Origin of the sequence: Tenggerimyces flavus, from assembly GCF_016907715.1 — a bacterium.
Classification (GTDB): domain Bacteria; phylum Actinomycetota; class Actinomycetes; order Propionibacteriales; family Actinopolymorphaceae; genus Tenggerimyces; species Tenggerimyces flavus.
Genome location: NZ_JAFBCM010000001.1, coordinates 5907868 through 6365696, shown reverse-complemented (window position 1 = coordinate 6365696; position 457829 = coordinate 5907868). Strand labels below are relative to the sequence as shown.

The 457829-nt window shown below is 69.2% G+C and carries 412 protein-coding genes, 3 tRNA genes, 8 pseudogenes and 1 riboswitch (2 of these 424 only partly in view); of the genes and pseudogenes, 234 read left to right on the top strand and 189 right to left on the bottom strand.

Going from position 1 to position 457829, the window contains the following annotated elements:
* The 3 genes from kdpB to kdpF form a co-directional block, all read right to left on the bottom strand.
* Positions 1–195 carry the start of a potassium-transporting ATPase subunit KdpB gene (gene kdpB / locus JOD67_RS29905; protein ID WP_275577562.1) on the bottom strand. 1824 nt of this gene lie to the left of the window's left edge, so the window shows 195 of its 2019 coding nt (coding positions 1–195); it begins with the start codon at positions 193–195; the stop codon falls past the left edge of the window.
* A gap of 65 nt (positions 196–260) precedes the next feature.
* Positions 261–1922 carry a potassium-transporting ATPase subunit KdpA gene (kdpA, locus tag JOD67_RS29900; RefSeq protein ID WP_205121042.1) on the bottom strand — a complete coding sequence of 554 codons (1662 nt, stop codon included), beginning with the start codon at positions 1920–1922 and terminating at the stop codon, positions 261–263.
* A complete protein-coding gene (gene kdpF / locus JOD67_RS40540; protein ID WP_205121041.1) occupies positions 1922–2011 on the bottom strand; it encodes a K(+)-transporting ATPase subunit F in 90 nt (29 codons plus the stop codon). Before kdpF ends, kdpA begins: the two co-directional genes overlap by 1 nt.
* Positions 2012–2226: 215 nt before the next feature.
* Between kdpF and JOD67_RS29890 the strand changes: the two genes are divergently transcribed.
* Positions 2227–3024 carry an SDR family NAD(P)-dependent oxidoreductase gene (locus JOD67_RS29890; protein ID WP_205121040.1) on the top strand — a complete coding sequence of 266 codons (798 nt, stop codon included), beginning with the start codon at positions 2227–2229 and terminating at the stop codon, positions 3022–3024.
* Between the two features lies 1 nt (position 3025).
* On the opposite strand, the gene JOD67_RS29885 is transcribed toward JOD67_RS29890, so the two are convergent.
* Complete coding sequence (locus JOD67_RS29885; RefSeq protein WP_205121039.1) at positions 3026–3736, bottom strand: hypothetical protein; 711 nt, start codon at positions 3734–3736, stop codon at positions 3026–3028.
* Positions 3737–3860: 124 nt separating this feature from the next.
* Here JOD67_RS29885 and JOD67_RS29880 point away from each other — a divergent pair, with 124 nt between their 5' ends.
* Positions 3861–4766, top strand: a complete 906-nt coding sequence (locus JOD67_RS29880; protein WP_205121038.1) for a GNAT family N-acetyltransferase — start codon at positions 3861–3863, stop codon at positions 4764–4766.
* An 85-nt stretch (positions 4767–4851) separates the two neighbouring features.
* Positions 4852–5571, top strand: a complete 720-nt coding sequence (locus JOD67_RS29875; RefSeq protein ID WP_205121037.1) for a class I SAM-dependent methyltransferase — start codon at positions 4852–4854, stop codon at positions 5569–5571.
* Here the strand turns inward: JOD67_RS29875 and JOD67_RS29870 are convergent.
* Together JOD67_RS29870 and JOD67_RS29865 are read right to left on the bottom strand one after the other, a co-directional pair.
* Positions 5561–6115, bottom strand: a complete 555-nt coding sequence (locus tag JOD67_RS29870) for a class I SAM-dependent methyltransferase (protein ID WP_205121036.1) — start codon at positions 6113–6115, stop codon at positions 5561–5563. The genes JOD67_RS29875 and JOD67_RS29870 overlap by 11 nt on opposite strands.
* Positions 6112–6678: a GNAT family N-acetyltransferase gene (locus JOD67_RS29865; protein WP_239554102.1), complete on the bottom strand. Its 567-nt coding sequence runs from the start codon at positions 6676–6678 to the stop codon at positions 6112–6114. The genes JOD67_RS29870 and JOD67_RS29865 overlap by 4 nt, the downstream gene beginning before the upstream one ends.
* Before the next feature lie 18 nt (positions 6679–6696).
* Here JOD67_RS29865 and thiE point away from each other — a divergent pair, with 18 nt between their 5' ends.
* The 6 genes from thiE (at position 6697) to JOD67_RS29835 (ending at position 12343) form a co-directional block, all read left to right on the top strand.
* Entirely contained in the window at positions 6697–7350 is a 654-nt protein-coding gene (thiE, locus tag JOD67_RS29860; protein ID WP_205121034.1) for a thiamine phosphate synthase, read from the top strand.
* A 1-nt stretch (position 7351) separates the two neighbouring features.
* Positions 7352–7458, top strand: a riboswitch (TPP riboswitch).
* Complete coding sequence (thiO, locus tag JOD67_RS29855) at positions 7454–8503, top strand: glycine oxidase ThiO (protein ID WP_205121033.1); 1050 nt, start codon at positions 7454–7456, stop codon at positions 8501–8503. It overlaps the preceding riboswitch by 5 nt.
* Complete coding sequence (gene thiS, locus JOD67_RS29850; RefSeq protein WP_205121032.1) at positions 8494–8694, top strand: sulfur carrier protein ThiS; 201 nt, start codon at positions 8494–8496, stop codon at positions 8692–8694. The genes thiO and thiS overlap by 10 nt, the downstream gene beginning before the upstream one ends.
* 2 nt (positions 8695–8696) lie before the next feature.
* On the top strand, positions 8697–9458 hold the full coding sequence (locus tag JOD67_RS29845; protein WP_205121031.1) for a thiazole synthase: 762 nt from the start codon (positions 8697–8699) through the stop codon (positions 9456–9458).
* Between the two features lie 134 nt (positions 9459–9592).
* Entirely contained in the window at positions 9593–11548 is a 1956-nt protein-coding gene (locus JOD67_RS29840) for a TIGR03960 family B12-binding radical SAM protein (protein ID WP_205121030.1), read from the top strand.
* Between the two features lie 336 nt (positions 11549–11884).
* The gene (locus JOD67_RS29835) at positions 11885–12343 is read left to right on the top strand and encodes a GNAT family N-acetyltransferase (protein WP_205121029.1); all 459 of its coding nucleotides are present in this window, start codon (positions 11885–11887) and stop codon (positions 12341–12343) included.
* Here the strand turns inward: JOD67_RS29835 and JOD67_RS29830 are convergent.
* Complete coding sequence (locus JOD67_RS29830; protein WP_205121028.1) at positions 12340–13365, bottom strand: putative hexosyltransferase; 1026 nt, start codon at positions 13363–13365, stop codon at positions 12340–12342. The two genes, JOD67_RS29835 and JOD67_RS29830, sit on opposite strands and share 4 nt — an antisense overlap.
* Positions 13366–13430: 65 nt before the next feature.
* Positions 13431–14324, bottom strand: coding sequence for an alpha/beta hydrolase (locus tag JOD67_RS29825; protein ID WP_205121027.1), 894 nt, complete (start codon positions 14322–14324; stop codon positions 13431–13433).
* 13 nt (positions 14325–14337) lie between these two features.
* On the opposite strand from JOD67_RS29825, the gene JOD67_RS29820 reads away from it, so the two are divergent.
* The 7 genes from JOD67_RS29820 (at position 14338) to JOD67_RS29790 (ending at position 21885) form a co-directional block, all read left to right on the top strand.
* Positions 14338–15189 (top strand): TIGR03936 family radical SAM-associated protein, encoded by an 852-nt coding sequence (locus tag JOD67_RS29820; protein ID WP_205121026.1) that lies wholly within the window; start codon positions 14338–14340, stop codon positions 15187–15189.
* Between the two features lie 119 nt (positions 15190–15308).
* A complete protein-coding gene (locus tag JOD67_RS29815) occupies positions 15309–17939 on the top strand; it encodes an Rne/Rng family ribonuclease (RefSeq protein WP_205121025.1) in 2631 nt (876 codons plus the stop codon).
* A gap of 255 nt (positions 17940–18194) precedes the next feature.
* Positions 18195–18506: a 50S ribosomal protein L21 gene (gene rplU / locus JOD67_RS29810; RefSeq protein ID WP_205121024.1), complete on the top strand. Its 312-nt coding sequence runs from the start codon at positions 18195–18197 to the stop codon at positions 18504–18506.
* Positions 18507–18520: 14 nt separating this feature from the next.
* Complete coding sequence (gene rpmA, locus JOD67_RS29805; protein WP_205121023.1) at positions 18521–18787, top strand: 50S ribosomal protein L27; 267 nt, start codon at positions 18521–18523, stop codon at positions 18785–18787.
* Positions 18788–18955: 168 nt separating this feature from the next.
* Positions 18956–20386, top strand: a complete 1431-nt coding sequence (obgE, locus tag JOD67_RS29800) for a GTPase ObgE (protein ID WP_205121022.1) — start codon at positions 18956–18958, stop codon at positions 20384–20386.
* A complete protein-coding gene (proB, locus tag JOD67_RS29795; RefSeq protein WP_307782602.1) occupies positions 20387–21532 on the top strand; it encodes a glutamate 5-kinase in 1146 nt (381 codons plus the stop codon).
* Positions 21529–21885 (top strand): DUF8830 family protein, encoded by a 357-nt coding sequence (locus JOD67_RS29790; RefSeq protein WP_307782601.1) that lies wholly within the window; start codon positions 21529–21531, stop codon positions 21883–21885. The genes proB and JOD67_RS29790 overlap by 4 nt, the downstream gene beginning before the upstream one ends.
* Positions 21886–22036: 151 nt before the next feature.
* Here the strand turns inward: JOD67_RS29790 and JOD67_RS29785 are convergent, their stop codons facing one another.
* Entirely contained in the window at positions 22037–24130 is a 2094-nt protein-coding gene (locus tag JOD67_RS29785; protein WP_205121021.1) for an MMPL family transporter, read from the bottom strand.
* Between the two features lie 94 nt (positions 24131–24224).
* Between JOD67_RS29785 and JOD67_RS29780 the strand changes: the two genes are divergently transcribed.
* Positions 24225–24845 (top strand): TetR/AcrR family transcriptional regulator, encoded by a 621-nt coding sequence (locus tag JOD67_RS29780; protein ID WP_205121020.1) that lies wholly within the window; start codon positions 24225–24227, stop codon positions 24843–24845.
* Positions 24846–24857: 12 nt separating this feature from the next.
* Here the strand turns inward: JOD67_RS29780 and JOD67_RS29775 are convergent, their stop codons facing one another.
* From JOD67_RS29775 to JOD67_RS29760, 4 genes are all read right to left on the bottom strand, one after another.
* On the bottom strand, positions 24858–27179 hold the full coding sequence (locus JOD67_RS29775; protein WP_205121019.1) for a hypothetical protein: 2322 nt from the start codon (positions 27177–27179) through the stop codon (positions 24858–24860).
* A 37-nt stretch (positions 27180–27216) separates the two neighbouring features.
* Positions 27217–29592, bottom strand: coding sequence for a VIT domain-containing protein (locus JOD67_RS29770; RefSeq protein ID WP_205121018.1), 2376 nt, complete (start codon positions 29590–29592; stop codon positions 27217–27219).
* Entirely contained in the window at positions 29589–30164 is a 576-nt protein-coding gene (locus JOD67_RS29765) for a MerR family transcriptional regulator (RefSeq protein WP_205121017.1), read from the bottom strand. Before JOD67_RS29765 ends, JOD67_RS29770 begins: the two co-directional genes overlap by 4 nt.
* A gap of 65 nt (positions 30165–30229) precedes the next feature.
* Entirely contained in the window at positions 30230–31129 is a 900-nt protein-coding gene (locus JOD67_RS29760) for an AraC family transcriptional regulator (protein ID WP_205121016.1), read from the bottom strand.
* Positions 31130–31272: 143 nt separating this feature from the next.
* Here JOD67_RS29760 and JOD67_RS29755 point away from each other — a divergent pair, with 143 nt between their 5' ends.
* Both JOD67_RS29755 and JOD67_RS29750 read left to right on the top strand, forming a co-directional pair.
* The gene (locus JOD67_RS29755; RefSeq protein ID WP_205121015.1) at positions 31273–32355 is read left to right on the top strand and encodes an aldo/keto reductase; all 1083 of its coding nucleotides are present in this window, start codon (positions 31273–31275) and stop codon (positions 32353–32355) included.
* Between the two features lie 54 nt (positions 32356–32409).
* Positions 32410–33054 carry an O-methyltransferase gene (locus tag JOD67_RS29750; RefSeq protein WP_205121014.1) on the top strand — a complete coding sequence of 215 codons (645 nt, stop codon included), beginning with the start codon at positions 32410–32412 and terminating at the stop codon, positions 33052–33054.
* Positions 33055–33251: 197 nt separating this feature from the next.
* Here the strand turns inward: JOD67_RS29750 and JOD67_RS29745 are convergent, their stop codons facing one another.
* Positions 33252–33695: a helix-turn-helix domain-containing protein gene (locus JOD67_RS29745; protein WP_205121013.1), complete on the bottom strand. Its 444-nt coding sequence runs from the start codon at positions 33693–33695 to the stop codon at positions 33252–33254.
* Positions 33696–33801: 106 nt separating this feature from the next.
* Between JOD67_RS29745 and JOD67_RS29740 the strand changes: the two genes are divergently transcribed.
* Complete coding sequence (locus JOD67_RS29740; RefSeq protein ID WP_205121012.1) at positions 33802–34155, top strand: SH3 domain-containing protein; 354 nt, start codon at positions 33802–33804, stop codon at positions 34153–34155.
* Between the two features lie 242 nt (positions 34156–34397).
* Positions 34398–35786 (top strand): helix-turn-helix domain-containing protein, encoded by a 1389-nt coding sequence (locus tag JOD67_RS29735; RefSeq protein ID WP_205121011.1) that lies wholly within the window; start codon positions 34398–34400, stop codon positions 35784–35786.
* Between the two features lie 54 nt (positions 35787–35840).
* On the opposite strand, the gene JOD67_RS29730 is transcribed toward JOD67_RS29735, so the two are convergent.
* Complete coding sequence (locus JOD67_RS29730; protein ID WP_205121010.1) at positions 35841–36254, bottom strand: VOC family protein; 414 nt, start codon at positions 36252–36254, stop codon at positions 35841–35843.
* Positions 36255–36371: 117 nt separating this feature from the next.
* On the opposite strand from JOD67_RS29730, the gene JOD67_RS29725 reads away from it, so the two are divergent.
* A complete protein-coding gene (locus JOD67_RS29725; protein ID WP_307782600.1) occupies positions 36372–36809 on the top strand; it encodes a Fur family transcriptional regulator in 438 nt (145 codons plus the stop codon).
* Between the two features lie 19 nt (positions 36810–36828).
* Complete coding sequence (gene katG, locus JOD67_RS29720) at positions 36829–39045, top strand: catalase/peroxidase HPI (RefSeq protein WP_205121008.1); 2217 nt, start codon at positions 36829–36831, stop codon at positions 39043–39045.
* Positions 39046–39092: 47 nt separating this feature from the next.
* On the opposite strand, the gene JOD67_RS29715 is transcribed toward katG, so the two are convergent.
* Genes JOD67_RS29715 through JOD67_RS29705 form a run of 3 tightly spaced genes read right to left on the bottom strand, consistent with a single transcriptional unit; the run spans position 39093 to position 42435 of the window.
* Positions 39093–39989, bottom strand: coding sequence for a TolB family protein (locus JOD67_RS29715; RefSeq protein WP_205121007.1), 897 nt, complete (start codon positions 39987–39989; stop codon positions 39093–39095).
* The gene (locus JOD67_RS42150) at positions 39986–41491 is read right to left on the bottom strand and encodes a GMC oxidoreductase (RefSeq protein ID WP_205121006.1); all 1506 of its coding nucleotides are present in this window, start codon (positions 41489–41491) and stop codon (positions 39986–39988) included. Before JOD67_RS42150 ends, JOD67_RS29715 begins: the two co-directional genes overlap by 4 nt.
* Positions 41488–42435 carry a sugar phosphate isomerase/epimerase family protein gene (locus tag JOD67_RS29705; protein WP_205121005.1) on the bottom strand — a complete coding sequence of 316 codons (948 nt, stop codon included), beginning with the start codon at positions 42433–42435 and terminating at the stop codon, positions 41488–41490. The genes JOD67_RS42150 and JOD67_RS29705 overlap by 4 nt, the downstream gene beginning before the upstream one ends.
* An 85-nt stretch (positions 42436–42520) precedes the next feature.
* Here JOD67_RS29705 and JOD67_RS29700 point away from each other — a divergent pair, with 85 nt between their 5' ends.
* On the top strand, positions 42521–43111 hold the full coding sequence (locus tag JOD67_RS29700) for a TetR/AcrR family transcriptional regulator (protein ID WP_205121004.1): 591 nt from the start codon (positions 42521–42523) through the stop codon (positions 43109–43111).
* A gap of 15 nt (positions 43112–43126) precedes the next feature.
* On the opposite strand, the gene JOD67_RS29695 is transcribed toward JOD67_RS29700, so the two are convergent.
* Positions 43127–44029: a siderophore-interacting protein gene (locus tag JOD67_RS29695; RefSeq protein WP_205121003.1), complete on the bottom strand. Its 903-nt coding sequence runs from the start codon at positions 44027–44029 to the stop codon at positions 43127–43129.
* Positions 44030–44052: 23 nt separating this feature from the next.
* Positions 44053–45030, bottom strand: a complete 978-nt coding sequence (locus JOD67_RS29690) for an ABC transporter substrate-binding protein (RefSeq protein WP_205121002.1) — start codon at positions 45028–45030, stop codon at positions 44053–44055.
* A gap of 238 nt (positions 45031–45268) precedes the next feature.
* Here JOD67_RS29690 and JOD67_RS42490 point away from each other — a divergent pair.
* The 3 genes and pseudogenes from JOD67_RS42490 to JOD67_RS29680 form a co-directional block, all read left to right on the top strand.
* Positions 45269–45430, top strand: a pseudogene (locus tag JOD67_RS42490) (type IV toxin-antitoxin system AbiEi family antitoxin domain-containing protein); the annotation flags it as partial.
* Between the two features lie 78 nt (positions 45431–45508).
* On the top strand, positions 45509–45865 hold the full coding sequence (locus JOD67_RS29685) for a type IV toxin-antitoxin system AbiEi family antitoxin (protein WP_205121001.1): 357 nt from the start codon (positions 45509–45511) through the stop codon (positions 45863–45865).
* Complete coding sequence (locus JOD67_RS29680; protein ID WP_205121000.1) at positions 45862–46719, top strand: nucleotidyl transferase AbiEii/AbiGii toxin family protein; 858 nt, start codon at positions 45862–45864, stop codon at positions 46717–46719. The genes JOD67_RS29685 and JOD67_RS29680 overlap by 4 nt, the downstream gene beginning before the upstream one ends.
* Before the next feature lies 1 nt (position 46720).
* Here JOD67_RS29680 and JOD67_RS29675 read toward each other — a convergent pair whose 3' ends face one another.
* Positions 46721–47269 (bottom strand): P-loop nucleotide/nucleoside kinase family protein, encoded by a 549-nt coding sequence (locus JOD67_RS29675; protein ID WP_205120999.1) that lies wholly within the window; start codon positions 47267–47269, stop codon positions 46721–46723.
* Between the two features lie 6 nt (positions 47270–47275).
* The gene (locus tag JOD67_RS29670; protein WP_205120998.1) at positions 47276–48223 is read right to left on the bottom strand and encodes a serine hydrolase domain-containing protein; all 948 of its coding nucleotides are present in this window, start codon (positions 48221–48223) and stop codon (positions 47276–47278) included.
* Between the two features lie 114 nt (positions 48224–48337).
* On the opposite strand from JOD67_RS29670, the gene JOD67_RS29665 reads away from it, so the two are divergent.
* The 3 genes from JOD67_RS29665 (at position 48338) to JOD67_RS29655 (ending at position 51090) form a co-directional block, all read left to right on the top strand.
* On the top strand, positions 48338–48652 hold the full coding sequence (locus JOD67_RS29665; RefSeq protein WP_205120997.1) for a hypothetical protein: 315 nt from the start codon (positions 48338–48340) through the stop codon (positions 48650–48652).
* Positions 48649–49812 (top strand): hypothetical protein, encoded by a 1164-nt coding sequence (locus tag JOD67_RS29660; RefSeq protein WP_205120996.1) that lies wholly within the window; start codon positions 48649–48651, stop codon positions 49810–49812. The genes JOD67_RS29665 and JOD67_RS29660 overlap by 4 nt, the downstream gene beginning before the upstream one ends.
* Before the next feature lie 372 nt (positions 49813–50184).
* Positions 50185–51090 carry an aminoglycoside phosphotransferase family protein gene (locus tag JOD67_RS29655; protein WP_205120995.1) on the top strand — a complete coding sequence of 302 codons (906 nt, stop codon included), beginning with the start codon at positions 50185–50187 and terminating at the stop codon, positions 51088–51090.
* A 738-nt stretch (positions 51091–51828) separates the two neighbouring features.
* Here JOD67_RS29655 and JOD67_RS29650 read toward each other — a convergent pair.
* The 7 genes from JOD67_RS29650 to JOD67_RS29620 form a co-directional block, all read right to left on the bottom strand.
* Positions 51829–51901: transfer RNA gene (locus JOD67_RS29650), tRNA-Ala, on the bottom strand.
* Positions 51902–51970: 69 nt separating this feature from the next.
* A complete protein-coding gene (locus JOD67_RS29645) occupies positions 51971–52612 on the bottom strand; it encodes a histidine phosphatase family protein (protein WP_205120994.1) in 642 nt (213 codons plus the stop codon).
* A complete protein-coding gene (gene rsfS / locus JOD67_RS29640; RefSeq protein WP_205120993.1) occupies positions 52609–53004 on the bottom strand; it encodes a ribosome silencing factor in 396 nt (131 codons plus the stop codon). Before rsfS ends, JOD67_RS29645 begins: the two co-directional genes overlap by 4 nt.
* Positions 53005–53085: 81 nt before the next feature.
* Positions 53086–53682, bottom strand: a complete 597-nt coding sequence (gene nadD / locus JOD67_RS29635; RefSeq protein WP_205120992.1) for a nicotinate-nucleotide adenylyltransferase — start codon at positions 53680–53682, stop codon at positions 53086–53088.
* Positions 53683–53695: 13 nt separating this feature from the next.
* Positions 53696–53851 carry a hypothetical protein gene (locus JOD67_RS29630; RefSeq protein WP_205120991.1) on the bottom strand — a complete coding sequence of 52 codons (156 nt, stop codon included), beginning with the start codon at positions 53849–53851 and terminating at the stop codon, positions 53696–53698.
* 36 nt (positions 53852–53887) lie between these two features.
* Entirely contained in the window at positions 53888–55162 is a 1275-nt protein-coding gene (locus JOD67_RS29625) for a glutamate-5-semialdehyde dehydrogenase (RefSeq protein WP_205120990.1), read from the bottom strand.
* A gap of 30 nt (positions 55163–55192) precedes the next feature.
* Positions 55193–55573, bottom strand: coding sequence for a VOC family protein (locus tag JOD67_RS29620; RefSeq protein WP_205120989.1), 381 nt, complete (start codon positions 55571–55573; stop codon positions 55193–55195).
* 177 nt (positions 55574–55750) lie between these two features.
* Here JOD67_RS29620 and JOD67_RS29615 point away from each other — a divergent pair, with 177 nt between their 5' ends.
* From JOD67_RS29615 to JOD67_RS29600, 4 genes are read left to right on the top strand one after another with little or no spacing between them, the layout of a single operon-like run.
* Entirely contained in the window at positions 55751–56542 is a 792-nt protein-coding gene (locus tag JOD67_RS29615) for a hypothetical protein (protein WP_205120988.1), read from the top strand.
* A 15-nt stretch (positions 56543–56557) separates the two neighbouring features.
* On the top strand, positions 56558–56944 hold the full coding sequence (locus JOD67_RS29610; protein ID WP_205120987.1) for a VOC family protein: 387 nt from the start codon (positions 56558–56560) through the stop codon (positions 56942–56944).
* 57 nt (positions 56945–57001) lie between these two features.
* On the top strand, positions 57002–58822 hold the full coding sequence (locus JOD67_RS29605; protein WP_205120986.1) for an ABC transporter ATP-binding protein: 1821 nt from the start codon (positions 57002–57004) through the stop codon (positions 58820–58822).
* Complete coding sequence (locus JOD67_RS29600) at positions 58815–60599, top strand: ABC transporter ATP-binding protein (RefSeq protein ID WP_205120985.1); 1785 nt, start codon at positions 58815–58817, stop codon at positions 60597–60599. The genes JOD67_RS29605 and JOD67_RS29600 overlap by 8 nt, the downstream gene beginning before the upstream one ends.
* Here the strand turns inward: JOD67_RS29600 and JOD67_RS29595 are convergent.
* Both JOD67_RS29595 and ilvD read right to left on the bottom strand, forming a co-directional pair.
* Positions 60590–61036, bottom strand: coding sequence for a MaoC family dehydratase (locus JOD67_RS29595; protein WP_205120984.1), 447 nt, complete (start codon positions 61034–61036; stop codon positions 60590–60592). The genes JOD67_RS29600 and JOD67_RS29595 overlap by 10 nt on opposite strands.
* A 267-nt stretch (positions 61037–61303) precedes the next feature.
* The gene (gene ilvD, locus JOD67_RS29590) at positions 61304–63133 is read right to left on the bottom strand and encodes a dihydroxy-acid dehydratase (protein WP_205120983.1); all 1830 of its coding nucleotides are present in this window, start codon (positions 63131–63133) and stop codon (positions 61304–61306) included.
* 77 nt (positions 63134–63210) lie between these two features.
* Here ilvD and JOD67_RS29585 point away from each other — a divergent pair, with 77 nt between their 5' ends.
* The 5 genes from JOD67_RS29585 to JOD67_RS29565 all read left to right on the top strand — a co-directional run bounded on the left by JOD67_RS29585 (position 63211) and on the right by JOD67_RS29565 (position 66738).
* Positions 63211–64032 carry a helix-turn-helix transcriptional regulator gene (locus tag JOD67_RS29585; protein WP_205120982.1) on the top strand — a complete coding sequence of 274 codons (822 nt, stop codon included), beginning with the start codon at positions 63211–63213 and terminating at the stop codon, positions 64030–64032.
* 61 nt (positions 64033–64093) lie between these two features.
* A complete protein-coding gene (locus JOD67_RS29580) occupies positions 64094–65086 on the top strand; it encodes a Gfo/Idh/MocA family protein (protein WP_205120981.1) in 993 nt (330 codons plus the stop codon).
* A complete protein-coding gene (locus JOD67_RS29575) occupies positions 65083–65838 on the top strand; it encodes a sugar phosphate isomerase/epimerase family protein (protein ID WP_205120980.1) in 756 nt (251 codons plus the stop codon). Before JOD67_RS29580 ends, JOD67_RS29575 begins: the two co-directional genes overlap by 4 nt.
* A gap of 61 nt (positions 65839–65899) precedes the next feature.
* Positions 65900–66265 carry an ArsR/SmtB family transcription factor gene (locus JOD67_RS29570; protein WP_205120979.1) on the top strand — a complete coding sequence of 122 codons (366 nt, stop codon included), beginning with the start codon at positions 65900–65902 and terminating at the stop codon, positions 66263–66265.
* Positions 66262–66738 carry an SRPBCC family protein gene (locus JOD67_RS29565; RefSeq protein WP_205120978.1) on the top strand — a complete coding sequence of 159 codons (477 nt, stop codon included), beginning with the start codon at positions 66262–66264 and terminating at the stop codon, positions 66736–66738. The genes JOD67_RS29570 and JOD67_RS29565 overlap by 4 nt, the downstream gene beginning before the upstream one ends.
* Here JOD67_RS29565 and pdxR read toward each other — a convergent pair.
* The gene (gene pdxR, locus JOD67_RS29560; RefSeq protein ID WP_205120977.1) at positions 66735–68147 is read right to left on the bottom strand and encodes a MocR-like pyridoxine biosynthesis transcription factor PdxR; all 1413 of its coding nucleotides are present in this window, start codon (positions 68145–68147) and stop codon (positions 66735–66737) included. The genes JOD67_RS29565 and pdxR overlap by 4 nt on opposite strands.
* Before the next feature lie 74 nt (positions 68148–68221).
* Here pdxR and JOD67_RS29555 point away from each other — a divergent pair, with 74 nt between their 5' ends.
* Together JOD67_RS29555 and JOD67_RS29550 are read left to right on the top strand one after the other, a co-directional pair.
* Complete coding sequence (locus JOD67_RS29555; RefSeq protein ID WP_239554098.1) at positions 68222–69583, top strand: FAD-binding oxidoreductase; 1362 nt, start codon at positions 68222–68224, stop codon at positions 69581–69583.
* Positions 69584–69586: 3 nt separating this feature from the next.
* Positions 69587–70126: a dihydrofolate reductase family protein gene (locus tag JOD67_RS29550; protein ID WP_205120976.1), complete on the top strand. Its 540-nt coding sequence runs from the start codon at positions 69587–69589 to the stop codon at positions 70124–70126.
* Positions 70127–70193: 67 nt separating this feature from the next.
* On the opposite strand, the gene JOD67_RS29545 is transcribed toward JOD67_RS29550, so the two are convergent.
* The 4 genes from JOD67_RS29545 to JOD67_RS29530 form a co-directional block, all read right to left on the bottom strand.
* Positions 70194–73655 carry an alginate lyase family protein gene (locus tag JOD67_RS29545; RefSeq protein WP_205120975.1) on the bottom strand — a complete coding sequence of 1154 codons (3462 nt, stop codon included), beginning with the start codon at positions 73653–73655 and terminating at the stop codon, positions 70194–70196.
* Positions 73656–73831: 176 nt separating this feature from the next.
* A complete protein-coding gene (locus JOD67_RS29540; RefSeq protein WP_205120974.1) occupies positions 73832–75607 on the bottom strand; it encodes a glycoside hydrolase family 9 protein in 1776 nt (591 codons plus the stop codon).
* A gap of 94 nt (positions 75608–75701) precedes the next feature.
* Complete coding sequence (locus JOD67_RS29535; RefSeq protein ID WP_205120973.1) at positions 75702–76064, bottom strand: SRPBCC family protein; 363 nt, start codon at positions 76062–76064, stop codon at positions 75702–75704.
* Between the two features lie 10 nt (positions 76065–76074).
* Complete coding sequence (locus JOD67_RS29530) at positions 76075–76689, bottom strand: class I SAM-dependent methyltransferase (RefSeq protein ID WP_205120972.1); 615 nt, start codon at positions 76687–76689, stop codon at positions 76075–76077.
* Positions 76690–76835: 146 nt separating this feature from the next.
* Here JOD67_RS29530 and JOD67_RS29525 point away from each other — a divergent pair, with 146 nt between their 5' ends.
* The 3 genes from JOD67_RS29525 to JOD67_RS29515 all read left to right on the top strand — a co-directional run bounded on the left by JOD67_RS29525 (position 76836) and on the right by JOD67_RS29515 (position 80629).
* Positions 76836–77909 carry an ABC transporter substrate-binding protein gene (locus JOD67_RS29525; RefSeq protein WP_205120971.1) on the top strand — a complete coding sequence of 358 codons (1074 nt, stop codon included), beginning with the start codon at positions 76836–76838 and terminating at the stop codon, positions 77907–77909.
* A gap of 201 nt (positions 77910–78110) precedes the next feature.
* Positions 78111–78467 carry a hypothetical protein gene (locus tag JOD67_RS29520; RefSeq protein WP_205120970.1) on the top strand — a complete coding sequence of 119 codons (357 nt, stop codon included), beginning with the start codon at positions 78111–78113 and terminating at the stop codon, positions 78465–78467.
* Positions 78464–80629, top strand: coding sequence for a carbon starvation CstA family protein (locus JOD67_RS29515; protein ID WP_205120969.1), 2166 nt, complete (start codon positions 78464–78466; stop codon positions 80627–80629). Before JOD67_RS29520 ends, JOD67_RS29515 begins: the two co-directional genes overlap by 4 nt.
* Before the next feature lie 26 nt (positions 80630–80655).
* Here the strand turns inward: JOD67_RS29515 and JOD67_RS29510 are convergent, their stop codons facing one another.
* The 3 genes from JOD67_RS29510 to JOD67_RS29500 are packed head-to-tail and all read right to left on the bottom strand — an operon-like array spanning position 80656 to position 83170.
* Positions 80656–82221: a multicopper oxidase family protein gene (locus tag JOD67_RS29510; protein ID WP_205120968.1), complete on the bottom strand. Its 1566-nt coding sequence runs from the start codon at positions 82219–82221 to the stop codon at positions 80656–80658.
* Complete coding sequence (locus JOD67_RS29505) at positions 82218–82688, bottom strand: hypothetical protein (protein ID WP_205120967.1); 471 nt, start codon at positions 82686–82688, stop codon at positions 82218–82220. The genes JOD67_RS29510 and JOD67_RS29505 overlap by 4 nt, the downstream gene beginning before the upstream one ends.
* Complete coding sequence (locus JOD67_RS29500; protein ID WP_205120966.1) at positions 82685–83170, bottom strand: hypothetical protein; 486 nt, start codon at positions 83168–83170, stop codon at positions 82685–82687. The genes JOD67_RS29505 and JOD67_RS29500 overlap by 4 nt, the downstream gene beginning before the upstream one ends.
* Before the next feature lie 168 nt (positions 83171–83338).
* Here JOD67_RS29500 and JOD67_RS42145 point away from each other — a divergent pair, with 168 nt between their 5' ends.
* Both JOD67_RS42145 and JOD67_RS29490 read left to right on the top strand, forming a co-directional pair.
* Positions 83339–85381, top strand: coding sequence for a sensor histidine kinase (locus JOD67_RS42145; protein ID WP_205120965.1), 2043 nt, complete (start codon positions 83339–83341; stop codon positions 85379–85381).
* Positions 85378–86055: a response regulator transcription factor gene (locus JOD67_RS29490; protein ID WP_205120964.1), complete on the top strand. Its 678-nt coding sequence runs from the start codon at positions 85378–85380 to the stop codon at positions 86053–86055. Before JOD67_RS42145 ends, JOD67_RS29490 begins: the two co-directional genes overlap by 4 nt.
* Here the strand turns inward: JOD67_RS29490 and JOD67_RS29485 are convergent.
* Both JOD67_RS29485 and JOD67_RS29480 read right to left on the bottom strand, forming a co-directional pair.
* Complete coding sequence (locus tag JOD67_RS29485; RefSeq protein ID WP_205120963.1) at positions 86012–86842, bottom strand: cytochrome c biogenesis CcdA family protein; 831 nt, start codon at positions 86840–86842, stop codon at positions 86012–86014. The genes JOD67_RS29490 and JOD67_RS29485 overlap by 44 nt on opposite strands.
* A 160-nt stretch (positions 86843–87002) precedes the next feature.
* Entirely contained in the window at positions 87003–87602 is a 600-nt protein-coding gene (locus tag JOD67_RS29480) for a TlpA family protein disulfide reductase (RefSeq protein WP_205120962.1), read from the bottom strand.
* A 170-nt stretch (positions 87603–87772) separates the two neighbouring features.
* Between JOD67_RS29480 and JOD67_RS29475 the strand changes: the two genes are divergently transcribed.
* On the top strand, positions 87773–89782 hold the full coding sequence (locus JOD67_RS29475; RefSeq protein ID WP_205120961.1) for a GH39 family glycosyl hydrolase: 2010 nt from the start codon (positions 87773–87775) through the stop codon (positions 89780–89782).
* Between the two features lie 311 nt (positions 89783–90093).
* On the opposite strand, the gene JOD67_RS29470 is transcribed toward JOD67_RS29475, so the two are convergent.
* The gene (locus JOD67_RS29470; RefSeq protein WP_205120960.1) at positions 90094–90774 is read right to left on the bottom strand and encodes a CTP synthase C-terminal region-related (seleno)protein; all 681 of its coding nucleotides are present in this window, start codon (positions 90772–90774) and stop codon (positions 90094–90096) included.
* A 410-nt stretch (positions 90775–91184) separates the two neighbouring features.
* Between JOD67_RS29470 and JOD67_RS29465 the strand changes: the two genes are divergently transcribed.
* From JOD67_RS29465 to JOD67_RS29440, 6 genes are all read left to right on the top strand, one after another.
* A complete protein-coding gene (locus JOD67_RS29465; RefSeq protein WP_205120959.1) occupies positions 91185–91517 on the top strand; it encodes a hypothetical protein in 333 nt (110 codons plus the stop codon).
* A gap of 201 nt (positions 91518–91718) precedes the next feature.
* The gene (gene leuS / locus JOD67_RS29460; RefSeq protein ID WP_205120958.1) at positions 91719–94208 is read left to right on the top strand and encodes a leucine--tRNA ligase; all 2490 of its coding nucleotides are present in this window, start codon (positions 91719–91721) and stop codon (positions 94206–94208) included.
* A 181-nt stretch (positions 94209–94389) separates the two neighbouring features.
* A complete protein-coding gene (locus tag JOD67_RS29455) occupies positions 94390–96540 on the top strand; it encodes a class I tRNA ligase family protein (RefSeq protein ID WP_205120957.1) in 2151 nt (716 codons plus the stop codon).
* Between the two features lie 366 nt (positions 96541–96906).
* Entirely contained in the window at positions 96907–97635 is a 729-nt protein-coding gene (locus JOD67_RS29450) for an IclR family transcriptional regulator (protein ID WP_205120956.1), read from the top strand.
* A gap of 13 nt (positions 97636–97648) precedes the next feature.
* On the top strand, positions 97649–98929 hold the full coding sequence (locus tag JOD67_RS29445; RefSeq protein ID WP_504970680.1) for a GAF domain-containing protein: 1281 nt from the start codon (positions 97649–97651) through the stop codon (positions 98927–98929).
* Between the two features lie 66 nt (positions 98930–98995).
* Positions 98996–100465 (top strand): aldehyde dehydrogenase family protein, encoded by a 1470-nt coding sequence (locus tag JOD67_RS29440; RefSeq protein ID WP_307782599.1) that lies wholly within the window; start codon positions 98996–98998, stop codon positions 100463–100465.
* Here the strand turns inward: JOD67_RS29440 and lysS are convergent.
* Both lysS and JOD67_RS29430 read right to left on the bottom strand, forming a co-directional pair.
* The gene (gene lysS / locus JOD67_RS29435) at positions 100450–102036 is read right to left on the bottom strand and encodes a lysine--tRNA ligase (RefSeq protein WP_205120954.1); all 1587 of its coding nucleotides are present in this window, start codon (positions 102034–102036) and stop codon (positions 100450–100452) included. The two genes, JOD67_RS29440 and lysS, sit on opposite strands and share 16 nt — an antisense overlap.
* Positions 102037–102137: 101 nt before the next feature.
* Positions 102138–102662 (bottom strand): pyridoxamine 5'-phosphate oxidase family protein, encoded by a 525-nt coding sequence (locus JOD67_RS29430; protein WP_205120953.1) that lies wholly within the window; start codon positions 102660–102662, stop codon positions 102138–102140.
* 133 nt (positions 102663–102795) lie between these two features.
* Between JOD67_RS29430 and JOD67_RS29425 the strand changes: the two genes are divergently transcribed.
* Both JOD67_RS29425 and JOD67_RS29420 read left to right on the top strand, forming a co-directional pair.
* Positions 102796–104403 carry a calcium-binding protein gene (locus JOD67_RS29425; protein WP_205120952.1) on the top strand — a complete coding sequence of 536 codons (1608 nt, stop codon included), beginning with the start codon at positions 102796–102798 and terminating at the stop codon, positions 104401–104403.
* A 199-nt stretch (positions 104404–104602) separates the two neighbouring features.
* On the top strand, positions 104603–105454 hold the full coding sequence (locus JOD67_RS29420) for a DegV family protein (RefSeq protein ID WP_205120951.1): 852 nt from the start codon (positions 104603–104605) through the stop codon (positions 105452–105454).
* Positions 105455–105467: 13 nt separating this feature from the next.
* Here JOD67_RS29420 and holA read toward each other — a convergent pair whose 3' ends face one another.
* The 5 genes from holA to JOD67_RS29395 form a co-directional block, all read right to left on the bottom strand.
* Positions 105468–106463, bottom strand: coding sequence for a DNA polymerase III subunit delta (gene holA / locus JOD67_RS29415; protein ID WP_205120950.1), 996 nt, complete (start codon positions 106461–106463; stop codon positions 105468–105470).
* A gap of 37 nt (positions 106464–106500) precedes the next feature.
* Entirely contained in the window at positions 106501–108873 is a 2373-nt protein-coding gene (locus JOD67_RS29410; protein ID WP_205120949.1) for a ComEC/Rec2 family competence protein, read from the bottom strand.
* Complete coding sequence (locus JOD67_RS29405; protein ID WP_307782598.1) at positions 108870–109580, bottom strand: ComEA family DNA-binding protein; 711 nt, start codon at positions 109578–109580, stop codon at positions 108870–108872. Before JOD67_RS29405 ends, JOD67_RS29410 begins: the two co-directional genes overlap by 4 nt.
* Positions 109581–111301: 1721 nt before the next feature.
* A complete protein-coding gene (gene rpsT, locus JOD67_RS29400) occupies positions 111302–111565 on the bottom strand; it encodes a 30S ribosomal protein S20 (RefSeq protein ID WP_205120948.1) in 264 nt (87 codons plus the stop codon).
* Positions 111566–111675: 110 nt separating this feature from the next.
* Positions 111676–113136, bottom strand: coding sequence for an aminotransferase-like domain-containing protein (locus JOD67_RS29395; RefSeq protein WP_205120947.1), 1461 nt, complete (start codon positions 113134–113136; stop codon positions 111676–111678).
* 88 nt (positions 113137–113224) lie between these two features.
* Between JOD67_RS29395 and JOD67_RS29390 the strand changes: the two genes are divergently transcribed.
* From JOD67_RS29390 to JOD67_RS29370, 5 genes are read left to right on the top strand one after another with little or no spacing between them, the layout of a single operon-like run.
* Positions 113225–114517 carry an ABC transporter substrate-binding protein gene (locus tag JOD67_RS29390; RefSeq protein ID WP_205120946.1) on the top strand — a complete coding sequence of 431 codons (1293 nt, stop codon included), beginning with the start codon at positions 113225–113227 and terminating at the stop codon, positions 114515–114517.
* On the top strand, positions 114514–115452 hold the full coding sequence (locus JOD67_RS29385; RefSeq protein ID WP_205120945.1) for a carbohydrate ABC transporter permease: 939 nt from the start codon (positions 114514–114516) through the stop codon (positions 115450–115452). The genes JOD67_RS29390 and JOD67_RS29385 overlap by 4 nt, the downstream gene beginning before the upstream one ends.
* Positions 115449–116273, top strand: a complete 825-nt coding sequence (locus tag JOD67_RS29380) for a carbohydrate ABC transporter permease (RefSeq protein ID WP_205120944.1) — start codon at positions 115449–115451, stop codon at positions 116271–116273. The genes JOD67_RS29385 and JOD67_RS29380 overlap by 4 nt, the downstream gene beginning before the upstream one ends.
* A 9-nt stretch (positions 116274–116282) precedes the next feature.
* The gene (locus tag JOD67_RS29375) at positions 116283–117380 is read left to right on the top strand and encodes a Gfo/Idh/MocA family protein (protein ID WP_205120943.1); all 1098 of its coding nucleotides are present in this window, start codon (positions 116283–116285) and stop codon (positions 117378–117380) included.
* Positions 117380–117745 carry a cupin domain-containing protein gene (locus JOD67_RS29370; RefSeq protein ID WP_205120942.1) on the top strand — a complete coding sequence of 122 codons (366 nt, stop codon included), beginning with the start codon at positions 117380–117382 and terminating at the stop codon, positions 117743–117745. Before JOD67_RS29375 ends, JOD67_RS29370 begins: the two co-directional genes overlap by 1 nt.
* Positions 117746–118022: 277 nt before the next feature.
* Here JOD67_RS29370 and JOD67_RS29365 read toward each other — a convergent pair whose 3' ends face one another.
* From JOD67_RS29365 to JOD67_RS29320, 10 genes are all read right to left on the bottom strand, one after another.
* Positions 118023–118802 carry a helix-turn-helix domain-containing protein gene (locus JOD67_RS29365; protein WP_205120941.1) on the bottom strand — a complete coding sequence of 260 codons (780 nt, stop codon included), beginning with the start codon at positions 118800–118802 and terminating at the stop codon, positions 118023–118025.
* Between the two features lie 28 nt (positions 118803–118830).
* The gene (locus JOD67_RS29360) at positions 118831–119592 is read right to left on the bottom strand and encodes an ABC transporter permease (protein ID WP_205120940.1); all 762 of its coding nucleotides are present in this window, start codon (positions 119590–119592) and stop codon (positions 118831–118833) included.
* 4 nt (positions 119593–119596) lie between these two features.
* Positions 119597–120364, bottom strand: coding sequence for an ABC transporter ATP-binding protein (locus JOD67_RS29355; protein ID WP_205120939.1), 768 nt, complete (start codon positions 120362–120364; stop codon positions 119597–119599).
* Between the two features lie 39 nt (positions 120365–120403).
* Positions 120404–121864, bottom strand: coding sequence for a hypothetical protein (locus JOD67_RS29350; protein WP_205120938.1), 1461 nt, complete (start codon positions 121862–121864; stop codon positions 120404–120406).
* A gap of 392 nt (positions 121865–122256) precedes the next feature.
* Positions 122257–122982: an ABC transporter permease subunit gene (locus JOD67_RS29345; RefSeq protein ID WP_205120937.1), complete on the bottom strand. Its 726-nt coding sequence runs from the start codon at positions 122980–122982 to the stop codon at positions 122257–122259.
* Between the two features lie 13 nt (positions 122983–122995).
* A complete protein-coding gene (locus tag JOD67_RS29340) occupies positions 122996–123922 on the bottom strand; it encodes an ABC transporter ATP-binding protein (protein ID WP_205120936.1) in 927 nt (308 codons plus the stop codon).
* Positions 123919–124827, bottom strand: a complete 909-nt coding sequence (locus JOD67_RS29335) for an ABC transporter permease (RefSeq protein WP_205120935.1) — start codon at positions 124825–124827, stop codon at positions 123919–123921. The genes JOD67_RS29340 and JOD67_RS29335 overlap by 4 nt, the downstream gene beginning before the upstream one ends.
* Positions 124817–125752, bottom strand: a complete 936-nt coding sequence (locus tag JOD67_RS29330) for an ABC transporter ATP-binding protein (RefSeq protein ID WP_307782597.1) — start codon at positions 125750–125752, stop codon at positions 124817–124819. The genes JOD67_RS29335 and JOD67_RS29330 overlap by 11 nt, the downstream gene beginning before the upstream one ends.
* A gap of 198 nt (positions 125753–125950) precedes the next feature.
* A complete protein-coding gene (locus JOD67_RS29325; protein ID WP_205120933.1) occupies positions 125951–126532 on the bottom strand; it encodes a hypothetical protein in 582 nt (193 codons plus the stop codon).
* On the bottom strand, positions 126525–127484 hold the full coding sequence (locus JOD67_RS29320) for a phosphotransferase family protein (RefSeq protein WP_205120932.1): 960 nt from the start codon (positions 127482–127484) through the stop codon (positions 126525–126527). Before JOD67_RS29320 ends, JOD67_RS29325 begins: the two co-directional genes overlap by 8 nt.
* A 108-nt stretch (positions 127485–127592) precedes the next feature.
* Here JOD67_RS29320 and JOD67_RS29315 point away from each other — a divergent pair, with 108 nt between their 5' ends.
* Positions 127593–128189 (top strand): class I SAM-dependent methyltransferase, encoded by a 597-nt coding sequence (locus tag JOD67_RS29315; RefSeq protein ID WP_205120931.1) that lies wholly within the window; start codon positions 127593–127595, stop codon positions 128187–128189.
* 3 nt (positions 128190–128192) lie between these two features.
* Here the strand turns inward: JOD67_RS29315 and JOD67_RS29310 are convergent, their stop codons facing one another.
* Positions 128193–129140 carry an aminoglycoside phosphotransferase family protein gene (locus JOD67_RS29310; RefSeq protein ID WP_205120930.1) on the bottom strand — a complete coding sequence of 316 codons (948 nt, stop codon included), beginning with the start codon at positions 129138–129140 and terminating at the stop codon, positions 128193–128195.
* A 161-nt stretch (positions 129141–129301) separates the two neighbouring features.
* Between JOD67_RS29310 and JOD67_RS29305 the strand changes: the two genes are divergently transcribed.
* The 6 genes from JOD67_RS29305 (at position 129302) to JOD67_RS29280 (ending at position 137157) form a co-directional block, all read left to right on the top strand.
* Positions 129302–129877 (top strand): hypothetical protein, encoded by a 576-nt coding sequence (locus JOD67_RS29305; RefSeq protein ID WP_205120929.1) that lies wholly within the window; start codon positions 129302–129304, stop codon positions 129875–129877.
* A gap of 95 nt (positions 129878–129972) precedes the next feature.
* Positions 129973–131736, top strand: a complete 1764-nt coding sequence (locus JOD67_RS29300; RefSeq protein ID WP_205120928.1) for a DUF4091 domain-containing protein — start codon at positions 129973–129975, stop codon at positions 131734–131736.
* Between the two features lie 144 nt (positions 131737–131880).
* Positions 131881–133740 carry a translation elongation factor 4 gene (lepA, locus tag JOD67_RS29295; protein WP_205120927.1) on the top strand — a complete coding sequence of 620 codons (1860 nt, stop codon included), beginning with the start codon at positions 131881–131883 and terminating at the stop codon, positions 133738–133740.
* A 59-nt stretch (positions 133741–133799) separates the two neighbouring features.
* Positions 133800–135374: a circularly permuted type 2 ATP-grasp protein gene (locus JOD67_RS29290; RefSeq protein ID WP_205120926.1), complete on the top strand. Its 1575-nt coding sequence runs from the start codon at positions 133800–133802 to the stop codon at positions 135372–135374.
* Positions 135368–136318: an alpha-E domain-containing protein gene (locus tag JOD67_RS29285; RefSeq protein ID WP_205120925.1), complete on the top strand. Its 951-nt coding sequence runs from the start codon at positions 135368–135370 to the stop codon at positions 136316–136318. The genes JOD67_RS29290 and JOD67_RS29285 overlap by 7 nt, the downstream gene beginning before the upstream one ends.
* Positions 136315–137157 carry a transglutaminase family protein gene (locus tag JOD67_RS29280; protein ID WP_205120924.1) on the top strand — a complete coding sequence of 281 codons (843 nt, stop codon included), beginning with the start codon at positions 136315–136317 and terminating at the stop codon, positions 137155–137157. The genes JOD67_RS29285 and JOD67_RS29280 overlap by 4 nt, the downstream gene beginning before the upstream one ends.
* On the opposite strand, the gene JOD67_RS29275 is transcribed toward JOD67_RS29280, so the two are convergent.
* Positions 137097–137750 (bottom strand): TetR/AcrR family transcriptional regulator, encoded by a 654-nt coding sequence (locus JOD67_RS29275; protein WP_205120923.1) that lies wholly within the window; start codon positions 137748–137750, stop codon positions 137097–137099. The two genes, JOD67_RS29280 and JOD67_RS29275, sit on opposite strands and share 61 nt — an antisense overlap.
* A gap of 166 nt (positions 137751–137916) precedes the next feature.
* Here JOD67_RS29275 and JOD67_RS29270 point away from each other — a divergent pair, with 166 nt between their 5' ends.
* Together JOD67_RS29270 and hemW are read left to right on the top strand one after the other, a co-directional pair.
* Positions 137917–139767 (top strand): AMP-dependent synthetase/ligase, encoded by a 1851-nt coding sequence (locus tag JOD67_RS29270; RefSeq protein WP_205120922.1) that lies wholly within the window; start codon positions 137917–137919, stop codon positions 139765–139767.
* A 10-nt stretch (positions 139768–139777) separates the two neighbouring features.
* Positions 139778–141013 (top strand): radical SAM family heme chaperone HemW, encoded by a 1236-nt coding sequence (hemW, locus tag JOD67_RS29265; protein WP_205120921.1) that lies wholly within the window; start codon positions 139778–139780, stop codon positions 141011–141013.
* Positions 141014–141017: 4 nt separating this feature from the next.
* On the opposite strand, the gene JOD67_RS29260 is transcribed toward hemW, so the two are convergent.
* The gene (locus JOD67_RS29260) at positions 141018–141458 is read right to left on the bottom strand and encodes a DUF4870 domain-containing protein (RefSeq protein ID WP_205120920.1); all 441 of its coding nucleotides are present in this window, start codon (positions 141456–141458) and stop codon (positions 141018–141020) included.
* Positions 141459–141607: 149 nt separating this feature from the next.
* Here JOD67_RS29260 and JOD67_RS29255 point away from each other — a divergent pair, with 149 nt between their 5' ends.
* On the top strand, positions 141608–142660 hold the full coding sequence (locus JOD67_RS29255; RefSeq protein WP_205120919.1) for an aldo/keto reductase: 1053 nt from the start codon (positions 141608–141610) through the stop codon (positions 142658–142660).
* Between the two features lie 3 nt (positions 142661–142663).
* On the opposite strand, the gene JOD67_RS41415 is transcribed toward JOD67_RS29255, so the two are convergent.
* From JOD67_RS41415 to JOD67_RS29240, 3 genes are read right to left on the bottom strand one after another with little or no spacing between them, the layout of a single operon-like run.
* Positions 142664–143218 carry a DUF4870 domain-containing protein gene (locus JOD67_RS41415; RefSeq protein WP_275577184.1) on the bottom strand — a complete coding sequence of 185 codons (555 nt, stop codon included), beginning with the start codon at positions 143216–143218 and terminating at the stop codon, positions 142664–142666.
* Between the two features lie 37 nt (positions 143219–143255).
* Positions 143256–144095 carry a DUF3097 domain-containing protein gene (locus JOD67_RS29245; RefSeq protein WP_205120918.1) on the bottom strand — a complete coding sequence of 280 codons (840 nt, stop codon included), beginning with the start codon at positions 144093–144095 and terminating at the stop codon, positions 143256–143258.
* A 19-nt stretch (positions 144096–144114) separates the two neighbouring features.
* Positions 144115–144885, bottom strand: a complete 771-nt coding sequence (locus JOD67_RS29240; RefSeq protein WP_205120917.1) for an MBL fold metallo-hydrolase — start codon at positions 144883–144885, stop codon at positions 144115–144117.
* 277 nt (positions 144886–145162) lie between these two features.
* On the opposite strand from JOD67_RS29240, the gene hrcA reads away from it, so the two are divergent.
* The 8 genes and pseudogenes from hrcA to JOD67_RS29210 all read left to right on the top strand — a co-directional run bounded on the left by hrcA (position 145163) and on the right by JOD67_RS29210 (position 151779).
* Positions 145163–146179 (top strand): heat-inducible transcriptional repressor HrcA, encoded by a 1017-nt coding sequence (gene hrcA, locus JOD67_RS29235; protein WP_205120916.1) that lies wholly within the window; start codon positions 145163–145165, stop codon positions 146177–146179.
* Between the two features lie 26 nt (positions 146180–146205).
* Positions 146206–147339, top strand: coding sequence for a molecular chaperone DnaJ (gene dnaJ, locus JOD67_RS29230; RefSeq protein ID WP_205120915.1), 1134 nt, complete (start codon positions 146206–146208; stop codon positions 147337–147339).
* A gap of 61 nt (positions 147340–147400) precedes the next feature.
* The gene (locus JOD67_RS29225) at positions 147401–147754 is read left to right on the top strand and encodes a histidine triad nucleotide-binding protein (protein ID WP_205120914.1); all 354 of its coding nucleotides are present in this window, start codon (positions 147401–147403) and stop codon (positions 147752–147754) included.
* 96 nt (positions 147755–147850) lie between these two features.
* Positions 147851–148534: pseudogene (locus JOD67_RS40525) on the top strand (PhoH family protein); the annotation flags it as partial.
* Positions 148523–149335 (top strand): annotated as a pseudogene (locus tag JOD67_RS42140) (LAGLIDADG family homing endonuclease); the annotation flags it as partial. The pseudogenes JOD67_RS40525 and JOD67_RS42140, both read left to right, overlap by 12 nt.
* Positions 149336–149611: 276 nt before the next feature.
* Positions 149612–149956 (top strand): annotated as a pseudogene (locus JOD67_RS40515) (PhoH family protein); the annotation flags it as partial.
* Positions 149957–149998: 42 nt separating this feature from the next.
* Entirely contained in the window at positions 149999–150466 is a 468-nt protein-coding gene (gene ybeY, locus JOD67_RS29215) for an rRNA maturation RNase YbeY (protein ID WP_205120913.1), read from the top strand.
* Positions 150463–151779: a hemolysin family protein gene (locus JOD67_RS29210; RefSeq protein ID WP_205120912.1), complete on the top strand. Its 1317-nt coding sequence runs from the start codon at positions 150463–150465 to the stop codon at positions 151777–151779. Before ybeY ends, JOD67_RS29210 begins: the two co-directional genes overlap by 4 nt.
* A gap of 91 nt (positions 151780–151870) precedes the next feature.
* On the opposite strand, the gene JOD67_RS29205 is transcribed toward JOD67_RS29210, so the two are convergent.
* Both JOD67_RS29205 and JOD67_RS29200 read right to left on the bottom strand, forming a co-directional pair.
* Complete coding sequence (locus JOD67_RS29205; RefSeq protein ID WP_205120911.1) at positions 151871–152245, bottom strand: VOC family protein; 375 nt, start codon at positions 152243–152245, stop codon at positions 151871–151873.
* 16 nt (positions 152246–152261) lie between these two features.
* On the bottom strand, positions 152262–153032 hold the full coding sequence (locus tag JOD67_RS29200) for an SDR family NAD(P)-dependent oxidoreductase (protein WP_205120910.1): 771 nt from the start codon (positions 153030–153032) through the stop codon (positions 152262–152264).
* A 71-nt stretch (positions 153033–153103) separates the two neighbouring features.
* Here JOD67_RS29200 and JOD67_RS29195 point away from each other — a divergent pair, with 71 nt between their 5' ends.
* From JOD67_RS29195 to JOD67_RS29175, 5 genes are all read left to right on the top strand, one after another.
* Entirely contained in the window at positions 153104–153844 is a 741-nt protein-coding gene (locus JOD67_RS29195; protein ID WP_205120909.1) for a class I SAM-dependent methyltransferase, read from the top strand.
* A gap of 476 nt (positions 153845–154320) precedes the next feature.
* Complete coding sequence (locus tag JOD67_RS29190) at positions 154321–154671, top strand: cytidine deaminase-like protein (protein WP_205120908.1); 351 nt, start codon at positions 154321–154323, stop codon at positions 154669–154671.
* 37 nt (positions 154672–154708) lie between these two features.
* Complete coding sequence (locus tag JOD67_RS29185; protein WP_205120907.1) at positions 154709–156214, top strand: hypothetical protein; 1506 nt, start codon at positions 154709–154711, stop codon at positions 156212–156214.
* Positions 156207–157136 carry a GTPase Era gene (gene era / locus JOD67_RS29180; protein ID WP_205120906.1) on the top strand — a complete coding sequence of 310 codons (930 nt, stop codon included), beginning with the start codon at positions 156207–156209 and terminating at the stop codon, positions 157134–157136. Before JOD67_RS29185 ends, era begins: the two co-directional genes overlap by 8 nt.
* 5 nt (positions 157137–157141) lie before the next feature.
* Positions 157142–158065, top strand: coding sequence for a phosphotransferase family protein (locus JOD67_RS29175; protein WP_205120905.1), 924 nt, complete (start codon positions 157142–157144; stop codon positions 158063–158065).
* Here JOD67_RS29175 and JOD67_RS29170 read toward each other — a convergent pair.
* The 4 genes from JOD67_RS29170 to JOD67_RS29155 all read right to left on the bottom strand — a co-directional run bounded on the left by JOD67_RS29170 (position 158062) and on the right by JOD67_RS29155 (position 161395).
* Positions 158062–158907, bottom strand: coding sequence for a septum formation family protein (locus JOD67_RS29170; protein ID WP_205120904.1), 846 nt, complete (start codon positions 158905–158907; stop codon positions 158062–158064). The two genes, JOD67_RS29175 and JOD67_RS29170, sit on opposite strands and share 4 nt — an antisense overlap.
* Positions 158908–158978: 71 nt before the next feature.
* Positions 158979–159965: a GNAT family N-acetyltransferase gene (locus JOD67_RS29165; RefSeq protein ID WP_205120903.1), complete on the bottom strand. Its 987-nt coding sequence runs from the start codon at positions 159963–159965 to the stop codon at positions 158979–158981.
* Between the two features lie 42 nt (positions 159966–160007).
* Complete coding sequence (locus JOD67_RS29160; protein WP_205120902.1) at positions 160008–160277, bottom strand: protealysin inhibitor emfourin; 270 nt, start codon at positions 160275–160277, stop codon at positions 160008–160010.
* A gap of 320 nt (positions 160278–160597) precedes the next feature.
* Positions 160598–161395, bottom strand: a complete 798-nt coding sequence (locus tag JOD67_RS29155) for an alpha/beta fold hydrolase (protein ID WP_307782596.1) — start codon at positions 161393–161395, stop codon at positions 160598–160600.
* Between the two features lie 169 nt (positions 161396–161564).
* Here JOD67_RS29155 and JOD67_RS29150 point away from each other — a divergent pair, with 169 nt between their 5' ends.
* From JOD67_RS29150 to leuA, 3 genes are all read left to right on the top strand, one after another.
* Positions 161565–162917 carry a hypothetical protein gene (locus JOD67_RS29150; protein ID WP_205120900.1) on the top strand — a complete coding sequence of 451 codons (1353 nt, stop codon included), beginning with the start codon at positions 161565–161567 and terminating at the stop codon, positions 162915–162917.
* Entirely contained in the window at positions 162914–163762 is an 849-nt protein-coding gene (locus JOD67_RS29145; protein ID WP_205120899.1) for an FKBP-type peptidyl-prolyl cis-trans isomerase, read from the top strand. The genes JOD67_RS29150 and JOD67_RS29145 overlap by 4 nt, the downstream gene beginning before the upstream one ends.
* A 168-nt stretch (positions 163763–163930) precedes the next feature.
* The gene (gene leuA / locus JOD67_RS29140) at positions 163931–165643 is read left to right on the top strand and encodes a 2-isopropylmalate synthase (protein WP_239554093.1); all 1713 of its coding nucleotides are present in this window, start codon (positions 163931–163933) and stop codon (positions 165641–165643) included.
* Positions 165644–165802: 159 nt separating this feature from the next.
* Here leuA and JOD67_RS42135 read toward each other — a convergent pair.
* The 5 genes and pseudogenes from JOD67_RS42135 to JOD67_RS29120 all read right to left on the bottom strand — a co-directional run.
* Positions 165803–167020: pseudogene (locus JOD67_RS42135) on the bottom strand (ABC transporter substrate-binding protein); the annotation flags it as partial.
* A 27-nt stretch (positions 167021–167047) separates the two neighbouring features.
* Positions 167048–167905, bottom strand: coding sequence for an ABC transporter substrate-binding protein (locus JOD67_RS42130; RefSeq protein WP_307782595.1), 858 nt, complete (start codon positions 167903–167905; stop codon positions 167048–167050).
* A 64-nt stretch (positions 167906–167969) separates the two neighbouring features.
* Positions 167970–170075: an ABC transporter substrate-binding protein gene (locus JOD67_RS29130; RefSeq protein ID WP_205120898.1), complete on the bottom strand. Its 2106-nt coding sequence runs from the start codon at positions 170073–170075 to the stop codon at positions 167970–167972.
* A 22-nt stretch (positions 170076–170097) separates the two neighbouring features.
* Positions 170098–171189 carry a Gfo/Idh/MocA family protein gene (locus JOD67_RS29125; RefSeq protein ID WP_205120897.1) on the bottom strand — a complete coding sequence of 364 codons (1092 nt, stop codon included), beginning with the start codon at positions 171187–171189 and terminating at the stop codon, positions 170098–170100.
* 597 nt (positions 171190–171786) lie between these two features.
* Positions 171787–172593 (bottom strand): GNAT family N-acetyltransferase, encoded by an 807-nt coding sequence (locus JOD67_RS29120; RefSeq protein WP_205120896.1) that lies wholly within the window; start codon positions 172591–172593, stop codon positions 171787–171789.
* A gap of 64 nt (positions 172594–172657) precedes the next feature.
* On the opposite strand from JOD67_RS29120, the gene JOD67_RS29115 reads away from it, so the two are divergent.
* Positions 172658–174448, top strand: a complete 1791-nt coding sequence (locus tag JOD67_RS29115) for an HSP90 family protein (RefSeq protein WP_307782594.1) — start codon at positions 172658–172660, stop codon at positions 174446–174448.
* Positions 174445–177186 (top strand): hypothetical protein, encoded by a 2742-nt coding sequence (locus tag JOD67_RS29110; RefSeq protein WP_205120895.1) that lies wholly within the window; start codon positions 174445–174447, stop codon positions 177184–177186. Before JOD67_RS29115 ends, JOD67_RS29110 begins: the two co-directional genes overlap by 4 nt.
* A gap of 303 nt (positions 177187–177489) precedes the next feature.
* On the opposite strand, the gene JOD67_RS29105 is transcribed toward JOD67_RS29110, so the two are convergent.
* Positions 177490–177822 carry a Fe-S cluster assembly protein HesB gene (locus JOD67_RS29105; protein ID WP_205120894.1) on the bottom strand — a complete coding sequence of 111 codons (333 nt, stop codon included), beginning with the start codon at positions 177820–177822 and terminating at the stop codon, positions 177490–177492.
* An 88-nt stretch (positions 177823–177910) separates the two neighbouring features.
* On the opposite strand from JOD67_RS29105, the gene JOD67_RS29100 reads away from it, so the two are divergent.
* From JOD67_RS29100 to JOD67_RS29085, 4 genes are read left to right on the top strand one after another with little or no spacing between them, the layout of a single operon-like run.
* Positions 177911–178651 carry a CPBP family intramembrane glutamic endopeptidase gene (locus JOD67_RS29100; RefSeq protein ID WP_205120893.1) on the top strand — a complete coding sequence of 247 codons (741 nt, stop codon included), beginning with the start codon at positions 177911–177913 and terminating at the stop codon, positions 178649–178651.
* 16 nt (positions 178652–178667) lie between these two features.
* Positions 178668–179405 carry a DNA repair protein RecO gene (recO, locus tag JOD67_RS29095; RefSeq protein ID WP_205120892.1) on the top strand — a complete coding sequence of 246 codons (738 nt, stop codon included), beginning with the start codon at positions 178668–178670 and terminating at the stop codon, positions 179403–179405.
* A complete protein-coding gene (locus JOD67_RS29090) occupies positions 179402–180199 on the top strand; it encodes an isoprenyl transferase (RefSeq protein ID WP_307782593.1) in 798 nt (265 codons plus the stop codon). Before recO ends, JOD67_RS29090 begins: the two co-directional genes overlap by 4 nt.
* Before the next feature lie 2 nt (positions 180200–180201).
* Positions 180202–180645: an NUDIX hydrolase gene (locus JOD67_RS29085; protein WP_205120890.1), complete on the top strand. Its 444-nt coding sequence runs from the start codon at positions 180202–180204 to the stop codon at positions 180643–180645.
* Here JOD67_RS29085 and JOD67_RS29080 read toward each other — a convergent pair.
* The 5 genes from JOD67_RS29080 to JOD67_RS29060 form a co-directional block, all read right to left on the bottom strand.
* A complete protein-coding gene (locus tag JOD67_RS29080) occupies positions 180642–181067 on the bottom strand; it encodes a Fur family transcriptional regulator (RefSeq protein ID WP_205120889.1) in 426 nt (141 codons plus the stop codon). The two genes, JOD67_RS29085 and JOD67_RS29080, sit on opposite strands and share 4 nt — an antisense overlap.
* Before the next feature lie 30 nt (positions 181068–181097).
* On the bottom strand, positions 181098–182054 hold the full coding sequence (locus JOD67_RS29075) for a metal ABC transporter permease (RefSeq protein WP_307782592.1): 957 nt from the start codon (positions 182052–182054) through the stop codon (positions 181098–181100).
* A 3-nt stretch (positions 182055–182057) separates the two neighbouring features.
* Positions 182058–182840, bottom strand: coding sequence for a metal ABC transporter ATP-binding protein (locus JOD67_RS29070; protein ID WP_307782591.1), 783 nt, complete (start codon positions 182838–182840; stop codon positions 182058–182060).
* Positions 182837–183778 carry a metal ABC transporter substrate-binding protein gene (locus tag JOD67_RS29065; RefSeq protein WP_239554091.1) on the bottom strand — a complete coding sequence of 314 codons (942 nt, stop codon included), beginning with the start codon at positions 183776–183778 and terminating at the stop codon, positions 182837–182839. The genes JOD67_RS29070 and JOD67_RS29065 overlap by 4 nt, the downstream gene beginning before the upstream one ends.
* Before the next feature lie 276 nt (positions 183779–184054).
* Entirely contained in the window at positions 184055–184444 is a 390-nt protein-coding gene (locus tag JOD67_RS29060) for a DUF6703 family protein (protein ID WP_205120888.1), read from the bottom strand.
* 481 nt (positions 184445–184925) lie between these two features.
* On the opposite strand from JOD67_RS29060, the gene JOD67_RS29055 reads away from it, so the two are divergent.
* The 4 genes from JOD67_RS29055 to JOD67_RS29040 all read left to right on the top strand — a co-directional run bounded on the left by JOD67_RS29055 (position 184926) and on the right by JOD67_RS29040 (position 190016).
* Entirely contained in the window at positions 184926–186308 is a 1383-nt protein-coding gene (locus JOD67_RS29055; RefSeq protein ID WP_205120887.1) for a glycine--tRNA ligase, read from the top strand.
* An 8-nt stretch (positions 186309–186316) separates the two neighbouring features.
* The gene (locus tag JOD67_RS29050; protein WP_205120886.1) at positions 186317–187054 is read left to right on the top strand and encodes a hypothetical protein; all 738 of its coding nucleotides are present in this window, start codon (positions 186317–186319) and stop codon (positions 187052–187054) included.
* Between the two features lie 83 nt (positions 187055–187137).
* On the top strand, positions 187138–188205 hold the full coding sequence (gene dusB / locus JOD67_RS29045) for a tRNA dihydrouridine synthase DusB (RefSeq protein WP_205123215.1): 1068 nt from the start codon (positions 187138–187140) through the stop codon (positions 188203–188205).
* 128 nt (positions 188206–188333) lie between these two features.
* Positions 188334–190016 carry a DUF4091 domain-containing protein gene (locus JOD67_RS29040; protein WP_205120885.1) on the top strand — a complete coding sequence of 561 codons (1683 nt, stop codon included), beginning with the start codon at positions 188334–188336 and terminating at the stop codon, positions 190014–190016.
* 99 nt (positions 190017–190115) lie between these two features.
* Here the strand turns inward: JOD67_RS29040 and JOD67_RS29035 are convergent, their stop codons facing one another.
* Positions 190116–191114, bottom strand: coding sequence for an NAD-dependent epimerase/dehydratase family protein (locus tag JOD67_RS29035; protein WP_205120884.1), 999 nt, complete (start codon positions 191112–191114; stop codon positions 190116–190118).
* A 94-nt stretch (positions 191115–191208) separates the two neighbouring features.
* Between JOD67_RS29035 and JOD67_RS29030 the strand changes: the two genes are divergently transcribed.
* The 9 genes from JOD67_RS29030 to JOD67_RS28990 all read left to right on the top strand — a co-directional run bounded on the left by JOD67_RS29030 (position 191209) and on the right by JOD67_RS28990 (position 205336).
* Positions 191209–191742, top strand: coding sequence for a TetR/AcrR family transcriptional regulator (locus JOD67_RS29030; RefSeq protein ID WP_205120883.1), 534 nt, complete (start codon positions 191209–191211; stop codon positions 191740–191742).
* Positions 191743–191870: 128 nt separating this feature from the next.
* Complete coding sequence (locus JOD67_RS29025; RefSeq protein WP_239554090.1) at positions 191871–193559, top strand: alkaline phosphatase D family protein; 1689 nt, start codon at positions 191871–191873, stop codon at positions 193557–193559.
* 74 nt (positions 193560–193633) lie between these two features.
* Positions 193634–194044 carry a hypothetical protein gene (locus JOD67_RS29020; RefSeq protein ID WP_205120882.1) on the top strand — a complete coding sequence of 137 codons (411 nt, stop codon included), beginning with the start codon at positions 193634–193636 and terminating at the stop codon, positions 194042–194044.
* Positions 194045–194110: 66 nt separating this feature from the next.
* Positions 194111–194950: an oxygenase MpaB family protein gene (locus tag JOD67_RS29015; RefSeq protein ID WP_205120881.1), complete on the top strand. Its 840-nt coding sequence runs from the start codon at positions 194111–194113 to the stop codon at positions 194948–194950.
* Between the two features lie 29 nt (positions 194951–194979).
* Entirely contained in the window at positions 194980–197673 is a 2694-nt protein-coding gene (gene ppdK / locus JOD67_RS29010) for a pyruvate, phosphate dikinase (protein ID WP_205120880.1), read from the top strand.
* A gap of 33 nt (positions 197674–197706) precedes the next feature.
* On the top strand, positions 197707–200571 hold the full coding sequence (locus tag JOD67_RS29005) for a choice-of-anchor P family protein (RefSeq protein WP_205120879.1): 2865 nt from the start codon (positions 197707–197709) through the stop codon (positions 200569–200571).
* Positions 200572–200681: 110 nt separating this feature from the next.
* Complete coding sequence (locus JOD67_RS29000; protein WP_205120878.1) at positions 200682–202940, top strand: esterase-like activity of phytase family protein; 2259 nt, start codon at positions 200682–200684, stop codon at positions 202938–202940.
* 75 nt (positions 202941–203015) lie between these two features.
* Entirely contained in the window at positions 203016–204743 is a 1728-nt protein-coding gene (locus tag JOD67_RS28995; protein WP_205120877.1) for a hypothetical protein, read from the top strand.
* An 11-nt stretch (positions 204744–204754) separates the two neighbouring features.
* Positions 204755–205336 (top strand): hypothetical protein, encoded by a 582-nt coding sequence (locus tag JOD67_RS28990; protein WP_205120876.1) that lies wholly within the window; start codon positions 204755–204757, stop codon positions 205334–205336.
* Positions 205337–205339: 3 nt separating this feature from the next.
* On the opposite strand, the gene JOD67_RS28985 is transcribed toward JOD67_RS28990, so the two are convergent.
* The 4 genes from JOD67_RS28985 to JOD67_RS28970 all read right to left on the bottom strand — a co-directional run bounded on the left by JOD67_RS28985 (position 205340) and on the right by JOD67_RS28970 (position 208189).
* Positions 205340–205879 (bottom strand): MOSC domain-containing protein, encoded by a 540-nt coding sequence (locus JOD67_RS28985; protein WP_205120875.1) that lies wholly within the window; start codon positions 205877–205879, stop codon positions 205340–205342.
* Positions 205880–205912: 33 nt separating this feature from the next.
* Complete coding sequence (locus JOD67_RS28980) at positions 205913–206092, bottom strand: YegP family protein (protein ID WP_205120874.1); 180 nt, start codon at positions 206090–206092, stop codon at positions 205913–205915.
* Positions 206093–206186: 94 nt separating this feature from the next.
* A complete protein-coding gene (locus JOD67_RS28975; RefSeq protein ID WP_205120873.1) occupies positions 206187–207146 on the bottom strand; it encodes a GNAT family N-acetyltransferase in 960 nt (319 codons plus the stop codon).
* A gap of 53 nt (positions 207147–207199) precedes the next feature.
* Positions 207200–208189, bottom strand: coding sequence for an aldo/keto reductase (locus JOD67_RS28970; RefSeq protein WP_205120872.1), 990 nt, complete (start codon positions 208187–208189; stop codon positions 207200–207202).
* Between the two features lie 55 nt (positions 208190–208244).
* Between JOD67_RS28970 and JOD67_RS28965 the strand changes: the two genes are divergently transcribed.
* A complete protein-coding gene (locus JOD67_RS28965; RefSeq protein ID WP_205120871.1) occupies positions 208245–208850 on the top strand; it encodes a helix-turn-helix transcriptional regulator in 606 nt (201 codons plus the stop codon).
* Positions 208847–210010, top strand: coding sequence for an aminotransferase class I/II-fold pyridoxal phosphate-dependent enzyme (locus tag JOD67_RS28960; RefSeq protein ID WP_205120870.1), 1164 nt, complete (start codon positions 208847–208849; stop codon positions 210008–210010). Before JOD67_RS28965 ends, JOD67_RS28960 begins: the two co-directional genes overlap by 4 nt.
* A 96-nt stretch (positions 210011–210106) precedes the next feature.
* On the opposite strand, the gene JOD67_RS28955 is transcribed toward JOD67_RS28960, so the two are convergent.
* Together JOD67_RS28955 and JOD67_RS28950 are read right to left on the bottom strand one after the other, a co-directional pair.
* Positions 210107–210967, bottom strand: a complete 861-nt coding sequence (locus JOD67_RS28955) for a phytanoyl-CoA dioxygenase family protein (RefSeq protein ID WP_205120869.1) — start codon at positions 210965–210967, stop codon at positions 210107–210109.
* Positions 210968–211111: 144 nt separating this feature from the next.
* A complete protein-coding gene (locus JOD67_RS28950) occupies positions 211112–211687 on the bottom strand; it encodes a superoxide dismutase family protein (RefSeq protein ID WP_205120868.1) in 576 nt (191 codons plus the stop codon).
* A 200-nt stretch (positions 211688–211887) separates the two neighbouring features.
* On the opposite strand from JOD67_RS28950, the gene JOD67_RS28945 reads away from it, so the two are divergent.
* Both JOD67_RS28945 and JOD67_RS28940 read left to right on the top strand, forming a co-directional pair.
* Positions 211888–212430 carry a SigE family RNA polymerase sigma factor gene (locus JOD67_RS28945; protein ID WP_205120867.1) on the top strand — a complete coding sequence of 181 codons (543 nt, stop codon included), beginning with the start codon at positions 211888–211890 and terminating at the stop codon, positions 212428–212430.
* Positions 212423–213238: a hypothetical protein gene (locus tag JOD67_RS28940; RefSeq protein ID WP_205120866.1), complete on the top strand. Its 816-nt coding sequence runs from the start codon at positions 212423–212425 to the stop codon at positions 213236–213238. Before JOD67_RS28945 ends, JOD67_RS28940 begins: the two co-directional genes overlap by 8 nt.
* Before the next feature lie 12 nt (positions 213239–213250).
* Here JOD67_RS28940 and efeB read toward each other — a convergent pair whose 3' ends face one another.
* The 3 genes from efeB to efeU are packed head-to-tail and all read right to left on the bottom strand — an operon-like array spanning position 213251 to position 216488.
* On the bottom strand, positions 213251–214504 hold the full coding sequence (gene efeB / locus JOD67_RS28935; RefSeq protein ID WP_205120865.1) for an iron uptake transporter deferrochelatase/peroxidase subunit: 1254 nt from the start codon (positions 214502–214504) through the stop codon (positions 213251–213253).
* A complete protein-coding gene (efeO, locus tag JOD67_RS28930) occupies positions 214501–215643 on the bottom strand; it encodes an iron uptake system protein EfeO (RefSeq protein WP_205120864.1) in 1143 nt (380 codons plus the stop codon). Before efeO ends, efeB begins: the two co-directional genes overlap by 4 nt.
* Positions 215640–216488 (bottom strand): iron uptake transporter permease EfeU, encoded by an 849-nt coding sequence (efeU, locus tag JOD67_RS28925; protein WP_205120863.1) that lies wholly within the window; start codon positions 216486–216488, stop codon positions 215640–215642. Before efeU ends, efeO begins: the two co-directional genes overlap by 4 nt.
* A 1260-nt stretch (positions 216489–217748) precedes the next feature.
* Between efeU and JOD67_RS28920 the strand changes: the two genes are divergently transcribed.
* The gene (locus tag JOD67_RS28920) at positions 217749–219008 is read left to right on the top strand and encodes a deoxyguanosinetriphosphate triphosphohydrolase (protein WP_205120862.1); all 1260 of its coding nucleotides are present in this window, start codon (positions 217749–217751) and stop codon (positions 219006–219008) included.
* On the opposite strand, the gene JOD67_RS28915 is transcribed toward JOD67_RS28920, so the two are convergent.
* The 5 genes from JOD67_RS28915 to JOD67_RS40510 all read right to left on the bottom strand — a co-directional run bounded on the left by JOD67_RS28915 (position 219005) and on the right by JOD67_RS40510 (position 224059).
* On the bottom strand, positions 219005–219733 hold the full coding sequence (locus JOD67_RS28915) for a hypothetical protein (RefSeq protein WP_205120861.1): 729 nt from the start codon (positions 219731–219733) through the stop codon (positions 219005–219007). The genes JOD67_RS28920 and JOD67_RS28915 overlap by 4 nt on opposite strands.
* A 3-nt stretch (positions 219734–219736) precedes the next feature.
* Positions 219737–220636, bottom strand: a complete 900-nt coding sequence (locus JOD67_RS28910) for an ABC transporter ATP-binding protein (protein ID WP_205120860.1) — start codon at positions 220634–220636, stop codon at positions 219737–219739.
* 72 nt (positions 220637–220708) lie between these two features.
* On the bottom strand, positions 220709–221605 hold the full coding sequence (locus JOD67_RS28905; RefSeq protein ID WP_205120859.1) for a dienelactone hydrolase family protein: 897 nt from the start codon (positions 221603–221605) through the stop codon (positions 220709–220711).
* An 88-nt stretch (positions 221606–221693) separates the two neighbouring features.
* Positions 221694–222356 (bottom strand): response regulator, encoded by a 663-nt coding sequence (locus JOD67_RS28900; RefSeq protein ID WP_307782589.1) that lies wholly within the window; start codon positions 222354–222356, stop codon positions 221694–221696.
* Positions 222357–222370: 14 nt separating this feature from the next.
* The gene (locus tag JOD67_RS40510) at positions 222371–224059 is read right to left on the bottom strand and encodes a histidine kinase (RefSeq protein WP_205120857.1); all 1689 of its coding nucleotides are present in this window, start codon (positions 224057–224059) and stop codon (positions 222371–222373) included.
* Between the two features lie 164 nt (positions 224060–224223).
* On the opposite strand from JOD67_RS40510, the gene JOD67_RS28890 reads away from it, so the two are divergent.
* The 3 genes from JOD67_RS28890 to JOD67_RS28880 all read left to right on the top strand — a co-directional run bounded on the left by JOD67_RS28890 (position 224224) and on the right by JOD67_RS28880 (position 228095).
* Positions 224224–225759: an alpha/beta hydrolase gene (locus JOD67_RS28890; RefSeq protein WP_205120856.1), complete on the top strand. Its 1536-nt coding sequence runs from the start codon at positions 224224–224226 to the stop codon at positions 225757–225759.
* Positions 225760–225830: 71 nt separating this feature from the next.
* Positions 225831–227750, top strand: coding sequence for a DNA primase (gene dnaG / locus JOD67_RS28885; RefSeq protein ID WP_205120855.1), 1920 nt, complete (start codon positions 225831–225833; stop codon positions 227748–227750).
* 21 nt (positions 227751–227771) lie between these two features.
* Positions 227772–228095 (top strand): VOC family protein, encoded by a 324-nt coding sequence (locus JOD67_RS28880; protein WP_205120854.1) that lies wholly within the window; start codon positions 227772–227774, stop codon positions 228093–228095.
* A gap of 205 nt (positions 228096–228300) precedes the next feature.
* On the opposite strand, the gene JOD67_RS28875 is transcribed toward JOD67_RS28880, so the two are convergent.
* The 3 genes from JOD67_RS28875 to JOD67_RS28865 are packed head-to-tail and all read right to left on the bottom strand — an operon-like array spanning position 228301 to position 231672.
* Complete coding sequence (locus JOD67_RS28875) at positions 228301–230112, bottom strand: AAA family ATPase (protein ID WP_205120853.1); 1812 nt, start codon at positions 230110–230112, stop codon at positions 228301–228303.
* Positions 230109–230966, bottom strand: coding sequence for a hypothetical protein (locus tag JOD67_RS28870; RefSeq protein WP_205120852.1), 858 nt, complete (start codon positions 230964–230966; stop codon positions 230109–230111). Before JOD67_RS28870 ends, JOD67_RS28875 begins: the two co-directional genes overlap by 4 nt.
* 4 nt (positions 230967–230970) lie before the next feature.
* Positions 230971–231672, bottom strand: a complete 702-nt coding sequence (locus tag JOD67_RS28865; RefSeq protein WP_205120851.1) for an RNA polymerase sigma factor — start codon at positions 231670–231672, stop codon at positions 230971–230973.
* Between the two features lie 241 nt (positions 231673–231913).
* Here JOD67_RS28865 and JOD67_RS28860 point away from each other — a divergent pair, with 241 nt between their 5' ends.
* Genes JOD67_RS28860 through xylB form a run of 4 tightly spaced genes read left to right on the top strand, consistent with a single transcriptional unit; the run spans position 231914 to position 235395 of the window.
* Positions 231914–232165, top strand: coding sequence for a hypothetical protein (locus JOD67_RS28860; RefSeq protein ID WP_205120850.1), 252 nt, complete (start codon positions 231914–231916; stop codon positions 232163–232165).
* On the top strand, positions 232162–232485 hold the full coding sequence (locus tag JOD67_RS28855; protein ID WP_205120849.1) for a hypothetical protein: 324 nt from the start codon (positions 232162–232164) through the stop codon (positions 232483–232485). Before JOD67_RS28860 ends, JOD67_RS28855 begins: the two co-directional genes overlap by 4 nt.
* Positions 232482–233999 carry a HesA/MoeB/ThiF family protein gene (locus JOD67_RS28850; RefSeq protein ID WP_205120848.1) on the top strand — a complete coding sequence of 506 codons (1518 nt, stop codon included), beginning with the start codon at positions 232482–232484 and terminating at the stop codon, positions 233997–233999. Before JOD67_RS28855 ends, JOD67_RS28850 begins: the two co-directional genes overlap by 4 nt.
* A gap of 10 nt (positions 234000–234009) precedes the next feature.
* Positions 234010–235395, top strand: coding sequence for a xylulokinase (xylB, locus tag JOD67_RS28845; protein WP_205120847.1), 1386 nt, complete (start codon positions 234010–234012; stop codon positions 235393–235395).
* A 4-nt stretch (positions 235396–235399) separates the two neighbouring features.
* Here xylB and JOD67_RS28840 read toward each other — a convergent pair whose 3' ends face one another.
* Together JOD67_RS28840 and JOD67_RS28835 are read right to left on the bottom strand one after the other, a co-directional pair.
* Positions 235400–235780: a VOC family protein gene (locus JOD67_RS28840; protein ID WP_205120846.1), complete on the bottom strand. Its 381-nt coding sequence runs from the start codon at positions 235778–235780 to the stop codon at positions 235400–235402.
* Positions 235781–235834: 54 nt separating this feature from the next.
* Entirely contained in the window at positions 235835–236989 is a 1155-nt protein-coding gene (locus tag JOD67_RS28835) for an alginate lyase family protein (protein WP_205120845.1), read from the bottom strand.
* 321 nt (positions 236990–237310) lie between these two features.
* On the opposite strand from JOD67_RS28835, the gene JOD67_RS28830 reads away from it, so the two are divergent.
* From JOD67_RS28830 to JOD67_RS28810, 5 genes are all read left to right on the top strand, one after another.
* Entirely contained in the window at positions 237311–237799 is a 489-nt protein-coding gene (locus JOD67_RS28830; protein ID WP_205120844.1) for a DUF1203 domain-containing protein, read from the top strand.
* A 202-nt stretch (positions 237800–238001) separates the two neighbouring features.
* Positions 238002–239180, top strand: coding sequence for a xylose isomerase (gene xylA / locus JOD67_RS28825; RefSeq protein WP_205120843.1), 1179 nt, complete (start codon positions 238002–238004; stop codon positions 239178–239180).
* 15 nt (positions 239181–239195) lie between these two features.
* On the top strand, positions 239196–240374 hold the full coding sequence (locus JOD67_RS28820) for a Gfo/Idh/MocA family protein (RefSeq protein ID WP_205120842.1): 1179 nt from the start codon (positions 239196–239198) through the stop codon (positions 240372–240374).
* A 14-nt stretch (positions 240375–240388) separates the two neighbouring features.
* Entirely contained in the window at positions 240389–241399 is a 1011-nt protein-coding gene (locus JOD67_RS28815; protein ID WP_205120841.1) for a sugar phosphate isomerase/epimerase family protein, read from the top strand.
* A 371-nt stretch (positions 241400–241770) separates the two neighbouring features.
* On the top strand, positions 241771–242913 hold the full coding sequence (locus JOD67_RS28810) for a sigma-70 family RNA polymerase sigma factor (RefSeq protein WP_307782588.1): 1143 nt from the start codon (positions 241771–241773) through the stop codon (positions 242911–242913).
* Here JOD67_RS28810 and JOD67_RS28805 read toward each other — a convergent pair.
* A complete protein-coding gene (locus JOD67_RS28805) occupies positions 242880–243068 on the bottom strand; it encodes a hypothetical protein (protein WP_205120840.1) in 189 nt (62 codons plus the stop codon). The two genes, JOD67_RS28810 and JOD67_RS28805, sit on opposite strands and share 34 nt — an antisense overlap.
* Before the next feature lie 48 nt (positions 243069–243116).
* Between JOD67_RS28805 and JOD67_RS28800 the strand changes: the two genes are divergently transcribed.
* On the top strand, positions 243117–243716 hold the full coding sequence (locus tag JOD67_RS28800; protein ID WP_205120839.1) for an NADPH-dependent F420 reductase: 600 nt from the start codon (positions 243117–243119) through the stop codon (positions 243714–243716).
* Here the strand turns inward: JOD67_RS28800 and JOD67_RS28795 are convergent.
* Positions 243691–244983, bottom strand: coding sequence for a multidrug effflux MFS transporter (locus JOD67_RS28795; RefSeq protein WP_205120838.1), 1293 nt, complete (start codon positions 244981–244983; stop codon positions 243691–243693). The genes JOD67_RS28800 and JOD67_RS28795 overlap by 26 nt on opposite strands.
* On the opposite strand from JOD67_RS28795, the gene JOD67_RS28790 reads away from it, so the two are divergent.
* A complete protein-coding gene (locus JOD67_RS28790; RefSeq protein ID WP_205120837.1) occupies positions 244972–245769 on the top strand; it encodes a 5-formyltetrahydrofolate cyclo-ligase in 798 nt (265 codons plus the stop codon). The genes JOD67_RS28795 and JOD67_RS28790 overlap by 12 nt on opposite strands.
* 75 nt (positions 245770–245844) lie before the next feature.
* On the opposite strand, the gene JOD67_RS28785 is transcribed toward JOD67_RS28790, so the two are convergent.
* From JOD67_RS28785 to JOD67_RS28760, 6 genes are all read right to left on the bottom strand, one after another.
* A tRNA-Ile gene (locus tag JOD67_RS28785) sits at positions 245845–245918 on the bottom strand.
* 76 nt (positions 245919–245994) lie between these two features.
* A tRNA-Asn gene (locus tag JOD67_RS28780) sits at positions 245995–246067 on the bottom strand.
* A 73-nt stretch (positions 246068–246140) separates the two neighbouring features.
* Complete coding sequence (locus JOD67_RS28775) at positions 246141–247706, bottom strand: M1 family aminopeptidase (RefSeq protein ID WP_205120836.1); 1566 nt, start codon at positions 247704–247706, stop codon at positions 246141–246143.
* Positions 247703–248218 (bottom strand): hypothetical protein, encoded by a 516-nt coding sequence (locus tag JOD67_RS28770; RefSeq protein WP_205120835.1) that lies wholly within the window; start codon positions 248216–248218, stop codon positions 247703–247705. The genes JOD67_RS28775 and JOD67_RS28770 overlap by 4 nt, the downstream gene beginning before the upstream one ends.
* A gap of 136 nt (positions 248219–248354) precedes the next feature.
* Positions 248355–248738, bottom strand: coding sequence for a hypothetical protein (locus JOD67_RS28765; RefSeq protein ID WP_205120834.1), 384 nt, complete (start codon positions 248736–248738; stop codon positions 248355–248357).
* An 83-nt stretch (positions 248739–248821) separates the two neighbouring features.
* Positions 248822–249445: a TetR family transcriptional regulator gene (locus JOD67_RS28760; protein WP_205120833.1), complete on the bottom strand. Its 624-nt coding sequence runs from the start codon at positions 249443–249445 to the stop codon at positions 248822–248824.
* Between the two features lie 52 nt (positions 249446–249497).
* Here JOD67_RS28760 and JOD67_RS28755 point away from each other — a divergent pair, with 52 nt between their 5' ends.
* Both JOD67_RS28755 and JOD67_RS28750 read left to right on the top strand, forming a co-directional pair.
* A complete protein-coding gene (locus JOD67_RS28755) occupies positions 249498–250364 on the top strand; it encodes an ABC transporter ATP-binding protein (protein ID WP_205120832.1) in 867 nt (288 codons plus the stop codon).
* Positions 250361–251782, top strand: coding sequence for an Rv2686c family ABC transporter permease subunit (locus JOD67_RS28750; protein WP_205120831.1), 1422 nt, complete (start codon positions 250361–250363; stop codon positions 251780–251782). Before JOD67_RS28755 ends, JOD67_RS28750 begins: the two co-directional genes overlap by 4 nt.
* Before the next feature lie 4 nt (positions 251783–251786).
* On the opposite strand, the gene JOD67_RS28745 is transcribed toward JOD67_RS28750, so the two are convergent.
* The 5 genes from JOD67_RS28745 to JOD67_RS28725 form a co-directional block, all read right to left on the bottom strand.
* Positions 251787–252527: an Rv2686c family ABC transporter permease subunit gene (locus JOD67_RS28745; RefSeq protein WP_205120830.1), complete on the bottom strand. Its 741-nt coding sequence runs from the start codon at positions 252525–252527 to the stop codon at positions 251787–251789.
* Positions 252524–253291 (bottom strand): fluoroquinolone export ABC transporter permease subunit, encoded by a 768-nt coding sequence (locus JOD67_RS28740; RefSeq protein ID WP_205120829.1) that lies wholly within the window; start codon positions 253289–253291, stop codon positions 252524–252526. Before JOD67_RS28740 ends, JOD67_RS28745 begins: the two co-directional genes overlap by 4 nt.
* Positions 253288–254157, bottom strand: coding sequence for an ABC transporter ATP-binding protein (locus JOD67_RS28735; RefSeq protein WP_205120828.1), 870 nt, complete (start codon positions 254155–254157; stop codon positions 253288–253290). The genes JOD67_RS28740 and JOD67_RS28735 overlap by 4 nt, the downstream gene beginning before the upstream one ends.
* A complete protein-coding gene (locus JOD67_RS28730; protein WP_205120827.1) occupies positions 254154–254675 on the bottom strand; it encodes a GbsR/MarR family transcriptional regulator in 522 nt (173 codons plus the stop codon). Before JOD67_RS28730 ends, JOD67_RS28735 begins: the two co-directional genes overlap by 4 nt.
* A gap of 85 nt (positions 254676–254760) precedes the next feature.
* Complete coding sequence (locus JOD67_RS28725) at positions 254761–255996, bottom strand: cation:proton antiporter (protein WP_205120826.1); 1236 nt, start codon at positions 255994–255996, stop codon at positions 254761–254763.
* Between the two features lie 235 nt (positions 255997–256231).
* Here JOD67_RS28725 and JOD67_RS28720 point away from each other — a divergent pair, with 235 nt between their 5' ends.
* Positions 256232–257524: an ArsB/NhaD family transporter gene (locus tag JOD67_RS28720; protein WP_205120825.1), complete on the top strand. Its 1293-nt coding sequence runs from the start codon at positions 256232–256234 to the stop codon at positions 257522–257524.
* Between the two features lie 53 nt (positions 257525–257577).
* On the opposite strand, the gene JOD67_RS28715 is transcribed toward JOD67_RS28720, so the two are convergent.
* Entirely contained in the window at positions 257578–259617 is a 2040-nt protein-coding gene (locus JOD67_RS28715; protein ID WP_239554088.1) for a DEAD/DEAH box helicase, read from the bottom strand.
* A 520-nt stretch (positions 259618–260137) separates the two neighbouring features.
* Between JOD67_RS28715 and JOD67_RS28710 the strand changes: the two genes are divergently transcribed.
* Genes JOD67_RS28710 through JOD67_RS28695 form a run of 4 tightly spaced genes read left to right on the top strand, consistent with a single transcriptional unit; the run spans position 260138 to position 267834 of the window.
* Complete coding sequence (locus tag JOD67_RS28710; RefSeq protein ID WP_307782587.1) at positions 260138–260896, top strand: ATP-binding cassette domain-containing protein; 759 nt, start codon at positions 260138–260140, stop codon at positions 260894–260896.
* A gap of 7 nt (positions 260897–260903) precedes the next feature.
* The gene (locus JOD67_RS28705) at positions 260904–263966 is read left to right on the top strand and encodes a hypothetical protein (protein ID WP_205120822.1); all 3063 of its coding nucleotides are present in this window, start codon (positions 260904–260906) and stop codon (positions 263964–263966) included.
* Positions 263963–267004 (top strand): hypothetical protein, encoded by a 3042-nt coding sequence (locus JOD67_RS28700; protein WP_205120821.1) that lies wholly within the window; start codon positions 263963–263965, stop codon positions 267002–267004. Before JOD67_RS28705 ends, JOD67_RS28700 begins: the two co-directional genes overlap by 4 nt.
* The gene (locus tag JOD67_RS28695) at positions 267004–267834 is read left to right on the top strand and encodes an ABC transporter ATP-binding protein (RefSeq protein WP_239554087.1); all 831 of its coding nucleotides are present in this window, start codon (positions 267004–267006) and stop codon (positions 267832–267834) included. The genes JOD67_RS28700 and JOD67_RS28695 overlap by 1 nt, the downstream gene beginning before the upstream one ends.
* A 376-nt stretch (positions 267835–268210) precedes the next feature.
* Here JOD67_RS28695 and JOD67_RS28690 read toward each other — a convergent pair whose 3' ends face one another.
* Complete coding sequence (locus tag JOD67_RS28690) at positions 268211–269464, bottom strand: HNH endonuclease signature motif containing protein (RefSeq protein WP_205120820.1); 1254 nt, start codon at positions 269462–269464, stop codon at positions 268211–268213.
* Between the two features lie 473 nt (positions 269465–269937).
* Between JOD67_RS28690 and JOD67_RS40505 the strand changes: the two genes are divergently transcribed.
* The 6 genes from JOD67_RS40505 (at position 269938) to JOD67_RS28660 (ending at position 274147) form a co-directional block, all read left to right on the top strand.
* Positions 269938–270846, top strand: a complete 909-nt coding sequence (locus JOD67_RS40505; RefSeq protein ID WP_205120819.1) for an RHS repeat-associated core domain-containing protein — start codon at positions 269938–269940, stop codon at positions 270844–270846.
* Complete coding sequence (locus tag JOD67_RS42485) at positions 270843–271196, top strand: YwqJ-related putative deaminase (RefSeq protein WP_205120818.1); 354 nt, start codon at positions 270843–270845, stop codon at positions 271194–271196. The genes JOD67_RS40505 and JOD67_RS42485 overlap by 4 nt, the downstream gene beginning before the upstream one ends.
* A gap of 47 nt (positions 271197–271243) precedes the next feature.
* On the top strand, positions 271244–271609 hold the full coding sequence (locus JOD67_RS28675) for a toxin-antitoxin system YwqK family antitoxin (protein WP_205120817.1): 366 nt from the start codon (positions 271244–271246) through the stop codon (positions 271607–271609).
* 352 nt (positions 271610–271961) lie between these two features.
* Positions 271962–273137, top strand: a complete 1176-nt coding sequence (locus tag JOD67_RS42480) for a pyocin-S2/colicin E7-DNase domain-containing protein (protein ID WP_205120816.1) — start codon at positions 271962–271964, stop codon at positions 273135–273137.
* Positions 273134–273358, top strand: coding sequence for a bacteriocin immunity protein (locus JOD67_RS28665; protein ID WP_205120815.1), 225 nt, complete (start codon positions 273134–273136; stop codon positions 273356–273358). The genes JOD67_RS42480 and JOD67_RS28665 overlap by 4 nt, the downstream gene beginning before the upstream one ends.
* Before the next feature lie 267 nt (positions 273359–273625).
* Positions 273626–274147 (top strand): hypothetical protein, encoded by a 522-nt coding sequence (locus tag JOD67_RS28660; RefSeq protein ID WP_205120814.1) that lies wholly within the window; start codon positions 273626–273628, stop codon positions 274145–274147.
* Positions 274148–274150: 3 nt separating this feature from the next.
* On the opposite strand, the gene JOD67_RS28655 is transcribed toward JOD67_RS28660, so the two are convergent.
* The 5 genes from JOD67_RS28655 to JOD67_RS28635 all read right to left on the bottom strand — a co-directional run bounded on the left by JOD67_RS28655 (position 274151) and on the right by JOD67_RS28635 (position 276633).
* Entirely contained in the window at positions 274151–274723 is a 573-nt protein-coding gene (locus JOD67_RS28655; protein ID WP_307782586.1) for a DUF4291 domain-containing protein, read from the bottom strand.
* Positions 274724–274955: 232 nt separating this feature from the next.
* Positions 274956–275429 carry a pyridoxamine 5'-phosphate oxidase family protein gene (locus tag JOD67_RS28650; protein WP_205120812.1) on the bottom strand — a complete coding sequence of 158 codons (474 nt, stop codon included), beginning with the start codon at positions 275427–275429 and terminating at the stop codon, positions 274956–274958.
* A 13-nt stretch (positions 275430–275442) separates the two neighbouring features.
* Complete coding sequence (locus tag JOD67_RS28645) at positions 275443–275988, bottom strand: dihydrofolate reductase family protein (RefSeq protein ID WP_205120811.1); 546 nt, start codon at positions 275986–275988, stop codon at positions 275443–275445.
* A gap of 34 nt (positions 275989–276022) precedes the next feature.
* A complete protein-coding gene (locus JOD67_RS28640) occupies positions 276023–276286 on the bottom strand; it encodes a dihydrofolate reductase family protein (RefSeq protein WP_205120810.1) in 264 nt (87 codons plus the stop codon).
* Positions 276283–276633, bottom strand: coding sequence for a dihydrofolate reductase family protein (locus JOD67_RS28635; RefSeq protein ID WP_205120809.1), 351 nt, complete (start codon positions 276631–276633; stop codon positions 276283–276285). The genes JOD67_RS28640 and JOD67_RS28635 overlap by 4 nt, the downstream gene beginning before the upstream one ends.
* 170 nt (positions 276634–276803) lie before the next feature.
* Here JOD67_RS28635 and JOD67_RS28630 point away from each other — a divergent pair, with 170 nt between their 5' ends.
* The 4 genes from JOD67_RS28630 to JOD67_RS28615 all read left to right on the top strand — a co-directional run bounded on the left by JOD67_RS28630 (position 276804) and on the right by JOD67_RS28615 (position 283045).
* The gene (locus tag JOD67_RS28630) at positions 276804–277613 is read left to right on the top strand and encodes a methyltransferase domain-containing protein (protein WP_205120808.1); all 810 of its coding nucleotides are present in this window, start codon (positions 276804–276806) and stop codon (positions 277611–277613) included.
* Positions 277614–277636: 23 nt separating this feature from the next.
* On the top strand, positions 277637–278212 hold the full coding sequence (locus tag JOD67_RS28625) for a GNAT family N-acetyltransferase (RefSeq protein ID WP_205120807.1): 576 nt from the start codon (positions 277637–277639) through the stop codon (positions 278210–278212).
* Positions 278213–278382: 170 nt separating this feature from the next.
* Entirely contained in the window at positions 278383–282096 is a 3714-nt protein-coding gene (locus JOD67_RS28620; protein ID WP_205120806.1) for a S8 family peptidase, read from the top strand.
* A gap of 64 nt (positions 282097–282160) precedes the next feature.
* Positions 282161–283045 carry a LysR substrate-binding domain-containing protein gene (locus tag JOD67_RS28615; protein ID WP_205120805.1) on the top strand — a complete coding sequence of 295 codons (885 nt, stop codon included), beginning with the start codon at positions 282161–282163 and terminating at the stop codon, positions 283043–283045.
* Here JOD67_RS28615 and JOD67_RS28610 read toward each other — a convergent pair.
* Positions 283042–284046, bottom strand: a complete 1005-nt coding sequence (locus tag JOD67_RS28610) for an aldo/keto reductase (RefSeq protein ID WP_205120804.1) — start codon at positions 284044–284046, stop codon at positions 283042–283044. The two genes, JOD67_RS28615 and JOD67_RS28610, sit on opposite strands and share 4 nt — an antisense overlap.
* Before the next feature lie 163 nt (positions 284047–284209).
* On the opposite strand from JOD67_RS28610, the gene JOD67_RS28605 reads away from it, so the two are divergent.
* From JOD67_RS28605 to JOD67_RS28590, 4 genes are all read left to right on the top strand, one after another.
* Complete coding sequence (locus tag JOD67_RS28605; protein WP_205120803.1) at positions 284210–285163, top strand: cyclase family protein; 954 nt, start codon at positions 284210–284212, stop codon at positions 285161–285163.
* Positions 285164–285881: 718 nt separating this feature from the next.
* On the top strand, positions 285882–286643 hold the full coding sequence (locus JOD67_RS28600; protein WP_205120802.1) for a DUF8692 domain-containing protein: 762 nt from the start codon (positions 285882–285884) through the stop codon (positions 286641–286643).
* Positions 286644–286754: 111 nt separating this feature from the next.
* Positions 286755–287081: a hypothetical protein gene (locus JOD67_RS28595; protein WP_205120801.1), complete on the top strand. Its 327-nt coding sequence runs from the start codon at positions 286755–286757 to the stop codon at positions 287079–287081.
* A 4-nt stretch (positions 287082–287085) separates the two neighbouring features.
* A complete protein-coding gene (locus JOD67_RS28590; RefSeq protein WP_205120800.1) occupies positions 287086–287955 on the top strand; it encodes a hypothetical protein in 870 nt (289 codons plus the stop codon).
* On the opposite strand, the gene JOD67_RS28585 is transcribed toward JOD67_RS28590, so the two are convergent.
* On the bottom strand, positions 287936–290650 hold the full coding sequence (locus tag JOD67_RS28585; RefSeq protein ID WP_205120799.1) for an AfsR/SARP family transcriptional regulator: 2715 nt from the start codon (positions 290648–290650) through the stop codon (positions 287936–287938). The genes JOD67_RS28590 and JOD67_RS28585 overlap by 20 nt on opposite strands.
* 126 nt (positions 290651–290776) lie before the next feature.
* Between JOD67_RS28585 and JOD67_RS28580 the strand changes: the two genes are divergently transcribed.
* From JOD67_RS28580 to JOD67_RS28565, 4 genes are all read left to right on the top strand, one after another.
* On the top strand, positions 290777–291355 hold the full coding sequence (locus JOD67_RS28580) for a hypothetical protein (RefSeq protein ID WP_205120798.1): 579 nt from the start codon (positions 290777–290779) through the stop codon (positions 291353–291355).
* Between the two features lie 50 nt (positions 291356–291405).
* The gene (locus JOD67_RS28575) at positions 291406–292314 is read left to right on the top strand and encodes an arginase family protein (protein WP_205120797.1); all 909 of its coding nucleotides are present in this window, start codon (positions 291406–291408) and stop codon (positions 292312–292314) included.
* A gap of 235 nt (positions 292315–292549) precedes the next feature.
* Positions 292550–292918 carry a hypothetical protein gene (locus tag JOD67_RS28570; RefSeq protein ID WP_205120796.1) on the top strand — a complete coding sequence of 123 codons (369 nt, stop codon included), beginning with the start codon at positions 292550–292552 and terminating at the stop codon, positions 292916–292918.
* Positions 292919–292935: 17 nt separating this feature from the next.
* A complete protein-coding gene (locus JOD67_RS28565; RefSeq protein WP_205120795.1) occupies positions 292936–293604 on the top strand; it encodes a tetratricopeptide repeat protein in 669 nt (222 codons plus the stop codon).
* Positions 293605–293669: 65 nt separating this feature from the next.
* Here JOD67_RS28565 and JOD67_RS40500 read toward each other — a convergent pair whose 3' ends face one another.
* Together JOD67_RS40500 and JOD67_RS40495 are read right to left on the bottom strand one after the other, a co-directional pair.
* On the bottom strand, positions 293670–294260 hold the full coding sequence (locus JOD67_RS40500) for a hypothetical protein (RefSeq protein ID WP_239554086.1): 591 nt from the start codon (positions 294258–294260) through the stop codon (positions 293670–293672).
* A 256-nt stretch (positions 294261–294516) separates the two neighbouring features.
* Positions 294517–294783: pseudogene (locus JOD67_RS40495) on the bottom strand (epoxide hydrolase N-terminal domain-containing protein); the annotation flags it as partial.
* Positions 294784–294972: 189 nt separating this feature from the next.
* Between JOD67_RS40495 and JOD67_RS28555 the strand changes: the two are divergent.
* On the top strand, positions 294973–295365 hold the full coding sequence (locus JOD67_RS28555; RefSeq protein WP_307782585.1) for a DoxX family protein: 393 nt from the start codon (positions 294973–294975) through the stop codon (positions 295363–295365).
* On the opposite strand, the gene JOD67_RS28550 is transcribed toward JOD67_RS28555, so the two are convergent.
* From JOD67_RS28550 to JOD67_RS28535, 4 genes are all read right to left on the bottom strand, one after another.
* Positions 295355–295945, bottom strand: a complete 591-nt coding sequence (locus JOD67_RS28550) for an isochorismatase family protein (RefSeq protein ID WP_205120794.1) — start codon at positions 295943–295945, stop codon at positions 295355–295357. The genes JOD67_RS28555 and JOD67_RS28550 overlap by 11 nt on opposite strands.
* A gap of 15 nt (positions 295946–295960) precedes the next feature.
* A complete protein-coding gene (locus tag JOD67_RS28545; RefSeq protein ID WP_205120793.1) occupies positions 295961–297349 on the bottom strand; it encodes an alkaline phosphatase PhoX in 1389 nt (462 codons plus the stop codon).
* A gap of 206 nt (positions 297350–297555) precedes the next feature.
* Positions 297556–298269, bottom strand: a complete 714-nt coding sequence (locus JOD67_RS28540; RefSeq protein ID WP_239554085.1) for an NAD(P)-dependent oxidoreductase — start codon at positions 298267–298269, stop codon at positions 297556–297558.
* Positions 298270–298280: 11 nt separating this feature from the next.
* Entirely contained in the window at positions 298281–298898 is a 618-nt protein-coding gene (locus JOD67_RS28535; protein ID WP_205120792.1) for a DUF4386 domain-containing protein, read from the bottom strand.
* 187 nt (positions 298899–299085) lie between these two features.
* Between JOD67_RS28535 and JOD67_RS28530 the strand changes: the two genes are divergently transcribed.
* From JOD67_RS28530 to JOD67_RS28520, 3 genes are read left to right on the top strand one after another with little or no spacing between them, the layout of a single operon-like run.
* Positions 299086–299754 (top strand): response regulator, encoded by a 669-nt coding sequence (locus JOD67_RS28530; protein WP_307782584.1) that lies wholly within the window; start codon positions 299086–299088, stop codon positions 299752–299754.
* A gap of 35 nt (positions 299755–299789) precedes the next feature.
* Positions 299790–301103: a sensor histidine kinase gene (locus tag JOD67_RS28525; protein WP_205120790.1), complete on the top strand. Its 1314-nt coding sequence runs from the start codon at positions 299790–299792 to the stop codon at positions 301101–301103.
* The gene (locus JOD67_RS28520) at positions 301100–303076 is read left to right on the top strand and encodes a sensor histidine kinase (RefSeq protein WP_205120789.1); all 1977 of its coding nucleotides are present in this window, start codon (positions 301100–301102) and stop codon (positions 303074–303076) included. The genes JOD67_RS28525 and JOD67_RS28520 overlap by 4 nt, the downstream gene beginning before the upstream one ends.
* On the opposite strand, the gene JOD67_RS28515 is transcribed toward JOD67_RS28520, so the two are convergent.
* On the bottom strand, positions 303073–304611 hold the full coding sequence (locus tag JOD67_RS28515; RefSeq protein WP_205120788.1) for an MFS transporter: 1539 nt from the start codon (positions 304609–304611) through the stop codon (positions 303073–303075). The genes JOD67_RS28520 and JOD67_RS28515 overlap by 4 nt on opposite strands.
* A 165-nt stretch (positions 304612–304776) precedes the next feature.
* Here JOD67_RS28515 and JOD67_RS28510 point away from each other — a divergent pair, with 165 nt between their 5' ends.
* From JOD67_RS28510 to JOD67_RS28495, 4 genes are all read left to right on the top strand, one after another.
* Positions 304777–307122: a helix-turn-helix transcriptional regulator gene (locus tag JOD67_RS28510; RefSeq protein WP_205120787.1), complete on the top strand. Its 2346-nt coding sequence runs from the start codon at positions 304777–304779 to the stop codon at positions 307120–307122.
* Positions 307123–307221: 99 nt separating this feature from the next.
* Positions 307222–307893: a hypothetical protein gene (locus tag JOD67_RS28505; protein WP_205120786.1), complete on the top strand. Its 672-nt coding sequence runs from the start codon at positions 307222–307224 to the stop codon at positions 307891–307893.
* A 172-nt stretch (positions 307894–308065) separates the two neighbouring features.
* Positions 308066–308527: a DUF2306 domain-containing protein gene (locus JOD67_RS28500; RefSeq protein WP_205120785.1), complete on the top strand. Its 462-nt coding sequence runs from the start codon at positions 308066–308068 to the stop codon at positions 308525–308527.
* Positions 308524–308745, top strand: coding sequence for a DUF8691 family protein (locus tag JOD67_RS28495; RefSeq protein WP_205120784.1), 222 nt, complete (start codon positions 308524–308526; stop codon positions 308743–308745). Before JOD67_RS28500 ends, JOD67_RS28495 begins: the two co-directional genes overlap by 4 nt.
* A 16-nt stretch (positions 308746–308761) precedes the next feature.
* Here JOD67_RS28495 and JOD67_RS28490 read toward each other — a convergent pair whose 3' ends face one another.
* The gene (locus JOD67_RS28490; RefSeq protein WP_205120783.1) at positions 308762–309706 is read right to left on the bottom strand and encodes a hypothetical protein; all 945 of its coding nucleotides are present in this window, start codon (positions 309704–309706) and stop codon (positions 308762–308764) included.
* A 57-nt stretch (positions 309707–309763) separates the two neighbouring features.
* A complete protein-coding gene (locus JOD67_RS28485; RefSeq protein WP_205120782.1) occupies positions 309764–311221 on the bottom strand; it encodes a helix-turn-helix domain-containing protein in 1458 nt (485 codons plus the stop codon).
* 115 nt (positions 311222–311336) lie between these two features.
* Here JOD67_RS28485 and adh point away from each other — a divergent pair, with 115 nt between their 5' ends.
* Both adh and JOD67_RS28475 read left to right on the top strand, forming a co-directional pair.
* Entirely contained in the window at positions 311337–312860 is a 1524-nt protein-coding gene (gene adh, locus JOD67_RS28480) for an aldehyde dehydrogenase (protein ID WP_205120781.1), read from the top strand.
* Positions 312861–312880: 20 nt separating this feature from the next.
* Positions 312881–313258: a DUF779 domain-containing protein gene (locus JOD67_RS28475; protein WP_205120780.1), complete on the top strand. Its 378-nt coding sequence runs from the start codon at positions 312881–312883 to the stop codon at positions 313256–313258.
* On the opposite strand, the gene JOD67_RS28470 is transcribed toward JOD67_RS28475, so the two are convergent.
* From JOD67_RS28470 to JOD67_RS28460, 3 genes are all read right to left on the bottom strand, one after another.
* A complete protein-coding gene (locus tag JOD67_RS28470) occupies positions 313255–313917 on the bottom strand; it encodes a pyridoxine/pyridoxamine 5'-phosphate oxidase (RefSeq protein WP_205120779.1) in 663 nt (220 codons plus the stop codon). The genes JOD67_RS28475 and JOD67_RS28470 overlap by 4 nt on opposite strands.
* 1000 nt (positions 313918–314917) lie before the next feature.
* The gene (locus JOD67_RS28465) at positions 314918–317362 is read right to left on the bottom strand and encodes a DUF8508 domain-containing protein (protein WP_205120778.1); all 2445 of its coding nucleotides are present in this window, start codon (positions 317360–317362) and stop codon (positions 314918–314920) included.
* A 384-nt stretch (positions 317363–317746) separates the two neighbouring features.
* Complete coding sequence (locus JOD67_RS28460; protein ID WP_205120777.1) at positions 317747–318001, bottom strand: hypothetical protein; 255 nt, start codon at positions 317999–318001, stop codon at positions 317747–317749.
* 210 nt (positions 318002–318211) lie between these two features.
* Here JOD67_RS28460 and JOD67_RS28455 point away from each other — a divergent pair, with 210 nt between their 5' ends.
* The 3 genes from JOD67_RS28455 (at position 318212) to JOD67_RS28445 (ending at position 320716) form a co-directional block, all read left to right on the top strand.
* A complete protein-coding gene (locus JOD67_RS28455) occupies positions 318212–318940 on the top strand; it encodes a GAF and ANTAR domain-containing protein (RefSeq protein WP_205120776.1) in 729 nt (242 codons plus the stop codon).
* A gap of 47 nt (positions 318941–318987) precedes the next feature.
* Positions 318988–319713, top strand: a complete 726-nt coding sequence (locus tag JOD67_RS28450; RefSeq protein ID WP_205120775.1) for a GAF and ANTAR domain-containing protein — start codon at positions 318988–318990, stop codon at positions 319711–319713.
* A gap of 598 nt (positions 319714–320311) precedes the next feature.
* Entirely contained in the window at positions 320312–320716 is a 405-nt protein-coding gene (locus JOD67_RS28445) for an ankyrin repeat domain-containing protein (protein ID WP_205120774.1), read from the top strand.
* Between the two features lie 141 nt (positions 320717–320857).
* Here the strand turns inward: JOD67_RS28445 and JOD67_RS28440 are convergent, their stop codons facing one another.
* The 4 genes from JOD67_RS28440 to JOD67_RS28425 all read right to left on the bottom strand — a co-directional run bounded on the left by JOD67_RS28440 (position 320858) and on the right by JOD67_RS28425 (position 325004).
* A complete protein-coding gene (locus tag JOD67_RS28440) occupies positions 320858–321544 on the bottom strand; it encodes a VOC family protein (RefSeq protein WP_205120773.1) in 687 nt (228 codons plus the stop codon).
* 16 nt (positions 321545–321560) lie between these two features.
* Positions 321561–322475, bottom strand: coding sequence for a nucleoside hydrolase (locus tag JOD67_RS28435; protein WP_205120772.1), 915 nt, complete (start codon positions 322473–322475; stop codon positions 321561–321563).
* A 385-nt stretch (positions 322476–322860) separates the two neighbouring features.
* Complete coding sequence (locus JOD67_RS28430; protein ID WP_205120771.1) at positions 322861–323916, bottom strand: D-glucuronyl C5-epimerase family protein; 1056 nt, start codon at positions 323914–323916, stop codon at positions 322861–322863.
* Positions 323917–324002: 86 nt separating this feature from the next.
* Positions 324003–325004, bottom strand: coding sequence for a glycoside hydrolase family 113 protein (locus JOD67_RS28425; RefSeq protein ID WP_205120770.1), 1002 nt, complete (start codon positions 325002–325004; stop codon positions 324003–324005).
* Positions 325005–325076: 72 nt separating this feature from the next.
* Between JOD67_RS28425 and JOD67_RS28420 the strand changes: the two genes are divergently transcribed.
* Positions 325077–325655: a TetR/AcrR family transcriptional regulator gene (locus JOD67_RS28420; RefSeq protein WP_307782582.1), complete on the top strand. Its 579-nt coding sequence runs from the start codon at positions 325077–325079 to the stop codon at positions 325653–325655.
* Here JOD67_RS28420 and JOD67_RS28415 read toward each other — a convergent pair.
* Positions 325648–329268 (bottom strand): alpha-glucuronidase family glycosyl hydrolase, encoded by a 3621-nt coding sequence (locus JOD67_RS28415; protein WP_205120768.1) that lies wholly within the window; start codon positions 329266–329268, stop codon positions 325648–325650. The genes JOD67_RS28420 and JOD67_RS28415 overlap by 8 nt on opposite strands.
* A gap of 264 nt (positions 329269–329532) precedes the next feature.
* Between JOD67_RS28415 and JOD67_RS28410 the strand changes: the two genes are divergently transcribed.
* From JOD67_RS28410 to JOD67_RS28380, 7 genes are all read left to right on the top strand, one after another.
* On the top strand, positions 329533–330528 hold the full coding sequence (locus JOD67_RS28410) for an ABC transporter substrate-binding protein (RefSeq protein ID WP_205120767.1): 996 nt from the start codon (positions 329533–329535) through the stop codon (positions 330526–330528).
* A 142-nt stretch (positions 330529–330670) separates the two neighbouring features.
* Positions 330671–332605, top strand: a complete 1935-nt coding sequence (locus JOD67_RS28405) for a GTP-binding protein (protein WP_307782581.1) — start codon at positions 330671–330673, stop codon at positions 332603–332605.
* 181 nt (positions 332606–332786) lie between these two features.
* Positions 332787–333281 (top strand): MarR family winged helix-turn-helix transcriptional regulator, encoded by a 495-nt coding sequence (locus JOD67_RS28400; RefSeq protein WP_205120766.1) that lies wholly within the window; start codon positions 332787–332789, stop codon positions 333279–333281.
* Positions 333272–334516: an MFS transporter gene (locus tag JOD67_RS28395; protein WP_239554082.1), complete on the top strand. Its 1245-nt coding sequence runs from the start codon at positions 333272–333274 to the stop codon at positions 334514–334516. Before JOD67_RS28400 ends, JOD67_RS28395 begins: the two co-directional genes overlap by 10 nt.
* Before the next feature lie 172 nt (positions 334517–334688).
* Positions 334689–335414, top strand: a complete 726-nt coding sequence (locus tag JOD67_RS42125; RefSeq protein ID WP_205120765.1) for a CPBP family intramembrane glutamic endopeptidase — start codon at positions 334689–334691, stop codon at positions 335412–335414.
* Positions 335415–335484: 70 nt separating this feature from the next.
* Positions 335485–335841, top strand: a complete 357-nt coding sequence (locus JOD67_RS28385) for a YciI family protein (protein WP_205120764.1) — start codon at positions 335485–335487, stop codon at positions 335839–335841.
* Positions 335838–337037: an RNA polymerase sigma factor gene (locus tag JOD67_RS28380; RefSeq protein ID WP_205120763.1), complete on the top strand. Its 1200-nt coding sequence runs from the start codon at positions 335838–335840 to the stop codon at positions 337035–337037. Before JOD67_RS28385 ends, JOD67_RS28380 begins: the two co-directional genes overlap by 4 nt.
* Here the strand turns inward: JOD67_RS28380 and JOD67_RS28375 are convergent.
* Both JOD67_RS28375 and JOD67_RS28370 read right to left on the bottom strand, forming a co-directional pair.
* The gene (locus JOD67_RS28375) at positions 337027–337242 is read right to left on the bottom strand and encodes a type II toxin-antitoxin system Phd/YefM family antitoxin (RefSeq protein ID WP_205120762.1); all 216 of its coding nucleotides are present in this window, start codon (positions 337240–337242) and stop codon (positions 337027–337029) included. The two genes, JOD67_RS28380 and JOD67_RS28375, sit on opposite strands and share 11 nt — an antisense overlap.
* Before the next feature lie 22 nt (positions 337243–337264).
* Positions 337265–337636, bottom strand: coding sequence for a hypothetical protein (locus JOD67_RS28370; RefSeq protein ID WP_205120761.1), 372 nt, complete (start codon positions 337634–337636; stop codon positions 337265–337267).
* Between the two features lie 102 nt (positions 337637–337738).
* Between JOD67_RS28370 and JOD67_RS28365 the strand changes: the two genes are divergently transcribed.
* From JOD67_RS28365 to JOD67_RS28350, 4 genes are all read left to right on the top strand, one after another.
* On the top strand, positions 337739–338245 hold the full coding sequence (locus JOD67_RS28365) for an EXLDI protein (RefSeq protein ID WP_205120760.1): 507 nt from the start codon (positions 337739–337741) through the stop codon (positions 338243–338245).
* 81 nt (positions 338246–338326) lie between these two features.
* Positions 338327–339280 (top strand): ATP-binding cassette domain-containing protein, encoded by a 954-nt coding sequence (locus JOD67_RS28360; RefSeq protein WP_205120759.1) that lies wholly within the window; start codon positions 338327–338329, stop codon positions 339278–339280.
* Positions 339277–340065, top strand: coding sequence for an ABC transporter permease (locus JOD67_RS28355; RefSeq protein WP_205120758.1), 789 nt, complete (start codon positions 339277–339279; stop codon positions 340063–340065). Before JOD67_RS28360 ends, JOD67_RS28355 begins: the two co-directional genes overlap by 4 nt.
* A gap of 143 nt (positions 340066–340208) precedes the next feature.
* A complete protein-coding gene (locus tag JOD67_RS28350) occupies positions 340209–340688 on the top strand; it encodes a hypothetical protein (protein WP_205120757.1) in 480 nt (159 codons plus the stop codon).
* Position 340689: 1 nt separating this feature from the next.
* On the opposite strand, the gene JOD67_RS28345 is transcribed toward JOD67_RS28350, so the two are convergent.
* The 3 genes from JOD67_RS28345 to JOD67_RS28335 are packed head-to-tail and all read right to left on the bottom strand — an operon-like array spanning position 340690 to position 344316.
* Entirely contained in the window at positions 340690–341709 is a 1020-nt protein-coding gene (locus tag JOD67_RS28345; RefSeq protein WP_205120756.1) for a LacI family DNA-binding transcriptional regulator, read from the bottom strand.
* A complete protein-coding gene (locus JOD67_RS28340) occupies positions 341706–342572 on the bottom strand; it encodes an ROK family protein (protein WP_307782580.1) in 867 nt (288 codons plus the stop codon). The genes JOD67_RS28345 and JOD67_RS28340 overlap by 4 nt, the downstream gene beginning before the upstream one ends.
* Before the next feature lie 19 nt (positions 342573–342591).
* Entirely contained in the window at positions 342592–344316 is a 1725-nt protein-coding gene (locus tag JOD67_RS28335; RefSeq protein WP_205120755.1) for a class I mannose-6-phosphate isomerase, read from the bottom strand.
* A gap of 360 nt (positions 344317–344676) precedes the next feature.
* Between JOD67_RS28335 and JOD67_RS28330 the strand changes: the two genes are divergently transcribed.
* The 9 genes from JOD67_RS28330 to JOD67_RS28290 all read left to right on the top strand — a co-directional run bounded on the left by JOD67_RS28330 (position 344677) and on the right by JOD67_RS28290 (position 357019).
* Positions 344677–346413 (top strand): ABC transporter substrate-binding protein, encoded by a 1737-nt coding sequence (locus JOD67_RS28330; protein WP_205120754.1) that lies wholly within the window; start codon positions 344677–344679, stop codon positions 346411–346413.
* A 12-nt stretch (positions 346414–346425) separates the two neighbouring features.
* The gene (locus JOD67_RS28325) at positions 346426–347436 is read left to right on the top strand and encodes an ABC transporter permease (RefSeq protein WP_205120753.1); all 1011 of its coding nucleotides are present in this window, start codon (positions 346426–346428) and stop codon (positions 347434–347436) included.
* 3 nt (positions 347437–347439) lie between these two features.
* Entirely contained in the window at positions 347440–348333 is an 894-nt protein-coding gene (locus JOD67_RS28320) for an ABC transporter permease (protein ID WP_239554081.1), read from the top strand.
* The gene (locus JOD67_RS28315; RefSeq protein ID WP_205120752.1) at positions 348330–349271 is read left to right on the top strand and encodes an ABC transporter ATP-binding protein; all 942 of its coding nucleotides are present in this window, start codon (positions 348330–348332) and stop codon (positions 349269–349271) included. The genes JOD67_RS28320 and JOD67_RS28315 overlap by 4 nt, the downstream gene beginning before the upstream one ends.
* 422 nt (positions 349272–349693) lie before the next feature.
* A complete protein-coding gene (locus JOD67_RS28310; protein ID WP_205120751.1) occupies positions 349694–350533 on the top strand; it encodes an ABC transporter ATP-binding protein in 840 nt (279 codons plus the stop codon).
* A gap of 4 nt (positions 350534–350537) precedes the next feature.
* Positions 350538–351689 (top strand): glycoside hydrolase family 76 protein, encoded by a 1152-nt coding sequence (locus tag JOD67_RS28305; RefSeq protein WP_205120750.1) that lies wholly within the window; start codon positions 350538–350540, stop codon positions 351687–351689.
* A 31-nt stretch (positions 351690–351720) separates the two neighbouring features.
* Positions 351721–354819, top strand: a complete 3099-nt coding sequence (locus JOD67_RS28300) for a glycoside hydrolase family 38 N-terminal domain-containing protein (protein WP_205120749.1) — start codon at positions 351721–351723, stop codon at positions 354817–354819.
* A 72-nt stretch (positions 354820–354891) separates the two neighbouring features.
* Positions 354892–355869, top strand: a complete 978-nt coding sequence (locus JOD67_RS28295; protein WP_205120748.1) for a glycoside hydrolase family 113 protein — start codon at positions 354892–354894, stop codon at positions 355867–355869.
* Positions 355870–355882: 13 nt separating this feature from the next.
* Entirely contained in the window at positions 355883–357019 is a 1137-nt protein-coding gene (locus JOD67_RS28290; protein WP_205120747.1) for an NAD(P)/FAD-dependent oxidoreductase, read from the top strand.
* Here the strand turns inward: JOD67_RS28290 and JOD67_RS28285 are convergent.
* Entirely contained in the window at positions 356920–357864 is a 945-nt protein-coding gene (locus JOD67_RS28285) for a phytanoyl-CoA dioxygenase family protein (RefSeq protein ID WP_205120746.1), read from the bottom strand. The genes JOD67_RS28290 and JOD67_RS28285 overlap by 100 nt on opposite strands.
* Before the next feature lie 82 nt (positions 357865–357946).
* Here JOD67_RS28285 and JOD67_RS28280 point away from each other — a divergent pair, with 82 nt between their 5' ends.
* Genes JOD67_RS28280 through JOD67_RS28270 form a run of 3 tightly spaced genes read left to right on the top strand, consistent with a single transcriptional unit; the run spans position 357947 to position 360013 of the window.
* On the top strand, positions 357947–358732 hold the full coding sequence (locus JOD67_RS28280) for a helix-turn-helix domain-containing protein (protein WP_205120745.1): 786 nt from the start codon (positions 357947–357949) through the stop codon (positions 358730–358732).
* Between the two features lie 13 nt (positions 358733–358745).
* On the top strand, positions 358746–359654 hold the full coding sequence (locus JOD67_RS28275) for an MBL fold metallo-hydrolase (RefSeq protein ID WP_205120744.1): 909 nt from the start codon (positions 358746–358748) through the stop codon (positions 359652–359654).
* Between the two features lie 35 nt (positions 359655–359689).
* The gene (locus JOD67_RS28270) at positions 359690–360013 is read left to right on the top strand and encodes an L-rhamnose mutarotase (RefSeq protein WP_205120743.1); all 324 of its coding nucleotides are present in this window, start codon (positions 359690–359692) and stop codon (positions 360011–360013) included.
* Here the strand turns inward: JOD67_RS28270 and JOD67_RS28265 are convergent.
* Positions 360010–362643 carry a hypothetical protein gene (locus JOD67_RS28265; protein ID WP_205120742.1) on the bottom strand — a complete coding sequence of 878 codons (2634 nt, stop codon included), beginning with the start codon at positions 362641–362643 and terminating at the stop codon, positions 360010–360012. The two genes, JOD67_RS28270 and JOD67_RS28265, sit on opposite strands and share 4 nt — an antisense overlap.
* Before the next feature lie 1109 nt (positions 362644–363752).
* Here JOD67_RS28265 and JOD67_RS28260 point away from each other — a divergent pair.
* Entirely contained in the window at positions 363753–365006 is a 1254-nt protein-coding gene (locus JOD67_RS28260; RefSeq protein WP_205120741.1) for an HNH endonuclease signature motif containing protein, read from the top strand.
* Here the strand turns inward: JOD67_RS28260 and JOD67_RS28255 are convergent.
* Positions 365003–365419: a nitroreductase family deazaflavin-dependent oxidoreductase gene (locus JOD67_RS28255; RefSeq protein WP_205120740.1), complete on the bottom strand. Its 417-nt coding sequence runs from the start codon at positions 365417–365419 to the stop codon at positions 365003–365005. The two genes, JOD67_RS28260 and JOD67_RS28255, sit on opposite strands and share 4 nt — an antisense overlap.
* A gap of 66 nt (positions 365420–365485) precedes the next feature.
* Between JOD67_RS28255 and JOD67_RS28250 the strand changes: the two genes are divergently transcribed.
* Genes JOD67_RS28250 through JOD67_RS28240 form a run of 3 tightly spaced genes read left to right on the top strand, consistent with a single transcriptional unit; the run spans position 365486 to position 367866 of the window.
* Positions 365486–366148, top strand: coding sequence for a TetR/AcrR family transcriptional regulator (locus JOD67_RS28250; protein ID WP_205120739.1), 663 nt, complete (start codon positions 365486–365488; stop codon positions 366146–366148).
* Positions 366149–366157: 9 nt separating this feature from the next.
* Positions 366158–367399, top strand: a complete 1242-nt coding sequence (ligD, locus tag JOD67_RS28245) for a non-homologous end-joining DNA ligase (protein ID WP_205120738.1) — start codon at positions 366158–366160, stop codon at positions 367397–367399.
* Positions 367396–367866 (top strand): YdeI/OmpD-associated family protein, encoded by a 471-nt coding sequence (locus tag JOD67_RS28240; RefSeq protein WP_307782579.1) that lies wholly within the window; start codon positions 367396–367398, stop codon positions 367864–367866. The genes ligD and JOD67_RS28240 overlap by 4 nt, the downstream gene beginning before the upstream one ends.
* On the opposite strand, the gene JOD67_RS28235 is transcribed toward JOD67_RS28240, so the two are convergent.
* From JOD67_RS28235 to JOD67_RS28215, 5 genes are all read right to left on the bottom strand, one after another.
* Positions 367832–368743: a DMT family transporter gene (locus JOD67_RS28235; protein ID WP_307782578.1), complete on the bottom strand. Its 912-nt coding sequence runs from the start codon at positions 368741–368743 to the stop codon at positions 367832–367834. The two genes, JOD67_RS28240 and JOD67_RS28235, sit on opposite strands and share 35 nt — an antisense overlap.
* Before the next feature lie 78 nt (positions 368744–368821).
* Positions 368822–371572: an NEW3 domain-containing protein gene (locus tag JOD67_RS28230; RefSeq protein ID WP_205120737.1), complete on the bottom strand. Its 2751-nt coding sequence runs from the start codon at positions 371570–371572 to the stop codon at positions 368822–368824.
* Positions 371573–371683: 111 nt separating this feature from the next.
* Complete coding sequence (locus tag JOD67_RS28225) at positions 371684–372934, bottom strand: Type 1 glutamine amidotransferase-like domain-containing protein (RefSeq protein ID WP_205120736.1); 1251 nt, start codon at positions 372932–372934, stop codon at positions 371684–371686.
* A gap of 61 nt (positions 372935–372995) precedes the next feature.
* Positions 372996–373493, bottom strand: a complete 498-nt coding sequence (locus JOD67_RS28220; RefSeq protein ID WP_205120735.1) for a hypothetical protein — start codon at positions 373491–373493, stop codon at positions 372996–372998.
* Positions 373494–373511: 18 nt separating this feature from the next.
* On the bottom strand, positions 373512–377294 hold the full coding sequence (locus tag JOD67_RS28215) for a S8 family peptidase (protein ID WP_205120734.1): 3783 nt from the start codon (positions 377292–377294) through the stop codon (positions 373512–373514).
* 241 nt (positions 377295–377535) lie between these two features.
* On the opposite strand from JOD67_RS28215, the gene JOD67_RS28210 reads away from it, so the two are divergent.
* The 4 genes from JOD67_RS28210 to hrpA are packed head-to-tail and all read left to right on the top strand — an operon-like array spanning position 377536 to position 384933.
* Entirely contained in the window at positions 377536–377982 is a 447-nt protein-coding gene (locus tag JOD67_RS28210) for a (2Fe-2S)-binding protein (protein ID WP_205120733.1), read from the top strand.
* Positions 377970–380240 (top strand): xanthine dehydrogenase family protein molybdopterin-binding subunit, encoded by a 2271-nt coding sequence (locus JOD67_RS28205; protein ID WP_205120732.1) that lies wholly within the window; start codon positions 377970–377972, stop codon positions 380238–380240. Before JOD67_RS28210 ends, JOD67_RS28205 begins: the two co-directional genes overlap by 13 nt.
* Positions 380218–381072, top strand: a complete 855-nt coding sequence (locus JOD67_RS28200; protein WP_205120731.1) for an FAD binding domain-containing protein — start codon at positions 380218–380220, stop codon at positions 381070–381072. The genes JOD67_RS28205 and JOD67_RS28200 overlap by 23 nt, the downstream gene beginning before the upstream one ends.
* 45 nt (positions 381073–381117) lie before the next feature.
* Entirely contained in the window at positions 381118–384933 is a 3816-nt protein-coding gene (hrpA, locus tag JOD67_RS28195; RefSeq protein WP_205120730.1) for an ATP-dependent RNA helicase HrpA, read from the top strand.
* A 437-nt stretch (positions 384934–385370) separates the two neighbouring features.
* On the opposite strand, the gene JOD67_RS28190 is transcribed toward hrpA, so the two are convergent.
* Complete coding sequence (locus JOD67_RS28190) at positions 385371–385565, bottom strand: Rv3202a family protein (RefSeq protein WP_205120729.1); 195 nt, start codon at positions 385563–385565, stop codon at positions 385371–385373.
* A gap of 458 nt (positions 385566–386023) precedes the next feature.
* On the opposite strand from JOD67_RS28190, the gene JOD67_RS28185 reads away from it, so the two are divergent.
* The 3 genes from JOD67_RS28185 (at position 386024) to JOD67_RS28175 (ending at position 388170) form a co-directional block, all read left to right on the top strand.
* Entirely contained in the window at positions 386024–386458 is a 435-nt protein-coding gene (locus JOD67_RS28185) for a MarR family winged helix-turn-helix transcriptional regulator (protein ID WP_205120728.1), read from the top strand.
* Positions 386459–386521: 63 nt separating this feature from the next.
* The gene (locus tag JOD67_RS28180; protein ID WP_205120727.1) at positions 386522–386980 is read left to right on the top strand and encodes a MarR family winged helix-turn-helix transcriptional regulator; all 459 of its coding nucleotides are present in this window, start codon (positions 386522–386524) and stop codon (positions 386978–386980) included.
* 98 nt (positions 386981–387078) lie between these two features.
* A complete protein-coding gene (locus tag JOD67_RS28175) occupies positions 387079–388170 on the top strand; it encodes a glycoside hydrolase family 172 protein (RefSeq protein WP_205120726.1) in 1092 nt (363 codons plus the stop codon).
* Positions 388171–388227: 57 nt separating this feature from the next.
* On the opposite strand, the gene JOD67_RS28170 is transcribed toward JOD67_RS28175, so the two are convergent.
* Complete coding sequence (locus JOD67_RS28170; RefSeq protein WP_205120725.1) at positions 388228–388563, bottom strand: ArsR/SmtB family transcription factor; 336 nt, start codon at positions 388561–388563, stop codon at positions 388228–388230.
* Positions 388564–388608: 45 nt separating this feature from the next.
* On the opposite strand from JOD67_RS28170, the gene JOD67_RS28165 reads away from it, so the two are divergent.
* Complete coding sequence (locus JOD67_RS28165; protein WP_205120724.1) at positions 388609–389901, top strand: FAD-dependent oxidoreductase; 1293 nt, start codon at positions 388609–388611, stop codon at positions 389899–389901.
* 4 nt (positions 389902–389905) lie between these two features.
* Here JOD67_RS28165 and JOD67_RS28160 read toward each other — a convergent pair whose 3' ends face one another.
* Positions 389906–390952, bottom strand: coding sequence for a Gfo/Idh/MocA family protein (locus JOD67_RS28160; protein WP_205120723.1), 1047 nt, complete (start codon positions 390950–390952; stop codon positions 389906–389908).
* A gap of 147 nt (positions 390953–391099) precedes the next feature.
* Between JOD67_RS28160 and JOD67_RS28155 the strand changes: the two genes are divergently transcribed.
* From JOD67_RS28155 to JOD67_RS28140, 4 genes are read left to right on the top strand one after another with little or no spacing between them, the layout of a single operon-like run.
* On the top strand, positions 391100–392128 hold the full coding sequence (locus JOD67_RS28155) for an autoinducer 2 ABC transporter substrate-binding protein (protein WP_205120722.1): 1029 nt from the start codon (positions 391100–391102) through the stop codon (positions 392126–392128).
* The gene (locus JOD67_RS28150) at positions 392128–393618 is read left to right on the top strand and encodes a sugar ABC transporter ATP-binding protein (RefSeq protein ID WP_205120721.1); all 1491 of its coding nucleotides are present in this window, start codon (positions 392128–392130) and stop codon (positions 393616–393618) included. Before JOD67_RS28155 ends, JOD67_RS28150 begins: the two co-directional genes overlap by 1 nt.
* Entirely contained in the window at positions 393615–394580 is a 966-nt protein-coding gene (locus JOD67_RS28145) for an ABC transporter permease (RefSeq protein ID WP_205120720.1), read from the top strand. Before JOD67_RS28150 ends, JOD67_RS28145 begins: the two co-directional genes overlap by 4 nt.
* Positions 394577–395611, top strand: a complete 1035-nt coding sequence (locus JOD67_RS28140) for an ABC transporter permease (protein ID WP_205120719.1) — start codon at positions 394577–394579, stop codon at positions 395609–395611. Before JOD67_RS28145 ends, JOD67_RS28140 begins: the two co-directional genes overlap by 4 nt.
* On the opposite strand, the gene ilvY is transcribed toward JOD67_RS28140, so the two are convergent.
* On the bottom strand, positions 395604–396461 hold the full coding sequence (ilvY, locus tag JOD67_RS28135; RefSeq protein WP_205120718.1) for an HTH-type transcriptional activator IlvY: 858 nt from the start codon (positions 396459–396461) through the stop codon (positions 395604–395606). The genes JOD67_RS28140 and ilvY overlap by 8 nt on opposite strands.
* Before the next feature lie 72 nt (positions 396462–396533).
* Here ilvY and JOD67_RS28130 point away from each other — a divergent pair, with 72 nt between their 5' ends.
* The 4 genes from JOD67_RS28130 (at position 396534) to JOD67_RS28115 (ending at position 400795) form a co-directional block, all read left to right on the top strand.
* Positions 396534–397988 carry a ketol-acid reductoisomerase gene (locus JOD67_RS28130; protein ID WP_205120717.1) on the top strand — a complete coding sequence of 485 codons (1455 nt, stop codon included), beginning with the start codon at positions 396534–396536 and terminating at the stop codon, positions 397986–397988.
* A gap of 238 nt (positions 397989–398226) precedes the next feature.
* A complete protein-coding gene (locus tag JOD67_RS28125; protein WP_307782577.1) occupies positions 398227–399759 on the top strand; it encodes a S8 family peptidase in 1533 nt (510 codons plus the stop codon).
* Positions 399760–399880: 121 nt separating this feature from the next.
* On the top strand, positions 399881–400246 hold the full coding sequence (locus JOD67_RS41410) for a LuxR C-terminal-related transcriptional regulator (protein ID WP_307782576.1): 366 nt from the start codon (positions 399881–399883) through the stop codon (positions 400244–400246).
* 93 nt (positions 400247–400339) lie between these two features.
* Positions 400340–400795 carry a hypothetical protein gene (locus JOD67_RS28115; protein WP_205120716.1) on the top strand — a complete coding sequence of 152 codons (456 nt, stop codon included), beginning with the start codon at positions 400340–400342 and terminating at the stop codon, positions 400793–400795.
* A gap of 86 nt (positions 400796–400881) precedes the next feature.
* Here the strand turns inward: JOD67_RS28115 and JOD67_RS28110 are convergent, their stop codons facing one another.
* The gene (locus tag JOD67_RS28110; protein WP_239554079.1) at positions 400882–401559 is read right to left on the bottom strand and encodes a winged helix-turn-helix transcriptional regulator; all 678 of its coding nucleotides are present in this window, start codon (positions 401557–401559) and stop codon (positions 400882–400884) included.
* A 23-nt stretch (positions 401560–401582) separates the two neighbouring features.
* On the opposite strand from JOD67_RS28110, the gene JOD67_RS28105 reads away from it, so the two are divergent.
* Complete coding sequence (locus JOD67_RS28105) at positions 401583–401993, top strand: DUF1761 domain-containing protein (RefSeq protein WP_205120715.1); 411 nt, start codon at positions 401583–401585, stop codon at positions 401991–401993.
* Here JOD67_RS28105 and JOD67_RS28100 read toward each other — a convergent pair.
* Both JOD67_RS28100 and JOD67_RS28095 read right to left on the bottom strand, forming a co-directional pair.
* Positions 401990–402712, bottom strand: coding sequence for a helix-turn-helix transcriptional regulator (locus JOD67_RS28100; protein WP_205120714.1), 723 nt, complete (start codon positions 402710–402712; stop codon positions 401990–401992). The two genes, JOD67_RS28105 and JOD67_RS28100, sit on opposite strands and share 4 nt — an antisense overlap.
* 10 nt (positions 402713–402722) lie before the next feature.
* Positions 402723–403424, bottom strand: coding sequence for an HAD family hydrolase (locus JOD67_RS28095; protein WP_205120713.1), 702 nt, complete (start codon positions 403422–403424; stop codon positions 402723–402725).
* 59 nt (positions 403425–403483) lie between these two features.
* On the opposite strand from JOD67_RS28095, the gene JOD67_RS28090 reads away from it, so the two are divergent.
* A complete protein-coding gene (locus tag JOD67_RS28090; protein WP_205120712.1) occupies positions 403484–404764 on the top strand; it encodes a hypothetical protein in 1281 nt (426 codons plus the stop codon).
* Here the strand turns inward: JOD67_RS28090 and crcB are convergent.
* From crcB to JOD67_RS28075, 3 genes are read right to left on the bottom strand one after another with little or no spacing between them, the layout of a single operon-like run.
* Positions 404732–405082, bottom strand: coding sequence for a fluoride efflux transporter CrcB (crcB, locus tag JOD67_RS28085; RefSeq protein ID WP_307782575.1), 351 nt, complete (start codon positions 405080–405082; stop codon positions 404732–404734). The genes JOD67_RS28090 and crcB overlap by 33 nt on opposite strands.
* Positions 405079–405456 carry a fluoride efflux transporter FluC gene (locus JOD67_RS28080; protein WP_205120711.1) on the bottom strand — a complete coding sequence of 126 codons (378 nt, stop codon included), beginning with the start codon at positions 405454–405456 and terminating at the stop codon, positions 405079–405081. The genes crcB and JOD67_RS28080 overlap by 4 nt, the downstream gene beginning before the upstream one ends.
* A gap of 10 nt (positions 405457–405466) precedes the next feature.
* Entirely contained in the window at positions 405467–406864 is a 1398-nt protein-coding gene (locus JOD67_RS28075; RefSeq protein ID WP_205120710.1) for a hypothetical protein, read from the bottom strand.
* Between the two features lie 120 nt (positions 406865–406984).
* Between JOD67_RS28075 and JOD67_RS28070 the strand changes: the two genes are divergently transcribed.
* Genes JOD67_RS28070 through JOD67_RS28055 form a run of 4 tightly spaced genes read left to right on the top strand, consistent with a single transcriptional unit; the run spans position 406985 to position 410370 of the window.
* Positions 406985–407959 carry a Bug family tripartite tricarboxylate transporter substrate binding protein gene (locus JOD67_RS28070; protein WP_205120709.1) on the top strand — a complete coding sequence of 325 codons (975 nt, stop codon included), beginning with the start codon at positions 406985–406987 and terminating at the stop codon, positions 407957–407959.
* Positions 407956–408480 (top strand): tripartite tricarboxylate transporter TctB family protein, encoded by a 525-nt coding sequence (locus JOD67_RS28065; RefSeq protein WP_205120708.1) that lies wholly within the window; start codon positions 407956–407958, stop codon positions 408478–408480. Before JOD67_RS28070 ends, JOD67_RS28065 begins: the two co-directional genes overlap by 4 nt.
* On the top strand, positions 408473–409981 hold the full coding sequence (locus tag JOD67_RS28060) for a tripartite tricarboxylate transporter permease (RefSeq protein WP_205120707.1): 1509 nt from the start codon (positions 408473–408475) through the stop codon (positions 409979–409981). The genes JOD67_RS28065 and JOD67_RS28060 overlap by 8 nt, the downstream gene beginning before the upstream one ends.
* Positions 409978–410370, top strand: coding sequence for a universal stress protein (locus JOD67_RS28055; RefSeq protein WP_205120706.1), 393 nt, complete (start codon positions 409978–409980; stop codon positions 410368–410370). The genes JOD67_RS28060 and JOD67_RS28055 overlap by 4 nt, the downstream gene beginning before the upstream one ends.
* Here JOD67_RS28055 and JOD67_RS28050 read toward each other — a convergent pair.
* Both JOD67_RS28050 and JOD67_RS28045 read right to left on the bottom strand, forming a co-directional pair.
* A complete protein-coding gene (locus JOD67_RS28050) occupies positions 410367–411752 on the bottom strand; it encodes an MFS transporter (protein ID WP_205120705.1) in 1386 nt (461 codons plus the stop codon). The two genes, JOD67_RS28055 and JOD67_RS28050, sit on opposite strands and share 4 nt — an antisense overlap.
* A 110-nt stretch (positions 411753–411862) precedes the next feature.
* On the bottom strand, positions 411863–412378 hold the full coding sequence (locus tag JOD67_RS28045) for a hypothetical protein (protein WP_205120704.1): 516 nt from the start codon (positions 412376–412378) through the stop codon (positions 411863–411865).
* Between the two features lie 206 nt (positions 412379–412584).
* Between JOD67_RS28045 and JOD67_RS28040 the strand changes: the two genes are divergently transcribed.
* Positions 412585–414021 (top strand): lytic transglycosylase domain-containing protein, encoded by a 1437-nt coding sequence (locus tag JOD67_RS28040; RefSeq protein ID WP_205120703.1) that lies wholly within the window; start codon positions 412585–412587, stop codon positions 414019–414021.
* Positions 414022–414119: 98 nt separating this feature from the next.
* A complete protein-coding gene (locus JOD67_RS42120) occupies positions 414120–416921 on the top strand; it encodes an AfsR/SARP family transcriptional regulator (RefSeq protein ID WP_205120702.1) in 2802 nt (933 codons plus the stop codon).
* On the opposite strand, the gene JOD67_RS28030 is transcribed toward JOD67_RS42120, so the two are convergent.
* Positions 416908–418131: a hypothetical protein gene (locus JOD67_RS28030; RefSeq protein ID WP_205120701.1), complete on the bottom strand. Its 1224-nt coding sequence runs from the start codon at positions 418129–418131 to the stop codon at positions 416908–416910. The genes JOD67_RS42120 and JOD67_RS28030 overlap by 14 nt on opposite strands.
* Before the next feature lie 227 nt (positions 418132–418358).
* Between JOD67_RS28030 and JOD67_RS28025 the strand changes: the two genes are divergently transcribed.
* The 4 genes and pseudogenes from JOD67_RS28025 (at position 418359) to JOD67_RS28010 (ending at position 421601) form a co-directional block, all read left to right on the top strand.
* Positions 418359–419381 carry an AAA family ATPase gene (locus JOD67_RS28025; protein WP_205120700.1) on the top strand — a complete coding sequence of 341 codons (1023 nt, stop codon included), beginning with the start codon at positions 418359–418361 and terminating at the stop codon, positions 419379–419381.
* A gap of 38 nt (positions 419382–419419) precedes the next feature.
* Positions 419420–419617 (top strand): annotated as a pseudogene (locus JOD67_RS41395) (hypothetical protein); the annotation flags it as partial.
* Between the two features lie 74 nt (positions 419618–419691).
* Positions 419692–420651: a DUF58 domain-containing protein gene (locus JOD67_RS28015; RefSeq protein WP_205123199.1), complete on the top strand. Its 960-nt coding sequence runs from the start codon at positions 419692–419694 to the stop codon at positions 420649–420651.
* Positions 420648–421601, top strand: a complete 954-nt coding sequence (locus JOD67_RS28010; protein ID WP_205120699.1) for a VWA domain-containing protein — start codon at positions 420648–420650, stop codon at positions 421599–421601. The genes JOD67_RS28015 and JOD67_RS28010 overlap by 4 nt, the downstream gene beginning before the upstream one ends.
* Here the strand turns inward: JOD67_RS28010 and JOD67_RS28005 are convergent.
* The gene (locus JOD67_RS28005) at positions 421598–422695 is read right to left on the bottom strand and encodes a type IV toxin-antitoxin system AbiEi family antitoxin domain-containing protein (protein ID WP_205120698.1); all 1098 of its coding nucleotides are present in this window, start codon (positions 422693–422695) and stop codon (positions 421598–421600) included. The two genes, JOD67_RS28010 and JOD67_RS28005, sit on opposite strands and share 4 nt — an antisense overlap.
* 276 nt (positions 422696–422971) lie before the next feature.
* Here JOD67_RS28005 and JOD67_RS28000 point away from each other — a divergent pair, with 276 nt between their 5' ends.
* A complete protein-coding gene (locus tag JOD67_RS28000; RefSeq protein ID WP_205120697.1) occupies positions 422972–423466 on the top strand; it encodes a DUF3145 domain-containing protein in 495 nt (164 codons plus the stop codon).
* Between the two features lie 352 nt (positions 423467–423818).
* On the opposite strand, the gene JOD67_RS27995 is transcribed toward JOD67_RS28000, so the two are convergent.
* From JOD67_RS27995 to JOD67_RS27965, 7 genes are all read right to left on the bottom strand, one after another.
* Complete coding sequence (locus JOD67_RS27995; RefSeq protein ID WP_205120696.1) at positions 423819–424769, bottom strand: hypothetical protein; 951 nt, start codon at positions 424767–424769, stop codon at positions 423819–423821.
* Between the two features lie 20 nt (positions 424770–424789).
* A complete protein-coding gene (locus tag JOD67_RS27990; protein ID WP_307782574.1) occupies positions 424790–425314 on the bottom strand; it encodes a gamma carbonic anhydrase family protein in 525 nt (174 codons plus the stop codon).
* Positions 425299–426075, bottom strand: a complete 777-nt coding sequence (locus JOD67_RS27985) for an enoyl-CoA hydratase (RefSeq protein WP_205120695.1) — start codon at positions 426073–426075, stop codon at positions 425299–425301. The genes JOD67_RS27990 and JOD67_RS27985 overlap by 16 nt, the downstream gene beginning before the upstream one ends.
* Positions 426062–427288 carry a CaiB/BaiF CoA transferase family protein gene (locus tag JOD67_RS27980; RefSeq protein WP_205120694.1) on the bottom strand — a complete coding sequence of 409 codons (1227 nt, stop codon included), beginning with the start codon at positions 427286–427288 and terminating at the stop codon, positions 426062–426064. Before JOD67_RS27980 ends, JOD67_RS27985 begins: the two co-directional genes overlap by 14 nt.
* A gap of 293 nt (positions 427289–427581) precedes the next feature.
* Entirely contained in the window at positions 427582–428160 is a 579-nt protein-coding gene (locus JOD67_RS27975; protein ID WP_205120693.1) for a dihydrofolate reductase family protein, read from the bottom strand.
* 15 nt (positions 428161–428175) lie between these two features.
* A complete protein-coding gene (locus tag JOD67_RS27970; protein ID WP_205120692.1) occupies positions 428176–429462 on the bottom strand; it encodes an FAD-binding oxidoreductase in 1287 nt (428 codons plus the stop codon).
* Positions 429463–429475: 13 nt separating this feature from the next.
* Positions 429476–431056: an MFS transporter gene (locus tag JOD67_RS27965; protein ID WP_205120691.1), complete on the bottom strand. Its 1581-nt coding sequence runs from the start codon at positions 431054–431056 to the stop codon at positions 429476–429478.
* Positions 431057–431441: 385 nt separating this feature from the next.
* Here JOD67_RS27965 and JOD67_RS41390 point away from each other — a divergent pair, with 385 nt between their 5' ends.
* Entirely contained in the window at positions 431442–432611 is a 1170-nt protein-coding gene (locus tag JOD67_RS41390) for an alpha/beta hydrolase fold domain-containing protein (RefSeq protein WP_205120690.1), read from the top strand.
* Here JOD67_RS41390 and JOD67_RS27955 read toward each other — a convergent pair whose 3' ends face one another.
* A complete protein-coding gene (locus JOD67_RS27955; RefSeq protein ID WP_205120689.1) occupies positions 432612–433190 on the bottom strand; it encodes a dihydrofolate reductase family protein in 579 nt (192 codons plus the stop codon). It abuts the gene before it with no gap.
* A gap of 220 nt (positions 433191–433410) precedes the next feature.
* On the opposite strand from JOD67_RS27955, the gene JOD67_RS27950 reads away from it, so the two are divergent.
* Complete coding sequence (locus JOD67_RS27950; RefSeq protein WP_205120688.1) at positions 433411–434082, top strand: TetR/AcrR family transcriptional regulator; 672 nt, start codon at positions 433411–433413, stop codon at positions 434080–434082.
* On the opposite strand, the gene JOD67_RS42115 is transcribed toward JOD67_RS27950, so the two are convergent.
* A complete protein-coding gene (locus JOD67_RS42115) occupies positions 434057–434509 on the bottom strand; it encodes an Lrp/AsnC family transcriptional regulator (protein ID WP_205120687.1) in 453 nt (150 codons plus the stop codon). The two genes, JOD67_RS27950 and JOD67_RS42115, sit on opposite strands and share 26 nt — an antisense overlap.
* 83 nt (positions 434510–434592) lie before the next feature.
* Here JOD67_RS42115 and JOD67_RS27940 point away from each other — a divergent pair, with 83 nt between their 5' ends.
* Complete coding sequence (locus JOD67_RS27940) at positions 434593–435723, top strand: M20/M25/M40 family metallo-hydrolase (RefSeq protein WP_205120686.1); 1131 nt, start codon at positions 434593–434595, stop codon at positions 435721–435723.
* On the opposite strand, the gene JOD67_RS27935 is transcribed toward JOD67_RS27940, so the two are convergent.
* The 5 genes from JOD67_RS27935 to JOD67_RS27915 all read right to left on the bottom strand — a co-directional run bounded on the left by JOD67_RS27935 (position 435716) and on the right by JOD67_RS27915 (position 441357).
* Positions 435716–436534, bottom strand: coding sequence for a CPBP family intramembrane glutamic endopeptidase (locus tag JOD67_RS27935; protein WP_205120685.1), 819 nt, complete (start codon positions 436532–436534; stop codon positions 435716–435718). The genes JOD67_RS27940 and JOD67_RS27935 overlap by 8 nt on opposite strands.
* A 70-nt stretch (positions 436535–436604) precedes the next feature.
* Positions 436605–437921, bottom strand: a complete 1317-nt coding sequence (gene glcF / locus JOD67_RS27930) for a glycolate oxidase subunit GlcF (RefSeq protein WP_205120684.1) — start codon at positions 437919–437921, stop codon at positions 436605–436607.
* Positions 437922–437929: 8 nt separating this feature from the next.
* Positions 437930–439096, bottom strand: a complete 1167-nt coding sequence (locus tag JOD67_RS27925) for an FAD-binding oxidoreductase (RefSeq protein WP_205120683.1) — start codon at positions 439094–439096, stop codon at positions 437930–437932.
* A 45-nt stretch (positions 439097–439141) separates the two neighbouring features.
* Positions 439142–440596, bottom strand: a complete 1455-nt coding sequence (locus JOD67_RS27920) for an FAD-linked oxidase C-terminal domain-containing protein (protein ID WP_205120682.1) — start codon at positions 440594–440596, stop codon at positions 439142–439144.
* Positions 440593–441357 carry an IclR family transcriptional regulator gene (locus JOD67_RS27915; RefSeq protein ID WP_205120681.1) on the bottom strand — a complete coding sequence of 255 codons (765 nt, stop codon included), beginning with the start codon at positions 441355–441357 and terminating at the stop codon, positions 440593–440595. Before JOD67_RS27915 ends, JOD67_RS27920 begins: the two co-directional genes overlap by 4 nt.
* A 146-nt stretch (positions 441358–441503) precedes the next feature.
* On the opposite strand from JOD67_RS27915, the gene JOD67_RS27910 reads away from it, so the two are divergent.
* From JOD67_RS27910 to JOD67_RS27895, 4 genes are all read left to right on the top strand, one after another.
* Entirely contained in the window at positions 441504–442886 is a 1383-nt protein-coding gene (locus JOD67_RS27910) for an NAD-dependent malic enzyme (RefSeq protein WP_205120680.1), read from the top strand.
* A gap of 12 nt (positions 442887–442898) precedes the next feature.
* Entirely contained in the window at positions 442899–444491 is a 1593-nt protein-coding gene (gene aceB, locus JOD67_RS27905; protein WP_205120679.1) for a malate synthase A, read from the top strand.
* A gap of 70 nt (positions 444492–444561) precedes the next feature.
* Positions 444562–444873: a hypothetical protein gene (locus JOD67_RS27900; protein WP_205120678.1), complete on the top strand. Its 312-nt coding sequence runs from the start codon at positions 444562–444564 to the stop codon at positions 444871–444873.
* Between the two features lie 20 nt (positions 444874–444893).
* Positions 444894–445187 carry a type II toxin-antitoxin system PemK/MazF family toxin gene (locus JOD67_RS27895; protein WP_205120677.1) on the top strand — a complete coding sequence of 98 codons (294 nt, stop codon included), beginning with the start codon at positions 444894–444896 and terminating at the stop codon, positions 445185–445187.
* 10 nt (positions 445188–445197) lie between these two features.
* Here JOD67_RS27895 and JOD67_RS27890 read toward each other — a convergent pair whose 3' ends face one another.
* Complete coding sequence (locus JOD67_RS27890; RefSeq protein WP_205120676.1) at positions 445198–445575, bottom strand: nuclear transport factor 2 family protein; 378 nt, start codon at positions 445573–445575, stop codon at positions 445198–445200.
* Positions 445576–445645: 70 nt separating this feature from the next.
* On the opposite strand from JOD67_RS27890, the gene JOD67_RS27885 reads away from it, so the two are divergent.
* From JOD67_RS27885 to alc, 4 genes are all read left to right on the top strand, one after another.
* On the top strand, positions 445646–446686 hold the full coding sequence (locus tag JOD67_RS27885) for a helix-turn-helix transcriptional regulator (protein ID WP_205120675.1): 1041 nt from the start codon (positions 445646–445648) through the stop codon (positions 446684–446686).
* 190 nt (positions 446687–446876) lie between these two features.
* Entirely contained in the window at positions 446877–448097 is a 1221-nt protein-coding gene (locus JOD67_RS27880) for a DUF6986 family protein (RefSeq protein ID WP_205120674.1), read from the top strand.
* On the top strand, positions 448094–449425 hold the full coding sequence (allB, locus tag JOD67_RS27875; protein ID WP_205120673.1) for an allantoinase AllB: 1332 nt from the start codon (positions 448094–448096) through the stop codon (positions 449423–449425). The genes JOD67_RS27880 and allB overlap by 4 nt, the downstream gene beginning before the upstream one ends.
* Positions 449426–449429: 4 nt before the next feature.
* Positions 449430–450587, top strand: a complete 1158-nt coding sequence (alc, locus tag JOD67_RS27870; protein WP_205120672.1) for an allantoicase — start codon at positions 449430–449432, stop codon at positions 450585–450587.
* On the opposite strand, the gene JOD67_RS27865 is transcribed toward alc, so the two are convergent.
* Genes JOD67_RS27865 through JOD67_RS27855 form a run of 3 tightly spaced genes read right to left on the bottom strand, consistent with a single transcriptional unit; the run spans position 450584 to position 453732 of the window.
* A complete protein-coding gene (locus JOD67_RS27865) occupies positions 450584–451768 on the bottom strand; it encodes an epoxide hydrolase family protein (protein WP_205120671.1) in 1185 nt (394 codons plus the stop codon). The two genes, alc and JOD67_RS27865, sit on opposite strands and share 4 nt — an antisense overlap.
* On the bottom strand, positions 451765–453213 hold the full coding sequence (locus tag JOD67_RS27860; protein WP_205120670.1) for a hypothetical protein: 1449 nt from the start codon (positions 453211–453213) through the stop codon (positions 451765–451767). Before JOD67_RS27860 ends, JOD67_RS27865 begins: the two co-directional genes overlap by 4 nt.
* Before the next feature lie 6 nt (positions 453214–453219).
* A complete protein-coding gene (locus tag JOD67_RS27855) occupies positions 453220–453732 on the bottom strand; it encodes a mycothiol transferase (RefSeq protein WP_205120669.1) in 513 nt (170 codons plus the stop codon).
* 234 nt (positions 453733–453966) lie between these two features.
* On the opposite strand from JOD67_RS27855, the pseudogene JOD67_RS27850 reads away from it, so the two are divergent.
* Positions 453967–454251: pseudogene (locus tag JOD67_RS27850) on the top strand (PAS domain S-box protein); the annotation flags it as partial.
* A 25-nt stretch (positions 454252–454276) separates the two neighbouring features.
* Positions 454277–455083, top strand: a complete 807-nt coding sequence (locus tag JOD67_RS27845; protein WP_205120667.1) for an ion transporter — start codon at positions 454277–454279, stop codon at positions 455081–455083.
* On the opposite strand, the gene JOD67_RS27840 is transcribed toward JOD67_RS27845, so the two are convergent.
* The 3 genes from JOD67_RS27840 to JOD67_RS27830 form a co-directional block, all read right to left on the bottom strand.
* The gene (locus tag JOD67_RS27840) at positions 455069–455485 is read right to left on the bottom strand and encodes a MarR family winged helix-turn-helix transcriptional regulator (RefSeq protein ID WP_205120666.1); all 417 of its coding nucleotides are present in this window, start codon (positions 455483–455485) and stop codon (positions 455069–455071) included. The two genes, JOD67_RS27845 and JOD67_RS27840, sit on opposite strands and share 15 nt — an antisense overlap.
* A complete protein-coding gene (locus JOD67_RS27835) occupies positions 455482–455925 on the bottom strand; it encodes a MarR family winged helix-turn-helix transcriptional regulator (protein WP_205120665.1) in 444 nt (147 codons plus the stop codon). Before JOD67_RS27835 ends, JOD67_RS27840 begins: the two co-directional genes overlap by 4 nt.
* A gap of 97 nt (positions 455926–456022) precedes the next feature.
* Positions 456023–456289 (bottom strand): hypothetical protein, encoded by a 267-nt coding sequence (locus tag JOD67_RS27830; protein ID WP_205120664.1) that lies wholly within the window; start codon positions 456287–456289, stop codon positions 456023–456025.
* Positions 456290–456494: 205 nt separating this feature from the next.
* On the opposite strand from JOD67_RS27830, the gene JOD67_RS27825 reads away from it, so the two are divergent.
* Both JOD67_RS27825 and JOD67_RS27820 read left to right on the top strand, forming a co-directional pair.
* Positions 456495–457046 (top strand): DUF6879 family protein, encoded by a 552-nt coding sequence (locus JOD67_RS27825; protein ID WP_205120663.1) that lies wholly within the window; start codon positions 456495–456497, stop codon positions 457044–457046.
* A gap of 20 nt (positions 457047–457066) precedes the next feature.
* Positions 457067–457829: the 5' portion of a helix-turn-helix domain-containing protein gene (locus JOD67_RS27820; protein ID WP_205120662.1), read on the top strand. The gene runs 110 nt beyond the window's last position; only the first 763 of its 873 coding nucleotides appear in the window; the start codon lies at positions 457067–457069; its stop codon lies beyond the right edge, outside the window.

The window sequence follows — 457829 nt, the reverse complement described above, 5'->3', positions numbered from 1 at the left end:
GGCGAACAGCACGGTCAGCCAGAGCCACGCAACGATCAGCCAGCCGAAGAAGGACGAGTCGGTGATCGTGAAGACCGTGGTCAGGACGGCGCCGATCTCGACGACGAACATGACCGGGTTCTTGATCATCTTGCGCGGGTCGAGCTTGCGGAACGCGTCCGGCAGCGATTTCACCAGCTGGGCTGGGTCGAACAGGCCCCCAGCGACGCGGTGGGGAGCGGCCGACTGCTCGGCCGGCTTCTCCAGGGTAGGGGTGGTGGTCACGAGAGTCCCTCCGCGAGCGGACCGAGAGCAAGAGCTGGGAAGAACGTCAACCCAGCGACGATGAGAGTGACGCCGGTGAGCATGCCGACGAACAGCGGTGACTGCGTACGCAGCGTTCCGGCGTTCTCGGGCACCGAGCCCTGGTTGGCGAACGAGCCGGCGAGGGCGAGCGCGAGCACGATCGGGATGAACCGGCCGAACAGCATGGCCAGGCCCAATGCCGTGTTGTAGAAGGGCGTTCCGGACGAGAGGCCGGCGAACGCAGAGCCGTTGTTGTTGCTCGCCGAGGCGAACGCGTACAGCACCTCGGACAGTCCGTGCGGGCCCGGGTTGAGGATCGACGATCGTCCGACGTCGAGCGACATCGCCACCGCGGTGCCGATGAGCACCACCGCCGGGGTGGCCAGGATGTACAGCGAGACCAGCTTCATCTCGCGGGCGCCGACCTTCTTGCCGAGGTACTCGGGCGTCCGGCCGACCATCAGGCCGGCGACGAACACCGACAGCACGGCGAGGATCAGCATGCCGTACAGACCGGTTCCAACCCCGCCGGGCGCGACCTCGCCGAGCAGCATCGACAGGATCGTGACGCCGCCGCCGAGCGCTGTGTACGAGGAGTGCGCGGAGTCGATCGCACCGGTCGAGGTCAATGTGGTCGAGACTGCGAACAGCGGTGAGGACGAGACGCCGAAGCGGGTTTCCTTGCCCTCCATCGCGGCGCCGGCCGCCTGCAGCGCGGAGCCCGGGTGGGCGTACTCGGCGGCGTACGCGGCGATCACGAAGCCGACCCAGATCAGGCCCATCGCGGCGACGATCGCGTAGCCCTGGCGCAGGTTGCCGACCATCCGGCCGAACGTCGCGGGCATGGAGAACGGGATCAGCAGCAGCAGGAAGATCTCGAACAGGTTGGTGAAACCGTTCGGGTTCTCGAACGGGTGCGCCGAGTTCGCGTTAAACGGGCCACCGCCGTTCGTGCCCAGCTCCTTGATGGCTTCCTGGGTGGCGATCATGCCGCCGGGCAGGCTCTGGTCGCCGCCGGTGAGCGTCTGCAGCTCGGTCGGCGCCATGAGGTTCTGGATCACGCCGCTGGCGAGCAGGATGAGCGCGGCGACGATCGACAGCGGCAGCAGGATGCGCAGCGAGCCGCGGACCAGGTCGACCCAGAAGTTGCCGAGCTCGTTGGTCCGCCGCCGTACGAAGCCGCGCACGAGCGCGACGGCGACGGCCATGCCGACCGCGCCGGAGACGAAGTTCTGGACGGTGAGGCCGGCCATCTGGACCAGGTGGCCCATCGTCGACTCACCGGAGTACCACTGCCAGTTGGTGTTGGTGACGAACGACACCGCGGTGTTCCACGCGCCGTCCGGTGGCACGGCGGACATCCCCATGCTCAGTGGCAGGAACGCCTGCAGCCGCATGAACGCGAAGAGGAACAGCACCCCGACGAACGAGAACGCGATCACGCTCGCCGCGTACCCGATCCAGCGCTGCTCGGCGTCGGGGTTGACGCCCAGGACGCGGTAGAGCCCGCGTTCGACCCTGCTGTGCTTGGTGCTGGAGTAGACGCCTGCCATGTAGTCGCCGAGCGGGCGGTGCACGACCGCGAGCAGGGCGATCAGGAACGCGACCTGGAGAACGGTCGCCAGACCATTGCTCACTAGAACTTCTCCGGTCTGATGAGGGCGATGACGAGGTAGATGACGAGCAGTACGGCGATGACGAGGCCGACGACGTTCTCGACGTTCACAGCTTCGCCGCCCCTCGCGCCACGAGGGCGACGATCGCGAACGCGACGATCGTCAGTACGACGTAAATGACGTCGCCCATGGAGGTACTCCGATCTTCGAGTTGGTCCGCCTAGTAGTGAAGGCCCGCGGTCTGGTGCCGTGACACAGCGTTAGCGACCCCCTAGCGCGCCTTGACGAGCTCTTGACGCGTTCTTGACGCCGCTACGCTCCCGGGATGGCCAGGGTCGATTACAGGAAGCAGACGGTGCTCGTCACCGGAGCGAGCTCGGGGATCGGGCTCGAGTTCAGCCGGCGGCTTGCGGCGCTTGGTTCTTCTCTGGTGCTGGTCGCGCGGCGGGAGTCTCGGCTGTTGGAGTTGGCCGAGGAGTTGCGTGCCGCGTACGGCGCGACTGTGCACGTCGTGCCGGCCGACCTCGCCGTTCCGGGGACCGGCGGTCGCCTGGCCGCGGAAGTGACTCGTCTCGGTGTGACGGTGACGAGCGTCGTGAACAACGCCGGGTTCGCCACCACCGGTCCGTTCCACGACGAGGAGCTGGAACGGCTGCACCAGGAGATCGCCGTGGACATCACCGCGGTCGTCGACCTGTGCCGTGCGTACATCGGTCCGCTCCGCGCCAGGGGAGACGGGTTCCTCGTCAACGTGGCGAGTGTCGCCGCGTATCAGTCGACGCCGCACCTGGCGGTGTACGGCGCGGCGAAGGCGTTCGTGCTGAGCTTCACCGAGGCGCTGTGGGTGGAGTCGGGCGGTACTGGCCTGCGGGTGATGGCGCTGTGTCCCGGCGCGACCCGTACCGAGTTCTTCGACGTCGCCGGCGGCGAAGGCGCGCGTGGCGTGCGCCTTTACACGGCCGACCAGGTCGTCACGACGGCGCTGCGTGCGCTGGACCGCGAGCGGACTCCGCCCAGCGTCGTCGTCGGGCGCGTCAACCGGCTGCTGGTCTTCCTCTCCCGCCACTTCGCGTCCCGCTCGCTGGTCGCCCGGGTGGCGGGCCGGATGGTCGCGAGCGACTGAGCTACTCGACCTTGGCGAGCGCCTTGGCCAGCAGTGGTTCGAGGCGTACCTCGTCGGCCTGCTTGTCGAAACCGGCCGCGCTCAGGGCGGTCATGGCGCTGCCCTCGGCGACCATGACCACGTTCCCACCGAACGGCAGCTCGGACAGCTCGCCCTGGAGCCGGCCGGTCGTCCGGAACGCGAGTGTCGCGTCGCCCTGCTTCGGGAACGACAGCAGCGTCGTCTCGTACTCGGTCGTGAACCCGTCGGCGGAGAGCCCGGTGAAATGGCGGCAGGCGGGCAGCGCGTTCCGCAGCCGGTCGACGAACGCGCCGAGGTCGTCCTTGCTGGACATGACGGTGTGGGTGAGTCGCGGTCCGTCCTCGCCGAGCTGGAACTCCGCGGTGGCGGTCGTGACGTTCGGGATGCCGTTCTGCGGCCGCATCACCGCGCGGCAGGACGCCGGCGCGATCTTCGACTCCGACTCGCTCCCGGGCGGGACCTTGCGCCAGCCCGACGGGAGGTCGGCCAGCGTGAGGAGGGCGAAGCGGAGCCGCTTGGCGTCGAGCGGGCTCGGCGAGGGGCTGGGCGCGGTGATGGTTGGTGACGCGCTGGCCGTCGGCGCCGGCGAGCCGGTGGTCGGGCTCGGTGCCGGTGGTGGCTGTCCGCCGCAGCCGGCCAGGGCCAAGACGCAGATCGCGAGTATGGATGCCCTCTTCGTCCCCGTATGCACGTGCGCATTCTGGCAGGGCTCTCGCGCAATTCGGGGGCGCGCGGGGCCCGGGCTCGGGCATGATGTCGATCGGGATGTCGGTCCAGGGCACGCGACCGTACGAAGGAACACGAGGAGCTGTGCCATGCCTGCTGACGTGACGATCCGACCCGTGGACGGCGAGGCCGACTTCCGCGCCTGGCGCGAGGTCCGAGTCGCGGTCACGCCGAACGAACGGGTCGCCCCGCTCGAGGAGATCATCCGCGGGGTCAAGCCGGACGACCGGCATCTGTTGGCGATCGTCGGCGATGCCGTGGTCGGCTCGGGCCACGCGGGACGCGCCTCGCGGAAGGGACACTCCTGGGTCATGCCGCGCGTCGTTCCGTCCTTCCAGCGCCGCGGGATCGGGACCGCCTTGCTGCACGAACTGGTGGCGCACGTGCAGGCGCTCGGCTTCGACGAGGTCGACACGATGGCCGACGACCCGGGCTCGGTGGCGTTCGGGACGCGGTTCGGGTTCTACGAGTACGACCGGCAGGTCGAGCAGATCCGCTCGATCGGGACCGAGCCGTGGCCGACCGCGCCGGCGGGTGTGGAGATCGTGACGCTGGCCGAACGGCCGGACCTGACGCGCGAGTTGTACGACAACGTCGGCACGCAGGCGTTCGAGGACATGGCGATCGACTCGCCCCTGGTGGTGTCGTACGAGGACTGGGAAGGCGACTGGATCACCGACCCGGAGGCGACGTTCGCCGCGCTCGCCGACGGCGAGGCGATCGGGATGGCCGGCTTCAACCTCGACCCCGACGAGCCCACCCGCGCCGAGCACGCGCTCACGGTGGTGCGCCGCGACTGGCGCGGACGAGGCGTCGCCGCGGCGTTGAAGCGCTGCACGCTCGCGTGGGCGGCGGAGAACGGTCTGGTCGAGGTCTACACCTGGACCCAGCGGGGGAACGCCGACATGCGAGCGCTGAACGAGCGTCTCGGCTTCACGTACCGCACCGAGAGCATCTCCCTGCGCTCGCCGATCCCCCTGAAGCTCCCCGCGTGACCCGCCGCCCGTTGAATGAAGGGCACCTTCATTCAATAGGTTCGAATGAAGGTGCCCTTCATTCAAACCGTTGGGGGTGGTGGAGGTGAACCGGTCGGCGGAGACGTACGCGGACTTCTTCCTGCCCCGCTTGAGTCCTGAGGCCCGCGTGCTCGACGTCGGCTGCGGCGACGGCGAGATCACGCTCGGCCTGGCCGCGTACGCGGGCTCGGTGGTCGGCGTCGACCTCGCCGACGACTTCGCGGAGCCGACGGAGAACGTGACCTTCCAGGACGGCAGCGTGTACGACCTGCCGTTCGCCGACGGCGAGTTCGACGCGGCGTTCGCGCACTCGATGCTCGAGGCCCTGGAACGGCCGGTCGACGGACTGGCCGAGCTGCGACGGGTACTTCGTCCCGGGGGAGTGGTCGGGGTGGCGTCGGTGGAGTACAGCGGCCTCATCCTCGCCGGACCGCACGCCGAGCTGCTGCGCCGGTTCTACGCGATCCGCGAGCGGCTGTGGCAGCTCGGCGGTGACGATCCGTACCGCGGCCGCGAGCTGCGCGGCCTGCTGCACGAAGCCGGCTTCGTCGACGTCGAGGCGACGACGAAGTCGATCCCGTACGGCACCACGGCGGCCGTCCGCGAGTTCGGCCGCGACCGCGCCGCCCAGGTGCCCGGCGGCTACACCGACGCCGCGCTCGAACACGACCTGGCGACGAAGGAAGAGCTCGCCGAGATGGAGCGGGCCTGGCTGGAGTGGGGCGAGTCGCCCGCCGCCTACCTCGCGTTCGCCTGGTGCCGCGCGGTCGGGGTCAAGCCCTAGCCTCGAACATGAAGTGGTCTTCGTCGACCGTGACCTTCGGGTCGGCGAAGCCGGCGCGCCGCAGGCGGTCGGCGAGGCCGGTGGGGTCGACCGGGTTGTAGATGTCGTCGTGGTGGAACTCCCGCAGGTCGTCGCTCGCCCTGCTGTCCGACCCGGCGAACACGCCGCCGGGCCGGAGCACGCGGTGGGTCTCGGCGAAGATCTGGTCCTGCAGCTCCTCCGTCGTCACGTGGTGCAGCATCGTGAAGCACACCGCCGCGCTGAACCGCTCGTTCTCGAACGGCAGCGAAGCCGCGTTGCCGCGCACCACGGTCACGTCCGGGTAGAGCCCGGCGAGCCGGTCCGCGAGCTGCTCGTCGATCTCGATCGCGGTCAGCTTCGGCGTGAGCTGGCGGAGCTCGGCCGTCGTCGGGCCGTAACCGGGCCCGATCTCCAGGACGTCCTCGCCGAGCTCGAGCGCCCCGACGACTCCGGGGATCACGTGCACCCGGATGGCCTCGGCCCACTCCTCGGACGAACAGAACGCGGCGTGTTCGGAGTTCATGCCTCCACGTTAGCCGCGTCGAGCTCGCGCCAGCGGTCGGCGGTGAGGCGGTAGAGGACGTGCCGCTTGAACGGGTGGCCGTCCGGTACGCGCGGGTGGTCGAAGTCGTCGGCGGGGTCGTGGGTCATGCCGAGCTTTTGCATGACGTTCTGGGACCGGACGTTCGGCACGCAGGTCATCGACACGATGTCGGTCAGGCCGGCCTCCTCGAAGCCGTACCGGACGGCTGCCTGCGCACCCTCCGTCGCGTAGCCCTTGCCCCATCCCGCGCGGGCCAGGCGGTAGCCGATCTCGAACGCGGGCGTGAAGTGGGCGTCGAACGTCTGGTAGAAGAATCCGATGAAGCCGAGGAACGTCCCGGACTCGATCTCCTCGGCCGCCCAGAGCCCGAAGCCCCGTTGAGCCCAGCCCTCCTCAATGCGGTCGACGAAACCGTCGCTCTCCTCGTGGGTCATCGTCGAGACGAAGAACTCCATTACAGCGGGGTCGGCGTTCATGGCAGCGAAAGGCTCCCGATCCTCTTGACGCCAGGGGCGGAGGATCAGGCGTTCGGTCTTCAGCATCCACATAGGGTGCCGTACGTGCCCGGACTCGACGCAACTGAAATCCGCCAGCGCCTCAACGACGCCCACCTCTATCTCTGCACCGACGCGCGCCACGATCGCGGCGATCTCGCCGAGTTCGTCGACGCCGCGCTCGCCGGCGGCGTCGACATCATTCAGCTGCGGGACAAGGGGATCGAGGCCAAGCCGGAGCTCGCGGCGCTCGAGATCCTGGCCGAGGCCTGCCACCGGCACGGCGCGCTGCTCGCGGTGAACGACCGCGCGGACATCGCCCGGATCGCCGGTGCCGACGTGCTCCATCTCGGCCAGGACGACCTGCCCGTCACGTTCGCCCGCGCGGTTGCCGGCGAGGACATCGCGATCGGCCGTTCGACGCACGACACCGACCAGGCGAGCGCCGCTGCGGTCGAGGACGGCGTCGACTACTTCTGCACCGGGCCGTGCTGGCCCACGCCGACGAAGCTCGGCCGGCCCGCGCCCGGGCTGGAGCTCGTACGGGCGACCGCTTCGGCTAAGCCCGAGCGGCCATGGTTCGCGATCGGCGGCATCGACGAGCGGCGCCTGCCCGAGGTCCTCGCGGCCGGCGCGACGCGCATCGTCGTCGTCCGCGCGATCACCGAGGCCGAGGACCCCCGCGCGGCCGCGGCCGCTCTCAAGGCTGCGGTAGCGTAGAAGGCGTCCGCACGGGAGCCCGGCGCCAGGGCTGAGAGGGAGCGGGACGCTCCGACCGTGGAACCTGATCCGGGTAATGCCGGCGCAGGGAGCGTGAGGTCTCGTGGTGCACCTCGTCGTCATCGGTGGCGGCGTGATCGGCCTGTCCGTCGCCTGGCGGGCGGCCCAGCGCGGGCACGGCGTCTCGTTGTACGACCCGCATACCGCCCGCGGCGCCTCCTGGGTCGCCGGCGGCATGCTCGCCCCGGTCACCGAGGCGTGGCACGGTGAGGAATCCCTGCTCGACCTTGGTTCCGCCTCGCTCGAACGCTGGCCGTCGTTCGCCGCCGACCTCGGCGATGCCGGTCTGAGTACGGCGGGAACGATCGTCGCCGCCCTCGACCAGGCCGACCGCGCCGAGCTCGACCGGCTCGCCGCGTACGTCGCCGAACGAGGCCGCGACGTCGACGCGCTCACCGGCCGCGCCCTTCGTCAGCTCGAACCCGCGCTCGGGCCGGCCGTGCGCGCTGGCCTGCACGTTCCCGGCGACCTGTCCGTCGACAACCGCCAGCTGCTGAGCGCGCTCCGGGACGCATCTGCGCAGGCTGGGGTTCGGTTCGCGGCGACCGTCCCCGAAGCCGACGTCACGGTGATCGCCGCCGGAGCGTGGAGCGGCAGCCTGCACCCCCTGCTCGAGAAGCTCGTCCGACCGGTCAAGGGCGAGATCCTCCGGCTCGAGGCTCGTTCGGGCGCGCTCCCGCCGCCGACCCGCACGATCCGCGGCCACGTCGAAGGCCGCCACGTCTACCTCGTCCCGCGCGCGAACGGGCTCGTGGTCGGCGCGACGCAGTACGAGTCCGGCTTCGACCTCCACCCGAAGGCCGGCGGCGTCCGCGACCTGCTCAACGACGCCGAGCAACTGCTGCCCGGCATCACCGAGTACGCGCTCACCGAGGTGACCGCCGGACTCAGGCCGGGGAGTCCCGACAACCTCCCGCTGGTCGGTTGGCTCGAGCCGGGCGTGATCGTCGCGACCGGCCACTACCGCAATGGGCTCCTGCTCGCCCCGATCACTGCCGACACCGTCGTCGCGCTACTCGAAGACGAGCCGATCCCGCCCGAGGCGAAGGCTGCCGACCCGATCCGTTTCACGGAAGGATCCCCATGGAAATAAGGGTGAACGGCTCCTCGCGCCACTTCGCCGGCGACCTGACCGTCGCCGCGTTGCTCGAACTGGTCGACGCCCCGAAGACCGGTGTCGCCGTGGCGATCGACAGCAGCGTGGTGCGGCGTGCGGAGTGGCCGACGACGTACGTCCGCGACGGCGCGGTCGTCGAGATCCTCACCGCCGTTCAGGGAGGTTGAGCATGGACGACCCGTTCCTGTTCGCCGGCCAGGAGTTCTCCAGCCGGCTGATCATGGGCACTGGGGGAGTGGCGAATCTCGCGATCCTCGAGTGCGCGCTGGTCGCGTCCGGCGCCGAGATCACCACGGTCGCGCTGCGGCGTACCGACACCTCCGGCGGTCCCGGTCTGCTCGACCTGCTGAAGCGCCTCGACATCGCGCCGCTGCCGAACACCTCCGGCTGCCGTACGGCAGCCGACGCCGTCCTCACCGCGCAACTGGCGCGCGAGGCACTCGGCACCGACTGGGTCAAGCTCGAGGTCGTGTACGACGACCGGATGCTGCTGCCCGATCCGGTCGAGCTGCTCGACGCCGCCGAGCGGCTGGTCGACGACGGGTTCCAGGTGCTCCCGTTCAGCAACGACGACCCCGTGCTGGCGCGCCGCCTGGAGGACGTCGGATGCGCGGCGGTCATGCCGCTCGGCTCGCCGATCGGGACCGGGCTCGGCATCCGCAACCCGCACAATCTGGAGCTGATCGTCGCTGGCGCGAACGTTCCCGTCGTTCTCGACGCGGGCATCGGCACCGCCTCCGACGCCGCGCTGGCGATGGAGCTGGGCTGCGCCGCGGTGATGCTCGCCACGCCCGTGACCAGGGCGAACGACCCCGAACGGATGGCCGCCGCCATGCGCTTCGCCGTCGACGCCGGCCGGCTCGCCAGGCTCGCCGGCCGCATCCCGCAACGCCACTGGGCCGCTCAAGCTTCCAGTCCCCAGCTACCCTAGCTTTGTCTGGTCGCGGTCCGGATCGCTCAGTTTCGCCAAAGCCGGTCCGCAACCTGACGGTGGACGGTCCGGCTTCTTCGACGATCCGGCCGCTCCGTGTAGCTGCCCCTTCCCCCGACGAGAGCTTCGAGGCCGTGAACTCGATCTTCCCCCAGCTGGAGCCGCTGCTTCCGCTCGTGCAGAAGCCGATCCAGTACGTCGGCGGCGAGCTCAACCAAACCCTGAAGGACTGGGACTCCGTCCAGGTCCGCTGGGCCCTCATGTACCCCGACGCGTACGAGGTCGGCCTCCCCAACCAGGGCGTGCAGATCCTGTACGAGGTGCTGAACGAGCGCGACTGGATCCTCGCCGAGCGCACCTACTCGGTCTGGCCGGACCTCGAGAAGCTGATGCGGGAGAACGACATCCCGCAGTTCACCGTCGACGCGCACCGTCCGGTCGGCGCGTTCGACGTACTCGGCGTCTCGTTCTCGACCGAGCTCGGCTACACCAACCTGCTCACCGCGCTCGACCTCGCGGGCATCCCGCTCGAGGCGCGCGACCGCGGCGACGAGCACCCGATCGTGCTCGCCGGCGGGCACTCAGCGTTCAACCCGGAGCCGATCGCCGACTTCCTCGACGCCGCCGTGCTCGGCGACGGCGAGGAGATCGTGCTGAAGATCTCCGACATCGTGCGCGAGTGGAAGGAAGAGGGCTCGCCCGGCGGGCGCGACGAGCTGCTGTTCCGGCTCGCGGCGACGGGCGGGGTGTACGTACCGAAGTTCTTCGACGTGGACTACCTGCCGGACGGGCGGATCCGCCGCGTCGTGCCGAACCGTTCGGGGGTGCCGTTCCGCGTCATCAAGCACACGCTGATGAACCTCGACGAGTGGCCGTACCCGAAGAAACCCCTTGTCCCGTTGGCCGAAACCGTGCACGAGCGGTTCTCCGTCGAGATCTTCCGCGGCTGCACGCGCGGCTGCCGGTTCTGCCAGGCGGGCATGATCACGCGGCCCGTACGCGAGCGCAGCATCTCCACCATCGGCGACATGGTGAAGAACGGCATCGAGTCGTCCGGCTTCGAAGAGGTCGGCCTGCTGTCGCTGTCGAGCGCCGACCACTCCGAGATCGGTGACGTCGCGAAGGGCCTCGCGGACCAGTACGAGGGCACGAACGTCTCGCTGTCGTTGCCCTCCACGCGCGTCGACGCGTTCAACATCACGCTGGCGAACGAGCTGTCCCGCAACGGTCGCCGGTCGGGTCTGACGTTCGCGCCCGAAGGCGGCAGCGACCGGCTGCGCCGCGTGATCAACAAGATGGTGTCCGAGGAAGACCTCATCAAGACCGTCGCGACGGCGTACTCGAACGGGTGGCGGCAGGTGAAGCTGTACTTCATGTGCGGCCTCCCGACCGAGACCGACGAGGACGTGCTCGCGATCGCAGAGCTCGCGAAGAAGGTCATCGCGACCGGGCGTGAGGTGTCGGGGCGGCGCGACATCCGTTGCACGGTGTCGATCGGTGGCTTCGTACCCAAGCCGCACACGCCGTTCCAGTGGGCTGGGCAGGCCGCGTGGGAGACGGTGGACGCGCGGCTGGACAAGCTCAAGTCGGCGATCCGGACGAGTCGCGAGTTCGGCAAGGCGATCGGCATCCGCTACCACGACGGGCAGCCGTCGGTGGTCGAAGGACTGCTGTCCCGCGGCGACCGTCGCGTGAGCCGCGTGATCCGCGCGGTGTGGGAGGACGGCGGCCGCTTCGACGGGTGGAGCGAGCACTTCTCGTACGAGCGTTGGGTTTCCGCCTGCGCTGAGGCGTTGGCTTCGGAGCCGGTGGACCTGGACTGGTACACGACGCGGGAACGCGACGAGGCCGAGGTGCTGCCCTGGGACCACCTCGACGCGGGACTGGACCGCGAGTGGCTGTGGGAGGACTGGCAGGACGCGATCGACCCTTCCGGTGCGGTGGAGGTCGAGGACTGCCGCTGGACCCCGTGCTTCGACTGCGGCGTGTGCCCGCAGATGGACACCGAGATCCAGATCGGCCCGACCGGCAAGAAGCTGCTCCCGATCGCCGGCGTCACCCAAGGCCGCGAGGCCCTGCTCGCCAAGTAGCCCCAGCGCCGCCGCCGGCGGTTTGGATGAAGGGCACCTTCATCCAAACCGCCGGCTGAGGCGCTGGTGGTGTGTCGCGATGACCTGTGGTGCTGGTCTGGCTGGGTCGGGGGCACCCTGGTCCGAACCTATGGGACCAGGGGGCCCCTCACCCCAACCGTTCGCCGCCGCCTGAGCTTGGGTCGGGGGCACCCCTGTCCGGACCTATGGGACCTGGGTGCCCCCGACCCAAGCCGGCCAGGCACGTTCGCGGTCTCCACCGGGGCGTTTGGATGAAGGTGCCCTTCATCCAAAACCGGTGGGCGGTGGGTGCGGTGGTCTGCCAGAGTCGGGCGCGTGACCGTGGTGAAGGTACGTCGGGCGAGCGCGGAGGACGTACCAGCGCTCGCAACGCTGCGCAGGGCCTGGACCGAGGAGCAGAACGGCGAGGTCGTCGACCCGAACTTCGAAGCCCGCTTCGCCGAATGGTTCGCCACCGAGTCCGGGCGGCGGGTCGCCTGGATCGCCTCGGTCGACGACCGCCCGATCGGCATGCTCAACCTCGCCGTGTTCACGCGGATGCCCCGGCCGGGCGTCGAGCCGAACCGGTGGGGCTACATCGCGAACGTCTTCGTCCTCGAGGCGCACCGCGACAGCGGCGTCGGCCGGCTGCTGGTCGAGGAGGCGGTCACGTTCGCCCGCGACGAGGACCTGGTCCGCCTCGTCCTCAGCCCGTCGCCCCGTTCGGTCCCGTTCTACGAGCGCGCCGGCTTCGCGACCACCGACAGGCTGATGATGTGGACGCCAAAGGCCTAGGGCGGCGCCTGCCCGACCACGAGCGAGTAGCCGCCGTACGCGGCCGAGGCCAACGTCAGCAGGCCGAGCACCAGCGCGGGCACCCAAGGCCGGGCTCGCGCGAGCCGGTCGGCGAACGGGAGCAGCAGCGGGAACGCGGGGACGAGCAGCCGTGGCCGTGAGTTGAAGTATCCCGTTCCCAGCAACGCCAACGCCACCGTGCTTGAGCTGAAGACGGCCAGCGAAGGCAGCGGATAACGCGCGATCGACCACACCAGCAGAGCGATTACGAGCAGGTACGACACGGCGACGGCCACGCCCAGCCAGGGCGGCAGCGCGAGCATCCACTGGACCGCGGCCTGCCCGAGATCCATCGACTTGTTCCACTGCTCGAGCACGTGGAAATACCCGAGCGGCTCACCGGTCCGTATGCCGACCCACGCCACCCAGCCGAGGTACCCCAGTGCCGCGAGAGCCGCCCCGACCAACGGCCGCCACAGGAAGCGGCGCTCGCGCACGAGCTCCAGCAGCGCCGCGACGCCCACCGCCGCGACCAACGCTGGAGCGGACGGCCGGGTCAGCCCGGCCAACGAAGCCAGCAGACCCGCCACCAACCAGCGCTGAGTCAGCGTCGCGTACAGACACCACGCGGCCATCGCGGTGAACAGCGACTCCGTGTAGGCCATCGTCTGCACGTGCGCGATCGGCAACGCCGCCCACAGCAGCACCAGCATCGTCCCGACGCGCCGTCCACCGACGTGCGCGCCGACCGCGAAGACACCCCACGCCGCGACCAGGCACGCGAGCCACGACAGCACCAGCCCCGCGGCAGGCAGGTCCAGCGGCGTCCAGGCCGCGACAAAGCGCATCAGGTACGGGTACAGCGGCGAGAACATGTAGTCCGGATGCACGACGCCCGGCGCGTGCAGCACGAAGCCGTACCCGTTCTCCGCGATGCGCTGGTACCAGACCGCGTCCCACCGATCCGCGATCAGCCGGTACGCCGACTCGTCCGCCACCCGAGCCCAAAGAGCCAACGCCACAAGGCAAAACCCGCGGATCGCGACATAACCCAGTAGCGCGGGCGCCGCCCGGCGAAGAGACGAGATCACCTGACGAGCAGCGCCTGACCGAGGAACCCGCCGACCCGTTCGGCATACGCCTCAGGCGAAGCCTTCAGCGCGTCGTTGTGGCCGGCGTTCGGCACGTCCCACAGCTCCGCCCGCGCGGCACCGCGCGCGGCGGCGAGCAGCTTGCGGCTGATCTTCGGGGCGGCGACCTCGTCGAGGTCGCCGTGCACGAGCAGCACGTGCGGCGCGTTCCGCAGCCGGCCCATCGCGCGGATCGGCCGCTGCCTGCGTTCCATCCGCGGATAGAGGACCTGGGACAGCTTCATCACCAGGTACTGCGGGAGGTACGGCCGCCAGTAACTCGGCAGCGAGTACCAGGGCGCCTCGGCGACGACCGCGGAGTACGGGTGCTCCGGCAGCGCGAGCGTGCAGAGCAGGTGCCCGGCGCCGAACGACGTACCCACGCCGATCACCGGCCGCTCCGGTGCCCGCGCCTTCGCGTACTGGCCGACGGCGATCAGGTCGGTGGGGAAGTCGATCGCGACCGGTGGGCTCTCACCCCAGCCGTTGAAGTCGAACACGATCACGTCGTACCCGAGCTTGCGGAACAGCTCGGCGTGCCCGCGCCGCAGCCAGAACCCCTTCGCGGCGACGGTCGCGGGATGGGCGAGGACGACCGTGCCGAGCGGCGGCTTGCGGACGACCGCGCCGAGGTCGCGATGGTCGGCGGCGCCGAGCAGCCCGACGAGGTGGGTCCGCCCGCGCGGGATGGTGATCGGCGTCCAGCGCGTCCGGTCGACGTCGTCCGGCCAGCGCCACGGACGCATGAACGGGCCGAAGTACAGCTTCCGGAACGCCTTGCCGATCAAGATCTCCCCGCCCTCCTGGCCCGGACGTCGAGGGTAGCTGCCGACGTGCCGTCGCCGTCGCATATCGTCGCAGGTGATGAGCCCTTCCCGTCCGCCCGAGCGCAACACGCCGCCGGTCGTCCAACGCCTTCGGCTGCGGTACGCCAAGCGTGGGCGCCTGCGGTTCAGCAGCCACCGCGACTTCCAGCGGGCGCTCGAACGCGCGATTCGGCGGGCCGGCGTTCCGATCGGCTTCTCGGCCGGGTTCAGCCCGCACCCGAAGATCTCCTACGCCGGAGCGGCCCCCACGGGCGGCGCGAGCGAGGCGGAGTACGTCGAGCTGGGCGTCACCGTTCCCTGCGACGTCGAGGCCGTCCGTACGGCCCTGGACGCCGCGCTACCGGACGGGCTGGACGTGCTCGAGGTGGTCGTCGCCAGCGGTTCCAGCCTGGCCGAACGGCTCGAGGCCTCGCACTGGCAGATCGCGCTGCCAGGCGTGGAACAGGCGGCCGTGGACGCCGCGACCAGCGCGTTCTTGGAGCGCGACCTGATCGAGGTCGAGCGCATGACCAAGAACGGACGCCGCGTGTTCGACGTGCGCGGAGCGGTGCTCCGGTTGGGTGCTCCAGAGCGCGGCGCACCCGAGATGGTGGAAACGTGTGCGATACTGTCCGTGGTCGTCCGGCACAGTACTCCCGCCGTTCGACCCGACGATGTCCTCGCCGGACTCCGCCTGGTGTCTGGCCTCGAGTTGCCGGCCCCGCCTCGTGCGACCAGGCTGGCGCAGGGGCCCTGGGACGAGGAATCCGGCACCGTGAGCGACCCGCTTGGGCCCGACCGCGACGCCTCTGCCGAGGCAGCTTCCGCGGCGGAGTCGACGGTCACCGCCTCCGGTGCCGCTGGCCAGGGCGCCGTCGCGGCACCGCCCGCCGGCTCAGTTCTTTCCTGAGTCGAACGAACGGATGCCGGACCACGACGACTTCGTCGCCCCGGTCGCCGGCCGGGTCGACGCCAGAGATGGATTCCCGTGTGGCGAGAAAGCCCGGGGATCGACAGGAGAGCGACTGAATGCTCGAAACCGAGCAGGGCGCGAACAGCGCCGATAACAGCACCACCGAACAGACCGCTGCCGGTACGCCGGCCAGCGAGGCGGCGCCGAAGCGGCGCCGTACCACCACCCGGAAGAAGGCCGCCGCGGCGCCGGAGGCAGCTGAGGCTGCCACCGAGACGCCTGCAGAGCAGCCCGCGCCGGCAAAGAAGACCACCCGCAAGCGGACGACCAAGAAGGCCGCGGCCGTCGAGGCCGACGTGCCGCTCGTCGAGTTGCCCGCCGCCGAGGCTCCGGCCGAGGCGCTCGCGGAGAAGCCGGCCCGCCGGACCCGTACGCGCAAGGTCGCGGCGAAGATGGAGGCCGCGGCCGAGCCCACCACCGAGCCGTCCGCCGAGCCCGAAATCGTCCTGGAGACGCCGGCCAAGCCGGCGCGCAAGTCGACGCCGGCCGTGACGTTCCAGCAGCCGAGCCTGCTGTTCCAGCCGCCGGAGCTGCCGGAGGAGGCCGCCGCCGAGAAGGCGCCCGAGAAGACGCCTGCGAAGACACCTGCGAAGGCTCCCGCGAAGGCGACGTCGAGGGCCGCGAAGAAGACCGCGAAGGTGGCCGAGCCGGCCCCGGAGCCGGTGGCCGAGGTCGCCGAAGTGGTCGAGGACACCGAGACCGACGAGGGCACCAGCCGTCGTCGCCGTCGCCGGGGCGGACGCCGACGCGGTGGCCGTACGGGCGAGGACGACGCCGAGGGCACCGAGACCACCGAGGAGCCGGCTGCCGAGGCTCCCGCCGAAGCTGACGCCGAAGGCGACAGCGACGAGGGCGAGGACGGCGAGGGCACCGGCTCGCGCCGTCGCCGGCGTCGGCGCCGCCGCAAGGGCGAGGCCGTCGAGGGGTCCCCGGACGACCCCGAGCACACCGTCGTCAAGGTGCGCGAGCCGCGGACGAACGAGAGCGGCGTCACCTCGGTCGAGGGCTCGACCCGCCTGGAGGCCAAGAAGCAGCGCCGCCGCGAGGGCCGCGAGGCCGGTCGCCGGCGCCCGCCGATCCTCACCGAGTCGGAGTTCCTGGCCCGGCGCGAGTCGGTCGACCGCACGATGGTCATCCGCCAGCACCACGACCGCACCCAGATCGCGGTGCTCGAGGACGACGTTCTCGTCGAGCACTACGTGGCCAAGGAGACCCAGACGTCGCTGATCGGCAACGTCTACCTCGGCCGCGTGCAGAACGTGCTGCCGAGCATGGAGGCCGCGTTCATCGACATCGGCCGCGGCCGCAACGCCGTGCTGTACGCCGGTGAGGTCGACTGGGACGGCCTCGGCCACTCCGGTCAGCCGAAGCGGATCGAGATGGCGCTCAAGTCCGGCCAGCAGGTGCTCGTCCAGGTGACGAAGGACCCGGTCGGCCACAAGGGCGCGCGGCTCACCAGCCAGATCTCGCTGCCCGGCCGCTACCTGGTCTACGTCCCGCACGGCTCGATGAACGGGATCAGCCGCAAGCTGCCCGACACCGAGCGGAACAGGCTCAAGACGCTGCTGAAGGACATCGTTCCCGACGAGGCCGGCGTCGTCGTCCGGACTGCTGCCGAGGGGGCGAGCGAGGACGAGCTGTCCCGCGACGTCGCCCGTCTCACCGCGCAGTGGGAGTCGATCGAGAAGAAGTCGAGCAACGGCGCCGGCAACGCGCCGGAGCTGCTGTACGCCGAGCCGGACCTGCTGATCAAGGTCGTCCGCGACCTGTTCACCGAGGACTTCGCCAAGCTCGTCGTCGCCGGTGACGACGCCTGGGACATGGTCGAGGGGTACGTGAGCCACGTCGCGCCGCACCTCGCCGAGCGGTTGGAGCGCTGGACGTCGCCCGACGACGCATTCAGCTCGCACCGGATCGACGAGCAGATCGTGAAGGCACTGGACCGCAAGGTCTGGCTGCCGTCCGGTGGCTCGTTGGTCATCGACCGGACCGAGGCGATGACCGTGGTCGACGTCAACACCGGGAAGTTCACCGGTGCGGGCGGCAACCTCGAAGAGACCGTCACGAAGAACAACCTCGAGGCGGCCGAGGAGATCGTCCGGCAGCTCCGGCTGCGCGACATCGGCGGCATCATCGTCATCGACTTCATCGACATGGTGCTCGAGTCCAACCGCGACCTGGTGCTCCGCCGCCTGGTCGAGTGCCTGGGCCGGGACCGCACCAAGCACCAGGTGGCGGAGGTCACCTCGCTGGGGCTGGTGCAGATGACGCGCAAGCGCATCGGCACCGGGCTGGTGGAGGCGTTCTCCGAGCCGTGTGACGTCTGCAACGGGCGCGGGATCAAGGTGCACCTCGACGTCGCGGCGTCGTCCTCTGGATCGTCGTCGTCTTCCTCCTCCGACGAGGAGGGCGGCGGTGGCCGCCGGTCGCGGCGTCGCCGTCGCGGTGGCGGCGGGAACGTTCAGCCGGGTGCCGAGTCGACCGACGCCGAGGCTGCCGAGGCAGAGGAGACCGCCGAGGCGGTCGAGGTGACCGAGGAACCGGACGTCACGGAGCCGACTGAGCTGCCGACGCCGCGCGAGGAGGACGAGGCGGGATCGGTCGCCGACGCGGTCGAGCCCGACGTCGAGCCGGTGCCGACCCGTTCGCGTCGACGTTCACGCAAGCGCGTGGCCGCCGCCAAGTAGCTTGGTCGCGCTGGCGCGCTCCGGGCCGGGTGCTTGAAACGTGGCCCCTTCCCTCTGGCCGAAGGGGCACGTGGTCACTCGGGTGCGGGGACGTACGGCCAGAGCGAAAGGACCACGGCACCCGGCGGGTAGCCAGTTGGTCTGACGCACAGGGCGTCATGTACCATCGAACGTCGGCGTAGAAGTGCGCTGACTACTTCTGCTCGCCCGACTGGGCGGAGCGATTCTGACCGTACGAAGAGAGTGGGACCTGCGGTGTACGCGATCGTGCGCAGCGGCGGACGACAGCACAAGGTCGCCGTCGGCGACGTGCTCGAGGTCAACAAGCTGACCGACGAGGTCGGCTCGACCGTCCAGCTGCCGGCCGTGCTTGTCGTGGACGGCGGTTCGGTCACGGCCGACGCCGACGCGCTCGGCAAGGTCTCGGTGACCGCGGAGGTCCTCGGTGCCGCCAAGGGGCCGAAGATCACCATCATGAAGTTCAAGAACAAGACCGGATACCGTCGCCGCCAGGGCCACAGGCAGAGCCTGACTCAGCTCAAGGTGACCGGCATCGAGACCAAGTAGGGGCTGAGTCCGAGATGGCACACAAGAAGGGCGCCTCGTCCTCGCGGAACGGGCGCGACTCCACCTCGAAGCGGCTGGGCGTCAAGCGCTACGGCGGCCAGCTCGTCGGCGCCGGCGAGATCATCGTTCGCCAGCGCGGCACCCACTTCCACCCCGGCGTGAACGTCGGGCGTGGTGGCGACGACACGCTGTTCGCGCTGGCTCCTGGTCACGTCGAGTTCGGCAGCCGGCGCGGTCGTCGCGTCGTCAGCATCGTTCCGGCGGAAGTGCCGGCCAGCTGACCTAGCACCACAGCAGCAAGACTTTCGTGAGAAGGGCGGGCCGCGAACGCGGCCCGCCCTTCTTTGATGTTTTCTCACGTGCGGAAAGCCAAGATCCTCTAGGTTTGCGGTGGCGACGTACGTGCATGCAGGCGGGGGCCTCAGGGGAGTGGGAAAGGAGGGTGTGCCGTGGCGGTCCCGAGTTTCGTCGACCGCGTCACGCTCAACGTCGCCGGCGGTGACGGTGGGCATGGGTGTACCTCGGTACACCGGGAGAAGTTCAAACCGTTCGGCGGCCCTGACGGTGGTGACGGCGGCCGTGGCGGCAGCGTCATCCTCCAGGTCGACCCCGGACTCACCACGCTCGTCGACTTCTACCACGCCCCTCATCGCAGTGGCGCTAACGGCCGGCCGGGCGAGGGCAACAACAAGTCCGGCGCCGATGGCGCCGACATCGTTCTGCGCGTTCCGGACGGCACGGTCGTGTCGACTTCCGACGGCGACGAGCTGATCGACCTGGTCGGCGAGGGAACGTCGTACGTCATCGCCGCTGGTGGCGCCGGCGGGCTCGGCAACGCCTCGCTCGCCTCCACCCGGCGCCGCGCTCCTGGCTTCGCGCTGCTCGGTGAGCCCGGTGACCGCCGGACGATCGTGCTCGAGCTGAAGCTCGTCGCCGACGTCGGGCTGGTCGGGTTCCCGAGCGCCGGCAAGTCGAGCCTGATCGCGGCGCTGTCGCGGGCTCGGCCGAAGATCGCGGACTACCCGTTCACCACGCTGGTGCCGAACCTCGGTGTCGTGACCGCCGGCGGGGCGTCGTTCACCGTCGCCGACGTGCCCGGCCTGATCGAGGGCGCGAGCGAGGGCCGCGGCCTCGGCCACGAGTTCCTCCGGCACATCGAACGCTGCAGCGCGCTCTGCCACGTGATCGACTGCGGCACGCTCGAGCCGGGACGGGATCCGCTGTCCGACCTGGACGTGATCGAAGCCGAGCTGGAGAAGCACGGCGGCCTCGCCGAACGGCCTCGGATCGTGGCGCTGAACAAGGTGGACCTGCCCGATGCTCGTGACCTCGCCGCTCTGGTCCGCCCGGAGCTGGAGGCCCGCGGGCTGGAGGTCTTCGAGATCTCGGCGGCGACGCACGAGGGGCTGACCGAGCTGTCGTACGCGATGTCGCGGCTCGTCCGTTCGCGTCGCGCCGCCACGCCGGAGCCCGAGGCGACCCGGATCGTGCTGCGTCCGCGCGCCGTCGACGAGCAGGACTTCACCGTCGTCCACGAGACGGACGGCTGGCGCGTGCGGGGCACGCGTCCGCAGCGGTGGGTGCGGCAGACGGACTTCACCAACGACGAGGCGGTCGGCTACCTCGCCGACCGGCTGAACCGGCTCGGGGTCGAGGACCGGCTGCGCGAGCTCGGCGCCGAGCCCGGCGACACCGTACTGATCGGCGACGACGACAACGCGGTCGTCTTCGACTTCGACCCGTCGGTGCCGACGGGTGCGGAGCACCTGAAGGGCGTGCGGGGTTCGGACCCCCGCCTCGACCAGAAGACGAGCCGGACGGTCGCTCGTCGGGACGCGCCGCACCGGCTCAAGCGACCACGCGAGGACGGGAAGGCGTAGGTGGGCAAGCTGCGTGCGGACGTGACGCGGGCGCAGCGCGTTGTCGTCAAGGTCGGTTCCTCGTCGCTGACGACCGGGCGCGGCGCCATCGACCCGGCCCGGATCGACGCGCTGGTCGACGCGCTGGCGTCTCGGCGTGCTGCCGGGACCGAGATCGTGCTGGTGTCGTCCGGGGCGATCGCGACCGGGATCGCACCGCTGGGGTTGAAGGCTCGGCCGCGCGACCTGGCCACGCAGCAGGCGGCGGCTTCGGTTGGACAGGGGTTGCTCGTCGCCCGGTACACCGAGGCGTTCGGCCGGCACGGGTTCCGCGTCGCGCAGGTGCTGCTGACGGCCGACGATGTCACGCGGCGGTCGCACTATCAGAACGCGTTCCGTACGTTCGCGCGGTTGCTCGAGCTCGGCGTCGTGCCGATCGTGAACGAGAACGACTCCGTGGCCACGCACGAGATCCGGTTCGGCGACAACGACCGGTTGGCGGCCCTGGTGGCGCACCTCGTCCACGCCGACCTGCTGGTGTTGTTGTCGGACGTGGAGGGCCTGTACGACGGCGATCCGCGGCGCGCTGGCACCTCGTTGATCACCGACGTGCGCGGGCCGGAGGACCTGGCGCGGGTCGTCGTTGGTAAGGCGAAGGGCAACGGCGTCGGGACCGGCGGGATGGTGACGAAGGTCGAGGCAGCCGACATCGCCACTGCTGCGGGGATTCCGGTGGTGCTGGCTGCGGCTGCGGCTGTCGGCGACGCGTTGGCCGGTTCGGTGGTGGGGACGCATTTCCATGTGACGGGGCGTCGGCGTTCGACCCGGTTGCTGTGGCTGCAGCACGCGACGACGCCGCAGGGCCGGCTGCTGCTGGACGAGGGCGCTGTGGTGGCCGTACGCGACCGGCGCGCCTCGTTGTTGCCTGCGGGGATCACCGCGGTCGAGGGCTCGTTCGGTCACGGCGACCCGGTGGACCTCGTCGATCCTTCGGGTCATGCGGTGGCGCGCGGTCTGGTGAACTTCGACGCCGACGAACTTCCTGCCCTGCTTGGCCGTTCGACGCGCGAGCTGGCGCGCGAGCTGGGCCCGGCGTACGAACGCGAGGTCGTGCATCGTGACGATCTCGTTCTGCTGCACGAACGTCGCAACGGAGGCGCCCGGTGACCGATGGCGAGTCGCGGATGTGGCACGTCACCGTGACGGTTGCCGGTGACGCGCACGACCCGTCCGAGGTGCGGAGCGGGCTGGAGCGTCTGGTCGAGGAACGCCCGTTCCTGTTGACGGTTCGGTATCGCGAGGACCGCGCGGAGGTGCGGTACTGGGAGCAGGCCGAGGAGATCCTCGACGCCGCCTCCTTGGCGCTGCGCCTGTGGAACGAGCACCGCGGCTCAGCCGGCCTGCCGCGCTGGGAGGTCATCGGCCTCGAGGTGCTGGACCGCGACACGTTCTACATGCGCGTCGACGAAGGCACCGCCCCCAGGCCGATCGCCGACGCAGGCGCTGTCCGCCCGTACTAGCCTCGATCCTTCGTCCGGCGGTCGGTTGTCCGGTCCGGCCCCACCCTGCCCGGCCCTGGGGCCATTGATCATGTTTACATGATCATTTGCCCCTTTACGTGGGGTGGACGCCAGGTAGAGCGGCCACTGGCCGGGTAAGGCGACACCCCGCTCAGGTGGTCGCGGTCTCTTCGCGGAGTCCGAAGCGGGCGTGCAGGCGGCGTAGCGGCTTGGGCGCCCACCAGTTCGCCTTGCCGGCCAGGCGCATGAAGGCGGGGACGAGGATGGCGCGGATCAGGGTCGCGTCGACGATGATCGCCACCGCGAGGCCCACTCCCAGCATCTTCAGGAAGACAACGCCGGAGGTCGCGTAGATCGCGAACGACAGCGCGAGGATGGCGGCGGCCCCGGTGATCAACGGCCCACTGCGTTCCATCGCGTGCGCGACCGCTGAGGTGTTGTCGCCCGTCCGGTCGTACTCCTCCTTGATCCGCGACAGCATGAACACCTCGTAGTCCATCGACAGCCCGTACGCGATGCAGAACATCAGCAGCGGGATGCTCGTCTCCAGCGTCCCCGTCGGCGTGAAGCCCAGCAGCCCTGCCAGGTTGCCGTTCTGGAATCCCCACACCAGCACGCCGAACATCGCGGACAGGCTGAGCAGGTTCATCACCGTCGCCTTGATCGGCAGCAGTACGCTCCCGGTCATCAGGAAGAGAATCACGAACGTACACGCGAAGATCGTCGCCAACACCCACGGCAGCCGGTCCAGCAACGCCTGCCGGTAGTCCGCGAGCTCGGCGGGATAGCCGCCCACGAGCACGCCGAACGGAGCGTCCACCGCGCGGACGTCGGCGACCAGACCGAGCGGGTCCGTGCGAAGCCGTTCCGACGTCGGGATGATCGACACCCAAGCGGAATCGCCTTGCTGGCCGGCGATCTCCGCCCGCGCGACCCCCTCGACGCGCCCCAGTTCAGCGGCATAGCGGTCGACGGCGGCCCCGCCGGCCACCGGAATCACCGCCTGGAGCGCGTCGTCGGGCTCGGACGGGAAGCCGGCGTTGATCCGTTCCTCGACCGTACGGACCTGCGCACCCGGCGGCAGCGTGCGCTCATCGGGCAGCCCGAACGTCAGACCGAGGAACGGCGCACCCAGCAACGCGAGCAGGACCGCCGCGGTCCCGCCGTACACCAGCGGCCGGCGCATCACCGCGAGCGCGCCGCGATGCCAGAACCCACGCGACGGACGCGGCGCTCGGTCGCCCAGCTTGCGCGTCGCGGCGAGCAGCGCGGGCAGCACGACGACCGCGCCGAGCATGCTGAACCCCACCACGAGAATCCCCGCGTACGCGAACGCACGGAGGAACGGGAACGGGATCAGCAACAGCCCGAGCAGCGAGACCGCGACCGTGAGCCCGCTGAACAGCACGGTCCGACCGGCCGTCGCCACCGTCCGCGCGATCGCGTCGGCGCGACTGTCGCCGAGCTGGCGTTGCTCGCGGAACCGGCTCAGCACGATCAGGCAGTAGTCGATGCCGAGCCCGAGCCCCATCGCGAGCGTGATGTTCAGCGCGAACGTCGAGATCTCGGTGACACTCGTCAGCAACCGCAGCGCGGCCATCGTCGTCACCATCGCGAACAGCCCGACGCCCACGGTCGCCAGTGCGGGACCGATTCCACGGAACATCCACACCAGCAGGAGCAGAACGAGCGGGAAGATGATCATCTCGGCGCGCACGAAGTCCTGCGCGGACTGCGCGCTGATCTGGCGCGAGACCTCCTCGCGTCCGGTGACCTCGACGGTGACCGTCCCGTCGTCCCGGGTGAAGTCAGGTGCGAGCTCGGCCAGCATGCCTCGTGCGGTCGTCGCGTCGCCCGGAACGTACCCGACGATCAACGCCTGCTTGCCGTCCTCGCTGCGCAGCAGGGGATCGGGCTCGCCCGTCCAGTACGACGTCGCCTCGTCCACCTCGGGCCGGTCGACGAGCTCGCGGGTCAGTGCCGCGCCCGCCGCGGCGACAGCCGGGCTGTCAACCGTGCCTTGCTTCGCGGTGACGACCACCATGACGTTCGCACTGGCGGTGCCGAACCGTTCCTGCAGAACTGCCGCCGCCCGCATCGACTCCGAGCCGGGAGACTGCCATCGCGACAGCACCAGCGCGTCGAGCGTCCCGGTCGCGAGCACGCCGGCGAGCAGGAAGACGGCGAGGGCGCCGGCGAGCACCCAGCGCCGGCGACGGACGAGAAGGCGGCTGAGACGGTCCATGGAGGCGCTCCGCTACGATAGACGGGAAATGCGAGCGTCTGCTCGTGTTTGAAAATACGAGCGATTGCTCGTATTTGTCAATCGGGAGTCCGCCATGTCCGCTGCCGAGCAGCCGCCGCGCCGCCGCCAGGCGCGCGGCGAGCGCAGGATCGAACAGCTGCTGCGCGCGGCCGCCGAGGTGTTCGCCGAGGTCGGCTACGAGGCGGCGACGACGAACGCGATCGCCGCCCGCGCGGGAACGTCGCCGGGCACGCTGTACCAGTTCTTCCCGAACAAGCTCGCGATGGCCGAGGCGCTCGCGGGGCAGTACGTCGAGCGGCTCAAGGCCTCGCACGCCATCGCGATGTCCCCGGACCTGATCAAGCTGCCGCTGCGGGAGCTGCTGGACAAGGTCGTGGACACGATCATCGCGGCGAACGTGAACAACCCGGGCTTCAAGTCGCTGTTCGCCGACTCCGCGCTGCCCCACCAGCTGACCAGCCCGGGCCGCGACCTGCACGCGGCCGTGGCGGGTCGGATCGAGGAGCTGTTCGCGCTCCGGGTGCCGGACCAGCCGGTCGAGGAACGCGCCCGGGCCGCGCAGGTCACGGTCGCTCTGTTCCAGGGCATGGTGCCGCTGGTCGTCGCCGCGTCCGAGCCGGAACGGCCGGTGGTGATCGGGGAGCTGAAGAAGGTGCTGTACGGCTACCTCTCGCCGATCCTCGGCGAGAGGTAGCCCGCACGTTCGCTAGCGGAGTTTGGCCGCGCGGAGGACGGTCTGCTGGAGGGTGTTGCCGTCGGTGTCCTTCGCCTTGAAGCGTAGGGACAGGAAGCCCTTGCCTGGCTTGGTGATTCGTGCCTGCCACCCCGACCTCGGGTTGCGGCGGACGGTTGCTGCCCGCCAGGTCTTGCCGTCGTCGACCGAGTAGGTCACGGCGAGGGAACGTACCGGTGCCGGGCGGCCGGCCAGGTCCTGTCGGTGCACGGCGATCGGCACGAACAGCACGCGGCCGCCGTGGGCAGTGTTGGTCTCGTCGACGGGTGCGATCGCATGAATCGTCAACAGCGGAAGGCGAACGGCTTCCTCGGCGGCTGCCGAGGAGAACGTCCAGACCGCTGAGATGTCGGTCGTGGTCTGCCACCACGCCGCCCGCCGGGACAGGGTCGAGCGCAGCTCGTACCGACCGCGCTCGGGTGGGACGGTGAACACCGCGATCGTGTTGTCGTCGACCCGCCCGACCAGCTCGCCGTCCCGGTACAGCTCCTGGCTGCCCTTGGTCGACGCGTTGTCGTTGTCCATCGGGTACCAGAGCTCACCGGGGTTCTGCTGCGCGTCGGTCAGCATGAGGTGGTTGCTCCAGATCGTGTCCTGCTCGCGTACGACCTTGTAGTACTCGTCGTCGCTGCCGGGCGGGAACGCTGGCCCGAGGATGCCCTTGTGCCAGTCGAGCTTGTCATCGCGGCCAGCTTTGTACGCGCGCTTGACCTGCCAGGACTGCTCGCCGCCGATGTTCCAGTTGGTGCTGTTCAGCTGCCACTCGCCCGGCGTCACGTACTCGTCCCGCACGGTCGGCCGCGGCACGGGCATCGCGCCGCCGGCGCCCATGCCGAAGCCGTAGAAGTACGCGGCCGCGCCGGTCAGCCCGATCCCGGGAGCCCCGTGCGACGCGTAGGTCACGCGCAGGTGGGCGAGGTCGCGGCGGCGGAGCACCTGCTCCTGATCGGCAGGGATGGCGTTCCGGCCGGGGAACGACAGGTCGTACCGGTACGAGCTGCCGGCCAGCCCGCGCAAAGTCACCTTGACGGTCGCGCCCAGCCCGAGCTTCGCGAGCCGACCGGCTGCCGAGCCGATCGCGTAGCCCGCCGGCAACGGCAGGGGGCCGGGCTCCTCGGAGAACGGGACGTCCGCTCCGACATGCAGGACCGCTCGGGCGCCCGCCTCGTGCAGCAGCCGCAACCGCGGGACGAACTCGGCCAGGTCGTCCGGCGGCAGGTCCAGCAGTGCGAGCCGGCCCGCGAGCTCGAGCCCGGCGAGCTCCTTCGGGGTGGCGGATCCGACGTGGACGGCGACCAGGCGTTCGGTGCCGAGGACGCGCGGGGTCAGGACGTCGTACCAGTCCGCCTTCAGCTCGAACCGCTCCGGCGCGGTCACCGCGACCTTCAGCTCGGGCTCCTGCAGCATCTGCCGGTGGATGAAGACGAAGTCCGGATGGCCAGTGCCAGCGGGGGATCCGACGTAGACGTCGTCGTACCGGTCCAGCGGGAACAGCAGGTCGACCAACTGCGGGTTGCCGTCCGGATCGATGATCGGCAACGCGGCGCTGACGAAGCCGAGCACGGTGATCGCGTCCCGGTCCGGAACGGTCACCGCGACGCGATGACCGACGCGGGCGTCCAGCAGCACCTCGGTGTCCGCACTGACCTCGAACCCTGGTTGGGCGATCAGGCTCCGGCTCGGGAAGTCCTGTCCGCGCTCGTCGGTGAGGATGGCGCCGATGACGAGGTACCGGCCGGCGGGCAGCGTCGCCTGCTCGCCATGCGCGGGGGAGGCGACGATCTCGCCGGTGGTGGCGTCCATGAAGTACGCGCGATTCCAGCCCTCCAACGCCATGGTGTCGGCGCCGTTTCGGTCGACCAGCTTCGCGGTGACCTCGAACGCGTCCGCCGCGGCCTTCTGCCGTCGAGCGGCCGGCACCCGACGCGGGTCGGCCTTGCGTGCGTCGTCGTAGCCGGCGCGGACCAGACCGGTGACGTTGAACAGCCGCTCGTCGAGCTCGCCGCTGCGGATCTTTGCCAGCAGGTGAGCGGGAACGACGTACCGATCGCCACCCATCGCGTACCGCAGGATCGGCGTCCTCGCCAACGGCTGCGCGAGCTCGACGTCGACGATCTGCCCTTCCCGCAGCCGCACGAGGTCTCCGGTGACGAGTCGCACCGACCGCGGTGAGGCAGATCCGGCGTCCGCCCCGCCCACGTGGGGAGCGGCGGACGCCGGCCCGATCCGTACTGCCGCACCGATGCCGGCCAGGGCTGACGACGCGAGGATCGTCCGTCGAGTCAGAGAGGTCATGTCTGTACGACGCCGCGACCTCCCCGCCGCGTCACGGCTACCCGCGCCGCCAGAACGACTTCCGCTTCGGCGTCACCGGCGGCATCGTGTCGGCATCCCCGGTGAAGGCCTGCAGGACGTCGACCGCTCGGAGCCGGAGCCGTTGGAGCTCGGCCGCGTCCGCGGGCAGCGTCGCGAGATCCGTGGCCAGCTCGCGAAGCGGCTGCAGCTCGTGCGGAGCCAAGCCCAGCTGGTCGACGTCCTCCAGCCACGCCTGGAGCTCCTCGAGCAACGGCCGGACCTCGTCACCCTTGGCCTCGCGCAGCCGGGCGAGCAGCTCGGCAGCCTCCGCGCGGCCACCACCAGGGCTCGACATCGAGACGTCTTCGTCGGCCGCCATCCAGTCCATGGACGCCGGTCCGCTCTCGAGCCTCGCCGCCCCGGCGACGCCGCGGTGCCGGTCACCCGACGGGGCGGCCGAGCGGGCGAACCCACCTGAGAACGCCATCGCCGCGGGCGCCGGCATCGTGGGCGGCTCCCAGCTCTGCGGCAGCTCGACCGGCTGGGTCACCTGCCGCGGCGTGGAGCCGTCGGTGACGACGCGCTGGTCGACCGCGACGTACGCGGTGAAGCGGCACAGCACCCCGAACGCCAACGAGGTCGCGACGATCTGGTGTTCGAGCGCCTCGGTGTCGCCGCGTCGGGCGGTGACGTACCGGTCCTCCAAATCGCGGATCCGCGCCCTGCCCCAGACCGCGCCGAGCGCCGGGCTGGCGTCCACCGCGCCTGGCAGGGTGCGGGTCCACGCCGTGCCGCCCGCCTGCTGCCCGACGATGCGCAACGCGCCATCCGGCTTGCCCTGGTAGCGGCCGGTCAGCACCAGCGGCGCGCCCGCGTACAGACCGGGCAACGTCGTCGGCGCGAGCGAGTCCGGCACGACGTCGAGCCCGTCGCCCTCGACCCGCAGGTCGGTGACGAGCGGCGTCCCGATCCGGCGGTGGATCGCCTCCATCGCCTGGTCGAGCCGGTCCTCGGACTCCACCAGCTCGTAGTGCCCGCCGCCGAGCGACGCGAGCCGACGCAGGAACGCCTCGTTGACCGCGACGTCGATGCCGACCGTGTGGACGCGGACGCCGTGCAGCTTCGGGGCCAGCTCGCGCAGGATCTGGTCCTCGTTGCCGACCTGACCGTCGGTGATGAGCACGAGCGCGCGCTCGCGCTCGGTGCCCTCGGTCGCGAGCAGGTTGGCCGCCTCGACCAGCGGACGCAGCATCTCGGTGCCGCCACGCGCCTCGAGCTTGGCCAGGTGCTCGACCGCTCGGAACCTATGCCGGTCGGTGCCGTCCACCAGTCCCGACGGCAGGTGTGCCGGCGGTTCGACGGTGTTGTCGAACGCGAGCACGGTGAACCGGTCGGCGCTGCCGAGGGTGTCGACGATCCGCGCGGTGGCGCGCCGGGCGGCGACCATCTTCCAGCCGCCCATGCTGCCGGAGCGGTCGAGGACGAACACCACGTCCCGCGGTCGGGGCGTGGCGTTCTCACTCGGTGGCAGCACGGTGAGCGCGAAGCTGCCCGCCCCGAAGTCGGCCGGGATGTCGGTGCGCTCGTCCGGCGCCAGCACCAGCGAGCTGGTGACCGCGTCGGGGGAGCCGAGCGCGAGCCGGAGCACGAAGTCCCGGTCGACGCGCTCGCCGGGATGCACGCGTACCCGCAGCCGGCCGCCGTCCAGGTCGTCGACCGCAACCGTGTGCAGGCTGGACTCGACACCGGCGAGCGGAAGCCCGGCAGGGTCGAGCTCGGCCTCGATCGACAGCGCGACGGGGTTGGGGAAACCGGGCAATAGCACCGGCGGGGTGATCCGGGAGGCGTCCGGCACGGCGTCGGTGTCGGACTCCACGCCCGAGCCCACCGAATCGCCGGGCAGCGGAGCTCCCGGGATGTAGCGGGGCGCGACGACGAGCGGGAAGCGGAACGTCGCTTGGCCGTCCTCGTACGCGAGCCGTCCGGCCAGCGTGAGCCGGATCGAGACCCGCTCGCCGGGCAGGATGTTGCCGACCCGCATGGTGAAGACGCCGGGCCGCTCCTCCTCGGCGATCGAGGCACGCTTGCCCTCGGAGATGGCCTGGTCGTACTGCTGGCGGGCCTCCTCGCGCTCGCGCAGCACGCCGTCGATCTCGCGGTCGGCGGCGGTCATCCGCAGCGAGGTGAGGGCGGCCCGGTCGGGGAGCGGAAAGATGTACGTCGCCTCGAGCGGCTCGGCGTACGGATTGTGGAAGCGCTGGGTCAGCACGGTGTGGCTGGCGAGCCCGGTCGTGCTGACGCGCACGTCGAGTGCCTCGAGCGGCAGATTGCCCTTGTCGGTGCGCAAGGAGCCGAAGCCGTCGTCCTCGGTCGGAGTCGGCGGCGTTTCCAGCCTGGTCACAGAGATGGTCATGCCTGCTCCTTCGATCGGTCGGTCCTGATGACTTCGAGGCGCTTCAGCAACGAAAGCAGGGGAGCGGCCGCGTCGAGCAAGGCCGCTTCCTCGTGCGGGCTGAGGTGCCAGTTGGCGTTGTCGATGAGCAGTCGTACGTCGTCGCGAAGCCAGATGACGTCGACCACCGTGCGTCGGGACGGCTCCGGCTCCGGCGCGGGAGTTGGCGGCTGGGTCCAGAAGCGCCGTGCGGACGCGGCCGGACGTGGCTCTCGCTCGAGCCCGGCGAGCGCGGCGAGCGCGTCGTCGTCCAGTCCAGCCAGCCTGGCCTGGACCTCGTTGAGTGGCAGCCCCTGCTGCTGCAGCCGCTTGATCGCGATCAGCTGGAGCAGGTGGCGTTCGCTGTACATCGCCGTACGGCCGCGGTGCTCGGGACGGTCCACCAGCCCGGTCGTCTGGTACCAGCGGATCGTCCGGGCGTCCGGAACGTCGCGCACGCGACCACTCGGGATGGCGCCGTTCTCGGCAGCGAGCGCGGCATCCACCCGTTCGGTCAGCTCCGGCAGCGTCCAGAGCGCGGCAACGTCGGTCATGCCGGCAATCCTTACACTGCAAGCTGACACTGTCAATGTTGCAGTGATCGAGTTGTGGACAAGTGTCAGGGCAGGTGGAGGACCGCCGCCTGGGAGTCGCGGAGGCGGGCGGCGTCCTGGCCGGGTGGGGCGCCGAACAGGCGGCGATACTCGCGGTTGAACTGGGTCGGGCTGTCGTAGCCGACGAGATGCCCGACGCCGGCGACGTCGCCGGGACGGGCGGTGAGCAGTGACCGGGCCTCCTGGAGCCGGATGCGTTTCTGGAACTGCAGCGGGCTCATCGCGGTGATCGCGCGGAAGTGCCGGTGGAACGCGGACGGGCTCATGCCGACGAGCCGCGCGAGGTCGGCGATCCGCATCGGCTCGGCGTAGTTGTCGCGGATCCAGCGGATCGCGCGGCTGACGTACGCCAGGCCGCTGTCGGCGAGGCCGATCTGGCGGATCACCTCGCCGTGCGGGCCGGTGAGCATCCGCCAGAGGATCTCGCGTTCGACCAAAGGGGCGAGGACGGGCACGTCCGCGGGATGGTCGAGCAGCCGCAGCAGTCGTACGACGGCGTCGAGCAGTTCGCCGCTCGCCTTGCCGGTCGCGAGCGCGGGTGCGCTGCTCCCGCCACGCGACCACCTGGCCGGGGTCTCCAGCAGCAGGGGAGCGATGGCGGCCGGACGCAGCACCAGCCCCATCCCCAACGCCGGCCTCGAGGGGCTGGGGTCGAGGAAGTGGCCGGTCAGCGGCAGGGTCGCGGCGACCAGGAGGAACTGCCCGGCCAGGTACTCGAAGACCTGGTCGCCGAGCAGCAGGCGCTTGCCGCCCTGTGCCATGACGACCAGCAGTGGTTCGGCGATGGACGCGTCCGGCTCCGCGCTCTCCACCTTCGACAGCAGCAGTCCGTCGATCGGCGTGCTCAGATCCGGTCGCGCGTGAGCGGCTATGAGGGCGCGTAGCTCGTCCAGGTCAGGGGCCACGCGTTCAGCGAAGCATCGATCAAGCCCGATCGGGGCAAAGTCGAGAGGATTGGGCAAGAGTCGGCGCGGATCGATCTACCACCGGTCAGTGTGAGGAGGTTGCATGGAGGCAAGAAACTTTCCTTACATACAAGGAGCATTCCATGTCGCTCGACCACTACGTCACGCTCGGCCGATCCGGTCTGAGGGTCAGCCCGTTCGCGCTCGGCGCGATGACGTTCGGAGAAGACCCCGGCGGCGCCGGAACGACCGTCGAGGAGTCGGAGAAGATCCTCGCGACGTACCTCGACCGCGGCGGCAACTTCATCGACACCGCGAACCTCTACACGAACGGCCACTCCGAGAAGATCCTCGGCGACTTCTTCGCCGCCCAGCCCGGACGACGCCAGCACGTCGTTCTGGCGTCCAAGTTCTCGTTCAACCTGTTCCCCGGCGACCCGAACGGGGGCGGCGCCGGCCGCGGCTCGATCGTCGCCCAGCTCGACGAGACGCTGCGCCGGCTGCGGACCGACTACCTCGACCTGTACTGGCTGCACAACTGGGACCGCCACACGCCGATGGAGGAGACGATGCGGACGCTGGACGACCTGGTCCGCGCCGGCAAGATCCGCTATCTCGGGTTCTCCAACACCCCGGCCTGGTACACCGCACAGGCGCAGACGACCGCACTGCTGCGCGGCTGGACGCCGTTGATCGCCCTGCAGGTCCAGTACTCCGTGCTGACCCGCACCGTCGAAGGCGAGCTCGCGCCCTTCGCGCGGGACCAGGGCCTGGCGCTGGTGCCGTGGAGCCCGCTGCGGAACGGGTTCCTGTCCGGCAAGTACCGGCGCGGCACCGAGGTCACCGACTCCGCGCGGGTGGCGTACGTCGGCGGTCCCACCGAGGAGGAGTACGACGTGATCGAGCTCGTCGGCGCGATCGCCGACGAGCTGGGCACCAGCTCCGCCGCGGTGTCGCTCGCCTGGCTCCGCTCCCGCCCGGGGACCGTCGTCCCGATCCTCGGCGCGCGGCGGGTGGAGCACCTCGAGGACAACCTCGCCGGCCTCGACGTGACCCTCACGCCCTCGCAGGTGGAGGCTTTGGACGCGATCTCGGCGCCGACGCTGAACTATCCGGCGTTCCTGCACGGCGACCAGCGCGCGATGCTGCAGTTCGCCGGCACGACCGTCGACGGCGAGCCGTCCACCGTCTATCCACCACTGCTGCAGAGCGACGTTCGCTACTGAGGTCGCGCCGATATCGTGACGCGAGACCGAGTCGATCACAGCGCAGGGAGTCCGATGTCCGTTCAAGTCGACGTCGCCGAGTACGTGAGCACGCACTGCACCCCGCCCGACGAGCTGCTGCAGGAGCTGGTCGTTCGCACCCGCGAGGCGACCGGGGGAGCGGCCGGGATGCAGATCAGTCCTGAGCAGGGCGTGTTGATGGGCATGCTGGTGCGGCTGACCGGGGCGAAGCGGGCGGTCGAAGTCGGCGTGTTCACCGGCTACTCCTCGCTCAGCGTCGCCCGTGCCCTGCCTTCGGACGGCACGCTGCTCGCGTGCGACGTGAGCGAGGAGTGGACGTCGATCGCGCGCGAGTTCTGGGATCGCGCGGGCGTCTCGGACAAGATCGAGCTGCGGATCGGCCCGGCGGTCGACACGCTGCGCGCGTTGCCAGCCGAGCCGACGTTCGACTTCGCGTTCATCGACGCCGACAAGGAGAGCTACCCGGCGTACTACGAGGAGATCCTCGCCCGCCTGGTCCCGGGCGGCCTCATCCTCCTCGACAACGCCTTCCGCGGCGGCACCGTCCTCGATCCCACCAACGACGATCCAGGCACCGTGGCCATCCGTGGGCTGAACGACGCGATCCGCGAGGACTCCCGCGTCGACACCGTCCTCCTCCCTCTCCGCGACGGCATCGTGCTCGCTCGCAAGCGCTAGCCTCCATCTTTCGTCCAGCGGTTGGTTCGCCCGGTCCGCCCGGCCTGGGGGCCAATGATCATGTTGACATGATCATTGGCCCCTTTACGTGGGGTGGACGCCAGGTAGAGGGGTCGCTGACCGGTAAGGCGACCACGACGCTTTACGTACGGAGTGCCTTCCCGCTCAGATCACTCGAGACGTCGCCATCCCAAGGCTTAGTCCGCCAGCAGTTTCCGCAGCTCACGGGCGAGGTGCTGAGCCAGCCGCGATGCAGCGGCGTCCGGGTCGGCGCCGACCAGCACGGTGGCGAGCTCTACTGCCACGGCCATCGTGCTGGTCGCACCGGACGTCGGGGGAGTGCACACGCGGAACCAGGCCTCGCTCCACAGCCGCTGCTCGTGCGCGGTCGCACCCAGCGCGATGACGATGCGGTCGAGGACCTCCGCCGGCGGGAGGTGCTTGCCGCTCAGGTACGCGTGCACCGTCGACCGCGGTACGTCGACGCGCTCAGCGAGGTCGGTGAGGCTGACCCGTACGTTCAACGTCCCCGCCGCCGCGCGTCCCCGCAGCAGGTTGAGCTCGCGCGCCAGGTCGGCACGCGTCGCGATCCTGCTCGGATCCGGCCCAGCGGTGCGGTAACGCCCTCTCGGAACCCCCACGTCGATCCCCCGTCCAGCAACGTCCAGCTATGTCCAGGACCGACCCTCCACACAGGCGGAACGCAGTGAGATCTCCCTGCACCCATTCCGTTCCTGAGGAGGATCCATGCGAACCGTCCTTGCTCGTCGCATCCTCGGCGGCGCACTCGCCGCCGCCGCCACCGCGACCGTCCTGCTGAGCGCACCGCTGCCCGCGAACGCTGCCACCACCGCGCAGGCCGCGCCTTCGTCCGTCGTCGTGCTGGCCACGTGCCGGTACGTCGTCAACGACACCGGAGTGCGCGCCCGCTACGGCCCCGGCACCACGTACGGGATCTACCGCACGCTCACGATCGGCGAGGTCGTGACCGGACCCTGCGAGCTGATCTGGAACGGTCCAGAGGGCCGCTACTGGGCCAAGCTCTACACCCGCGCCGGCTTCTTCGTGTACGCGGCGGCGGAGTTCCTCTCGCCGCAGTAGAAGTCCGAACAGCGAAAGGCCCTGCGTCCGCACGAGCGCAGGGCCTTTCACACATCCCCCCTGGCCTGTCACTCGACGACCTTCGCTGCCCGGCGCTCGGTCGGGCGAGGCGGCGTGCGGGCCGATCACTCGTGTGCAACTCCTCTTGTCATCGCCCCGCACCGGTGGTACCCACGTTGGGTCACTGTGGGGGTGGTGGGGAGATGTACCAACTTTCGGCGCCGTTGGCGCCGCGTCAGCGCGTGGGGTGGTTGCTCCGGACCTACCGGGGTCCGCGCACGCTCGGCGAGCTCGCGCGGGCCTTCGCCAAGCGCTCGCCGGCTTGGGCAGTGAGCCCGGCGACGATTTCCCGCTGGGAGACCGGCGCGGTCGCGGTCTCGTACCAGGTCGTGCGCCGGTACGAGCGGCTGTTCGGACTCGCCTCGCACGAACTCGTCGCCGTGCTCGACACCATGCACCGCTACTGGTCGCCGAGCCTGACCAGCGCCCCGACGCTGAGTCGCCGGCCGCAGCCGTTCGACGACCTGCTCGACCAGGCATGCTCGCCCGTCAGCCTGAGCGCGAAGGACTGGGACGAGCTCACCCTCGGCCTGGCGATGGCACCGAACGTGCACCTGCCGCGGCGGGTGTGGACCGAGCTCACCGAGCGGCTGCTGGTCGACCTGACCGTGGCGAACGGCATCGACTGGCACCGGCTGTACGAGTCGTACTGCCGCCTGCTGGCCCATCCTCGCGGTCGGCTCGCCGCCGTCGATAGCTGCGTGACGGCAGCCCGGGACCGCGGTCACCAGACGCACATCGAGATCGTCAGCATCCTCGACGCGAACGGCGATCCCGCCGCGAGCGCGGCCGTCGTGGAACAGCTGGAGGATCCGACGACCGACGCAGCGCAGCAGGGCGCGCTGCTCGCCTGCGTGCGCAAGCTCCGCCTCGGGCACTTCAGTCCCGCTCAGCGCCACCGGATCGCCGACGTGGTCAGGAGTCTTCCGCAGCGCGGCGACACCGGTCGGATCGTCGACGCGATTCTCACCTCGACTGAGGCGTCTGGCCGCGCTCCCGTCGCGGTCGAGGCGCGGCCTTCCCGCACCGATCCGCAGACCCGCGCCCGCGCTGTCGGACGCGTTGCCGCGGGTGCGAACGACCCGGCGTTGGAGCTGCTGGTCGGCGAGATGCTGTTCGCCCTCGGCCCCGGGACACGGCTCAGCGCGGCCAGCCTGATCGCCGCGTCGCCGTACCGAACGGGTGTCGCCCGCGCTCTCACCGCGGAGCTCACCCGAAGCCGCGTCGTGCTCGACCGTTCGGGCTGGCCCGACGTCGTGCTCGCCGCGCTGCGGCTGGTCGGTGGCGCTGCCGAACGCGGGATCCTCGAACGCCTCGCCGCGACCCCCGGCGTCGCCACCGAGGTCGCCCGCACGGCGGCGTACTCGCTGGGGCATCTGCCGGGGACGACGGACCGGCAGTACTGGGAGCAGGTACTGCGGCTGGACACCTCGCCCGACGTTCTCGAAGGCCTCGTCTACAGCGCCGGTCTCACCAAGCTTCGGCCCGTTCTCGAAGCGATCCAGAACGCGCCCGACCTCCCGGCCAGGCCGCGCCGGGCCGCCGCCTGGTGGCTGAACCGCGCCGCCTGACAACGACGAGGGGGCGCCACCGCGCGGTGGCGCCCCAGAGTGGATGGAGAACGCTCAGCCCTTCAGCTGGGCGAAGCGGACCATGTTGCCCGCGGGGTCGCGGAAGGCGCAGTCGCGCACGCCGTACGGCTGGTCGATCGGCTCCTGGATGACCTCGGCGCCGGACGAGCGGACCTGCTCGAACGTGGCGTCGCAATCCGGCGTGGCCAGCACGACGGCGCGCAGGAGTCCCTTCGCCAGCAGGTCGTTCAGCGCTTCGAGGTCCTCCGGCGCCACGTTCGGGTCGGCGTTGACGGTCTCAAGGACGATGTTGACGTCCGGCTGCGTCTTCGGCCCCATCGTCAACCAGCGCGCACCCCCGTACGCCACGTCGTTGCGGAGCTCGAGACCCAGTGCGTCCCGATAGAAGGCGAGCGCCTGGTCGCCGTCGTCGATGGTGATGAAGCAGTAGTGAAGTGTGAGTTCCATGTCCACGAACGTAGATCCGTGGCGGCCCCACCTGCTTCTCGATTCCTGACCGGTTGAATGCGCGACACGGCGCTCGCAATCTTGACTGATTCCAGAAAAGAGGACAAGGTAGGGCCCGTGACCACGGCAGGTACGGCGGAGTTCGAGCAGCTGCTCCGGCAAGCCTCGTTGCGCGTCACGCGACCGCGCGTGGCGGTGCTGCATGCCGTCCACGAGCTCTCGCACGCCGACACGGACTCGATCATCGACGCCGTACGGCAGCAGCTTCCCAAGGTTTCGCACCAGGCCGTGTACGACTCGCTGCACCGACTCACCGCGGCCGGGCTCGTTCGCTGCATCCAGCCCTCCGGCTCCGTGGCGAGGTACGAGTCGCGCGTCGGCGACAACCACCACCACGTCGTCTGCCGCTCCTGCGGAGCCATCGCGGACGTCGACTGCGCCATCGGCGACGCGCCCTGCTTGACCGCTTCCGACGACAGCGGCTTCGCGATCGACGAGGCCGAGGTCATCTACTGGGGCCTGTGTCCCACCTGCTCGAAAGCCAACGCAACCTGAAACCCCTTCGGAAGGACCCATGCCTGAGATTCCCGTTGCCGGAGATGCCAACACCGAACCCACCGCCACCGAGGGCGGCTGCCCCGTCGCACACGGACGCGCCGCGCATCCCACCCAGGGCGGCGGCAACCGCGGCTGGTGGCCGGAGCGCCTCAACCTGAAGATCCTCGCCAAGAACCCCGCGGTCGCCAATCCGCTCGGCGAGGAGTTCGACTACGCCGAGGCATTCAAGAGCGTCGACCTCGCCGCGGTGAAGCAGGACATCGCCGAGGTGCTGACCACCTCGCAGGACTGGTGGCCCGCGGACTTCGGACACTACGGCCCGTTCATGATCCGGATGGCGTGGCACAGCGCGGGGACGTACCGGGTCAGCGACGGCCGCGGAGGTGCCGGCGCGGGCATGCAGCGGTTCGCGCCGCTCAACAGCTGGCCGGACAACGGCAACCTGGACAAGGCCCGCAGGCTGCTGTGGCCGGTGAAGAAGAAGTACGGCCAGAAGATCTCGTGGGCCGACCTGATGATCCTCACTGGCAACGTCGCGCTGGAGTCGATGGGTTTCCAGACGTTCGGATTCGCCGGCGGCCGCGCGGACGTCTGGGAGCCCGAGGAGGACGTGTACTGGGGTCCCGAGCAGACCTGGCTCGGCGACGAGCGCTACACCGGCGACCGCGACCTGGAGAGCCCGCTCGGCGCGGTCCAGATGGGCCTCATCTACGTCAACCCCGAAGGCCCGAACGGCAACCCCGACCCGATCGCCGCGGCGCGCGACATCCGCGAGACGTTCGGCCGGATGGCGATGAACGACGAGGAGACCGTCGCGCTGATCGCCGGCGGCCACACGTTCGGCAAGACCCACGGCGCCGGCCCGGCGGAACACGTCGGTGTCGAGCCCGAGGCCGCGCCGATCGAGCAGCAGGGCTTCGGCTGGAAGAACAGCTTCGGTACGGGCAAGGGCAAGGACGCGATCACCAGCGGCCTCGAGGTGACCTGGACGACCACGCCGATCCAGTGGGGCAACGGCTTCTTCGAGCTCCTCTTCGGCTACGAGTGGGAGCTCACGCAGAGCCCGGCCGGCGCGAACCAGTGGGTCGCGAAGGACTCCGCGGAGATCATCCCCGACGCGTTCGACGGTGCGGCGAAGCGCAAGCCGACGATGCTCACGACGGACCTGTCGCTGCGCTTCGACCCGATCTACGAGCCGATCTCGCGGCGCTTCAAGGACAACCCGGCGGAGTTCGCGGACGCGTTCGCCCGTGCGTGGTTCAAGCTGACGCACCGCGACATGGGTCCGATCGTGCGCTACCTCGGGCCCGAGGTGCCGACCGAGACGCTGATCTGGCAGGACCCGATCCCGGCAGCGACGCACGAGCCGATCGGCGCCGAGGACATTGCTGCGCTCAGGCGGCAGATCCTCGAGTCGGGACTGTCGGTATCGCAGCTGGTCTCGACCGCGTGGGCTTCCGCGTCGTCGTTCCGCGGCAGCGACAAGCGGGGTGGCGCGAACGGTGCGCGCATCCGGCTTGAGCCGCAGAACACCTGGGAGGTCAACAACCCCGACGAGCTGGCGACCATTCTGCGAACCCTGCAAGGGATCCAGGAGTCGTTCAACGCCGGTGGCAAGCAGGTCTCGCTCGCCGACCTGATCGTGCTCGGCGGTGCCGCCGCGGTCGAGCAGGCCGCGAAGGCTGGCGGCGTCGACGTCACGGTGCCGTTCACGCCGGGCCGTACGGACGCGTCGCAGGAGCAGACCGACGTCGAGTCGTTCGCCGCGATGGAGCCCAGGGCGGACGGCTTCCGCAACTGGGTCGGCAAGGGCAACCGGCTGCCGGCTGAGTATCTGCTTGTGGACAAGGCGAATCTGCTCACGCTGAGCGCTCCGGAGCTGACCGTTCTCGTCGGCGGTCTGCGCGTTCTCGGCGCGAACCACAAGGGGTCGTCGTACGGCGTCCTCACCTCGACGCCGGGCACGCTGACGAACGACTTCTTCGTCAACCTGCTCGACCTGGGCACGACGTGGACGCCGACCTCGTCGGAGGACTCCGAGACGTTCGAGGCGCGCGACGCCGCGGGCGCGGTCACCTGGACGGGTACGCGGGCCGACCTGGTCTTCGGCTCGAACTCCGAGCTGCGCGCGCTCGCCGAGGTGTACGCGAGCGACGACGCGAAGGGGAAGTTCGTGCACGACTTCGTCGCCGCGTGGGACAAGGTGATGAACCTGGACCGGTTCGACAGCTGACCCAAGGTCGTAGAGGGGGCGTCACCTCGTCGAGGTGGCGCCCTTTCTCACTGTCCGATCGGATAGGAGACGTAGGCGAACCGGGTCGAGTCGGGACTCCAGCTGTTGACGTTGATCGTGCCCTGTCCGCCGAACGCCGGGACGCGGGCCAGGGGAGTGGACCAGTCTGCGGTCTCGACGAGCACCAGCTCCACCTCGCGGTCGGCGGGATGGCTCACCGTTCCCTCCGCGTACTGGAGGTACACCGCCAGGCTCCCGTTCGGCGCGAGGTGGGGGAACCAGTCGACGGTGGTCGCCGAGATCAGCCGTTCGACCTTGTCCGCAACGGGGTTCTCGTTCGGCACCCGCGCCAGCTGGGCGTGGCCGGGCTGAGATGCCCAGTTCTCGGTGTTGAAGTAGATCCACGCCCCGTCAGGCGACCACTCGGGACCGTCGACGTGCCCCGGGCCCGTCTCGACCACCGTGACCGCACCGCCGGCGGACGGCACCAGGGCGAGTCTCCCGGGATGGTTGAAGTCGACCATCCGTACGAAGCCGAGCGTCGCTCCGTCGGGCGAGACTCCGTGCAGGAAGTGCCAGACGCCGTCCTCGCTCGTGACGCGGCGAACGCTGCCGCCCTCGAGCGCTCCGTGGTAGATCTGGCCGTCCGACGCGGACATGAAGATCGCGTCACCGCGGGGATCGAGGACGTGGTCGTTGTTGATCCCCGGCAGCCCCGCGTACTCGACCCGACGAGGCTTGTTCGGAGACTCCAGTGCGAACGCCCACAGGTCGCCTTCGCCGTTCAGGTAGAGCGTCTGGCCGTCCGCGCTCCAGTTCGGAGCCTCGTACAGCAGGTGGTCGAACTCGGCGACCACCGTGGCAGAACGGGTCGCCACGTCGAACAGGTGCAGTTGGCAGGTCTGGTTCTCTCGAAGCTCTCGATGCCGCCGCGTCGTGGTCATGAACCGATTCTCTCCAGCCCGCGGGCGAGCTCGGTGGCGGCCCGCCAGGCGAGCGCGACCGTGGTCAGGGTGGGGTTCGCCGCGGTGGCGGTGGGGATGACGCCGTTGCCGCCGACGTACAGGTGGTCGACGCCCCAGACGCGCAGGTACGGGTCGCACACCGAGGCGCCGTCGTCGGTCTCGCCCATGCGTACGGCGCCCTGGTAGTGCAGCGACGAGCCGCCGGCCGCGAGCGCGGGCTCCTCGTGGAGCGTCCCGATGCGGGCGGCGCTGCGGAGCGAGTTCTGGCGCAGTTCCTCGATCGTCGCGAGGTCCCGCTCCGTACGTCCGTACCTGATCGCCATCTTCGGCATCCCGTAGAAGTCGGTCTCGGTGTCGCTGAACTCGACCGCGTCGCTGTACTGGAGGTCCTTCGCGGCGTACCAGGCCAGGATGCCGAGCCGCGACCTCGTGACGTCGTCGCCGAACGGCAGCTTGTACGCGGAGTTGGCCAGCGGCGTGACGCCGCCCTGCATCGGGCGGGCGTCGGAGAACGGGATGAGAACGGAGCCGAGGCTCTGCTCGTCCGCGGGGTAGGCGGCTGGGTCGAACTCGTCGCTGAGCTGGACGAACGAGGCCATCTGGAAGTGCTCGTTCAGGTAGTGGCCGAGCGCCTTCGGCCTGATGCCGGACGCGAACAGCACCTGCGGAGTGCGCAGGCCATCAGCACACACGACGACGCGAGTGGCGCGGACCTCGTACGTCTCGCCGGTGCGGCGGTCCTGCAGCTCGGCGCCGACCGCCGCGCCGTTCTCGACGAGGACGCGCCTGGCGAGCGTCTCGCTCCGCAGCTCGAAGCCGGGAACGGTGCGCTCCAGCTCGCCGAGGATCACGCCCGTGCCGGAGAAGAGGACCCGATCGCCCTCCCAGTGCGTGGCGGTCGGCAGGTAGCCGACCGGCGTGAGTCCGGGGCCGTCGAACTCGTCCGCCATCGCCTTGCGCATCGCGCCGAGCAGGCCGGTGGCGTCCTGGAGCTTGGTGACCTTGAGCAGCTGCTCGGCGTGGGTGAGCGCGGCGTCGAGGTCGTCGGCGGAGATGAACGGGATGCGTTCGGACTGGTGCGGCCTCGGCGTCGAGGTCGCCCAGTGGATGCCCATGCCGCCCACGCCGCTGACCATGCTCGCGGCGGGCAGCCCGACCTCGCCTGCTTGGAGTTTTGGCCGTGGGTCGACGAAGAACAGACCGGGCAGGATCGTCTGGCGGAACTCCAGGCTGGGGTCGATGCCGGGCGCGATGTCGGCGAGCGCTGCCGCTCGTTCGATGCCCGCGTCGGGGCCTTGGGTGAGGAGCTGCGCTTCGGTGCGAGCGGCGTCGGTCATGTTCATGGTGTGGTAGCCGCGCTCGCCGGGAACGCGCGGGCCGACCTCGACCATGAGGATGCTTGCGGTCGGAAGTGCGTCGCCGATGGTCCTGGCGTACGTCGAGCCGGCGGGGCCGGAGCCGATGATGAGGACGTCGATCACTTCTCTACTTCCCTCCCCTCGAGGGCGGCCCGCGCGACGTCGAGGACGCGTGCGCTCTTGGCCCACGGGTCGCCGCCGCTGCCCTCGTACTCGACCGTCAGCGCGCCTTGGTAGCCGTGCTTGGCGAGGATGTCGAGCGAGCGTACGAGGTCGACGGGACCGACTGAGCCGTCGTCGCCGACGTGGTGGGTCTTGAGGCTGACGAGCTCGGCCTTGTCGGCGAGGGCCTCGATGCCTTCGTACAGCGTGGTGAGGTCGATGCCGGCGAACACCTCTCCGGGATCCTTCTGCTCGGTCTCGCCGCCGAAGAACATCGCCATCATCGGGCCCATCAGCACGTCGAAGTTGCCGAGGTCGAGCAGCAGGCCGAGGCTGTCCTTCCCGACGGCGTCGAGCAGGGCGCGCATCCAGGCCGGATTGCTGCTCGGGCCGCCGTGGTTCTCGACGAGCAGCCTGGCGCCGCGGTCGTTCGCGAACGTGCCGAGCTCCTGGAGCGCTGCGACGAGGTGTGCGGGCGGCTGGTCGCCGTGGTGTGCGCTGAACGGGGAGCCGGGGTTGACCCGTACGAACTGCGAGCCCATCGCGACGAACCGCTCGATCCAGCGCTCGATCAATCTGAGGTCGTTCGCGCGCTTGTCGTTGTCCGCCTCGAGCAGGTCGCCGACGTCGATGGCGATGTTGAGCAGCTTGACGTTGGTGCTGGTGAGGGCCTGCTCGAACGCGTCGATCTCGGGGTCGTCGAGGCCGTCGAACTGGAACGCGACGGTCTCGATCGCGTCGACGCCGAACGTGTCCCTGGCGCGGGCGGGGAACTCCGAGATGCGCGACAGCTTCGGGTAGGGGAGCTCGAAGTGCACGTCCTTGCCCTGGGGATCGACGAAGTCGAAGACGATCGGGCCGAGGTGCTCACGGACGCTGTACGACGACACGGCCAGGGTGTTCATGCGGTCTTCTTCCTGAGGAAAGTGGGAGTGACACCCATTAAGTAGTGGGACCCGAACGGCTGTCAAGACCGGTTATGCTGCGGGCGTGGGACTGCGTGAGCGCAAGACGGCCCGGACACGTCGGCAGATCGTCGACGTGGCGCTCGACCTGTTCGTGGAGCAGGGGTACGACGAGACGACCATGGAGCAGATCGCGGAGCGGGCCGAGGTCGGGAGCACGACGCTGTACCGGTACTTCCCGAGCAAGGATCTGCTGATCCTGGACCGGTTCACCCAGTCGATGGACCTGGGGGCGCGGCTGCGTTCGCGCCCCTCGACGGAGTCGTTGTCGGTGGCGTTGGGGGCGGTGATCCACGCGTCGATCGAGGGGTTCGCCGACGAGGACGGCCGCGTGACAGCCCTGCGCCGCATCGTCGACAACGCTCCCGTACCGCGGGCCCGCCTGTGGGACCTGGTGGCGCAGGCTCAGTCCGATCTGGAGAGCGCGATCGCGGCGCGGCTGGACCGCCCGCCGGGCGACCTGCAGGTGGTCCTGACCGCGACCCTCACGTTCGCGGTGTTCCAGATCGCGGCCGAGAAGTGGTGGGCCGGCGACCACCGCGCCTCGCGCGCCGCGGTCGTCGACGAGGTGTTGCGCGCCCTCGCCGCGTCCGACCTGGTGCTCCCGTCGCCGTGATCCCGTCCCCGTGAGCTAGAGGCCGAGGGACTCCAGGCGGGCGACGTACTCGTCCTCCTGCTCCTCCTCGGGGGCGTCGGTGTCCCAGACCGCCCAGAGCCACGCGCGGGTCTTCTCGTCCAGGCCGTCGAACTTCTCGGTCCACGCCTCGGCTTTGTCGGTCCAGTACCCGATGGTCTTGTACGCGGTGGCGGGCAGGCCGCGCTCGTGGCGAAGGTACTTGCGGACGCTGCGCAGCACGCCGGTCTCGCCGGCGACCCAGATGTAGCCGGGGCCTTCGGGCAGCTCGATCGAGCGCAGGATCTCGTCCAGTTGGCTCCGGCCGTGTCCGTTCCCGCCGTACACCCAGACCAGCTCGATGTCGCCGTGGGTGGCGAGCGGCTGCTGGTGCTCCGCCGACGGCACCTCGACGATCACGCGGGTGCGAACGTGGTTCGGGCACTGGTCGAGGATCCGGCCGACGGCGGGCAGCCCGGTCGAGTCCGTGAGCAGCAGCTGCCAGGCGAGATCGGCCGGCGGGTCGTACAGGCCGGTCGGTGTGTTGACCGCGACGACGTCGCCCTTCTTGGCCCGCTGCGCCCAGGTCGCCGCGACGCCGCCGTCGTGGACGACGAAGTCGATGACGACCTCGCCTGTGGCCGGGCGGTGCTCGCGGACGGTGTACGTACGCATCGGCGACCGCTCGACGCCGTCGGGGTACGTCCAGCGGCCCTTGTCGCTGATCACCGGCAGGTTGGGCGCCTGCTGCCCGTCGGCGGGGAAGAAGATGCGCAGGTACTCGTCGCCGACGCCGGTGGACAGGAAGTCCGCGAGGTCCTCGCCGCCGAACACGATCCTCACCATGCCGGGGGTGAGCTGCTGCGTCGCGGCCACCTCCGCGGTGTAGAACCGCATGGGCAGGTCGCTGGTGATGGCCATTGTGGTGCCTCTTCTTGGGTGTCCTAGTCGAGCAGGGCTTTCTCGACGACGTCGAGGAACGCTTCGTGGCCGCTGGGCGAGCCGTAGAGCATCTCCATGTCGAACGGCACGTACGCGCCGTTCTTGACGAACCGCAGGTTCTTCCAGATCTTGTTGCTGGCAACGTCTTTCAGGGCTTCGGCTTCGCTCTGCAGCTCGCCGGTCTTCGTCGGGAACGCCGACCGGAACGCGACGTCGATGCCGTTCAACTTCTCCAGCTCTTCGAGGCTGAACTCGGTGCCCTCGCCCTTGGGACCCTTGGTGAGCGGGGAGATCCGCAGGCCGAGGTCGTTGAACACCAGACAAGGAACGCCGTAGCAGTTGGCGACGATCTTGCCGTTCATGCCGTACGTGACGGGCGCGACGACGGGATCGATCTTGGTGGCCTCGAGCCTCGCGCGTACGGCGTCGACCTTCTTCTGGTAGTTGTCCATCCACTTTTGGTAAGCGTCTCGGCGGCCCAGGGCGGTGGCGATCTGCTCGAACTTCTCCCGCCAGTCGGAGCCGTCGAAGGCGTCGATGGAGTAGGTGGGCGCGATCTCGGGGAGTCGTTTGACGACTTCCTTCTCGTAGCCGAGCCCATTCAGAATGAAGTCCGGCTTGGCGGCGAGGATGGCCTCGTAGTTGAACTCGGGGTAGTTGTGGAAGGTCTTGATGCCGTCGAGCTGTTCTTGGGGGAAGAACTTGGGGAAGTCGGTGTAGCCGTCGCCGCGGATCGGCTGCGAGTCGGCGAGGGGGATGCCGAGCGTGATCAGGATGTCGATGTCGGTGGTGTACATCCCCAACGCGTGTTGCGGATTCGTCGGGATGGTGACGTTGCCGAAGTCGGACTTGACCTCGCGTGTCTTGGGCTCATCTTGCTGCGCCGCGGTCGTCTCGGCTCCTCGGCCACAGCCAGCGAGCGCGAGCCCGGCCGCGACGATGGCAGCGACGAGTAGACGTGGCTGAACGAACTTCGGCATGCGCTCGATCCTCGGCACGTTGGTCGGACCACAACAGCACCCCGTCGGCGCAACACCGAGCCAAACCGGGCGTCTCTAGTTAGGTACACCTTACCTTAGTAGCCGCTCCGCGCGCTGCCGCCATCGCCGCATTCGGCCTCGACGATCGACGACCCCAGGTCGTGCTGATACTCAATCAGAACTTGACGTCCATCGGCGAGGTCGAGCTGAAACTAAAGATTTACTGTAGGATGAGCCGATGCCAGTCGATCGACGCGATCTCCGTCGGAGGCTCTTCGAGCTCGCCGCCGGGCAAGGCGGCTACTTCACCGCCGCTCAGGCCAAGTCGCTTGGCTACTCCCACCAGGCGCAGGCCCATCACGTTCGGGCAGGCAACTGGTGGCGCGTCGATCGTGGCCTGTTCCGCCTCGTCGAATGGGCTCCGGGCACACACGACGAACTCGCTCGCTGGACTCTGTGGTCACGAGGACGAGGGGTCGTGTCGCACGAGTCGGCCATGAGCGTGCATGGCATTGGCGAGTTCGAATCACGGCATGTCCAGCTGACGGTTCCGCCAGGATTCACCATGCGCAACGACGCCGTAGCGCTTCACTTCGCCGAGCTTCCCGCCGATGACGTCTCCGAACGTTCGGGATACCGGGTGACCACTCCAGTGCGAACGCTCATCGACATCGCCGTGAACGCACCCGATGAGGACCAGCTCGCCCGTGCCATCGACGACGCGCGGAGCGCCGGCCTGGTCACCCATCGACGCCTCCGATCCCGCGCCGAGATCCTTGACCCGCGAGCTGCGCTGTACATCGAACGCGCGATCCGACAAGCGGAGACACCATGACCTACCAATCGGCGCAGGCACTACGCACCGCATTGGAGCACCGGCTGCTGGCACGATCCAACGAGACCGGAAGCAGCCTGGACCGGCTACGTCGACGGGTGATGTTCGAGCGCGTCATTGCCCGCATCCAAGCGGTGGAACCAGGACGGTGGGTACTCAAGGGTGGCATGGCGCTCGAGGTTCGCCTGCATGACGACGCCCGGCTGACCAAGGACATCGACCTGGGGCTTCGCGATGACGTCAGTAGCGCGCTCGACCTCCATGAGCGACTCATCGAGATCCTCACTCTTGAGCTCGACCAGGACTACTTCATCTTCACAATCGACCCGCCGGAACGGCTACGCGAGGACAGCGGCGGATTCCCCACCTGGCGCGCCAAAGTCAGCGCGCAGCTGGCAGACAAGCCCTTTGGTCGCGTCCAACTCGATGTGTCACCCAGGGCTCATGAACTGCAGGTCACCGACAGGCTTGCCCTACCCAACTCGTTGGCCTTCGCCGGCGTCCCTGCCGTTGAGGTCGAAGCGGTCGACCTTCACCGGCATGCGGCAGAGAAGTTCCACGGCATGCTCCGCGACTTCGGGGATCGGGAGACCTCCCGAGTCCGCGACCTCGTCGACCTCACCATCCTGCTCGAACACGGTCTGCTCGTACCCGAGCGAACGGCCGCCGCGGTTCGAGCCGTATGGCGCGAACGCAACAACGCCGAACCACCGGACGACCTCCCGCCGCTGCCCGAGTCGTGGCCGGACCGCTACCAGCGACTTGCCGCCAGCCACGCTCTCGACATCCCGCCCTACACCGCGGCGGTCGCTCAGGTAACCCAGCTCTGGCTCCACCTGTTTCCTCGCGTCTGACCTAACTGGAGTTCGCACCACGGTGGATGAAGGTCGCGATGTCATCAAGACCTGGGTCGTACCCGTGGGTGGTGTCGACGAGAAGTCTCGGCCCGTCGAGCGAGATGGCGGCGAAGCTGTCGTTGGCTTGCCTGCCTGGTCGAGGTCCGGTGTGTGCCGCCTTGCGGACGACGTTTCCTTCATACCGGCGGGCGTTTCTCGCGCGGGCGGTCTCGGCGTCCGCCGTGCATTGGATGACGCGGATGTCAGCCAGCTCGGTCAAGGGCTCCAGGCCGGGCCGCCAGAGGTCATCTTGGAAGGCTGCCTCCGCGACCACGGTCGTGCCCGAGCGGAGGAGGAGTGAGAGGGCTTCGAAGAAGAGGGGTAACGCCTTCTGGGTCAGCGGATCGCCGGGACCTGGTTCGAAGCCGGGGTTGGCGTGGACCATGCCTTCCTTGATCTCGTCTCTGCAGATGGCCGGGCAGCCGATCATCCGAGCGACTTCGTGCGCGAGCGTGGTCTTGCCGTACCCGCCGGCTGGACCGCTGATGACGATGAGGGTCGGCACCATCGTGGGTCACGCCCCGTACTCGTAGCCGAAGAGGTCGTCGATGACCTCGCCGCCTCGCTCGTCGTTGACCAGCACCGCGAGCGCCCGGCGCTCGGCAGGAATGAGCTGCAGGCCCGAGCGAAACCCCGACCCGGGCGTCGCGCCGTGGTGGAGCATCGTCTCGCCGTAGATGACCCAGCCGAGACCGTACTGGACCACCGAGGTGGCCGGCGAGAGCGGCGTACGCATGGACGCGACGAGCTCGGCGTCGGCAAGGAGGAACTCGGCGAACCGGATCAGGTCCTCGACCGTGGACCACAAACCCGCGGCCGGACGCCGAGCCCGCGAAAGCTCCGGATGCGGAACGTCCACGCCATCGCTGTGGCCGTGGACAGCACCTGCCGGCACCGTGAAACCAGTCGAGATCATGCCGGCGGGCCGAAGGACCATGCGTTCGATCACCGACTCGAAGGTGCCGCCACCGAGCCGGGCCAGGACCGCTCCGGCGAGGTAGTAGTTCCCGTTGTAGTAGTTCCACGCCGTCCCGGGCGGATGCACCTGCCGCTTGGTCACGACCTCGCGGGCGGCGAGGTCGAGCGCATGGTCACCATCGCCCATCGCCGCGAGTACTGGACGCGTCAGCGACTCCTCCAACAGTCCTGACGTGTGGCTGAGCAAGTCCCGCAAGGTCAGGTTTCGCGCGATGTTCCAGCAGCCATCGAACTCGGGGAAGAAGTCAGCGACCGGCCGTACGTCTACTCCCGGTTCCGCACGACACAAGAGGGCTGCCGCCGCGGCGACGACGGGCTTCGTCAACGAGGCGACCTGCATCGGCATCGCCGAGGTGATCATCCGTGCGTCGCCCGCAACCCCCGCAGCAGCGGCACGTCGGCGACCATCGAACGACTCGCCCATCGCCAGCCCCGCGATCCCCGTACGAGCGACGATGTCGGACGGATCCTCACGATCACGCACGCCAGGAACGGTACCGCCACCTTGCGCCCCCGCGTTGGCTACTCTGACGCCTCATGGCAAGAGGTGTTCCGAAACCTGTGGTGCGGTTTGACCGGTCGGTGGCGGATCGTGGCGATGAGCGGGTGGGACCGTGACGACATCGACCTGGTCGCGCCGGGCTTCATCGGGTTCGCCGAGGACGGGACCGGTGAGTTCGGCTTCATCGCCGTTCGCGGTTGGATGGACTGCCGCCCGGTGGAGCGGGATGGTCGTGTCGGAGTCGAGTTCACCTGGGAGGGTGTCGACGAGGGTGGCCAGGTGAGCGGTCGCGGCTGGGCAGTCGTCGTCGACGCTGGGACGATCGAGGGTCATGTGTTCTTGCACCTGGGAGAGGACTCCAGTTTCCGGGCAGAACCCTATGGCGACGGGGATGAGTTGGACGGACAGTGAGCGAGTACCAGTACTACGAATTTCTGGCGATTGACCGACCGCTGGACGATACGGCGCAGACCGAGGTTCGGTCGCTGTCCACCCGGGCGAGAATCACTCCCACCAGTTTCGTGAACGAGTACCACTGGGGCGATTTCAGGGGTGATCCGAGCCGGTTGATGGAGCGCTATTACGACGCGCACTTGTATGTGGCCAGTTGGGGCTCGCGCCGGGTGATGTTCCGTGTGCCGGGCAACCTGCTCGATCCCGATGTCGTCGGGGAGTACTGCGCCGGCGACCTGGCGAGCGCTTGGGTAGCGGACGAGTTCATCGTGCTCGACTTCACCAGCGATGACGACGCGGGTGAGTTTGACCTCGATGACGACGCCGAGACGTTGCTCTCGGCGATTGTCGGCGTTCGGGCCGAACTCGCCTCCGGTGATCTCCGGCCGCTCTACGTCGCCTGGTTGGCCGCCCACAGCTTCTGGGAGCACGAGCAGGACGTCTACGACCGCGATGCCGACGATCTCGAACCACCGGTACCGCCAGGTCTGGGCACGCTCACCGCAACGCAGCAGGCGTTGGCTGCCTTCCTTCGCGTCGACAACGACCTGCTCGCGGTCGCGGCCCAGACGTCTCCACCGCTCGACGAGATCGCCGACGATCTCAGCGACCTCGCCGCTTGGGTGACCCGCCTGCCAGTCGCCGAGAAGAACCGACTCCTCGGACGAGTCATTCAGGGCGAAGCCGCGCGGGTGCGCATGGAAATGTTGCGCCGTTACCGCGAGCACACTGTCCCGACCATCGCCGTCCCAACCCGCCGGACTGTGGCCGACCTGCTCGACGACGCCGCACGCCGACGAACTGACCTGGACCGTCGCGTGGCAGCCCTACACGCGGAGGAGGAAGCACACCGGGAGCAGGCGCGCGCCTTGGCCCGCGAACGACGACTCGAGGAACTGGCCGACGATGAAGACGCCGCATGGTCACGGGTCGACACAATGATCGCCACACGGAAGCCGGCCGAGTACGACAGTGCCGTCTCTTTGCTCACCGATCTCCAGGCACTCGCCGTGCGGGACGACCACTGGAACACCTTCACCTTGCGCATCACCGCACTGCGGCAGACGCATGCGCGCAAACCCAGCCTCATAGAGCGCCTCAACCGAGCCGGTATCTGAACACCAGATCTACGGTGGGTTCCCATGGAAGACGATTTCCAGTCAGCGACGGTCGCGGGGCTCGCGGAGGAACTCGCGGAGTTCCCCTGACTCCCTCCGCGCCATCTACCGGCACTCCGGTTGATCATGGTCGCTCGCGTTCGGTATCGAGTAGAGAACGTCATCGGTGGTCAGTCGGAGTTGTCGACAGCCGCCCGGCTGCAGCATCTCCTGCTGATATCGCGAGGCCCTGATCCGCAGGCGACAGGCGCAGGTCGCATTCCGGCTCGTGGCGTGATGCCCGCGTCATCTCGCCTGGACGGTGGCAGACACTCCTTCCCCTAAGCTCGCCTACAGGGAAGGACGAGCTAGGCAGACCAAGGGGGCTGATGCGTGACGACTGCGCTTCGCATTCCGGATCGGTTGGCGCGCACCGTCGTCTCGGAGTTCGGCGATGTCGGACGTGACTGGCTGGCGCGACTGCCGACTCTGGTCGCTGACGCGGCGTGTGTGTGGCAGCTGCAGGTGGGCGCCCCGTTCGAGCCGGGCGGCAACGTCGGGTGGGTTGCTCCCGTACGCCGAGCGGACGGCAGCGACGCGGTGTTGAAGGTGGAGTGTCCGGGTCATCGCAATCCGTGGGCGGCAAAGGGCTTGCAGCACTGGGCTGGTCGCGGAGCGGCGCGGCTCTTCGACTCCGACGAGGCGAGTCAGGCCTTGCTGCTCGAGCGGTGCGTTCCCGGCACGAACGGTGATGACCTCGACGTCGCGACCGGGAACGAAGTCGTTGCGTCAGCACTCGCCGAGTTGCACGCGGTCGAACCTCCCGCAGAGGACGAGTTCGAGCCACTCGCGATGGTGGTGGAGGGCCTCCGCGAGACGATGTGGGACTGGTTCGATCGGTTCGAGCGGCCGGTGGATCGAGGCGTCGTCGCGCAGGCGGACGAGCTGTTCACCTCCCTGATCGCATCCTCGACGGACACGGTGTTGCTCCACGGCGATCTTGGGCCGGGGAACGCGGTGCTCTCCGAGCGTGGATGGTTGGCGATCGATCCGTTCCCGGTGCTGGGTGATCGCGCGTTCGACGTGAAGCAAGTTCTGTCGTTGCGTGACCTCAGTGACGCGCGGGAGCATGTCGCGTTCTTTGCCGATCGTCTGGACCTCGATGCGCGACGCGTCGCGGGCTGGACGTTCGCGTGCTGTGTGCAGGTCGCGCTGCGACACAGGTCGGTCGGAGACGCGGTGCGATTCCGCACGTTCCTCGACCGTACGGAACAGCTCTCATCGCAACGCCTGGTGTAGCCCGCTCACGCTGACCACCAAGCGCGGGTCCGGGGCTCGGCCCCGGGGGAATGACAAAGGGACCAGCGGGAAGCGGCGAATGCCGCGACCACACTGGTCCCAGGAACCAGGGTCCGGGAGATCCGACGTGCTCGGCGATGTCCATGCCGGCCACGGGCCTGCTCACGGTGACCACCAATTGCGGGTCCGGGGCTCGGCCCCGGGGGAATGACAAAGGGACCAGCGGGAAGCGGCGAATGCCGCGACCAGACTGGTCCCAGGAACCAGGGTCCGGGAGATCCGACGTGCTCGGCGATGTCCATGCCGGCCACGGGCCTGCTCACGGTGACCACCAATTGCGGGTCCGGGGCTCGGCCCCGGGGGAATGACAAAGGGACCAGGGGGAAGCGGCGAATGCCGCGACCAGACTGGTCCCAGGAACCAGGGTCCGGGAGATCCGACGTGCTCGGCGATGTCCATGCCGGCCACGGGCCTGCTCACGGTGACCACCAATTGCGGGTCCGGGCTCGGCCCCGGGGGAATGACAAAGGGACCAGGGGGAAGCGGCGAATGCCGCGACCAGACTGGTCCCAGGAACCAGGGTCCGGGAGATCCGACGTGCTCGGCGATGTCCATGCCGGCCACGGGCCTGCTCACAGTGACCACCAATTGCGGGTCCGGGCTCGGCCCCGGGGGAATGACAAAGGGACCAGCGGGAAGCGGCGAATGCCGCGACCAGACTGGTCCCAGGAACCTTTGTGGAGCTGAGGGGATTCGAACCCCTGACCCCCTCCATGCCATGGAGGTGCGCTACCAGCTGCGCTACAGCCCCGTGCCGGAACGGCTCAGCGAGTGTATCGGGTGACTGCCCGGCAAACGAAACCGGTATCCCTCGACACGCTCAGCGGTCGTCGGAGAGTACGGGTTTGGGCAAGGTGCCCGCGTTCCACTCCACGATCCGCCAGCCGCGGCGGCCTTGTTCGACCACGGACCAGGAGCAGTTCGACAGGCCTCCCAGCATGCTCCAGTGCTCCGGCGGCAGGCCGACCAACGCCGCGATGCCGACCCGTCCCGCCAGGCCGTGCGTCGCCACCACCACGGTCGAGCCGTCAGGCCCCAGGTCCGTGGCGCGCTGCAACGCCTTGGCCGCGCGATCTGCCACCTCGGCCACCGTCTCGCCGTCTCCGCCGCCGCGGCGGACGTCCTCGCCGGACGCGATCAGAGCGGCTTCGCGCGGCCATGAGGCGGCGAACTCGGCTTGGGTCAGGCCCGACCACGAGCCCACGTCGATCTCGCGCAGGTCCGGGTCGTACGTCACCGACAACCCTGTCAGCAACGCGAGCTCGGCAGCGGTCGCGGCGGCCCGGCGCAGGTCGGAGGCGACCAGGGCGGCGGGCTCCAGTGCGGCCAGACGGGCAGCCGCGGACTGGGCCTGGGACACGCCCACCGAGTCCAGCTCGATGTCCGTCTGCCCCTGGAACTTGCCGTCCAGGTTCCAGCTGGTCCGGCCATGCCGCCAAACGACCAGTCGTCGAGCGGTCACGCGTCCGTTCCCGTACGGCTCCGCTCCAGGTTCACCGTTTCTGGCAACGGAATCTCCGGGCAGTCGCGCCACAGCCGCTCGAGCGCGTAGAACTCCCGCTCGTCGGCGTGCTGCACGTGAACGACGATGTCGATGTAGTCGAGGAGCACCCAGCGGTTCTCCCGTTCGCCCTCGCGGCGTACGGGTTTCGCACCCGCCGCCCGAAGACGGTCGACGACTTCGTCGACGATCGCTCCAACCTGCCGATCGTTGGCGGCGGAGCAGAGAACGAACGCGTCGGTGATCGCGAGCCGTTCCGACACGTCGAACGCGACGATGTCGTGCGCCAGCTTGTCCGACGCGGCATGCGCGGCGGCGAGGGCCAGCTCGATGGCTCGATTCGTTGCGGGCACGGGGTCCTTTCTCACAGTCCCGGACGTCGTCCTACCGGCCGGGCCAGCGTCTGATGTCGAGGCCAAAGCACTTCTAGGGTCTCACGCCGAGCGGTACATGTGCCTCTTGTTGATGTACTGCACGATTCCGTCCGGTACGAGATACCAGATCGGCTGGTCCTTCACGACCCGTTCGCGGCACTCCGTGGACGAGATCGACAACGCCGGAATCTCGACGATCGTCACCACGTCGGGCGGGACCTTCGACACGTCCAGCGCATGCCCCGGCCGCGTACAGCCAACGAAATGCGCCATTTCGAAGAGTTCGTCCACCTCGCGCCAGGTGAGGATCTGGGTCAGCGCGTCGGCGCCGGTGATGAAGAAGAACTCCGCGTCCGCCCCATGCAGGTCCCGCAGGTCACGCAGCGTGTCGACGGTGTACGTGAGCCCCGGCCGGTCGATGTCCACCCGGCTGACCGAGAACCGCGGGTTCGACGCCGTCGCGATCACTGTCATCAGGTACCGGTCCTCGGCCGGCGACACCGACCGGTCGCCCTTCTGCCAGGGCTGACCGGTCGGGACGAAGATCACCTCGTCCAGGTCGAACTGCGACTGCACCTCGCTCGCGGCCACCAGGTGGCCGTGATGGATCGGGTCGAACGTCCCGCCCATCACGCCGAGTCGCGGCCTGCTGCTCATCGTGGACCCCCGGTCAGGAGTGCGGACGCCCCTTGCCGAGCGCCAGAACGACGATCAGCAGGACGAGCAGGATCACGAACGTGCCGACACCGATCCAGATCGGCGCGATCGGGAGCTCGGTGTGGGTCTCCTCGGCGGCGGCGAGGAGGGCGAGGTGCGTCTGCTGCATGATGCCGAGCCTATCCGCCCCCACCGACGCCTGGCGTCAGGGGCGGACGTGTCCCTCGCCGATCACGATGTACTTCGTCGAGGTCAGCTCGGGCAGACCCATCGGGCCGCGGGCGTGCAGCTTCTGGGTGGAGATGCCGATCTCCGCGCCGAACCCGAACTCGCCGCCGTCGGTGAACCGCGTCGACGCGTTCACGACCACCGACGCCGAGTCCACCGCCGCCACGAACCGCCGGGCCGCCGCCTGCGAGCGGGTGAGGATCGCGTCGGTGTGCCCCGAGCCGTGCTTGCGGATGTGCCGTACGGCGTCGTCGAGGCTGTCGACGACCGCCGCGGCTATATCAAGAGAGAGATACTCCGTGTCCCAGTCGTCGTCGGTCGCGCGCACCACATCCTTGCTGTACGAACGGATCCGCTCGTCGCCGTGCACGGTCACGCCCGCGTCCTTCAACGCGGTGAGCGCCTTCGGCACGAACTCGTTCGCCACCGCCTGGTGCACGAGGAACGTCTCCGCCGCGTTGCAGACGCTGGGCCGCTGCGCCTTCGCGTTCAACAAGATCGCGATCGCCTGGTCCAGGTCGGCCGAGGAGTCCACGTAGACGTGGCAGTTGCCGACGCCGGTCTCGATCACCGGAACGGTCGACTCCTCGACCACGCTCTTGATCAGGCTCGCCCCGCCCCGCGGGATCAACACGTCCACCAGCCCGCGGGCGCGCATCAGGTGCTTCACGGCCTCGTGTCCGTCGCCCGGAACGAGCTGGACGGCGTCCGGTGGCAGCCCGGTGTCGGACAGCGCGCGGCGGAGCGTCTCGACGATCGCCGCGTTCGACTCCCGGGCGGACGACGAGCCGCGGAGCAGGACGGCGTTGCCGCTCTTCACGCACAGCCCGGCGGCGTCGGCGGTGACGTTCGGGCGGGCCTCGTAGATGATTCCGACGACGCCGAACGGGACGCGCACCTGGCGCAGCTCGAGCCCGTTCGGCAGCGTGTAGCCGCGCACGACCTCGCCCACCGGGTCGACCAGGCCGGCGACCTGGCGCAGCCCGTCGGCCATGGCGCCGATGCGCTTGTCGTCCAGCTTGAGCCGGTCGATGATCGCCTCGGACGTGTGCATCGCGCGAGCCCGGTCGATGTCGTTCGCATTCGCCGCCATGATCAACGCGCTGTCGACCTCGAGCGCCGCCGCCATCGCGTTCAGCGCGGCGTCCTTGGCCGCTCGCGAACGGGTCGCGAGGTCCACCGCGGCCTCTCTGGCCCGGCGGGCAGCGGTGAGTACGGCCTCTTGCTCGTGCGGTCTCTGCGCGTCGGTCATCTACAGATAGTAGGTGGCCGCGTACCGAGGTCAGGCCACGGACTCGTCGGACTGGTAGGCGCCGAAGACGTTGCCCTCGGTGTCAGTGAAGTACGCGACGTAGCCCACGCCGGGGATCGTCATGCGCTCCAGCACCTGTTGTCCGCCGGCGTCGGCGACGGCCTTCTCGGTGGCGCCGATGTCCTCGACGTCGATCGAGCAGCTGAAGCAGTTCAGCGGCTGGCCGGGCTCGGGTGCCGGACCCTGGCGCTGCATGATCGCCCCGTCGATCCCGGGCGTGTCGGTACCGGTCACGAGCAGCCGGTAGTCGTCTCGCCAGTGCTGGGTCGTCCAGCCGAACACCTGGGTGTAGAAGCGCTCGGCGCGGTCGAGGTCGTCGGCGTGGACCTCGAAGTGCACCACTCTGTTCATCGGGCCTCCTTCGGCGCAGGGTGCCGGCATCGTCGCATCAGGCACCGACAGGCCACGGCCGGTTCGCGGGAGAGGACAGGCGTCCGTTGTGGACAGGCGGGTACGCGTCTCGTCGTACGCAAGGTGCCGCTCCACGGCGGACGCTGCCGACACGTCTGGCAGACGACGATGGTCAGCATGAACACGATGACGGTGCAGGCCAGGGCGGCGGCCTCGGAGCTGTGGGACGTCTGGCGGTACGCGAGCCACGTGGAGCGGACCGCGTACGTGATCGCCGCTGTCCTCCTGACCAGCGGACTCGCGCACGCCGGCATCCTGCTCGCGACCGGCGCGTCGTGGGAAGGACCGGTGTCGCTGCGGAAGGCGGCGACGTTCGGGCTGTCGTTCGGCCTCACGCTGCTGACGGTCACCTGGGCGGGCTCGTACGTCCGGATGGCGCCGGCCCTGCGGACTGGACTGCTGAGCGTGTTCAGCGCCGCATGCGTGCTCGAGACGTTCCTGGTCAGCATGCAGGCGTGGCGGGGCGTCCCGTCGCACTTCAACTTCGAGACGCCGTTCGACACAACCGTCGCGATGACGCTCGCCGGCGGTGGCGCGGTGCTGATCGTGACGATCCTCGCCTTCACCGCCGCGGCGCTGCGTGCCCAGGCGGCGCTCTCGCCTGGCATGCGTTTCGCGCTGCGGTACGGGTTCGTCACGCTCCTCGGCGCCCTCGTCGTCGGCGCGCTGATGATCGCCGACGGCGTGACGCAGGTGCGGTCCGGCGACCCGGAGGGCGCGTACCTCACCGCCGGCGGGCTGAAGCCGCTGCACGCGGTGACCATGCACGCCGTCCTCGTGCTGCCCGGCATCGCGTGGTTGCTCCGCTTCACCGGCTGGACGGAGTCGCGGCGCCTCCGTATCGTCCAGATCGCCGCGGCCGCGTACACCGTGGCCATCGCGATCGTGGCCGGGTCGGTCATCGGGTGACGGGAGAACGAGCTCGTGAGTCCACCGAAGCTGCGACTCGGGGCGCTGACGATCACGGCCGAACGGCCGCTCGAGCTGGCGAGGTTCTACTCCAAGCTGCTCGACTGGCCGTACGTCCGTGAGGAGCCGCCGGACTACGCGCTGGTGTGCCCGCCTGACGGCGTGCACGAGCCGGCGCTGAACTTCGAGCTCGACCGGCACTTCCGGCGTCCGGTCTGGCCGAGCGAGAACGGGGAGCAGTTCGCCTCGCAGCACCTCGACATCGGCGCCGAGGACCTGGACGTCGCCGTCGCCTGGGCTGTGGAGTGTGGCGCGGTCGAGGCCGAGTTCCAGCCGAGTCCGGCGTACCACCGCGTGATGATCGACCCCGACGGCCATCCGTTCTGTCTCTGCTTGTCCTGACAAGCCGGGGGAAAACCATTCGAGGGTGTCGGCCCCCCGGCGTACGGTCAGGTCGCGATGTTCACTCTCCTTCGGTACATGTTCCGGATCGCGCCCGCGAGTGCCGCGGCGTCGCTGGGGCTCGCGGTCACGTCGTCGGTGGTCAGCGTCCTGCTGACGTACCTGGTCGGCCAGGTCGTCGGCGCGGTGCCCGGCGTGATCGCGAACGAGCCCGGGGCGTTGACGATGGGCGCGTTCAGCGTGTTGCTGACCGCGCTGTTCGTGGCGTTCCTGGTCGAGAGCGTGATGCCGTCGCTCGACCAGATGATCGGGCTCAACCTCGACAACCACGTCCACCGCGCGCTCGCCATCGGCATCACCGAGCCGGTGCTGGTCCCGCGCCGCATCGCGCACCTGGAAGATCCCGAGATCAAGGACATCCAGGAACGCGCGAAGGGCAAGGCCGGCTTCCAGGTGGGCCGAGGGATCCGCAACGTACGTTGGCTTCTCTCCAGCCGTCTCACGCTGCTCGGGTCGGCCGCGCTCGTCGGCCAGATGTTCTCCTGGCCGATCGCGATCGGGCTCGTCGTCGTCACGCTGATCATGGAGTACTACCGCGCGATGACCTGCGAGCGCGAGATCGACTCGTGGTGGGGCAACACCGAGGGCCAGCGGCAGGCCGAGTACGCGTTCAACCTCGGCATGAAGGACGCGCCGAAGGAGATCCGCGTCTTCGGGCTCGGCCAGTACCTGCTCGATCGCTACGTCGCGAAGTGGACCGAGGCGTTCCGGCCGGTGTGGCAGGCGCGGCGGCGCGGGGTGGTCGCGGCGATCGGGATCGGCGTGTTCCACCTCGCCGCGCAGGCCGGCGCGATCCTGTGGCTCGGCCGCTCGGCGCTGGCCGGTGAGCTGCCGCTGACCCAGGTCGCGACAGCGGTCCCGGCGATCCTCGCGGTCGGCATGTCGTACAACGGCTGGGCCGTGATGATGATCCGGCGCGGGTTGTCGGCATACCAGTCGATGGAGCTGCTGCCGAAGATCATCGCCGAGCGCTATCCCGAGCCGGCTCCCGACGCCAGGGCGAGGCAGAACGAACTGCCCCGCAAGGCGATTCGCTTCGAGAACGTCAGCTTCCGCTACCCGGGCGCGGACCACGACGTGCTCAGCAACCTCGACCTGGAGATCCGTGCCGGCGAGGCGCTCGCCCTGGTGGGCGTGAACGGCGCGGGCAAGTCGACCCTGGTCAAGCTGCTCGGCGGGGCGTATCTCCCGACCAGCGGGCGGATCACGATCGACGGCGTCGACCTCGCCACGCTCGATCTGGAGGCGTGGCAGCGCCGGGTGGCCGCGATCGTGCAGGACTTCCTGCGCTTTCCGCTGCCGGCGACCGACAACGTCGTCCTCGGCGCGGTCGAGCACGCGGAGGACCTTCCGGACGCGTTCGACGAGGCCGTGCGGGAGGCGGGCATCGGCGAGGTCGTCGAGGCCCTTCCGGCCAAGTGGGACACGATTCTCGACAAGACGTACGAGGGCGGCGTCGACCTGTCCGGCGGTGAGTGGCAGCGGCTCGCGCTCGCTCGCGCGCTGTTCGCCGTTCATGCCGGTGCGAGTGTGCTCGTCCTCGACGAACCGGCCGCGGCGCTCGACGTACGAGCCGAGGCGCGGCTGGTCGAGCGCTACCTCGACCTGACCTCCGGCGTGACCTCGTTGATCATCTCGCACCGGTTCTCGGTGGTCCGCGACGCGCACCGGATCTGCGTCCTCGACGACGGCCGGATCGTGGAGTCGGGCACGCACGACGAGCTGTTGGCGCAGAACGGGCGGTACGCGACGATGTTCCGGCTGCAGGCCGAGCGATACGTGACCGGTGACGAGGAACTGGAGCCGGTCGATGGGTAGGGCGTGGCGGATCCTGCGGCTCTGGCTCGGCACCGCGTTCCGGGCCGCGCCGTTGCTGATGGGTGTGTCGTGCCTGCTCGTCGCCGTGCAGTCGGTGACGTCGCCGATGCAGACGTACGGCGTCAAGCTGCTCGTCGACGGCCTCACCGGGACCGTGAAGACGCCGATCACGTGGGGGATCGGCGTGATCGTGCTCGGCTTCGCGGTGTCGTTCGTCTCGATGGTGCTGGCCGATCCGTTGCGCGACACCGCGCAGGAACGGGTGGCGCGGCAGGTGCACGCCGATCTGCTCAAGGTGACCGCCGGAATTCCCGGGATCATGCACCACGAACGGGCCGACGTCTCCGACCGGCTCGAGCTGATCCGCGAGAACTCCTGGCGGCTCGGCATCGGCGCGGAGGTCCTGCTGTACGCGGTGGGGTCGGTGGCCAACACCGCAACGGTGCTGGCGCTGCTGACGTCGATCCATCCGGTGTTGCTGGTGCTGCCGATCCTCGGCGCCGCGCGGATCTGGTCGGCGTACATGAGCGGCCGGGCCGACCAGACCGCGTGGGAAAAGACCATGCACCAGGAGCGGCTGACGGATCGGTTGGCCGAGATCGCGAAGGATCCGCGGAATGCCTTGGAGCTCAGGGTTTTCGGCATCACGCGGAACCTGGTCGCGCGGATGATCAAGCTGCAGGACGACCGGTATCGGGTCCTGTTTCGCGCGACGCGGTGGGGTGTGCTGGTCGACGGCGGGGTGCGGCTCGGGTTCGGTGCGGCGTACATCGCGGCGGTGATCTGGGTGGTGTGGCGGGCGCGTCAGGGCCAGGCGAGTGCTGGCGATGTCGTTCTGCTGTTGCTGATCGCGCCGCAGATCGACCAGATGACCGGTGGGATCGCGCAGAACGTCTACTGGGTGGGCGAGGTCGTGCGTTCGTTCGCTCGGTACGAGTGGTTGCGGGAGTACGCGTCCGAGCACGCTTGGGCGGAGGTTTCGTCGTCCGCGCCCGTACGCCTCTCGTCGGGGATCGAGCTGCGGGATGTGTCGTTCGCCTATCCGGGCTCGGACGGATCCGTGCTGTCCGATGTCAACCTGACCTTGCCAGCCGGGTCGACGGTGGCGCTGGTGGGGGAGAACGGGGCGGGCAAGACGACGTTGGTGAAGGTGCTCGCGCGCCTCTACGACCCGTCGGCCGGCGCGGTGCTCGTGGACGGTGTCGACCTGCGCACGATGCCGGCGGAGGAGTGGCGGCTGCGGATGTCGGCGGGCTTCCAGGACTTCGTGAAGTTCGAGTTCACGGCACGGGAGACTGTCGCGATCGGCGATCTGTCGCGGCTGTCCGACGAAGCGGCTCTGGCGTCGGCGCTCCGCCGGGGCGACGCGGAGTCGGTGGTGTCGCGGTTGCCGCGGGGCCTGGACACCCAGCTGGGCAAGCGATTCAGCGACGGCGTCGAGCTGTCGGGCGGCCAGTGGCAGCGCCTGGCTCTGGCCCGGGCGTTCATGCGCGAACGTCCGTTGCTGATGCTGTTGGACGAACCGACGGCGGCGCTCGACCCGGAGGCGGAGCACGCCCTCTTCGAACAGTTCGCCGCCTCCTCCCGCGACGCCGCCCGCTCCACCGGCGGCGTCACCGTGCTGGTGTCGCACCGCTTCTCGACCGTCCGGATGGCCGACCTGATCGTCGTGCTGGACAAGGGCCGGGTGATCGAGGTCGGCAGCCACTCTGAACTGGTCGCGATGGGCGGCCACTACGCCGAGCTCTTCGAGCTCCAGGCCCGCGCTTATCGATAGAGGACGACGGCCTCGGCGACGCAGGCGGGGCGGTCGGTGTCGCGTACGGCGATGGAGACGGCGAACGTCGCCTCCACTCCCGCGGGCTTCTGCTTCGCGTCGGCCAGCGTGATCGATGCCTGGACCTGGCTGCCGACGGGGACTGGCGCGGGGAAGCGGACCTTGTTGAGGCCGTAGTTCACGACCGCCTCGATCTGCTCGATCACCACGAGCTCGGCGAGGAACTTCGGGATCAGCGCCAGCGTCAGGAAGCCGTGCACCACGGTGCGGCCGAACGGTCCCGACGCCGCGCGGGCGGGATCGGTGTGGATCCACTGGTGGTCGTGCGTCGCGTCGGCGAACAACTCCACCTCGGCCTGCGTGATCGGATGCCACGCGGTCTCGCCGAACGAGGAGCCGACGTACGAGAGCAGGTCAGTGGGCACACGGATGCTCATACGCAGAGTCTCCCGCGAGCGCTCGCTCAACGCCCGTGATCATGAAGCCGAACTGGTCGTATACGACGGGTTCCCCTTCATGATCACGTACATGATCACGGGCAGGTGGCGGAGGTTGGGGTGAGGGGCGCCCCGGTCCCATAGGTTCGGACGGGGGTGCCCCCGACCCAACCAGATCCGCCGCACCAGCGCCCCTCGACACCAGCCCCCGTCGCCACGTTTGAATGAAGGGCACCTTCAGTCAATAGGTTCGAATGAAGGTGCCCTTCATTCGAAACCCGGGACCTCGCGGACGGCGCCGCGGTCGGCGGAGGTGGCGAGGGTGGCGTAGGCGCGGAGGGCGGTGGACACGGGGCGGGAGCGGTTCGCTGGGCGGTACGTGCTGGTCCGCGCGGCCAGGACCTCGGCCGGCACGTCCAGCTCCAGCCGGCGGCCGGGGATGTCGATGACGATGCGGTCGCCGTTCTTCACCAGGGCGATCAACCCGCCGGCGGCGGCCTCGGGCGAGACGTGGCCGATGGACAGGCCGGACGAGCCTCCCGAGAAGCGCCCATCGGTCACCAGCGCGCACGACGACGCCAGGCCGCGGCCCTTGAGGAACGCCGTCGGGTACAGCATCTCCTGCATCCCCGGCCCACCCCGCGGACCCTCGTACCGCACGACCACCACGTCGCCGGCACGGACGCGACCGCCGAGGATCGCGGCGGAAGCGTCCTCCTGCGACTCGACCACCACGGCCGGGCCGGCGAACGTCAGCAACGAAGCGTCCACGCCCGCCGTCTTCACCACCGCTCCGTCCGGCGCGAGGTTCCCGAACAACACGGCCAGCCCGCCGTCCGGCGAGTACGCATGCGCCACCGAACGGATGCACCCCGAAGCAGAGTCCAGATCCAGCGACGACCACCGTTCCGACTGCGAGAACGCCGAAGCCGACCGCACACACCCCGGCGCCGCGTGGAAGAGCGACACCGCCGAAGCTGACGGCGACCCACCCCGCACGTCCCACTCCTTCAACCATGCCGACAGAGACGGAGCGTGCACCGCGTGCACCGACTCGTGCAACAACCCCGCCCGAGCCAGTTCCCCAAGCAGGGCAGGGATTCCACCCGCCCGGTGCACGTCCTCCATCAGGTACGCACCGTTCGGCGCCACCTTGCACAAGCACGGCACAGATCGCGATAACGCGTCGATGCGAGCGAGCGTGTAAGGCAGCTCCGCCTCGTGCGCCGCCGCCAACAGGTGCAGGATCGTGTTCGTCGACCCGCCCATCGCGAGGTCCAGTGCCATCGCGTTGTCGAACGCCTCCCGGCTCGCGATCGCACGAGGCAGCACCGACGGGTCGTCCTCGGCGTAGTACCGCAAGGCCAGCGAGACGACCGTGCGCCCCGCCGCCTCGTACAAGGAACGCCGAGAAGTGTGCGTCGCCAACAGAGAACCGTTCCCCGGCAACGCCAGCCCCAACGCCTCCACCAGGCAGTTCATCGAGTTCGCCGTGAACATCCCCGAGCACGATCCGCAGGTCGGACAAGCCGCCTCCTCGATCGACGCCAGGTCCTCGTCCGACACGGACGGCGAGGCCGACGAGGACATCGCCGAGATCAGGTTGAGCCGCGTACGTACCGACCCGTCGACCAGTACGGCTCGCCCGCCCTCCATCGGCCCACCCGACACGAACACCGTCGGGACGTTCAGCCGCAGCGCCGCCATCAGCATCCCCGGCGTGATCTTGTCGCAGTTCGAGATGCACACCAGCGCGTCCGCGCAGTGCGCGTTGACCATGTACTCCACCGAGTCCGCGATCAGCTCCCGCGACGGCAGCGAGTACAGCATCCCGCCGTGCCCCATCGCGATCCCGTCGTCGACCGCGATCGTGTTGAACTCGCGCGGGATCCCACCGGCGGCCGACACCGCGGCCGAGACGATCCGCCCGACCGGGGCCAGGTGCGTGTGACCGGGAACGAACTCGGTGAAGCTGTTCGCCACCGCGACGATCGGCTTGCCGAAGTCCTCGCGGGCGACGCCGGCGGCGCGCAGCAGCGCACGGGCGCCGGCCATGTTGCGGCCGTGCGTGACGGTATGAGAACGCAGCTCGGGCATAGTCAAAGCCTCACCGCACGAAGCGCAGCTGCGAAGACGGCGCCACTTCTAGTAGTGGCACTACTAGCATCGACACCATGACCAGGCAGGAGCTCGGCGACTTCTTCCGCGCGCGGCGGACCCGGCTCGACCGCGCCGACCTCGGCCTGCCGCAGCTCAGCCGCCGGTCCACACAGGGGCTCAGACGCGAGGAGGTCGCCTACCTCTCCGGCGTCAGCGTCACCTGGTACACCTGGCTCGAGCAGGGCCGTGACATCAACCCGTCCCGCCAGGTCCTCGACGCGCTCGCCAGGACGCTCCGGCTGACGAGCACCGAGCATGCGTACGTCCTCTCGCTCGCCGGCTTCTCCGCACCCCAGCCCGCCCAAGCTCCACCGCACGAGGCCACGGCACCGCCGCACGTCCAGCGCCTGCTCGACGCCCTCGCCGGCGAACCCGCGTACGCGCTCGCGCCCGACTGGCAGGTCGTCGGCTGGAACGCCGCGTACGCCGCCCTCTATCCGAACGTCGCCCAGGTGTCGAACGAGGACCGCAACCTGCTCTGGCTCGTGTTCACCGACCCGTACGTCCGCGACCTGCTGCCCGACTGGGACGTCACCAGCCACCGGTTCCTCGCCGAGTTCCGCGCCGAAGCCGGACCGCGACTGGGGGAGTTCGGCTACCTCGTCGACCGGCTGAACAAAGCGAGCGAGGCGTTCGCCGAAGGCTGGGAACGCCACGACATCGAGGGATTCACCTCCCGCGAACGTCTCTTCCACCACCCCGACGTCGGCGACCTGCGCCTGGAGCACCACCGGTTGGTGCCGTCGGACCATCCCGAGCTCAGGCTGGTGATCTACACACCCGTCAGCGGGACCCCGACCGCGGAGCGGTTGGCTCGGCTGCTGACGCGACGATAGTGAGCCAATGTGCGCGGATTGGCCCTTGGTCTCCCGAACGCGCCGGGGAATGCTGGCAGGCATGACCGTGCACAAGCTCGCGATGGTCGGCTGCGGCGGCGTCACCGCGATGCACTACGACGGCTACACCGCCCATCCCGAACGGATCCAGCTCGTCGCCGCCTGCGACCCCGTGGCCGAGCGACGCGACTGGGCGCAACAGACGTACGGCGTCGCGAGCGTCCACGAGACGCTCGACGCGATGATCGACGCCGTCGACTGGGACGTCGCGGTCGTCTGCACGCCGACGAGCATCCGCCGCGAAATGGTCGAGCAGCTGGCCGCGGCCGGCAAGCACCTGATGGTCGAGAAACCGCTTGCGGACACGTACGCCGAGGCCAAGACCCTGGTCGACATCTGCGCCAAGGCGAACGTCAAACTCGCTGTCAACCAGAACTTCCGCGAGCACTACGGCTTCCACCTCGCTCGCGACCTCGTCGCCGAGGGACGGCTCGGCAAGGTCCTCGGGATCGTCCACGAGGACCTGATGTTCCGCCAGGACAAGGGGTGGCGGAGGGAGGCCGAACGGCACGCGCTCTCGGTGATGGGCGTGCACTGGCTCGACGGCTTCCGCTTCCTGCTCGGCCGCGAGGCCAGCTGGGTCTGGTGTCGTACGGCATCGTCGCCCGCGATCGACGCGACGGGTGAGACCGAGGCGTTCACCCACCTGCTGTTCGACGACATCCCCGTCACCTACACCGAGAGCTTCTCCAGCCGGATCAGGCGTACGGACACCGTCGTCCTCGGCGCGCTGGCGACGCTGCGGCTCGGTAGCGAAGGCGTCCAGCTGACCGACGACGCCGGCACGACGAGCCATCAGAACCCCTATGCGGGCAAGGGGAAACCCGAGTCCACCTACCGCTGTCTCGACCAGCTTCTGCAAGCGCTCGACGACGGCAAGGAACCAGCGAACAGCGGCGAGGACAACCTCCGCACGATCGCGCTCCTCGACGCCGCGTACGCCTCCGCGAAGGCCGGCGAACCCGTCACGCTCACCGAAGGACTGCCCCGATGAAGCTCGCGTTCTCCAAGCCCACGAACGGTCTCGACGAGCAGCGCCTAATGTTCGACCGGTTCCGCCAAGCCGGGTACGAAGGCCTGCAGCTCAAGGGCGGCCAGTACGCGGCCCACCTCGACGACCCGAGCGCGTTCCAGAACGAGTGGGGCGACGACCAAGCCCTCACGACCGCCCTGATCACCGGCGGCACGCTCGACCAGAGCGGCCTCGCGCAGCTCCGCGACACGATCGCGTTCGCCCAAGCCGTGAAGGCCGAACGGCTCGTCTTCTGCCACGGTCTCAGCCGGATCGGGCTCGCCGACGAGGACATCGCCGGCTTCGCGAAGACGCTCTCACAGGTCGGCCGCGAGGCCGCCGACCAGGGAGTCGCGCTCTCCCTGCACCATCACTTCGACCAGCCGGTCATGCATCGGCACGACTTCGACGTGTTCTTCGACGCCGCCGACCACGACGCCGTGCACCTCACCGTCGACACCGCGCACCTGGTGAAGTCCGGCATCACCGACGTCGCCGGCCTGGTCAGGGACTTCGCGAACGTGATCGACAACCTCCACCTCAAGGACTTCGCCGACGGCCAGTGGCGCCTCCTCGGCGAAGGCACGATCGACTTCCCGGCGCTCTTCGAAGCGCTCCAGGACACCGGGTACGACGGCTGGCTCTGCGTCGACGAGGAGACCAGCACCGAGCTCACCGAGGCGATGGACCGCTCGCGAGCAGCCCTGAGCAGCCTTCTTCAACCAAGAGGTTGACAACGCCCTGACGTCGGCCTAGATTCGTACTCAACCAAAGGGTTGAGGACGAGGAGAGGTCATGACGGAGGACAGGCTGTCGAAGGTGTTCGCGGCACTCGCGGACCCGACGAGGCGCGACATCGTCGCACGGCTGTCCCTCAGGGATGCCACGGTGGGCGAGCTCGCCGAGCCGTACGACGTGTCCGTTCAGGCGGTCTCCAAGCACCTCAAGGTCCTCACCGATGCGGGTCTCGTCAGCCAGACGAGGGACGCGCAACGAAGACCCTGCCATCTCGAGGCGGAGGTGTTCGACCTGATGACCAAGTGGATCGAGCGGTATCGCGTGCAGGCCGAAGAGCGGTTCCGCCGCCTGGACGCCCTGCTCGCGGCCCAGGACGCCCAAGAGACCGAAGACCAGGACAGACACAGAGGAGCAGCATCATGAACGCCACCACCAAGAACGAGGCGACGATCGAGGCCGACCCCAAGGTCCCCACCGTCAAGATCGTCCGCGAGTTCGACGCCACCCCCGACCGCGTGTTCAACGCGTGGGTCGACCCCGAGCTGATCGTTCAGTGGCTCGGCCCGAACGGCACCGAGATGAACCTCGACCGGTGGGACGCCAAGACCGGCGGCGGCTGGAAGTACCACGAGGGTGGCGGGGAGAGTTTCTACGGCTCGTTCCACGAGATCCGCCAGAACGAGCGCATCGTGCAGACGTTCACCTGGGCGGGCTACCCGGACGGCGTCGCGCTCGAGACGATCACGTTCGAGCCGCTCGACGGTGGGCGGTGCCGGGTCACGACGCTGAGCGTCGTCGACACGTTCGAAGGCCGCGACATGATCGTCTCCAGCGGCATGGAGGTCGGCGTGATCGAGGGCTACCAGCGCCTCGACGCCCTCCTCGCCCAGTCCTAGTCAGCCAGCGCGGCGATGACCGAGCCGAGGATCTTCACTCCCTCGGTCATCGCCGCCTCGGTCTGCCCGCCGTACCCGAAGATCAGCCCGCCGCGGCCCTTCGACGACAGCCGGTACGTGCCGATCCCGTCGATCTTGACGTCCTGCGCCCGCGCCTCGGTGACCACCGCGGTCTCGTCGACCGTGTCGGGCAGCCACGCGATCAGGTGCAGGCCGGCGGCAACGCCCGCGGGCTCGAGCATCGGGCAGTACGTCGACAGCGCTTCCAACAGCACGTCGCGCCGACGCCGGTACGCCGGCCGCATCCGCCGCAGGTGCCGGTCGAACTCGCCCCTCGCGAGGAAGTCGGCGAACACCAGCTGCTCGGTCGTCGGCGTTCCCCGGTCCGCCGTCACCTTGGCCTCGGCGACGAGGTCGACGAGGTTCTGCGGCAGCACCATCCAGCCGAGCCGAAGCCCGGGGGCGAGCGTCTTGCTCGCGGTCCCCATGTACATGACGAGCTCCGGTGCGAGGCCGTGCATCGAGCCGATCGGCGCCCGGTCGTACCGGAACTCCGCGTCGTAGTCGTCCTCGATCACCAGCGCGCCGCGATCGGCGGCCCACCCGAGGACGGCGGCTCGCGACTCAGGCGGAAGCACGCCGCCGGTCGGCCACTGGTGCGACGGCGTGAGCACGACCGCGTTGGCTGCGGTCCGGGCGAGAACGTCGACGCGGATGCCGTCCTCGTCGACGGGGACGCCCACCACCTCCAGGCCCAGCGCGCGGGCCGCGGGCACCGCGTCGTCGTCGGACGTCGGGTCCTCGACCGCGATCCGCTTCGCGCCCATCCACTTCAGCACCTGGAACAGCAACGCGATGCCCTGCGTGTAACCGTTGCAGACCACGATGTTGTCCGGGTGCGCGTTCGTACCGCGGACCCGGTTGAGGTGCTCGGCGAGCGCCACCCGCAGCTGGGGCACGCCGCGGCCGGGGAGGTAGCCGAGCAGCTCGCTCGGCGTCTCGTTGAACACCCGCCGGACCGACCGCACCCAGGCCGCCCGCGGGAAGCGCGACACGTCCGGGCGGCAGCTGGAGAAGTCGATGCTCGCCTCGTTCGTCGGCTCCGCGCGGGGCGTCGCGGGCTCCGGCTGGGGACCGACCGCCACGCGCGTGTAGCCGCCCGACCGGCTGGTGAGGTAGCCCTCGGCGACGAGGATCTGGTACGCCTCGACCACCACGCCGCGGGAGACGTCGAGCGTCGCCGCGAGCTGGCGCGTCGGCGGTAGCGCCATGCCAAGGCGGAGCCGGCGGGCCTGGATGCCGGCGCGGATCGCGGCGGCGATCTGCCGGTGCAGGGGATCGTTGACGTCCCGCCGGAGCTCGATGAGCAGGTCTCCGGTCGGGCGGGAATTGGTCCTCGAATCGGCCATCGGATTGGACCTTATCCTGCGGACCGATTCTCTGGGAGGCTCATGCCGCCGAGAAGTCATGGGAGGGGTTTGCGTTGACCGCTGGAGTGAGCGACATCCAGGGACGTTTCGAGGGCGGGCTGCTGCTGCCCGGCGACGACGGCTACGAGGCCTCCCGGACGGTCTGGAACGCGATGGTGGACCGGCGGCCGCGGATGATCGCGCGCTGCACGAGCGTCGCCGACGTGGTGGCGGCCGTACGGACGGCCCGCGAGCTCGGGCTCGAGATCGGCGTACGGTGCGGCGGGCACAGCGTGCTTGGCCTGTCCGTGCCCGAGGACGGCTTCATGATCGACCTGACGCCGTACGGAGCGGTGCGCGTCGACCCGAAGACCAAGCGCGCGTGGGTGCAGGGCGGAGCGCTGCTCGGTGCTCTCGACGCGGCGTCGCAGCCTTACGGTCTCGCGACGACCGCCGGCAACGTGTCGCACACCGGCGTCGGCGGGCTCACGCTCGGCGGCGGGATGGGCTGGCTCGCGCGCCAGTACGGACTGTCCTGCGACAACGTCGTGTCGTACGAGGTCGTGACGGCCGCCGGCGACGTCGTACGCGCGAGCGCGGAGGAGAATCCCGAGCTGTACTGGGGACTTCGCGGTGGTGGCGGCAACTTCGGCATCGTCACCGAGTTCGAGTTCCAGCTGCACGAGACCGGGACGCAGAGCCTGCTCGTCGACCTCAGCTTCTCCTACGAGCAGGGCCTCGACGTGCTGCGCGGCTGGCGGGACCTGAACGCCGAGGCGCCGCGGCAGGCCACGTTCACCGCCGGCGTCTACAACACCGAGGACGGCGGTGCCCGGCTGGCGGTCGGGTACGTCTGGGTCGGCGATCCGGACGAGGGCCGCAAGCTGCTGCCTGGCCTGCAGGCGTTGGGCAAACCCGACTCCGAAGACGTCGTCGAACGCACCTACCTCGAGCTGCAGACGATGGACGACTCGCCGCAGGGACACGCGTCCCGGCGGTACTGGAAGGGCCACTACCTGCAGCGGTTCGACGACGAGACCATCCAGGCTTTCCTGTTGCGTGGCACGGACTCGGGCACGGGCGAGCTGCTGCCGAACGTAAGTCTGCAGGCGTACGGCGGCGCGATCGCCGAGGTGCCGGACGACGCGGCGGCGTTCTCCCAGCGGGCCACGCTGTTCGAGTTCGTGTCGTCGTCGCGCTGGACCGATCCCGCCGAGGACGCCGACCGGATGGCCGTCGCCCGCCGCACCGGCGCCGGGCTCGCCCCGTTCGCCAGCGGCGTGTACGTCAACGTGCTGTCCGACGAGGGTGTCGAGGGCGTACGCCGCGCGTACACGCCGGACAAGCTCGCGCGCCTCATCGCGCTGAAGGACACCTACGACCCGGACAACGTGTTCCACCTGAACCAGAACATCAAGCCCAGCAAGGAGAATTAATACATGCGCGTAGTGAACTCCACGTTCATCAGTCTCGATGGCGTGATCAACAAGATGGAGGCGTGGCACTTCGACTACATCTCCGACGAGACGTCCGAGATCACGCTCGACCAGCTCAAGGCGGCCGACGCGATGCTGATGGGGCGAACGACGTACGAGATCTACGCCGGCGCTTGGCCGAACCGGGACGGCGACTACCCGGAGCTGATCAACGCGGTTCCCAAGTACGTCGCCTCGACCACGTTGAAGGATCCCGAGTGGAACAACACCACCGTGATCGACGGCGACGTCGTGGAGTTCGTGCGCAAGCTCCGGGAGGCGCCGGGCGGCGACATCCTCATGCACGGCTTCGGCCCGGTCGCCGGTGAGCTGATGAAGAACGGTCTGCTCGACGTCCTTCACCTGTGGGTGCATCCCAAGCTCGCGGGGGTGGGGGAGTCGGGCGACCTGCTGCTCCGGCAAGGTGTCAACAACGCATTGACGCTGACGGGCAACCGCGCTTTGTCCAACGGCATCGTGATGTTGAGCTACGAAGCCGCGTGATCATGTACGTGATCGTGAAGGCTTAGCCGCGCTCTACGCCAGTTTCCCTTCATGATCACGTACATGATCACCGGAGGGTCTGCAGGCGTGCGTTGTCGAAGCGGGCTTGGGCACGACTGGTGGTGAAGCCGAAGCCACCACGGCTGAGCAGGGTGTCGCGGGCCGTCAGCTCCGGTGTCCCGTTGACCGAGAAGGTGAGCAGGCCGCGGTAGGAACGTGCGGTGAAGGCATAGGTGGTGCCGGTGGTCAGCGCGTACGCCTTCTCGGCCAGCACCGTCGGCGCCGCCTGTGCCGGTTGCCCGCTGACCACTCGTTCGATGCGCAGCCGTCGTTCGGTTCCGGTGTTGTGGACCACGAAACGGTAGCTGTCGTTCGTGCCCAAGGTGGTGGCGGTCAGGCCGACCCAGCCCGGCTGGTCGTCCCACGCGGTCACCTTGACGTTCGCTGTCGCGGTCACGTCGGTCAGATCGTTGGCACGCGAGCTGCTGAGCTGAGAGGCGTCCTCGTCCAGGCTGTCGGCGAACAGCTCGGAGTTGTTGATCAGGAAGTAGCCACGATCGACCTTCCAGGTGTCGCCATCGACGATCTCGGTGACCTTGAGATCGTCGAAGTAGGTGTCGGTCTTGTGGGTGCCGACACCGGCCGCGCCACCGAGGATCTGCCGGTCCTGGGCGCTCACCCGTTCGACGCCGTTGACGAAGAGCTTCAAGGTGTCGCCGCTCGCCACGGCCTTCATGGTGTACGTGGTGCCCAGGCTCATCGTGAACGGCGTCGACGCCAGGACCGTGGTGGTGCCGATGAACCTCTTGACGATGCGCAGCTCCGGCGCGCCACCGTTGCTGGTGTACTGGAACTCGTAGTGGTGCTGATCGTCTTGGTACCTGGCGAAAAGGCTTGCCCCATAGAACGTTCCGACCTTGGCGACGGGCGTCACCTTGGCTTCGACGAGCGAGTCGGTCCAGTCCGAGCTGGTGGTGAGGGCGCGGGCATTCTCCTGGGAGTAGGCGGACTGCCGGTACGCGTTGTCGCCGGCGTGGGGCGCCACCGCCCAGGTTCCGCTCTCGGGGCGCAGGCCGGTCGACCCGTTGGCATCGTCGAACGACCAGGTCTGGCTGTCCAGGCCACCGATGCCGAAGTCGTCGTTGATGACCGTCGTACCGGACGTGGGGATGGCAGGGGCCGCGATCGTGACGTAGTCACCGGATCTGGTGAACGTCGCCGCCGAGCCGTTGAGGCTGACCGTCGTCGCCGCGGGGGCGTAGAGAGTCACCGGTCCCGCCAGGGCGTCGCCGGCCGAGACCGCGAGCGTGCTGCCCTGGTAGGTCACCGCGAGGTCGCCCACCGGGACGGCCGACCTGATCAGGTCGATGGCGCCTTCGGTGAGCACGGACCCGCGGCCGAGCGAGGTGCTGACCAGGTTCCCAGCTCCGCTCTTCTCGACATAGGCGACCTCCCCGTTGAACGTGAAGCCACCGAAGGAGCGGGTGGTCGGGTTGGCTTCATGCGACAGGTAGAAGGTTCCGGTATTGCCGCCGTTCCCAGCATCCTTGGCGATCTGCAGGGCGGTGGCCGTCGTGGTGCCGACTCCGGTGGGGATCCGGCTGACGGTGACGTTGCGGTTGGCGCCGGCGGGCTCGGGGAAGAGGACCGTGTCGAACGAGGTCGTTCCAGCCACCGACTTGGTGTAGGCGAGGTACTGCGCGTCGTTCACGACATTCGGCTGGGGTGAGTAGTAGCCGTTGCGCACCGCGGCCGTGACGGTCGCCGGGTCGGCCGGCACGACCTTCAGATTGGCCTCTCCGCCGAAGCTGGTGCTGGCGCGCTTCGTCGTTCCGTTGACCGAGACCGTGGTCGGCGGGAAGTGCCAGAGCTGTTCGTAGGTGTTGGTGATGGTGCTTCCGGACATGAGGTCGGAGACGATCCAGAAGCCGGGCTTGACGAAGAAGATCTTGCGATCGTGACTGATCGGCGCGTAGTCGCGGTGGCGGCCGTGGAAGAAGTCGAAGCCATCGTTGGATCGCCAGCTCACCTGCTGGCGCCCGATGTTGGACTGCGGCGCGTTGTTGACTTCCACGGTGTTGTGCGCCTCTGTTTGCAGTCGCAACCACGGTCCCGGTCCGGTGGAGAGGTAGTCGTACACGCCGGGGTCGGCGACGAGTCGCTTGCCGTACGCGTACAGGCTGAGGCTCAGATCGTCCGGATGGTTGTGCGAGCCGGCGTAGGGCGTGTCGGAGTTCTCGACCATCAAGTAGTTGTCGTTGGCGGACCACCCGGTACGCATGACGGCGAAGCTGTTGGGATGCAGGACCGATCGCCTCGTGGGCGCCGTACCCTGCGCCCGTTTGCTACCCAGGTAGAGGAAGTCGGGCCGATCGAAGTACCCGGCGAAGTCCTTCAGGAGCTGCTCGCCACCGTAGTTGACCGAGGCGCTGTCTCCGAGCTGTGGTCCTTCCAGGTTGGGCAGGAGCAGGTCGGTCAGTACCTCGCCCGCGCGTTCCAGCCCCTCGGAGATCCCGGTCAGTACGGGGCGCCCGTTGAGCACGCCGAGATTCTTGATCTCGTTGGCGAGCGAGAGGGCGTAGAGGTGATAGCCCTCGGTCGGCTCGACGTTCATGCCGTCGCCCTTGAAGTTGTTCGCGAAATACTTGGCGGTCGCACCCTCGGACCGGGACCGCCAGTTGGCCGCGTCGGTGAACTCGGGCAGGTACACGCCGGCCTTGTAGAGGGAGCGGGCGATACTCATGTACCAGTTGTTCCCGCTGGTTCCCTCGATGGTGTAGTAGAGACGATTGCTCATCTGCCACAGGTGTTTGAGGACGGCGATGTTGGCGTCGGCGTCGAGTGAGGGATCGTTCTTGAACGCGTCGTACGCCGAGACCCAGGCAGCCAGCCGCTTGGCCATGTCGAGCCGATTGCTGCCGGCATGGGACGGTTCGGGACCGAGCCCGTCGTTGGTGTTGCCCTTGTCGGCGATCCATTCCATCGCGAAGGACCAGAACGCGTTGGCGTACTGCGTGCGCTTCGGATCGCCCGGCGAAAGGGCGTTGTAGGACGGGACGAGAATGTGGACCATCATGAAGTCCACGACGTAATAGTGAGCCGGCCCGAACTCGGTGGGCTTCGACGGATTCCAGTGGTAGTCCCAGTCGATGTCGCCGTTGAAGCTCTGCGTTTGGCCGAGGTCCGCGAACTCGAAGACGTAGTCGACCAGCTCGTCGGCCGTGGAGCTCATCGGACTCGTGAGGGGAGTGGTGCCCATCCCCGGCACGACCGGCGTGGTGCGGTTTCGGGAGTAGGCGAGAAGCGCGGTCTTCGCCGCTGGATAGTCGGCCTGCTGGACATGGGTGCGGACGGTCGCCAGACCGGGCTGGCTGAGATCGAGCTTGGCGAAGAAGGCCGCATCGGTCATGGTGCTCGGATCGGTATACGCCGGGGTGACTGACGGAGACGTGAACGCGGCGGTCGCCACGAGGAAGACGGCCAGCAGGGCGACGACGACAGCCCGCCTCAGCGAGGATCTACCGGTCATGACCGAAAGCTAGATGCCGCTTCACTGTGCGTCAAGACTCCGCGACCGATGCCGGTCGGAGGGATCCAGCCGAGGCGGCCTTGTCGGACGAGTCTCGGTCTAGAGCCCGAGACTCGTCCAACAACTCGCGGAGTGGCCGGCGGCACGCGGAGGGCTGGCGCGAGACCGCGTACCGGTCAGCGGCGGGCGGAGGGTGAGTCGGCGAAGAGTGCCATCCAGGCGAGCGGCGCGTTCCAGTTGATCGTGACCTCGTTCGTCGAGTACGAGTCGATGTGGTCGACGTAGCACTTCGCCGGCTTGCAGCCCTGCAGGAGTTCCTGCGCCTTCGGGTCCTCCAGCCGCGAGTTCGGGCCGCCCGCGAGGGCGCCGGCGGGCGGGTTCGGGTACGCGGCGTTGGCCTGGTTCGCCCAGAACCGGTGGTGCATGTTGTGGCTCGCCTGTTCCCCGTACCCGCTCACGTACGACTGGTTCAGCGCGTTCCGACCGAACAGGTAGTCCATCGACTCCAACGCCGCGTCGCGGTATTTCTGCTTGCCCGTAAGGTCGAACGCGGACGCGATGATGAACGCGCTGTTAGGGGTCGCCGACGCCGAGCCCCACGCGTAGTGCCCGTCGCGAGGCAGGTACGGGTTCGCGTACCCCTGGCTCTTCATATCGGCGACCAGCGCGTCCGCTCCGGCGACGACGCGGTCGCGTACGGCCCGCCACTCCGATCGCGAGAGCTGGTTGTGGAAACGCGCCAACGTCAGGTCGCCGAGCGCCGCGACCGAGCCCCAGTAGAAGCCCTCGCTGAGATCGGCCGGCTCGAGGTACGCCTTGTACGAGGCGCGCCCGGTCGTGGTGAACAGCTCGGCCGCCGCCCAGGAGAACTCGTCGGTGACGTCGCCGTCGCCGTACCCGCCTCCGCCGGTGCCGAGGTCCTGCGCGTACATCGCCGGATGCGCGACCGCGGCGGCCCAGGCCCGTTCGGCGGCGGTGCGGCACTTCGCCGCGAACGTGCCGTCGAGCTTCTTCCAGAGCCGGGCGCAACGAGCGGCGACCGCGGCGAGGTTCAGTGTCGCCGCCGTCGACGGCAGCTGCAGGTAGCGCGGCCGCGGGTCGAGGTCGGGCCGCATCGGGATGCCCGTCCACGCGTCGTCGTGCATCTTGTGGTGCGCCATCCCCGCCAGTGCCTGGCCCGCCGGTACCTGCATACGCAGCAGGAACTCGACCTCCCAGCGCGCCTCGTCGAGAACGTCGGAAATCCCGTTGCCCGCTTCGGGAATCCGCAACGTGCCGTCGGCGATCTCGGCCCGGCCGCCACCGGAGACGGTGACCGCGCGCTCGTACGCGTCGAGCACCTGCCACGCCGAGATGCCGCCGTTGACGACGTACTTGCCGTGGTCGCCGGCGTCGTACCAACCACCGCGGACGTCGAGGCTGTAGTCGCACGAACCCGGGTAGCAGGGCACGTTCGTGTCGCCCTGGTTGGGCGCGACGCCGAGGTGTCCGGCGGGCCGCGCGTACTGGGCGCCGACGTACGCCGCGTCGATCTCGATGCCGCTGCGGTTGTGGTAGAAGTACGCGAACGCGTCCTCGCGCAGCTGCTCGTACGGCCGCTTCGCGATGTCGAACGGGAAGCTCGCGACACCTCCGACCACCAGTCGGTAGCGCTCGCCCACGCGGGTCGCGCGCGAGAAGTCGACGAGGTGGACGTGGTCGCCGGAGAACTCGTCGAGCCCGTACACCTTGGTCTTCCCGTGCGCCACGACCTTGCCGGCCGAGGTCGTCAGCTGCCAGGAGAGCGGCGTGGTCGAGTCGGTGACCACGGTCGCGTGCTTCGGGCCGTTCCACTGGTACGCGTGCTGGTTGACGCGGACGGCGACATCGGCGGCGGCACTCGGCCCGCCGGTGAGGGTGAGGCTCGCGACAACGGCGAGCACGACGCTGAGAACGCGGGAGATCGACGCCATGGCGGTACGCCCTTCGAGGCGACGGCTGGGAGCGCTCCCAATATCTCCCCGTCAAGCGGCGGCGTCCAGCGGTTGTCCGGATCCGGCGTTGCGTCTACTGCCCGAACGAATACCGCAGGTCCGCGTTGATCAGGTGGTTGAGCCGGTAGCGCAGCCGGCCCAGCACTGCGTCCGACGGCGCTTCCTCGTCGGGCGTCAGCAACGTCCAGCGCAGGTCGGTGCCGGTGCCGGCCGGGGCGAGCTCGAACTCGATCCGGTCGTGTGGGCGGTCTGGCCAGAGCGACGACCAGACGACGCGGTGTGGTTCCTCCGCCACGAGGATCGTGGGCTCGAGCTCGCCGTCGGCGAGGTCCAGCCAGGGGCGGCCGCCCTCGCGTCGGGGCTCGGTCAGCGCCTCGAAGACCACACCCGGTGGCGCGGGCTGCGGGCGCCTGCGGCTGCCGAGCTCGAGTGCCATTCGTCCATCTTCACCCACGTACGCGCCGGACCAGAAGCGCATTGTCGGTCCGATGAACGTGCTCGCCGTGCGGGTTGCGCTGGGTCCGTTCCTGCTCGCCGCTCAGCAGCGTCTCCCACTCGTCGTCCCGGAGGTCCAGGCTCGCGTGCACCTCTTCCGGCGTCGGCAACACCTGCTTGTTCTCGGGCTCCCACGGCGGCGGCCCGGCGTGCCCGACGATGAGCAGCAGTCCGCTGGGCGCGACCGCGGCGGCTGCCGTACGCAGGATCTGCTCGCGCGGGAAGAACTCCTGCGGCGAGTGCAGGAACTGGACGGACACCAGGTCGAACTCGCCGTCCGGGAACGAGACAGTCAGGTCGTGGTGCTGCCAGTCCACGACGACCCCCGCGTCGACCGCGTGCTTGGCGGCACGTTCCAGCGCGACCGTGGAGATGTCGGTCGCGATGACCTGCCATCCCTGTCGCGCCAGCCAGATCGCGTCCGCGCCCTCACCGCAGCCGAGGTCGAGCGCCCGACCGGGCTCGAGCGAGGTCGCCTCGCGGACCAGGATCTCGTTCGGGTTGCCGCTCCACAGCTGGTGCTGCTCGGCGTAGCGGCCGTTCCAGTACTGCTCGTCGTCGGTCATGCTTCGCACTGTCCGCGAGGTACACCAATTCCGGCAAGCAAAGTTGCCGGAACAGCAACTCACTCGCCGCCGACGCCCCGTGATCATGTACGTGATCATGAAGGCAGACTGGCGCATACGACCACTACGCCTTCATGATCACGGACATGATCACGCCACCAGCGCCAAGCGGAGCGGTGAAGATCGGGGCGATCGTTCCGCTCACCGAGCCGGGCTGGGTCGAGGCGGGCCGGCACCTGCTCGCCGGACTCGAGCTGGGCGTACGCGAGGTCAACGACAACGGCGGGATCGACGGGCGACCGCTCGAGCTGGTCGTCCGGGACACCGCGGCCGACCCGCGGAAGGCCGAGGCGGCCGTCGGGGAGCTCCACAGCCTGGGCGTCAGCGCCCTGGCGGGGGAGTATCACAGCGTCGTCGCCCGCGCCGCCGCGGCGAAGGCGGACGCGCTCGGCCTGCCGTACCTCTGCTCGTCGGCGGTCCTCGACGCGCTCACCGACGAGCCCACCGACTGGGTCGCACGCATCGCCCCGGCGCAGTCCCGCGGCTGGCGGATCTACGCCGACTTCCTGCTCAGCAAGGGCCATACCCGAATCGCCGTCGCCTCCCAGCCGAGTATCTACTGGACGGCCGGGACTCGCATCCTGCGCGACCACCTCGCCCAGAGCGGCGGCACCGTCATCGAGCTCGACGTCAACATGCTCGGCCCCGAAGGGGTGTGCGACGAGGTCGTCGCACAGCGCACGACGGCCCTCCTCCTGCTGGTCGGCATCCCGGAACCGGCGGTGTCGATCGTCAAGGCGGTACGCCGGGACGAACGCCTCGCCGAGCTCCGGCTGGGCGCCCCGGCCGGCCAACCGGAGCTCGCCAGCTGGGCGGCGCTGCTGGGCGACGACGGGTCGGCGATCCCGTTCCTCCGTTATCTCCCCGAGCAGCTCGGCCGCCTCGGCGAACGCGTCAAGACGGAGCTCCAGGAAAGACTGACCGAAGCGCCCTCGTTCGTCGCCTTCGAGGGCTACGACACGATCGCTGTCCTCGCCGACCTCCTGGGCTCGGGCGCCGGCGCGAGCTGGTCGCGGGTCGCGGTCGAAGGCACCCGCGGGCAGATCCGGTTCACCCGTACGCCGGGCATCGGCGTCTGGCAGTGGGCCTGGCCGCCCATCCAGGTCGTCGACCGCGACCCGGCCGACCTCGGCCGATTCCGGATCCTGCACGCCGGCTGACCGAGCCGCTCGTCGCGCCCGGGCATGCCGTTCGGCGGTCCGGGGCTTGACGACATGACGCCGCCTCCCCAACGTGGCACTGACACGTGGGTAACATCCCGTCGGCATACGGGCCAAAACGGGTAGTGGATCAGGGCCGTCTAACGAGGGAGGCACACTCGTGGTCTGCTCGGAACGCATCAACAGGGGCGGTACGTCGCCGTGATCACGCTGACCGCGGGGGCGCGGGAGGCGCTCCGGCCGGACGAAGTGGTGCTGATCGACTGGCATGTCACCGGCCTTTGCTGTGCGGACGCGGGAGAGTTCTCGGTGCGTCCGCTCCGTACGTCACGGCTGCCACGCACGATGCGACCGGTTCCGGCCGCACCCGAGGGCTCCGTGTACGTCCATCCCACCGCGTGGTCGCACCTCGCCCAGCACGACGTCGAGGTCGACTGCCGCATGTTCGGTCCGTGGCGCCGGTTCGTCACCGACCTGCCGCCGGACGCGGGGCTTCGCGCCTGCATGGGACGCCTACAGACCGATTCCACGAGTTCATCCCACGGAGGAGCGTCATGAATCGACCGCGCCCGAGTACTCGCTCGATCGTCATCTGGTCGGGCGTCGCGGTGATCGGTGCGGTGGCCTGGGGCGTCCTCGCGCTCTCGCGCGGGGAGGACGTCAACGCCGCCTGGTTGGTGATAGCGGCACTCGGCTCGTACGCGATCGCCTACCGCTTCTACGCGAAGGTCATCGTCAAGCACGTCCTGCGGGTGGACGACAAACGCGCGACGCCGGCCGAACGGCTGAACAACGGCATCGACTACCACCCGACCGATCGGCGGGTGCTGTTCGGCCACCACTTCGCCGCGATCGCCGGTGCCGGACCACTCGTCGGCCCCGTTCTCGCCGCGCAGATGGGCTATCTGCCGGGCACGATCTGGATCATCTTCGGCGTCATCTTCGCCGGCGCGGTGCAGGACATGGTGATCCTGTTCTTCTCGATGCGCCGCGACGGCAAGAGCCTTGGCCAGATGGCGCGTCAGGAGATCGGCCCGATCGGTGGCGTCGCCGCTCTCGTCGCCGTGATGGTCATCATGATCATCCTGCTCGCCGTGCTCGGCATCGTCGTGGTGAACGCGCTCGCGCAGTCGCCGTGGGGCACGTTCTCGCTCGCGATGACGATCCCGATCGCGTTGTTCATGGGCGCGTACATGAGGTGGTGGCGCCCCGGCAAGGTGATCGAGACGACCATCATCGGTGTCGCCCTGCTGATGCTCGCGATCGTCTCCGGCGGCTGGGTGGCGAACTCCGGGCTCGCGGACATGTTCACGTTGAGCCCGCAGGCGTTGACGATCAGCCTGATCATCTACGGCTTCGTCGCCGCGGTCCTGCCGGTGTGGCTGCTGCTCGCGCCGCGGGACTACCTGTCCACGTTCATGAAGATCGGCGCGATCATCCTGCTCGCGGCGGGTGTGATCTTCACACTGCCGTCGATGAAGTTGCCCGCGTTCACCGAGTTCGCGTTCAACGGTCAGGGCCCGGTGTTCGCCGGTTCGCTGTTCCCGTTCGTGTTCATCACGATCGCGTGCGGCGCGTTGTCCGGCTTCCACTCGCTGATCTCGTCCGGCACGACTCCGAAGATGATCCAGAAGGAGTCGCAGGTCCGCATGGTCGGGTACGGCGGCATGCTGATGGAGTCGTTCGTCGCGATCATGGCGCTTGCCGCGGCCTGCATTCTCGAGCCGGGCTTGTACTTCGCGATGAACTCACCTGCTGGACTGCTCGGTCCGACCGTCCAGACGGCGTCTGAGTTCGTGACCGGGTTGGGCTTCTCGATCACACCGGACGCCCTGACCGCGGCCGCCGCGGCGGTGGAGGAACAGACGCTGGTCGCCCGTACGGGTGGCGCCCCGACGCTCGCGGTCGGCATGTCGGAGATCTTCTCCGGTCTCTTAGGCGGAACGGCGTTGAAGGCGTTCTGGTACCACTTCGCGATCATGTTCGAGGCACTGTTCATCCTCACCACGGTGGACGCCGGCACACGGGTCGGCCGGTTCATGCTGCAGGACACGTTGGGCAACATCTGGAAGCCGCTGGCGCGCGTGAGCTGGTGGCCCGGACTGGCCGCGACGAGCGCCGTGGTGGTCGGTGGGTGGGGCTACTTCCTGTGGGTCGGCGTGAACGACCCGCTCGGCGGCATCAACCAGCTGTTCCCACTGTTCGGCATCGCCAACCAGCTGTTGGCAGCCGTCGCGCTGACGGTCGCGACGACGCTGATCATCAAGAGCGGGCGGGTGAAATGGGCGTGGGTCACACTCGTCCCGTTGGCCTGGGACGCCGCGGTGACGTTGACCGCGAGCTGGCAGAAGGTGTTCTCCTCCGACCCGAAGCTGGGCTTCCTCGCCCAGCGTGAGCGGTACGCGGACGCCCTGGCGCAGAACCAGGTACTCGCCCCGGCGAAGACCATCGAGGACATGCAGCAGGTGGTGCTCAACTCGACCGTGAACGCCACGCTGTCCGCGCTGTTCGCCGTACTGATCATCATCGTGATCGCCGACGCGATCCGGGTCTGGATCCAGGCGATCAACCGAGACGGGCCGCTGCCCAGCAGCGAGGTACCGTTCGTGGAGTCGAAGCTGGTCGCCCCGTCCGGCCTGATCCCCACCCGTGCGGAACGCCGCCAGCTCGCGGGCGTCGGCGGTGGAGACCAGGACGGAACGCCGGATCCCAAGAAGTAGTGGGTGGCGCGGCCTTCCAGCTCAGCTCAGCTGGTCTGGAAGGTCGCCATCATCGCCATGTCCTCGTGCTCGAGGTTGTGGCAGTGCATCAGGTACGGGCCGAGGTAGTCGGTGAAGCGCACCAACACCTCGACGTACTCGCTCGGTCGTACGTCCACGGTGTCCTTCCAGCCGACGTCGTAGGGACCGGGGTCGTGCCCGCCGCGGGCGAGGACCTGGAACGGGTCGAGGTGGACGTGCACGGGGTGGTGCAGGTCGGACCCGAACCGCCAGATCTCGATGTCGCCGAGCTTCGGAGCGGCGTCGATCCGCTGGGGGTCGTACGTCGCGCTGTTGATCGTCCAGCCGTTGTGGTCGCCGCTGTGCGCGACGAGTTCGCCACGGTTGAAGAACCAGTCCCGCGTGCGCACCGCCTTCGCCGGGTCGAGCCGCTCGATCCGGCTCAGCTGCGCCGGCACGTTCGAGTCATCGGCCGCCTTGCGGGCAACGACGAACCGCATCACCCGTGAGGTCGACGGGCTCTCGCCGAGCTGGTTCGCCAACGTCACCGTGGTGCCGACGGGCAGCTGGGAGAAGTCGACGACCACGTCGAAGCGTTCGCCGGACGCGATGTCAAGCCGCTCTTGCGTCACCGGCCGTTCCAGCAGTCCGCCGTCGGAGCCGATCTGCGTGAACGGGACACTGTCGCCGGACGAGGACTCCAGCGCTAGCCGGAAGCGGCGCGCGTTCGAGGCGTTCAGCAGCCGGAACCGGTACCGCGCCGCGTCCACCTCGAGCACCGGCCACGGAGCGCCGTTCACGAGCACGACGTCACCCAGCACGCCTTCCATGTACGCAGGAAGCACGCCGCGTTCCAGCTTCAGCGTCGAGTCGACACTCGGGTACAGGAACGTTCCGTCCTCGTCGAACGACCGGTCCACGATCATCAACGGGACATCGCGTTCGCCCTCGGGCAACGGCAGGGCCGCCTCGTCGTCGTCGCGGACGAGCTGGAAGCCGGCCAGGCCGCGATAGACCTGCGGCGCGGTGAAGTCCATCCGGTGGTCGTGGTACCACAGCGTCGCCGCCCGCTGCTTGCTCGGATAGTCGTACTCGCGTTCGCCGGTCGTCACCTTGCCGACCATGCCGTGCGAGAACGTCTGGGCGTTGGTCACTCCCTCGGGGAGCAACAGGTCGATCGCGTGCCCGTCGTGCTCGGCCGGCGTGTGCCCGCCGTGCAGATGCACGGCGGTCGGAACCGGCAGCTCGTTGCGGTGCCGTACGACGATCCGGCGACCGGACCGCGACTCGATCGTCGGACCGGGGAACGTGCCGTCGTACCCGAAGATCTTCGTCTTCAGCCCCGGCAGGATCTCCACGCTGGCTTCGCGTTGCACCAGCTCGTAGTAGTCCGTGGTCGCGTCCGTCCGGACCGGGCGCTTCACCGCGGGGATCGGCAGGGGGACCGTGAACGGGCTGGGCAGTCTCGCCGTGCTTCGCAGCACCTCCCCGGTCTGACCGACCAGCCCGTCCGGACGCCAGGCGGCCACACCGAGCATGGCCGCTCCAGCACCCCCGACCACACCGAGGAAACCTCGTCTCGACAGCTTCATGAGCGACGCTTCTTTCGTGCCTTCGGAACCCGCGCGACCTTGGCCCGGGCGCCGAACGTCCAATAAGTGAAGAACAACTGGGCCATCAGCAGGAGAATCCCGAACGGGACATGGAAGGCGACCAGTCGCTCGTACCCGAGTCCCTTCTGCGTCTCCTCGAGCAGCGCGAGTCCCAGGCTGAACCAGATCGGCCACAGCTTGCCGCCACCGCCAGCCGCGTACACGATCGCGACGATGAGCTGGGCGGCAACCATGAGCGTGACGATCTGCGCGTTCAGCTCGTGCAGCCCGAGCGCGTCGAAGTCGCCGTTGAGGTAGATCCCGGCGAGGACGGGCTGCAGGAAGAACACCAGCAGGTGCAGTACGGCGACGATCCGCAGCGCTACGAGGCTCTTGCGTGGCGTTCGTACGCGGCGCGGCGCTTCGGGCTCGGCCGCCGGCTCTTCGGTCAACAGTTTGTCGGTCATGACACTGCCGCTTTCTCGTCCATGGTCGCGGGTCGGAAGAAGCGTCGGGCGGAGCCGAGCAGGATGGCCGCGGCGATCGCGAAGAAGATCGGGCCGGAGACCATGGGCGGTGGCGGCGCCGTACCCGGAGCGAGGTCGACGACGAACCCCATCGCCGCCACACTCGCGCTCCACAGCGGGAGCAGCCACAGCGTCCACCAGGCCCAGCGCTGGCCATCGCGGTAGGCCGTGACGATGATCGCCAGCAGCAGCAGGGCGAGCGTGAGGATGCTGATCCCGCCCCAGCGAACGGTGACGTCGGCAACCTCGTACGCGTCCGCGCTCTCGGCTCGCAGCTGGACCAGCGTCTTGCCGGTGAGGCCGTACGAGATCGCCGGATCCGCCTCGAGTCCGCGAGGGACGTCCCACGCGCCGAACATCACCAGGACCCCCGCCAGGACCGCGAGCACGATCCACCCCCGGCGCTCCAGGAACCCGAGCATCGCCTTTCCTCCCCCTTGCGGCCCGCCTTCCGGGCTCGTACCACCAGACTCCCCGCCGGGAGGGTCCGGCAGAAGCTGGCTGCCCGCACGGCCCAATGGAGGCTGGCCTCCATAGCAACGGGGGCCAACTCCCTTCGCCGGGTGCCCGAAGGGGCCGACAATGGGGTGGTGACGGGACCGAACAGGCAGCAGCAGATCGCGATGTGGACGTTCGCGGTCGTGGCGGGGCTGTCGTTCGTCGTCGGCGCGTACATCGCGATCGCGCTGGAGACCGTCGACGGGCACGACCCCGGCATGAGCCTGGTCTGGCTGCTCGCCGGCCCGTTCCCGTTCTACGTCATCGGACTGGCCGCGTACTGGCGGGCGCCGACCTATCCGATCTCGGGGCTGCTGCTCGGTCTGGGCGGGATGTTCGGACTGCAGACGGTGATCGAGTACGGCGTGAAGGCGGCAGCGGTGGTAGATGCCCCCGCTGGCCTTCTGGTGGCCGGTGTCTGGGCCTGCGGGGTGACGGGGATGATCGCCATGATCTTCCTCGTCCGCGTCCTGGCGTTGTTGCCCGACGGTCGATACCGCTATGGGTATGAGCGCGTGATCCTGACCGCCGCGTGGGTGGTCCCGCTCGTCGCGGTGCTGATTCTCTTCGCGGGGCCGACCGCGTACGTCGACCATGCTCCGTACTTCGAGGCGTTCCCGCGGGTGCCGACCTCGCTGCCGACGATCGAGTGGCTCGCCATCCCGGTCACGGTCGCCTACCAGTACTACTGGGCGATCGTGTTCGTGGGGATCGGGCTGTTCGTGGCACGCGCGATCCGGATGGAGCCCAAGGAACGCCGGATGTTGCGAGCCGTCTTCGTCGTGCTGATCCTGATCGCGATCGAGCTCGTCGCTCTGGTGCTCGGCTATCTGTGGTTCGCGCAGCCGGCACCGGCGACGCAGCTGTTGACCGGCTTCTTCGGCATGCTCCCGTTCGTCGCGATCCTCGCCGCGGTCGTCGTGGCGGGCGTCCAGTCGCGGAACCTGCCGGTCGGTGTGGTCATCCGGCGCTCGCTCGTGTTCGGGCTCGTCTGGATCCTGATCGCCGGCGCGTACGTCGCCGCGGCGTCGGTGCTCGGTCTGGCCGCGACCGCGCGGCTGCCGATCGGGATCGCCGTGGTCGCGACCGTGGCGGCCACCGTGCTGCTCGAGCCGATCCGGCGATGGGTGAACCGGCTGGCGGAGCGGCGGGTTTTCGGGAGGCGGCTGAGCGGGTACGAACTGCTGGTCCGCCTCGGCGGCACGCTCGAGCACGCGTTCCAGCCGCGGGAGCTGGCCGACGAGCTCGCCGGTGGGCTGCGCGACGGGCTCGGGCTGTCGTGGGCGCAAGTCTCCGTTGACGGATACGTCGGATCGGCCGGCACGGTGTCGGGCGACGCCGAGGTCGAGCGTCCGCTGCGGCACGGAGATCTTTCTCTGGGGGAGATCCGCTGCGGACCGAAGCTGGGTGGAGCGTTCGTTTCACACGACCTGGAGCTGGTCGAGACGTTGGCGCGTCAAGCGGCGCTTGCGTTGCACAACGCCCGGCAGGCGGCCGAGCTGGAGGCGTCGCGGACCCGGATCGTGCAGGCTCAGGACGCCGAGCGCCGCCGGATCGAACGGGACCTGCACGACGGCGTGCAGCAGGAAGTGGTCGCGCTGGTGGCGAAGCTCGGGATGGCACGTTCGGCACTGAACCGCGACGCTGCGCGGGCCGGCGACCTGCTGGACGAGGTGCGCGGCGAGGCGTTGCGGATCGTCGAGGACCTGCGCGAGCTCGCGCACGGCATCCACCCGTCGGTGTTGAGCGACGAGGGGCTGGTGGCGGCGGTGGAGTCGACCGCGCGGCGCATGCCCATCCCGGTGGCGGTGTCCGCGGCCAGCATCCGTGCGGCGCGGTTCCCCGACGAGGTGGAGGAGTCGGCGTACTACTTCGTGTCCGAGTCGCTGACGAACGTGCTCAAGCACGCGCGCGCCTCGCGGGTGGCGATCGACCTGACCGCGTCGAACGGGTCGCTGGTCGTCGAGGTGCGGGACAACGGGTCGGGACTCCCGGCTGAGGTGCGCGCGGGAGCGGGCCTGACGGCGATGCGGGACCGGATCGAGGCGGTGGGCGGTACGGTGCAGGTCGGCAACGACAACGGTGGCGGCGCGGCGATTCGAGCTGTTTTGCCTTCTGGGGCGGGAGATTCATGAAGGTCGTGATCGCCGAGGACCACTACCTCGTACGCGAGGGGACGCGGCGGATCCTGGAGGACTCCGGCGAGGTGTCGGTGATCGCGGCGGTGGGTACGGCCGTCGAGCTGCTCGACGCGGTGTCGCGGCTGAGTCCGGACGCGGTGATCACCGACATCCGGATGCCGCCGGGGCACCACACCGAGGGCATCGCGGCGGCGCACGAGATCCAGACGCGCTTTCCCTCGGTGGGCGTGGTCGTGCTGTCGCAGCACGCGAACGAGCAGTACGCGTTCGCGTTGTTCTCGCACGGGACCGCTGGATTGGCGTACCTGTTGAAGGAACGCGTGGGAGACGTCGACGAGCTGCTGCGTGCGCTGCGGGAGGTCGTGGCGGGGCGGTCGGTGATCGACCCGCGGATCGTCGAGGTGCTGGTGCGGAGCCACACCCGCGCGTCGGAGTCGCCGCTGGCCTCGTTGACCGCGCGCGAGCTGGACGTGCTGGGGGAGATGGCGCAGGGGAAGAACAACCGGGCGATCGCCGAGGCGTTGTCGTTGTCGGAGTCGACGGTGGAGAAGCACGTGAACGCCGTGTTCGCGAAGTTGGCGTTGGGGACGGAGGACTCGTTGCACCGCCGAGTGGCGGCGGTGCTCACGTTCCTTCGGCACGCTCCTTCTGGCGGCGCCTCCTTGTAAGGACGGCGGCTGCGGCGACGACTGCCACGAGCGCGACGGCGATCGTCGGGGCTCCGATGCGTTCGAGGGCGTTGGCCAACGTACGTTGGAGATCGTCGACCGTGTCGATGATCGGATCGCGGGTGGCGCCGCGGAGCTCGTACCGGCCGTAGTACGCGACGTACGCGCCGACCGCGACCATGAGGGCGCCGGCGAGCCTCGGGATCAGCCGTCCCGCGTTCCGGAGCTTGCTGACGATGCCTTGCCGGGCGAGCGCGACCGACACCGCCGCGACGCCGACGGTGATGCCCATCCCGGCCGCGTAGGCGAGGTAGAGCGCGACGCCTTCGAGGGGGTCGTTGGCGCGGAAGCTGCCGACCACGATCGCGAGGAACGGGCCGATCGTGCAGCCGATCGAGGCGACGGCGTACGAGGCGCCGAACGCGACCATCGAGGCAGGGGATCTCGTGATCGGGCCCTTGCCGGTGGGGAGCTTGATCGTGGGGAGCGCGCGGCCGGCGAGGAGCCAGCCGCCGCAGCCGGCGAGGGCGAAGCCGAGCACGATCGTGAACCAGGGCAGGTGTTGCTGGATGCTTCCGGCGAGCGGGGCGACGACGAGGCCGAAGATGCCGAAGACCGCGGCGAACCCCACCGTCATCGCGGCGGTGAGCTTGATCGCGTTCCGTACCTCGTGGCCCTTGCCGTCGTCCCTGTCGTCGAGAACGAGGAAGCCGAGGTACGCGGGCAGGAGCGCGAAGCCGCACGGGTTGACGGCCGCCAGCATGCCGGCGGCGAGAGCGACGAGCATCTCACCTCGATCTTTCGTCCGGGGGGTTGGTTCGACCGGTCCGGCCCGGGGCCAATGATCATGTTTACATGATCATTGGCCGCTTTACGCCGGGTAGACGCCAGGTAGAGGGGTCACTGGCCACGTGAGGCGACCATGTGCCGCCCAACCCATCACGAGGCTAGGACTTCGCGAGCTCGGCGACGCGGTCCTCGAGCTCGTCGTGGTCGAGGCGACCGCGGAACACCTCGTTGCCGTTCTTGTCGAGAAGGACCCAGCTGGCTTGGGAGGTGACGTCGAACCGCTTCCAGATCTCACCCTTCTCGTCGGCCAGATGCGTGACCGCACCCACTTCGCCGTCGTCGACGAACTCGCGCATCGCGTCCTCCTCGCCGAGCCCGCCGACGCCGAGGAGGTTGACCGCCTTGCTGTGCTTGGACGCGAGCTCCTTGACCGTCGGCGCTTCGTCGCGGCAGATGTGACACCAGGGCGCCCAGAACCACAGCGCGGTGGGCTTCCCCGCCAGCTTCGCGCCGTCGTACGCCTCGCCGTCGAGCGTGGTGCCGGTGAACTTCAACGCGGCCGGAACGGTGACGACGACCTTCATCTTCTCGGCCGGCGTGGGACTCGCGGCGTTCGTCGGCACCTTGGGCGTCGTGGTGGCTGCGCGCGTCGTGGTCGCGGCCTCGGACGGTGCTGCCTGCGGAGTCCCCGTCGCCGCGCCGCAGCCAGCGACTCCCAGCAGCGCGGCGACCGCCGCTGCCCCCATGCCACGCCTCATGTTCGCGATCCCTTTCGTCTGGATGGCCACACCCTAGGGGAGCGGGGCGTGCGACGACCCTTACGAACCCATGACAGGGCAGGTCAGGATCGTCCGAGTGATGGTCGGGATTGGACTAGTCGTTCATCGTTGAAGAAGTCAGGCTGTGAGCGCCGAAGGGGAGGCTCGCCATGCCGAACAGGTCGTGGATTCTCGTTCCTGTCTTGCTGATTGCCGGCACTCTGACCAGTACGTCGACGCCGGCCGTGGCCGCGGCGGAGGTCACCCGGCCGACGATTGCCGCGGACTTCAGTACCAGTGCCGGCACGTTCGACCATGCCAAGTACCTGAACGCGAACGAGGGTGGCTACCTCACCCACAACGCGCTGAACTGGTTGCCGGAGTCGTATCCGAAGTTCAAGCAGGCCGGGCTGCGGATGGTCGCGATCACCCATCTGCTCAACGAGAACTTCTACAACATCGTCCAAGGCACACCACCCAATCTGACGTACGACTTCAGCAAGCTCGACCGCGTGGTCCTCCCGCTCGTCGAGCAGGGCATGACCCCGTACATGGGCGTCGCGTTCACCCCCGAGGCACTCGGCGGCGCGGACAAGGCGACGGGGTACGACAACGCGATCCCGAACGACAACGCGCTGTGGGGACAGGTCGTGCAGGCGCTCGTCCAGCACTACAAGGATCTCGGCCACACCGGCTGGTACTGGGAGGTCTGGAACGAGCCCGACCTCGGCGGCTTCTGGGCCGGCACCCAGCCGCAGTACAACGCGATGTACGAGGCCACCGCCACGGGCGTGAAGAACGCCGACCCGACCGCGAAGGTCGGCGGTCCGACAACCACCCAGGGCGGCTGGTGGTTCTTCGACGGCTTCACCGCGTTCCTCAAGGACAAGCCGTCGGTCCCGCTCGACTTCGCGGCCGTGCACAGCTACGGCCCGGACCTGACATTCGCGCTCGTCGACGACGTCAAGACCCGCCTCGACGCCGCCGGCAGGACGAACGTCCCGATCTTCGTCTCCGAGTGGAACATCACCGCCCAGATGACCAGCGGCCCCGGCGCGCCCTCCGACACCAACCAGGGCGCCTCGTACGCGGTCCGCCGCATCGGCGACGCGATGGCGCGGCCGGCGTTGTCGAAGATCTTCTGGTTCTCGCCGAAGGAAGGGCTCCAACCGTCCTCGTTGTTCAACGGCGACCTCGGTCTGCTCACCGTCGACGGTCACAAGAAGGCGGCGTACAACGCGTTCGAGCTCACCAACCGGTTGCAGTCGACGTTGCTCCAGACGAGCGTCACCGGCCCGGGCACCCAGGACGGCGCGGTCGGGGCGATCGTCACCAAGGATCCCGCCAGCGGCAAGGTCGTCCTGCTGGCCTGGAACGACCAGGCCGCCGGCACCAAGCTCGACCTCAGCGTGAGCCATTTGCCCTACACCAGAAGGCAGAACGTCAAGGTCACGCAGTACCTCATCGACGCCACCCATGGCAACTACTACAAGGACTACGCCGAAGGACTCCGCGGCTACAGCGTCGGGCCGACCGAGAACGCCGACCCGGTCGACACCCGGATCGTCAAGGGCGCCAGCACGTTCGCCCGCAAGCTCACCGTCGAGCCGTACAGCGTCGTCGCGTTCGTCCTCGAGCGGACGAACGCGAGCCAGGTCGCTCAGCAGCCGAAGGCGAAGGTGACGCGCAACCTCGCCCAGGGCCGGCAGGTCGCCGCCAGCTCGGCCGTCCCATGGGGCTGGTCCCAGGCCGCGCTCGTCGACGGGCTGACGCACACGTTCACCAAGGTCGACAGCGGCGCGGTGAGCCACGGCTGGTCGAGCAACGGCCACGCCACCGCCGACGCGACCGAGTGGGCGTACGTCGACCTCCTGCAGCCGGCGAGGATCGACCGGGTCAAGCTGTTCCCGCGCGACGACAAGGAGTGCGAGGGGTACGGGTTCCCGATCGACTTCAGCCTCCAGGGGAGCAAGGACGCGATCTCCTGGAAGACGCTCGCGACGCGGACGAACTTCAACGACGGCAAGCCTCTCGCCGTGCCGGTGAGCGGCCAGACGTTCGACGTGTCGGGCAGCTACCGGTACGTCCGGGTGCACGCGACCAAGCTGCAGACCGCCTGCGCGGGCGACCCCACGCGGTACTTCCAGCTCGCCGAGCTCCAGGTGGAGAGCGACCGTTAGCCTCGGGATTTCAGGTGCTGGTGGGCGACTTCGACGTATGAATGACGGAGGTGCCTGTCCTGCTCGGGAGACTTGGGGTGGCGACGTCTCGGGTGAGCTGAGCGGGAAGGCACTCGGTGAGTGATGCGTGTCGTGGTCGCCTTACCCGGCCAGTAGCCGCTCTACCTGGCGTCCACCCCACGTAAAGCGGCGAATGATCATGTAAACATGATCATTGTCCCCGGGGCCGGGGGGCCAAGCGAACCCACCGCCGGCCCGGCGCGCCGACCGCGCCGACCGCGCCGACCGCGCCGACCGCGCCGACCGCAGGGTCAGCGCGCGGCGGTGAGGAAGGCGCCGACCAGGGGGTGTGGCCGCTCCGGCGTGCTCGACGCCTGCGGGACGAACAGCGTGCCCACGAAGAACCGCAACGCGGGGAGCTCGACGATCCGCACCTCTCCGTCCTTGTCGACGCCGCTCACGACCAGGCCGGCGGCGCGCAGCGGCTCGAGGAAGGAAGGGTTGAGCCCGAAGTCGCAGTAGTAGCGCTCCGTGGCGGTGCTCGTCTCGTACGCGGCACCAGCCCTGGTGTCCGCGTGCACCTCGACGTCGAGCCGCTGCCCCTGCAGCGAGCACGCGAGGGCGGTGACGAACAGCGTCGAGGCGTCCGGGTCGTACTCCGCGTGGCCCGCATCCTCGACCCCGAGCACGTTGCGCGCGAACTCGACGACGAGGTGCTGGAAGCCGCCGCAGGTCCCGAGCAACGGGACATCGTGCTCGCGGGCGTGCCGGATCGCGTCGAGCGCGCGGGTCATGCTCGCGTACGGGCTGCCCGGCGCCACCAGCAGACCGTCCATGCCGGCGAGCTCGGCATCGGTGAACGTGTCGGTGGGCAGCCAGGTGACGGTCGTGTCGAGGCCGAGCGCACGTCCGGTGTGCTCGAGGCCCTCGGTCGTCGCGACGTGGGTGGGGTTCGCTGCTCGGAAGTCGCCGACTACACCGATCTGGGGCATGACTCCAGCTTTCCAGAGCGCCGGACATGAAGCACCCCAGAAGGCATCCGGATCGACCACCTGTCGCATGCACGTCGATGCCAGTCCGTCCGCGCACGTCAGGGGGGTAGGCGAACGCGGGGCACAAGCATCGTGGAGCGGAGTGCCACGGGTCAGGGGCGTGGTTCCCGGCAAGCTCCCTGTGGTCGGGGTTCGGATGCCAACTGGGGTGGTGAACATCTTCACCGAATCGCCGGAGACGTTGGGCACTTTCTCCCTGTCGCATTCCTGCAATGGCGACATCACGACACCTCCTGCTCCGTACCGTGGTCGGGCTGTCACCAAGTGCTCGTCCGCAGGTCTGGAAAGCGCTCCGCCGGCACGGTTACGGTGTGCCCATCACGAGGGTTGCAACGTTGAAAGGGGCGGCAATGTCTGGATCTCCGCGCAAATGGGCTGCTTTGGCGGCGGCCACCGCACTGGCGGCTTCGGCGCTGATCGCGCTGACCACGGGGGCAGCGAACGCGAGCATCGGGTGCCTGGCCGAGCCGGCTGGCAACGACCCGGTGGCCGCGCACGCCACCGCCGACGGGGCCTCCGCGGTCGTCGGCAGCGTCACGCTCTCCAAGCCGGGCCGCGGCTGCACCGGTACGCCCGGCGCGGCCTACACCGAGTGCGGCGGCGGCACCGTCTGGTACCGCACGAGCGTGTCGGGAACGACCGGGTACGTCCCGGCGCGCTGCGTCTCGCTGACGTACTGGTAGGCGGCTGGTCGCGTACACACCGTGACCAGGGCGAAGCCACTCGTGCGCTAGTCTGTGAGCGTGCGAGTGGCTCTGCTCCTTCTTACCTGGCCGCGCTGACCGCAGCTTCACGTCAGCGTGGCGACCCCTCCTGAGTGAGGGGTTTCTTCATTGTTGGAGTATCTACTTGCCTTCCCGCCCGCGTACGGAGTGCAGACGAGCATGAGCGACACCGAACAGGCGTACGACTTCGCCGCCATCCAGAGCAAGTGGCTGCCCGTGTGGCAGCGGATGGACCCCTTCCGGGCCGAGTCGGAGGCGACCGACGACGGGGCCGCCGAGGACACCCGGCCGCGCCGGTACCAGCTCGACATGTTCCCGTACCCCTCCGGCGACCTGCACATGGGTCACGCCGAGGCCTACGCGTTCGGCGACCTGGTGTCGCGCTACCACTTCCAGAAGGGTGAGAACGTCCTGCACCCGATCGGGTGGGACTCGTTCGGCCTGCCCGCGGAGAATGCCGCGATCCGCCGCAACGCGCACCCGGCCGAGTGGACGTACGCGAACATCGACACCCAGGCCGACTCGTTCAAGCGGTACGGCGTCTCGTTCGACTGGTCGCGGCGGCTGCACACCAGCGACCCCGGCTACTACAAGTGGACGCAGTGGTTGTTCCTGCGCTTCTACGAGCGCGGCCTGGCGTACCGGAAGGCATCGTTCGTCAACTGGTGCCCTAAGGACCAGACCGTGCTGGCGAACGAGCAGGTCGTCGCCGGCAAGTGCGAGCGCTGCGGCAGCGACGTCACCAAGCGCGAGCTGACCCAGTGGTACTTCAAGATCACCGACTACGCGCAGCGGCTGCTGGACGACATGGGGCCGCTGGAGGGTCAGTGGCCCGAGCGCGTGCTGACCATGCAGCGCAACTGGATCGGGCGGTCCGAGGGCGCGTACGTCGACTTCGCGATCGAGGGTCGTACGGAGCCGGTGACCGTGTTCACGACGCGGCCGGACACGCTGTTCGGTGCGACGTTCTTCGTGGTCGCGCCGGAGGCGAAGCTCGCTTCGGAGATCGTGTCTGCTGAGCAACGCGCGGCGTTCGAGACGTACCTCGAGGAGGTCAAGCGGTCGACCGAGATCGAGCGGCTGTCGACCGAACGCGACAAGACCGGCGTCTTCCTCGGCGTGTACGCGATCAACCCGGTCAACGGCGAGCGGATCCCGGTGTACGCGGCGGACTACGTGCTCGCGGACTACGGGACCGGCGCGATCATGGCAGTGCCGGCGCAGGATCAGCGCGACTACGACTTCGCCAAGCAGTTCGGGCTGTCGATCGTCCGTACGGTCCAGCCACCCGCCGACTTCGACGGCGAGGCGTTCACCGGCGACGGTCCGGCGATCAACTCCGCGAACGCCGAGGTGTCGCTGGACGGGCTGGCGGTCGACGAGGCCAAGGCGCGGATCACCACGTGGCTGTCGTCGAAGGAGCTGGGCAAGGGCGCGGTGACGTTCCGGCTGCGCGACTGGCTGCTGTCGCGGCAGCGGTACTGGGGCTGCCCGATCCCGATCATCCACTGCGACGCGTGCGGTGAGGTGGCCGTCCCGGACGAGCAGCTGCCGGTCGAACTGCCCGACCTGCGCGGTGCGGACCTGCAGCCGAAGGGCGTGTCCCCGTTGGCTTCGGCGACGGACTGGGTGACGGTCGCGTGCCCGAAGTGCGGGGGAGAGGCGCGGCGCGACACCGACACGATGGACACGTTCGTCGACTCGTCGTGGTACTTCCTGCGCTACTGCTCGCCGAACTACGATGACGGTCCGTTCGACCCCGACGCCGTGCGCCGCTGGATGCCGATCGACCAGTACGTCGGCGGTGTCGAGCACGCGATCCTGCACCTGCTGTACGCGCGGTTCTTCACCAAGGTGCTGCACGACATGGGCGCGGTCGACTTCATCGAGCCGTTCACGTCGCTGCTGAACCAGGGGCAGGTCGTCAACCAGGGCAAGGCGATGAGCAAGTCGCTGGGCAATGGAGTGGACCTGGGGGAGCAGCTCGCGTCGTACGGTGTGGACGCGATCCGGCTGACGATGGTGTTCGCGGGGCCGCCCGAGGACGACATCGACTGGGCCGATGTGTCGCCGGCGGGGTCGTTGAAGTTCCTGCAGCGGGCTTGGCGGTTGGCGAACGACGTCTCTTCCGCTGTGGGGGTTTCGCCCGCGGAGGGGGACGCGGCGCTGCGGAAGGTGACGCACCGGACCGTGCAGCAGTTCACGGAACTGTTGGAGTCGTACAAGTTCAACGTCGGCATCGCTCGGCTGATGGAGCTGGTGAACGCGATCCGCAAGGCCGTCGACTCTGGTGTGGGCGGTGGCGATCCTTCTGTGCGTGAAGCGGTCGAGAAGCTCTCGGTGATGCTGTCGGTGGTGGCGCCGTACACCGCGGAGGACATGTGGGAGCGGCTCGGCCACGAGCCGACGGTGTCGCTGGCGGGGTGGCCTTCGTTCGACCCTTCTTTGGCGGCCGCCGAGTCGGTGACCTGCGTGGTGCAGGTGGCGGGCAAGGTGCGGGACAAGTTCGACGTGTCGCCGGACATCTCCGAGGACGCGCTGCGCGAGCTCGCGCTGGCCTCGGAGAAGGTGCTGGCGTCGCTGGACGGCCGCGAGATCCGCAAGGTGATCGTGCGCGCCCCGAAGCTCGTCAACATCGTCCCCGGCTGACCCGCCGCCGAGCGGTGGCACGGAAGTCGCGTGGACGAGCCCCTCGAAGCATGAGTATTCTTCGACCCATGCGGTACGGCCTCCTCCTTAGCCAGCCGCGCTGACCCTCAGCGGGTGCCTCGAGCACCGCGTCGGCGCGGCTATCCGTCACGCCGACAGACATCGCTGAGGAGCCCCGATCATGGAGACCCCCCATCGCTATACCGGCGCGCTGGCCGGCGACATCGAGGCGCGCTGGCAGCAGTACTGGGACGAGCGCCACACGTTCTATGCCGAACGAGACGACAGCAAGCCCAAGTTCTACCTGCTGGACCAGTTCCCCGGCCCCTCCGGCGCGCTGCACGTCGGCCATCCGGTGGGGTACGTCGCGACCGACGTCTTCGGGCGATACCGCAGGATGCTGGGCGAGAATGTCCTGCACGCGTTGGGATTCGACGCGTTCGGCCTGCCCGCCGAGCAGTACGCCGTCCAGACCGGCCAGCACCCGCGCGTCACGACCGAACGCAACATGGACACGATCCGCAGGCAGCTGCACCGCCTGGGCATGGCGCACGACCCCAGACGCGGCGTCGCCACCACGGACACGAGCTACTACCGCTGGACCCAGTGGATCTTCCTGCAGCTGTTCAACTCCTGGTACGACGACGAGCAACAAAGAGCACGTCCGATCCCAGAGCTGCAAGCCGCGTTCGCCATGGACCAAAGGAGAACGCCGACCGGACGCGGTTGGTGCGAGCTGACCCAGGCCGAGCAACGCAAGGCCGTCGACGCGCACCGGCTGGCGTATCTGTCGGAGGAGATCGTCAACTGGTGCCCCGGTCTGGGCACCGTTCTGGCCAACGAGGAAGTCACCGAGGAGGGCCGCAGCGAACGCGGCAACTTCCCGGTCTTCCAACGCACCATGCGCCAGTGGGTGCTGCGCATCACCGCGTACAAGGACCGCCTGCTGAAGGACCTGGACGAGCTGGACTGGCCCGACGCGCTGAAATCCCAACAGCGGCAGTGGATTCCGAACATGCACGACTGGCTGTTCAGCCGCCAGCGCTACTGGGGTGAGCCGTTCCCCATCGTGTACGACGAGTACGGTCCGATCGCGCTGCCCGAGCACCTGCTGCCGCTGGAGCTGCCCGACACCGACGACTTCACGCCCACCACGTACGACCCCGACGACGCCGACTCCGAGCCGCGGGCGCCGCTGTCGCGACTGACCGACTGGACCACGGTCACGCTCGACCTGGGCAACGGCCAACGCGAGTACCGCCGCGAGACCAACACGATGCCGCAGTGGGCGGGGTCGTGCTGGTACGAGCTGCGCTACCTGGACCCGGACAACGACGAGGTCTTCGTCGACCCGGCGCTGGAGAAGTACTGGATGGGCGGCGACCCCGGCGGCGTCGACCTGTACGTCGGCGGCGGTGAGCACGCCGTCCTGCACCTGCTGTACGCGAGGTTCTGGCAAAAGGTCCTGTACGACCTGGGCCACGTGTCGAGCCGCGAGCCGTTCCGCCGGTTCACTGTCGTCGGCTACATCCAGGCCTACAGCTACACCGACGAGCGCGGCGTCAACGTTCCGGCAGACGAAGTGGTCGAACGCGACGGAACCTACTGGTACGCGGACAAACCGGTGACCCGTTCCCTGGGCAAGATGGGCAAGAGCCTGCGCAACATGGTGCTGCCGGACGACATCGCCGACGAGTACGGCGCGGACACGTTCCGCGTGTACGTGATGTCGACCGGGCCGATCGGTACGGCCCGCCCCTGGGACTCACGGGCGATCGGCGGGGCGCAGCGCTTCCTGCAACGCGTCTGGCGGCTGGTCGTCGATGAGCAGACCGGCGGGATCACAGTCACCGACGACAAGCCAGACGACGCGACGAATCGTCAACTCCACAAGACGATCGACGCCGTACGCAGCGACCTGGACGAGCTGGGAGTCAACACCGCGATCGCCCGGCTGATGGAGCTGACGACGCATCTGACCGGGCTGGAACGCAAGCCACGCGAGGCCGTCGAAGCGCTTGTCCTGATGCTGGCGCCGTTCGCCCCGCACCTGGCCGAGGAGCTCTGGAGCCGGCTGGGACATGCGGAATCCGTTGCGTACCAGCCTTATCCGCAAGCGGATCCGGGTTTCTTGACCGTCGACACCGTGATCTGCGTGGTGCAAATCGATGGCAAGGTGCGGGATCGGGTGAACGTCCCGCCGGACATCGACGCCGCCGCTTTGGAAGCGCTTGCACGAACGTCGGAACGCGTCGTGTCCGCCATCGGCGACCGCGTCGTACGCCGTGCCGTCGTCAAACCGCCGACGCTGGTTAACCTCGTGGTTGGATAGACCTCCGTTTCGACAGTCGAAATGTCATTTGGGCCGACACTTTGTCTATGCCTTGACCGGGATGCGTCATCCCGTCGAGAATGCCTGACGCTCGTAGAAGGCCCGTTTCAGTGAGTGAAATGGACCGGTCGGTTCGAACAATGCCAGTCTGCGGGGGGCTGGCATCTGATCGAGCGGCCTCCGACCGGCGAGCGCTTGGTTCCACGCAGCCTTGCTGTGTCGTTGTTGCGCTGCCCGAGGGGGTGCAGTGACCTTCGGCAGAGCGTTCGCGTGGTGCCGTTCGCCGGTCGGGCGGGCAACCTTCAGCTCCCGGGGGAACGGACAAGCAACGTGGACGTGTCGAGTCCGACGTACACCATTCGAGCGGTGGATCGTGTCGTCGACATCTTGGACGCGCTGCAGCAGTCGCCGCGCGGACTGAGCCTCGGGGCGATCGCGTCCGCGGCCGGGCTGCCGAAGAGCTCGGCGTTCCGCTACCTGTCCACGTTGGAGGCGCGCGGGTACGTCGCGCGCGATGCCGCCGGCGACACGTACCGGCTCGGACGCGCGCTCGGCCAACTCCGGCCGCGCGAGCTCGCGCGGCTCTCGGTCGTCGCCCGCCCGCATCTGGAAGGGCTCGCCGAACGTTTCCAGGAGACCGTGAATCTCGGCGTCCTCGACGTCAACCGGATCTCCTATCTCGAGGTGGCCGAAAGCCCCCGCGCGGTCCGGTTCGTCGCGCGCCCCGGTGCCCGTGACCGGATTCACTCGTCCGCTCTCGGCAAGGCGGTCGCGTCACGGTTGCGCGAAGAGGAGGTACGCCGCATCCTGCGAGTCGAGGGAATGCCGGCGTGCACTACCGCGACGATCACCGACGTCGAGCTCTACCTGGAGGAGCTCGGCGACGTACGGGCTCGCGGGTACTCTCTCGACCGAGGAGAGAACGAGGACGGAGGCGAATGCGTCGGGGTGGTCCTGCCGGGCAGCTCGACGCCGGCCGCGATCAGTCTGGCCGCGCCCGCCGGCCGGCTCGACCCGATGACGATCAAGGACGCGGTCACCGCGCTCCGCGGCGCCGCGCACGCGATCGTCACGGAGGCCGCGATCGACGCTTGACAAGGGAGCGGCGATGACGGGTTCGTCGGCGGCACTGCCAAATGGGGTCGACCCTGCGCGAGCCTCCCGGTTCACGTCGCTGGCACATGAGGCTTTTCTCACCACCGGACGACCGGACCATCACGTTCGCCCACTGGTGTTGGAATCCTGGCGTCGTTCGTCGTCGGCGGGAGTCGACCCGGACCGCCCGGTGGCACCCGTGCAACTCCTCGACGACGAGCTCGAGGCGTACCGCGACCAGCATCCGCTCGCCGGTGCGATGCCGGTGCTGCGCAACCTTCTCGTGTCCGACGCCGCCGACAACGGCTTCGTCGTCGCGGTCTTCGACACGTTGGGCCGCGCGCTCTGGGTCGAGGGCAACCGCCGGTTGCGCAGCCGGGCCGCGGAGATGCACTTCGTCGAAGGCGCCAACTGGAGCGAGGAGTTCGCGGGTACGAACGCGCCGGGCCTGGTGCTCGCCACGAAGCAGTCGGCACAGGTCTTCGCCTCGGAGCACTTCAGCCGTTCGGTCCAGCCGTGGAGCTGTACGGCGGCACCCATCGTCGACCCGGAGAGCGAGGAGCTGCTCGGCGTCCTCGACGTGTCCGGCGGTGGTGACATCGCGACGCCTCGGGTGTTGACGTTGGTACGGACGGCCGCCGCGGCAGCCGAGTCCGAGCTGCGGCTGCAACAGATCGACGGCATCCGCCGCAAGCGACGGCTGGAGGTGCTGCCGGGTGGACGGCTGGACGTTCTCGGTGCCGCCCAGGCCCGGCTCAACTGGGCTGGACGGCAGCTGCGGCTGTCCGTACGGCACGCGGAGCTGCTGCTGTTGCTGGCGCTGCATCCGGAGGGCATGACAGCCGACCAGCTCGCGGTCGGCCTGCACGAGCGCGACCGTCCGCCGGTGACGATCCGCGCCGAGATCACCCGGCTGCGCCGGATCGTGACGGAGCCCGCGATCCTCTCGCGGCCGTACCGTCTGGCGGAACCGTTGGACACCGACGTCGCCGAGCTCCGCCGGCTGCTCGCGCGGGGTGCTCATCGGCAGGCGCTCGCGCTCTACACCGGTTCGGTGCTGCCGCGATCGGACGCTCCGGCCATCGTGGCATTACGGCATGAAATAAGGCGCCGGCTCCGCAATGCCCTGCTCACACACGCGACCGTGGACGTGTTGCTGAGCTACGCGCAGAGTCCGGACGGGCTGAACGACACGGTGGTGTGGCAGGCCTGCCTCGACCGGTTGCGGTACGGGTCGCCGCGGCGGACGCAGGTGCGTACCCACCTGGACCGCCTGCGGGAGTCCTCACGCTGAGTGGCAGTCGTCGCTTACCGCAACCGTGCAACGTGTGTGCAACGTTGTGACTCCTAATGTCGACCTGTGTCACGTGTTGCCGGACGCGTGGCTTGGATCCCCGGGAAGGTCGCGCCGATGGCCGTCTATGCCGCACCTGGACAGCCAGCCAGTCCGATCTCACTGCCGTCTCGGTACGGGAACTGGATCGCCGGCGAGAGCCGGCTGCCGGTTCTCGGACGGTATACGGAGAACACGTCGCCGGTCACCGGTGAGGTCTACACCGAGGTGGCACGGTCGACCGTCGACGACGTCGAGCTCGCGCTCGACGCGGCGGAGGAAGCCTCTGTCGGCTGGGGTGCGACGACGCCGACCGATCGCGCGATCGTGCTGAACAAGATCGCGGACCGGATCGAGGAGCAGACCACCCGGCTCGCGGTGACGGACGTGTGGGACAGCGGGAAGCCGATCCGCGAGGTGCTGTCCGCCGATCTGCCGATGGCAGTGGACCACTTTCGTCAACTGGCCGGGGCGATTACTGCTCAGGAAGGTGGGATCACGCAGCAGGACGGCGACATGGTGGCGTGCCACCGGTACGAGCCGCTCGGCGTCATCGCGCAGTCGGTCCCGTGGACGTTCTCCTTGCTGTGTGCGGCATGGAACCTCGCGCCGGCGTTGGCCGCTGGCAACACCGTGGTGCTTCGGCCGGCCGAACAGACGCCCGTGTCCATCATGGAGCTGATGCTGCTCATCGCGGACCTCGTGCCACCCGGTGTGGTGAACGTCGTGAACGGGCTGTCCGCCGAGGTCGCGACGCCATTGGTGTCGAGTCATCGAGTGCGCAAGGCCGTCTTGACAGACAACACCGCGGCGACGTGTTCGAGCATCTACTTCGCGGATGTCCTGGAGGCCGAGGACGAGTTCTCCGATCGCGTACTCGACGCGTTCGCGACGTTCGCGTTGAACCAGGGCGAGGCGTGTGGTTCGCCCTCGCGTGCGCTCGTGGAGCTGCCGATGTACCACGAGTTCGTGGAGGCCGCTTCGATTCGTACGAAGGCGATCCGGCAGGGGAACCCGTTGGACACCGAGACGATGCTCGGTGCGCAGACGAGCGAAGAGCAGCTGTCGAAGGTCCTCGAGCACGTGCGGTTGGCCAAGGAGTCCGGGTTGCGCGTCCTCACCGGCGGGGTGCGGGCGGACCTCGGCGGCGAGCTGGCGGACGGGTACTATATGCAGCCGACGATCGTCGAGGCGACGGACTCGTTGTGGGAGGCGATCGCCGGACCGGTGGTGTCGGTGGCGAGCTTCGAGGACTACTCGTCGGTGATTCGGATGGCCAACGCGGCACCGGAGTCCTGCGCCGCCGCGCTGTGGTCACGCGACCTGTCGTTGACGTACTACGCAAGCCGCGACCTGCGCGCCACGCGGCTGTTCGCCAACTGCTCGCCCGCGTACTCCGCGGTGGCGGCGTACGGCCGGATGGACCAGCCGGCCCTGACGGACTACCAACGCCGCAAGAACCTCGTGTTGAGCTACGGCCTTCACCCTGTGTGGTAGCTCAGCAGTCCTCGGATGCGGTCCGGGCCGAGCGCCAGGAGGAGGGTGGGGAGCCGCGGTCCGGTGTCGCGGCCGACCAGCAAGGTGTAGACGAGTGCGAAGAACGCGCGCTGATCCTGCTTGAGCTCGGCTGTCGGCGGGGCGTCGATCGGCAGTCCTCGGACCAGCTTGGGAACGCCGTACACCAGAGTGGTGAGACCGACCAGACTCCAGTCGTCCTCGAGCCGGTCGAGTAGCGTGGCGAGTGCCCGGGATTCCCTTTCTGACAAGGCGGAAAGTCGTTCGCTGTCCGGCTCTGTGCGTACGTGGGTCCGAGCCTCTTCCGGCAGATGCTCGGCGACCCAGGCGCGGGCTCTGCTCAAGCGGGGCTCGAGATCCGCCAGCGCGAGCTCCTTGCTGTCGGCGTCGACGTCGCGGAGGATCCGCAGCAGTTGGGCGTCGTCGCCCGCGGTGAGGTCGAGCACGGAGGTGAGCAGGCGCCAGGGAATCCGCTTGGCTGGTTGGGGAAGCTCGGTCGTGGTCGTACGAGTCGCGCGTTCGTACGCCGTCGGGTCGTCGAGGCGGTCCCACTCGTCGTACAGGCGCGTGATCTCGCTGCCGAAGTCGATCGTGATCGACTGGTTCGGCCGGCGGCGCTCGTACAGCCAGCGCAGGATCGGCGCCTCGATGACGCGCAGGCCGTCGGCGGGCGTCGGGACGGCGCCGGCGGAGCTGGACAGCTTCGACGCGCCGCGGATCCCGACGAACGCGTACCCGAGGTAGACGGGCGGCTCGGCGCCGAACACCTTGCGGCACAGCTCCGATCCGACCGTCATCGTCGAGCCGGGGGAGGAGTGGTCGGCGCCTGCGGCCTCGAACGTCACGGGTACCGCCGCCCAGCGCATCGGCCAGTCCACCTTGAAGAAAAGCTTGCCGCTGTTGGTGGTCTCGAGGACGAAGCCGCCGGTGTGCCCGCACTCGCAGGTGTACGCCAGCGCGGTGGTCGCGTCGTCGTAGTGGGTGATGCTGGTCGTGTCGCGGCCGCAGGTCTGGCAGTAGACGCGGTACGGCCAGTACTCCTCGTCCGTGCGTTCCTTGCCCTTCGTGCGATAGCGGGCGAGCACGTCGCGGATCGTGTCGCGTTCGCGCATCGCGCGGACGACGGGGCCGGTGTAGGCGCCGGCGGCGTACCGTTCAGTCTGGAAGATCTCGCGAATGTCCATGCCCAGTTGACGAATCGCGTCACGTACCGGGGTGGCGAACCGTTCGGCCCAGCTCGCGTACTCGCCCCACGGGTCGGGTACGCCGGTCAGCGGCCGGCCGAGGTGCTCGGCGAACTCCGGTGGGACGCCGGCCGGGATCTTGCGGAGGCGGTCGTAGTCGTCCCAGAACAACAGGTGTTCGCAGGGGACGCCACGGCGCTTGATCTCCTCGGCGACGAAGTGCTGCGTGGTGAGCTCGCGCAGGTTGCCGAGGTGAACCGGCCCGGACGGGCTGATCCCGGAGGCACAGACGATCGGGTCGGCCTGGCGTTCCTGTGCGGCGGCGATGACGTCGTCGGCCGTACGCACGATCCAGTCGTGGGACTGCATTTGAGGAGACCTTCTTTGGTGTGTGGGCAGGCTGGCGCGACGGCTAGGCCTGTTTCTGCTCCCGCACGGTGACTCCCTGGTCTCGGACTCTGCCCGGGATCCTACCCGGTCGCGGCCTGCGCCGTGATCCCGGCGGGGTCGTGCGCGTACCCGACCATCCAGGACGGCTGGACGCGCAGGTAGGCGATCGGGTCCTCCTGCCAGCTGTCGGGATCGCTGCCGTAGTGCTGGACGAGGTGGTCGTGGAGCGCGTCGAAGTCGGGGTGGTCGCGTTCGAGGAACTCGACCGTGCCGTGGCAGAACACGCCGAGGTCGTCGCCGACGATGTGGGCGACGCTGACCGCCGGGCGCCTGCGCAGATGGCCGACCTTGGCGGCCTTCTCGGAGGTGCTGAAGTGCCAGCGGGCATGCAGGAAGTGCCCGTCGAGGCCGCTGATCCGGGGCTCGCCCTTCGCGGTGACGGTGGCGACGGAGAGCGTGCGCATGCCGGTGAGAACGGTGACGAGCTGCTCGGCGGTCATCGACCGTTCCGGCTTGACGATGTTGCGCAGGTGCTGGGTCGAACGCGGCAGCGAGGCGTCGAGGAGTGTCTGGAGCTGGGCGACCTCGGCGGGTGTCTCGAACATGGCGCCCACTCTGCACTGGACCACCGACATCTAGGCAGTCGCCCCTGCCGATATGGGCACCCGTTTCCGATGTCTACCGAGTCTGCCCTCAGCCACCCTTCTGGGCGAGATGAGTAGAAAGTAGAGGACGGATATGAAGCTGAAGTGGGGCCTGGTTGCGCCTCTCGTACCGATCACCCTGTGCGCGGCCGCGTTGGTCGCGACCCCGGCGTACGCGGCGAGCGGTGTGACGGTCGCGGGGTCGATCCTGCAGATCAATGCTCAAGCGGGCAAGGCGAACAAGATCTCTGTGCAGTTGTCGGGGACGGTCTACACCGTGACGGACAACGGCGACATGGTCACGCCTGGCACGGGGTGTGTGGCCGTGACCGTACGGCAGGTGCGGTGCAACGCGCCGAACGTGAGCACGGTGACCGCCAACCTGGGCGACGGCAACGACGTGCTGGACGTCCGTACCGTCAAGCGGGCCACGGTGAACGCGGGTGCCGGCGTCGACCAGGTGTTGGGCAGCCCCGGCGCCGACATCGTCGACGGCGGCGCGGACGGCGACACGCTGGTCGGCTACGCCGGCCAGGACCGCCTGACCGGCGGCACCGGCAACGACACGCTCGAAGGTGGCACCGGGAACGACACGTTCGACGGTGGACTGGGCGCGGACAAGTTCGTCGGCGGCACGGGGACGGACCTCGTCACGTATGGCGCGCGTACGGCCCGCGTCGTCGCCTCCCTCGACGGCGTCGCGAACGACGGCCAGTCCGGCGAGAAGGACCTCATCGGCACCGACGTCGAACGGCTCATTGGTGGGAGCGCCTCGGACCAGCTGACAGGGAGCGCTCTGGCGAACCAGCTGGACGGCGGCACCGGTGACGACGACCTGTACGGGCTCGGCGGGGTCGACGTCCTGAACGGCGGCCAGGGGAGCGACATCCTCAGCGGCGGCTCGGACAACGACCGGCTCGACGGTGGTCCTGGCGCCGACAAGCTGGGTGGTGGTTTGGGGCGTGACCAGGCGCGCTACAACACCGCGAACGCCGCCGTCCGGGTCGACTTCGACAACCTGGCCGACGACGGCGTCGCCAACGAGGGCGACAATGTCTTCAACGATGTCGAGGACATCCTCGGCTCGCTGTACGGCGACCACGTCATTGGCAGCGCGGTGAACAACACGCTGGACGGCTACGGCGGCAACGACGTACTGAGCGGTGGCGACGGCGCCGACACGATCTGGGGCGGTCCGGGGCGCGACAACCTGCGTGGCGGCAGCGGGAACGACTTCATCGACGGTGAGGCCGACAACGACAAGATCTTCGGCGACTACGGCGCCGACTCGATCTACGGCGGTAGCGGGGACGACACCTTGCGCGGCGGTCAGGACTGCAACGTGTGCGGTGACGACGGCCTGTCCGACAGCATCTCGGGCGGGGTTGGCATCGACGTCGTCGAGTACTACGACCACACGGTAGGCGTGAAGGTGAGCCTCGACAGTGTCGCGAACGACGGCGCCGCGGGGGAGAAGGACAACGCGAGGGCCGACCTCGAGCACATCGCCGGGACGTTGGGCGCCGCGGACATCCTCGTCGGCAACGACCAGGCCAACATCCTGCTGGGGTTCGCCGGCAACGACACGCTCATCGGTCTCGGCGGGGACGACATCCTCGACTGTGGCGAGGGTCTGCTCGACCAGGCCGGTGGCGGCGACGGGTTCGACACGTTCAAGGCGTGCGAGACCGCTCAGCAGTAGGTCCCCGCCGTTCGTAGCGACCCCGGCCTCCAGCCCTACCCTGGGGCCAATGATCATGTTTACATGATCATTGGCCCCTTTACGTGGGGTGGACGCCAGGTAGAGCGGCCACTGGCCGGGTAAGGCGGCACCACGCCCAGCTTTCCCGGGCCGCTGTCGCCCACCAACACCTGAAATCCCGAGGCTAAGGTGTGGCGGTATGGCCGGGGTCGCGATCGTGACGGACTCGACGGCGTACCTGTCGGCGGACGACGTTGCGGCTCTGGGCGTCGCTGTGGTGCCGCTGCAGGTGGTCGTCGACGGGTCGACGTACGTCGAGGGTGATCCTGCGCTGCCCTCGTTGGTGGCTTCCGCTGTGCGTGCCGGGCTGACGGTGACGACGTCGCGGCCCGCTCCGCCGGTGTTTCTCTCTGCTTATGCGGCCGCCGCTGCTGCCGGCGCGTCGGCTGTGGTGTCCGTGCACGTGTCGGGGCAGCTGTCGGGGACGCGAGACGCCGCCCGGCTGGCTGCGCTGGAATCGCCGGTGCCGGTGACGGTGGTGGACTCGGGGCAGGTGGGGATGGGGCTCGGCTTCGCCGTGCTGGCCGCTGCCCGGTTGGCGGCTGGTGGGGCATCGTCGGAGGAGGTCGCGGCGGTGGCGCGGTCCCGTTCGGCGTCAGCGGCCACGTTGTTCTATGTGGACTCGCTGGACTCGTTGCGTCGCGGTGGCCGGATCGGCTCGGCCCAGGCCCTGGTGGGGTCGGCGCTGGCTGTCAAGCCGCTGTTGCATGTTGTCGACGGCCGGGTGGCGATGCTGGCCAAGGTCCGTACGTCCGGCCGCGCCCTCGCTGAGCTCGAGCAGCGGGCCGTCGACCTGGCTGGCCTGCGCGAGGTCGAGCTCGCCATCCACCACCTGGAGTCACCCGACCGAGCCGCGGCCTTGGCAACGAACCTGCGCGCCCGAGTCCCCATGATCGCCCGCCTCATCGTGACGGAGATCGGCGGCGTCATCGGCGCCCACGCCGGACCGGGATTGCTGGGGATCGTGGTCGCCCCGACGGGCGTTTCCTAGCTCCGAGTCCTGGTCAGCCGCGGGTGCGCGCGGCTGTGATGGCGAGGATCATCCGCTCCAGGGCGTACTCGGGGTCGTCGGCGGCGCCCTTGATGTCGGCGTCGGCTTGGGCGACGGCCTGGACCGCGGCGGCGAGGCCGTCGGGGGTCCAGCCGCGGAGCTGGCCGCGAAGTGACTTGAGCTTCCACGGCGCTACGCCCACCTCGCGGGCGAGGTCGGCGTCCCGCAGGCCGCGCGGCGCCCCGGCGAACTTGATCAGCCCGCGCAGCGCGCCGGCGAGCGCCGACGTCACCAGCACGGGCACGACGCCGGAGCGCAGTGCCCACCGCAGCTGCTCCAACGCCTCCGCGGTGTGACCGACGACCGCGGCGTCGGCGACCTTGAAGCTGGTCACCTCGGCACGGCCGGCGAAGTACTTGCGCACGATCTCCTGCGTGATCGGCTCGCCGCCGGTGTCCGACAGCAGCTGACTGGCCGCGCCGGCGAGCGCGCGCAGGTCGCTGCCGACCGAGTCGACGAGCAGCGCCGCCGACTCCTCGTCGATCTTGCCGCCGGCCGAGCGGACCTCGCGCACGACGAACTTCGGCAGCTCCCAGGTCTTCGGCGCCTCGGTCGTGACCAACCGGACGCCGGCCTTCTTGAGCTTGTCGACCGTGCCCTTGCCCTTCTGCCCGCCCTTGTGCACGAGCACGAGCGCGACGTCCGGCTGTGGCGCCTTGGCGTACCCGATCAGCGCGTCGGCGCTCTCCGGCGGCACGGTGTCGAGGTTGCGGACGACGACCGCCCTGCTCGCCGCGAACAGCGAAGGGCTGGTCAGCTCCGCGAGCGCACCGGGCACGAGCGTCGCCGCGTCCAGCTCGGTCAGGTCCGCGTCGGCGTCGGCCGCACGCACGGCGGCGACCGCGGCGGCGATCGCGCGCTCGGAGAGCAGCTCGTCGGCGCCGACGACAAGCGTGACCGCGCCGAGTGCCTCGCGGTCGGGACGTACGGACGAAGTCGCGGTAGCCATCGCGGCCCAGCATGCCACGCCGTACCGACAGCGCCGTTCACTTGTGCCTCGCTTGCAACGTGGCGCCCGCGTCGGTGAGGACCACGACCGACTCGCCGTGCTGGTCGGTCCGCGCGACGGTCATGCCGGCGGACTCGAGCAGGCCGAGTGTCGAGACCGCCGGGTGGCCGTAGTCGTTGTCCTCGCCGGCGCTGACGAGCGCGAACCGCGCGCCGACCGCGCGGATGAACGCGGGGTCCTGGAACTTACTTCCATGATGCGGAACTTTCAGAACGTCCGCGCGGAGGTCGGCGCCGGAACGGAGTAACGCGCGCTGGGCGCCGGGCTCGATGTCGCCGGTGAGCAGGATCCGGAGCCCGCCGATCTCGGCTCGCGCGACGACGCTGGCGTCGTTCTCGACGGATCCTTCGCCTTCTTCGGGGAGGTGGTCGGAGGCGACGTGGCCGTTCGGCGCGAGAACGGTCCAGCTCACGTCGCCGACCTGCCGCTGCTCGCCCACCTGGACCCGATTGACCGGGATGCGTGCGGCGGCGGCGAGCGTTCGTACGGCCGCCGCCTCGTCGGCCGGCGAGTCCAGCGGGCCGACGCCGATCTCGGCGACCTTCCTGCCGCTCAGGACGCCGGGCAGGCCGTCGACGTGGTCGGCGTGGAAGTGGCTGAGCAGGACGTACGGGACGTTCTTGATCCCGAGCTCGTCGAGGCAACGGTCCATCGCCCGCGGGTCGGGTCCGGCGTCGACGACGACCGCCGTACCCGGGCCGGCGCGGAGGACGAGGCCGTCGCCCTGGCCGATCTGGCAGGCGGCGACGATCCAGTTCGGCGGTGGCCAGCCGCCGAGCCCGATCAGCCTGGCGGGTTGGACCAGCCAGAGCAGCATCGCGGCGGCGAGGGCGAGGCTGATGCCGCGGCGCTTGAGAACGGGTGGGGCGAGCGCGGCGGCCGCGACGCAGACGACGACCAGCAGCGCGATGCCGGCCGGTGAGGTCGCCCAGCCGAGCGAGGCGCCCGGGAGGTCTGCCGATCTGGTCGCGACCTCGACGATCCACCGCGCCGCGAACCCGGCCAGCCTCGCCGGAACGCTCGCGAGGGCGACGCTGATCGGCGCGACCATCGTGGCGACGAGGCCGAGGACCGTGGCGGGCGCGACGGCTGGTCCGGCGAGCAGGTTGGCGACGATCGCGACCAGGCTGACCGACTCCGAGAGCAGGGCGACGATCGGCGTACACAGCAACTGCGCGGCCATCGGGATCGCGAGCGCGGCGGCGAGCCAGCGGGGCATCCAGCGCGCGAGGGCGTCGGTGCAGGGTGGGCCGAGGAGCAGGATGCCGGCGGTGGCGAGAACGGAGAGCGCGAACCCGTACTCCCGCCCAAGCCACGGGTCGATCAGCAGCAGCGCCGTGACGGCCGCGGCGAGCGCGGGAACGCCGCGTTGCCTCGATCCGGTCGCCAGGCCGGCGAGCCCGACCAGTCCCATCGCGGCGGCGCGGAGGACGCTCGGCTCGGGGCGGGCGAGGATCACGAACCCGGCCACGCAGAGCGCGCCGAGAACAGGAAGCGCCCACGACCGCAGGCCGCACCACCTGGCCAGGCCGAGGGCGAACGCCAGCATGATCGTGAGGTTGGCGCCACTGACCGCCGACAGGTGCGTGAGGCCGGCGGTGTCGAGGTCTTCGACGACCTCCGGTGGGAGCAGCGAGACGTCGCCGACGACGAGTGCCGGAACGAGGCCGCGTTCGGCGGGCGGGAGGCCGTCGACCGCCGCTCGCAGTCCGGCGCGGAGCTGGCTGGCTCCTCGGTCGAGGGGGCCAGGCTCGGCGAGGTGGTGGGGTGGCGATCGCGCGGAGAGGACTGCCGCGACGCGGTCGCCCGGATCGGTGGGGGCGAGCCGTCCGGTGAGGCGTACGCGCTCGCCGACCGCGACCTGCTTCCAGGCGAGATTTCCGGTGACGACGACGGTGGTGTGGACCTCGGCGGTGGTGCCGCGCGACTTCACGCGTTCGACGATCGCCTTGAGGACGACGTATGCGGGGCGCTGCGAGCCTGGGCGGCTCCGTACGACCGGGTCGCTGCGGACCTGGAGCTCGGCGGTCACGACCGCGCTGGCGGCGGCGAGCTCGGGCACCGGGCCGGAGTGGGCCGAGGCGACCTGGACGGCAGTGACGGTGGCGGTGGCTGCGGACCCGAGCAGCAGGAGCGCGATGGCCGGCGCGAGGCGGGGCTTGTGGCGCGGGATCCTGAGGAGGGCGACGATCGCGGCTCCGACGAGCAGCGCCGCGACGCCGATCCCGACCGCGAGCGGCGGAAGGCTGGGGACGGCGAGCGTGCAGCCCCAGGCGGCGAGCGCGAGCGGCACCAGGCGGAAGTCGGTGCGCGCCGGCGCTGGCTGCTCGAGTGGCTCGAGGGTGCTCATGAGACCTGCACCAGCTCGCGGAGCTCGGCGAACTTCCGTGAACCGATGCCGGTGACCTGTTGGAGGTCCTCGACCGACTCGAAGCGGCCGTGCTCGTCGCGGTAGTCGAGGATGCGTTGCGCGAGAACGGGACCGACGCCGGGAAGCGCGTCGAGCTGCTCGAGCGTCGCGGTGTTGAGGTCGACGAGGGCTTGTCCTGTCGGGGAAGGCCTGGCCGACGGGCCACCTGGTGGTGGAGGGAGGCCGACCAGGACCTGTTCGCCGTCGGTCAACGGGCGGGCGAGGTTGAGGCCGCTCAGGTCGGCGCCGGGCAGCGCCCCGCCCGCCGCGTCGACGGCATCGATGACGCGGGCGCCGGTGGGGAGTTGGACGACGCCGGGCTCGCGTACCTTGCCGGCGACGTGCACGAGCAGCTTGCCGGGTGACGGGCTGGGACTCCCGCGGGTCGCCGGCGGGGTGCCGGTCGCGACCACGGTGGCGTGGGCGATCGGGTTGGGGGTGAGCTCGGTCGGCTGCTGGTTGACGAACAGCAGGACGGCGCCGATCACGGCGACCAGCAGCAGGATGCCGACGACGAGGACATGCTTGGCGCGCAGGCGAGGTACGGCGAGCGGATCCGGCGCCTCAGTCGACGGGTGTGGGCCTGCACCGACTCGTTCGGCGACCCGGCTCACGACATCGCCGGCAGCGTCGCGCAGCAGTCCCACGTTGGCCTCCTCTCCCTGTGTGCGTTGACGATCGGGCACCCAACCACCAACCGCCGGCTGGCCGCGCGGCGGCGGTGGCGTCGTAGGCGACGGCGTGCTTCCCGCCACGTGCCGCCCCACGACCGGGCGGTGCAGATCGCGCAACCGACTCACCGCACGGGCAGCAAGCTCTGGGCTCACCCGCGGACGAAGGCGATGGCGACCGAACACGAGATGGACGTTAGGCAGGCCGAGGGGCCAAGGAGTCGGTCAGCGAGCGAGCTGTGGAGAACTCGGCGAATCGCCAACCTGTGGAGGAAAAGCGGCCACTCGCGCTCGGCCGAGAGGCGCCGCCCGCCACCGGGTTTGTATGAAGGGCACCTTCATTCGAACCTATTGAATGAAGGTGCCCTTCATTCAAAACGGCGGGACGGAAGCCCGGCTTCATCTGAGCCACAAGAAGCCCGGGGCCAACAAGCGACCGCAACACGGCAGCAGACCGGAACCGCAAGCAGGCCTCCCCCGGGCACCCGTTCCCGGGGGAGGGGGCGGCGCGTGAAAGACAGGTGGCCGGGCCGGGGCGAGTCAAGGGCCGCAAAGCGGTCGCGAAGCGACGCCTCTCTCCGTCTGCGCGAAGCGCCCCCAGTGAGGCGCCCTTGACGCGCCCCGGCCCGGCCACCACACTCGACCGCCGCAACAGCCCACGGCGAGCACCATTCAAGGACAGCTCGAGAAAGATCAATCGAGCCCACCCGCCAAGAACAGCAGCAATCCGATGAGCCATCGAGCCATCGACGACGGCCAACTGATGGGTGAGAAGCAGCTGGTCCGATAGGGGATGACCGACGGAAGGTCGAGGGCCGACCGATGGGGCGTCGGCCGACCGGTGGCGGGGGATGACCGACGGAAGGTCGAGGGGCCGACCGATGGGGCGTCGGCCGACCGGTGGCGGGGGATGGCCGACCGGGCGGTGCCGGGACAACTGAGCGGCGGTCGAGGAGATGCCCGGCCGGAGGGTGAGGGTCGAGGGTAAAGGCGGGCCAAAGGGGACGGCGGCCGAGCGGCGATGGGGGATGGCCGACCGGGCGGTGCGGGGATAACCAAGCGGGGCGGTGCGGGGAGATGCCCGAGCGGTGGTGAGCGTCGAGGGAATGGCCGCCAAAGAGGCGGTGACCTCGAACGCGCCGCGCAGCGGTGGTGAGGGTCGGGGGATGGCCGGCCAAAGAGGACGTGGCGACCTCGAACGCGCCGCGCATCGTTCTGCCCGCGTCCCGTTGGATGAAGGGCACCTTCATCCAACAAGCCGGCGCGTCCCAGGGGACCGTGAAACGTGCCTAGTCGGTCTGGGTCGGGGGCACCCTAGTCCCGTAGGTTCGGACCAGGGTGCCCCCGACCCAACCAGCCCCCGCCACGCATTGGATGGAGGTGACCTTCATCCAACCCCTCGAGGCAGAGCCCCCACACGACCTCAACCCGGCCCTGTGATCATGAACGTGATCATGAAGGCAAACCCGGCGTATACGACCAGTTCGGCTTCATGATCACGTTCATGATCACGGGATTGGACAGCACCAAGCGGATCGGCCGACCGCTTGGATGAAGGTGCCCTTCATCCAAAGCGGTCAGGCTCGGCGGCTCGGCCTGGCCACGGCGAGGGCTCCCACCGACAAGTCGGCAAACGCCAAAAGGCGCCGCGTCCCTCGAGGGGGACTCGGCGCCTGGGAACGGCGCGAAAGCCTCGCCTACTTGGCGGCGGCTGCGGCGCGCTTGGCGACCGCGGACTTCTTGTTCGCTGCCTGGTTCTTGTGGATCACGCCCTTGGAGACGGCCACATCCAGCTTCTTCGCGGCCGTGCGCGCGAGCTCCTGCGCGTTCTCCGCACCGCTCTCGGCGGCGTCGCGGAAGTTGCGCAGCGCGGTCCGCAGCGAGGACTTGACCGCCTTGTTGCGCTGGCGGGCCTTCTCGTTCTGCTTGATCCGCTTGATCTGGGACTTGATGTTCGCCACGGAGCTTTAGCCTCGATTGAACGTCGTTGGATTCGGAGAGCGCACCAGACGACACAACCACCCGGACGCGCGAACGCACAGCCTACCAGCCGGGCGACAGACCACCCAAGTCAGGTCGTGAGCGACACCACCGGCACCGAGCTGCGCGCGTCTCCAAGGTACGCCGCCCAGGCCCGCGCCAGCCGGTGCACCCCGGCCCGCAGCACCGCCGGCGGCACCGCGTACGGCAGACGGGTGTGCTCGGTCAGCCCGCCGCTCGCCGAGAACACCGCCCCAGGCAGGATCGCGACCCCGAACCGCAGCGCGACCTGCGCGAACTGCGTCGTGTCCGCCCCAGGCAGCCGTACCCACAGCGACGCACCACCCCGCGGCGGAACCCAGGTCCACGACGGCAGGGACTCCGCCAGCAGAGCGGTCAGGTCCGCCAAACCCTCGACCAGCTCGGACCGCCGCGAGGAACGCGCCAACGACACCTGGTCGAGCAGATGCAGCCCGATCTGCTGCGACACCAGCGACGTCCCGAGATCGGTGATCCCCTTCATCTGCGCCAGCCGCGAGATCGTCCGGGAAGCGCCTCGGATCCAGCCCAGCCGCAGCCCACCCCAGAACAGCTTGCTCAGCGAGCCGATCGTCAGGATGCGTTCGGAGTCGCCGTACGTCGCCAGCGGCCGCGACCGCGCCGGCTCGAACGCGGTGCCCGCGAGCGCGGTGTCGTCGACGACCACGACGTGCTCGTCCTCGGCCAGCTTCACCAGCCGTCGCGCCCGGTCGGGCGCGAGCACGGTGCCGGCCGGGTTCTGCAGCGTCGACTGCGCATAGACGAGCCGCGGCGCGCTCAGCCGAGCCAGCGCGGCGACGTCCATCCCGTGCGCGTCCGACGCGACCGAACGGACCCGGCAACCGGCCAGCGCGAACGCCTCCAGCGCGCCGCGGTACGTCGGCTCCTCCACGACCACGCTGTCCCCGGCCTGCAGGCAGCCCTGCGTGACCAACTCCACCGCCTGCTGCGCGCCGCTCGTCACGAGGATCTGCTCGGCGGTCGTCGGCAGGCCGTCCTCGGTGTACCAGCGCGCCAGCCGTTCGCGCAGCGCCGGCAGCCCGCGGGGGTGGTAGCCGTGGTGCTGCTGGCCGAGCTGGAGGTACTCCTCGCGCCCGATCGCGGCGGCGGTGTCCGCCACCACCGGCAGGCAGGGGAGCGCCGCGGTCGCGAAGTCGATGGTCGCGAGTGGCCCGTTCAGGAACTGCGCCGCCGCGTGGTCGCCGGCCAGTACGTGCGACGACACCGTCTCGCGCTCGACCTCCTGCACGGCGGCGCGCACCCGAGTGCCGCTGCCCTGCCGCCGCTCGAGCCGTCCCTCCTGGCTGAGCGACTGGTACGCGGTCACCACGGTCGTCCTGCTCACCGACAGTGCGCTGGCCAGTGCCCGTTCCGCCGGCAGCGTGGCGCCGATCGGCAGCTCGCCGAGCTCGATCAGCTCGCGCAAGCCCTGGCTCAGCTGCGCGTGCAGCGGGCCGGAACGAGCCCCGGACTCCACGAGCATCCGGGCCAGCTGGTCAGCGGAGAAACGCATCAGGATCCAATTTCTCGTCATTGGCTATGGCTGCGACGTCGTCGCGCTGCCAATCTAGCGCCAATCCGCGACCGACGAGAGGCAGATCATGCGTCGAAGGCAGCTGCTTGCCGCCGCTGGGCTGGCGCTGCTGCCGGGCTGCGCGACCGTCGCGGCGCCGGGAGGCGGGAGCAGCGGGAGCGGGCCGGAGGACAGCTCGAAGCGGTTGCGCATCCTCGCCGGCAGATATCCGTACACCGATGCCGTGTTGGGCGAGTTCCGGCAGCGCAACCCCGGGTTGACAGCGGCCTACACCGAGGGCGGCGTCTCGTTCGAGGAGGGCAGCGCTCAGACGTTGCTGCGTTCAGGTCGCAGTCCGGACGTCATTCTCGTCAACTCCGGTCCAGGTCGAGTGGGCCTGCTGGCGAGGAACGGGCTCATCGCTCCGCTGGACGACGTCCTGGCGCGCACGGGCTTCGCCGAGCGCTACCAGGACGCCGTCATCGAGCAGACCAGGTCCGGGCCGGAGGGGAAGATCTACGAGGTCGTCGAGGGGCTCGACGTCTTCCAGGTCTACTACAACAAGGACCTGTTCGCGAAGCACGGCGCCACAGTCCCGACGACCTGGCAAGGCTTCCTTGACACCTGTGCGGCGCTCAAGAAGGGTGACGTGTCACCCATCGTCGCCGGGGTGCGGGACAACTTCGCCGGCGGCTGGCTGCTCGGCTCGCTCGTACAGGCGGCCGCGGGTCGCGAGCTGATGACCGAGGTGATCTACGGCGACGGCGCGTTCGACGATCCGTCCATCGTGCAAGGCGGTCAGTTGCTGAAGGACCTGCTCGACGCCGGTTACCTCGACGGGCGGCAGGCCGCGGCGCTCGACGGCGAGCAGGCGAACGCCGCGTTCCTCAAGGGAAGTGCGGCGATGATCGTCGTTCCGCAGAGCCAGGTCGCGGATGCCGCGTACGACGGCGAGAAGGTCGACCACCTCGGCGCGTTCCCGATGCCGCCGACCGAAGCGGGCATGCCCGCTCTTCCCACCGCGGGCCTGGCGGTGAGCTGGGTCGTCAACAACGCGACGAAGGCCCGCTCGGCCGTCGCCGCGTGGCTCGACTGGATCTCGTCGGAGGACTACCTGAGGCTCGCTGCCAAGAACGGGTTGACACTGGTCCCGTCGCTCAAGCTGCCGGCAGGCATCACGATGCATCCGATCGTCGCCGACGGCTTCGCCAAGTCCCGCGCCGGCACCGGCTACAACCCGAGCGTCTACCTGCCCGACACCGCGAAGGACGCCTGGTACCAAGCAGTGCAAGGGATCATCACCGGCAGCCTGACGCCGCAGCAGGCCATGGCCGACGTCCAACGTGAGCTGGTCACCGCGAGGAACGGAGCCCGCCGATGACCGCACAAGCGACCCTTGCGGCGCCGCTGACTCGCACGAGGAGTCCGAGGAAACCTCCACGCGGGCGGACGTTGTTGTGGGCGACGATGCTCGCGCCCTCGTTCGTCCTGCTCGCCGTCTTCGTTCTCCTCCCATTGCTGCGCGGCGTCCAGCTGAGCGTCTACACCTGGGACGGCGTCGCGCCGGTCATGCACCGCGCCTGGCTCGACAACTACGCGAAGCTCTGGACCGACCCGATCTTCTACCAGGCACTGGGCAGAACAGTGATCTGGTGGGTCATGCACGTCGTCCTCGCCGCCGGCGGCGGGTTGCTGATGGCCGCATTGATCAACGAGGTCAAGTGGAACCGGTTCCGCACCGCGATCCGTGGCATCGCGTTCCTCCCGCAGGTGCTCTCGCTCGCGGTCGTCGGAGTGATCTGGAGCCAGCTCTACCACCCGACCGTCGGCCTGTTGAACGAGTTCCTCACCGGCATCGGCCTCGACGCCCTCACCCGACCCTGGCTAGGCACGCCGGAGCTCGCCCTCCCCGCGGCCGGCATCGCGAGCGCGTGGCACGCGTACGGCTTCTACCTGGTGATCTTCCTCGCCAGCATGCAGGCCGTCGATCCCGCGCTGTACGAGGTCGCGCGGATCGACGGCGCGAACGCGTGGCAACGGTTCTGGAACGTCACCTGGCCCGCGCTGCACAACACGATCAGCCTCGTCGGCGTGCTCGCGTTCATCAGCGCGCTGAAGGGCTTCGGCACCGTTTGGGCAATGACAGAAGGCGGTCCGGCGCGGGCGAGTGAGCTGGCGGCGGTGTACGTGTGGCGGAAGGCGTTCCAGACCGGCGACATCGGCGTCGCGAGCGCGGCGGGAATGTCGATCGCGGTGATCGCGCTGGCGATCACGTTCGCGTTCAACCGTTGGCGCGACCGGAAGGCGGACAGGTGAGACCTCGCATCGGCAACACGCTGCTGCTCGTCGTTCCGCTGACAGTCCTTACGGCGTTGACGTTCGTGCCGTTCGTCTGGGTCGTGTTGAGCGCGTTCAAGAGCGAGACGGAGATCTTCGGCGACGCGCTCGGGCTGCCCGCGCAGTGGCGGTGGCAGAACTTCGCGACGGTGTGGAACGAAGGCGACTTCGGCAGCTACTTCTTCAACAGCGCGCTGATCGCGGTCGCGGCGACGGTGCTGACCGTGGCGGTGACCTGCCCGGCGGGGTACGCGTTCGGCAAGCTGTCGAACGCCCGCAACAGCTGGGTGTTCTACGTCTACGTGCTCGTGCTGACGCTGCCGTTCGAGGCGATCGTGGTGCCGATCTTCTACCAGATGCGGGCGATGAACCTCGTCGACAGCCGCGTCGGGCTGGTCCTCGTACTCGTCGCGGGCGGCGTTCCGCTCGGCGCGTTCCTCATGCGCAACTTCTTCCGCGACCTGCCGCACGAGCTCGTCGAGGCCGCGACGATCGACGGCGCCTCGGACTGGAAGGTGTTCCTCCGAGTGATGCTGCCGCTGGCCAAGCCGGCGGTGCTCGCGGTCGCGGTCTTCAGCTTCCTGGGCGCGTGGAACGAGTACCAGCTCGCGCTGCTGCTGCTCATCGGCGAGAACACGCGGACGATCCCGCTCGGGCTGGTGCAGTTCCAGTCCCAGTACAGCTCCGACTACGGCGCGCTGTTCGCGGGCATGGTGTTGGCGATGATCCCGTCGATCCTCGTCTACGTTCTGTTGCAACGGTCCTTCACCCGTGGCCTGGTCGCGGGCGCCGTCAAGTAGAGGAATGGCATGGAGACAGTGCGCTACCAGTACGAGTACGACGAACGGATCCGGATCGCGTACATCGGAGCGGGGGACCACTCCTATCGGAACGTCTATCCGACGTTCCAGTACGCGCCGATCGACCTGCGCGCGGTGTGCGATGTGCGCAAGGAGCGGGCGGAGACGTACGCACGGATGTTCGGCGCGACGCGCGCGTACTCCGACCACCGGGCGATGCTCGAGCAGGAGGAGCTCGACGCGGTGTTCATCGTCACGGCGTACGACGACGCCACCGGGCGGGTGCAGGCGACCGACCTCGCGCTGGACTGCCTGCGAGCGGGACTCCATGTCTGGATGGAGAAACCGACCGCGGCGAGCGTGGCCGAGATCCTCGAGCTCAAGGAGGCGGCTGCGACAGCGGGCAAGTTCGTCCTGACAGGGTTGAAGAAGATCTTCACCCCGGCAGTGACGAAGGTGAAGGAGATCATCTCGTCGGACGAGTTCGGTGACGTGTCATCCATTTCGGTCCGCTATCCGCAGTCGCTGCCGCCGTTCGAGCAGCGCGGCGACCTGCACGCGATGCGCGGGTTTCTCGACCACATCTACCACCCGGGTGCGGTGTTGACGCACCTGCTCGGGCCGGTGCAGCGGTTCTCGTACGAGTGGGAGCCGCGCAACGGTGCCTCGGTGGCGAGCCTGCGGTTCGCCAACGGTGCGGTCGGGACCCTCCATCTGACCGCCGGCCTGGCCCAGACGTCGCCCCTGGAGCGGCTGGAAGTCGTGGGACACGATGCGAACGTCGTGGTCGACAACACCGTTCGGGTGACGTACTACCGCCCCGGCGCGCGACTTCCGTACGGGCGGACCAGTTCTTTCGTCGTGGACGACGCCGTGGCGCCGCTGAGCTGGGAGCCGGAGTTCTCTCTCGGCGTGCTCTACAACAAGAACCTCTTCTATCTCGGCTACGTGCCGGAGGTCCTGCACTTCTGCGAGAGCGTGCTCTCCGGAACCGCGCCGGTGAAAGGTACGCTCGACGACGCGCTGAACATCATGCGACTGTTCGAGGCCTACCAGCGAACACCCGCGGGCGAAGTCGTCACTCTCGAGATTGCGAAGGAATCCTGATGTCGGACACCACCGCTCACCTGGCTCCCGCCGCGACGCGCGAGGTCGAGGAGACCGAGTTCGGACGGCTCGAGTGGATGATCGCGGGCAGGCTCGGCAACTCGACCACGATGACCGTCGGCCGCTGCTACATCGACCCGGGCAAGGCCAACCCGCGGCACTACCACCCGAACTGCGACGAGGTGCTGCACGTGCTGCAGGGGACGATCGAGCACTCCGACGGCGACAACCTCAGGCAGATGGGTCCGGGCGACACCATCAGCATCCCCGCCGGCGTCCTGCACAACGCCCGCAACGTCGGCGACGACCAGGCGATCTTCGTCATCGCGTTCTCGTCCGCGGATCGCCAGGTCGTGGGGGAGTAGGCCGCTAGCGTCGAGATTTCACGACTCGCTGGGCGACATTGGTCCGTGATGCACGGAAGTGCCTGTCCTGCTTGGGAAACTTTGGGACGGCGACGTCTCGAGTGATCTGAGCAGGAGGGCACTCCGTGGGTGAAGCGTCGTGGTCGCCTTACCCGGCCAGCGGCCTCTCTACCTGGCGTCCACCCCACGTAGAGGGGCCAATGATCATGTAAACATGATCGTTGGCCCCAGGGCCGGGCCGGACCGGTCGAACCCACCGCCAGACGAAGGCTCGCGGCTAGGACGGAGGCGCGATCCGTTCCGGGCGGGTCCAGCCGGTCCAGCCACGTTCGCGCATCAGCTCCACCATCCGCTCCGACCGCGGATCGGCCTCGAGGGGAAAGGCGTCCAGCAAAGCGATCGCCGGGTCGTCCTTCGCCAAGCCGACGTAGTCGAGCTCACCGGCCGCGTCGGCCTGCTCGGCCATGGCGGCCATGAGGTCGGCGGCTTCGGCCAGCCGCGGGTCGTCCACCGAGTCGGCCTCGTCGATGATCTCCGACAGGAGCCGATAGAGCCGTACGAGCTGCGGGTCTTCGAGCTGGGCGAACTTCGAGGGCATGATCTCGGCGAAACGGTCGGGCCAGCAAGCCGCGACCAGGATCCAGCCGTCCCGTTCGCCCTGCACCATCCGTTCCGACGCGCCGATCTCGCGAAGCCGGTCGAGGTAGCGGTCCACCTCCGGCGGTAGCGCGACGCTGTCCCCGGCGGTGAGCCGCGCGATCTGCTTGCGGCTGGTCTGCAGCCGTTCGATCTCGTCGCGCAGGTGGTAGTCGATCTTCTCGACCGCCTCGGCGAACGTCGACGCGTCGGCCTGGAGCATCAGCGCGATCTGCGACAACGGCACGCCGGCGTTGGCGAGGGTGCGGATCTTAACCAGGGACACGACCGCCGTGGGGCCGTACCGGCGGTAGCCCGAGTCGTCCCGCTCCGGCTCGGGCAGGAGCCCGATCTGGTGGTAGTGCCGGACCGCCCGCACGGTGACGCCGGCGTACGCCGCCAGTTGACCGATCGTCAGCATGTGCTCATCCTGCCCTCGACGCGCCGGCTCAGGAGATCCTGCGCCGGTAGGAGATCGTGGCGAACACGTACGCAACGACGAGGATGCCTCCGCACCACGCCAGCGCGATCCAGAGGTCGGCATCCACGGGTTGCTCGGTGAGCAGGGCGCGGATCGTGTTGACGATCGAGGTCACCGGCTGGTTCTCGGCGAAGACACGGACGGGGCCGGGCATGGTTTCGGTGGGTACGAAGGCTGAGCTGATGAACGGCAGGAAGATGAGCGGGTAGGCGTACGCGCTCGCGCCGTCCACGCTTTTCGCGGTGAGGCCGGGGATGACCGAGATCCAGGTCAGCGCGAGCGTGAACAGGATGAGGATGCCGGCGACCGCGAGCCACGCCAGCACGCCTGCCCCTGAGCGGAAGCCCATGACGAGGGCGACGGCGATGACGACGGCGAGCGAGATCACGTTGGCGACCAACGAGGTCAGGACATGTGCCCAGAGCACGCCCGATCTTGCGATCGGCATGGATTGGAATCGTTCGAAGATCCCGCTCTGCAGGTCGGTGAAGAGCCGCATCGTCGTGTACGAGATGCCCGACGCGATCGTGATGAGCAGGATGCCGGGGAGCATGTAGTTCACGTACGAGACGGACCCGGTGTCGATCGCGCCGCCGAACACGAAGACGAACAGCAGCATCATCGCGATCGGGGTGATGGCGGTGGTGATGATGGTGTCGAGGCTGCGGGTGACGTGCCGGAGGGTTCGTTCGGTGAGGACGGCGGTGTCGGCGAGGAAGTACGTGGCCATTGGCTTATCCCTGCTTCTTGGTGTCGCCGACGACGGCGAGGAAGACGTCCTCGAGCGACGGCTGCTTCTCGACGTACTCGACCTGGGCGGGCGGCAGCAGCTGTTTGAGCTCGGCGAGGGTCCCGTTCACGATGATCCGGCCCAGATGGAGGATCGCGATCCGGTCGGCGAGCTGCTCGGCCTCGTCGAGGTACTGGGTGGTGAGCAGCACGGTCGTGCCGCCGTTGGCGAGCTCTTTGACGGCCTGCCACACCTCGATGCGCGCCTGCGGGTCGAGGCCGGCTGTCGGCTCGTCGAGGAAGATGACCGATGGGTTCCCGATCAGGCTCATCGCGATGTCGAGGCGGCGACGCATGCCACCGGAGTACGTCGAGACGCGCCGGCTGCCCGCCTCCCGCAGTGAGAAGCGGTCGAGGAGGCCGTCGGCGATGGTGCCGGGGTCTTCGAGGTGCCTCAGTTTTGCGACGAGGACGAGGTTCTCGCGGCCGGTGAGGATCTCGTCGACGGCGGCGAACTGGCCGGTGAGGCTGATGGACTCCCGTACGTCGGCGGCCTGGGTCGCGACGTCGAAGCCTTGTACTTGGGCGGTTCCGGTGTCGGCTCTGAGGAGCGTGGACAGGATCCTCACCACGGTGGTCTTGCCCGCGCCGTTCGAGCCCAGGAGGGCGAAGATGCTGCCGCGCGCCACGTCGAAGTCGACGCCGCGCAGGACGTGCAGGTCCTTGTACGACTTCTCGAGGCCTTGCACGTGGATCGCTGGAGGGGTGCTCATGCCGCCAGCATGAGGGGCTGACGCTGCGTCAGGGTCAAGCTATTCGTAGGGCGCGAACCGCTGCTGGATCAGCTCGAACGTGTGGCGCGGGCGTTGCGGGTCGTAGATGTCGATGCCCACGACGTAGCGGCCGCCGTACCTGGCGAGCTGCCAGATGGTGGCGTCCTCGAAGCCCGGATTGCGGATGGTGAGGCCTTGGCCTGTGAGGTCGTCGATGGCGATGTCGACGGCGGAGTTGACGACCGGGGTGGTGTTGGTGAGGCGGAAGGCGAGCTTGGCGGTGCTCTTGCCCTTGGCTGCTTGGGTGAGGTCGACGGTGGTGGTCTGCCAGCTGCCCGTTTCGTCGCTTACGGTTCGGGTCCAGACGACTTGGTTGTCGAGCAGGAGCTGCATCTGGTGTTGGCCGTTGGTGCCTGTCGTTCCGCGGTGGTCTCGGTGCGCGAAGGTGACCTTGTGCTGGTTCGTGGTGGTGGAGAAGCGGACGGTTTGGCTGGCTTCGATGTAGTTCAGCCCCGGCGTGGCGACGTGGCTGGCGAGCGCGAGGCTGAGTCTGCCGTTGCCGGTCTTGGCTTTCCGTTCGGTCTGCTGGGCCGATGCGCCGTCGAACTGCACGCCGTACGCGACGATGCCGGCGGTCTGCTTGCGTTGGAGGTAGCCGAGGCCCTGGTCGATCACCGTTCTCACGTACGGCGTACTGGGGAGGAGTGGGGAGGCGGTGTAGCGGCCGGCGTACAGCATGAGGACGACGGGCATGTCGTAGGGGGCGATGGTCTTGAGGACGCCGTCGAGCTGCGGGCGGAGGGTGTGCGTCATGACGGTGTTGCGGGCGGGATCGTCCTTGTAGGCGAGCGTGATGCCGTCGATGAAGCCTGCGTACTTGTCGAGGAAGTCCTTGGTGACTTGGTAGGTGTAGAGGAGGGGGAGGAACGGGAGGTCTTTGTTGATCGCCTTGGCGGCCGCTTGGATCTGACCGAGGTATGCCGGGGTGAAGGACGGCTTGCGGCCACTGCCCTCGAGGTTGTGGCCGAAGTCGTCGATCATCCAGCCCGCGAGGTTGGCGTGCTGCCGGCTGAGGTTGGCGATGGCCTTGGCCCAGGCGATGTAGTCGGTTTTGTAGGGGTACGAGCACCGGTCGGGGGTGCCGGGGGCGAAGCATTCGCTGGGTGGGACGAGGTAGACCCAGACGTCGACGCCAGCTTGGCGTGCCTGTGGAAGGAACCGGGCGAGGTCGCCCCAGTCGGCGGGGGAGCGCCAGATGAGGAAGAGGTAGGAGTTGACGTTGAGCTCTTGGAGCTTGCGGATGGTGCGCTCGACATCGATGTGCTTGTAGCCGTCTGCTCTGGGCATCTTCTCGCGCAGCTCGGCCCCGATCGTGTTGCCGCCGGAGTAGTCGGCCACCATGCCCGTGATCCGGTCAGCGGCCGCACTCGCCGCGCTCTGTGGTACGGCGAACAGGGTGCCTAGGAGTGCTGCGAGAGCAAGCAATCGAAGAGTCGACATCGTCCACCTCGGCGCAGAAGAGGGCCTACCGCGCCGCACCTTATCTGGCAATGGCCGCCCCACACCCGGCTTCATCCAAAGCATCAAGAAACCTGGGAGAAGCCCCACACGCGACGCGAGCACGGCAGCGGACCTGGGGCAAGCAGGCCTTGCCCGCGGAACTGTTCCCGGGGTGGCGGGGACGTGTTAGAAGCTGCGGGCCGGGGCGGGTCACCCGTGCTCCGTGGCGACCCGGTTCGAGCAGCGGCGCTCGCGTTCCAATGACCCGCCCGCGCCCCACCACTCATCTGCCGCGGCCACTCCCGGCCACCTCCAGTGGCCGTCGCTATCGTCGTTAGGGCGAAGATTATTAGCGCTATAGCGACCAAAAGTCTTCGCGCTCATCCGCGGGGCTACTCGGCGTCGGTGAGGGTCAGTGAGCGGAGGCGTTGGCCGGCGAACCAGGTCGCTCCGACTGTCACCACTAGCAGGAGGATGGCGGCGACCAGGGGTTGCACTGTTGCCTCGATCGTGGCCCCAGCGTCGCCCGACACCAGCCGGTCGGTCAGGGACATGGCCCACTGCTGGATCGACAGGGTTCGCGCGCCCGGGACGAAGGAGCCCACCAGCGACTCCCAGATCAGCGCGTACAGCAGGCCCACCACCACCGCGTGCCGGGTCAGCACTGCCAGCAGCAAGAACAAGGCTGCGTAGGCGATCGAGGCCAGTAGCGCGCCCACGGTGAAGGCCACAGCGATGCCGTCCGTCAGACCGGCCAGCACCACTCCGGCGATCAGCACCGGCACCGCGGCGAAGACGACCAGCGTTCCCACAGCCACCAGCAGCTTCGTCAGCACGATCATCGGCCGCGGGATCGGCTTGGCCAGCACGTACACGATCGAGCCGTCGTCGATCTCCGACCCGATCACTCCCGTCCCCGCGATCAGCCCCAGCAACGGGACCACCGTTCCTACCGCGAACGTCTGCAACACCGTCGCGGCGATCGACGAGTCGGCCCCTGCCGCCACGCGGATTCCCACCGCCATCGCGATCAGCAACCCCGGCAGGATGAACAAGAACAACGCCCGGCGCTTGCCCAGGACGACACTCGCGGTCAGCGACGCGATCGTGGCATTCATAAAGAGAACCGTCCTAAGCCGTGATGAGGTACGAGAACACGCTCTCGAGCGACTCGTCCGCGGGCGAGACCTCGTAGAGCCGGATGCCGGAACGCCGTGCCACCTGCGGCAGCAGCCAGGTGAAGCGCGCGAAGTCGACCGCCTCCACCCGCAGCACACCGCCGCCGCCGTCCGACGCGGACAACGACACCGCCGCCGACGAGCCGTCCGCGATCAAAGCCGACGCCAAAGCGCGGTCGTCGGACGAACGAATCACGTACTGGTGTGGGCGATCCGTCATCAGCCGGCGGATCTGCCGGAAGTCACCCGACGCCGCGTGCCGACCCGCTACGACCACCTCGATCTGCGACGCGACCTGCTCGACCTCCTCCAGGATGTGCGAGGAGAACAGGACCGTCCGACCCTGCGTGCCCAACTGGCGCAGCAGATCCATCAGGTGCAGCCGCTGCCGCGGGTCCATGCCATTGAACGGTTCGTCGAGCAGCAACACCGACGGATCGTGCACCAGTGCCGTCGCCATCTTGATGCGCTGCTTCATGCCCTTCGAGTACTGCCCGACCTCGCGGTCCTGTGCGTACTCCATCTCCACCAGCGCGATCGCCTTCCGCGTCGCGTCCTCAGGCGACGACAGTCCGTGCAGTTTCGCGTTGGCGAGAACGAACTTCCAGCCCGTCAGGTTGTCGTACAGAGCCTCGCGCTCCGGCACCAGCCCGATCTGCCGATAGATCGCGTGATTCCGCCACACCGTCACGCCGTCCAGCGTCACGGTGCCGGCCGACGGCGCGAGGAAGCCGCCCATCATGTGGATCAGCGTCGACTTCCCAGCCCCGTTGGGACCCAGCAGCCCCGTCACGCCAGGGCCGATCGTCATCGAGATGTCGTTCACCGCCACGACGTTGCCGTACCAGCGCGACACTCGGTCGATCGTCAGCACGCTCATTCCGCGGCCACCTTCCGGTACCGGACCAACAACAGACCGAACGAGCCCGCGATCACCACGAGAGCGACGAGGACGAACACCGCGCCACCCGCGAACCCGGCAGGCGGCGGTATCGGGCTGGACGAGTCCGCGCCCAGCAACGCAACCTGAACGCCGTCCAGCAACGTGGTCGGGGAGAACAGTCCGGCCCAACTCGCCAGCCCAGGCGTGTCGCTGAGCTCCTGGGCGATGCCCTGGATCGCGGTCACCGCGGCGTACGGCACCGTCAAGGCAGCGATGATCGCCGCCACGCCGAAGCCGCGACGTTTCGTCAACGAGGCAAGGACACTTCCGACACCTGCGAGAATCAACGAGAAGATCAGGGCGCCCGCGAACGCGAGCAGGAAGTTCTTCGTCTGCGTGCCGAACGGCAGCTTCGCCAGCAACCCGCCGCCGTACAACACCAGCAGCGGCAGCGTCATCAAGATCAGCAACGCGGTCGTCAGCGCCCCGAACTTCGCCACCACATAGTCGAGTCGAGTCAGCGGACGCGAGAAGTACAACGACACCGTACGAAAACGCAGATCCCGCGAGAAGAGAGCCGGAGCCTGCGCAGCGACGAAGATCGCGATGATCACCTGGGTGAAGATGATGTACCGCGTGTACGGGATCAGCTGCTCGCCGGTGCCCTGCAGGATCGTCACCGCGTCGATCACCACAGCAGGAAGGAGAATCACCCCCAGCAGCGCGATCGGCAGCACCTTCGACTTCGCCGTTCGCCCGAGCCCGAACGCGTTCCGCAAGCTCTGCACGAACAACGACCGAACGGCGTACCCACGCCCGAGCCGCTGTCCCTCGTACCGCCGATAGCCGATGTCGTGGATGACCCCGGACGGCTGCCGCGGCAGCGATTGCTCAACCGACACGGGTCACCCCTTCCTCCTCGTCGCGGAACACCTCGTCCATCCGGTGCCGGCCCTGTTGCATCCGCACTAGCCCGAGACCGAGGTCCGCGGTCGTGTCGCGTACGACGTCGAACGTGCCCTCGTCGACGATGTTCACCTGCAGCAGTTGACCTTCCGGCCACACCGTGAGCCCCGCGGACGTCAGCGCGGCACCCAGGCGGTCGCGTCCGTTCGCGTCCGGCAGATCGGTGACCTCGACCGACATGACCTGCGTGGTGCGGGTGAAGTCCGCTGTCGTCGACGCGCGCAGCAACCGGCCCGCGTCGATGATCACGACCTGGTCGGCGATCCGTTCCAGCTCGCCCAGCAGGTGCGACGTCACCAGCACCGAGATGCCAAACTCCGCGCCGATCCGGCGAATCAAGCCCAACATCTCGTCGCGGCCGGCCGGGTCGAGGCCGTTCGTCGGCTCGTCCAGGAAGACGAGCTGCGGGTCGTGCACCAACGCCTGTGCGAGCTTCACCCGCTGCCGCATGCCGGTCGAGTAGCCGCCGATCGCGCGGTAGCGCTCCTCGTACAGCCCTACGTGTCGCAACGTGTCGGCCGTACGTTCGCGCGCCGCGTCCGGCGGTAACCCGGACATCCGCGCCATGTGCACGACGAACTCGGTCGCGGAGACGTCCGGCGGCAGGCAGTCGTGCTCGGGCATGTAGCCGACGCGGCCGCGGATCTGCCAGGCCTCCTCGACGACGTCGAGCCCGAGCACACTCGCCGAGCCCTCGGTCGCGGGGAGCAGCCCGAGCAGGATCTTGATCAGCGTCGACTTGCCCGCGCCGTTCGCGCCGACCAGGCCGGTGACGCCGGCGCCGATCGTCACGGTCAGCTGGTCCAGAGCCGTCACGGTCGGGAAGCGTTTGGTGAGGCGTTCGATGGTGATCACAGTCACGGCACGAACGTAGTCCACCTCAGTAGGACATTCCTTCACACCTGAGGATGACGCGCGGAACCGGTTTCCCCTACGGGTTGGGCCCTACGCGGGTAGGGGTAGGAATAAGGATTCGTGCAGAAGCCACGCTGGAGGGAGAGCGCGGTGAACGTCCGAAACCGGCGTTGCGAAGCGGTCGGTAGCCGCTTTCCGCGAGCCCTAATGACAGGCTGACGCCGCTCGCCTAACCGTCGGGAAGGCCACCGGGTACAGCAGGACAACCGGAAGCGCGAGCACACCGAGCCAGCGCGGCAGCGACTCCCGCACCACCGCGTTGCTCTGGTCGGTGTCCGGTCTCCACCACCCCGAGGCATCACGAATCACCTGCAGGGGTTGACCGTTGGGAATGGCGCGCTCGAGCTCCCGCGCGTACGCGCTGGTCCTCACCACCGCCGGCGTCCCGTCCGGACACACCACGACGTACTCGAAGACAGCACCCTTGAATCCCTTGACGCCCGACTCGACGACCTGGCAGGTGACGCGCTCGCCGAACTCCGCGAGCGCCAGCGCGGGAACGACGCTCGCCACTGTCGTCGCGGCGAACATGCCAGCGAGGATCGACAGCCCGAGCAGCATGACCCCCTTGGTGAGCCGGAAGATGCCGAGGCCGACGGCGACCGACGAGGCGATGGCGACCAGCCCCAGCGCACCCGCGGACCAGGAGTCGAGCGGATCGAGCGCGGACGCGACGCCAAGCCCGTAGACCCCGATGAGCCCACCCGCGAGCAGGGCTTTACCCATGCCAGCCTTGGCGCCGGGCGAGCCAGCTCATCGTGGCTTCGGCGTACCAGCTCTGGTGGTTGCGCAGGTGCGGCGAGGCGGCATCGGGCCCGGAGCGAGCCGAGCGAACGAAGTAGCCGCACAACGCGGCGAGCACGGCGTCGACCGCGTCCGGGTCGACATCGGCACCCAACGGGTGCGCGGCGAACAGCGCGTCCGCGTCGTACCCGTCGCCCGCCGCCGACAACAGCAGCGTCAACAGGTCGACCCAGGGCGCGCCCCGGCTGGGCCAGTTCCAGTCGCAGACCCACACCTTGCCGTCGTCGCCGACGATCACGTTGTCGTCGCGCAGATCGCAGTGGATCACCGACGTACCGGCGATCGCGTCGAGGGCGGCGGCCTCGAGCACGGCGAGGTCGGCGATCCGTTCGCTGTCGCCCGGCTCGGCGCTGTCGGCGAGGTCGCGCCAGTAGCCGAAGTCGGCGGCCAGCCAGTCCCGCGCGTCCGGAACGACGAGCGCCGGCGGTCCCGGCGTGAGCGCCTCGGACATCGGCGTCAGAGCAGTGAGGACGGCGGTGAGCTCGCTCGGCTCCCAGGGACGCCGGGGCGGGCGGCCGGGTACGTCCTCGAAGCACAGCACGACCCAGCCGGATTCCTCGATCGTCCAGCGCAGTGCGGGTGCTGGCACTCCGGCCGGCAGGGTGGGTACGACGCGGGCCTCGGCGCGGTAGCAGTCCGCGATCACCGGGCCAGTCGCGTCCGAGGCCGCCTTGACGAACGCCCTCCGCCCCCGGCCGTAGACGAGGCGCGACGCGAACCCGTGCGTGAACCCCGACCCCTGGCTCGCGACAGCCACGACGACGTCGCCGAGTCGTTCCTCGATCCGGGCGCGGATCGGCTCGGGCAGGTCGGGCCAGTGCGGACGAAGTGCGGTCGCGCCGTACGGGATCGCCCGTGCGTCGGCTTCGGTCACCCTTGTCATCCTGTCCGACGACGCCGGCCCCGGTCCAGCCGCCCCTCGGATGCGGTAGGCCGGTCCGAGACACGGCCGCGGTGAGAGGAGCGCGCTTAGGCTGAGGCCATGCCTCGAAACGAGATCGGCGAGTACGACGCGATGTACGGCGGCGAGGACGGGAAGCCGCCGCCGTGGGAGATCGGCCAGGCGCAGCCCGCGCTCGCGGCGGTCGTGGAGGCGGGCGTCGAGGGGCAGCGGGTCCTCGACGCCGGCTGTGGGTCCGGTGAGCTGTCGATTCTCCTTGCCAGCAAGGGACATCAGGTCACCGCGTTCGACTTCTCCGCGGTCGCTATCGAGCAGGCCCGGGCGAAGGCGGCCGCACGGGGAGTCGCGGTCGACTTCCACGTGGCCGACGCGCTGGCTCTGCCCGAGGAGTTCGGCCCGTTCGACGTGGTCTTCGACTCCGGCCTGCTGCACAGCCTGCTGCGGCCCGAGCATCCGACCTACGTCGCGACGCTGCGCAGGGTGTGCGACCCGGGCGCGAGCCTCCACCTGCTGTCGATGTCCGACGAGGCGGAGTTCGACCACGGGCTAGCGAAGGAACAACTCGAGCAGCTGTTCGCCGACGGGTTCACCGACGTACGGATCGAGCCGACCACCGTCCACGCCGGCACGACCGGATCGTTCACGATGCCCGGCTGGCTCCTCAGCGCCACCCGCTGAGCCTCACCAGCCGGTGCGGCGTTTGGTCCACTCCAGCAGCGCGGTCGAGACGTTCCGCTGGTACTCCCGGATCGTCGGCAGCCCAGGCGGTGCTGGCGTGCGGGAGCGTTCGACCAGCGCGCCGGCGATCGCGGCGATCAGCGCGGTGACGTCGTCGGGATCGGCGCCGGCTGTCGCGCGATGCTTGGCCAACAGCGCGTCGGCGTCCACCGAGGACCCACTGATCACCAGGTCGAGCGCGCTGACCACGGTGTCCACCCAGCCGGCGGCCTGGCAGGCCCACGCCCAGTCGACGAACACCACGCGGCTGGTGGGCGTGATCAGTACGTTGTCGGCGCGGACGTCCCAGTGCGTGAGGACATTGCCCCGGGTGGCGACGGCGGCGCGGTCCTGCAGCTCGAGCAGTCCGTCGAGATGCTCCCGGATCCAGGGATCGATGTCGTCCGGGACCGCCGCGGCGATGGTCGACCAGCTGGACAGGAACGGTGCGTCCAGCTCGGCGAGCGGCGGCGCGTCGGGCCACGGCGTGGGCGTCAGCGCGGCCGACAGCTCGCCCAGCGCCCCGAAGACCTGCTCGACGTCGTCCGCCGTCCACGGGTGGTGCGGCTGCCGGCCGTCGATGTCCTCCAGCAGCAACGCGACCCAGTCGCCGTCGTCGTACCCCGCGTGCAGGCGCGGCGTCCATGGCGTCTCCGGCAGCGCGCTCATCGCGGCGAGCTCGGCGCGGTGGATGCCCGGCGAGTCCGGGTTGAGCTCCAGACCCACCGCCTTCACGAACGCCCGCGTGCCGTCCGCCGTCACCAGCCTGGCCGCCGCGCCGGGGGAGAAGCCGCCGGACTGGGACTCGGCGCTCACCACGGCCGAGCCGAGCTCGCGCTCGACCCAGGACCGCACTCGTTCGGGCATCGCCTCGTACGCCGCGCGTACGCCGATCGCCTTGGTCTCTGCCACGGGATGATCCTCGCAAGTCCGGGGAGCGGTTCTCAACCGCATTTCTTTCGTTCGATTTTCGCTGACTGAGGATAACGCACGGAAACAATTCTTCGGGAATGAACCGAGTCGATTCTCGCTTCGTGTCTTCAGATGTGCAGCCACGCTTTGGAGGTCGAATGATGGCAACCCTCACTGTCGCCGGTCGGCTGGCTCGCCAGACGTTCGGTCAACGTCTGCTCCGAGGCTTCTACTCGAAGATTCATCAACGCTCCAACGTCTTTCTCAACGCACGGGAGCTCGTCGGGCTGTTGCCGACCGAGCGAATCCTCGCCAGAGGCTGGGCCGACGCCAAGCCGGTGATGGTGACTGACCGTGCTTTCTATTGGGGTCTGCGTACGGCGAGTACGCGAATTGGCTGGGAGCAGATCGCGCGTTCCCATTGGGACCAGGAATCTTCAACGCTCACCATCCTCGGACTTCTTCCCGGTGCGCCGACAAAGCTCACGTTCTCGCTCGGCAGTCCCGAGCTCGCGACGCTCGTCGCCGACCGGGTCGCCGCGTCGCACGTGCTCCACACCCGCGTCGACCTCGACGGCCACGGCCAGGCGCTGGTGGTCGCGCGCCGCAAGCCCGGGACCGACGACCTGGTGTGGCTGGTCTCCCTCGCCGACGGCACGTCGCCGCACGCCCCCGGTGTCTCCGCCGCCGTCGACCGCGCCTTGGCCGAACTGTGCCGGGAGATCAGGACCAGCTGACATTCGTGGTTGGATGCCCTCGGGGACCGTGCCGGTTTGCGAGGGACGCGATGACACGAGGTTCGGTACTTCGGTTCGGTGTGCTGGTGTGCGCCATGGCACTGACAGGTTCGGCGGGAGTGGCCGCCGCGGCGCCCGGCCACAGCGGCCACGGTCGTACGGTCGCCTCGATCTGGGCCGTGAACGACGGCGAGAAGGTCGACCGCGACGATCTCGCCAACTCCAACGAGCGCCGCAACTCCGCCTGGAACGGGCGCGACATCGCGATCTTCGGCGCGCGGAACGAGATCGTCTCGTTCCAGGTCGTGGTGGAGTCTGGCTCGGCCGGCATCGAGAAGCTCACTGCCGCGCTGCCCGAGCTGAGGCGCGGCCGGCACGTGATCACCAGCCGGCCACCCGCCGAGGACCCGACGCAGTACGCCGGCCGCGACATCCAGGCGTTCAGCGAGGGCTACCTGGACGTCACCAAGCGCACCAACGCCGACTGGATCGTCCCGCCCGGCTCGCCTTCCGAGCCCGCCGACCCGCTCGGCCCGACGCCGGTCCAGCTCATCCCGTCGACTGCGAAGGCGGGCCTCGGCGGCTTCCCGCTGACCGTCGCGCCGCGGTCGAACCAGGCGTTCTGGTTCGACGTCTACGTGCCGAAGGACGCGCGCGCCGGCACGTACCGCGGCACCGTCACCGTCCGCGCCGACCGCGTCGTCAAGCGGCTGCCGATCAGCCTGCGCGTGTACGACGTGACGCTGCCGGACGAGAACAGCCTGACCGCGATGATCTACTACGAGCCGTCGCAGGTCGAGCGGTACCAGGGCCGCAACCTCGACCCGGCGTTCCACCGGTTCGCGCACCGGAACCGGGTGGAGTTCGTGCATGCGTACGACATCCCGACCGCTTCCGCCGCGCTGGGCCGCTTCCGCGGCGCGGACTTCACGCCGGCGAACGGGTACGACGGCCCGGGCGTCGGGGTCGGCAACACGCTGGTGCCGCGGACGTTCTACGGTCCCGGCGCGGACTTCGACACGCCGGAGGAGGCCGCGGCGAACGCCCGCCCGTGGACCGACTGGCTGGGCGCGAACCTGCCGGATGCCGAGACGTTCGTCTACATGCCGGACGAGCCGAGCCCGGACCAGTTCCCGTACATCCGCTCGATCGGCGAGGCCGTGCACTCCAGCGGCGCGCCGCTGCCGGTGTTCGTGTCGCACACGTACGACGCCGAGTTGGACGGCCCGAACAAGGCGATCGACCTCTGGGGCACGGTCGGCGACCTGTACTCGAGCCCGGTGGCGGCTGCGCTGCGGGCCGAGGGGCGCGACATGCACCCGTACAACGGGCAGCGCCCGCAGCTCGGCTCGGCGCTGATCGACAGCCCGGCGACGGACCCGCGAGCCACGATCTGGGCGGCGTTCAAGCACGGGATCACGCGCTACTTCTACTGGCACGCGAACCACTGGCGGCACAACGGGCAGGCGAACCCGGCCTGGGAGCGGGACCAGAACGTGTGGGCGGAGCCGATCACGTTCTTCAACCGGCGCGGCTTCTTCGCGAACGGCGACGGCGTGCTCGTCTACCCGGGCGAGGAGGTGCTGCACCCGGCGCAGGACCGGGGCGTACCTGGGCCTATCGGGACGATTCAGCTCGCGAACTACCGGCGCGGGTTGCAGGACCACCAGTACCTGACGATGGCCCGCGCCGCGGGGCTGTCGCGGGAGGTCGAGAAGGCGTTGGCCACGATCGTGCCGCGGGTGCTGGACGACACCGCTCTGGACCAGCCGGTGTCGTACCCGGAGCATGGCGACCCGTACGAACGGGTCCGCCGCGACCTGCTCCGCTCCCTGGAGCAGGCCCACTCCACCCGGTGATCATGTACGTGATCATGACGGCTCAGTGGTCGTATACGCCGGTTTGCCTTCATGATCACGTACATGATCACGGCGCAGGGCGGTGGGTGGGGTGCCGGCATGGGATGATGGTGGGCGTTCCCCTAGTTCACGAATGGACCATCCGTGCCCGTAACCCCCGCGGCGGCGCCGCAGCCCGGCCAGACGCCTCCGGCGCTGATCCGGAACTTCTGCATCATCGCGCACATCGACCACGGCAAGTCGACGTTGGCCGACCGGATGCTGCAGCTCACCGGCGTCGTCGACGAGCGCAGCATGCGCGCGCAGTACCTCGACCGGATGGACATCGAGCGGGAACGCGGCATCACGATCAAGAGCCAGGCCGTACGGCTGCCGTGGACGCCCGAGGGCGACACTCGGCCGCACATCCTGAACCTGATCGACACGCCGGGCCACGTCGACTTCACCTACGAGGTGTCGCGCTCGCTCGCCGCCTGTGAGGGCGCCGTCCTGCTCGTCGACGCCGCTCAGGGGATCGAGGCACAGACGCTCGCCAACCTCTACCTCGCGCTCGACGCCGACCTGCACGTGATCCCGGTCCTGAACAAGATCGACCTGCCGTCGGCGCAGCCGGACAAGTACGCGGCGGAGATCGCGCACATCATCGGCTGCGACGTGTCCGACGTTCTCCGCGTGTCCGCGAAGACCGGCGAGGGCGTCGAGCACCTGCTGAACGAGATCGTCCGCCAGGTCCCGGCGCCGGTCGGCGACGCGGACGCGCCGCCGCGGGCGATGATCTTCGACTCGGTCTACGACACGTACCGCGGCGTGATCAGCTACGTCCGCGTCATCGACGGCTCGCTGTCCAACCGCGAGCGGGTGCTGATGATGTCGACGAAGTCTTCGCACGAGATGCTCGAGGTCGGCGTCATCGCGCCCGACCCGACCAAGGCCCAGACCCTCGGCGTCGGCGAGGTCGGCTACCTCATCACCGGGGTGAAGGAGGTACGGCAGGCTCGCGTCGGCGACACCGTGACCGCGGTCAACAACCGCGCGGCCGAGCCGTTGGCGGGCTACCGGCACCCGAAGCCGATGGTCTACGCCGGCCTGTACCCGGTCGACGGCGACGACTTCACCGAGCTCCGCGAGGCGTTGGACAAGCTGCAGCTGAACGACGCGGCGTTGCTGTACGAGCCCGAAACTTCCGGCGCTCTCGGCTTCGGCTTCCGCTGCGGCTTCCTCGGCCTGCTGCACATGGAGATCGTGCGGGAGCGGCTCGAGCGCGAGTTCGACCTCGACCTGATCTCGACCGCGCCGAACGTCGTCTATCGCGTCGTGATGGAAGACCGTACGGAGCACGTCGTCACCAACCCGAGCGAGTACCCCGAGGGCAAGATCGCCGAGGTGTACGAGCCGATCGTTCGCGCCACGGTGCTGACGCCGGCCGACTTCATCGGTCCGGTGATGGAGCTGTGCCAGGGCCGGCGCGGGAAGCTGCTCGGCATGGAGTACCTCTCGACCGACCGGGTCGAGCTGCGCTACACGTTGCCGCTCGCGGAGATCGTGTTCGACTTCTTCGACGCGCTGAAGACTCGTACGCGGGGCTATGCGTCGCTCGACTACGAGCCCACCAGCGAGGAGACGTCGGAGCTGGTGAAGGTCGACATCCTGCTGCACGGCGACCCGGTCGACGCGTTCTCGGCGATCGTGCACAAGGACAAGGCGTACTCGTACGGGGTGACGATGGCGCAGAAGCTCAAGGAACTGATCCCGCGGCAGCAGTTCGAGGTGCCGATCCAGGCCTCGATCGGTTCGCGGATCATCGCACGGGAGACGATTCGCGCGATGCGCAAGGACGTTCTCGCCAAGTGTTATGGCGGTGACATTACCCGGAAGCGCAAGCTCCTCGAACGTCAGAAGGAGGGGAAGAAACGCATGAAGATGGTCGGTCGCGTCGAAGTTCCCCAGGAGGCATTCGTCGCTGCTCTCCAGACTGGTGACGCCACGGTCAAGGAGAAGAAGTAGCGCTTCCGGGCTCGATCGGAGGTAATGACTCCGAAACGTCCCGGAAGTACAGTCCGGGGATGGCGGATCTCTTCGAGGGCTACGAGCTGGGTGCGGCTTGGGATGAGACTTTCGCCGAACCGGGGCTGAGCCGAACGTCCTATGACGCGATCCTTTCGGCACTGCGACCGCTTGCCGCGGACGAGCTGCGGCCTCGGGTGGAGGCGCTGGCGCGGGCGTTCATGGACTCCGGCGTCACGTTCGCGTACGACGGCGAGGAGCGGCCGTTTCCGGTCGACATCGTGCCGCGCGTCCTCACCCAGCTCGAGTGGGACCGCATCGACCGCGGCGTCCAGCAGCGGGTGAAGGCGCTGGAGGCCTTCCTCGCCGACGTGTACGGGCCGGGGAACGTGCTGAACGACGGCATCGTGCCGCGCCGCGTCATCGCCACGAGCAAGCACTTCCACCGCGAGGCGCACGGCATCGAGCCGCCGAACGGGGTCCGCGTGCACGTCTCCGGCATCGACCTCGTCCGCGACGAGGAAGGCACGTTCCGCGTCCTGGAGGACAACGTCCGTACGCCTTCTGGGGTTTCGTACGTCATCGAGAACAGGCGGGCTTTGACGCGCGTCTTTCCCGAGGCCTTCGCGGCGGGGCGGGTGCGTCCTGTGTCCGACTACCCGCAGAAGCTGCTCGCCGCGCTCCGGGCCGCCGCGCCGCCGGGCGTCGACGATCCCTCGGTCGTGGTGCTGACGCCTGGTGTCTACAACTCCGCGTACTTCGAGCACGCGCTGCTCGCCCGGCTGATGGGGGTCGAGCTCGTCGAGGGGCGCGACCTGGTGTGCTCGGGGAACCGCGTGCGCATGCGTACGACGGCAGGTGAGCGACCGGTCGACGTGATCTACCGGCGCACCGACGACGAGTTCCTCGACCCGGTGCACTTCCGGCCGGACTCGATGATCGGCTGTCCCGGGTTGCTGAACGCGGCGCGGGTCGGGAACGTGACGCTCGCCAACGCGATCGGGAACGGGGTCGCTGACGACAAGCTGATCTATACGTATGTGCCGGATCTCGTGCGCTACTACCTCGACGAGGAACCGGTGCTGCCGAACGTCGACACCTACCGGCTGGACGACCGCGACGTGCTCGAGTGGGTAGTCGAACGGGTCGACGAGTTGGTGCTGAAGCCGGTGGACGGGTCGGGTGGGAAGGGACTCGTGATCGGGCCGCACGCCGACGACGAGACGCTGACTCGGCTGCAGGCGCGGGTCCGAGCCGAGCCGCGGGCATGGATCGCGCAGCGGGTGGTGCAGATCTCGACCGTCCCCACGTTCGTCGGCGACCGCTTCCGCCCGCGGCACGCGGACCTGCGGCCGTTCGCGGTGAACGACGGGGAACGGGTCTGGGTGCTGCCGGGCGGCCTGACGCGAGTGGCGCTCGGCGAAGGCGCTTTGGTGGTGAACTCCAGCCGTGGCGGGGGATCGAAGGACACCTGGGTGGTGGGGGACGACGAGCAGACCCAGTCGCAGCGGCAGGACGTCGCCCACCTCGACGCCGAGCACTCCCTGACCCCGCCAGGTGTCGCGCCCGACCGGGGACCGGGCTGGAGTGACCAGCAGCAACAGCAGCAGCAGATGGGTGGCGAGCCATGCTGAGCCGGATCGCGGAGTCCATGTTCTGGATCGGCCGGTACGTCGAGCGCGCCGACTCCACAGCGCGCACGCTCGACGTGCAGCTCCAACTCCTGCTCGAGGACCCGTGGGCCGACGAGGACACCGCCTGTCGTTCGCTGCTCTCGGTCATGGGCCAACACGACGTACCGCAACGAACGATTGACGCACGTATCGTCCTTGCCCGCTTGGGATTCGAGTCCGCCGACCCCGGATCCATCAGCGGCGCCATCTCGGCAGCCCGCGAGAACGCCCGCGGGGCAAGGGAAACTCTCTCGTCGGAGTTCTGGCAGAGCCTCAACAGCACCTGGCTTGCCCTCCCCGAAGCCCGCAGACGAGCCGAACGCATCGGCCCGCACGTCTTCTTCACCTGGGTACGCGAACGCACCGCCACCCTCGCCGGAGTCGTCGACGCCACGATGTCCCGCGACTCCGCCTGGCTCTTTCTCGTCCTCGGCAGATCCCTCGAACGCGTCGACATGACCGCGCGCCTGCTCATGACCAGAGTCCTCGCCGGCGCACCCGGTCAGAGCCGGCCCTCCTGGTCGACCATGCTGAGATCCTGCGGCGCGTACGAGGCGATCCTCCGCACCTACCGAGGCGTGCTTGATGAGGCAGCTGTCGTCGAGTTTCTCCTGCTGGACAGGCTGTTTCCCCGTTCCGTCTTCGCCGCCCTCTCCACCGCCGAGTCCTGCCTGACCGAGCTCGACCCCGGCCCCGAGCGCGCCGGTGTCGCCGACGAGGCACGCCGACGACTTGGCAGGGCAAGGACGATGCTCGAGTACCGCCGCACCGACGAGATCATCGCCGACCTCCCCGCGGTCCTCGCCGAGCTCGAACGCACCTGCTCCGACGTCAGCGACGCCGTCACGAGGCGCTTCTTCCAAGCCGCGCGAGCGGTGTCCTGGGCGCAGGAGGGCATCGCATGACCTGGCGGCTGCGGATCAAGCACCGAACGGGATTCCGCTACGAGAACGACGTCGTCGCCTCGTACAACGAGGCCCGCATGACCCCGGTGACCAACGTCTTCCAAACAGCCCTCGAAGCCCGTGTCGAAGTCAGACCGGTGACCGCGACCGCGCGGTACTGGGACTACTGGGGCACCCAGGTCTACGCGTTCGACGTCCACGTCCCGCACACCGAGCTGCAGGTCGTCGCGACCAGCGTCGTCGAGACCCTCGAGACGCCGCCCCCGCACGAGGGCGCGCCGTGGGAGGCACTCGCCGACGAGGGGATCCGCGACAAGTACGTCGAGTGGCTCGCCCCGACCACGAGGACCACCCTCGACGACGAGCTCAGCCAAATCGCCAACGGCTTCGCGAAAGCCCAAGCCCCTGGTGAGACCGCCATGCAGATCTGCGAGTTCGTCCACTCCCAGGTGGAGTACGTGCCCGGAGCGACCGAGGTGCACGCGAGCGTCGCGGACGTCTGGCACGAACGCAAGGGCGTCTGCCAGGACATCGCGCACGTCGCCGTCTCCCTCCTCCGCGGCTGCGGCATCCCGGCGCGCTACGTCTCCGGCTACCTGCACCCCGTCCCGGACGCCGTGGTGGGCGAGCCGACCGCGGGGGAGAGCCACGCCTGGGTGGAGTGGTGGGACGGCGGCTGGACGTCGTACGACCCCACGAACGACATCCCCGTCGGCGAGCGCCACGTGCTCGTCGGCCGCGGTCGCGACTACGGCGACGTGCCGCCGCTGAAGGGCCTCTACTCCGGAGCGGGCTCCAGCACGCTCGGCGTCACCGTCGAGGTCACCCGGCTCGCCTGACCCAGCGGGCCGTACAACGCGTGCCGCACCGCCGGAGCGACCGCCGCCACGACGGTGTCGGTGGAAGCGCTCGCGAGTGGCTCCAGTTGGATGAGGTAGCGCATCATCGCGAGCCCGAACAGGTGGCTGGCGAGCAGCGTCGTCCGCAGCGGGATCTCGGCAGCGGGGATGCCCGTGTCGAGATCCCGCAGCACTCTCCGCTGGACCTGCAGGTCGAAGAACTCGCGCACGAGCTTGTTCGTCGTCTGGTTCCTGACCGCCGTACGCAGGAACGCGAGGAACGAGGGCCCGGTGACCGGGTCGTCCCACACGCCCAGGAACGTCCGGACCAACCGTTCCGGGATCTCGGATCGCGGTCCGACGAAGATCCGCGGGAACAGGGACGCGGGGTTGACCGGAGCCCCGACCGCACTCCGGAAGAGCTCCTCCTTCGACCCGAAGTAGTGGTGCACCAGCGCCGGGTCGACGCCCACAGCGGCGGCCAGCTTCCGGACCGTCGTCGCGTCGTACCCGTCCGAGGCGAACGACGCACGCGCGGCGACCAGGATCGTCTCCCGCGTGTCCTGCTTGCCCGGACGCCGCCCACTTCTCACAAAACTCAACGATAGATGAATTAGAGCTGGGCGGCAAAACCACCGAATCGACCTCGCGCAGTTGGCCATGGCGTTTCCGCTGGATCACTATGGTGTGAAGGGTGGGGACGACTAGGTTTCTCCTCACACCTCGGGCACGCTGGGCGACCGCATTGGGAGGCGCATGATGACCATTGCCGTGGGGGACTACGTAGGCCCTGACGCGTCCAAGGTCGAGAGCCGCCCTCCGACGGTCGCGCACGCGTTCCTGGACCGGATCGCGGCCACGCCGGAGCGGGAGGCGTTCCGCTACCCGACCGGCGACGACTCGACCGGCGGCTGGCTGTCGGTGACCTGGCGCGAGGTCGGCGAACGCGTCCGCAAGCTCTCCGCCGGCCTGATCGCGCTGGGCGTCGAGCCGGAGCAGCGGGTCGCGGTGTACGGCTCGACCACCTACGAGTGGATCCTCGCCGATCTCGCCACGATGTGCGCCGGCGCGGCGACCACGACGGTCTACCCGGCCTCGGTCGCGAGCGAGGTCGCGTTCATCGTCTCCGACGCCGAGTGCCAGGTCGTCTTCGCCGAGGACGACGACCAGCTGAAGAAGCTCGCCGAGAAGCGCTCGGAGATGCCGACGGTCAAGGCGATCGTGACGTTCAACGGCACCCCGGACGAGGCCAACAACGTGCTGTCGCTGGCCGACCTGGAGGCGAAGGGCGCCGCGTACCTCGAGGACCACCCGGACGCGATCGACAAGGCGGTCGCCGCGATCGGTCCGGAGAGCCTGGCCACGTTGATCTACACGTCCGGGACGACGGGCCGTCCGAAGGGTGTACGACTGGCCCACGACTGCTGGACGTACGAGGGCGCGGCGATCGAGGCGCTCGGCATCCTGAACATCGACGACCTGCAGTTCCTGTGGCTGCCGCTCGCGCACTCGTTCGGCAAGGTGCTCCAGGTCGCGCAGCTCGTGATCGGTTTCTCCACCGCGGTCGACGGTCGGGTCGACAAGATCGTCGAGAACCTCGGCATCGTGAAGCCCACGTTCATGGGCGCCGCCCCGCGTATCTTCGAGAAGGCGCACGGCCGGATCGTCACGATGATGGAGGAAGAGGGCGGCGTCAAGGAGAAGCTCTTCCACTGGGCGTTCGGCGTCGGCCGCAAGGTCTCGCAGCTGCGGCAGGCCGGTCGCGAGCCGTCCGGTGCGCTGGCGATCCAGTACAAGCTCGCCGACAGGCTCGTGCTGTCGAAGATCCGCGCGCGCTTCGGCGGCCGGCAGCGGTTCTTCGTCTCCGGCGCGGCCGCGCTCAACCGCGACATCGCCGAGTGGTTCCACGCCGCGGGCATCCTGATCGTCGAGGGGTACGGGCTCACCGAGACGAGCGCGGCCTCGTTCGTCAACCTGCCTGGGCGATTCCGCTTCGGAACGGTCGGCCCGGTCGTCCCCGGCACCGAGGTGAAGATCGCCGAGGACGGCGAGGTGCTGGTCCGCGGCCCGGGCGTGATGCGCGGCTACCACAACCTGCCCGAGCTCACCGCTGAGGTGCTGGACAGCGAGGGCTGGTTCCACACCGGCGACATCGGCGAGCTCGAGGACGGGCTGCTGCGGATCACCGACCGGAAGAAGGACCTGTTCAAGACCTCCGGCGGCAAGTACGTCGCGCCAGCGCTGATCGAGTCGTCGTTCAAGGCGCTGTGCCCGTACGCGAGCAACGTGCTGGTCTACGGCAGCGAGCGGAACTTCGTGTCCGCGTTGGTCACTCTCGACCCCGACGCGATCGTGGCGTGGGCGGAGCAGAACGAGGTGTCGGGCTCCTATGACGAGATCGTCACCTCGACCGCCGCGCAGGAGATGGTGCAGGGATACGTCGACCAGCTGAACGCGAAACTGAACCGCTGGGAGACGGTCAAGAAGTTCGCGATCCTCGACCACGACCTCACGGTGGAGAACGGCGGCATCACGCCGAGCCTGAAGCTGAAGCGGAAGGCCGTGGAGAAGAAGTACTCCGACGTGCTGGACGGCTTCTACCCCAAGTAAGAATGGGGCCGTGCCGTCCACGCTGCCCGAGGGTGAGCCAGCGCCCCGCGATGGGGCGCTGCCGCCGGCTGCCCTCGCCGAGGTGGGCGGCGGCCGGGCGTTCGGGCTGTACGTGCACGTGCCGTTCTGTGTGACCCGGTGCGGCTACTGCGACTTCAACACCTACACGGCATCGGAGCTCGGGTCGGCTCCCGGTGCCTCGTGGTCGACGTACGCCGACGGGGTGCTGGCCGAGCTGCGGCTCGCCCGGCGCGTGCTCGGCGACCGGGAGCTGCCGATCCAGACCGTGTTCGTCGGCGGCGGTACGCCGACGTTGCTGCCACCGGAGGATCTCGGCCGGATCCTCGAGGCCGCCGACGCGGAGTTCGGGCTCGCGCCCGGCGCGGAGGTCACCACCGAGGCGAACCCGGAGTCGGTCGACCCCGCGTACCTCGATCGCCTTCGGGAGCAGGGCTTCACCCGCGTCTCGTTCGGCATGCAGAGCGCCCGGCAGCATGTGCTCGCCGTCCTCGACCGGCAGCACACTCCGGGCAGGCCGGAGGAGTGCGTGGCCGAGGCGCGGGCGGCGGGCTTCGAGCACGTCAACCTCGACCTGATCTACGGCACGCCAGGGGAGTCCGACGAGGATTGGCAAGCCAGCCTTGACGCCGTCGCCGCGGCAGGCCCGGACCACGTGTCGGCGTACGCGCTCATCGTCGAGGACGGTACGCGGCTCGCGGCCAGGATCAAGCGCGGCGAGCTCCCGATGCCGGACGACGACGTCCTCGCCGACCGGTACGTGCAGGCAGACTCGACGCTCGCCGCTGCGGGGTACGGGTGGTACGAAGTCTCCAACTGGGCAACGGATTCCGCCGCTCGCTGCCGGCACAACGAGCTCTACTGGACCGGCGCCGACTGGTGGGGCATCGGGCCTGGAGCGCACAGCCACGTCGGCGGCGTGCGCTGGTGGAACGTCAAGCACCCGGCCGCGTACGCCGAACGGCTGGCCGCCGGTGCGAGTCCCGCACACGCCCGCGAGCTGCTGGACGACGAGACCCGCCGGGTCGAACGGGTACTGCTCGAGCTGAGGCTGAGCACCGGGCTGGCCCTCGAGATCCTCGACCAGCAAGGCAAAACCGCCGCTGCGCAAGCGGCGGTTGACGGCCTGCTGGAAGCGGACGCGCTGGCCGCCGGCCGCGCAGTGCTGACACTCCGCGGCCGGCTCCTCGCCGACGCCGTGGTCCGCCGCTTGCTCGACTGGGACTGAGGACCTAGCTGACCAGGCGCAGGGCGAACGGGTACTTGTACGGCTCGCCCTTGCTGGCGGCCATCGTGCCCATGATGGCGAAGATCAACGAGACGACCCAGACCACGAAGACCAGGAAGAACCCGATCAGCACGAACGCCAAGATCCAGGAGACGACGTAGCCGATCAGGACCGTGATCTGGAAGTTGAGCGACTCGGTCGCGTGCGCGCGGACGGTCTGGGACTCGTTTCCCTTGACCAGCAGGACGATCAGGGGCGCGAGGAAACCCAGGATGATCGAGCCGATGTGGGCGAGCAGCGACCAGGTGCGCTCGTCCTGAACGGTCATCGGCACGGAGGGCGGCACCTGCCCGCCGTACCCCGGCGGAGGCGGGGGAGGCGGTGGCGTCGTGGGCTGCTGCTCGGGCGTCGGACCCGAGAACGGAGTGCCTGGCGTTTCGGTCATGCGAAGAAGGTAGGACTGAAATCGGACGTACCACCGGGCTCGACACCGCCGCGGCGCCAACGGACGACATAGCCGACCCGCCCGGTTGCCCGATCGGGCAACCCCGACAACTTGACCTGGAGAGAACTCCAGCTCCTACCGTACGAACCATGCGCTATCGACCACTTGGCGGAACGGGCATCGAGGTCTCCGTGCACTGCCTCGGTGCCATGATGTTCGGCGCCATCGGCAACCCCGACCACGACGACTCCCTCCGCATCGTCCACGCGGCACTCGACCGCGGCATCAACTTCGTCGACACCGCGGACATGTACTCCGCGGGCGAGTCCGAGCAGATCGTCGGCAAGGCGCTCCAGGGCCGCCGCGACGACGTCGTCCTCGCCACCAAGGTGTTCTTCCCGTTCACCGAGGGCCGCAACAGGAGCGGCAGCTCGCGACGCTGGATCGTCAAGGAGGTCGAGGACAGCCTGCGACGACTGCAGACGGACTGGATCGACCTCTACCAAGTACATCGCCCGGACTACAACACCGACATCGAGGAAACCCTGTCGGCGTTGAGCGATCTGGTGCATCAGGGCAAGATCCGCGCGTTCGGCTGCTCGACGTTTCCGGCCGCCGAGATCGTCGAGGCGCACAAGGTCTCCGAGCAGCGCGGTCTGCTGCGGCTGCGCACCGAGCAGCCTCCGTACAACCTGCTCGCCCGCGGCATCGAGAGCTCGCTGCTGCCGACCTGCCAGCGGTACGGGATGGGCGTGCTGACGTGGAGCCCGCTCGCGTGGGGCTTCCTGTCCGGCAAGTTCCGCCGCGGCCAGGACGTCGACTTCACCTCGGGACGGGCGTCGCTGGCGCCGGATCGGTTCGACCCGGAGAACCCGGCGAACGCGGGCAAGTACGAAGCGATCGAGAAGCTCGCCAAGCTCGCGGACGAGCTGGGCCGCCCGCTGCCCGAGCTCGCGGTGGCGTTCACGCTCGTCCACCCGGGCGTCACGTCGGTGATCCTCGGACCGCGCACGATGGAGCAGCTCGACTCGCTGGCGAAGAGCGAGGACCTGCTGCTGGACGACGACGTGCTCGACCGGATCGACGAGATCGTGCCGCCGGGGGTCAACGTGTACGACCCGAACGCGGCGTTCCCGCTGCCGACCCTCACCGAGCTGCCACGGCGGCGGCGTCCCCTGACCGAGCGGGCCGCCGCCGGCTGAGGACTACTTCACCAGGCGGAGGGAGATCGGATACCGGTAGACCTCGCCCTTGCTCGCGGCCATCGTGCCGAGGATGACGAACACGATGTAGGCGATGGCGAGCGCGATCAGCATGAAGATCCCGATCACCAGGAACACCAGGACGAACGAGATCACGGCGGCGATCGCGACGGTGATCTGGAAGTTGAGCGACTCGACCGCGTTCGCGCGGACGAACTGCGACTCGTTGCCCTTGACCAGCAGCACGACCAGCGGGCAGAGCAGGCCGAGGGCGACGTACGCGGCGGCGAAGCTGCCGACGTGGGACACGATCGCCCACGTGCGCTCCTGGTCTGGCGTCATCGGCGTGGTGGCGCCGGTCGTGCCCGAGGGCCAGGCGGTCGGCGGCGGGGGAGGCGGCGCGCCACCGTACGGCGGCGCGGGCGGCGGCTCGCTGTAAGGCGGCGGGTCGTTCACCGGAGACGGTGTCGTGTCGCCCGCCGGGGGCGGCGGAGGCGGTGTGTCCGGCGGCGGGTCGCCGGCCGAACCGGGTGGCTGCTCGGAAGGAGGCTGCGTCATAGCAGAACGGTAGTGCTTCCGGGCCCCGCTCAGGCGGTCATTGATCGTCGGGCGTGGCGGTGACGAAGTCGATCAGCTCCTCGACCCGGCCGAGCAGGGCCGGGTCGAGGTCGCGGTAGTCGCGGACGGCGCCGAGGATCCGCTTCCACGCCTGGGCGACGTCGGCCTGGTCGGCGTGCGGCCAGCCGAACGCCGCGCAGATCCCATGCTTCCACGACGTACCGCGCGGGATCGTCGGCCATTCCTTCAGCCCCAGGCGTTCCGGCCGGACGGCCTGCCAGATGTCGATGTACGGGTGGCCGACGACGAGCACGTGCGGGTTCTTGACCGCCGCGGCGATCCGGCTCTCCTTCGAACCCTCGACGAGGTGGTCGACGAGCACACCGAGCTTGCGGTTCGGGCCGGGCGAGAACTCGCGCGCGATGGCGGCGAGGTCGTCGACGCCTTCGAGGTACTCGACCGCGACGCCCTCGATGCGCAGGTCGTCGCCCCAGACCTTCTCCACCAGCTCGGCGTCGTGGCGGCCCTCGACGTAGATGCGGCTCGCGCGGGCGACCCGTGCCTTGGCGCCGTGCACTGCGACAGAGCCGGAGGCGGTCCTTGCTGGCTTGGTGGGGCCCTGCTGGGTGGGCTTGCGGGCCGCGACCGGCTTGCCGTCGAGCCAGAAGCCCGGTCCGTACGGGAACGTGCGTCGCTTGCCGTGGCGGTCCTCGAGCACGAACAGGTCCCGTTCGATCTTCACCACGGCGCCGACGAACCCGTCGGTCGCGTCCTCGAGCACGAGGTCGAGCTCGACCTCCACATCGGTGGTGCGGCCGAGCTTGGGCTTGCGCCAGTCGGTGGCGAGCACGTCGGAGCCGTACGGGTCGTGGGCCATGCTCTCGACGGTAATTGAGCTAGGCGGGGAGCAGCGGGAGGCGCGGCGGGGTGGGTCCGCCGAGGTGTTCGTAGCCGCGCCGGATCGCCTCGACGAGCGTCTCGCGCGGGAACGGCCAGTCGGTCGCGGCGAGCGCGTCGGCGGGCTGTACGCCGGTGGAGACCAGGTGCTGGATCGCGTCGGCGACCGCGCTCACCTCGGCGACCAGGTCGGTGACGAAGTCGCGGTCCGTGGGGCTTCCGTGCCCAGGGACGGCGACCGTGGTCTCGGTGAGCAGGCCGAGGACGACGTCGAGCGCCTTCGGCCAGTCCATCGGGAAGCTGTCGGCACCGTACGCCGGCGGGCCGTTCTGGATCACGACGTCACCGGTGAACAGCACGTTCGCGTCCGGCACCCGCACCACCACGTCGCCCTCGGTGTGTCCGCGGCCGGGGTGGGCGAGCTCGACCAGCCGGTCGCCGAGGTCGACGTACGCGACCGAGGCGAACGACCTCGTGCCTTCACGTTCCGCCAGGGTCTCGTGCTGCCATCGCTCGACGTCGGGAAACGCCGCGTTTCCGCCGATATGGCCGATATGCCCGTGGGTGTTCACGACCCAGCGGACCTCGCCTTCGACCGGGAGATCATGGGCCAGCTCGGCGCCCTGCTCGGGCGAGCCGAGCGTGTCGACGACCAGCAGCCCGCCGGCGCCGGCCACGACGCCCACGGTCGTGTCGAACGGACCGTACGTCCGCGCCCAGCACCGCTCGCCGACCTCGACCCAGCCCCGCTGCCCACCCGCGCTCGTCATGGCGCCAGCATCCCGAATCCCTTGAGCGCTCCCCAGTCCGGGGCCACCTTCTCCACAGCTCGCGCCACTTCACCCACCGAATCGGGGTTCGGCGGCCGCTTGCCACGTTGGAAAACCCCAGCCGGTTGGGTGAAGTGGCGCTTGGGTCGGGACACATCACCGCGGCGGGCGGCGAAGGTGGGCGGGCTGTGGAAGCGTGGGCCGTCCTAAGGCGCGCGAGCCCGTAGACTGGCACTCGTACTTATCGAGTGCCAAGCTGCCCCGGGGAGGTGAGTCGATGTTGGACGAACGCAAGCTCTCGGTGTTGCGCGCCATCGTCGAGGACTACGTCCACACCCAGGAGCCGGTGGGTTCGAAGGCACTCGTCGACCGGCACAACCTCGGCGTCTCGCCGGCCACCGTGCGCAACGATATGGCGGCGCTGGAGGAGGACGGCTACATCGCCCAGCCGCACACGAGCGCGGGGCGGATCCCGACTGACAAGGGCTACCGGCTGTTCGTCGACCGGCTGACCACGGTCAAGCCGATGAGCGGCGCGGAGAAGCGGGCGATCTCGATGTTCCTCGAGGGCGCTGTGGACCTCGACGATGTCGTGCACCGGACCGTACGCCTGCTCGCCCAGCTCACCCGCCAGGTCGCGGTCGTGCAGTACCCCATCCTGACCCGCAGCAGCGTCCGGCACGTCGAGCTCGTCACGCTTTCACCGAGCCGGCTGCTGCTCGTGCTCATCACCAGCACCGGCCGAGTCGAGCAGCGCGTGGTCGACCTCCCGGTCGACGTCTCCGAACAGCTGCTCGGAGACCTGCGGGCGCGGCTCAACGCGGCCGTCGTGGGGCGCCGGCTCGTCGAGGTCCAGCCGAACGTCGCCGACCTGCCCGAGCAGTTCGCCCACGAGGATCGCGCGATCGTCACGCCGGTGGTCACGACGTTCCTCGAGACCGTGGTGGAGCGACCGGACGAGCGGATCGCGGTCGGCGGTACGGCCAACCTCACGTTGTTCGGCACCGAGTTCGACCACTCGATCCGCGACGTCCTCGAGGCGCTGGAGGAGCAGGTCGTGCTGCTGCGCCTGCTGGGTGAGGCGAGCGGGTCGTCGTTGACCGTTCGGATCGGCCACGAGAACCAGTACGCGGAGCTGGCGGCGGCCACCCTTGTCACGACCGGATATGGTCCAGGGAGCGAAGCGGTCGGCACACTTGGAGTTGTAGGGCCGACCCGCATGGACTACCCCGGCACCATGGGCGCCGTCCGGGCAGTTGCACGCTATGTCAGCCAGATCCTCGCAGGGGAATGAAGTCTGTGCATGAGGCTACCCAGAGCATGAGCCAGGACTATTACGAGCTCCTCGGCGTGCGCCGAGACGCGAACGCCGAGGACATCAAGAAGGCGTACCGCAAGCTCGCGCGCACCCTGCACCCGGACGTCAACCCGGATCCGGAGACACACGAGCGGTTCAAGGAGATCACCCGGGCGTACGAGGTGCTGTCCGACCCGAAGAAGCGCGAGGTGTACGACCTCGGCGGCGACCCGCTCGGCGCTGCCGGGCCGGGCGGCGCGGGCTTCGGGCCTGGGTTCTCGTTCACCGACATCATGGACGCGTTCTTCGGCCAGGCGACGCAGCGTGGGCCCCGCCCGCGCCGGCGGCGCGGCCAGGACGCGTTGCTGCGGCTGACGATCGACCTCGCGGAGGCCGTCTTCGGCGCCGTTCGCGAGATCCAGGTCGACACCGCGGTGGTCTGCGGCTCGTGTGGTGGCGAGGGCGCGGCGCCGGGGACCCGGCCGACGACCTGCCCGGCCTGCGAGGGACGCGGCGAGGTCAACTCGGTACAGCGTTCGTTCCTCGGCAACGTGATGACGTCGCGTCCGTGCTCGCGCTGCCAGGGTTTCGGCACCGTGATCCCCAACCCGTGCCCGGAGTGCGCCGGCGAGGGTCGGGTGCAGACGCGGAAGACGCTGTCGATCCGGATCCCCGCGGGCGTCGACGACGGAACGCGCATCCAGCTGGCCGGCCAGGGCGAGGTCGGCCCCGGCGGCGGTCCGGCGGGCGACCTCTACATCGAGGTCGAGGTCGCGCCGCACGAAGTGTGGAACAGGCGCGGCAACGACCTGCACTGCTCGGTGACGCTGCCGATGACGGCGGCGGCGCTGGGTACGACGATCTCGCTGGACACGCTCGAGGGCGAGGCGCACGAGCTGGACATCAAGCCGGGCACGCAGTCCGGCGAGCGGGTGGTCGTCGCCGGGCGCGGCGTGCCGCACCTGTCGAGTACGGGCCGCGGCGACCTGGTCGTGCACGTGGTGGTGGAGACGCCGTCGAAGCTGGACGCGGCGCAGCGCGAGCTGCTCTCCGAGCTGGCCCGGCTCCGTGGCGAGGAGAAGGCGCGCGGCCAGTTCGCGTCGCCGCGTCGGGGCGTGTTCTCCCGGATCCGCGAGGCATGGACCGACCGCGCCTGAGGTCGTTCGATCGCAAGCGGTAACGTCTGCTCAGCATCGAAGGGCGCGAGGAGGCGTACGCATGGCTGGTCCCGGGGACTGTGTTTTCTGCCGCATCGTGGCAGGGGAGATCTCGGCGACTGTGGTGCGTGAGACCGACACCACGTTGGCGTTCCGCGACGTGAGCCCGCAGGCGCCGGTGCACGTACTCGTGATCCCGAAGGAGCACCTTGTCGACGTCGGTGCGGTCGCCGCGGCCGACTCCGAGCTGCTGCGCCAGATCATGGAGGAGTGCGTCGCGGTCGCGTACGAGGACGGCGTCGCGGACTCGGGCTACCGGATCGCGTTCAACACCGGCGACGAGGGCGGCCAGGTCGTTCCGCACTGCCACGCGCACGTTCTCGGCGGCCGCAAGCTGAACGGTGAGCTCGGTTAGCGAGTAAATCCATCCCTCCGTTTCTGCTGACGGCGGATACGATGAACGTCGTTCACTCCACCACGAAACCTCGGAGGTAGGCCGACAAGGCTGCCCATGGCGAAGAGCACGACACCCGGCGCCAAGATCACCGTCCCCTCGAGCATCCCGATGGTCAGCCTGCTCGGGCCGCGCGACGAGCTCCTCCGAGTGGTGGAAAAGGCGTTCGACGCGCAGATCCATGCGCGCGGGAACGAGATCACCGTCTCCGGCGAGAACGTCGAGGAGATCAAGCTGGTCGAGCAGCTGTTCGACGAGCTGATCGCCGTCGTCCGTTCCGGCCAGGGACTCACCGCGGACGCGGTCGAGCGGAGCATCGCGATGCTGCGTTCCCGCGACGGCGAGCGGCCTGCCGACGTCCTGACGCTGAACATCCTGTCCAACCGCGGGCGGACGATCCGGCCGAAGACGCTGGGTCAGAAGAAGTACGTCGACGCGATCGACAACCACACCGTGATCTTCTCGATCGGTCCGGCCGGTACGGGCAAGACGTACCTCGCGATGGCCAAGGCCGTCCAGGCGCTGCAGGCCAAGCAGGTCAACCGGATCATCCTCACCCGCCCGGCCGTCGAGGCGGGGGAGTCGCTCGGCTTCCTGCCCGGCACGCTGTCGGAGAAGATCGACCCCTACCTGCGGCCCCTGTACGACGCCCTGCACGACATGGTCGACCCCGACTCGATCCCCCGCCTGCTCACCGCCGGCACCATCGAAGTCGCCCCCCTGGCATACATGCGTGGCCGGGCGCAGCCGGTGTACACCAACGTCCTCACGCCGGACGGTTTCCGCCCGATCGGTGAGCTCGAGGTCGGCGACTACGTGGTCGGCTCGAACGGCGAACCGACGCCCGTCCTCGGCGTGTACCCGCAAGGCGAGAAGGACATCTTCCGCGTCGCCACCCAGGACGGTGCCTCCACCCTCGCCACCGGCGACCACCTCTGGGCCGTCCACACGCGCGACGACCGCCGGCGCGGCAAGCCGCATCGAGTGCTGACGACGAACGAGATGGTCGGTGATCTTCGCGCCGCTCACTATCACCGCTACGAGCTTCCTCTCCTCAGCCAGCCGGTGTTCTTCCCAGCTCAGGACGTCCCCATGGACGCCTACGCGCTCGGCCTCCTTCTGGGCGACGGGTGCCTCACCGGATCGACGACCCCGAGCTTCGCCACCAACGACCCCGAGCTCGTGGCCTCACTCGGTGAGCTCCTCCCAGGTATCGAGGTCCGCCACAGGAGCGGTCCGGACTACGTCCTGAACCGGGTCGCCGAGCCGGGCCAGGTCATCACGATCGCCAACCCGGTCACGGCGATCATGCGTGAGCTCGGCCTCGATGGGTCCCGGTCGGAGACGAAGTTCGTTCCGGATGGCTACCTGTACAACACCTCCGAGGTCCGTCTCGGTGTCCTCCAGGGGTTGCTCGACTCTGATGGTGGACCGGTCGTTCAGACGGACCGCACGTGCCGCATCCAGTACACGACGACGTCGCCTCGTCTCCGCGACGACGTGTTGTTCCTGGTTCGTTCGCTGGGCGGGGTCGCGTACTCGCGGACTCGGGCGGCGGCCGGGCGGACGCCTGGGCGAGCACGCGGCCGTGAGATCGGCTACAACCACGACGCGTTCGTGCTCGACGTCCGGCTCCCGGCCGGGGTCGAACCGTTCCGGTTGCGCCGCAAGCTGGAGAAGTACAACGCTAGCGGTGGTGGTCGACCCATGCGCTTCGTGCACAGCATCGAGCCGGCGGGGAAGGCGGAGGCCGTGTGCATCCAGGTCGCCGCGGCCGACTCGCTCTACGTGACGGAGGACTTCCTGCTGACCCACAACACGCTGAATGACGCGTTCATCATCCTCGACGAGGCGCAGAACACCTCGCCGCAGCAGATGAAGATGTTCCTGACGCGGCTGGGGTTCGGGTCGAAGATGGTCGTCACTGGTGACGTGACGCAGATCGACCTGCCCGACGGCACGTCGTCCGGACTCAAGGTGGTGCAGGGGATTCTCGGCGAGATCGAGGACGTGCACTTCACCCAGCTGCACGCGCAGGACGTCGTTCGGCACAAGCTCGTCGGGAAGATCGTCGCCGCGTACGACCACTACGAGGCGGAGCGGGCCAACACGGCGAACGGTGCCGGGGCCAACCGGCCGACGCGCCCGCCGCAGCGCTCCTGAGCACGCGGTACGAGAACGCGTGCACTAGCCTTTCGCACACCCATGAGCATCGATATAGCCAACGAGTCCGGCGTCGAGGTCGACGAACGGGAACTGTCGAGGCTCGCGCGGTTCGTCCTCGACCACATGAGGCTGCACCCGCAGGCCGAGCTGTCCGTCCTCCTCGTCGACGAGCCCACGATGGCCGAGCACCATCTGCGCTGGATGGACGAGCCCGGCCCCACCGACGTTCTCGCGTTCCCGATGGACGAGCTGCGCCCCGGACGCGAGGGCGAGGAGCCGCCGCAAGGCCTGCTCGGTGACGTCGTTCTCTGCCCGGTCGTCGCCGAACGGCAGGCCAAGGAGGCCGGGCACTCCACCGAGGACGAGCTGCACCTGTTGACCGTGCACGGGATCCTGCACCTGCTCGGCTACGACCACGGCGACCCCGAAGAGCATCAGGAGATGTTCGGGGTGCAGGCGCGCCTGCTGGCGGCGTGGCAGCCGCTGCGGGAGGGGGGATCGCGGTGACCTCGGGGGATGTTCCCCTCCTGATCCTGGCCGCGGTTCTCGTGGTGATCGCCGGGATCCTGGCCGCCGCAGAGGCCGCGCTGTCGTCGTTCTCCAAGTCGCGCGCGGACGGCCTGGTCGCCCGCGGTCGGCGCGGCGCCGCCCGGTTGCGGCGGCTGGTCGATGACCGTGCGCCGTACCTCAACACCGCGCTGCTGTTGCGCCTCGCGTGCGAGCTGACCGCGGCGGTGCTCGTGGCGGAGGTGGTGTTCGGGGCGTTCTCCGCGACGTGGGCAGACGTGCTCGTGACCGCGGGGATCATGGTCGTGGTGTCGTACGTCGTGGTCGGCGTCGCGCCGCGCACGCTGGGCCGCCAGCACCCCAACACCGTTGCCCTGCTGACCGCCGGCATGCTGCTCGCGCTGACCCGCGTGCTCGGACCGCTGCCGAAGCTTCTGATCCTCGTCGGCAACGCGTTGACGCCCGGCAAGGGCTTCCGCGAAGGCCCGTTCGCGACCGAGGCCGAGTTGCGCGAGCTGGTCGACATCGCCGAGGCGTCGTCGGTGATCGAGTCCGGCGAACGGCAGATGATCCACTCGGTCTTCGAGCTCGGCGACACGATCGTGCGCGAGGTGATGGTGCCGCGTACGGACATCGTGGTGATCGAGCGGCACAAGAAGCTGCGCCAGCTGATGTCCCTGGCGCTGCGGTCGGGCTTCTCGCGCATCCCGGTGACGGGGGAGGGACTCGACGACATCGTCGGCATCGCGTACCTCAAGGACGTGACGCGACGGGTCTACGACAACCGCCAGGCCGAGATGACCGAACGCGTCGAGCAGGTCATGCGCCCGCCGGCGTTCGTGCCGGACTCCAAGCCGGTCGACGAGCTGCTGCGCGAGATGCAGCAGCAGCGGACGCACCTAGCGATCGTGCTGGACGAGTACGGCGGCACGGCCGGGCTGGTGACGATCGAGGACATCCTCGAGGAGATCGTCGGCGAGATCACCGACGAGTACGACGCGATCGAGCAGGCCGTCGAACGGCTCGGCCCAGACGTCGTACGGGTGAGCTCGCGGCTGCCGATCCACGAGCTCGGCGAGCTGTTCGACCTGGAGTTGGACGACGAGGACGTCGACTCGGTCGGCGGCCTGATGGCCAAGCACCTGGACCGCGTGCCGATACCGGGCGCGGAGGTGACGGTGGAGGGCCTGCACCTGCTGGCCGAAGGCCCGGTGGGGCGCCGCAACCGCATCCCGACCGTGCTCGTGACCCGCGCCGAGCCGCCCAAGGAGGACGGCGACGACACCGCCTCCTCGAACGGCAACGGCGGCTAGCTTTACCTGGCCTGTGGGTGCCTTACGCGGGGTGCACTCCACGTAGAGCGGCAAATGATCATGTAAACATGATCATTTGCCGTCGCAGGCGCTAGGTCGTTCGCTCGGCCATCAGCACCAGGTGGTTGCCGTCCGGGTCCTGGAAGCCGGTCATCCACAGCTCGTTCACGCCGTCGCGATGCACCACGTGCGGTCCGCCGTCGCCGAACGAGACGCCGAGGCCGACCAGCCGCTCGTGCTCAGCCTCGATGTCCTCGACGCGGAAGTACGCCACCACGCGGCTGGTGAACTCCGCCCGCTCCGGCCGCCCGAGGTAGAGCCGGACGTCGCCGCTCTGGAAGAACGCCATCGGTTGGCCCTCCACCTCGAACAGGAACGGGATCCGCAGCACGTCCCGGTAGAACGCGATCGCGCGCGGCAGGTCCGTCACGCTGATGTGGAGCTGGGCCAATGCGCCTAGGGCCATCCGCGACACCGCCTACTCAGGCTGTCAGTCCGCCGTCGACCATGAGTGTCGCACCGGTGATGTACGAGGACTCGTCACCTCCGAGAAACAGGATCGAGTACGCGATCTCGCGCGGATCGGCCTGCCGTCCCAACAGCGTGGGCGTCTGCGCGGCGAGGAACGCGCGGGCCTGCTCCGCTGACTCACCCGTCGCCTCGACCCGTCGCCGGACGTGGAACTCGGTGAGCGTCGGCCCCGGGCAGACCGCGTTCACCCGTACGTTGTCCGCCGCGTGGTCGTGCGCCATCGAACGGGTGAGCGCGAGCACTCCGGCCTTCGTCGCGTCGTACTGCGGCATCCCGCCGCGGCCGCGGATCGCATTCGCCGACGACACGTTCACGATGTTGCCGCCGCCGTTCTTCGCCATCTCCGGCACGGCGTACTTCGAGCAGTGCGCGAGCTGCAGCAGGTTGCCGCGCAGGATGCGATCCCAGCTGTCGCCGTCGGCTTCGGTGATCGGCCCGTACACGCGGACGCCGGCGACGTTCGCGAGCACGTCGAGCCGGCCGAACCGTTCGACGGTCGCCTCGACGACCCGTCGCGCCTCCGCCTCCTCGTCCAGGGCCGCGCCGAGGGCAAGGACCCGTTCGGTACCGATCCCGGCGGCTGCCTGCTCGGCAGCCGCTTGATCCACGTCGACGAGAGCGACCGACGCGCCTTCCTCCCAGAACAGCCGCGCGGTCGCCTCCCCGATGCCGCCCGCACCGCCGGTGACGAGTACGACCTTGCCTGCTACGCGTCCAGTCATGGCTTCTCTCTAGCGAACGCAGGCCGCAATCCGGTCGGCTTCGTCCTGTTCTGGTCGGTAGTCTCCGTCGGATGGACGGACCCGAGACCGGCGACGCGTTCGGCGCGTTGCTGCAGGCTGGGTTGCAGGATCGCGCCGCGACCGGGGTGATCGAACGCGACGACGGGCTGGTCACCCCGCATGCCGCGGCCGGCTACTTCACCGCGGTCGACGAGTGGCCTGCCCTCGAGCGAACGGCCTGCGAACGCGCTTCGGGTCGGGTGCTCGACCTCGGTTCCGGCGCGGGGCGGCACGCGCTCCACCTGCAGAAGCGCGGAGTGGACGTCGTCGCGCTCGACCCGTCGCCGGGCGCGTGCGCGGTGGCGCGTGCCCAAGGCGTGCGGGACGTGCGCGAGGCGGGCATCGAGGACGTGGCGAAGCTGGGCGAACGGTTCGACACGTTCCTCCTGCTGGGCAACAACCTCGGGCTGCTCGGCTCCCGCGAGGCAGCGCCGCGGTTGCTCGCCGGCCTCGCCGCGTCGGCCGCGCCGGGCGCGCGGATCCTCGGCGCCAACCTCGATCCGTCGGGCTCGCCGGACGCCGATCACGCCGCCTACCAGCAGTGCAACAAGGACGCCGGCCGGCTTGCCGGGCAGCTGCGGCTCCGTGTTCGGTACCGGCGTTTGGCCGACGCCTGGTTCGACTATCTGCTCTGTTCGCCGGCCGAGCTCGGCGAGCTCGTCGCGGAGTCGCCGTGGCAGCTGGCGCACGTTGAGGAGGACGGCGCGGGCTATCTCGCGGAGCTGCGGATGCGGGACCGCTCGACGACCTAGGCTCGAGATTTCAGGTGTTGGTGGGCGACTTTGGCCCGGGAAAGACGGAAGTGCCTGTCCTGCTGGGGAACCTTGGGATGGCGACGTCTCGAGGCACTCCGTAGGTGCAGCGTCGTGGTCGCCTTACCCGGCCAGTGGCCCCTTTACCTGGCGTCCACCCCACGTAAAGCGGCCGCTGATCATGTTTACATGATCAGCGGCCCGGGGGCGGGGGCGGACCGGTCGAACCCACCGCTGGACGAAGGATCGAGGCTAGGCCAAGGCTAGACCGGGTCGGCCAAAGATCGCCTGACGCGCGACACACCCCCAGAAGTCAGCAGCGGCCATCTGGCCGCGGTGCGGCTCGTCGCCCAGATAACCATCGAGTTCCTCCTGCACCACCCCCATACGGCGGCGCGGGCGCCGCGCGCCATCGCGTCGCGGGTTATCTCGCGGAGCTGCGGATACGGGACCGCCCAACGACCTAGGATGCTCCGGTGGCTGATGAGAAACCGCTGGATCCCGAGGACGCGAAGATCGTGACGCTCGCCCGTTCGACGCGCGCGCGGACCGGGGCAGACGAGGGGGCGGCGGTACGCGACACGACGGGGCGTACGTACACCGCGGCCACCGTCGCGCTGCCCTCGCTGGAGTTGTCCGCGCTCCAACTCGCGGTCGCGATGGCGGTGTCGAGCGGCGTCGACGGTCTCGAGGCCGCGGCGATCGTCACCGAGTCGGAGATCCTCGACGAGGACGACCGTGCCGCGGTCACCGACCTCGGCGGCGCGGAGACGCCGATCTTCGTCGCCGGTTTCGACGGCGAGGTCCGCCGGGTGGAACGCGCCTGAGGCTGCCCTTCGTCGTACAGGTATGCCTCCTTCGGGTATGCCGCACATCGACCCTGAGTTCGTCGCGACCAGGATGGCGAAGTTCCTGCACGATGTCGCCGCTGTCCAAGCAGGGGAGACGCTCCGTCGCCGAGGTGCGCTGGTATGCGTGGCCTCGCCAGACCGCGTCGTGCTCGTACGGGCCGTCGACGGCGCAGTCGTCCTCGATCTGACGGTGGATCCGTCAGCGGTCGACGACGTGCTGGTGGCCCTGGATCCCGTGCTCGGACGCGCTTCCGCGGTCCTCGCCTGGGACGGACCGACCGGCAAGGACGTGGTGGAGGATCTCGTCCGGCTCTCGCCGCAGCGCGACGTCTACCGGTTCGACGAGGTGCGCTGGGTGTCCGCCGGAGCGGTCTTCGCCGGCTGGCACGGTGAACCCTCGTTCCTGTCCGGTCCCGTTCCGCAGCCGCGAGCGAAGGACCGGCCGATCCCCGGCTACCGCGTGCTGAGCCGGAGGTTCGAGGAGTACCTCGAGGGCCGGACCGTTCAGCTGCCGCAGCGCTACGCGCCCCAGCCACAGCCGCTCCCAGGTGGCACCGGCGATCCAGTGGCTGACGCCAGGCTGATCATCCAGGCCCTCCGCGACGTCGTCGACCAGACCGCGCCCATCTCCCCGCGCGCGCTGTTCCCGCACCCGGCGAACCCGCTGCCGTCGGCTCTGATGCCGACGGACGCGAACGCGTACGCCCGCCGTATGCACAACCTGGCCGCGGACCTGGTGCGACCGGTGCTCGAGGACCCGAGCTGGGTGATCCTCGTTCCGACGATCGACGACGTCGGCCTGCCGCGCAGGTTCGTGCTACTGAAGGTGTCGGACGGCACGGTCGGCCTGGACGTGGCGGCCGATCCCGACGCCGAGACCGGCCCGACCTCGTACCAGGCCGTCCTCGCCAAGCTGGACGCGACGATGGCCGAGCTCGACGTGGTCCGCGTCGCACCGGTCTCCCAGGGCTTCCGGGTGGCCGCGGCGACGGCCGCGCTCTGGAAGCCACGTACGGTCTGGCTCGCCGCACGGCGACTGCTCAGCCGCGAGGGTGGGGAGCTGCGACGCGAGCTGCGCCAGTCAGTGGCAACGGGCGGGCTCGGCCTTCGCACCACCAGCGCGGGGATCGCCGTCTGGGGACCGCGATCCACCAGGAACGCGGTCCTGCGACTCGTGCACCGCGACGGCGAGCTCCCGACGAGGCGAGAAGCGCGCGGACACCGGTGGATGCACGCGGACTGGCACGCCGCCGACTACGCCTACCAGGCGTGGTACGCCGATCCGCCGGAGCAACCCCCGGGATCGTTGGACCCGGTGCGCACGGCGGCCACCATCGCCAAGGACTTCTCCACCAACCCCCAACCGCTCCCCGGCGCGACCGGCGACGCCGTCGAGGACGCCCGGCGGATCCTCGCTCTGCTGCGCGAGATCGGGGCCGGCACGGCTCCGGTCTCGCCGCGCTTCCCGGCCGACGAGGGCAAGCCCGAGGGCATGGAGGACAATCGGCCTCGTGAGTGACGAGCAACCGACGTTCCGGTCCGGTTTCGCCTGCCTGGTGGGGCGGCCGAACACCGGGAAGTCGACGCTCACGAACGCCCTCGTCGGCGCGAAGATCGCGATCGCGTCCTCGCGCCCGCAGACGACGCGGCATACCGTACGAGGCATCGTGAACCGGCCGGACGCGCAGCTGGTGATGGTCGACACGCCGGGTCTGCACAAGCCGCGGACACTGCTCGGCGAGCGGTTGAACGACATCGTCACGACCACGCTCGGCGAGGTCGACATCGTCGGCGTCTGCATGCCTGCCGACGAGAAGGTCGGCCCGGGGGACCGGTTCCTGGTCGCCGAGGTCGGCAAGATCCGGCGCCGGCCCACGGTCGCGATCGCGACGAAGGCGGACCTCGTCGACCCCGGCCGGATGGCCGAGCATCTGCTCGCGATCCAGCAGCTGGGGACGGACACCGGGATCGAGTGGGACGAGATCGTCCCGGTCTCGGCGCGCGTCGGACAGCAGGTGGACCTGCTCGCGGACCTGCTGGTCGGACGGCTGCCGGAGGGACCTCAGCTCTATCCGGACGGCGAGCTCACCGACGAGCCCGAGGAGGTGCTGGTCGCGGAGCTGATCCGCGAGGCAGCGCTGGAGGGCGTACGCGACGAGCTTCCGCACTCGATCGCGGTGCTGGTCGAGGAGATGGGCCTGCGCGAGGGCCGCCCGGAGAACCGCCCGCTGCTGGACATCTACGCGAACCTGTACGTCGAGCGCCCGAGCCAGAAGGCCATCATCATCGGCGCCGGCGGCTCTCGCCTCCGGCGGGTGGGAACGGACGCGCGCAAGCAGATCGAGGCCATCCTCGGCACCCCGGTCTACCTCGACCTGCACATCAAGGTCGCGAAGGACTGGCAGCGCGACCCCAAGCAACTACGGAAGCTCGGCTTCTAGCGACCATGGCTGACCGGCTTCCGGACGGGGCGATCTCGATCGCCGCGCGCCACGGAGTGCCGGCCAAGGACGTTCGCGTGTTTCCCCAGCAGGGCGAGGTCAATCTGACCATCTCCCTCGGCGAGAACCTGATCCTCCGGATCCCGCGCGACGACGTGGCGGAGCAGCGGCTGGCGAAGGAGAGCGCGGTGATCCCGGTCGTCCAGGCTGCCGGCGTGCCGACGGCCCGCCTCGTCGCGTACGACGCGAGCCGCGACCTGGTCGACCGGCCCTACGTGGTGCTCGAGCGCCTGCACGGTACGACGCTCGGCGAGGCCGGCCACGAACCGGAGACGAACGCCGAGGCCTATACCTCTCTCGGTATGGTCCTGGCCAACCTGCACCGGCTTCGGCTGGACGAGCTCGGGCCGATCGCCGGGGTCCCCGAGCCGTACCGGTTCGATCCGGATCCGCTGCTTCGGACGCTGTGCGAGTCGGGGGAGCTGGGCTCGGCTCAGGCGACGTGGCTGAGGGAGTGGTTCGACGCTCTCGCGGCCGTGGGCGCCGTTCACGCCGACGACGTCCTGCTGCACGGCGACGTCATCCCGTCGAACCTGATCCTCGACCAGTCCGGACGAGTTTCCGCGCTGCTCGACTGGGGCTGCGCCGAGTGGGGCGATCCCGTTCGCGACTTGGTCGACCTGCCAACGAGAGCGCTGCCGTCGATCCTGGCCGGCTACCGCTCGGTCACCCCGCACGACGAGCTGGCCTGGGCGGCGAGTGCGGTCTGGTACCAGCTGTTCTGGGCGCTCGCGCGGCTGCGCAAGGCGCCCTCCACCTCCGAGGCGCGGACCTGGACGGCGCCTCGGCAGGCGAGGTTCGTGGAGATCCTGCGGTTCTTCTCCGGTCCGCTGACCAGCCCCTGGTCGGAGCTGGCGCCAGGCGGTTAGGGCGTCGAGGTCGCGGTGGGGGCCGGGGTTGCGGTCGGAGCGGCGACGGCGGGGAGCGTGGCGCTGACCCAGCAGCTGCCGGTGCGGTCGCCAGCGGCCCAGCCGGACTCGTTCGGGAACTCCCACTGCTTGCCTACGTGGCCGGGGTAGCCGGTCGTCGTCACCAGCGCGGCGCAGCGTTCCTCCGAACGGGTGTCCAACGAGCCTCGGCCCGGGTAGATCTCGTCGAGAGTCCCCAGCTCCGAAGCCTTCGGCACCAGCTCGGAGATGTGCGCCTGCGCGCACGACACGTACTGCTGGTTCTTCGCGAAGTCCGGCACGGTGTTCAGGCACGCCCGCAGGCCGAGCGGTACGGACGAGGTGAGCACGCCGCGGACCGAGCCCGTCCGCGACTCCGCCTTCGTCCCCTGCGTGTCGAGCCGCGCCAACGCGTCGCAGCGCACCCAGAACTGGCCGGCGTTCTGGGTAGCGTCGCTCGGCACCATGAACGTCAGATCGAGCCGCGAGACGTCGTCGGTCGCGCCCACGTAGTCGGAGAAGGCCTTCCGGCAGGAGGCGGCGTACTGACCGACGTTCTTGGGCGTGACCTTCTCCGTCGCCGGAACGACAGCCACCGTCTCCAGCGTGTGCCGCTCGGTGCAGGCGACCACGGGGCTCGGGTCGCGGTGGTCCTTCAGCGCCGAGGCCTCCGCCGCATGGCACTCGCCGACCTTGGGCACCGCACCCGGCGTACCGGACGGCGACGGCGCCGCGTTCTTGGAGCCCTCACCGGACGAGCAGCCGGCCAAAGCGAGCAAGCCGGCCACCAGGCCCGTTGCGATGAGCGATCCCCGTCGAACCATGAATGCTCTGCCTCCGAAAGTTGCGTGGACGCCAGAGCCTAGAACGACGCGGGATCACCCAAAGTGCCGGGCTAAACCGAACGCTGGTAGCCGAGGTGGCGTTCGACGATCTGGTAACCGAGGGCCTCGTTCACCGCGATCATGTACGAGTTCGACTCGGCATTCCACGTGTCGACGTACCGAACGGTCGGCTCGGCCTCGCGCAGCCACTCGACCATCGAGGCCTTGAGCAGCATCCCGAGCCGGTGGCCGCGGTGGTCCTTCAGCACGCTGGTGTCCCACTGGTTCGCGTACTCCGGGGCACCCGGGTGGTAGCCGAGCATCGTGTGTCCGGCCAGCGCGCCGTCGGACTTCCGGCGGGCGATGATCCGGTAGATGCGGTCGCCGCCCTCGAGCCGGGCGTTCTCCCACTCCCGGATGCGCTTCGCGTCGAAGATCTCGTCCTCGATGTCGAGGTCGTCGGTCGGTGCGTCGTTGATCGCCGCGGTCATCACCGCGACGTCCTCGATCAGCTCTTCCGGCACCGAGCCCTCGACGCGCACCAGCTCGTAGTCCGCTGCGGCCGCCTCGGCCTTCGCGCGGTGTGCGGCGATGTCCTCGAAGTCGACGCTCAGCAGGTCCTGGCGCCGGTGGATGTCGGCGCTCTTCCGCTCGAACCCCATCGTCTCGGCGAACGCGTTGAACTCGGGACGGTCCAGCGTCCCGGCGCCGACCGTACGCCGGCCCTCCTCGCGCACCCGCTTCATCCCGGCCTCGTACAACGCCCGGCCGTGGCCCATGCGGCGATGCTCGGGGTGGACGAGCACGTTCACCCCACCGAGGTGCAGGTTGTCGCGATAGCTGAACCACACGCCGAGCTTGCCGATCACGGCGTCGCCCTCGCGCAGCAGCCAGACCTCGGGCGGCTCGCCGTCCCAGCCGTAGCGGTGCCAGGCGAGGACCTGTTGGCGAGTGTCGGCAGGGAAGTACGGGTGGTCCGCGAGCCGGGAGGCTTCGTGCAGATCCATCATGGCTTCGACGGCGGCGTCGTCGGCGAGGTCGAGTCGTTCGAGGTTCACCCGCCAAGCGTCAGGCCGTACGGCAGGTCGGCGCAACCGGGTTTACAAACCCCGATTTCCGAGCACCCGGTGAACGAGTGTCGCCAGCTCGCCGGTGAGCTCGGTCTCGCTGACCTCGATGCGCTCGCCGCCCGCCTGAATCGTGTACGTCGGGGCATCCGACGACGCCGCCCGGGGCAGCCGCGGTCGCTTGCCGTGGCGCTTCACGATCGCCTCGAGCTCGGCGCCGCCCGGTGTCCTGCGCGTGTCCAGCCGGCCGCTCACGTCTTGGCCGGCGAAGCCACCTCGCCGGGTCACCCGGATCTCGCTCATGTCCTTCGTACGGACGGGCGGCGCCGAGCGTTCCCCTAGCCTCGTTCTTTCGTCCGACCGTCGGCCCGGACCGCCCCCGCCTGGGGCCAATGATCATGTTTACATGATCATTTGCCGCTTTACGTGGGGTGGACGCCAGGTAGAGCGGCCACTGGCCGGGTAAGGCGACCACGACACGCTTCACCTACGGAGTGCTTTCCCGCTCGGATCACTCGAGACGTCGCCACCCCAAGTGTGCCCAGCAGGACAGGCACGTCCGTCCTTCACAGGCCAACGTCGCCCACCAACACCTGAGATCCCGAGGCTAGCCGTTGCCGAGCTCAGTCCAGGAAGGACAGGGCCGTGGACACGAACAGCGGCGACATGAAGATGTCGTAGTGGGTCAGGCCGGGCAGGATCGCCAGCGAGTGCCCGCCCTTCGGCCGACCCTCGCCGGTCCAGCCGCCGTCACGCAGTCCGCCGTCGAGCAGCGCGAACACCTCGACGTAGTGGCTCGGCGGCGCCATGTCGGCGTCCGCGGCGATGACCAGCCACGGCACCTGGAGCGCCCGGACCTCCTCGGAGTAGTCGAATGGGATCGCCATCACTTCGCCGATCTTGTCCAGCAGGCGCGGGAAGTCCTCCGGCCGAGGCGCGAGCCGCGCGTACGACTCGTACATCGGCGTCTCCTTCATGAACTCGGCCGCCGCACCCGAGACCTGGCCCTGCTGCTCGCGCATCTCGGCGTAGATCGCGTCGGTACGGATGTGCGTCGACGCCGTGACGACCTTGCGGATCTTGTCCGGGTGCCGGACCGCGACCTGGAAGGCCACACCTCCGCCCATCGAGTACCCGACGACGTCGGGGTGGTCCAGGCCGAGGTGGTCGATGAGCGCCGCGATGTCGTCGGCCATGAGGGCGACGTCGAGCGGGCGGTCGATGTCCGCGGTACGGCCGTGGCCCTGCAGGTCGACCAGGATCACCTGGTGGTTCTCGGTGAACGCGGGAAGGATCGGCCCATACATCTCGCCGGCGCCGAGCCCTCCGTGCAGCAGGATCAGCGGCCGGCCGGTTCCGTGGATCTCGTAGTACAGGTGGAGGCCGTTGACGTCGGCGTACTGCCCGTTGGTGGTGGTCACGTGAGTGCTCCTCGTTGGTACGTCAGCAAGTTGCAGAGGAGACTGCCACGCCTTCGAGAACTCATCGGTAGCTTTCGGGGATTTCTCCGGGGTCTTGTGGAGCGAATGGGACAGAAGTACGCTAACGGTGTTTTTGTGACTAATGTGACAACTGAGACGGGGCAGTCTCATGCGGACGAAACACCGTGTGCGGGTAGCAAGCGTTCTGGTAGCGACGGTCGCGATGTTGGCGGCTGGACCAGTGGCGTGGGCGGACGATGAGTCCAGCCAGGGAGAGGACCAGTCCAGCCAGACCTTGTTGGGCGGTCTGCTCGGCGGCGACGACGAGTCGGCGGACGAAGCTGACGAGTCTGAGGATGCCGTCGCTGAAGACGCCGACGAGGCTTCCGACGAAGCCCCTGAAGAGGCTTCCGGCGAAGCTTCCGACGAGGCCGACAACGAGGCGGCGGACGAGGCCGAGCCGGCCGACGAGGCGAGCGACGAGGTGTCGAACGACGCCCTGCTCGGTGACCTCCTCGGTAGCGGCGAGGAGTCCGATGGCGATTCCCAAGAAGAGGGCGACTCCGAGGACTCCGAGGACAGCGGCGGCCTGCTCGGCGGTGACCTGCTGGGTGGCGACCTGCTGGGCGGCGATCTCCTCGGTGGAGATCTGCTCGGTGGCGACCTCCTGGGCGGAGACCTGCTTGGCGGTGACCTCCTCGGAGGTGACCTGCTCGGCGGCGGTCTGCTCGGCGACGGCGGCGGTCCCGACACCGCCTGGGGAACGGTGATCCCGAACGTTCCGGCGCCGCAGTCCCACGCCTGGCTGGTCCGCGTCGACGGCATCATCGCCGACAAGGCGGTGTTCGCCAGTCACTACCCGGTGATGCCCGACGCACCCAAGGTCCGCAGCGGCGGCTCGGAGCTCATTCGCCTCGTTCCCGAAGCCCAAGCACCGCTGATCCCCGCCGTGGGACTGGGCGTCGCGTCCGGCGCGTACACGAAGGCGATCGGCAACGCGGTCTCCGGCAACCCCGGTCAGATGGACCTGCCGTACCCGGGCGCCGCGCACGCCGAGGCGGCCGCGACATCGATCGACGTCGGCGTCCCGTACATCTCCAACATCATCCCCGGCGGCAAGCAGCTCTCCCTGGTCGGCGTGCACCTCGAAGGCGTGCGCGTGGCCGTGACGAGCTGGCGGCAGCGGCTGAAGTTCAGCGGCATGGGCCCGGTCGCCGGGTACGTCTCGCTGCTGGGCCGCCCGCTGCTCGAGGTGCCGACCGACTACATCGAGCCCAACCTGGGCATCCGCCTTCCCGAGGACCGCAGCGAGCCCGCGCTCGCCGAGGTCGTGCTGAACGAGCAGGTCACGACCGACTCCGACGGCAAGCCGACCGAGGACGCGAACGGGCGGTACGAGTTCGACCCGAGGGCGACGAGCGGGTACGCGAATGCCGCGCACGTCTCCGTACTCGGGCTGAACGCGATCGACGTGACCGTCGCGCACGCCGCGGTGACGGCGAAGAGCCCGAAGAAGAAGTGATCCGCGGACTGCTGCCCGCCGCCGTCGTCCTTCTCGCGACGGCGGCGGGCTGCGGCACGCCACTTCCCCACGTGCAGGGGGAGTTCGGCGCCCTGCCGGTCGTCGACATCCCGCGCATCGCCGCACCCGACGAGCCGGTCGTCAAGGTGCTGTCGACCGGGCAGGGGCGGACCGTCGCGCGTACCGACGTCGCGGTCGTGAACGTCGCGATCTGGACCTGGCGGCAGAACAAGCCGTACCTCGACACGTTCCGCACCAAGCAGCCGACCTCGGTGAAGCTCGGCGGCGGCCAGGTGTCGAAGGCATGGGACACCGCGCTGGTCGGCAAGCGCGCCGGCAGCCGCATCCTGCTGATCGCGCCGGCCAAGCTCGGGTTCGGCAAGGACGGCATCGCGCCGGCGAACGTCGAGCCCAGCGACACCCTCGTACTCGTCTTCGACCTCGTCGGCAGCTATCCGGCGAAGCGCGCGTTCGAACCACGGCTCGCGCCGCCCGCCAAGGAGCCGCCGACGACCCTCAGCGCCGCGGTCCTGAAGCGCGGCCTCGGGCCGACGGCGCGGCGGGGGAGCACGGTCGTCCTGCACTACACCGGTCTGGCCTGGCCGGACGGCGCGGTGTTCGACTCCTCGTACCGGCGCGGTGCGCCGAACGGCTTCGTGCTCGAGCCCGGTGCCGTTCCGCCGGGTTGGCTGGATGCGCTCGCCGGCGTCCCGGCGGGCAGCACGGTCCTCGTCTCTGTGCCGGCGAGCCTCGGCAAGGGGTTCACCGCGACGGCCGGCGGCCTCGCCGTACCCCCGGGCGCCGCTGTCCGTTACCGGCTCGATCTCCTCGATGTCGCTGGGTAGTTGCCAGGGCGGCTACGCGGGCCGCTAAGCTGGACGCATCATGCGGTACGTGAGCCTCCTCCTTCGCTGCCGCGGCGGGGCCTTCTAACAGGCCGGTCCCTCGTCGCGGAGATTGCCACGCGCCCGGCCGTCGTCCAGGCAGTAACCGCGAAGACGAAGGACCCACGCATGCCGAACCGCCAAAAGCCCAGCCCGATGCCGTTCCATCGCTACGCCGCGTTCCCGCCCGTAGCGCTCCCGGACCGCACCTGGCCGGAAGCCCGGATGACCGAGGCGCCGCGGTGGCTCTCCACCGACCTGCGCGACGGCAACCAGGCGCTGATCGACCCGATGAGCCCGCAGCGGAAGCGGCGGATGTTCGACCTGCTGGTCAAGATGGGCTACAAGGAGATCGAGGTCGGCTTCCCGTCGGCGAGCCAGACCGACTTCGACTTCGTGCGCGAGATCATCGAGCAGGGGCTGATCCCCGAGGACGTGACGATCTCCGTTCTCACCCAGGCGCGCGAAGAGCTGATCGAACGCACGGTGCAGTCCCTGGTCGGAGCGAACCGCGCGACCGTGCACATGTACAACGCGACCGCGCCGCTGTTCCGGCGCGTGGTGTTCGGCGTGGACCGCGAGGAGTGCCGCGCGATCGCCGTACGCGGAACCGAAGCCGTGATGAAGTACGCCGACCAGCTGCTGTCCGGCACCGAGTTCGGCTACGAGTATTCGCCCGAGATCTTCATGGACACCGAGCTGGACTACACGCTCGACGTCTGCGAGGGCGTGATGGACGCGTGGCAGCCCGGTCCGGACCGCGAGATCATCCTCAACCTGCCTTGTACGGTTGAACGTTCGACGCCGAACGTCTACGCCGACCAGATCGAGTGGGTCAGCCGCAACCTGTCCCGGCGCGAGCACGTCTGCATGTCGGTCCACACGCACAACGACCGCGGCACGGCCGTCGCCGACGCCGAGCTCGCGGTGCTGGCCGGCGCGGACCGCGTCGAGGGCTGCCTGTTCGGCAACGGCGAGCGCACCGGCAACGTCTGCCTGGTGACGCTGGGCCTGAACCTGTTCACCCAGGGGATCGACCCGCAGATCGACTTCTCCGACATCGACGAGATCCGCCGCACGGTCGAGTACTGCAACCAGATCGGCGTGCACGAGCGGCACCCGTACGCGGGCGACCTCGTCTACACCGCGTTCTCCGGCTCGCACCAGGACGCGATCAAGAAGGGCCTCGAGGCGCTGACCCGCGCCGCGTCCGACGCTGGCGTGCCGGTGTCGGAGTTCCCGTGGGAGGCGCCGTACCTGCCGGTCGACCCGAAGGACGTCGGGCGGACGTACGAAGCTGTCATCCGGGTGAACTCGCAGTCCGGCAAGGGCGGCGTCGCGTACGTGATGAAGGCCGAGCGCCAGCTCGACCTGCCGCGCAAGCTGCAGATCGAGTTCAGCCGGGTCGTACAGGGCTTCACCGACGACGAGGGCGGCGAGGTCTCGCCGGACGAGATCTGGCGCATCTTCCAGGCCGAGTACCTCTCCGGCGAGGGACCGCTGGCGCTGAACTCCGTGCACACGTCCGCGGCCGAGGGGCAGCGCGACGCGTTGACCGTCAACGTGTACGTCGACGGCGAACGGAAGACGCTCACCGGCGACGGCAACGGCCCGATCGCGGCGTTCGTGTGCGCGATTCGCGACGTGGGCTTCGACGTTCGCGTCCTCGACTACACCGAGCACGCCCTGAGCTCCGGCGGCGATGCCACCGCGGCCGCGTACGTCGAGTGCGAGGTCGGCGGCCAGACCAGCTGGGGCGTCGGCATCGACGCCAACATCGTGACCGCCTCCCTCAAGGCCGTGATCTCCGCCGTCAACCGCGTGTCCCGCACCGCCACCTGACGCGCGCGGTCGTTTGGGTCGGGGGCACCCTGGTCCCATAGGTTCGGACAGGGGTGCCCCCGACCCAGTCAGGCCTCGGCCAGTCAGCGGCGATGGTTTGGGTGAGGGGCACCCTGGTCCCATAGGTTCGGACAGGGGTGCCCCCGACCCAGCCGGACCTCACTGGCTGTGGGCGGCGGGGTCGTCCCAGTACCAGGTCTCGGGGTCGTAGACGGCGGGTACGGGGTAGTGCCAGTCGTTGGTGAAGCCGTTCAAGGCGGTGTTCTCCCGCGCCGGAACGTTCCGCAGGCCCTTGCGGTACAGCTCGATCGCCGGGTAGTTCGCGACCGAGCCCATGAAGAACGGCCCCTCCTCGATGTGGATCCGCACCATGTCGGCGACCAGCTTGTCCCGCTTCAGGACGTCGGCCTCCAGCCGGATCTGGTCCGACAACGCCCACAGCCGCTCGACCGGGCCACCTGAGTCGGGCTCCATCCGCGGCGGCGTCCGGGCGTACGGGTCGACGTCGAGCTCCTCCTTCTCCGCTGGCGTGCCGCGCACCGCGTAGAACTGCCCCTGCAGCGGCGCCCAGCGGGTCGTCTCCATCGGCATCAGCCACAGCATGTCCGCCGCGAACGTGACCGTGCTGACCTCCCACGCCGTCGTGCTCATCAGCTTGCCGGCCGCCCACGTCGCCGCGAAGGCCTCGGGCGAGACCGGGTTGAGCTTGGTCTCGACGCCGATCGCGGTCCAGTCGCGCTTGAGCAGCTCGTTCTTGGCCAGGTGCTCACCGCTCGGGTCGATGTCGGCCGGGTAGTCCAGCGAGACCACGAGCTTCTTTCCGCTGGGCAGCTCCCGCTTGCCGTCGCCGTCCTTGTCGACCACGCCGAGCTCGTCGAGCAGCCGCTTCGCCAGCGCCGGGTCGTACTTGATGAACGAGTCGCGCCACTGCTCGTACAGCGACTTCCCCTGCCCGCGTTGGAACTCGCGCGTCTTCGGGCTGTACGTCCCCGTCGTCAGCTCGCCGCTCTCGTAGTAGATCGCCCGCCGTGCCTCCTCCCGACGGAACGCGTGCGACAACGCCTGCCGGAACTTCGGCTCCCGGATCAGAGCACGCAGCTCCGGCTCGAAGTAGTCCTGGTTGAAGAAGAACATCGACCCCGTGCCGGATCCCGTGTCCCACAAGGTCATCTGCATGCCGCTGCGCGACTCGGACTGCCGCAGCGCGGACACGTCCTTCAACGTCAGCTCGATGAACCGCCCGTGCACGAAGTCGAACTGCCCCTGCTGGATCTGCAGCTTCCGCGTCTCCACGTTGTCGTTGATCTGGAACACGATGCTGTCGAGGTACGGCAGCTGGTTGCCGTCGCGGTCGACGGCCCAGTAGTACGCGTTCCGCTCGTACGTGCTGAGCTGGCTCTCGCGTTACGACGCGAGCCGCCAGCCGGTCATCACGGGCACGTCCGGGTTGAGGATTCCGTTCCGCTTCTGGTCGAACGTGGTCGGCCAGTCCTTCGCCACGTTCTTGCTGTACCTCGGATGGAACTGCTTGAGGTAGTGCTTCGGCTCCATCCAGCTCCCGCAGACGCCGCGCTTCACGCAGCTGGCGATGATCTCCGGCACCATCGGCGACGGCGCGTCGTAGGTGAGCACGATCGTGTGGTCGTCCGGCGCGGCCAATTTCGCCACCGTGCCCTTGCCGGAGCGCGCCTCGTCCGGGATGCCCTCGGCGAACTCCTCGTCGAGGACCATGTCCTCCCACCAGAAGACGACGTCCGCGGTCGTCCACGGCTCCCCGTCCGACCATTTCAGGCCCTTGCGGAAATGCAACGTCCACTCGGACTGGTCGGCATTGGACTCCCAGCTCTCCGCCAGCCCGGGCCCGAAGTCGAGACCGTCGTTCAACCAGCGCAGCGGGGAGTGGCCGTACATGTACTCCTTCTGCGACGTGTCCACCGGCGGGTTGCCCGGGATGCGCAGCGTGCCGCCGTACTTGCCGGGGGACAGCCAGCGGTGCGGGACGACGTACGGGTTCGCCGGCAGCCGCTCCGCGAGTGGCGGCAGCTTGCCCGCCTCGACCTCCTTGGCCAGGATCGGCGACTCGTGCAGCTCGCTCGGCGGCGCGAGCGGCTTCGGCTCCGAGCCCTTCAGCTTGGAGCTGGGTGCGCCGGTCGAGTCCGCGTCACCGTTCCCACCGTCGCCATCACCGCTGCAGGCCGCCAGCGTCGTGCTCGCCGCGGCGACCGCCGCCCCGTACAGGAACGTTCTCCTCGGCACTGGCATCGCTCGATCCTCCCGCTCGGGTACGCCTGGACTCATGCCCAAGCGCGCCCGGCGGCAAGCATCGCTAGCTGTGGGCTGACGGGTCGTCCCAGAACCAGGTCTCGGGGTCGTACGCCGCCGGCACCGGGTAGTGCCAGTCGTTGGTGAAGCCGCCGAGCGCGGTGTTCTCGCGCGTCGGGATGTTGCGCAACCCGTTCTTGACAAGCTCGATCGCCGGGTAGTTCGCCACCGAGCCCATGAAGAACGGGCCCTCGTTCACGTGGATCTTCACCAGGTCCGCGACGAGCTTGTCCCGCTTCAGCAGGTCCGCCTCGACCCGGATCTGGTCCGACAGCTGCCACATCCGTTCGACCGGTCCGCCGGGCTCGGGCTCCATCCGCGGCGGCGTCCGCTTGAACGGGTCGACGTCCAGCTCCTCCGTCTCCGCAGGCGTTCCCCGCATCGCGTAGAACTGCCCCTGCAGCGGCGCCCACCGCGACGGTTCCATCGGCAGCATCCACACCATGTCGGCCGCGACGCTGACCGTGCTCGTCTCCCAAGTTGTCCGGCTCATCAGCTTCCCGGTCGCCCAGGTAGCGTCCCAGGCCGCGTTCGGCACCGGGTTCAGCTTGGTCTCGATCCCGATCTCTTCCCAGTTCTTCTTCAGCAGCTCGTTCTTCTGCATGTGCTCGCCGCTGGGCTCCTCCTCGGCCTGATAGTCGAGATAGACGACGAGTTTCTTCCCGCTCGGGAGTTCGCGCATGCCGTCGCCGTTCTTGTCGACCACGCCGAGCTCGTCCAGCATCTTCTTGGCCTGCTCCGGGTCGTACTTGCTGAACGAGTCGCGCCACTGCTCGTACAGCGACTTGCCGTCGCCGCGTTGGAACTCTCTCGTCTTCGGGCTGTAGGTGCCCGTGGTGAGCTCGCCGGTGTCGTAGTAGATCGCCTTGCGCGCCTCCGGCCGATTGAACGCCAGGGACAACGCCTGCCGGTACTCGGGCTTGCGGATCAACGCCCGCATCTCCGGCTCGTAGTAGTCCTGGTTGAAGAAGAAGATCGAGCCGGTCCCGGACCCGCTGTCCCACAAGGTCATCTGCATACCGCTGCGCGACTGCGTCGACCGCAGCCCTGAGATGTCCGACAGCACCAGGCCGGCGAACCGCCCGTGCACGAAGTCGAACTTGCCCTGCTGCATCTGCAGTTTCCGCGTCTGGACGTTAGCGATCACAGTGAACGAGATCGAGTCGAGGTACGGCAGCTGATTCCCGTCCGGGTCGACCACCCAGTAGTACGGGTTGCGCTGGTAGGTACTGGCCAAGCTCTCCTGGTACTTCGCGAGCTGCCACCCCGTCATCACCGGCACGTCCGGGTTCTGCACCGCGTTGCGCTTCGCGTCGAACGCGGTCGGCCAGTCCTTCGGCACGTTCTTGTTGTACTTGGGGTGGAACTGCTTCACGTAATGCTTCGGCTCCATCCATCCGGCGCCGATGCCCCGCTTCACCCAGTTCGCGATGATCTCCGGCACCATCGGCGACGGCGCGTCGTAGGTGAGCACGATCGTGAGGTCGTCGGGCGCGGTGACCTTGGCCACCGTGCCCTTGCCGGAACGCGCCTCGTCCGGGATGCCCTCGGCGAACTCCTCGTTGAGGACCATGTCCTCCCACCAGAACATGACATCTTCGGTGGTCCAGGGGTGCCCGTCCGACCACTTCAGCCCCTTGCGGAAGTGCAGCGTCCATTCCGACTGGTCGTCGTTCGACTCCCAGCTCTCCGCCAGCCCAGGCCCGAAGTCGAGGCCGTCGTTCAACCAGCGCAGAGGCGAGTGCCCATACATGAACTCCTTCTGGGTCACGTCCACGCCCTCGTTGCCCGGCATCAGCATCGTGCCGCCGTACTTGCCGGGAGCGAGCCACTTGTGCGGGACGACGTACGGCTTCTCAGGCAGCCGCTCGGCGACCGGCGGGAGCTTGCCCGCCTTGACCTGGGCGGCGAGCGCGGGTGCCTCCTGGAACGTCGCCGGTGGCTCGAGCGGCTCCTTCTCCGAGCCCTTGCCGGTCGACGCGGCTCCGCTGCTGGTCGGGTTTTGCGTTCCAGGGTTGGTGTTTCCCGTGCATGCGACCAGCGTCGCGGTGGCGGCCGCGACGGCAGTGCCATAGAGGAAACCGCGCCTTGACAGTCCGTTGTCACTCATATGGTGCGGACCTCCTCCGCGTTCAGCGTGATGGCGGGATGAGCGTCGTCCAGGCTTTGAGAACGTCGAGCGCCGGACCGGTCGCCCTGGTGAGTGCCTCGGTGCGGGCTTGCTCCAGCACGTCGGCGATGAGAACGCATTGCTGGGTGGTCGCGGACACGATCGCCGCGTGCACCATGGCGAGGCTGACGACGTTGTCGTGACACTCGCCCATCGGGGTGCTGCCGTTGCGTACCGCTTCGACGAACTCGCGCAGCGATCCGTCCAGGCCGGAGTGCTCCATCGTCTGTACGTCGGGGGTGTCGGTGCTGTCATCGGTGAGCTCGAGCGTGGGTGCGTTGTCGCCGTCCCACTGGGCGGTTCCGTTCGCGCCGCTGACCCGCCAGGCGCTGTTCCAGGAGGTCTCCTGGCCGGGGCTGCACCAGCTCCCGGTGTAGACGAAGCGCAGGCCGCCGATCAGCTCGAAGATCGCCGTCGTGGCGGCGTCGCCGGCGTACCAGCTCCACGGCGGGTTGTACTCGTCGCAGTAGACGGCGACCGGGTCCTGGTCGGTGAGGAAGCGGGCGCCGTCGAACGTGTGGATCGCCATGTCGAGGATGAGCGGGTGCGCCATCTCGTCGCGGAAGCCGCCGAAGTGGGGGGCTTTGAAGAAGTTCGCGACGACCGCGCCGAGGGCGCCGAGCCGTTGGGTGTAGGCCTTGAAGGTCTTGATGGTGTCGATGTAGCGGCGGTTCTGGCTGACCATGAACAGCGTTTGGGTGGCCTCGGCGGTCGCGACGAGCTCGAGCGCCTCGGGCAGCGTGGCGGCGAGCGGCTTCTCGCCGAGCACGGGCAGGCCGGCGTTGAGCGCGGTCATCGTGACGGCGTGGTGGGCTTCGGGGATCGTGACGTCGACGACGAAGTCCGCCTCGATGGTGGTCTCGAGCAGGTGGTCGAGGGTCTTCGCGGTGGCGACGTCGTGGTCGTGGGTGTGGGCGAGCTCCTCGGCCCGGGCGTCGTCGATGTCGGCGATCCCGACGAGCTGGACGTCGCCGTTCCGGGCGAGAGCCTGCGACCAGCCCCGCCCCATCCCACCCGCGCCCACCAGCAGCGCCCGCAGCGGTCGGTCAGTCATGTGCGGCGCTCCTGGTAACGTCGAAACGCTTCGATGTCCTGGACGTTACGTGCGGGCGCCGGGGGTGTCCAGACGTACCGACCAGGTTTGGTCAGCGGGGTTCGCCACTTCCCTTGCCGAACCGGGGTTGGGGAGCCCTCTGCCACGTTGCAGAACCCCGTTCCGGTAAGGGAAGTGCCCCCACCTGGGGACAACCGCGATGCCGCTGCCGACAGGAGGGGTGGGGAGCTGGCGGCACGGGGTGGTGGCGGCCAGGGTGATGGCGGCTCCGGCGGCCCAGGCACTGGAGCTAGCGGTCGGGCGGCTGGCAGTGCGGGCGTCATCCACAGCTCGCCCGACTTCCCTTGCCGAACCGGGGTTGGACAGCCCTTTGCCACGTTGCAGAACCCCGTTCCGGTAAGGGAAGTCGCGCCAACCTGGGGACAGCCGCGATGCCGCTGCCGACAGGAGGCCCCGGCGGCCCGGGCGCTGGCGGTGGTGCGGGTGCTGGCTGTGGGGTGCCCGTCATCCACAACCTGCGCCACTTCCCTTGCCGAACCGGGGTTGGAGACCGTGCTGCCACCTCGCGCGACCCCGTTCCGGAAAGGGAAGTCGCGCCTACTCGGGGAGGGAGGCGATGCCGGCGGTGGCGAAGCGGCGGAAGCCGGCGCGTTCGTAGACGCGGGCGATCTCCTCCGAGCCCGCCGACAGGAAGACCACGTCGATGCCGCGTTGCTTGGCGTCCGCGACCAGCAGGGCGGTCACGGCGGCGCCGATGCCGCGGCGGCGGTGGGTGGGCAGGGTCGCGACGCCGGCGACCTCGGTCACCGAGCCGCGCGGGAGGTGCAGGCCGCCCGCCACCGGTCCCGACGAGTCCTCGGCGACCGCGAAGACATACAGGTTCCGCTCGATCAGCTCCCGCACGTACGCCGTCCGGTCGTCGTCCTCGTCCGACGAGGCCAAGGCCGCGTCCCGCTCCGCCACCCCCTGAGGCCCGGAAGCAGTCCCCGGCGCGCCGAAGCCCACCGCGAGCACCGCGTTCGCCACCCCCACGGCCGGGTCGGAGGAAGCAAGCAGCCGCAGCCGCACCCCGGAAGGCGTGGACGGCTGCAACGGCTCCGACAGCACCAGCAGCGGGTACGACCCCACCGAAAGCCCGGCCGAGGCCGCCACCTCGGCCAGCGACAGCGAGTTCTCGTGCACCCACTCGAACGCGACCGGGACGCCGAGCTCCTCCTGCCGCGCCCGGACCGCCGCCACCTCCGCGACCGTGAACGTGCCGGCGTAGCCCAGCCGCGGTCGCGCATAGTAGGCGGACGCACCCGTCGCCACGAACAGCGTGAACGGGCCGATCTCCTCGGTCCGGGCCGTCGGCCGCGGCGAGGCGTCGTAGTAGGTCTCGAGACGTTGCAACAGGTCGCTCATTGGGCCATTCTCACGTGCCGCCGATCGCGAACGGTGCCACACTTGCCCGGCAGCGTGTCAGCCAGTGGGGGAGAACAAGAACCTGAACCGCACCTTCCAGGTCGATCTTCGTGGAGTCGTCGACCTGCTCAGTCACCACCTGTACAGCAGCCCGCGGGTGTACGTTCGCGAGCTGCTGCAGAACGCCGTCGACGCCGTCACCGCCCGCCGCGCACAGGACGCGAGCGCGCCGACCGAGATCGACGTGGCCGTCGCCGACGGTACGTTCACGATCACCGACAGCGGCATCGGCCTCACCGAACAGCAGGTGCACGAGTTGCTCGCGACCATCGGCCGCAGCTCCAAGCGCGACGACCTCGGCTTCGCGCGGCACGAGTTCCTGGGCCAGTTCGGCATCGGCCTGCTGTCGGCGTTCCTCGTCGCCGACGAGATCCGCGTCGTCACGCGTTCGGTCGCCGGCGACCCGGCCGTCGAGTGGGTCGGCCGCGGCGACGGCACGTACCAGATCGGCCCAGGCAGCAGGGACGCCCCCGGAACGACGGTCACCCTCAAGACAAGGGCGGGCGCCGAGCAGTGGTTCGAGGTCCCGACCGTCAAAGAGCTCGCGGCGCTGTACGGCTCGATGCTCCCGTTCCCCGTCACCGTGGCCGGCCAGCGCGTCAGCGGCGACGGCACGCCCTGGCGCGCCGACGAAAGGCCGAGCGGCCTGCGTCAAGCCGACCTTGTCGGCTACGCCCAGGACACGTTCGGCTTCACGCCGTTCGACGTGATCGAGCTCGACGTCCCCGAGGCCGGCCTGTCCGGCGTGGCGTACGTGCTGCCGTTCCCGGCGAACCCCGCCGACCGCGGCGGAAACCGCGTCTACCTCAAGCGCATGCTGCTCGCGGAGACCGCCGAAGGCCTGTTGCCGAAGTGGGCGTTCTTCGCCCGCTGCGTCGTCGACACCGCCGAGCTGCGGCCCACCGCGAGCCGGGAGGCGCTGTACGACGACAGCCTGCTCGACGCGACCCGCGAAGCGCTCGGCGACCAGCTGCGCGGCTGGCTGGTCGGGCTCGCCCGTACGGACTCGAAGAAGCTGGCGCGGTTCCTCGGGATCCACCACCTCGGCGTCAAGGCGCTCGCCCTGCACGACGAGGAGATGCTTCGCCTGGTCGACCTGTGGATGCCGGTGGAGACCAACTTCGGGCGGATGACGCTGTCGGACTTCCGCGCGCGCTACGGGACGATCCGCTACACCGCGACCACCGACGACTTCCGCCAGCTCGCGGCGGCCGCCGCAGCGCAGGACCTCGCTTTGGTCAACGGGGGTTACGCCTACGACACCGAGATCATCGAACGGCTGCCTCAAATCGATCCGTCGCTCGTCGTCACCAGGCTCGACCCGACCGACCTCGCCACCACGTTCTCGGCGCTGGAATCCCAAGAGGAGTTGGCACTTCGCCCGTTCCTCGCGGCCGCCCAGCGCGCGATGGACCCGATGGGCTGCGAGGTCGTGCTGCGTTCGTACGACCCGACCTCGCTGTCCGTCCTGTTCCTGATCGACCGCGCCGCGGCGTTCCAGAACGAGCTGCGCGCCACCCGCGAGAGGGTCGACGAGCTGTGGGCAGGAGTGCTGTCGGCGTTCGACAAACCGACGACCGACCGGCCACAGCTCGTGCTCAACCACCGCAACCCGCTCGTCAAAAGGATCTGCGGCCTCACCGACCCGGAGCTCGTCCGGCTCGCGGTGGAGGCGCTGTACGGTCAGGCCCTGCTGCTCGGGTACCACCCGATCCGCCCTGCCGACGCGCAGCTGCTCAACCGTTCGTTCCTCGGCCTGCTCGACCAGGCCGTACCCACGGAGGACCACCAGTGAACGAGGACGAGCTGCGCGAGCGGTTGTGGAACGCGGGAAACCTGCCGTTCGGACGCGGCCAGATCGCGGTGGTCGAGGAGGTCGTCCGGCACGCCGACGCGCTCGGCGCGAAGGACCTCCAGTTCGCCGCGCGGATGCGGGCGACGCACGCGTACACCTACGGCGGCGAGCCGGGGAAGTCGTTCGTCACGTTCTCGTGGTGCCTCGACGCGTACGACCGCGGCGAGGTGAAGCTCGAGGGCGAGGACGTCTACACGCTGCTGTGGCATTTCAAGTGGATGGTCAACGCCCTCACGAAGTTCCCCGAGGTGCCGCTCGACCGTACGTACGCGGTGCTGGACGACATGGAACGCCGCTACCGTCTCGCGGGGGAGTCGCTGAACCCGGTTCACCAGTACCGCCAGCAGGTCGCGGCGCACGTCGGCGACGTCGAGACGGCCCGCGAGCAGTACCGGCTGTGGTGCGCCGCGCCCCGCGGTGAGCTGTCGGACTGCGTCGGCTGCGAGCCGACCGCGAAGGTGAATCACCTGCGCTGGTTGGGACAGGACGAGGAAGCAGTCGCGCTCGGTCTGAACGTCCTCAGCGGCGAGCTGACCTGCATCGAGCAGCCGCACTCGATGCTGACCGCACTGCTCCCGCCGTACCTGCACACCGGGCGGCTGGAGGAGGCGGCCGCGGCCCACCGGCAGGGGTATCGCGCGCTTCAGGCCAACCGCGCCGAGCTCGAGTACGTCGGCGACCACATCGCGTTCTGCGGCCTGACCGGCAACCAGGCAAGGGCGCTCGAGCTGATCGAACGGCATCTGCCGTGGCTCGACGAGGCGCCGTCGCCGTGGGCGGACATGCGGTTCAGCGCGTCCTGCGCGCTCGTTCTGGAGCAGGTGTCGGCGGGCGGCGGCAGGCACCTGCCCGTCGGCGAGGAGTCCGTCGGCGCGTTGGCCGACGAACTGCGCACCCGCGCGCTCGACCTGGTCGCGCGCTTCGACGCCCGGAACGGAACGGACACGCAGGGAAGGGCGATCAGGGACCTGCTGAACGCCGAGCCCGTCACCGACCACCTGCCGCTGTCCGGGCCGGCTCGGCGTGCGGCGGCCGCCCAGCAGACCGCGCCCGCCTTGCCACCGCTGCCCGAGTCGCCGCAGGAGCTCGCCGATCACGCGCTGCTGCAAGGGCGCCTCGGTAATCTCGCCGCCGAAGCGGCCGCCTGGGCGCGCTTCGACGAGGTGTGCCCCGAACCCCAAGGCCTGTTGCTCGCTCAGCGACTGGCCGCGCGGGCGATCGACCTCATGGCGACCGGCGACGAGGAAGGATGGGACCTCGGGAAGCAGGCGGCTGCTCTGTATGCCGAGGGCGGAGACGAGGTCCGCCGGCAGGTCATGCTGTCCCGCCTCGGGATCCCGCGCGGCGCCGAGGAGTTGGCGCCGGACGACCTCGCGGACATCGAGAACGCGATCGCGACGCTGTCGACCCTCGGAGACCCAGACGAGGAAGCACGGGCGTGGGTGTCGCTCGGCATGGCTCGGCTCGTCCTGGGTCAGCTGGACGAGGCGTCCGCGGGGCTCGAGCACGCCGACGGGCTGGCCGTGTCGCCGGCACTGCGCGGGAGCATCGCGCAGCACCTGGCGGACGTCGTGTCCCATCGCGACGACGAGGAGGCGCTCACGATCGCGTTGGCACACCTGGACCGGGGCATCACGCTCTACCAGGAGGCCGGCGGTGACTGTGGCCGCCTCCGCCACCTGCAGTTCATGGCCGCCGGCTTCCAGGCGGCGAACGGCGAGCTGGAGAAGGCGTTCGACCTGACCGGGTTGGCTGCCAGCGTCGACGAACCCACCTTGCGTGGCGAGGCGCTGTACCTCCGCGGCCGGCTCGGGCTGGACCTCGAGCGCATGCAGGAGGCGTACGAGGCGCTCACCGGCGCGGTCGCGGACCTGCTGGCGGTGTCGGACGTGGAGCGGGCCGCGTACGCGCGGGTGGAGCTGACGTACGCCGCGCACACCGCGGGCCACCTCCACGAGGCAGCCGACGCGGCCGAAGAGGCGATCCCCGTGCTGGAGCGCCTCGGCGACGCGGACGAGACCGCGCGCGCGAAGTTCCTGCTGGCCAAGGTGCATCGCGACCTCGACCAGCCCGACGCCGCGCTGGCGCTGCTCGACGACGTCGTCGCGCACTGCCTCGCGCAGGAGAACGTCGCCGGTGCCGGACAGATGCACGCGACCGCGGGGGAGCTCCTCGACAAGGCCGACCGGGACGCCGCGGCGGCGGAACGGTTCACGCTGGCGGCCGAGGCGTACGCGACTCTCGAGGCTGGAGCGCCGGACCAGCTGGAGAACTGGGCCCGAGCCGCCAAGTCGTGGCACTGGGCGGAGGACAACGAGCGTTCGTTCGCCGCGCTCGCCCGAGCCGACGCGGTCGCCACGACGCTCACCGGCGACGAGCCCGAGACGGTCTGGAAGCGTGCGTTGCTCAGCTACGAGGGAGCACGCCTGCTGGCGGCGGCGGAGAGGTTCGAGGAGGCGCTGCCCCGGACGATCGAGGCGAGCGCGGGATTCCGGTCGATCGGCGAGCTGGCGGAGGCCACGATCGCCGAGACGTTGCGAGGTCGGCTGCTCGTCGACCTGGACCGGCCGAAGGAAGCCGAGCCGGTGCTCGCGGCGGTGCTGGAAGCCTTGCCGGCCGAGGACTCAGACCGGCGGGAAGAGATCCAGGCCCTGCTCGAAGAAGTCAGACGGTCTTAGGCCCTGTCTGGCAAAGATCGCCTGGCGCGCGACACCCCACATCCCGTCTGGCCGCGGTGCACATCGTCACCCATATAACCAATATGAGTTCCTCCTGCACCACGCCCATACGGGCGCGGGGCGCCGCGCGCCATCGCGCTACGCGCGATGACCGGCGCTATTTGCCAGACAGGGCCCAGACGTTGCAGGAGGTCGGTCACCCGCCGCATCCATGCGGATCACCGACCTCCTGCCCGCGGCCCGAGTGCCCCTACCCAGCACACGGACGCGGCCGCCCCTCACAGAGGGCTCATCTAGATCGAGTCAGTCCTGGGGCTGCTGCCCGTTCGACTGCTGCGTGTCCGCTCGCGCCGCCGCCTGGGACGCGAGGAAGAACTGCACGCTGCCCTGTTCGTCGACCTCGGCGTCCAGGATCATCTCGTCCAGCATGTCGTGGGCGTGCTCGCCGAGGAAGACGCGTGCGCCCTGGTCCTCGACGACCGAGTCACCCTGAACGGGCTCTGGCGCGACGCCGAGCTGCAGGCTCTCCAGATTCTCCTGGCGAGCCGCGATGCGCAGACCGGAGCTGTCCGGCAACGCATCGTTGCTGGTCAGCGACTTGATGACTGTCGCGGCGTTGTTCGTCAGTGTGAGCACGAAGACGTCTCCTAGCAATTCTTTCGACGGTACGTCCTGAAACCCCCTGCCCGGGTCGAGGAGGCGCAAACATCGAGGAGCCGGAAAGATGGGAACGGTGACGTACCCGTACGGCCCGCCTCCACCGCCCGCCACACAGGACTTCGCCGCGACCCAGGTCCTGCCCGCGCCGCGCTGGGGAGTACTGCACGCGATCGGGTCGCTGCTCGGTTTCGTGGTGATCTCGTTCGGCCTGGCGCTGGCGTTGCCGGTCTACCTCGGTGTCGACGCGGTGACCGCCAGCATCATCGCGACGCCGGTCGCGTGGCTGAGCCTGGCGGGCTGGCCGTTGCTCGTCGCCCGGGCGCGCGGGAACGGGGTCCGGGCGGATCTGCACCTGACGTTCCGCTGGGTGGACCTCGGCATCGGCATCCTGGGCGCGGTCGTGGTCTTCGCCTGTGCGGCCGCGTTCGTCGTGATCTACGCCGGCATCACCGGCACGCAGCCGACCTCGACCGTCGGCACGGTCGCGACGAACGCCAGCGCGCCGTGGCAGGTGTACTTCCTGGCGGTGATCGCGGTGCTGGCACCGTTCGTCGAGGAACTGCATTTCCGTGGGATGTGGTGGTCGGCGCTCCGCCGCCGCGGCCTGCACCGTTGGCTGACGTTGCTGGTCACGGCCCTGCTGTTCGCCGTCGTGCACCTGGAGCCGACTCGGGTGGCGCTGCTGTTCGCCGCGGGGCTGGTGCTCGGTTTCGTCCGCATGCAGACCGATCGGCTCGGGCCGGCGATCGTCGTCCATTTGATCATGAACGCGATCGCGGCGCTTTCGCTGCTTTCGCTCGCCTAGCTGAGACACTGTTCCGGTGACCCTGTACGTCGACGAAGCCGTGGTGCTGCGCACGCAGAAGCTCGGCGAGGCCGACCGGATCATCACGCTGTTGACCCGGCACCACGGCCGGATCCGCGCGGTGGCCAAGGGCGTGCGGCGTACGACGTCCCGGTTCGGCGCTCGACTGGAGCCGTGCAGCCAGGTCGACCTGCAGCTCGCGGTCGGCCGGTCGCTCGACGTGATCACCCAGGTCGTGACGATCGCCCCGCACGGCGAGGCGATGTGCACCGACTACCCGCGGTACACCACGGCGACCGCGATGCTCGAGGCGGCGGAACGGCTCACCGCGGAGGAGCGCGAGCCGGCCACCCAGCAGTACCTGCTGCTCGCCGCCGCGCTCAAGTCGATGGCGTCGAACGCGCACGACGCGGGGCAGATCCTCGACTCGTTCCTGCTGCGCTCGTTGGCGGTCGCGGGGTACGCGCCGTCGTTCGACGCGTGCGCGCGCTGTGGCAGCGACGGGCCGCACCGGGCTTTCGCGCCGGCGGCAGGTGGGATGATCTGCGCGAACTGCCGGCCGACCGGCGTGGCTATGCCGGCGGGCGAGACCATCGTCCTGCTCGGCGCGCTGCTGGCGGGGGACTGGGCGGTGGCCGATGTGGCCGAGCAACGGCACCAACGAGAGGCGACGGGGTTGGTTTCCGCTTACCTGCAATGGCATCTGGAGCGTGGGTTGCGTTCGCTGCCGCACGTCGAGCGGATCGCGCGGTGAGCCCGCGTCGCCGTACGTTCTCCCCGCCCGAGCCGCATCCCTCGGGTGCTCGGCCGCCAGTGCTGCCGTCGGAGCTGGTGCCGCGGCACGTCGCGCTGATCATGGACGGCAACGGGCGCTGGGCGAAGGCGCGCGGGCTGCCGCGGACGAAGGGGCACGAGCAGGGGGAGAGCTCGCTGTTCGACGTGATCGCGGGTGCGGTCGAGATCGGCGTGAAGTACCTGTCGGCGTTCGCGTTCTCCACCGAGAACTGGCGGCGGTCGCCGGACGAGGTGCGGTTCCTGATGGGCTTCAACCGCGACGTGATCCACCGCCGCCGCGACGAGCTCGACGCGATGGGCGTGCGTGTGCGGTGGGCGGGTCGTCGGCCGCGACTGTGGCGGTCGGTGATCTCGGAGCTGGAGTCCGCAGAGCGGCAGACGGTCGACAACGACGTGATCACGTTGCAGTTCTGCGTGAACTACGGCGGCCGCGCCGAGATCGGTGACGCCGTGCGTGCGATCGCCGCCGATGTGGCCGCGGGGCGGCTGCGGGCGGATCGGGTCGACGAACGGACGGTGGGGAAGTACCTGTACCACCCGGACATCCCGGACGTGGACCTGGTGGTGCGGTCGTCCGGGGTGCAACGGGTGTCGAACTTCCTGCTGTGGCAGGCGTCGTACGCGGAGATCGTCGTCCTGGACACCTTGTTCCCCGACTTCGACCGCCGCGACCTGTGGCGCGCGATCGAAGAGTTCGCCAAACGCGACCGCCGCTACGGCAAAGCCGAATCCACCCGCGGCACCATCCGCTAGCTGTGCTCGCGCTCCCGGTCGTCCAGCCCGACGGCTGCACCCTGTTCGGATTCGACCGGGCCACCCAGGAGGGACCGCTCACCGCATCGCTGGTGGTGCTCTGGCGTGGTGAGGAGTGCCTGCAGGTCTTCAACCGGTTTCGCCAGGTGTGGGAGCTGCCCGGCGGCATGATCGATCCGGGGGAGACCTCGCGCGATGCGGCGTTCCGCGAGCTCGCGGAGGAGAGCGGGCAACGGCCCGACGAGCTCGACTTCGTGGCGTTCGCGCACTGCTGGTACGCGCCCGCCGAGCGGGTCGAGTCGCTGGCGATCTATCGCGGCGTGATCGACCGGCCATTGCCGTTCGAGCCGAACGACGAGATCTCCGAGATCATCTGGTGGAATCCCGCCGATGCCCTCGACGGGGTGGCGCCCATCGATGGCGCGCTCGTCCGGTTGTGTGGCTAGCGCGGCTGTTTCTTGGCGCAGTCGGCGCAGGTGCCGAAGACTTCGAGGGTGTGGGTGACGTCGACGAAGCCGGCTTCGGCGGCGACGCGGTCGGCCCACTTCTCCACCGTGGGACCTTGCACTTCGACCGTTCGGCCGCACGAGCGGCAGACCAGGTGGTGGTGGTGCCGCGCGTTCTCGCAGCGACGGTAGACGGTTTCGCCGTCGTCGGTGCGGATCGCGTCCACCTCGCCGGCGTCGGCGAGGGACTGCAGCGTTCGGTAGACCGTCGTCAGGCCAACCGCGTCACCCTTCGAGCGCAACAACGCGTGGATCTCCTGCGCGCTCCGGAAGTCCTCGACGTTGTCGAGCAACTCCGCCACCGCCGTGCGCTGCCGGGTCGACCGCAGCCTTGGGCTGGTCTTCACGTCGATACCTCCCATCACGCCAGCTTACCCAGGAGTAGCCCGACTTCAGTGCTCGTCATAGTGCGCCCCATGCACGGCGTGTCGGTGGCCGTCGTGCAAATAGTCCACGTGATCCTCGTGCGTCACCACCTCGTGACCGCACGTAGGACCATGCCGGTGCAGGTGGTCCTCGGCCTCCGAATGCGAACGCCGGAACGCCGCCGCCCACACCATCGAGCCGATCGTCGCGACCAGGAAGAAGCCGATCGCCAGCAGCACGATCGTTCCGCCGGACGGGGTGTCGGCATAGAACGACGTCACCACGCCGCCCACGCTGACGAGCACGCCGATCACCATCGCGGCGCCCAACGTTCCGACGAACGAACGACCCAACCGCTGCGCCGTCGCCACCGGAACGATCATCAACGCGCTCACCAGCAACAGCCCGACGACGCGCATCGAAACGACAACGGTGACCGCGACCATGATCGCGAGCAGGATGTTCATGCCCAGCACCGGCAGTCCGGACGCCCGCGCGTACTCCTCGTCGCCGCCGACCGTGTACAGCACGCGCGACAAGCCGACCGCGGTCACCAGCACGACGACCGCGAGTACGGCGAACACCGCGAGGTCGTTCGGCGTCGTCGAGGTGATCGAGCCGAACAGGTACGCGGTCACGCTCGCCGGCGTCCCGCTCGGTGCCTTCGCCAGCAGCACGACGCCGCCCGCGATGCCGCCGTAGAACAGCACTGCCAGCGCCACATCGCTCGACGTTCGGCCGCGCGCCCGCATCAGCTCGATCGCCACCGCACCCGCGACCGTCACCGCGAGCGCGACCCACACCGGCTGTTGCCCGGTGAGCAGGCCGAGGCCGACGCCGGTGAGCGCGACGTGGCCCATGCCGTCGCCGATCAGCGCGAGCCGCCGCTGCACGAGGTAGATGCCGACCGCCGGCGCGGTCAGGCCGATCAGCAACGCGGCGAGCAGCGCCCGTTGCATGAAGCCGAACTCGAGGATCTCCACCGGTCAGCTCGATCCGTTGAGATTGCCTAGCTGTACGGTTTCGCTCGCTGGCGTTGGGGATCCGGCGTGCGGGTCGCCATTGCCGTACCGGTCGAGCAGCGCCTGGTCCGGTGCGCCGTCGTGCACGACGTGGCCGTGGCTGAGGACGACCGCGCGGTTCAGCAGCGCGGCGATCGGTCCGATCTCGTGCGTGACGAGCAGCAGCGTGACGCCTCGTTCGACCAGATCTCCCAACGTACGCGCGAGAATCTGCTGGTTCGGCGCATCGACGCCGGCGAACGGTTCGTCCATGATCAGCACGTCCGGCTGCCCCGCGAGGGCGCGGGCGATGAGCGCGCGACGCTGCTGGCCGCCCGACAACGTGGACACCGGCGCCGTGAGCTTCTCGGTCAGCCCGACGGTGGCGATCGCGTCGCAGACGACCTCGCGGTCGGCCGAGCCGAGGAACGGCGCGAACAACGGCCGCCTCGACAGCCGTCCGGAGCTGACGACCTCTTGCACGGTGGACGGAACGCCGCCGCCGACGGTGTGGCGTTGGGGAACGTACCCGAGCCTGCCGCGGTCCTTGAACCGCGCCGACGGAACGCCGAACAGCTCGATCGTGCCGGCCGCGAGCGGGGTCAGCCCGAGGATCGCGCGGATCAGCGTGGACTTGCCGGACCCGTTCGGACCCAGCAGTGCCACCACCTCACCGGTCGCGACGTCGAGGTCGACCTGCCGGAGCGCCGGCCGGTCGCCGAACGCCACGGTGGCGCCGCGGACCCTGATCGCGGGTGCGTCGGTCACGAACAGCTCTGACCCTTCTCGAGCGCCTGCAGGTTGGCTCGCATGACGCCCGGGTAGTCCTTGGCGGCGGAATCGTCGGTGACGCCCTCGAGCGGATCGAGCACGGCCGTCTGCGCGTTGGTCTCGCGGGCGACGGTCTCGGCGATCGTGGGGCTCACCAACGTCTCGTAGTAGATCGTACGGACCTGGTGATCGCGAACGAACTTCGACACCTCGGCGAGTTTCGCCGGCGACGGCTCCTGCTCGGGCGTGAGGCCGCTGATGCCGACCTGGGTGAGGCCGTAGCGGTCGGCGAGATAGCCGAACGCCTGGTGGCTGGTGACGAGATCCTTGTTCTGGCAGCTGGCGAGGCCCTGCTTGAACTCCTCGTCGATGGCTTTGAGGTCTTGGCTCAGCTTGGCGGCGTTGTCCTTGTACGCCTGGGCGTTGTCTGGGTCGACCTCGGCGAGCTTGTCCGCGATGGCCGTACCGACCTTGGCGAGCCTGGTCGGGTCGAGCCAGAAGTGCGGGTCGTGCTTGAGCTCCTCGGCGGCGTGCGCCTCTTCGCCTTCGTGCTCCTCCTCGACCGCGGGGCGGCTGAGGTCGGCGGCCGTGCTCACTTCGAGGCTCCGGTCCTTGGCCTCCTGCTCGACGGCGTCGTCGACGGCCGGCTGGAAGCCGTGCAGGAAGACGACCAGGCCGGCCTCGCTCAGCTGCGCGACGTCCTGCGGGGTGAGCTCCAGGTCGTGCGGCTCGGCGCCGGGCTTGGTGAGGTTGCTGACCGTGGCGTGGTCGCCGGCGACCTGCTCGGTCGCGTACTGGAGGGGATAGAACGCGGTGACGACCTCGAGCTTGTCACCGCCGCCCGTACCGGCGGTGCCGTTGGTCCCGCAAGCCGCGAGCGCGAGGGCGCCGACCACGGCGAGGGCGGGCAGAAGTCGAGAAGCACGCAAGAACATGAGAATCATTCTCAACTTACTCTTCGTAACTGTCAAACTGGCTCTATCTCAAGATACACACAGTGCGTGACCAACTACGAGGCGTTGTCGAGCACGGGGGGGTCATCGCCCGGCGTCGCGTGCTGCCGCCAATGATCATGTTTACACGGTCATTGGGTGCTTTACGTGGAGTCGGCGCCAGGTGAAGTGCCTGCTCGCCGTGTAAACATGATCATTGGACGATCGGCGCACGCGGCAAAGGCGGATGGTGCCCAGCTGGCTGGTGGCTGCGGCTGGCTACGTGACGGCGCGCATGACGACGGCGGCGACCGCGAGAACGAGCGCGACGATGCGGACCAGCCGCCGGCTGCCGTGCACCTCGGGCCAGGCCAGGTAGGTCAGCCAGCCGAGGAATGCGACCGCCACGGCGAGCGCGGGTACGGCGACCACCTTCGGCGCGAGCAGCCCGGCGACGAGCAGGACGACCAGCCCGCCGACCACGAGCCAGCGCGGCTGCCGGTGCAGACCGCGGAGGACGGGATAGCTGACCCGTTCGACCTTGCCGCGGAACCCCGGCGACGCCGGCCGCATGGCCTCCGGTCGCGCACCAGCACCAGCACCGGCGCCCGCGGGTGCGGCGGGACGCGAACGGGCAGCGCCCTGCTGGGACCGACGGCGGTTGGACATGCACGGAGCCTACGTCCCAGCCCTCCCCGTTCCGAATGAGGGCGTCCCTCTATCGAAACCTGACCGGTGTTGGGTCGGGGGCACCCTCGTCCCAACGGCCGCCCATCCGCCAGCTGCCCGCCAGGCCCCGTGATCATGAACGTGATCATGAAGGCGAACTGGTCGAATACGCCGGGTTTGCCTTCACGATCACGTACATGATCACGGGCAGGGGTCGCGCGCAGAGGTTGGGGTGAGGGGCGCCCTGGTCCCATAGGTTCGGACAGGGGTCCCCCGACCCAGCCAACCCCAGCCACGTCCGCCTCGAAAGCGTCGCGGCGGAGAATCGGGGCAAAGGCGCCCAGATCGGCCACGACATGCCGCGCCGGGCCGTGCGTTCGGTCACATCTCACGGGTGGGCCGGCAAGCCAACCCCTTGCGCACCTGGCTATCGTGGGACGACTTGCCCTCGCCGACAGCCAGCCGGATGGAGAGTCCAGGCGTGCCAGTAGATCGCATCGAGTCCCTCGTCAGCCTCTGCAAGCGACGCGGGTTCGTCTTCCCGTGCGGCGAGATCTACGGTGGCACCCGCTCCGCCTGGGACTACGGTCCGCTCGGCGTCGAGCTCAAGGAGAACATCAAGCGCCAGTGGTGGCGCAGCATGGTGCAGGGCCGGGACGACATCGTCGGTCTCGACTCGAGCGTGATCCTCCCCAAGCAGGTCTGGGAGGCCTCCGGCCACGTCGAGGCGTTCGTCGACCCGCTCACCGAGTGCCAGGCCTGCCACCGCCGGTTCCGCGCCGACCACCTCGAGGAAGCGTTCGAGGCCAAGCACGGACGCCCACCCCAGCCGGACCTCTCCGACGTCAACTGCACCCACTGCGGAGCGAAGGGCGCGTTCACCGAGCAGCGCATGTTCAACGGCCTGCTCAAGACCAACCTCGGGCCGGTCGAGAGCCAAGAAGGCCTGCACTACCTCAGGCCAGAAACAGCCCAGGGCATCTTCGTGAACTTCGCGAACGTCATGCAGGCCGCCCGCAAGAAGCCGCCGTTCGGCATCGCGCAGGTCGGCAAGTCGTTCCGGAACGAGATCACGCCCGGAAACTTCATCTTCCGCACCCGCGAGTTCGAGCAGATGGAGCTGGAGTACTTCGTCGAGCCCGGCACCGACGAGCAGGCGCACGACGAGTGGCTGCAGGCCCGCTGGGACTGGTACGTCGGCCTCGGCATGAACCCCGACAACCTCCGCTTCTTCGAGCACCCCAAGGAGAAGCTCTCCCACTACTCCAAGCGGACCGTCGACATCGAGTACCGCTTCCGCTTCGGCGGCGACGAGTTCTCCGAGCTCGAGGGCATCGCCAACCGCTTCGACTACGACCTCAACGTGCACTCGCAGAAGTCGGGCGTCGACCTGTCCTACTTCGACCAGGAGAAGGGCAAGCGCTGGACGCCGTACGTCATCGAGCCGTCCGCCGGCCTGACCCGCTCCGTGCTCGCGTTCCTGCTCGACTCCTACACCGAGGACGAGGCCCCGAACGCCAAGGGCGTGCTCGAGAAGCGCACCGTGCTGCGGCTCGACCCGCGCCTCGCCCCGGTGAAGGTCGCCGTGCTCCCGCTGTCCCGCAACCCCGACCTGTCGCCCAAGGCCAAGCAGCTCGCGAGCACGTTGCGGATGTCGTGGAACGTCGAGTTCGACGACGCCGGCGCGATCGGGCGCCGCTATCGCCGGCAGGACGAGATCGGTACGCCGTACTGCGTGACGATCGACTTCGAGTCGCTGGAGGACGACGCTGTGACCGTGCGCGAACGCGACTCGATGAAGCAGGAACGGGTACCCGCCGCCGAGGTGCCGGGCTACCTCGCGCAACGGTTGGTTGGTTGCTGAGGTCGCGAATGAAACCCACCGCTCCACTGCGCCTCCTGACCGCGATCGCCGCGGCCGGGACGCTCGGCGTCGCGGTCGCCGCCGGTCTGGGCGCGTTCGACTCGACGCTGCTGGTGGCGCATTCGACGAACGCCAACGAGGACGCCAACGCGCCGAAGCCGAAGACGCAGGACCCGCCGACCAAGTCCAGCGCCCCGTCCCCGCCACCGTCGCCGAGCAAGCCCGTCACGCTGCCCGCGCTGAAGCAGCCGGCGAAGGCGTTCCCCAACCCCAAGGTCCCGAAGGCCCCAGACGACGACACCCCGGAGCTGACCCGGCTCGACTTCAGCCTGCGCCAGATCGCATGGAACTCCCTCGGCGTGTACGACAAGAAGGCCGAGACCGACTGCGACATCTCCGAGAGCAAGCTCGCCGAGCGCGGCGACCACTCGTTCGCCTGTGACGTGATGCTCACCGGCGGGATCACGGTCCGGTACGAGATCGACGCGACCGTGGGCACCAAGGACGTCAAGCTCAAGTGGAACGCGACGTACCTCCCGGTCTCCAAGCCGAAGGCGCTGCACGAGCTCACCCGCCAGTCCTACAAGCCGGCGAAGGTGGCCTGCTCGATGGAGGCGCTGAAGCTGGTCAAGGTCGGCAAGAACGACGGCCTGTCCTGCACGGTCACCGACATCACCGGGACGAACACGACCTACTTCGGCGAGCTGCTGAACGACGGCTCGCTGATCTTCCTGCCGGCCAAGTAGGCCCACGTACCATCGACACCGTGCCCACGCCCCCGCTCCGGATCGGTCCGCTGACCGTTGACCCGCCCGTCGTGCTCGCGCCGATGGCCGGTGTCACGAACGCCGCGTTCCGTGCGCTCTGCCTTGAGCAGGGCGCGGGGCTGTACGTCTGCGAGATGATCACCTCCCGCGGGCTCGTCGAGGGTGACGAGAAGACCCGCGACATGCTGGTGTTCTCGCCCGGCGAGACCGTGCGGTCGGTGCAGCTGTACGGCGTCGATCCCACCTACGTCGGCAAGGCGACCGCGATCCTGTGCGAGGAGTACGGCGTCCGGCACGTCGACCTGAACTTCGGCTGCCCCGTACCCAAGGTCACCCGGCGCGGCGGGGGAGCGGCGCTGCCATGGAAGCGCGTGCTGCTCGGCCGCATCCTGTCCGCGGCGGTCGAGGCGGCCGCGCCGTACGGCGTACCGGTGACGATGAAGACCCGCAAGGGACTCGACGACGACAAGCTGACCTACCTCGACGCCGGTCGGATCGCCGAGGAGTCCGGTGCCGCGGCGATCGCGCTGCACGGGCGGACCGCGGTGCAGCACTACTCCGGCAAGGCGGACTGGTCGGCGATCGCCAACCTGGTCGAGCATGTCTCGATCCCGGTACTCGGCAACGGCGACATCTGGGAGGCGTCCGACGCGTTGCGCATGGTGTCAACCACAGGTTGCGCCGGTGTGGTCGTCGGGCGCGGCTGCCTCGGAAGGCCTTGGCTGTTTCGCGATCTGGCCGCGGCGTTCGCTGGCGAGGACGCGCCGCCGTTGCCGACGTTGGGCGAGGTCGCGGTGATGATGCGCCGCCACGTCGAGCTGCTCGCGTCGTACGACGGCGAGGACCGCGCCTGCCGGGAGTTCCGCAAGCACGTCGCGTGGTACCTCAAGGGCTTCTCGGTCGGCACCCGCGTACGCACCGAGCTCGGCATGCTCTCCTCGCTCGACGAGCTCGACCGGCTGCTCGCGGAGCTGGACCCGGCAGAGCCGTTCCCGGCGCACGAGCTCGGCCAGCCGCGCGGCCGCCAGGGTGCGCCGCGGCCGGTCACGCTGCCGTACGGCTGGCTCGACGACACCGACGGGACGCGCGACGAGCTGTCCGCCGCCGAGCTCGGCATCTCCGGCGGCTGACCCGTCTTTCGCGCGGAGTGCGACGTAAAGCCTCCGTTCTGGCCACAAGTGTCCACCGCTTCTTGCTGACTCGACGGCCGATCCCGCCGTAATAATGACGGAGACCAGTCGAATCAGCGGGAGGGCATATGCGACGGGCAGCGGCAGTGTGGACGGTGGGGCTCGGGTTGATCCTGGTCGCGGCCATGAGTGGTCCGGCGTACGCCGCGGGGCCCGAGGTGTGGACGGCGAACGCGTTCGAACAGATCCTTCAGCCCACGCCCCGCCCGGCGGGCGCGGCGACGTCGATCAGCTGGGACGCCGCGCGCAACGAACGGCAGTCGGCACAGGTGTTACTCAGGCACACCGCCGCGTTCACGGTCACCGGCGTCACGTTCACCGACCTCGCCGGGCCGGCGACGCTCGGCCGCGGCAACCTGAGCTTCAAGCTCCAGCAGTACTACGACGCCGACGGCAACGGTGGCGGGCACCCCGATCCGCTCAGCAACGACCCGACGGTCGCGGTGGGTGCGAACGCGACGCAGGGCATCTGGTTGACCGTGGACGTGCCGCGCGGCCAAGCGGCAGGCCCGTACAGCGGCAACGCCACCGTCCACACCACCGCCGGCGAGAAGGTCGTGCCGATCGCACTCACGGTGTACGCGGTCGAGATTCCCGACCCGGCCGACAGCGAGTACGTCTCCGGTACGTGGAGCGTCTTCATGAACGGCTACGCCGACTCCGACGGTGGGATCATCGCCGACGAGATCTGGGACAAGTACCGGTACCCGCGCTACTCGCCGCAGTGGTGGACGCTGATGGACAACATCGCCGAGGAGATGAAAGCCCAACGCCACAACCAGTTGCACGTCTCCATCGACCTCGTGCTCGACGGCGGCAGCCGGCTCGTGAACGGGCAGTACACGTTCGACTGGAGCCGCTTCGACCAGTTCATCGAACGCTTCCTCGCGCACGGCGCGGTCACGACGTTCCGCGGCAACCCGCTGCTCAACGCTGGGCCCGGTGGATCGAACAAGGTCTGGATCATCAACAGTAGTGGGAAGATCGGCCAAGCCGCCGTCGGCTCGGTGGACGCGAACCGATGGCTGAACGCGTACATCCCAGCCCTCAAAGCCCATCTGGACGCCAAGGGCTGGACCGCGCGGTGGTACCAGACGATCAGCGACGAGCCGTCGAACCCGTCCAACTACGCGGACCTGGTGGCGCTGTACCGCTCGTACTTCGGCCCGATCTCGACGATCCAGGACGCGATCAACGGACGCTCGACCGACTACGTGGGGAGCGTCGACATCTGGATCCCGAGCGTGCAGGAGTTCGAGGACGCCGACGGTTGGTACGGCGGCCGCCAGGAGCTCGGCGAGCAGGTGTGGAGCTACACCTGCGGCTTCTGCTCCGATCCGGCGGACGGCTGGCTCGACCGGATGACCCTGCAGGCGCCGTCGACCGCGAAGCTGATCGCGTGGGGCAACTACCGGTACGGGATCACCGGTTTCTTCCACTGGGGTTACAACGCGTGGGCCGAGTCGGGCTACACCGGAACGGGCGGCGGCGAGCCGCGGCCCGGTGACGGCTACATCGTCTATCCCGACCCGGCGAACACCACGGTGCGGAGCTCGGTGCGCGGCATCGCGACGCGGGACGGCCATGAGGACTACGAGCTGCTGCGCATCCTGGGTGAGCGCGACCCGGCCGCGGCGCACGACCTGGCGCGTTCGCTGGTCGAGTCGTTCGACGTCTACAGCACCGATCCGGCCTTCATCGCCCAACAGAGCAAGGCACTCCTCGTCGCCGCAGCCAACGCGGTCAACTGAGCGGAGTGATCATGTACGTGATCATGAAGGCAAACCCGGCGTATACGACCAGTTTGGCTTCACGATCACGTACATGATCACGCGGCGGGGTGGGTCGGGCTAAACGGCGTTGTGCTCGATGAGGCTTCGGCCGCAGTCGAGGACGGTCTCGGCCGCGGGGCGGGGCTGCCAGCCGAGCACGCGCTTCGCCTTGCCGATGCTGTGCCGGTGCCGGCGGCCGAGCGACACGGTGATCTCGCGCAGCGACGGGTCGAACCGCGCGGCGAGGCGGACGACGAAGTCCGGGAGCTGTCGGGTCGGGACCTTGCGGCCGAGCCCGTCCCGCAGCGTCACCGCCAGGTCGCGCATCCACAGGAACTCGCCCGTCCCCAGGAACCGCTCGCCCGCCGCCTCCGGAGCCGTCATCGCACGCACGTGCAGGTCGGCGAGGTCGCGGACGTCGACGACCTCCAGTCCGATGCGGGGAACGCCCGGCGTCCGGCCGGCGAGCATCCGCTGCACGATCGCCACCGAGCCGATCGTGCTGGTCGCGAGGATCGGCCCGAACACCGCGCCGGGCAGCACGGTCGTCAGCTCCGTCGTACCGCCGTGGTCGCGGATGTAGTCCCACGCCGCGCGCTCGGCCGCGGTCTTCGACCGCCGGTACGGGATCAGCGTCGGGTCGTCCGGGTCGGTCCACAACGTCTCGTCGGTCACGCCTTCGGTGTTGTACGACGACGGGCTCGCCGCGTTCGCCGCCGACGTCATCACGACCCGCTTCACCCCGGCCGCGACCGCCGCGCGCAGCACCCGGAGGGTGCCCTCGCGGGCCGTCTCTACGATCGTGTCCGGGCCGTCGGTCTGGCTGATGCCCAGCGGCGACGCGACGTGCAGCACGTAGTCGACGTCCTTCATCGCCTCCGCCCAGCCCTCGTCGGAGGTAAGGTCGGCGACCGCGAACCCCAGCCGGTCGCTCGCCCCGACCGCCTCGCGGACGGCCGCCTCCCGGTTCGTCGAACGGAGGGTCGTCCGCACCTCGTACCCGCGCTCGAGCAGCGCCGCGATGCACCACCCCGCGACATACCCGGTGCCTCCGGTGACCAGGACCAGCTCGTTCATCGACATCTCCTGTATAGGATGAAACGGAGAGCCCTCCGTTACGATCGAGACGTTACCGGAGCCCCCTCCGGTTCGCAAGGAAGGAGCGTCACCCGTGGCTCGCGCGGACGCCGTCCAGAACCGCGAACGCCTGCTCGCCGCCGCCCGTGTGTCGTTCGCGAAGTCGGCCGACGCCTCGCTCTCCGCCGTGGCCAAGCAGGCCGGCGTGGGCATCGGCACGCTCTACCGGCATTTCCCGACCCGCGAGTCGCTGATCGTCGCGCTCTACCGGCACCACATCGAACGGCTGATCCAGCTCGTCCCGGCGTTGCTCACCGAGCGGAAGCCGCTGGAGGCGCTGCGGGCCTGGTTCGCGGAGGTCGCGAGGTACGGGCGGATGAAGTACGGCATGTCGGAGGTGATCCACGCGGCGGTGAACGACGCCGAGTACTACGGACCCTTCGTCGGCGCGATCCGGCAGCTGCTCGACGCGGGTGTCGAGGCGGGCACGCTCAAGAAGGGGATCGACCCGGAGGACGTCCTGCTCCAGCTCAGCGTGCTCTGGCGCCTCGACCCGGCGAACGACGGCGAGGCGCGGGCGAAGCGGATCGTCGAGCTGATCATGGACGGACTCCGCGCACGGCAATAGCCCCAGCAGCGAGGTCGCCTGTCCGAAGCCGGTCGGGACTCGACACTGCTGGCCATCCGCCCGTTGCCATTCCCTCACCTGCTGGGGCAATCGTGGCCCGCGAGCCGAATCTCCCGCGGAGGTGCATTTTGTCCCAGCCCACATCGGCGCTTGGCCGTCGTACGTTCGTCGTCGGCGGCCTCGCCGCCGGCTCGCTGCTCGCGCTGCCAGCCTTGCCAGAGATCGCGAGCGCGGGCGCCAAGCCCAGCTACCTGCGCCAGAACCCGTTCACGCTCGGCGTCGCGTCCGGCGACCCCAGCCCCGACGGCGTCGTCCTGTGGACCCGCCTCGCCCCCACGCCGCTCGCCGAGGACGGGCTCGGCGGCATGCCGAACGAGTCCGTGCCGGTCCGCTGGCAGCTCGCGAAGGACGAGCGGTTCCGCCACGTCGTCCGCCAGGGCACGGCGATCGCCCGCCCCGAGCACGGCCACACCGTGCACGTCGAGCTGACTCACCTGCAGGACGACCGCGAGTACTGGTACCGGTTCCGGGTCGGCCCGTACGTGACCGTGACCGCGCGCACGCGGACCGCCCCGCACCCGAACGACTGGGGCAGCAAGCTGGAGATGAGCTTCGTCTCCTGCAGCCAGTACGAGCACGGCCTGTTCACCGCGTACGGCGCGCTCGCCGCCGACGAGCCCGACCTGATCCTGCACCTCGGCGACTACCAGTACGAGTACACGAAGAACGCCTACGTCGCGCCCGGTGGGAACGTGCGCGACCACGAAGGTCCCGAGACGATCACGCTGGAGACGTACCGGCAGCGGCACGCCCAGTACAAGACCGACCCGCACCTGCAGGCGGCGCACGCGATCGCGCCGTGGCTCGTCGTGTGGGACGACCACGAGCTCGAGAACAACTGGGCGGACGAGTCGCCCGAGGCCGGCACTCAGACGCCCGCCGGCGAGGCGTTCCTGACTCGGCGCGCGGCCGCGTTCAAGGCCTACTACGAGAACATGCCGCTGCGCCGTACGTCGATCCCGCGCGGCATCGACATGCAGCTGTATCGGCGGATCCGCTGGGGCAAGCTGGCCAACTTCCACATGCTCGACACCCGCCAGTACCGCGACGACCAAGGCTGCAACGACGGCTACAAGGACTGCTCGGCCGCGGTCGACCCGGCCCGCTCGATCACCGGCGGAAAGCAGGAGGAGTGGCTGATCGACGGCTTCCACCGCTCGCGGGCGCGGTGGGACGTGATCGGCCAGCAGGTGTTCTTCGCGCAGCGCGACAACAACGCGGGTCCGTTGAAGGTGACGAGCATGGACTCGTGGGACGGGTACGTGGCGTCGCGGTCGCGGATCACGCAGGGCTGGCTGGACGCCGACGTACGCAACCCGGTCGTGCTGACCGGCGACGTGCACGCGCACTGGGCTTCGGAGCTGAAGACCGACTACGACGACCCGACCGGCCCCTCGGTGGGGACGGAGCTGGTGTGCTCGTCGATCACGTCGGGCGGTGACGGCGGCGACTCCAACCCGGCCGACCACCCGTTCCTGCAGATCAACCCGCACCTGAAGTTCTACAACAACCTGCGCGGGTATGTGCGGACGACGATCTCGCGGGACGAACTGCGGGCCGACTTCCGTTGCCTGCCGACCGTTCGGTCGGAGGGCGTGCCGGCGTTCACGCGGCGGTCGTACGTCGTCGAGGACGGCGACCGGACGCTGCACCAGGTGTACGACAAGCCGCCCGCCGCCGCGGCGCGGGCACTGGCCGGCGCGGATGCGCAGGCGATCATCGACGCGACGGTGGCCTGGGAGACCGCGCGTCCATGAGCACCCGCTGACGGGGAGCCCGTGCCGTGCTTCTGGGCGCGGGCTCACCCCTCGGAGGCGTAGTCTGTGCGGCTATGCCCGTGCATGACTTCGTCCTCCTCCACTGCCCGGTCGACGAGCTGCCGCCGCGGTTCGAGGATCCCCGTTACGACGCCGTGAAGGCCTCCCCTCCGGCCGGCTGCGTACCGGCCGACTTCGACGGCATGTTCGGGCTGAACTGCCGGCGCGAGGCGCCCAGGCTGCTGGACGCGGTGCGCGAGGTGTGCGCGGAGGTCCGGGCCGAGCACGGCTTCCTGCTGAACGACCTGGGCGTGGAGAAGCTCTGGGAATGGTCCGACGACGGAACGGACGGGCACGGCGCGGCGATCACCGGCCAGCTCCTCCTGATGGCCGCGCACCGAGCCGGTGTCGCGGGCTACACGACCGACGACCTGGTGTCGTTCCTGCACACCGTCTCCCCACCTGCTCCGCCCGTCACGCGTTAGCGAACGTGACGAGCGTGACGTTCGCGGGCCATGGACCGGGCAGGGACGGCGGCGTACGTTCAGCTCATGGACGAAGGCCTGTTCGGACCCCGATCGGTCACCTGGCGGGTCCACGTCGATCCGATCCTCTGGGTCGCCGGCTTCCGCGCCCTCTTCCTGCAGTCCCTGAACGCGCGCGTGATGCGCGCCACGTATCAGAACTCCGCGCTGTTCGACCGCAAGAAGGCGTGGGCGAGGTTCCTGCGCACGACCGAGTTCGTGACCGTGCGGACGTTCGGTAGCACCGACGAGGTCGAACGGCTGGCCCGGCGTGTGCGCGACATCCACGAGAGCCTCACCGGGTACGACCCGGACACCGACGAGACGTTCCGGCTCGACGAGGTCGACAGCCTGCTCTGGGTGCACTGCGGTGAGATCGACTCCTACGTCGACATCGCGGGCCGCTCCGGCATCCTCGACAACGACAGGGACGCCGACCAGTACGTCGACGAGCAGCGGCGGGCCGCCGAGGTGGTCGGCATCCCGTACGACAGCGTGCCGAAGTCGCGCGGAGAGCTCGCCGACTACTTCGACGGGCTGCGGCCAAAGCTCTATGCGAGCGACGAGGCCAAGCAGGGCTTGCGAAACACGTTCAACCCGCCGCTACCCAAGAATCTCGCATTCCTCAAGCTCGGCACCCCGGGCCTGATCGTGCTCGCGTTCGCGAGCATGCCCGGCTGGGCGCGCCGCATGTACGGCGTGCCCGTCCTTCCCACGACGGACTTCACGACCACGCTCACGCTCAAGGCCGTGCGCACCGCTCTCAAGGCCGTTCCCATGCCCGTTCACCCCGCGGTCAAGCGCGCCCGGCAGCGGTTGCGCGAGGAGCGACGTGTGTTCACCCCGGTTACGGGGCATCCCACGTAGCGAGAACCTGTCACGGGAAGGAGCTGGCCGTGCCCACGTACGTGTACGACTTCTCCGAAGGCAACAAGGGCATGAAGGACCTGCTCGGCGGGAAGGGCGCCAACCTCGCCGAGATGACGAACCTCGGCCTGCCTGTCCCACCAGGCTTCACGATCAGCACGGAGGCCTGTCGCGCCTACCTCGAGACGGGCGACGAACCCGACGGGCTGCGCGACGAGATCTCCGAGCACCTCACCGCCCTGGAGAAGGAACGCGGCAAACAGCTCGGCCAGCCTGCCGATCCGCTGCTGGTGTCGGTGCGGTCCGGCGCGAAGTTCTCGATGCCCGGCATGATGGAGACCGTTCTCAACGTCGGGCTCAACGACGAGTCCGTGCACGGCCTCGCCACGCAGGCGAACGACGAACGCTTCGCCTGGGACTCCTACCGGCGGCTGCTGCAGATGTTCGGCAAGACCGTTCTCGACATCGACGGCGAAGCGTTCGAATCCGCTTTGGAGGAAGCGAAAAGTCGTGCCGGCGTGGCGAACGACGTCGACCTCGACGCGGACGCGTTGCGCGAGCTGGTCGAGACGTTCAAACAGCTCGTCGAGCAGCACTCCGGCCGCGACTTCCCGCAGGACCCGCGCGAGCAGCTCGACCTCGCGGTGCGCGCCGTCTTCGAGAGCTGGAACGCGCCGCGCGCGATCCTGTACCGACGGCAGGAACGCATCCCCACCGACCTCGGCACCGCGGTCAACATCGTCGCGATGGTGTTCGGCAACCTCGGTCCCGACTCCGGCACCGGCGTCGCGTTCACCCGCGATCCCGCGAGCGGCGCGCAGGGCATCTACGGCGACTACCTGCAGAACGCGCAGGGCGAGGACGTCGTCGCGGGCATCCGCAACACCGTTCCGCTCGCCGATCTCGAGGGCATCGACAAGCAGAGCTACGACCAGCTGCTCGAGATCATGGAGATCTTGGAGAACCACTACCTCGACCTGTGCGACATCGAGTTCACGATCGAGCGCGGCAAGCTGTGGATGTTGCAGACTCGGGTCGGCAAACGTACGGCGGCGGCCGCGTTCCGCATCGCCACGCAGCTCATCGACCAGGGCCTGATCGACGAGGACGAGGCGCTCCGGCGCGTCGACGGTGCCCAGCTCGCGCAGCTGATGTTCCCGCGGTTCGACAGCGACGCCGAGAAGAAGCGGATCGCGACCGGCATGAACGCCTCGCCGGGGGCGGCGGTCGGCCGGGCCGTCTTCGACTCGTACACGGCGATCAAGTGGTCGCGGTCGGGGGAGAAGGTCATCCTGTGCCGGCGCGAGACCAACCCAGACGACCTCGGCGGCATGATCGCCGCCCAGGGCATCCTGACCAGCCGCGGCGGCAAGACGTCGCACGCGGCGGTCGTGGCGCGCGGGATGGGCAAGACCTGCGTTTGCGGTGCGGACAAGCTCGACATCGACACCAAGCAGCGGCAGTTCACCGCGCCGGGCGGCATCACGGTCGACGAGGGCGACGTGATCTCGATCGACGGGACGAACGGCGAGGTGTACCTCGGCGAGGTTCCGGTCGTCGACTCGCCGGTGGTGCGGTACTTCGAGCGCGAGATCGAGCCCGACGCGGACGAGTTGGTGGCCGCCGTTCACCGGATGATGACGCTGGCCGACGATCGGCGGATCATGCGCGTACGTGCGAACTCCGACACCCCCGAGGACTCCGCGCGGGCCCGCCGGATGGGCGCGGAGGGCGTGGGCCTGTGCCGGACCGAGCACATGTTCCTCGGCGAGCGGCGCAAGTACATCGAGCGGTTGATCCTCGCCGACAGCGACGAGGAGCGAGAAGACGTGCTGGCGACGCTGTTGCCGCTGCAGCGGGACGACTTCGTCGGGATCCTGGAGGCCATGGACGGGCTGCCGGTGACCGTACGGCTGCTCGACCCGCCGCTGCACGAGTTCCTGCCGGACATCACCGAGCTGTCCGTCCGCGTCGCCGTCGCCGAGGCGACCGGCGACGCGCACGAGGGCGACCTCCGGCTGCTGCAGGCGGTGCACAAGCTGCACGAGCAGAACCCGATGCTCGGGCTGCGCGGCGTACGGCTCGGGCTCGTCGTTCCAGGCCTTTTCACCATGCAGGTCAGGGCAATCGCCGAAGCGGCGGCGACGCGCATCGAGGCCGGCGGCAATCCCGTTCCCGAGGTGATGATCCCGCTCGTCGGCGCGGTGCAGGAGCTCGAGCTGATCCGCGACGAGACCGTCAAGGTGCTCGCATCGGTGCGGGAACGGACCGGCGTGGAGCTCAAGATCCCGATCGGCACGATGATCGAGCTGCCCCGAGCCGCGTTGACCGCTGGTCGGATCGCGGAGGCGGCGGAGTTCTTCTCGTTCGGGACGAACGACCTCACCCAGACCACATGGGGGTTCAGCCGCGACGACGTCGAGGGCGCGTTCTTCTCTGCGTACTTGGAGCGCGGGATCTTCGGCGTCTCGCCGTTCGAGTCGATCGACGTGGAGGGCGTGGGAGAGCTGGTGCGGTACGCGACCCGCGCGGGTCGGGCGGCTCGGCCGGACCTCAAGATCGGCGTCTGCGGCGAGCACGGCGGCGACCCGGAGAGCGTGCACTTCTTCGCCGAGGTGGGCCTGGACTACGTGTCCTGCTCCCCGTTCCGGGTGCCGGCCGCGCGCCTGGAGGCGGGACGTGCGGTGGTGCTGAAGGACGCGAATACGTCATTTGACGGATAGGCACGGGTGGCGGGCGCGCCTAACTTGCCGGCCATGCGTACTTTGCCGCGTGCTGTCTGTCTCGTGCTCGCCGCCGCCCTGAGCCTCGTGGTCGTCCCGGCGTCGCCCGCCGCGGCCGCGCCCGGCATCGACCCCGCGACCGTGGACCTGACGCTCGGGTCCGGCGAGAGCCAGACGATCGCCGCGACGGTGACGACGCCGCCGACCGCTCCCAGGCCGGACATCGTGCTCCTGGCGGACACCACCGGCAGCATGCAGCCGGTGCTGGCGAACGTGAGCCAGAACATTCGGCGCATCGTCGGCGAGGTGAAGGCCGCGCAGCCCGAGGCGCAGTTCGCGGTCGCGGAGTACAAGGAGCAGCGCAACACCCGGGCGTTCCACGTCAACACTCCGTTGACGAGCGACGAGAACGCGGTCGCGAACGGTGTCGACGACTGGCTGCTCAACGTCGGAGGCGGCGGGGCGCCGTGGACCGATTTCATCAACGCGCACTACCGGATCGGCACGGACGCGTTCGCGTTCCGCCCGAACACGACGCGCATCGTCGCCTGGTTCGGCGACGCGCGTTCCCATGACCCGAGCATGGGACACACCCAGCAGGACGCGATTCAGGCTCTCCAGGCGCAGGGTATTCGGGTCGTGGCGGTCCCGCTCACCGACGGCGCTGGTGGCGGTCTCGACGCCCTCGGACAGGCCTCGGCCCTCACCGCGGCGACCAGGGGTGAGCTCCTTCCGCCGACCGCCGCGAACGCCGTTGCCCAGGGGCTGCTGGACGGGATCCGTGCGCTGGACGTGATCGTCGCGCCCACCGTCACTTCGTGCGACCCGGCCCTGACCGTGGGGTTCTCCCCGTCCACGTCGACGGTGCCCAGCGGTGCCAACGCGGTGTTCCAGCAGACGATCGGCGTCCGCGCGGACGCGGCGCCGGGAACGTACGGGTGCGCGGTCGACTACCGGATCAACGGAGTCTCGACCGGCTACACCCAGTCGATCACCGTGGACGTGCCGGGACAGTCGACGAATCTCCGGATCGGCGATGTGTCTGTGCCGGAAGGGGATTCGGGGGTGTCGTCGGCGACGTTCGCGGTGACGCTCGATGAGGCGAGTCCGGAGCCGGTGACGGTGCGCTTCTCCACCGCCGATGGCACGGCGACTGCGCCGGGGGACTTCGTCGCCACGAGTGGTGAGGTGATTTTCGCGCCGGGTGCGGTCAGCCAGCAGATCGTCGTGCCGGTGGTGGGTGACACGGCTGTGGAGCCGGACGAGACGTTCACCGTGAACGTGTCCGAGGCCGTCGGGGCGACCATCGCCGACGGGCAGGGTGTGGGGACGATCGTCGATGACGATCGTGAGGGTTCGCCTGCTGGGTTGTCGATTGGCGATGTGTCCGTGCCGGAGGGCGATTCGGGTACGACGTCGGCGACGTTCGCGGTGACGCTCGATGAGGCGAGTCCGGAGCCGGTGACGGTGCGGTTTACCACCTCTGATGGCACGGCGACGGCGCCGAGTGACTTCGTTGCCACGAGTGGTGAGGTGACGTTCGCGCCGGGTGCGATCAGCCAGCAGATCGTCGTGCCCGTGGTGGGTGACACGGCGGTGGAACCGGACGAGACGTTCACCGTCAACCTGTCCGCAGCCACGGGCGCGACCATCGCCGACGGACAGGGTGTGGGGACGATCGTCGACGATGACCGGGAGCTCCAGCCCGCGCTGAGCGTGGGCGACGTGTCGGTCGACGAGGGCGATACGGGGACGACGGCGGCGACGTTCGCGGTTCGGCTGGACCGCGTCGCCACCGGTCCGGTGTCGGTGGGCTACGAGACCGCGGACGGTTCCGCGGTGGCGCCGGGGGACTACACGGACTCGGCCGGCCAGGTGACGATCCCGGCCGGCAGCACGTCGGCCACGTTCAACGTGCCGGTGGTCGGTGACACGGCGGTGGAGCCGGACGAGACGTTCACCGTCAACCTGTCCGCAGCCACGGGCGCGACGATCGCCGACGGCCAGGGCGTCGGCACGATCGTCAACGACGACGTGGAGATCCCACCTGCGCTGAGCGTCGGCGACGCCTCGACGGCTGAGGGCGGCGCGGCGACGTTCACGGTGTCGTTGGATCGACCGGCCAGCGGACCCGCCACGGTGCGCTACGCCACGGCGAACGGGACGGCGGCAGCGCCGGGCGACTTCGTCGCGGGGAGCGGCGTCGTCACCTTCGCCGCGGGCGAGACGACCAAGCAGATCGCGGTCTCCACCGTGCAGGACGCGGTCGACGAGCTCGACGAGACGTTCACCCTTCAGCTGTCCAGCCCCGAGGGCGCGACGATCCAGGACGGCCAGGGGACCGGCACGATCCGAGACGACGACCGGAACGGCGTGTTCGGCTGCCGGGCGAACGTCCTCAGCCTGACCGCCAACGCCCCGTTCACCCCTTGCGTGAACGACGCGAGGCAGAGCGCCGGCCTCAACGTCAACCTCGGCTTGCTGAGGATCCAGGCCGCAACCCCACGGGTCACCACCCAGGCGGCAGATGGCGAAGCCCAGGCCACCGCGCAGGTCGGCACCACCAAGCTCAGCACGATCGGCCTGACGATCGAGCTCGGCGCCGTCAATGCCACGGCCAGCACCAGCTGTGCCGGGGCGACACCCACCCACCGCGGCAGCTCGAGCATCGGAGCGCTCAAGGTCAACGGCATCGCCATCCCGGTCGGCAGCCAGCCGGTGACCGTTCCGCTCCTGCTCGGCACGCTCAAGCTGAACAGCACCACCACGACCGCCACCGGCGTCACCCAACGGGCCGTCGACCTGCAGACCCTGCTCGGCAGCGTCGTGCTCGGCGAGGCCCGCGCCGGCGTCGCCGGCACGACGGCCCACCCCCAAGGCAACCCCTGCGTGCAGTAGTTCAACTGCTGTTCGCCCGCCCTGGACTGGCGCGTACCCGGTCGATCCGCTTCGATCGATCGGGTCTCGTGCTACGCCGAGGCAGTAAGTCCGTATGCCCGGGAGGGAACTTGAAGTCGCGCAGTCTCCATCTGCTCATCGCCGCCGCCACTGGTGCGGCTCTGCTCGCCGCCGCGCCCGCGGCCAACGCCGGTAGCGTCGCCAACGGCTGGGAGAAGGGGGCGCCCTGCTCGCCCGACGCCTCCCTACTCGGATTCTCCGACGCGCTCGACAAGACCACGTTCGAGGGCACCGCCGTCAATGGCCTGTCCGCCCTCGCGCTCACCGGCCACGACCGGGCGCTCGCGCTGGTCGACAACATCGGCACGACGCCGGCCCGCTTCTACGACCTGGGCATCGACACCCACCGCAAGCTGGACGTCGCCGTCCGCAAGGTGACCACGCTGAAGCGCGCCGACGGGACCCCGTACACCGGCGCCGACTTCGACGGCGAGGGCCTCGTCGCCGAGCGCGGCGGCAGGACGATCCTCGCGTCGTCCGAACGCGAGCCGTCCATCCGCCGCTTCAACCGTGCGACCGGCAAGCAGGTCGCCGAGTTCCCCGTTCCCGCCCGGTTCCGCGTCACGCCCGACGGTGAGGCGAGCGTGAACGCGACGTTCGAGGCGCTCGGCGTCACGCCGGACGGTCGCACGCTCTTCGCCGGCATGGAGGGCGCGCTCTCCGCCGACGACACCGACGCCAGCGACGGCATGCTCAACCGGTTCATCCGGTATTCGGGCAAGCCGGGCCGCGCGTACGAGCCGGTGGCGCAGTACGCGTACCGCACCGACCCCGGGCTCGGCGTCGTCGAACTGGTCGCGCTCGGCGACGACCAGCTGATCGTCATGGAGCGCGGCTTCGTCGCTGGTGTGGGCAACACCGTCCGCGCCTACCGGGCGACCGCCACCGGCGTGCCGGACGTCACCGACGTCGCCTCGCTGGCGACGCTGGCCGACCCGCGCGCGTTCATCGGCAAGCAGCTGCTGCTCGACGTCGTCACCTGCCCGCCGTCCGGCGCGACCGCCAAGCAGCCGCAGCCGAACCCGCTGCTCGACAACATCGAGGCGATGGCCGTCGGCGACGACCTGCGCGGCGACCGGCGCGAGCTGTTCCTGCTGTCGGACGACAACGGTGGCGCGACGCAGATCACCCGGCTGTACCGCTTCTCGGTCCGGCTGCCCGAGCAGCCCACGCTGCTGTCCCGGGCGCTGTACAGCGCGACCGCGTACCAGCCCGGCCCGACGTCCGGGCACCAGCTGCCGCCGGACACGGTGAACGGCGTGACGCCGCCGTTCGACGGCCAGCCGATCCCCGGCTTCTCCGCGGTGATCCCGGCGAGCCCGTACGACCTGTCCGGCAAGCGACTGCTCGCGATGCCCGACAACGGGTTCGGCGCGAAGACCAACTCCGCCGACTTCCTGCTGCGGGCGTACAACATCGAGCCGAACTACCGCACCGGCAAGATCAAGGTGAACGGGTACATCAGCGTCCGCGACCCGAACCACAAGGTGCCGTTCCCGATCGTCAACGAGGACACGCCGAACAGGCTGCTGACCGGCGCGGACTTCGACCTCGAGTCGCTCCAGCGGGACGCTCGCGGCAACCTGTGGCTGGGCGAGGAGTTCGGCCCGTACCTGGTCAAGGTCGACGCCACCGGCAAGGTGCTGCAGGCGCCGATCCCGTTGCTGGACGGGACGAAGTCGCCGCAGTCGCCCGACCTCGCACTCGGTGAGCAGCCGAATCTGCCTGCCAGTAAGGGCTTCGAGGCGATGGCGGTGAGCAAGGACGGCTGGACGCTGTACCCGATCCTCGAGGGCGCGCGGACCGACGATCCCGACCAGCGGCGCCGGATCGTGTACGAGTTCTCGGTGAAGCGCAACGAGTACACCGGTCGTACCTGGACGTTCCGCAACGAGACGGCAGACCTGATGGTCGGCGACGCGGCCGTGCTCGACGGTCGTCGGCTCGTGCTGATCGAGCGCGACAACGCCGAGGGCATCGACACCAAGACGAAGAAGCTGATCGTCACCGACCTCGACGAGGCGGACGCCAACGGCGTGCTGCCGCGGCGTACGGCGCTCGACCTGATGCGGATGGCCGACCCGGACGGCGTCTCCACGCCGGCCCGGCCGGGGGAGTACGGCGTCGGCAAGCTGTTCTCGTTCCCGCTGCAGTCGGTCGAGACCGTGCTGCCGCTGTTCGGGGACAAGGTGCTGGTCGCGAACGACAACAATTTCCCGGGCAACGACGGCCGCATCCTCGGCAAGCCCGACGACGTCGAGGTGATCGAGATCGACGTCCCCGGTCTGCGGGACGCGCTCGACGACTGATCGACAGAACTACGTAGTTTCCCGTATTTCGCGGCGGATCGTGCCCGGCCTAACCTCCGGGCATGATCCGCCGCTTTGTTCCCGTCCTCGCGCTCGCCGTTCTGCTGTCCCGCGTGTGGGACGCCGGCCGAGAACCCTCCTGAGGCTTCTCCGGAGCCGACCGCGCCGACCGCCGTCGCGGAGGGCGTCACTTTGGACCACCTGAAGGCCGCGGGCCTGCAGCTCGTCGCCGACGAGCACGCGCCGGTCGACACCCGCAAGGGCCTGGTGTTCACGCAGGCGCAGGCCGAGTACCTGGTGGCGGAGCAGTCTCGCGGGGCGGGCATCGTCGGCCGCGACCTCGACCGGCTCGCGCCGATGCCGGCCGGCTCGCCGACGCTGAGCTACCTGATCGCGGCGTGGATCGTGAAGGCGCCGACGCCGACCGCGCGGGCGGCGGGTGCCCTTATGGGCAAGCGGGACTGGAAGTACGCGCAGTCCATCGTGTTCCCCACCGCGGTCGTGACGATGTTCGTCGCCGACGTGGGGAACGCGCTCGAACGTACGACCAGGCCGAGTCGATCCTGGGAACGCCCACCGCTGCAGGCGATTCGGACCCAGGCCGACCCGTGCATGATCGCGACCACGTTCCTCGCGAAGGCGATCGACACGGTCTTCGACACCCTGAAGCTCGACCCCAAGACCGGCAGCGACCTCCCGGTCATCGGCTGGCTGGTGGCCGTGTGGGACGAGGCCGTCGAGCTCATGCGCGGCATCGTCCACGCGGTCGTCGACACGCTCACCAAGCCGGCGTTCAGCGCCCTGCGTACGGCGATGGGGATCCTGGCCGTCGTCTCGATCATCAGGTCGTACCTCGGCACACCGCAGCTCACGGTGGACCTCGACCCACCCGACCTCAGCCCGGGGAACCCGTATCGCTTCGCCGTCGGCGACGCGGCCGACATCGCGGGCACGTTCGTCGCCCGCGCGGATCCCAAGCAGGCTTGGCCAGAAGGGCTCAAGAGCTGCGCCCGCGCGGTCGGCATCGATGTTCCGGAGGTCGTGGCGAACGGGGCCAAGGTGACCTGGACGGTCGAGGAGCCGGTCCCGGTCACCCACCTCACGAGCCCGGCGGTGGGGAAGGTCGAGAAGAACGAGGCGCGGCTGACGTTCGTGACCGGTCGCGAGGATCCCGAGACCGCGAAGGGGAAGGAACGGATCGCTCCGTCCACGGCGACCGCGACGATCGAGCGCAAGGAGCTGAACGAGCTGCTGAAGCTCGTTCGCGGGCGGCTCCAGGCGGCGATGGACGACCTGCTGAACAAGATCCCGGTCGCCGCCATCCGTACGGCGGTGAAGGGTGTCGTCGCGTCGATCGTCAACCCGGTGCTGGACGAGCTCGAGGCGGAGATCAAGAAGCAGGTCTCGGGAGTGTTCACGGTCTCGGGCAGCGGGACGGTGTGGGTCGCGTTCCACCAGCCCGACGATCCGACGGCGACGCCGGTACCGCCGAAGCCGTCGAAGAAGCCCCAGCCGAAGGGGGACTTCTGCGGCAAGTACCGCGACGCGGCGTTGTGGTGGTCGAAGAACGCCTCCGTGGCGGCGGCCACCGAGTTCGCCGCTCGGCTCCGCGCGATCCGTTCGCTCGCCTCACCCGCGCAGCGGACAGATCTGGACGTGATGATCAAGATCTTCGACCTCGTCGGCTCGGGCGCGAACGCCGGCGTGATCGGGAACGAGGTGGAGAAGAACGACTTCCCCGGGGCGGGCACGCGGCTCGGGACGGCATGCAAGGTCGATCCGTCGTGGTTCCAGCTGGGATAGGAGATTCTCTGATGAACGTTCGCAAGTCCGTGGTTCTGCTCGCGCTGCTCGTGCCGTTGGCCGCCTGTGGGTCGAACGCGGCTCCGCCGACCACGGCGGCGACCGAGGAGGCGCCCGCGCCGACCAAGTCGGCCGCGCCCACCGAGGCGGCGCCGACCTCGGCAGCGCCCGAGCCCGTGGCGCGGAAGAAGATCGTGCTCGGACAGGGTGACGGCGGTGCGGGGGAGGCGCTCTGCACGTTCTTCACCGCGGCGGAGATCGGCGATCAGATCGGCGCCAAGGTCCAGCCGGGCGTGGTTGCCGGGCCGATGGGCTCGGCCTGCCAATGGCTCCTTGACAGTGCGGACGGTGGGAACGTCATGATCCAGACGACGACCGACGAGTACTGGACGGAGCCCAAGCTGGATCCCGGCGCGAAGTACAAGGCGGTCGAGGGCGTCGGCGACCAGGCGTACACGGCGATCGGCATGTTCCAGGACTGGACCGCCGCGGCCAAGCACGACAAGCTCATGACGATCGTCTCGATCAACGCGCCGGGAGCCAGCGCCGATGTCGCCCTGGCGATGCTGAAGGAGACCCTGGCCCGGATGTGAGCATTAGACGCGGGTCAGCGGGAAATGTGGCTCCGGCGGCAGGACGACGTCGATCCCGTCGCCGGGCTTGATCTCGCCGCCGCGGGCGACCGTACCCATCACGCCGGCGAGCCGTACGACGTCGCCGTCCGGGCCGGTGTGGACGACCTGTTTGAGCAAGCCGGCTTGGAAGTCGTTGATCTGGTTGCACGGATTGCGCAGTCCCGTCACCGCGATCACCGCGGCGCCGATGTGCAGCCGAGTGCCGACGGGCAGCTCGAGCAGCGCGAGGTCGCGGGTGGTGACGTTCTCCCCGAGCTGTCCCGGCCGGACCTCGAAGCCCGCTGCCGCGAGGTCGTCGAACAGCTCGGCGTGCATGAGATGCACCTGCCGCAGGTTGGGCTGAGAAGGATCAGCCCGCACCCGCGACCGGTGCTTGACCGTCGCCCCACAGTGCGCGTCGCCCTCGACACCCAACCCCTCGAGCAGCGTGATGGCGTCCCGAGGCGGCTTGCTGAACGTATGCGTCGCACTGATGTGCACCGAGACAACGACACCTGTCACGCGGCCATTCTCGCAGCCGCGTGCAGGGTCGGATCAGGTGTCGTCCTCGACCCTCGCGTCCGGCGCGTTGCGCTTGACCGAGTCGATGCCGTTCTGCGCTCCGGACTTCGACTCGTACGCCTCGCCGACGGCGATGATCTCGCCGTTGCCGGCCTTCAGTCGCCACCGGTACTTCTTCGCCGCATCGGTGTAGATCTCGAACTTGCCAGCCATGCCCAAACCCCCCAAATCACCAAGCCCACCACGGTATTCGTGAGCTCGTCTCGCGGTGAGTCTAGGGGCGTTGGTACGGATACGTCCGGCGAATCTAGAGGTCGACGCGCATGACGACGCGCTGCTTGGACGGCCGGCTCACCTCGTCGAATCCGGCGGCCTCGAACGCGCTCGCGGAGCCCTGGAACCCGTGCTCGGCGAGGTTCGGATAGCCCTCGACCGCTCGCGCGCCGCGTCGCCTGGCGAAGTCGACGGCTCCGCGGGCCAGCGCCGTGCTGATGCCGCGGCGGCGGTAGCCGGCTCGGACGACGAAGCAGGTCACCGCCCAGACCGTCGGATCGGTCTTGTCCTCGTTCCGCCCGACCCAGGGGACGGGCACGTGGCTCGCCAGGCGCGGGTTGTCCGATCGCGGGTCGACCGCGCACCAGCCGACCGGCTCGCCGTCGAGGTAGGCGATCAGGCCGGTGGTCGACTTGGCCTTCGGACGGCCGCAGTTCGTCTGGTCCTTCAGGCGGCTGGAGAGCTCGTCCGGCCCTTCGGACCCCCAGGACTCGCCGCGCGTCATCTTGAACCGCTGGCACCAGCATCGCGACGAGGCGCCGCTCGACTCGAAGATCGCCTCGAGGTCCTGCCAGGATGCCTGGTTGGCGGGGACGATGGTGAGCTGCTCGTACGTGACCGGCGTTCTGTCGCGGTTGCGCGGAACCTGCGGTCGTGGTCGCGGCGGTGGTTGCGGGGACCGCTTCGGCTTGTCTCGCTTGGTCGTCGTCAGCTGAAGCGTGACGGTGTCGCCCGCGCCGACGCCGATGGCCTTGCGGGCGAGGTCCTTGAGCGGAACGACGTACCCGCCGTCCTTCGGCCACAGCGACGTCGACCACTCCTTGCTGCCGCCGCTGCCGGACAGGATCGCCCGGACGGGGATCATCCCCCAGCCGTAGCTGACATCCTTCGCCACGGCACCCAGCGCCCGGCACGCGTCGTCCGGCACGGTGACGAAGTAGTACGGCGCGGGGCCGCGCCACTCCCAGACCTCGCCGCGAAACTCCAACTCCATGCCACCGGACTCTAGACCGCATTACGGACGTTCCGCGTCCGGATCAACGGCGACTAGCGGGCCGCGTCGCCCATGCGGAACTCGTGGGTGAGCTCGTCGAGCCGTTCCTTCAGGTCGGCCGGCAACGGCTTCTCGGCGGCGGCGATCGACTCGTCCAGCTGGTCCGGCCGGCTCGCGCCGATGATCGGTGCCGTGATCGCGGGGTTGGCCAGCACCCACCCGACCGCCATCGTCACCATCGGCAGCCCGGCTTCGGCGGCCAGCGGGCGCAGCCGTTCGACCGCCTCGAACGCGGCCTCGTGCCAGTACCGGCCGCGGTACGTCTCGCCCGCCGAGCCCAGCGTGAAGCGCGTCCCCTCGGTCGGCGCGCCCGGCCGGTGCTTGCCGCTCAGCATGCCCGCCGCGATCGGGTTGTACGGGATCACGCCGACGCCTTCCTCGGCGCACAGCGGCAGCAGCTCACGCTCGATCTGCCGGAACAGCAGGTTGTAGCGCGGCTGCAGCGAGTCGAACCGCGCGACGCGCAGCACCTCGCTGCGGCCGAGCGCGCGGGCGAGCTGGTACGCGAGCCAGTTCGACACCCCGATGTAGCGGACCTTGCCCGACCGGACGAGGTCGTCCAGCGCGCCGAGCGTCTCGTCGACCGGCGTCTCCGGGTCGAAGCTGTGCAGCTGGTACAGGTCGAGGTAGTCGGTCTGCAGCCGGCGCAGCGAACCGTCCACCGCCTCGATCAGGTGCTTGCGCGAGTTGCCTTGCTGCCAAGGCCGTTCGCCCATCCGTCCGAAGCCCTTGGTCGCCACCACGTACTCGTCGCGGCGACCCCGGAACCACCGCCCGATGATCTCCTCGGTCCGGCCGACCGTGCTGAGATCGCCGGCCACCGGGTACGCGTCCGCGGTGTCGAGGAACGTGATGCCCGCTTCGGCCGCCTTGTCCAGGATCGCGAACGACGTCGGCTCGTCGCACTGCAGTCCGAACGTCATCGTGCCGAGGCAGAGGCGGGACACCCGCAGGCCGGTCCGGCCCAATCGCACATGCTCCATGGCGCCCAGCCTAGCGCTAGACATTCCGTCCAACCTGTACGTAGAGTCCACTCCCGTGGGACGCTACAAGCCGCCGGCGTGGGTCGGGACGTACGCGCCGGTCGTCGAGGCCGTCGTCGCGTTGCTGCACCCGTACGCCGAGGTCGTGCTGCACGACGTCAAGCCCGACAAGGTCGCCGCGATCTGGAACTCCTGGTCCGGCCGTGCACCTGGCGACCGGTCCCTGATCACCGCCGACGACCTGCCGACCGACGGCAAGGTGCTCGGCCCGTACGAGAAGGTCGGCACCGACGGCCACCGGATCACGTCGGTGAGCGTGCTCGTCGAGGGCGGTGCCGGGCTGCTCTGCGTCAACCTCGACCGGTCGCCGCTCGACGAGGCGATCGACGTTCTCTCCCGGTTCGCGGCCGCCGTCGAGCCGCGCCCGGAGGCTCTGTTCGAACGGGACTGGCGCGAGCAGATCGCGCTCACTGTCGACGCGTGGTGCCGCGACCAGCACGTCGCCCGGGACCGGCTGTCCCGTACGCAACGGCTCGCGCTCGTCGGCCACATCGACGCGCAGGGGCTGTTCGCGACCAGGCGCGCGGCCGAACACCTCGCGCTCGCCCTCGGGATCTCGCGGGCCTCCGTCTACGCACTGATCAAGGAGGCTCGCGCATGAGCCAGCGACTGGACCTGCCGGAGTTTCGCATCGAGGCGTACTTCGAACGCTGGGAGTTCAACGCCCGTTACCACCTGACCGCGTCGGACCCGGAGTCGATGACGGTCTCGGAGCTGCTCGCGCTGGGCACGGACGCCGACCGGGCGGCGCTGGACGGGCTGTGGCTCGGCTACACGCCGACCTGGGGGACCGACGCGCTGCGGTCGGCGATTGCTGCGACATACTCGCGCGTGCCGGCCGACGATGTGCTCGTGTTCACGGGCGCGGAGGAGGCCTTGTTCTGGACGCTGCAGGTGCTGCTGGGGCCGGGCGAGCACGCGGTGGTGACCGTGCCGAACTACCAGTCGACGGAGACCGTTCCGCTCGCTGCGGGATCGTCGCTGACCGGGGTGCCGCTCTGGACGGGCTCGGGGTCGACGCTCGACTGGACGCTCGACCTGGATCGTGTCAAGGCGGCGTTGCGCCCGAACACGACGGTGGTCGCGGTGAACTTCCCGAACAACCCGACGGGGTACGTGCCGTCGCTCTCGACGTTCCAGGAGCTCGTCGCGCTGTGCGAGTCGCGGGGGATCCGGCTGGTGTCGGACGAGGTCTATCGCGGCATTGAGCTCGACGCTTCGCGTACGTTGCCGCAGGCCGCGGACCTGTCCGAGCGGGCGGTCTCGATCAACGTGCTGTCCAAGGCGTACGGACTTCCAGGGCTGCGCATCGGCTGGGTCGCGTGCTGTGACAAGGCGGCCTTGCGGGCGTTGGAACGGGCGAAGGAGTTCACCACGATCTGCAACTCGGCGCCGAGCGAGCTGCTCGCGACGGTGGCGATGCGCAACGCGCCCATGTTGCGGGAACGGGTGCGCGGGATCGTCGCGGCGAACGTGCCGGTGTTCACCGACTTCTTCGCCAAGCACGCCGACCGCTTCGAGTTCACCCCACCCGACGGCAGCTGCGTCGCGTTCCCACGCTACCTCGGCCCCGAGGGCGTGGAGGAGTTCTGCCGCCGAGCCGTCGAGGAACGCGGACTGCTCTTCCTGCCGGCGTCGATCTTCGCTTCTGACCTGGCGGAGGTGCCGGGCGACCGCTTCCGAGTGGGGCTGGGCCGGCTGAACCCGCAACCGGGGTTGGAGGTTCTCGACGACTTCCTCTCGACCTCGCCCCCTCGGTAGAGCTCCACCGAGTGATCATGTACGTGATCATGAAGGCAAACCCTGCGTATACGACCGTTCGGCTTCATGATCACGTACATGATCACGGGACGGGCGTCAGTACAGCTGCGGGCAGATCGCTGGGTCGGTGTAGTCGGGGTGGCCGTCCGCTCCGCGTCGGACCAGGTCGTCGTTGCCGTGGTGGGCGAGCGAGCCGTCCGGCCGCTGGTGTTCGACGAAGTGGTTGTCGCCCGGCTGCAGGTGGACCGCGATCGACCGGCGTGGCGCGCCGCTGAGGTTGGGGCCGCTGCCGTGGATCGTGCGGCAGTGGTGGAAGCTCATCCCTCCGCGCGGGATCTCGTGCACCGCGATCCGTACGTCGTGGGACGACCGCACCGAGTCCAGCTGCGACAGGTCCGGGTTGAAGAAGTCCAGCACGATGTCGTCGTCGAACAGATGGCTTCCCTCCACGAAAGACACCACGCCCTCGACCTCGCCGACCGAGTGGAACGGCACCCAGGCGGTCAGCATCTCCGTACTCGAGGTCGTCCTCCAGTACTGGCGATCGGTGTGCCACCCCACGTTCACCCGCCCCGACGCGGCCTGCGAGCTCTCCGCCGGCTTGTACAGCAACTGGTCGTGCCACAGCCGGATCGAGGCCGCGCCGCTCAGCACGGCGGCGCAGGCGGCGATCAGCGGATGCCGAACGAGCGAGGAGAGCTCGTCGACCTGCAACGAGGCCCAGTCGTTCTTGCGCAGCACGTCGCCATCGGCAGGCGACCATCCCGGGATACCCTCCCGGCCGGGCAGAACGTGGTCGGTGGAGCCCGCGTACAGCCGCGCCATCCCGGCCTCCGCCGTGTCGATCACCGAGTCGGGCAGGATCGCGCCGGAGATCCAGTAGCCATGCGAGCGGTAGAAGGCGACGTCGTCCTCGGTCGGCAACAGCGGCAGCAGCTCAGCGGCGAGAGTCGTCATGCCTCGACCGTACGAACAGGTACGGGACGGCGCCAGCCCAGCGCCGTCCCGTAGTCCACTTCCCCCGCGGACGTGTTCCACGCTAGACGCCGCGCCCTGCCGCCAGCATCCTCCGCAAGGGCGATCCGCACTGCGACGATCGGCCTAGGGGACATCCCTGAAGGGCACCGACGCGCACGCGAGCCGGCTGCCCGCCGTTCCCGCCTCGCCAGGCGCGGTGTGGGTGTGGTGCTCGTGCAGAACGAGCGACGCCGCGGGCCGTCCGTCGAAGCGCCACGAGACGGTCGACGCGGCCTTGCCGATGCCCAGCGCGTTCGTGGTGAGGTCGAGCCAGACCTCGTTCTCCGGGTTGGCGTACGCGGGGTCGGTCGACGGTGTGACCGGATCCGGCACGTTCTGGAAGTGCGGCCCGGCGGTCATTGGATCCGGCCCGCAGGAACCGACGTGCACGTGCGCGCCGTACTCGCGGTTCGGCTCCAGCCCGCGGACCTGCAGCGCGACCACTGTGCCGACCGAGACCGGCACCGACACCACCACCGCGGTCGCGCCGACCGGCACCAGCGACGGGTCGTACGTCACCGCCTCGGCGCCGGAGTCGGACGGCTGGTACGAGACCACCTCGACCACCGGCAGCGGCTCCGACGAATGTGCTGCGGCCGGCTGGGCGACGAGGCCGAGAGCGCAGAGGACAACAGCGGCAAAAGCGATGGAACGTCTCATAAGACGTATTTTAGGGAGACCCGTGACTCGACTGTTGTCATCGCCGGGCCGGTACAGGATGTTCACCGCGCTCCTGGTCCGGCGTGACGTCCGGAGGGGATCCTTATTTTGGGGTCTGGCGTGACATCCGGAGGGGATCCTTATTCGTGTCAACCTAAGCAGTCGGCGGCGTCGTTCTTAGGGCTGTGAGGGGTGAGTTGATGCCGATCGAACCCGAACGGGTTTCGCGCGAGGACGCGTTCGCCGACTTCGTCCGTGCACGCTGGTCGGCGGCGATGCGGTTCGCGTACGCCCTGACCCTCGACCATGGCCACGCCGAGGATCTGGCGCAGGACAGTTTTGCCAAGCTCTGGTTTCGCTGGTCGCGGGCGCGCGACGGCAACCCGGAGGGCTACCTGCGCCGCATCATGACGTCGACGTTCCTGGCCAGTCGTCGACGCCGATGGTGGGGCGAGCATCCGTCCGCGCAGCTCCCCGACGTCGCCGCCCGGGAGGCGCACTCCCGGGTCGACGACTGGGACGCGTTGCGGCGCGCCATGCGCGAACTGAGCCCGCGACAGCGGGCGGCGGTCTTCCTCAGGTACGCGGAGGACCGGTCCGAGCAGGAGGTCGCGGACCTGCTCGGCTGTTCGGTCGGCACCGTGAAACAGCACACCTCCCGCGGGCTCGCCAGCCTGCGCAGCTCCGGGCTCGACGTCACCGCGACGCTCGAGTCCGTCCCAGGAGGAGAGGAACATGCCTGAACCCCAGGAGAGCACGAGGCTGAAGGACGGCCTGCTCTCGATGGCCGAACTACCTACCGCCCCGGCCGATCCGCTGCCCGCCATCCAAGGCCGCATCGTCCGCCGCCGGCGTGTCCGGTTCGTCGGCACCACGGTCGTTCTCGCCGCGTGCGCGACGCTCGCGTTCGCGATCGTCCCGGCGCTCAACGGCACCAGTACGATCGAGCCGGCCGGCCCGGTCACCGCGAACGCACCGGTGGTACCGGACGACCAGGCCGAGCCGTTCTCCGACCGCAAGTACACGAAGCTGCCGGAGGCCAACGCCTACCGCCCTGGCTACTACGTGGCCAGCGGCAAGGAGGCGGACAAGGATTGGAACGCCCTGTCGACGCTGACTGCCGAGCGGGGCTGCCTGGTCATCGAGCCGCAGACGTTGAACGACTCGTTCGTCTGCTTCGACGACTGGACCGACCCGGCCAAGCGCGCCGACTGGTTCACCACCGGCCTGCGGTTGGGCGCCAAGCCCGACTTCGAGCCGCTCGACAAGACCCTCGTGCTCGGCGCGGTGTCGATCGAGGCGCGGTCGGTGCGGATCGAGACGGCGAACGGTCAGCTCTACACCGCCGACGCGGTCGCCACCCCGAACTCGGACCAGCTGCGGTTCTTCGCGTTCGTCGTTCCGCAACGCGACGCGAAGGTCACGGCCGTGACACCGCTGGACGAGAACGGCGAGGTCGCCGATCCGCCGGTGGACATGCCGCCGCCGTTGGAGTGCGGCAAGGACGTGACCTGCGCCGAGCACCGAGCGACACCGACGCCGGCCAAGTAGGACTTGGTGGGGTCAGGAGAACAGGTCCTGGCCCCACCACTGGCCTTCGCGCAGCCCAGGAGGGCAGGCGAAGACAGCGCTCGCGACGTGTTTGATGTACTCGTTCAACAGGTCCGTCGCGCCGAGCCGGCGCTGGATCGCGACGAACTGCTTGGCGGGGTCCTTCTGGAAGCAGATGAAGAACAGTCCCGCGTCGAGCTGACCGGTTCGCGGGTCCATGCCGTCGGTGAAGTTGAAGCCGCGGCGCAGGATCTTCTGCCCGTCGTTGCTCGCCGGCGCGGCCAACCGGATGTGCGCGTTGGTGTCGACGACGAGCTCGCCCTGCTTGTTCTTCGCGGCGAGGTCGACCACGTCGCGTTCACGTACGCCGGTCAACGGGCCGCCGCCGACCTTCTGCCGGCCGATCACCGCTTCCTGGTCTTCGAGCCGGTCGCGGTCCCACGACTCGACCAGGATGCGGATCCGGCGGGAGACGACGTACGTACCGCCACGCATCCACTGTTGGTCGGTCTCGTCGCCGACCCACACGAACGCGTCCATGTCCGCGGGGCTCTCGGACAGGATGTTGTTCGTCCCGTCCTTGAAGCCCATCAGGTTGCGCGGCGTCGACTGCGAACGCGTGGTTGTCGACGAACGCCCGAAGCCCAGCTGACACCAGCGCATGACCACGGTGCCGCGGCCGATGCGGAGCAGGTTGCGGATCGCGTGGAACGCGACCTGCGCGTCGTCCGCGCAGGCCTGCACGCAGAGGTCGCCGTGCGACCGGCCCAGGTCCAACTCGTCGGCGGGGAGGGCCGGAATCTCGTGTAGGACAGCGGGTTTCTTCGCCTCGAGGCCGAAGCGCTGGTCGAACAGCGACGGCCCGAAGCCCACTGTCAACGTGAGGTTGGCAGCGGGCAGCCCGAGCGCCTCGCCGGTGTCCTCCGGCGGCGCCATCGGATGTCCGGCGACCTCGCCGACCGGGTCGCCGGCGGTGAGCTTGGCGGCGGCGGACGTCCACTCCTTCAACATCGCGACCAGGTCCTCGCGACGATCGCTCACCACGTCGAACGAGGCGAACACCAGCCGGTCCTGGACCGGCGTCGCGACGCCCGCCTGCTGCGCGCCGAAGAACGGCACGACGTCGGTGGGCGGCGGCGCCGGCTCATCGGCGTTCACCGCGTTGAACAGCCCCGACGCCGTGGCGCCGACCGCGACGCCACCGGCGCCCGCGGCGCCGATGAGCAGGCCGCGACGGGAGAACCCGGACCGTTCGGCCGAGGTCACTTGAACGACACCACCTTCTCCGCGACCTTCGACAGCGGCTCGGCCAGCGCGTCGACCTTGTCGGCGAGCTCCTTGATCTGCGGCTTGGTCAGATCCGTGTAGAGCTTGAACGAGTTGCCGTCGCGGTACTGCGCCAAGGCGTGGTTGACGTCTGTAAAGCGCTCGTTGACAGTGGTGACGAGCTGCCCGTCGATCCGCTTCAGCGCCGGCGTGAGCAGGTCGAACGAGCGCTTCGCGCCGTCGACGTTCGCCCAGAAGTCGAGCAGGTCGAGGTGGGAGTAGCGCTCCTCTTCACCGGTGATCTTCGAGCTCGCGACTTCGGCGAGCAGCGTGGTGGCACCGTTCGCGAGGTCTGCCGGCTGGTACGTGGTCGTCTGGACGAGACCGTCGAGCTTCGTCACGTCCGCGTCGAGCTGGTCGGCGAGCTTCGTCAGGTCCGCAGCGGTCTTCTTCTCCCACAGGGACTGCTCGATCGGGTGGAACCCGGTCCACTTCGTCGGGTCCTCGACGTCGTTCGCCCGCGCGTCGATCGCCGGGTCGAGGTCGCCGAAGCTCTCCGCGACCGGCTCGATCCGTTCGTAGTAGACGCGCGCCTGTCCGTACAGCTCCTTGGACTTGTCCAGGTCGCCCGCCCGTACGGCGTCGGTGAACGCCTTGGTCGCGGTGACCAGCTGCCCGGTCTGCGCCTTGACGTAGTCGGCGTACCCGGCGACGCCCTGCTCGAGCTGGTCGCCGACCTCCGACGGCGGCTGGCTCGCGGCCTTCGCCTCGCCGGTGACCTTGAACGCCGCACTCTCGGTCTCCGCGCCAGGGCAGTAGATCGTGTAGTCGCCGGCGTCGAGGTTCAACGAGAACGAGGCGGACAGCCCCGGCGTGAGGTTCTCGCGTTCGCCGAGGATGCGTCCGTCGGCGTTGACGAGCTCGGCCTCGTTGACGACCTTGGCGTCCTTGTTGGTCACCTTGAACGTCGCCGGTCCGGCGGGGATCTCGGCACGGTCGGTCGTGCAACCGCTGTCGGCGATGGTGATCGCGACGTTCCGATCCTCCGGCGTGTCAGAGCTGGTGGCGACCTTCTGGCAGCCGGCAGGGACGAGGAGTGCGAGGGGGACGGCGAGGATCGCCAGGTGGCGAACGTTCACGGTGCGGGCCTTTCTACGGATGTGCTGCTGGCTGGACGCGGCTGCCGCTTGGCCGGCCAGCAGACGTACAGCGCCAACGGGATGAAGTAGACGAGCCAGACGACGACCTCGATGACGGTCGGCTTGGGCTGCAGGCCGAGGACGCCGGTGAGGAGGGACTCGCGGATTGTGCCCGGCTCGACGAGCCAGCTGAGGTCGAGCGCCTGCTGCTGGCCGAAGTTGATCCAGCCGGCGCTGTGCGCGGTGTGGGCCGCGGACATGAGCAGGCCGGCGGCGACGAGGACGAGCACGAAGCCGGTGATGCGGAAGAACCTGCTGAGGTTGAGCCGTACGCCGCCCTTGTAGATCGCGTACCCGATGCCGATCGCGATCACCAGCCCGAGCGCCGCACCGACGCCCGCCAGGGCCGGGGTCTCGGCGGTGCGGAACAGGGCGAGCAGGAACACGACGGTCTCGATGCCCTCGCGCAGCACGGCGAGAATCGCCATGCCGACCAGCGCGAACGCCGATCCCTGCGCGAGCGCGTGCTCGGCGGCCCCTTCGAGATCGTGCTTGAGGCCGCGGGAGTGCTTGCGCATCCAGAGGACCATGTACGTGACCATCGCGACGGCGAGCAGGCCGATGACGGTCTCGAGCGCCTCTTGGGCCTGCTGGGTCAGCTCGGACTGCAGCAGGATCAGGCCGATCGCGATTGCTCCGCAGCTGACGACCGCGGCGAGCACGCCGAGCCAGACGTAGCGAAGGGCGTCGAGCTTCCCCCGCTGCCGGAGGAACGCGGCGACGATGCCGACGATCAGGGCCGCCTCGAGGCCCTCCCGCAGGCCAATGACGAACGTGGCGAGCACGCGACGCTCCAGGTAAAGGATTGGTAAGGCTTACCTATGCACAACGGCCTTACTGTACACGCGACCCGGGGCCTGGTGGCGGGCGCTGGCTCGACTGGGGTCGCCTGGGTCGACTGGGTCGACTGGGTCGACTGGGTCGACTGGGTCGACTGGGTCGACTGGGTCGGGGGCACCCTGGTCCCATAGGTTCGGACAAGGGTGCCCCCGACCCAAGCGCGGGCGGGGGCGATGGTTTGGGGTGAGGGGCGCGCTGGTCCCATAGGTTCGGGCTCTCCGCCAGGTGCCCTCAACCGGCGCGGGTTTTAGAGACTTGTTGTACAGATGTCGGTCTAGAAGGCGAGATCTGTCGAACAACTCGCGAGTCTTGGACGGACACTGCGCTCGGGCCTTCCCACATCGTGACTTCGCCCATCGAGGGGGCGTTCCGAGGTTCCGCAAGACCCCTCCGAACGCCCTCTTCGTGGGCAAAGTGGCCCAGCCCGTCCCGACAGCTGGCCCAGCCACAACCGCCTCACCTCGCGCGCGGCGCCACCCCCGGCACCACCTTGCGCGTTGCGCCACCCCGCGATCACCTTGGCGCGCGGCATCCCGCCATCACCTCGCGCGCGGCGCCACCCGGCCGCATCCGCGCGTAGCGCCACCCGGCCGCGTCCGCGCGTAGCGCCACCCCGGCCGCGTCCGCGCGTAGCGCCACCCGGCCGCATCCGCGCGTAGCGCCACCCCGGCCGCATCCGCGCGTAGCGCCACCCGGCCGCATCCGCGCGTAGCGCCACCCCGGCCCGCACCTCGCGCGCAGCGCCATTCCCGCGCCTTCGAGGCGAAGGGTTCCTGGGCACGAGGCTCTCGTGGTGCGGTGTTGCGATGAGATCTGTTCGGGCGTTGGTACTGGCGTGGGCTGTTGCGGCGGTCGATTGTGGTGGCCGGTCCGGGGCGCGTCAAGGGCGTCGTTTGGGCGGCGCTTCGCGCAGATGGGCAAACGACGTCGCTTCGCGATCGCTTTGCGGCCCTTGACTCGCCCCGGCCCGGCCACCTGTCTTTAACGCGCCGCCCCTGCCCCCGGGAACGGGTGCCCGGGCCAGGCCTGCTTCGCTTCCGGTCTGCTGCCGTGCTCGCGTCGCTTGTGGGGTGTCCCCGGTCTCTTGTGGCTCGGATGAAGCCGGGTCTTCCGCTCCCGCTCCGCTTTTAATGAAGGGCACCTTCATTCAATAGGTTCGAATGAAGGTGCCCTTCATTCAAATGCGGCCCTAAGGTGTGGAGGCGATGGATCTTCCGTGGAGCTCGCCGCCGGAGGGGTATGGGGCCCTCGACGTCGAACGCTGGGTCACCGAGCCGCCGAAGCGGGCTGGGCGGACGCCGTTCGCGCGGGACCGGGCTCGGGTGCTGCACTCCGCCACGCTCCGGCGCCTCGCTGCGAAGACGCAGGTCCTCGGTCCCAACACCGACGATTTCATCCGCAACCGGCTCACCCACACGCTCGAGGTCGCGCAGGTCGGCCGCGAGCTGGGGCAGGCGTTCGGGTGCGATCCCGACATCGTCGACACGGCATGCCTCGCGCACGACCTCGGCCACCCGCCGTTCGGGCACAACGGGGAACGCGCGCTCGACGAGATCACCAGCCAGATCGGCGGATTCGAGGGCAACGCGCAGACGCTCCGGCTCCTCACCCGGCTCGAGGCGAAGTCGTTCGACGAGACCCGGTCGGCAGGTCTCAATCTCACCCGCGCGAGCCTCGATGCCGCGACCAAGTACCCGTGGCGCCGGGGCTTTGGCCCGCCCGGCAGCGGCGAGAAGTTCGGTGTGTACGACGACGACCTCGACGTCTTCACCTGGCTCCGCGCGCCGTCACCCGCGGAGGGGCGGCGCTGCCTGGAGGCGCAGGTGATGGACTTCTCCGACGACGTCGCCTACTCCGTCCACGACGTCGAGGACGCCGTCGTCTCCCACCGAGTCGACCTGCACGCCCTCGCCGACCCGGGCGCGCGCCGGGACGTGTGGAAGGTCGTACGGGACTGGTACGTCGCCGACGCCGCCGACGAGGAGCTCGACGAGGCGTACGCGCGGCTGCGCGAGTTCGGCTACTGGCCGGACACAACGTACGACGGCGGCCGCCGTGCGCTGGCCGCGCTGAAGGACATGACCAGCCAGCTGATCGGCCGGTTCTGCATCGCCACGCAGACCGCCACCCACGAGGTGTACGGCGAGGGCGTGCTCACCCGCTATCGCGCCGACCTCGTCGTGCCGCGCGAGGAACAGGTCGAGATCGCCGTACTCAAAGGGATCGCGGCCCACTACGTAATGCGCTCCGACGAACGGATGGCGCTCCTTACCAAGCAGCGCGATATCGTCCACGAGCTCGTCTCCGCCCTCCGGCTCGCCGTCCCGCGCGGCCTGGACCCGGCGTTCCAGGAGGACTTCGAACAGGCGAACGACGACGCGGCCCGCCTCCGCGTCGTCGTCGACCAGGTCGCGTCCCTCACCGACTCCTCAGCCCTCGCCCTGCACGCCAAGCTGACCCGCTAGCTGTCCCGGCGGGCGAGCGCCAGGCCGCCGCTGGCGAGGAGGACGACTGCCCAGACGGCCAACAGCGTCGCGGCGAGGCCGGGTGCGTAGGCGTCCTTCGCCGAGGTGATGCCGTCGGACAGGCCGGCGGGCAGGTAGTCGAGCACGGTACGGACCACGCGATTCGACACCACGCCGCCGATGATCAGCGGCGCGAACAGCATCGCGACCGCGGTCACGATCGTTCCCGCCGTGCTTCGCAGCAGCGCGCCCATGCCGAGGACGACCAGCCCCATCAGCGTCATCGCCGCCGCGGCCTTCGCGCCCGAGGGCAGTACGGACGTTGCCGAGACTCCGAGGATCGGCGCCGCGACGAGCGTCGCCAGGACCACCGCGACCAGCGCGCTGACGAACGTCACGACCGCGACCACCACGGCCTTCGCCGTGACCAGCCGCCACCGCGACGGCGTCGCGGCGAGCGTCACGCGGATCGAGCCGTTCGCGAACTCCGACGTGATCACCAACGCCGCAAGGGCAAGCAGCCCGAACTGCCCGAACGTGGCACCCACCGAAGCCAGCTCTGCGGCCGAAGCGGAAGCACCCTCACCGGCGTTCCCGGAAGCCATCGCCCAGCTCAGCAAAGCCGTGATCCCGACCGTCAGCACCACGGTCACCAACGCGCAGGCGACCGTGGACCGCAGCGACCACAGCTTCGTCCATTCGGCGCGCACAGTACGTAGCAACATGAGTCAGGCTCCTGTGTAGTCGAGGTGTTCGCGGCTGAGCTCCAAGTACGCCTGCTCCAGCGAGGCCTCGCGGAGCGCGAGTTCGTGCAGGCGGATGCCGTTGTCGTACGCGACATCGCCGATCTCGTCGGTCGACAGCCCCGACACGAGCAGCTCCTCCGGGGAAGAGACCTGCACACCACCGGAAGACCCAAGCAAGGCGCCCAGCTTCGCCGCCTCCGGCGTACGCACTCGCACCATCGTGTGCGAGCTCTCCGAGATGACGTCCGCGATCGGCGCGTCCACGACCAGCCGCCCTCGCCCGATGACCACAAGATGATCCGCGGTGTCCTCCATCTCGCTCATCAGATGGCTGGAGACGAATACCGTCCGCCCCTCGGCGGCGAGCCCGCGCATCAGCTCGCGCACCCACCGGATGCCGTCCGGGTCGAGCCCGTTCACCGGCTCGTCGAACATCACGATCGGCGGGTCGCCGAGCAGCGCGGAGGCGATGCCCAGCCGCTGGGACATCCCGAGCGAGAACTGACCCACCCGCCGCCCGGCGACCTGGGACAGCCCGACGAGTCCGAGGACCTCGTCAACCCGGCCTTGCGCGATGCCGTTGCTCTGCGCCAGCGCCTTCAGATGGTCCGCAGCGCTGCGGCGCGGATGCACCGCCTTCGCCTCGAGCAGCGCTCCAATCGATCGCAGGGGTTCGCGAAGCGAGCGGTACGGGCGACCGTCAATCAGCGTTTGCCCATCGGTCGGCCGGTCGAGGCCGAGGACCGCACGCATCGTCGTCGACTTGCCCGCGCCGTTCGGCCCGAGGAAGCCGGTGACCTGCCCGGGCCGTACGTCGAACGACAGGTTGTCGACGGCGACGGTGGCGCCGTAGCGTTTCGTCAACCCACGAATGGTGATCATGCCCGAAACGCTACGGCGAGCCCACCTCGTCGCGTCAGCCGCGAAAGTGATCCCTTGGACTGACTTTGGTCACTACTTCCGCGCGTCGTCGAACCAACCGATGGTCCGGCGCCAGGCCTCGGTCGCGGCGTGCGGGTTGAACCGCGCCCCCGTGTCGTTGAAGAACGCGTGGTCCGCCTCGGTGAACGTGAGCAGCTCATAGTCCAGCCTGGCCTTCTCCAACGCCGCCTTGGCCGCGGGCAGCGTCGCGTTCACCCGCGCGTCGAGGCCGCCGAACACGCCGAGCACGTCGGCACCGGAGCCCCGCAGATCGCCGCCCTCGGGGAACGGGCCGTAGAACGGGGCCGCCGCGGCGAGCCGTGGCTCGCCCGAGGCGAGCAGCTGCCAGACCATCGCGCCGCCGAAGCAGAACCCGATCGCCGCGAGCTTCTTGCCGCGTACGCGCCGCTTGAGCTCGCTGACCGCCGCCTTCATGTCCTCGACGAACCGTCCCGGGTTGGTCGCGGAGATCTCCGACAGCTTCGCCGCGACCTCGGCCTCGCCCGGGAACGCGCCGGTGCCGCCCTCCTCGGACAGCAGGTCCAGGGCGAGCGCGGAGTAGCCGCTCGCCGCGAGCCGCCCGGCGATCGTCTGGATGTGGACGGTCAGGCCGCGGTTCTCGTGGATGACCAGCACCCCGCCGCGGGCCTTGGCCGCGGGCGACCAGACCCCCATCAGCGGGACGCGCGGTCCCGCGAACGTGATCGGCTCGCGGGCCACCGGCGCCCAGCTCGTGACCCGCTTGCCGCTCGCGTGCACGGTCGGCGCGGCTGCCGCCTCACCCGCGGCGAACGTCGCCAACAACCCCGTCGCCGCCGCTCCCGAGACACCCATCAGCCCCAGCCGGCGCACAGCCTCACGCCGCGAGATGATGCCGTCCGCGAGGTCCTCGGCGACCTCTTCGGCCAGATACTTCTTGATCTCCGTCATTCGCGTCTCCCCAGAGGATGGAGTCCACCACTGACTGCATCGGATGGAGACGGCGTTCGGTTCAACGACACGCCCGGAACCGGTCGGATCAGGCGTCTCGGTCCACGAGCCCAGCCTCGTAGGCGAGGATCGCCGCCTGGACGCGGTTCTTGGCGTCGAGCCGGGTGAGGATCGTACTCACGTAGCTCTTCACCGTCCCCTCGACGAGATGCAGCCTACGGGCGATCTCGGCGTTGGACAGCCCTTGTCCGACAAGTGCCAGCACCTCGCGTTCGCGGTCGGTGAGCTGGCCGAGCAGCGCGCGTGCCTCCTCACCGCGCGCGTACGCGGTCCCGGAGAGCTGGTTGATCACCTGCCGGGCGACCGTGGGGGAGAGGTACGCGGCACCGTCGGCCACGGCGCGTACGGCGGCGATCAGCTCGCGCGGGTCGCTCGCCTTCAGCAGGAACCCGTTCGCGCCACTGGACAGGGCGCGCGCGACGTACGCGTCCTCGCCGAACGTCGTCAGCATCACGACCGCGGTCTCCGGCCGCACCTTGCGGATCTCCGCCGCCGCGGCCAGACCGTCGAGGCCGGGCATCCGGATGTCGAGCAGCACGACGTCCGGCCGGTGGCTGCGGACGAGCTCGACGGCCTCGTGCCCGTTCGCGCCCTCCGCGACCACCTCGATCGACGGCTCGGTGCCGAGGATCGCCTTGACCCCGGCGCGGATCATCGTCTCGTCGTCGGCCAGTACCACCCGAATAGTCACTTCTCTCCTCACTCTCATTGAGAAGCCTTGGTCTGACGGAGGATCACGTGCGAGGCGAGCTTCCCGTCGGCGTAGCAGACCCGGTAGAGCTGGCCTCCCACGTACCGCGAGAAGTCCCACCACGGACCGTTGCGCGGGCTGTAGTAGCGGCAGTCCTGCCCCTTGGGCTCCGCCTCGATCGGCCCGAAGTCGGCCGGTGGGTCCGGGTTTCCCGGCGGCAGGACGTCCTGCGCCGACTCCTGCGACTGGCCGTCCCGCAACGACTGGAACGGGTCGGGATGCACGGTCGCCATCTGCAGGCCGGTGTAGAACAGGTAGACGACAGCGAACACCGCGAGGCCGAGGATCGGCGCGACCAGCTTGAACCAGAAGCTGCGCCGCAGCCTGGCGACGGCCGACGGATAGTCGGCGAACCTGGCGATCTCCTCCGACGAGGGCTCGAGTCGGGGCAGGTTGCCCAACCGCGGCGGCTCGTCGGCGGCGATCGCGCTGCCGACCCGGAGCGGCAACCTGGCCTTGACACTGAACCCGCCGCCCTCGCGTGGCCCCACGGTCAGCCGTCCGCCGGCGAGCCGGACCCGCTCGGCGAGTCCGATCAGGCCGCGCCCGCCACCGTTCTCCTGTGCACGTGAGCCAATCGCCGCGCCGGCGGCGTTGTCGACCTCGACGACCACGTCGTCGGCGTTGTAGTTCAGCCGTACGGTGACGTCGGCGCCCGCCGCGTGCTTGGTCGCGTTCGTCAACGACTCCTGGACGACGCGATAGATCGCGCGGTCCGTCATGGCCGACAGGTTGCGGTCGCCGGTCCCGTCGTCGGACTCGTCGTACGTCACCGCGACGCCGGACGCCGCTGCCCGGTCGACGAGCGCGGAGACCCCTTCGGCGGCGGGCTCGGTCGGTGCGGGGTCGGTGGTGTCGCGGAGGACGCCGACGATCTCGTGCAGCCGGTTGACGGCGTCGGCGGTGGTCGTACGGAGCAGCCTCGCCGTCTCGTGCTGCCGGTCGGGCAGCTCGGGGTCGAGCTCCAATGCGCCTGCCTGCAAGGCGATCAGGCTGAGCTCGTGGCCGAGGGAGTCGTGCATGTCCTGGGCGATGCGGGAACGTTCGCGCAGCTTGGTCTGCTCGACGACCATCTGGTGCTCGCGTTCGAGCCGCCTCGCCTGCTCCCAGCCCGCCTCGTTCAGCGCGACGCGTTGGCGGGCGTACCGCCCGATCAACGTCGGCACCACGGTGAAGATCACGGTGAAGACCATGATCATCCCGAGGTTGTACTCGGGACCGAGCTGCCGGATCACCAACCACCATTCGAGAACGGTGGGCAGCATGCCGATCAGGACGGTCGCGAGGACGACCTTCCAGGTCTTCAGCACCCGGTATCCGAGGTGGTACGCGGCGAACAGGCTGAGGACGTACCCCACGCCGAACCAGGTTCCGATCAACGACGGCAGGGCGAGAGCGAGGATCGGGGCGCGGCGGCGGAGGACGACGACGCCGATCGCGAGGATCGCGCCGATGGTCATCGCCGCCGGCAGCGGAACGTGGGAGGACCGCTCGGTGCTGGTGCTGACGTACGCCTCGGTCATCGAGCAGATCACGAGAACGGCGGCGAGCGGCAGGTCGCCGAGGACTTCCGCGCGCGTGAAGGCCGGCCAGCGCGGCCAAAGCCGTCGCCTGCCGGCGAGCTCGGTTCGCTCGGACGTCACCCGGAGACAGTACGACGGACCGTTGCCGGCCTGCCCCTGCCGATAGGTAGGAACCGACAGGTACCAAAGGAGGAGCCCGCGTTCGTCCGCGCGGTCGAGCCGCCCGGCCGGGACCCGAACCTAGGGTGACGAAGGTCAGGTCAGGGCTACGGGAGGACAGGGACATGCGCGGACGTGTGGGTGCGGTGGCTGCCGCCGTGGGAGCGTTGGTGGTCGGGTTGTTGCCGGCCCTGCCAGCGGCCGCGGCCGACTCGATCACCTGGAAGCCGTGTCCCGAGCCGGGCGGCTCGATCGGCCAGGAGTGCGCGAAGATCCCCGTGCCGCTGGACTACCGCAAGCCGGACGGGAAGACGATCGAGGTCGCGGTGTCGCGGCTCCGTTCGACGAACCCGGCGAAGCGGCGCGGCGTGCTGCTGGTCAACCCGGGTGGTCCCGGCGGGCCGGGGCAGACGATGCCGCTGGACCTGGTGAGCCTCGGGCTGCCGGTCAGCGTGATGGACACCTACGACCTGATCGGCTTCGACCCGCGGGGTACGGGGGAGAGCACGCCGGTCACCTGCGACATCCCGCCGGCGGAGGTCCAGTCGAACGTGCCGCCGTACGCGCGGAACCCTGCCGACGTAGCCGCCCACGCCGAGGCGCTGAAGCCGCTGCCCGCGCAGTGCGCGGCATCCTCGACGGGTGCGCTGCTGCCGTTCGTCAACACGTCGAACACGGCGCGCGACATGGACCGGATCCGGGTCGCGCTCGGCGAGTCGAAGATCTCCTACTTCGGGGTGTCGTACGGGTCCTACCTGGGCGCCGCGTACGCGTCGATGTTCCCGTCGCGCGTCGACCGGGTCGTGCTGGACTCGGTGACCGGGCCGGCTGGGCTGGACTACCAGGGGTCGCGGTGGTTCGCGACCGGCTTCGACATCCGGTTCCCCGATTTCGCGAAGTGGGCCGCGGCACGGGACGCGACGTACGAGCTCGGCGCGACGCCTGGGCAGGTGCGCCGGACGTACTTCTCGCTCGCCGCGCGGCTGGACCAGACGCCGATCCAGGGTGTGGACGGGGCGCTGTTCCGTGCGGCGACGTTCAGTTGGCTCTACAACGACGCGAGCTTCCCGACGATGGCGCAGGCGTGGCAGCAGCTGCTCCGTGCGCCTTCGGCCGCGGCCGCCGCATCGGTCGCCGCTGCCATCGACCCGCTGGAGAACTACGTCTCGAGCCAGTTGCTGGTCGTCTGCAACGACAGCGACTGGCCGGAGTCGGTGTCGACGTACCAGCGGGTGGTGGAGCGCGAGCGCCTGGCGCGTCCGGCCTTCGGTCCGGCCGCGGCGAACATCTGGGCCTGCGCGTTCTGGCCGGTGGAACGGTACGAGCCGCCGGTCCGCGTGAACGGCAAGGCTGCTGACCGGATGCTGCTGGTGGAGAACCTCCGCGACCCCGCGACGCCGTTGGTGGGAACGCTGGAGATGAAACGAGCCTTCGGTCGGCAGGCTCGGCTGGTGACGGTGGACCAGGGCGGGCACGGTGTCTACCTGTTCGGCGAGAACGCGTGCGCGAACAACACCGTGACGACGTACCTGGTGACCGGCAAGCGCCCGCGGGCTGGGTTGCACTGCCCGAAAGACGGCGGGTTGTTCGGTGCGTCGAGCCAGGACCAGGCCGAGCGGCGGGAGGCTCTGCGTCAGCTGCAGCGCGGCTTCGTCCACTGAAGGCACCCTTCGTCCACAGGTCCGAGCGCTGCCGGTGAGTCGGGTGGGGCGCGGTCGTAGACTCCACACTCATGGCAGGTCGGATCCGGGACGAGGACATCGCGCTCGTCCGCGAGCGCTCCCGGATCGACGAGGTCGTCTCGCAGTACGTCACGCTCAAGCAGGCCGGCGTCGGGTCGATGAAGGGGCTGTGCCCGTTCCACGACGAGAAGTCGCCGTCGTTCAACGTGCGTCCGCACGTCGGGTTCTGGCACTGCTTCGGCTGCGGGGAGGGCGGCGACGTCATCTCGTTCCTGCAGAAGATCGAGGGCATCGGGTTCGCCGAAGCGGTCGAACGGCTCGCGCTGAAGGCCGGCGTCCAGCTGCGGTACGAGGACGGCGGCGCGCGGCCGGAGCGGCGCGATCACAACACGCGGGCGCGGCTGGTCGAGGCGCACCGGATCGCCGCCGAGTTCTACCAGGAGCAGCTGCTCGCCGCGGGCGACGCCGCCAAGGGCCGCGACTTCCTGTCCAGCCGCGGCTTCGACAAGGCGGCGGCCGAGCAGTTCAGTGTTGGCTTCGCGCCGCGCGGCAACTCCGCGTTGCTCGACCACCTGCGCGGCAAGGGGTTCAACGACGAGGAGCTGCAGGCGTCCGGCCTCGTCGCGACCAGCGCGCGCGGCCCGTACGACCGGTTCCGCGGCCGGCTGCTCTGGCCGATCCGCGAGCTGTCCGGCGACGTCGTGGGCTTCGGCGCGCGGAGGCTGTTCGACGACGACCGGGTCGAGGCGAAGTACCTCAACACGCCCGAGACCGCGATCTACCACAAGAGCCAGCTGCTGTACGGCGTCGACCTGGCCCGCCGCGAGATCGCCAAGCGCGCACAGGCGGTGGTCGTCGAGGGCTACACCGACGTGATGGCCTGCCACCTCGCCGGCGTGCCCACGGCGGTCGCGACCTGCGGCACCGCGTTCGGCGAGGACCACGCCCGGGTGATGCGCCGGCTGATGCTCGACCACGACGAGTTCCGCGGCGAGGTCATCTTCACCTTCGACGGCGACGAGGCCGGGCAACGGGCGGCGCTGCGGGCGTTCGAGGGCGACCAGCAGTTCGTCGCCCAGACGTACGTCGCGATCGAGCCGGACGGCCTCGACCCGTGCGACCTGCGCCTGGCGAAGGGCGACGCCGCGGTCCGTGACCTGGTCGCGCGACGAGTGCCGCTCTACCGGTTCGTGCTGACGAACGTCCTGCGCCGCTACGACCTCGACCGGGCCGACGGCCGCGTCGACGCGCTGCGCGCCGCCGCGCCGCTGGTCGCCTCGATCCGCGACAAGGCGAAGGTCGCCGCGTTCAGCCGCGAGCTCACCGGCATGCTCGGCATGGACATGGAGGAGGTCCGCGCCGAGGTCGGCCGGGCCGCCGACCCGCGACGTCAGGGGCAGCAGGGCCGCGGCAACCGCGCGGGCCAGCGCCCCGTGGCGCCGGCAACGGCCGGCGCCCCGGTCGCGGTGGCGACGATCCCGATGCCGCACCCGAACGACCCGCGCATCTCCTCCGAGCGCGAGCTGCTCAAGTGCGCGATCCAGATGCCGACCGCCGTCGGACCGGAGTTCGACGTGCTCGAGGACACCGACTTCACCCACCCGGCGTACGTCGCGATCCGGCAGGCGATCGGCGCGGCCGGGGGAGCAGGCACCGCGGTCGGCAGCGACGTGTGGGTGTCGAACGTGCAGGACAAGGCCACCGACGACGCCGTCCGTTCGCTCGTCTCCGCGCTCGCGGTCGAGCCGGTGCGCTCGACGGGCGAGCCCGGCCCGAAGTACGCCGGCGCGCTCGTCGCCCGCGTGCAGGAGCTGTCTATCGGGCGGAAGGTCAACGACCTGAAGTCCCGGCTGCAGCGGACCAACCCGGTCGAGCAGACCGAGACGTACAACCGGATGTTCGGCGAGCTGGTCGGGCTGGAGAAGCTGCGCCAAGACCTTCGGGCTCGCGCGGCCGGGGGCTTGGCGTAGTCGACCTGCGATGATGCGGCGATGCTGAAAATCGGAGCGATCATCGTCAACGTCGCCGATCGACACCGCGGTGCCGAGTTCTGGGCCAAGGCGCTCGGTTATGAGCATGACGAGCACAACCAGGACTTCCTCTTCGACCCGTCCGGCAAGGGCACGCGGGTGCATGTGGACGAGACCGACCGCAGTCACCTCGACCTGTGGGCCGAGCCCGGCCAGGCGCAGGCCGAGGTCGAACGGCTGCTCGCGCTCGGCGCGACCAAGCCCGACTGGGTCTACCCGGAGGGCGCCGACTTCGTCGTACTCGCCGACACCGAGGGCAACCTGTTCTGCATCATCGGGGACTAAGCCTCGGGACTTCATCGTTTGTGGGCGACTTTGGCTCGTGAAGAAGGCGCTCCGTTGGGTGAGGCGTCGTGGTCGCCTTACGCGGCCAGTGGCCGCTCTACCTGGCGTCTACCCCACGTAATGGGGCCGCTGATCATGTTTACATGATCATTGGCCCCGCGCAGGGCAGGGCCGGGCGAACCCACCGCCGGACGAAGGATCGAGGCTAAGACGGCAGGTCGGACCCAGGCGGCCATGCCGCGTCGGCCGAGCGCACCCGCAGCAGGGAGGCCTGTCCGCGGCGGGCGAGTCGCCTCGCCAGATCCTCCTCGTAGGTGGTGACGAGGACCTGTCTCACCTGCGCGCCGGCGGCCGACATCAGCGACGCGGCGAGTCGGCGGTTGCGGGGGTCGAGATGTTCCAACGGCTCGTCGAGCCAGAGGAACGACGACCGCGTCGACGACCCGAGCACGAGCAGTCGGACGGCGAGGAGCGCGACGACCTTCTCGCCGCTGGAGAGGTACTCGAACGGGATGTCGTCGACCCCGCGCCGCAGGGTCAACCGGCCGTCGGCGCGGAGCTGGAGTGCGCCGCGGTCGCCGAACACGCGCTTCCAGCGGGCGCGGACCTCGGCGGCCAGCGGGTCGATGCGCTCCGTCAGCAGCTGGTCCGCGGTCTGTCGGGCAACGAGGGCGGCGGTACGCGTCACCGCCGCCCGACGGTGTGCCAGCAGGGACTCCTCCCGCTCCGTCGCGGCCGCCTGCTCGGTGGCGATCTGCGTCTCCAGCGCTGCCCGCGCGGCCCGGGCGGTTGCCACGTGCTCGGAGACGTCGTCGTGACGCGCGCGCACCGCCTCGACGGCGGCGCGTGCGGCGTCCACGTCGGTACTCTCCGCGGCTGGCGAGTCGACGGGTGACGGGACCGCGAGCGCCTTCCGCAGGGCCCGACGTACGGCGACGAGGTGTTGGCTCGCCTGCGCGAGCTCCGCCTGCCCGGTGACGCGACCGGACTCCAGTGCTGCCAGGTCCGAGTCGTGACCTTGCCGAGCGTGCTCGACGTCCTCCTCGCTCAGCGGACGTCGGCAGACTGGGCAGGTCCCGGACGCCTCGTCGAGCTCAGCCGCCGCGCTCGTGATCGCCTCGCGGCGTCCGGCGACGACGGCGAGGGTCTGGCGAAGCTCGTCGACCGAGGCCAGGGCGGACCGCTCGGCGTCCTCCAGGGTTCGGACCAGGTTGTCGATCGTCCGCACGCGGCGTACTTTCCGGTCGGTGGGCAGGGCGTCCCGCGCGATGGCGTGAGCATCCTGGAAAGCGGCGTGTGCCGCCGCGGCGCGCTTGCCCGCCTCGACGTCACGGCGCGCCTGTCGCAGCTGGTCCTCGGCGGTGTCGAGCTCGTCGCGCAACGTGGCCCGCTGGTCGTTCAGCGCCGCGAGTCGTTCGTGGGCGTCGTCGAGCTGGTCCGTCAGGTCAGCAAGGTCTGCCGTGGCACGCCGTGAAGCGGTGCGGAAACTCTTCGCCTCGGCTTCGTACTGGTCGTGTAGCTGCCGCATCCGGTCCGCGACGTCGATCAGGTCGTCGACTCCGAGCACCCGGCCCAGGTGGTCACGGAGGGCGAACGCGCTCTGCTTCTGGTCGTAGACGGCGCTGCTTGGTGCGGTCGTGGTCCTCGCGAGGAAGTCGGCCGATGCCCCGAACGCCTCGGCAAGCATGGCGTCGAGCTTCGCGGCGCCCACGGTCTTTCCCGCGAGCTTCGCCGCGACGTCGGTTGCTCCGCCCGCGTCGACGGCCCGCCGGATGTCGAGCACGCGCAGGTCGGGAAGTTCGACCTCGAGCTCGACACTCGTCTCGTCGGCGCCGATGCGGCGAGCGGCGACGGCGTCGACGCCGGAGAGCTGACCGTACAGTCCCCACGCGGCGGCCTCGATCAACGAGGTCTTGCCGACGCCGTTGTCAGCGAGCACGAACGTGAGGCCCGGCGCAAGCTCGAGGGACTGCTCCTCGAACGAACGCCAGCCGCGCAGGCGCAGACCGCGGATCACGCGACCTGCCTGATGAAGTGGTCGACCTCGGCGGCGAGGTCGACGGGCTGTCCCGGTCGCGTGGCGGTCGTGAGGAGCTCCACGAGGCGGCGCTCGTTCCCGACGAGCGAGCGGTAGGCGACGGCCTTGTCGCCCTGGTAGCGCCGCTTGGCTTCCTCGGCCAGTACGCGGGTCGCGACCTCCAGCTCGAGAGTGCCGACGTCGACGAGGTCGGGCGCTGCGTGGTCGAGACCGAACTCGCCCCACTCCGGCGCGCTCTCCTCGATGATCGCCCGACCCGCAACGGCAAGGGGCAGGACCGCCGGCACCAGCGAAACCGGGTGGTGGGCAGCTGTGGAGATGGTGCGGTCGACGGTGTAGCGCGTGACCACTCGGGTCAGCAGTTCGTCGGTCCGTACGGCGACCAGCGCCACCAAGTCGAGGTTGCTGTCCGCGTCGAACAGCGCGCGGAGCGCGTTCTCCGGAAGCCATGGGTCGTCGGTGTCGAGCGGGTGGAACTGCGCGAGCAGGTCGAGGCAACCGAAGGCCAAGAACCCCCTGTCGTCGATGTGCGTCTCGACGCGAGGATCGACGTCGGTGAGCAGATCCTGCATCCGGTGCAGGACGGGCGCTTCGACGGGAAGTGCGACGGGCGGCAGTGCGTCGGCGAACTCGGTGCCGGCGAGCAAGGCCTCGAGCGACGGTGCCGACGCCGACGGGTCGATCCACTGACCTGTCTCCATCAGCCGCATCAGGTCCTCGGCCAACTGCCGGTCGCGCGGGTCGAGCTGGTCGAGCGCGGGGCGCGGACTTCCGTGCTCGAGGTGATCTGAGAACGCCGCGAGGACGTCGTCGACGGCGTCGCTGTTTCCCATCATCTCAGCTCCCTTCGTCGCTGACGTTGAGCGTCGGGAAGGACTTGTCTCGTCGAGCGACCTCGTACAGGTTCTTGAGTATGCGACGGCGCTGTTGTCCGGCGGCCTGGCCCGAGATCCCGAGTTGCTCGCCGAGTTCCTTGTCGGTCTTCGTCCGGTAGAAGCCGGCGTGAAAGATCTGGCTCTCCCGTTCCGTCAACGTCGCCCGCGCCAGGCGCAGCAACACCCGGAGCTGCTCGGCAGCGACGAACGCCGTCTCGGGGTCGGAGCCGAGGGAGGTGTCGACGGCGTCGACGTCCTCGTCGAGCGCCACGAGCGTCACCTCGTCCGGCGCACCCGGCTCGGCACCCCGTTTGCGCCGGCCTCTCGTCGCTTTCGACAGCGCGTCCTTCGCCTTGTTGCGGGCGATCGCGGTGCCGAGCGCCTCCCAGGTGGTCCGCACGTTCGCGGGATCCGTCCGCAGCAGAGCGACCAGAGCGTCCTGCAGGACGTCCGTGACGGACCCGCCCCCGGGGAGCAGCAGCGCGACGTCGTCGGAGACGCGCCTGCGGTGCAGCACGAGCTGGATCTGGACGTGCATGTTGTTCTTGATCTTCTCCAACCGGGCGCGATCCCGCAGCAGCGGGTGGCTGCGGGGAACGGGGGTCGCGGGCTCGGCCATCTCGTACACCTTGTCTGCTCCCACGCCGTCCGTGAAAGACGACATTCAGAACTCGTCAGGCTCTTTTTGGGGAAACCCGCGAGTCGACTGTTGTCATCGCCGGGCCGGTACCGGATGTTCACCGCGCTCCTGGTCTGGCGTGGCGTCCGGAGGGGATCCTCTTTGTCTGCTCCCACGCCGTCCGTGAAAGACGACAGCCAGATTTCGTGGCGCTCTTTCACCGGCACCCGGCCGGCCGACAGCAGGGTGACCGGGAGCAGACGGCCCCGGCAGGAGAGGAGCCACGATGACCGACAAGCCCACCGAACTGCGGCCGAGCGTCCCGTTCACCATCGACGGCCGGGTCTACCAGACCCGCGTCCCGTGGCACCCCGTCGCCGAGCTGCTCCGCCTGGCCGGCGTCGACCCGACGCTGTACGACCTTGGTGAGCTGCGCGGTCAGCCTCCTGCGCCCAGCCGCTTCGCCGGCCACGATCTCGTCCAGGTCCACCCGGGCGCGCGGTTCGTCACCATCCGCCGGAACGCCGACGTCGCGTGACCGGCGACCACGTAGCCGCCTTCGTCGAAGGGCTGCGTCGCCTGCGGGCTCACCCCGAGGTACGCGACGGGCTCGTCGTCTACCGGGTCGACCTCGTGGAGACCGCGGTCGAGGTTGCCGAGCTCACCGGGTGGCCGATGGCCCCGCCGCACTGGATCCATCTGCCGGCCGTCGTCGTGCTGCCCGCCACCAACAGCCAGCGGTCGACCAGGTCGGGTTGGCTGCGGCACTCGCGACAGGTCGACGGCTGGGGCGGTGACGCCGACCCCGTGCGGGCGTGGGTCGCCCACGTACGCGGCGTCCTGGCCACCGCGCGATGACCCAGCGGACCTCGGTCGCGATGACCGCCGACACCCATGACGCCCTCGCTCGGGCTCTGCTCCTCGACGGCCGGGAGGATGTCCGCCTCGCGACCTACCGCCCCTCCACCGGCGCGACCCGGCGAACCGCTCTGGTGCGCCGGCTCGTTCCGCCCGAGCCTGGCGAGCTTGGGTTCCGTGGCAACGCCGCGCTCACCGGCAGGTACGTACGTCGCGCCGCCACGCTCGCGTGGGCCGACAGCTGTGGGCTGATCCTCGCGCACGGCCACCCCGGCGAGCAGGGCTGGCAGGGCGTGAGCGGTGCGGACCGGGAGACCGAGGCCGCCTACGCCGACCTCGCCCAGGAGATCACCGGGCTGCCGCTCGTGGGCTTGACGCTCGCCAGCGACCAGAGCTGGACCGCTCGGCACTGGGACCGCGACGTCGGGGCGACGGTCGCGGAGAACGTCCGGGTCGTCGGCGACCGGCTCGTCGTCAGCTGGAACGACGACCTCGTTCCGCCGCCCAGGACGCGGCGCGGCCAGGCCCGCACCGTTGCCTCGTGGGGCGAGCGGACACACCGCGACCTCACGCGTCGTGCCGTGCTCGTCGTCGGCGCCGGGTCGGTGGGTCTCGACGTCGCGGTGCGGCTGGCGGCGACGGGGGTGACGCGGATCGGGCTGATGGACTTCGACACCGTCGAGGAGCACAACCTCGACCGGCTGGTCGGCGCGACGCGGGTCGACGCCTGGCTGCGCCGGTCGAAGGTCGACGTGGTCGGACGGCTCGTCGATCTCAACGCGACGGCGGCGAGCTTGCGGCTGGAGACTTCGGAGCTCAGCGTCTGTGAGCCAGCGGGCTTGGCGGCGGCGCTCGACTTCGACGTGATCTTCAGCTGCGTCGACCGTCCGTGGGCTCGGGCGGTCCTCAACAGCGTGGCGTACGCGCACCTGATCCCGGTCGTCGACGGCGGCATCGGCGTCGACGCCTTCTCCGACGGCAACGGCATGCGAGGGGCGACCTGGCGCTCGCACGTCGTCCGCCCCGGCCGGCCGTGCTTGGCCTGCAACGGACAGCTGAACCTGGCTGCCGTGACCGCCGACCGTGCCGGCGACCTCGACGACCAGCGCTACATCGCCGGCAACGGCGGCGACCAGGGCGAGAACGTCGCCGCGCTCTCCGTCAGCGCGGCAGCGGGCCTCCTCGCGCAGTACGTCAGCCTCACGGTCGCCCCTGGCGGGCTGGGCGATCCCGGCCCACTGCGCTACGTGCTCAGTACCCACACCCTCGAGCATGTGCCTGCCCACACCCGCCCGGCGTGCCCGGTCGAGGCGACGATCGCCGACGGCGACCTGGCCCTGGCCCTCGCCGGTGCGCACCATGCCGCGGATCACCGCAGGGCCGCGCGCCGTGCCGCCGAGCGCACCTGGGACGTGCGGCTCGGCCGCGCCGCCGACGATCTGCTGCACCGGTTGCACGCGCGTCTGCTCGGCGTCGCCGAGCGACGGCTGAGAGTCGGCGAAGTCGCGGCCTAGGATCGAGGGCATGCCGAAGGTCGCGGGAGTCGACTCCTCCACCCAGTCCACGAAGGTCGTGATCTGCGACGCCGACTCCGGCGACGTGCTCGCTGAAGCGACGGCGCAGCACCCGGACGGCACCGAGTGCCCGCCGGAGGCGTGGTGGGACGCGCTCCAGCAGGCCGGCGACGGGCTGCTCGGCGACGTCGTCGCGATCGGCGTTGGCGGCCAGCAGCACGGCATGGTGACGGTGGACGAGCGCGGCGACGTCGTACGTCCCGCGCTGCTCTGGAACGACACCCGTTCGGCCGACGCCGCCACCCGGCTCGTTCAGGAGCTCGGCGGGCCGAAGGCGTGGGTCGAGGCGACCGGGTCCGTTCCGCTCGCGGCGATGACCGTCACCAAGCTCGCCTGGCTGGCCGAGCACGAGCCGGCGAACGCGGCGCGGGTCGCGACCGTGATGCTTCCGCACGACTACCTGACCTGGCGGTTGACCGGTCAGACCGAGCCCGTGACGGACCGCGGCGACGCGTCCGGCACGTCGTACTGGTCGCCGGCGACCGGGGAGTACCGCACGGACCTGCTCGAGCTCGCGTTCGGCCGCGTACCCCAGCTGCCCCGCGTGCTGGGGCCGGCCGAGCTGGCCGGCTCGACCGCCGCCGGCGTCGCGGTGTCGGCTGGCACCGGCGACAACATGGGCGCGGCGCTCGGCCTGGGCCTCGAGCCGGGCGACGTCGTGGTCTCGTTGGGAACGAGCGGGACGGTCTTCGCCGTGCACGACAAGCCGACCGCGGACGAGTCGGGCTTCGTCGCCGGCTTCGCCGACGCGACCGGCCGCTACCTGCCGCTCGTCTGCACGCTGAACGCGGCACGGGTGATCTCGGCGACGGCGGAGCTGCTCGGTGTCTCGCTGCCGGAGTTCAACCAGCTCGCGCTCGCCGCGTCGCCCGGCGCCGGCGGGCTGGTGCTGCTGCCGTACCTCGACGGCGAACGCACGCCCAATCTGCCGACCGCCGCCGGCTCGCTGCACAACCTGCGCCGCGGCGCGATGACGCGGGAGAACGTGGCGCGCGCCGCCGTCGAGGGCATGCTCAGCGGGCTGGCCGCGGGGCTGGACGCGTTGCGCGCGCAGGACGTCGCCGTCCGCCGGGTGCTGCTGATCGGCGGCGCGGCCCGTTCGCCGGTCGTCCAGGCCGTGGCGCCGACCGTGTTCGGCGTACCGATCTCGGTGCCGCCGCCGGCGCAGTACGTCGCGCTGGGCGCGGCCCGGCAGGCCGCCTGGGCGTACGCCGACGGCGCCGCGCCGCCGCACTGGGACCTCGGCGAGACCACGGTGCGCGACGACATCGACGAGACCGCCGGCGAGCAGATCCGGGCGGCCTACGCCGAGGCCCAGTCGTCGCTCTACGGCTGAGGCTCTACTCGGACAGGAAGAACGTGTTGCCGTCCGGGTCGCGCAGCCAGGCGGCCCTCGTGCCCCACGGCATCGTCTCCGGCGGCTTCTCGAACGCCACGCCGCGCTCGGTCAGCGTGGCGTACGTGGCGTCGAGGTCCTCGACCGTCAGCGAGATGCCGCTGGAGACGATCGCCGACGTCGGCGTCTGCTCGTACATCGCCGCCGTGCCGAGCACCAGCTCCGTCGCCGCACCCTCCGGCGCGACGGTCAACCACCTGCCCGCTCCGTCTTCGCCGAACGGGGAGTCCGCTCGTTTCTCCCAATCCAGCTTGTCGATGTAGAACGCGAGTGCCTTGTCCTGGTCGCTGACGAGCACGGTCGTGGAATGGATGCGCGTGATCATGCCGCTCACGCTAGACGTGGCCGTCGAGCCGCGTCTTCTCCGATCTTGCGGCGCTCAGTTCGGGTTGCTCGCGTGTGTCAGCGTCTGCCAGGCGACGAACAGGTTGTTGGTGCCGGCGGGGCGCTGGCGTTCGGTGAGCGTCTTGGTGTTGGTCATTGCGTTGCCGAGCCGGAAGCTCATCGCGTTGTAGCCAACCTCGGTGACCGGGCCGAGCCCCAGGTGGAGCGAGCCGCCGCAGAGCCAGGACGGCGGCGCGGTGCCGAGCTGGTACTTGGAGTGGAAGCCGAGCGCGTGGCGGAGCCGGTCGCCGATCTCGGGATAGAGGTCCTGGCGTTGGATCCGCGTGGTCTCGGCCGTGTTCGCGATCGCGGCGATGCCGTACCCGGTGTGGGTGAAGTCGCGGCAGGTCTCCTGGCTGAGGCCGTCGACGAACGTGGTCTGGCCGTGCCAGTAGCCGATGATCTCGTCGCGGGTGTCGAGCCCGCTGCCGGGAGCCGTCCGCGGGAGAGCGCCGTCGCTGGTGAGGTAGACGAACGCGGGGACTCTCGTTCTGAACTTGGCGATCGCGCGGTCGTAGTTCGCCTTGTCGTCGAGGTGGACGGAGATGCCGACGGCGGCCTCCATCATCGTGAGCTCCCAGTTGCCGTTGCTGTGGCTGCCGTTGATGATCTTGGGCAGGTAGACGGTGCGCAGCATGGTGGCGAAGCGGCCGGCGTTCGGCCAGTTTCCGTAAGCATGTTTGATGATTTCGGCGGCTCGCGGCCAGGACGAGCCGGCCCAGCCGGTCTGCAGTGGAGCGTTGGAGTTCGTGTGGTCCCGGATCGTGTTGGACCAGGCGTCCATGATCTCGATCGCCTTGGTGGCGTAGCGGTTGTCGCGGGTCACGTACCACGCGAGCGCCAACGTGTACGCGGCGATCGCGTCCTCGCGCTCGTCGGTGCAGCCGAGGTTGGGGTTGGAGTACGACCCGCACTCGACGACGGCGCGCGGCTTGGGTACGCGGCTGAGGCTGGCGTACCGGCTCGCCATCATCTGGTCCCAGGCGGCCTTCCAGGGTTGGGCATTCGCGTTCACCTTGCCCCGGACGAAGTCGAGCTGGGCGGCGCTGACGAGCACGCCGGGATGGGTGAAGACGTCCGGAGCGGCAACCGCAGGCGCGGCAGGGAGCAGGCAGATCGCAAGCAGGACTGCGAAAATGCGCACGAACATCCGAGCACCTCCGAGACGTGGGGAGACGTGGAGACGCGAGTTCCTGGCCAGTCTCGGCACGTCCGAGATGTCGCGTCAAGGGGTTGCCACTTGTTTCATCACGTCCTGATCTAAGCCGCCGGAAAGCGGTCTCCCACAACTCGCCCGCACTTCACCCACCGAAGCGGGGTTGGCAACCGATTGCTGGCGCCGCGAAACCCCATCTCGATGGGTAAAGTCGCGCGAGCTGTGGACAGCGGGTTGGGAGTGAGGTGGGGTGGTGGAAAGCGGTGTCCGATTCCCGCCGGCAGAGCCTCCGGTGCGGCGGCATGCTCAGGAGACATGACGACCTCTCAGCTCCAGGCGGTGGCCATCCCCGCCGACTACCTGAAGCGGATCCGCGCGCAGGGGCACGACGACTACGGCACGCCGTTCGAGATCCGGACGAACGATCCCGGCGACCAGCTCCGGTGCTGCCTGACGCATTCGACGGCGTCGGATCGGTTCATGCTGATCTCGTACGCGCCGGTCGCCGGCCGCGCCACCGGGACGTTGGCGCCGTACGACGAGGTCGGTCCGGTCTTCGTGCACGCCGACGAGTGCCCCGGGTACGCCGGCGGCGGGATCCCGCGGAAGTGGTTCGACGGTAAGACCAAGATCCTGCGCGCCTACAACGGCGTCGGCGGCATCCACGGCGGCGTGATCGTCGGGCCGTCCGACGACGTCGAGACCGAGGCTGCCCGGCTGCTGGCCGATCCGGAAGTTTCGTTCGTGCACGCCCGGAACGCCGAGTACGGCTGCTTCATGATGGAGCTTCGCCGCGCGGACTGAGCCCCGCGCCCGATTCCACTCTCCAGACCTGTCTTATCGAGTCCAATCCAGGCGTGGACCTGTTGGCGGGCCCGGCAGCCTGCTACGAAAGACTGCGACGGAAGATCAACTGTCAGCCGGGAACGTTCCGCGGTTGTTCCGAAACTTTCGGAGCCCGTGCGACCGGTCCCGGACGGCGGCACCTGGAGAGGGCTCAGCGCACATGAACTACCTCGGCGAAGCGCGAGACGACTACACGCCGACCCGCGCGGACAAGTTCTCGTTCGGCCTGTGGACCGTCGGGTGGCAGGGCGTCGACGTGTTCGGCGACGCCGTCCGGGCGCCGCTCGACCCGGCCGCCGCCGTCCACAAGTTGTCCGAGCTCGGCGCGTACGGCGTCACGTTCCACGACAACGACGTCTTCCCGTTCGGCGCGAGCGCCGCCGAAAGGGACCAGGCGATCGGAAGTTTCCGGAAGGCTCTCGACGAGACCGGCGTCATCGTGCCGATGGCCACCACGAACCTGTTCGGCCACCCGATCTTCAAGGACGGCGGGTTCACCGCGAACGACCGGGCCGTCCGCCGGTTCGCGATCCGGAAGGTCGTCGAAAATATCGACCTCGCCGTCGAGCTGGGCGCGAAGACGTACGTCTGCTGGGGCGGCCGCGAGGGCGCGGAGTCGGGCGCCGCGAAGGACATCCGGGCCGCGCTGGACCGGATGAAGGAGGCGTTCGACGTCCTGTCCGCCTACGTCCTCGAGCAGGGCTACGACCTCCGCTTCGCCGTCGAGCCGAAGCCGAACGAGCCGCGCGGCGACATCCTGCTGCCCACGATCGGGCACGCGCTCGCGTTCATCAACGAGCTCGAGCATCCCGAGCTGGTGGGCCTCAACCCCGAGGTCGGCCACGAGGAGATGGCCGGCGTCAACTTCGCCCACGGCATCGCGCAGGCCCTCTGGCACGGCAAGCTCTTCCACGTGGACCTGAACGGGCAGACCGGCCCGCGCTTCGACCAGGACCTGCGCTTCGGCGCCGGCAACCTGCGCGGCGCGTTCTGGACCGTCGACACGCTCGAACGCGGCGGGTACGAGGGGCCGCGACACTTCGACTTCAAGCCTCCGCGCACCGAGGACCTGGACGGCGTCTGGGAGTCGGCGCGCGGCTGCATGCGCAACTACCTGATCTTGCGGGAACGTTCCCAGGCATTCCGGGCGGATCCCGAGGTCCAGGAGGCGCTCGCTGCGTCGAAGCTCGACGAGCTGGCCCGGCCGACCCTGGACGCCGGCGAGACGGTGGCCGACCTGCGCCGCGAGGATGTCGATGTGGACGCCCTCGCGAGCCGAGGCATGGGCTTCGAGCGGCTCGACCAGCTCGCGATGGACCATTTGCTCGGAGTGAGGTAGACGGAAGGGAATGGCATGACCGACAGCAAGCCGACGCTGGGCGTGGGCATGGTGGGGTACGCGTTCATGGGGAAGGCGCACTCCCAGGCCTGGCGTACCGTGAACTCGGCGTTCGACGTGCCCTTCACGGTCGACATGGCGGCGATCGTGGGCCGCAATGAAGAGAACGTGAAGGCCGCGGCGAACAAGTTCGGATGGAAGTCGTACGAGACCGACTGGCACCGCGTGATCGACCGCGACGACATCGGGCTCGTCGACGTGTGCAGCCCGGGCGGCAACCACGCCGAGGTCGCGATCGCGGCCCTACAGGCGGGCAAGCACGTGCTGTGCGAGAAGCCGCTGGCGAACACCGTCGACGAGGCGCGGGCGATGGTCGAGGCCGCCGAGGCCGCGGCGCAGAACGGCGTCCGCGCGATGGTCGGCTTCAACTACCGCCGCGTTCCTGCCGCCACGTTCGCCCGGCAGCTCGTCGCCGAGGGCAAGCTCGGCACGATCCGCCACATCCGCGCGGTGTATCTGCAGGACTGGATCACCGACCCGGACTTCCCGCTCGTGTGGCGGCTGCAGAAGGACCAGGCCGGCTCGGGCGCGCTGGGCGACATCGGCTCCCACATCGTCGACCTCACCCAGTTCATCACCGGGCAGTCCGTCACCGGCGTCAGCGCGCTGCTGGAGACGTTCATCAAGGAGCGCCCGCTCGTCGCGTCGACCGAGGGCCTGCGCGGCACCGGCTCGGAGGAGCACGGCCAGGTGACGGTGGACGACGCGGCGCTGTTCACCGCGCGGCTGTCCGGCGGCGCGATCGCGACGTACGAGGCGACCCGGTTCGCGACCGGCCGGAAGAACGGCCTGCGGCTGGAGATCAACGGCGAGAAGGGCTCGCTCGCGTTCGACCTGGAGCGGCTGAACGAGCTGGAGCTCTACCTGGCCGAGGAGGACAGCCGGATCCAGGGCTTCCGCCGCCTGCTCATCACCGAGAACGAGCACCCGTACGTCGGTGCCTGGTGGCCCGCCGGCCACATCATCGGCTGGGAGCACACGTTCACCCACGAGGCGTACGACCTCCTCACGGCGATCGGCGACAACACCGACCCGTCGCCCACGTTCGCCGAAGGTCTGCAGGTGCAACTCGTTCTTGACGCCGTCGAACGCAGCGCGGCGAACTCCTCCGGCTGGGTCACGGTCGACAAGTAGGGAAGGTTGTTTCGATGCCACGTCCAGTCACGTTGTTCACCGGCCAGTGGGCCGATCTGCCGTTCGAAGAGATGTGCAAGCTGGCTTCGGGATGGGGCTACGACGGCCTCGAGATCGCCTGCTGGGGCGACCACTTCGACGTCTGGCAGGCCGTCGAGGACGAGGGGTACGTCAAGGCCAAGCGGGAGGTGCTCGACAAGTACAACCTCAAGGTCTGGGCGATCTCCAACCACCTCAAGGGTCAGGCGGTCTGTGACGACCCGATCGACCAACGCCACAAAGACATTCTCCCCTCGAAGATCTGGGGCGACGGCGATCCGGAAGGCGTCCGGCAGCGGGCCGCCGAGGAGATGAAGGTGACAGCGCGCGCCGCGCGCGCTCTTGGGGTCGACACCGTCGTGGGCTTCACCGGCTCGTCGATCTGGAAGTACGTCGCGATGTTCCCGCCGGCGTCGCAAGCCATGGTTGACGCCGGGTACGAGGACTTCGCGAACCGCTGGAACCCGATCATCGACGTCTTCGACTCCGAGGGCGTGAAGTTCGCGTTCGAGGTGCACCCGAGCGAGATCGCGTACGACTACTGGACGACCGTCCGCATGCTCGAGGCGATCGACCACCGCGAGTCGTACGGCCTGAACTGGGACCCGAGCCACTTCGTCTGGCAGGACCTCAACCCGGTCGACTTCATCTTCGACTTCAAGGACCGGATCTACCACGTCGACTGCAAGGACGCGAAGCGTCGCGTCGGCAACGGCCGCAACGGCCGGCTCGGGTCGCACCTCGCGTGGGGCGACCTGCGGCGCGGGTGGGACTTCGTGTCGACCGGGCACGGCGACGTGCCGTGGGAGGACAGCTTCCGCGCCTTGAACGCGATCGGGTACGACGGGCCGATCTCGATCGAGTGGGAGGACGCCGGGATGGACCGCCTGCACGGCGCACCCGAGGCGCTGAAGATCGTACGTGCGCTGCAGGAGATCGAGCCGCCCGCGGCCTCGTTCGACGCGGCGTTCGCCTCGTCCGACTGACCACATCGCTCGTTCGTACACGAAGGGCGTCCTCCGCGCAGGAGGGCGCCCTTCGGGCATTTTCCGGACAGGTCCGGAGCGGTCCGAATGTCCTTTTCCGGCCGTCGCCTTGTGGGTCGGGTGCTCCACGTACCAGCCTGGAGTGGTGAGGGGCGCCGCTTCGGTGTCCGCGAGCGCGACTCAGGGACGGGGCGTTTCAACTCCGGTCGTGCGCTGTGATGTGGTGCCGTTTAGATCCTGGGTTGCTCGGGTTTCGCACGCTTGGTGCGCGAACGTGACCAAAGGTCTTATCGGAAACCGCGAACGTGGCGCATCGTGGACGGGCAGACTGAGCAGTGCCAACCCGAACCCTGCGGGAGGGGAGTCGCGCTGTGCCGGTCTCCGCGCTGGAGGCGGCGGCTCACGGAGCCGACGTCAAGGACTCTCTGACCCGTCCGCCCGAGCAGCGACGGCACCTCGAGCTCGCCGAGGCGGACGACCGCGAGGAACTGGTCGCGCCCGTCGACGAGGAGCCGCCGGCTGATCTTCCCGCGACCACCGAAGAAGCCGACGAGCCGGACGAACCCGTTGTCATACTTGGCGATTCGCGTGATCGTTCGCCCGACCTGGTACGGCAATACCTGCGGGAGATCGGCCGCGTTCCGTTGCTCACGGCCGCGCTCGAGGTCGAGCTCGCGTTGCAGATCGAGTCGGGTCTGTTCGCCGAGGAGCAGCTCGCGACCGGAACGTTCGCCGACGGCCAGAACGTCGTCGCATCCGCTGCCGAGCTCCATGCGCTGGTGCGGATCGGGAACGACGCGAAGCGCCGGCTGATCGAGGCGAACCTGCGGCTCGTCGTGTCGGTCGCGAAGCGCTGTACCGGGCGCGGCCTGCCGCTGCTCGACCTTGTGCAGGAGGGCAATCTCGGCCTGATCCGCGCGGTGGAGAAGTTCGACTACGCGCGGGGCTACAAGTTCTCGACGTACGCGACCTGGTGGATCCGGCAGGCGATCTCGCGGGCGCTGGCCGACCAGTCGCGCGCGATCCGCGTACCCGTGCACGTGGTCGACTCGATCAACCGGGTGTTGCGTGCGCAGCGGCAGCTGTTCCAGCAGCTCGGTCGCGACCCGCGGCCGGACGAGGTGGCGGTGGTCGTGGACGTCGAGCCGGCGCGGGTCGGCGAGCTGCTGCGGTTGGCGCGCGAACCGGTCTCGCTGCACACGCCGATCGGTGAGATGGAGGCGTCCGAGCTCGGCGACCTGATCGAGGACGTCGACGCCGTCGTACCGGTCGAAGCCGCCGCGTCGCTGCTGATGCGCGAGCACATCGACTCGGCGCTGGCGCAGCTGGGGGAGCGGGAACGCAACGTCGTACAGATGCGCTACGGCCTTGCCGACGGGCACATCCACACCCTGGAAGAGGTCGGCCGCCGCTTCGGTGTGACCCGCGAACGCGTCCGCCAGATCGAGGCGAAGACCCTGGCCAAGCTCCGCGGCGGCACCTACTCGATGGCGCTGCGCGAGTACCTCGCCTGAGCTTCTTCCTGCGCGTCAAGCAGGTCGCTGCCGTACTCCTGCGTCCAGTCGGCGAGTGCTTTGAGCGGTCCGTCGACGAGCACGTCCCAGCGGTGCTCGAACAGCTCGGTCGCCGCTCTGAGCTGGCAGTCCACGAGGACCTTGTCAGGCGCCATCTCGTCTCCTACCAGCTGGTGTGCGTCGACCTTTCTACGGTAGCCCGCATGAGAATCGGGATCTTGGGCAACGGCGGCGTGGCCGTCGGACTGGGCGCCGCGTGGGTCGCGGCCGGACACGAGGTGGTGATCGCGGGCCGTTCCTCCTCGCGGGCAGCGGCGGCGGCCTCGAAGATCGGCGCCGCTTCGGCCCCGTTGGCGGAGGCGGTACGGGATCGGGACGCGGTCCTGCTGGCCGTCCCCTGGTCAGGCGTGGAGCCCATGCTGCGTGCGGCCGGCGACCTCGCCGGCGTGGTGGTGATCGACCCGACGAACGCGGTGACCCACGCCGTGGGCGACCACCTCGTCCCCGGCGGCGTCTCGGCGGCCGAGGAGATCGCCCGCCTGGCGCCCGGATCCCTTGTGGTGAAGGCGTTCCACCTCGTCCCAGCCGTAGCCTGGCCAGCCGACCTGACCGTCCCGTTGGCGGGCAACGACCCAGCAGCCATGGAGACCGTCTCGACCCTGGTCCGCGACGCCGGCGGCGTACCCCACGTCTTCGGCTCCCTCACCCGCGCCCGCCAGCTCGAAGAAGCAGCCGGCTTCTTCATCGCCCTCGCCTTCGCCGGCGTTGATCCGAGGGCTACTTTCCCTTCCCTGCAAGGGTAAACGTCAGCCCGAAGGCGAGGAGGGCGCAGGCGGCTACGGCGGTGGTCATGGGGAGGATGGTGCCGTTGGCGAAGGTGCTCGTCACGGCCATCAGGGCGGCGCCGATGACGAGTTGGATGGTTCCCATCAGCGACGAGGCTGTGCCGGCGATGTCGCCGTGGTCGGCGAGGGCCAGCACGGAGGCGGCGGGGCCGCCCAGGCCGAGGAACGTGAACGCCACGAAGAGCAGTGCGATCACGACGGCGAGGTGGTCGATGCCGGCCGCAGTCAGCGCCAGCAGCAGCACCGTCACCAAGGCGTACGCCGCGACCGACACCACGACGATCCGGCGCAGCCCGTAGCGCCGCGCCAGCCGCCCGCTCAGCTGCATACCGGCGAAGAACGCGCCGGCGTTGACCGAGAACGCGAGGCTGTAGAGCATCGGCGACAGCCCGTACTGCCCGGTGAACACGAACGACGAACTCGCGAGGAACGCGAAGAACCCCGCCGTCGCGCAAGCACCGACGAGCGTGAAGCCCACGAACGTACGGTGCCGCAACAGCCGTCCACACGCGTTCCACACCTCGCCGATGCTCGCCGAACGCAGCTCGCGCGGCCGCGTCTCCGGGATCAGCACGACGGCGAGCACGAGCCCGACGACGGCGAGAACGGCGATCAGCCAGAAGATCACCTGCCACGACGTACCGGCGATCACCAGGCTCCCGACCATCGGCGCGAGCACCGGCGACACGCTGAACACCAGCATCAGCACCGACAGGAGCCGCACCTCGTCGTGCCCGCTGTGCAGATCCCGGACGACCGCCCGCGCGATCACCATGCCGGCCGCGCCACCGATGCCCTCGAGCACGCGGAACGCGATCAGCGTCGGCAGGTCGTTCGCCAAGGCGCACCCGACGCTTGCGAAGAGGAACAGCAGCACCCCGGCGTACAGCGGCGGCTTGCGGCCGACCAGGTCCGAGATCGGCCCGAACACCAGCTGTCCGAGCGCGAACGTCGCGAAGTACGCGGTCAGGCTCACGAGCACCGCGTCCGGACCCACACCGAGGGACCGGCCGATCGCGGGCAGCGAGGGCAGGTACATGTCGATCGCGAACGGGCCGAGCACCGTCAGCAGCCCCAGCACCAGTCCGTCGCGGACGAACCGTGCCCTGGCTGGCCGCGCCGCTATCCGCTCTGGTGTCATCGTCGTCGTCATGCCCAGTCGACGAACGGCCGCGGCCGGGATGGACACCTCGCGACGGGCTAGTTTGGGCGGATGCCTCGTCACGATCACGATGCCGGCGGTCCGGCCGACCTCCTCGCCGCGAAGGCGGCCCTGCGCGACGAGGTCTGGACGGCGATGAGGGAGGCGCACGTCGCCCGGTTCCCCGGCGCGGTGGGGCGGATCCCCTCGTTCACCGGCTCGGAGGCGGCCGCCGAACGCCTCCGCGCGACGCCGGAGTGGGCGAAGGCGCGCACGATCAAGGCCAACCCGGACGCCGCGCAGTGGCCCGTACGGCAGCGCGCGCTGGAGGACGGGAAGCTCGTCTACATGGCCGTTCCGCGGCTGGCCGAGCCCGAGCCGTTCTTCCTGCTCGACCCCGAGGACCTGGCCGACACACCGCGGAAGGCGTCGTCGATCAAGGGTGCCTCGCGTTCGGCCCGCCGGGTACGGGTTGACGAGCTGACGCCGGTCGACCTCGTCGTCGCCGGCAGCGTGGCGGCCGGCATGGACGGCGCCCGGCTCGGCAAGGGCGGTGGGTTCTCGGACCTGGAGTTCGCGCTCGCCAGCGAGGCCGGACTGATCGGCGCGTCGACCGTGGTGGTGACGACCGTGCACCCGCTGCAGGTACGGCGCGCGGGGGAGATCCCGGAGACGTCGCACGACGTACGTGTCGACCTGGTCGTGACGCCGGACCGCGTGATCGACTGCCGCGGCGACCACCGCCGTGCGCCCGGTCGGATCGACTGGGACGCGCTCACCGAGGAGAAGATCGCCGCGATCCCGCTCCTCGCCGCACTGCCCCGAGGCCGGCGCGATGAACAGGATCCCGAAGGTCGTCTTCTCCGGTAGGCCGATCCACGAAGCCGAACACGGCGGGCAGTCGGACGACGGCACGGGCAAGGCACTGAACTGCAGGTTCGCGGGTAGGGCGGGCGGGACTCGAACCCGCGACCCAGGGATTATGAGTCCCCTGCTCTAACCAGCTGAGCTACCGCCCCTTGTGCTGCGCGACGGACCGAGCTTAGCGGCGGGCGGAGGGGTGCCAGGCCTCAGGAGGCCTGGTCAGGTGGGGTGCTCCCGCGGCTGGACTCGAACCAGCAACCTATCGGTTAACAGCCGAACGCTCTGCCAATTGAGCTACGCGGGACCATGCCCGGGCATGCCGGACAACGCAGGAAAGACTAGCAGCCGGGCCGACGTCGAGACGAACGGGTTGGCGCTCAGCGTGGGAGGGCGCCGTACTCGCGCATCACGGCCAGGGCGGCCGGGGCGGAGGCGAAGGCCCGGGCCACCGAGGTGGGCGTGGCGATGGTGTGGGCGTACGTCTCGATGTACTCCCGCAGCAGCCGGTCGAACACCTCCGGCCCCGCCGCCGCGCGTGCCTTGTGCAGCATCGCCCCGCCCTGGCGGTACACCCCCGCCGCGTACAAGTCGGCCGAGTCCGGCTGGGCCGCGTACCAGGCCATCGGCCGCCCCACCTGGTTCCGCACCGCCGACGGGGCCACGAACGACGACGCCGAGGACTCCTGGCCGTTCACGAGCGTCTCCGCATACTCCGCGAACGCCTCGTCCAGCCACGGATCCCGCGCCTGGTCGTTCCCCACCAGCCCGTAGAACCACATGTGCGCCACCTCGTGCGGCACCAGCGCCTTGTACTCGCGCGGGTCGATGTCGCCGAACTGGATCGCCCCCGCCAGCTCGATCCCGCTCGACACGTCCGGCGCGATCGTCACCCACAGGTCGTCGTACGGGAAGTCGCCCAGCTCCGACACCAGCGAACGGATCGTCGCCACCGTCTCGTCCGCCCAGACGTCCGGCGACACCTCGGACCCAGCCGCCGGCGCTCCCACGTGCACCGTCAGGTCGCCGACCTCACGCTCGACGACGGTCAGCTCCCCCACCGTCACCGCCACGTCGCGTACGGCGTCCGCGGAGAAGCTGTGCGCCGTCGTGCCAGCCCGCGGACCTGCCACCGCCCCCTCCGAACGGCCCGTGCCCAGCACCTCGTCGCTCGACGGCGCGATCACCAGCAACGACTCGAGGTCGAACTCCTCGCTCGTCGTCATCTCACCGAACAGGTTCACCGCTGGCTCGGTCGCCCAACCCCGGTCACGTTCCCAAGCCAGCAAGGGGAAAGCGGTCGCCAGCCACGCCGTCTTGTCCTCCGACGAGTAGCTCGCCCGCTCGTCCCCGTCCGGCCCCAACGTGAGCGTGAAGTCCAGATCCGCCGTCAACGGCTGCCCGGCCTTCAGGCAGCTCGCCAACGGCACCCGGATCAGCGTTCCGGGCACCCCCTTCGGCGCCCCCGCCGCTTCGACTCGCGGGGTCACCGGCTCGCCGGCCACGACGACCGTCTTGACCTCGAGCTTCGTCCCGTTGACCGCGGAGTCCGGCTTGTTCGGCCATGCACGGAACACGAGCTCACATGTCTGCCGGTCCGGCTTGAACGACACCGTCTCGTGCCCCGTCACCACGCGGCGGTCCGCGGGTACGTCGAAGCAGAGCCGCACGACCGGACGGTCCTTCCACGCCGGACTCGGCGCGGCGTCGAGGTACGAGACCAGCGTGCTGAGCGACCCGCCGCCGCCCGTGGGGCAGCCGTTCTCGTCCTGCTGTTGCGGGCTCTCCCCTGGCTCAGGCTGAGGCTCGTTCGTCGGCGGTACCGGCTCGGCAGAGCGAGAAGCGGGCGGCTCCGACGGCTCCGGAGCCGAGGTCGACCGCGACGCCTCCGGCATGCAGCCCGCGAGCAGGGCGACGGCGCACAGGGCACCGGCCAGTCGCCTCACGGCTCCACCTGGCCGCGGACCTCCGCGAGCGCTCCTTCGGCGGCGTCGAGCACGCCCGGTACGTCCGGGTCGAGGCCCTCGTCGAACGCCACCGACCAGACCATCGGCTCGTCGCTGCCCGGCCGCCGGCGCGCGACCACGCGGACGCCGAGAGGACCGCGCAGGGGTACGTGCTGGGACACTACGACGCTCGCCGTGACGCGCTCGCGGATCAGGCTGAGCAGGCGCGTGGGCGGCTCCTCGAGGCGTACGACCCGCAACGGCAGCTGCTCGCCGAACGGCGCCGACTCGGTCACGCGGAGGATGTCGGCGTCCTGGTCCCACTCGGCGTGCTCGATCTGCTGCCACGGGATCCGGACGACCGCGCCGTCGTCGCCCGGCAGGTAGAGCGCCCGGTCGGTACCCGCACACCACCGCGCGCTCGCGTCCGGAGCGGCGGCGAGCACCCGTTCACCCCGCTCGAGCGGCAGCGTGTCCTTGATGTCCTTGGGCAGATCCCGATGGCGACGCACGCCGTCACGCTACCCAAAGAAGACTCCCTCAGAGGCCGCGCCAGACCAGGAGCGCGGTGAACATCCCAAAACGGCCTGGCGATGCCGGCAGGTCCACTGCGGGTTTGCTCCTTCTCAAAGCACGGCGAAGCGCCGACTAGCGCCCGGGCACCCAGAGCTTCGAGGCGGGAGCCGGAGCCGGCGCCGACGCGGGCGCGGGGGACGGAGGCGTAGGAACGGAGGCCAAGTCGTTCGGCTCCGGTTCCGCCCGCTGCGCGACCTCGCGTTCGGCCGACACCTGCGCGAGGCGAAGCTGACCGAGCGATTCGTCGACCTGCTTGGCGAAATCGGCCGGCACGTGCCCACGCGCGTGATCGGTCACGACCCCCGCGAGGTCGATCAGCAGCCGCGCGTCCCGCCGGCCGAGCTTGATCTGGGCCGCGCTGAGCAGCTGGAAGAGCAGCTCCGACACCAGCCCTTCGACCGGCGCCGACCGCACCTTCGCGACGTACTCGCGTTCGTCCTGTTCCGACGTACTCACAGCCCGCAGGATAGCCCCGCTCAGGACGAGCGCAGCGCGACGGGACCAATGCCCCGCCAGGACTCCGTGCTCCTCAGCGCATTTCAGCGACGTTGCGCTGGGCGGTTCAAGCCGGGCCCGAGGAGATCGAGTGCACGATGGAGTTCGGTGCGCGTTCGCTCCGCCGAGTAGCCGCGCTCCGCGCAGTGCAACACCGTGGCGACCAAGGCCCCGACGAGAGCGCCGGAGAGGGTGCGGGCGATGGCGTCGTCGTACCGGTCGGGGTAGGTCGTGCGCAGTTGCTCAGCGATCAAGCGTTCGGCTGTGAACAGGCGTTGTAGAGCCATCGCTTGGAGCCCGGTGTCGGACAACAGGGCGCCGACTCGCTGTAGGCGTTGGGGTCCGGCGAGGTCGGCCATGTCCGCGATCCGGTCGACGATGCGGCGTATGGCGTTGACTGGCTCGAGTCCGTCCGGCAGGTCCGCGAACGCCGCCGCGATCAGCTCGAGCCGTTGGTCGGTGCCGGCGAAGAGCACGGCTTCCTTGTTGGGGAAGTAGCTGAAGAAGGTCCGCGGTGCGATGTCGGCGGCGGCCGCGATGTCGGCAACGGTGGTTCGTTCGTACCCGCGCTCGGCGAACAGTGCGAGGGCGGCATCGGTCAGGGCCTCGCGGGTACGGCGTTTCTTGCGCTCCCGTAGCCCAAGCGTCTCGTCGTCTCCGCCTGTCATGGCGGCATTCTATACAGTTGGATGCAAAATTGCAGTACACTGCAGAATTACGATGACTGCCGTCAACGCAATCGACGTCGCTGACCTCCGGGTGCGCTATGCCGGAGCGAGTCACGACGCCGTCGCCGGGATCGACCTCACCGTCACCCGTGGCGAGATCTTCGGCCTGCTTGGTCCGAACGGTGCGGGCAAGTCGACCGCGCTGCACGTCCTGACCGGCCAGCGCCGCGACTTCGCCGGGAGCGTCGAGGTGTTGGGCCAGCCGGTGCGCGACTGGGGCCGGGAGCTTTACGAGCGGATCGGTGTCGGCTTCGAGCTTCCCGCGTACTACCCGAAGCTCACCGCCCGGGAGAACCTCGCCGCCTTCGGTGCGTTGTACGTCGGCCCCGTGGACTCACCCGAGGACGCGTTGGCGATCGTCGGTCTCGCCGACGTCGCGGACGAGCGGGTCGCCCACTTCTCCAAGGGCATGAAGATGCGGCTGAACCTCGCGCGCGCGTTGCTTCATCGTCCAGAGCTGCTGTTCCTGGACGAGCCGACGTCGGGGCTGGACCCTGCGCACGCAGCTGACGTGCGCGCAGTGATCCGGGCCCAGGCCGACGCCGGCCGCACGGTGTTCCTCACCACCCACGACATGCCAACGGTCGAGCAGCTCTGTGACCGGGTCGCGTTCATGGACGACGGTCTGATCGTTGCCGTCGACTCCCCGCGCAACCTGCGGCTGGCTTACGGCCGCGGCTCGGTCGTCGTGGAGTACGCCGAGGACGGCCGGACGCGCACCGCGGAGTTCCCGGCCACCGACGCGCCCGAACTGGTGCGCCTGTTGGCCAGCGGTGTCGTGCAGACCGTGCACACGCGCGAGGCGGCGTTGGCGGAGGTGTTCGTCGCGGTCGCCGGCTCCGGCCGCGCGGTCCGATGATCCAACGTCTGAAGGCGATGCTCGCGTTGGAGTGGCGGGCCGAGAGCCGCGACGCCGTCCCTGTAATCCTGCTCGGTCTGGCCGCCGTGTGGTCTGTGGTGCTGGTTCTGATCCCCGTCGACGCGGCGCGGGCCGCGACGCCGTACGTCCTGTTCTTCGAGACCACGGCGGTCGCGGTCACCGTGGTGGGTGCGCTGGAGCTCCGGCAGCGTGCGACCGGAGCGACGGCGGCGCTGCTGGCGACGCCGGTACGCCGGGGAGAGTACGTCGCGACTCGGCTGGCTACCCTCGGAGTTCTCACGGCCGGCGGGGTTGTGCTGGTGCTGCTGGCCGGACGGCTCGGCGATCGGATGGCCACAGCGCTCCCGGCGGCGGTGCTCTCCGGGCTTGTCCTGCTGGGGATCGGTGCGGGGATCGCGCACCGATCCAGCTCGTTCGTAGGGTTCCTACTCGCCGTTCCGTTGCCGCTCGTGCCGTTGCTCGGGGTTCCGCCGGCGGTCGCGATCGGCCTGGTGGGCGGGCCGGTCTGGTACGTGCTACCAACGACCGGTGCGCTCGCCCTGCTGCGGGGCGAGGCGCAGTATCCCGCCGGTGTCCTGCTCGGCTACCTCGCCCTGTGGGCGCTCGCCGCGGCAGCATTGGCCGTTCGCTCGATCCGCCGCGAGGCCGCCGGACCGCGAACGTGGCGGGCAGTACGGATGCGCCCGCTGCCGATTCGCCCGCGCTGGTTGGTGTTCCCGCGCGCGGACCTGCGCAACGTACGCAGGGAAACCATGCTGGTCGCCCTCGTCCTCAGTCCCTTGGCGCTCGGTCTCGCACTGCGGTTCGGGCTGCCACCGTTCGAGTCCTGGCTGTTCACCGCGCACGGGCTGGAGCTCGCGGCGCACCGCCCGGTGATCGCGCTGGGTGCGGTACTCGTGCACGTGCCGATGAGCTTCGGCATGACCGCCGCGATCGTCGTCCTGGACGATATCGAGGACGGTGTGCTCGGCATCGTGCGCACGTCGCCACTCGGACTGCGGCGCTATCTGGCCTACCGGCTCGCCACCGTGACCGCCGCGGCCGGGGTCGGCCTCGCTGCGGCGGGGCCGCTGTCCGGTGTCGTGCCCACGACGGCGTGGGCGTCCGCGCTGCTCGCTCTTCCGATCGCGCCGTTGTTCTTGCTCGCGACGCTCGCGCTCGCGGCTGGCCGGGTGCAGGGCGTGGCGGCGACGAAGGCGCTCGGATTCCCCACGTACCTTCCGATTGCCGCGTGGTGGCTCACCGGTCCCGTTGGGTACCTGCTCGCCCCGCTTCCGACCTACTGGGTCGTGCGGGCATGGGACGGACCCACGCCCCTGACGCTCGGCGCCGGCCTCGGCTGCGCCGCACTCTGGGGAGTCTTCCTCATCCGCCGAGTCCTGCACCGCCTGGCTTGACGGTTCATCTCTCCGCGGTTCGGGCGAGCCGGCGCAGGAGCAGGTAGCCGACGAGACCGCAGTAGGCGATGCCGCCGACGATGTACGGCCAGTACGTCTGGTGGTCGGCAGCGAGCCAGAACGCCTTGGCCGGCCAGTAGGTGGGGAGCAGGCCGAAGAGGAGTTGCGCGGGGGAGTCGAGCCACCATGGGACGAGCGGCAGTCCGAAGAGTGCGATGCCGGTCGCGCGCATGACGGCGAGGCCTTCGACCTTGTTGTTCGCGACGGCGGGCATGAGCAGGCCGACGACCGCGGCGCCGAGTCCGCAGACGAACGCGATCGGTATCGACGCGAGGACGAGCTCCGCGGGGAGGAGTCGGGTCAAGGCGAGCGCGGCGGTGATCGACACGGTGGTGACGGCGGTGATCATCGCGGCTCGGTACAGCGGGTAGGTGAGCGGCGGGATCGGCGCGACCCGAAGTGCCGCGAGGGTGTGTTGGTCTTTGTCGTCGAGCAGCATGAGCCCGCACAGCGCGCCGAGCACGGCGACGGGGCCGATGACGACGAAGCCGCTCACGATCAGGATGTGGTACGGCGTCAGGTCGAAGGCGTACTGGCGGTCCAGGAAGGTCGTCAGGGGTGGGAGGAACCACATCGCCGCCGCGTACAGGAACGGTCCGAGCGCGACGCCGATCATGATCGAGTCGCGGCGTACGCTCCGCAGGTCGTTGCGCCCGAAGCCGGCGATCGCGTTCATGACGCTCATGCGCTGCCCTCCTTGGCCACGATGTACCGGTCGAACACCCGGCGGGCGAGCACGACGAGCCCGGCGATCCACACCAGTGGACAGCTCACGGCGTACGCGACCTGCCATCCCGAGAGGGAGACCTGGTCGAACACCGATCCGAGCAGCAGCAGGCTTCCCTGCGTCGGGAGCAGGTAGAACGCGGGATGGTCGATCAGACCGCTGTACGACAGCAGCGGAACGTTCAGGGCCGCGATCACCATCGTGGACGGGATCATCCAGTCGGTCATCGAAGGGAACGGCGCGGCTGTGATCATGCCGCACAGCAGGAACAGCAACGTACACAGGAGTACGGCGACGACCAATGTCACCGACTTCACCGCTATGGTGGCCAGGCCATCGCCGGGACTGGTGAGCGCGTGCGGTGCGAGTACGACGGCTGCGACCAGGCTGAGCAGGCTGAGGGTGGCGAGCTTGCCGGCAAGGTAATGCCGGAACCGCACTGGCGTGGACAGCAGCGCGAACAGGGTGCGTTCACCCTTCTCGAAGAACACCGCGCCGGCGATGAAGAAGAACCCGATGATGACGGAGTCGCCGAAGATGACGTATGGCATCGCCACCTGCCGGATGCCCTCGGGGATGAGCAGGACGACAACCTCCCACAGCACAAGGGAGAATCCGGCAGCGTAGTAGAACCCGTACCTCCACTGCAGCCGCAGATCCAGCTTGACGACGTTCCACAAAGGTCCGGCGACGCTGGTCGTCGCGCGCCTTGCGGCGCTCATTGCAGAGTCCGTCCTGTGATGTCGATGAACACGTCCTCGAGACTGGCCTCCTGGCTGTGCATCGCCTCGACACTCCTGGTGCGCACGAGCGTGGCGAAGGCGTCATCGTCGGCGAGCGTGTCCATCGCGAAGTCCTTGTGCTGCAGGTCGTCGAACGCTGGCGTGCGATAGGCGACGCGCACCGTCCGATGGCTTCGACGAACCTTGTGCTCGGCGGGGGAGTCGAGCGCGGCGATCTTCCCGTCGACGACGAACGCCACCCGGTCGCAGAGCTGGTCCGCGGTCGTCATGTCGTGCGTGGTGAGGAACACGGTGCGTCCTTCGGCGCGCAGCTCTCGGATGATGTCCTTGACGATGCGAGCGTTCGCGGGATCCATGCCAGAGGTCGGCTCGTCCAGGAACAGCAACCGTGGCTTGTGCAGGAGCGCCCGGATGAACACCAGTCGCATCTGCATGCCCTTGGAGTACTTGGCCACCCGGAGGTTGGCATGTTCCGCGAGCCCGACGCGGTCCAGCAGCCGCATCGGATCCTCCTTCTCGCCCGGATACAAGGACGCGAAGAACTCGAGGTTCTCCAGGCCGGTGAGCTTCTGATAGTGGTTGGGCAGCTCGAACGAGACGCCGATCCGCTGGTAGTAGGCGGCCTTCCACTCCGCCGGGGACTTGCCCCACACGGACACGTCGCCACCGTGCCCGCCGAGCAAGCCGATCAGGATCTTCTGCGTCGTCGACTTCCCGGCTCCACTCGGGCCGAGGAATCCGAACACCTCGCCCTCGTCGACCTCGAAGCTCATGCCTCGCACGGCCGGTTGTGCCGACTTCGGGTAGGTGAAGGTGAGATCATCGACCGCCACGACAGCGCTCATGCCCCGGACTCCTTCGAACTGGATCGCTTTCCCTTGTCCTGCTTCTTCTCCCGTTGCCGCCAACGGGCTTCGATCTGCGTGTACTCCGTCTCGAGGAACGCGTACATGTCCCGCATCTCCTCGAGTCGGAGCGAACGCGCGGCCTGACCCTCGCTGGGCGCGTCCCCGGAGTTGTCGCTGAGCATCGCCAACCCGCGGTCGGCGAGTTTGCGCCAGTCCGCGGCGAGCTTCGCCTTCTCCTCGGCTTCGCGCAACCAGAAGCCAGGCCGTAGCCGATAGAACGTGCGACGCGATCCGGTCAACGCGTAGCGTTCGACCGCTCCAGCCTGCACCAACATCCGCACGGCCATGCTGATCGAGCCACTGCTCACCCGCAGCGCGGCCGCCAGCTCGTCCGCCGACTGGTGAGCCGGCTCGCACACCAGCAACCAGCCGAGTATCCGTCCGGGCATCCGCGGCAGTCCCGCGTTGGCGAAGAAGAGCCCGATCTCCTCGACGTACTCGTCCAGCTCGCTCACCGGATCAGCGAACCTCGCCTGGTCAAAAGTTTCAATAATCTCTGAAAAGATCTCACGAGCTGGACTGCGTTTCGCGTCACAGAGCTCAGTCGGACCGTCGGTCCTCGGTGCCGCGTCCCTTGAGTCGCTGCTTGATCGCCTCATGCCAGGCAGGCGTCTCGGTGGCGTCGTCGAACTGCTTGGCGACGAGGACGTCGGTGGAGGAGTGGAGAACGATGGACAGAGCGATGGTGACGGCGACCAGGTGGAAGATCTTCTCTGCTTCGGGGATGCCGGACTCGAGCACCAGCAGCCCGTACACCACGGACGCGAAGCCCTTCGGGCCGAACCACATCGCGGCGGCCTGTTCGCGCCAGCTGAGCTTCGCGCCGAGGAACGAGACGAAGAGCGCGATCGGGCGGGCCGCGACGAGAGCGAGGATCGCGAACAGCCAACCGGTCCAGGAGATCTCGGCGAACAGGGCGGGCGTGAGCAGGGCGCCGAAGACCAGCAGCGCGGCGAGCTTGAGCAGCTCCGCGACGAGTTCTCCGAACTCCTCGAACGACTCGCGCTGCTTGTCGCCGAACGTGGCGACCGTGATGCCGGCGGCGAACGCCGCGAGGTAGAGGTTGGCGTGCGTGGCGTACGCGAGGGCGAGGACGGCGAGCCCGATTGCCACCGCGTTGAGGGGTTCGTACTTCGTCGACGCGGAGAAGATCGGCAGCTGTTCCAGCCAGATCGCGACCAGCGGTACGGCCACTCCGATGAGCAGGCCGAGGCCGAGCTCGACGCCCAGCTCGGCCAGGTGCAGGTCGTCCGAACGTGCCGCGACCGCCAACAGCAGCACGACGAACGGCAGTGCCAAGCCGTCGTTGACACCTGACTCGACGTTGAGGAGGCTTCGCAGCCGGGGTGGCACCTTCTCGTTGCCGACGAGGGCCGCGGCGAAGACCGGGTCGGTGGGGGCCAGGACGGCGCCGATGAGCAACGCCTCCGGCCAGTCGAGCCCGGCGACGTAGTGGGCGACCACCGCGGTGACGCCCAACGTGAGCGGCATTCCCCAGCCCAGCGCACGGCCCGGAAGCCGCCATGCTGTCGTGAGCTCCTTCCAGCCGACGCGCATGCCGTCGGTGAACAGGACCGTGAAGAGGGCGAGCTCCGCGAGACCCTTCACGATCGGGTCGCCGGCGCGCAGCCCGATCACGCCGAGCAGGCCGTCACCGAGCACGAAGCCAGCGGCGAGGAACAGCACCGCCGTCGACATGACGGTCCGGTGAGCGAGGCTCGACACCAGAACCGCGATCAGCAGAACGACGGCGAACGCAAGCAGGAGAGTCGTCACGGCCGCCCCCCTTCTGTCCTTCGCCGGGACCCTAACAGGCGGCCCACGTTGCCGCGTTGGATCTCCGGCCCGCCGAGCAGGTAGGGTGACAACTGGTGTGCCGGGAAGTCTGGTCGGCGGCGTTGTTACCCGTTGTCGATCTGAGAGGCCACCCCATGCGTGCCGGTGACCTGGCTGCCCTCTTTCCGCATTCACCCACAGCGCCGGGCGCGCTCCTTGATCTCGTGGTCGCGGCATGACGGCGATCGCTTGGCTCGCGGTCGCGATCTTCGCCCTGGCGTACATCCTGATCGCGACCGAATGGGTGCATCGACTCGCCGCGGCCATCGGTGGCGCGGCGGTGATGCTGCTCCTGGGGATCACCGATGCCGAACATGCTTTCTTCTCCGAAGAGGCGGGCATCGACTGGAACGTCATCTTCCTGCTGCTGGGGATGATGCTGATCGTCGCGGTGTTGAAGCGCACGGGTTTGTTCGAGTATCTCGCGATCTGGTCGGTGAAGAAGGCCCGCGGCGAGCCGTTCCGGGTCATGGTGATCCTCGTCCTGGTGACAGCGATCGCCTCAGCGGCGTTGGACAACGTGACCACGGTGCTGCTTGTCGCGCCGGTGACGTTCCTGGTCTGCGCGCGCCTGGGCGTTCCGCCGGCACCGTTCCTCATCGCGGAGGTGCTCGCGTCCAACATCGGCGGTGCGGCCACGCTCGTTGGCGATCCGCCGAACATCATCATCGCGTCTCGAGCCGACCTGGGCTTCAACGACTTCCTCGTGCACATGGCGCCGTTCGTGGCCGTGGTGCTCGTCGTGTACGTGGCGCTGTGTCGCTGGTTGTTCCGCGACGCCTTCCGCGACGCGGCAGACAGGTCGGCCGAGGTCGCGACCCTCAACGAGCGTGAGGCGATCCGCGACCCCCGTCTGCTCGTCGTTTCGCTGGTCGTGCTGGGACTGGTTCTCGTCGCGTTCGTTCTCCACACTGTGCTGCACCTCGAGCCCGCGGTCGTTGCCCTGGTGGGCGGTCTGGCGTTGCTGGCCCTGTCCAGGCTGGATCCTGGCGAGGTGGTCCGCGACGTGGAGTGGCCGACGCTCGCGTTCTTCGCCGGTCTGTTCGTCATGGTCGGAGGACTGGTGTCGACCGGTGTGATCGACCGGCTCGCGAGTGCTGCGACGGAGGCGGTGGAGGGTCGGCTCGGGCTGGCCAGCATGGTGCTGTTGTGGGCCTCGGCGGGACTGTCGGCGATCGTGGACAACATCCCGTACGTGGCGACCGTCTCACCGATCGTCGCGGAACTCGTCGCCGGCAACGGCGGCAACCAGAACGCCCAAGTGCTGTGGTGGGCGCTCGCCATCGGCGCCGACTTCGGCGGCAACGCGACCGCGATCGGCGCTTCGGCGAACGTGGTCGTGCTGGGCATCGCCGAACGAGCCGGCAAGCCGATCTCGTTCTGGGAGTTCACCCGTTACGGCCTGGTTGTCAGCGTCATCACCATCGCGCTCGCCGTCCCGTACCTGTGGCTTCGCTACCTGAGCTGACGCGCTACTCGCGGGGGTTTGTCGTCCTTCCTGGCTCCGGGCAGACCGTGAGGTCAGGTCTGCCGGTCGGTGAGCGCCTCCGTCAGCAGTCCTGCCAGTGCCTCGAGTTGGACGTCGGCAGGGGAGACGGTCTCATCGCCGGAGGCATCGAGAGCGCGCGCGGCGAGGCTTGCCTTGGCGTCGATGAGCACGGCGATCTTGGCGTCGATGGTTTGGGCGGCGATGATCCGCCAGGCCGTGACGGGTTCGGTCTGTCCGATCCGGTGAACCCGGTCGATGGCCTGGGTCTGCTCGGCGTTGGTCCAGGAGAGTTCGGCGAGGATGACGTTGCTGGCGACCTGGAGGTTGAGGCCAACGCCGGCGGCAGTGAGGGAGCAGACCGCGATCGTCACGTTGGGGTCGTTGACGAACGCGTCGATGTTGCGTTGGCGTACGTCAGGAGTCTGGTCGCCGCGGACCGAGGCGTAGCGGACACCCCGTGACTCGAACAGTTCGGAGGCGGCGTCCATGACGTCGATGTGTTTGGCGAAGAACACCACTTTGCCCGCGTTGCGAGCCAGCTGGGCGGCGTAGTCGGCCGCGAGGGTGGCCTTGGCCTGTCCGATCCGGCGTACCACGGCGAACACGTTCTCGCCAGACGACGACTCGGCCGCCTCGGTGAGCTCCCGGCGCGCGACTCGCCGGACCAGCTCGTGGTCGATGCCGTCGACGGTCTTGTCCGAACGTTCCGCGCGCGCGGCCATGGCGTCGTAGCGCTGGACCAGGCGCCGCGCGAGCCGCTGCTCGGCGTTGCGGATGGCGCGGGTGGTGGCGGCGTCGAGCTCGACGGGCAGGTCGGCGATCCGCCGAGCGGGGATGTCGCTGGCGACGTCGGCCTTGCGCCTGCGGACGATGCCGAGATCGACGACGGTCTGTCGGGCCGCGGGCCGGAAACCGGGATCGGCGGGAGTCAGGCCGGTCTCCTCCAGCCCGGCCATGAGCCGCGGTCCGGGCTTGCGTTCGTCGATCCAGCCCAGGAACTGCCAGATCGCGCGGAAGTCGTCGATGTCGTTGATGAGCGGCGTTCCGGTGAGCGCCATCATCAACGGCCGCGGGATCCGCTGCCGGATCCGATCGGCGATCTCGAGAACATGCTGGGATCGCTGAGACTTCTTGTTCTTGATGAAGTGCGCCTCGTCGACGACCATGCCACGGAAGCCGTGGGTGGTGATCCAGCCGACGTGTCGGTCCAGCACCTCGTAGTTCACGACGACGACATCGGCGAACCCGTCGATCGTGTCGCCGCTGCCTTGGACGACGGTCACGCTACGGGTGGGCGTCCAGAGGGCGACCTCACGGGCCCAGTTCGTCTTGACCACGCTCGGCACCACGCACAGCAGCGGGTAGGCGTTCGCGGCCTCGGCGGCCAGCAGCGCCTGGGCGGTCTTGCCCAGGCCCGGCTCGTCGGCCAGCAGGAACGTTCGGTGACCGTGAACCGCGGCCGCGACCACCCGTGCTTGGTGGGGCATCAGCTCGAGCCCGGACGGCAGCCGGGATGGGGTCGGTTCGGGCAGCTCCATGCTCGACGACGCGCCGGGGACGGCTTGTTCGAACGAGCTCAGCAGCGGCGTGATCAGCTCCCAGCCGGCGAGACGCCGTGCAGTGGGGCGGCGCTGTTCGACGGCACTGAAGTCCGGCTCGAGGAACGGGTTGGCCAGTTGCGCGGTGGCCACAGACCGCGGTACCACAGGCCGCTGATCGCGTACGGCGGTCGGTGGCGTCTCTGGCCGCACAGGCTCCGGGTCCGGCTCCATGCCGCCGTCGACCTGCATGGCGCGCTTCAGCCTCAGCGCCGAGTCACTGATCTCGGCGTCCTCGTGGAGGACGAGGAACAGCGACGGCTGACGGGCCGCGGTCTGGGCCAGGATCGTCGCGATTCCGTCCAGCCGTTTCAGGTACGTGTCACGCTGCGCCTCGGTCAAGGACACGTCGGCTTTCACCCGCGCACGCTCGTCACGCGCCAGCAAAGCGACGGCCTGGAACCTCGCCGCGTCGATCTGCCCGCGCCGGACGCGCGCCTCGAGCTCGCGGACCGCTATGGCGAGGACGGGCAAGATCCCGTCGTTGTCCCGCGGACCACGCCTGTCGCGCTGGGCTGTCCGAGTCCCCCTGGTCCCCCCGGAACGCCGTGCACGCCGTGCACGTTCTGCCACTGAGCCTCCTACTGAGCTCACCTGGACCCGAAGGTCGAGATTCCTGCCGGCTGAGCCGCGATGCCCTGGCCCCTCGACGAGCGCGCCTCAGCACCCGGGACCTTCGCGCGCAGCTTCAGCGCCGACGCACCGACGTCGAACAGCGATCTCACGAGAAGCGGACGCCGCTGGAAGAAGGTCCCACGCTGGGACATCCGAGCCGGTGCTACGTCCCATGCTACCCGGAGCCACAGGTCGCCGACGCCGTCGCACCTGATCGCCAGCTCCGAGCTCGACCAGTTCAGGTCATGGTCCCCGGTCAGACCGCCTGAGCGACCCTCACGTTCTGGTCACGTCCTTACATGATCGACCTCGCCGAACTACGCTGCCACCCGCTCCAGCCACATGCGACCGGGGGAGGGGAGACCGTTTCGTGAGGACCGTGTCGGTTGATCAGGTGACCGTCGCCTACGGCAACCGACCTCCGGTGCTGCGGGATGTGACGCTCTCCGCCGAGCCCGGACGGATCGTGGCGATCAGCGGGCGATCGGGTGCTGGCAAGACGACCTTGCTGTCGACGATCGCCGGGTTGCTTCGCCCCTCCGACGGCACGGTCACCGTGGACGGCGAACGCCTCGGCGACCGCGACCATGCGGTCGCCCAGGGCATCGTCCTCGTTCCCCAGGGGAACGGGCTGGCCACGTTCCTCACCGCGGGGGAGAACCTCGAGGTCGCCCTGCTCGCCAACGGCCGCACCCCGTCCGACGCGCGCAGGCTCACCGTGGAGTCGTTGGATCGGCTCGGCCTGTCCGGGCAGCGCAACCAACTCGTGGAGGAGCTCTCCGGCGGCCAGCAGCAGCGCACCGCGATCGCCCGCGGTCTGGCGCTGCGGGGCGACGTGCTCCTCGCCGACGAGGTGACCAGCGAGCTCGACGCGGTGTCCCGCCAGACGGTGCTGGACCTGCTCCGCGCGGAGGCCGACCGAGGAGCCGCGGTGGTCTTCGCCACGCACGACCCGGAGGCGGCGGCCGTCTGCGACGCCGAGCTGCACCTGGTCGACGGACGGGCCGAGCTCGTCCGGACCGAGCCCATCAGCACCGACCAGGACCGCAACGGCAACGGCAAGGCGAAGTCAGGACAGGCAGGGCAGGCCCGCGTCGGGGCCGGCGCCCATCGGCTCGACCAACCCCCGAGCGCGTAGATCCCGCATGTGGGTTGTCCTCGCCAGCGTTCTCGCGGCGCGACGCAAGCAGGCGGTCATCGTCGCCGTCGTCGCTCTGCTCGCCACGGCCGCGCTCGCGGCCGCACCGTGGTACGCCGTCCGCGCCTCGCAGGACGTCGGGATCGCCGCGGTCGAAGGCGCCAGTGCCCAGCAGCGGCTGATCACCATCAGCTGGCGAGGCGGCTTCAACACCGACTCCGACGCCGACGGCGAGGCGGCGATCAGGCGGGCGCGGGAGCAGTTCAGGCCGGCCGGCTTCACCGGGATCGTCAGCGCCACGACCACCTTCGACCTGTGGCAGCCGGGAGCCAAGAAGTCCTCGGCAGACGTGGTCGCCGCCGCCCGCGAGGACGCCTGCCAGCACCTCGAGCTGATCGACGGATCCTGCCCGAAGGCCAAGGGCGAGGTCACCGTTCCCGCGACGCTCGCCGACGAACTCGGCCTCGACGTCGGCGACCAGGTGCAACTCGAGGACAACGACGAGAACCGGATCCCCGTCCACGTCACCGGCGTGTACGACGTGAGCGACCCCAGCGAGCCCTACTGGGGAGACGGCTCCCTCGTCGAACGGGGCGAGAGTTCCTCGAACGACTCGCTGGTCATGTTCACCGCGCCGGAAACGTTGCGCGGCTTGGACGGCGTGACGCACACCTACGATCTGCTCCCCGGCGCCGAGGCGTTCGCCACGATCGACATCGACGAGCTGTCCGAGACGCTCAGCTCCGCGGTGGCCGAGCTGCGAGAGCAGGGATTCACCGCCAGCACGACGGACTTCCAGTTCGTGATCGACAGGATCACCGAGGACCGGCGCAACGTCGCCACAGGTGTCGGTGTGGGCGTGGTCGTCCTGCTGCTGCTCACCTGGTTCGCGCTGTCCGTGGTCGTCCGCGGCGCTGGCGTGCAGGTCCGTGCCGACATTGGCTGGTGGCGGCTGCGGGGCGCCCCGTCCGGCCGCGGCTGGATCCTGGCACTCGGCCAGAGCATCGTTCCGCTGGTCGCCGGCGCCGTCCTGGGTGCCGGCATCGGGCTCGGTGGTGGCCGGCTCCTGGTCGGTGACCTCCCGAGCGACGCCGGTCGCTCCGCTCTGCTGCTGGCGCTGCTGCTCGTCGCGCTCACCCTTGTCGGAGGGCTGCTGGCGGTGGTGGCCGCTCAGCTCGGCACGCTCGTCACTCCCGTCCGTGACCTGCTGCGTCGCATCCCGGTGCGCCGGCCCGGGTGGCGGCGGTCGCTCGTCGACCTCGTCCTGGTCGGACTCGCCACCTACGGCGTCGTCCAGTCGTTGGTCGTCCGCGAAGGCGTCGGCGGGCTGTCGGCACTGTCGCCCGTGCTCGCCGGGCTGGCTGTTGCCCTGGTCACCGCGTGGGCAGTCCTGCCGCTGGCGACCTGGCTGGCGTCCCAGGCCCGGCACTCCGGGCGGTTGCGCACCACCCTGATCGCGTCGTTGACGGCTCGGCGACCGGAGACGCATCGGATGTTCGCCCTCGTGGTCGTCGGGGTCGCGCTGGTGACGACCGCGTTCGTTGGCTGGGACACCGGAAACCGCACGCGGTGGGAACGTGCCGCGCTGGAGGTGGGTGCCGACCGGGTGGTCACCGTCGACGTCGACGACCCCGCGCGGCTGCGGGAGGCGGTGCGCTCGGTCGATCCAGAGGGAACGCGGGCGATGGCCGTCATCGACCAACAGGGCAGCACGTTCGACCCACCGATCCTCGCCGTGGACAGCACCCGGCTGAGCGTGGTCGCCGGTTGGCGCGACGGCTACGGAGGCAGCGTCGAGCGGGTGGCCGCGGCGCTCCGCCCGACCGACGTCACGTCCGTCCAGGCCAAAGCGGACCGGCTCGCCCTCGAGGCAGCCGCGACCAACGCGACCGGCGACCTCTATCTCCGCTTCCACCTGCGGACCGTCGCGGACGCGAAGCCTGTCGACGCGATCGTCGGACCGCTGGGCACGAGCCGCCAGTCCTACGCCGCGGACCTGGCCGCGTGCGCGAACGGCTGCCGGCTGGTGGGCGTACAGCTTCTCGGACCGAAACGTGCCGACGTCTCCAGCGGCAACGCCGCGGACGCCGAGTCGGTCGGACATCTACCGGCACCGCCCGGGACCCAGGTCGAGCTGTTCCCGGCGAGCGAGTCGGAGCCGTTGCTGCCACCGGCACTGGTCGCCGATCCGACCCGCTGGCGGCCGGCGCTCGGGCCACGCGAGCTCGGCCCGGCGATCACCGCCGGGACACAGAAGAGCCTGCGCGTCACCATGGCCGCGGTTCCCCGCGGCAAGGAGGTCGACCTGTCCGGCTGGGCGTACGTCGCCGACACCCCGGCCCCGCTGCCCGTCGTGGCCGCGGGCTGGCAACCCGATACGACCGCCGAGCTGCGGGTCCATCCGCTGCCCGGAGCCGCGGTTCCCGCCGCGATCGTCGGTAACGCGAAACTCGTCCCCAGGTACGGCGCGGAGGGCGTCCTGGTCGACCTCACCTACGCCGACCGGCTGGTGCCGTTCCCGCTCCAGATCGGCGTGACCCCGCAGGTGTGGCTGTCCGCCGACGCGCCGCCTTCGATCGTGGACGAGTTGGCCAAGGCGGGCCTCCGCCCGCTCCGCACGGAGTCGCTGTCCGAACGGTTGTCCTCGCTGCGCTCGGAGGGGACCGCGGTGACCGAACGGTTCCAGCTGCTGGTGGCCCTCGTCGGGTTGCTGCTGGCCGCTGGTGCGGTGCTGGTCGACGCGGCCAGGGATCAGACGGTGCGGGCCGCCGAGTTCGCGGCACTTCGTGCCCAGGGCGTCAAGCTGCGGGACGTTCGAGCCGTCGGGTACGGCGGCGTCGCCGCCCTCGTGGCCGCCGGGACCGTGGTCGGCGTCGGCGCGGGGCTCGCCGGAGCCGCGGTCGCGCGGAGGCTGTCCCCCGGCTTCATCGACGGCTGGACCGTCCTTCCTCCGGCGGCCATGCAGACCTCACCCGTCCTGGTCGCCGCCGTCACGACGACCGTGGTGCTCGGCACGGTCGTCGTCGTGTCCGGCGCCGCGCTGCTCCGCCGGACCCGGGAGCTGCCGTGATCAGCCTGGTGCTCTCCCAGCTCGCCGCCCGATGGGGCCAGGCGGTCACGCTCTTCGTCCTGTCCGTGGCCGCGACCGTCGTGGCCGTGAGCGTTCCCGCGTTCGCCGTGGCGATCGACCGGGCGGCCGTAGCGAACGAACGCGCCGCGGCGGACGCCAGCGAGTTCGTGGTGTCCGTCGCGACCGTGTCGAAGCAGCCCCCCGCGGAGGAGGGCGAGGGCGTCGTGGACGACGGGACGACGGAGGACCTGACCGCCTACGCGGACGCACGCTCCCGGCTCGCGGGCTTCCTCCCGCTCACGACCGTCCAGATCCAGGTGCAGGGCCTCGACCGGAAGAAGGACGGAGGTGTCCTGTACAGCCTGATCGCGCGGGACGGCTTCTGCCGGTACGTGACGTTCTCGGTCGGCCGCTGCCCGGTCGGCAACCGGGAGCTGGCCCTGCCGGCCAACCTGGCCAAGAAGCTCAAACTGCGTACCGGTGACCAGTCCGTGCTCACTCCGGTCCAGCGCACCCAGGAGAGCATCGAGCTGGACGGACCACCTGTCGCGATCACGATCGTCGGGGTGTTCGAGCCCAGGAACGCCGCTGATCCCTACTGGGTTGCCGAGGACCCGCTCGGCCAGTTCGACCTGCCGAAGGCGTTCACCAACCGAACCACGATGGACACGATCGAGCACGGGCACGAGATCGTCTGGCTCGACGCGGTGATGCCTCCGCGGCTGTTGACGCCGGAACGGATCCCCGTGCTCCGCGACCAGCTCGACGCGGCCGAACAGCGAATTTCGGAGGAGGAAGGCGGGTTCGGCGCCGGGCTGTTGACGTCGTTGCCGAGCCTGCTCGACCGCATCGAAGCCCACGGACAGAACGGGCGGGCGCTGCTGCCGATCGCGGCCGTTCCGGTGATCGTCTTGTGCTGGTTCGTCATCCACCTCGCTGTCGGCCACGGGATGTGGGGACGGCGGCTGGAGGTCGGTGCCGTCGTTCTGCGTGGCGCGCGCTGGCCGACCCGCGCCGCCACGGTCGCCGGTGAGAGCCTGCTCCCGCTGCTCGCCGGCGTCCCTGTCGGGTTGCTGCTCGCCGGACCGCTGGTGGGGATGACCGGACCGGGCGACGGTTCGCCGATCGGCATCGACGACGACCAACTGGTCGCGGCCGGTCTCGCCGCCGCCGGCACCGTCGCGGCGGGCCTGCTGGCCCTGCGCCGGGAGCTGGCCGGCCCGGTAGGCCGGCTGCTGCGCCAGATGGCGCCGCGGTCACACCGTCTCGCGGTGGCCGCGTTCGAGGTCCTGGTGATCGCGCTCGGCATCGTCTCGGTCGTCGAGCTCCGCCAGCTCGGCGGTCACCTCGTCGGTGTCCGGGTCGCCGCGCCCGTCCTCGTCATCCTCGCCGTGGCGATGCTCGCCGCCCTCGCGGTCCCTTCGCTGCTCGACCTGCTGGGTCGCTGGACCCTGCGGCGAGGACGGATCGGCCCGGCGGTCGCGGCGTTCTACCTGGCCCGGCGACCGGCAGCGTCGGCGCGCCTGCTGGCGGTTCTCGTCCTGGTCTTCGGCACGCTGGGGTTCGCCGCGATCGCCACCGACGTGGCCGCCCAGGGCCGGCAGGCCGAGGCCCAGCAGCTGCTCGGCGCGCCCCGCGTGCTCGAGGTGCGGCCGATCAACCGGGAGGCGTTCCTGAAGGCCGTACGCAAGGCGGATCCGGGCGGGAAGGACGCGATGGCCGTCGTGGCCGCCTACCGTTCCACCGGGGACAACCCGCCGCTGCTCGCGGTCGACTCCACCCGGCTCTCCCACGTCGCGTACTGGCCGGAGCGGTACGGCGCGACTCGCGCTGCCCAGGCGGCGGAGCTGCTGCGACCACCGGCGCGCGAGCCCACGACGCTCGGCGACGGTGAGCTGGTCGCGAACCTGTGGCCCGACGCGGTCACCACGGAGAAGACGCTGCGGGTCGCGCTGCAGTTGGTGTCGGCGGACGGGGACCGCGTGATCGCCAGCTTCGGCCCGCTCACGAGGACCCAGTCCACCTACCGCGCCGCCGTCAGCGGCTGCGACGGTCAGTGCCGGGTGACCGGCATCACGGCCAGCTCGACCGACGACGACGTCGTCCAGTTCGGCCTCACGTTCGGCTCCCTGCGCCAGGGCGACCGTACGGTCCTGTCGGCCGAACAGCTTGCCGACGAGAGCCGGTGGCGGGCGCCGGAGGGGCCGGAGTCCGTCGAACAGCTCTGGGCCAACCCGACCCCTGACGGCCTCCGGCTCTCGCAGCCGTCCCCACAGGTCGACGAGGAGTACGAGCTGCTGGCCGTCGACGTTCCGTACCCGCTCCCTGCCATCACCGCCGGGCAGATCCGGGGCAAGTTGCTGCCCAACCTCGACGTCGAGCAGATCCGGCTCGACACCAAGGCGACGATGACCGGCGTGCCCGGTCTCGGAGCTTTCGGGGTGCTGGTGGACCTGGAGTACGCCGAACGGCTCACCCGCGATCCCGGCACGGCCTCGTCCCCGCAGGTATGGCTGAGCGCCGACGCACCGGACAGCATCGTCGCCAAGCTGCGTGACCAGGGCCTGGTGATCGCTGGTGACCGCACGGTGGAGACCATCCGAGGCACGCTCGACAAGTCCGGCGCGGCGATGGCGTTGCAGTCCTACCAGCTCGGTGCCGGCGTGACGGTGCTCGTCGGGCTCGGCGCGCTCGCCCTCATCGTGGTCGTCGACCGGCGTGCTTGGATTCCGGGGATGCGAGCACTGCGCGCACAGGGCACGAGGGAACGGACGACCACGACCGCGGCGCTCTGGTCGTACGGCGGCATCGTGGCGACAAGCGCGGTAGTGGGTGCTCTCGCCGCCGGAGCAACGTGGTACGTGGCGGGCGGCCGGCTGCCCGTCGGCGTCGAGCCTTCACTGCTGCCGGCCTGGCCGCGATGGCCGTACGTCCTGGTGTCGGAGATCCTGGTCGTGGCCGTCCTGGCCGCGGCGGTCGTCGCCGGCGCTTGGTGGCAGCGTCGGGTCGTCCGACAACGCGAGGAGAGGAGTGGCTGATGGGCATCGCAGTGGCGTGCCGTCGGGTGGTGCACATCTACCGGGTCGAGGGCTCCGACGTGGTGGCGCTCTCCGGAGTCGACCTGTCCATCACCTCAGGGGAGATGGTTGCCCTCGTCGGACCTTCCGGATCGGGCAAGTCCACCCTGATCTCGCTGCTCGCCGGACTCATGCGGCCGGCCGCCGGGCGGATCGCGGTCGGTGGCTACGACATCGGCAAGCTCAGCGATGCCGAGCTCAACCGGCTGCGGGGCACCGAGATCGGCGTCGTGCTCCAGGGTGTCGGCCGAAACCTGCTTCCGTACGCAACACTGTCGCGCAACATCTGGCTCGCCCAGCGTCGAGCCGCCAAGACGCGCGGGATCGAGCTTGCCGAGGCCGACGAGATCCTCGACCTCGTGGGACTCACCGGCCTGGCCAAGGCGAAGCCAGCAGACCTGACAATGGGCCAGCAGCAGCGAGCGGCACTCGCAGTCGGCATCGCGGCGGGTCCCGGTCTGCTCCTCGTCGACGAGCCGACCAGCCAGCTCGACACCGCCGGCCGCGACGAGGTCCTCGCCGCGCTGAAGGCCGTGAACGCCAAGCGCGACACCACCGTGGTCATCGTCACCCACGACCCCGAAGTCGGCGCGCAGCTGGGCCGCGTGGTCACCATCCGCGACGGCCGGGTCGGTGCCGAGGGCCGGGACGGCCAGGACTTCGCAGTAGTCGCCGGCGACGGCACCGTCCAGCTGCCACCGGAGGTCCTAGGCGAGTTCCCACCCGGCACGCTGTTCCTCGTCGACCACGACGAGGACGGTTCGGTGCGCCTCCAGTCCGAGCAGCAGTAGCGGACGAGTCTCGCTACCGTTCCCAGCTGGTCATGTTTCGGAGTAGCTGGCACGGTCGCAGGGATCCCTGCTGGCGGACCCGCTCCTGACCATCCTCGCGCTGCCTGAAGGGCTTCTCGCCACCACTCCCGCGTGGACCGACACGACCAAGTGGGCAGCGCCGATCGTCCTCATACCGTCGATCACGGCATTCATGACCCTCGCCCTCGTCTATGCGACGCTGACAACCACACCCCCGGCCGCCGCGGGGGCCAATGATCATGTTTACATGATCATTTGCCGCTTTACGTGGGGTGGGCGCCAGGTAGGGGGGTGGTTGGCCGGGTGAGGTGCCCCCCAGCCGGCGGTCGGCGCTCCGCTGGCCCCGGCCGCCGCTCTAGGCGGCTGGGGTGAGGCGGTGGTGGCGGAGTGGTTGTTGGTGGGGGTCGATCCAGTCGGGGGGTAAGAACTCGGGTAACCCGTCGAGTGCGATGCGGACTTGCCAGGCGCCTTGGTGGATGAGGCGGTGGTGGTAGCCGCAGAGTAGGACCCCGTTGTCGCGGGTGGTGGGTCCGCCTTTGCTCCAGGGGGTGACGTGGTGGGCGTGGCACCAGCCGGGTGGGCGGTCGCAGCCGGGGAACGCGCAGCCGCCGTCTCGGAGCTCGAGCAGCCGGCGCAGTTTGCCTTGGAAGAGTCGCTGTTGGGTGTCGGTCAGCAGTGTGACTCTGCCGGGCTGGTCCTCGGGCTTGACCAGGTAGGTGAGGTCTGCTTCGCACATGAGTTGGTCGACGAGTTTGCGGGACAGTTCGATCCCGGTGTGCAGAGTCCGCCCACCCGTGCGGGTGACGGTCACCACCACCTGGGTCGGGTTCCCACCGTGGGAGGGAACGAGCCGCTCGGCGAGGAGTCGGCGGCAGGCCTCATCCAATGCGTCGACGTTGCGCTGTTCGGGGAGGCGGGTGTCACGTCCGTCGGGTCCGGGCTGCGGCGCCGCCAGCGGGTCGAGAACCAGCTTGAGGCGTTCCCCGACGAGTTTGGGGAGCCGGGCGGTGACCCGCCACGTGCCCGACGTCTCGTCGAAGGACATACGCAGGAACCGATCCCGTTCGGCGCTGGCCTCTTCCTGTTTGAGCTTCAACTCCAGGACCTGGTCAGCCAGGTCCGGCGCGACGGTCTCCAAGAGCCTGTTCCCGACCTTCGACAAGACTTTGGGGTCGAAGATGGCGGCATTCTTCAGCAGGGTCGCCTCCACCTCGGAGCGGAGTTCCGGGGTGGCGATGTGGGAGGGCAGCATCTGCACCACCCGGGAGATCACCCGCGCGTGACCTACAGACAGGTGGCCATCTGCCAACGCTTGCGCGGTGGCGGGCAACTCGGCGTCGAGATGAGAGGCCAGTTTCACCATCGCCCCCGCCTCGGCCGTCGGGACCCGGAGCTTGCCGGCGACCCACTGCGCGGTGTTCGCGGCACCGGCGGTGACGGCGAGGTTGCGGGAGTCGGCTTCGCGGATGAGTTCGAGCTGGCGGCCTTGGAGCTGGTTCAGCTGGGTGGCGTTGTCGAGGAGTGCGGTGGTGAGTTGGTCATCGGACATCGACCACGCCGACACACCATCGGCGGTGCCGGTGGTGTTCGAGCAGGTGGTCGATTCCATAGCAGAATTCTACCAGCCGGATCGGCTTAATGCCCAACCCAGCAAGGGCAATCCCCGGCTTCATCGAAACTACAAGAGACCGGGGGCTCCACAAGAGACCGCAACACGGCCACAGACCCAAGGCGCAGGCAGGCCTGTCCCGGGGAACTGTTCCGGGGGCGGGGGCGGCGCGTATGAAACTGGTGGCCGGGCCGGGGCGAGTCAAGGGCTGCGTAGCAGTCGCGTAGCGACGTCGCCCCGTCTGCGAAGCCGCCGCGACGCCCTTGACGCGCCCCGGACCGGCCACCACACTCGACCGCCGCCACAGCCCGACCAGCCGATTGCCCAAGCACAGTTGAGCAAAGCGACAGGGGACAGTACGCCCCCAAGGGGGCGATGGCAAAGAGGATGGGAGTGATGGCAGCCGGCGGCGCGATGCAGGAACGGCGAGGATCGGTGGTGCCGACCTGCGGCCGTGGTGAGGTGGCGGGCCGGTGGTGAAGTGGCAGCCGGGGATGGGGATGGAGTATGAGACCGGCACCCGTCGGCTGACGCGGGTCTCGGTCGATCCGACGAATCTGCCCGTCATTGCCGATCGCCGCTACGCCTACGACGAGGTCGGCAATGTCATTGCTGCCAGCGAGTACGCCGACCCGGCGACCGCAGATGACTTCGAGTGCTATCGCTACGACGGGCACCGCCGGTTGACCAACGCCTGGACCCGCACCGCCACCGGCAGCTGCGCCGACACACCCACATTGGCGGGTCTTGGCGGGCCGGCACCGTACTGGCACTCCTACGACCCATATACCGGCCTCTTCATGTCGGTGGATCCCATCAACGACGTCACGGATCTTCAGTCTCTTAACGCCTACAGCTATGGACGCAACAACCCCGCCACCTTCTCCGACCCCAGCGGCCTCATGAACGCCGACTACGAGGGCTACCTCGGCGGTGGGAGCCCGTATGCCCATGAGGCCGGTATGCAGGCGTACGAAAGGTACGTGCGTGACCATCCGCTGGAGGCCTCGGGCGGCCCGAGCAAGGTCACCCGAGCGGCGAACAAGTCGACGTTCAGTACGAGATCTGGAAAGGAAAAGGTAAGGAACGCCGGCGCCGGCATGGCGACAGGAACCTTTGGAGTCTTGACCTTGGCGACTGCCGGGCCGTTCGGCGCGGGCGCCATGATGTTCGGTTGGGATCCCGCAATGCCTATGCGGGATCTCTTCGCCCAGCACGGTGTAAACACGCGAGCTGGCGAATTCCAGATCGCCGAGGACCTAGGCCCACCGATCCCGGTCGCTGGAGCGGCAGGATTGAGCGCAAAGCTAGGCGTCAATGTGGCAAGCGTGGCGTCGCCGGGTATCTCGACGGGAGAGTCGATGCCGAGGCTGCGCGGATGATCGGCTCGCAGTCGAATCGGCGACGTGGGCCAGTTCTATCCGGTGCGATGGACCGTCAGACCGGCCAGGTCTTCTTTGGACAGAACACTGGCATCCCACGGCCATTGCACCCCGAGCTCGGGACAGCACTCAACAATTTCCGCGGGCCTGCAGCAGCTGGAAAAGGCGTACCCGGCGCCCATGCGGAAATCTATGCTGTCAGCGCAGGACTCCTCGCGCGCCAAGGATCGTCTATTTCGGACTTCTCGCTCTACAGCGTGCGCCTCCGGGGCACGGGTCAGGGGAGCCCGATTATAATGTGTCCCAACTGCTCGAGCCTTCTCAAGGGAGCTGAGGACCTAGTACGATGAACAATTCGCCGATCGTTCGCGATTCGGAATTGGACTACGATGCAGACTTGGTGACCAAGCTCAATGGGCAAGCTTTCACAGGCGTTGCCTACGAGGAGTCGCCGGACCTTGGGAGATCGGAGGTCAGCTACCGCGAAGGCGTTCAAGAGGGTCCTGCAAGGGACTGGTACCCGTCGGGGCTCCTGCAGGGCGAGTCGCACTACGTTCAGGGAGTCCTGCACGGCACTAGCCGTGAGTTCGACGAAAGCGGCCGTATAGTGGCTGAAGCCAATTACGAGTATGGGATCTGCCTTCTGGCACGCCGATTCAACTCGGAGGGGATTGTTATAGAGTCGGAGGAACTCGACCCGAACGAGGAGGCCGCGCAGCAGCTCGATCGACTGCGAGTTGAGTACCGGTGGGGTGTCCGATGACTAAGCCCTACCTTCCGATTCGAGGGAACAGGGCTTCGACACTTCGGCGCGCAGGCGGGGTACCAATTGAGCGCACGGCTCCGTCGACCTTGGCTGTGTCGACGCCCGCGAGTTCTTGGCCACCCGGTCACCCCTTGTGGAAGGACTCTGCCTAGATCCAGATTGATGTCGAGCGCGGCACGACGCACCTACCGTGACCGAGGGTGGGTCGACCTCGACACAGGTGTACGACGCCAATGGGAGCCTGCTGATCCCGTCGTGACCCGACCGAGACGATCCTCTACCTCGGTGATACCGAGCTGCACCGGTCGTCTGCTGGCGCGTTGTTCGGTGTGCGGTACTGCCGGGTTCGGTGGGAAGACGTCATGGTCCGGCCGACCGGTACGGGGCGGAACTGGCTGATCACCGATCAACACGACACCCCGCTGATCACGGTCCAGGCCGATACCCACACGGTCACTCGGCGCCGCGAGAACCCGTACGGCCGCCCCCGCACCGCCCCGCCACCTGGCCGTCCACCCGTGGCTTCGTCGGCGGAGAAACCGACAACCACACCGACCTCACACACCTCGGCGCTCGCGACTACGACCCCTACACCGGCCTGTTCGTCTCCGTCGACCCGGTGCTGGACCCGGCCGACCTGCAGTCGTTGAACGCCTACAACTACGCGAGCAACAACCCCACCACCCTGTCCGACCCCACAGGCCTGAGGCCGATGACCGAAGAGGACGGCTGTGTTGACTGCGGCTCACGCTCCACTGAACCGGGAGGTTGGAGCGCCTCCGGCGGACCCACGCCAGAGGAACAGCGAAGCAACAACGGCGGCGGGAACGCCGGCAGCCGGCATCGAGGCGATCGCCACAGCACCGGCGGCACCAGGACCGCCCGCCTCCCAGCGGCTATCGCTGATTTCAGTTCCATAACCAGGTCTCTACTAGATTGGATCCGCAACAGCAGCACTGGTAGCGACGCCGACCTTCTCGCTGTCGCCCCAACCAGCTGCGGCTTGCGCATGTTGGGAATGTGCGGCGGCGGCGGAAGTCTCGGCAGGATCCCCAGCGAAGTCAGCTCCGGAGGCTTCTTCAGTGTACTGAGGGATTACTTCGGCCGCCTCCTTGGCAAGACACCCAAACGCGCACCCGAAGCCGGCGCTGCGACAAAACCTTGGTTACGTGGTACACACGGTAACGCTGGTCGCGTTCCGGATTCGGTTAACACCGCTCTGAGCGGACGTAAGTTCAACTCATGGAAAGAGTTCCGAGGCGAGTTCTGGAGGGCCGTCAGCGCGGACCCGGCGCTGGCCGGGCAGTTCTCGGCGAGCAACCAGCGGCAGATGAGCCAGGGTCTTGCGCCGTTCGTCCACCCCGGTCAGAGGTATGGCGGGCGGTTGCGATATGAACTGCATCACGTGACCCCGCGATCACGTGGTGGTGGGGAGTTCGACCTCGACAACATCGTCGTCTCGACTCCGCGGTACCACGCCGAGATCCTCGATCCCAGATATCACTACGGAGGTGGACGACGATGAGTCCCGAGCGCGACCGCCTCATTGCTCTCGTCCGCAGGCTCATCTCGGGCGACTACCAGAGCGAGGCCGAGGCCGACAACGACGTGGCTGCGTTCGAGGCCGCCGTTCCGCATCCGAACGCGTCCGGCCTCATCTACTACTGGGATGAGGAGTTCGACCACGAGCCCAGTGCCGAAGAGGTTGTCGAGAGGGCAGTTGCCTACCGGCCGACGGAGCTATGAACCGTCGCTGCGTGGTAATTGACGGTTGTCTGGCATTGAAGTGTCGGACCAGGTGGCGCAGGCGAGCGCCTTGATGAAGGCGCGAACGGCGTTCTGGTGGCAGGCTCGAGGTGCACGAGGCCTCACGTTGGACGACGCGCCGGCCACCTACTACGAGGTCTGGACGCGGCACGAGCGCGTGGCGATCTACGGCTGCGAGCCGTCGCGTTCATCCGCGACCTGTCGGAGTTCGGGGCCCTGTAGCGTCATCATTCCGGGGAGTGGCTGTTGATCCCGCCTGAGGAACGGCGACATCTCAATCACGGGCCTCGTGCTGGTGAGCTGCCTGGTGGCAGCGGACTCATTGAAGTCGTGTTGACTTCCACGGTTAGCGCCGACGATGTCGTATCTCGAGCCAAGGAGGTCTTACTCGTTGTCGTTTCGATGACTGCTGAAGAGCTTGTCTCCGAGGCCGCGTGGGCTGGTCTGTTGCCGACGTGGTTCCTCGATGCATGCGCACCCGAGCAGTCTTCTGAAGAGGCGGCCGCATGGTTGGCCTGCTGGCGCGCGTTGGATCCCGACGCCAGGGAGCGTGCGGCTCGGGAGAGGCCGTGGAGCGTCGCCGATTGGTTGCACTGGCTCCAGCCGGAGGAACGACAGTGGTACTGGTGGGATGCGTTGGTCAAGGAGGAAGGCTCTGCCAGCGTCTGGGTCGAGGTATTGGGCTGGCCTGCGCCGTTGGGCGCATTCGAATGGTTGCTCCGAGCTGCAGGTGCGATCACCGTAGACATGAAGCAAACACTCAGCTGACGGTCAGATCGCTGCGCCGATGTTTGTAGCGATGTTGGGTGGCAGAGGGTAGGGCATCTCGGGCGGGAGCAGGTCCGATGCCTGCCTTGCGAGATGGCGAAGGTCGTGAGCGTGCTCGGTGATGTCGGTGATGTCGGTGATGTCGGTGACCCAGTCGTTGACGTACCGGCGAGCGGCGACGCCGCCGAGCCCGACTTGTAGGGAGCGCCACGGGAGCGGCTGGAGGGCGGTGCTTCGTTCTGGGTCCCACTGCACCCGTACGGGGCTGGTGAGCTTGCGCTCCACCCAGGTCTCATAGTCCGCGTAGACATCGGGGTCGAAGTGGCTGAGGCAGGCGAGTGAGAGCGCCTCCTCGAACCCGGCCCGGGTGATTCGGATCGACAGAATGCGCTCTTGTCCGCCCTTGGCGCCCCAGCCGGAGCGGTACATCATCCAGAGGAATGAAGGCTTGATCCACGTCATTCGTTCGAGCTTGAACGGCGCGACGAACGTCTTGGCGGCAACTGCGGGAGCCGCGATCGCCGGTGAGTAAGCCTGGTAGACAGTGATGGTGCTTTGGTCGAAAACAGCACGCACCTGCCGAAGTGGGGGCGTCATCGTGTTCAGCTGGCTTGTCCGGTGAGGTGTTGGCGAGCGTCGTGGCGTAGGAGTGCGCCTTCGATCAGGGCGCTGACGTGGGCTTGTTCGTCGGGGACGAGTTGGTCGAGGGCCTCGAGCTAGAGGCGGAAGGACGTCGAGCGTGGGCTGGCTGGTTCCTGCTTCGCATCGGCGGACCTGGGTACATTCAGTGTCTTGCAGTGGGCTGGCGTCAGCTGAGGTCCACGGTCATGCGACGGTCAGTGCCTGTGCCGTATTGGGGGTGGCGGCCGGGGATGTGGATGGAGTGTTCGCTGACCTGGGCTCGGTAGAGGCGCCACTTCTCGGGGGCACTCAGTTCTGCCGCGGTGAACTGTCTGAGTCCGGGGAACCGTGTCCACGTCACGGCGTCGAGACAGCCATGCAACTCCTCGTCCGGGACGACCTCTGCCCGCGCGATCAGGTAGACCGCCTGGCCGCTGCCGATCTCTGCCGCTGAGTCGAAGACGACCATGCTGACTTCGGGCCGCTCGGCGAGGTTCTGCGAGTGGTGTGACTCGACCGACGACACCCAGTAGACGGTCGAGTAGCCGTCCGGCGAGAAGTACACCGGCGACACCCGGGGGCGGCCGTCTGGGTCCACGGTTCCGAGGACCATGTAGCGGTTGCTGTCGATCAGGTGCTTGGCCAGCACGTCGGGTTGCATGCCTTCTCCTGCCTCAGGACGCGGGTCTGTACGTCAGTGCGAGGTTGCCTCGTGGGAACGATTTCACGTCGACCAGCTTCAGCTTCGTGGACTGGGTGAACAGCGGGCGGCCGCCGCCGTGGGCGATGGGGTTGATCAGCAGGTGGTACTCGTCGACGAGATCGGCCTGGACGAGTGCTTGGGCGAACCGTACGCCACCGTGGGCGAGGATCGGGCCGCCGTCCTGCGCCTTGAGGGCCGCGATCTCGGTGGCGAGGTCTCCGGAGCAGACCGTGGTCTTCTCCCACGGGGTGTCGATCGGGCTGCGGGAGAAGACGACCTTCGGGATCCTGTTCATCGCGTCGGCCTCGGGGCCGTCGGTGTACGGCCAGTGTCCCGCCATCTCGCGGTACGCCTGGGCACCCATCGCGTGCACGCCGGCGCTGCCGAGCACTTCGGTCATGTGCGCGACGAACTCCTCGTCTTCGTCGTACTCCAGGAAGAAGTCTTCGGGCACGTTGGTTGGGGGTGCGGCGTAGCCGTCGAGGGACAGGCTGTTGCGGAGAATGAGAGAACGCACGAGAAACTCCTCAGGAGGGGGATCGGACGACTGCTCAGTCCTTGGCGACGTCGTAGGTGAGGTGCGTCGCCCGCGGCGACTCGGTGACGGTCCGCTGGACCAGTGTGGTGCGGCCGGCGACCTCGAACAGTCGCGTGCCGCCGCCGAGTACCAGCGGAGACAGATGAATGCGGAGCTCGTCGACCAGCCTCGCCGCCAGGCATTGGTCGATGACGTTCGCCCCGCCCATGATGACGACGTCCTTGTCGCCCGCGGCCGCCTTGGCCTGCTCGACGGCGGCCTCGACGCCTTCGGTCACGAAGCGAACCTCGACGCGAGCCGCACCGAGATGGGCGGTACGTGGGTGACGACGAAGCACGGAGGCGCGGCCGACTGGTCCTGGTCGTAGCCGTACCCGACGTCGTCGCTCCAGCCGTTCGGTCCGTCCACGATGTCGTACAGTCGCCGCCCCAACACCACCGCGCCGGTCGCCGCGAAGCTGCTCGCCAGCACCTCCTCGTCAACGGCAGAACGGGGCTCCTCGAGCACCCACGCGTGGATCGCGTCACCGCCGACGCCGACGCCGAGGCCGTGGTCCTGGTCCGGAGCTGGTGCGGTGACATAGCCGTCCAGCGACATCGAGATGTCGGCGATCACCTTGCTCATGTGACTCCTTCAGAGCTTCGTTGGGCCGGAGTAGGAGCATCGCGCTGTTCGCGCGAAGAGAACATCGGCCAGGTGGCCAAGCCGCGGCCGAGGTTCGCCCGCTGGCTGTGTGAGATGTCCCATCTCCCGTCGTCATGGCGCGCGTGGCCTACGAGGTCGACCATAGGGCGATGACCTCCTCGCCCCGTCCGCCGCACGGCGGGTATCTGCTGGACAACGCGCGCGCCGAGGCGGGCGAGCGGTTCGTGTGGCTGGCTGAGCTGTTCGACGGTGTCACGCGCGGGCACTTCGAACGGCTGGGGGTCGGGGCTGGCTCGCGTTGCTGGGAGGTGGGGGCCGGTGGCCCCAGCATCCCGGAGGCGCTCGCGGCGGCCGTCGGTCCGACCGGGCACGTCCTGGCCACGGACCTCGACCCGTCGTGGCTGAAGGCAGGCGGCGGGTACGAGGTACGCCGGCACGACGTCGGCGCTGATCCGGCCCCCGAGCCGGGGACGTTCGACCTGGTGCACGCCCGGCTCGTGCTGGTCCACGTACCCGACCGGGCTCGGGCGTTGGCCACGATGGCGGCAGCGCTACGGCCCGGCGGCTGGCTGTTGGTCGAGGACGCCGACACCGCGCTGCAGCCACTGGCCTGCCTGGACGACAGCGGCCCCGCGCAGCGGCGGGCCAACCGGCTGCGCGACGCGATCCGGGAGCTGCTGGCGGGCCGCGGTGCGGACCTGCGCTACGGCCGGACACTGCCGCGAGCACTGCGTGAGGCCGGCTTGGTCGAGGTCGCCGCGTCGGGCTCGTTCCCGGTGGGCGGGCTCGCCTGTGACCGGCTGGAGGAGTCGACGATCCGGCACGTGCGCGGCAAGCTGCTCGCGGCCGGTTTGGCCGACGACGCCGAGATCGACGCGCACCTGGCCGCCATCCACGCCGGCGAGCTCGACCTGACCCTCGCGCCGCTGATCTCGGCCTGGGGACGCCGTCCGGACTAGCGCGGCGCTGGCATGCTTGCGCGGTGAGTCCAGAGGAGCAGGTCGATCCGTTCGAACGGCGTTCCCCGCTGAGCGTGCGCATCGTGCACCTGACTGCGCCGGTGTTCCGCGCCCTGGTCGACGGTGACCTGCCGGCCGCGAACCTGGCGAGCCCCGTGCCGCTCTCGGCGTACTTCGCCGGCCAGGAGTGGCGAGGGGTCTGGCAGATGCGCCGCAAGCAGGTCGAGGAGGACCCGGCCAGCGCGGCATGGGTGACCGGGGTGATCTGGGACGAACGGCAGCAGCTGGCCGTCGGTCGAGCGGGCTACCACGCGCCGCCCGATGCGGCGGGGATGGTGGAGATCGGCTATGCGGTCGACCCGGCGTACCGACGACGCGGGTACGCCCGGGCGGCGCTGGAGGTCCTGCTCCAGCGTGCGGTTCGCGAGCCACGGGTACGTACGGTGCGGGTGACCATCAGCCCGGACAACGATGCCTCTCACCAGTTGGCCTCGCAGTACGGCTTTGTCGAGGTGGGTGAGCAATGGGACGACGAGGACGGCCTGGAGATCATCTACGAGGTCGACCTTCGCCCCCGTGACGGGGAGCTCCTCGACTGACGGACGTGCGCCGCGGTGTGGCGAAGCTGAGACATGACGCTGAGTCGACAACCTTTGTGGTGGACCGACCGGTTTTCGCTGATGGACATTGACATTGGACGTTTCGGACCTGTTCATCCGCTTGGTGGGGAGCCATACCTGTGCCGCATCTACGCCCGACGCTTGCCGTCGTGGCCTCCGTCGGAGTGCTCAGCGCCCTCGTGCTGAACGCTCCGGCGGGTCACGCCGCCCCCGACCCCGCGCCGGCCCAACAGACAGCGCCGGCCGGCGCGAAGTCCTACACGCTCACGCTCGTGACCGGCGACGTCGCGCGCCTGTCGGTGCTCCCGGACGGCCGGCAGTCCGCCACCCTCGTCCCGCAGGCCGGAAAGCCAGGCAAGGTGAGCGCCGGCTATCAGACCAGCCTCGTCAAGGGCGACTTGCGCCTGGTCCCGGCCGAGGCCTACCCGTACCTCGCCGCCGGGCGTCTCGACCCCGAGCTGTTCAACCTGACCTCGCTCGTCGAGCAGGGGTTCGCCGGCCGTACGTTGCCGCTGCTGCTGACCCCGACTGCCGCGAACGCACGGGCGCGCAAGGCGCCGGTGATGCCGAAGGCACTCGCGCGGCAGCGTACGTTCTCCTCGATCGCCACCCTCGCGGTCACCCCGCTCGACGGCCAGGTCCGGACGTTCTGGGAGTCCGTCGACGACGACCGCCGGACGGTACGACCCACACTGGCCAACGGTATCGACAAGATCTGGCTCGACGCCCGCGTCAAGGTGACGCTGGACAAGAGCACGAAGCAGATCGGCGCCGACAAGGCTTGGCAAGCCGGTCTTGACGGCAAGGGCGTGAAGGTCGCGGTGCTCGACACCGGGTACGACCAGGCGCATCCCGACCTGAAGAAGAGCGTGCAGTCCTCGAAGAGCTTCGTCCCCGAGGAGTCCGTCCAGGACCTCCAGGGACACGGGACGCACGTCGCCTCCACGATCGCCGGCTCCGGCGCCGCCTCGACCGACGGCAAGGTACGCAAGGGCGTCGCGCCCGGTGCGAGCCTGCTCGTCGGCAAGGTGCTCGACAACACCGGGTCGGGCTACGACTCGTGGATCCTCGGCGGCATGGAGTGGGCCATCGCGAACGGCGCGAAGATCGTCAGCATGAGCCTCGGCGGCGCCGTTCCGTCCGACGGCTCCGACGCGCTCAGCCAGGCCGTCGACACGATGTCGGCGAACTCCGGGACGCTGTTCGTGATCGCCGCCGGCAACGCCGGTCCGAACGCCACGACGGTGACGTTCCCCGGTGCCGCGACGTCGGCGCTCACTGTCGGCGCGGTCGACCGCGACGGAGCGCTGGCCCCGTTCTCCAGCCGCGGCCCCCGGCTCGGTGACCGCATGGTCAAGCCCGAGGTGACCGCACCAGGCGTCGGCATCGTCGCCGCCCGTGCGGCCGGTACGCACATCGGCGGCGACGTGAGCGAGTACTACACCGGCCTGTCCGGTACGTCGATGGCCACGCCCCACGTCGCGGGCGCCGCGGCGATCGTCGCGCAGAAGCACCCCACCTGGACCGGTCAGCAGCTGAAGAACGCGCTGATCTCGAGCGCACGACCGAGCACGAAGGCCTCCGCGGCGGAGCAGGGTCTCGGGCTCGTCGACATCCCGGCCGCCCTGAAGGGCAACGTGGTCGGCACCCCGTCCATCGCGCTCGGCACGATCGCGTGGACCGGCACCGAACGGCCGAAAGCCGAGCGCACCCTGAGCTACACCAACACCGGAAACCGAGAGGTCACGGTAAGGCTGTCGGCCGACGTCGCGAACATCGCGTACGGGCGGCACCCCGACGCCCGCGTGCGGTTCTTCCCGAGCACGTTGAAGATCGCGCCCGGCAAGACCGCGACCGCGACGGTCGCGCTCGACGTCGACGGGACGAGGCCGGGCACGTACGCCGGCCGGCTCGTCGCGCGCAGCAGCAACGGCACGAACGTGCAGACCGCGTACAGCGCGGTCGTCGAAGGCGAGCTGAACACGATCACGGTGGACGTGACCGACCGCCTGGGCAGGCCGGCCGACGGTGCCCTGACCTCCCTGGTCGTGCAGAGCATCGACGCGGAGGAGCTGACGGCCTACGCGATCGATGCCGGCAAGGCCGTCGTGCAGGTGCCGGACGGCAGGTACTCGCTCACGGTGTTCGCGACGACCGAGGACGAGGAGGAGTACCCGGAGTCGATGACGCTGTTCGCCAAGCCGGAGCTCGAGGTGCGGGGTTCGACGGCCGTACGCTTCGACGCCCGTACGGCCGAACGCGTCAACCTCTCCACGCCCAAGGAAGCGGACCCGAACGCCTTCATCATCGCGTGGCACCGCGGTGTCAACGGCAAGCACGCGCTGCTCGGCTGGACCCTGTTCGGCGGCACCACCAAGGAGGTCTACGTCGGTCACGTCGACCGGCCGCGGACCGGCACCTTCGAGGTCACGCACCGGTGGGACCTCGAGCAGCCGCTGCTCAGCGTCGACGTGCTCGGCGAGGGTGGCTTCAAGGTGCCCTCTCCGGACGGACAGTGGGGAACGCACTTCGTCGGGAACGCGGTGCTGCGCATCGTCGACGCGGGTACGGCGACGCCGGCGGAGCTCGCCAATGCCAACGTCGCGGGAGCCGTCGCACTCGTGCGATGGACGAGCTACCAGAACACGCGGGCACAGATCGAGGCGACCGCCGCGGCGGGCGCCAAGGTGATGCTGCTGTGGCGGGACGCTCCCGGCTACTGGAGCGACGGCGTGTGGGAGGGTCCGATTCCCTTCTACACCGTGCAGTACGAGGGCGGCCGCCGCCTGTACGACCTGCTGGTGAAGGGCGAACGGCAGGCCAAGCTCGCCGGCGTGTCGGACTCGACGTACCGCTACGACCTGATGTTCGTCGAGCGCCAGGTCCGCGGGCCGATCAACTACGACGCGCGGAAGCTGCCGATGGCGACGATCACCACCGACTTCCACCAGCACGCGAAGAAGGTCGGGAAGTCGGAGTCGCGCTCGGCGTGGGTCGAGGGCAACCCGGTCGGCTACCCGATCACGCGTCAGGTCAAGGCGCCCTTGCACCGTACGGACTACGTCAACGCCGGCGTCTGGTCGACCTCGACGACCGCCGACCTGTGGGACTGGGTCGGCTCCGAGTTCGGCCTCAACCAGGAGCTGGGACGCGGCGACACCGCGCACCAGGACGTGTGGGGCGCGATCACCCGTCCCGGCATCCCGGACGTCGTCGGCGGTGAGGCGGACGGTCTGCCCGTGGCGAGGTACGAGGACGCGATCCGGGCGCTGATCCCGCCGTTCGTCTCCGGCGACGCGACGACGTACGGCTGGAACGACAACCGTGGCCTGCAGAGCAAGTCCACGTTGTCGCTGCACCGCAACGGCAAGCTGGTCGAGTCGTTCGCCGGGTCGGCCGGCAAGTTCCCGGTGCCGGCGGCGTCCGCGCGGTACGAACTGCGGTACGACGTCACCCGGCTCCCGGCGTCGTGGGCGAACACCTCGACGGCGACGCGGTCGGTGTGGAGCTTCACCTCCGGGCACGTGCGGACGCGGAAGGTGCTCCCGCTGCTGCAGGTGCGGTACGACCTCGACGTCGACCTGCAAAACGCGGTGTCGCGAGCAGGCGGCGCGGCGCTGACGCTGCGTCCGGGCTACCAGCCCGGCGCCAGTGGGCCGGGCCGGATCCAGCTGCGGGCGGAGGTGTCGTACGACGGGAACACGTGGCGCACGGTCGGCACCTCCGGCTGGAACGCGCCGCTGAAGGCGAAGCTGCCGAAGGCCCCGGCCGGTGCGACCGAGGCCACGCTGCGGGTGACCGCGGCCGACCGCGGCGGCAACAAGCTGGTGCAGACGATCGAGAACGCCTGGCACCTGAAGTAGCGGAACGGGGGCCAGCGCGTGGGCGCGCCGGCCCCCGTTCGTTCTCGTGGCACCATCGTTGCTTGTGGAACTGCAGCAGCTGCGTACGTTCGTCGCCGTGGCCGAGGACCTGCACATGGGTCGGGCCGCGCGTCGCCTGCATCTCGCGCAGCCCACGTTGAGCCGGCAGATCGCCGCACTGGAACGCGAGCTCGGCGTGGAACTGTTCAGCCGTGCTCACCGCCGCTTCCAGCTCACCTCGGCCGGTATTGCGTTCCTGGCCGAGGCTCACGCGATCCTCGAACGGACCGACAGCGCGAAGCAGCACGCCCAACGAGCCGCGCGAGGTGAGATCGGCGTCGTGCGGCTCGGCTTCGTCCAGTCGGCGACGTACGACGCCCTTCCCCGGTTGGCCAAGCAGTTCCGCGCCGAGTGCCCAGACGTGCGACTGGACGCTCGACCGATGACGACGTTGGAGCAACTCCCCGCGCTGACCAACGACGAGCTCGACGTGGGCTTGCTCCGCCCACAGCAGCCGGTTCCTGCCGCGGATCCGCACCCGGGTCTGCGGTTCCGCGTGCTCTCGCGCGACTCGATGGTGGTGGCGTTGCCGACCGGGCATCGCCTCAGCCGGCGGCGCAAGCTGGCGTTGACGCAGCTGTCAGGCGAGCCGTTCATCCTGCATGGCAAGGAAGTTGGCTCGACCGGCTTCGACCTGATCGTCGAGCGGTGTGCGCACGCAGGGTTCACACCGGACGTGATCCATCACGCCCACAACACGGCGACGATCGTCGCGCTGGTGGGTGCGGGCCTCGGCATCTCGATCCTGATCGGCCCACCGCCTCCCATCGATCCCGCGCTCGTGGTGTTCCGACCGCTGACCGACGAGCTGCCCACGTGGGACCTGGCGCTGGTCTGGTCCCCGGACAACCCGTCGACCCCGTTGGCTCGGTTCCTCGCGATGGACTAGGCCAGGGTCCGCGCCCAGAGCAGAACGTCGTACGGGTGTGGGATCCGAGGCTCGCTGACGGCGTTCAGCCGGCTCAGCTGCTCGTCGGTGAGCGACCACCCGAGGACGCCGAGGTTGTCCTCGAAGTGCGCGAACGTTCGGGCGCCGATGATCGGCGCGGTCACACCGGGGCGTTGCATCACCCAGCGCAGCGAGACCTGAGCCACGCTCTTGCCCGTCTCCTTGGCGATCTCGGTGACGGTGTCGAGGACCGTCCACGTGTGCTCGTTCGCGTACCGCGACCAGGCCCAGTCGCCGCTGTCATCCAACCGTTCGATGCGCGTCTGAGGCAACGGTTGGGTCATGCCGCGGCGGTACTTCCCGGTGAGCATGCCCATCCGCAGCGGGCTCCAGGCGATGAGACCGAGACCTTCCTCCTGGCAGAGCGGAACGAGCTCCCACTCCGTGTCGCGGTCCAGCAGGTTGTAGAGCGGTTGCACGCAGACGTACGGCTCCCAACCGTGCTGGCGGGACAGATCGATCGACTTCTGCAGCTGCCAACCGCTGTGGCTGCTCGCACCGATGAAGCGGACCTTGCCGCTGGCGACGAGTTTGTCCAGCGTGGACAGGGTTTCCTCGAGCGGCGTGTTCTCGTCGAAGACGTGGGTCTGGTAGAGGTCGACATAGTCGGTGTCGAGCCGGCGAAGGCTCGCCTCGACCGCGGCGAGGAGGTGCTTGCGGCCGTTCCCCCGGTCGTTGCCGCCCCGCCCGACGCGATGGAAGACCTTCGTCGCGACCACGAAGTCGTCTCGCCGTCTGCGCTTGAGCCAGCGGCCGAGGATCTCCTCCGAGGCGCCTCCGGTATAGCCGTTGGCGGTGTCGATGAACGTGCCACCCGCTTCGGCGAACGCGTCCAGCATCTGATGGGCGACCCGCTCGTCGGTGTCGCCTCCGAACGTCATGGTGCCGAGGCACAGTTCTGTGACCCTGAGTCCGGTCCTGCCGAGTGATCGTTGCTCCACGAGGTCGACGCTAGGCCAGCACCCTCGATGCGTCCAATGCAAGATAGTGGCCGAATCGATGCGCCAGACGGATCAAAGCCCGCCGGCTTCGAGCCACCGCGAAGCTGGCGGATAGCCTGCCCGCGGTGTCTCGAACCGCGTGACCGGAGGAGTCGATGCAGCGATGACGGCAGGACGGCCGATGCCCACTCAGGACGACGTGCTGGGGTACTTCGACACGCTGTCGAACTGGGGGCGGTGGGGCGACGACGACGAGCTCGGCACGCTGAACCACATCACCGACGACGTTCGGCTGGCCGCTGCGCGGGCCGTTCGCCACGGCAGGAGCGTGTCCTGCGCGTGGGAGATCGCCGTGCCGGGGGAACTGGAGCGGTCGACGACGGTGTGCCCGTACGCCGTCGAGATGCCGGGGGCCGAGGGCATGCCGCCCGCGTTCCACGCCGACCGGCGGTGGGGCTTCTCGAACGAGCGGCTGGGCATCGCGTACCACGGCAACACCATCACCCACCTCGACTCGCCGTGCCACCTCTTCTGGGACGGCAAGATCTACAACGGGCGGTCGCACTCGCTGGTCGACGCCGAATCGGGATCGGGGTGGGCGGCCGTCACGGCGGCGGCGAACGGGATCGTCACGCGCGGCGTCCTGCTGGACGTCGCGAAGGTCCGCGACGCGCCGTGGTTGGAGCCGGGGGAGGGCGTCCATCCCGAGGATCTCGAGGAGGCCGAGCGTCGCCAGGGTGTCCAGGTGCGGTCCGGCGATGCGGTCTTCCTGCGGACCGGCTACGGCCGCGCACGGCACGAGGCCGGCGCGACGTTCAGTTTCACGCAGGCCGGTTGGCACGCGTCCTGCCTGCCCTGGTTGCACGAACGGGAGGTCGCGGTGATCGCCGCCGACACCCCGCAGGACGTTCAGCCGTCGGGGTACGCGGACGTGTTGATGCCCGTGCACGCCGTGAGCCTCGTCGCGATGGGTCTGTGGCTGCTCGACAACTGTGACCTGGAGGCCTGCGCGACGACGGCCGCCGAGCTCGGCCAGTGGGACTTCCACCTCGCGCTCGCGCCGATGCGCCTCGCCGGTACGTCCGGCAGCCCGGTCAACCCGATCGCCACGTTCTGAGCCACGCCGCTTGGTCATCGGGTCGAACCCGATGACCAAGCGGGGAAGGTCGTTCAGCCTCGGAAGGTACGGGTCGTGCAGGCGTACCGAGCTGTGCCCGCGCCGTTCTGCGCGCAGATGGTGCGGGCGTAGGTGGCGGACTCGCGATTGATGACCTCGTAGCCGCGTAGAAGCATCCCCTCTCACCGTCGGTCGAGAGCACGATCCGCCTGACGAGGACCTTGGAGGCGACCGGCCGCCACGCGTCCCAGACACCCTTGTTCGTGTCCGAGTGGTAGTAGCCGGTCCGGCCATAGCCGGCAGAGGTTTGCCCGCACCGCCTTACCCAGTGGTCGAACTGACGCCAGCTCGGTCCACACTTCGTCACGACCGAACCCGGCTCGGGCACGAACCCGCTGGAGGCCTCGGACGGATGCGCCGCCCCGGCGGTCTGCCCAAGGCCGACCAGCAACAGAGCCATCAACGGCAGCGTCGCCAGTGCTGCGAGCACCGTTCGGGCGCGTCGTCCGATCATCGTCATCCCCCTCGGTAGCGGCGGCCCTGGAGGCGGCGCCGCCGCACAGTCTGCGCCATCCGTACGCCCAGTCCCAACCGTCGGGCTCCGGGCCGAAGGGTTTCCGAAGCTCGGTCGAACCGGCCCCCGCGGAACGTCCGCATGAGGCGACTCTCATTGGCCGGCGCGGGCGGTGGGGGCCCGGTGGCTCTAGAATCGCGAGGCATGGTTCATCGGGGGTTGGTCGATCCGTCACCTACAGGTCCACTGGTCGACACTGACAGGCCGCGCTGGCTGCCGCCGCCAGGCGTGCTCGTGGTCGCCGGCGTCACCGCTGTGCTGTTGTTCGTCGACCTGGTGATCAAGGGGTACGACCGGTACTTCGAGCGGGTCACGGCGCTCAAGGCGGTCTTCGACGTCGGCGGTGAGGGCAACGTCGCCGCCTGGTGGAACGCGACACTGCTGCTCGGCGTCGCCGCGATGGCGTTGCTCGTGATGGCGCTCACCGGCCCGAAGGGCGCGCGCCGGTCGTGGCTGGCGGTGGCTGTCGCGGTCACCCTTCTCGCCCTCGACGAGACGATCTCCCTGCACGAACGGCTCGGTCAGCCGGTCGGCGCGTGGGCTCAGTCGAACGCGGTCAGCTTGCCGACGTACGCCTGGGTGCTGCCCGGTGCTCTCCTCGCCACGGTCGGGTTGGTGCTGTTCGTGCTGTGGGCACGGTCTCTGCCGCCTGGTCTGCGGTACGGACTCGTCACCGCGCTCATCCTGTACCTCTCCGGCGCGCTCGTGGTCGAGGCCGCCAACGGCTGGTTCAAACATCACGGCGCGAGCCTGCGCTACCTGCTCGGCACCAGCGTCGAGGAGACACTGGAGATGGGCGCCTGCGTACTCGCCCTCGGTGTCCTGGCCCGGGCCTTGACGTTCGCCACCGACCCCTCGACCGGCGCCCTGAGCGTGCGACTTCGGCAGGGAGCGGGCCCCTCGTAATCCCCGGCGCCGACTTGCGTCGAAGTCGCGTCAGAGTCGCGTCAGTGACGGGTGCAAGCCTTGCTGGTCGACCAGGCAGCCCGCCTGGATGGCCGACCGAGGAGACCACCCATGCCGACCATCGTCATCGACGCCATCGAGGACGTCGGTGTCACCGAACTGCCCAACCTGGCCTCGAAGCTGAGGTCCACGGCTGGCGGTGTCCGGGGCGCCGAAGGAGTCAGAGGCCTCTTTCGTGACGACTGGGGCCCGCCGCTCTCGTCGGACTGGGAGAACGCCTGCTACGGCCTCTACGTCGTTCTCACCACCTCGGCGGAGTACCTCGACGAGGCAGGGCACCTGCTCAAACAGATCGCTGACAGGTATCGGGCAGTGGAAGACGTTGGCGTGCAATCCATGCCCGCCGACGAGTTCTCCACCGAGAGCGGAGCGCAGTGACCCGATGAACGACGACAGCTACGCGCAGGATCTGTACGCGGCCTACTGCGACCTCGTGCAGGCGGCGGGCGACGCCATCGTCGCCTATCTACGAGAGAACATGATCTCCGAGGTCCTCGACGGAGAGCTCGACGAGCTGGCGGCCAAGTTCACCGACTCGTGGGAACGCGAGTTCGGCCCGTACACCTGGTTCAGCATCGACGACGTCTCCGACGTCGCGGGCGACAACCTCACCCCCGACTTCGCGGAGAGCCTTCCCGGCGCTCTCGGGGCCGAGCTCCGGGATCAGGGGACGACCCTCGAGTCGCTCAATCTCGAGCACCTGTGGACAGGACCCGCTGGGAGCAGCTACGACACGTACCGCAAGGACGTCACGAACGCGGTGTACTGCCAGATCGAACTGGCGACCACCCTGAAGGTGCTCGCGCAGGCGCAGGCCCGACTGGTCGCGGCCGCGCGGGAGGGTGCGCTGCAGATCTGCCGGCAGACCACGGCATCGCTGCGCAAGGAGGAGGAACAACAGGACACCAAGCGCCGGGAACGGGTGGCGACGATCGTGGAGCTGTTCACGACCGTGACCCAGGGTGGTGGCGGCGGCGGGAAGAGTGGCGGCATCGCCACCGCGGTCGGCGAGGCGATGAAGGGCATCGGCAAGCTGGCGGCTCAGGAGATCAAGTTCGTCGAGGGCGACACCCCGTACACCATCTACGACGCGATGATCGAGGCCCTGAACCAACACAAGGAGCGCCTCACCGAGGACGCTGGCCACATCTCGGCTTCCCTGCTGGCCTTCCAGAGCACGCTCGACTGGCCCGACGTCAACCCGCTCCGGGTGCGGGTCGGGAACCAGCAGATCACTCCGGGGACGCGGTGAGACCGTCGAGCCTGCGTCGGAGGGTGAGGGCTTCCTGCCAGTGGCGTTGGGCTTTGCCGGCCTCGTCGGCGGCTTCGTGGGTGTCGCCGAGGCGTTCGAGAACCGCGGCCTCGTTGCGCACGTTCCGCAGCTTGCGGAACAGCTCGAGGGACGCGCGCAGGTGCTTCTTCGACAGGGCGAAGTCACCGGTCTTCAGGTAGATGAAGCCGAGGCGATCCAGCGCATGGGCTGATCCGTTGTCGTCGTCGTTCGCCCGAGTGAGACGTACCGCCTTCATGCCGGTGGCGAGCGCTTCGGCGTGGTTCCCCAGCAGGGCTTGGAAGTGGGCGATCGTGGTGTACGACCGGCCGATTCCCAGTGCGTGCCCGGCCCGTTCGAATCGTTCCAGCACCGACCGCGCGTACGCGAGTCCGCCCACATAGTCGGAACGGGTGAGGCAGAGGTGGGTGAGGTGCCATTCGGCGAAGCCGGCCCATTCCGGCGACCCTGCCGCCTCCAGCAGCTCGACCGCCCGCGCGACGTGGTGGGGGACCTCGTCGGTCTTGTCCACCTGGAGGCACGTACGGGCCAGGTTGCTGTGCGTCCGACCCCAACCGACCAGGTGGCCATCGGCCTCGGCCGCCGGCAAGGACAGTCGCAGGCAGCGTTCGGCATCCGCCCACAGGTGCCGGCGGTCGAAGTGGAACATCGCGTCGTGCGTCATCCGCCACGTGTGCGCGTCGAACCCGCGCTCCGCGGCGACCTCGATGATCCGGACCAGGTTGTCGTGCTCGGTCAGGTACCAGTCCAGCGCGGAGTCGGCATCGGTTGGCTCGGTGACGACGACGCCCGGAACGGGAGGAGGTGGTGGCAGGTCGGCGAACGCCGGGCTGATGAGCGTTCCTGCACAGTGACCGGAGTGCAGGTAGTGGTCCAGGAGTCGCCGGAACGCGTCGGCGCGCGCCGAGTCGGCGTCAGCGAGCTCGGTGGCGTAGACGCGTAGCAGGTCGTGGAAAGCGTACCGGGCGTCCGCGCGTTCCTCCAGGAGGTGGACGCGGGTCAGATCATCAAGCAGGCGGCGGGATTCGGCGATCGGCTCGCCGAGAAGACTCGCGGCCGTGTCGATGCCGAACGAGGCGCCGGGGTGAACGCTGAGCAGCCGGAACGCCCGCGCGGCCGGAGCGGCCAGGTAGTCGTACGACCACCGGAAGACCGCCCGCAGATCCGTGTCGAGCTCGCCCGTGGAGAACGCGTCCAACGTCGGCCCCGCGTCGGACAACTGCGAAGCCAGTAAGGACAACGGCCGGTGCGGGGTGATGGCGGCACGCGCGGCGACGATGGCCAACGCCAACGGGAGCCGGCCACACGAGGACACGATCCGGTCGAGCACCGGCGAGTCCGGTACGTCGAGCCGCTGCCGAAGCAGGTCGCGCGCTTCGTCCGGTTCCAGCACCTCCAGCGCCAACGGATGCGCGCCGCTCGCTGTCACCAGGCTGGCCAGCTGCGTACGGCTCGTCACGACGGCGCGGCACGAAGGCCCGGCTGGCAACAGCGGCGCCGCATGGGACGAGGACAGCGCGTTGTCGACCACCACGAGCAGCCGTCGCTCGGCCGTCAGGCTCCGATAGAGAGCGAGCTGAGCATGGCTGTCGGCAGGCAGCACCTCCGACCGCACACCCAACGCGTGCAGGAATCCGCGTACGGCGGCGTCGGAAGACAGCGGCTGTCCCGAAGGGTCGAAGCCACGCAGGTTCACGTACAGCTGCCCATCCGGGAACCGCGACGCCACACCGTGCGCCCAGTTCAGTGTCAACGTCGTCTTGCCAACCCCCGCGGCACCCGCGACGACCGCGACCCGTATCGACGAGAGCAGGACGTCGAGCTCTGTCAAGGCTGCCTTGCGCCCAACGAACCAGCTGAGATCCGCCGGAAGCTGCCGCGGCACATGGTCGTCCAACGACGCGGGATCGCCCAAGCCGCCCAGGATCTGCTCGTGCAGCCGCCGCACCGAAACGGACGGCTCGATGCCCAGCTCCTTGTCGAGCAGCCGATACAACTGCCGGTACGAGGCCAGCGCCTCAGCCTGGCGACCCGCTCCTGCGAGCGCGCTGAGCCGCAGCTCCCAGTACCGCTCGCGCAACGGGTACTGCTCGGTGAGCGTCTCCAACTCGCTCACCACCGCATCGTGGCGGCCGAGCGAGAGCTCCGCGGCGAGGCACTGCTCGGTCACCGCGAGCCGCAGCTCGGTCAGCTCGGCGGCGTGCTGCCGTACGCACGGCAGGTCAACGCCCGTGAACGGATCCCCACGCCACAAGGCCAAAGCCGACCGCAACGTCGCCACCGCGGTCAGGCAGTCGCCGCCAGACAGGGCTTCCCGACCGGACGCCGCCAGTCGCTGGAACCGGAACAGATCGACGTCCTCGGGATCCGCCGTCAGCCGATAGCCGTGGGACCCACGCTCCACCGCGGCGCCAGCTCCGGTACCAGCCTCGGCACCGTCGAGGACGCGGCGCAACCGGTACACGCACGAGTGCAACGCTCCGACAGCCGCGCCGGTCTCGTCGCCCCAGACCTCCGACAGCAATCGATCCGGCGCGACGTCGCGGTTCAGGTCCACCAACAGAACCACCAGAACGCTGAGCGCCCGAGCCGCCCCGACGTCGACCCGCGAACCGTCCGCCCAGACCTCGACCGGCCCCAGTAGCCGGAACTCCATGTGTTCACCCCCATGACCACAGGAAGGCCTCAGCCTACAGGGATGGCCATATTTCGGAGATGTCTCCCACATCTCGTACTCATCGCTTCGCGATATGTTCGGGTCGCCCAGCTGAGGGAGGCGGCCATGCTTCTTCCGAACCGGTCTGAGGTTCTGGCGATCGTCGGCGCCTGGGGTGACGGCGAGGACCCGGTCCCCGAACGCAGACGCTCCTACAACGAGCAGCTGGACGAGCTCAGTGCGATGCGCCGCCGCGTCGTCGCATTGCCCGACGGGAGCGAGAAGGAGCGCTTGCTCGTCGAGCTGACGCGGCGGCAAGCCCGGGTCGAGGCGTTCCGTACCGAGACGACGCTTGTCGAGGCACGCCACATCCTCGCGGAGGCGAAGGCGGCTGCCAACGTAGCGCAGGCAGACCTCGAGGCGATCGAGGCCGCCCTGGGTGAAGCGCGGGCCGAGGCCGAACGATCCGACGACCTGGCCGAGGTGGCCGCGACTCTCCTGCGGGGCTTACTCCGGCACCGGCCGTTCCCGTCCGACAACCGTGAGATCGCTGTCGTTGTCATGCTGCACCTGCTCGCCTGGAACGGACGAGATCTCGATCCTGGTTTGGAAGAACGCCTCGAGTCGATCGACGAGCACGCGCCGCGGGATCTCGCCGAACTGCGGAGAGTAGGCCTGCGCGAACGGCCGGATCCCTCGACGTAACCACCAGCTCCGGAAGCGGATCGTCCGGAACTCCACCTAACGTGGAACGCATGAACGCGAACACGACATCGTGGGGACTGTTGGGAGTTCCGTCGAGCGCGGCGGCGCACTGGCCGGGGCAGGAGAAGGCGCCAGCGGCGTTGCGGCAAGCAGGGTTGATGGAGCTTCTGCGCAAGGCCGGGCTCGAGGTCGACGACTACGGCGACCGCCCGGTGGTGCGATGGAGGCCGCATCCGGTCGAGCGCCGGCCGCACAACCTGAGCCAGGTGTTGGACGTTCTGTCCGACGCCCGAGCCCACATCTCCCAGATCATCGAGGCCGGCAGGACGCCGCTCGTCGTCGGCGGCGAGTGCACGTTGGCGATCGCGCTCTACAGCGCCGCGGTCGCCGCCGACGAGAACGTGGCGCTGGTGTACTTCGACGGCGGCCAGGACCTGATCAACGACCCCGACAATCCCGAGAGCGTGCTGGATGGGCTCGGAGTCGGGCACCTGCTCGACCTGCCGGGTACGGCCTCGGCGTTGGCGGGCTTCGGGCCACGCCGCCCGTTGCTGAGCCCGGAACGGCTGTGCTTCTTCGGGTTCGACGAGCCGGAGGAGGATCGGGACGGTCTGGTCCCGAGTCCTCGATTCCCGGCCGCGGACGTGAGGGCCGATCCGCGGCACTCGGCGCGCCGGGCGCTCGCGGCACTCGGCGCGGATCGCTTCGTCGTGCACTTCGACGTCGACGTGATCGACTTCTACGACCTGCCCGCCGCCGACGTACCGCTGCTGAACAAGGGCCTGACGACCACCGAGGCGATGGCGGCGCTGTCGGAGTTCGTGTCGAGCCCGGGCTTCGCCGGGATGACGTTCGCCGAGTTCAACCCCGACCACGGCGAACCGGACGGCTCGACAGCCCGCGTACTCGCCAAGGCGCTCGCCGGAGCCCTGGCGAACGAGGTCGTTGCCGCCAAGTAGCGCCGGTCATCGTGGTCGCCTTACCCGGCCAGTGGCCGCTCTACCTGGCGTCCACCCCACGTAAAGGGGCCAATGATCAGGTAAACATGATCATTGGCCCCAGGGCGGGGGCGGGCGGGCCAGGCAGGTCGAACCAAGGGCCGGACGAAAGATCGAGGCCAGCCACAGCCGTCGCGCCATGGCGGCGCCAGCGCCCTTTGCGAGGATCCATGCCACGCGAGGGAAAGAGGTTCAGATGAGCGCTGGCATGAAGACCTGGGTCAGGAAGGTCACCGTTCTGGCGGGCATGTCCGCCGCACTGGTGGCGGGAGGGCTCGTGGGTACGGGGCCTGCCATGGCGCAGCCGGCCGAGGTGGCGCCGTTGGCCGTCAACTGCGTGGACGCGGGTCCGCCTTCGCCCAACTTCTACCGGGACTCGAAGTACCTGAACCCCAACGCCTGCGCGAAGTGCCGCGAACGGGGCACCTACCTCGAGAGCACCGGCAGATGGGACGCCCACTGCCAGAACCTTTACAACCCCGCCGGCACCCTCACCGCCGTCGGCCTCTGGCTCCGCTGCGTGGCTTGCCGGCCCACCACGGCGGTCCTGCTGGAACTCGGCTAGCAACGTAGGGTGCGCGGGTGGATGATCGACTGATCGAGGCGCTGAAGCGCTACGAGGCGGCGGTGTTCGCCGGCGCCAACGACGAGCTGAACGTCGCCGACCGGGCGCTCGACGCCGTCGAGGCTGACACCGCGCTGGCCCGCGGCAGGATCCGGCATGCCCGCTTCCTCGCCGCGCGCGCCGCGGGGGAGCAGCCCACCGACGATCCGGTCGAGCTCGCCCTGTTCGACCGGGCGCTCGCGCTGTACGAGGCGCTCGACGACACCCGCGGCGCTGCCGAGGCGCAGTTCTGGGTGGGCTGCTACCACCAGGTGATCCGCGGCGACCAGACGGACACCGAGCCGATGTTCGCCCGCGCCCGCGACCTCGCGGAGGCGTCCGGTGACGAGCTGACCAGGTCGTACGCGTTGCGCCATCTCGCCTTCGTGGCCCAGCACGCCGGCCGCGCCGCCGACGCCCGCGCGGCCCTCGCCGAGTCCACGAACCTCCGACGCGAGATCGGCTTCACCGCGGGCGTCGCCGCCAACCTCGTCGCCGAGGCGTACCTGGCAGCCGAGGACGGCCGCACCAGCGACGCGGGCGCCTTGCTCGACGAGGCAGCGACGTTGGCCACCGAGTCCGGCGCCCATGCGGTGAGCGGCTGGGTCTCCGACGCCCGCACGAACATCGCCCAGCCGAAGGCCTGACCGAAGCCGATCAGTGGGTGACGGCTGCGTGGGCGCGGCGGCAAGCTCAACGCTCCTAGGACCCATCACGCCACGGTGCTGAAGAAGGTGCGGAGGTCGGCGAGCCACAGGTCGGGGGCGTCGTGGGTCGCGTAGTGGCCGCCGCGGTCGTACTCGTTCCACGACACGATCCGGGAATGTGCGCGCTCGGCGAGGTGACGGATCGAGCCGAGGTCGCCGGGGAACAGGGCGGCGCCGAGCGGGACGGTCGTGGGCGTGGTGGGTACGGGCTCGCGCGGATGCTCGGCGTAGATGCGGATCGACGACCCCGCGGTGCCGGTCAGCCAGTGGATCGTCACGTGCGTGAGCAGGATCTCCGGATCGAGCCCGCCCATCACCTGCGCGTTCCAGCCGAGCAGCCCCACCGGGGAGTCGGACAGCGCGTGGGCGAGCGTCTGCGGTTGCTGACCGTGGACCAGGCCGTACGACGCGCGTTTGCCCAACGTGTACTGGAAGTCCGCCAGGACCTCCACGTCCCGCCCGGTCAGGTGATCGGCCCAGTCCGGCTCGTCCGCTGGCGGAGTCGGCCAGACCTGCGTGACGTGCGCACCCACCAGCCGCGTCGGCTCGACCCGGCCGAGCTCGGCGGAGATGAACGAGCCCCAGTCGTTGCCCACGGGCCCCGTATCGCGAGTAGCCCAACCGAGCCATCAGCACGGCCCAGGCCTCGGCGATGCGGCGCGGTCCCCAGCCGAGGTCGGGCGTCGGGCCGGAGAAGCCGAAACCGGGCAGCGACGGGATCACCAGGTCGAACGCGATCGCCGGATCGAGTCCGTGCACCCGCGGGTCGGTCAGAGGACCGATCACGTCCAGGTACTCGACGAACGTGCCCGGCCAGCCATGGCTCAGCACGAGCGGGAGCGCATTCGGTTCGGGCGACCGGACGTGCAGGAAGTGCACGGTGGTGCCGTCGATCGTGGTCGTGAACTGGTCGTACGCGTTGATCTGGGCCTCCCAGCGCCGCCAGTCGTAGCGCTCGCGCCAGTGCTCCACGAGCTCGCGCACGGTGGCGACGGAGACGCCGTACCCGGTGTCGCCGCCGGACGGCTCCGGCGCCCAGCGCACGCGCGCCAGCCGGTCGGCCAGGTCGGCGAGGTCCGCGTCGGGCACCTCGATCCGGAACGGGCGGAGCTCTGTCATCGGGGGATCCTCTCGTTCGCGACGTCAACACAGGAGACGTCGGAGCCGAGACCGCGATTTCGACAGCCCGCCCTACCTAAGTGGCAGGTTTCGCCCGGGACAGATGCCTAACTGGCGACGGATTCGGAGCCGGGGCGTACGCGCCTAACGTGCGAGGCACGTGTTCGAGCTCTCGCATCGGAGGCCATCGTGACCGCAACCACCGCTCCCGTCGTCACCCGCAACCGCACGGGGAGAATCCTCTTCCTGGCCGGACGCATCGTTCTCGCCCTTCTGCTCGCGGGCGGGGCCATACCGAAGCTCATCGCCGATCCGACGATGGTCACGATGTTCCACGACATCGGTGGCGGCGATCCGCTGCGGATCCTCGTCGGTGGGCTCGAGCTCGCCGGCGCGATCGGTCTGTTCATCCGCCCGCTGCGTTTTCTGGCCGCGTTGGGTCTCGTCGCCCTGCTCGCGAGTGCGGCCGTCACCAACGTCGTGGCCCTGCACATCAGCCCGGTCGTTCCGCTCGCCTACCTCGCGGTCGCCGCGGCCATCGCCGTGGTCTCCTGGCGGAGCCGTAGACCACTCAACTCGTGAGCTGGCTCCAGGTCATCGGTTGTCCCCAGAAGCCGGCGAGGGTGTCGAGGAACTCCTGCTTGCGTCGCTGGTCTCCGTCGTAGGTGTCGACGCCTTCGGCCAACACCACGGCGGGATAGCCGCGCAGCCTGACGTCGATGAGGCTGGCCAGCACGCAGACCTCCAACACCAACCCCACGATGACGATCGGTTCGTCGCTCGCCGGCGGACCGATCGTCGCGTCCAACCAGGCCGTGAACCCCGAGGGATCGGGCCGCTCTGGCCCCGGGACGGCGTCCGCGAGACCGCCGCCGTCGCGGACCCAGGTCGGCGCGATGGACGCCTTCACCCACGGCGCGGCGGGCTTCACGGCCGCGGCGATCGCGGACTCGAACCCCCACTGCCCAGGCACGCAGGTGACATCGGCGGAGTCACCGCCCGGGGTGCGGTAGTCGGAGACGATCTCAGCCACCGCGAGGCCGTGCGCGCGGGCGTACGGCACCACGGTGTCCGTGACGAACCCGACGCAGGGCTGGCCGCGGTAGTGCACCCCGCCCGGGGAGACGAAGTCGTTCTGGAAGTCGACGCTCAGCAGTCGCACTCCGCCAGTAAAGCGTCAGTCGCGAAGGCGGTTCCAGGGGCCGGTGACGGCGATGGTCATGCCGGGGTCGTAGATGTTGAAGAACATCGTCCGGCCGTCAGCGGAGAACCCCACACCGGCGAGCTCGCCATAGGCAGGCTCGGAGGGAGTCCCGTTGTTCACCCGGTTGCGGGCGAAGTGGAAGACCTCGCCGTCGCGGGTGGTGCCGAGCATGTACGCGTCGCCGATGCCGTCCTCGCACATCATCAGGCCGCCGTACGGCGACATGCAGATGTTGTCCGGGGCGTCGAACTCCGGGTTCTCCGGACCGGGCGTCGGCCGGGTGAAGATCACCTCGAGCCGCAGGGTCTTGCGCCGCGGGTTGTACTTCCACACCTGGCCGTCGTGGTTCATCGCCGGGCCGAGCTCGGTGCGGGCGAACGACGAGACGAAGTACACGCAGCGGTCCCGTTCACCCCACCAGGCGCCCTCGATCTTGTAGCCGCCGGTGATCGGCTTCGGGTAGTCCTGCGCGCGTACGGACTCCGAGGTGGCCAGCGGATCCGGCACCGTCATCCAGGAGACGCCGCCGAACACCTCGCCCGCCTCCTGGACCACCGACAGGTCCGGCAGGTCCGGTACGTGCAGCGCCTGCAGCTCGCCGCCGGCGCGCAGGCTGCCCCAACCGCGACAGGGCTGCTCCGGCAGGAAGCGGTAGAAGCTGCCGAGCGGCGCGACGAACGCGTCCTCGGTCTCGTAGACGATCCCGGTGTGGGGGTCGACGGCGACCGCTTCGTGCTGGAACCGGCCCATCGACCGCAGCGGCGTCGGGTACTCGTTGCGCCGGTCGTCGTACGGGTCCACCTCGAAGATGAAGCCGTGGTCCTTGGTGTAGCCGGTGTCTCCGGCCTTGGCCTCGGTCTCCTCGCAGGTCAGCCAGGTGTCCCACGGTGAGGGACCGCCGGAGCAGTTGATCGCTGTCCCGCCGAGGCTGACGTACTCCGACTCGGCGTTGCCGCGCCGGTCGATCACCAGCGTGCTGGTGCCGCCGGCGCCGCCCGGGTCGTACGTCCGCTCCGGCGGCGCCTGCACCTTGATCCGCGACGTCGGCGAGCACTCGTGGTTGCGCACCAGCCGGGCGCCGTGCCGGCGGGCACGGAACGCGCCCATGCCGTCGAAGCGGCTCGGCACTGGCAGCCCGTCCGGCCGGATGGTCCCCTCGCGGGACAGGATCTTGTACCGGAAGCCGCGGGGCAGGTCCAAGATGCCGTCCGGGTCGGGGAGGAGCGGTCCGTACCCGGTCGGTGGTCCGGACGTGCCGGCCGCCGGCTGGGCGGCGAACAGAGCATCGACGGATCCGGCGAGGGCGACGGCGACTCCGGTGCCCGCGGCTCGGGTCAGGAACTGGCGGCGCGACGATGGCATGACGACTCCTCGGGAAGCGGTCCGGTCGATCGTTAACGCACGATGAACACAGAGTTAACAGCATCTGGCTCACGAGCACGACCCCTCGGACCGCACGAATGGTTGGCCCGGACCTGACGACCGACCGAACGGCGAGAGACGAAACGGGCCCGCGCCGACCTCCAGCAATCGACGGAGGCCGGCGACAACGAGGCGGTCGGGCCGCGTCACCGAGGTGACGTGACGGCGTACGCCAGAGCCGAGGGTGTCTGGCAGCCGACGATCGCGGGCGCCTCGTGCACGAGGGAGTCGTTCACGATCGCGTCGACCATGAAAAGCGCGAAGTCGACGCGGCGGGTGAGGTTGCTCTTCAGGATGGGGTCGCCCACGTGGCGGCTCCAGACGGGCAGCCCCTGGCTGTCGCCCTCCTCGAGGTCGCTTCCGCGTACGACAGTCCACTGCGTGTCGCTGGCGAAGACCCGCCGGCACGCTTCCACCTGGTCCTCGAGGTCGACGAGGCGAGCGAGTCGCGCGAGCCTGCCGACCACGCTCACGAGCGCCTTGACCTTCCACGAGTACACGTCCTGGCCGTCGCGGCTGATGTGATAGCCACAGGAGAACATCAGCCGAGCGGCCGGACGGGCATAGTCGAGGACGGCCTGCGCAGTACCGGTGGAGTAGTTGTGGACCCCGCGCGGGACCAGCACTGTGAGGACGGCGTCGCAACCGGCGACCGCACGCTTGATGACCTCGCGGTCGTCCGTCGCTCCCGGAACGATCGTGATGCGGTCCTTGAACGCGTCGAGCTTGTCGACGCTTGCTTCTCGACAGACGCCGACGACCTCGTAGCCGCGGTCGAGGGCGTGTCGCACCATGTACTGGCCCAGCTTCCCGGACGCTCCGACGATGCAGACCTTCAGCCTTGCTGGTGTGGAGTTCATCAGTGATTTCCTTATCTGGAGAGAGACAGTGAGCGGTCGAGCTGAGGCGCCGAGGTCGGCGTACGGAAGCCCTTCGCGATCAACCAGATCGGCAGGACCACGACCTCGAACAGTCCACCTGGCGCGAGCAACGCGAGGCCGAGACCGGCGTTCAGGTCGAGGACGCCGAGGAGGTCCAGCGGCACTCCCAACGAGAGCACGGCATAGCCGACGATGCCGAGAACGGCGATCGGCCGCGGAACCAGCCGCGACACGAAGAGCAAGTAGGTAAGGACAAGTCCACCGATACCGGTCGGGATGTACACCCACAACATGTGGTTCGGGACCACCTGGAGCTCCGTCAGGATGTAGACGCCGCACGCGGCGGAGACGGCGAACTCGACGATCCGCAGCACCGGATACCAAATCGCCAACCGTCGGTTGACGTCCTTCAGCACCTGGTACATCAGGATGCCGATGCCCACGACAGCGACTCCGGAGCACATCATCAGCAGAACGCCGAGGGTCAGTGGCGCTCTTGCGGTGTCACCGTCCACGAACGCCTGGATCAACGAGGTCCCGAACATGGCGGTGACCATCTGGACGACGAACAAGATGCCGACGGTGACCGCGATCTTCCTTCTAGACATAACTTTCCTTTCAACGCTGGGGCTGCGGACTGGCCGCACCACTGACGTTAGAAAAGAAGCGAGGCTCGCCACGATGGGGCAGGCAGTACGGCCGCGGGGGTCAGCCCCACCACGAGTGCGGCCTGCCCCACCCAGTGAAAGCACGAGAACGGCACGGGCCGGGGGAGTCGTCGCTAGAGTCACGAACGTGGCGCTTCGCGTGGTCTTCGCCGACGACAACTACCTGGTTCGTGAGGGCTTGACCTCGCTGCTGGCCGAGGTCGAGGGCATCGAGGTCGTCGCCGTCGCGACCGAAGCGGACTCCCTCCTCAGGGCGGTCACCGACAACGGCCCGGACGTCGTACTGACTGACATCCGCATGCCGCCCACCCATACGAACGAGGGCATCGAGGCCGCGAAGCGGATCCGGTCCGACCACCCTGGCATCGGCGTCGTCGTCCTGTCGCAGTACGTCGAGGAGGACTACGTCTTCGAACTGCTGGCCGGCGGTGTGGCGGGGATGGGCTACCTGCTCAAGGAGAGAGTGACCGATCTCGACGAGCTCGTCAGGGCACTTCGCGAGGTAGCGCGCGGGGGGTCGGTGCTCGATCCGCTGGTGGTCGAGGCGCTGCTCGCGCGGAGGCGGAGCGACGTTCCGCTTCTGGGCTTGACCGATCGCGAACGAGAAGTGCTCCACGAGATGGCCACCGGCCGGAACAACGCGACGATCGCGAAGACGTTGTTCATGAGCGACCGAGCCGTCGAGAAGCACATCGGAGCGGTCTTCCAGAAGCTCGGTCTGGTCGACGAACACGAGGTGAGCCGGCGCGTGATGGCCGTCCTCGCGTACCTGAAGGCGACCGGATCGTCCGACTGACCACGGGATCTCCTCGCAGGGCAGACACTCAGGGCATGGAGTTTCGCCGCGCGATCCTGTGGCTGCGTCGCCGCGCGGGGAACCGCCTGCTGGTAACGGTGGGTATGGCCGGGTTCGTCGTCACCGTCTACGTGGTCGTCGTGCTGGGCGGCGGTGTGATCCTCGGCCGAACCGATGCGCCCAGCTTGCCGTTGTCGGTGGTGGCGACCGCGATCGTGGCGCTGTCGTTCGCGCCGGTTCAGTCGGCCGTGGAACGGGTGGCGAGCCGGTGGGGGATCGGTGCCCCCGCCACGCCGTACGAAGTGTTGAGTCGCTTCTCGCAGACGGCGACGGGTGCCGCGGGTACGGAGCTGCCGGAGCGGATGGCCATGCTGCTCGCCCAAGGGACCGGGGCACAGTGGGCGCAGGTGTGGCTGAACATCTCCGATCGGCTGACCTTGGCGGCCACCTGGCCCACCGACGCCACGGCCGACCGGTCACCGCCCGCCCTGCAGGCCGACGGTTCGGAGGCCGCGGGCGAAGGCCGGCGAGCCCATGCCGTTCGGCACGGCGGCCAGCTGCTGGGCGTACTCCGCCTGCGGGAACGGCCGGGTCTGGCGCTTACCGGGGTCGAGGAACGGCTATTCGTCGAGCTCGCTGTCCAGGCTGGCCTCGTCCTGCGGCTGGCGGGGCTCCGGGCCGAGCTCGAGGAACGTCACGACGAGCTGATGGCCAGAGCCGACGAGCTCAAAGCGTCCCGGGCACGGCTCATCGCCACCCAGGACGCCGAACGGCGGCGACTCGAACGCGACCTCCACGACGGCGCTCAGCAACACCTGGTGGCACTGTCTGTCAACCTGCGGTTGGCACAGACGATCGCCGGCCGATCGCCCGAACGCGCCGCGCGTCTTCTCGTCCACCAAGCCGATGCGGCAGGTGTGGCGATCGAGACGCTCTCCTCGCTGTCCCGCGGCATCTACCCGAGATCGCTCGCGTCCGAAGGTCTGGTGCCGGCCCTGCGGCTGGCGGTCAGTACCAGCCCGATCCCGGTCACCATCGACTCGACGACGACCGAACGGCTCCCGGCAGCGCTCGAGGCGGCACTGTACTTCTGCTGCATGGAGGCGGTGCAGAACGCCGCCAAGCACTCCGGCGCCCGGAGTGTGTCCGTGCGATTCGCAACCGACAATGGGCGTTGGTGCCTCACCATCGTCGACGACGGGGCCGGGTTCGATCCGGGGGACGTACGGGAAGCTGAGGCGGGCGTCGGGCTGGCCAGTCTGCGCGACCGGCTGGACGCGGTTGGCGGCAGGCTCACGGTCGAGTCGCAACGCGGGGTGGGAACGACGATCACCGCCCAGGTCCGATGACGGCGCACGCACGGATCGCCTGGGCAGTCGCGGGACTGACCACGCTCGCGGGGATTCTGGATACCGTCTTCACCGCGGCGCACCGTTCGCTGCTGAGCGAGGCGACCTGGGCGGACCATGGCTGGCCGCTCGCCCCGCTCGCCGCGATCGGGTGCGCTCTCATGGGGGCGCTCATCGTCACGCGCCACCCTCGCCAACCCATCGGCTGGTTGTTGTGCGTCGCGGGACTCCTCGCGGTGACGTTGGCGGCGGACGCGTACAGCGTCTGGGTGCTCGACGGCGACGGCCCTGGATCCCCTTACTGGGCTCACGTTTCCGCTTGGGCGGCGCCGCTGCTCGGCTGGCCGGCCTTCACCGCGCTGATCCTCGTCTTCCTCATCGCCCCGGACGGCCGGCTGCCCTCGTCGCGGTGGCGGTGGGCGGCCTGGGTCGCGGTCGCGGGACTCTGCGTCCATACGCTCGGAACGTTGACGGTCCGCCCCGGCGAGTTCGTCGTAGGCGGGGACCTCGGCAACCGCGCGGTCTCGGGTCCGCTGCTGACGCTCGGCGTCGGCCTCGTTGCCGTAGGCCTGATCGGCTCGGCCGTCTCCATCGGATGGCGCCTCCGCAACGCCACCGACGATGCCCGTCGTCAGCTCCTGTGGATCGCCTCGTCCGCTGCCTTCTTGGCGTTCGGCGTGGTGGTCATCCTCGTGGTCCCTCGTCTGCAAGGTGTGGAGGGAACGTGGCTGGCCGGGTTGCCGCTGCGGCTCGCCCTGATCTCGGTCCCGCTCTGCGTCGCGGTCGCGGTGTTGCGGCACCGCTTGCTCCAGATCGATCTCATCGTCAACCGTGCCCTCGTGCTCGCGCTGGCCACCGGACTCGTCGCTGTCGGGTACGTGCTCGCCGTCGTCGTCGCAGGCTTCGAGGTCGGCGCCAGCAGTGGCTTTTGGCCGTCGCTGCTCGCGACTGCCCTTGTGGCGTTGGCGTTCCAGCCGCTCCGACGGCGCGTGGTGATGGTGGCCGACCGGCTCGCGTTCGGCGCGGCGGCTGTCCCGTACGAGGCGCTCGCCGACTTCAGCCGCCGCATCGGCGACAGCTCCGATCCGTCGGACCTCCTACCGGCGGTGGCCGAGGCGGCCGCGAGCGCCGTGGGCGCGAGCCGGGTCGTCGTCCGGCTCCAGATCGACTCCGGGCCGGATCAGGTCGTGGTCTTCCCTCCGGCCGCGGAGTCGACGACGTCCGGCGTCGAGCTGCCAGTGGTCGACCGCGGGGAGCGGCTCGGATCCATTACGGTCGAGATGCCGGCCGGACATCCCTTACGCCGATGGCAACATCGGCTCCTGGCGGACCTGGCCAACCAGGCCGTGATGGCCTTCCACAACGCCCGGCTCACTGCCGAGCTCTCCGGCCAGGTGGCACGGCTCGATCGTCGTACGCGGGAGCTCGCCGACTCTCGCCGGCGCCTGATCAGCGCCGCCGACGCCGAACGGAGCCGAGTCGAACGGGCGATCGCCCAGCAGGTCGTCGTTCATCTGGCACCTCTCCCGGACCGGTTGCGACGTCTGTCCGACAGCACCCAGATCACCCCGCTGGCCGAGTCGCTGACCAGCGCCATCGAGGCGCTGCGGGAGATCACTCGCGGAGTTTTTCCGGCGCAGCTCGTTCGCTCCGGTCTGCCGATGGCGCTCGTGTCACTTCTCGCTCGGACCGGGAGCGCCGAGCGGCTGGTGATCCACGACTCCGTCGCGGAGAGGCGTTTCGACGCTCAGCTCGAGGCCGCGGCCTACTTCTGCGTGGCCGAGGTCGCGGATCCCCTCGGCGTGCACCTCGAGGTTCGGGACGACGAACTCCGCTTGAGGTTGACCGGCCAGGAGGTCGGCAGCCTCTCCGTCGACCAGATGCGCGACCGGGTCGAGGCAGCGGCCGGCTCGCTGTCGGTCGTCCGCGACGACGGCCGGGCCGTCATCGACGTTCGCCTGCCCGTCAGCTAGCTGCCATGGGCGACGGGCTGCTCCTCTTCCTGCGTGGCGTTGAGGCGCGGGAGGTGGCGCAGCCGGGCGAGGATGAGGAGAGCGATGGCGGCGAGCAGGACGCCGCTGACCAGGGCGACCGTGTGCAGGCTGCTGGTGAAGGCCTGTTGGGCGAGCGCGACGAGGTCCGCGCCGGCCTTGCCGGGCAGCTCCTGGGCGGCGGCGAGAGCACTCGTGATGCTGTCCCGGGCGGCGGCGATCGTGTCGGCGGGAAGACCCGCGCGGTACGCGGCGGCGCCGATGCTGCCTAGCACAGCGATGCCGAGCGCGTACCCGAACTCGTTCCCGGTCTGCGCGATGCCGGACGCGGATCCGGCCTTCTCCGGCGGCGCCGCGCCGATGACGATGTTCGTGCCCAGACTGACCAACGGCCCGGCGCCGATGCTGGTGACGGCGAACCCGATCATCACCAGGACGAGCCCATCGGTCGCGCTGGCCTGGGTGACGATCAGCATGCCGCACACCGAGACGGCGAGACCGCCGGCGAACAGGAACGCGGGACGGATACGGCGAGCGAGCAACGGCGCCACCTGGAAGCCGATGATCGCCGCGACCATGCCGGGGACCAGCGCCAAGCCTGCCCGCAGCGGTGAGAGCCCGGCCACGAGCTGGAAGTACTGGGCGATGAACACCATCGTCCCGCCGGACAGCATCGAGTACATCAGCATCCCGGTCAGCGTCACGCTGAAGCCGCGGTGCCGGAACAGCCCCAGATCCACCAGCGGGTCGGCGAGGCGGCGTTGCCGGCGCAGGAAAATCCACCCCATCACGAGCCCGAAGACGAGGACCGCGATCGGCACGGGGCGCCACCCCAGGCGTGCGATCTCCTTCAGGCCATAGATGATCGGCAGGATGGCCGCGAGCGAGAACGCGACGCTGGTCAGGTCGAGCCGCCCGGCGGTGACGTCGCGGTACTCCGGCAGCAGCACCCGGCCGACCGCGAGGAGCACCACCATCGCGGGTACGCCGAGCAGGAACACCGAGCCCCACCAGAAGTGGTCCAGCATCGCCCCGCCGACGAGTGGCCCGATGATGGCGCCGACCGTGAAGACGCCCGCCCAGATGCCGACGGCGGTCGCCCGCTGCCGGCGGTCGTGGAACATCACCATGATCAGCGAGAGCGTCGACGGGGCCAGGGTCGCGCCGGCGATCCCGAGCGCCGCCCGCGCCACGATCAACATCAGCGGGCTGCTGGAGTAAGCCGCCAGGATCGAGCAGATCCCGAACGCCGCCGCGCCGATCAGCAGCAGCTTGCGCCGTCCGATCCGGTCGCCCAACGTTCCCATCGTGACCATGAACCCGGCCACCATGAAGCCGTAGACGTCCATGATCCACAGCTGCTCGGTGCTGCCCGCGCCGAGTCCTTCGCTGAGGTGCGGCAACGCCAGCAGCATGACGAACGTGTCCAACGACACCAACAACGTCGGCAGCGCGAGGACGGCCAACGCCAGCCATTCCTTGCGGCCGGCGCGCTGTCCGGTCTCCGCCTCGCCCATCCATGCCTCCAGTCGCTGGATCCGATCATGGTGGAGGTCTGGACGTCTCAGCTAGGGGTAAGGCGTTCTTGGCGGGATCCCTGCGGTGCGCGACGCATGCGCGGGGCCATGGAGAGTCCTCGAGAACCGCCCAGGTGGAGGCCGTCCGGTACCTATGCTCGAGAGGTGGAGGTCCTGGGTACGAAGCTGCACGTCCCGTTGCCTCGCGGGCAGCTCGTGCCCCGGCCGAGGTTGACGCGACAGCTGCGGAACGGTGCCGTGCCGAGGCTGACGCTCGTGTCCGCACCGCCGGGGTTCGGCAAGACCACGATGCTGAGCCAGTGGCTCCAGAACGGGCCGATCGCGCGCGTGGCCTGGCTGTCGCTCGACGACGGCGACAACGAGCCGCGGAGGTTCCTGGCCCAGCTCGTGGCGGCACTGCGGCGCTCCAGCCCCGACGCGGCGACGAAGGCGATGGCGATGGTCGAAGCGGCGAGAGACCTGCCGATCGAGTCGATCCTCACGACTTTCGTCAACGACCTCGACGAGTTCCCCGACACCACAGTCATCGCCCTCGACGACTACCACGTGATCACGAACCCCGCGGTGCATGAGGCGACGGCATTCCTCGTCGAGCACCTGCCTCGAACGGTCGGCCTCGCGATCGCCACCCGTTCCGACCCTCCGCTCCCGTTGCCGCGGCTGCGGGCCAGGGGAGAGCTCGTCGAGCTGCGCGCCGCCGACCTGCGCTTCACCGCGACCGAAGCCGGCACGTTCCTCAACGACGTCATGGGACTGGACCTCACCGCCAGGCAGGTCGAGGCTCTCGACGTACGGACGGAAGGCTGGGCCGCCGGCCTGCAGCTGGCGGCGCTGTCGATCCGCGGGAACGACGACGTCGACGCGTTCGTCGACGCGTTCGCCGGCAGTCACCGGTTCGTTGTCGACTACCTGGTGGAGGAGGTCCTCCGCCGCCAGCCGGAACGGGTTCGCGCCTTCCTCCTCGACACGGCCGTGCTCGACCACCTGACTGCCCCACTGTGCGACGCGCTGACCGGACAGCCCGACGGCCGCGCGGTGCTCGAGGACCTCGAACGCGCCAACCTCTTCGTCGTACCGCTCGACCACGCACGCACCTGGTACCGCTACCACCACCTGTTCGCCGACGCGTTGCGTGCTCGCCTGGCCGCCGACGATCCCGAACGGATGCGCCACCTCCACCAGGCGGCCTGCCGCTGGTACGCCGACAACAGCCAGGTCGAACGGGCCATCGCGCACGCCTTCGCCGGCGACGACCTGGACCGAGCAGCCGACCTCGTCGAGCTCGGTGTGACCGAGGTGCGCCGCAAGCGCCAGGACCGAATTCTCCAACAATGGCTGAACAAACTGCCCGACCACCTGGTGCATGCGAGGCCGGTCCTCAGCACGTTCATTGCCTGGACGCGACTCGTCGAAGGCGATCTCAACGGCGTCGAAGCGCGACTGCGCGACGCCGAACGCGCGCTGCGGGAAGCCCCGGCAAGTGAGGAGGAGCTCAGCGACGAGGTCCGTTCCCTCCCCGCCTGGATCGCCATCTACCGAGCCTCGGCGGCGCAGGGCCGCGGCGACGCCGCGGGGACCGAAGCGCACGCCCGCGACGCGCTCCGGCTCGCGCGGCCGGACGACCATCTGGCGCGCGGTGGCGCCGCCGGATTCCTCGGGTTGTCCGCCTGGGCCAAGGGCGATCTCGAGACCGCGGTGGAGACGTTCTCCCAAGCAGCACGGAGCTTGCGCGCCGCCGGCAACCTCGCCGACGCGCTCGGGTGCACCGTTCCGCTCGCCGACATGTGGAGGGCGCGTGGCCAACTCCGCGAGGCGCGGCGGCTGTACGAGCAGGCCCTGGCCACCGCCGACAAGCATCCCCACGAGGTGCTCTCGATCGTCGGTGACCTGCACGCCGGCCTCGCCGACATCCTTCGTGAGCAGTGCGAGCTCGACGCCGCCGAGCAGCACCTGCGCACCAGCCAGGAGCTCGGAGAAAGCGCGTCCCTGTTGGAGAATCGGCACCGCTGGTACGTCGCGATGGCCGGGCTCCAGGAGGCGCGCGGAGACCTCGACGGCGCGATCGAGAGCCTGGACCAGGCGGAATCCCTTTACCTGCGTGGCTTCTTCCCCGACGTACGTCCGATCCCCGCGCAGCGAGCCAGGCTGTGGATCGCGCAAGGGGAGCTCGCCGCGGCGCGGGACTGGGCGAGGGAGCACGAGGTCGCGACGAGTGAGGTGTCGTACCTCACCGAGTACAACCGGCAGACGCTCGCCCGCCTGCTCGCCGCCGAAGAAGACCGCGAGGCAGTCGACGCGGGGCCGCTGAGCGAGCGGGAACGAGACGTCGTACGCCTGCTCGCCACGACGCTGACCGGCCCGGAGATCGCCGGCAAGCTGTACGTATCGCTCAACACGCTCCGAACCCACACCAAGCACATCTTCACCAAGCTGGACGTGAACTCCCGGCAGGCCGCGGTCCATCGCGCCAAGGAGCTCGGCCTGCTCTGAATCACCATCCGACATCACCTCATCTGGTGATGTCGGGTCACCACCTCGCTTCCTACCTTCAGGTCAATCCTCAACACCGGAAGCAAAGGAAGCGCAGCGATGATCACCACCTCCACCCTCGGCAAGGCGGCCGGCGTCAGCGCCGTCGTCGCCGGACTGCTGTTCGTCTCCGTGCAGATCGGCCATCCCCACCTGGAGCTCGCCTCGGTCAGCACGACCGAGTGGATCGTCCGCAACACGATGAAGGTCGCGATGGCGGCCCTCTCACTCGCCGGGATCACCGGCATCTATCTGCGCCAGGTCAGGCAGTTGGGAATCCTCGGGCTCGTCGGATACGTGCTGTTCAGCACCGCGTACCTGGTGATGATGAGCGTCGCGTTCGTCGCCGGGTACGTTCTCCCTTCGCTGGCCGGCACGTCGCCCGCATACGTGAACGACGTGCTCGCGATGGCCTCCGGCGGGACGGTCGTCGGCGACATCGGTGCGTTGGCGGTCACGAACCTCGTCTCCGCGGTCACCTACCTCGCCGGTGGCGTGATCTTCGGCATCGCGGTCTTCCGCGCCGGGATCCTCGCCCGTTGGGCGGCGGCGCTCCTCGCGGCCGGCACGCTCGCCGCCCTCGCGGTCCCGCTCGTGCCGCACCTGGTCGACCGGCTGATCGCGTTCCCCACCGGCATCGCCCTCGTCGGTCTCGGCATCTCGCTGTGGCGCTCCATTGCCCCGCAGGCGACCACCGAGAACGCGCACGCCGAGCGGCTCGCGGTCCGATGACCACCCAGCGGCGGAGCTGGCACGTCCCGGCCGTGTTGCTCCTGATCAACGCCATCCCGATCGGCATCGGCTCGATCCGCCTGGTGGAGCTGCTCGGCGGCCCGCACTCATCGCGACCGACGTACGGTTCGCGGCCTCGCCTCTGCCGCTGGTCCTGCACATCGTGGGTGCCGTGGTCTACGCGCTCGGGGGAGCGTTCCAGTTCTCCGCACGGCTTCGGAGGCGGCGGCCCGGTTGGCACCGGGCCGCCGGCCGGGTCCTGGTGGTGGCCGGGCTGGCCGTCGCGGGATCGGCGCTGTGGATGACGTTGTTCTACCCGCAGAAGGAAGGGACGGGAGACCTGCTCTTCCTGCTGCGGTTGCTGTTCTCGTCTGGCATGGTCGCCAGCATCGTCCTCGGCTTCGCCGCCATCCGGCGCCGTGACTTCGCGGGGCACCGCGCGTGGATGATCCGGGCGTACGCCCTGGCGCTCGCCGCCGGCACCCAGGCGTTCACCGTCGGCTTCGGCGAGGCCCTGTTCGGCACCGGCGAGCTGCGCGGCGACCTGTACCTCGGCGTCGCCTGGGTCCTCAACCTGGCCGTCGCCGAATGGGCGATCCGCCGTCCGCGCGTGCTGGTGGGTGCTCGGCGATGAGCCGCTACGAGATCCGAGTCAAGGGGCACCTGGACCCGCACCGATGCGCCTGGCTCGGCGACCTCGAGCTCGTCCGCCACAGCGACGGTACGTCGACCCTGACCGGGCTCGTCGCGGACCAGGCGGAGCTGTACGGCCTACTCACCCGGCTCCGCGACATGGGCGCGACCCTGCTGCTCATCCGCGACCTCGGCGCGCCGGATAGGTTCGGCGGATGACCAGGGATGGTGCGGCTCAGCCCTGGCTGCCGCACACCGCGTCGACCAGGCGGACGAGCGAACGGGTCACCGCTCGCGGCTCGTCGAACGGGACGTCGACGAGTGCCATCCCGAGCCGGGTCCGTACGCGCAACTGGATCGAGCTGTCCGGATACGCCTGCGCCTGCTCGCAGTCGGCGACGGAGACGCGGACACCGATCGTCTCGGACTCGTTCTTGAGCGAGAGCGGGCTCTCCGGCTCGAGCGTCATCCGCAGACCGCTGTCGTCGGAGAGCCGCAACGACAGCAGCTCCTGGCGGCCGGTCGTGGTCCGGATGACGCCCGACAGCAGCAACGACGTGTCCCGACCGGTGCCCTGCAACGGGCTCGTGAGGTTGTTCCAGCTGATGTCGGGGCTGCCGTCGCAGGAGAAGTTCGCCGACGGTGGCGCGTCAGGTTTCTCCATGGGAGCGGACACTTCGCGCCGTTCGCCAAGGACGGTGGTGACCGTCGCCCGATATGTGGGCGTGCCCCAGATCTGGTCGCAGGCGAGCCGGAACACGATCGTCCACGGCTCGGAGGCTCGGGGCCGCAGGACGATCGGATGCGGCGTGGACTCCTGCAGCTGGCAGAACGGGCGGCTCTGGTTCATGCCCTGGCCGGTGAGGTCCGCGTTGACCTCGTCGACCGTGAGCGGGTGCGCGCCGACGTTGTAGAGGCGAACGGTCGCGGTCGCGCAGCCGTCGGTCGGGTCGACGATCGCGATCCCGCCGTCGAGCCTGGCGAGGAGTTGGACGGCGGCCTTGCTGCGTTGCTCGGCGCGGCGGTCGAGGAACCAGTACGTGGCACCCGATCCGGCGACCAGCCCGAGCACGAGGACCAGCCCGAGCGCGACCCACCGGCTGACCGGCGGCACCGGCCGCCGTGTCCTCGGGTCGCGGCCGACCTCGAGGACCTCCGCCCTGCCGTCGCGTTCGTCCACGGGCCGAACCTCCGCAAGCATGGTCGCACCAACGACCAGCTCCCGAAGGGGAAACGGTCAGCTGACGGTGAGCCGGTGCAGGCGGGCCGCGACGGCGGGGCGGCGAAGGTCGTGCTCGGGGAGCATGGTGTCCAGCAGCTCGTACACCTCCAGGTCCGAGGCCCCTGTGCTCGTCTCGGCGAACGCCCACACCAGGTCGGCGTCGGCGCAGTCCAGCACAGCGCGGCGGACGACGGCGTCGAGCTCGTCGCGTTCGACGCGCAGGGCGGGAGCGTCGGACCGTTCGAGCCACGGCCCGGCGTAGGCCGCGACCGCGGCGGCGACGTCTCCCCGCCGGACCGCGGAGCGTACGTCGGTCGCGTCGCTGGAGACGTCGGCCACGATCCGGTACGGCTTGGTCGCGAACACACCGTCGCCGAGCAGCCCGCGGAGCCGGTGCATCTCCGAGCGGACAGTCGTCGGGTTGCCGGAATCCCCATACAGATGGAGGGTCAGCTGCTCGGCGGTAAGGCCGTGGGGATGAACGACCAACAGCGCAAGCAGTTCGGCGGGCCGCAGCGTCAGCACGACCCGTCGGTCGTCGACGACCGCGGTCGGCGGCGCAGAGCCGAGGAACGTCAGGCGCAGCGACCGCCGCCGCGGCACCGCCCGCCGCGCTCGCGGAACGCGCAGCAGGAAGCCCTCGTCGAGCGGCTCGACCAGTCCGTCCCGCCCGTCGCCGAGCTCGATCCGGCCGGTGCCAGCGGAGACGTCGAGGCGCTCGGGCAGCCAGCCGTACGGTTCGGTGGCGAGGACCCGGCCGCTCGCGCTCAGCAGCGCGCCGCCGTGCGGGCCGAGCTCGTGCAGATGGCGCATGTTGCGTTCGCGCATCGCCTCGTCCGACGCCGCCATCCGCACCCGCAACTGTCCCTCCGCGAGCTGCGCGGCGGCGGTCACCAGCGCCCGCATCGCGGGGTGGACCGTACGCAGCGGCCCTGACACGTCGACCGCACCGACGATCCGACCAGTGTCGGGGTCGTGCACCGGCGCTGCGGCGCAGGTCCAGGCGTGGATCTTGCGGACCAGGTGCTCGGCGGAGTGGATCTGGACGGGTTGGTCGGCGGCGAGCGCGGTGCCCATGCCGTTCGTCCCGATCGCGTCCTCGGACCAGATCGCCCCTTCCGACAAGGCGATCTGGTCGGCCAGCCGGCGTACGTCGGCCGCGCCCTCGCGCCACAGGATCAGGCCGCGCGCGTCGGTGATGATCATGATGTGCGACGCCTCGTCGGCGATCGAGGTCAACGTCTGGCGCAGGATCGGCAGCACGGCGTTCAGCGGATGCGACGAACGCAGCGCCTCGAGCTCGGCGTCGGAGACCACGATCGGCGGCGCCTGCAGGTCGGGATCGACCGCGGCTTCGAGTGAACGCTGCCACGAGGCGGCGACCAGCGGACGCACCGTTCCCGGCATCCGGCGTCCGCCGAGCACCACGTCGTAGAGCGCAGACAGGTGGCGCGCCCGTTCTGGTGCGTCCACGTCGCCAGCCTCGCTCGGAACGCGTCGTGATGCAACCGGTTCGGCGTGCAACGTTCGCGCAACGTTGCCCGACTTACGTTGCCGGCAACGTCGCGAGTTCCTGCCAGGAGGATCAATGACGATTTATGCCGTTCCGGGAACCGAGGGCAGCCCGGTCACGTTCAAGTCCCGCTACGACCACTTCATCGGCGGTGAGTGGGTCCCGCCGGCGAACGGCGCCTACTTCGAGAACCCGACACCGGTGACCGGCGAGACGTTCACCGAGATGGCACGTGGCACGGCCGACGACATCGAGCTCGCGCTCGACGCCGCGCACGGCGCCGCGCCGGCCTGGGGACGTACGTCGCCGGGCGAACGCGCGCTCATCCTCAACAAGATCGCCGACCGCATCGAGGACAACCTCGAACTGCTCGCCGTCGCCGAGACCTGGGACAACGGCAAGGCCGTCCGCGAGACACTCGCCGCCGACATGCCGCTGGCGATCGACCACTTCCGCTACTTCGCGGGAGCGCTGCGGTCCCAGGAAGGGTCGATCTCGATGATCGACGAGGACACCGTGGCGTACCACTTCCACGAGCCGCTCGGCGTCGTCGGCCAGATCATCCCATGGAACTTCCCGATCCTGATGGCCACCTGGAAGCTGGCGCCCGCGTTGGCCGCCGGGAACGCCGTCGTGCTCAAGCCGGCCGAGCAGACGCCGACCTCGATCCACGTGCTGCTCGAGCTCATCGCCGACCTGCTGCCGCCAGGCGTGCTGAACGTCGTCAACGGCTTCGGCGTCGAAGCGGGCAAGCCGCTCGCCGCGAGCGGTCGGGTGGCGAAGGTCGCGTTCACCGGCGAGACGACGACCGGCCGGTTGATCATGCAGTACGCGTCGGAGCACCTCATCCCGGTGACGTTGGAGCTCGGGGGGAAGAGCCCGAACGTGTTCTTCGCCGACGTCGCGTCCTCCAACGACGAGTTCTACGACAAGGCGCTCGAGGGCTTCACGATGTTCGCGCTCAACCAGGGCGAGGTCTGCACCTGCCCGTCGCGCGCGCTGATCCAGTCGTCGATCTACGACTCGTTCCTGTCCGACGCGACCGCACGGACCGAGGCGATCAAGACCGGTGACCCGCTCGACACCGACACGATGATGGGTGCGCAGGCGAGCAACGACCAGCTCGAGAAGATCCTGTCGTACATCGACATCGGCAAGGCCGAGGGCGCGAAGGTCATCACCGGCGGCGAGCGCGCCGATCTCGGCGGCTCGTTCAGCGGCGGATACTACGTACAGCCGACGATCTTCGACGGCGACAACAAGATGCGGATCTTCCAGGAGGAGATCTTCGGCCCGGTCGTGTCGGTCACGCGGTTCGACGACTACGCGGACGCGATGAAGATCGCGAACGACACGCTCTACGGGCTCGGCGCCGGTGTGTGGACGCGCGACATCAACCTCGCGTACCGCGCGGGCCGCGAGATCCAGGCCGGGCGCGTGTGGACGAACAACTACCACGCGTACCCCGCGCACGCCGCGTTCGGCGGCTACAAGAACTCCGGCATCGGCCGGGAGAACCACAAGATGATGCTCGACCACTACCAGCAGACGAAGAACCTGTTGGTGAGCTACAGCCCGTCGAAGCTCGGGTTCTTCTAGGCCTGGTTGGGGATTCGGCGATGGTCGAGCGCGTGGCGCTCACCGCGGAGGCGGCGGACCTGCTCCGCCGCCTCACCGTGGTGCATGGTCCGTTGATGTTCCACCAGTCCGGCGGCTGCTGCGACGGCAGCTCGCCGATGTGCTACCCGGACGGAGAGTTCCGTACGGGCGCGGCCGACATCCACCTCGGTTCCCTCGTCGTGGAAGGGCTCGATCAGCCGGTGAAGTTCTGGATGTCGGCGAACCAGTTCGAGTACTGGAAGCACACCCATCTCACCGTCGACGTGGTGAAGGGGCGGGGGAGTGGGTTCTCGGTCGAGGCTCCGGAGGGAGTGCGGTTCCTGATCCGTTCGCGGTTGTTCAGCGACGAGGAGTCGATGGAGCTGGGGCTGGTTTAGGGCCAGAGGCGGGTGCGGCGCCAGCCGTCGGTCGAGCGTCGGTACTGGAGCCGTTGGTGTTGGCGGTTCTTGTCGCCCTGCCAGAACTCGATCTCGTCGGGTTGGAGGGTGTAGAGCGTCCAGTCCTTGGCTGTGAGGGTTGGGTCCTCTTCGATCCGTGCCGCCACCTCGGCGAGGGCCCGGTCGAGGTCGTTCTTGTGGGCGAGCGGCTCGCTCTGTCGGCTGGCGATCGCGGCCGCGCGTGCGCTCTCGTTCCTGGCCAGGAAGTCGTTGGCCGAGTCGTCCGGGTCGGCGGCCTTGACGATGCCGGAGATCCGTACCTGCCGCGCGAGTGGAACCCAGTAGAACGTCAACGCCGCGGCCCCGTTCTGCGCGAGCTCGCGACCCTTCCGACTGAGCGCGCTGGAGGCGAACTGCCACCCCGCCTCGTCGGCGTTCTTGAGGATCAGTACGCGCGCGGAAGGCCTGCCGTTCGCGTCGACGGTGGACAGCGTCATCGCGGCCGGCTCGGCGACGTCGTCGTGCTCGATCGCGGTGACGAGCCAGTCGACGAACAGGGGAAGGGGATTCTCGGGAGCATCGTCCGGATCGAACGCCGGGCCTGTGCCCGTAAGCGTCGGAACGGTCCGCAACAGCGCTCTGAGATCCTCGCTCGTCATACCCCGCATCCTGACCGACGGACCACCCTCCCCGCCACACCGTTTGTATGAAGGGCACCTTCATCCAACCTCGTCGTCTGAGGGGACCCTCCGCCCTTCGCGAAAGTGTGGGGTTCTGGTCGCGACACGCCGGCGTGTCGCGACCAGAACCCCACAGTTTGATGGGACATGGTGGATGGGCCCGGCTCGTCGTCTGAGGGGCCTACTCTCGAGCGACTCGCCGCCGGTCGTCCACAGCTTTGCGCACTTGCCTAGCCGAAACGGGGTTTCTGGCCATGCTTGCCACGATGTAAACCCCGGCCGGGTTAGGGAAGTCGCAACCGCTGTGCAAACCGGGGCCGCCATCGTTCATGGAACCCGCGTGACCTACCGGCCTCTTGGATGAAGGTGCCCTTCATCCAAACCCTCGCCGTCGGTCGGCCACTCCAGCGGCACTCGCCGCACACCCCCGTCACCACCGGTTGGTCGTCGAGCCTCGGTCTGCCATCCTCTCTTGGACGAGCTGCGTCTCACCGATCCGGTTGGCCTTCTTCGATGGCTTCGTTGGGTGGGCGAGCTCGAATCTGCGTTGCCCAGCTGTTCGGGGTTGGTGCTGTCCGTGGGCTGTTGCGGCGGTCGATGGTGGTGGCCGGTCCGGGGCGCGTCAAGGGCGTCTCTCTGGCGGCGCTTCGCGCAGGGGAGAGAGGCGTCGCTTCGCGATCGCGACCCTTGACTCGCCCCGGCCCGGCCACCTGTTTTTCACGCGCCGCCCCTGCCCCCGGAACGGGTGCCCGGGCCAGGTTCCTTCTTGCTCGGGGCTTGTTGCCGTGCTCGCGGCTCTTGTGGAGCCCCCGGTCTCTTGTGGTGTCGATGAAGCCGGGTCCGTCCGCCCTGGTTTTGAATGAAGGGCACCTTCATTCAATAGGTTCGAATGAAGGTGCCCTTCATTCAAACCCGGAGCACGCAAGAGAGCGCCCGCTCTGTTTGCGGACAGGGCGGGCGCTCTCGAGTCGAGCTGGGGCTACGGGACGTCGACCACCGGGCTGCCCGGCAGGCAGCGGGTAGGCAACGGGCTGACGTCGCAGCCGGTCAGGATCCGCATCACCTGCGGGTCGTGGTCACTCGCCTGGTCGGAGAACTCGGCGTTGATGTGCACCACACCGTACGAGTATCCCTTGATCGCCGGGCTGACCAGGATGTGGTCGAGCACCTGCGAGTTGCCGTCGAAGATGTAGCTGTACCGCTGGTCGACGGGCAACGTGTCGATCAGGGTCTTGAGCACCGTCCCGCTCTCGGTGAGCGACTGGATCACCGGGCTGAACTGGTAGTCGTTCAGGTCGCCCAGTACGACGACGCGGGCACGGCCGGCGCTCTTCTCCGACAGGTCCTTGACGAAGTCGCGCACCTGCGCGGCCTGCTGGAGCCGCTGCACCTCAGACACCCGGTTCGGCGGCTGCACCGCGGCCGTCAGCGGGTGGTCGCCGCCCTTGGAGTTGAGGTGGTTCGCGACCAGGAACAGCTGCTTGTTGCCGTCGAACAGGAACTCGCCGACGAGCGGCTTGCGGCTCGACGCCCACGCGGTGTTGCTCGGGTTGATCCGGCCGGGCGAGACCGACAGCGAGACCTGGTTGCTGGTCGGACGTGCCCGCAGCACCGAGACGGCCGTGTCGGCGTCGCCGCCGGGACGGTCGACGAACGTCGTACGCGCGGGGTTGAACAGGAAAGCCTGGCGGATGTTGCCGCCCGGCTCCCCACCGTCGGTGCCGTCGTTCGGGTCGATCGAACGCCAGTCGTACGTAGGTCCACCCGCAGCCTGGATCGCGGCGATGAACTCGGCGAGCGTCTCGTTCGCCGCGACCTCACCGTTGTTCGTCGCACCGTTGTTGTCCTGGATCTCCTCCAGCGCGACGATGTCCGGCGAGCCGAGGTTGAACACCAGGTCCTGCGCCAGCCGGGCGAACTTCGCGTCCGGGTCGTCCGGGTCGAGGTTCTCCACGTTGTACGTCGCGACGGACAGGTCGCCGGCCTTCTTCGGCGGCAGCACCTTCTGCTTCTTCAGCCCGCCCTCGGTGATCGCGGCGAGCTCGGTCGCCTGCAGCACGTACCCGCCGAACGACTGGTAGTCGATCACGCCGGTCGTGCCTGCGGCGAGCGTGGAGCCGACGTTCGCCGGCGGCGCGCCGATCAGCGACTGGATGAAGAACCGGCCGCTGTTCTGGTCGTCGTACGACTTGTAGACCACGCCGCCGCGTGGAGTCGGGTTCTGCGTCGGCTTGAACGTCACCCACAGCTCGTCGAACTCGGTGTTGACCGGGCTGATCAGACGCGTGGACTGGTTGATCGTGGCCCGCATGCCCTCGTTGACCTCGAGCCAGTCGAGCACGTAGCTGCTCGGCTCCAGCGGCTGCGCCTCGAGGGCGCCGGACTTCGTGAACGCGTCGGGCAGCGTCACCGTCACGGGCGCAGGCAGCGCGTTGCCGCCGCTGACCTTGATCGTGCTGATCGGGCCGCCGAGCTCGGTGAGCGTCTGCGCCCCGGCCGCCGGGCGGAACTCCGTGACCCGGCCGGTGGCCAGTACGGAGTCGCCGGGGACGACGGTCGGCGAGGTCTGGCCCAGGAACACGAACAGGCCCTCGCTCGTGAGCGGGTCGGCGTCGACGGTCGGGTCCTGGAACCAGTACCCGCGCGAGTTGCCGGTCGTCCGTACGGCGGTGACGATGCCGGGAACGTTGGTGACGCTCTGCCCGACGATCGGCGAGATCCGGCCAGAGCCCTGGATGTCGTGGATGCGAACGCTGCCGGGAGTCGGGTCGGTGGGACCGTCGTCGGCCCGGACCGTCACACCGGCGGTGTTCGTCGCGCTCGGGACGCCGGAGGTGAAGTCGACGGAGTTGTTGTCGGTGTCGACCATCGCGCCGGAACGGGCGTTCGCCGTGCTGTTGGTGAGCCCGGGGGCGGCGAGCGTCTCGACGTTCGCCGTCGCGCCGTACCCGATGAGGTCCTTGACGTTCGGCGCGGTCGCGCAACTGATCCCGCAGCCCACCAAGGGGATCTGGGCCGTGACGAGCGCGACGACGCCGGACGTGGCCGACATCGGGATCGAGCCGGTCGCGTCGGGCGTGGGGAGGTTCAGCGTGCCGCTGGCACCGGCGGACTGCTGGACCAGGTACCGCCCGTTCGCCGGGATGCTGCCGGACAGGTTGGTCATCTGGAAGACGGCACCCGCCGCGGAGGCGTACTGGACGCTCCAGCCGTCGACGCTGACCGGGTTGCTGGTGAGGTTCGCCAGCTCGATGAAGTCGTTCTTGATCGTCGCTCCGAAGTTGCCGCCACCGCCGTACACGGCGGAGATCACGACGTCGGTCGACAGGGCGTTCGCGGTGCCGGTGAACCCGGCCATCGCCGTGACCAACGCGAGCGGCAGTCCCGCCGCGAGGAGGCGCCAACGTTTGTTGAAGATCGCCACAGGGATTTGCTCCTAGCTCAAGGGAGAGGCCACCGAGGAGCATCGTGCCGTTTGACGCGTCGGGAGACCCGGCGTTCGCAAGTATTCGTCGCGATCTTCAACGCTGTTCACCCAAGTACAGAAGGCGTTTGAGCGTTCTGGGGCGTCTTTGTCCGGTTCGCGGATCGAGGTGCGTGGGAATGCCCAGCGGGCGGGAGAGCCGAGGGGGGAGGTGACTCAACCCCACCCGCCGAGCGCGCGGCCATCAGGGGGGTGCCGCGACCCTCAGCATCGCACATGCAACGCGGAGTAAGAGGCGAATCCGAAGGGTCGGGTGGGTTGTCGGTGGATGTTTGTGGGCTGGGTCCCCGACTCCTCCCCTTTGTCGGGGTCCCAGCCCACGGTCTACAGGCTGAGTCGGTCGTGGAGTCGGCTCGCCATCTCCGTCGCGAGGGCGGCCAGCCGCGGATCACCTGTCTCGGCCAGTTCGGTGAGCAGTTCGGCGACGACGGTGGACTCGGCAGCGCTGAGGACGGGAAGGCGTTCGAGTTGGGTGCTGGCGCCGGTGTCAGGACGGTGTCCGGGTGCGTCGCACATGAGCCTTCGCAGCCTGACCACGTCGGGAGGGGGATGGCGGGGGAGCAGCCGAAGCGCGGTCATCCGGGTCTCCTCGGTGCGGCGAGGCGCTTGCCACCGGGTCTAGGGCGGCAAGAAGGGCCTGCGCGAGATGTACACGCGGGCCCCCGTGGCCACGACTATAGACCGCTGACCTCGGCGCGGTCAGCGCTTTGGCCGACGGACCTGAGCGTAGGGTCGTCGTGTTGCCACGAGGGCAGCGTGTGTCCGTTCAATGAAGGACCCCGATGCCCGATGGACGCTGATCCCGGTCGAGTCGCTCGCATCCGGGAACAGATCGCGCGCGAGCTCAACGGCAACGGTCAGCAGTCGGATACCGTTGCATGGCTTCGCGGCTTGTGCGTGTCGGCGGTACGCATGCTGCCGGCGTCCGGAGCCGGCGTGAGCCTGTTGAGTGACGACGGCGCGCGCGGTGTCGCCGCCTCGTCCGACGGGGCCAGCGCGACGCTCGAGGAACTGCAGTTCACCCTCGGCGAGGGGCCCTGTATGAGCGCGTTCGCCGACCGGCGTCCCGTGCTCGAGGCGGGGCTGGACTCGATGGCGGCCGCGCGCTGGCCGGCCTACTGGCCAGCGGTGCTGGAGAGAGGTGTCCGCGCGGTGTTCGCGTTCCCGTTGCAGATCGGCGCCGCGCGGCTCGGCGTACTCGACGTCTACCGTGCGGAGCCAGGCCCGTTGACGCGGGACTCGGTGACGATGGCCCTCGCGTACGCCGAGATCGCCGTCGACGCGCTCCTCGACGGCCAGCAGCGGGCTCCGATGGGGAATGCCGCTGCTGGGTTGGACAAAGCGCTGGCATACCGGCTCGAGGTGTATCAGGCGCAAGGGATGGCGATGGTGCAACTGGGAGTCCCGTTGGACCAGGCGATGGCCATCCTGCGCGCGTACGCGTACGCCCATGATCGCCCGTTGGTGGACGTGGCCAAGGACGTGGTGGCCGGCCGCCTGACGTTGGAGCACCCATGACCGAAGAGCCACGGCCGTACGATGTCGAGAACGAGAGGAATGCCGCCATGACCACGATCCCGGCCGAGCGGTTGGCGGAGGTGCTTGTCGAAGTCGCCGACACGTTGGTGGAAGAGTTCGATCTCGTCGAGTTCCTGCACATGGTCGCCCGGCATGCGACGTCGCTCGTGGACGTCAGCGCGGCCGGGCTGATGCTGGCCGCCGGGGACGGGCAGCTCCAGGTGATGGCGGCGTCCGACGAGACGGCATCGCTGCTCGAGCTGTTCCAGATCCAGGCACAGCAAGGGCCTTGCCTGGACGCCTATCGCACCGGATCGCAGGTGCAGAACGTCGACCTGACCACGGCGTCGTCCATCTGGCCGCTGTTCGCGCCGCGGGCGGCCGAGGCGGGCTACCGATCGGTGTACGCGTTCCCGCTCCGGCTTCGGACCGAGGTCCTCGGCGCCCTCAACCTCTTCGGCGATCGGGTCGGAACGGTGCCGGACAGCGACCTCCAGGTCGTCCAGGCGCTCGCGGACGTGGCGACGATCGGCCTGCTGCAGGAGCGCACGATCCGGCGTGGCGAGGTCCTCACCGAGCAACTGCAGGCCGCGCTGAACAGCCGGATCGTCATCGAACAGGCGAAGGGCGTCCTGTCCCAGTACCGAGGCGTCAGTATCGACGAGGCGTTCAACCTGCTCCGCACCCACGCCCGCCACCACCACCTCCGCCTCGGCGACGCGGCCCTCGCCATCGTCCGCGACCCCACCACCCTCGGCGTCACCGGGTCCTGAAGGAGTCGTCACCGCGCATCCCTGGTGCGAAGGATGGACCTGGAGACCGTCACGGGCGTTGTTCGCGCGATCGTCGTCGCCCTTGACGGGCGACTCCCAGCCACCGACGTCCAGAACGCGTGGAGCCTGCTCGACGCCGGGGAAGCAGCTTACGGCTTCGCAGAGCGAGTCGCTCCGTACGTCATGGGAGGGAGATGACCGGGAGAGGGTGGATCGACGCCGCGAAGCGGGTCATTGACGGTGATTACGCTGGGTGTGCGATGCCCTGTCAACGAGGACGATGTCCCCGACGTTCAGTGGGTCCCTGGTCCGACGAGTGGAGCGCGAGCGAACGTCGCCCAGTTGCGGAAGGGCACAAGAGAAGCGATCTTGGACGCTCAACGGGCTCCGGATGGGGAAGCTGTACGACCGAAACACCGGTGTGGGGATTCTCGAGGGGGACGGGACACCGCCCCGGCTTGGAGCGGTCGCGAACGCAGAAGCTGGCGCGCGAGCAAGGTTGGTCGCGCGAGAAGCTGACCGAGTATGAGAACGATCCGTCGCAATACTGGTATGAGTACGCTTGATCGAACATGAGCCGTCGATATGAGGAGCCGAGATGAACAGCCGTGGACGGCGCGACCAACAAGGTCGGCTGCGGCTTCACCAGGCAGCGGTCGCGGGGGACGCCGACGCCATTGGCCGGTTCGTCGCGGAGGGAGAAGATGTCGCTGCTGTTGACGATTCGCTCCTCACGCCGCTCCACATGGCATGCCAGCAAGGACATGTGGAGGCTGCCAGAGCGTTGCTTGACGCCGAGGCGCCAGTTGACGCTCGTGACTCCTACGGCAACACGCCGTTGTGGTGTGCGGTATTTGCCTTCCAGGGCGGCGTGCCTGAGTTGATTCAGATGCTGTTGGAGGCGGGTGCCGATCCTGACTGCAAAAACAAGACGGACAGGTCGCCACGTGACATGGCGTTGACTTTCAACAGGCCGGGTATTGGCACCATCTTCCCGGAGTAGGTTCGACGCGTGCATCCAAGCCGCACTTGGAGGGACGACGGCGACGTCTCATGTTGGAATCGGGCCATGCACAACAGCGTGGTGTGAGCGTCTTGTAGTCATGGATGACGAGATCTTCGACCCCGTTCACCGCGGGCGGCGTCAGCGTCTTGGCGATCGTCCTTCACCGGCAGCGATGAGGTCGATGCGGGTGCCGTCGGGGTCGGTCAACGGGCCATTCGCCGGACTGTCGATGCGGAGGGTGAGGCCGCGGATGGGGCGGTCCGACGTGGTGTTCACCAGCTCGATGGTGTCGTTCTGGTGGCGGAGGTACGTTCCGGTTCCGTCGGTCTCGACAAGGCTCATGCCGAGGTCGTCGCGGTAGAACGTCACCGCCTCCTCGAGGTTCGGCGCGGAGAGGGAGATGTGGGCCAACGCCTGGACGGGGCCTTCGATCGGCGGCACGCGGAACTCCTCTGAGCGCTGCAGGAGCTCGACGCGCACCCCGTTCGGGTCGGACAGGAACGCGAGGCGGCCTTGGCCGGAGCCCGCGACTTTCGGGGGCGTGGAGAACGTGAAACCGCGCGAGACCAGCCGCGCATGATCGCCGTCCAGGTCGTCGGTCATGAAGCCGATGTGGTCGACGCCCCACGTGACGTCGGGACCCGGCTGGTGCGGGTGCAGGAGCTCGATCAGCCCGCCGGCCAGCTGGATGTGGACGCGGTCGGTCTGCCCGTTGGCCACGAACAACTCGTCCACGATGACAGCGCCCAGTTGGTCGACGTAGAACGCAAGGCTGGCGGAGAGATCGCGGATCCTCATACCGACGTGGTTGAGCTCGTAGATCATCCGCGATCCTCCCGTGTCAACCTAGGCTTGACATCGTCTCCCGGTCGAGTGCTCGTTCCAGCCGCGACCGCAGCCAGAGACGGAACCCAGCGTAGTCGGCGCCGCGGGTGAACGAGACCGGCCAGCCGGTGTCGGACACGGTCATCCGGCCGAGGTCGTCGAGCTCGATCCGCCGGGCGACGACGTCGAGGAACGGGCGGCGCATGCACAACGCCAGGGCCAGCGCGTCGTGCAGCATCGTGCCGGGGTGGAAGTTCGCGAACCACTGGTCGAGGTGCGCGGTCAGCAACGTCGCCCAGGTAGGTGCGCCGGGGCGGCTGATGAGCGCGTACTCCGGCGAGTCCGGCGTGACCTCGTTCGCCGCGGTGAACGTGACGTCCGCGGGCAGCAGCCACGGGTTGCGGATCGTGGTGAACACGCCGCGGGCCGCCGAGACGTCGAGGCGGATGTTGTGCTCGGCTCGTTCGGGGTCGCGGTACGCCAGCGCGCCGCACATCACCGTCAGCGCGAGGCGCTCGGCCAGCTCGGGGCGCGCAGTGAGGACGTCGGCGAGGTTCGAGGCCGGGCCCAGCGTCAGCCACCGTACGCCCGACGCGTTGGCGCTGATCTCGTCGACGGCGGCCACCACGTCGTTCGGCTGCGCCGGCACGGTGTCGGGAACGAGCCCTTCGGCGGCCCAGTCCTTGGTGTTGCCCAGGTCGCGTCCGGCCACGACGGGGACGTCGGAACGTCCGAGCAGGTTCAGCAGGTGCCTCGCCAGGCGTGCGCGCCTGCCCTCGTGCTCGTCCGAGGTCACGACCAGGGCCAGCTCGGGCAGCCCCGCGGCCACCACCAGCGCTATCGCGTCGTCGGGATCGCCGCCCAGGTCGGTGTCGACGACCAACGGAACCTGTTTGCGCTCTACGTGGGTGTTGCCCTCGATCCCGCTCACGGTCCTCCGCCCTCACTCGTCCGGAGCACGATCGTAGGGCCCAAGCCCGACAACCTGGGCACCACCCGCTGAACGGCCCCCGTCCACGGGGGGTGACGAGGCGGTGGTGCGGCTTGATCTACATATGTCGGTTGAGGAACGGGCCGGACGCGGGGGATCGGGTGGCTGGGCCGACCGAGCACCGCCGATGTCGGCAACCCACCGTCCAGAGATAGGCAACGATCGCCGATGGCGCGACCCGCCAGCCGCGCCATCGTCGAAGGTATGGATACATGCGAACACCGCTGGACCACCGCCTCGAGCCATCCGACGAGCGAGGGCTGGGTCTCCTACCAGCGCTGCCCCTGCGGCGCCGTAAGGGCACTGCTCAACGCCGAGACGCTCCTCACGCGTCAGATTTGAGCAGCTCCGCGTACGTCTTGAACCGCTCGTCACCCGACAGGAAGTGCAGTGCGTACAGCAACACGACGTGGATCGAGTGGTAGCTCGGCGTCGGGATCCGGTGCGTCCGGCAGTAGTACGCCGGGCCGCCGGGGTTGCGGAAGTTCGTGAAGTACTTGTCGATCGTCGTGCACGAAGCGTCGAAGAGCTGTGCCGCCGCCGGGTCACCGGTCAGCAGGTGGTAGTCCCAGAGCCCCAGGATCGCGAAGATGAACCCGTTGTACGTGTAGTCCGGTGCCCCCGGCGCCAGCGCCGGGTACTCCTGGATCCAGTAGTACCCCTTGTCGATGTTCACCACCCACGGGTTCACCTCGTCGAACAGCCGCAGGGACGGGAACGTCCGCTCTGCGACCTGCCGGTACTCCTGCCGGTCCGCCGCCGGCACCGCGTCCAGCCGCGCCAGCTGCGAGAACAGGCTGAGCGACTCGCCCTGCGCCATCCCTGAGTACCACGGCGCCCTGAAGTTCAAGCCGCTGTGCTGCCCATGGGAGAAGTTGTACGGATATGGGTAGTAGAACGCCCCCCGCAGCACGACGTGTTTCGAGATCACCCGCTCGGCCTGCAGCCGAGCTCGGTTGAGGAAGAACACGTCGCCGGTCGCGCGGTACGCGGACAGATTCTGCAGCCCGTACTGGATCTGCGCGACCGGATGGTTGTAGAGCTTGCCCTTCCACTCGAACATGCGCACGCCGTAACGGTCGCGGGTGAACCTGTCGACCTTCTTCGCCGACCGGTCCCGCCACGGCTGCCGTCCATCCGGTACGTCGGTGGCCGGCAGAAGGCCGGAAACCTTGTACGGCAAGGGTTTTGTCGGCGTCGGACTCGGCGTCGGACTCGGGCTGGGACTCGGGCTCCGCGGCAAAGCCGTCGTGCTCGAGGTCGCCCCCGGCGACGTCGGCGCCTTGCCTGGTTGCGCGCCGGGATCCGCCGTGAGCCCCTGCCGGGCACAGCTCGCGGCAAGCGCGAGCGGCACCGTTGCGAGCACGCCACGACGGCTCAACGTCTTATTCCTCACAGTGCTGAACACACCCCCCGAGCGCGAATTGTTGAGTGCGCTCGATCACACGGCCACGATCGTTACCAAACCTAACGGTAGTGCTCAGCGAGCGTTCGGAAGGCCTTCTTCGGTTTCCAGGTCCCATCTTCGAGAACCTTCACCACTCCCGAGCCGGCAACGTCGAGGTCGCGGGTCGGATCGTCGGGGTCATGAGGGAAGACGTACCACGCGAAGACATGAGCAAACGCCGAGTCCACACCTTCCGCCTCGAACACCTCGAGTGTCTCGCGCAGGCAGCGCGCCTGCTCGTCCTCGTCGCGAACGTATGAACGCGCGAGTCCCAACGGCCGACCCGTCTCCTCCGACCACACCACCGCGTCGGAGCCCGCGGGACGTTCGGCCGACGCGCCACGGTACGTCGCGCAGCCGAACTCGGTGAACGCGACCGGCTTGCCCAAAGCTTTGCCCTGCTCGACGTACGCGCGGACCAGCCCGGGGAACTGCCCGGCGATCTCCGCCCACCGATATCCCGTGTCCGTGGCGAGGTAGTCGAACGGCGTCCAGTCCACGCCCTCGAACGGCAGCGACGCGTAGCTGAGTTTGCCGCCGAACCGCGCGCGGATCCGCGCCACGGCCTCGGCGAGGAACGCGTTCAAGCGCTCTGGGATCGCGGTGAACACCGCTGGGTCGCGCGCCGCGAGCGCCTTGCTCCGGTCGACGAACGTCTCGCCCGGGACCATGCCCTGGTTCATCAGGCTGAGCTCGGATCCGGTCAGGAGCACGACCTCGGCGCCCGCGAGCCGGAGAAGTTCGGCGTGGTCGGCGCACTGCTCGAGGACAGCCAGCAGTTCGTTGTTGGTCAGGTTGTTCGTGAACGGGCAGAGCCAGATCTCCAAGCCCGCGTGCGCCGCGTGGGTGGCGGCGAGCTTCAGCCGTTCCACGTCGCCGCCGGTGATCCTTACCGCTGTGCAGTGCAGTTCGTCCCGGATCGCGCGCAGATCCGACGCGACCCGGTCGGGGTCGAACGGTTCGTGCGTGCTGCTTCCCGCGTTCAGGAATCCCGTGTCGTAACAGATGCCGTTGCCGCGCATGGCTCGCCTCTCCCATAGGGTACGTCAAGTACCCTATAGGTCTGGATGGAACCGTCAAGTAAGGTACGTCACGTGACGGAACGCCGACGCGGAGCTGCTCTCGAGCAGGCGATCCTGACCGCGGCCGCCGCCGAGCTGGCCGAGGTCGGGTACGCCGGGTTCACCATGGACCGGGTCGCCAAACGCGCGGGCACGAACAAGAACGCGATCTACCGCCGCTGGCCGAACCGAGCCGCGCTCGGCGTCGCCGCGTACCGGCAGCTCGCGCACGAGAGCACGGTCGTCCCCGACACGGGCACACTCCGCGGCGACGCGCTCGAGCTGCTCCGAGGCGCCAACAAGCACTGGTCCTCGCCGCTCGGCGAGGTCCTGCGCGGCCTGCTCGCCGGCGTCGGGCCGGAGCTGCTCAGCCAGGTGCAGGAGGCGTCGAACGACGGCGGCAGCGCGCTCTGGCTGACCGTCCTCGGGCGCGCCGTGGCCCGCGGCGAGCTCGCGCCGGAGGCGCTGCACCCGCGCGCGGCCACCGTGGCGATCGCCTTGCTGCGCAACGAGTTCGTCACCCGCGGCACGCCGAACGTCCCCGACGAGGTGCTGGTCGAGATCGTCGACGACATCTACGTGCCGCTGCTCCGTGGCAGGGCGGTCACGTAGCTCGCAGCAGCAGGGCGTTGAGGTGCCAGTGCACGGCGGCGTCGCCGGACAGTTCCAGGTCGTACGTACGGCCGCCGGCCAGCGGGATCCGCACCCAGGCGAACGCGCCGTTGCCCAACGCCGGGCTCTGCGCGAGCGGCTGGCCCTCCGACCGGATGTACGTCGGCGCCGACGGCTGGTTCGCGTCGCCCACCAGCACGTACGCCTCGTGCGCGCCGGCCGGCACCGCGATCCGCAACGTGCGCGGCACGGTGTCGTTGACGAAGTCGCGACGCAGGTCGTCGAGCAGCGCGCGGTCGCGGTTCATCGACGCCGTACCGACCCATCCGTAGCCGCGGGCAGCGTCCCAGGCCTGGTTCGACAGCTGCTGATAGCCCGTGACCAGCGGGCTCGCGGTCGTGCCAGCATCGATCGCCAGCGCGAGCGACGCTGCCGGCGGAACGGAGACCAGCTCGAGCTCCCGCGTGTCCGTGACCACGCCGTCGACGACGACCTCGATCCGCACGGACGCCAGTGAAGGCGTGCCGTCGGGAACGATCGTGAGCTCCAGGTCCGACAGCGTCCCCGGCGTCACCCGCGCCGACACCGGCGCGGCGGTCCAGCCGGCGGGCACCACCGCGCGGACCGTCACGTCCACTGCCGCGTCCGTCGCCGTCACCTGCACCGGGACCGCCTGCGACTGGCCGCCGAACACCAACGACGGCGCGGTGAGCTCGCTGATGATCGCCGGGGGAGCGGCGAGCGCCTCGTCCGGGATCGCCACCGCGACCAGGTGCCAGTGCTGCCCGGGAACGTTGCTGAACTCCAGGTCGATCGTCCCGCCCGACGCGCCACCGTTCACGGGAATGGACAGCCACTCGAACTGCCCACCCGGCAGGAACACGCTCGTCCCGACGACCTCGCCGTCCAGTCGAACCGTCGTCGGGAATGAGTCGCTGTTGGTCTCTCCCGTCAACAGGTACAGGGAATGCTCGCCGGCCGGGATCGTCAGCCGCAGCGTCCGGGCGACGGTGTCGTTGACGAAGTCGCGGAGCAGTGGGTCCGGCTGGTTGCGGTCCCGAGACTGCGGCGCCCCGTCGACCCAGCCGTAGCCGCGGGCCGAATCCCACGCGTCAGAAGGCGAAAGTCGCCGGTAGCCGTCGAGCACCGGGCTCGTCGGCGAGCCGGCGTCCAGCGCCAGCCTGCAGCGCCGGCCCGCCGGTGCGGTGATGACAGGGATCTCGGTGATGAGTGCCGGCAGCTTGCCCGCCTTCAACGTCGGGCGCAGCACTGCCGTCTCCGGACGCAAGCCGGGGTTGACGGGGATGCGCTCCTTCCCGATGCCCCGAGAGGGCAGCGAGATCGTCGCCGTGCCGCTGGTCCAGCCCTCGCGGGCAGGCAGGCCGGCGACGAGCTCGGCGGTGGTGGGGGAGGCGTTCGCGACCTCGAGCTCGATCAGGTTCGGCCATCCACCCTGCAGGTGGACGGCCGAGGTGGCCCTCGGTGTGATCTGGACCCAGGAGCGCTTCGTGTCCAGGATCCGGCACGCGGCGAAGTAGTAGCCGACGATCGTGTCGCGCCACAGTGTCGCCTGGTCGAGCTGGCGGTCGAACCGTTCCAGCGTGTCCGCCCAGCGCTTCTCGTCGATGTGCCCGCGGAGCGTCTGCCAGAGCTGCCGCATTTGCACGACCGACGTCCGGCCGTCGAAGTGGCTGTCGTAGATGTGCTGCAGCACGGTCTTGCCGGACTTCAACTTGTGCGAGTACGGCACGTGGTGCAGGAACAGCAGCAGCTCGTCAGGAGTGGACGCCACCGACTCGTACCGCTCCTTGACCGGCGAGTGGTAGAAGGCGGTGTAGCCGGTGCCGGTCGCGACCGTACGGTCGAAGCCGGTGCCGTTCTCGTCGGCCTGGTGCCAGATCGTGTTGGTCTGCGGGCTCGGCGTGAAGTGGTCGGCCGTGATCTGGAAGCTGATGCCGAGCGGGTTCGTGTAGTCGATATACGTCTGCCACGAGTCGAGCAAGATGCGGTTGACGAGGTTCACGACGCGCGAGGAGTTGCCGAACGTCTGCCGCGTCCACTCGTTCGCGATCGCGCGCGCCGGCAGCGAAGGGTTCCAGGCGAGGCGCGCGTACCCGTGCGTGTTGGCGGCGTTGAGCTGGTTGCGCGTCCAGTCGGTGTCGTCGCCGAAGTTCATCACGCCGGCGACGCCGCTGAGCCCGTAGCCGTAGGTCTGGCCGGAGACGATGTCGGCGACGGTCGTGCCCGTGCCCTTCGCGTGGGTGTCGAAGTCGTACACCTCCTTCCACATCGGGACGAGGTAGCACAGGTGGGTCGACTGCCCGGTGTACTCCTGGGTGATCTGCAGCTCCATCATCGAGTTCGTGTTCGGTAGCCCGCCGAACAGCGGATGGACCGGCTCGCGGACCTGGAAGTCGATCGGCCCGTTCTTGATCTGCACGACGGTGTTGTCGGCGAACTTGCCGTCCAGCGGCGTGAACGTCTCGTACGACTTGTTCGACCACTCCAGCGCGTCGAAGTCGTGCACGAACGCTCGCCACATCACGATCCCGTCGTGCGGCTTCAGCGCTTCGGCGAGCAGGTTCGCGCCGTCGGCGTGCGTGCGGCCGTACGAGATCGGGCCAGGCTGCCCCTCGGAGTCGGCCTTGACGAGGAAGCCGCCGAGATCGGGGATCGTCGCGTAGATCTCGGTCGCCTTGTCCTTCCACCACTGCTTGACGCCCGCGTCGAACGGGTCGGCGGTAGCGAGTCCGCCGAGGAGGATCGGGCTGGCGAAGTTCACCGACACGTACATCGCGATGCCCCACCTGCGCAGCACAGCGGCGAGGGGCGCGAGCTTGGTCAGCATTTCCGGGGAGATGAACTGCGCGTTCGCGTTGACGTTGTTGATGACGGTGCCGTTGATGCCGACCGAAGCGAGCGCGCGGGCGTACGTCTCGTAGCTGGGCCGCGTCTGCGGGAGCTCGTTCCAGAAGAAGACCGAGTCGCCGGCGTAGCCGCGTTCGACGCTGCGGTCGAGGTTGTCCCAGTGGTTCGCGAGCCTGAGTTGGTTGGCGGGGCTGTCACTGAGGTTGACTTTGTCCAGACTGGCATGGGTTTGCACGAGTCTGAGCAGGTGGAACGTTCCGTACAGCGCGCCGCGTTCGCCGTTGCTGGCAACGAGGATCGCGTCGAAGCCGTTGATCTTCTTGCGCTGGATCGTGTAGCCCTCGAGGCCGAGCTCGCCGAGCTTCGTCCGGTCGGCGTGCTGCGCGACGAGCGCCGAGGAGTCGGGGGTGCCGACGACGATCGCTCCGTGGCCGGACACGTTCGGCTTCGACGGGAGGTCGCGGCCGAGTGCGGTCTTGAGGGCGCTGGTGAGCTCGCCCGCGGCGCTCTGCAGGACCAGGTTGTCGGCGGGTGGCGCGACGACGTAGGTGAGCACGCGTTGGTACGCGCTCCGCAGCGCCGCGTCGTCGATGAGCGGGTAGCGAAGCCACAGGTTCGAGCCGTCCTCGTCCGGCAGTCCTGTATCGGCCAGCGCGACGCGCACGTCGGACCAGTCGCGCCAGCCCACCGCCAGCGCCGCGCCAGCGGCGGCTACGAATCCACGACGTGTCAAGCCGTCCGTCACAGCGATCCCCTTGCCTGGTTGCAGATTGATGGCCCCGCGAACGTAGGTGGCGACCTGTCCCAGGTCAACTACCGCAAGCGGCCACCGGAGGCTGGATGGTGGGCCGGATGGCGGGGGTGATGGGCCGAACGGCTGGGCCGGATGGCGGGGCGGCTGGGCCGGATGACGGGGGTGGGTGGGCCGGATGGTGCGGTGGGGCTTGGTTCGACCCCGACTCTCGTATGGTTAGGTAAGCCTTAGGTAACTCGATCTTGGAGGGGATCCGTGAGCCGTCGACTCGCCAGCGTCATCTTTGCCGGAGCGCTGCTCGCGGCCGCCGCGGCGTGCGGCAGTTCGTCGCCGGAGGCCGCGGCGCCGGCGCCGACCGAGGGGGGCGCCACTACTCCCGCCGCCGCGCAGGCCTTTCCGGTCACGATCAAGCACCAGTTCGGCACCACCACGATCCCCGCAAAGCCGACCCGCGTCGTCACCGTGGGCTTCAACGAGGCGGACTTCGCGCTCGCGTTCGGCGTCAAGCCACTCGGCGTTCGCGACTTCATCGGCGAGTTCAAGGAGGAGACTCGGCCGTGGGCGCAGGAGGCCCTCGGTGGGACCCAGCCGGTGAACGTCGGCGACGAGATCAACTTCGAGAAGGTCGCCGCGCTCCAGCCCGATCTGATCCTCGGCCTGTACTCGTTCGTCGACAAGGTGCAGTTCGACAAGCTGGCGGCGATCGCGCCGACGGTCGGCCCGGTCACCGCCGACGGCAACATCGACTGGAAGGAACAGACGCTGTTGACCGGCATGGCCCTCGGCCAGGACGACAAGGCGAAGCAGCTCGTCGCCGACGTCGAGAAGAAGTTCGCCGACGCCAAGGCCGCGAACCAGGCGTTCCAGGGCAAGAAGCTCGGAGCGATGTTCGGCCTGGACGGTCAGGTGTGGATCCTCGAGCCCACCGACCCGCGGGCGCAGTTCTTCACCAACCTCGGCTTCGCCGCGCCGGCCAAGAGCGGGCAGATCAGCGGGGAGCAGCTGCAGCTGCTGGAGAACGACGTCCTCGCCGTCCTCGGATCCGAGCCCGCCGCGTTCGCCGGCAACCGGCTGTTCCAGCAGCTGTCGGTGGTGACGGAGAAGCGGACGGTCTGGTTCGGCACGTTCGGGACCGATTTCTCCGGCGCGCTCGGCTTCGGGAGCCCGCTGAGCCTCCCGTACGCCATCGACCTCGCCGTACCGAGGCTCGCGAAGGCCGTCGACGGAGACCCCGCGACGTCGACCGACTGAGGTATTCGGGTTGCGAGGCGCTCGAAGGCTTTGATGTACTGCCCACATCTTGGTCAGCCAGGTCTGAAGGAGTCTGTGATGCGAGCTGCGTGCATGTCCCACTCGAAGGGAGTTGTCGCCTACCCGAAGGACATGTACGTACGTGACCACGCTCAACCTGGGAATCCTGGCCCATGTCGACGCCGGTAAGACGAGCCTGACCGAGCGGCTGCTCTACGCCGCGGGGGTCATCGACGAGGTCGGCAGTGTCGACGCTGGGAGCACCCAGACCGACTCACTCGCGCTGGAACGCCAGCGCGGCATCACGATCAAGGCTGCCGTCGTCTCGTTCCCGATCGACGACGTCACCGTCAACCTGATCGACACCCCGGGCCACCCGGACTTCATCGCCGAGGTGGAACGGGTCCTCAGTGTGCTCGACGGCGCCGTGCTCGTCGTCTCCGCGGTCGAGGGCGTCCAGGCGCAGACGCGGGTGCTGATGCGCGCGTTGAAGCGGCTCGAGATCCCGACCCTGATCTTCGTCAACAAGATCGACCGTCGTGGCGCCGACCCGGACCGTGTGCTGGCGAACATCGCCGAGAGGCTCACTCCCGCGGTCGTGCCGATGGGCGACCTCGCCGGAGCTTCTCGGATCGTCGAGCAGCTCGCCGAGCGGAACGACCAGTTTCTCCGGGCGTACGTCGACGGCGCTCGCCTCGGCGACGACGTGATCCGGCGGGAGCTCGCCGCGCAGACGCGACGGGCTCTGGTGCATCCGGTGTTCGCCGGCTCGGCGATCACCGGCGCCGGCACGCCGGAGCTGACCCGCGGGATCGCGTCGTTGCTGCCCGCGCGTACGGGCGACGTGGACGGTCCGGTGTCGGGGACGGTGTTCAAGGTCGAGCGCGGGTCGGCGGGGGAGAAGGTCGCGTACGTACGGCTGTTCTCCGGCACCGTGCACACCCGCGAGAGGCTGCCGTTCGGCGACGGTCACGAGGGCAAGGTCACCGGGATCAACGTGTTCGCTCAGGGTTCTGTGCCGCAGCGGTCGGAGGTGTCCGCGGGGGAGATCGGCAAGCTGACCGGGCTCGCCGAGATCCAGATCGGTGACGCGGTCGGCCTGCCGGCGTCGAACGCGCCGCGGCAGCAGTTCTCGCCGCCGACGCTGGAGACCGTGGTCGTGCCGCGCGAGCGTTCGGAGAAGGGACGGCTGCATACGGCGCTCGCACAGCTGGCCGAGCAGGACCCGTTGATCAACCTGCGCCAGGACGACGTGCGGAACGAGCTCTACCTGTCGCTGTACGGCGAGGTGCAGAAGGAGGTCATCGAGGCGACGCTGGCGAGTGAGTACGGGGTCGCGGTCGAGTTCCGGGAGACGACGACGATCTGTGTCGAGCGGCCTTCCGGGTGTGGCGCCGCTGTGGACTTCATGGGTGATGACGACAACCCGTACCGCGCGACCGTCGGGCTGCGGGTGGCGCCACTGCCGGTGGGCTCCGGGGTGCGGTTCGGGCTGGAGGTCGAGCTCGGGTCGTTGCCGTACTCGTTCATCCGGGCGACCGAGGAGACCGTGCGGAAGACGCTCGCGCAGGGTTTGCACGGGTGGCAGGTGACCGACATCGAGGTCCTGATGACGCACTCGGGCTTCACGCCGCCGCCTCCGTACGGCTTCAGCAAGTGGTCGAGCACGGCGGGCGACTTCCGCCACCTGACGCCGCTGGTGCTGATGGACGCGCTGGCCGAGGCGGGGGTGCGGGTGTACGAGCCGACGCACCGGTTCTTCCTGGAGATCCCGGGCGATGCGCTCGGGCCGATCCAGCCGTTGCTCGGCCGTCTCGGTGCGGTGCCGCTGTCCCAGGACCTGCGTGGTGCGGTGGCCGTTGTCGAGGGCCTGATCCCGGCGGCGCAGGTGGACTCGCTGCAGCGCCAGCTCCCGGAGCTGACCCATGGCGAGGGCGTGCTGGAGTCCAGCTTCGACCACTACGACCCGGTACGGGGTGCGCTACCGAGCCGGCCGCGGACGGATCACAACCCGCTCGACCGCCGCCAGTACCTGCGGGTGGTGAAGCGGGTCATGCGCCAGGGCTTGGAAGGCTGACGGCGTCGCCCGGCTCGTGCGCGGGAACGTCGAGCACGATGGCGCCCGCGCTGGTCGGTTTGGGTCGGGGGCGCCCTGGTCCCATAGGTTCGGACGAGGGTGCCCCCGACCCAGTCAGGCGGCCGGCGGCGCTCCGGCATAACGTGACAGCGCTTATATAAGTACTGTTACAATACTCGACGTGCCCAACGTTCCGGATCCCACCGACGAGTCGATCTGGCGTCCGCTTCGGCTCCTGCAGGCGCGGATGGACGACGACATCGCGCGGTTGTACGTCGAGAGCGACCTGCCCGAGCTCAAGCCGAGCTACGTGATGGAGCTGCTCCGGCTCCACGCCCGAGGCCCGATGACGATCAAGGACCTCGCCACGTCCGTTCACCGCACCCACTCCGCCATGAGCCAGAAGGTCGCCGCCATGCGGGCGGCCGGGCTCGTCGAGACGACGGCGGGCAGCGACGCCCGCAACAAGGTGGTCGACCTCACCGACAAGTCCCGGCAGATCGTCGAGAAGCTCGCCGCCGAGTGGCAGGCGACCGAGGCTGCCCTCGTCGCGCTCGAGGACGAGCTCCCGTACCCCCTCAGCAAAGCCGTTCAGGACATCGAGAAGGCCCTTGTACACAAGAGCTTCCACGACCGCATCCTCGACCAGCTTCGCGGGAGCACGGCATGGGAGTGAGGCACGCGTTCCTCGACCTCACCCCGCTGCGGACGTCCCGACCGTTCCGCCGGCTGTTGATCGGGCAGACGTTCTCCGGCTTCGGCGGCCAGCTCGCGGTGGTCGCCGTGATGTTCCAGGTGTGGCAGCTCACCGAGAGCCCGGTCTGGACCGGCGCCGTCGGGATCGCGCACGCGGCGCCGCTGCTCGCGTTCGGCCTGTTCGCCGGCAATCTCATCGACCGGCTGGACCGCCGCAAGTTCTACCTCGCGGCCATCACCGGCCAGGCCGTCTGCTCGGCCGTGCTCGCGATCCAGGCGCTCGCCGGCAACGACCAGGTGCTCATCGTCCTCGCGATCGTCGCGACCCAGGCGGCGTTCGGCGCCGGCGCGGGACCCGCGGCGCGCACGTTCATCCCACATTTGCTGCCCCCGCAGCAGGCCGCCGCCGGCCTCGCGCTGAACAGAATCTCCTTCCAGGGCACGATGTTGATAGGTCCCGCCCTCGGCGGCTTGGTCATCGGCTGGTGGGGTGTCGGTGCCTGTTATCTGGTCGACGCGGTGTCGTTCGGTTGCGCGTTCATCGGCGCGTTCGGCCTCCCCGCGATGCGTGCGACCGGTGACGTGCCGCGGCCCGGACTCTCGGGGATCGTCGACGGGCTGGCGTTCATCGTCCGCAGCCCGTTGGTACGTGGCGCGCTCGCCACCGACCTCGCCGCGACGCTGTTCTCGATGCCGCTCAGCTTGTTCCCGTTGATCAACGCCGAACGATTCGGCAACGACCCAAGGACATTGGGACTCTTCCTCACCGCGATCGCCGTCGGCGGAGTGGGCGCTTCGGCGTTCTCGGGTACGTTCACCAGGCTCCCGCGGCCGGGCGTCGTGATGCTCGTCGGCTCGGCCGGCTGGGGCGTGGCGTTGGCGCTGTTCGGCCTCTCCTCTCAACCCTGGCTCGGGCTCGTGTTCCTCGCTGTCGCGGGTGCGGCGGACACCATGACGGTCGTGTCGCGCAGCACGATCATCCAGCTGAGTACGCCAGATGCCTTGCGGGGAAGGGTTTTCGCCGCCGAGCAGATCGTGGGCGTGGCCGGGCCGGACCTCGGCAACGTCCGCGGCGGGGTGGTGGCGGGTGCGACGTCCGGGCTGGTGGCCCTGGTGTCCGGCGGCGTGCTGTGCGTACTCGCCGTTCTCGCGGTGGCGGTCTCGACGCCGGGCCTGCGGAAGTTCGTCACCGAGCGGGAGTCGGCTCGTACCTGACGAGCCTGCTCGCCGGACCTGGCCAAGCCGAGCGGCTCCGACTCGCCTAGGGTGGGCACGCAGGCGACGTTATCGAGTCAGGCGGGCGTCGGCCGCTCCGATGTCAACGCCAAGGGGGCTCCTTGACGCAGGTCCGGTGTGTTGTTCGGCGCTGCGTGGGAATGCTGGCGTGGTGAGAGCGTCCCTAACGGCCACTTTGTCCCGCCCGTGGCTGTCGTCGCGCCGGCAGCGGTCGATCGCGCTGCTGACCGTCGTCGTCCTGCTCCTCGCTGGTGTGCACCTGATCCTGCGCTTCGGTCCGGCGGTCGCCGGGCTGGTGGCGGCGCCTCTGGTAGCCATGTTGCTGGTGTTTCTGGCGAGGCGTGCGGGGCTGACGTGGGACGAGCTGGGATTGGCGCGCCGGTCGCTGCGCCGCGGAGCGGTCTACACGTTGCTGCTCGTCGGGGTGGTGGCCGTGGGTTACGCGGTGACTCTCTTCGTGCCGTTCGGCAAGGCGTTGTTGACAGCGGTGTCGGTCCAGCTCGAGTCGTCGGGCTCGGCGTGGTTGGCGATGCTCGTTCTCGTACCGCTCGGAACGGTGTTGATCGAGGAGATAGCGTTCCGCGGCGTTCTGCTCGGGTTGCTGCAACGGCATCGCGGCGCGGTGGTGAGCAGCCTGCTGTCGTCGGTGTTGTTCGCCGCGTGGCATGTGCTGCCGAGCCTGCGCCAGGAGTCGACGACGGTGGAGTGGACGATCCTCCCGCCGCTCGCGTTCGTCGGGCTCGCGGTCGCGTTCACGTGCCTCGCCGGCCTGGTGCTGTGCGAGATTCGGCGCCGCAGCGGCAGCCTGCTCGCCAGCGCTGGCCTGCACTGGGCCGTGAACGGGCTCGGCATCCTGTTGCTGACCCAACTTTCCTGACGCTGTCGATCTGCTCTTTGCTCTTTCGTGTAGACAGTGACGAAGTTCCTGCTGCCGAAGGGGTTGGCGCATGAAGCAGTACCTACTGAGCATCAACATGTCGTATGAGGGCGCGCCGTCCGAGGCCGAGCTCGCGCCGGTGATGGCCGAGCTCGCTCAGCTGAACGCGGAGATGCAGGCTGCCGGTGCCTGGGTGTTCGCGGGTGGGCTGCACCCGCCGACCACGGCGACGGTTCTGCGGGCGCAGGACGGTGTGGTGGTGACGACCGATGGGCCGTTCGCCGAGGGCAAGGAGGTGCTCGGCGGCTTCACGGTCATCCGGGCGTCGGACCTCGACGAGGCCTTGGGGTGGGGACGGAAGCTGGCCGCGATCCTGACTCCGTTGGCGATCGAGGTCCGTCCGTTCGACGGCGAAGCCGAGGCATGACCGCCGAGATCTCCCGGATCTTCGCCGCCGAGTACGGGCGCGCGGTCTCCGTTCTGGTGCGCGTCTTCGGCGACATCGACGTCGCCGAGGAGGCGGTGCAGGACGCGTTCGCTCGCGCGGTTGAACTCTGGCCTTCGGCGGGTGTGCCGCCGAGCCCGGCGGGCTGGATCATCACCACCGCGCGGAACCGCGCGATCGACCGGCTGCGGCGCGAGTCCGCCCGGTCGGACAAGTACGCCCAGGCCGCGCTGCTGCACGCGCAGTCCGAACCCGTGGAGGAGGGGCCCGTGCGAGACGATCGGCTCCGCCTCATCTTCACCTGCTGCCACCCCTCGCTCGCGCTGCCCTCGCGGGTGTCCTTGACGCTCCGGCTGCTGGGTGGGCTGACGACCGCCGAGATCGCGCGGGCGTTCTTCGTCTCCGAGACGACGATGGCGCAGCGTCTCGTGCGGGCGAAGGGCAAGATCCGGGACGCGCGGATCCCTTACCGCGTGCCTTCCTCTTCAGAGCTGCCGGATCGGCTGGCTGGCGTTCTCGCTGTCGTGTATCTGATCTTCAACGAGGGTTATACGGCGAGCTCTGGGTCTTCGTTGGTGCGGGATGACCTGTGCTTGGAGGCGATCCGGCTGGGGAGGCTACTCGTCGAGCTGATGCCGGACGAGCCGGAGAACGTCGGGTTGTTGGCGCTGATGCTGCTGATTTCCTCGCGGCGGCGTGCGCGGGTGTCTGCTTCGGGGTCGATGGTCTTGCTGGCCGACCAGGACCGATCGCTGTGGGACCGGGCGCTGGTCTTGGAGGGGCAGGGCTTGGTCCGCCTCTGCCTGCGGCGCAACCGGCCCGGGCCGTACCAGCTGCAGGCGGCGATCAACGCCGTGCACTCCTCCGCGGCTTCGGCTGGGGAGACGGACTGGGGCCAGATCGTCGCGCTGTACGACCAGCTGATGGCCATCGCGCCCAGCCCCGTCGTGGCGCTGAACCGAGCAGTCGCCGTGGCCGAGGTCTCCGGGCCCGCCGCGGCCCTGCCCTTGGTCGAGGCGCTGGCCTTGAACGACTTCTACCTCTACCACGCCATCCGCGCCGACCTCCTCCGCCGCCTCGACCGTGCGGACGAAGCACGCGCCGCCTACGAGGCCGCGATCGCGCTCACCGACAACGAGACGGAGCGCACGTTCCTCGAGAGCCGGCTCAGAGCTTGATCACCTCGTCAGCCAAGGTCCCTCGGAGGTCGTCGGCGAGCCCGGTGGTGTCCGGGCCAAGGCGCTGAAGCTCGCGCACGACCTCAAGGGCTGGTATCCACGTTCGGCGCTGACCAGATCGCACGAGCTCTTCCTCGCAGGCCTCGACGCGCCGCAGCACTTCGGCGGTGTGATCGCGGAGGTCGCGTGCGGAGCTCGAGGCCATGCGACAAGCGTCGCACGTTCGCCTAGCGTCCCATCGGCCCGGCGCTCGGCAGCTCGTTCTCGGCGAGGGGGAGAGCCTCCACGGGGTCGGGGAAGACCTGACCGAGTGGCGCGACGAGAAGCTCGGTCACTCGCCCGCCGTCGAAGACGACCGCGTAGGTGGCGAACTCCTGGTCATAGCCGCAAGCCTCGCAGGGCGGGCCGTAGCCACCGCACCAGGAGCGGGTGGTCCGGCGGACGAACGCGCAGCGACTGCTCTCGTCCCACCGCAGTTCTTCGCCCAGCCGGTAGACGTGCAGGTCGAGGACCCCGTGCCTGAACTGGACCCGCACCTCCCGCCGATCGCCACATTGCGGGCAGCTGGCGTCCGCACTGACCACGTTGAACATCCCCACGGCCTCAGAGTAGGTGACAGCGGTCTGACCTGCGGAGACTTCATCCTTGACGTGTACACATACATATATGTATAGTCGTCGTCAGTTGGATGGAGGAACGACATGCCACAGAAGACGATCTACGTCGCGGACGGGGATCTGCCGTTGTTCGCGCGGGCTCAGGAGTTGGTGGGCGGCAATCTGTCCGCGGCGATCACCACCGCGCTCCGCAGGCTGATCGCGCTGGAGGAGGGGCGGCAGGAGGGGTTCGACGAGATCGTCGTCCAGGTCGGGCCGGGCGTCGGCCGCAAGGTGCGGTTCGTCGGCGTACTGCTCGGCGAGTGGGGCCGCGCGCAGCCGACGGGGTTGGTCGAGGAGTACCGCGTCTACCGCAGCCGCACCGGGAAGTACGTCGTCCACCTCAAGCGCTCCGACGAGTACAAGTCGACCAGCACCGGCTGGCGCAGCTGGGTCGGCCTCGACGTCGCCAACTGGGGCGTGGTCAAGGGCGACCAGACGCTGACGATCGTCGACACCCTCGAGGAGCTCAAGGAGAAGATCCCGGCCGAGCTGTACGGGATCGTCATCAAGCTCGCCGACCAACCCGCGGTCGAGGACCTGGACATCTAAGAAACACACAAAGAACACACCCGGCACGACAGTGAGTCGGCCGGCTGATCACCCCTGCCCAAAAGGAAAGGCGGACAAGACATGTCCCCACAGCAAAGACTGGCGATCGAGGTCCACGGCCTCCGCCGGTCGTACGGCGACCAGGTCGTCCTGGACGGGATCGACCTGCAGGTCAAGGCCGGCACGGTCTTCTCGCTCCTCGGCCCGAACGGTGCCGGCAAGACCACCACGGTCAACATCCTGTCCACCCTCATCACCGCCGACGAGGGCCAGGTCAGCATCGACGGCCACGACCTCGCGAAGGACCCGGACGGCGTACGCGCGTCGATCGGCGTCACCGGCCAGTTCTCCGCGGTCGACGGTCTCCTCACCGGCGCCGAGAACCTCCGCCTGATGGCTCGCCTCAGGCACGTTCCGAAGCACGAGATCAACGGACGGGTCGAGTACCTGCTCGAGCAGTTCGACCTCGTCGACGCCGGCAAGAAGATGGCGTCGACGTACTCCGGCGGCATGAAGCGGCGGCTCGACCTGGCGATGACGCTCGTCGACGAGCCTCGCATCATCTTCCTCGACGAGCCGACGACCGGCCTCGACCCGCGCAGCCGGCGCACGATGTGGGAGATCATCCGGCGCCTCGTCGCGAACGGGGTCACGATCTTCCTCACCACGCAGTACCTCGAGGAAGCCGACGAGCTCGCCGACCAGATCGCGGTCCTCGACCACGGAAGGCTGATCGCGCAGGGCACACCAGCCGAGCTGAAGCGCAGGGTAGACGGCGGCCACGTTCTGCTCAAGTTCCCCAGCGAGCACGACCTCGACGCGGCGGCACGTGAGCTCGGCGGACAGCACCGCGACGACGAAGCACTCACGCTGCAGGTCCCGAGCGACGGCGGCGTGCAGTCGCTGCGCAGCCTGCTCGACACGCTCGACCGGAACGCGATCAAGGTCGACGAGCTGTCCGTTCACACCCCCGATCTCGACGACGTCTTCCTGGCCCTCACCGGTCAGCCCAAGGAGAAGGAAACGGTCTCATGAGCACCCTGACCTACGCCGCGGCCGACACCGCGACCATGTTCAAGCGCAAGCTGCTGCACATCTGGCGCTACCCGGGCATGACGCTGCTGCTGGTCGGCATGCCGGTGATCTTCCTGCTGCTGTTCGTGTTCGTGTTCGGTGGCACGCTCGGCGCCGGCCTCGGCGACGGCGGCGGCCGCGCGGAGTACGTCAACTACGTCGTCCCCGGCATCCTGATGATGGCGATCGCCGCCAGCGCGCAGGGGGTCGCGGTCTCCTCGGCGATGGACATGACCGAGGGCATCATCGCGAGGTTCCGTACGATGGCGATCTTCAAACCGTCCGTCCTTGCCTCGCATGCGTTCGGTGGCGTCGCGCAGACGTACGTCATCACCGCGGTCGTGACGGCCGTCGCATTCGGCATCGGGTTCCGTCCAAAGGCGGGCCTGCTGGAATGGCTCGGCCTCGTCGGGATGGTCGGGATGGTCGGCTTCGCGATGACCTGGCTGTGCATCGCGCTCGGTCTGGTCGCGAAGTCCGTCGAGACCGCGAGCAACACCCCGATGCCGTTGACGTTCCTGCCGTTCCTGGGCAGCGGGTTCGTCCCGACCGACTCGCTGCCGACCGTGCTGCGGTGGTTCGCCGAGTACCAGCCGTTCACGCCGATCATGGAGACGATCCGTGGCCTGCTGTTCGGCACCCCGATCGGCAACGCGGCTTGGCTCTCCGTCGGATGGTGCGTGCTGATCACGCTGGTCGGCTTCTTCTGGTCGCGTGCCCTCTACAAGCGGGACTCGACCCGGTGACCCTCCTAGCGACCCGGAGCCCTGGGTAGGGGCGCTCCAACCCGGTACGCCACGAGCGTGCCGGGTTGAGGGCGTTCCTGTCTGGGGCTTCGGATTCGTACGAACGCCACATTCCACACCCCGGCGAGACCTATCCTCGGCGCATGCGAGGACTTCTCGCGCTGGTCGTGGCAGCGCTGTCGATGCCGCTCGTCGCATGCTCGGTGCCCACCAACGGGCTGACCGGCGTCGGCGTGGACGACGGCGGGCACCTGACCGTCGTGCTCGCCTGGTGTGGTCCCACCCAGCCCGACAGCGTGACCGTCTACCACGAGGACGAGCGGGGTGAGGTGACCGACGCGGTGTACGTCGCCCCGCGACTCACCGGGCAGGTGGCGTCGTTCCGGCTCGACGATCCCGGCAGCAACGGTTGGCAGCTCGAAGGTGCGCCGAAGCTTCGCGAGGAGACCGCCTACCACGCCTACGGCGGGACGAAGGACAACAGCTTCTCGACCGGGTCCGTGCGGTTCCGGCTCGGCGTCACGGATCAGCTGCGGCCGGGTCAGGTGCTCCTGCAAGGTCAGGAAGAGGGCGACCGCGTCGTGAGCCAGGCCGAGTTCGAAGCACAGCTTCGGTGCGGGTGAGTCACCCGCCGTAGTGCACGACCGTGGCCGGTACGACGATGCGGCGCGGCTCCAGCGGCGGGTCCTCATCGGACATCCGGCGCAGCAGCAGCTCCATCGCGGTACGGCCGAGCTCGCGCGGGTCGTACGCCGCCACGATCAACGGAACACCGAGAACGTCGGCCAGCTCGAAGTCGTCGAAGCCGGCCAGCGCGGTCGACGGGGCGACCTGCGACATCGCCCGGAACGCGCCCAGCGTGTTCCGGCTGTTCGCGCAGAACAGGGCGGTAGGCGGACGGCGCAGGGACAAGAGCGCGCGGGCGGCTTCCTCCGCGGCGGGGATGGTCCGTTGGGACACCCGCACGTACCGCGACTCGAGCCGCACGCCGGCCTCCTCCAACGCCACGCAGAAGCCGCGGAACCGTTCCGACGACGTCCACACCGAAGGCGGCAACCCCAGGAAGCCCACCCGCGTGTGCCCGCCGGCCAGCAACGCGGCGGTCGCCGAACGGGCACCGCCGAAGTCGTCGACCAGCACGCAGTCCAACGGCAGACCCGACGGCGGCCGCGCACCCAGCACCACCGGTACCCCGCCCGGCGCCAACGGGTCGAGGTGCGAGTGGTCCGCTCCCGACGGCACCACGATCATCCCGTCGATCCGTCGCGCCGACAGCTCCTCGACCAGCACCCGTTCGCGTTCGGGATCCTCGTCGGTGTTGGTGAGAACGACGCGCAGCCCGTTCGCTCCCGCGATCGCCTCCACGCCGAGCGCGAACTGCGAGTAGAACGGGTTTGCCAGGTTCGTCACCACGAGGCCGATCAGCCCGGACTTGCTGCCGAGCCGCAGGTTGCGCGCGACCTCGTTGCGGCGGTAGCCCAACGCGTCGACTGCGGCCAACACCCGGTCGCGCGTCGTCGAGGAGACTCGCGGATCTTCATGCAGGACGCGCGAAACTGTCATCGGGCTCACTGAAGCCTGCTCAGCCACGTCGCGCATGGTCGGCATCCGTCGTGGCGCGTGCGCGGAGCCGTCGACACTCATCGGACCCCTCCCTGAGCACGGATCGCCGCGCCCACCAGCGGCGCGTCCGCCCCGAGCGCAGACCGGCGAAGCGCCGGACCGTCCAGGCCGGCCGACAACGGCGGCTCGACCAGGTCCCACGAGTCGGCCATCGACCCACCCACGACGACGACCGTAGCGCCGAACCGAGCCACCCACGGCCGGAACGCCAACCCCAGCGCGAAGAACGCGTCCCGCAGCACGTCGCCAGCGCGCGACTCGCCGGAACGCGCGCGAGCGGCGGTCTCCGCCACGTCGACCGAGTCGCCGTACCGAGCGAGGATCGCCCGCCGTGACACGGTCTCCTCCAGCGGGTGGCCGTCGATGAGCAGCAGATCCGCTCGCCCCTCCAACGGCACGGACGGGCCCGTGTCCACGATCGCACCGGCCGAGACGAACGCCGACCCGATGCCGGTCCCAAGTGTCAACGCCAGCGCGCGATCGTGCCCCGACATCGACCCGCCGGCCCACTCGCCCAGCGCGAACGCGTGGGCGTCGTTGAGGAACGCCACCGATCGTGGGGCGGGCGAAATCCCCGCAGCCAAGGCCTTCCCGACGTCGACGCCGGAGAGCGCGTCGAACTTCCCGACATCGTGGTACCGCGCGATGCCGTCGGTGTAGTCGAACGGGCCGGGCACCGCGACGCCCCACGTCGCGTCAACAGGAGCGCCGACCGACGAGGCGCAGGCCACCAGCTCGGCGAGCAAGGCGGCTGCCGACCACGAGCCGTCGAGCTCGCGGCTCCGGCGGCTGTCGTCAACCACAGCTTGCCGATCGACGGACACCAGTGCCGCGGTGACATGCGTGCCGCCAATGTCCATCACCGGCACCATGTCACGACTCACTGGGCCATCCCGTCTTTGGTCAGGTCGTCGCCGTCACGAGCGACTTCACCACGCGCACCTGGCCGGTGCCGAGCGCGCGCAACCGGTACGCGCCGACGGCAGCCGGCACGACCATGGTCTCCGCGTACGCGAGCCGGTGCCCGAGGCTGCCGCGCGGCTCGACCATCACGCCGTCGCCCTCGACGACGTTCAGTACGTGGAACCTTCCCTCGGTGTCGTCAACCGCGACTTGCCCGGCCGGGATCACCATCCGGCGAACGTCGAAGAACATGTCCGGCGCCGCGCCGAGCAGCTCCTCGCTCCAGCCGCCCGGCGCGGTCCGCAGCAGCCGCGGGGACTGGACGAGCTGCTCTCGTACCGCCGCGCCCTGCCGGCGGGCGTCCAGGTTCGCGAACGCGTGCGAGACGTGCACCGGCCGCTGCCGTTGCTCGGCGTCGCTGCGGAGCCAGTCGTAGAAGCGCAGGCTGTACAGGTAGGGCGTCGCGCTGACCTCGAGCACCACGTTGCCCTCGCCGCTGCCGTGCGGCGTGCCGGCCGGGATCAGGAACAGCTGGTGCTGCGTCGCCGGGAACGTCTGGACGAAGTCCTCGATGTCGAACGGCTCGCCATGGGCGTCCGCCGCATGCGCCCGCGCATGGAACGCCTCGATGTCGACGCCGTCGTGCAGGCCGAGGTAGACCTGCCGATCCTCAGCCGTCACAAGGATGTAGTAGGTCTCGTGCTGGGTGTACGGCCAGCCGAACACCTCGCGCATGTAGTCCGACCGAGGGTGGCAGTGCACCGAGAGGCTGCCGCCGCCGACGGTGTCGAGGTAGTCGAAACGGATCGGGAACGACGTACCGAACCGCTCGTGCACCTGCGGACCGAGGACGTCAACCGGCTGTTGACTGACGAGGAGCTGGAACGGCACCTCGACCTGTCCGCCCGGCTCGACGCCGAGCAGCACGCCGCTCTCCGGCGCGATCAGCTCGTAGCCGACCGCGGTGTTGCGGGCCGACGTGTTCAGCTCCAGCTCGTTCTGTGCCCAGTGCCCACCCCACGAGGTGGTGTTGAACGTTGGCCGAGTCCGGAAGGGTCGCGTCGCGAGCGCGGCCGCGGTGGACCGCAGCGACTCGCCCGACAGCGACGCGGGCTGCAGCGTGTCCTGCAGGTCGAACCAGCGGTCGATGTGTCCCGCTACCGCGTCGCGATGCCGGTCCAGGATCGGCCAGTCCAAGTAGAACAGCCGCCGCGTCGTTCCCGCGCCGGCTCCCTCCTCGGGCTGTCCGAGGTTGCGGCCGGTGCCGGCCTGGACCGCAGCCTCCGCGTACCGCTTGGGCAGGTCGACGTACCAGAGCGCGTCGTGCCGTACGAAAGCCGCGCCGGGACCGAACACCACGACCAGCTCCGACGGCGACGGTGTCACCGCGGGGAGCTCGTCGAACAGGTCCGCGAGCTCCTGCGAAGCGAGCGTCGCGAAGTCCGGATCGTCAGGCAGGGCTGGGGATTCGGTGAGCGCGACGATCTTCTCCCACGGTGCGAACGAGTCCCGTACGTCCACCGTTCGGACCGTTCGTCCCGCGTCGCGCAAGGCCGCGTCGAGTCCGGAGACGGCCGCGGCCCAGTCCAGGATCCCTGGCCCGTCGAGGCTCAGCACCGCCGGACCGGCCGGCAACTCGCCGACCACCGCCGCCCAACCTTGCCGGACCTGGTCGCCGACGGGCGGGTAGGCCGGGTTGGCGTCGTACGGGACCGTGCCAGCCACAACGAGCCTCCTGAGAGCGCAATGTTAACGACACCATGCCCGGGTGAGGGTCGCCTTGCAAGAGGCGAATTTCGTCAACGGCGGTGAAGAGGTTCGAAAAACCGCCATGCACGGAAGAAAATCGGCCATCCATGGTCTGGACGGTTAACACGACGGCAACGATGTCTTGTGCCGTCTGGAAGCCAGCATTATGTTATCGATACCTCACCGGACCTCCACACCACTCTGCTCGGACGGGTGTACCTGCAAGGAAGGTCGGAACCAATGACGGACAGCAGCGGCGCTTTCCCACAGGGAAGTGCACAAGTCACACGGGGACTATCTCGCCGGACTCTCCTGCGCGGGATTGCTGTCACGGGGATGGGCATCGGTCCGGTCGCGGCCATGCTCTCGGCTTGTGAAGGTGCCGCCAGCAGGCCACAAGGTAGTGGGGGCGCGGACAGCGAACGGTCGAAGACGGTCATCTTCGACCACCACGGCGGCCGGGTGCAGTCACCGGAACTGTGGAACCCGCTCATCACGGGCTTCACCAACAGCGCTGGCTTCCACCAGGCGGTCCAAGAGCCGTTGTTCATGCTCAACTACGAGTCCGGTGAGATCGAGCCCTGGCTGGGTGAGACGTTCACGCCGAACGAGTCGCAAGACGTGTGGACGTTGAAGATCCGCGATGGCGTGACCTGGTCGGACGGCGAGGCGTACGACGCCGACGACGTGGTCTTCACGATCAACCTGCTGAAGAAGCACGCGGAGCTGAACAACGCGGCGCCCATGCAGCTGTGGGTGAAGTCGGTCAAGAAGGTCGACGCGACCACGGTCGAGTTCACGCTGAACAAGCCGAACCCGCGCTTCCAGCTCGACTACTTCTCGGTCAAGCTGCACAGCAGCATCGTGGTCGTGCCCGAGCACATCTGGAACGGGCAGGACCCGATCAAGTTCAAGAACTACGACAAGGCCAAGGGCTGGCCCATCTTCACCGGCCCCTACAAGCTCACCTCCGCCAGCCCGACGCGCTTCACCTACGCGCGCCGCGACGACTGGTGGGGCGCGAAGGTCGACTTCAAGGAGCTGCCCAAGCCCGAGAAGCTCGAGTGGGTGGTCAGCGAGACCGAGGACATCCGGGTCGCCCGGGCCTCCGATCACCAGCTGGACAGCATCGCCGACCTCACCGCGGGCGCGTTCGAAAGCCTCAAGGCGCGCAACAAGGACATCATCTCCTGGCTGCCGGACACCCCGTACGCGTGGTCCGACCCGTGTACGCGGCTGCTCACGCCGAACAACACCGTCGCTCCGTGGAACGACCGCGAGATGCGCTGGGCGCTGAACCAGGCGATCGACCGCGAAGAGGTCGTGAAGATCGCGTACGAGGGCACGACCACGCCCGCGCGGTTCATGTTCCCGAACTACCCGGCGATCCAGGAGTACGTGAAGCTGCTGGAGAGCGAGGGGCTGTTCGAGGAGTACCCGATCCTTACCCACGACGCCGACAAGGCGCAGGCGACGTTCGAACGCAAGGGCTACAAGCGTCAGGGCGAGGGGTTCTGGACGAAGGACGGCAAGGAGCTCCGGCTGCAGATCGACGCGCCGACGGACTTCATCGAGATCTGGCGGTACGCGGAGGTCGTCGGCGAGCAGCTCCAACGCATCGGTATCAACGCCACCGTACGCAAGCTCGCGATCGGCACCTGGGGCGACAACCTCAACAAGGGCAAGTACGAGGCCGCCGCCGACTGGTCGGCCTGTGGCTCGGTGAGCGAGCCGTGGAACTCGATGGACCTGTTCCACCAGCGCAACGTAGTCGCCGTCGGCAAGGCCGCGACGGCGAACTCCGAGCGGTGGCGAAACACCGAGTACTCCACGCTCGTGGACAAGTTCGCCAACCTTCCGCTGGGTGACAAGGGCATCGACCAGCCGTTCATCCAGGCTTCGCGGATCTGGCTCCGCGAGCTGCCGTTCCTGCCGATCGCGCACGCGCGCAAGTTGTACGCGTTCGACACGAGCGTCTGGACGGGTTGGGCCACGAGCGAGGACAACTACCTGCAGCCGACTCTGGACTGGGGCAACGCGCACAAGATCATCCACAGCCTCCGGCCGGCGTAGGGGGATCTGCCAGTGCGCGGACTCTCGGTCAACTACGTCCTCCATCGCATCTGGATGTTCGTCTTCACCATCTGGGCGAGCGCCACGATCATGTTCTTCGTTCCTCGCATGGCGCCCGGCGATCCGGTGACCGCGATGATCACCCGGATCACTGCGCAGGGTGGCCGCGTCGAGGGCAGTGCGCAGCTGATCGCGGCGTGGCGGGAGCGGTTCGGCCTGGACGACCCGCTGATGCTGCAATACCTGCAGTACTTGAAGAACCTGGCCACGCTCGACTTCGGCTACTCGCTCGCGCAGTTCCCGACCGAGGTCAGCGAGATGATCGGCCGGGCGATGCCGTGGACGATCGGGCTGCTCGCGATCGCGACGTTCCTGTCGTTCCTGTTCGGGACGATCGTCGGCGCGCTGATGGCGTGGGTGAAGACGCCGCGGGTGTTGAAGGTCCTGCTGCCGGTGTCGCTGACGTTCACCGCGGTGCCGTTCTACATCCTCGGCATCTTCCTCATCTACGTGTTCGTGTTCGCGCTCGGGCTCTTCCCGATCTCGGGTGGGGCTCGAGCCGACCTCGATCCGGGGCTGAGCTTCGCGTACATCAACAGCGTGGTCCAGCACGGGACGTTGCCGGCCTTGTCGATCGTCCTTGCCAGTATGGGTTTCTGGGCCTTGGGCATGCGCGGCATGATGATCACGGTCGCGGGGGAGGACTACCTCACCTTGGCGAAGGCCAAGGGCTTGCGGCCGTTGCGCGTGCTGTTCAAGTACGAGGTGCGGAACGCGATCCTGCCGCAGGTGACGGCGCTCGTGCTCGGACTCGGCAGCGTCGTCGGCGGGACCGTGCTGGTGGAGTACCTGTTCGGCTATCCCGGCATGGGCGCGCTGCTGTACCAGGCCATCACGAACTCCGACTTCACCGTGATCCAGGGGATCGTGTTCATCCTGATCCTGACCACGGTGACCGCGGTCCTGATTCTCGACCTGGTCTATCCGCTGCTGGATCCCCGGATCTCGTACGAGAGGAGGTAGTCGATGGATGTCATGACCGTCACCCAGGTAGAGGCCGAGGACGCACCGAGTCCGCGGTCGCGACGGACCTGGCTCAACCGCAAGCTCGTCTTCGGCGGCGCGATGATCTTGGCTGTCCTCCTGTTCACGCTGCTCGGGCGGCTCTTCTGGGACACCAAGCTCGCACGGGCGGCGAGCTCGCCGCTGAACCTCGCGCCCGGCTCGCCGGGGCATCCCCTCGGCACCGAGAACAGCGGGCGCGACATGCTCGCGCTGCTGATCTCCGGTGGTCCGACCACGTTGCAGGTCGGGCTGGTCGTCGGCGTGACGAGCATGGTGATCGGGATCATGCTCGGCTTCGCGGCCGGCTATCTCGGCGGTCCGGTCGACGCGGTGATCCGGACGATCTCCGATACGGCATTGACGATTCCGTCGTTGGCGATCCTGATCGTGGTGTCGGCGTACGTACGGGAGATGAGCGTCTTCACGATGGCGCTCATCGTCGCCCTGTTCGCGTGGGCAGGACCGACGCGCGTGATTCGCGCGCAGGTGCTGTCGATGCGCGAGATGGGCTACGTACGGATGGCGCGGCTGTCCGCGCTGTCGACGCCGAACATCATGTTCCGCGAGATGATGCCGAACCTGCTGCCGTACCTCGCGGCGGCGTTCATCGGCTCGGCTTCGGGCGGCATCCTCGCGGCGGTCGGGCTGGAGGCGCTCGGGCTTGGTCCGCAGCGCGTTCCGACGTTGGGCATGACGGTGTCGAACGCGATCCAGGGCTCGGCGATCCTGCGTGGGATGTGGTGGTGGTGGGGACTGCCGACGTTGGTGCTGATGGTGATCTTCATCGGGCTGTTCCTGATCGCGATCGGGCTGGACGAGATCGCGAACCCGCGGCTTCGAGGAGCGAAGGCATGACCTCGCCGGCCGGTCCGGTCCTGGACGTTCGCGACCTGCGCGTGCACTACCGCACGCAGGGTGGCGACGTGATCGCGGTGAACGGGGTGACCTTCTCGGTCGCGCGCGGCGAGACGCTCGGCCTGGTGGGGGAGTCGGGCTCGGGCAAGTCGACCGCGGCGATGGCCGTACTCCGGCTGACGTCGCCGCCGGGACGGATCGTGGGCGGTTCCGTTCTGCTGAACGGCGAGGACGTGCTGGCCCTGGACGAGCCCTCGCTCCGGCGCAAGCGCTGGACCGAGATGTCGCTGATCCCGCAGGGCTCGATGAACTCGCTGAACCCGGTGGCGCGGATCGTCGAGCAGTTCGCGGACGCGATCGAGACGCACGAGGGCAAGCAGTCGCGCGCCACCATCCGGTCGCGGGTGTTGGAGCTGCTGGCGCTGGTGAATCTGCCCGGCCGCGTGGCGAGTCTGTATCCGCACGAGCTGTCCGGCGGGATGAAGCAGCGGGTGTGCATCGCGATGTCGATCGCCCTGTCGCCCGCGTTGATCATCGCCGACGAGCCGACCTCGGCGTTGGACGTCGTCGTACAGCGGGCGGTGGCCCAGACGTTGTTGGACGTGAAGGCGAAGCTGAACAGCTCGATGATCCTGATCGGGCACGACATGGCTCTGCAGGCGCAGCTGGTGGACCGGATCGCGGTGATGTACGCGGGGAACATCGTGGAGATCGCGCCCGTACGGGAGCTGTTCCGCAACCCGCGGCACGAGTACACGCGGCACCTGATCGCGTCGATCCCGTCGATCAAGGAGCGCAAGCCCCTGGTGGTGAACGTGGTCCGTACGCCGGATCTCCGTACGCCGCGACCGTCACCAGAGATGGAAGAGGTCTCGCCCGGCCACTTCGTCGCGGTGTCGGACGAGGACCGCATCGAGGAGGTGGCCCGCCGTGGCTGAGCCTCTGTCGACCTGTTGGACAGTTGCCGACCGGACTTGTTGGACAGATCTCGGGCTAGAGGGCGATATCTGTCCAACAACTCGCCGGCGTGCCGCTGCAACTGCGATCGCGAGCTCGCGGGTCGTCGGACGAGTGACCTGTTGGACAGTTGCCGACCGGAGTTGTTGGACAGATCTCGGGCTAGAGGGCGATATCTGTCCAACAACTCGCCGGCGTGCCGCTGCCATCGTGTCGGCCAGCAGGTCCGCTCGCCCTGCCACTTCGTCGCGGTGTCGGACGAGGACCGCATCGAGGAGGTGGCCCGCCGTGGCTGAGCCTCTGTCGACCTGTTGGACAGTTGCCGACCGGACTTGTTGGACAGATGTCCGTCTAGAAGGCGACATCTGTCCAACAACTCGCTTGGGTGGGGAGGTGGCCCGCCGTGGCTGAGTCCAATGGGACGCCGTTGCTCGAGGTGTCGGGTGCGACCAAGATCTACAAGAAGGGCAAGGAGTCTACGAAGGCGCTCGACGACGTGGACCTCGTGCTCTCCGGCTCGCCGGCCACGATCACCACGATCGCGGGCGAGAGCGGTAGCGGGAAGACGACGCTGGCGGACACGATCCTCGGGTTCACCAAGCTCACCGACGGCACCGTGCGCTATCGCGGGCAGGACATCCAGCGGCTGCCGAAGGACCAGCGGTTGGAGTACCGGCGCGAGGTGCAGGCGGTCTTCCAGGACCCGTTCGGCGTCTACAACCCGTTCTACAAGATCCGGCACATCTTCGACGTCGCGATCAAGCGGTTCCGCCTTGCCAGCAACGACAATGCCGCGCGCGACCTGATCGAGGACGCGCTCAGCGTCGTCGGCATGCGCGGCGACGAGGTGCTCGACAAGCACCCGCACCAGCTGTCCGGCGGCCAGCGGCAACGCATGATGGTCGCCCGCGCCTACCTGCTCAAGCCAAGGCTCATCGTCGCCGACGAGCCCGTCTCGATGGTCGACGCGAGCCTCCGCGCGATGATCCTCGACATCATGCTGAGGCTCCGCGACGAGCACGCGATCTCGTTCCTCTACATCACTCACGACCTCAGCACCGCGTACCAGATCGGCGACGACATCTGCATCCTGTACCGCGGCGAGATCGTCGAACGCGGTGACACGCAGCGGGTCATCGACGACCCGCAGCACTCCTACTCGAAGCTGCTCATCAGCTCGATCCCGGTCCCCGACCCGGACGTCGTCTGGGACACCAGTGCCGTGACGTACGAAGGGAACTAACCCTATGCGCAGGCTCGCGCTCGTCGCGACAACGCTCCTGCTCGCCACCGCCGTCGCCACTCCCGCCCAAGCTCAGGGCAACGTCTGGTCGGACCGCGCCGAAGACTCGTACCAGGCGATGCAGCAGTACCTGTACGTCGACGGCCACTACCTGGAGAAGTATCCGCGCCAGGAGGGCGAGAACCCCTACTCCTACATGTGGCCGATGCGCGAGGCCACCGCAGCCGCGATCGACGTCGCCAACACGCCCGGAAACAGCAAGTACCGCAAGGACATCGCCAAGCGCTTCGACGCTCTCGAGACGTACTACGGCGTCTGGAACGGCAAGCCGGGTTACCTGTCGTACGTCCCGCCGCCGCTCGGCGGAGGTGGCGACATCTTCTACGACGACAACGCGATCGTCGGTCTCGAGCACGTTCGCCGCTACGCGTTCAGCCGCGACCGGGACCACCTGAAGGACGCCAAGCGCGCGTTCACCACGGTGATCCGAGGCTGGAACGAGCGCGACCTCCCGTGCCCGGGCGGCATGCAGTGGGTCGAGGCGACCTGGGTCGACATCCGTGCCGCGAACGTCACCGGCCTCGGCTCGCAGCTCGCCGCGCATCTCTACGAGCAGACCCGCGACAAGTCGTACCGCCAGTGGGCCGAACGGCTCTACAACTGGAACCGCACCTGTCTCCGGTCGCCGGAAGGCCTGTACTGGAACGACATGGCGCCCGACGGCACGGTCAACCAGACGCTGTGGACGTACAACTCCGGCGCGATGATCGGCGCCGCCAGCGTCCTCTACCGCGCCACGAAGAACCCGACGTACAAGGCGAATGCGCGCGCCGACGCCCAGGCCGCGATCACGTACTGGACGGAGAACGACCGCTACTTCGACCAGCCCGCGATCTTCAACGCGATCTGGTTCAAGAACCTGCTGCTGCTGGACTCCGTCGCGCACGACAGGAAGTACCGGCAGGTGGTCGAGCGGTACGCCACCCACATCTGGAACGAGAACCGCGACCCGAGCCTCGGACTGTTCCGCTTCCCGCCCTCCGGCGGCGGCCCGTACGACCCGTCCTACCGACCGGAGACGCTCGAGCAGTCCGCGGCGATCCAGATCTTCGCGGCGCTCGCCTGGCCGACGCGCGACTACCGGCGCATCGCCTGAAATGTGAACCACCCACGACAGAAGGACTGACATGACGACCAGGTTGCTCAACCGGAGCGGTCACGCACCCGGCGGCGGGACGATCAGGGACGCCCTCGCCGCCGTGAGCCTGCAGCAGGCGGTCGACACCGACGGCACGACGGTCGCGGCCGGCACGCTGCCGTTGTTCCGCCAGGGCGACGCCGGCTTGGAGCAGGTCGTCCGGCTGCGGGTCACGCCGCCCACCGGGGCGGAACGCCTCGCGCTCGCCGGCCCGAACGGCGAACGCCCGACCGTCGGCCAGCCGAACGAGGAGGGCGTCGTCGACGTCCTCGTTCCCGAGGTCACCGCACCCACGCGCTGGCGCGTCGAAGCCACCGTCAACGGCCAGGAGCACACCGCCGAGGTCGAGCTCATCCCGCAGCGCAAGTTCACCGTGCACCTCGTGCACCACTCGCACCTCGACATCGGCTACACCGACACGCAGGGCATCGTGCTCCGCAACCACCTGGAGTACCTCGACGCCGCGGTCGAGCTCGGCCGCCAGGGCGACGGTACGGAGGAGTCGACCCGCTTCCGGTGGGCGATCGAGTCGAACTTCCCCGTGCCCGACTGGTTGGAGAACCGCTCCGAGGCGGCGGTCGCGGAGTTCGTGCGGCTCGCGCAGCAGGACGTCATCGAGGTCGCCGCGATGCCGTTCAACCTGCACACCGAGGTGGCCAGTCAGGAGGAGACGGTCCGGCTGCTGCGTACGGCGATCGAGCTCCGCGAGAAGTACGGCATCCCGATCACCACCGCGATGCACACCGACGTCCCCGGTGCGACCGTCGGTTGGGCCGACGCGTTGTACGAGGCGGGCGTCAAGTACGTCTCCGCCGCGCACAACTGGGCCGGCCGTTCGGTGCCGTACCTCGTCGGCGGGCAGGAGCTGTCCCGCCCGTTCTGGTGGAAGACGCCGGCCGGCTCGCGGCTGCTCACCTGGTTCACCGACAGCGCGCACGGCATGGCGTACATGGAGGGCAACCTGCTCGGGCTGTCCGACGCGTACGACCAGGCCGTCGAGCTGCTGCCGATGTACCTGTCGGCGCTCGCGAACAAGCCGTTCCCTTACAGCGAAGGCGTCTTCGGCCTCTCGCCGCTCCCGCCGGGTACGGAGATCACGAAGAAGCCGTACGCGCACGACATCCTGCACCTGCGCGTCCAGGGCGACCACTCCGACAACGCGTGCCCGAACATCAAGCCGTCCGACATCGCGCGGCAGTGGAACGCCGAATGGGCCTACCCACGGCTCGTGACGTCGACGAACAACGGCTTCTTCACCGAGGCCGAGGAGAAGCTCGGCGACGTGCTGCCGGAGTACGCCGGCGACTGGGGCGACTGGTGGGCCGACGGCATCGGCTCCGGCGCCCGCCCGCTCGGCTACAACCGGCGCTCGCAGAGCCTCGTCCGGACGGCCGAAACCGTCAACCTGCTTGCGGATCTGGCCTCTGGCGCACCGCTCGACGTCCGCGAGACGGTCGACGAGATCTACGACCGGGTCGGGCTGTTCGACGAGCACACCTGGGGCGCGGCGAACCCGTGGCACGACCACGAGCACGGCTTCGACTCCGGCGCGCTGCAGTGGTCGCGGAAGTCGGAGTTCGCGCACCAGGCGTACGACGACTCGCAGGACCTGCTGCACGGCGGTGTCCGCAGGCTCGGCGCCACGCTGCAGCCGTCGAGCGACGTGCTCGCCTCGGTGTACGTCTACAACACGACCGGACGGCCGCGGACGGACCTGGTCAAGGCGTTCCTGCCGGAGAGCGTCCTGCCTGGTGAGGGCGCGTTCGGCGCGGTGGACAGCAGGAAAAAGGAGCAGGTCGCGACGCGCGTGACCTCGCAGGAGGGGCGACGCGCCTCGCCGCGCGGGCACCTCGTCGAGTTCGTCGCGCACGACGTTCCGGCCATGGGCTGGGTGCGGTTCGACCTCGTCGCCGGGATCCAGCCGGTCGTCGGCGAAGCGCGCGACACCGCGCTCAAGGTGTCGAACGAGTTCTACGAGGTCACCTACGACACCGAGCAGGCGATGGTCTCGTCGATCATCGACCGCAGGACGGGTCGCGAGCTCGTCAACACCGACGCGTTGACCGGCGTGAACGAGTACGTCTATGACACGTACGGCACGGCACCGCACGTCAACCACCTGTCGAGCCGGACCACCGCGACGGATTTGTCCTTGCTCACTTCGCGAAACGTCGCCCGCAACGCGGTCGTGCTGCGTGCGGAGTCGAATGCGCTGAGCGAGCTGCTCGAGGTCGAGGTGCATGCGCCGGGAGTGGACTGGATCCGGACCACGATCGAGCTGTACGCCGGGGTGCCGCGGGTCGACATCACCAACCAGCTGTCGAAGCAGCCGAGCTCGACGAAGGAGAGCGTGTTCTTCGCGTTCCCGATCGCCGCTTCGGACGAGCCGACGGCGTTCGAGCTGACCGGTTCGGTGGACGGTGCGGGGGTGCCGCATCTGCCCGGCGCGCCGCAGCACATGCGCGGGATCCGGCACTGGGTGGGCTTCTCCGAGCCCGACTCCGGCTACTCGACCGTGTGGGCGACGTTGGAGGCGCCGCTCGTGCAGTTCGGGACGATTCACCTTCCGTACCAGCCGTTCCCGTCGACGATCGGGCACGAGCAGGAGGAGCCGGCGACGATCTACTCGTGGGCGCTGAACAACATCTGGGACACGAACTTCCCGTCCCAGCAGCAGGGGCACATGACGTACCGGTACGCGATCGCCGGCTCGCCGGACGTTCCCGCACATCAGCTCGGCGCCGCGACCGCGGCCGGTCTCACCGACCCGCTGGTGGCCGTGGTGGCGACGGGCGACGGGTCGAGCACGAACGGGAACACAGGCAGCCTGCTGACGGTCGACCATCCGGACGTGATCGTGACGAGCCTGGGCCAGCCGCTCGACGGCTCGGCCGGCGTGGCTGTCCGGCTGCGTTCGCTCGCGCCGGCGCCGGTGGAGGCCGTGGTGTCGCTGGAGTCGTTGCCTGCCGCGTCGGCTCAGGTCGGCACGTTGCTGGAGCAACACCTGGTCGACGCTCCGGTCGCGGACGGTCGGGTAACCGTGTCGATCCCCACGGGTGCCTCCCGGACGGTGCTCCTGCGCCCGTGAGCGACTTTGGTCGGTGCACCAGGGACCTTTGACGGATGACCCGCGACCCGTATGCCCCTCTAACGTGGGGGTATGCGGGTCAAAGGGATCTCCTACACCGTCGAAGGTGTGCCGATCGAGGTGGTGCACCGCGACCTTCGGGTGATCTCTGACGAGCTGCACTGCACGACGGTGATGGTGCTCGGTACGGAGATCGTCGGTCACTTGCGCGCGGTGCGGGCTGCGCTGGAGGCGGGGCTCGACGTCTGGGTGCGGCCGCAGCTGGTCGACTGGTCGCGTGACGACCGGCTCGCCCACCTGATGTCGCTCGCTCGCCAGACCGAGGTGCTGCGGCTCGAGTTCCCTGGGCGGGTGACGCTGCTGGTCGGCAGCGAGCTGTCGTTCACGTCGGCCGGCATGATCCCCGGCCCGAACGAGTTCGTCCGGCTGCAGGTGATCGTTCGGCCGCGGTTGCGGCGGTTGTTCGACCGGCGGATCACCCGCAAGCTGAACGTCCTGCTGGCCGAGCTGCTCGTGACCGCCCGCCGCGAGTTCCACGGCCAGATCACGTACGCCGCGGCCGGTTGGGAGAACGTCGACTGGTCCGGCTTCGACATCGTCGGCGTGAACCTGTACCGATCACGGGCGAACGCGGCCGGCTACGAGGACCGGCTGCGGTCGCTGCGGCAGACGGGCGAGCCGGTCGTCGTCACCGAGTTCGGCTGCGGCGCGTTCGTCGGCGCGGACCAGCGCGGTGCGGCGTCGTTCCGCGCCGTCGACTGGCTGGCCGATCCGCCTCGCGTGCGGGAGGGGCACGTGCGCGACGAGGCGACGCAGGCGCGCTACCTGACCGAGCTGATCGCGCTGTACGAGCGGCACGGGCTGGACGGCTGTTTCGTGTTCACGTTCGCGATGCCGGACTTCCCGCACCGATCCGAGCCGCGGCAAGACCTGGACCTGGCCGGTTTCGGCGTCGTGAAGTTCAACGAGCACGGGGAATGGGAGCGCAAGGAGGCGTTCGACGCGGTCGCCGATGCGTACTCTCGGCTAGGGTCGAGACAGGGACCTTGACGGAGGGAAGCCTGTGACCCGAGTCGTTGTGGTCGGTGCCGGGATCGCTGGCGCGAGCGCCGCGTACGAGCTGGCCCGCAAGGGAATCGACGTGGTCGTCGTCGACGACGGGGTGCCGGGGCGGGCGACGTCCGCGGGTGCCGGGATCGTCTCGCCGGTCGCGGTGTCGCCGTTGAGTGCGGAGCGGGACGCGTACTCGTTCGCGTCGTGCGTGCACTACCTCGACCTGATCCAGCGGTTCGAGGCCGAGGGCCTCACCGACCACTCGTACGGCGTGACCGGTGGCCTGATCGTCGCGATGGACGAGGCCGAACTCGCGCAGGTCGACGAGGTCGTGGCCCGCGCGACGACGCTCGTCGCGGAGCACGGCACGCGCGGTGCGGGGCAGCCGGTCGCGCTCGACCGGGTCGAGCTCGCGAAGCGGTTTCCGCTGCTCTCGTTGGACATTCTCGGCGCCGTCTGGTCGCCGGAGGTCGCGCGCGTCGACGGGCGGATCATCCGCGAGCACCTGATGACGCTCGCGACCCGGGCCGGCGCGACGACGGTGGACGGGCGCGGATCGATCGTCGTCGACGGCGGCCAGGTCCGAGCCGTGCAGACGAAGGCGGGCCGGATCGAGTGCGACACCGCGGTTCTTGCCGGCGGCGCGTGGTCGCCGGAGCTGGCCGAGGAGCTCGGCTTCGCGTTGCCGGTCTATCCGCAGCGCGGCCAGATCCTGCACGTACGGCTGCCCGGCGCCTCCGAACTGCCGGTCGTGAACGGGTTCCGCGGCCACTACCTGCTCGCGTTCCCCGGCGACCGGGTCGTCGTCGGCGCGACGCGCGAGGAGCACTCCGGCTTCGACACCCGGGCGACCGCCGGCGGTGTCGCGCAGGTGATCGCGAACGGACGGACGTTGGTGCCGTCGCTGGACCAGGCGGAGTGGCTCGAGCTGCGCGTCGGCCTGCGGCCCGCCAGCCGCGACGGCGACCCGTTCCTCGGCCAGGCGCCAGGCATCGACGGCCTGTTTGTGTCGACCGGGTACGGCCCGCAGGGGTTGACGTTGGCGCCCTACGCCGGGTCGCTGGTCGCGTCGGCCATCGCGGGGGAGGACGTCGCGTTCCCCTCGTCCTTCGCCTTGGGCAGGGGCACCGAGCCGGCGCTGCAGTAGCTCCCGCCGGTGTGCTTGAGGTGCAGGATGCGCAGCTCGGAGTCGGGATCGATGTCCGGCCGGAGCTCCGGCGTCGCCTGCCAGTCGAACTGGAGCGCGTCCGGGTTCGCGCGGGCGTGCTCGGCGAGCGCCAACGGCAGGAAGCTCAGCCGCTGGTCGACCCACGCGCGATCCCACGGTCCTTCGGTGAGGATCTGCTCGGCGGCGCGGAACTCGAAGTAGATCGTCCGGCGCAGCGCCTTGCCCTCGGTCGGCTCCGACCCGTGGACGATCATCACGTCGTGGATCAGCACGTCGCCCGGCTCCAGCTCGACCTCGAACGACTCCGGCGGCATCCATCCGTACCCGTCCCGCAGCTCGCAGATGTCCACCCTGCCCCGTTGTGATCCCGGCACGACCCGGAGCGCGCCGGCGCCCTTGCGGGACGCGTCGAGGTAGACGTCGATGTTGTAGATCCGGTGCTGCCGCGGGTGCACCGCGTCCTGATGCCACTCGATCGCGGCACCGTCGCCCTCGTCCTTGAACACCAGAGTCTCGTACGTGGGAACGACGTTCGGCCCGGACAGGCTCTCCGCGATCCCCAGCACGGCTGGGCTGCCGAGGAGCTCCAGCGTCGCCGCCTCGCCCTTCTCGTGCAGGTAGTCGATGCGGAACATCGCCTCGTCCCGGACCTGGTAGTCCTCGGGCAGCTCGTCGGCCGCCTTGCCCGTGGCGATCAATCGGGCGGTGGCGGCGCGCAGGCGTTGCAGCATCGGCGCCGGAATGCGCTGGCGGAGGATGAGGTAGCCGTTCTCGTCGAACGACGCGATCTCCTCGGGGCTGAGGTGGTACGGCTGCTGTCCCATGCTCTCGAGGCTAGGCAATGCCGGCCACGGTTTCCTCCTGTTCGGCCGCCGGCACTTCTCGTATCCTCAGGTTCTGATGGCGATGGCGGCGTACTCGGAGCAACCCGCGTGCTGGCGCGGGCAGGCCGGTGTGATGCGCGCCGCCCACCAGCACGACGACATCGAGCTCAACCTCACCGAGCTCTCGCCGGCGCGGTATCTCTTCGGCGGCTCGGAGGTCGTGATCCCGCCCGGCCGGGTCGCGGCGTTCTGGGCGGCGATGCCACACCAGCTGATCGAGGCACCGGCGAACGACCGTATGCACTGGGCCACGTTGCCGCTGCCGATCGTGCTCGGCTGGGGTCTTCCGTCGGGCGTCGTCACGCGGCTGCTCAGCGGTCAGGTCCTGCTGGGTTCCGGTCCGTCGGTCGAGGCGTTCACGCGTTGGGCGGCCGACCTCGCGAGCGACGACGCCGAGCTCAAGGCGGCGACCGTTCTGGAGATCCAGGGCGGGCTGCGGCGGCTCGTCCGCGAGTCCGGCGTCTCGCCGCCGGGTGGTCGTCGGCTGGAACGGGTGACCGCGATGGCGCGCTTCCTCGCGGCGCGGTTCCGCGACCCGATCACGGTGCGGGACGTGGCCGAGCACGTTCATCTGCATCCGCACTACGCGATGAGCTTGTTCCGCGAGGTGCTCGACGAGACTGTGAACGCGTACCTGACGCGCTGCCGGCTGGCCGAGGCACAGCGGCTGCTGCTCGACTCTTCCGTGCCCGTCGCGTCGGTCGCGCACCTCGCGGGCTTCGGGTCGGTCAACCGCTTCTACACCGCGTTCGCCGCCGCCCACGGCTGCCCGCCCGGCGCGTACCGGCGGCAACGCCTGGCGGTATGACAGAGTTCGACGCATGACGAACGAGCCTGTGCTGCGCGAGCTCGTCCCCGGCGTCTACGCGTGGCACCAGCCGGACGGCACGTGGTGGATCAACAACGCGGGCGTCGTGCACTCCGGCGGCGAGACGTTGCTGGTCGACACGTGCGCGACCCGGCGTCGCACGCAACGGTTCCTTGACGCGGTCTTGTTGGCTACTTCCGGTGCGCCGATTCGGATGGCTGTCAATACGCACTTGCATGGCGATCACGTGTACGGCAACGCTTTGCTGCCCGCCGAGACCGTGATCGTCGCCCAAGAGGCAACCAGGCAAGGGATTCTTGCCGACTTCATCCTGACGGACACGCCGCCGTTCTGGTCGCCGACGCCGGCGTGGGACATAGAGGCCGTACGTCCGCCGACCGTCTCGTTCGAGGATTCGCTGCGGGTGACCGTCGGCTCGGTCGAGGTGCAGCTGCGGCATCCGGGGTACGCGGCGCACACGCGCGGCGATGCGGTGGCGTGGCTGCCCGAGCAGCGCGTGCTGTTCACCGGCGATCTGGTGTTCCACCAGGTGACGCCGCTGGTCTTCATGGGCTCGGTCTCGGGCGCGCTGCGCTCGTTGGACTGGCTGCGCGAGTTCCCGGCCTTGTGGATCGTGCCTGGGCACGGGCCGGTGCTCGAGGCCTCGTCGTTCCACGCTGTCTTGGACCAGCACGCGCGGTACTACCGGTTCCTGCTCGACCTGGTCGACCTGAGCCAGCCGCCGTTGGAGGTGGCTCAGTCGGTCTCGCTGGGGGAGTTCGCGGGGCTGCCCGACCAGGAACGGTTGGTGCTCAACCTGCACCGCGCGTACGCCGACGCCCGCGGCGAGGAGCTCGATCTGTCCCGCTCGCTGAAGGACGCGGTCGTCTACAACGGCGGCCCGATGCGCTGCGCGGTCTAGGCGCCACGCTTGGGGCGCGGGCTAGGGTGGTGGGCATGCAGCGGATCGCGTCTGTCATCCGGCTCCGGCCGGAGAAGGAAGCCGAGTATCGCGAGCTCCACGCCGCGGTGTGGCCGTCGGTGCAGGCGATGCTGAAGCAGATCCACGTCGGCAACTACTCGATCTTCCTTCGCGACGGCGTGCTGTTCAGTTATCTCGAGTACTCCGGCGACGACTGGGCGGCCGACTCGGCTTTGATGGCGGCCGACCCGGAGACGCAGCGCTGGTGGTCGTTCACCGACCCTTGCCAGCAACCTGTGGAGACTGCTGCCGAGGGGGAGTGGTGGGCACCCGCTGAAGAGGTCTTCCACCTCGACTAGCGCCTTGCCTGCACCGCCTTGGTGGTGCCGGCGGTGACGGGGAAGCGCACGGTGGGGACGCCGTTCACCTGTGTGGGGGTGACCTGCTCGCCGTCGACGGTGACCTTCGGGTTCTTGCCGAGGCCGCTGAGGCCGATCTCCGCGGTGCCTGTCGCTCGTGGTCGGACGGTCAACGACACCTCCCGTCCCGCGGCGAACGCGGTCACGTCCACGTCGGTCGTTCCGGGTGCGTTCACCGACACCGGGAAGGGTGTCAATGCGCGCTTGCCGGCCGCGACCTGGTAGAGCACGGGCAGCCGCAACGAGTCCGCCTTTATTGCCAGCCTGTAGGCATCGACGTAGCGATGCGCCGCCAGTGCCGCGCGGGCCGCTGTCAAGGTCGCCTTGCTCAGGCCGTCTTGGGAGGTGGCGTCGTCCGACACGTTCGCCACCGCGTCGGCGGCGTCGCGTCGCCACTGCACGACCAGGCTGCGGTCGCGCTGCGCCGCCATGTCCAGCCCGACCTGGTGCATCAGCTGGCCTTCGACCGTGGGGAAGGTGTAGTTCTCGCCGGTGACGCTGATCGTGTACTTGGTGCCGCGGTCCAGTGTCTGCACCGGTATGCCGAACGACGCCCAGCCGTTCGTTGGCACCTCGTTGGCACCGAGCCTCCGCACGGCCATGGTGCGGCCTGCATCGTCAAGCAGGGTGAGGGAAAGTGGCTTCGCTGCGCCGGTCCGGCGTACTCTAACGTCGATGCTGTCGGCCAGTCGCAGCTCGCCGGCGGTGAACTCCACCGACGCCTGCCTCGACGCTTCGCCGTCTGGCGTGCCGTCCACCACCACGTCGTACGGATGTAGGTCCGCCATGAACGGCTTGACCCAGTTCGTCACCTCGTCCGGCGAGCCGGCACCCTGCCAGTTGTAGATCGTCGTGTAGCGCGACCCGCTCACGTACGCCTGCCGCAACAGCAGCGTCTTGTCCGGCGCGTGCCCTGACACCGAGTTCTCCAGGTTGGGGTTCGCGAGGCGGCCGAACTCGCGCGCCTTCTGCAGGTGCGAGAACCCGCCCGGCGTGTAGTCGTCCAGCGAGATGTACTCCGCACCCGGCCGCCCGTGCCGCACGATGCCCTGCGCGATCGAGGCGTGCGCCCCGTCCCAGTACGGCTCCTGCTTGCGCGAGTAGACCTCCGAGTGCACGTTGTGCCGCAGCGAGTCGCGCGGGAACGCCACGCCGTCGTCGTTCACCGCGATGCGTTCGCGCGGCAGGCCTTGGTAGAAGACGTCGGCGAACAGCTGTTGCGGGTACGACTGGTTCTTGAACATCCAGCGCTTCTCGGCCTCGTCCAGCCCGTCTGTCGGGTCGAGCACGACGCCCTCGGCCTTGGCGGCCGCGACGGTGGACGGGTTGTAGTCGGCGTACAGGTCGCGCCGCTCGACGCCGTCGTTGTAGGTCGTGTAGGCGTTGTCCGCCACACCTGCCCCGGCCCGCTTCGACCAGTAGGTCGACTCGAGGGTGGTGGAGAACGGCAGCAGCCGGTCTGATTCTCCTTGGCTCTGCAGGTCCCAGAGGAGGGGGCGGACGAGGGCGAGGGAGTCGTTGGCTTTGTGCTCGAGGTAGGTGTTGAGGTCTTCGTTGCGCCAGGTCAGCCAGGGGGTGTTGCCCCAGATGTTGGGAACCGAGAGGCCGTACCTGGGTTGGTACCTGTCGCCGAGCAGGGCGTCGAGGCGCTGACCGTTCCACACGTCCTTGTCGGGTCCGGTCTGGTCCTGCGGGCTCCAGAGGACCTGCTGGTACTTCACGTCGCCGAACGTGCCGCCCTTGCCGTCCGGGATCCGGCCGGGGGTGCCCTCCCAGTCGCTGGTCGACTCGATGGCGAACGGGAGGCCGTACTCGCGGCTCAGTCTCAACCAGAGTTGGTAGTTCGCTGCCATCTGCTCGGGGGTGCGGTTGGGGAAGTAGTCGAGGACGGACATGCCTAGCTTGACGTCGTCGGTCTCTTCGAACTTCGCTGTCAGGTAGTCGAGTCGTTCGCGGTACACCGCCTCGCCGCGGTGGTCCTGGCCGAGGACGAAGATCATCCGGTCTGGGGTTCGCATGCCCTGGGCGGTGACGAGGCGCTCGAGGTTGCTGTACGCCCAGACCTCGGTAACGTGCGTTGCTTGCGGGCTGGTGCCTTCGATGGTGACGACGACCTTGCCGTCCTTGGTGATGGCTTCGTCGTTCGTGTCGATGAAGGCGGAGGTGTACGGCCCGCCGCCGGTTTCTGTGGTCCGCTCGTCGCGGACGTAGGCGAGTACTCCGTCGAGCTTGACCTGGAAACCGTACGCCTTGCCCCACTCGGCGTTGGGGCGGATCTCGCGGAGCTGGAGGGTGAGTGGCGCGTGCTTGTCGACTCTTAGGTTGAACGTGAATCTTCCGTCCTGGTTGACGGTTCGCGCCTTGTAGGGCTCGGTCAACTGGCCGGCGTCGACAGTGCCTTCGGTGGCCTTCGCATGCGCATTCGCCTTGAGATCATGGGCTCGTTCGCTCCTGCTGTCGCCGAGGCTGACGACGTCAGTGACCCGGCCTGACGTGGGTGGATCGGCTGCGACGGCCGGGCCCAGCAGGGTGGCGACGAGGACGAGGGGGAGCGCGAGCAGTCTCCGCATGGCCTTGACCTTCGCGTGGTGCTCCAACCCGGTCAACCCTGGCGCCGGGTTCGGCCTAGACCGTTTCTGGCCCCAGGTCCATCGAGGCCCTTAGGGATGCGGCGTTGGGTCTTGGTGTGGCCGGGTCCACCATCATCCACGCCCGTCACGTCCACCCGCCATTCCCGCACCCGCAGATGCCCCCGGGCAGCCCGTCACTCCCAAGGCCATCGCTTCGGTCTCACCACTCCCGCCACCACTTGATCATCGCCCCACCGTGATTACTCCCGGGCCAGTCCCGGATCCTCTTGCTCCATCTCGCCCCTCGAGCACCGCCACCCTGCGGCCATCTCTCGTGCCCGCTGCCGCTACACCCGTCGGCCCCATCGCTTCACGTACCGCGTCATTCCGCAGCCTCGTTCCAGCTCTCCGTACCGATCGACCGCTGCCACCTGATGCCATCGCTCCCTCTCCGGGTACTCCCGCGGCCATTCGCCACCACCCAGGCAGGCCCCATCCCCGGCTACTCTCGTGCGCGGGACTCCGCCACTTTGCGCTCCGCGCGAGCATCCCTTCACCCCACGCTCCGGAAGTCCAGCTCGCTACTCCCATCGTCTTCGCCATTGTCACCTCGCCCGTCGGCCCGCCACTTTCACGCGCCGGGCTGCCACTTCACGCACCCCGCATGCCGCCTCGCACCCCCGGCTGCCTTCACCCCGTCACTCCCATCCTCTTCATCATCGCCTCTTGGGGGCGGTGCTGTTCTTCTGCTCTTACTGTTGCTTTGCGCAACTGTGCTTGGCGATTAGCTGGTCGGGCTGTGGCGGCGGTCGATTGTGGTGGCCGGTCCGGGGCGCGTCAAGGGCGCCTCTCTGGGGCGCTTCGCGGAGGAGAGAGGCGTCGCTTCGCGACCGCGTTGCGGCCCTTGACTCGCCCCGGACCGGCCACCAGATTTTCACGCGCCGCCCCCGCCCCCGGAACAGTTCCCCGGGACAGGCCTGCTTGCCTTTTCCGTCTGCTGCCGTGTTGCGGTTGCTTGTGGAGCCCGCCGCTTCTTGTGGTGCGGATGATGTCGGGGATTTCCTTTGCCGTGTTGAGCATTAACTTGATCCGGCTGGTAGAATTCTGCTATGGAATCGACCGCCTGCTCGAACACCATCGGCACCGCCGATGGTGTGTCGGCGTGGTCGATGTCCGATGACCAACTCACCACCGCACTCCTCGACAACCAGGCCGCACTCCACCGGCACGAAGCCCGCCGGCTCGAGCTGATCCGCGAGGCCGACGCCCGCAACCTCGCCGTGTCGGCTGGTGCCGCGAACACCGCGCAGTGGGTGGCCGGCGTCCTTCGTGTTCCTTCGGCTGAGGCCGGTGCGATGGTGAAGCTGGCATCTCATCTCGATGCCGAGCTTCCTGCGACCGCGCAAGCGTTGGCTGACGGTCAGATTTCTGTTCCGCACGCGCGAGTGATCTCGCGGGTGGTGCAGCTGCTGCCCTCCCACATTTCGACCCCCGAGCTGCGCTCGGAGGTGGAGGCGACTCTGCTGGAGCGTGCCGCGACCTTCGACCCGAAGGTGTTGGGGAAGGTCGGGAACCATCTGCTGATGGTCGTCGCCCCCGACCTCGCCGACCAGGTCCTGGAGTTGAAGCTCAAGCAGGAAGAAGCCAGCGCCGAACGGGACCGGTTCCTGCGTATGTCCTTCGACGAGACGTCGGGCACGTGGCGGGTCACCGCCCGGCTCCCCAAGGTGGTCGGGGAACGCCTCAAGCTGGTTCTCGACCCGCTGGCGGCGCCGCAGCCCGGACCCGACGGCCGTGACACCCGGCTCCCCGAACAGCGCAACGTGGATGCTTTGGATGAGGCCTGCCGTCGGTTGTTGGCCGACAAGCTCGTTCCTTCCCATGGTGGGAATCCCACCCAGCTGGTCGTGACTGTCACGAACACGGGTGGGCGGACTCTGCACACCGGGATCGAACTGTCCCGCAAACTCGTCGACCAACTGATGTGTGAAGCCGACCGCACCTACCTGGTCAAACCCGAACACCAGCCCGGCAGAGTCACACTGCTGACCGACACCCAGCAGCGACTGTTCCAAGGCAAGCTGCGCCGGTTGCTCGAGCTCCGCGACGGTGGGTGTGCGTTCCCCGGGTGTGACCGGCCTCCTGGCTGGTGTCACGCCCATCACGTGGTTCCGTGGAGTAAGGGCGGTCCGACCACTCGGGACAACGGGGTCCTGCTCTGCGGCTACCATCACCGGTTGATCCATCAAGGCGCCTGGCAAGTCCGAATAGCGCTCGATGGGTTACCGGAGTTCTTACCCCCCGACTGGATCGACCCCAAACAACGACCACTCCGCAACCACCGCTTCGCACCGGCCGCCTAAGCAAGCGGCCGGGTGGCGGGCTGCTCGCTCGCGGGCTCCGTGACCGGCACCAGGTCCATGCGGAGGAACTCCGTGATGCGCAGCACCTTCGGTGGCCGTCCAACGTCCGAAGGCATGGCCCGGAACGCCTCTTCCTCCCCGACCAGGCGCGGGGCGGCGAGCTCCACATCCCGACCGTCGACCCGCAGCCGGGCACGCTGAGCGGCCAGGATGTTGCGCACCCAGTCCGAGCGCGACCCGTACACCAAAACGAACAGGTAGCCGCCCTCGACTGGGAAGGCGTCGAGGGGTGTCTGGTACGTGGTACCGGACCTGCGGCCGACGTGGGTCAGCACCGGGTACTTGCCGCCCGAGATCGCCAGTGGGTTGAACACCCGCTTGTTGATGTGCCCCCACCACCATGGCATCGGCATCGTGAAATCTCCTTCTCAAAAACGAAACGAGCCTTACAGCTGTAAGATTGCCTTACACTCGTAAGCATGTCAACGCGCGAGACACGAAAGCCGCTGAGCAGAGAGAGGGTGCTCGAGGCCGCGATCCAGGTCGCCGACCGCGGCGGGGCGGAGGCGATCACGATGCGCCGGGTCGCGCAGGAGCTCGGGGTGGAGGCGATGTCGCTCTACCACCACGTTCCGAACAAGGACGCGATCCTCGACGGCGTGGTCGACGCCGTGTACGCGGCGATCGCGCTGCCCAAGGCCGACACCGGGGACTGGCGCGACGCGATCAGGGCACACGCCGGGGAGGCGCGGACCGTTCTGGCGCGGCACAGCTGGGCCCTCGCGCTGCTGGACTCGCGCCCCAACCCCGGCATGGCCACGCTCAGGCGCAACGACGCGGTGCTCGGTGTCTTCCGGGAGGCGGGGTTCTCCATCGAGCTTGCCGCCCACGCCATCTCGCTCATCGACAGCTACGTCGACGGCTACGTCCTGCAGGAGGCGGCCTTGCCGATGCGTACGGAGGACGAGCTGGAAGACGTGGCCGGCAACATCCTGGAGCAGCTCCCCACAAACGAGCTCCCGTACCTCGCCGAGATGATCGCCGACCACGTCCTGCAACCCGGCTACGACTACGCGAGCGAGTTCGGCTACGGCCTCGACCTCATCCTGGATGGGCTCGAAGCACGCCGGACGTCGGGCTAGGTTGGGCGCATGGCGAAGAGGGAGCAGCTGGAGCTGGAGGTCGACGGCAAGGCCGTCCGGATCTCCAACCCGGGCAAGCTGATCTTTCCGGAGGGCGGCCACACCAAGCTCGACCTCGTCAACTACTACCTTGCGGTCGCCGACGGCGCGCTCAGAGGCATCAACGGCCGGCCGATGATCCTCAAGCGGTTCGTCAAGGGCATCGACGAGGAGGCCTTCTTCCAGAAGCGCGTTCCCGCCAACCGGCCCGACTGGCTCGACACCGCGACGCTCAGCTACCGGTCCGGGACGAGCGCGGAGGAGGCGGTCGTACGGGACGCGGCCGGACTCGCGTACGTGATCAACCTCGGCTGCATCGACCTCAATCCGCACCCCGTCCAGGCCGAGGATCTGGACCGGCCCGACGAGCTCCGCATCGACCTCGATCCCAATCCTGGCATCGAGTGGAAGCAGATCCTCGACGTCGCGTTCGTGGCCAAGGAGGTCCTCGAGGACCACGGCCTCAAGGCCTGGCCCAAGACCTCCGGAAGCCGCGGCTTCCACATCTACACGCGCATCGACCCGCGCTGGCAGTACCGCGAGGTACGCAAGGCTGCCGAGACCGTCGCTCGCGAGGTCGAGAACCGCGCGCCGGACATCGCGACCGCCAAGTGGTGGAAGGAGGAACGCGAGGGCGTCTTCGTCGACTTCAACCAGAACGCGAAGGACCGCACGGTCGCGTCCGCCTACTCCGTCCGCCCGAAGCCCGACGCGCGCGTGTCGACGCCGCTCGACTGGGACGAGGTCGCCGACTGCCGGCCGGAGAGCTTCACGCTGCCCACTGTCCTCCAAAGGTTCGCCGAACGAGGCGACCCCTGGCAGGGAATGGAGGACACGACCGGCTCGCTCGACGCGCTGCTCGACCTCGCCGAACGCCTCGGGCCTGCCGAGAAGCCGGAGAAGAGCGGAACGGGCCGGCGCCAGTCGTCGATGCCGCTGATCGAGATCGCGCGCTCGAAGACCAAGCCGGAGTCGATGGACGCTCTCGAACGCTGGAAGGCGAAACACCCCGACGTCGTGCACTACTTGCAGCCCAAGGACATCCTCGTCGACGGTATGCGCGGGCAGAGCTCGATCTGGTACCGCATCCGCATCAACCTCCAGCACATCCCCGAGGCGGAACGCCCGCCGCAGGAGGAGCTGGAGCACGACTACGACCCAGGCGCCGGTACGCCCTGGGCACGCGACCCGGATTGGAAGCCAGGACAGTGAGTACGCAGACGTTCAAGGCCACGGTGGAAGTCGGGCGCGACGGACGCGTCATCGTCGAGGTGCCGTTCGATCCGGACGAGGTGTGGGGAACGAAGGCGACCCACCACCTGACCGGATCGATGGACGGCAAGGGGCTGCGCGCCGTGCTCGAGAAGGAGGGCGACGGCTACCGGTTCGTGCTCGGTCCCGCGTGGGGGCGCGGCTGCAGGATCGACGACGGCCAGCAGGTCACCGTCGTGCTCAGCCCGGAGGGACCGCAGCGCGCCGAACTCGATCCCGACTTCGCTGCCGCGCTGGACGCGGAACCCAAGGCTGGCGAGTTCTTCGACTCGATCGCGCAGTTCTACCGCAAGGCGTACTTGACGTACATCGGCGCGACCAAGCGCAGCCCGGAGAAGCGTGTCGCGCGGATCGCCGAGGTCGTCGGGCTGCTCAAGGCTGGGGTGAAGCAGCGGCCGGGGACTTGACCTTCGGCTTCCAGTTGCGGGCGACCACGACGCCGACTAGGCAGAGCGCGCCTCCGACGATCGCCAACCAGGGTGGGACTTCGGAGAGCATCAGCCAACCGAGCAGGATCGTGATCGGCGGGACGAGGTACGTGGTCACGCCCATCTTGCCGGCACTGGTGCGGGCGAGCGCGTACGCCCAGGTGGTGAACGCGAGCGCCGTCGGACCGAGGCCGAGGAACACCACCCACGCGATCGTCGAGCCCGACGCCACCCGCAGCTCCGAGATCAGCTGCGGCGCGAACGGCAGGCACGCGATCGCGCCGATCGTGCAGGCCAGCCAGGTGAGCTCCAGCGCGGAAACCCTGCTGAGCAAGGGTTTCTGCAGCACGACGGCGACCGCGTACGCGAGCGCGGCGCCCAGGCAGAGCAGCGTGCCGAGAGCGTTCGTCGACGGCGAGCTCGACGTCGCGATGCCGATCGTGACGGCGCCGACGAACGCCACCGCGAAGCCGGCGACGAGCGGGCGCGGGAAGCCCTCGCGCAGGAAGACACCGGCCAGGATCGCGATCAGCAGCGGCCCTACGCCGACGACCATCGAGGCCGTGCCCGCGTCGACGTGTCGCTCGCCCTCGTTCAGCAGCACGTTGTACGCGCCGAACCACAGCACGCCGAGGCCGACGATCGGCAGCCAGTCACGCCGCTGCGGAAACCGTTCCCGCCGCAGCGCCACGAAGATGCCGAGCACCACGCTCGCGACGACCAGCCGGCCGAGCGACAGCGGCCCGGCGGACAGCTCGCGCCCCGCGGCGCGGATGCCGACGAACGCTGCCGCCCACATCACGACCGTCGTGAGAGCGGCGATCAGCGGCAGGGCGTTCGAGAGGCGCTTCTCCACGGTGGGACCTTAGCGCCGGAACGCTTCGGCCCCCACCGATGGAGAACGCGACGTCCGATTCCCGCTGCCTGGTGGCGGCTACGAGGACTGGAGGTCGAGCCGCAGCCTGCCCAGCCAGCCGCCCCAGCCGTCGTCGGTCTTGCTGTCCTCGACCCGCACGTACAAGGGCTTGCCCGGCTCGCGCACCGCGTCGAGGTCGAACGAGTGGTCGGCGAGGTTGGACAGGTCACGGATCTCCCGCGGTTCGCGCAGGATCTCCCGCCAGGTCTCGCCGTCGGCCGACACCCGCACGAGGTACTGGTTGCCTATGTGCAGGGTGAGCGTGCCGCTGGCCACGTCCGGAGGCAGGTCGAACAGGTACGTGAACGAGGTCGTAGCGTCCGCGAACCGCCCACGGCCGTCGAAGATCTCGCCGTCCAGCTGCGACCCGTCCGGCTCGGAGAGCCACGGTCCTTCGGCGTCCGTGCCCGGCGTGAACACGATCGTGTCGCCGACCAGCTGGACCCGGCTCGCAGCCTTCACCGTGCCCGCGGACGAGTCCGCGTCCAGGACGACCCAGTAGCTGCCCGGGGCCGCGTCCGCCGGGACGACGACGGAGGTCGTCGCTCGTGCCGTGCCGCCGGCGGGAACCGGCCCGAACGGCTGCTCGGCGGGCGAGGTCGACCAGCCGTCCGGCAGGCTGGCGGTCAGGGATCCGGTGAGCGGCGCCGCGGTGTCGTTCGTGACCGTCACCGGGACGGCGACCGTGGTTCCGGGCCGCCCGACCACCTGGCCGGCCTTGACCACGACCCGCCCGGCCTCCGCACGCCGCGACGGCCGGTGGATCTCCGCGGTCAGCGGACCCTCGGACGTGAGGCGCCAGCCGCGACCGGTCTCGAAGCCGAAGTCGCGACCGGCGAGGCCCACCGTCTGGAGGCGGTCGAAGCCGAAGTCCACCGCTCGGTTCGGGCCTACCGCCGGGCTCCGCGCGAGGCCGCGCAGCTCGAACGTCAACGTGACGCGCTGCTTGCCCGCGACGAAGTCGGTCACGTCGATCGGTCCCTGCAGCCCGTTGCCGTTCTCCCAGAACGGGTACTGCCAGTTGGCGTCCCGCGTCCACACCGGCTTCCCGTCGATCCGCACGGTCACCTGATGCGCGCCGTCGAAGCCCGGGTACGGGGTGTGCGGCGAGGTCTGGAAGAAGTCGATCTCGTACCGAGGTGAGTCCGGATCGACGGTCAGGACCTGGCTCGCGGTCGCGCTGGCGCCGGCAAGCGTCGTCGTGAACGGTTGCACGGCGAGCCGAAGCCGACCCTGTCCCTCCATCGCGTCGCCGGCGGCGTGGTCGGCAGGTCCTGCCGATGACTGCTCGTGGGGCTTGCCCGCGAACGCCGCCCTGGCCGCCTCCAGCGCGTTGCTCGGCGCGAAGTCGGCGAAGTGGAACAGACCCGGGAGGACCGAGTCGCTGTTCTTAGACAGTGTCCAGCCGCCGCGTTCCTCGAAACCCGGGTTGGTGAGCTGGAACCCCTTGGCGACAAGGTCGTCCACGATCACCCCGGTCCAGAGCGACAGGCTGGTCTTGTCGACCAGCCGGATCGCGAGCGTGGCGCTTCGCTTGCCGCGCAGCGCGTCGGTGAGGTCGACGTAGTGGCGGTGCCAGGTGCCGCCAGCCCCGGGCTCGTTCGACTCCCATACGACCTCGCCGTCGACCAGGATCTGCCGGTGGTGGTACTGCTTCGACGTGCTGTTCTGGTCGTAGTAGATGTCGAGGTCGGAGAACTCCAGGCCGTACGACTTCGCCCGCGGATCGATACGAATCCTCTGCTCTGCTTGGGCGAAGTCGCCCGGCTCGGTCCTGGCGAAGATGGCCGGCGAGAGGCTCAGCCAGCCTGTGCCGGAGCGGGCGCGGTTGAGTGCTGTGAGCGGGCGCTCGTCCGCGATCGGCAGGCCGTACAGCGTGATGCCGTGGACGCGACCCGAGTCGAGGTACGGCTGGGTCTCGGCGATGACGTCGGCGATGTACCGGTCGGTGGGTGGCGTGACTGCCGAGAGGAACCGGCCCGTGTACGCGAGCAGCACGACGCCGAGGCCTCGCGGTTCGGTCTGCGCCAGGATCGCTTCGAGGTTCGGCCCGACGTGGGAGGCGTCCTCGGTGTTGCTGTTGGCGCCGGTGTACGGGTAGATGATGCCGTCGATCAGGCCTTCGTAGCGGTCGTAGAACGCGCCGTTGATCGCGTCGTGGTAGTACACGGTCGTGTAGAAGCCGAGCCGCGGGTTGATCGCGTCCTGGACGCGCTGCATCTCTTGGACCTCTTCGGGCGGCAGCTGGCTGAAGAAGTCGTCGAGCGCCCAGGCGACGACGTTGGGATGGGCCTTGGAGAGCGTGGCGATCTCCTTGGCCCAGCGCACGTAGTCGTTGGTGAACGGGCGAGAGCAGCGTCCGTTCTCGTGCCTGATCGGGCTGTCCTGGCACTCCGAGGGCGGCACCAGGTAGAGCCAGAGGCGGATGCCAGCGCGTTCCGCGGCCGGCGCGAACTCGTGGACGAGGTCGTCCCAGTCGGTGGGGGAGTTCCAGATCAGATAGACGTAGGTGTTCACGCCGAGCCGCTTCAGCACGTCGATCGTGGCGGGCGTGTCGATGTGGCGGTAGCCGTCCGCGCGGGGACGCGTCTCGCGGATCACGTCGCCGACGGTGTTGCCGCCGGTCTGTACGGCCTTCATACCGCCGGCCGGCCTGATGGCGGCGTCGACGTTCACGGGGGTCTCCGTCCGTGCGGTGGCGAGGGGTGTGCTGACGGCAGCAAGGACGAGGGCCATCAGCAGGGTCAACGGTGCGTAGATCGTCCGCATGCGATCTCCCGTATTCAAGAAATAGCATCCGTATATTGGATGCTTGCAGGAGAGTATGAGCGCGGTGTGGGAACGTGTCCACCCTCGTCGGCCGGATCTGGACGCGAGGCGTCAGTGAAGCGGATCAGCCGTCTGTAGGTGCCATTCCGTCCCGTCGGGGCCGTCGCGCAGCTCGATCCCACCAGCGGCCAACGCGTCCCGCACCTGGTCCGCGTACTCCCACAACGAGTCCTCGCGGAGCTGGCGGCGCACCGCGACGAGCGGTTCGACGATCGGGCCGAACACCGTACGCGGATCGCGGATGCCCTTGTCCGCAACGGATCCGAGCCGGACGATCATGCTTCGGAGCGCGTCGGCGGCCTGGTTCGTACCCTCGTCCTCCTCGGTGTCGGCCGCCCACTCGCGGATCGCCGACTCGAGATCGAGGATCGCCCGCGTCATTGCCGACGCGTCGCGCTCGGACAACGCGGCCTCGAAGCGGACTTCGCACTCCGCCGTGAGCTCCATCAACGTGAACGACTCCGGCGACTCCGCAACCGTCGTTGACGAAACCGGCCCGGTCGCAGCCGGGACCGCCGACCTCGCCTCGCGAAGCAGCTGCCGCAGCTCGTCGAGCGACAACGTCGTTCCGCTCGGAAGGACGGTGCTGCGCCCCGCTCGCCGCACCGTCAACCCGCCCTTGCCCAGGACCTCGACGACCGACGTCTCGAGGTCGATCAGCGCTGCCGTGTGCTCGTCGATCCCGACGACCGCGGCATCGTCGGGCAGCTCCTTCTCGAGCACCGCGAGTCGCCGTTCGCCGAGGTAGCAGTACCTCGTGTCGTGGTTGCGTCCCTCGTTGTTGTCGTAGTGCGGGATCAACGCAACCGGCAGGTCGAGCTCACCGAGCAGGTCGAGCCCGGGCAACCAGTGCGGATCCGCCCCGACCTTGTAGACCTCGTAGACGGGCAACGTCACCGCACCGGCGGTCGCCGCCGCGGCCGAGGCGAACAGCGTGACGCCGATGCCGGTACGGACCCGTTCGCGCAGGGCGCGTTCGTACGGGCCGTCGTGCCAGCAGCGCAGCGCGTACGACGGGCTGCCCGGACCCGAGAACACCCAGTCGGCCGTACGCAACGCCGCGATCCCCGCGTCGGGGAAGCCCGACAGCTCCGACACGACCGACACGGTGAGGCCGACGCTCTCGCGGAAGTACCTCTGCGCGTTGGCCGAGATGCCCGCCACGTTCTCCTGGAACGCGTACGGCGCGTCCAGCAGCACGGCCTGCGGCGACCGCACGCCGAGCCGCTCGACCAGCTCGCGATGGATGCGCACCATCGTCGGGCTCGTCTCGCCCGACCCCATCAACGCGAGCAGCCCCACTAAAGCTCCCTAGCGCTCGATCCCTCTCGCTATGGAAGGTAGACCGAGCGCAGGGGGCGCGTCACGCACTCGATGTCGCGAGCTTGCCGGCGAGCGCGGGCGGAAGGTCGGCGAGCAACGCGGTCAGCGCAGGGTCGCGCTCGAGGGCCGCGCGGGCGGACGGATCGGTGTCCAGCAGGAAGCCGAGGTGCCGGACCGCGTGCGCCGCGACCTGGTCGTTCGTCACCTCGGGCGGCGTCGGCCGGCTCGGCTCGTCGCCGCTCGCGAGGGTCAGATCCTCCAGCGGGGTTGCCGTTTCGGCCGGCCGCGGTTCCGGCGCGACGGCGTACGTCAGCACGATCGTCCCGTCCGGCATCGGCCGCCAGCTGGTCGAGTGGACCAGCGCGTCGCCGTCGTGCAGGCCGACGAGTCGCGCCACGGCGAGGTCGGGCGTCTCGCCCGCGCCGAGGTGCCCCGCGACCCGCCGGTACGCGAGTCCGGGCACGCCACGGAACGCGTACACCTCGACCTGAACCGGTCGAGCTGCAGGCGGTCCGTAGTTGCGACTCCTTTGCAACACGGGACGAGCATAGTGCCCTCATCGAATCGGATACGCGCGGATCACCTGCTGGTCGACGTCGTTGCCGGCGGTGTCGCGTGCCGTGACCCGGAGCGAGAGCTGCCCGGGCGCGTTCGGCCGCAGCTCGACGAGGTACGTGCCGTTGCCGCCCGCGCGGGCCCGGACGGACTGCCAGGTGGCGCCGTCGTCGTACGACACGGAGACCGCGGCCGCTGCCAGAGGAGCGCTGCCCGCCTGCGAGTGGTGGCGCACGGTCACCTCGAGCCGCTGCGTGCGCCCGCTCTCGATCGAGTTGTCCAGGGCGGTCGCCAGCCGGTAGCGCACGTTGAGCAACGGCTCGTACCGGCAGCTGGCAGTGGGCTCCAGCCTTCCCATCACGCACATGGAGCCCTGCGGGATCGAGCCGGGCGCGGTCTTCCCGGCCGAGTGGAACGTCCAGCTCGTCCGCACCTCGCGACCGCCGCCGCGCGGGTCGGCGTAACGGTCGGTCAGGCGGTACGTCGCCGGCTGCGGCGGCAGCAGGTAGTAGCCGATGCCGTAGTAGTCCTCCGAGAGCGCCTTGAGCGGGAGCTCCTCCTCGCCCGCGAACAGATGCACCTCGTGCAGCCAGGTCTGCGTGTGTGTCCAGTGGTGCGGCTCGGCGTCGACGTCCAAGCCAGTCGGGAGGAACCGGTCGCCCTCGCGGCAGAACGCGCACAGTGCGGGCCACGCCGGCCCCAGCTCGCCGGCAGGCACGTCGAACGAGCCGGGCACGAGCGGCCCGGCGAACCAGTGGTCCGCCGGCGTCCTGCCGCGCCGTTCGTACGTCCCGTCCGATCCCATCGCCTGGATCCAGGACCCGTCCGGTGCGTAGTGGTTCATGGACCCGCTCCAGGCGAGGCGGTCACTCGTCGGGCCGATGTACGCGGTGTGCTCCTGCGGTCCCCACACGCCCACCGGCGTGAGCGATCCGGTCGGCAGCTCGCTGTGCGCGAAGAACGCGAGCTGGTTGAGCTGGCTGCTCGTGTCGCCGTGCAGGGACAGCGGCACCGCGGCCAGATTCGCCTGGTGCACAAGGGCAGGTGGCGTCGACGGGATGCCGGTCGGGTGGTCGTAATGCAGGTGCATCGTGGACGTCAACGTCGGCTTGGCACGTACGTCGAGCTGGACCGGTCCGGCCCCGAGCAGCTCGCGCAGTCGCGCTCCCTCCGCATACCGGAGCGAGAGGACCGGCAGCCGGACGCCCTGGACGGGAACGGGTTGGAACGTGATCGCTCCCGGCAGCTCGAGCGCGAACAGCACGGCCTTCACGCCGGCGGCCTTGCCGTTGCGAATCGCCTTCTCCGCTTGGGCGAACAGGTAGCCGTACGGGTCCTTCTCCGGCACCGGAAGGCTCACGAGCGCGAGCTTGCCGGCAGCCCCCGCGAAGCTCGCGGCCTCGCCCACGCCGGCGTCGACCAGTGGCATGCGGAAGTCGCCGTCCAACCGTTCCACGGCGTCCGGCACGACGTAGTAGACCGGGTACATCGGCGGGACGCGACCGCCCGCGACCTGCATCGTCACCATCGGTGGCGCGAGCGTCCAGTGCGACTCGAACGTGAAGCGGCCTGGATCCGGCTTGCTGCGTTGGGGGATCGCGCGCAGCTCGGTGTCGGGAGCGTGCGCGGCCGTGAACGTGTTGACGTACGCGACGCGCTCGGCGAGCTTCCAGACGAAGCCGATCGACGACGCGAACGGCTGCGTGGTCTCCCGGGTCTTCGGCTGCTGCAGAACGCCGTCGCGCGCGTCGAACGTCAGCGCGGCGTCGGTAGACGTGAGGTCGACCGCGGACTCGATCCCGAGAGTGACGTGGTCACGGGTGAAGTTCCGCTCGTAGAGCTTCGCGTGGACGTCGTACACGCCGACCGGCAGGTCGATCGTCGCGACGCCGTCCTCCGGGTAGAAGGAGAAGATCGTGTCGACGAACGGGTCCTTCGTCGGAGCGGCGCTGTCGATGCGGACGGCCTCGAGACTGCCGCCGGCCGGTTGCCCGGCGGAGCCCGTGAGCCGGACGGTGAGCCGCTGCGACTTCACCGCCTTGTAGTAGCCGAGCGGCGTTCGGACGACCGTGTCGCCGCCGATCGCGACGAGCTGCCCGGCGAACGCGCCGGTGTCGCCGACCCGCGGATCGAGCGTGACGGTGACGGCAGCGGAGCCGTTCGCCGGAACAGTGACCTCGGTGGCGGACAGCGTGAGCGCGTTCGCGGGTGCCGGCTCGCCGACGAGGTTCTTCGCGCCGACGTTCAGCTGGAGCGTCATCGGTGCTGGCTTGTCGTTGCGGTACGTGACGGTGCGCGTGACCGGGTCATCGTCGGACTGCGGCCAGGAGAACGCACCGAAGCCGAGCGACGCGGGGTCGGCGGCGACGTTCTGGGCATACGCGCGGGCGACGTCGAGCCGGCCCGCGCCCTGGGCGAAGCCGGTCGTGTCGATCGGATGCGCGCTCCCGACGAGCGCGGACTTCAGCTGGGTCGCGCGCCAGGTCGGGTGCGCCTGCGCGAGCAGCGCGGCGGCACCGGCGACGTGCGGCGCGGCCATCGACGTACCGTTCAGCGACGTGTAGTGCTCGTCCACCGGGTCGCCGAGGTCGGTGCCGGCGGCGCGTGCCGCGACGATGCCGACGCCGGGTGCGGTGATCTCCGGCTTCACCGCGCCGTCGCCGCGGCGCGGACCGCGGGAGGAGAAGCTCGCGATCCGGTCCTGCTTGTCGACCGCGCCGACCGTGAGGCCGGACGTCGCCGCGCCGGGTGAGGTGATCGTGGAGTCTCCGGGTCCGGCATTGCCCGCGGTGAGGACGAACAGCACGCCGGTCTCGGCGGTGAGGCGGTTCACGGCCTCGCTCATCAGGTCGGTGCCGTCGGAGAACCCGCCGCCGAGGCTCATGTTGACCACGCTCGCGCCGGACCGGACGGCCCAGTCCATGCCTTCGAGGATCCACGAGGTCGCGCCGGAGCCGTTGCTGTTGAGGACCTTGCCGACGACGAGCTCCGCGCCGGGCGCGACACCCTTCCGGCCCGCGGCGGTGGCGGCGACATGCGTGCCGTGGCCGTTGCCGTCGGTGGCGTTGGGCTCGGGGGTGAAGTTCTGGCTCGCCGCGATCTTGCCGGCGAGGTCGGGGTGGGTCGGGTCGATGCCGGTGTCGAGGACGGCGACCGTCACACCGGTGCCGTCGTAGCCGGCCTGCCAGACCGTTGGTGCTCCGACCTGCGGCACGCTCTCGGCGAGGCTCGCGCGGACGGGCGCGTCGAACCAGATCTTGCGCTGCCGTTCGGGGGCGAACGCGTTCCAGAACGCCGTCGCGTCGTCGATGCTGATCGCGGCGCTGGAGACGGTGGGGAGGACGGCGGTGACGGTGCTCGCGGGCAGCGCCTCGGCGTTCCTGGCGAGCGCTTGCTTGCCGTCGTACGTCACGATCACGGGTGTGGGGCCGGGCCGGAGCTTCGCGAGCTCGCGGACGTCGAACAGCTCCTGGTCGAGCCGGTCGGCGCGGACGTCGTCGGCGGCGTCGGAGGGCACGACGTAGTAGCCCGTCTCGTCGCTCCGGCTCTCGAACGTCGGCGCGAGGCCGGTCGCGCGAAGCGCCGGCTGGATCGTGACGCGCTCCCTGCCGTCCGGCCCGCGCTGGTAGGCGATCCGGTCGCCGGTGAGCAGCGTCACCTGCCTCGCCTGAGCCGGTGCGGCCTGCTCGGCCGTGACGGGCGGCGCTGCTGAAGCGGTCGTGGGGACGGCGAGTGCCGTTGCCAACAGGGCAGGGGCAACGAGGGCCGTGACGCGGCGAATCACGTTTTGACAGTAGGGATCCGAGGTGGGTCCGACCAGATCGTCGCGCGGCGCATTACCGCCACTGGCGTAATCCGGCCACGTGGGCCTGGTGCGTCGGCAATGCGAGGATTCCGACGGTTTCGACGCCCGGCGTTCTCTCCGGCGACCTGGCGGCACGTTGGCATACTGCGGGATAGGCTGCACCCGACATGAGCGCGCGGTCGGGGGCCTCGGGAATGCGCTTCCCCACGAGAGGTGATCGATGACCGAAGCCGTCCGTCTCGGGATCAACGGACAGCGCGTCGACGTGCGGGCGCCCATCGGGCGCACGCTCGCCGAGGTGCTGCGCGACGACCTCGGGCTGACCGGGACGAAGGTCGCTTGCGGCGAAGGCCACTGCGGAGCCTGCACGGTGCTCGCGGACGGCAAGCCCCGGCTGTCCTGCATCTCGCTCGTTCATCAGTTCGACGGCGCCGAGATCACCACGATCGAGGGGCTTCGCGACCATCCGCTCGTCAACGCGTTCGTCACCGCCGACGCCCTGCAGTGCGGCTTCTGCACACCGGGGCAGATCGTGTCGGCGGCCGCACTCGTCGCCGAGAAGCCCGAGCCCAGCCGCGAGGAGATCCGGCACGCGATGGCCGGCAACATCTGCCGGTGCGGCGCGTACCCGAAGATCGAGGAGGCGATCACCAGATGGCGCGACTGATCAAGACCGAACGTGAGGTCGAGGGCAGGTACGAGACCATCTGGCTCGTCGTCGAGGAGGACGCGCTCGACCAGTGGCCCGGCGGACCGCTCTCCGTCGTCGGCCAGCCCGCCCCGCGCAAGTCCGGCCCGGCCCGAGCCCGCGGCGAGGCCCGCTACATCGGCGACCTCCGCCCAGCCGGCCTGCTGCAGGCCGCGGTGCTGCGGTCGCCGTACGCGCACGCACGCGTCCGTCGCATCGACCTGTCCCGCGCGCTCTCGGCACCCGGCGTCCGTGGCGCTCTCGGGCCGGGCGAGGCTGCTCAGCTCGACGAGCTCGCGGGCTACCACGGCGCGCCGGTCGCGGCCGTCGCCGCGGACTCGCTCGCTGAGGCGCAGGCGGCGCTGGAGCTGATCGACGTCGAGTGGGAGGTGCTCGAGCCGCTGCTCGATCCGGACGAGGCCGTACGTCGTGGGCAGCTGCTGCAGGAGCCCCGTACGCACGAACGCGGCGACGTCGACCAGGCGCTGGCCGACGCGGACGTGGTGATCGAGGCGGAGTACCGCACCCAGTCGGTCGTGCACAACGCGCTCGAGACGCACCAGGCGGTCTGCGTCTGGGAGGGCCCGCAGCTCACCGTCTACATCTCCACGCAGGACATCTGGGGTGTACGCAACGAGGTCGCGCGCACGTTGGGCATGGAACGCGACGACGTCCGCGTCGTCTGCGAGTACATGGGCGGCGGGTTCGGCGCGAAGAACAACGCGCACCACTACACCTACGTCGCCGCCGAGCTGGCTCGCCGTACCGGGCGTCCGGTGCGCTGCGCGCTGACCCGGCGCGAGGAGGCCACCGCCTCCGGCAACCGCAACCCGACCATCCAGCGGCTCAAGATCGGTGCGCGCTTCGACGGCACGATCACCGCGTTGCAGGGTGACTACATCGCCTGCATCGGGTGGAGCGGCTGGCACGCCAGCACCGCCGGCCCGATGCAGACGCTGTACGCCTGCCCGAACGTCCGCACCGTCGAGTACCCGACGCGGCTCAACACCCCACCTATGGAGTCGTTCCGCGCGCCGGGCTTCGTCGAGGGAACGTTCGGCATGGAATGCCTCGTTGACGAGCTCGCTGCCCGGCTGGGTATCGACCCGCTCGAGCTGCGGCGGCGCAACCACACCGACAGCGACCCCGCCGCTGGACGGGTGTACTCGTCGAAAAACCTGCTCGAGTGCTACCGCCGCGCCGAGACGCACTGGGCGCGGCGCGAGACGGTCAAGGCCAGTAGCAAGGGTCCGTGGAAGCGCGGCGTGGGGATGGCGAGCCAGATCTGGGGCGGTGGTGGCGGGCCGCCCGCGTACGCGTGGCTCCGCATCGGCTCCGACGGGCGGGCCCAGGTCGTCACTGGCATGCAGGACATCGGCACCGGTAGCAGGACCGTCATGGCGCAGATCGCCGCGGAGGAGCTCGGACTGCCTCTCGACCGGGTCGACACGTCGCTCGGCGACACCTCGCGCGGGCCGTTCGCGGTTGCCGCGGCAGGTTCGTCGACCACGCCATCGATGGGTCCCGCGGTTCGTGCGGCCGCTGCCGACGCGGCCCGACAGATCCTCGAGATCGCGGCGCAGCGGTACGAGCGGACGCCAGAGGCCTTGCGGCTTGCCGGCGGCCGGATCGTCGCCACCGACGGCGAGTCGTGGCCGCTGTCGGATCTGCTGAGCCTGCTCGGCAACGCGCAAATTCTCGGCAAGGGTGCCCGCGGGCCGAACCCGGCGGGGATGGGTGTGCACACCTTCGGTGTCCAGGTCGTCGAGGTCGCGGTCGACGTCGAGACCGGACAGGTCGTGGTGGACAAGGTGTACTCGATCCACGACGTGGGCCGGGTGATCAACCCGCTCGGCGCGTCGTCGCAGATCGAGGGCGGGATCATCCAGGGCGTTGGCGGCACGTTGTCCGAACGTCAGGTGCTCGACGCGGCGACCGGGACCGTGCTGACGCGGACACTCGACGCGTACCGGATGCCGACGATCGCCGATGTTCCGGAAATCGTGGCCGAGCTGGTGGATGTTCCGGACCCGAACCTCACCAACCTGGGCGCGAAAGGTCTCGGCGAGCCGCCGATCATTCCGGTCGCGGCGGCGATAGCGAACGCGATCCGCGACGCGACGGGCGCGGACGTACGCGAACTGCCGATCGACCGGGCGACGATGCTGGCGGCCTTGCGCAAGGTGAACGAGGACGCGGCGGCGAAGGAGCGGCATGGAACTGCTGCGGCCGTCTGACCTCACCGACCTCGCCTCGGCGGGTCTAGGCAACGGCGCGGTCGCGCTGGCCGGCGGCACCGAGGTGGTGCCGCTGGTGCGCGACGGGCTGTTGCACGCCGAAACTCTCGTCGACATCAGCGCTCTCGTTCCACGCGGCATCGTCGTGGCTGACGGCGCGGTGACGATCGGGGCGGCGACCGTGCTCGGGGAGCTGGAACTTTCGGAGTCGGTACCGGAAGCGTTGCGGGAGGCGTGCCGGCTGTCCGCGTCGCCGCAGCTGCGGAACATGGCGACGATCGGCGGCAACCTGCTGCAGGCGACGCGGTGCTGGTACTGGCGGCTGTCGTACGGCTGCTGGCTGCAGGGCGGCTCGACCTGTCTGGCTCGGGAGGGTCAGGGCGGGGAGCACGCGATCGTGGGGAACGACCGCTGTGCCTCGGCGCACCCGTCGGACCCGGCGGCGGCGTTGCTGGCGCTGGGGGCCACGGTGCGGACAGACCGGCGGACGTTCCCGCTGGCCGACCTGTACCGGCTTCCGACCGACGACGACCGCGCGCTCACCACGCTCGAAGGTGGCGAGCTGATCTTGGAACTTTCGGTGCCGCTGCCGGACGCGAGCGTGTACCTCAAGGCGATGGACCGGGCGCGGTACGCGTTCGCCCTGGTGGGCGTCGCTGCGGCGCGGTTCGGCTCCGAGGTGCGGTACGGGCTGGCTGGCGTGGCGCCGGTGCCGTGGGCCATCTCGTCGGTCGACGCGCTGGACGGCGCTACACCGTTGGAGCAGTCCGCGTACAAGGTCCAGCTCGCCCGCGCGCTGGTGGAACGGGCGGGCGCCGCCGTCCTGGCGTAATGAAGTGGGCGCCTCGAGGCGTGGTTGCCTATCCTTGCCAACGTCATGGAGACGTCGTCGCGGCCTTCTCGTTCCCGCCGTTCCCGTCGTGGTGGCCGCCCCGTCCGGGTGGACTCCGCGCGCTTGGAGCAGCGGCGGGCTGCCGTACCCGCGATCACGTACCCGCCCGAGCTGCCGATCAGCCAGCACAAGGACGAGATCGCCGAAGCGATCCGGGACCACCAGGTCGTGATCGTCGCGGGGGAGACGGGTTCCGGTAAGACCACGCAACTTCCGAAGATCTGTCTCGAGCTCGGCCGCGGCATCGAGGGCACGATCGGGCACACGCAGCCGCGGCGGCTGGCGGCCCGTACGGTCGCCGACCGGGTCGCGGAGGAACTGTCGACGTCGGTCGGCGAGGTCGTCGGCTTCAAGGTGCGGTTCACCGACCGGTCCAGCGACTCGACCCTGGTGAAGCTGATGACCGACGGCATCCTGCTCGCGGAGATCCAGCGGGACCGGGACCTGCGGCAGTACGACACGCTGATCATCGACGAGGCGCACGAGCGCAGCCTGAACATCGACTTCATCCTCGGGTATCTGAAGCAGCTGCTGCCGCGCCGGCCCGAGCTCAAGGTGATCATCACGTCGGCGACGATCGATCCGGAGCGGTTCTCGCGGCACTTCGAGAACGCGCCGATCCTCGAGGTGTCGGGGCGGACATACCCGGTCGAGGTGCGGTATCGGCCGGTGGTCGAGGAGGCTGACGACGCCGACCGGGACCAGCTTCAGGCGATCTGCGACGCGGTCGACGAACTGGTGTTGGAACCGCCGGGGGACATCCTCGTGTTCCTGTCGGGGGAGCGAGAGATCCGGGACACGGCTGACGCGTTGCAGCGGCAGAACCTGCGGCAGACCGAGGTTCTGCCCTTGTACGCGCGGCTGTCTCATGCCGAGCAGCTCCGAGTGTTTCAGTCACATCCCGGTAGACGGATCGTGCTGGCGACGAATGTTGCGGAAACTTCGCTGACTGTTCCGGGAATCAAGTACGTGATCGACCCGGGAACGGCGCGGATCTCCCGCTACAGCGCGCGGTTGAAGGTCCAGCGGCTGCCGATCGAGCCGGTCTCGCAGGCCTCGGCGAACCAGCGCATGGGGCGTTGCGGTCGGACGTCGGACGGGATCTGCATCCGGTTGTACGCCGAGGAGGACTTCCTCGGGCGGCCGGAGTTCACCGAGCCGGAGATCCTGCGGACGAACCTCGCGTCGGTCATCCTGCAGATGAACGCTGCCGGGCTGGGAGATATCGGCGCCTTTCCGTTCGTCGAGCCTCCCGATCGCCGAAACATCCGGGACGGCATGGATCTGCTCAACGAGCTCGGGGCACTGGTCGACGGTCGCCTGACCAAGCTCGGTCGGCGGCTGGCGCAACTTCCGCTGGACCCGCGGCTCGCGCGGATGGTGCTGGCGGCCGGCGAGAACGACTGCGTGCGCGAGGTCATGGTGATCGCGTCGGCGCTGTCGATCCAGGACCCGCGCGAACGGCCGGTCGAGAAGCAGGAGGCGGCCTCGCAGGCGCACGCGCGCTTCGCGGACAAGGAGTCGGACTTCTCGACGTACCTGAATCTGTGGCGGTACTTGCAGGAGAAGCAGCGAGAACTTTCGTCGAACCAATTCCGGAAGTTGTGTCGCGCCGAGTTCCTCAACTACCTGCGGGTGCGGGAGTGGCAGGACATCGAGAGCCAGCTGCGGCAGCTGACGAAGCAGCTGGACGTGACGGTGAACTCCGAGCCTGCCGATCCGCAGAAGGTCGTTTTGTCCTTGCTGGCTGGGCTTTTGTCGCACATCGGCGTGAAGGACGAGGAGGAGAAGGGCGATCCCGCGACTCGAGGCAGGCGACGGACGTCGTTCGAGTACGTCGGTGCGCGAGGTGCGCGGTTCGCGATCTTCCCCGGTTCCTCGCTGTTCAAGAAGTCGCCGAAGTGGGTGATGGCGGCGGAGCTGGTCGAGACGTCGCGGCTGTGGGCGCGGATCGTGGCCAAGATCGAGCCGGAATGGGTCGAGCCGATCGCCCCACATCTGATCAGGCGTTCGTACTCCGAGCCGCACTGGTCGAAGTCGCGCGGTGCGGTGATGGCGTACGAGAAGGTCACGCTGTACGGCGTTCCGATCGTGTCGTCGCGGCTCGTGCAGTACGGCCGGATCGACCCGGTGCTGTCGCGGGAGCTGTTCATCAGGCACGCGCTGGTCGAGGGCGATTGGGTGACACATCACTCATTCTTCGCGGAGAACCGGGAGCTGCTGGAGGAGGTCTCGGAGCTGGAGAATCGCGTGCGGCGGCGGGACATTCTCGTCGACGAGGAGACGCTGTTCGCGTTCTACGACTCGCGGGTGGGGCCCGATGTCGTGTCGGCGGCGCACTTCGACTCGTGGTGGAAGAAGGCGCGGCGCGAGTCGCCGGATCTGCTGAGCTTCTCCAAGGCGATGCTGGTGAACGAGGGCGCCGGCGTCGTGTCGGAGGAGGAGTATCCGCGCGAGTGGCACTCCGACGGCATCGAGTTGCCGTTGACGTACCAGTTCGAGCCGGGCGCGTTGGCTGACGGGGTGACCGTCGACGTGCCACTGTCGGTGCTGAACCAGGTGTCGGAGGACGGGTTCGAGTGGCATGTGCCGGGGATGCGGCTGGAGCTGGTGACGGAGCTGATCCGTTCGCTGCCGAAGTCGCTGCGGCGCAACTTCGTTCCGGCGCCGAACTACGCGCGCGAGGTGCTGCCGCGGCTGGACGGGTCGGCCTCTTTGCTGGAGTCCCTGGAGCGCGAGCTGCTGCGGATGAGCGGCGTGCGGGTGACGCGGGAGGACTGGGACCTGGCGAAGGTTCCGGACCACCTGAAGGTGACGTTCCGGGTGCTGGACGAGAAGGGTCGAGAACTCGCGACGGGCAAGGACCTCGACGTGCTGAAGAAGAAGCTGCGCGGGTCGTTGCGTGAGGTGATCTCCTCGGCGGCTTCCGGACTGGAAGTTTCGGGGCAGCGCACGTGGACGTTCGGAACCCTGCAGCGAGAGTTCTCGACGCGGCGCGGCGGGCTGGAAGTGCGGGCGTACCCGGCCCTGGTGGACGAGGGCTCGTCGGTGGGCGTACGGCTCCTCGACACTCCGGAGGCCCAGGCCGCGTCGATGTGGGCGGGAACGCGCCGCCTGCTGCTGTTGAACGTCGGCTCGCCGGTGCGGTACGTGCTGGGGCAGTTGTCGAACCGCACCAAGCTGGCGCTGTCGACCCACTGGCGGGGGTCGTCGGGGGACCTGTTCGACGACAGCGTGGCGTGCGCGGTGGACAAGCTGGTGGCGGACGCGGGGGGACCGGCGTGGGACGAGGCGGGCTTCCGTGCGCTCTTCGACGCCGTGCGCTCGTCGCTGCACGACCTGTCATTGGACACGGTGCAGAAGGTGGGAGCGATCCTGTCGCTCGCCCACGAGGTGACGGTGGCCCTCGACGCCCTCCCGGCGTCCCTGTCAGTGTCGGTGGCCGACGTCAAGGCGCAGTTGACAGGGCTGGTGTATCCCGGCTTCGTGACCGCAACGGGCTGGGCCCGCCTCCCCGACGTCGAGCGCTACCTCCGAGCGGTGGCGTACCGGTTGACGAAGCTGCCGGAGAACCCGTACCGCGACCGGCAGTGGACGGACGATATCCAGGCCATCGAAGCCGAACACCGCACCTGGCTCGCCTCCCTGCCCGAGTCCCGCCGCACGACCGAGGCCGTACGAGCGGTCCGCTGGATGCTCGAAGAGCTCCGGGTCAGCTTCTTCGCCCAACACCTCCGCGCCCGCCAACCCATCTCCGACAAGCGCCTCCGCCGCGCCATGGAAGCCGCCAGCTCCAGCTAGCCGGCCCCAGCCCGGCCTCGACCAGCCTCGATCTTTCGTCCGGCGGTTGGTTCGCCCGGTCCGGCCCGCCCTGGGTCCAATGATCATGTCTACATGGTCATTTGCCGCTTTACGTGGGGTGGACGCCAGGTAGAGGGGCCACTGGCCGGGTAAGGCGACCACGATGCTTCACCTACGGAGTGCCTTCCCGCTCAGCTCACGAGACGTCGCCATCCCAGCTGGGAAGCCGGCGTGACCGCGGAGCAGACGGTCCTTCCGCTCCTCGAGCAGTGAGGCATCCCCGCGCCGCGGCTGCTGGGCGTGGACCTAGGCGAGGAGCTTCCGATGCTCGCCTATTGGGATGCGATCGCAGCGCCCCAGAGTCCAGCTGACATGGGCAAACTCACGCCGCGACGTGACGGCTTCCTCAGGTCAGCACTGCAACGGCTGGACGGTGGCTAGGAGTCGTAGTCGTCGTCCCCGCGCACCGCCGTGTGTTGCTCGAGGACGTCAGCCTCGTTCGCCTGGTCGAGCTCGTCGGTCAGGTTGGGGTCCGGCGCCGGGCGTTCGTCGTCCTCGTCGAGCACGGGTTGGCGCTGCTCGTACGCGTCGTTCTCCGGCGTCTCGAGGTCGAGCTCTGGCTCATCGGTCATCAGCCCGCTCCTTCCATCGCCCCGCGAAATTACCTCATTGTCGCGCCGTCATGCCTCGCGAGCGCGCCCCACACCCGGTGACTATCCCGAACGGGACGGGAGTACAGTCGGCGACTTCACCGGATGGGCTCGTTCTAAAGCGGAGGGACCGGCCACCTCGATGATCCGGATCAGGGGCGATGAAGTCATTGGGTACTTCACCATGGTCACCTGCGACGAGTGTCACGGCACGATGGTCTTTCAGCCCGCCAAACATGGACTTTGGGTCGGCTCCGCAAGGCAGGTTCGCGTGTTCCTGACCGACCACAAGGGTTGGGTCTGGGACCAACAAACAGGCGCGTTCTACTGCCCGGAGCACTTCCGCGAGGACGACTCCCCGTACTGACGCACCACCGCACAGACCGGCCACCTACAGTTGTCGCCTCATACCTGGGCGAGGCGAGAGGGAGGTGACCGGGATGACCAAGGACGATCCCGTCAAGGCCGTCGAACGGGAGTTCGCGGTGCTGTTCCGCCGGTCGCGCTCGATGTCCGGAACGATCGCCCGCCAGCTGCATCCCGACGTCGGCGCGGCCGCGTACGGACTCCTCCTGCAACTGCAGCAGACCGGCGGGTCGCGGCTGACCGATCTCGCCGCGTTCTTCGGCATCGGCAAGCCCACGCTCAGCCGGCAGGTACGACTGCTGGAGAGCCTCGGCTTCGTCGAACGCAGCGGCGACGAGGCCGATCGCCGGGCTGTCACGCTGCGCCTGACCGAAGAGGGACTCGCTCGCCTCACCGCGACACAGGAGGCTCGGCGCGAACGGTTCCGCCGGATTCTCAACACCTGGCCGCGCGAGGACGTCGACGATCTCGGCCGGCTACTCCACCAGTTCAACGAGTTGCAGTTCTGACGCAGCTTGCCGGTAACGGGCACGTTACGTTATCGTTGCTTTAAGCAACGATTGGTGGAACCCATGGAACGGGTGCTGATCGAGGGCCTCATGCGAGCCCTGCAGGACGTCGCGATCATCCGCAAGGATCTCGTACGCTTCGCCGCCGCGACCTGCCCGATGTCGGCGCTGGCCTTGCTCAGCGTGCTCGAGCGCACCGGCGGCATCCGCGTCGGGGCACTCGCCGACCTGTTACATGTCGACATCTCGGTCACGAGCCGGCAGCTCGCGCAGCTCGAGGCGTCCGGTTTCGTGGCCCGCAAGGCCGATCCGGAGGACCGGCGCGCCCACCTCGTCGACCTCACGCCGAGCGGGCAGCTGGAGCTGGAGTCGGTCAAGGCGAGCGTCGCCGACCGCTTCTCGCACGCGCTCGACGGCTGGTCCGAGACGGATGTCTCCGAGCTCACCGAGCGGCTGCGGCGGCTCCGGAGCGATCTGGACCCGGTGGTCGCCCGCGAGCCCGTGGCCGCCGCCGTCCGTTGAGGCCGTTCCAGGACAACTGGTAGCGCTCCCAGGTTTCCCGACTTCACTTCGGTACGTTCGTCGCTGACATCTGCTCGTTTGTACGGAGAGGTAGCGGCGTGAACGGCTTTGCTGGCTTCAACAGTGGACTGGGCGACCTGTGGCGGCTGTCGTCGTCGGTCACCCGTTCTATCAGTGCGGAGAATCCCACCGGCGAGAAGGGCAAGGGTGGCGCGGCCACGGAGGGAACGGGCGCGAAGGCGGCGCGCGACCTCGGACTGGGGTGGAAGGTCTCCCCGTCGATCCACATCGAGTCCGGCGAGGTCGCCACGCTGGCGGACATCCAGGGTGCCGGTGGGATCCAGCACATCTGGCTGACGACGCACACGAACAACTGGCGCAAGCTGGTCTTGCGCTTCTACTGGGACGGCGACACCTCGCCGGCCGTCGAGGTGCCGGTGGGCGACTTCTTCGGCCAGGGCTGGGGCAAGTTCGCGCAGCTGAGCTCGCTGCCGGTGGCGGTCAACCCGCACGGCGGTTTCAACTGCTACTGGCCGATGCCGTTCAAGTCCGGTGCCCGGATCACGCTGGAGAACCTCAGCGACGACCAGATGACCGTGTACTTCCAGGTCGACTACGCGCTCTCCGAGGGAGCTTCGTCGACTGAGGACGTCGCGTACTTCCACGCCCAGTGGCGGCGGTCGAATCAGCTGCAGTACAAGGACGTTCACACGATCCTCGACGGCGTGTCGGGCTCGGGGCACTACGTGGGCACGTACCTCGCGTGGGGTGTGAACAGCTCCGGCTGGTGGGGCGAGGGCGAGATCAAGTACTTCCTCGACGGTGACGACGAGTTCCCGACCATCTGTGGAACGGGCACCGAGGACTACTTCGGCGGCGCGTGGAACTTCGACGTTCCGGGCAACGGTTACACGGAGTTCTCGACGCCGTTCCTGGGCCTGCACCAGGTCCTGCGCCCGGACGGTCTGTACCAGAGCCAGCAGCGTTTCGGCATGTACCGCTGGCACGTGCTCGACCCGATCCGCTTCGGGTCGGACCTCAAGGTGACGATCCAGGCGTTGGGCTGGCGCAACGACGGTCGCTACCTGCCCCTGCAGGACGACATCGCCTCGACGGCTTTCTGGTACGGCAAGGAGACCTCGTACCCCCAGCCCGAGTTCCCGGGCAAGGACCACCTCGAGATCAAGTAGCACCGACTCATCGAAAGGGCGGTCACGGCGTACGTGGCCGCCCTTTCGCATGCCTGGCTATTCGGCCATCGCCGACTCCGGGACGGACAGCAGGGTGGAGATCTGGCGGAGGCGGTCGGGCAGCGGCCAGTAGTAGACCCACGTTCCTCGGCGTTCGCATTCGATGAGGCCGGCAGAGCGGAGTACGCGGAGGTGGTGGGACACCGTGGGCCCGCTGACGTCGAACAGGGGAGTCAGCTCGCACACGCAGATCTCGCCGCCGGCTGAGGCGATCACCGACATCAGCCGCAGGCGGACGGGGTCGCCGAGCGCCTTGAACGCCGCGGCGGCGTCCGTCGCGTCCGAAGAGGAGAGCGGCGACGACGTCATCGGCGTGCAGCACTGTTTCGACATGCGTCTATATTGACAGTCATCGAATCAAGAGGCAAGGTGGCACGCATGAGCGAGCCCACCCACCACCACCCCGTCATCGTCATCGGTGCCGGCCCCATAGGCCTCGCCGCCGCGGCGCAGCTCGCCGAGCGCGGCCTGGATTTCCTCGTCCTGGAAGCAGGTTCGTCGGTAGCCGCCGCGATCGAGGACTGGCGCCACGTCCGGCTGTTCAGCCCCTGGCGGTACGACCTCGACCCAGCCGCACAGCGCCTGCTCGAACGCGCCGGCTGGCAGCAGCCCGAGCTCGACGACCTCCCCACCGGCGGCGAGCTCATCGACGCCTACCTCGCCCCGCTGGCCAAGACCCCCGAGCTCACCGACAGGATCCGGTACGAAGCCGAGGTCGTCGCGGTGACGCGCGAAGGCTATGACCGGGTACGCACGCAGGGCCGCGAGAACGCCCCGTTCCTCGTCAGGCTCCAGGACGGCCAGGAGCTCAGAGGCAGCGCCGTCCTCGACGCCTCCGGCACCTGGCGGAAGCCCAACGTGCTCGGCGGATCCGGCATCCCGGCCCGCGGTGAGCAGACAACGCCGATCCACCGAGCGCTGCCCGACGTCCTCGGCGCCGACCGCGAGACGTTCGCGCACCAGCGCACCGCTGTCGTCGGTGCCGGCCACTCCGCCGCGACCACCGTCATCGAGCTCGGCGCGCTGGCCGACCAGGAAGAGGGAACGCGGATCGCCTGGGTCGTTCGCGGCACCAGCCAGGAACGCAGCTACGGCGGCGGCGCAGGCGACGAGCTGCCCGCTCGCGGCGCCCTGGGCGCCAAGCTCAGGCAGCTCGTCCAGTCCGGACGAGTCGAGCTGGTCTCTGGCTTCCGCACCGAGGCCATCGAGAACGGAGCGCTCGTCGACGGCGACCGCCGCGTCGATGCGGACGTGATCGTCAACTCCACCGGCTTCCGCCCCGACCACGACCTCGTCGCCGAGCTGCGCCTCGACCTGGACCCGATCCTCGGCTCCACCCGCGCGCTGGCGCCGCTGATCGACCCGAACGTGCACTCCTGCGGCACCGTTCCACCGCACGGCGTCGACGAGCTCGCCCACCCTGAGCAGGGCTACTACGCGATCGGCGCGAAGGCGTACGGCCGGGCGCCCACGTTCCTGCTCGCCACCGGCTACGAGCAGGCCCGCTCGGTCGTCGCCGCGCTCGCGGGCGACTGGGAGGCCGCCCGAAGCGTCGAGCTCAACCTCCCGCAGACCGGCGTCTGCTCCTCCAACCTCGCCGCCCCCAAGGGCCTCACCACCGGCCTGGCCCTCGAGGATGTTTCAGCAACCCAGCAAGGCTGTTGCGGCTAGCGAGCTACACAGAAGGAACGTTCACCGCCTCGACCTGTCCCGAAGCAGCAGACCGGGCAGCCGCCTCCATCAAGGCCAGGCTGCCCAGGTTCTGCCGCCCGGAGGACTCCGGCTCCACCCCAGCGGCGATCGCGCGGGCGAACTCGCCCAGCGAGCCGGAGCGGCCGACGTACGGCACCTTCGTCAGGGCAGGCTTCTCCACCACGCCGCCGACCCGCCGCCGCACCTCCACGGCGTCACCGTCGGGAGACCCCGCGATCGAGTTCCGCCCGGTGAAGTAGATCTCGCCCTCGGCGCAGTCCAGCCGCCAGTCGCCGGCCCACAGCGTCGGCTCGCCGTTGCTCACCCAGCTGCCGCGGTACGAGGCCACGACCCCGCCCGACATTTCGATCACCAGCGCCGCCGATGCCTCCTCGACGAACCGGCTCCACGGCGGGTCCATCGTCTTCGCGAAGACCGACACCGGCTCCTGCCCGGTCACCTTGCGCAGCAGGTCGAAGTGGTGGATCGACATGTCGAACAGCAACGGGTGGACGATCTCGTAGTGCTTGTTCGTCCCCGGCGCCGCGTCGTTGCCCCACTTCCGGAAGTCGATGAACACCGACCCGAGCTCGCCCACCGCGCCGGAGGAGACCAAGGACGTCGCGGTCACCGGCCCGGGGTAGAAGCGGTAGTTCTGCGACACCATCAACGTCCGCCCGAGCTTGTCGGCGAGGGCGACGGCCGACACCGCCTCCTCCAGCGACGTGGCGAACGGCTTCTCGGTCAGAACGTCGAGCCCCGCCTCCATCGCCTCCACGGCCAACGGAACGTGCGCCCCCACCGGCGCCGTGATCACCACGGCGTCAGCCGACACTGCTGACAGAGCCTCGGACAGGCTCGTAAAACACTGAGCGTCCGGTAGCGAGAGCCGCTTCTTCGCCGCCGCGAGAACGTCCGGGGAGGCGTCCACGCACGCCACCCGTTCCACCTCACGGACCGGAGGAATCGCGTTCTCCTCCCAGTCCTGTCCCCATCCGCCCATCCCGACGTGGATCACTCGCAACGGCACTTGACTTCTCCTCGCTTCGACGACTGCCACCGATCATCCTCTCCCGCACCGACACAGCGATCACGGCCGCTGTCGGCCAGCTCCCGATGGTGAGCCGAGCGGTACTCTCAGCGACATCGGGCGATCATGAGCAAAACGGGAGGCTCAATGCGCACGAACAAGCCGGTGCTGGCACTCGCCGCGGTCCTCATCCTCGTGACAGCCTTCGCCGGCTGTACGAAGAAGACCAGCGACCAGACACCCACAGGCGGAGCCAGCGGGGACGAGCAGATCACGGTCGCGTTCGTTCCGAAGCTGGAAGGCGTTCCGTACTTCCAGGCGATGAACACCGGCGGCCAGAAGGCCGCCAAGGAGCTCGGCCTGAAGTGGATCCAGAAGGGCGGTACGACCGCCGACCCTGGCGCGCAGACCGAGATCGTCAAGTCGCTCATCCAGCAGCAGGTCGACGTGCTCGTCGTCGCCCCGAACGACCCCGACTCGATGGCGCCGGTTCTGCAAGAGGCCAAGGACAAGGGCATCCACGTGATGACCTCCGACACCGACGCGCCCAACTCCGTACGTGAGGTTTTCGTCAACCAGGCAACGGCAGACGGCATCGGTACGACGATCATGGACTCGCTCGCGACGGCGATGGGGGAGAAGGGCAAGTTCGCGATCGTCTCCTGCGGCCAGACCGCGGCCAACCTGAACTCCTGGATCGAGGTCGAGAAGAAGGTCGCCGCCGAGAAGTACAAGAACATGCAGCTCGTCGACACCGTCTACGCCGGCGAGGACGAGCCCAAGGCCGTCTCCATGGCCAAGGACCTGATGAACGCGCACCCCGACCTCACCGGCTTCATCGGCCAGTGCACGACCTCCGCGCCCGGCGTGGCGAAGGCCGTACGTGAGGCCGGCAAGATCGGCACGGTCTTCACGGTCGGCCTCGGTACGCCGCAGGGCATGAAGGGCTACCTCGAAGACGGCTCTTCCAGCACCTCGGTCCTGTGGGACGTGGAGAACCTCGGCTACCTCACCGCCTGGGCCGCGCAGAAGCTCGCGAAGGGCGAGCAGCTCGACGAGTCGAACAAGGTGAGCGACGGCATCCCCGACGCCAAGTGGTTCGCCGACCAGAAGATGCTGCTGCTCGGCGACCCGCTCCAGATCACCAAGGACAACGCCGACAAGTTCAACTACTGATGCTGGAGCTGCGCGGCATCGTCAAGCGGTACGGCGGTGTCCACGCTCTGCGCGGCGTCGACTTCGACGTCCAGCCGGGCGAGGTGCACGCGCTCGTGGGGGAGAACGGTGCCGGCAAGTCCACGTTGATCAAGATCGTGTCCGGCGCCGAACGAGCCGACGCCGGCACGATCACGCTCGACGGCGACCCGCTCGCGAGCGCCAGCACGGCGGCCGCGATCGACGCGGGCATCGCGACCGTCTACCAGGAGCCGCATCTGTTCGGCGAACTGACGGTCGCCGAGAACGTCTTCCTGGGCAGGGAGCTCCGCCGCCGCAAAGGTGGCCCGGTGGACTGGAGAGCCCAGCGAAAGCGGGTCGTCGAGCTGCTGGACCGGCTCGGCGTCGACAGCGGCATCGCCGACGTTCGCGTCGCCGACCTGCCCGTTGCCGAACAGCAGCTCGTCTCGATCAGCAAGGCGTTCGCCCAGGACGCGAGAATCCTCATCCTGGACGAGCCGTCCGCGATCCTCACCGACCGCGAGATCGAGGTGCTGTTCGGCGTCGTCCGCAACCTGCGCGCGGGCGGCGTCGGCATCATCTACATCAGCCACCGGCTGGACGAGCTGGCCCAGATCAGCGACCGCGTCACCGTTCTCCGCGACGGGCAGGTCGTTGCCGCCAAGCCAACCAGCGAGCTCACGGTCCGCGCGGTCGCCGAGCTCATGGTGGGACACGAGCTCGCCCTCGCGCCGGACCGACCGGCCCGTCAGTTCGCGGGAACGCCGGTCCTCCAGGTGAGCGGGCTGACCAGGGTCGACGAGTTCGAGCCCTTCGACCTGTCCGTCGGCGAGGGCGAGGTCGTCGCGCTGTACGGACTCATCGGCTCCGGCGCGAGCGCCATCGCCCGAGCCTTGTACGGCGTCGACCCCGCCGACCGCGGCGCCGTCCACGTCGACGGCCAGCCGCTTCGGCTCAGGACGCCGCGCGACGCCTCGGCCGCCGGCATCGCGATGGTGCCCGGAAACCGTGCTGTGCAAGGGGTCTTCGCGCCGAAGTCGATCGCGTTCAACCTCTCGACCGCCCACCTCGGCTTCCTCTCCAAGGTCCCCGGCTGGCTGGACCGAGCCCGCGAACGTATGGTCGCGCGCGACCTGATCGACCGCCTCTCCATCCGCGCGAAAGGCCCACAGACTCGGGTCGCGGCGCTCTCCGGCGGCAACCAGCAGAAGACGCTGATCGCGAGGCAGCTCGTCAAGCGCCCCCGCGTCCTCCTGCTCGAGGAACCCACCCAGGGCGTCGACGTCGGCGCGAAGGACGAGATCCACCGCATCGTCTCCGAGCTCGCCGAGAACGGCAGCGCGATCGTCGTCGCGTCCAGCGACCTGCCCGAGGTCCTCGGGCTCGCGGACCGCGTGCTCGTCGTTCGACGCGGGAAGGTCGTCGCGGCGTTCGGGCGCGGCGCGCGGCAGGCCGACGTCCTCGCGGCCGCGGCGGGGGAGGCCGCATGAGGCGCCCGGCCGCGCGAGCGATCGAGGGGCAGGAGCTCGCCCTCGTCGGCGTGCTCGCCGTGTTGTGGCTGGTGCTCGGGCTCACCACCGACACGTTCTTCACCGCGGGCAACCTCGGCGCGATCCTGTTCAACGTCGCGCCGATCGCGTTGATCGGCATCGGCATGACCGCGGTCATCGTCACCGCCGGCATCGACGTGTCGGTGGGCAGCGCGGTCGCTGTCGTCATGGTGATCGTCGCGAAGCTGATCCACGACGGCGGAACGCCCATGCCCGTTGCCGTTCTCGTCGCGCTCGGTGTCGGAGCCCTGCTGGGCTTGGTGAACGGCGGACTCGTCGCGTACGGCCGCATCCATCCGATCATCGTCACGTTCGCGACGCTCAACATCTTCCGGTTCGTCGCGCTGCAGATCTTCGACGGCCGCCAGGTCACCGGCATCCCCGACACGCTCGGCTTCTTCGGCGGCGGCGGCGAGGGGCGGCTGCTCGGCGTCCCGAACGCCTGGCTGCTCGCGGTCGTCCTCGCCGCGATCATGTGGTTCTACATGCGGGCTTGGCCAACGGGCCGGCATCTGTACGCGATCGGCGGCGATGCGCAGGCAGCGCGCCTCGCGGGTGTGCGGGTACGCAGGCGGCAGTTGTTCGCGTACGTGCTCACCGGCGCGCTCGTCGGCCTCGCCGGCTGCGTGTTCATCGGCACGGGCGGCCTCGTCATCCAGAACGCCGGCGAAGGCCTCGAGCTGCAGGTGATCGCGGCCGTCGTCATCGGCGGAACGAGCATCGTCGGCGGCCGCGGCACCGTCCTCGGCACGATGCTCGGTGCGCTGCTCGTCGGCACCGTGACGAGCGCGGTCACCTTGCTGGGTTGGCCAAGCGAGCTCACCACGCTCTTCGTCGGCGTGTTCATCCTCGTCGCGGTCGGCGTCGACCTGCTGCGAGCACGGCGAAGGGGGACGTTGTGAAGCTGCCCAAGCGCGACACCGGCGCCCTCGAGTACGTCCTCACCGAACGCGTCGTGCTGCTCGTCGCTCTGCTGGCCGTCGTGCTCGTCTGGTTCAAGGTGCTGGAGGGCGGGCAGTACCTCGTCGCTCCGTTCGACGCCGGCTACCTCGCGTCTGCGCTGGAGTCGATGGTCCCGCTCTGCCTGCTGGCGTTGGCGGAACTGCTCGTGATCGTGTCCGGACGAGGTGGCATCGACCTGTCCGTGGGCTCGGTCGTGAGCCTCGCCGGCATGGCGTTCGGCTTCATGGTCGGCCTCTGGGGCTGGCCGCTGCTCCCGGCGGCGGTCGGCGCGGTGCTCGTCGGCGGCGTGCTGGGTGCCGTCAACGGCTTCTTGACGGCGTACCTCCGCTTCCCGCCGCTGATCGCCACGCTCGCGACCTACTACGCGTACTCGTCGATCGCCATGGTGAGCAACGACAAGGCGCCGATCTCCACCAAGCCGGTACAGGACCTCAGCGCGTTGACCGACGGTGTCAAGCTGCCCTTGCTCCCGGCGATCCCGTTGCAGGTCTTCACGTTCCTGATGCCCTGCCTGGTGATCGTCTGGCTGGTGCTGACCAGGTCGACGTACGGTCGCAAGCTCTACGCGGTCGGGACGAACGACGTCGCGGCCACGTTCGCCACGCTCTCGGTGCCGCGCGTACGGCTGTCCGCGTACGTCGGATCCGGCCTGCTCGCCGGTGTCGCCGCGGTCGTCACCGTCGCGCAGTTCGCGTCCGCGCGACCGGACGCGGGAACGGTCGGCAACGGTATGGCCCTGCCAGCGATCACGATCGCGGTGCTCGGTGGCGTCGCGATCCAGGGCGGCATCGGCACGGTCGGCGGCGTGTTCGTCGCCGCGCTGCTGGTCACCTGGTTGAACGCCGGGCTGCTGCTCGCGTTCGAGGACTCCAAGGGCAGCCAGTACCAGCTGCTCGCGCTCGGCGTCGTGCTCATCCTCTCGGCGCTGCTCAACACGCTCACCTTGCGCAGGTACGGCCGCATCACCTGACGCTGGCCCACAACGCCGAGACGACCGGGCGGCGCAGGTCGGCACGGCGTACGCACAGGCCGATCCGGAACTCGCCCAGCCCCGGAACGACCGGCAGCGTCACCAACCGGTCGCGGACGACGCTCGACGTCAGCACGAGCTCCGGCACCACCCCGATGCCCAGGCCGAGCGCCGCCAGCGTCAGCACCGCCTCGTGCCCGTCCACCTCCGCCGCGACCTTCGGGACGATCTTGCGCGCCCGGAACCATCGATCCACGGCGTCGCGTGCCAAGCCTTGCCGCGGCAGGACGAACGGCTGCTCCGACCACTCGCGTTCCGCCGCGGCGCCGGAATGGTCGGCGGCCACCACGAAGCGCAATGGCGTCCGGGCGATCTCCCGGGTCTGCAGCAGGGTCGGCACCCGCCGGGGGAGCCCGGCGACGGCCACGTCGACCGCGCCCTCGGCCAGCTGCGCCAGGGCCATCGCGGCGTCGCCGGTCCGCAGGTCGAGCTCGACGCTCGGATACTCGCGCAGGAACGGCGCGAGCAGGTCGGGCAGCAGCGCCTGGCACGCGGTCACGGTCGCGAAGACACTCAGCCGGCCGGTGAGATCGCCCGCGCCGGTGCCGCTGCGGTAGTCGGCCCAGAGCTGGGTCGCGGCGACCGCGTACTCGTGGAACCGGCGGCCCGGCTCGGTCAGCGCGACGCCGCGCGGCCCGCGGTCGAGCAGCCGCTCGCCCACCTCGGACTCCAGCCGTTGGATCGCCCGCGTCAACGTCGCGGGGCTCACGTGGCAGTCGGCGCTGGTCTGGCCGAAGTTCAGCGACCGCGCCAGGTGCAGGAACAGCGCGAGCTCTTGCCGGTTGTCCATTTCACTTCCTGAAACGCCGCGTTCGAATTGTTGCGCTTGTCGAAACAATGCCGGCGAGCCTACAACGGTGGGATGACCTTCACCTCTGCTGTCTTCGACGTCGAGACCATCGAGCTCGCGGGCACCCGCGAGTCGATCGTGCGCGGCGGCCGACACCTGTTCCCGCTCCTCCCGACCGCGCTGGAAGGCGTCGACCAGATCGGCGTGATCGGCTGGGGTCCGCAGGGCCGCGCCCAGGCGCTCAACCTGCGCGACTCGCTCGCCGACACCGCGATCGAGGTCGTGGTCGGACTGCGCGCCGGCTCGTCTTCGCGCGCCGAGGCGGAGGCCGAGGGACTGCGCGTCGGCGACTGGCTGGACGTGGTGGCGAGCAGCCAGCTCGTGATCCTGCTCGTCGCCGACGCGGCCACCGCCAACAACCACGAAGCGATCTTCGAGCGCCTCCAGCCCGGAGCGACGCTCGGCCTCTCGCACGGCTTCCTCGTCGGGCACCTGCGCACGGTCGGCGCCTCGTTCCCCGAGGACGTGAACGTGATCGGCGTCTGCCCCAAGGGCATGGGCGACTCGGTGCGTCGCCTCTACCTGCAGGGGAGAGAGATCAACGGCGCCGGCATCAACGCCAGCTTCGCGGTGCACCAGGACGTCGACGGGCGGGCGACGGAACGAGCGCTCGCGTGGTCGATCGGACTCGGGTCGCCGTACACGTTCCAGACCACGCTGGACAGTGAGTACCGCTCGGACATTGTCGGCGAACGGGCGATCCTGCTCGGCGCGGTGCACGGGATCGTCGAGAGCCTCTACCAGCGCTACCGCGTCGAAGGCGACGAGCCGGAGCGCGCGTTCGCACGGTCGGCCGAAGCGGTGACGGCGTCGATCGCGCCGACGATCTCGCGGGACGGACTGCTCGGCGTGCGCAACGCGTTCGAGGGCGAGGACCTGGCGGCGTTCGACCGCGCGTACGCCGCGGGGTACGGGCCGTTCCGCGACCTGGTCGCGGAGATCTACGACGAGGTCGACTCGGGCAACGAGCTGGCGAGCGTGGTGCTCGCGGGTGCCCGGTTGGCGACGTCGCCGATGCAGCCGATCAGCGGCTCGCCGATGTGGGCGGCGGGCGCGTCGGTTCGGGCCGCGCGGCAGGAAGCGGCCGCGGCGGTTTCCGACCCGTACACCGCGGGCATCTTCCTCGCGGCGATGGTGGCGCAGGTCGACCTGTTCGCCGAGCGCGGGCATCCGTGGTCGGAGATCGTGAACGAGTCGGTGATCGAGGCGGTCGATTCGCTCTTGCCGTACATGCACGCTCGTGATGTCGCGTTCATGGTCGACAACTGTTCGACCACGGCGCGTCTCGGAGCGCGGAAATGGGGGCCGCGGTTCTCCGCCCTGCTGGACCAGGTCATCTCACCGATTGCGGACAATGGCCTTGAAATCAGCGTAACTGCCGCTAAAGACTTCGGACAGCATCCGGTCCATGTCGTGCTGGAACGTCTCGCTACATTGCGACCTTCGGTGGACATATCGGTCGGCTAGCCATGCCACTTGGTCATCCTGTGTGAACTTCTGGCGGCACATCGTGGCCAAACTATGGACAACGCCGAGGGTTGCCCAGTAGAAATCTCGCCAGTCTGACAGTTCCGGCGGGGCATGGGCTAAACGGATCTGTCCGACATGGTTCTTGTATGGCGTTTGTCAGGGACGCCGACTTGGCCCGTGGGCCGGTGACCCCCCACCCACAAGGTCGGTTTCAGCCACCCACAAGGAGGTCCACGTGGAATCACGTCGTTGGCGGCGGTCTGTCGCCGTGCTTGCTGCCGGACTGGCAGCCGCAGCTGGTGTGGTATCGATGGCGGGAGGTGCCGGCGCGGCACCGGCCGCTCGTCCAGGTGGACCGGCTCCGCTCGTCGGAGCTGACAAAGCGAACGTGATCAAGGGCCAGTACATCGTCGTCCTCAAGGACGGCGCCGCACTCGCGCCGGCACGTTCGGCGGCGAAGGCCGCAGGCGGGCAGATCCAGCGTTCGTACGGCTCGGCGCTGAACGGCTTCTCGGCCGCGCTGTCCACGTCGGAGCTCGCCTCCGTCCGCGCGAACGCGGCCGTCGACTACGTCGAGGCCGACCGCGTGATGAAGATCTCGGCGACCCAGTCGCCCGCGACGTGGGGCATCGACCGGATCGACCAGCGGAGCCTCCCGCTGTCGAACAGCTACACCTACAACCAGACCGGCGCGGGCGTGACCGCGTACATCGTCGACACCGGCCTGCGGTTCAGCCACAACGAGTACGGCGGCCGCGCCGTCAGCGGCTTCGACGCGATCGACGGTGGCAGCGCCGACGACTGCAACGGCCACGGCACGCACGTCGGCGGCACGGTCGGCGGCACGACGTACGGCGTCGCCAAGGGCGTCCGGCTCGTCGGCGTCCGCGTGCTCGACTGTGGCGGCTCCGGCTCCACGTCCGGCGTCGTCGCGGGTGTGGACTGGGTGACCAGCAACCACACGTCGGGTCCGGCCGTCGGCAACATGAGCCTCGGTGGCGGCGCGTCGGCGTCGCTCGACCAGTCGGTGCAGCGCGCCATCGCCGATGGCGTGACGTTCGCTGTCGCGGCCGGCAACGAGACGACGGACGCGTGCACGCGTTCGCCCGCTCGTACGCCCGAGGCGATCACGGTCGGCTCGACGACCAACACCGACGCGAAGTCGTCGTTCTCCAACTACGGCTCCTGCGTCGACATCTTCGCGCCGGGCTCCAACATCACCTCCGCGTGGTACACCAGCAACACCGCGACCAGCACGATCAGCGGTACGTCGATGGCGTCCCCGCACGTGGCCGGCGCCGCTGCTCTGTACCTCGAGGCCAACCCGTCCGCCGCGCCCGCCGCGGTCCGCGACGCGCTGGTCAACTCCGCGACGCAGGGCGTCGTCAGCAACCCAGGCCCGAGCTCGCCGAACCGGCTGCTCTACACGCTCGGCGGATCGCAGCCCCCCGCGCCGACCTGCGCGACGCTGCCGAACACGTACTCGAGCGCCGTGAGCTCGGGTGCGCGCCTCTACCACCCGAACTCGTCCGGCTTCGCCTCGAACGGCGGCGCGTTCCGTGGCTGCCTGGACGGGCCGAGCGGCGTCGACTTCGACCTGTACCTGCAGAAGCGCAACACCGCGGGCACCTGGGCGACGGTCGCGCAGGGCATCACGCCCAACCCGGATGAGGAGTTCACCTACAACGGCACGGCCGGCACCTACCGGTGGCAGGTCCACGCCTACAGCGGAAGCGGCTCTTACACCCTGAAGACGCTGCACCCGTAGTCCCTCACCTAGCACGACCTCTCTTCGCCGAGCCCCGGACGGGATGCCGTCCGGGGCTCGGTAGTTCGCGCCGACCGAACGGCTGCGCGACGGCATCCGCGTCGTCGCGTCCGGGCAGTCCGTGCTGGCACCCGAGGCGACCACGCGGATGATCGAGGCGCTGCGCCCGGAGCTTCCGACCGAGGAGGATCACGCGATCCTCGCGGCCGTTCGGCATCTCACCGAGCGGGAACGGGAGGTGTGCGACCTCCTCGCCGCGGGTATGTCGAACGATGAGATCGCCGGTCGTCTCACCATCAGTCGCTACACCGTGAAGGTGCACGTGTCGAACGTGCTCGCGAAGCTCCACCTGCCCGATCGCGTTCAGGTCGTTCTGGCTTGGTCGCGGGCTTCGAGGCTTGCTGTAGTCGATCTTGTCAACCAGTGCTTGACAGTGCCAGGATGTATTCACTCAGAGGCCTTGACGGCGCTGGAGGCATTGCGATAACTCTGCTGCTACACACACTCGGGGGCGACCGAGCAAAGGGGTGAGCAGGCCGTGAACGGCCGGGAGAGTGCCACCATCCGCTACATCCGTAGCATGCGCGAGCAGGACGCGCGCCAACGTCTGACACGGCGATATGCCCTGTCCACGTTCGGAAGTCGTCACCACAAGCTGCCGCCCCTCGGCGCGGCGGAGGCGATCGCGAAGGTCCGGCTGGCGCTCAACAGACAAGATGGCTACCACCGCGGTGCCGTCCGTTCGAAGGATCTGCTCGACGCGCTCGCGTTGGTCCCCGCCGTCCGGCGTGGGATGGACTGGGACGAGCGGATCCTGATCGCGGCGGCTGTGACACGTGGGGCCAGCTGGGCGATGATCGCGCAACAGCTCGGCATGTCCGACGCCGAGGAGGCGCGCCAGCGCTACAAGGACCTGTGCGAGCTCGACCCGTCCGCCTTGGCGGAGGACGAGCACCACGCGATCCGCCGCATCCTGCACGCCGACCCGACCGCCCAACGGCTGCCACGACAACGGATGACGCCGCTGGACAGCTAGCCCCCGATCTTTCGCCCAGCGGTGGGTTCGCCCGGCCCCGCCCCGCCCTGGGGCCAATGATCATGTAAACATGATCAGCGGCCCCTTTACGCCGGGTAGACGCCAGGTAGAGGGCCCACTGGCCGTGTGAGGCGAAAGACTCTGGAGAGGATCCGCGGGTCGCCCACGAGGCTTCCCTGGGAGACCGCCTGGTCGATGGTGACCGCGCCAGTCGCGAGTCCGACGACGATCTCCGGTGCTGCGGTCAGGATCGTGTCCGGCTGACGGTCGGGTTGGATCACCGCGCGCGGACCGTTCTCGTCGACGTGCAGGACGATGAGGAGACCTTCGACCTCGACGCCGAGCTCGACCGCGGGAGTCGCGGTCACCTCTCGAAGCAGCGCCGTCAGCGCGCCCGCCAGCCAGCGCGGCTGGAACGCATCGCCGTCGTCACGCCCCCTCATCAACAGCGGCGCGCCCCACCGACCCAGCGCCTCCATCGGCTCGCGAAGCCCCGCACCCCACGGCGTCAGGGCATAGCGGACTCCCACCGCTCCGACCTGCCGCTCGACGATGCCGTTCTCCTCGAGGCTCCGCAGTCGCTCCGCCAGCAGGTTGGTCGCGATCCCGGCGAGGGAGGCCTTCAGTTCGTTGTAGCGCTGCGGACCGGGAAGCAGTTCGCGCACGATCAGGAGGTTCCAGCGGTCGCCCACGACGTCCAGGGCGCGGGCGAGTCCGCAGAACTGTCGGTACGAGCGGCTAGACATCCGCTTGACATTTTCCATCGCGGTTGATTTTATCACGCGCCATGGGGATCAACTGGCTGGCCACCGTTCTCGCCTTCGTGGCCGGGATGGTCGTGGCGTACGCGTGGTACAGCAAGTACGGCTTCGGGATCGTCTGGTGGAAGCTGACCGGCATCACTCCGGAGCAGTCGAAGCAGGCCAGCAGGCGGAACGTGGTCCAGCTCGCCGTCGCCAACGGTGTGACGGCGATCGGGCTGGCCGCCGGCATCGGGATCGCGTCGGCGGCTACCGACAACGACTCGGTCTGGCTGGCGCTGCTGGTCGGTCTCGTGGCGTGGGTGGCGTTCTCGGCGAGCACGCTCCTCCAGCACAATGCCTTCGAGCTGAAGCCTCCGAAGCTGACCGTCATCAACAGCGGCTATCAGCTGGTGCTCTTTCTCGGCATGGCGCTGGTCATCGGGGTCGCAAGCTAGGCGGCCAAAGCTCCAGCGGGGCGAAGGAGGTTGCGAGCCGTCGTGCCGGCGAGCTCGCGCACGTCGCGGCTCAGGTGCGCCTGGTCGGCGTACCCCGCCTCGACCGCCAGCTCGGCGAGGCTCAGCTCTGTACGCAGCGCCAGGTCGCGGACGCGTTGCAGCCGGGAGACGCGGAGGAACGTCGCCGGGCCGTACCCGACCGCCGACGCGAACCGCCGCCGGAGCTGCCGGTCGGACAGGTCCAGGTCGCGCAGCACGGCCGTCACCCGGGAGCCGCCGCGCCGCAGTCGTCGTACGGCGAGGTCGACGAGCGGGTCGACCGGGTCGGCCTCCGGCCGGTCGAGGCGTTCGGCCACCAGCTTGGTCAGCTCCGGGATCGGGTCGGCGTACAGCTTCGACACGATCCGCCGAGCGGGTCGGCCCCACAGGTCGAGCAGCTGGACTCGCTGGTTCAGCAGCTCGCTCGCCGGCAGGCCGAGCACCCGCGGCGCGCGGCCGGGCAGGAAGCGGATCCCGTACAGAGGAGCGCCGACCGCGTAGCCGGAGCTCCAGGCCGTCGTGTCCGGACCCGCCACGAACACCCGGTCGGGCGCCACGACGAGGTCCAGGCACCCGTCCGGCAGGATCGCCGAGCTGGTCCCGAACGACGAGCGCCACACGCAGTGAACGTCACCGGCCAGGTAGGCCGGCGGCGCCTTCTCCGCGTACGTGGTGCTCATCTCCTCGAAACTACTCGTGCCCTCCGACAAGAGCTCCCACCACGACCTCGGTCTCCGCGAGCGACTCCAGCACGACGTGCGCCCCGGCGTCGCGCAGGTCGGAGGCGGTGAACGCGCCGGTCGCCACGGCCACCGCGACCATGCCGTGGGCGAGCGCCGCCGCCACGTCGTTCGGGGTGTCGCCGACCACGAACACGGCCGACGGTTCGAACGAGACGCCGTGCTTGGCCGCCGTCAGCTGCACGGCGTGCGGCACCAGGTCGGGCCGATGCGCGGAGATCGCGCCGTACCCGCCGATCGTCAGGTCGACGTGCTCATGCAGCCCGAACGCCGCCAGCTTGTGCTCGGCGATCTCCGGCAGGTTGCCGGTGACCAGCGACTGCACGACGTGCCCGTGCGTCGCCAGCGTGGCCAACGCCGCCTGCGCGCCCGCGAGCACCTTGCCCTCGACCGCCAGCCGGTCCCGGCTCTGCTCCGACTGCGCGATCAGGACGGCCCACACCGCCTGGATCGCCTCCTCGGTCGGCTCGATGCCGTGCGCGACCAGCAGGTCCGTCGTGATCGCGCGCTCGGTCCGGCCGTGGAAGATCGGCAGCGCGCTCATCGCCCGCCCGGCCACCGCCGCGAACGCCGCCGCGTACCAGTCGGTGCTGAGCCCGGTGTAGTCCACGAGCGTGTGGTCGATGTCCCAGAGAACCAGGGTGTTCTTCACGCGTTCGAACCTACCTGCACGTAACCTCCCCGGCCGTTCGACCGGCTACCGTGCAAGGCATGGAGGTCGCACGCCTGGTCCGCAAGCTGCTCGGTCGTCCCGAGCCGCTGTCCCGGCGTGACCGGCTGGACGCGATGGACGCCGTCGGCGGCGCCGAGTGCGCGGTGTGCCGGGCGATGAACGACGAGGTCAAGCGCTGGTTCTTCATGTACGAGAACGAGACCCGCGCCGACTTCGAGCTCCGCGAACGGCTGGACCGTTCGCTCGGCTTCTGCGCCGCCCACACCCGGCACCTGCTCGACTCCGGCCCGGCCACGTCGTGGCTCGCGCGCTGGCTGTTCTCCGAGGTCGCCCGAGCCGCCGTGCTGGCGGTTGCCGAGGGCGCCCAGTACGGCGACTTCGAGCCGTGCCCGGCCTGCCTCGCCGTCCAGCGCACCGAGCACGATCTGCTCGGCCTGCTCGCGAACGCGCTCCACGACCCGGACGTCGCACGCCTCTTCGAGTCCGGCGACGCCGTCTGCGTACGGCACGGCGTCGCGCTGCTGCGCCGACGGGTCAAGTCGGTCGCCGGGCTGCTCGCCGAACGCCTCGGCAAGGACACCGCGACGGCCGAGCGCCATCTCATCGGCGTCGACCTCGACTACTCCCGCCGCCGCAAGCTCCGTCAACGTCACGTTGACGACGTGCTCGGCGCCGACGACGCGGATTGGCTGCTCGACGCGCCCTGCTGCCCGTTGTGCGCGGAGGCAGACCGGACGGCGTGGCGCCAGCTCGGCTGGCTCGCCACCCTGCCGCGCGACGAGGCCGCGGACCTGCGCGCCGAGGCGACGCTCTGCGCGAACCACCTCGCCGACCTCATCGGCGTCCGCGACCCGGCCGGCGCCGACGTCCTCACCGACGACGGCCTGCTGCCCGCGGTCGCCGCGGTGATCGACCACAACGCCGCGCTCTGGCAGGCCGACTTCGCCGGTGCGAACCCCGCGACGGCCGGCCGGAAGCTCGACTGCCATGTCTGCCTACTCCAGTCGCAGGCGGTCGAACGGGAGCGGGGCCGGCTCGCCGGAGCCTCGCCCTCGAGGGTCGCGAACGCGCACGGCGTCTGCGTACGCCACGGCGTCGGCCTCGCGCGCGACCTGCCGGAGCCGTGGCGGGACCGGCTCGCCCAGCGCATCGGGGCGCTGTCGGCTGAGCTCGACGAGTCGCGGCGCAAGGCCGGGTGGGACGCCCGCGCCGAGGTCAAGGGTGAGGAGATGCGCGCCTGGTCGCGCGCGCCGTTCCTGCTCGACGGCGCGATCCTGGGGCCGCGCTCACCCGAGCATCCGCCCGGCGCCGAGGCCTAGCAGCGCCGCGGCGAACCCAAGGACCACGCTCACCGCCACGTTCGCGGCGGCGTGCCCGTACCTGCGCTCCTCGAGCAGCCGCACGGTCTCGTACCCGAACGTGGAGTACGTCGTCAGCGCGCCGCAGAACCCGGTCCCGAGCAGCGCCAGTGCTGGGCCGCTCGTCGTCTGGACGAGGAACCCGAGCAGGAAGCAGCCGACCACGTTGACCAGCAGCGTTCCGCGCGGGAACGTGCGGCGGCCAACTACCTGGTCGAGGTGGTAGCGCAGCGGCGCGCCAACGGCGCCGCCGACCGCGACCAGCAGGATCGTGATCACTTCAGCAGCCTCCGCGCGCCGGCCAGTCCGACCCAGGTCGCGGCGAGCGCGGCGACCAGCGTGCCGAACAGGTAGGCCAGCGCGACCACGGGCCGGTCCAGCAGGCCGGTGAGCTCCAGCGCGTACGCGGAGAACGTCGTGAACCCGCCGAGGACGCCGACGCCCAGCGCCGGTCGCGCCCAGTCCGGAGCGCGGCCACGTTCGACGACGGCCATCAGCACACCGATCAACAGGCAGCCGACCACGTTCGTGACGAACGTCGCCACCGGAAACGTCCCGTCCGCATGCGGAATCGCCACCGCGACCCCGTACCGAGCGAGCGCCCCGACGGCACCACCGATCGCGATCGCGACGGTGGTGCCGACCGGTCTCACCTGAGGAAGACTAGGGGGCCGTCCACAGCACGGCCTCGGGCTGGGCGGCGGTCACGGTCACCGAGCCGGTCCAGGTCAGGAACGACTGCTGCGGCAGGTAGTCCGCGCCGAGGAAGAAGCCGCGGTCGAGGCGGGTCACGTTCACCGAGGCGCCGCTGTCGGTGCCGACCACCACGCGTCGGACGCCGATCGACGCGACGTCCGCCTGCGTCGTGCCCGCGGGGAGCTCGACCGTCGTCGCGGCCGGGTCGTTGCGCTGGATCGACCAGGTCGGGTCGACGTGGTTCGACACGTACACCGTCTCACCCGTTCGCAGCTTCACCGTCAGCGCGGCGCCCACCCAGGACGACCCGGTGTTCGCACCCTCGGTCGTCTTCTTCACGATCGCGAACAGGTAGTTCCGCTGGTCGCTGACCTCGGGCGTCGCCGGCGCGGCCGGAGACGGCGCCTCGATCTTGCCCTCGCGGAGCATCTCCTTGGCCATCACGAGGTACGACCACGGGTTCGCGTCCATGACGACCTCGCGCGCCGCCTCGACCGGCCGAGTACGCAACGGAGAAAGGAAGAACCGCATCGACCCGGTCAGCTGGTCGCACATGTTGTTGTTCTCGGTGCAGGTCTCGAGCTTCGCGTGGTCACCCTGGTACGCGCCGGCGAACTGCAGCGTCGCGTGGTTCGCGGCCTGGTAGACGTCGCTGCCCTGGACGCGCTTGCCCCGCGCGTCCAGCTCGACCCGGTAGATCCACTCGATGTCGGTCGTCCGACCCCAGCGCGCCATCAGGGCAGGCGTGTTCGTTCCGCCGTCCTCGTTGCTCCAGATCACCGAGTACTCGAGGATCGTGTGCCCCGGCGTGGTCGCCGCGCGGCGCTCATGCCAGGCGAGCAGCGGCGTGTCCGTCGTGGCGTTCTGGAACGGGCTGCCCAGTGAGGCCATCGTGCGCCCGTAGACGATCGGCGCGTATGCGAGCACCTGGTACTCCGGGTCGTGCGCCGAGTACGTCGTCACCTTCGCCCTGGAGACGACGACCTTCTTCGACGACTTCGCCGACCGGTCCGTCGCGAACCGCAGCTTCACCCAGTGCACGCCCTTGGACAGCCGCCCGAGCACGAACTGCTGGGCGAGCGGCGCGGATCCGGTGACGACCACGTCGGTCGCGTACGTACCGTCGACCGACACCGACAGCACCGCCGATTCGCTGCCCTCGACCGCCCAATCCGTACCGGGAGCAGCGGCGGTCAGGTCCAACACTGCCTCACCGGTGCGCCAGACGACCACCGGCACCGTCACCGCCTTGTGCCGTTGCACGACCAGATCGTGCCGATGGGATGAGGCGTTCGCCGTCGAGCTGAGGGCGACGACCGCGAGGACGAGCGCGACGAAGACTGCGAGAAATCGCTTGATGGCCATGGATCTCACCCTCCGGGAGCTGGTCCGACCGGTCAAGGAACAAGCCCGGCAACGGACGGCGAACAAACGACAGCGCCAAATGCTGGCTCCTCGGGGGTCATGTCAATACGCTCACGAGGCATGACACGCCGCAACCACCTCCTTGGCGTGATCCTCGCTTGCGCGCTTCTGCTCTCCGGCTGCGCCGGAACCGTCACCGGGCAGGGCGATCTGAGTCGGATCCGCATCATGGCCCCGGCGAGCCCGGGTGGCGGCTGGGACACCACGAGCCGCGTCCTGCAACGTACGCTGCAGCGCGGCGGCATCGCGCGCAACGTTCAAGTCTTCAACGTCGAGGGCGCCGGCGGCACGATCGGCCTCAGCCAGCTCGCCCGCGAGTCCGACGACGCCCTGCTGATGACCATGGGCCTGGTGATGGTCGGCGCGATCGAGACGAACAAGTCCACGACGCGTCTGGATGACGTGACACCTATCGCGAGGCTGACCGGCGAGTCCGAGATCATCGTGGTGCCGGCGAAGTCGAGGTTCCAGACGCTCGACGACTTCCTCGCGGCCTGGAAGGCGAATCCGCGCGGTGTCCCGATCGCGGGCGGCTCGGCTGGCGGTGCCGACCAGATCCTCGCCGGCCTGATGGCGCAGGCCACGGGCATCGATCCCAAGCAGGTCAACTACATCCCGTACTCCGGCGGCGGCGAGTCCCTCGGCGCGCTGCTCGGTGGCAAGGTCGCGGCGGGCATCTCCGGGGTGGGGGAGTACGCCGAGCAGGTCAAGTCCGGCGACCTTCGCGCGCTCGCGGTGAGCGGTGCCGAACGTTCCGGCCAGCTCCCCGACGCCAAGACGCTCACCGAGCAGGGCGTCGACGTCGAGCTCAGCAACTGGCGCGGCGTGATGGCGCGTCCGGGGATGTCCGCGCAGGCACGGGCGGACCTGACCGACGTGGTGAAGCGCGTGTACGACAGTGAGCAGTGGAAGGAGGCGTTGGCGAACCAGGGCTGGGAGGACGAGTTCCTGATCGGCGACGAGTTCGGTGCGTTCGTCAAGAGCGAGGAGCAACGGGTGAACAAGGTCCTGCGGGAGATCGGACTCGTCACATGACCGCGTCGGAGTCCACGCCGGAGGAGCCCGCCCGCCGATCGTGGGGAGAGTTCGTCGCGGTCGCGCTGGTCGGAGTGCTGGGCATCGTCGTTCTCGTCGGCGCCACCCAGATCACGGTGCCAGGGACGACGAACACGATCGGGCCGCGGTTCTTCCCTTACGTCCTGGGCGTTCTCCTGCTCCTCGTCACGGTGCTGCTGTTGATCGCGATCGCGCGCGGTGACCGGGCACCGATGGACGAGAGCGAGGACGTCGACCCGAACGCGCGGACGGACTGGCGGCCGGTCGCCGTCATCGCGGTCGCGTTCGCCGCGCACGCGTTGCTGATCAACGTCGTGGGCTGGCCGCTCGCGGTGACCGCGATGTTCCTGGTGGTCGCGAAGGCGCTCGGCGCGCCGGGCTGGATCCGTCCGGCTCTCGCTGGTGGCATCGTGTCGGTCGCGGTGTGGCTGGTGTTCGTCAAGGCGCTCGGCGTGGCGCTGCCCGGCGGGGTGCTGTTGGAGCTGGTCGCCCGTGTCTAGCCTCACCGAACTCCTCAACGGCCTCGCCGCGGCGGCGACGCCCGTCAACCTCGCGTTCGCGTTCCTCGGCGTGCTGCTGGGTACGGCGATCGGCGTGCTGCCCGGCATCGGGCCGGCGATGACCGTCGCGCTGTTGCTGCCGATCACGTTCAGCCTGGAGCCGACGTCGGCGTTCATCATGTTCGCCGGCATCTACTACGGCGGCATGTACGGCGGCTCGACGACCTCGATCCTGCTCAACACTCCCGGCGAGTCCGCGTCGATCATCACCGCGCTCGAGGGCAACCGGATGGCGAAGGCGGGCCGTGGCGCCGCGGCGCTGGCGACCGCCGCGCTCGGCTCGTTCGTCGCGGGCACGATCGCGACGTTCCTGCTCGCGCTGGTCGCGCCGCCGGTCGTGGACTGGGCGGTCTCGCTCGGGCCAGCGGACTACTTCGCCCTTGCTGTGTTGGCGTTCTGCACCGTGTCGACCTTGCTCGGCCCGTCTCCGTTGCGAGGGCTGTTGACGCTCGGGCTCGGGTTGTTCCTGGGCCTGGTGGGAACGGACGTGCTGACCGGGCAGCAGCGGTACACGTTCAACATCGGCCAGCTGTCCGACGGCATCGACGTGGTGGTCGTTGCCGTCGCGTTGTTCGCCGTCGGCGAGGCTTTGTACGTCGGATCGCGGCTGCGGCACGGGCCGGTGCAGGTGATGCAGATCGGCGGCACCTGGTTCTCCCGTTCGGACTTCCGCCGCTCGGTCTTCCCGTGGTTGCGTGGCACCGCGATCGGGTTCCCGATGGGAACACTGCCCGCCGGCGGTGCGGAGCTGCCGACGTTCCTGTCGTACGCGTTGGAACGGCGGCTGTCCAAGCGCGGCGAGTTCGGGAAGGGCGCGATCGAGGGCGTGGCGGGCCCGGAGGCGGCGAACAACGCGGCCGCGGCGGGCGTTCTCGTTCCGCTGCTGACGCTCGGGCTGCCGACGTCGGCGACCGCCGCGATCCTGCTGGCCGCGTTCCAGAGCTACGGGATCCAGCCCGGTCCGCTGCTGCTCACGACCGAGTCGTCACTGGTGTGGACGTTGATCGCGTCGCTGCTGATCGGCAACCTGATGCTTCTCGTGCTCAACCTGCCGCTGGTGAAGATCTGGGTGAAGCTGCTGCGGATCCCGCGTCCGTATCTCTATGCGGGCATCCTGATGTTCGCCTCGCTGGGCTCGTACGCGGTGAACGCGGACCCGTTCGATCTGCTGCTGTTGTTGGCGTTCGGCCTGCTGGGGTTCGCGATGCGGCGGTACGGCTGGCCGGTCGCGCCCGCGGTCGTCGGGCTGATCCTCGGCCCGGTCGCCGAGACCAACCTGCGCCGGGCGCTCGCGATCGGCGAGGGGAACGTCGGGGTACTGTTCGCGTCGGCGTTCAGCAAGATCGCGCTGGTGCTGGCGCTCCTCGCGGTCGCGGTGCCGCCGTTGCTGCGGCTCCATCGACGCCGCCGTACCGCGGGGATTTCGGAGGGTGAGTCATGACGATCGTCATCGGGTACGTGCCGTCGCCGGAGGGCCAAGCCGCGCTCGCGCGAGGCCTGGAGGAGGCGAAGCTGCGCGGCGGCCCTGTCGTCGTGGTGAACTCCTCGCGCGGCGACGCCTTGGTGGACGAACGGTTCGCGCAGGGCGAGGAGCTGGCGCTCGTCCGCGACGTGCTCCGCGAGTCCGGTGTCGCGCACGAGGTCCGGCAGCCGATGCGCGGGCTGCTGGCCTCGGAGGAACTGGTCGAGATCGCCGCCGAGGTCGATGCCGAGCTGATCGTCATCGGCCTGCGCAAGCGCTCGCCGGTGGGGAAGCTGATCATGGGGAGCACCGCGCAGCGCGTCCTGCTGGACGCCAGCTGCCCGGTGCTCGCCGTGAAGGCTGACTAGCTCCTGTCGGTACGGACCCGCGTCGAGGCAGCGAGGGCGCCGAGGCCGACCAGGATCATCACCACGAAGATCGGCAGGAACGTCGCCACCGCGTCGACTCGTTCGTGCAGGAACGCGAACAGCACGCCGCCGAGACCGATGAAGATCACGTTGCCGAGCGAGTCCGACATCTGCGCGGCCGCCGTGTTGACGCCCTGCTGCTCGACGGGGGAGATGTCCAGCAGCAGCACCGACAGGCTCGCGAGCGACAGGCCCATGCCGAGCCCGGCGATCGCGCAGCCGACCGCGGCGAGCCACACCGGAACGGTCGTGAACACGGCCAGCGCCACGACCGCCGTACCCGACGCCACGAACAGCGCGCCGAACCGGACGAGCTGGTGGCGCGGCGTGCGCAGCGACGGCCGACCCTGCCAGAACGAGCCGGACGACCAACCGAGCGCGCCGACTGTCAGCGTGAGCCCGGCCACCGTCGTCGACAGCCCGCGGTGCTCGATCAGCATCAACGGGACGAACGCCTGCGAGCCGAAGAACCCGCCAGCCAGCAGCCCGCGCATCGCGACCACCGTCGGCAGCCCGCGCCGGAAGCGCAACGTGCCGGGCGGCAGCAGCTTCGGCAGGCTCACGATCAGCGCGGCCAGGCCGACCGCCACCGCGAGCAGGCTGAACCACTGAAGCTCCTGGCCGGCCCACTGCAGCAGGCCGATCCCGACCGCGGCGGCCAGCGCGAGCCAGTTGCGCCCTCGCTGCGGCGTGGACGGCTCGACGTTCGGCAGGTGCCGCAGCCGCGGCAGCATCACCAGCAACGGGCCGAGCACGAGCGGCACCAGGCCGAGGAAGACCCACCGCCAGCTCGCGTGCTCCGACACCGTTCCGGCGACGAGCGGTCCGACGATGGACGGCAGCACCCAGGCACTCGAGATCACCGCGAACACCCGCGGCCGCACGTGAGCGGGGTAGGCGCGGCCGACGATCACGAACAGCGCGACGACCACCGCGCCGCCGCCGAGACCCTGCACGGCGCGGCCGAGGAGGAACAGCAGCATCGTCGGCGCCAGGCCGGCGAGGATCAGGCCACCGGTGAACAACGTGACACCGCCGAGGAACGGCGCCACCGGCCCCCGACGGTCCGCGATCCCGCCCGCGACAACGGTCGCGAACAGGCTCGCGACCATGAAGCCGGAGAAACCCCAGGCGTAGAGGGACAGGCCGTCGAGCTCGCGCACCGCCACCGGCATCGCGGTCGTCACGGCCATCGCCTCGAACGCGACGAGCAGGACCAACGCGACGATCCCGAACGTCAGGCTCCGGAACTTCGGGCCGAAGATCCGGTCGTCCGTCGCAACGGGCGTGCCCTCCGCCGGACTGTCCACCGACACCGTCATGACCACCCCTTCTGAAGCATGCCTGTGACGCTATCGGTGCACGCCGACCACGCACATCGGACCGACGTCGGGATGGACTCGTCCGATGGTCCTAGGACCTCCTGAGCCGGCTAACTGTCGGCGAGCTCCTCGACGAGGGCGAGCAGGTCCGCGCGGACGAGCGCGGTCAGCGAGGCCGCGTCGGTGAAGTCGCGGACCGGGTGGCCGGAGGCTCGTACGCGCGTCTTGAGCTCGTCGAGCTGGCCTCGCCTGCCGGCGGCGACCATGCCGGCGGCGACCTGGCCGAGCAGCGCGTTCTCCTCCGGGGTCGGCGTCTCGACGTACCCGATCCGCTGCGACAACGGCAGCGAGTCGACCCAGGCCATGTCGCGCAGGTAGAAGTACGCGCGCCCGTCAGCCTGACCGAGTGCGGCGTCGTGCACGAGCTCGCGTTCGCCGATGGCCCAGCCGTACCGCTGGCCGAGCAGGCCGAGCAGAACGGTCTGCGCACCCTCGTCGACGGCCGCGTCGTCGATCCACGCGAGGCCGCGCTTCTCGGCGAGCTGGCGCACCTCGGGCAGCACGAGCTTGGTCAGCTCGGAGCGTTCCTGCTGCAGATCGGGCGTGGAGGACAGAATCACTCGCACGGCGTCAGCTTGTGGCACGACTCGATCCTGCCAGGTACGGACCGCATAGCGGGACCGTTCTCCAGATCCTGGGATGGTCCGGGACGCCTCGGGAACCACCGAGGTGTTACCGCCCGTTCGGGCAGGATTCGCGTCCCATCCTTGCCATCGGGGTCCCCTAAACACGCCGTTCGTGCCATCGTGGTCCGCGGGGAGGTGCGTAGGTGATGGGGCGTCCGAGTGCTGTCAACGTCGGGCTTGTCGCGATAGCGACAACGGCCGCGTCCTTGACTCCCTCGGCACCACCGACCCTTCCCACGTCGAGCGAGATCCGGAACATCGTGGCGCAGGACGACTCGCGCCCGACCGGCCCTGCCGACAACGGCGACCGCGGCACGGGGTCGAACGGGCTCCCCGGGCCCGACGCACCGCCCGCCGGGTATCCCCGATCGCCCGATCGCCCGTACTCGACGCCGGACATCAACCCGCTGTACCCGATGTCCACGCCGATCCCCGGCGGCGGGACCACGGCTGGCAGCGCGAGCCTCGGCATTCCGGGCATCGTGCTCACCGCGTACCAGAACGCCGCCAGCAACCTCGCGCTCGCCGACCCGACCTGCCAGATCACCTGGCAGATGATCGCCGGGATCGGCAAGGTCGAGTCGAACCACGCGTGGGGCGCGGTCGCGTCGAACGGCGACACCTCACAGCGCATCCTCGGACCCGTGCTGAACGGCTCCCGCTGGGCGGCGATCTCCGACACCGACAACGGCGCGCTGGACGGCAACAGCAGCTGGGACCGCGCGGTCGGGCCGATGCAGTTCATTCCGAGCTCCTGGCAGATCTACGCCTCCGATGGGAACGCGGACGGCCTGTCCAACCCGCACAACGTGTTCGACGCGTCGGTGGCGACAGCCAAGTACCTGTGCAACGGCAGCCGGACGCTCGGCCTGCGCTCGGATCTGATCGCGGCGATCTACAGCTACAACCACTCCAACTCCTACGTCCGTCGGGTGCTCGGCTGGATCGACGGCTACACGTCGGGCGGGGCTCGGCCGATCGACGGCTCCGGCCCCGCGCCCGGACCGTGGCTCGCGTCGCCCGACCCGACGCCCGAGCCGCCGGATCCGGATCCCAGCGACCCGGCGCCGGACCCCGAGCCGTCCACGACGCCGAAGCCCAAGCCGCCGCCGACGGAACCGTCTCCCGATCCGGCTCCGACGCTGATACCGAGCTCCCCGGAGCCTTCGCCGACGCCATCGACGCCGAAGCCGAGGCCTACGACTTCGAGCACGCCCAAGCCGACGGCATCGCCGACACCGACCTCGTCGCCTTCGCCCAGCCAGTCGCCGTCGCCCTCACCCTCGCCGACGCCGAGTGACTCGCCCTCGCCGTCGCCGACGCCAGAACCGAGTGAGTCGCCCTCGCCAGAGCCGAACGAGTCGCCTACGCCCGCGCCGACCTGCTCACCTGCCCCGACGACCCCGCCCACGACGCCGCCCACTTCGGACGGAACGGACACCCCGTCGCCCAGTCCGTCCGGCGAGGTCGCTCCCAGCCCGGTGGCGACAGCGACCGGTGCCGCGGTTCAGTCCGCGTCCTTGGTGCCAACCGAGGACGAGCCGACCCCATCGCCTACCCCCACCTGCCTGCCTGTGCCGTAGGGTGTTCCACCAGGCGCCGGTGATCTTCGTCGACCACCGAAGGCGCTCAGGTCAGCCACCGCTCCGACATCTCGGGCACAAGTTGGGTGGGGGTGGTCGTGGTGGAGTTCAGGGTCCTAGGGCCGGTCGAACTCTGGCACGCAGGCAAGCAGGTAGAGATCGGGGCGACGCGGCAGCGTGATCTGCTCGCGTTGCTTCTCGCGCGGCCGGGAACTCCGGTCGACCGGGACTGGTTGATCGACGCGCTCTGGGACGGCGCGCCGCCGCCAGCTGCCCGGACGACGCTGCAGTCGTGCGTGTACAGGCTGCGCAAGGTCTTCGAGGCGCATGCCGACGTCACGTTGTCGACCCGGGGGAGCAGCTACCTGCTCGAGATCCCGCCGGACTCCGTCGACGCGCGCCGGTTCGACCAGCTCGCCGAGGTCGGGCTCCAGACGATGGCGATCAGTCCGAGCGCGGCCGTTCCCCAGCTGCGCGCCGCGACGGCGCTCTGGCGCGGGGAGGCGTTCGGCAACATCACGCTGCACGCGATCCGTGACCACGCCCGGCGCCTGGACGAGCGCCGCCTGGACCTGGTCGAGCAGTGCCTCGCCGTCGAGCTCGAGCTGGGGCACACGACCGCCGTGCTCGGCGAGCTGAAGGCGCTCGCGGCCGCGCATCCGTTGCGGGAACGGCCGGCCGAGCTGTTGATGAAGGCGCAGTACCGCGCCGGCCGTCGAGCGGACGCGCTCGCGACGTACCAGCAGCTGTTCCGCCGGCTCGACCGCGAGCTCGGCGTACGGCCCTCGCAGTCCGCGCGCGAGCTGCACCAACGCATCCTCGCCAGCGCTCCCGACCTCGACTCCGCCGCGGTGAGCCCGAGCTTCGACGCACCGCTGCCGCGCCAGCTGCCCGGCGGCATCGGTGACTTCGTCGGACGTACGGACAGCCTCGGCCGGCTGGACCGGCTGCTCGACGCCGAGGCCGACCGGGTCGTGCTCGCGACGATCTCGGGGCCGCCCGGCGTCGGCAAGACCACGCTCGCGGTGCACTGGGCGCGGCAGGTCATGCACCGGTTCCCCGACGGCCAGCTCTACACGAACCTGCGCGGCTTCGATCCCAGCGGTCAGGTGATGGACCCGTCGGAGGTCGTGCGCGGGTTCCTCGCGGCGATGCGCGTGCCGCCGGAACGGATTCCCGCCGACGTCGACGCGCAGATCGGGCTCTACCGCTCGTTGCTCGCGGGCAAGCGGATGCTGATCGTGCTCGACAACGCACGCGACGCCGGCCAGGTGCGTGCGCTGCTGCCCGGCTCGGGCGCGGCCGGAAGCGTCGCGATCGTCACCAGCCGGAGCAGCCTCACCGGGCTGGTCGCCGGGGAGAGCGCGCAGGCGATCATGCTCGAACCGTTCGAGACCGGCGACGCCTGGCAGCTGCTGACCAGCCGGATCGGCGAGGACCGGATCGCCGCCGAGCCCGACGCCGCGGCAGATGTGCTCTCGCACTGTGCGGGGCTGCCGCTCGCGGTCGCGATCGTCGCCGCGCGCACCACCGCGCATCCGACGTTCCCGCTCGAATCGGTCGCCGCCGACCTGCGGCTGAGCCGGGGGTTGGACGGGTTCGCCTCGACCGACGCCAACGCGGACGTGCGGTCGGTGTTCTCCTGGTCGTACGGGCGGCTGAGCCCGGCGGCGGCGCGGTTGTTCCGCCTGCTCGGCGCGCATCCCGGCCCGGACGTGGGGCTCGCGGCCGTCGCGAGCCTCGCCGGACTGACTCCTTCCGAGGCTCTGCGGCTGATGGTCGAGCTGTGCGACGCCCAGCTCGCGAACGAGATCGTGGCCGGCCGCTACCGGCTGCACGACCTGCTGCGGACCTACGCCGGCGAGCTGTCCGAGGCAGCGGACTCCGTCGAGGAGCGCGACGCCTCCGTCGGGCGCCTGCTCGACCACTACCTGCAGGCGGGGATCGCGGCGGCGAGCCTGAGCGCGCCGTACGGGTGGTCGCCGCCGTTCCATGATCCGGTGCCCGAGGTCGTCGCCGAGCGGTTCGAGACGCTCGGGGACGCGATGACCTGGTTCGACCGGGAGCGGCAGACGTTGCAGCGGATCGTCGAGTACGCCGTGCGGCTCGGCCGCGTGCGGGCGGCGTGCGAGCTCGCCTGGCATCTCGGCAAGTTCTTCGACCGGCGCGGGCGCTGGCACGACTACGTCGAGCTGCAGGCGTTCCTGCTCGAGGAGGCGGAGCAGTTCGGGGAGCCGGATCTGCTGGCGTTCGAGCACGCCGCGTACGGCCGGGCGCTGGGCCGGGTGGACCTCAACGACGAGGGGCGCTGGCACCTGGAACGGGCGTACGAGCTGTGCGGGAAGCTCGGCGACCTGGTCGGGCAGTCCCGCTGCCGGCGCGCGTTGGGCTGGATCGCCGAGCGCGAGTCGGACCTGCGTACGGCGTTCGAGGAGACCAAGCTCGCGGTCGAGCTGAGCCGGCGGGCGACGGAGAGCCCGCTGACAGTGGCCTCGACGGCGGAGCTACTCAGCGCGTTGGGGTGGTGCTACGCGCTGCAGGGGGACTACCGGTCGGCATTGGACTGCTGCCGGCAGGCCGTTCCCGTCCTGCAGCAGCACCAGTACCAGGACGCGGAGGCGCACGCCTGGGACACGATGGGGCACGCGCACCACCAGCTCGGTCAGTACGCCGACGCGCTCGCCTGCTACGACCGGGCGTTGCTGATGCTGCGCCGGCTGGGCGACGCGTTCGCCCAGGCCGACACGTTGGTACGGATCGGCGCCACGCACGTGGCGGCCGGCATGCCGGCGAAGGCCGACCTGGCCCGCAAGGAGGCGTTGGACATCCTCGACGGGCTCGACTCCTCCGACGCCGAACGGCTCCGGACCAAGCTGCGCGACCTGTCTAAGGTGTCTTGATCCGGATCTCGTTCGCGGTCTTCTGCAGGTTCTCCTTCTCCGACATCGGTCCGGTCAGGCGGAGGAACAGGTGCGTGTCCAGCGGCCCGCCCGGCTTCGACGCGAAGACGTGGCTGACCATCAGCTGCCACTCGATCTCCGTACCGTCGACGACCTGGCCGTCGGCGAAGAACGTCGACGCGTCGGTGCTCCGCCACGGCGTCGGCGGCGTCTCGGTCCTTTCCCGGATCGCCCGCCACTCCTGCGGCCCGCACGGCGCCGGGCAGGGGTCGGTCTGGACGATGCCGCCCGGTGCGCTGCCCGGCTTGCCGCCGAACGCCCACGCGTCGTCGAGGCAGATCCAGCGGACCGTCGGCGCGACGACCTTCCCGCTGCGCATGCAGCCCCAGGTCTTGGGGACGCGGAAGTCGAACGAGAAGTCCTTGAGGTCCATGAAGTACGTCGGCTCGCCCTCGCCGAACGTCGGGCCGCCGAGCGGGCCGTTGGGGCCGTCCGGTCCGGTCCACGCCGGCTCCGGCGTCGGCCAGCCGGGGATCGGCGGCGTGGGCGGCGGTGTCCCGCCCGTTTCGGTACCTGTTCCCGTGCCCGTCGTGGGGTCGGGGTCGGGGTTGGTCGTCGGCTGGGCGACCGGGTCGTCCTGCTTCCGGTTGTCGCTGATCATGTACATCGCCACGCCGCCGCCGACGATCACGCCGAGGCACAGCACGATGCCGACCGCGAGCAGCACGATCGAGCGGACGCTGGTCGTGTTCCTCGGCGCCGAGTACGGCGCCGGAGGCAGGGCGGTCGGCAGGCTGCCGACCGCTCCCGCGCCGGGGGCGCCGGACCAGTGCGGCGCGAAGTCCGGGCCTGCCGCGCGGGTCGTCGTACTGGCGACAGCCTGGGTGAGCGCGGCGTTGTCGAGCAGCGCTTGCGCGTCGGCGGGATCGCCGTCCTCGTACGGTGTCGCGACCCAGGGGACGGTGTCGCGCGGCGCCGAGCCGAGCACCCTGTCGGGCTGCTCGGCGGACAGCGTCTCGATCGCGCCGGCCAGCCGGTCGCGTACCGCCGCGTCGCTCGCGGCCGCGGCATGCAGCACCGCGACCGCGGCTCGTCTGCCGCTGCCGTCGGCGCCAAGGAACACCACGCCGGCGTCGTGCTCGGCCAGTCGTCCACTGAGCGTGAACGGTCCCAGCACCGGCGGATCTCCCGGCCGCAAAGCCTCAGTCATCTCGTCGAACCCCCGTTCCTGCACTGCACGGCGCACAACCTATCCCGAATCGCGGATCAGACGGTCGAGGCTGTCCCCAGGTTGCGGATCCTCGCGATCTTGTGGCCAGGTTTCTTCCACAGCCCCGGATTTCCACAGGTCACGGACCGCGATGTGCAGTTCCCAGGAAAGCTTGATGGAATGTCCGGGCAGCACCGAAGCATCCGGGTAGGAGAGGACCGTTCACCATGACGACCACCGCGGGGACGACCGCTGAGGCCGCGTTGATCGCGGAAGCGACCAACGAGGTCAAGCGCGTCATCGTCGGCCAGGAACACATGGTCGAACGTCTGATGGTCGCGCTGCTCGCCCGCGGGCACTGCCTGCTCGAGGGTGTGCCCGGTGTGGCGAAGACGTTGGCTGTCCGGACGTTCGCGACGGTCGTGGGTGGGGAGTTCGCGCGGCTGCAGTTCACGCCCGACCTCGTTCCGTCCGACATCGTCGGCACCCGGATTTACCAACCCAGCAAGGAATCCTTCGACGTCGAGCTCGGGCCGGTGTTTGTCAACTTCGTCTTGGCAGACGAGGTCAACCGGGCTCCGGCGAAGGTGCAGTCGGCGATGCTGGAGCTGATGGCCGAGCGACAGGTCTCGATCGGCGGGCACACGCACCCGCTGCCGTCGCCGTTCATCGTGATCGCGACGCAGAACCCGATCGAGTCCGAGGGCGTCTATCCGCTCCCTGAGGCGCAGCGCGACCGGTTCCTGCTGAAGGTCGACGTGCAGTTGCCCGACGCCGAGGAGGAGTACCTGATCCTCGACCGGATGAGCGTCGACCCGCCGTCGCCGCGACGGATCCTCGACCCGGACAAGATCCTCGCCCTGCAAGCTGCGGCGGACCGGATCTTCGTGCACCGGCTGGTCGCCGACTACATCGTTCGGCTCGTGCTCGCGACGCGGCGGCCGGTCGAGTACCACGTGCCGGAGCTCGCCCGCGTGATCGAGGTCGGAGCGAGCCCACGCGCCACGCTGGGTCTGGTCGCCGCCGCGCGCGTGCTCGCGCTGCTGCGCGGGCGGGACTACGTGCTGCCGCAGGACGTTCAGGAGGTCGCGCTGGACGTCGTACCGCACCGGCTGGTGCTGAGCTTCGACGCGGTCGCCGACGGCGTCAGCGCGGCGGCGGTCGTCGACCGGGTGCTGCAGGCCGTGCCGCCGCCGAGGCCGGTGTGGCGCAACGACGCCGTCGCGACCGGGCGCCCGGAGTTCCAGTGAGCGCGACATTCCCGCCCGGAGTGGGCCCGCCACCCTCATTGCCAGTGGACGGGGCGGATCCGACGCGGCTGTCGATCGCCCACCTCGCGCCGGAGGCGGCGCTGCGTCGGTTGGAGTTGGCGATCGTGCGCAAGCTGGAGGGCTTCCTGCACGGCGAGCACCTCGGCCTCTTGCCAGGTCCGGGGACCGAGCTCGTGGTGGCACAGACGCGGATGTGCCGGCCGGGGGAGGGCGACCAGTGAGCGCGACGTTCCCGCCCGGAGTGGGCCCGCCACCGTCGTTGCCGGTGGACGGGGCTGATCCGACGCGGCTGTCGATCGCGCACCTCGCCCCCGAGGCGGCGCTGCGCCGGTTGGAGCTGGCGATCGTGCGCAAGCTCGAGGGCTTCCTGCACGGCGAGCACCTCGGCCTCTTGCCAGGTCCGGGGACCGAGCTCGCCGAGGCGCGGATGTACCGGCCGGGGGAGGACGACGTCCGCCGGATGGACTGGTCGGTGACCGCGCGGACGACCGTTCCGCACGTCCGCGACGTGATCGCGGACCGCGAGCTCGAGACGTGGGCGATGGTCGACCTGTCGGCGTCGATGGACTTCGGCACGGCGGCGTTGGAGAAGCGCGACCTCGCGGTAGCCGCGGTCGCGACGGTGGGGTTCCTGACGCAGCGGCTGGGGGACCGGTTCGGCGGCTTCGTCGTCCGCGGCGGACGGTTGAGGCGCTGGCCGGCGCGGTCGGGCCGGCTGGCCTTGTACGGGCTGCTGCGGTCGCTGCTCGCCGAGCCACGCACCGCGGTCGAGGAGCCGGACGACGACTTCACCTCGTCCCTGGAACAGCTGTCCCGGGCACAGCAGCGCCGCGGGCTGCGGGTCGTGGTGTCGGACTTCCTGGACGGGTCCGGCGATCTCGACCCGACCGTTCCGCCGACGTGGGAGCGGGCGATGCGGCGGCTGTCGACGCGGCACCAGGTCCTCGCGGTCGAGATCCTCGATCCGCGCGAGCTGGAGCTGCCGGATGTGGGCGTGGTCTGGCTGACCGACCCCGAGACGGGTGAGACTCGTGAGGTGAACACCGCGAGCGCGGAGCTCCGTTCCCAGTACGCCGCCGGCGCGGCGGAGCACCGGGAGCGGGTACGGATCGCGCTTCGCCGTTCGGGTGCGGCGCATCTGACGCTGCGGACCGATCGGGACTGGGTGGCGGACACGGCGCGGTTCGTCCTCGGGCATCGCCGTGTCGCGGCGAAGCTGCATGCGCCGGTGAGAGGGGTTTCGGGATGAGTTTCCTCGCGCCGGGGCGGCTGTGGCTGTTGCTCCTGGTGCCGGTACTCGTGGTCGGGTACGTCCTCCTGCAGTGGCGGCGGAAGAAGTACGCGCTGCGGTTCACCAACCTCGCGTTGCTCGGCCGGGTCGCTCCGAAGCGTCCGTCGTGGCGCCGGCACGTCGCGGCGGTGTTGACGATGGTGACGGTCGCGCTGCTCGTGACCGCGTTCGCCCGGCCGCAGACCGAGGTGGAGGTGCCGCGCGAGCGGGCGACGATCGTGGTGGTGGTCGACGTGTCCCTGTCGATGCTCGCCGACGACGTGGAGCCGTCCCGGATCAAGGCGGCGCAGGACTCGGCGAAGCGGTTCGTGGAGTCGTTGCCGGAGAAGTTCAACGTGTCGTTGGTGTCGTTCGCCGGCTCGGCCAGCATCCTCGTCTCGCCGACGACCGACCGGCCACCGGTGATCCGCGCGATCGACAACCTGCAGCTCGCCGAGTCGACCGCGACCGGCGAGGCCATCTACACCGCGCTCGAGGCGGTCAAGCAGGTCCCCACCGATCCCGCGAACCCCGACGAGCGCCCGCCGGCCCGGATCGTGCTGATGTCCGACGGCTACAAGAACGTCGGCCGCGGCGTCGAGGACGCGATCGGCGCGGCCAACCAGGCCGGCGTGCCGATCTACACGATCGCGTTCGGCACCCAGTGGGGGACCGTCGAGATCCAGGGGCAACGGACGAACGTGCCCGTCGACGTCGACACGATGCGCAAGATCGCCGACGAGACCGGCGGCAGCTCGTACACCGCCGAGTCGAGCACGGAGCTCGACGAGGTCTACGCCGACGTAGGTTCCTCGGTGGGCTACACGACCGAGGAACAAGAGGTCACCGCCCGCTGGACCGGCTTCGCCCTCCTCGCCGCCCTCGCCGCCGCCGCCGTCTCCCTCCTCTTCTTCGGCCGCCTCCCCTAACCCGCCCACTTCCCTAACCCGACTGGGGTTGACAGCCCGTCGTAGGCCAGCTCAAACCCCAGCTGGGTTAGGGAAGTCTCGTCAACTGGGGATATGTGGACGGGGCGCGAGCGATCGGGATGGCCGACGTACAGCCGCACCCTCGGTCGGGGAGAGACCGCCGCTCGATCGAAGGCCCGCTTCAGACGTACGGCGATGAGCTGACCACCGTTCCAGAGCTCGGACCAGGTCAGCCGCCGGACCTGAAGTCCCGCTTGCTCGAGGCGTTCCTGCCGAAGTTTCTCGCGAGTGAGCATGTCGCCGCCGAGCTCGCGGTACTTCACCAAGCCGTCCGTCTCGTAGACCGTTCCGCGATCGATCCACGCACCGTCCACGATGCCGATGAATCCATGGCTGTCATACGCCCAGACCTGAAGGTGAGGATGGGGAAGGCCCTGCTCGTGCCAGATCGCCAGGGCGAGAGACTCGATGGCGGTCTCAGCTCGGGCGTCCAGCAGCTCAGTGACCACCCGTGCCTTTCGAACCCCTGGCCATCGAGTCATCGTGCGAACGACCTGGTCGACCGCACGTCGCGTCGTGAGCCGTCGGACGAGCGCGTGGCAGCCGATCACGATCGCGTTGCGTGGCGAGCTGTAGCGGGCCATGTCGGCGACCGTGCGCGCTGGCGTCGTGACGTCGAACAACGGCGTCGGCATCACGTGGTGGGACGGGAGTCCGGCCACGTGGAGGTCGATGCCGTTGGCGATCAATCCGTGAATGTCCGTTCGCTTCGCCCTCGTGATGTGGACCTGCGACCCGGTGTCGCGCAGATGCGCGAGGCCATGGAACCGCACAGCGGTGCCGTGGCTGAACGTCAGTCGCTCGGAGGCGGCGGCAGCCACACCCTCCGCCACGAGCAGGTGCCAGCGGACCTCGTCGTGGACAGCTCGCTCGGCCAGGTGGCTGTCGACGTACACGCCGCGCCGTAGCGCGAGCCAGCGTCCGGACGCGAGCCGCGCCCGGACTTCCTCGCTGGAGTACCCGGCCGTCCTGGCCTCCGCGGCTCTGAACGCACCCTGCCGGCCAGCGATCAGGCGAGCGAGTCGTTCCTCCATGCCCCGAGCCTGCACGCTTCCGCGCTCCCCGTGCTGGCACCATCCACAGCTTCCACAGGCTTCGCGACTTCCCTTCTCGGAACGGGGTTTGGGAGCGCGTGGGAGCGCTCGCAAACCCCGTTCCGAGAAGGGAAGTGCCGCGATGCGGGATGCGACACGCGCGGGGCGGGTGGTGTTGGAGTGATGCGTGGGGCACAATGATCACGTACGCCGGTGTGGCCTGCCGGGTTGAGGACGCTGGGGAAGGCGCTCCCTCAACCGAGAAAGGTGAGACCGGTGGCAACACGAGGCGTGCTGTTCGTGCATTCCGCGCCGTCGGCGTTGTGCCCGCACATCGAGTGGGCAGTCGCCGGCGTTCTTGGCGCGCGTATCAACCTGGACTGGATCGGCCAACCAGCCGCGGTCGGGCACTACCGCACCGAGCTGTCCTGGCAGGGCGACTCCGGCAGCGCCGCGGCGCTGGCGAGCGCGCTGCGCGGGTGGCAACAGCTGCGGTACGAGGTCACTGAGGAGCCCAGTCCCGGCTGTGAGGGCGCGCGGTACTCGTACACGCCCAACCTCGGCCTGTTCCATGCCGTCACCGGTCCGCACGGCGACATCCTGATCCCCGAGGACCGGCTCAAGGCCGCCGTGCTCAAGTCCGCGCTGGGGGAGCTGACGCTCGAACAGGAGATCGTGAAGCTCCTCGGCAAGGCCTGGGACGACGAGCTCGAGCCCTTCCGCTACGCCGGCGAAGGCGCTCCGGTGCGCTGGCTGCACCAAGTTGTGTGATCGACTAACGGTGATCATGGTGTCGGAAGGAGAAATTGCCCGGAACTCGATGCCGTTAGGTCTTGACCGGAACCCGGTGTGAATGGGTAACGTTCTGGTGACGCAGGGCTCAACTCTCAGGGCTCTCAGGGGCTAAGCTCAGGCACTTCGCAAGGTTCACCGCAGGGCACAAGACGTGGCCGCGCGGCGCCGACAGGGGCGACCTCGGCAGCCGGGAACGCGGCCGCACCACGTAGGGCGTGGCCACCATCGCTGGCCACGCCCTAGCTCTGTCTAGAGGTCCAACCAAGAACTTCCATGGAAGATAGACACGTCCGTTTTCCCTTGTCCACTTAGCGATTCGTGAACGCGGTCACGAACTCCCACGCGCGATAGCGACGATCGCCGCCCGAACGTCCGGCCACATCTCGGCGAATGCCGAACGAGAATGGACGATCGCCGCGTCGAAGTTGGCAGGCTCGTCGTCCACCACCTCGACCGTCCGTGCGGCCGCGAGCTGCTCCGGTTCACCGGACGACTCCAGGTCCGCGACGAGAGCGCGGTGATCGTCGAAAGAGTCGGGATGGAATCGCCCGCGCTCGAGGTCGAATCGATCGGCCAGCAAGTCGACGAGCAGCTCCCGCACCCTGGTTCGCTGGACGGTGTCGGCGAACGTCAACCAGGCCACCAGATCGGGATCGCCCTCATCGCGCGGTGGCTCCGGAGTCGCATCGACGACCGTCGGATCAGGGATGAGGAAGCTCAACTGTGGAAGCTTGAACCAGGCCTTCTCCAGCTGGACACCGGTCCGTGCCTCGATGACGGCCATGCCGACCGCGCGCTGCGGTCCTGGATCGGCGTCCATCAACGCCTCGACCTCGGGTGCGAGTGTCGGTGGATCGTCGCCCCACCAGAACATGCCGTCGCGGTCGACGAGCTCGGCGCCGGCCAGCTGACGACCGCGCACCGCGTAGTGGATGCGGTCCTGGCCGTTCACCTGCCAGTAGACGTTGTGCAGCACAGCATCCTGGCTCAACGCGCGCATCATCTCGTTGCGCGTCCCCTGGAAGCCGTTGTTCTCGATGATGGACACGGCCGGGCCGGGCTGCGCGATATGCACCATCGGTCGGCTGGTGTCGTACTCGTCATAGGCCGCCTCGAGCGGTCGCTCCGCCAGCGTCGACAGGTCGCCGCCCATGCGGCGAACGACATCCTCGATCGTGACCGGCTTGCTCAGCCCGCGCACCACGGTCCACGACATGGCGATCTCCATGCCGCTCTCGACCAAGAAGGTGCGGTAGTAGTCGACCAGGTCATCCGACACGAGGCACCAGTGTGCCGGAGTTACGCCAGGGCGGCTCGGTACGTCTCCGCGAGCTTCACGTAGTTCGCGACGCCGCGGGCCATGCGTTCGCGTTCGGCGTCGGACACGTCGCGGCGGACCTTGCCCGGGACGCCAAGCACCAGGGAGCCGGGTGGGATGAGGGCGCCCTCCGACACCACCGCGCCGGCCCCCACGAGGGAGCCGGCGCCGATGACGGCTCCGTTCAACACGCGGGCGCCGATGGCGATGAGGCAGTCGTCCTCCACCACCGCGCCGTGGACGACGGCGGCGTGGCCGATGGTCACGCGGGCTCCGACGTGGCACGGGTGGCCGGGGTCGGCATGGAGTACGGAGCCGTCCTGCACGTTGGTCGACGCTCCGATCGAGATCGGCGCGGAGTCGGCGCGGATCGTCACGCCGAACCAGACCGACGACTGCTCGGCCAGCGTCAGCTGCCCGGTCACCACCGCACCGGGGGCCACGAACGCCGAGGCGGCGATCGAGGGTGTGTGCCCGTTGACGGGCAGGATCAGCGGCCGGTCCACGTCGGTTTCTCCTTAGCCACGAACGACTGCACAGCCGAACGGAAGTCCTCGCTCCCGAACACCCTAGCCACGATGTCGTCCCCGTCCGGCAGCGACGAACGCCGCAGCCGCCCCAGCGCCTCCTTCGCCGCCCACATCGACAACGGCGAGTGCGACAACAGCTCACCAATCACCCGCGAGGCAAGCGCATCCAGCTCGGAAGGCTCACACACCTCCGACACGAACCCGGCAGAAAGGGCCTCCGAAGCCGACAACAGCCGCGACCGCAGCAGCAGGTCCAACGTACGAGCGCGCCCGAGGTTCGCCACCAGCAACGAGTAGCCGTTCATCGACAGACAGTTCCCCAACGTCCGCGCGATCGGCACCCCGAACTGGGCGTCCGACGACGCCACCCGCAGGTCGCACACGCCGGCGAGCCCCAGACCTCCACCCACGCAATAGCCCCGCACCACCGCCAACGTCGGCTTCGTCACGGACTCGAGGCGGTCCAGCACGCCAGCGATCCGGTGTTCGTACGCCACCCCGTCATCGCCCGACGCGAACGAGGAGAACTGCGAGATGTCGGTCCCGGCCACGAACGCCTTGGAGCCAGCCCCGCGCAGCACCAGCACCCGTACGGAAGGATCCGCATCCGCCTGCGAACAAGCCGAAACCAGCCCCTCGTACATCGCCCACGTCATCGCGTTCCGCTGCTCCGGCCGATTGAACGTCACCGTCAGCACGCCGTCCTCCAACGACGTCAACAGCTCAGACGTGGCCATCCACAACCCCTTCCTCGTGCCAACAAAGAACAGCCCCCGCCGACTCCAAGGCACGCACCTCGGCAGCGGAGTACCCCAGAGAGCCAAGCACAGCAGCCGTATCGAACCCCAACAGAGGCCCAGCGGAGTCACGCCGAGCAGGACTCGACGACAGCCGCATCGGCGACCCCAGCTGCCGCACCGGCGGCAACGTCGGATGCGGCGCGTCCCAGAAGAAGTCACGCGCGGCCAGATGCGGATCCTCGAACACCGAGTCGTAGCGGTTGATCGGCGCGCAAGGCACCCCCGCCGCATCGAGCGAAGCGACCAGATCGGCAACAGTACGAACAGAAGTCGCGGCCTCGATCAACGGAATCAACACGTCAACGTGCTGTTGACGCTGATAACTCGTCCCAAACCGCGCATCGGAAACCAAGGACTCCAACCCCAGTACGGAGCAGAACGAGGTCCACGTCTTCGGCGTCACCGCACCCGCCGTGATCCAGCCGTCCGAGCACCGCAACGCCTGGTATGGCGCGGAGTTCTGATGCGCCGACCCGTGCGGCCGCCCGACCTCGCCGGTGGCGAAGAACATCCCCGCCTCCCAGATCGCGAACGACACCCCGGCCTCGTACAGCGACACATCGACGTGCTGTCCCACCCCGGTCTGAGCCCGCGCGGACAAAGCCGCCAGAGCACCCATGGCCCCGTACAGCCCGCACACCAGATCGCAGATCGGCACGCCCACCTTGACCGGCGATCCCTCCGGCGTCCCGGTGATGCTCATCAGCCCGCCGCGCGCCTGCGCCATGATGTCCAGCCCCGGCAGGCTCGCGAGCGGCCCGTCCTGCCCCCATCCCGACGCGGACACGTACACGAGCCGGGGGAGCGACGCCGACAGCGAGGCGTACGACAGCCCCAGCCGCTCCAGCGCCCCCGGCCGCAGGTTCTCCACCAGCACGTCCGCCGTGGAGAGCAGCCGCAGCAGAGCGGCCCGACCCTCCGAAGACTTGAGATCCAGAGCGACCGACCGCTTGTTCCGGTTCAGCCGAACGAACGGCGAGCTCTCCCCGTCCAGGAACGGCCCCGTCGAACGCGTCGGATCGCCGCCAGCCGGGTTCTCGATCTTGATCACCTCGGCCCCGAGGTCCGCGAGCTGCATGGTGGCGAACGGGGCGGCCATGAACTGACCGATCTCCACGACGCGGATGCCGGCCAGGGCAGAGGGGTTCATCGCGCTCCTTCGGCAGGCGAGGCAAGGCAACCTGGTCTATTGTCTACAACAATCGGCCGAGAACGAGCAAGAGGCGCCGCGACCGGGCAGGTGGTCGCGGCGCCTCAGGCGCGGGGTCGTGTCTGGCGAATAGCGCCGGTCATCGCGCGTAGCGCGATGGCGCGCGGCGCCCCCGCCCGTATGGGCGTGGTGCAGGAGGAACTCATATTGGTTATATGGGTGACGAGGTGCACCGCGGCCAGACGGGATGCGGGGTGTCGCGCGCCAGGCGATCTTTGCCAGACACGGCCTTGTTACCGCTGGACGCGGTAGCGAAGATGGGTGACCTCAGGAGTGTCGATCACGCGAACGACCTCCAGCTCGACTCGATCGGGCAGCACCTCGAACAGCCGCCGCCCCGAGCCGAACAGCACCGGAACCTGGTGGATCTGGATCTCGTCCAGCACGCCCGCCTCGAGCGCTTTCTGACCCGTGTACGCGCCGTGCATCGCCACGTTCTTGTCGCCAGCCACCGCCTTCGCCTGCGCCATCGCGCTCTCGATCCCGTCGAGCACGTACGTCACCAACGGGTAGTTCGCGACCGTCGGACCCGGTGGCCGGTGGCTCGGCACGAAGATCGGCAGGCCGTTGTGGTCGCCGCCCCAGTGGTCGACCTGTTCGACCGTTCGCCGGCCGGCCAGGATCGCTCCACATGCGGTGAACTCGTCCATGAACTCGCGCGCGACTCCGGGCCGGACGTCGAAGGTTCCTGCATGGAAGATCCACTCATGGAGGCGATCGAAGTCATCGCCGCCTGGATTCTCCGGCGTGTCGTTCGGACCGCAGATGAACCCGTCGAGGGACATCGACATATAGAGCACAGACGTGGACACAGTCAGGACCTCCAGCTACTGCAGCGGGTACCCGTCGCGAGCGACGGTGTCGCTGCCGGGGCGGATGTTGTGGGTCAGGCCGAACAGGTTGGTCGGGTCGTACGTCCGCTTCAGCTCACGGAGCCGCCGCCAGTTCGCCGTGGTGTACGCCGAAGCGGTCCGCGACGGGTCTTTGAGGAAGTTCAGGAACGCGCCACCCGTCGCGTACTGCGCGAGCCCGTCCGAAGCGGACGGCGTGCCATTGATCGCGATCGAGAACGGCACGTTGCGGTGTCCGACCGGCCCGCGACCGACCGAGCGCCGCATGGCGCCGCCCCAGTGCCGGACCTCGAGCTCGTCCACCTCGGGATCCGAGACGAGCGACAGCGCCGTCTCGATCACCGGGCCGGACAACGAACGGAACGTCTCGAACCGCCGCGGCGCGATGCCGCCGATCGTCCCGGACTCCGCGTACGGCATCGAACGCCAGGTGTCCGCGAGCGGCTCGCCGGCCACCTTCCACAGCGGGGCGAGCGCGCGGCGACCCTCCTCCGGCGTCCCCACGTACATACCGCGCACGGCCACGACCGGACCGGACACCGGCGAGTGCGCCGCCGACCGGATCAGCACGATGGACGTCGTCAGCTCGTCGGGCTCCCGCGTCTCCGCCCAGGTACGGAACTTCACCAGCAGGTCGGCCGCACGGCTGAACGGGAAGTAGGCGGTCCCCGCGTACACGTTGGCGACCGGGAACAGCCGGAACGTCAACGAGGTCACGACGCCGAAGTTCGCGCCGCCGCCCCGCAGCGCCCAGAACAGGTCCGCGTGCTGGTCCGCGTCGACGGTGAGCAGGGATCCGTCGGCGGTCACCACGTCGGCCGAGAGCAGGTTGTCGGCGGCGAACCCGTACTTGCGGGACAGCCACGACAGCCCGCCGCCGAGCGTGTAGCCGGTGACGCCGACGGCTGGCGAGGTGCCGGACAGCCCGGCCAGTCCGTACGGCGAAGCGGCCGCCAGCACCTCGCCCCAGCGAGCACCGGCGCCGACGCGGGCGACCTGGCGGGTGGGGTCGATCGTGACCCCACCCAGCCCGGCCGTCTCGAGCTGGAATCCCCCTTGTGGGGCGACGAACGAGCCGTGTCCGGTCGCGTGGACCGCCAGCGGTACGTCCAGCTCGCGCGCCATCCGCACGGCGGCCTGCACGTCCGCGGCGTTCGTGGCCTCGATGCCCACCGGCGTACGCGGCACCGCGGTCGCGGCCAACGCCTTCTCGGCGGTCACCAGGGGAGCGAGTTCGCGAGTGAAGCTCTGCACGATGGTCATCGCTATGTCTCCTTCAGTGTTCGGTCGCACCAGCCGCGACCGGCACTGCTTCGTCGGTCGTCGAGGTGGTAGACGGTTCGGACGCGGAAGACTCATCGGACTTCCGCAAAACGACCGCGCAGAGCACGGCGAGGGCGATGAAGATCGCCGCCCCGACCGCGGTCACGGCGTTCATTCCGGTGGTGAACGAGGCGTTCACCGCGCGGACCACTTCCGGCCCGAGCTGTGAGGCGTACGCGGTCGCCGTGGCGATGCCTTCGTGCACCGCTGCCGCCGCGTCGGCCGGCAGGCCCGCGGGGACCGCGTCGGCGATCTCGCCGCGGTAGACCACAGCGGCGAGGCTGCCGAGCGCGGCGATGCCGACGGCGATCCCGAACTCGCCGCTGGTCTCCATCACCGCGGCCGCCGAGCCCGCCTTCTCCGGCGGAGCCGAGCCCAGGATGATGTTCGCGGTCAGCGCCATCGGGAAGCTCATGCCGAGCGCCGCGACACACATGCCGACCAGCAGCAGGGCCAGGCTGCTTCCTGGCTGGATGAACGTCATGACGACGAACCCGAGGCCGCAGATGAGCAGGCCGCCCGTGATGAGCCGCGGGTTGCCGAACTTCGCGGCCAGTCGCGGCGCCAGCTGGTAGCCGATCAGCATGACCACGTTCTGCGGGAGGATCAGCAGCCCAGCCGTCAGCGGGTCGTACCCGAGAACGAGCTGCAGGTACATCGCCGCCACCAGGCTGACGCCGGCCATGATCACGCCGCCGAACCACATCGTCGACAGCGCGGTGCTGAACTTGCGGTTGGTGAACAGCTTCAGGTCGAGCAGCGGGTGCTCGAGCTTGCGCTGGCGCAGGACGAACGCCGCACCGAACGCCAAGCCAGCCACGATCGTCACCCCCGCCACCAGGTCGAGACCGCTCCGCGTCACCGACTTCACGCCGAAGATGACGGGCAGAATCGCCAACAGGGACAGGGCAACACTGGTCAGGTCGAGCTTGCCGGCGTTCGCGTCGCGGTACTCCGGCAGCAGGATCGGGCCGACGATCAGCAGCAGCACCATGAACGGGACGCCGAGCAGGAACGCCGATCCCCACCAGAAGTGCTCGAGCAGGATGCCGCCGACCAGTGGGCCGAGCAGCATGCCGCCCATGAAGCAGGAGAACCAGACGCCGATCGCCTGACCCATCTGCTTCGGGTCGTGGAACATGTTGCGGATCAGCGCCATCGTCGAGGGCATCAGCGTCGCGCCGGCCACACCGAGCAACGCACGCGACACGATCAGCATCTCGGCGCTGGTGGAGTACGCGGCGACGATCGACGCGACGCCGAACGCGGCGCCGCCGATCAGCAGCAGCTTGCGGCGGCCGATCCGGTCGCCCAACGTTCCCATCGTGACCAGGAAGCCGGCGAGCAGGAACGAGTAGATGTCGAGGATCCACAGCTGCTCGTTGCTGCTCGCGTGCAGGTCGCTGCTGAGGATGGGCAGGGCGAGATAGAGAACGCTGATGTCCAACGACAGCAGCAAGGTCGGCAGCGCGAGGATCGCGAGGCCGATCCACTCGCGACGGGTCGCGAGCTGGGGAACGGTCGATGCTGACATGGGGCTGAGCTCCTTCGTGACGTTGCGGAAGGTGGGTGTTACTCGACGGGCGGGCCGAACAGCTCGCGCACTTCGACGTACGGACCGTGGGTGACGACGTCGTCGCGGATCGACCTGGCCTGAGCGCTCGGCTGAGGCATAGGTGTACTCCTTGCTGGCGTGGTGAAGGTCGTTCTGCTGATCCGACGAACGGTCGAAGGTCGGAATCGACAACAGCGATGGGGAACTTCGGGCCAGTGCCTCCGCGGGGGGCCCTGGCGTGGTGGAGAAGTTGGTACGTTCAGTCTTGCGACGACTGACGTGAGGGGGAAATGCCGATCCGGTATCGCTGTGATGCCGCCCGGACATTGCCGGATCTAGGGGTGGGTACGAGGATCGTGGCTCGATGATGGAAGACAACGTGTTGCGGCTTCCCGCGTCGGCGGAGGCGATCGAGGTGCGCCACCTCAGGGCGTTCGTCGCTGTCGCGGAGGAGCTCAACTTCGGGCGTGCCGCCACCCGGTTGTACGTGACGCAGCCAGCGCTGAGCCGGCAGATCGGTGGTCTGGAACGGCTGGTGGGCTGTCAGCTGCTGCGCCGTTCCACGCGCAGCGTCGAGCTGACGTTGCCCGGTGAGGTGCTCCTGACCCGGGCCAAGGACCTGCTGCACGACCTGCACGAGGCCGTCACGATGACCCGTTCGGTGGGGGACGAGCTCGAGGAGCGCGCCGCCCGGATCTGGGCGCCGGTGAGCGACCTGGCGGCCAGTTCGGCGGGTCTGGACGAGCTGCGGGCCGCGTACGAGTCGGTGTCCGCCATGTTCCCGGTGCCGGAGGGCATCGTCGTACGTCCGGCCAACACCGGTGGCGTCGTCGGGCTGTCGGTGTCGCCGGACCCCGAACAGCCAGCCACGGTGCTGTTCCTGCACGGTGGTGGCATGGCGCTCGGCTCGGCGTACGGCTACCGTTCGCTCGCCGGAGCGCTGGCCGCGGCAGCCGGGGCCACGGTCGTCATCCCGGACTTCCGGCTGGCCCCGGAGCATCCGTTCCCCGCGGCACTGGACGACGCTGTCAGTGCCTACGAGTGGATGCTCTCGCGCGGTGTCCCGCCCAGGACCATCAGCGTCGCGACCGATTCGATGGGCGCCCATCTCACGCTCTCGATGGTGCTCAAGCTGCGCGACGACGGTGTCCCCCTGCCCGGCCGTCTGGTGCTGATGTCGCCGGGGGTGGAGTTCACGCCGCCCGACCAGGTCGATCGCGGCGCCGCCGAGGTGATCCGCGGCTTCGGTGCCGCCTACCTCGGCGACCGGCCGGCGAACGACCCGCTCGTCCACCCGTTGCTGGCCGACTTCACCGGCCTGCCGGAGCTGTTCGTCCAGGCCGGGACGCAGGACCTGATGTACGCGCAGGCCGCCGACCTCATCGCGCACGCGCGAGCGCATGGCGTCAAGGTGGTGGTCGACGACTATCCGCTCGCCGCGCATGTCTTCCAGCTGTTCTGGCCGTTCCTGCCCGAGGCGGCGACCGCTCTCGAGAAGGCCGGCGATTACATCCGTGCGGGTGCTCATCGCTAGCTACTTCTTGATCGCGTAGCGGAAGTGGGTCGCGGCGGGGGTCGAGACGACATCGAGGACCTCGAGGTCGGTGTGGTCGACGCCCAGGTGCGCGAACATCCGCGTACCGCCGTGGAACAACACCGGCACCAGGTGGATCGAGAGCTCGTCGACCAGTCCGGCCGCGATGTACTGCTGGCCGAGGTTCGCGCCGCCCATGACGCAGACGTCGCGGTCGCCGGCCACCTTCTGGGCCTGCTCGAGCGCGCTCTCGATGCCGTCGGTGACGAACGTGTAGACGCCGTTCTCCGGTGAGGTGTCGGGCGCCTTGTGGGTGACGACGAACAGCGGCATCCGCGCGTCGCCGGACGGTCCGTTCGCGCCCCACCAGGGGAGCGAGGTGTCGTACGTCTCCCGGCCGGCGATCGCGGCGCCCAACCCGGCGACACCGTCGCGGAGGACCTGCGCGCCACGTTCGTCGTTGAACGCCCAGTCCATCAAGCGGAGACCGCCCGGCCCCATAGGCTCCTCGGGTGTGCGGTTGGCCGCGGTCATGTACCCATCGAGCGACATCGAGGTGTCGAAGACCACCCTGCCCATGTGTCTGCCCCTTTCCTTTCCGTACTTCCCGGCGTGTTTCCTAACTGCGTCCGCCGGACACTGTGTACCATAGACACAGTTCCAGGGGCGTGCAAGACCGAATTCGAGGAGTGCATTGGCGATTTCCGACGACCGTCCAGCGGAGGACGAGTTCGGAACACTTGAGCTGCTGTGGGGCCTGCGGGAGCCTCCCAGCCGTGGGCCGAAGCGTGCCCTGAGCGTGCGTCAGATCGCCGAGATGGGCATCTCGATCGCCGACAGCGAGGGGCTCGCGGCGATCTCCATGCAGCGGATCGCCAGCGAGCTGAACTTCACCAAGATGTCGCTGTACCGGTACGTCAAGAGCAAAGGTGAGCTGCTCGCGGCGATGACCGACCTCGCGATCGACGACCCACCGACGCTGGAGTCGCTCGGCGAGGGCTGGCGGGAACGCGTGACCGGCTGGGCGCGGCTCATCCGCGAGGGCTGGTTCCGCCATCCCTGGCTCCCGCATGTCAGCGAGTGGCAGAGTCGCCCTGGCGCGGTGCGGCCGACGTCGGGGGAGCGGGCCATGGGGCCGAACGAGGTGGGCTGGGTCGAGCTCGCCGTCCGCTCGATGGAGGGCACAGGGCTGACGCTGGCGGAGCAGCTGGACGCGGTGTTCATCGTGAGCGCGCACCTGCGCGCGACGCTGGCGATGACCGCGTACGGCGTGCTGCCCTGGACGATCGACCTGCCGAACACGGCGATGCTGGACACCCTCCGCGACGAGCACGGCGCCAAGTACCCCGCGCTCACCGAGCTGGCCGCCTCGCCGCCGCCGGACCACAACAACTTCGAGTGGGGCCTCGACCGCATCCTCGACGGCCTTGAGCTGCTGATGCGCTCTAGGTCGGAAGAGGGCGGTCGGTGACGATCTGCTTCATGACCAGCGTCGACGTGAGGCGCTGGACGCCGGGGAGGGCGGCGAGGCTTTCGTCCTCCAGGCTGGCGTAGGCGTCGAGGTCGGTGGTCACGACGCGGAGCAGGTAGTCGGGGTCGCCGAAGAGGCGCTGGGCTTGGAGAACGTTCGGGATCTTCGCGACCGCCGCCTCGAAGGCGAGCAGGGTGTCGCGGTCCTCCTGGCGCATGGTCACGAACACCAGCGCCTGGAAGCCGAGGCCGACCGAGGCGGGGTCGACGAGGGCGCGGTAGCCGGTGATGACGCCCGAACGTTCGAGCTCGCGCAGCCGCCGGTGGCACGGCGAGAGGCTGAGGCCGATCTTGGCGGCCAGCTCGGTCACCGTGAGCCGGCCGTCCGCCTGCAGCTCGGCAAGAATCTTCCGGTCGATCACGTCCACGGCGCAGAGTCTTCCACGTACGCCGCCGAGACGGGCCGAAGTTGGCACCACCTTCCGGCCGATCCGCCATAGCCTTCTCGACCATGAACGCCGTCCGCGAATGGATCGAAGAACGTGCCGACGCCATGGCCGACCTGCTCACCAGGCTGGTCGCCTGCGAGACCGAGAACCCGCCTGGCCGCGGCCTCGCCGAGTGCGCCGAGGTGCTCCGCGACGCGATGGACCGGCTCGGTCTGCGACCCGAGGTGCTCGAGCCGCCCGTCGTCCGCGGCACCGCCGGCACCGACGGCGCCGGCGACGGGATCGTCTACTTCCACGGCCACTTCGACGTCGTTCCGGCCCAGTCCCGCGACCAGTTCACCGCTCGCCGCGCGGACGGGCGGATCGTCGGCCGCGGCACCGCCGACATGAAGGGCGGCATCGTCAGCATGCTGTACGGCGCCGCCGCCGCGCAGGACCTCGGCCTGCTCGGCAACGGCCGCGTCGTGATCCACCTCGTCTGCGACGAGGAGACCGGCAGTGCGGCCGGCGCCGGCTACCTCCGCGCGAACGACCTCATCGACCCGTCCGCGCTCGCCATGCTCACCGCCGAGCAGAGCGGCGAGGTGGTCTGGCACGCAGCCAAGGGCGCGCTCTCGCTGCGCGTCGACGTGCACGGGAAGCCCATGCACGTCGGCCAAGCGCCGCAGGGTGTCAACTCGTTCCTGCGCATGCTCCAGATCGCCACCCCGCTTGGGGAGTACGCGAACGGCCGCACGATCGTCGTCGGCGGGCAGTCCGGCGGGGGCTCCAACTTCAATGTCGTTCCCGAGCACACCTGGTTCACCGTGGACGGCCGCTTCGATCCCGAGGAGGACCTCGACGGCGAGCTCGCCAGCATCAGAGCGATCGTCCACGAGGCCGCCGAACGGGCCGGCGCGAACGTCGACCTCGAGGTCACCCAGGTCGCCCCGCCCGCCCACACTCCGCCGGACCACCCGACCGCGAAGCTGCTCGCCGGCGCGATCGAGGAGATCGCCGGGACACCCGTACGGCTGGAGCAGTGTCCCGGCTGCCTCGACACCCGCTGGTACGCCGAGCTCGGCATACCAGCGTTCGGCTACGGCCCCGGCACGATGGAGGTCTCCCACGGACCGCACGAGTACGTCGAGGAGGCGGCCCTCCATCGCGTCGCCGCGGGCTACGCGTTGTTCGCGAGCCGACTGCTCAGGTAGGCATGACGTTCAGCAACAGGGCAACGGTTCCGAGCGTCTGCAGGATGAACGCCGAGCCCACGTGCATGCCGATCGACAACCGGAGGTCCTGCTTCTTCCAGGCCAGCCAGAAGCCCGCGAACGCGAAGATGATCCTGGACAAGATCGCCCACGGCGACCAGAAGTGGTAGATCGAGAACAGTGCCGTGTTGACCAGCGGCGCCCACCCGCCCAGCTGGGGGAGGCGGGACAGCAGGAAGCCGCGGAAGTAGAGCTCCTCGATCAGCGGGAGCGAGAAGCCGGTCAGCGGGATGCACACGGCGAGCGTGATGACCATGACCGACTGCGGGAAGCCCCCGATGTACGTCAGGCCGCCCCCGCCCGAACCGTCGAACGGAACCCAGGAGAAGAACGCCTCGTAGACGGCGTTGTCCAGCGTGACGAGCGCGGTGCTCAGCCCCAGGAACTGCACGATCAGAACGGTGACGATCAGCACGAGCCTGCCGCGTGGGGTGGGCTTGTCGAGGTAGTTCACGACGCCACGCAGGGACAGCCGGCCGTTGCGTCGGTAGCCGAGCCACACCAGCAGGCCGAGCTGGATCGGCGCGAGGGCGACGACCATCGAGATCGCCCAACCCAGGAACGACGGAAGCTCCAGCGCCCGCATGAGCGGCTGCGCGAACAACAGGTAGACGCCGACGATGGGGATGCCGGGAAGCAGGTGTAAGGCGATGGACAGCGGCAGCGAGTGGCGGTCGGCCAGCAGCCGCCCCGCGAGGCCGTTCGGTCGGGTGTCTGCCGCGGTGGTCAGCGGGGTTCGGGTGCTCTCCATGGGACCAAGCTCGGGCGGCCCGCTGACACGGCCGTGTCACCGCCCTGACACGGCACCCGGCACCCGGTGATCAGGCCAGCGGGTTGACGCCGCGGATCGAGGCGTCGATCAGCTCGACCGGGTGGAACAGTGGGAGCTCGTCCTCGCCGAGGTGTTTGCGGAGCTGCAACAGGCAACCGGGGTTGGCCGTCGCGACCGCGTCCGGTTGGACCGACCGTACGTTCGCCGCCTTCCGTTCGCCGAGGTCGTTCGCCGCCTCGGGCTCGAGCAGGTTGTAGACGCCGGCCGAACCGCAGCACAGCTCGGCCTCCGGCAGGTCGACGACGGTCAGCTCGGGGATCGTCCGCAGCACCGCTCGCGGCTGGGATCGCACCTTCTGTGCGTGCCCGAGGTGGCAGGCGTCGTGGTACGCCACCCGCGCCGGGATCGGATGCCGCGCGGCCTGCGGCGGCAGTTCCGCCAGCACCTCGGTGACGTCGCGCACCTTCGCCGAGAACGCCGCGGCGCGTTCGGCGTAGCGAGGATCGTCGGCGAGCAGCACGCCGTAGTCCTTCATCGTCGAGCCGCAGCCGGCGACGTTCACCACGATCGCGTCCACGTCGTAGTGCTCGAACACGTCGATCGTCCGCCGCGCCCGCGCCAGTCCTTCGGGCTCCCGTCCGGTGTGCGTGGACAGCGCGCCGCAGCAGTCCTGCTCGACGGGGACGAACACGTCGCACCCCTCGGCGGCGAGCACCCGCACGGTCGCGGCGTTCACCGGGTTGAAGAACACCTGCTGCACGCAGCCGGCCAGCATCGCGACCCGCTTCCGCGGCGTGCCTACCGCCGCGACGCGTTCCGGCGCGCGGGCGGCGAGGTCGCGCAGCCGTACGTCCGGCAGCAGCGCCTCCAGCGCCTGCAGCCGCTTCGGGAGCCGGTCGAGTAGCCCGATCCTCCTGAGCAGCTTGCCGATCCGCAGTCGCTGGTACGCGATGCCGCCGAGCGCCGCGACGCGCAGCCGGTTCGGGTACGGGAACAGCGAGAACACCAGCCGCCGGAACAGCCGATCGCCCTTCCCACGCGAGTGATTCCGCTCGATCTGCGGCCGCATGGTCTCGATCAGCCGGTCGTACTGCACGCCCGACGGGCACGACGTCACGCACGCCATGCAGCCGAGGCAGCGGTCGAAGTGCGTGGTGAGCGTGTCGTCGAACGTGGCCGCGCCCTCGTGCACGAGGTTCATCAGGTAGATGCGGCCCCGCGGCGAGTCCATCTCCTCGCCCCACAGCACGTACGTCGGGCAGGTCGGCAGGCAGAACCCGCAGTGCACGCAGTCGTCGAGCAGGTCCTTCGACGGCGGGTGATGCTCGTCGAAGTTCCCGAAGTCGACAGCGAGCGCGTCGGTCATCCAAGCTCCTAGAACCAGGGGGCGAAGCGGCCGGGGGACAACCGCGCGTCGGGGTCGAGCTCCTTCTTCACCGCTTGCAGCACGTGCACCGCGCCGGGCGCCTTGCCCCACGACGCGGTGAGCTCGTCGACGCCTTCGAGGCGGCGGTGCACGGTGACGCTGCCACCCTGACACTGCGCGTCGGAACGCCAAGCCTGCAAGACGTTCGCGTGCGCGGCCGCGGTGCCGCCGCGAAGCCGTACGGTGTGCACGCCGATCCCGACGCTCGATGTCAAGGACGCGTTGACGTCGTACTGCGCGGCCAAGGACGCAAGGCTCATCGCCAATGCGGGAAAGCGATCCGGCCGGGTCCCGGCGCGCAGGATCGTGTCTCCTTCGGCGCCGTACACGACGTCGGCGACCTCGTCCCACGCCGCGTCGTCCGCCGGCTCGCCGCCGGTGACGGTCGCGATCACGCCGAGCCGGTGGCGAACACTCTGCTCGGTGCCCTCGACCCGGACCAGCAGGCGACCGTCGATCCAGTCCACCGAGACGGGTTCCATCGTCGAGCCCAGCAGGTCGGTGACGCGTTCGAACGCGGTCGGCGCGTCGCACGCCACCGCCACCGTCCCCGAGGCCTCCGGCAAGGGGTGGACGCGCAGCACGACCTCGGTGATGAGCCCGAACGTGCCGAGCGAGCCGGCGAACAGCTTCGCGAGGTCGTAGCCCGCGACGTTCTTGATGACATGTCCACCGGACTGCGAGACGGTGCCGTCGGCGAGCACGACGGTGACGCCGATGACGAGGTCGCGCAACGTCCCGTATATCGGGCGGATCGGGCCGCCGTCGCCGGTCGCGAGCAGCCCACCCACCGTTGCCCCATGGGGGATGCGCGCCGCATCGAGCGCGACGCGCTGCCCGTCGAGTTTCGCCTGCAGGTCGCGAAGCCGCATGCCTGCGCCGACCGCGACGGTCATGTCCGCCGGGTTGTACGCGAGCAGGTCGGCTATCCCCGTCGTGTCGACGACCGCGTCGACCCGCTCCAGCGGCGCGCCCCAGCCCTGCGCGGTGCCGCCGCCGCGGATGCCCAGTCGCAGCCCGTCCTTAGCCGCCGCGAGGAGCAGGTCGCGCGCGGACCGCAGGTCGGTAGGACGAAGCTGCCTTTCCGGGGTCCCCGCGGAATCGTGGCCTGTCATGGCGACGGCACCGTTCTGGCGACGGAGCGATTTCGTGGGGTGGTTTCAGAGGCGGTCGATGACACCGGCCTGCTCCAACGGGTGGGGTCGGTACTTGCCCGGACGTTCGCCGCACAGCCGCGGCGTCGGCAGCAGCTTGCCCGGGTTGCAGAGGTTCTCCGGGTCGAACGCGCGCCTCACCTTGTCCATCGTCGCGAGGTCGTCCTCGGTGAACATCGTCGGCATCGAGCACGCCTTGTCGGTCCCGATCCCGTGCTCGCCGGACAGCGAACCGCCAAGCTCCACACAGAGTTCGGCGATCTCCTTCGACAGCTTCTCGGCGCGGCCGTGCTCGCCCGCCTCCTCGCTGTAGAGCACCAGCGGATGCAGGTTGCCGTCGCCGGCGTGGAACACGTTCGCGACCCGGATGCCCGCCGCGCGGCCCATCGCGCCGATCCGCGACAGCGCCTCGGCGAGCCGGGTCCGCGGGACGACGCCGTCCTGCACGAAGTAGTCCGGGCTGATCCGGCCGACCGCCGCGAACGCCGCCTTGCGTCCGGTCCAGATCATCAACCGTTCGGCGTCGTCGGCGGCGACGCGGATCTTCGTCGTCCCGTTGCGCTGGCAGATCTCGCGCACCGCGTCGAACAGCAGCGCGCACTCCTCGTTCGGCCCGTCCAGCTCGACGACCAGCGCCGCCGGGGTGTCGAGCGTGTAGCCGGCGCCGACCGCTGCCTCGGACGCCTCGATCGCGAGCTGGTCCATGATCTCCATCGCCGCCGGCACGATCCCCGCGCCGATCACGTCGGTGACGGTGTCGCCGGCCTGCTCGATCGAGGGGAAGTCGGCGAGCAGCGTACGTACGGACTCGGGCTTGCGCAGCAGCCGGACGACCACCTTCGTCACCAGCGCGACCGTGCCCTCCGAGCCGATCACGACGCCGCGCAGATCGGGGCCGGCGACCTCGGGCGACGGGCCGCCGAGCCAGGTGCGGGTGCCGTCGGGGAGCACGACCTCCATCGCGAGCACGTGGTTGGTGGTGAAGCCGTACTTCAGGCAGTGCGCGCCGCCGGAGTTCTCCGCGACGTTCCCGCCGATCGTGCACACCTGCTGGCTGGACGGGTCGGGCGCGTAGTAGAGGTCGTACGGTGCCGCGGCCTTGCTGATCGCGAGGTTCGTGACGCCGGGCTCGACGACCGCGCGCCGGTTGACCGGGTCGATCTCGAGGATCGCGCGCATCCGCTGCAGACCGATCACGATGCCCTCGGCCACGGGGAGCGCGCCGCCGGACAGGCCCGTCCCCGCGCCGCGGGCGACGAACGGGACGCCGGCGCGATGCGCGGCGGCGACGCTCTCCGCGACCTGCTCCGACGTCGTGGGCAGCACGACCAGCGACGGCGTGACCCGGTAGCCCGCGAGCCCGTCGCACTCGTACGTCCGCAGCTGCACCGGGTCGCTGATCACGCCGTCAGCGCCGAGCAGGTCCTCGAGCTCGCGCCGCAGCTTCCCCAGGTCGCTCACGCCGTCGACTCCTGGTACGAGATCTCCGCACCCAGCTCGCGTGCCACCCGCAGCAGCACGGGCACCGCCTGCTGGACCGCGTCGTCGGTCATCCGCCCCGCCGGCCCCGAGATCGAGATCGCGGTGAGCGTCGGTGCGCCCGGGATGTGGACGGCGACGCAGCGGACGCCGACCTCCTGCTCGCCCTCGTCGACCGCGTACCCGTCCGCGCGGACCTGGTCCAGCGCGGCGAGGAACTTGCGGATGCCGGTGATCGTGTGCGGCGTCATCGCGGGCATCCCAGTCCGGGCGAGCAGCGACTTCACCTGGTCGTTCGGCAGCCGCGCGAGTAGCACCTTGCCGACGCCGGTGCAGTGCGGGGAGACGCGGCGGCCGACCTCGGTGAACATCCGCATCGAGTGCCGCGACGGGACCTGGGCGATGTAGACGATCTCGTCGCCGTCGAGCATCGCGAGGTTGGCGGTCTCGCCGAGGGTGTCGACGAGCTCGGCGAGGTGGGGGCGGGCCCAGCTCCCGAGCAGCCGGCTGGCGGTCTCGCCGAGCCGGATCAGCCGCGGCCCGAGCGCATAACGGCGCGACGGCTCCTGGCGTACGTACCCGAGGTTGACCAGCGTGCGCATCAGCCGGTGGATCGTCGGCAGCGGGAGTCCGGAGACGGTCGCGAGCTGGCTCAGCGCGACCTCGCCGCCGGCGTCGGCCATGTGCTCGAGCAGCTCGAACGAGCGCTCGAGCGACTGCACGCTGCCCGCCTTCGCAGCCATCCGACCTCCGGCTAGGTTTGTTGGTCTTCCCAGTGGCGAAGCCTAGACGTGGGACCTCGCGGTGTCGATGATCGCGGGCCTTGCTTCTTTCGCTTCCTGGAAGTTAGCATCCACAACGTAGAAACCGACAGGATGGTTTGAGGCTGATGCCAGCTCCGAGTCCCGGGTACGCGATCACCGTCCGCGTCGAGGCCCCTGCCTCCGCCACGGCCACCGCACAGTTGTCCGCCGCCGTGAGTACGGCCGGCGGCGCGCTCACCGCGCTCGACGTCGTCGAGTCGCGCCACGATCACGTCGTCATCGACGTGACCTGCGACGCCGTCGACGTCGCACACGCCGACACGATCACCAAGGCGCTCGGCGATCTGGACGGCTTCAAGGTCCGCAAGGTCAGCGACCGGACGTTCCTCATCCACCTCGGCGGCAAGCTCGAGGTGACGCCGCGGGTGCAACTGAAGAACCGCGACGACCTGTCCCGCGCGTACACACCGGGCGTCGCGCGCGTCTGCATGGCGATCGCGGAGAACCCCGACGACGCCCGCCGCCTCACGATCAAGCGCAACACGGTCGCGGTCGTGACCGACGGGTCTGCCGTTCTCGGCCTCGGCAACATCGGTCCGGCCGCCGCGCTGCCGGTGATGGAGGGCAAGGCCGCGCTGTTCAAGCGGTTCGCGAACGTCGACGCGTGGCCGGTCTGCCTGGACACTCAGGACACCGACGAGATCGTCCGGACGGTCCAGCTGCTGGCCCCGGTGTACGGCGGGGTCAACCTCGAGGACATCTCGGCGCCGCGCTGCTTCGAGGTCGAGCGCCGGCTGCGGGAGATGCTCGACATCCCGGTCTTCCACGACGACCAGCACGGCACCGCGATTGTCGTTCTCGCCGCGCTGACGAACGCGCTGCGGGTGGTCTCCAAGCGGCTCGAGGACATCAAGATCGTGATCTCTGGCGTCGGCGCCGCCGGTCACGCGATCATCCGGCTGCTGCTCGCCGAGGGCGCTCGCGACATCATCGCGTGCGACCGGAAGGGCGCGGTGCACCGCGACCAGAGCGGCCGGGACGAGTTCCGTACCTGGATCGCGGACAACACGAACGAGGCGCGCTTCGACGGCACGCTCAAGGCGGCGCTGTCCGGCGCGGACGTGTTCATCGGCGTCTCGGGCGCGAACATCCTGAACGGTGACGACATCGCGACGATGGCGTCGGAAGCGGTCGTGTTCGCGCTGGCCAACCCGGACCCCGAGGTCGACCCGCTGGCGGCCCGGCTGCACGCGACGGTCGTCGCGACCGGCCGGTCGGACTTCCCGAACCAGATCAACAACGTGCTCGCGTTCCCCGGCGTGTTCCGCGGCCTGCTCGACGCGGGCGCGCACGAGATCAACGACCAGATGCTGATCGCCGCGGCGTCCGCGATCGCCAACGCGGTGAAGCCGGAAGAACTGAACCCGAGCTACATCATCCCGAGCGTGTTCGACGCCGCCGTCGCGCCGGCGGTGGCGGCCGCCGTTCGTTCCGCTGCTGGCAAATAGGAGGACTGCTTGATGGCTGGTGTCGAGGTGACGGGTGGTCCCGTCGACCGTTCCGAGGAGATCCTGACGCCGGAGGCGTTGGCGTTCGTGGGCGAGTTGCAGTCGCGGTTCGGCGCGCGGCGAGACGAGCTGCTCGAACGGCGGCGGGCGCGGCGCGAGGAGATCGCGCGTACCGGTCGCCTCGACTTCCTGCCGGAGACGGCGTCCGTACGTTCGGACCCGTCGTGGCGCGTCGCGGAGGCGCCGCCGGCGTTGACGGACCGGCGGGTGGAGATCACCGGCCCGACCGAGCGGAAGATGACTATCAACGCGCTGAACTCCGGCGCGAACGTCTGGCTTGCCGACCTCGAGGACGCGAACACCCCGCACTGGGCGAACGTCGTGTCCGGGCAGGTCAACCTGTACGACGCGGTCCGCCGCACGATCTCGTTCTCGCAGGGGGACAAGTCGTACGCCCTCCGCTCCGACGGGCCGTTGGCGACGATCGTGGTGCGGCCGCGCGGCTGGCACCTCGACGAGCGGCATGTGCTCGTCGACGGGCGCCCTGTCGTGGGGGCCCTGGTCGACTTCGGCCTGCACTTCTTCCACAACGCGGCCGAGCTGCTGTCGCGGGGGAGTGGGCCGTACTTCTATCTGCCGAAGATGGAGAGCCACCTCGAGGCCCGGCTGTGGAACGACGTGTTCTCGTTCGCCGAGTCCACGTTGGGGATTGCGGACGGGACCGTGCGCGCGACGGTGCTGATCGAGACGATCCCGGCGGCGTTCGAGATGGAGGAGATCCTCTACGAGCTCCGTACGCACATGTCGGGGCTGAACGCGGGCCGCTGGGACTACCTGTTCAGCATCATCAAGAACTTCCGCGACGCCGGTGCCGACTTCATCCTGCCGGAGCGGAACGCGGTCACGATGACCGCGCCGTGCATGCGCGCGTACACCGAACTGCTCGTCCGGACGTGCCACAAGCGCGGGGCGTTCGCGATGGGCGGGATGGCCGCGTTCATCCCGACCCGGAAGGACCCGGAGGTCACCGAGCAGGCGCTGGCGAAGGTGCGTGCGGACAAGGAACGTGAGGCCGGCGACGGCTTCGACGGATCCTGGGTCGCGCACCCCGACCTGGTGCCGATCTGCAAGGAGGTCTTCGACGCTGCGCTCGGGTCGTCGCCGAACCAGCTCGCGCGGCTCCGCTCCGAGGTGTCCGTGACCGCGGACCAGCTGCTCGACATCAAGGCGACGCCGGGCGACGTGACCGAGGCGGGGCTGCGCAACAACGTCTCCGTGGCCCTGCAGTACCTCGCGGCCTGGCTCGGCGGCAACGGCGCGGTGGCGATCTTCAACCTCATGGAGGACGCGGCCACCGCCGAGATCTCCCGGTCGCAGATCTGGCAGTGGATCCGCAACGACGTGAAGCTCGACACCGGCGCCGTCGTCACCGCCGACCTGGTCCGCCAGATCGGCGACGAGGAACTGGCGAAGATCCGCGCGTCATACGGCGACGCGTTCGACGAGCAGCGCTTCGCCCAGGCCCGCCAGCTCTTCGAGCAGGTCGCCCTCGCCGACGACTACGAGGACTTCCTGACGATCCCGGCGTACGCGCTGATCGACTGATCTGTCGCGTCAAGTGCAGCGCTCGGATGCTGCACTTGACTGCCGCACTTTAGTGCTTCACGCTAGGTGTATGTCGAACGCCGCCCGGCGCGCAAGCGTCCCGCTTACCGAACGCGACGTCGCCGATCTCAAGGTGCTTCGCGATCGCGAGAGCGCGTGGCAGCAGCTCCTACGGGAGCATCTTGGTGTCAGTGAGTTCAACAGCGATGCAGCGATTCTTCACGCGGTCCTCACGCTTGGTCTCGAGCGATTGAGGGACGAGGCACTCGCGAAGGGATATGCCAAGCTCGCTGCCTCTTACGAGTCGGCAGATGAGCGGGAGTACGTGGCCGCCCTGCGGCGCCGTACGCGTCGGCACCATCTTGATCGAGACGAGACATGAGGGCAGCAGGTCGAGGCCGAATGGTGTGGGCAGTTCTCGATGAGCAGGTGGGGCGTAAGCCCTATCTGATCGTCTCCAACAATCGCCGCAACGAGGCCATGGACAGCGTGCTCGCGGCACGCGTCACGACGAGCTCGAAGCCTTCTCTTCCCTCGATTGTGGAACTTGGTCCAGACGACCCGTTGGTCGGCCGGGTGCTCTGTGACGAAGTGATGCAACTGTGGAACGACGAGATCGTCGACGACGCTGGTGCGTTGAGTCCTCCGACGATGGAGCGCGTGGCAGACGGACTCCGCCACGCGCTGGGTCTGTAGGCCATCGGGCCTATGCCTGCTCGTTCGCGGGGGCGAAGACCGGCGACGGGTCGTAGAAGACGCGGTAGTCCTCGATCAGGCCGTTCTCGTCGGTGCGGTAGATCGACACGACGGGGAGGTTGACGAAGCCGCCGTCGAGGCGGTGGTACGTCACGTTGGTCTCGACGATCGCGTCGTTGCCCTGGTACCACTCGCGGGTGATCTGGTGCCGGACGCCGGCGACCATCGTGGTGAACGCCTTGTTCGCGGCGCCGATCTCGGCGTGGCCGATCAGCGGCTCCTGGTTGCCGAACACCTGAACGGCGTTCGGCGCCAACAGCGCGAGTAGGGCGTCGCTGTCGAGCGCGTCGACGGCGGCGAACACTTTGCGGGTCAGTTCGGTAGTCACCTGGTCATGGTGCGGAAGACGCCCTGGTCAGGGACATCCCACAAAGCTGGGACTTAGCTAGCCTTGTCCCATGGGGAGTCATCGGGCGAGGGCCCGCGCGCTGGAGCGCGTGGAGCGGCTGGCCGGGTCAGCGGCCGACGCCGACACGCTCTGGCTCGAGGCCGTCGCCGAGCTCGGCCGCGTGCTCACGTTCGACCGGTGGTGCGCGCTGCGCGTCGATCCCGACTCGCTCACCGGCTACTCGGGCATCGGGGACTACCCGATCGAGCACCATCGCGAGGTCCCCAAGCTGATCGTGCTCGACGCCGGGCTCGGAGACCTCAGCACAACGCCGGCCATGGTGAGCGCCGAGACTCGTGCGGTGACTCTCCGGGAGTCGACCGGCGGCCACCTGGAACGAGCCGTGCGCTGGCGGGAGATCTACGAGCCGCTCGGGATCAGCGACGAGCTGCGCGTGCTGGTCGCCGACGGCAGCGGTGTCTGGGGCTCGGTGATGTTCTTCAACAGCGCGGGCGATCCCGCGTTCTCCGAGGACGAACGAGCGTTGCTGGGTACGGTCTCCGGGCTGCTCGCCGCCCCGTTGCGGCGCGATGCCGTACGCCCGACCGAGACTCAACGGACCGAACGGCTGCCCGGCGTTCTCCTGGTCGGAGACGACCTGCGGCTGTACGACCAGACCGCCGCGGCGCGCGCCTGGTGCGACGCGCTCGGCGCCGGCGAGGCCGTACCCGCGCCCGTCTGGGGCGTCGTCGGCTCGCTGCTCGCGGCCGAGCGCGGCTACGCGCGACCGGTGAAGGCCCGCGTCCGCGCGGACGACGGCACGTACGCGGTCATCGAGGCCGACCGCCTCGGCGCCGGCGGGATTGCTGTCACGATCCGCCAAGCCGGCGTCGACGAGGTCCTCGAGCTGCTCGCCCGCGCGTACGGGCTGAGCGTTCGCGAGGGCGAGCTCGTCCGCCTGGTCGTCAGCGGGCTCGACACCAAGGAGCTCGCCGAGCGGCTGTCCATCTCGACGTACACCGTGCAGGACCACCTCAAGTCGGTGTTCGCGAAGACCGGCGTCCGCAGCCGGCGCGAACTGGTCTCCGGCCTGTTCCACCACGCCGCGTGATCATGAGCGTGATCATGAAGCCAAACTGGTCGTATACGGCGGGTTTGCCTTCATGATCACGTTCATGATCACCAGCGCGGCGCCCAGCCAGGGTGGTCGCGGCGGTTTCTGGGTGGGGGGCACCCTGGTCCCCTAGGTTGGGACCAGGGTGCCCCTGACCCAGTCGGGCCGCGGTGTGGGAGGATAGGCGATGGGTGAGCTGGACGAGCGACTCGACGACCTCCTGCGCCCGGTCGACCAACGGCTCCGCGAGCAGTTCCCCGGCGACCCCGGCACCAGGCAACCGGTGCACACCGTCTACATCCCCGCGGACCAGTACCACGGCGGCATCGTCGGCGAGTGGGGCGCCGCTGCCCGCGACCTGCTCAAGGCGCACGGCCGGTCGATCGTCGACGCGACCCAGGAGCTCGGCCTCGACCCGCTCGTCGTCGCCCAGGTCCTGGGAAGGGTACGGGCCAAGCTCGAACGCGAGCCGATCGAGGACCTGCGCATCGACTTCGAGGACGGGTACGGCAACCGTCCCGACGACGAGGAGGACCGGGCCGCGACCGACGCCGCGCACGCGCTCGCCGGCGGTACGCGTACCCCGTTCACCGGCATCCGGTTCAAGTCCCTCGAGCTCGCGACGCGCAAGCGGGGCTTGAAGACGCTCGACCTGTTCCTCGGCACGTTCACCCACGACTGGCCGCCGCCGAGCGGGTTCGTCGTCACCTTGCCGAAGGTGAGCGCGGTCGAGCAGGTCGAGGCGATGGTCCAGGTGTGCAAGGCGATGGAGGCCAAGCACGGCATATCGCGGCTCGCGTTCGAGCTCCAGATCGAGCTGCCGCAGGCGATCGTCGCCGCCGACGGCACCGTTCCGGTCGCAAGGCTGATCCATGCCGCCGAGGGGCGCTGCACCGGCCTGCACTACGGGACCTACGACTACTCGGCGGCGCTGGGCATCGCCGCCGCGCACCAGAGCCTCGACCACCCCGGCGCCGACTACGCGAAGTCCGTCATGCAGGCGGCGGCCGCGGGCACCGGCGTACGGCTGTCCGACGGCTCGACGAACCGGCTCCCGATCGGCGACGACCAAGCTGTCAAGGCCGCCTTGCGCGAGCACCTGAGGCTGGTGCTTCGTTCGCTCGCGCGCGGTTTCTATCAGGGCTGGGACCTGCATCCCGGGCAGCTGCCGACGCGATACGTCGCGACTTTCGCCTTCTTCCGTTCGGGATTCCCCGAAGCGGCAGACCGACTAAGAGCGTACGTGGGGCGCCAGGCGTCCGGCTTCCTGGACGAGCCGGCGACCGCCGCCGCGCTCGCCGGGTTCCTGCGTAGGGGCCTGAACTGCGGCGCGCTGGACGACGGCGAGGTGCACGAGCGCACCGGGCTGGACGCCAAGAAGCTAGCCGCGCTCGCCAACCCGCGATGACGTACGACCTCGTCATCGGCGCCCGCCGCGCGATCGTCGACGGTGCCGAGCGGTCTTGCGACCTTGGCATCCGGGACGGACAGATCGCGGCGATCGTGGAGTACGGCACGCTCGACCTGGCGATCGAGCTCGGCACCGACGTCGTTCTGCTGCCCGGGCTGGTCGACACCCACGTCCACGTGAACGAGCCGGGACGCACCGAGTGGGAGGGCTTCGCGACGGCGACCCGCGCGGCCGCCGCCGGGGGAGTCACCACGATCGTCGACATGCCGCTGAACTCGATCCCGCCGACCGTCGACGTCGCCGCGCTCGAGGCCAAGCAGGCGGCGGCGCGCGACCAGGCGTACGTCGACGTCGGCTTCTGGGGCGGCGCCGTGCCGGGGAACGTCGCGTCGTTGAAGCCGTTGCACGACGCCGGGGTGTTCGGCTTCAAGTGCTTCCTGCTGCACTCCGGCGTCGACGAGTTCCCGCCGCTGGACGCCGCGGGTGTCGAGGCCGCGATGCGGGAGCTGGCGACGTTCGACGGCCTGCTGATCGTCCATGCCGAGGACGCGTCGACGATCGACCACGCGCCGGTGCCGGACGGCCGTTCGTACGCCGCGTTCCTCGCTTCGAGACCGCCAGAAGCGGAGGACCGGGCGATCGCGCGGGTGATCGAGCTGGCGCGAACGACCGGCTGCCGGGTGCACATCCTGCACCTGTCCAGCGCGAGCGCCCTGCCGATGATCGCGGCGGCCCGCGCGAACGGCGTAAGGATCACCGCGGAGACCTGCCCGCACTACCTCACGTTCGCCGCCGAGGAGATCCCGGACGGGGCGACGCAGTACAAGTGCTGCCCGCCGATCCGTACCGCCGCGAACCGCGAGGCGCTCTGGCAGGGCCTCGCCGAGGGCACGATCGACGGCATCGGCTCCGATCACTCACCGTGCCCGCCGGCCATGAAACGCCTGGACACCGGCGACTTCGGCGCGGCATGGGGCGGCATCGCGTCGCTCCAGCTCGGACTGCCGGCGATCTGGACCGGTGCCCGTGCGCGCGGCTTCGCGCTGGCCGACGTCGTGCGCTGGTTGGCGGTCCGGCCGGCGGAGGTTGCCGGATTCCGTCGCAAGGGGCGCATCGCGCTGGGGTACGATGCGGATCTCTGCGCCTTTGGCGTGGAGGAATCACTGGTGGTCGAGGCTGCGCGACTCCTGCACAAGCACCCGATCACGCCGTACGACGGCCGCCGGCTGGCCGGGAGAGTCCAGCGGACCTGGCTGCGGGGAATGGAGATTTCCGAAAGCGATGAGCGGCCGCATGGCCGTTTCCTGGCCCGAGGGGACGCATGACCGCATGACCGAACCGCAGACGTTCCTGTCGTTGCCCGACCTCGCCTCACGGCGGCTCGGTGGCAGCGTGGTGTCCGCGAACGACGAGACGTTCGCCGACAAGGAGAACCTGATCAAGCCGGAAGCACCGACCTTTCGGGCCGGAACGTTCGGTCCGAAAGGGCAGGTCTACGACGGCTGGGAGACCCGGCGACGCCGTTCCTCCGGACACGACTGGGCCGTGCTGCGGCTCGGCGTTCCCGGTGTCGTGCGTGGCGTCGTCGTCGACACGGCGTTCTTCACCGGCAACTACCCGCCGTACATCGCGGTGGAGGGATGCGGGCTGGAGGGCTACCCGTCCGCCGAGGAGCTCGCCGCGGCGACGTGGACCCCGTTGCTGGAGCAGTCGCCGCTGCAGGGCGATGCCACCAACGCGTTCCCGGTGAAGTCGGAGACCCGTTTCACCCACGTCCGGTTGTCGATCTTCCCGGACGGCGGAGTTGCACGGTTCCGCGTCCACGGCGACCCGATCCCGGACCCGCGGCTCGTCGACCTGTCGTCGTTCGACCTGGCGGCGCTGGAGAACGGCGGGTACGTCACGCACTGCAGCAACATGTTCTACTCCTCGCCCACGAACCTGATCTCGCCCGGGCTCGCGTCGTCGATGGGCGACGGGTGGGAGACGTCGCGGCGGCGCGACGACGGCAACGACTGGGTGGCGATCCGGCTGGCCGGTCCGGGCTCGGTGTGGCTGGCGGAGATCGACACGTCCCACTTCGTGGGGAACGCGCCGGGCTTCGCGTCGCTGCGGGCACGGGACGCGCGGCTCTCCGACGACGTGGAGGGGTCGGGCTGGTTCGACCTGATGCCACGGACGCGGCTGCAGCCCGACACCCGGCACCGGTTCGTGGTGGGGTCGGACCGCGAGGCCACGCACGTGCTGCTGAACGTCTTCCCGGACGGCGGGATGGCTCGGTTGCGGCTGTACGGCGCGCTGTCGTCGGAGGGGCGCGAGGCGTTCCAGCTCCGGTGGTTCAACTCGCTGCCCGCGGCACAGGCCGAAGCGGTGGCGGGGTCGGACTGGGGGCTGACGGAGGACGAGGTGCGCAAGTTCGTCGGCGCCCGGCCCCTGACGGCCTCGGAGCTGCCGGCACCCCTGGGCGCCTTGTTCGACTCGCGTTAGACCCGGTCGCGGAAGGTGCGGCGGAGGTCGGCCACCCACTCGTTCGGGATCTCCCACGGGATGAAGTGGCCGCCCTCGTCGTGTGCGGTGACGTTCACGTGGTGGTACCAGGCCGCCCGGTCGCTGGCGAGGAAGTGCGCGACGCGTTCGTCCGTGGTGTGCACGCCGGGCGGGTTCTCGTAGCCGACGAACGTGACGCCGGTCGGCGCCTCCACCACGGGCCAGCGGTCGTGCTCGGGCTGCCAGGGGTAGCGGTTGTTGTTGGCGTACGTGCGGATGCTGCTCGCGATCGAGCCGCCGGCCCAGTAGATCATCGCGTGCGTGAGCAGCTCGTCCTTGCTGAACGCGTCCTCGAGCTCGCCGGCGGACCAGTTCGACCAGCGCTCCAGGATCCAGGCGAGCATGCCGGCGGGGGAGTCTTGGAGGCCGTAGGCCAACGTGCTGGGGTCGAGCACGTGCGCGGCGAGGTGGACGGCGAAGCGCTTCTCCACGGTGAGGATGCGCTGCAGGATCTCGGGCGGCAGGTTGTCGGGCAGCGGGTTGCCGCCGGACAGGTCCCAGCCCCGGTTGCCGTTGAAGAACGAGAGCTTCAGCGCCGATCCGATGTGGATCCCGTACAGCTCGTCCGCGTACTTGTGCCCGAGCTGTCCCGCGACGAGCGCGCCGACGTCGCAGCCGCCGACGGCGTAGCGGTCGTGTCCGAGGACGTCGGTCATCAAGGTGTGGAAGACGTCTGCCATCCGCCAGAAGTTCATGTCCGCTTGAGGAAGCGGCGTCGAGAAGCCGAAGCCGGGCAGCGACGGCACGATCACGTCGAAGTCCGCGGCCAGTTGGTCGACGACCTTCGACCAGTGCCAGAACGTCCACGGCCAACCGTGCAACAAGATCAGCGGCGTGGGGTTCGTTCCTCTGCCGGGCTTGCGCATGAAGTGGACGGGGACGCCGTTCACGTCGACGGTGTAGTGCTCGTACGCGTTGATCCTCTGCTCGGCCTTGCGCCAGTCGAAGCCGTCGATCCAGTACTCCACCAGCGGCTGCATCACCTCGCGCCGCAGCCCGTAGAAGCTGTCCTCGTTGCCGTTGTCCCACGGCCATTTCGTGGCCAGGAGCCGCCGGACGAGGTCGGTGAGGACCTCGTCTGGCACGTGGATCGGCTGCTGTTCCAGGTTGTCGATCGTCACGCCAACGATCGTATGGCGTCCCCTGCGCCGGCCAGGTTGGCGAGGCGCATCTCGGAGTACTTGCGGCTAAGTACGACGCCCTGGGCGCCGCCCGCGAACGCTGCGGCGGTCGCGTCGCGGACGGACTCGGGGGTGCACTGGGTGAGCTCGCCCTGGGTCGCGTCCCAGTTGATCGTACCGACGTGCGGCGACGGCTCGAGCCGCTCCTTCGGCTGGCCGACGGGGATGTCGATGTCGATGCCCGGGTAGATCTTGCTCTGCCCCGCGACGCCCTCGACGGCGCGCTCGGTCTCGCGGCGTACGTACTCGGCCGAGAAACCGCTTTGTGGCAGCGACTCGTACGCGCCCTCGTCGATCTGGAGCAGCTTGAGCATCAACGGGTAGACCTCGTCCGGCGACGCGTCGGCGAAGAGCGCGTTGCAGATGTTGCCGATCCAGGTGTGGTAGCGCGGGCCGGCGCAGTTGTTGTAGATCACGACCTTGACGAAGTCGCTGAACTTCGCCATCTCGGCGTAGTCCTGGTCGGCCCGGTAGAACGGGCTGAACGAGATGTTGTGGTAGACGTGCCAGCCGACCTGGATCTCCGGCGCGCACGCCTTGGCGACGCCGTAGATGTCGCGGTAGAGGTTGCGTTGGCTCTCGGTCCAGACGGTCTGCCAGGCGAGCAGCTCGGGGTAGGTGAGGAGCAGCCGCCAGAACGTGACGAACGCGCCGTCGCGTGGACGTTCGCCCTTGCCCACCTTGTGATTCCAGTCGACGGCGGCACGGTAGCCTTCGACAGCGCGCTCGACGTTGATGCCGCGGTTGCGCGCGAACGCCTTGCAGTGCTGGCAGAAACAGCCGATGTCCTGGACCTGGACAGGGCCCTGCATCAGCGCGTTCAGCGGGCCGGCGCGTTCGGAGCACCACGCGAGGCCGTCGAGCTCGTAGTTGCTGGCGTAGTCCTCGACGAAGCCGAGGTGCCAGTTTCGGTAGTCAGGGTTGTTGAAACACGGCCGCGCGCCGGGTCTTCCCCAGGCGTCGACCTCGAGGGTCTTGGCGAAGTTCGGGTACGTGCGGAGATGCTTGGCGGAGCTGCTCTCCTCCATCCAGGCGTACGACTTCATGCCACGTTGCTTCGCCGCGGGGAGCACGAGGTCGAACAGGTCGAGGTCCGGGTGCTCCTCGGCCCGTCCTGCGTGTCCGAGGGCGGTGTTGCCGTAGTGCTCCGGGTGGGGTGTGGCGTAGTTGCCGCCGCGCCAGCCGAGGTCGTACTCCTGGACACCGTGGTCGGGGAGCTCGTAACCGGGGACCTGGCGGCCGCCCGTACCGCGGGTCCAGGTGGGAGTGGCGAGGAAGAGCGCGTTCACCGCGCCCTGCCCGGCCAGGATGTCGAGGGTTTCTTCGACGCCTTCGTCGAGGAACGAGATCGCACCGATCTGCATCGCGACGAGAGGATCTGACAAGTGGGGTCAACCCCTTCTGCGGAGAACGACGCCGCGGACGAACGCGGCCTGTCCGACGTGTTGCAGGTCGTCTGAGATCACACTGACCAGCCTGACGGCGAGGGTGACTGGGGGAGTCCAGTTCTGGTCGACCACCCTTGGAAGATCGGCGTCGGTGAGCTTCTCCACCTGCTGGATCGTCTGCGCGTGCACGGCGTCGTAGTAGCCGGTGAGTATGTCTTTGTCGGCACGTACCTCGGCGACGTCGTTGCTGCTCTGCCCGTACCCATGGGCGTCGGGGCTGAACGGGAGCCCGAAGCGCTCCTGCCACCCGTCCCTCAGCCACACCTGCTCGAGCCCGAACGCGTCGGCCACGTGGTCGTCCTGGACCCGGGTGAGATGCCAGATGACCCACGAGATGGAGTTCGCCTCCTCGTCGACCCGGAACGTCAGCTCCTCGAGGCTGAGCCCCTCGACCGCCGCGTGAACCTCCTCCTGCACCCGCATGAACCCATCGACCAAGATCTCCGCACTCGTCATGCTGTCGACCCTACCCAGCTCCAGCTCGTGATCATGTACGTGATCATGAAGGCCAAGCGGCGTATACGACGGGTTTGGCTTCATGATCACGTACATGATCACGGATCGTCCGGACCTGGTGGCGCGGTCGTGGGTGAGGAGCGGCTTCGGCCTGTTCTGGGCCAGGATGGCCGGATGGTTCACGGGATCGTGGTAGCCGACACCGAGGGCGTCATCACGTAGTGGAACGAGGGCGCGGCCGCGATGTTCGGCTACGCCGCGGAGGAGGCGGTCGGGCAGAAGGTCGATCTACTCGTTCCCGAGCGATGGCGTGAGGCGCACTGGGCGGGCTTCCGCCGGGCCATGGGCGAGCCGGTGATCAGGGATCTCGCCGCCGATCTGCCGGTCCGGTGCGCCGACGGTTCGGAGCGGTTCTTCGCGGGACGCCTGCTCGTGCTGACGGACGGTCTCGGCGCCAGCATCGGGGCGATGGCGATCTACACCGATGCGGACGAGACCGGAGTCCGGCCGTTCGCCTGATCGTTTCGTCCGGCATCATCCACGCATGCGCGAGAACGTACGGCGGTTCGTCGAGAAGCCGTCCTTCCAACGGTTCATCACCGCCGTCATCGTGGCCAACGCGATCACGCTCGGACTCGAGACCTCCCAAGCCATCCGCGAGTCCGTTGGCGACATCCTGCACTTCGCCGACCGCCTCATGCTCGCCATCTTCGTCATCGAGTTGGTGCTGAGGATCTACGCGTACGGCAAGGACTTCTTCAAGGACTCCTGGGGTGTCTTCGACCTCGTCGTCGTCGCGATCGCGCTGGTCCCCGCGTCCGGCCCGTTCGCCGTCGTCCGCGCGCTCCGCGTCCTCCGGGTGCTGCGGCTCATCTCCCAACTGCGCTCGATGCGCCGCGTGGTGTCGGGGCTGCTCACCGCGATGCCGGGCATGGCGTCGACCGGAGCCCTGCTGGGGCTGATCATCTACGTCGCCGCGGTCATCGCCACGAACCTGTTCGGCGCGGCGCTGCCGGAGAACTTCGGCGACCTCGGCACCACGCTCTTCACGCTGTTCCAGATCATGACCGGCGAGGCGTGGCCGGACATCGCGCGCGAACTGATGCAGACGGTGCCGTTCGCGTGGATCTTCTTCGTGATCTACATCCTGATCTCGAGCTTCGCTGTACTCAACCTGTTCATCGCCGTCGTCGTCAGCGCGATGGAGGAGCAGATCGCCGACGAGCGGCGGGCCGAGGAGGCCGAGCACGACAAGGCCGAGAGAGAACGGGACCAGCTCCTGCTCGACGAGGTGCGCGCGCTACGACGCGAGCTCGCCGACCTGCGCGAGCACGTGTCAGACCGCGCTTAGCTGCTGGGCTCGCTCGATCACGCGTCGCAGAACGGACCTCGTCGTCGCCAGCTCCTCGGGCGCGAACTCCGCGTAGAGCTCGGCGGCGGTCGCGTTCGCCACCGCTTGCAGCCGTTCGTACTCCGCTTCGCCGGCCGTCGTGAGCTCGGCTTCCGTGACGAGCCCCTTCGCCGCGAGCGTGTCGAGCTCGGCCGCCGCGCCATTGGCGTCAAGCGTCAGCTGGCGTTGCGAGACGAGGAACTCCTCCAGTGCGTGGCGCGACCACGGTCCGCGGACCGCGATGACGCGGAGGATGACGAACTGCCTGGCAGTGACGCCGGTGCCCTGCAGCTGGTGGTCGAGCAGGGCGTTCACCGCGCCGTTCGCTTCGGCGATGTCCTGTCCGGTGAGGGGTGGGGTCATGGCTGGTCTCCCAGGAGGTCTCGCAGGGTGCGGACGAGGTCGCCGTACCGGGCGCTCTTCGTGCCGCCGATCGACGCGGTGAGCTGCTCGTGCAGGGTGCGGACGATCGCGACCGCCTCGCGCGCCACCTCGACGCCGCGCGGAGTCGGCTCGAGCTGCACGGCGCGTGGGTCGCTCGGGTGGGTGCTGCGACGTACGAGCCCGTTCTGCTCGAGCGTCCTGGCCAGCTTGGAGACGTAGATCGGCTCCATCCCGGACACGTCCGCGAGCTCGCGCTGGCTCGGCTTGGCGCCGGCGAGCGACTGCCCGTAGAGCGTGGCGAGCAACGAGTACTGCGCATGGGTGAGCCCGAGCGGCGCGACCGCCTTGTCCACCGCGGCGCGCCACTTGTTCGTGAGCCGCCACAACAGCGCTCCTGCCGTGGGCTCGTGCCGTGTCATGCGGATACAGTATATGGCAACTATAGCCATGGCAACTATCGCGACGTGAGGGCCAGTGCGGTAGGCGTTCTTTCCCGTGAGGATGCGGACGTGATGTTTACAGGAGCCGCGCCTTGACCAGCAGAGCCCGCAGCACACCTCGTCTAACGCCAGACTGGCTGTAGCGGATGACATGTTGTCGGTGCACGTTGCGGATCTCGCGGCCGCCGGCATCCACACACCAAAAGCCCGGCGCCTGACCGCAGAACCCGCACGACGTACTCAGAAGTCTCTTCCGCTCTTGGGCGGCCTCTTCGTACTCGTCCATGCCTGCGCTGCCGTTGCCGCTCAGCTTTGCCCTGTCGTCTGCGAGCGGCTCGCACATTGGCCCTCCTCTGGCTCTGATGCTGGGAACGCTAGGAGCGGCGCCGACCGGCGAGGAAGAAGTTTTCTTCGGTTTTCTCGAAGAGGTGTTGACGGGGTTGCAGGCCGCCGAAGATGCTGGTGCTCGTGAACTTCCCGGCCGACCGCGAGGACGCGGTGGTAGTCAGCCAGGCGCTGGTCGACCTGATCCGGTCCCACGAGACGCAGTGACGCTGCTGGATCCGGCGGCGTTCGGCGCGTTCGTCGAGAGCTACCAGTTCACCGCCTACCGCCTCGAGAACCGCGAGTCCTACTCCAGCCCACCGCAGGCGAAGTTGGACGCGTTCCTGGTCGGTGAGCTTCATGACGAGTCCTGGTTGGACGACTGGCTGGGACTGGTCGTCCGCAAGAAGGTGCTCGGCGCACAGATGGAACGTGTGCGCGTGGTGTCCGAGCCGTGGTCCGACTACACCCGACTCGGACTTCACCTCTCGCGCCTCAACGTCGCAGCAGGTGAAGACATCCGCTACCTCGCCCGCTCCCAGGCGGACAAGCTGGGACTGCCGGACTTCGACTACTGGCTGATCGACGGCGACCGAGCCTGCACCCTCCGGTTCGCCGCCGACGGCGCCTTCCTCGGCGGCGAACTCCTCGACGACCCGGCCACGATCGTCGAACTCCACCACTACAGGGAAATCGCACGCCACCACGCGCTGCCTCGCGCCGCATACCTGATGCACGCGGTGAGTCACGATCAGACCAGCCACGAGCAGAAGTGAACAACTGAAAAGGTGGGTGGGTGTCCTCGTTCCAACGCGCACGCGAATCACTCGGCGTACGTCTGCGCGAACTACGTCAGGACGCCCACCTCACCGGCCGTGCCCTCGCCACCGAGGCCGGCTGGGTCGGCTCCAAGGTCTCCAAGATCGAACAAGGCCAGCAAACCCCCACCACAGCCGACCTCGAAACCTGGGCACAGATCTGCGGCAAGCCACAACGCATCCCCGACCTGACGGCCGCCCTACGCTCGCTCGAAGAGATGTACGTCGAGCACCGCCGCATGTTCCGCACCGGGCTACCCAGCCGACAACAATCCATCGCCGCGATCGAGAACACGACCACCCTCACCCGCAACTTTGAACCCGCCGTCGTCCCCGGCCTCCTGCAAACCGCCGAGTACGCGAAGTGTCGCTTCGCCGAAGGAGACGAAGGCGACGAGGACCGCGGCGTTCCCCGCTCCGAGGCAGAACTCGAAGAAGCTGTGGCTGCGCGCATGCAACGCCAACAAGCCCTCTATCGGCCCGGCAAGATGTTCCACTTCGTCATCGCCGAAGCCGTGGCACGCTCCCTCGTCTGTCCCGCTGACGTCATGGTCGGCCAACTCGGCCACCTCATCAGCATGACCACTCTGCAAACCATCCGACTCGGAGTTCTTCCGTTCGACAACGAATGCCACACGCCTCCGCTGCATGGCTTCTTCGTCTTCGACGCGGACTCGGTGCTCGTCGAGCTCTATACGGCCGAGTTGACCATCACCAACAGCGCGGAGATCTCCACCTATC

Bases quoted from the DNA above. Each gene is read 5' to 3' on its own strand.
- JOD67_RS28535 (WP_205120792.1), bottom strand. From the start codon at position 298,898: ATGTCTAGAAGGAAGATCGCGGTCACCGTCGGCATCTTGTTCGTCGTC.
- JOD67_RS28745 (WP_205120830.1), bottom strand. From the start codon at position 252,527: ATGAGCGTCATGAACGCGATCGCCGGCTTCGGGCGCAACGACCTGCGG.
- JOD67_RS29510 (WP_205120968.1), bottom strand. From the start codon at position 82,221: ATGAAGCTGTCGAGACGAGGTTTCCTCGGTGTGGTCGGGGGTGCTGGA.
- JOD67_RS28495 (WP_205120784.1), top strand. From the start codon at position 308,524: ATGAGCCGCTACGAGATCCGAGTCAAGGGGCACCTGGACCCGCACCGA.
- JOD67_RS29605 (WP_205120986.1), top strand. From the start codon at position 57,002: ATGTTCACTCTCCTTCGGTACATGTTCCGGATCGCGCCCGCGAGTGCC.
- JOD67_RS29870 (WP_205121036.1), bottom strand. From the start codon at position 6,115: ATGAACTCCGAACACGCCGCGTTCTGTTCGTCCGAGGAGTGGGCCGAG.
- thiS (WP_205121032.1), top strand. From the start codon at position 8,494: ATGGAAATAAGGGTGAACGGCTCCTCGCGCCACTTCGCCGGCGACCTG.
- JOD67_RS29370 (WP_205120942.1), top strand. From the start codon at position 117,380: ATGTCGGACACCACCGCTCACCTGGCTCCCGCCGCGACGCGCGAGGTC.
- JOD67_RS28665 (WP_205120815.1), top strand. From the start codon at position 273,134: ATGAGTCCCGAGCGCGACCGCCTCATTGCTCTCGTCCGCAGGCTCATC.
- JOD67_RS41390 (WP_205120690.1), top strand. From the start codon at position 431,442: ATGATGGAAGACAACGTGTTGCGGCTTCCCGCGTCGGCGGAGGCGATC.
- JOD67_RS28260 (WP_205120741.1), top strand. From the start codon at position 363,753: ATGGAATCGACCGCCTGCTCGAACACCATCGGCACCGCCGATGGTGTG.
- JOD67_RS29665 (WP_205120997.1), top strand. From the start codon at position 48,338: ATGAGCGGGTGGGACCGTGACGACATCGACCTGGTCGCGCCGGGCTTC.
- JOD67_RS42130 (WP_307782595.1), bottom strand. From the start codon at position 167,905: ATGCCAGTGCCGAGGAGAACGTTCCTGTACGGGGCGGCGGTCGCCGCG.
- JOD67_RS29325 (WP_205120933.1), bottom strand. From the start codon at position 126,532: ATGGGTAAAGCCCTGCTCGCGGGTGGGCTCATCGGGGTCTACGGGCTT.
- JOD67_RS29360 (WP_205120940.1), bottom strand. From the start codon at position 119,592: ATGGCCACGTACTTCCTCGCCGACACCGCCGTCCTCACCGAACGAACC.
- JOD67_RS29480 (WP_205120962.1), bottom strand. From the start codon at position 87,602: ATGAGGCGTGGCATGGGGGCAGCGGCGGTCGCCGCGCTGCTGGGAGTC.
- JOD67_RS29175 (WP_205120905.1), top strand. From the start codon at position 157,142: ATGGCTGACCGGCTTCCGGACGGGGCGATCTCGATCGCCGCGCGCCAC.
- JOD67_RS28280 (WP_205120745.1), top strand. From the start codon at position 357,947: ATGGCGGCGTACTCGGAGCAACCCGCGTGCTGGCGCGGGCAGGCCGGT.
- JOD67_RS29020 (WP_205120882.1), top strand. From the start codon at position 193,634: ATGCCCGTGCATGACTTCGTCCTCCTCCACTGCCCGGTCGACGAGCTG.
- JOD67_RS29865 (WP_239554102.1), bottom strand. From the start codon at position 6,678: ATGCTGAAGACCGAACGCCTGATCCTCCGCCCCTGGCGTCAAGAGGAT.
- JOD67_RS29695 (WP_205121003.1), bottom strand. From the start codon at position 44,029: ATGGCCATCACCAGCGACCTGCCCATGCGGTTCTACACCGCGGAGGTG.
- JOD67_RS29195 (WP_205120909.1), top strand. From the start codon at position 153,104: ATGGACGGACCCGAGACCGGCGACGCGTTCGGCGCGTTGCTGCAGGCT.
- JOD67_RS29890 (WP_205121040.1), top strand. From the start codon at position 2,227: ATGGCCAGGGTCGATTACAGGAAGCAGACGGTGCTCGTCACCGGAGCG.
- JOD67_RS29740 (WP_205121012.1), top strand. From the start codon at position 33,802: ATGCGAACCGTCCTTGCTCGTCGCATCCTCGGCGGCGCACTCGCCGCC.
- JOD67_RS28075 (WP_205120710.1), bottom strand. From the start codon at position 406,864: ATGGCCATCAAGCGATTTCTCGCAGTCTTCGTCGCGCTCGTCCTCGCG.
- lysS (WP_205120954.1), bottom strand. From the start codon at position 102,036: ATGCAGTCCCACGACTGGATCGTGCGTACGGCCGACGACGTCATCGCC.
- JOD67_RS29505 (WP_205120967.1), bottom strand. From the start codon at position 82,688: ATGACCGACAAACTGTTGACCGAAGAGCCGGCGGCCGAGCCCGAAGCG.
- JOD67_RS29575 (WP_205120980.1), top strand. From the start codon at position 65,083: ATGAAGCTCGCGTTCTCCAAGCCCACGAACGGTCTCGACGAGCAGCGC.
- JOD67_RS28205 (WP_205120732.1), top strand. From the start codon at position 377,970: ATGGCGCGACTGATCAAGACCGAACGTGAGGTCGAGGGCAGGTACGAG.
- JOD67_RS29515 (WP_205120969.1), top strand. From the start codon at position 78,464: ATGAATCGACCGCGCCCGAGTACTCGCTCGATCGTCATCTGGTCGGGC.
- JOD67_RS28360 (WP_205120759.1), top strand. From the start codon at position 338,327: ATGTCCCCACAGCAAAGACTGGCGATCGAGGTCCACGGCCTCCGCCGG.
- JOD67_RS29015 (WP_205120881.1), top strand. From the start codon at position 194,111: ATGGACGAAGGCCTGTTCGGACCCCGATCGGTCACCTGGCGGGTCCAC.
- JOD67_RS29430 (WP_205120953.1), bottom strand. From the start codon at position 102,662: ATGTTCGAGACACCCGCCGAGGTCGCCCAGCTCCAGACACTCCTCGAC.
- JOD67_RS27900 (WP_205120678.1), top strand. From the start codon at position 444,562: ATGTCGAACGCCGCCCGGCGCGCAAGCGTCCCGCTTACCGAACGCGAC.
- JOD67_RS29755 (WP_205121015.1), top strand. From the start codon at position 31,273: ATGTCGCTCGACCACTACGTCACGCTCGGCCGATCCGGTCTGAGGGTC.
- JOD67_RS29270 (WP_205120922.1), top strand. From the start codon at position 137,917: ATGACCATTGCCGTGGGGGACTACGTAGGCCCTGACGCGTCCAAGGTC.
- JOD67_RS29255 (WP_205120919.1), top strand. From the start codon at position 141,608: ATGCGCTATCGACCACTTGGCGGAACGGGCATCGAGGTCTCCGTGCAC.
- JOD67_RS29630 (WP_205120991.1), bottom strand. From the start codon at position 53,851: ATGCAGCAGACGCACCTCGCCCTCCTCGCCGCCGCCGAGGAGACCCAC.
- JOD67_RS28180 (WP_205120727.1), top strand. From the start codon at position 386,522: ATGGAACGGGTGCTGATCGAGGGCCTCATGCGAGCCCTGCAGGACGTC.
- JOD67_RS29225 (WP_205120914.1), top strand. From the start codon at position 147,401: ATGGCTGGTCCCGGGGACTGTGTTTTCTGCCGCATCGTGGCAGGGGAG.
- JOD67_RS29445 (WP_504970680.1), top strand. From the start codon at position 97,649: ATGACGGGTTCGTCGGCGGCACTGCCAAATGGGGTCGACCCTGCGCGA.
- JOD67_RS28815 (WP_205120841.1), top strand. From the start codon at position 240,389: ATGCCACGTCCAGTCACGTTGTTCACCGGCCAGTGGGCCGATCTGCCG.
- JOD67_RS28850 (WP_205120848.1), top strand. From the start codon at position 232,482: ATGACCCAGCGGACCTCGGTCGCGATGACCGCCGACACCCATGACGCC.
- JOD67_RS29125 (WP_205120897.1), bottom strand. From the start codon at position 171,189: ATGACTGACCGACCGCTGCGGGCGCTGCTGGTGGGCGCGGGTGGGATG.
- JOD67_RS29300 (WP_205120928.1), top strand. From the start codon at position 129,973: ATGGCACTGACAGGTTCGGCGGGAGTGGCCGCCGCGGCGCCCGGCCAC.
- JOD67_RS28630 (WP_205120808.1), top strand. From the start codon at position 276,804: ATGACCTCCTCGCCCCGTCCGCCGCACGGCGGGTATCTGCTGGACAAC.
- JOD67_RS28150 (WP_205120721.1), top strand. From the start codon at position 392,128: ATGCTGGAGCTGCGCGGCATCGTCAAGCGGTACGGCGGTGTCCACGCT.
- JOD67_RS29315 (WP_205120931.1), top strand. From the start codon at position 127,593: ATGCCTCGAAACGAGATCGGCGAGTACGACGCGATGTACGGCGGCGAG.
- JOD67_RS28525 (WP_205120790.1), top strand. From the start codon at position 299,790: ATGGAGTTTCGCCGCGCGATCCTGTGGCTGCGTCGCCGCGCGGGGAAC.
- JOD67_RS28300 (WP_205120749.1), top strand. From the start codon at position 351,721: ATGACGACCAGGTTGCTCAACCGGAGCGGTCACGCACCCGGCGGCGGG.
- JOD67_RS27840 (WP_205120666.1), bottom strand. From the start codon at position 455,485: ATGACCCCACCCCTCACCGGACAGGACATCGCCGAAGCGAACGGCGCG.
- JOD67_RS29675 (WP_205120999.1), bottom strand. From the start codon at position 47,269: ATGGTGCCGACCCTCATCGTCATCAGCGGTCCAGCCGGCGGGTACGGC.
- JOD67_RS28275 (WP_205120744.1), top strand. From the start codon at position 358,746: ATGACGAACGAGCCTGTGCTGCGCGAGCTCGTCCCCGGCGTCTACGCG.
- JOD67_RS28520 (WP_205120789.1), top strand. From the start codon at position 301,100: ATGACGGCGCACGCACGGATCGCCTGGGCAGTCGCGGGACTGACCACG.
- JOD67_RS29160 (WP_205120902.1), bottom strand. From the start codon at position 160,277: ATGAGCGAGATCCGGGTGACCCGGCGAGGTGGCTTCGCCGGCCAAGAC.
- JOD67_RS29815 (WP_205121025.1), top strand. From the start codon at position 15,309: ATGCTCGAAACCGAGCAGGGCGCGAACAGCGCCGATAACAGCACCACC.
- JOD67_RS28755 (WP_205120832.1), top strand. From the start codon at position 249,498: ATGACTGCCGTCAACGCAATCGACGTCGCTGACCTCCGGGTGCGCTAT.
- JOD67_RS28955 (WP_205120869.1), bottom strand. From the start codon at position 210,967: ATGACGACTCTCGCCGCTGAGCTGCTGCCGCTGTTGCCGACCGAGGAC.
- JOD67_RS27895 (WP_205120677.1), top strand. From the start codon at position 444,894: ATGGTGTGGGCAGTTCTCGATGAGCAGGTGGGGCGTAAGCCCTATCTG.
- JOD67_RS29470 (WP_205120960.1), bottom strand. From the start codon at position 90,774: ATGCCCCAGATCGGTGTAGTCGGCGACTTCCGAGCAGCGAACCCCACC.
- JOD67_RS29595 (WP_205120984.1), bottom strand. From the start codon at position 61,036: ATGAGCATCCGTGTGCCCACTGACCTGCTCTCGTACGTCGGCTCCTCG.
- JOD67_RS29780 (WP_205121020.1), top strand. From the start codon at position 24,225: ATGTCCGCTGCCGAGCAGCCGCCGCGCCGCCGCCAGGCGCGCGGCGAG.
- JOD67_RS29485 (WP_205120963.1), bottom strand. From the start codon at position 86,842: ATGCTCGTCGCTCTCGCCGCCGGCATGCTGGCGGCCGTCAACCCGTGC.
- JOD67_RS28425 (WP_205120770.1), bottom strand. From the start codon at position 325,004: ATGCGCGGCAACGGCATCTGTTACGACACGGGATTCCTGAACGCGGGA.
- JOD67_RS28210 (WP_205120733.1), top strand. From the start codon at position 377,536: ATGACCGAAGCCGTCCGTCTCGGGATCAACGGACAGCGCGTCGACGTG.
- JOD67_RS28265 (WP_205120742.1), bottom strand. From the start codon at position 362,643: ATGCGGAGACTGCTCGCGCTCCCCCTCGTCCTCGTCGCCACCCTGCTG.
- JOD67_RS29290 (WP_205120926.1), top strand. From the start codon at position 133,800: ATGGCGGATCTCTTCGAGGGCTACGAGCTGGGTGCGGCTTGGGATGAG.
- JOD67_RS27940 (WP_205120686.1), top strand. From the start codon at position 434,593: ATGAACGCCGTCCGCGAATGGATCGAAGAACGTGCCGACGCCATGGCC.
- JOD67_RS28305 (WP_205120750.1), top strand. From the start codon at position 350,538: ATGCGCAGGCTCGCGCTCGTCGCGACAACGCTCCTGCTCGCCACCGCC.
- JOD67_RS28695 (WP_239554087.1), top strand. From the start codon at position 267,004: ATGGGCATCGCAGTGGCGTGCCGTCGGGTGGTGCACATCTACCGGGTC.
- JOD67_RS28025 (WP_205120700.1), top strand. From the start codon at position 418,359: ATGACGACCACCGCGGGGACGACCGCTGAGGCCGCGTTGATCGCGGAA.
- JOD67_RS29500 (WP_205120966.1), bottom strand. From the start codon at position 83,170: ATGCTCGGGTTCCTGGAGCGCCGGGGGTGGATCGTGCTCGCGGTCCTG.
- JOD67_RS28805 (WP_205120840.1), bottom strand. From the start codon at position 243,068: ATGGCGCCTGACAAGGTCCTCGTGGACTGCCAGCTCAGAGCGGCGACC.
- JOD67_RS28740 (WP_205120829.1), bottom strand. From the start codon at position 253,291: ATGAGCGCCGCAAGGCGCGCGACGACCAGCGTCGCCGGACCTTTGTGG.
- JOD67_RS27915 (WP_205120681.1), bottom strand. From the start codon at position 441,357: ATGGCTGCGAAGGCGGGCAGCGTGCAGTCGCTCGAGCGCTCGTTCGAG.
- JOD67_RS29530 (WP_205120972.1), bottom strand. From the start codon at position 76,689: ATGACCGACGACGAGCAGTACTGGAACGGCCGCTACGCCGAGCAGCAC.
- JOD67_RS28570 (WP_205120796.1), top strand. From the start codon at position 292,550: ATGAGCGCTGGCATGAAGACCTGGGTCAGGAAGGTCACCGTTCTGGCG.
- JOD67_RS28110 (WP_239554079.1), bottom strand. From the start codon at position 401,559: ATGGAAAATGTCAAGCGGATGTCTAGCCGCTCGTACCGACAGTTCTGC.
- JOD67_RS28230 (WP_205120737.1), bottom strand. From the start codon at position 371,572: ATGCGGACGATCTACGCACCGTTGACCCTGCTGATGGCCCTCGTCCTT.
- xylA (WP_205120843.1), top strand. From the start codon at position 238,002: ATGAACTACCTCGGCGAAGCGCGAGACGACTACACGCCGACCCGCGCG.
- JOD67_RS29205 (WP_205120911.1), bottom strand. From the start codon at position 152,245: ATGGCCCTAGGCGCATTGGCCCAGCTCCACATCAGCGTGACGGACCTG.
- JOD67_RS29770 (WP_205121018.1), bottom strand. From the start codon at position 29,592: ATGACCATCTCTGTGACCAGGCTGGAAACGCCGCCGACTCCGACCGAG.
- JOD67_RS27845 (WP_205120667.1), top strand. From the start codon at position 454,277: ATGCGCGAGAACGTACGGCGGTTCGTCGAGAAGCCGTCCTTCCAACGG.
- JOD67_RS28880 (WP_205120854.1), top strand. From the start codon at position 227,772: ATGCTGAAAATCGGAGCGATCATCGTCAACGTCGCCGATCGACACCGC.
- JOD67_RS28320 (WP_239554081.1), top strand. From the start codon at position 347,440: ATGGATGTCATGACCGTCACCCAGGTAGAGGCCGAGGACGCACCGAGT.
- JOD67_RS29730 (WP_205121010.1), bottom strand. From the start codon at position 36,254: ATGGAACTCACACTTCACTACTGCTTCATCACCATCGACGACGGCGAC.
- JOD67_RS28200 (WP_205120731.1), top strand. From the start codon at position 380,218: ATGGAACTGCTGCGGCCGTCTGACCTCACCGACCTCGCCTCGGCGGGT.
- JOD67_RS28145 (WP_205120720.1), top strand. From the start codon at position 393,615: ATGAGGCGCCCGGCCGCGCGAGCGATCGAGGGGCAGGAGCTCGCCCTC.
- JOD67_RS28315 (WP_205120752.1), top strand. From the start codon at position 348,330: ATGACCTCGCCGGCCGGTCCGGTCCTGGACGTTCGCGACCTGCGCGTG.
- JOD67_RS28250 (WP_205120739.1), top strand. From the start codon at position 365,486: ATGTCAACGCGCGAGACACGAAAGCCGCTGAGCAGAGAGAGGGTGCTC.
- JOD67_RS28375 (WP_205120762.1), bottom strand. From the start codon at position 337,242: ATGGCCTCGAGCTCCGCACGCGACCTCCGCGATCACACCGCCGAAGTG.
- JOD67_RS29550 (WP_205120976.1), top strand. From the start codon at position 69,587: ATGCGCGTAGTGAACTCCACGTTCATCAGTCTCGATGGCGTGATCAAC.
- JOD67_RS27935 (WP_205120685.1), bottom strand. From the start codon at position 436,534: ATGGAGAGCACCCGAACCCCGCTGACCACCGCGGCAGACACCCGACCG.
- JOD67_RS28185 (WP_205120728.1), top strand. From the start codon at position 386,024: ATGACCAAGGACGATCCCGTCAAGGCCGTCGAACGGGAGTTCGCGGTG.
- JOD67_RS28860 (WP_205120850.1), top strand. From the start codon at position 231,914: ATGACCGACAAGCCCACCGAACTGCGGCCGAGCGTCCCGTTCACCATC.
- JOD67_RS28905 (WP_205120859.1), bottom strand. From the start codon at position 221,605: ATGACGGAGATCAAGAAGTATCTGGCCGAAGAGGTCGCCGAGGACCTC.
- JOD67_RS29395 (WP_205120947.1), bottom strand. From the start codon at position 113,136: ATGCGTTTCTCCGCTGACCAGCTGGCCCGGATGCTCGTGGAGTCCGGG.
- JOD67_RS28890 (WP_205120856.1), top strand. From the start codon at position 224,224: ATGCGCGGACGTGTGGGTGCGGTGGCTGCCGCCGTGGGAGCGTTGGTG.
- JOD67_RS29680 (WP_205121000.1), top strand. From the start codon at position 45,862: ATGACCTACCAATCGGCGCAGGCACTACGCACCGCATTGGAGCACCGG.
- JOD67_RS29715 (WP_205121007.1), bottom strand. From the start codon at position 39,989: ATGACCACGACGCGGCGGCATCGAGAGCTTCGAGAGAACCAGACCTGC.
- nadD (WP_205120992.1), bottom strand. From the start codon at position 53,682: ATGAGCAGCAGGCCGCGACTCGGCGTGATGGGCGGGACGTTCGACCCG.
- katG (WP_205121008.1), top strand. From the start codon at position 36,829: ATGCCTGAGATTCCCGTTGCCGGAGATGCCAACACCGAACCCACCGCC.
- JOD67_RS28540 (WP_239554085.1), bottom strand. From the start codon at position 298,269: ATGAACTCCACACCAGCAAGGCTGAAGGTCTGCATCGTCGGAGCGTCC.
- JOD67_RS28155 (WP_205120722.1), top strand. From the start codon at position 391,100: ATGCGCACGAACAAGCCGGTGCTGGCACTCGCCGCGGTCCTCATCCTC.
- JOD67_RS29080 (WP_205120889.1), bottom strand. From the start codon at position 181,067: ATGGGAGGTATCGACGTGAAGACCAGCCCAAGGCTGCGGTCGACCCGG.
- JOD67_RS27925 (WP_205120683.1), bottom strand. From the start codon at position 439,096: ATGACAGGCCACGATTCCGCGGGGACCCCGGAAAGGCAGCTTCGTCCT.
- JOD67_RS29600 (WP_205120985.1), top strand. From the start codon at position 58,815: ATGGGTAGGGCGTGGCGGATCCTGCGGCTCTGGCTCGGCACCGCGTTC.
- JOD67_RS28705 (WP_205120822.1), top strand. From the start codon at position 260,904: ATGTGGGTTGTCCTCGCCAGCGTTCTCGCGGCGCGACGCAAGCAGGCG.
- dusB (WP_205123215.1), top strand. From the start codon at position 187,138: ATGGCCGGTGTCACGAACGCCGCGTTCCGTGCGCTCTGCCTTGAGCAG.
- JOD67_RS29260 (WP_205120920.1), bottom strand. From the start codon at position 141,458: ATGACCGAAACGCCAGGCACTCCGTTCTCGGGTCCGACGCCCGAGCAG.
- JOD67_RS28910 (WP_205120860.1), bottom strand. From the start codon at position 220,636: ATGATCACCATTCGTGGGTTGACGAAACGCTACGGCGCCACCGTCGCC.
- JOD67_RS28345 (WP_205120756.1), bottom strand. From the start codon at position 341,709: ATGAGTGTCGACGGCTCCGCGCACGCGCCACGACGGATGCCGACCATG.
- JOD67_RS29525 (WP_205120971.1), top strand. From the start codon at position 76,836: ATGATCACGCCACCAGCGCCAAGCGGAGCGGTGAAGATCGGGGCGATC.
- JOD67_RS28440 (WP_205120773.1), bottom strand. From the start codon at position 321,544: ATGATCTACGAGCTCAACCACGTCGGTATGAGGATCCGCGATCTCTCC.
- pdxR (WP_205120977.1), bottom strand. From the start codon at position 68,147: ATGGCCGATTCGAGGACCAATTCCCGCCCGACCGGAGACCTGCTCATC.
- ybeY (WP_205120913.1), top strand. From the start codon at position 149,999: ATGAGCATCGATATAGCCAACGAGTCCGGCGTCGAGGTCGACGAACGG.
- JOD67_RS29420 (WP_205120951.1), top strand. From the start codon at position 104,603: ATGGCCGGGGTCGCGATCGTGACGGACTCGACGGCGTACCTGTCGGCG.
- hrpA (WP_205120730.1), top strand. From the start codon at position 381,118: ATGGAGACGTCGTCGCGGCCTTCTCGTTCCCGCCGTTCCCGTCGTGGT.
- JOD67_RS28285 (WP_205120746.1), bottom strand. From the start codon at position 357,864: ATGGGACAGCAGCCGTACCACCTCAGCCCCGAGGAGATCGCGTCGTTC.
- JOD67_RS28975 (WP_205120873.1), bottom strand. From the start codon at position 207,146: ATGGAGTTGGAGTTTCGCGGCGAGGTCTGGGAGTGGCGCGGCCCCGCG.
- JOD67_RS29570 (WP_205120979.1), top strand. From the start codon at position 65,900: ATGACGGAGGACAGGCTGTCGAAGGTGTTCGCGGCACTCGCGGACCCG.
- JOD67_RS28365 (WP_205120760.1), top strand. From the start codon at position 337,739: ATGCCACAGAAGACGATCTACGTCGCGGACGGGGATCTGCCGTTGTTC.
- JOD67_RS28170 (WP_205120725.1), bottom strand. From the start codon at position 388,563: ATGTCGAAACAGTGCTGCACGCCGATGACGTCGTCGCCGCTCTCCTCT.
- JOD67_RS28945 (WP_205120867.1), top strand. From the start codon at position 211,888: ATGCCGATCGAACCCGAACGGGTTTCGCGCGAGGACGCGTTCGCCGAC.
- JOD67_RS28720 (WP_205120825.1), top strand. From the start codon at position 256,232: ATGACGGCGATCGCTTGGCTCGCGGTCGCGATCTTCGCCCTGGCGTAC.
- JOD67_RS29465 (WP_205120959.1), top strand. From the start codon at position 91,185: ATGTCTGGATCTCCGCGCAAATGGGCTGCTTTGGCGGCGGCCACCGCA.
- adh (WP_205120781.1), top strand. From the start codon at position 311,337: ATGACGATTTATGCCGTTCCGGGAACCGAGGGCAGCCCGGTCACGTTC.
- JOD67_RS28865 (WP_205120851.1), bottom strand. From the start codon at position 231,672: ATGTCGTCTTTCACGGACGGCGTGGGAGCAGACAAGGTGTACGAGATG.
- JOD67_RS28475 (WP_205120780.1), top strand. From the start codon at position 312,881: ATGGTCGAGCGCGTGGCGCTCACCGCGGAGGCGGCGGACCTGCTCCGC.
- JOD67_RS28735 (WP_205120828.1), bottom strand. From the start codon at position 254,157: ATGAGCGCTGTCGTGGCGGTCGATGATCTCACCTTCACCTACCCGAAG.
- JOD67_RS28115 (WP_205120716.1), top strand. From the start codon at position 400,340: ATGCGCGAGCAGGACGCGCGCCAACGTCTGACACGGCGATATGCCCTG.
- JOD67_RS42485 (WP_205120818.1), top strand. From the start codon at position 270,843: ATGATCGGCTCGCAGTCGAATCGGCGACGTGGGCCAGTTCTATCCGGT.
- JOD67_RS29705 (WP_205121005.1), bottom strand. From the start codon at position 42,435: ATGAACACCCTGGCCGTGTCGTCGTACAGCGTCCGTGAGCACCTCGGC.
- JOD67_RS28970 (WP_205120872.1), bottom strand. From the start codon at position 208,189: ATGGAGCATGTGCGATTGGGCCGGACCGGCCTGCGGGTGTCCCGCCTC.
- JOD67_RS29065 (WP_239554091.1), bottom strand. From the start codon at position 183,778: ATGTTCTTGCGTGCTTCTCGACTTCTGCCCGCCCTCGCCGTGGTCGGC.
- JOD67_RS28760 (WP_205120833.1), bottom strand. From the start codon at position 249,445: ATGACAGGCGGAGACGACGAGACGCTTGGGCTACGGGAGCGCAAGAAA.
- JOD67_RS28800 (WP_205120839.1), top strand. From the start codon at position 243,117: ATGAGAATCGGGATCTTGGGCAACGGCGGCGTGGCCGTCGGACTGGGC.
- JOD67_RS28445 (WP_205120774.1), top strand. From the start codon at position 320,312: ATGAACAGCCGTGGACGGCGCGACCAACAAGGTCGGCTGCGGCTTCAC.
- JOD67_RS29765 (WP_205121017.1), bottom strand. From the start codon at position 30,164: ATGACCGACGTTGCCGCGCTCTGGACGCTGCCGGAGCTGACCGAACGG.
- JOD67_RS27830 (WP_205120664.1), bottom strand. From the start codon at position 456,289: ATGTGCGAGCCGCTCGCAGACGACAGGGCAAAGCTGAGCGGCAACGGC.
- JOD67_RS28050 (WP_205120705.1), bottom strand. From the start codon at position 411,752: ATGACGGTGTCGGTGGACAGTCCGGCGGAGGGCACGCCCGTTGCGACG.
- JOD67_RS28040 (WP_205120703.1), top strand. From the start codon at position 412,585: ATGGGGCGTCCGAGTGCTGTCAACGTCGGGCTTGTCGCGATAGCGACA.
- JOD67_RS28750 (WP_205120831.1), top strand. From the start codon at position 250,361: ATGATCCAACGTCTGAAGGCGATGCTCGCGTTGGAGTGGCGGGCCGAG.
- JOD67_RS29245 (WP_205120918.1), bottom strand. From the start codon at position 144,095: ATGGCCCACGACCCGTACGGCTCCGACGTGCTCGCCACCGACTGGCGC.
- JOD67_RS29820 (WP_205121026.1), top strand. From the start codon at position 14,338: ATGAGCCCTTCCCGTCCGCCCGAGCGCAACACGCCGCCGGTCGTCCAA.
- JOD67_RS28295 (WP_205120748.1), top strand. From the start codon at position 354,892: ATGCGGGTCAAAGGGATCTCCTACACCGTCGAAGGTGTGCCGATCGAG.
- JOD67_RS28960 (WP_205120870.1), top strand. From the start codon at position 208,847: ATGAGCCAGCGACTGGACCTGCCGGAGTTTCGCATCGAGGCGTACTTC.
- hrcA (WP_205120916.1), top strand. From the start codon at position 145,163: ATGTTGGACGAACGCAAGCTCTCGGTGTTGCGCGCCATCGTCGAGGAC.
- JOD67_RS27885 (WP_205120675.1), top strand. From the start codon at position 445,646: ATGGGGAGTCATCGGGCGAGGGCCCGCGCGCTGGAGCGCGTGGAGCGG.
- JOD67_RS28940 (WP_205120866.1), top strand. From the start codon at position 212,423: ATGCCTGAACCCCAGGAGAGCACGAGGCTGAAGGACGGCCTGCTCTCG.
- JOD67_RS28790 (WP_205120837.1), top strand. From the start codon at position 244,972: ATGCCTCGTCACGATCACGATGCCGGCGGTCCGGCCGACCTCCTCGCC.
- JOD67_RS29120 (WP_205120896.1), bottom strand. From the start codon at position 172,593: ATGAGCGACCTGTTGCAACGTCTCGAGACCTACTACGACGCCTCGCCG.
- JOD67_RS29690 (WP_205121002.1), bottom strand. From the start codon at position 45,030: ATGCCGAAGTTCGTTCAGCCACGTCTACTCGTCGCTGCCATCGTCGCG.
- dnaG (WP_205120855.1), top strand. From the start codon at position 225,831: ATGGCAGGTCGGATCCGGGACGAGGACATCGCGCTCGTCCGCGAGCGC.
- JOD67_RS29060 (WP_205120888.1), bottom strand. From the start codon at position 184,444: ATGTCCAACCGCCGTCGGTCCCAGCAGGGCGCTGCCCGTTCGCGTCCC.
- JOD67_RS29200 (WP_205120910.1), bottom strand. From the start codon at position 153,032: ATGACTGGACGCGTAGCAGGCAAGGTCGTACTCGTCACCGGCGGTGCG.
- ilvY (WP_205120718.1), bottom strand. From the start codon at position 396,461: ATGGACAACCGGCAAGAGCTCGCGCTGTTCCTGCACCTGGCGCGGTCG.
- leuS (WP_205120958.1), top strand. From the start codon at position 91,719: ATGAGCGACACCGAACAGGCGTACGACTTCGCCGCCATCCAGAGCAAG.
- JOD67_RS28605 (WP_205120803.1), top strand. From the start codon at position 284,210: ATGACGGCAGGACGGCCGATGCCCACTCAGGACGACGTGCTGGGGTAC.
- JOD67_RS28835 (WP_205120845.1), bottom strand. From the start codon at position 236,989: ATGTTCGTGCGCATTTTCGCAGTCCTGCTTGCGATCTGCCTGCTCCCT.
- JOD67_RS28990 (WP_205120876.1), top strand. From the start codon at position 204,755: ATGAACGTTCGCAAGTCCGTGGTTCTGCTCGCGCTGCTCGTGCCGTTG.
- JOD67_RS28470 (WP_205120779.1), bottom strand. From the start codon at position 313,917: ATGACGAGCGAGGATCTCAGAGCGCTGTTGCGGACCGTTCCGACGCTT.
- JOD67_RS29585 (WP_205120982.1), top strand. From the start codon at position 63,211: ATGACCAGGCAGGAGCTCGGCGACTTCTTCCGCGCGCGGCGGACCCGG.
- JOD67_RS27880 (WP_205120674.1), top strand. From the start codon at position 446,877: ATGGGTGAGCTGGACGAGCGACTCGACGACCTCCTGCGCCCGGTCGAC.
- JOD67_RS27980 (WP_205120694.1), bottom strand. From the start codon at position 427,288: ATGAACCCCTCTGCCCTGGCCGGCATCCGCGTCGTGGAGATCGGTCAG.
- JOD67_RS28070 (WP_205120709.1), top strand. From the start codon at position 406,985: ATGACACGCCGCAACCACCTCCTTGGCGTGATCCTCGCTTGCGCGCTT.
- JOD67_RS29375 (WP_205120943.1), top strand. From the start codon at position 116,283: ATGGAGACAGTGCGCTACCAGTACGAGTACGACGAACGGATCCGGATC.
- JOD67_RS29350 (WP_205120938.1), bottom strand. From the start codon at position 121,864: ATGTCGACTCTTCGATTGCTTGCTCTCGCAGCACTCCTAGGCACCCTG.
- JOD67_RS28100 (WP_205120714.1), bottom strand. From the start codon at position 402,712: ATGAGCACCACGTACGCGGAGAAGGCGCCGCCGGCCTACCTGGCCGGT.
- JOD67_RS28830 (WP_205120844.1), top strand. From the start codon at position 237,311: ATGACGACCTCTCAGCTCCAGGCGGTGGCCATCCCCGCCGACTACCTG.
- JOD67_RS28515 (WP_205120788.1), bottom strand. From the start codon at position 304,611: ATGGGCGAGGCGGAGACCGGACAGCGCGCCGGCCGCAAGGAATGGCTG.
- JOD67_RS29005 (WP_205120879.1), top strand. From the start codon at position 197,707: ATGCGTACTTTGCCGCGTGCTGTCTGTCTCGTGCTCGCCGCCGCCCTG.
- alc (WP_205120672.1), top strand. From the start codon at position 449,430: ATGACCGAACCGCAGACGTTCCTGTCGTTGCCCGACCTCGCCTCACGG.
- JOD67_RS28380 (WP_205120763.1), top strand. From the start codon at position 335,838: ATGACCGCCGAGATCTCCCGGATCTTCGCCGCCGAGTACGGGCGCGCG.
- JOD67_RS28820 (WP_205120842.1), top strand. From the start codon at position 239,196: ATGACCGACAGCAAGCCGACGCTGGGCGTGGGCATGGTGGGGTACGCG.
- JOD67_RS29280 (WP_205120924.1), top strand. From the start codon at position 136,315: ATGACCTGGCGGCTGCGGATCAAGCACCGAACGGGATTCCGCTACGAG.
- JOD67_RS29425 (WP_205120952.1), top strand. From the start codon at position 102,796: ATGAAGCTGAAGTGGGGCCTGGTTGCGCCTCTCGTACCGATCACCCTG.
- JOD67_RS29825 (WP_205121027.1), bottom strand. From the start codon at position 14,324: ATGCGACGGCGACGGCACGTCGGCAGCTACCCTCGACGTCCGGGCCAG.
- JOD67_RS28350 (WP_205120757.1), top strand. From the start codon at position 340,209: ATGCGAGGACTTCTCGCGCTGGTCGTGGCAGCGCTGTCGATGCCGCTC.
- JOD67_RS27835 (WP_205120665.1), bottom strand. From the start codon at position 455,925: ATGACACGGCACGAGCCCACGGCAGGAGCGCTGTTGTGGCGGCTCACG.
- JOD67_RS28575 (WP_205120797.1), top strand. From the start codon at position 291,406: ATGAACGCGAACACGACATCGTGGGGACTGTTGGGAGTTCCGTCGAGC.
- JOD67_RS29185 (WP_205120907.1), top strand. From the start codon at position 154,709: ATGCCGCACATCGACCCTGAGTTCGTCGCGACCAGGATGGCGAAGTTC.
- JOD67_RS28165 (WP_205120724.1), top strand. From the start codon at position 388,609: ATGAGCGAGCCCACCCACCACCACCCCGTCATCGTCATCGGTGCCGGC.
- JOD67_RS29490 (WP_205120964.1), top strand. From the start codon at position 85,378: ATGAAGGTCGTGATCGCCGAGGACCACTACCTCGTACGCGAGGGGACG.
- JOD67_RS28690 (WP_205120820.1), bottom strand. From the start codon at position 269,464: ATGGAATCGACCACCTGCTCGAACACCACCGGCACCGCCGATGGTGTG.
- JOD67_RS29410 (WP_205120949.1), bottom strand. From the start codon at position 108,873: ATGAGCACCCTCGAGCCACTCGAGCAGCCAGCGCCGGCGCGCACCGAC.
- JOD67_RS28005 (WP_205120698.1), bottom strand. From the start codon at position 422,695: ATGGAGGAACGACTCGCTCGCCTGATCGCTGGCCGGCAGGGTGCGTTC.
- JOD67_RS28030 (WP_205120701.1), bottom strand. From the start codon at position 418,131: ATGACTGAGGCTTTGCGGCCGGGAGATCCGCCGGTGCTGGGACCGTTC.
- JOD67_RS28980 (WP_205120874.1), bottom strand. From the start codon at position 206,092: ATGGCTGGCAAGTTCGAGATCTACACCGATGCGGCGAAGAAGTACCGG.
- JOD67_RS29285 (WP_205120925.1), top strand. From the start codon at position 135,368: ATGCTGAGCCGGATCGCGGAGTCCATGTTCTGGATCGGCCGGTACGTC.
- JOD67_RS27855 (WP_205120669.1), bottom strand. From the start codon at position 453,732: ATGACGAGTGCGGAGATCTTGGTCGATGGGTTCATGCGGGTGCAGGAG.
- JOD67_RS28450 (WP_205120775.1), top strand. From the start codon at position 318,988: ATGACCACGATCCCGGCCGAGCGGTTGGCGGAGGTGCTTGTCGAAGTC.
- JOD67_RS29880 (WP_205121038.1), top strand. From the start codon at position 3,861: ATGCCTGCTGACGTGACGATCCGACCCGTGGACGGCGAGGCCGACTTC.
- JOD67_RS28545 (WP_205120793.1), bottom strand. From the start codon at position 297,349: ATGCCATCGTCGCGCCGCCAGTTCCTGACCCGAGCCGCGGGCACCGGA.
- JOD67_RS28950 (WP_205120868.1), bottom strand. From the start codon at position 211,687: ATGAGACGTTCCATCGCTTTTGCCGCTGTTGTCCTCTGCGCTCTCGGC.
- JOD67_RS29050 (WP_205120886.1), top strand. From the start codon at position 186,317: ATGAAACCCACCGCTCCACTGCGCCTCCTGACCGCGATCGCCGCGGCC.
- JOD67_RS27910 (WP_205120680.1), top strand. From the start codon at position 441,504: ATGCCAGCTCCGAGTCCCGGGTACGCGATCACCGTCCGCGTCGAGGCC.
- glcF (WP_205120684.1), bottom strand. From the start codon at position 437,921: ATGACCGACGCGCTCGCTGTCGACTTCGGGAACTTCGACGAGCATCAC.
- JOD67_RS28650 (WP_205120812.1), bottom strand. From the start codon at position 275,429: ATGCAACCCGACGTGCTGGCCAAGCACCTGATCGACAGCAACCGCTAC.
- JOD67_RS29345 (WP_205120937.1), bottom strand. From the start codon at position 122,982: ATGAATGCCACGATCGCGTCGCTGACCGCGAGTGTCGTCCTGGGCAAG.
- JOD67_RS27985 (WP_205120695.1), bottom strand. From the start codon at position 426,075: ATGGCCACGTCTGAGCTGTTGACGTCGTTGGAGGACGGCGTGCTGACG.
- ilvD (WP_205120983.1), bottom strand. From the start codon at position 63,133: ATGCCCGAGCTGCGTTCTCATACCGTCACGCACGGCCGCAACATGGCC.
- JOD67_RS29615 (WP_205120988.1), top strand. From the start codon at position 55,751: ATGAACACGATGACGGTGCAGGCCAGGGCGGCGGCCTCGGAGCTGTGG.
- JOD67_RS28595 (WP_205120801.1), top strand. From the start codon at position 286,755: ATGCCGACCATCGTCATCGACGCCATCGAGGACGTCGGTGTCACCGAA.
- leuA (WP_239554093.1), top strand. From the start codon at position 163,931: ATGCCGAACCGCCAAAAGCCCAGCCCGATGCCGTTCCATCGCTACGCC.
- JOD67_RS29845 (WP_205121031.1), top strand. From the start codon at position 8,697: ATGGACGACCCGTTCCTGTTCGCCGGCCAGGAGTTCTCCAGCCGGCTG.
- JOD67_RS28590 (WP_205120800.1), top strand. From the start codon at position 287,086: ATGAACGACGACAGCTACGCGCAGGATCTGTACGCGGCCTACTGCGAC.
- JOD67_RS27965 (WP_205120691.1), bottom strand. From the start codon at position 431,056: ATGTCAGCATCGACCGTTCCCCAGCTCGCGACCCGTCGCGAGTGGATC.
- JOD67_RS29625 (WP_205120990.1), bottom strand. From the start codon at position 55,162: ATGACCGACGCGCAGAGACCGCACGAGCAAGAGGCCGTACTCACCGCT.
- JOD67_RS29750 (WP_205121014.1), top strand. From the start codon at position 32,410: ATGTCCGTTCAAGTCGACGTCGCCGAGTACGTGAGCACGCACTGCACC.
- JOD67_RS29340 (WP_205120936.1), bottom strand. From the start codon at position 123,922: ATGAGCGTGCTGACGATCGACCGAGTGTCGCGCTGGTACGGCAACGTC.
- JOD67_RS28355 (WP_205120758.1), top strand. From the start codon at position 339,277: ATGAGCACCCTGACCTACGCCGCGGCCGACACCGCGACCATGTTCAAG.
- JOD67_RS29390 (WP_205120946.1), top strand. From the start codon at position 113,225: ATGCGTCGAAGGCAGCTGCTTGCCGCCGCTGGGCTGGCGCTGCTGCCG.
- JOD67_RS28065 (WP_205120708.1), top strand. From the start codon at position 407,956: ATGACCGCGTCGGAGTCCACGCCGGAGGAGCCCGCCCGCCGATCGTGG.
- JOD67_RS28600 (WP_205120802.1), top strand. From the start codon at position 285,882: ATGGTTCATCGGGGGTTGGTCGATCCGTCACCTACAGGTCCACTGGTC.
- JOD67_RS28635 (WP_205120809.1), bottom strand. From the start codon at position 276,633: ATGAGCAAGGTGATCGCCGACATCTCGATGTCGCTGGACGGCTATGTC.
- JOD67_RS29385 (WP_205120945.1), top strand. From the start codon at position 114,514: ATGACCGCACAAGCGACCCTTGCGGCGCCGCTGACTCGCACGAGGAGT.
- JOD67_RS29365 (WP_205120941.1), bottom strand. From the start codon at position 118,802: ATGCTGACGATCGGTCAACTGGCGGCGTACGCCGGCGTCACCGTGCGG.
- JOD67_RS29130 (WP_205120898.1), bottom strand. From the start codon at position 170,075: ATGAGTGACAACGGACTGTCAAGGCGCGGTTTCCTCTATGGCACTGCC.
- JOD67_RS29475 (WP_205120961.1), top strand. From the start codon at position 87,773: ATGCCGAACAGGTCGTGGATTCTCGTTCCTGTCTTGCTGATTGCCGGC.
- JOD67_RS29040 (WP_205120885.1), top strand. From the start codon at position 188,334: ATGCGACGGGCAGCGGCAGTGTGGACGGTGGGGCTCGGGTTGATCCTG.
- dnaJ (WP_205120915.1), top strand. From the start codon at position 146,206: ATGAGCCAGGACTATTACGAGCTCCTCGGCGTGCGCCGAGACGCGAAC.
- JOD67_RS29150 (WP_205120900.1), top strand. From the start codon at position 161,565: ATGCGGACGAAACACCGTGTGCGGGTAGCAAGCGTTCTGGTAGCGACG.
- JOD67_RS29355 (WP_205120939.1), bottom strand. From the start codon at position 120,364: ATGAGCACCCCTCCAGCGATCCACGTGCAAGGCCTCGAGAAGTCGTAC.
- JOD67_RS28385 (WP_205120764.1), top strand. From the start codon at position 335,485: ATGAAGCAGTACCTACTGAGCATCAACATGTCGTATGAGGGCGCGCCG.
- JOD67_RS28270 (WP_205120743.1), top strand. From the start codon at position 359,690: ATGCAGCGGATCGCGTCTGTCATCCGGCTCCGGCCGGAGAAGGAAGCC.
- JOD67_RS28105 (WP_205120715.1), top strand. From the start codon at position 401,583: ATGGGGATCAACTGGCTGGCCACCGTTCTCGCCTTCGTGGCCGGGATG.
- JOD67_RS28190 (WP_205120729.1), bottom strand. From the start codon at position 385,565: ATGACCGATGAGCCAGAGCTCGACCTCGAGACGCCGGAGAACGACGCG.
- JOD67_RS28090 (WP_205120712.1), top strand. From the start codon at position 403,484: ATGGAGGTCGCACGCCTGGTCCGCAAGCTGCTCGGTCGTCCCGAGCCG.
- JOD67_RS28255 (WP_205120740.1), bottom strand. From the start codon at position 365,419: ATGCCGATGCCATGGTGGTGGGGGCACATCAACAAGCGGGTGTTCAAC.
- JOD67_RS29775 (WP_205121019.1), bottom strand. From the start codon at position 27,179: ATGACCTCTCTGACTCGACGGACGATCCTCGCGTCGTCAGCCCTGGCC.
- JOD67_RS28920 (WP_205120862.1), top strand. From the start codon at position 217,749: ATGGATCTTCCGTGGAGCTCGCCGCCGGAGGGGTATGGGGCCCTCGAC.
- JOD67_RS29535 (WP_205120973.1), bottom strand. From the start codon at position 76,064: ATGGCACTCGAGCTCGGCAGCCGCAGGCGCCCGCAGCCCGCGCCACCG.
- JOD67_RS28915 (WP_205120861.1), bottom strand. From the start codon at position 219,733: ATGTTGCTACGTACTGTGCGCGCCGAATGGACGAAGCTGTGGTCGCTG.
- JOD67_RS28585 (WP_205120799.1), bottom strand. From the start codon at position 290,650: ATGGAGTTCCGGCTACTGGGGCCGGTCGAGGTCTGGGCGGACGGTTCG.
- JOD67_RS29305 (WP_205120929.1), top strand. From the start codon at position 129,302: ATGGCAACCCTCACTGTCGCCGGTCGGCTGGCTCGCCAGACGTTCGGT.
- JOD67_RS29540 (WP_205120974.1), bottom strand. From the start codon at position 75,607: ATGGCGTCGATCTCCCGCGTTCTCAGCGTCGTGCTCGCCGTTGTCGCG.
- JOD67_RS28055 (WP_205120706.1), top strand. From the start codon at position 409,978: ATGACGATCGTCATCGGGTACGTGCCGTCGCCGGAGGGCCAAGCCGCG.
- JOD67_RS29170 (WP_205120904.1), bottom strand. From the start codon at position 158,907: ATGGTTCGACGGGGATCGCTCATCGCAACGGGCCTGGTGGCCGGCTTG.
- rpmA (WP_205121023.1), top strand. From the start codon at position 18,521: ATGGCACACAAGAAGGGCGCCTCGTCCTCGCGGAACGGGCGCGACTCC.
- JOD67_RS29565 (WP_205120978.1), top strand. From the start codon at position 66,262: ATGAACGCCACCACCAAGAACGAGGCGACGATCGAGGCCGACCCCAAG.
- JOD67_RS29620 (WP_205120989.1), bottom strand. From the start codon at position 55,573: ATGAACAGAGTGGTGCACTTCGAGGTCCACGCCGACGACCTCGACCGC.
- JOD67_RS29455 (WP_205120957.1), top strand. From the start codon at position 94,390: ATGGAGACCCCCCATCGCTATACCGGCGCGCTGGCCGGCGACATCGAG.
- aceB (WP_205120679.1), top strand. From the start codon at position 442,899: ATGGCTGGTGTCGAGGTGACGGGTGGTCCCGTCGACCGTTCCGAGGAG.
- JOD67_RS29240 (WP_205120917.1), bottom strand. From the start codon at position 144,885: ATGACGAGCGCGGGTGGGCAGCGGGGCTGGGTCGAGGTCGGCGAGCGG.
- JOD67_RS29580 (WP_205120981.1), top strand. From the start codon at position 64,094: ATGACCGTGCACAAGCTCGCGATGGTCGGCTGCGGCGGCGTCACCGCG.
- JOD67_RS28130 (WP_205120717.1), top strand. From the start codon at position 396,534: ATGACCTTCACCTCTGCTGTCTTCGACGTCGAGACCATCGAGCTCGCG.
- xylB (WP_205120847.1), top strand. From the start codon at position 234,010: ATGCCGAAGGTCGCGGGAGTCGACTCCTCCACCCAGTCCACGAAGGTC.
- JOD67_RS28395 (WP_239554082.1), top strand. From the start codon at position 333,272: ATGGGAGTGAGGCACGCGTTCCTCGACCTCACCCCGCTGCGGACGTCC.
- allB (WP_205120673.1), top strand. From the start codon at position 448,094: ATGACGTACGACCTCGTCATCGGCGCCCGCCGCGCGATCGTCGACGGT.
- JOD67_RS28870 (WP_205120852.1), bottom strand. From the start codon at position 230,966: ATGGGAAACAGCGACGCCGTCGACGACGTCCTCGCGGCGTTCTCAGAT.
- JOD67_RS41415 (WP_275577184.1), bottom strand. From the start codon at position 143,218: ATGACGCAGCCTCCTTCCGAGCAGCCACCCGGTTCGGCCGGCGACCCG.
- JOD67_RS29545 (WP_205120975.1), bottom strand. From the start codon at position 73,655: ATGACCGGTAGATCCTCGCTGAGGCGGGCTGTCGTCGTCGCCCTGCTG.
- JOD67_RS29100 (WP_205120893.1), top strand. From the start codon at position 177,911: ATGGGAACGGTGACGTACCCGTACGGCCCGCCTCCACCGCCCGCCACA.
- JOD67_RS28455 (WP_205120776.1), top strand. From the start codon at position 318,212: ATGGACGCTGATCCCGGTCGAGTCGCTCGCATCCGGGAACAGATCGCG.
- JOD67_RS28010 (WP_205120699.1), top strand. From the start codon at position 420,648: ATGAGTTTCCTCGCGCCGGGGCGGCTGTGGCTGTTGCTCCTGGTGCCG.
- JOD67_RS28840 (WP_205120846.1), bottom strand. From the start codon at position 235,780: ATGATCACGCGCATCCATTCCACGACCGTGCTCGTCAGCGACCAGGAC.
- JOD67_RS28460 (WP_205120777.1), bottom strand. From the start codon at position 318,001: ATGACCGCGCTTCGGCTGCTCCCCCGCCATCCCCCTCCCGACGTGGTC.
- JOD67_RS27955 (WP_205120689.1), bottom strand. From the start codon at position 433,190: ATGGGCAGGGTGGTCTTCGACACCTCGATGTCGCTCGATGGGTACATG.
- JOD67_RS29785 (WP_205121021.1), bottom strand. From the start codon at position 24,130: ATGGACCGTCTCAGCCGCCTTCTCGTCCGTCGCCGGCGCTGGGTGCTC.
- JOD67_RS29035 (WP_205120884.1), bottom strand. From the start codon at position 191,114: ATGAACGAGCTGGTCCTGGTCACCGGAGGCACCGGGTATGTCGCGGGG.
- JOD67_RS27970 (WP_205120692.1), bottom strand. From the start codon at position 429,462: ATGACCATCGTGCAGAGCTTCACTCGCGAACTCGCTCCCCTGGTGACC.
- JOD67_RS28505 (WP_205120786.1), top strand. From the start codon at position 307,222: ATGATCACCACCTCCACCCTCGGCAAGGCGGCCGGCGTCAGCGCCGTC.
- JOD67_RS28330 (WP_205120754.1), top strand. From the start codon at position 344,677: ATGGGCATCGGTCCGGTCGCGGCCATGCTCTCGGCTTGTGAAGGTGCC.
- ligD (WP_205120738.1), top strand. From the start codon at position 366,158: ATGGCGAAGAGGGAGCAGCTGGAGCTGGAGGTCGACGGCAAGGCCGTC.
- holA (WP_205120950.1), bottom strand. From the start codon at position 106,463: ATGGCTACCGCGACTTCGTCCGTACGTCCCGACCGCGAGGCACTCGGC.
- JOD67_RS28580 (WP_205120798.1), top strand. From the start codon at position 290,777: ATGCTTCTTCCGAACCGGTCTGAGGTTCTGGCGATCGTCGGCGCCTGG.